Annotated in this window: 386 protein-coding genes, 46 tRNA genes, 12 rRNA genes, 2 other RNA genes, 3 pseudogenes and 5 riboswitches (2 of these 454 running past the window's edge); of the genes and pseudogenes, 357 read left to right on the forward strand and 92 right to left on the reverse strand. The window is 47.4% G+C overall.

The window, feature by feature from the left end; translation table 11 throughout:
* The 24 genes from spoIIE to AC4G47_RS00395 all read left to right on the forward strand — a co-directional run.
* On the forward strand, positions 1 to 2,182 hold the 3' portion of the coding sequence (gene spoIIE, locus AC4G47_RS00280) for a stage II sporulation protein E (protein ID WP_491104279.1). Its footprint begins 326 nt before the window's first position; the window shows 2,182 of its 2,508 coding nt (coding positions 327-2,508); the start codon falls outside the window, past its left edge; it ends in the stop codon at positions 2,180 to 2,182.
* An 85-nt stretch (positions 2,183 to 2,267) separates the two neighbouring features.
* Complete coding sequence (locus tag AC4G47_RS00285; protein ID WP_091018321.1) at positions 2,268 to 3,020, forward strand: VWA domain-containing protein; 753 nt, start codon at positions 2,268 to 2,270, stop codon at positions 3,018 to 3,020.
* Complete coding sequence (locus tag AC4G47_RS00290; protein ID WP_458124813.1) at positions 3,004 to 3,951, forward strand: serine/threonine protein kinase; 948 nt, start codon at positions 3,004 to 3,006, stop codon at positions 3,949 to 3,951. Before AC4G47_RS00285 ends, AC4G47_RS00290 begins: the two co-directional genes overlap by 17 nt.
* Before the next feature lie 44 nt (positions 3,952 to 3,995).
* Complete coding sequence (gene tilS / locus AC4G47_RS00295; RefSeq protein WP_491104282.1) at positions 3,996 to 5,435, forward strand: tRNA lysidine(34) synthetase TilS; 1,440 nt, start codon at positions 3,996 to 3,998, stop codon at positions 5,433 to 5,435.
* Positions 5,436 to 5,487: 52 nt separating this feature from the next.
* Positions 5,488 to 6,027: a hypoxanthine phosphoribosyltransferase gene (hpt, locus tag AC4G47_RS00300; protein ID WP_458124815.1), complete on the forward strand. Its 540-nt coding sequence runs from the start codon at positions 5,488 to 5,490 to the stop codon at positions 6,025 to 6,027.
* A 100-nt stretch (positions 6,028 to 6,127) separates the two neighbouring features.
* A complete protein-coding gene (gene ftsH, locus AC4G47_RS00305) occupies positions 6,128 to 8,173 on the forward strand; it encodes an ATP-dependent zinc metalloprotease FtsH (protein ID WP_491104284.1) in 2,046 nt (681 codons plus the stop codon).
* Positions 8,174 to 8,471: 298 nt separating this feature from the next.
* Positions 8,472 to 9,410: a quinolinate synthase NadA gene (nadA, locus tag AC4G47_RS00310; RefSeq protein ID WP_091039121.1), complete on the forward strand. Its 939-nt coding sequence runs from the start codon at positions 8,472 to 8,474 to the stop codon at positions 9,408 to 9,410.
* 35 nt (positions 9,411 to 9,445) lie between these two features.
* A complete protein-coding gene (gene nadB, locus AC4G47_RS00315; RefSeq protein ID WP_491104285.1) occupies positions 9,446 to 11,071 on the forward strand; it encodes an L-aspartate oxidase in 1,626 nt (541 codons plus the stop codon).
* A complete protein-coding gene (nadC, locus tag AC4G47_RS00320; protein ID WP_458124819.1) occupies positions 11,068 to 11,934 on the forward strand; it encodes a carboxylating nicotinate-nucleotide diphosphorylase in 867 nt (288 codons plus the stop codon). The genes nadB and nadC overlap by 4 nt, the downstream gene beginning before the upstream one ends.
* 6 nt (positions 11,935 to 11,940) lie before the next feature.
* Positions 11,941 to 12,711 carry a type III pantothenate kinase gene (locus AC4G47_RS00325; protein ID WP_482072009.1) on the forward strand — a complete coding sequence of 257 codons (771 nt, stop codon included), beginning with the start codon at positions 11,941 to 11,943 and terminating at the stop codon, positions 12,709 to 12,711.
* Between the two features lie 73 nt (positions 12,712 to 12,784).
* A complete protein-coding gene (hslO, locus tag AC4G47_RS00330; RefSeq protein WP_458124821.1) occupies positions 12,785 to 13,705 on the forward strand; it encodes an Hsp33 family molecular chaperone HslO in 921 nt (306 codons plus the stop codon).
* Positions 13,706 to 13,728: 23 nt separating this feature from the next.
* On the forward strand, positions 13,729 to 14,679 hold the full coding sequence (locus tag AC4G47_RS00335; protein WP_491104287.1) for a peptidylprolyl isomerase: 951 nt from the start codon (positions 13,729 to 13,731) through the stop codon (positions 14,677 to 14,679).
* Positions 14,680 to 15,028: 349 nt separating this feature from the next.
* Positions 15,029 to 15,967, forward strand: a complete 939-nt coding sequence (gene cysK, locus AC4G47_RS00340) for a cysteine synthase A (RefSeq protein WP_145326541.1) — start codon at positions 15,029 to 15,031, stop codon at positions 15,965 to 15,967.
* Between the two features lie 140 nt (positions 15,968 to 16,107).
* Positions 16,108 to 17,721: an anthranilate synthase component I family protein gene (locus AC4G47_RS00345; RefSeq protein ID WP_491104288.1), complete on the forward strand. Its 1,614-nt coding sequence runs from the start codon at positions 16,108 to 16,110 to the stop codon at positions 17,719 to 17,721.
* Between the two features lie 56 nt (positions 17,722 to 17,777).
* Complete coding sequence (gene pabA / locus AC4G47_RS00350; protein WP_491104290.1) at positions 17,778 to 18,353, forward strand: aminodeoxychorismate/anthranilate synthase component II; 576 nt, start codon at positions 17,778 to 17,780, stop codon at positions 18,351 to 18,353.
* Between the two features lies 1 nt (position 18,354).
* Positions 18,355 to 19,239 (forward strand): aminotransferase class IV, encoded by an 885-nt coding sequence (locus AC4G47_RS00355; protein ID WP_491104291.1) that lies wholly within the window; start codon positions 18,355 to 18,357, stop codon positions 19,237 to 19,239.
* Positions 19,236 to 20,099 (forward strand): dihydropteroate synthase, encoded by an 864-nt coding sequence (gene folP / locus AC4G47_RS00360; RefSeq protein ID WP_491104292.1) that lies wholly within the window; start codon positions 19,236 to 19,238, stop codon positions 20,097 to 20,099. Before AC4G47_RS00355 ends, folP begins: the two co-directional genes overlap by 4 nt.
* A gap of 114 nt (positions 20,100 to 20,213) precedes the next feature.
* Complete coding sequence (folB, locus tag AC4G47_RS00365) at positions 20,214 to 20,576, forward strand: dihydroneopterin aldolase (protein WP_491104293.1); 363 nt, start codon at positions 20,214 to 20,216, stop codon at positions 20,574 to 20,576.
* Between the two features lie 9 nt (positions 20,577 to 20,585).
* A complete protein-coding gene (folK, locus tag AC4G47_RS00370; protein ID WP_491104295.1) occupies positions 20,586 to 21,134 on the forward strand; it encodes a 2-amino-4-hydroxy-6-hydroxymethyldihydropteridine diphosphokinase in 549 nt (182 codons plus the stop codon).
* Positions 21,095 to 21,289, forward strand: a complete 195-nt coding sequence (locus AC4G47_RS00375; RefSeq protein ID WP_440131322.1) for a helix-turn-helix domain-containing protein — start codon at positions 21,095 to 21,097, stop codon at positions 21,287 to 21,289. Before folK ends, AC4G47_RS00375 begins: the two co-directional genes overlap by 40 nt.
* Before the next feature lie 93 nt (positions 21,290 to 21,382).
* Positions 21,383 to 22,402 carry a tRNA dihydrouridine synthase DusB gene (gene dusB / locus AC4G47_RS00380; RefSeq protein ID WP_491106612.1) on the forward strand — a complete coding sequence of 340 codons (1,020 nt, stop codon included), beginning with the start codon at positions 21,383 to 21,385 and terminating at the stop codon, positions 22,400 to 22,402.
* Positions 22,403 to 22,652: 250 nt separating this feature from the next.
* On the forward strand, positions 22,653 to 23,132 hold the full coding sequence (greA, locus tag AC4G47_RS00385; RefSeq protein ID WP_145326549.1) for a transcription elongation factor GreA: 480 nt from the start codon (positions 22,653 to 22,655) through the stop codon (positions 23,130 to 23,132).
* 116 nt (positions 23,133 to 23,248) lie between these two features.
* The gene (gene lysS, locus AC4G47_RS00390; RefSeq protein WP_491104297.1) at positions 23,249 to 24,760 is read left to right on the forward strand and encodes a lysine--tRNA ligase; all 1,512 of its coding nucleotides are present in this window, start codon (positions 23,249 to 23,251) and stop codon (positions 24,758 to 24,760) included.
* Between the two features lie 139 nt (positions 24,761 to 24,899).
* On the forward strand, positions 24,900 to 26,237 hold the full coding sequence (locus AC4G47_RS00395; protein WP_491104298.1) for a TrkH family potassium uptake protein: 1,338 nt from the start codon (positions 24,900 to 24,902) through the stop codon (positions 26,235 to 26,237).
* Positions 26,238 to 26,322: 85 nt separating this feature from the next.
* Here the strand turns inward: AC4G47_RS00395 and AC4G47_RS00400 are convergent, their stop codons facing one another.
* A complete protein-coding gene (locus AC4G47_RS00400) occupies positions 26,323 to 26,913 on the reverse strand; it encodes a TetR/AcrR family transcriptional regulator (RefSeq protein ID WP_458124831.1) in 591 nt (196 codons plus the stop codon).
* 87 nt (positions 26,914 to 27,000) lie between these two features.
* Here AC4G47_RS00400 and AC4G47_RS00405 point away from each other — a divergent pair, with 87 nt between their 5' ends.
* The 15 genes from AC4G47_RS00405 (at position 27,001) to AC4G47_RS00475 (ending at position 43,839) form a co-directional block, all read left to right on the forward strand.
* Positions 27,001 to 27,552, forward strand: coding sequence for a hypothetical protein (locus AC4G47_RS00405; protein WP_491104299.1), 552 nt, complete (start codon positions 27,001 to 27,003; stop codon positions 27,550 to 27,552).
* A 486-nt stretch (positions 27,553 to 28,038) separates the two neighbouring features.
* Positions 28,039 to 29,591, forward strand: a 16S ribosomal RNA gene (locus AC4G47_RS00410).
* Between the two features lie 309 nt (positions 29,592 to 29,900).
* Positions 29,901 to 32,828: ribosomal RNA gene (locus AC4G47_RS00415) — 23S ribosomal RNA — on the forward strand.
* Positions 32,829 to 32,908: 80 nt separating this feature from the next.
* Positions 32,909 to 33,025 (forward strand): 5S ribosomal RNA (gene rrf, locus AC4G47_RS00420).
* The 16S, 23S and 5S rRNA genes sit together here, the layout of an rRNA operon.
* A 368-nt stretch (positions 33,026 to 33,393) precedes the next feature.
* Positions 33,394 to 34,851, forward strand: a complete 1,458-nt coding sequence (gene guaB / locus AC4G47_RS00425) for an IMP dehydrogenase (protein WP_491104300.1) — start codon at positions 33,394 to 33,396, stop codon at positions 34,849 to 34,851.
* A gap of 452 nt (positions 34,852 to 35,303) precedes the next feature.
* Entirely contained in the window at positions 35,304 to 36,656 is a 1,353-nt protein-coding gene (locus AC4G47_RS00430) for a D-alanyl-D-alanine carboxypeptidase family protein (RefSeq protein ID WP_491106613.1), read from the forward strand.
* A 344-nt stretch (positions 36,657 to 37,000) separates the two neighbouring features.
* Positions 37,001 to 37,591 carry a pyridoxal 5'-phosphate synthase glutaminase subunit PdxT gene (gene pdxT, locus AC4G47_RS00435; RefSeq protein ID WP_491104301.1) on the forward strand — a complete coding sequence of 197 codons (591 nt, stop codon included), beginning with the start codon at positions 37,001 to 37,003 and terminating at the stop codon, positions 37,589 to 37,591.
* Between the two features lie 272 nt (positions 37,592 to 37,863).
* Entirely contained in the window at positions 37,864 to 39,147 is a 1,284-nt protein-coding gene (gene serS / locus AC4G47_RS00440; RefSeq protein ID WP_145326588.1) for a serine--tRNA ligase, read from the forward strand.
* Between the two features lie 196 nt (positions 39,148 to 39,343).
* Positions 39,344 to 39,432 (forward strand) — tRNA-Ser (locus AC4G47_RS00445).
* A gap of 191 nt (positions 39,433 to 39,623) precedes the next feature.
* Positions 39,624 to 39,962, forward strand: coding sequence for a hypothetical protein (locus tag AC4G47_RS00450; protein ID WP_036607297.1), 339 nt, complete (start codon positions 39,624 to 39,626; stop codon positions 39,960 to 39,962).
* A gap of 29 nt (positions 39,963 to 39,991) precedes the next feature.
* Complete coding sequence (locus AC4G47_RS00455) at positions 39,992 to 40,168, forward strand: hypothetical protein (RefSeq protein ID WP_186328016.1); 177 nt, start codon at positions 39,992 to 39,994, stop codon at positions 40,166 to 40,168.
* A gap of 22 nt (positions 40,169 to 40,190) precedes the next feature.
* Positions 40,191 to 40,343 carry a small acid-soluble spore protein P gene (locus AC4G47_RS00460; RefSeq protein WP_145326589.1) on the forward strand — a complete coding sequence of 51 codons (153 nt, stop codon included), beginning with the start codon at positions 40,191 to 40,193 and terminating at the stop codon, positions 40,341 to 40,343.
* Positions 40,344 to 40,576: 233 nt separating this feature from the next.
* Complete coding sequence (locus AC4G47_RS00465; protein WP_491104304.1) at positions 40,577 to 41,671, forward strand: hypothetical protein; 1,095 nt, start codon at positions 40,577 to 40,579, stop codon at positions 41,669 to 41,671.
* 160 nt (positions 41,672 to 41,831) lie between these two features.
* Positions 41,832 to 42,704 carry a helix-turn-helix transcriptional regulator gene (locus AC4G47_RS00470; RefSeq protein WP_491104305.1) on the forward strand — a complete coding sequence of 291 codons (873 nt, stop codon included), beginning with the start codon at positions 41,832 to 41,834 and terminating at the stop codon, positions 42,702 to 42,704.
* Between the two features lie 97 nt (positions 42,705 to 42,801).
* Complete coding sequence (locus tag AC4G47_RS00475) at positions 42,802 to 43,839, forward strand: ABC transporter substrate-binding protein (RefSeq protein ID WP_491104306.1); 1,038 nt, start codon at positions 42,802 to 42,804, stop codon at positions 43,837 to 43,839.
* Between the two features lie 124 nt (positions 43,840 to 43,963).
* Here AC4G47_RS00475 and AC4G47_RS00480 read toward each other — a convergent pair whose 3' ends face one another.
* Positions 43,964 to 44,533, reverse strand: coding sequence for a GNAT family N-acetyltransferase (locus AC4G47_RS00480; RefSeq protein WP_491104307.1), 570 nt, complete (start codon positions 44,531 to 44,533; stop codon positions 43,964 to 43,966).
* A 48-nt stretch (positions 44,534 to 44,581) separates the two neighbouring features.
* A complete protein-coding gene (gene tadA / locus AC4G47_RS00485; RefSeq protein ID WP_491104308.1) occupies positions 44,582 to 45,082 on the reverse strand; it encodes a tRNA adenosine(34) deaminase TadA in 501 nt (166 codons plus the stop codon).
* A 331-nt stretch (positions 45,083 to 45,413) separates the two neighbouring features.
* Between tadA and AC4G47_RS00490 the strand changes: the two genes are divergently transcribed.
* Positions 45,414 to 47,753 (forward strand): PAS domain S-box protein, encoded by a 2,340-nt coding sequence (locus AC4G47_RS00490; RefSeq protein WP_458124838.1) that lies wholly within the window; start codon positions 45,414 to 45,416, stop codon positions 47,751 to 47,753.
* Between the two features lie 18 nt (positions 47,754 to 47,771).
* Complete coding sequence (locus AC4G47_RS00495; RefSeq protein ID WP_491104310.1) at positions 47,772 to 48,473, forward strand: pseudouridine synthase; 702 nt, start codon at positions 47,772 to 47,774, stop codon at positions 48,471 to 48,473.
* 211 nt (positions 48,474 to 48,684) lie between these two features.
* Here the strand turns inward: AC4G47_RS00495 and motB are convergent, their stop codons facing one another.
* Both motB and motA read right to left on the reverse strand, forming a co-directional pair.
* Positions 48,685 to 49,503, reverse strand: a complete 819-nt coding sequence (gene motB / locus AC4G47_RS00500) for a flagellar motor protein MotB (RefSeq protein WP_491104311.1) — start codon at positions 49,501 to 49,503, stop codon at positions 48,685 to 48,687.
* Positions 49,490 to 50,290: a flagellar motor stator protein MotA gene (motA, locus tag AC4G47_RS00505; protein ID WP_458127123.1), complete on the reverse strand. Its 801-nt coding sequence runs from the start codon at positions 50,288 to 50,290 to the stop codon at positions 49,490 to 49,492. Before motA ends, motB begins: the two co-directional genes overlap by 14 nt.
* Before the next feature lie 234 nt (positions 50,291 to 50,524).
* Here motA and AC4G47_RS00510 point away from each other — a divergent pair, with 234 nt between their 5' ends.
* Genes AC4G47_RS00510 through rbsK form a run of 4 tightly spaced genes read left to right on the forward strand, consistent with a single transcriptional unit; the run spans position 50,525 to position 52,363 of the window.
* Complete coding sequence (locus AC4G47_RS00510; protein WP_458124841.1) at positions 50,525 to 50,818, forward strand: hypothetical protein; 294 nt, start codon at positions 50,525 to 50,527, stop codon at positions 50,816 to 50,818.
* 47 nt (positions 50,819 to 50,865) lie between these two features.
* Positions 50,866 to 51,006, forward strand: a complete 141-nt coding sequence (locus AC4G47_RS00515) for a hypothetical protein (protein ID WP_458124842.1) — start codon at positions 50,866 to 50,868, stop codon at positions 51,004 to 51,006.
* Positions 51,007 to 51,036: 30 nt separating this feature from the next.
* On the forward strand, positions 51,037 to 51,333 hold the full coding sequence (locus AC4G47_RS00520; RefSeq protein WP_062838136.1) for a 4a-hydroxytetrahydrobiopterin dehydratase: 297 nt from the start codon (positions 51,037 to 51,039) through the stop codon (positions 51,331 to 51,333).
* Between the two features lie 43 nt (positions 51,334 to 51,376).
* Positions 51,377 to 52,363: a ribokinase gene (gene rbsK, locus AC4G47_RS00525; protein ID WP_491104312.1), complete on the forward strand. Its 987-nt coding sequence runs from the start codon at positions 51,377 to 51,379 to the stop codon at positions 52,361 to 52,363.
* A gap of 71 nt (positions 52,364 to 52,434) precedes the next feature.
* Here rbsK and AC4G47_RS00530 read toward each other — a convergent pair whose 3' ends face one another.
* From AC4G47_RS00530 to AC4G47_RS00550, 5 genes are all read right to left on the reverse strand, one after another.
* Positions 52,435 to 52,791, reverse strand: a complete 357-nt coding sequence (locus AC4G47_RS00530; RefSeq protein WP_458124844.1) for a c-type cytochrome — start codon at positions 52,789 to 52,791, stop codon at positions 52,435 to 52,437.
* Positions 52,792 to 52,941: 150 nt separating this feature from the next.
* Positions 52,942 to 53,436, reverse strand: coding sequence for a GNAT family N-acetyltransferase (locus tag AC4G47_RS00535; protein WP_458124845.1), 495 nt, complete (start codon positions 53,434 to 53,436; stop codon positions 52,942 to 52,944).
* A 355-nt stretch (positions 53,437 to 53,791) separates the two neighbouring features.
* The gene (locus AC4G47_RS00540) at positions 53,792 to 54,262 is read right to left on the reverse strand and encodes a C40 family peptidase (protein ID WP_145326601.1); all 471 of its coding nucleotides are present in this window, start codon (positions 54,260 to 54,262) and stop codon (positions 53,792 to 53,794) included.
* A gap of 3 nt (positions 54,263 to 54,265) precedes the next feature.
* Positions 54,266 to 54,403, reverse strand: a riboswitch (cyclic di-AMP (ydaO/yuaA leader).
* 254 nt (positions 54,404 to 54,657) lie between these two features.
* The gene (locus tag AC4G47_RS00545) at positions 54,658 to 55,500 is read right to left on the reverse strand and encodes a hypothetical protein (protein ID WP_491104313.1); all 843 of its coding nucleotides are present in this window, start codon (positions 55,498 to 55,500) and stop codon (positions 54,658 to 54,660) included.
* 10 nt (positions 55,501 to 55,510) lie between these two features.
* Positions 55,511 to 57,502: a M1 family metallopeptidase gene (locus AC4G47_RS00550; RefSeq protein WP_491104314.1), complete on the reverse strand. Its 1,992-nt coding sequence runs from the start codon at positions 57,500 to 57,502 to the stop codon at positions 55,511 to 55,513.
* Positions 57,503 to 57,603: 101 nt separating this feature from the next.
* On the opposite strand from AC4G47_RS00550, the gene AC4G47_RS00555 reads away from it, so the two are divergent.
* Positions 57,604 to 58,107: a YwhD family protein gene (locus tag AC4G47_RS00555; protein ID WP_076217003.1), complete on the forward strand. Its 504-nt coding sequence runs from the start codon at positions 57,604 to 57,606 to the stop codon at positions 58,105 to 58,107.
* A gap of 199 nt (positions 58,108 to 58,306) precedes the next feature.
* Here the strand turns inward: AC4G47_RS00555 and AC4G47_RS00560 are convergent, their stop codons facing one another.
* Positions 58,307 to 60,385 carry a transglycosylase domain-containing protein gene (locus AC4G47_RS00560; RefSeq protein ID WP_491104316.1) on the reverse strand — a complete coding sequence of 693 codons (2,079 nt, stop codon included), beginning with the start codon at positions 60,383 to 60,385 and terminating at the stop codon, positions 58,307 to 58,309.
* 415 nt (positions 60,386 to 60,800) lie between these two features.
* Between AC4G47_RS00560 and speE the strand changes: the two genes are divergently transcribed.
* The gene (speE, locus tag AC4G47_RS00565) at positions 60,801 to 61,628 is read left to right on the forward strand and encodes a polyamine aminopropyltransferase (RefSeq protein WP_017691306.1); all 828 of its coding nucleotides are present in this window, start codon (positions 60,801 to 60,803) and stop codon (positions 61,626 to 61,628) included.
* 14 nt (positions 61,629 to 61,642) lie between these two features.
* Positions 61,643 to 62,512, forward strand: a complete 870-nt coding sequence (speB, locus tag AC4G47_RS00570; protein ID WP_491104318.1) for an agmatinase — start codon at positions 61,643 to 61,645, stop codon at positions 62,510 to 62,512.
* A gap of 416 nt (positions 62,513 to 62,928) precedes the next feature.
* On the opposite strand, the gene AC4G47_RS00575 is transcribed toward speB, so the two are convergent.
* On the reverse strand, positions 62,929 to 63,060 hold the full coding sequence (locus tag AC4G47_RS00575) for a hypothetical protein (RefSeq protein WP_017691304.1): 132 nt from the start codon (positions 63,058 to 63,060) through the stop codon (positions 62,929 to 62,931).
* A gap of 740 nt (positions 63,061 to 63,800) precedes the next feature.
* On the opposite strand from AC4G47_RS00575, the gene AC4G47_RS00580 reads away from it, so the two are divergent.
* The 4 genes from AC4G47_RS00580 to argS all read left to right on the forward strand — a co-directional run bounded on the left by AC4G47_RS00580 (position 63,801) and on the right by argS (position 67,919).
* Entirely contained in the window at positions 63,801 to 65,282 is a 1,482-nt protein-coding gene (locus AC4G47_RS00580) for an alpha-N-arabinofuranosidase (RefSeq protein WP_491104320.1), read from the forward strand.
* A 3-nt stretch (positions 65,283 to 65,285) separates the two neighbouring features.
* On the forward strand, positions 65,286 to 65,552 hold the full coding sequence (locus tag AC4G47_RS00585; protein WP_458124852.1) for a DUF6171 family protein: 267 nt from the start codon (positions 65,286 to 65,288) through the stop codon (positions 65,550 to 65,552).
* Positions 65,553 to 65,817: 265 nt separating this feature from the next.
* Entirely contained in the window at positions 65,818 to 66,243 is a 426-nt protein-coding gene (locus AC4G47_RS00590; RefSeq protein WP_458124853.1) for a YwiB family protein, read from the forward strand.
* Positions 66,240 to 67,919 (forward strand): arginine--tRNA ligase, encoded by a 1,680-nt coding sequence (gene argS / locus AC4G47_RS00595; protein ID WP_491104322.1) that lies wholly within the window; start codon positions 66,240 to 66,242, stop codon positions 67,917 to 67,919. Before AC4G47_RS00590 ends, argS begins: the two co-directional genes overlap by 4 nt.
* Before the next feature lie 283 nt (positions 67,920 to 68,202).
* Here the strand turns inward: argS and AC4G47_RS00600 are convergent, their stop codons facing one another.
* Positions 68,203 to 69,357 (reverse strand): S8 family peptidase, encoded by a 1,155-nt coding sequence (locus AC4G47_RS00600; RefSeq protein WP_491104323.1) that lies wholly within the window; start codon positions 69,355 to 69,357, stop codon positions 68,203 to 68,205.
* Positions 69,358 to 69,820: 463 nt separating this feature from the next.
* Between AC4G47_RS00600 and rpoE the strand changes: the two genes are divergently transcribed.
* From rpoE to AC4G47_RS00895, 59 genes are all read left to right on the forward strand, one after another.
* Positions 69,821 to 70,393: a DNA-directed RNA polymerase subunit delta gene (gene rpoE, locus AC4G47_RS00605; protein ID WP_491104324.1), complete on the forward strand. Its 573-nt coding sequence runs from the start codon at positions 69,821 to 69,823 to the stop codon at positions 70,391 to 70,393.
* A 454-nt stretch (positions 70,394 to 70,847) separates the two neighbouring features.
* On the forward strand, positions 70,848 to 72,452 hold the full coding sequence (gene pyrG / locus AC4G47_RS00610; RefSeq protein WP_145326611.1) for a CTP synthase: 1,605 nt from the start codon (positions 70,848 to 70,850) through the stop codon (positions 72,450 to 72,452).
* 229 nt (positions 72,453 to 72,681) lie between these two features.
* Positions 72,682 to 73,068 carry a response regulator gene (locus AC4G47_RS00615; protein WP_458124858.1) on the forward strand — a complete coding sequence of 129 codons (387 nt, stop codon included), beginning with the start codon at positions 72,682 to 72,684 and terminating at the stop codon, positions 73,066 to 73,068.
* A 259-nt stretch (positions 73,069 to 73,327) separates the two neighbouring features.
* Positions 73,328 to 74,182: a class II fructose-1,6-bisphosphate aldolase gene (gene fba / locus AC4G47_RS00620; protein ID WP_145326613.1), complete on the forward strand. Its 855-nt coding sequence runs from the start codon at positions 73,328 to 73,330 to the stop codon at positions 74,180 to 74,182.
* A gap of 147 nt (positions 74,183 to 74,329) precedes the next feature.
* The gene (murA, locus tag AC4G47_RS00625; protein ID WP_253429002.1) at positions 74,330 to 75,583 is read left to right on the forward strand and encodes a UDP-N-acetylglucosamine 1-carboxyvinyltransferase; all 1,254 of its coding nucleotides are present in this window, start codon (positions 74,330 to 74,332) and stop codon (positions 75,581 to 75,583) included.
* Positions 75,584 to 76,052: 469 nt separating this feature from the next.
* On the forward strand, positions 76,053 to 77,378 hold the full coding sequence (rho, locus tag AC4G47_RS00630) for a transcription termination factor Rho (protein WP_036607258.1): 1,326 nt from the start codon (positions 76,053 to 76,055) through the stop codon (positions 77,376 to 77,378).
* 97 nt (positions 77,379 to 77,475) lie between these two features.
* A complete protein-coding gene (locus AC4G47_RS00635; protein ID WP_145326614.1) occupies positions 77,476 to 78,750 on the forward strand; it encodes a radical SAM family protein in 1,275 nt (424 codons plus the stop codon).
* A gap of 102 nt (positions 78,751 to 78,852) precedes the next feature.
* Entirely contained in the window at positions 78,853 to 79,050 is a 198-nt protein-coding gene (rpmE, locus tag AC4G47_RS00640) for a 50S ribosomal protein L31 (RefSeq protein WP_036607255.1), read from the forward strand.
* Between the two features lie 149 nt (positions 79,051 to 79,199).
* An RNA gene (ffs, locus tag AC4G47_RS00645) (signal recognition particle sRNA large type) lies at positions 79,200 to 79,467 on the forward strand.
* A gap of 174 nt (positions 79,468 to 79,641) precedes the next feature.
* Positions 79,642 to 81,387: a DNA polymerase III subunit gamma/tau gene (gene dnaX / locus AC4G47_RS00650; RefSeq protein WP_491104325.1), complete on the forward strand. Its 1,746-nt coding sequence runs from the start codon at positions 79,642 to 79,644 to the stop codon at positions 81,385 to 81,387.
* Between the two features lie 41 nt (positions 81,388 to 81,428).
* Positions 81,429 to 81,740: a YbaB/EbfC family nucleoid-associated protein gene (locus AC4G47_RS00655; protein ID WP_036607248.1), complete on the forward strand. Its 312-nt coding sequence runs from the start codon at positions 81,429 to 81,431 to the stop codon at positions 81,738 to 81,740.
* Positions 81,741 to 81,774: 34 nt separating this feature from the next.
* Complete coding sequence (gene recR, locus AC4G47_RS00660; RefSeq protein ID WP_062838113.1) at positions 81,775 to 82,374, forward strand: recombination mediator RecR; 600 nt, start codon at positions 81,775 to 81,777, stop codon at positions 82,372 to 82,374.
* A gap of 229 nt (positions 82,375 to 82,603) precedes the next feature.
* Positions 82,604 to 82,831 (forward strand): DUF2508 family protein, encoded by a 228-nt coding sequence (locus AC4G47_RS00665; RefSeq protein WP_458127124.1) that lies wholly within the window; start codon positions 82,604 to 82,606, stop codon positions 82,829 to 82,831.
* 34 nt (positions 82,832 to 82,865) lie between these two features.
* Positions 82,866 to 83,135: a pro-sigmaK processing inhibitor BofA family protein gene (locus tag AC4G47_RS00670; RefSeq protein ID WP_458124861.1), complete on the forward strand. Its 270-nt coding sequence runs from the start codon at positions 82,866 to 82,868 to the stop codon at positions 83,133 to 83,135.
* Positions 83,136 to 83,482: 347 nt separating this feature from the next.
* Positions 83,483 to 85,035: ribosomal RNA gene (locus tag AC4G47_RS00675) — 16S ribosomal RNA — on the forward strand.
* 156 nt (positions 85,036 to 85,191) lie between these two features.
* Positions 85,192 to 85,308 (forward strand): 5S ribosomal RNA (gene rrf / locus AC4G47_RS00680).
* A gap of 36 nt (positions 85,309 to 85,344) precedes the next feature.
* Positions 85,345 to 85,421: transfer RNA gene (locus AC4G47_RS00685), tRNA-Ile, on the forward strand.
* A gap of 22 nt (positions 85,422 to 85,443) precedes the next feature.
* A tRNA-Ala gene (locus AC4G47_RS00690) sits at positions 85,444 to 85,519 on the forward strand.
* A gap of 206 nt (positions 85,520 to 85,725) precedes the next feature.
* Positions 85,726 to 88,653 (forward strand): 23S ribosomal RNA (locus AC4G47_RS00695).
* Positions 88,654 to 88,735: 82 nt separating this feature from the next.
* Positions 88,736 to 88,827 (forward strand) — tRNA-Ser (locus AC4G47_RS00700).
* A 43-nt stretch (positions 88,828 to 88,870) separates the two neighbouring features.
* Positions 88,871 to 88,947 (forward strand) — tRNA-Met (locus tag AC4G47_RS00705).
* Positions 88,948 to 88,956: 9 nt separating this feature from the next.
* Positions 88,957 to 89,032 (forward strand) — tRNA-Val (locus AC4G47_RS00710).
* Between the two features lie 5 nt (positions 89,033 to 89,037).
* Positions 89,038 to 89,113: transfer RNA gene (locus AC4G47_RS00715), tRNA-Thr, on the forward strand.
* Positions 89,114 to 89,122: 9 nt separating this feature from the next.
* Positions 89,123 to 89,200 (forward strand) — tRNA-Asp (locus tag AC4G47_RS00720).
* A gap of 21 nt (positions 89,201 to 89,221) precedes the next feature.
* Positions 89,222 to 89,294: transfer RNA gene (locus tag AC4G47_RS00725), tRNA-Phe, on the forward strand.
* Between the two features lie 12 nt (positions 89,295 to 89,306).
* Positions 89,307 to 89,392 (forward strand) — tRNA-Tyr (locus tag AC4G47_RS00730).
* A gap of 7 nt (positions 89,393 to 89,399) precedes the next feature.
* Positions 89,400 to 89,472: transfer RNA gene (locus AC4G47_RS00735), tRNA-Lys, on the forward strand.
* A 143-nt stretch (positions 89,473 to 89,615) separates the two neighbouring features.
* Positions 89,616 to 90,812 (forward strand): PucR family transcriptional regulator, encoded by a 1,197-nt coding sequence (locus AC4G47_RS00740; protein WP_491104326.1) that lies wholly within the window; start codon positions 89,616 to 89,618, stop codon positions 90,810 to 90,812.
* 103 nt (positions 90,813 to 90,915) lie between these two features.
* The gene (locus AC4G47_RS00745; RefSeq protein ID WP_062837775.1) at positions 90,916 to 92,040 is read left to right on the forward strand and encodes an ABC transporter ATP-binding protein; all 1,125 of its coding nucleotides are present in this window, start codon (positions 90,916 to 90,918) and stop codon (positions 92,038 to 92,040) included.
* 420 nt (positions 92,041 to 92,460) lie between these two features.
* The gene (hprK, locus tag AC4G47_RS00750) at positions 92,461 to 93,399 is read left to right on the forward strand and encodes an HPr(Ser) kinase/phosphatase (protein ID WP_458124863.1); all 939 of its coding nucleotides are present in this window, start codon (positions 92,461 to 92,463) and stop codon (positions 93,397 to 93,399) included.
* A 120-nt stretch (positions 93,400 to 93,519) separates the two neighbouring features.
* A complete protein-coding gene (lgt, locus tag AC4G47_RS00755) occupies positions 93,520 to 94,545 on the forward strand; it encodes a prolipoprotein diacylglyceryl transferase (RefSeq protein ID WP_491104327.1) in 1,026 nt (341 codons plus the stop codon).
* Between the two features lie 6 nt (positions 94,546 to 94,551).
* Entirely contained in the window at positions 94,552 to 95,208 is a 657-nt protein-coding gene (gene ppaX / locus AC4G47_RS00760) for a pyrophosphatase PpaX (RefSeq protein WP_124118335.1), read from the forward strand.
* Positions 95,205 to 95,747 (forward strand): acyltransferase, encoded by a 543-nt coding sequence (locus tag AC4G47_RS00765; RefSeq protein ID WP_491104329.1) that lies wholly within the window; start codon positions 95,205 to 95,207, stop codon positions 95,745 to 95,747. The genes ppaX and AC4G47_RS00765 overlap by 4 nt, the downstream gene beginning before the upstream one ends.
* 404 nt (positions 95,748 to 96,151) lie before the next feature.
* Positions 96,152 to 97,351, forward strand: coding sequence for an ATP phosphoribosyltransferase regulatory subunit (locus tag AC4G47_RS00770; protein ID WP_491104330.1), 1,200 nt, complete (start codon positions 96,152 to 96,154; stop codon positions 97,349 to 97,351).
* Between the two features lies 1 nt (position 97,352).
* Positions 97,353 to 98,012 carry an ATP phosphoribosyltransferase gene (gene hisG / locus AC4G47_RS00775; protein ID WP_091012003.1) on the forward strand — a complete coding sequence of 220 codons (660 nt, stop codon included), beginning with the start codon at positions 97,353 to 97,355 and terminating at the stop codon, positions 98,010 to 98,012.
* A 114-nt stretch (positions 98,013 to 98,126) separates the two neighbouring features.
* Positions 98,127 to 99,431, forward strand: coding sequence for a histidinol dehydrogenase (hisD, locus tag AC4G47_RS00780; protein WP_491104331.1), 1,305 nt, complete (start codon positions 98,127 to 98,129; stop codon positions 99,429 to 99,431).
* Positions 99,424 to 100,053 carry an imidazoleglycerol-phosphate dehydratase HisB gene (gene hisB, locus AC4G47_RS00785; protein WP_491104332.1) on the forward strand — a complete coding sequence of 210 codons (630 nt, stop codon included), beginning with the start codon at positions 99,424 to 99,426 and terminating at the stop codon, positions 100,051 to 100,053. The genes hisD and hisB overlap by 8 nt, the downstream gene beginning before the upstream one ends.
* Before the next feature lie 3 nt (positions 100,054 to 100,056).
* The gene (hisH, locus tag AC4G47_RS00790) at positions 100,057 to 100,683 is read left to right on the forward strand and encodes an imidazole glycerol phosphate synthase subunit HisH (RefSeq protein WP_491104333.1); all 627 of its coding nucleotides are present in this window, start codon (positions 100,057 to 100,059) and stop codon (positions 100,681 to 100,683) included.
* Positions 100,684 to 100,977: 294 nt separating this feature from the next.
* Entirely contained in the window at positions 100,978 to 101,712 is a 735-nt protein-coding gene (gene hisA, locus AC4G47_RS00795) for a 1-(5-phosphoribosyl)-5-[(5-phosphoribosylamino)methylideneamino]imidazole-4-carboxamide isomerase (RefSeq protein ID WP_340965429.1), read from the forward strand.
* Positions 101,713 to 101,742: 30 nt separating this feature from the next.
* Positions 101,743 to 102,504: an imidazole glycerol phosphate synthase subunit HisF gene (hisF, locus tag AC4G47_RS00800; protein ID WP_491104334.1), complete on the forward strand. Its 762-nt coding sequence runs from the start codon at positions 101,743 to 101,745 to the stop codon at positions 102,502 to 102,504.
* Position 102,505: 1 nt separating this feature from the next.
* Positions 102,506 to 103,225 carry a bifunctional phosphoribosyl-AMP cyclohydrolase/phosphoribosyl-ATP diphosphatase HisIE gene (gene hisIE / locus AC4G47_RS00805; RefSeq protein WP_491106614.1) on the forward strand — a complete coding sequence of 240 codons (720 nt, stop codon included), beginning with the start codon at positions 102,506 to 102,508 and terminating at the stop codon, positions 103,223 to 103,225.
* A gap of 12 nt (positions 103,226 to 103,237) precedes the next feature.
* On the forward strand, positions 103,238 to 104,062 hold the full coding sequence (hisJ, locus tag AC4G47_RS00810; RefSeq protein WP_458124871.1) for a histidinol-phosphatase HisJ: 825 nt from the start codon (positions 103,238 to 103,240) through the stop codon (positions 104,060 to 104,062).
* A gap of 80 nt (positions 104,063 to 104,142) precedes the next feature.
* Positions 104,143 to 105,090, forward strand: a complete 948-nt coding sequence (locus AC4G47_RS00815; protein WP_253504789.1) for a ribose-phosphate diphosphokinase — start codon at positions 104,143 to 104,145, stop codon at positions 105,088 to 105,090.
* Positions 105,091 to 105,342: 252 nt separating this feature from the next.
* Positions 105,343 to 107,601, forward strand: coding sequence for a helix-turn-helix domain-containing protein (locus AC4G47_RS00820; protein WP_491104336.1), 2,259 nt, complete (start codon positions 105,343 to 105,345; stop codon positions 107,599 to 107,601).
* A 439-nt stretch (positions 107,602 to 108,040) separates the two neighbouring features.
* The gene (locus tag AC4G47_RS00825; RefSeq protein WP_491104337.1) at positions 108,041 to 109,627 is read left to right on the forward strand and encodes an extracellular solute-binding protein; all 1,587 of its coding nucleotides are present in this window, start codon (positions 108,041 to 108,043) and stop codon (positions 109,625 to 109,627) included.
* Positions 109,628 to 109,757: 130 nt separating this feature from the next.
* Positions 109,758 to 110,657 (forward strand): ABC transporter permease, encoded by a 900-nt coding sequence (locus AC4G47_RS00830; RefSeq protein WP_062837760.1) that lies wholly within the window; start codon positions 109,758 to 109,760, stop codon positions 110,655 to 110,657.
* Between the two features lie 70 nt (positions 110,658 to 110,727).
* A complete protein-coding gene (locus AC4G47_RS00835; RefSeq protein WP_491104338.1) occupies positions 110,728 to 111,600 on the forward strand; it encodes a carbohydrate ABC transporter permease in 873 nt (290 codons plus the stop codon).
* Positions 111,601 to 111,650: 50 nt separating this feature from the next.
* Positions 111,651 to 112,595 carry a sugar phosphate isomerase/epimerase family protein gene (locus AC4G47_RS00840; protein WP_491104339.1) on the forward strand — a complete coding sequence of 315 codons (945 nt, stop codon included), beginning with the start codon at positions 111,651 to 111,653 and terminating at the stop codon, positions 112,593 to 112,595.
* A 238-nt stretch (positions 112,596 to 112,833) separates the two neighbouring features.
* Positions 112,834 to 114,585, forward strand: a complete 1,752-nt coding sequence (locus tag AC4G47_RS00845) for a hypothetical protein (protein WP_491104340.1) — start codon at positions 112,834 to 112,836, stop codon at positions 114,583 to 114,585.
* A 258-nt stretch (positions 114,586 to 114,843) separates the two neighbouring features.
* On the forward strand, positions 114,844 to 116,577 hold the full coding sequence (locus AC4G47_RS00850) for a tetratricopeptide repeat protein (protein WP_491104341.1): 1,734 nt from the start codon (positions 114,844 to 114,846) through the stop codon (positions 116,575 to 116,577).
* Positions 116,578 to 116,752: 175 nt separating this feature from the next.
* On the forward strand, positions 116,753 to 117,712 hold the full coding sequence (trxB, locus tag AC4G47_RS00855; protein WP_145326394.1) for a thioredoxin-disulfide reductase: 960 nt from the start codon (positions 116,753 to 116,755) through the stop codon (positions 117,710 to 117,712).
* 162 nt (positions 117,713 to 117,874) lie between these two features.
* Complete coding sequence (locus tag AC4G47_RS00860) at positions 117,875 to 118,906, forward strand: AI-2E family transporter (RefSeq protein WP_482072063.1); 1,032 nt, start codon at positions 117,875 to 117,877, stop codon at positions 118,904 to 118,906.
* Positions 118,907 to 119,348: 442 nt separating this feature from the next.
* Positions 119,349 to 120,299, forward strand: coding sequence for an ROK family glucokinase (locus AC4G47_RS00865; RefSeq protein ID WP_062837749.1), 951 nt, complete (start codon positions 119,349 to 119,351; stop codon positions 120,297 to 120,299).
* Positions 120,300 to 120,350: 51 nt separating this feature from the next.
* Complete coding sequence (gene rapZ / locus AC4G47_RS00870; protein WP_491104342.1) at positions 120,351 to 121,250, forward strand: RNase adapter RapZ; 900 nt, start codon at positions 120,351 to 120,353, stop codon at positions 121,248 to 121,250.
* Between the two features lie 13 nt (positions 121,251 to 121,263).
* The gene (locus tag AC4G47_RS00875) at positions 121,264 to 122,250 is read left to right on the forward strand and encodes a gluconeogenesis factor YvcK family protein (RefSeq protein ID WP_017691250.1); all 987 of its coding nucleotides are present in this window, start codon (positions 121,264 to 121,266) and stop codon (positions 122,248 to 122,250) included.
* 6 nt (positions 122,251 to 122,256) lie between these two features.
* Positions 122,257 to 123,195, forward strand: coding sequence for a DNA-binding protein WhiA (whiA, locus tag AC4G47_RS00880; RefSeq protein WP_458124883.1), 939 nt, complete (start codon positions 122,257 to 122,259; stop codon positions 123,193 to 123,195).
* Between the two features lie 260 nt (positions 123,196 to 123,455).
* Positions 123,456 to 123,725 carry an HPr family phosphocarrier protein gene (locus AC4G47_RS00885; protein WP_056695263.1) on the forward strand — a complete coding sequence of 90 codons (270 nt, stop codon included), beginning with the start codon at positions 123,456 to 123,458 and terminating at the stop codon, positions 123,723 to 123,725.
* Between the two features lie 163 nt (positions 123,726 to 123,888).
* On the forward strand, positions 123,889 to 124,641 hold the full coding sequence (locus AC4G47_RS00890) for an SIMPL domain-containing protein (protein ID WP_491104343.1): 753 nt from the start codon (positions 123,889 to 123,891) through the stop codon (positions 124,639 to 124,641).
* A 382-nt stretch (positions 124,642 to 125,023) separates the two neighbouring features.
* Positions 125,024 to 126,121: a stalk domain-containing protein gene (locus AC4G47_RS00895; protein ID WP_491104345.1), complete on the forward strand. Its 1,098-nt coding sequence runs from the start codon at positions 125,024 to 125,026 to the stop codon at positions 126,119 to 126,121.
* Positions 126,122 to 126,220: 99 nt separating this feature from the next.
* On the opposite strand, the gene clpP is transcribed toward AC4G47_RS00895, so the two are convergent.
* Both clpP and AC4G47_RS00905 read right to left on the reverse strand, forming a co-directional pair.
* The gene (clpP, locus tag AC4G47_RS00900; protein WP_017691245.1) at positions 126,221 to 126,817 is read right to left on the reverse strand and encodes an ATP-dependent Clp endopeptidase proteolytic subunit ClpP; all 597 of its coding nucleotides are present in this window, start codon (positions 126,815 to 126,817) and stop codon (positions 126,221 to 126,223) included.
* Positions 126,818 to 126,995: 178 nt separating this feature from the next.
* Positions 126,996 to 127,070: transfer RNA gene (locus tag AC4G47_RS00905), tRNA-Arg, on the reverse strand.
* A 426-nt stretch (positions 127,071 to 127,496) separates the two neighbouring features.
* Between AC4G47_RS00905 and AC4G47_RS00910 the strand changes: the two genes are divergently transcribed.
* The 15 genes from AC4G47_RS00910 to AC4G47_RS00980 all read left to right on the forward strand — a co-directional run bounded on the left by AC4G47_RS00910 (position 127,497) and on the right by AC4G47_RS00980 (position 146,102).
* Positions 127,497 to 128,522: a sugar-binding transcriptional regulator gene (locus AC4G47_RS00910; RefSeq protein ID WP_458124886.1), complete on the forward strand. Its 1,026-nt coding sequence runs from the start codon at positions 127,497 to 127,499 to the stop codon at positions 128,520 to 128,522.
* Between the two features lie 106 nt (positions 128,523 to 128,628).
* Positions 128,629 to 129,636, forward strand: coding sequence for a type I glyceraldehyde-3-phosphate dehydrogenase (gene gap, locus AC4G47_RS00915; protein WP_017691243.1), 1,008 nt, complete (start codon positions 128,629 to 128,631; stop codon positions 129,634 to 129,636).
* 149 nt (positions 129,637 to 129,785) lie between these two features.
* A complete protein-coding gene (locus tag AC4G47_RS00920) occupies positions 129,786 to 130,967 on the forward strand; it encodes a phosphoglycerate kinase (RefSeq protein WP_076216887.1) in 1,182 nt (393 codons plus the stop codon).
* A gap of 36 nt (positions 130,968 to 131,003) precedes the next feature.
* Positions 131,004 to 131,756 (forward strand): triose-phosphate isomerase, encoded by a 753-nt coding sequence (tpiA, locus tag AC4G47_RS00925; RefSeq protein WP_017691241.1) that lies wholly within the window; start codon positions 131,004 to 131,006, stop codon positions 131,754 to 131,756.
* A gap of 1 nt (position 131,757) precedes the next feature.
* Complete coding sequence (gene gpmI / locus AC4G47_RS00930) at positions 131,758 to 133,302, forward strand: 2,3-bisphosphoglycerate-independent phosphoglycerate mutase (RefSeq protein ID WP_491104346.1); 1,545 nt, start codon at positions 131,758 to 131,760, stop codon at positions 133,300 to 133,302.
* 237 nt (positions 133,303 to 133,539) lie between these two features.
* On the forward strand, positions 133,540 to 134,826 hold the full coding sequence (eno, locus tag AC4G47_RS00935) for a phosphopyruvate hydratase (RefSeq protein ID WP_458124888.1): 1,287 nt from the start codon (positions 133,540 to 133,542) through the stop codon (positions 134,824 to 134,826).
* 212 nt (positions 134,827 to 135,038) lie between these two features.
* Entirely contained in the window at positions 135,039 to 135,272 is a 234-nt protein-coding gene (secG, locus tag AC4G47_RS00940) for a preprotein translocase subunit SecG (protein ID WP_062837740.1), read from the forward strand.
* 559 nt (positions 135,273 to 135,831) lie between these two features.
* Complete coding sequence (gene rnr, locus AC4G47_RS00945) at positions 135,832 to 138,621, forward strand: ribonuclease R (protein WP_491104348.1); 2,790 nt, start codon at positions 135,832 to 135,834, stop codon at positions 138,619 to 138,621.
* A gap of 261 nt (positions 138,622 to 138,882) precedes the next feature.
* Positions 138,883 to 139,365 (forward strand): SsrA-binding protein SmpB, encoded by a 483-nt coding sequence (gene smpB, locus AC4G47_RS00950; RefSeq protein WP_482072074.1) that lies wholly within the window; start codon positions 138,883 to 138,885, stop codon positions 139,363 to 139,365.
* Between the two features lie 585 nt (positions 139,366 to 139,950).
* Positions 139,951 to 140,315, forward strand: a transfer-messenger RNA (tmRNA) gene (gene ssrA, locus AC4G47_RS00955).
* 122 nt (positions 140,316 to 140,437) lie between these two features.
* The gene (locus tag AC4G47_RS00960; protein WP_491104349.1) at positions 140,438 to 141,160 is read left to right on the forward strand and encodes a uracil-DNA glycosylase; all 723 of its coding nucleotides are present in this window, start codon (positions 140,438 to 140,440) and stop codon (positions 141,158 to 141,160) included.
* Between the two features lie 103 nt (positions 141,161 to 141,263).
* Positions 141,264 to 142,517: a mechanosensitive ion channel family protein gene (locus AC4G47_RS00965; RefSeq protein ID WP_491104350.1), complete on the forward strand. Its 1,254-nt coding sequence runs from the start codon at positions 141,264 to 141,266 to the stop codon at positions 142,515 to 142,517.
* A 397-nt stretch (positions 142,518 to 142,914) separates the two neighbouring features.
* Positions 142,915 to 143,814, forward strand: coding sequence for a glycine betaine ABC transporter substrate-binding protein (locus AC4G47_RS00970; protein WP_491104351.1), 900 nt, complete (start codon positions 142,915 to 142,917; stop codon positions 143,812 to 143,814).
* 319 nt (positions 143,815 to 144,133) lie between these two features.
* Positions 144,134 to 145,039: a phosphatidylinositol-specific phospholipase C gene (locus AC4G47_RS00975; RefSeq protein ID WP_491104352.1), complete on the forward strand. Its 906-nt coding sequence runs from the start codon at positions 144,134 to 144,136 to the stop codon at positions 145,037 to 145,039.
* 208 nt (positions 145,040 to 145,247) lie between these two features.
* Positions 145,248 to 146,102, forward strand: a complete 855-nt coding sequence (locus AC4G47_RS00980; RefSeq protein ID WP_491104354.1) for an aldo/keto reductase — start codon at positions 145,248 to 145,250, stop codon at positions 146,100 to 146,102.
* A gap of 233 nt (positions 146,103 to 146,335) precedes the next feature.
* Here AC4G47_RS00980 and AC4G47_RS00985 read toward each other — a convergent pair whose 3' ends face one another.
* Positions 146,336 to 149,506, reverse strand: coding sequence for an alpha-mannosidase (locus tag AC4G47_RS00985; RefSeq protein WP_491104355.1), 3,171 nt, complete (start codon positions 149,504 to 149,506; stop codon positions 146,336 to 146,338).
* Positions 149,507 to 149,706: 200 nt separating this feature from the next.
* Here AC4G47_RS00985 and AC4G47_RS00990 point away from each other — a divergent pair, with 200 nt between their 5' ends.
* Positions 149,707 to 150,633 carry a helix-turn-helix transcriptional regulator gene (locus AC4G47_RS00990; protein WP_491104356.1) on the forward strand — a complete coding sequence of 309 codons (927 nt, stop codon included), beginning with the start codon at positions 149,707 to 149,709 and terminating at the stop codon, positions 150,631 to 150,633.
* A gap of 198 nt (positions 150,634 to 150,831) precedes the next feature.
* On the opposite strand, the gene pdxA is transcribed toward AC4G47_RS00990, so the two are convergent.
* From pdxA to AC4G47_RS01010, 4 genes are all read right to left on the reverse strand, one after another.
* A complete protein-coding gene (gene pdxA / locus AC4G47_RS00995; protein WP_341005757.1) occupies positions 150,832 to 151,833 on the reverse strand; it encodes a 4-hydroxythreonine-4-phosphate dehydrogenase PdxA in 1,002 nt (333 codons plus the stop codon).
* Positions 151,830 to 153,125 (reverse strand): four-carbon acid sugar kinase family protein, encoded by a 1,296-nt coding sequence (locus AC4G47_RS01000; RefSeq protein WP_491104357.1) that lies wholly within the window; start codon positions 153,123 to 153,125, stop codon positions 151,830 to 151,832. Before AC4G47_RS01000 ends, pdxA begins: the two co-directional genes overlap by 4 nt.
* Before the next feature lie 96 nt (positions 153,126 to 153,221).
* Positions 153,222 to 154,208 carry a 2-keto-3-deoxygluconate permease gene (locus AC4G47_RS01005; RefSeq protein ID WP_491104358.1) on the reverse strand — a complete coding sequence of 329 codons (987 nt, stop codon included), beginning with the start codon at positions 154,206 to 154,208 and terminating at the stop codon, positions 153,222 to 153,224.
* 166 nt (positions 154,209 to 154,374) lie between these two features.
* Entirely contained in the window at positions 154,375 to 156,057 is a 1,683-nt protein-coding gene (locus AC4G47_RS01010) for a sigma-54-dependent transcriptional regulator (RefSeq protein ID WP_491104360.1), read from the reverse strand.
* A 413-nt stretch (positions 156,058 to 156,470) separates the two neighbouring features.
* Here AC4G47_RS01010 and AC4G47_RS01015 point away from each other — a divergent pair, with 413 nt between their 5' ends.
* The 25 genes from AC4G47_RS01015 to AC4G47_RS01135 all read left to right on the forward strand — a co-directional run bounded on the left by AC4G47_RS01015 (position 156,471) and on the right by AC4G47_RS01135 (position 190,054).
* Positions 156,471 to 157,178, forward strand: coding sequence for a PspA/IM30 family protein (locus tag AC4G47_RS01015; protein ID WP_491104362.1), 708 nt, complete (start codon positions 156,471 to 156,473; stop codon positions 157,176 to 157,178).
* A 181-nt stretch (positions 157,179 to 157,359) separates the two neighbouring features.
* A complete protein-coding gene (locus tag AC4G47_RS01020; RefSeq protein ID WP_491104363.1) occupies positions 157,360 to 158,391 on the forward strand; it encodes a TFIIB-type zinc ribbon-containing protein in 1,032 nt (343 codons plus the stop codon).
* Positions 158,388 to 159,182 (forward strand): TPM domain-containing protein, encoded by a 795-nt coding sequence (locus tag AC4G47_RS01025; protein ID WP_491104365.1) that lies wholly within the window; start codon positions 158,388 to 158,390, stop codon positions 159,180 to 159,182. Before AC4G47_RS01020 ends, AC4G47_RS01025 begins: the two co-directional genes overlap by 4 nt.
* 48 nt (positions 159,183 to 159,230) lie before the next feature.
* Positions 159,231 to 160,286 (forward strand): SPFH domain-containing protein, encoded by a 1,056-nt coding sequence (locus AC4G47_RS01030; RefSeq protein ID WP_491104366.1) that lies wholly within the window; start codon positions 159,231 to 159,233, stop codon positions 160,284 to 160,286.
* Between the two features lie 246 nt (positions 160,287 to 160,532).
* A complete protein-coding gene (locus tag AC4G47_RS01035) occupies positions 160,533 to 160,754 on the forward strand; it encodes a DUF896 domain-containing protein (protein ID WP_491106615.1) in 222 nt (73 codons plus the stop codon).
* 135 nt (positions 160,755 to 160,889) lie between these two features.
* On the forward strand, positions 160,890 to 161,846 hold the full coding sequence (locus AC4G47_RS01040) for a ring-cleaving dioxygenase (protein WP_491104367.1): 957 nt from the start codon (positions 160,890 to 160,892) through the stop codon (positions 161,844 to 161,846).
* A gap of 201 nt (positions 161,847 to 162,047) precedes the next feature.
* Positions 162,048 to 163,136 carry a low temperature requirement protein A gene (locus tag AC4G47_RS01045; protein ID WP_491104369.1) on the forward strand — a complete coding sequence of 363 codons (1,089 nt, stop codon included), beginning with the start codon at positions 162,048 to 162,050 and terminating at the stop codon, positions 163,134 to 163,136.
* A gap of 420 nt (positions 163,137 to 163,556) precedes the next feature.
* Positions 163,557 to 166,340, forward strand: coding sequence for a glycoside hydrolase family 3 C-terminal domain-containing protein (locus AC4G47_RS01050; protein ID WP_491104370.1), 2,784 nt, complete (start codon positions 163,557 to 163,559; stop codon positions 166,338 to 166,340).
* Positions 166,341 to 166,517: 177 nt separating this feature from the next.
* Positions 166,518 to 166,709, forward strand: coding sequence for a hypothetical protein (locus tag AC4G47_RS01055; RefSeq protein ID WP_145326365.1), 192 nt, complete (start codon positions 166,518 to 166,520; stop codon positions 166,707 to 166,709).
* A gap of 485 nt (positions 166,710 to 167,194) precedes the next feature.
* Complete coding sequence (locus AC4G47_RS01060; RefSeq protein ID WP_491104372.1) at positions 167,195 to 167,920, forward strand: copper homeostasis protein CutC; 726 nt, start codon at positions 167,195 to 167,197, stop codon at positions 167,918 to 167,920.
* Between the two features lie 6 nt (positions 167,921 to 167,926).
* The gene (locus AC4G47_RS01065; protein WP_491104373.1) at positions 167,927 to 169,387 is read left to right on the forward strand and encodes an alpha-L-fucosidase; all 1,461 of its coding nucleotides are present in this window, start codon (positions 167,927 to 167,929) and stop codon (positions 169,385 to 169,387) included.
* Between the two features lies 1 nt (position 169,388).
* A complete protein-coding gene (locus tag AC4G47_RS01070; protein WP_491104374.1) occupies positions 169,389 to 171,158 on the forward strand; it encodes a glycoside hydrolase family 35 protein in 1,770 nt (589 codons plus the stop codon).
* 104 nt (positions 171,159 to 171,262) lie between these two features.
* Complete coding sequence (locus AC4G47_RS01075; protein ID WP_491104375.1) at positions 171,263 to 172,129, forward strand: sugar phosphate isomerase/epimerase family protein; 867 nt, start codon at positions 171,263 to 171,265, stop codon at positions 172,127 to 172,129.
* A 256-nt stretch (positions 172,130 to 172,385) separates the two neighbouring features.
* Positions 172,386 to 173,444 carry a Gfo/Idh/MocA family protein gene (locus tag AC4G47_RS01080; RefSeq protein ID WP_491104376.1) on the forward strand — a complete coding sequence of 353 codons (1,059 nt, stop codon included), beginning with the start codon at positions 172,386 to 172,388 and terminating at the stop codon, positions 173,442 to 173,444.
* Positions 173,445 to 173,886: 442 nt separating this feature from the next.
* On the forward strand, positions 173,887 to 175,299 hold the full coding sequence (locus AC4G47_RS01085; RefSeq protein ID WP_491104378.1) for an alpha-L-fucosidase: 1,413 nt from the start codon (positions 173,887 to 173,889) through the stop codon (positions 175,297 to 175,299).
* Positions 175,300 to 175,612: 313 nt separating this feature from the next.
* On the forward strand, positions 175,613 to 176,590 hold the full coding sequence (locus AC4G47_RS01090; RefSeq protein ID WP_105602244.1) for an ABC transporter permease: 978 nt from the start codon (positions 175,613 to 175,615) through the stop codon (positions 176,588 to 176,590).
* A gap of 15 nt (positions 176,591 to 176,605) precedes the next feature.
* The gene (locus tag AC4G47_RS01095; protein WP_458124916.1) at positions 176,606 to 177,514 is read left to right on the forward strand and encodes a carbohydrate ABC transporter permease; all 909 of its coding nucleotides are present in this window, start codon (positions 176,606 to 176,608) and stop codon (positions 177,512 to 177,514) included.
* Positions 177,515 to 177,642: 128 nt separating this feature from the next.
* Positions 177,643 to 179,277 (forward strand): type 2 periplasmic-binding domain-containing protein, encoded by a 1,635-nt coding sequence (locus AC4G47_RS01100; protein ID WP_458124917.1) that lies wholly within the window; start codon positions 177,643 to 177,645, stop codon positions 179,275 to 179,277.
* Between the two features lie 179 nt (positions 179,278 to 179,456).
* Positions 179,457 to 181,676, forward strand: coding sequence for a helix-turn-helix domain-containing protein (locus tag AC4G47_RS01105; RefSeq protein ID WP_491104380.1), 2,220 nt, complete (start codon positions 179,457 to 179,459; stop codon positions 181,674 to 181,676).
* Positions 181,677 to 181,722: 46 nt separating this feature from the next.
* Positions 181,723 to 184,035 carry a glycoside hydrolase family 3 N-terminal domain-containing protein gene (locus AC4G47_RS01110; protein ID WP_491104382.1) on the forward strand — a complete coding sequence of 771 codons (2,313 nt, stop codon included), beginning with the start codon at positions 181,723 to 181,725 and terminating at the stop codon, positions 184,033 to 184,035.
* On the forward strand, positions 184,032 to 187,163 hold the full coding sequence (locus AC4G47_RS01115; RefSeq protein WP_491104384.1) for an alpha-mannosidase: 3,132 nt from the start codon (positions 184,032 to 184,034) through the stop codon (positions 187,161 to 187,163). Before AC4G47_RS01110 ends, AC4G47_RS01115 begins: the two co-directional genes overlap by 4 nt.
* 17 nt (positions 187,164 to 187,180) lie before the next feature.
* Complete coding sequence (locus AC4G47_RS01120) at positions 187,181 to 188,056, forward strand: sugar phosphate isomerase/epimerase family protein (RefSeq protein WP_491104386.1); 876 nt, start codon at positions 187,181 to 187,183, stop codon at positions 188,054 to 188,056.
* A gap of 12 nt (positions 188,057 to 188,068) precedes the next feature.
* Positions 188,069 to 188,941, forward strand: a complete 873-nt coding sequence (locus AC4G47_RS01125; protein ID WP_491104388.1) for a sugar phosphate isomerase/epimerase family protein — start codon at positions 188,069 to 188,071, stop codon at positions 188,939 to 188,941.
* A gap of 187 nt (positions 188,942 to 189,128) precedes the next feature.
* Positions 189,129 to 189,356 (forward strand): DNA-binding protein, encoded by a 228-nt coding sequence (locus AC4G47_RS01130; RefSeq protein ID WP_145326349.1) that lies wholly within the window; start codon positions 189,129 to 189,131, stop codon positions 189,354 to 189,356.
* A gap of 269 nt (positions 189,357 to 189,625) precedes the next feature.
* A complete protein-coding gene (locus tag AC4G47_RS01135; protein ID WP_458124923.1) occupies positions 189,626 to 190,054 on the forward strand; it encodes a VOC family protein in 429 nt (142 codons plus the stop codon).
* A 100-nt stretch (positions 190,055 to 190,154) separates the two neighbouring features.
* Here AC4G47_RS01135 and AC4G47_RS01140 read toward each other — a convergent pair whose 3' ends face one another.
* The gene (locus AC4G47_RS01140) at positions 190,155 to 191,012 is read right to left on the reverse strand and encodes a hypothetical protein (RefSeq protein WP_491104390.1); all 858 of its coding nucleotides are present in this window, start codon (positions 191,010 to 191,012) and stop codon (positions 190,155 to 190,157) included.
* 236 nt (positions 191,013 to 191,248) lie between these two features.
* On the opposite strand from AC4G47_RS01140, the gene ytxJ reads away from it, so the two are divergent.
* From ytxJ to AC4G47_RS01180, 8 genes are all read left to right on the forward strand, one after another.
* Positions 191,249 to 191,788 carry a bacillithiol system redox-active protein YtxJ gene (gene ytxJ, locus AC4G47_RS01145; protein ID WP_491104392.1) on the forward strand — a complete coding sequence of 180 codons (540 nt, stop codon included), beginning with the start codon at positions 191,249 to 191,251 and terminating at the stop codon, positions 191,786 to 191,788.
* 296 nt (positions 191,789 to 192,084) lie between these two features.
* The gene (locus AC4G47_RS01150; protein WP_353884092.1) at positions 192,085 to 192,147 is read left to right on the forward strand and encodes a potassium-transporting ATPase subunit F; all 63 of its coding nucleotides are present in this window, start codon (positions 192,085 to 192,087) and stop codon (positions 192,145 to 192,147) included.
* A gap of 59 nt (positions 192,148 to 192,206) precedes the next feature.
* The gene (kdpA, locus tag AC4G47_RS01155) at positions 192,207 to 193,886 is read left to right on the forward strand and encodes a potassium-transporting ATPase subunit KdpA (RefSeq protein ID WP_491104394.1); all 1,680 of its coding nucleotides are present in this window, start codon (positions 192,207 to 192,209) and stop codon (positions 193,884 to 193,886) included.
* Positions 193,887 to 194,094: 208 nt separating this feature from the next.
* A complete protein-coding gene (gene kdpB / locus AC4G47_RS01160) occupies positions 194,095 to 196,095 on the forward strand; it encodes a potassium-transporting ATPase subunit KdpB (RefSeq protein WP_491106616.1) in 2,001 nt (666 codons plus the stop codon).
* Between the two features lie 62 nt (positions 196,096 to 196,157).
* Complete coding sequence (kdpC, locus tag AC4G47_RS01165; protein WP_491104395.1) at positions 196,158 to 196,718, forward strand: potassium-transporting ATPase subunit KdpC; 561 nt, start codon at positions 196,158 to 196,160, stop codon at positions 196,716 to 196,718.
* 104 nt (positions 196,719 to 196,822) lie between these two features.
* Positions 196,823 to 199,162 (forward strand): histidine kinase, encoded by a 2,340-nt coding sequence (locus tag AC4G47_RS01170; RefSeq protein WP_491104396.1) that lies wholly within the window; start codon positions 196,823 to 196,825, stop codon positions 199,160 to 199,162.
* A gap of 4 nt (positions 199,163 to 199,166) precedes the next feature.
* The gene (locus AC4G47_RS01175; RefSeq protein WP_491104398.1) at positions 199,167 to 200,762 is read left to right on the forward strand and encodes an ATP-binding protein; all 1,596 of its coding nucleotides are present in this window, start codon (positions 199,167 to 199,169) and stop codon (positions 200,760 to 200,762) included.
* A gap of 1 nt (position 200,763) precedes the next feature.
* A complete protein-coding gene (locus AC4G47_RS01180; protein WP_477535418.1) occupies positions 200,764 to 201,465 on the forward strand; it encodes a response regulator in 702 nt (233 codons plus the stop codon).
* 119 nt (positions 201,466 to 201,584) lie between these two features.
* Here AC4G47_RS01180 and AC4G47_RS01185 read toward each other — a convergent pair whose 3' ends face one another.
* On the reverse strand, positions 201,585 to 202,886 hold the full coding sequence (locus tag AC4G47_RS01185; RefSeq protein WP_336765563.1) for an alpha-glucosidase/alpha-galactosidase: 1,302 nt from the start codon (positions 202,884 to 202,886) through the stop codon (positions 201,585 to 201,587).
* A gap of 200 nt (positions 202,887 to 203,086) precedes the next feature.
* Between AC4G47_RS01185 and AC4G47_RS01190 the strand changes: the two genes are divergently transcribed.
* The 6 genes from AC4G47_RS01190 (at position 203,087) to AC4G47_RS01215 (ending at position 209,406) form a co-directional block, all read left to right on the forward strand.
* Positions 203,087 to 203,914: an AraC family transcriptional regulator gene (locus AC4G47_RS01190; protein ID WP_491104401.1), complete on the forward strand. Its 828-nt coding sequence runs from the start codon at positions 203,087 to 203,089 to the stop codon at positions 203,912 to 203,914.
* Positions 203,915 to 203,991: 77 nt separating this feature from the next.
* Positions 203,992 to 204,183: riboswitch (cobalamin riboswitch) on the forward strand.
* 193 nt (positions 204,184 to 204,376) lie between these two features.
* The gene (gene nikB, locus AC4G47_RS01195) at positions 204,377 to 205,315 is read left to right on the forward strand and encodes a nickel ABC transporter permease (RefSeq protein WP_491104402.1); all 939 of its coding nucleotides are present in this window, start codon (positions 204,377 to 204,379) and stop codon (positions 205,313 to 205,315) included.
* Positions 205,316 to 206,149 carry a nickel transporter permease gene (gene nikC / locus AC4G47_RS01200; RefSeq protein WP_491104403.1) on the forward strand — a complete coding sequence of 278 codons (834 nt, stop codon included), beginning with the start codon at positions 205,316 to 205,318 and terminating at the stop codon, positions 206,147 to 206,149.
* A 14-nt stretch (positions 206,150 to 206,163) separates the two neighbouring features.
* The gene (locus AC4G47_RS01205) at positions 206,164 to 207,756 is read left to right on the forward strand and encodes an ABC transporter substrate-binding protein (RefSeq protein WP_491104405.1); all 1,593 of its coding nucleotides are present in this window, start codon (positions 206,164 to 206,166) and stop codon (positions 207,754 to 207,756) included.
* A complete protein-coding gene (locus AC4G47_RS01210; RefSeq protein WP_491104407.1) occupies positions 207,756 to 208,553 on the forward strand; it encodes an ABC transporter ATP-binding protein in 798 nt (265 codons plus the stop codon). Before AC4G47_RS01205 ends, AC4G47_RS01210 begins: the two co-directional genes overlap by 1 nt.
* Complete coding sequence (locus tag AC4G47_RS01215) at positions 208,543 to 209,406, forward strand: ABC transporter ATP-binding protein (RefSeq protein ID WP_491104409.1); 864 nt, start codon at positions 208,543 to 208,545, stop codon at positions 209,404 to 209,406. The genes AC4G47_RS01210 and AC4G47_RS01215 overlap by 11 nt, the downstream gene beginning before the upstream one ends.
* A gap of 35 nt (positions 209,407 to 209,441) precedes the next feature.
* Here AC4G47_RS01215 and csaA read toward each other — a convergent pair whose 3' ends face one another.
* From csaA to AC4G47_RS01240, 5 genes are all read right to left on the reverse strand, one after another.
* Positions 209,442 to 209,771 carry a chaperone CsaA gene (gene csaA, locus AC4G47_RS01220; protein WP_491104410.1) on the reverse strand — a complete coding sequence of 110 codons (330 nt, stop codon included), beginning with the start codon at positions 209,769 to 209,771 and terminating at the stop codon, positions 209,442 to 209,444.
* Positions 209,772 to 209,882: 111 nt separating this feature from the next.
* Positions 209,883 to 210,515 carry a uridine kinase gene (udk, locus tag AC4G47_RS01225; RefSeq protein WP_017691162.1) on the reverse strand — a complete coding sequence of 211 codons (633 nt, stop codon included), beginning with the start codon at positions 210,513 to 210,515 and terminating at the stop codon, positions 209,883 to 209,885.
* Between the two features lie 204 nt (positions 210,516 to 210,719).
* On the reverse strand, positions 210,720 to 211,298 hold the full coding sequence (locus AC4G47_RS01230; protein ID WP_491104412.1) for a VanZ family protein: 579 nt from the start codon (positions 211,296 to 211,298) through the stop codon (positions 210,720 to 210,722).
* Positions 211,299 to 211,325: 27 nt separating this feature from the next.
* On the reverse strand, positions 211,326 to 212,450 hold the full coding sequence (locus AC4G47_RS01235) for a DUF4179 domain-containing protein (RefSeq protein ID WP_491104413.1): 1,125 nt from the start codon (positions 212,448 to 212,450) through the stop codon (positions 211,326 to 211,328).
* Positions 212,434 to 212,967: an RNA polymerase sigma factor gene (locus AC4G47_RS01240; RefSeq protein ID WP_458124941.1), complete on the reverse strand. Its 534-nt coding sequence runs from the start codon at positions 212,965 to 212,967 to the stop codon at positions 212,434 to 212,436. The genes AC4G47_RS01235 and AC4G47_RS01240 overlap by 17 nt, the downstream gene beginning before the upstream one ends.
* 324 nt (positions 212,968 to 213,291) lie before the next feature.
* On the opposite strand from AC4G47_RS01240, the gene AC4G47_RS01245 reads away from it, so the two are divergent.
* The 4 genes from AC4G47_RS01245 to AC4G47_RS01260 all read left to right on the forward strand — a co-directional run bounded on the left by AC4G47_RS01245 (position 213,292) and on the right by AC4G47_RS01260 (position 218,648).
* A complete protein-coding gene (locus tag AC4G47_RS01245; RefSeq protein WP_310341871.1) occupies positions 213,292 to 214,125 on the forward strand; it encodes a PRD domain-containing protein in 834 nt (277 codons plus the stop codon).
* Between the two features lie 125 nt (positions 214,126 to 214,250).
* Positions 214,251 to 216,176 (forward strand): beta-glucoside-specific PTS transporter subunit IIABC, encoded by a 1,926-nt coding sequence (locus AC4G47_RS01250; protein ID WP_491104414.1) that lies wholly within the window; start codon positions 214,251 to 214,253, stop codon positions 216,174 to 216,176.
* Positions 216,177 to 216,224: 48 nt separating this feature from the next.
* Entirely contained in the window at positions 216,225 to 217,682 is a 1,458-nt protein-coding gene (locus tag AC4G47_RS01255) for a glycoside hydrolase family 1 protein (RefSeq protein WP_491104415.1), read from the forward strand.
* A gap of 6 nt (positions 217,683 to 217,688) precedes the next feature.
* Positions 217,689 to 218,648, forward strand: coding sequence for a 2-keto-3-deoxygluconate permease (locus AC4G47_RS01260; protein ID WP_491104416.1), 960 nt, complete (start codon positions 217,689 to 217,691; stop codon positions 218,646 to 218,648).
* A gap of 173 nt (positions 218,649 to 218,821) precedes the next feature.
* On the opposite strand, the gene AC4G47_RS01265 is transcribed toward AC4G47_RS01260, so the two are convergent.
* Positions 218,822 to 221,842: a DEAD/DEAH box helicase gene (locus tag AC4G47_RS01265; RefSeq protein ID WP_491106617.1), complete on the reverse strand. Its 3,021-nt coding sequence runs from the start codon at positions 221,840 to 221,842 to the stop codon at positions 218,822 to 218,824.
* 5 nt (positions 221,843 to 221,847) lie between these two features.
* Positions 221,848 to 223,626 (reverse strand): SWIM zinc finger family protein, encoded by a 1,779-nt coding sequence (locus tag AC4G47_RS01270; protein WP_491104417.1) that lies wholly within the window; start codon positions 223,624 to 223,626, stop codon positions 221,848 to 221,850.
* Between the two features lie 283 nt (positions 223,627 to 223,909).
* On the opposite strand from AC4G47_RS01270, the gene AC4G47_RS01275 reads away from it, so the two are divergent.
* Positions 223,910 to 224,728: an endonuclease/exonuclease/phosphatase family protein gene (locus AC4G47_RS01275; protein ID WP_491104418.1), complete on the forward strand. Its 819-nt coding sequence runs from the start codon at positions 223,910 to 223,912 to the stop codon at positions 224,726 to 224,728.
* A gap of 158 nt (positions 224,729 to 224,886) precedes the next feature.
* Here AC4G47_RS01275 and AC4G47_RS01280 read toward each other — a convergent pair whose 3' ends face one another.
* Positions 224,887 to 225,714: a methyl-accepting chemotaxis protein gene (locus AC4G47_RS01280; RefSeq protein ID WP_491104419.1), complete on the reverse strand. Its 828-nt coding sequence runs from the start codon at positions 225,712 to 225,714 to the stop codon at positions 224,887 to 224,889.
* A gap of 364 nt (positions 225,715 to 226,078) precedes the next feature.
* Here AC4G47_RS01280 and AC4G47_RS01285 point away from each other — a divergent pair, with 364 nt between their 5' ends.
* The 34 genes from AC4G47_RS01285 to AC4G47_RS01450 all read left to right on the forward strand — a co-directional run bounded on the left by AC4G47_RS01285 (position 226,079) and on the right by AC4G47_RS01450 (position 252,307).
* Positions 226,079 to 228,325: a glycoside hydrolase family 88/105 protein gene (locus AC4G47_RS01285; protein WP_491106618.1), complete on the forward strand. Its 2,247-nt coding sequence runs from the start codon at positions 226,079 to 226,081 to the stop codon at positions 228,323 to 228,325.
* A 247-nt stretch (positions 228,326 to 228,572) separates the two neighbouring features.
* A complete protein-coding gene (locus AC4G47_RS01290; protein ID WP_491104420.1) occupies positions 228,573 to 229,913 on the forward strand; it encodes an ABC transporter substrate-binding protein in 1,341 nt (446 codons plus the stop codon).
* A gap of 48 nt (positions 229,914 to 229,961) precedes the next feature.
* Entirely contained in the window at positions 229,962 to 230,912 is a 951-nt protein-coding gene (locus AC4G47_RS01295; RefSeq protein ID WP_491104421.1) for a carbohydrate ABC transporter permease, read from the forward strand.
* Positions 230,909 to 231,757, forward strand: a complete 849-nt coding sequence (locus AC4G47_RS01300; RefSeq protein ID WP_458124949.1) for a carbohydrate ABC transporter permease — start codon at positions 230,909 to 230,911, stop codon at positions 231,755 to 231,757. Before AC4G47_RS01295 ends, AC4G47_RS01300 begins: the two co-directional genes overlap by 4 nt.
* Positions 231,758 to 231,785: 28 nt before the next feature.
* On the forward strand, positions 231,786 to 233,636 hold the full coding sequence (locus AC4G47_RS01305) for a cache domain-containing sensor histidine kinase (RefSeq protein WP_491104422.1): 1,851 nt from the start codon (positions 231,786 to 231,788) through the stop codon (positions 233,634 to 233,636).
* An 8-nt stretch (positions 233,637 to 233,644) separates the two neighbouring features.
* Positions 233,645 to 235,237 (forward strand): response regulator, encoded by a 1,593-nt coding sequence (locus AC4G47_RS01310; RefSeq protein WP_491104423.1) that lies wholly within the window; start codon positions 233,645 to 233,647, stop codon positions 235,235 to 235,237.
* 51 nt (positions 235,238 to 235,288) lie between these two features.
* Positions 235,289 to 235,834, forward strand: coding sequence for a GNAT family N-acetyltransferase (locus AC4G47_RS01315; protein ID WP_491104424.1), 546 nt, complete (start codon positions 235,289 to 235,291; stop codon positions 235,832 to 235,834).
* 672 nt (positions 235,835 to 236,506) lie between these two features.
* Positions 236,507 to 238,059, forward strand: a 16S ribosomal RNA gene (locus tag AC4G47_RS01320).
* Positions 238,060 to 238,421: 362 nt separating this feature from the next.
* Positions 238,422 to 241,349 (forward strand): 23S ribosomal RNA (locus AC4G47_RS01325).
* Positions 241,350 to 241,431: 82 nt separating this feature from the next.
* A 5S ribosomal RNA gene (gene rrf / locus AC4G47_RS01330) occupies positions 241,432 to 241,548 on the forward strand.
* Positions 241,549 to 241,587: 39 nt separating this feature from the next.
* Positions 241,588 to 241,661, forward strand: a tRNA-Ile gene (locus AC4G47_RS01335).
* Between the two features lie 34 nt (positions 241,662 to 241,695).
* Positions 241,696 to 241,771, forward strand: a tRNA-Ala gene (locus AC4G47_RS01340).
* Position 241,772: 1 nt separating this feature from the next.
* Positions 241,773 to 241,848, forward strand: a tRNA-Asn gene (locus AC4G47_RS01345).
* Positions 241,849 to 241,852: 4 nt separating this feature from the next.
* Positions 241,853 to 241,924: transfer RNA gene (locus AC4G47_RS01350), tRNA-Glu, on the forward strand.
* A gap of 6 nt (positions 241,925 to 241,930) precedes the next feature.
* Positions 241,931 to 242,006: transfer RNA gene (locus AC4G47_RS01355), tRNA-Val, on the forward strand.
* Positions 242,007 to 242,023: 17 nt separating this feature from the next.
* A tRNA-Met gene (locus AC4G47_RS01360) sits at positions 242,024 to 242,097 on the forward strand.
* A 25-nt stretch (positions 242,098 to 242,122) separates the two neighbouring features.
* Positions 242,123 to 242,200: transfer RNA gene (locus AC4G47_RS01365), tRNA-Asp, on the forward strand.
* Positions 242,201 to 242,216: 16 nt separating this feature from the next.
* Positions 242,217 to 242,292: transfer RNA gene (locus tag AC4G47_RS01370), tRNA-Phe, on the forward strand.
* 19 nt (positions 242,293 to 242,311) lie between these two features.
* A tRNA-Thr gene (locus tag AC4G47_RS01375) sits at positions 242,312 to 242,387 on the forward strand.
* 9 nt (positions 242,388 to 242,396) lie between these two features.
* Positions 242,397 to 242,482: transfer RNA gene (locus AC4G47_RS01380), tRNA-Tyr, on the forward strand.
* 9 nt (positions 242,483 to 242,491) lie between these two features.
* Positions 242,492 to 242,567 (forward strand) — tRNA-Lys (locus AC4G47_RS01385).
* 6 nt (positions 242,568 to 242,573) lie between these two features.
* Positions 242,574 to 242,654, forward strand: a tRNA-Leu gene (locus AC4G47_RS01390).
* A 10-nt stretch (positions 242,655 to 242,664) separates the two neighbouring features.
* Positions 242,665 to 242,739: transfer RNA gene (locus AC4G47_RS01395), tRNA-Gly, on the forward strand.
* 7 nt (positions 242,740 to 242,746) lie between these two features.
* Positions 242,747 to 242,823, forward strand: a tRNA-Arg gene (locus tag AC4G47_RS01400).
* A 17-nt stretch (positions 242,824 to 242,840) separates the two neighbouring features.
* A tRNA-Leu gene (locus tag AC4G47_RS01405) sits at positions 242,841 to 242,919 on the forward strand.
* Positions 242,920 to 242,926: 7 nt separating this feature from the next.
* Positions 242,927 to 243,000, forward strand: a tRNA-Pro gene (locus AC4G47_RS01410).
* Positions 243,001 to 243,010: 10 nt separating this feature from the next.
* Positions 243,011 to 243,081: transfer RNA gene (locus AC4G47_RS01415), tRNA-Gly, on the forward strand.
* A gap of 291 nt (positions 243,082 to 243,372) precedes the next feature.
* Complete coding sequence (gene iolD / locus AC4G47_RS01420) at positions 243,373 to 245,238, forward strand: 3D-(3,5/4)-trihydroxycyclohexane-1,2-dione acylhydrolase (decyclizing) (protein WP_491104425.1); 1,866 nt, start codon at positions 243,373 to 243,375, stop codon at positions 245,236 to 245,238.
* A 152-nt stretch (positions 245,239 to 245,390) separates the two neighbouring features.
* Complete coding sequence (gene iolE, locus AC4G47_RS01425; protein ID WP_491104426.1) at positions 245,391 to 246,293, forward strand: myo-inosose-2 dehydratase; 903 nt, start codon at positions 245,391 to 245,393, stop codon at positions 246,291 to 246,293.
* Between the two features lie 144 nt (positions 246,294 to 246,437).
* Positions 246,438 to 247,448: a 5-dehydro-2-deoxygluconokinase gene (iolC, locus tag AC4G47_RS01430; RefSeq protein WP_491104427.1), complete on the forward strand. Its 1,011-nt coding sequence runs from the start codon at positions 246,438 to 246,440 to the stop codon at positions 247,446 to 247,448.
* A gap of 99 nt (positions 247,449 to 247,547) precedes the next feature.
* Entirely contained in the window at positions 247,548 to 249,023 is a 1,476-nt protein-coding gene (locus AC4G47_RS01435) for a CoA-acylating methylmalonate-semialdehyde dehydrogenase (RefSeq protein ID WP_491104429.1), read from the forward strand.
* A gap of 73 nt (positions 249,024 to 249,096) precedes the next feature.
* Positions 249,097 to 250,149 carry an inositol 2-dehydrogenase gene (gene iolG / locus AC4G47_RS01440; RefSeq protein ID WP_145326641.1) on the forward strand — a complete coding sequence of 351 codons (1,053 nt, stop codon included), beginning with the start codon at positions 249,097 to 249,099 and terminating at the stop codon, positions 250,147 to 250,149.
* 96 nt (positions 250,150 to 250,245) lie between these two features.
* Positions 250,246 to 251,052: a 5-deoxy-glucuronate isomerase gene (gene iolB / locus AC4G47_RS01445; RefSeq protein WP_458124958.1), complete on the forward strand. Its 807-nt coding sequence runs from the start codon at positions 250,246 to 250,248 to the stop codon at positions 251,050 to 251,052.
* 247 nt (positions 251,053 to 251,299) lie between these two features.
* Complete coding sequence (locus AC4G47_RS01450) at positions 251,300 to 252,307, forward strand: LacI family DNA-binding transcriptional regulator (protein ID WP_491104431.1); 1,008 nt, start codon at positions 251,300 to 251,302, stop codon at positions 252,305 to 252,307.
* A gap of 165 nt (positions 252,308 to 252,472) precedes the next feature.
* Here AC4G47_RS01450 and AC4G47_RS01455 read toward each other — a convergent pair whose 3' ends face one another.
* Entirely contained in the window at positions 252,473 to 254,452 is a 1,980-nt protein-coding gene (locus AC4G47_RS01455) for a methyl-accepting chemotaxis protein (protein ID WP_491104433.1), read from the reverse strand.
* A 315-nt stretch (positions 254,453 to 254,767) separates the two neighbouring features.
* On the opposite strand from AC4G47_RS01455, the gene AC4G47_RS01460 reads away from it, so the two are divergent.
* On the forward strand, positions 254,768 to 255,295 hold the full coding sequence (locus AC4G47_RS01460) for a hypothetical protein (protein ID WP_491104434.1): 528 nt from the start codon (positions 254,768 to 254,770) through the stop codon (positions 255,293 to 255,295).
* Positions 255,292 to 255,798, forward strand: a complete 507-nt coding sequence (locus tag AC4G47_RS01465; RefSeq protein ID WP_491104436.1) for a GNAT family N-acetyltransferase — start codon at positions 255,292 to 255,294, stop codon at positions 255,796 to 255,798. Before AC4G47_RS01460 ends, AC4G47_RS01465 begins: the two co-directional genes overlap by 4 nt.
* Before the next feature lie 105 nt (positions 255,799 to 255,903).
* Here AC4G47_RS01465 and AC4G47_RS01470 read toward each other — a convergent pair whose 3' ends face one another.
* The 3 genes from AC4G47_RS01470 to AC4G47_RS01480 all read right to left on the reverse strand — a co-directional run bounded on the left by AC4G47_RS01470 (position 255,904) and on the right by AC4G47_RS01480 (position 257,369).
* On the reverse strand, positions 255,904 to 256,038 hold the full coding sequence (locus AC4G47_RS01470) for a hypothetical protein (protein WP_491104437.1): 135 nt from the start codon (positions 256,036 to 256,038) through the stop codon (positions 255,904 to 255,906).
* A 48-nt stretch (positions 256,039 to 256,086) separates the two neighbouring features.
* Positions 256,087 to 256,887 carry a DUF4261 domain-containing protein gene (locus tag AC4G47_RS01475; protein ID WP_458124964.1) on the reverse strand — a complete coding sequence of 267 codons (801 nt, stop codon included), beginning with the start codon at positions 256,885 to 256,887 and terminating at the stop codon, positions 256,087 to 256,089.
* Positions 256,888 to 257,003: 116 nt separating this feature from the next.
* Entirely contained in the window at positions 257,004 to 257,369 is a 366-nt protein-coding gene (locus AC4G47_RS01480) for a DUF1304 domain-containing protein (protein WP_491104439.1), read from the reverse strand.
* 255 nt (positions 257,370 to 257,624) lie between these two features.
* Here AC4G47_RS01480 and AC4G47_RS01485 point away from each other — a divergent pair, with 255 nt between their 5' ends.
* Entirely contained in the window at positions 257,625 to 258,158 is a 534-nt protein-coding gene (locus AC4G47_RS01485; RefSeq protein WP_458124965.1) for an MOSC domain-containing protein, read from the forward strand.
* A gap of 16 nt (positions 258,159 to 258,174) precedes the next feature.
* On the opposite strand, the gene AC4G47_RS01490 is transcribed toward AC4G47_RS01485, so the two are convergent.
* Together AC4G47_RS01490 and AC4G47_RS01495 are read right to left on the reverse strand one after the other, a co-directional pair.
* Positions 258,175 to 259,014, reverse strand: a complete 840-nt coding sequence (locus tag AC4G47_RS01490) for a DUF6597 domain-containing transcriptional factor (RefSeq protein ID WP_458124966.1) — start codon at positions 259,012 to 259,014, stop codon at positions 258,175 to 258,177.
* 27 nt (positions 259,015 to 259,041) lie between these two features.
* Positions 259,042 to 259,779 carry a WecB/TagA/CpsF family glycosyltransferase gene (locus AC4G47_RS01495; protein ID WP_458124967.1) on the reverse strand — a complete coding sequence of 246 codons (738 nt, stop codon included), beginning with the start codon at positions 259,777 to 259,779 and terminating at the stop codon, positions 259,042 to 259,044.
* A 266-nt stretch (positions 259,780 to 260,045) separates the two neighbouring features.
* On the opposite strand from AC4G47_RS01495, the gene AC4G47_RS01500 reads away from it, so the two are divergent.
* The 3 genes and pseudogenes from AC4G47_RS01500 (at position 260,046) to AC4G47_RS01510 (ending at position 262,229) form a co-directional block, all read left to right on the forward strand.
* Positions 260,046 to 260,495, forward strand: coding sequence for an SRPBCC family protein (locus AC4G47_RS01500; RefSeq protein ID WP_491104441.1), 450 nt, complete (start codon positions 260,046 to 260,048; stop codon positions 260,493 to 260,495).
* Positions 260,496 to 260,563: 68 nt separating this feature from the next.
* Positions 260,564 to 260,701: pseudogene (locus AC4G47_RS01505) on the forward strand (PAS domain S-box protein); the annotation flags it as partial.
* Positions 260,702 to 260,871: 170 nt separating this feature from the next.
* Positions 260,872 to 262,229, forward strand: a protein-coding gene (locus AC4G47_RS01510) for an IS3 family transposase (protein ID WP_491104213.1) whose coding sequence is annotated in 2 segments (ribosomal slippage) — positions 260,872 to 261,325 and positions 261,325 to 262,229 — 1,359 coding nt in all. Because the reading frame shifts where the segments join, the coding sequence is not laid out codon by codon here.
* An 87-nt stretch (positions 262,230 to 262,316) separates the two neighbouring features.
* Here the strand turns inward: AC4G47_RS01510 and pyk are convergent.
* Positions 262,317 to 263,732, reverse strand: coding sequence for a pyruvate kinase (gene pyk, locus AC4G47_RS01515; RefSeq protein ID WP_339239141.1), 1,416 nt, complete (start codon positions 263,730 to 263,732; stop codon positions 262,317 to 262,319).
* A gap of 112 nt (positions 263,733 to 263,844) precedes the next feature.
* Here pyk and AC4G47_RS01520 point away from each other — a divergent pair, with 112 nt between their 5' ends.
* On the forward strand, positions 263,845 to 264,624 hold the full coding sequence (locus AC4G47_RS01520) for a helix-turn-helix transcriptional regulator (RefSeq protein WP_458124969.1): 780 nt from the start codon (positions 263,845 to 263,847) through the stop codon (positions 264,622 to 264,624).
* A gap of 140 nt (positions 264,625 to 264,764) precedes the next feature.
* Here the strand turns inward: AC4G47_RS01520 and AC4G47_RS01525 are convergent, their stop codons facing one another.
* Positions 264,765 to 265,436, reverse strand: a complete 672-nt coding sequence (locus tag AC4G47_RS01525) for a phosphatase PAP2 family protein (RefSeq protein WP_491104443.1) — start codon at positions 265,434 to 265,436, stop codon at positions 264,765 to 264,767.
* A 307-nt stretch (positions 265,437 to 265,743) separates the two neighbouring features.
* On the opposite strand from AC4G47_RS01525, the gene AC4G47_RS01530 reads away from it, so the two are divergent.
* The 4 genes from AC4G47_RS01530 (at position 265,744) to AC4G47_RS01545 (ending at position 267,917) form a co-directional block, all read left to right on the forward strand.
* Positions 265,744 to 266,532: a CPBP family intramembrane glutamic endopeptidase gene (locus AC4G47_RS01530; RefSeq protein ID WP_491104444.1), complete on the forward strand. Its 789-nt coding sequence runs from the start codon at positions 265,744 to 265,746 to the stop codon at positions 266,530 to 266,532.
* Between the two features lie 137 nt (positions 266,533 to 266,669).
* Positions 266,670 to 266,906 carry a DUF6953 family protein gene (locus AC4G47_RS01535; RefSeq protein ID WP_036607962.1) on the forward strand — a complete coding sequence of 79 codons (237 nt, stop codon included), beginning with the start codon at positions 266,670 to 266,672 and terminating at the stop codon, positions 266,904 to 266,906.
* 394 nt (positions 266,907 to 267,300) lie between these two features.
* Positions 267,301 to 267,501 carry a cold-shock protein gene (locus tag AC4G47_RS01540; protein WP_024633772.1) on the forward strand — a complete coding sequence of 67 codons (201 nt, stop codon included), beginning with the start codon at positions 267,301 to 267,303 and terminating at the stop codon, positions 267,499 to 267,501.
* Positions 267,502 to 267,689: 188 nt separating this feature from the next.
* The gene (locus AC4G47_RS01545) at positions 267,690 to 267,917 is read left to right on the forward strand and encodes a cold-shock protein (protein WP_017691121.1); all 228 of its coding nucleotides are present in this window, start codon (positions 267,690 to 267,692) and stop codon (positions 267,915 to 267,917) included.
* A 245-nt stretch (positions 267,918 to 268,162) separates the two neighbouring features.
* Here AC4G47_RS01545 and AC4G47_RS01550 read toward each other — a convergent pair whose 3' ends face one another.
* Positions 268,163 to 268,516 carry a hypothetical protein gene (locus AC4G47_RS01550; RefSeq protein ID WP_458124972.1) on the reverse strand — a complete coding sequence of 118 codons (354 nt, stop codon included), beginning with the start codon at positions 268,514 to 268,516 and terminating at the stop codon, positions 268,163 to 268,165.
* A 163-nt stretch (positions 268,517 to 268,679) separates the two neighbouring features.
* Here AC4G47_RS01550 and AC4G47_RS01555 point away from each other — a divergent pair, with 163 nt between their 5' ends.
* Both AC4G47_RS01555 and AC4G47_RS01560 read left to right on the forward strand, forming a co-directional pair.
* On the forward strand, positions 268,680 to 269,435 hold the full coding sequence (locus AC4G47_RS01555) for a class I SAM-dependent methyltransferase (protein WP_491104447.1): 756 nt from the start codon (positions 268,680 to 268,682) through the stop codon (positions 269,433 to 269,435).
* Between the two features lie 95 nt (positions 269,436 to 269,530).
* Positions 269,531 to 270,864 (forward strand): IS3 family transposase gene (locus AC4G47_RS01560; RefSeq protein WP_491104448.1). Its coding sequence is split into 2 segments (ribosomal slippage): positions 269,531 to 269,933 and positions 269,933 to 270,864, totalling 1,335 coding nucleotides; the frame shifts between segments, so codons are not numbered across the junction.
* 76 nt (positions 270,865 to 270,940) lie between these two features.
* Here AC4G47_RS01560 and AC4G47_RS01565 read toward each other — a convergent pair.
* Entirely contained in the window at positions 270,941 to 271,585 is a 645-nt protein-coding gene (locus tag AC4G47_RS01565; protein WP_491104449.1) for a GntR family transcriptional regulator, read from the reverse strand.
* Between the two features lie 321 nt (positions 271,586 to 271,906).
* Here AC4G47_RS01565 and AC4G47_RS01570 point away from each other — a divergent pair, with 321 nt between their 5' ends.
* From AC4G47_RS01570 to AC4G47_RS01685, 24 genes are all read left to right on the forward strand, one after another.
* Positions 271,907 to 272,728, forward strand: a complete 822-nt coding sequence (locus tag AC4G47_RS01570) for a transporter substrate-binding domain-containing protein (RefSeq protein ID WP_458124975.1) — start codon at positions 271,907 to 271,909, stop codon at positions 272,726 to 272,728.
* A 23-nt stretch (positions 272,729 to 272,751) separates the two neighbouring features.
* The gene (locus AC4G47_RS01575) at positions 272,752 to 273,408 is read left to right on the forward strand and encodes an amino acid ABC transporter permease (RefSeq protein WP_491104451.1); all 657 of its coding nucleotides are present in this window, start codon (positions 272,752 to 272,754) and stop codon (positions 273,406 to 273,408) included.
* A gap of 142 nt (positions 273,409 to 273,550) precedes the next feature.
* A complete protein-coding gene (locus AC4G47_RS01580; RefSeq protein ID WP_491104453.1) occupies positions 273,551 to 274,771 on the forward strand; it encodes an ornithine--oxo-acid transaminase in 1,221 nt (406 codons plus the stop codon).
* Positions 274,761 to 275,726 (forward strand): arginase, encoded by a 966-nt coding sequence (gene rocF / locus AC4G47_RS01585; RefSeq protein ID WP_491104455.1) that lies wholly within the window; start codon positions 274,761 to 274,763, stop codon positions 275,724 to 275,726. Before AC4G47_RS01580 ends, rocF begins: the two co-directional genes overlap by 11 nt.
* A 656-nt stretch (positions 275,727 to 276,382) precedes the next feature.
* A 16S ribosomal RNA gene (locus AC4G47_RS01590) occupies positions 276,383 to 277,935 on the forward strand.
* 366 nt (positions 277,936 to 278,301) lie between these two features.
* Positions 278,302 to 281,229, forward strand: a 23S ribosomal RNA gene (locus AC4G47_RS01595).
* Positions 281,230 to 281,310: 81 nt separating this feature from the next.
* Positions 281,311 to 281,427: ribosomal RNA gene (rrf, locus tag AC4G47_RS01600) — 5S ribosomal RNA — on the forward strand.
* A gap of 59 nt (positions 281,428 to 281,486) precedes the next feature.
* Positions 281,487 to 281,560: transfer RNA gene (locus AC4G47_RS01605), tRNA-Ile, on the forward strand.
* Positions 281,561 to 281,594: 34 nt separating this feature from the next.
* Positions 281,595 to 281,670: transfer RNA gene (locus AC4G47_RS01610), tRNA-Ala, on the forward strand.
* Between the two features lies 1 nt (position 281,671).
* Positions 281,672 to 281,747: transfer RNA gene (locus AC4G47_RS01615), tRNA-Asn, on the forward strand.
* A gap of 3 nt (positions 281,748 to 281,750) precedes the next feature.
* Positions 281,751 to 281,842, forward strand: a tRNA-Ser gene (locus AC4G47_RS01620).
* A gap of 15 nt (positions 281,843 to 281,857) precedes the next feature.
* Positions 281,858 to 281,929, forward strand: a tRNA-Glu gene (locus AC4G47_RS01625).
* 6 nt (positions 281,930 to 281,935) lie between these two features.
* Positions 281,936 to 282,011: transfer RNA gene (locus AC4G47_RS01630), tRNA-Val, on the forward strand.
* Positions 282,012 to 282,028: 17 nt separating this feature from the next.
* A tRNA-Met gene (locus AC4G47_RS01635) sits at positions 282,029 to 282,102 on the forward strand.
* A gap of 25 nt (positions 282,103 to 282,127) precedes the next feature.
* Positions 282,128 to 282,205: transfer RNA gene (locus tag AC4G47_RS01640), tRNA-Asp, on the forward strand.
* A gap of 23 nt (positions 282,206 to 282,228) precedes the next feature.
* Positions 282,229 to 282,304: transfer RNA gene (locus AC4G47_RS01645), tRNA-Thr, on the forward strand.
* A 97-nt stretch (positions 282,305 to 282,401) separates the two neighbouring features.
* Positions 282,402 to 282,477, forward strand: a tRNA-His gene (locus tag AC4G47_RS01650).
* Between the two features lie 11 nt (positions 282,478 to 282,488).
* Positions 282,489 to 282,563, forward strand: a tRNA-Gln gene (locus tag AC4G47_RS01655).
* Between the two features lie 9 nt (positions 282,564 to 282,572).
* Positions 282,573 to 282,648 (forward strand) — tRNA-Lys (locus AC4G47_RS01660).
* A 9-nt stretch (positions 282,649 to 282,657) separates the two neighbouring features.
* Positions 282,658 to 282,745, forward strand: a tRNA-Leu gene (locus tag AC4G47_RS01665).
* A gap of 8 nt (positions 282,746 to 282,753) precedes the next feature.
* Positions 282,754 to 282,828: transfer RNA gene (locus AC4G47_RS01670), tRNA-Gly, on the forward strand.
* Between the two features lie 6 nt (positions 282,829 to 282,834).
* Positions 282,835 to 282,911: transfer RNA gene (locus AC4G47_RS01675), tRNA-Arg, on the forward strand.
* A 16-nt stretch (positions 282,912 to 282,927) separates the two neighbouring features.
* Positions 282,928 to 283,001 (forward strand) — tRNA-Pro (locus tag AC4G47_RS01680).
* Between the two features lie 11 nt (positions 283,002 to 283,012).
* A tRNA-Gly gene (locus AC4G47_RS01685) sits at positions 283,013 to 283,083 on the forward strand.
* Positions 283,084 to 283,235: 152 nt separating this feature from the next.
* On the opposite strand, the gene AC4G47_RS01690 is transcribed toward AC4G47_RS01685, so the two are convergent.
* A complete protein-coding gene (locus tag AC4G47_RS01690; protein WP_458124979.1) occupies positions 283,236 to 284,096 on the reverse strand; it encodes a hypothetical protein in 861 nt (286 codons plus the stop codon).
* A gap of 147 nt (positions 284,097 to 284,243) precedes the next feature.
* Complete coding sequence (locus tag AC4G47_RS01695) at positions 284,244 to 285,152, reverse strand: LysR family transcriptional regulator (protein WP_491104456.1); 909 nt, start codon at positions 285,150 to 285,152, stop codon at positions 284,244 to 284,246.
* A gap of 212 nt (positions 285,153 to 285,364) precedes the next feature.
* Between AC4G47_RS01695 and AC4G47_RS01700 the strand changes: the two genes are divergently transcribed.
* The 4 genes from AC4G47_RS01700 (at position 285,365) to AC4G47_RS01715 (ending at position 290,829) form a co-directional block, all read left to right on the forward strand.
* Positions 285,365 to 286,381 carry an ABC transporter ATP-binding protein gene (locus AC4G47_RS01700; protein ID WP_458124981.1) on the forward strand — a complete coding sequence of 339 codons (1,017 nt, stop codon included), beginning with the start codon at positions 285,365 to 285,367 and terminating at the stop codon, positions 286,379 to 286,381.
* Positions 286,382 to 286,422: 41 nt separating this feature from the next.
* On the forward strand, positions 286,423 to 287,493 hold the full coding sequence (locus AC4G47_RS01705; protein ID WP_491104458.1) for an ABC transporter substrate-binding protein: 1,071 nt from the start codon (positions 286,423 to 286,425) through the stop codon (positions 287,491 to 287,493).
* Between the two features lie 88 nt (positions 287,494 to 287,581).
* Positions 287,582 to 289,252, forward strand: coding sequence for an ABC transporter permease (locus AC4G47_RS01710; RefSeq protein ID WP_491106619.1), 1,671 nt, complete (start codon positions 287,582 to 287,584; stop codon positions 289,250 to 289,252).
* Positions 289,249 to 290,829: an MBL fold metallo-hydrolase gene (locus tag AC4G47_RS01715; RefSeq protein ID WP_491104460.1), complete on the forward strand. Its 1,581-nt coding sequence runs from the start codon at positions 289,249 to 289,251 to the stop codon at positions 290,827 to 290,829. Before AC4G47_RS01710 ends, AC4G47_RS01715 begins: the two co-directional genes overlap by 4 nt.
* Before the next feature lie 76 nt (positions 290,830 to 290,905).
* Here AC4G47_RS01715 and AC4G47_RS01720 read toward each other — a convergent pair whose 3' ends face one another.
* From AC4G47_RS01720 to AC4G47_RS01730, 3 genes are all read right to left on the reverse strand, one after another.
* Entirely contained in the window at positions 290,906 to 291,436 is a 531-nt protein-coding gene (locus AC4G47_RS01720) for a GerMN domain-containing protein (RefSeq protein WP_491104462.1), read from the reverse strand.
* A 37-nt stretch (positions 291,437 to 291,473) separates the two neighbouring features.
* On the reverse strand, positions 291,474 to 292,886 hold the full coding sequence (locus AC4G47_RS01725; protein ID WP_491104464.1) for an N-acetylmuramoyl-L-alanine amidase family protein: 1,413 nt from the start codon (positions 292,884 to 292,886) through the stop codon (positions 291,474 to 291,476).
* Between the two features lie 175 nt (positions 292,887 to 293,061).
* Positions 293,062 to 294,462 carry a serine hydrolase domain-containing protein gene (locus AC4G47_RS01730; protein ID WP_491104465.1) on the reverse strand — a complete coding sequence of 467 codons (1,401 nt, stop codon included), beginning with the start codon at positions 294,460 to 294,462 and terminating at the stop codon, positions 293,062 to 293,064.
* Between the two features lie 265 nt (positions 294,463 to 294,727).
* On the opposite strand from AC4G47_RS01730, the gene AC4G47_RS01735 reads away from it, so the two are divergent.
* Complete coding sequence (locus tag AC4G47_RS01735; RefSeq protein WP_491104466.1) at positions 294,728 to 296,701, forward strand: methyl-accepting chemotaxis protein; 1,974 nt, start codon at positions 294,728 to 294,730, stop codon at positions 296,699 to 296,701.
* 215 nt (positions 296,702 to 296,916) lie between these two features.
* Positions 296,917 to 298,113 carry a DUF2087 domain-containing protein gene (locus AC4G47_RS01740; protein ID WP_491104467.1) on the forward strand — a complete coding sequence of 399 codons (1,197 nt, stop codon included), beginning with the start codon at positions 296,917 to 296,919 and terminating at the stop codon, positions 298,111 to 298,113.
* A gap of 190 nt (positions 298,114 to 298,303) precedes the next feature.
* On the opposite strand, the gene AC4G47_RS01745 is transcribed toward AC4G47_RS01740, so the two are convergent.
* A complete protein-coding gene (locus tag AC4G47_RS01745) occupies positions 298,304 to 300,307 on the reverse strand; it encodes a methyl-accepting chemotaxis protein (RefSeq protein ID WP_491104468.1) in 2,004 nt (667 codons plus the stop codon).
* A 429-nt stretch (positions 300,308 to 300,736) separates the two neighbouring features.
* Here AC4G47_RS01745 and AC4G47_RS01750 point away from each other — a divergent pair, with 429 nt between their 5' ends.
* The 7 genes from AC4G47_RS01750 (at position 300,737) to AC4G47_RS01780 (ending at position 307,186) form a co-directional block, all read left to right on the forward strand.
* Positions 300,737 to 301,453: an AzlC family ABC transporter permease gene (locus AC4G47_RS01750; protein ID WP_491106620.1), complete on the forward strand. Its 717-nt coding sequence runs from the start codon at positions 300,737 to 300,739 to the stop codon at positions 301,451 to 301,453.
* Entirely contained in the window at positions 301,444 to 301,773 is a 330-nt protein-coding gene (locus AC4G47_RS01755; RefSeq protein WP_491104469.1) for an AzlD domain-containing protein, read from the forward strand. Before AC4G47_RS01750 ends, AC4G47_RS01755 begins: the two co-directional genes overlap by 10 nt.
* Positions 301,774 to 301,874: 101 nt before the next feature.
* Positions 301,875 to 302,681, forward strand: a complete 807-nt coding sequence (locus AC4G47_RS01760) for an NAD-dependent epimerase/dehydratase family protein (protein ID WP_491104470.1) — start codon at positions 301,875 to 301,877, stop codon at positions 302,679 to 302,681.
* Between the two features lie 113 nt (positions 302,682 to 302,794).
* A complete protein-coding gene (locus AC4G47_RS01765) occupies positions 302,795 to 303,451 on the forward strand; it encodes an SGNH/GDSL hydrolase family protein (RefSeq protein ID WP_491104471.1) in 657 nt (218 codons plus the stop codon).
* A gap of 276 nt (positions 303,452 to 303,727) precedes the next feature.
* Entirely contained in the window at positions 303,728 to 305,719 is a 1,992-nt protein-coding gene (locus AC4G47_RS01770; protein ID WP_491104472.1) for a heparinase II/III domain-containing protein, read from the forward strand.
* The gene (locus tag AC4G47_RS01775; protein WP_491104474.1) at positions 305,712 to 306,053 is read left to right on the forward strand and encodes a hypothetical protein; all 342 of its coding nucleotides are present in this window, start codon (positions 305,712 to 305,714) and stop codon (positions 306,051 to 306,053) included. Before AC4G47_RS01770 ends, AC4G47_RS01775 begins: the two co-directional genes overlap by 8 nt.
* A complete protein-coding gene (locus AC4G47_RS01780) occupies positions 306,050 to 307,186 on the forward strand; it encodes a glycoside hydrolase family 88 protein (protein WP_491104475.1) in 1,137 nt (378 codons plus the stop codon). The genes AC4G47_RS01775 and AC4G47_RS01780 overlap by 4 nt, the downstream gene beginning before the upstream one ends.
* 309 nt (positions 307,187 to 307,495) lie before the next feature.
* Here AC4G47_RS01780 and AC4G47_RS01785 read toward each other — a convergent pair whose 3' ends face one another.
* Positions 307,496 to 308,101 (reverse strand): methyltransferase, encoded by a 606-nt coding sequence (locus AC4G47_RS01785; RefSeq protein WP_491104476.1) that lies wholly within the window; start codon positions 308,099 to 308,101, stop codon positions 307,496 to 307,498.
* Positions 308,102 to 308,313: 212 nt separating this feature from the next.
* Between AC4G47_RS01785 and AC4G47_RS01790 the strand changes: the two genes are divergently transcribed.
* Both AC4G47_RS01790 and AC4G47_RS01795 read left to right on the forward strand, forming a co-directional pair.
* Positions 308,314 to 310,686: an Ig-like domain-containing protein gene (locus AC4G47_RS01790; RefSeq protein WP_491104478.1), complete on the forward strand. Its 2,373-nt coding sequence runs from the start codon at positions 308,314 to 308,316 to the stop codon at positions 310,684 to 310,686.
* Between the two features lie 191 nt (positions 310,687 to 310,877).
* Entirely contained in the window at positions 310,878 to 311,198 is a 321-nt protein-coding gene (locus AC4G47_RS01795) for a YrdB family protein (protein ID WP_491104480.1), read from the forward strand.
* Positions 311,199 to 311,243: 45 nt separating this feature from the next.
* On the opposite strand, the gene chrA is transcribed toward AC4G47_RS01795, so the two are convergent.
* The 6 genes from chrA to AC4G47_RS01825 form a co-directional block, all read right to left on the reverse strand.
* Positions 311,244 to 311,789 (reverse strand): chromate efflux transporter ChrA, encoded by a 546-nt coding sequence (chrA, locus tag AC4G47_RS01800; RefSeq protein ID WP_076329890.1) that lies wholly within the window; start codon positions 311,787 to 311,789, stop codon positions 311,244 to 311,246.
* 2 nt (positions 311,790 to 311,791) lie between these two features.
* Complete coding sequence (gene chrB / locus AC4G47_RS01805; RefSeq protein ID WP_076216557.1) at positions 311,792 to 312,379, reverse strand: chromate efflux transporter ChrB; 588 nt, start codon at positions 312,377 to 312,379, stop codon at positions 311,792 to 311,794.
* Between the two features lie 12 nt (positions 312,380 to 312,391).
* Positions 312,392 to 312,886 (reverse strand): chromate efflux transcriptional regulator ChrS, encoded by a 495-nt coding sequence (chrS, locus tag AC4G47_RS01810; protein ID WP_036616550.1) that lies wholly within the window; start codon positions 312,884 to 312,886, stop codon positions 312,392 to 312,394.
* 267 nt (positions 312,887 to 313,153) lie between these two features.
* The gene (locus AC4G47_RS01815) at positions 313,154 to 314,269 is read right to left on the reverse strand and encodes a PAS domain-containing sensor histidine kinase (RefSeq protein WP_458125001.1); all 1,116 of its coding nucleotides are present in this window, start codon (positions 314,267 to 314,269) and stop codon (positions 313,154 to 313,156) included.
* Positions 314,262 to 314,912, reverse strand: coding sequence for a response regulator (locus tag AC4G47_RS01820; RefSeq protein ID WP_458125002.1), 651 nt, complete (start codon positions 314,910 to 314,912; stop codon positions 314,262 to 314,264). The genes AC4G47_RS01815 and AC4G47_RS01820 overlap by 8 nt, the downstream gene beginning before the upstream one ends.
* A gap of 109 nt (positions 314,913 to 315,021) precedes the next feature.
* Positions 315,022 to 315,453: a GAF domain-containing protein gene (locus tag AC4G47_RS01825; protein WP_491104482.1), complete on the reverse strand. Its 432-nt coding sequence runs from the start codon at positions 315,451 to 315,453 to the stop codon at positions 315,022 to 315,024.
* A 378-nt stretch (positions 315,454 to 315,831) separates the two neighbouring features.
* Between AC4G47_RS01825 and AC4G47_RS01830 the strand changes: the two genes are divergently transcribed.
* Positions 315,832 to 316,608 carry a Crp/Fnr family transcriptional regulator gene (locus AC4G47_RS01830; RefSeq protein WP_458125004.1) on the forward strand — a complete coding sequence of 259 codons (777 nt, stop codon included), beginning with the start codon at positions 315,832 to 315,834 and terminating at the stop codon, positions 316,606 to 316,608.
* A gap of 118 nt (positions 316,609 to 316,726) precedes the next feature.
* Here the strand turns inward: AC4G47_RS01830 and AC4G47_RS01835 are convergent, their stop codons facing one another.
* Both AC4G47_RS01835 and AC4G47_RS01840 read right to left on the reverse strand, forming a co-directional pair.
* Positions 316,727 to 317,278 (reverse strand): GNAT family N-acetyltransferase, encoded by a 552-nt coding sequence (locus AC4G47_RS01835; protein ID WP_491104483.1) that lies wholly within the window; start codon positions 317,276 to 317,278, stop codon positions 316,727 to 316,729.
* Between the two features lie 122 nt (positions 317,279 to 317,400).
* Complete coding sequence (locus tag AC4G47_RS01840) at positions 317,401 to 317,556, reverse strand: hypothetical protein (RefSeq protein ID WP_167350941.1); 156 nt, start codon at positions 317,554 to 317,556, stop codon at positions 317,401 to 317,403.
* 371 nt (positions 317,557 to 317,927) lie between these two features.
* Here AC4G47_RS01840 and AC4G47_RS01845 point away from each other — a divergent pair, with 371 nt between their 5' ends.
* The 4 genes from AC4G47_RS01845 to AC4G47_RS01860 all read left to right on the forward strand — a co-directional run bounded on the left by AC4G47_RS01845 (position 317,928) and on the right by AC4G47_RS01860 (position 323,976).
* Positions 317,928 to 319,442, forward strand: coding sequence for a DUF6359 domain-containing protein (locus AC4G47_RS01845; protein ID WP_491106621.1), 1,515 nt, complete (start codon positions 317,928 to 317,930; stop codon positions 319,440 to 319,442).
* Positions 319,443 to 319,652: 210 nt separating this feature from the next.
* Complete coding sequence (cdaS, locus tag AC4G47_RS01850) at positions 319,653 to 320,282, forward strand: sporulation-specific diadenylate cyclase CdaS (protein WP_491104484.1); 630 nt, start codon at positions 319,653 to 319,655, stop codon at positions 320,280 to 320,282.
* A 286-nt stretch (positions 320,283 to 320,568) separates the two neighbouring features.
* Complete coding sequence (locus tag AC4G47_RS01855) at positions 320,569 to 321,675, forward strand: Glu/Leu/Phe/Val family dehydrogenase (RefSeq protein WP_491104485.1); 1,107 nt, start codon at positions 320,569 to 320,571, stop codon at positions 321,673 to 321,675.
* A gap of 234 nt (positions 321,676 to 321,909) precedes the next feature.
* A complete protein-coding gene (locus tag AC4G47_RS01860) occupies positions 321,910 to 323,976 on the forward strand; it encodes a methyl-accepting chemotaxis protein (protein WP_491104487.1) in 2,067 nt (688 codons plus the stop codon).
* A 157-nt stretch (positions 323,977 to 324,133) separates the two neighbouring features.
* Here the strand turns inward: AC4G47_RS01860 and AC4G47_RS01865 are convergent, their stop codons facing one another.
* Entirely contained in the window at positions 324,134 to 324,997 is an 864-nt protein-coding gene (locus AC4G47_RS01865) for a LysR family transcriptional regulator (protein ID WP_491104489.1), read from the reverse strand.
* 156 nt (positions 324,998 to 325,153) lie between these two features.
* Here AC4G47_RS01865 and AC4G47_RS01870 point away from each other — a divergent pair, with 156 nt between their 5' ends.
* Complete coding sequence (locus AC4G47_RS01870) at positions 325,154 to 326,215, forward strand: alkene reductase (RefSeq protein WP_491104491.1); 1,062 nt, start codon at positions 325,154 to 325,156, stop codon at positions 326,213 to 326,215.
* 162 nt (positions 326,216 to 326,377) lie between these two features.
* Here AC4G47_RS01870 and AC4G47_RS01875 read toward each other — a convergent pair whose 3' ends face one another.
* Complete coding sequence (locus AC4G47_RS01875; RefSeq protein ID WP_491104492.1) at positions 326,378 to 327,664, reverse strand: MFS transporter; 1,287 nt, start codon at positions 327,662 to 327,664, stop codon at positions 326,378 to 326,380.
* Positions 327,665 to 327,730: 66 nt separating this feature from the next.
* Positions 327,731 to 328,972, reverse strand: a complete 1,242-nt coding sequence (locus AC4G47_RS01880) for an ATP-grasp domain-containing protein (RefSeq protein ID WP_491104493.1) — start codon at positions 328,970 to 328,972, stop codon at positions 327,731 to 327,733.
* 217 nt (positions 328,973 to 329,189) lie between these two features.
* Here AC4G47_RS01880 and AC4G47_RS01885 point away from each other — a divergent pair, with 217 nt between their 5' ends.
* Together AC4G47_RS01885 and AC4G47_RS01890 are read left to right on the forward strand one after the other, a co-directional pair.
* Complete coding sequence (locus tag AC4G47_RS01885) at positions 329,190 to 329,753, forward strand: type 2 periplasmic-binding domain-containing protein (protein WP_491104494.1); 564 nt, start codon at positions 329,190 to 329,192, stop codon at positions 329,751 to 329,753.
* Positions 329,750 to 330,160: a DUF2000 family protein gene (locus AC4G47_RS01890; RefSeq protein WP_491104495.1), complete on the forward strand. Its 411-nt coding sequence runs from the start codon at positions 329,750 to 329,752 to the stop codon at positions 330,158 to 330,160. The genes AC4G47_RS01885 and AC4G47_RS01890 overlap by 4 nt, the downstream gene beginning before the upstream one ends.
* Positions 330,161 to 330,307: 147 nt before the next feature.
* On the opposite strand, the gene AC4G47_RS01895 is transcribed toward AC4G47_RS01890, so the two are convergent.
* Positions 330,308 to 331,519 (reverse strand): MFS transporter, encoded by a 1,212-nt coding sequence (locus tag AC4G47_RS01895; RefSeq protein WP_491104496.1) that lies wholly within the window; start codon positions 331,517 to 331,519, stop codon positions 330,308 to 330,310.
* A 273-nt stretch (positions 331,520 to 331,792) separates the two neighbouring features.
* Here AC4G47_RS01895 and AC4G47_RS01900 point away from each other — a divergent pair, with 273 nt between their 5' ends.
* The gene (locus tag AC4G47_RS01900; protein ID WP_491104497.1) at positions 331,793 to 332,368 is read left to right on the forward strand and encodes a TetR/AcrR family transcriptional regulator; all 576 of its coding nucleotides are present in this window, start codon (positions 331,793 to 331,795) and stop codon (positions 332,366 to 332,368) included.
* Positions 332,369 to 332,475: 107 nt separating this feature from the next.
* Here the strand turns inward: AC4G47_RS01900 and AC4G47_RS01905 are convergent, their stop codons facing one another.
* Complete coding sequence (locus tag AC4G47_RS01905; RefSeq protein WP_491104499.1) at positions 332,476 to 333,600, reverse strand: LLM class flavin-dependent oxidoreductase; 1,125 nt, start codon at positions 333,598 to 333,600, stop codon at positions 332,476 to 332,478.
* 267 nt (positions 333,601 to 333,867) lie between these two features.
* On the opposite strand from AC4G47_RS01905, the gene AC4G47_RS01910 reads away from it, so the two are divergent.
* The 18 genes from AC4G47_RS01910 (at position 333,868) to AC4G47_RS01995 (ending at position 352,672) form a co-directional block, all read left to right on the forward strand.
* Positions 333,868 to 335,262, forward strand: a complete 1,395-nt coding sequence (locus tag AC4G47_RS01910; protein ID WP_491104501.1) for a transcriptional regulator — start codon at positions 333,868 to 333,870, stop codon at positions 335,260 to 335,262.
* Positions 335,263 to 335,526: 264 nt separating this feature from the next.
* Positions 335,527 to 336,861 carry a transcriptional regulator gene (locus AC4G47_RS01915; RefSeq protein ID WP_491104502.1) on the forward strand — a complete coding sequence of 445 codons (1,335 nt, stop codon included), beginning with the start codon at positions 335,527 to 335,529 and terminating at the stop codon, positions 336,859 to 336,861.
* Positions 336,862 to 337,119: 258 nt separating this feature from the next.
* Positions 337,120 to 338,406 (forward strand): extracellular solute-binding protein, encoded by a 1,287-nt coding sequence (locus tag AC4G47_RS01920; protein ID WP_491104503.1) that lies wholly within the window; start codon positions 337,120 to 337,122, stop codon positions 338,404 to 338,406.
* On the forward strand, positions 338,384 to 339,673 hold the full coding sequence (locus tag AC4G47_RS01925) for an ABC transporter substrate-binding protein (RefSeq protein ID WP_491104504.1): 1,290 nt from the start codon (positions 338,384 to 338,386) through the stop codon (positions 339,671 to 339,673). The genes AC4G47_RS01920 and AC4G47_RS01925 overlap by 23 nt, the downstream gene beginning before the upstream one ends.
* The gene (locus AC4G47_RS01930; protein WP_491104505.1) at positions 339,666 to 340,130 is read left to right on the forward strand and encodes a hypothetical protein; all 465 of its coding nucleotides are present in this window, start codon (positions 339,666 to 339,668) and stop codon (positions 340,128 to 340,130) included. Before AC4G47_RS01925 ends, AC4G47_RS01930 begins: the two co-directional genes overlap by 8 nt.
* 41 nt (positions 340,131 to 340,171) lie before the next feature.
* Positions 340,172 to 341,929 (forward strand): ABC transporter ATP-binding protein, encoded by a 1,758-nt coding sequence (locus AC4G47_RS01935; RefSeq protein WP_491104506.1) that lies wholly within the window; start codon positions 340,172 to 340,174, stop codon positions 341,927 to 341,929.
* The gene (locus AC4G47_RS01940; protein WP_491104508.1) at positions 341,919 to 342,341 is read left to right on the forward strand and encodes a peroxiredoxin family protein; all 423 of its coding nucleotides are present in this window, start codon (positions 341,919 to 341,921) and stop codon (positions 342,339 to 342,341) included. The genes AC4G47_RS01935 and AC4G47_RS01940 overlap by 11 nt, the downstream gene beginning before the upstream one ends.
* Before the next feature lie 288 nt (positions 342,342 to 342,629).
* A complete protein-coding gene (locus AC4G47_RS01945; RefSeq protein WP_491104509.1) occupies positions 342,630 to 343,013 on the forward strand; it encodes a DUF6941 family protein in 384 nt (127 codons plus the stop codon).
* Between the two features lie 17 nt (positions 343,014 to 343,030).
* On the forward strand, positions 343,031 to 343,525 hold the full coding sequence (locus tag AC4G47_RS01950; RefSeq protein WP_491104510.1) for a MauE/DoxX family redox-associated membrane protein: 495 nt from the start codon (positions 343,031 to 343,033) through the stop codon (positions 343,523 to 343,525).
* A 4-nt stretch (positions 343,526 to 343,529) separates the two neighbouring features.
* Positions 343,530 to 343,979 (forward strand): hypothetical protein, encoded by a 450-nt coding sequence (locus AC4G47_RS01955; protein ID WP_433582605.1) that lies wholly within the window; start codon positions 343,530 to 343,532, stop codon positions 343,977 to 343,979.
* 251 nt (positions 343,980 to 344,230) lie between these two features.
* A complete protein-coding gene (locus AC4G47_RS01960) occupies positions 344,231 to 344,419 on the forward strand; it encodes an aspartyl-phosphate phosphatase Spo0E family protein (protein ID WP_036616818.1) in 189 nt (62 codons plus the stop codon).
* A 276-nt stretch (positions 344,420 to 344,695) separates the two neighbouring features.
* Positions 344,696 to 346,519, forward strand: coding sequence for a cache domain-containing sensor histidine kinase (locus AC4G47_RS01965; RefSeq protein ID WP_491104512.1), 1,824 nt, complete (start codon positions 344,696 to 344,698; stop codon positions 346,517 to 346,519).
* Positions 346,520 to 346,524: 5 nt separating this feature from the next.
* On the forward strand, positions 346,525 to 347,292 hold the full coding sequence (locus AC4G47_RS01970) for a response regulator transcription factor (RefSeq protein WP_491104513.1): 768 nt from the start codon (positions 346,525 to 346,527) through the stop codon (positions 347,290 to 347,292).
* 103 nt (positions 347,293 to 347,395) lie between these two features.
* Positions 347,396 to 348,691: an ABC transporter substrate-binding protein gene (locus AC4G47_RS01975; RefSeq protein ID WP_491104514.1), complete on the forward strand. Its 1,296-nt coding sequence runs from the start codon at positions 347,396 to 347,398 to the stop codon at positions 348,689 to 348,691.
* A 28-nt stretch (positions 348,692 to 348,719) separates the two neighbouring features.
* The gene (locus tag AC4G47_RS01980; protein ID WP_491104516.1) at positions 348,720 to 349,430 is read left to right on the forward strand and encodes a hypothetical protein; all 711 of its coding nucleotides are present in this window, start codon (positions 348,720 to 348,722) and stop codon (positions 349,428 to 349,430) included.
* 83 nt (positions 349,431 to 349,513) lie between these two features.
* Complete coding sequence (locus tag AC4G47_RS01985) at positions 349,514 to 350,428, forward strand: carbohydrate ABC transporter permease (RefSeq protein WP_491104518.1); 915 nt, start codon at positions 349,514 to 349,516, stop codon at positions 350,426 to 350,428.
* Positions 350,412 to 351,266 carry a carbohydrate ABC transporter permease gene (locus AC4G47_RS01990; RefSeq protein WP_491104519.1) on the forward strand — a complete coding sequence of 285 codons (855 nt, stop codon included), beginning with the start codon at positions 350,412 to 350,414 and terminating at the stop codon, positions 351,264 to 351,266. Before AC4G47_RS01985 ends, AC4G47_RS01990 begins: the two co-directional genes overlap by 17 nt.
* A gap of 59 nt (positions 351,267 to 351,325) precedes the next feature.
* On the forward strand, positions 351,326 to 352,672 hold the full coding sequence (locus AC4G47_RS01995) for an FAD-dependent oxidoreductase (RefSeq protein ID WP_491106622.1): 1,347 nt from the start codon (positions 351,326 to 351,328) through the stop codon (positions 352,670 to 352,672).
* A 98-nt stretch (positions 352,673 to 352,770) separates the two neighbouring features.
* Here the strand turns inward: AC4G47_RS01995 and AC4G47_RS02000 are convergent, their stop codons facing one another.
* From AC4G47_RS02000 to AC4G47_RS02015, 4 genes are all read right to left on the reverse strand, one after another.
* Positions 352,771 to 353,421, reverse strand: coding sequence for an amino acid ABC transporter permease (locus tag AC4G47_RS02000; protein ID WP_458125032.1), 651 nt, complete (start codon positions 353,419 to 353,421; stop codon positions 352,771 to 352,773).
* Positions 353,422 to 353,505: 84 nt separating this feature from the next.
* Positions 353,506 to 354,225 carry an amino acid ABC transporter permease gene (locus tag AC4G47_RS02005; RefSeq protein WP_458125033.1) on the reverse strand — a complete coding sequence of 240 codons (720 nt, stop codon included), beginning with the start codon at positions 354,223 to 354,225 and terminating at the stop codon, positions 353,506 to 353,508.
* A 101-nt stretch (positions 354,226 to 354,326) separates the two neighbouring features.
* Positions 354,327 to 355,160, reverse strand: coding sequence for a transporter substrate-binding domain-containing protein (locus AC4G47_RS02010; RefSeq protein WP_491104520.1), 834 nt, complete (start codon positions 355,158 to 355,160; stop codon positions 354,327 to 354,329).
* Positions 355,161 to 355,201: 41 nt separating this feature from the next.
* The gene (locus tag AC4G47_RS02015; RefSeq protein ID WP_421893485.1) at positions 355,202 to 355,930 is read right to left on the reverse strand and encodes an amino acid ABC transporter ATP-binding protein; all 729 of its coding nucleotides are present in this window, start codon (positions 355,928 to 355,930) and stop codon (positions 355,202 to 355,204) included.
* Positions 355,931 to 356,410: 480 nt separating this feature from the next.
* On the opposite strand from AC4G47_RS02015, the gene AC4G47_RS02020 reads away from it, so the two are divergent.
* Positions 356,411 to 358,024, forward strand: a complete 1,614-nt coding sequence (locus tag AC4G47_RS02020; protein ID WP_491104522.1) for a glycoside hydrolase family 28 protein — start codon at positions 356,411 to 356,413, stop codon at positions 358,022 to 358,024.
* Positions 358,025 to 358,176: 152 nt separating this feature from the next.
* Here AC4G47_RS02020 and AC4G47_RS02025 read toward each other — a convergent pair whose 3' ends face one another.
* Positions 358,177 to 359,028: a helix-turn-helix transcriptional regulator gene (locus tag AC4G47_RS02025; protein WP_491104523.1), complete on the reverse strand. Its 852-nt coding sequence runs from the start codon at positions 359,026 to 359,028 to the stop codon at positions 358,177 to 358,179.
* Positions 359,029 to 359,284: 256 nt separating this feature from the next.
* Here AC4G47_RS02025 and AC4G47_RS02030 point away from each other — a divergent pair, with 256 nt between their 5' ends.
* Positions 359,285 to 359,746: a cupin domain-containing protein gene (locus AC4G47_RS02030; RefSeq protein ID WP_336763991.1), complete on the forward strand. Its 462-nt coding sequence runs from the start codon at positions 359,285 to 359,287 to the stop codon at positions 359,744 to 359,746.
* 78 nt (positions 359,747 to 359,824) lie between these two features.
* Here the strand turns inward: AC4G47_RS02030 and AC4G47_RS02035 are convergent, their stop codons facing one another.
* A complete protein-coding gene (locus AC4G47_RS02035; protein ID WP_458125036.1) occupies positions 359,825 to 360,652 on the reverse strand; it encodes an aldo/keto reductase in 828 nt (275 codons plus the stop codon).
* Positions 360,653 to 360,984: 332 nt separating this feature from the next.
* Between AC4G47_RS02035 and AC4G47_RS02040 the strand changes: the two genes are divergently transcribed.
* Complete coding sequence (locus AC4G47_RS02040) at positions 360,985 to 362,241, forward strand: DUF445 domain-containing protein (protein ID WP_491104525.1); 1,257 nt, start codon at positions 360,985 to 360,987, stop codon at positions 362,239 to 362,241.
* A gap of 98 nt (positions 362,242 to 362,339) precedes the next feature.
* On the opposite strand, the gene AC4G47_RS02045 is transcribed toward AC4G47_RS02040, so the two are convergent.
* Genes AC4G47_RS02045 through AC4G47_RS02060 form a run of 4 tightly spaced genes read right to left on the reverse strand, consistent with a single transcriptional unit; the run spans position 362,340 to position 365,132 of the window.
* Positions 362,340 to 362,693, reverse strand: a complete 354-nt coding sequence (locus AC4G47_RS02045) for a YxeA family protein (RefSeq protein WP_491104527.1) — start codon at positions 362,691 to 362,693, stop codon at positions 362,340 to 362,342.
* 28 nt (positions 362,694 to 362,721) lie between these two features.
* Positions 362,722 to 363,453 (reverse strand): ABC transporter permease, encoded by a 732-nt coding sequence (locus tag AC4G47_RS02050; protein WP_491104528.1) that lies wholly within the window; start codon positions 363,451 to 363,453, stop codon positions 362,722 to 362,724.
* A 12-nt stretch (positions 363,454 to 363,465) separates the two neighbouring features.
* Complete coding sequence (locus AC4G47_RS02055; protein WP_491104529.1) at positions 363,466 to 364,215, reverse strand: ABC transporter permease; 750 nt, start codon at positions 364,213 to 364,215, stop codon at positions 363,466 to 363,468.
* Positions 364,215 to 365,132: an ABC transporter ATP-binding protein gene (locus AC4G47_RS02060; protein WP_491106623.1), complete on the reverse strand. Its 918-nt coding sequence runs from the start codon at positions 365,130 to 365,132 to the stop codon at positions 364,215 to 364,217. Before AC4G47_RS02060 ends, AC4G47_RS02055 begins: the two co-directional genes overlap by 1 nt.
* Before the next feature lie 156 nt (positions 365,133 to 365,288).
* Between AC4G47_RS02060 and AC4G47_RS02065 the strand changes: the two genes are divergently transcribed.
* The 8 genes from AC4G47_RS02065 to AC4G47_RS02100 all read left to right on the forward strand — a co-directional run bounded on the left by AC4G47_RS02065 (position 365,289) and on the right by AC4G47_RS02100 (position 375,912).
* Positions 365,289 to 366,002, forward strand: coding sequence for a response regulator transcription factor (locus AC4G47_RS02065; protein ID WP_491104530.1), 714 nt, complete (start codon positions 365,289 to 365,291; stop codon positions 366,000 to 366,002).
* Positions 366,003 to 367,385 (forward strand): sensor histidine kinase, encoded by a 1,383-nt coding sequence (locus AC4G47_RS02070; protein ID WP_491104532.1) that lies wholly within the window; start codon positions 366,003 to 366,005, stop codon positions 367,383 to 367,385.
* Positions 367,386 to 367,657: 272 nt separating this feature from the next.
* Complete coding sequence (locus AC4G47_RS02075) at positions 367,658 to 367,840, forward strand: type A2 lanthipeptide (protein WP_491104534.1); 183 nt, start codon at positions 367,658 to 367,660, stop codon at positions 367,838 to 367,840.
* A gap of 105 nt (positions 367,841 to 367,945) precedes the next feature.
* Positions 367,946 to 371,356 carry a type 2 lanthipeptide synthetase LanM family protein gene (locus tag AC4G47_RS02080; RefSeq protein WP_491104535.1) on the forward strand — a complete coding sequence of 1,137 codons (3,411 nt, stop codon included), beginning with the start codon at positions 367,946 to 367,948 and terminating at the stop codon, positions 371,354 to 371,356.
* Positions 371,349 to 373,568: a peptidase domain-containing ABC transporter gene (locus AC4G47_RS02085; RefSeq protein ID WP_491104536.1), complete on the forward strand. Its 2,220-nt coding sequence runs from the start codon at positions 371,349 to 371,351 to the stop codon at positions 373,566 to 373,568. The genes AC4G47_RS02080 and AC4G47_RS02085 overlap by 8 nt, the downstream gene beginning before the upstream one ends.
* A 380-nt stretch (positions 373,569 to 373,948) precedes the next feature.
* Complete coding sequence (locus tag AC4G47_RS02090; protein ID WP_491104538.1) at positions 373,949 to 374,230, forward strand: hypothetical protein; 282 nt, start codon at positions 373,949 to 373,951, stop codon at positions 374,228 to 374,230.
* 16 nt (positions 374,231 to 374,246) lie between these two features.
* The gene (locus AC4G47_RS02095; protein WP_491104540.1) at positions 374,247 to 375,584 is read left to right on the forward strand and encodes a Tle-like phospholipase domain-containing protein; all 1,338 of its coding nucleotides are present in this window, start codon (positions 374,247 to 374,249) and stop codon (positions 375,582 to 375,584) included.
* A 55-nt stretch (positions 375,585 to 375,639) separates the two neighbouring features.
* Complete coding sequence (locus tag AC4G47_RS02100) at positions 375,640 to 375,912, forward strand: hypothetical protein (protein WP_145325696.1); 273 nt, start codon at positions 375,640 to 375,642, stop codon at positions 375,910 to 375,912.
* Positions 375,913 to 376,148: 236 nt separating this feature from the next.
* On the opposite strand, the gene AC4G47_RS02105 is transcribed toward AC4G47_RS02100, so the two are convergent.
* The 4 genes from AC4G47_RS02105 to AC4G47_RS02120 all read right to left on the reverse strand — a co-directional run bounded on the left by AC4G47_RS02105 (position 376,149) and on the right by AC4G47_RS02120 (position 380,399).
* The gene (locus tag AC4G47_RS02105) at positions 376,149 to 376,940 is read right to left on the reverse strand and encodes a YcnI family copper-binding membrane protein (RefSeq protein WP_491104543.1); all 792 of its coding nucleotides are present in this window, start codon (positions 376,938 to 376,940) and stop codon (positions 376,149 to 376,151) included.
* Positions 376,941 to 376,997: 57 nt separating this feature from the next.
* On the reverse strand, positions 376,998 to 378,713 hold the full coding sequence (locus tag AC4G47_RS02110; protein ID WP_491104545.1) for a copper resistance CopC/CopD family protein: 1,716 nt from the start codon (positions 378,711 to 378,713) through the stop codon (positions 376,998 to 377,000).
* A 197-nt stretch (positions 378,714 to 378,910) separates the two neighbouring features.
* Positions 378,911 to 379,567 carry a response regulator gene (locus AC4G47_RS02115; RefSeq protein WP_491104547.1) on the reverse strand — a complete coding sequence of 219 codons (657 nt, stop codon included), beginning with the start codon at positions 379,565 to 379,567 and terminating at the stop codon, positions 378,911 to 378,913.
* A gap of 1 nt (position 379,568) precedes the next feature.
* Complete coding sequence (locus AC4G47_RS02120) at positions 379,569 to 380,399, reverse strand: sensor histidine kinase (RefSeq protein WP_491104549.1); 831 nt, start codon at positions 380,397 to 380,399, stop codon at positions 379,569 to 379,571.
* 305 nt (positions 380,400 to 380,704) lie between these two features.
* On the opposite strand from AC4G47_RS02120, the gene AC4G47_RS02125 reads away from it, so the two are divergent.
* A complete protein-coding gene (locus AC4G47_RS02125) occupies positions 380,705 to 380,872 on the forward strand; it encodes a hypothetical protein (protein WP_017691019.1) in 168 nt (55 codons plus the stop codon).
* A 132-nt stretch (positions 380,873 to 381,004) separates the two neighbouring features.
* Here the strand turns inward: AC4G47_RS02125 and AC4G47_RS02130 are convergent, their stop codons facing one another.
* From AC4G47_RS02130 to AC4G47_RS02140, 3 genes are all read right to left on the reverse strand, one after another.
* Positions 381,005 to 382,837 carry a bifunctional diguanylate cyclase/phosphohydrolase gene (locus tag AC4G47_RS02130; protein WP_491104551.1) on the reverse strand — a complete coding sequence of 611 codons (1,833 nt, stop codon included), beginning with the start codon at positions 382,835 to 382,837 and terminating at the stop codon, positions 381,005 to 381,007.
* Between the two features lie 292 nt (positions 382,838 to 383,129).
* Positions 383,130 to 383,720 (reverse strand): DUF5317 domain-containing protein, encoded by a 591-nt coding sequence (locus tag AC4G47_RS02135; RefSeq protein ID WP_458125045.1) that lies wholly within the window; start codon positions 383,718 to 383,720, stop codon positions 383,130 to 383,132.
* Positions 383,721 to 383,961: 241 nt separating this feature from the next.
* Positions 383,962 to 385,383, reverse strand: a complete 1,422-nt coding sequence (locus AC4G47_RS02140; RefSeq protein WP_458125046.1) for a hypothetical protein — start codon at positions 385,381 to 385,383, stop codon at positions 383,962 to 383,964.
* Positions 385,384 to 385,661: 278 nt separating this feature from the next.
* On the opposite strand from AC4G47_RS02140, the gene AC4G47_RS02145 reads away from it, so the two are divergent.
* The 14 genes from AC4G47_RS02145 (at position 385,662) to nfsA (ending at position 399,693) form a co-directional block, all read left to right on the forward strand.
* Complete coding sequence (locus AC4G47_RS02145; protein ID WP_458125047.1) at positions 385,662 to 386,693, forward strand: BMP family lipoprotein; 1,032 nt, start codon at positions 385,662 to 385,664, stop codon at positions 386,691 to 386,693.
* A gap of 340 nt (positions 386,694 to 387,033) precedes the next feature.
* Entirely contained in the window at positions 387,034 to 388,533 is a 1,500-nt protein-coding gene (locus tag AC4G47_RS02150; RefSeq protein ID WP_491104552.1) for an ABC transporter ATP-binding protein, read from the forward strand.
* Entirely contained in the window at positions 388,530 to 389,597 is a 1,068-nt protein-coding gene (locus tag AC4G47_RS02155; protein ID WP_100528174.1) for an ABC transporter permease, read from the forward strand. Before AC4G47_RS02150 ends, AC4G47_RS02155 begins: the two co-directional genes overlap by 4 nt.
* Positions 389,581 to 390,504 (forward strand): ABC transporter permease, encoded by a 924-nt coding sequence (locus AC4G47_RS02160; protein ID WP_017691011.1) that lies wholly within the window; start codon positions 389,581 to 389,583, stop codon positions 390,502 to 390,504. The genes AC4G47_RS02155 and AC4G47_RS02160 overlap by 17 nt, the downstream gene beginning before the upstream one ends.
* A gap of 47 nt (positions 390,505 to 390,551) precedes the next feature.
* Entirely contained in the window at positions 390,552 to 391,223 is a 672-nt protein-coding gene (locus AC4G47_RS02165; RefSeq protein ID WP_036673147.1) for a sulfite oxidase-like oxidoreductase, read from the forward strand.
* 1 nt (position 391,224) lies between these two features.
* Positions 391,225 to 391,983, forward strand: coding sequence for a nucleoside phosphorylase (locus tag AC4G47_RS02170; protein WP_491104554.1), 759 nt, complete (start codon positions 391,225 to 391,227; stop codon positions 391,981 to 391,983).
* 423 nt (positions 391,984 to 392,406) lie between these two features.
* Entirely contained in the window at positions 392,407 to 392,592 is a 186-nt protein-coding gene (locus AC4G47_RS02175) for a hypothetical protein (RefSeq protein WP_491104556.1), read from the forward strand.
* A gap of 130 nt (positions 392,593 to 392,722) precedes the next feature.
* On the forward strand, positions 392,723 to 393,205 hold the full coding sequence (locus AC4G47_RS02180) for a GNAT family N-acetyltransferase (RefSeq protein WP_491104558.1): 483 nt from the start codon (positions 392,723 to 392,725) through the stop codon (positions 393,203 to 393,205).
* Between the two features lie 123 nt (positions 393,206 to 393,328).
* Positions 393,329 to 393,730: a metal-sensitive transcriptional regulator gene (locus AC4G47_RS02185; protein ID WP_458127136.1), complete on the forward strand. Its 402-nt coding sequence runs from the start codon at positions 393,329 to 393,331 to the stop codon at positions 393,728 to 393,730.
* A gap of 58 nt (positions 393,731 to 393,788) precedes the next feature.
* Positions 393,789 to 393,989 (forward strand): copper ion binding protein, encoded by a 201-nt coding sequence (locus AC4G47_RS02190; RefSeq protein ID WP_017691004.1) that lies wholly within the window; start codon positions 393,789 to 393,791, stop codon positions 393,987 to 393,989.
* 225 nt (positions 393,990 to 394,214) lie between these two features.
* Positions 394,215 to 396,695, forward strand: coding sequence for a heavy metal translocating P-type ATPase (locus AC4G47_RS02195; RefSeq protein WP_491106624.1), 2,481 nt, complete (start codon positions 394,215 to 394,217; stop codon positions 396,693 to 396,695).
* A gap of 345 nt (positions 396,696 to 397,040) precedes the next feature.
* Positions 397,041 to 398,201: a YhgE/Pip domain-containing protein gene (locus AC4G47_RS02200; RefSeq protein ID WP_491104560.1), complete on the forward strand. Its 1,161-nt coding sequence runs from the start codon at positions 397,041 to 397,043 to the stop codon at positions 398,199 to 398,201.
* A gap of 156 nt (positions 398,202 to 398,357) precedes the next feature.
* Complete coding sequence (locus tag AC4G47_RS02205; protein ID WP_458125053.1) at positions 398,358 to 398,957, forward strand: TetR family transcriptional regulator; 600 nt, start codon at positions 398,358 to 398,360, stop codon at positions 398,955 to 398,957.
* A complete protein-coding gene (nfsA, locus tag AC4G47_RS02210) occupies positions 398,950 to 399,693 on the forward strand; it encodes an oxygen-insensitive NADPH nitroreductase (RefSeq protein WP_491104562.1) in 744 nt (247 codons plus the stop codon). The genes AC4G47_RS02205 and nfsA overlap by 8 nt, the downstream gene beginning before the upstream one ends.
* A gap of 121 nt (positions 399,694 to 399,814) precedes the next feature.
* On the opposite strand, the gene AC4G47_RS02215 is transcribed toward nfsA, so the two are convergent.
* The 5 genes from AC4G47_RS02215 to AC4G47_RS02235 form a co-directional block, all read right to left on the reverse strand.
* Positions 399,815 to 400,621, reverse strand: a complete 807-nt coding sequence (locus AC4G47_RS02215; RefSeq protein WP_491104563.1) for a TatD family hydrolase — start codon at positions 400,619 to 400,621, stop codon at positions 399,815 to 399,817.
* A gap of 104 nt (positions 400,622 to 400,725) precedes the next feature.
* Complete coding sequence (locus AC4G47_RS02220) at positions 400,726 to 401,634, reverse strand: ABC transporter ATP-binding protein (RefSeq protein ID WP_491104565.1); 909 nt, start codon at positions 401,632 to 401,634, stop codon at positions 400,726 to 400,728.
* Between the two features lie 146 nt (positions 401,635 to 401,780).
* Positions 401,781 to 402,539, reverse strand: coding sequence for an ABC transporter permease (locus AC4G47_RS02225; RefSeq protein WP_264933521.1), 759 nt, complete (start codon positions 402,537 to 402,539; stop codon positions 401,781 to 401,783).
* Positions 402,539 to 402,829 (reverse strand): MTH1187 family thiamine-binding protein, encoded by a 291-nt coding sequence (locus tag AC4G47_RS02230; protein WP_105601532.1) that lies wholly within the window; start codon positions 402,827 to 402,829, stop codon positions 402,539 to 402,541. Before AC4G47_RS02230 ends, AC4G47_RS02225 begins: the two co-directional genes overlap by 1 nt.
* Before the next feature lie 224 nt (positions 402,830 to 403,053).
* A complete protein-coding gene (locus tag AC4G47_RS02235; protein ID WP_491104566.1) occupies positions 403,054 to 404,094 on the reverse strand; it encodes an ABC transporter substrate-binding protein in 1,041 nt (346 codons plus the stop codon).
* Positions 404,095 to 404,302: 208 nt separating this feature from the next.
* Positions 404,303 to 404,415, reverse strand: a riboswitch (TPP riboswitch).
* A gap of 361 nt (positions 404,416 to 404,776) precedes the next feature.
* Between AC4G47_RS02235 and AC4G47_RS02240 the strand changes: the two genes are divergently transcribed.
* Positions 404,777 to 406,177 carry a phospholipase D-like domain-containing protein gene (locus AC4G47_RS02240; protein ID WP_491104568.1) on the forward strand — a complete coding sequence of 467 codons (1,401 nt, stop codon included), beginning with the start codon at positions 404,777 to 404,779 and terminating at the stop codon, positions 406,175 to 406,177.
* A 147-nt stretch (positions 406,178 to 406,324) separates the two neighbouring features.
* Positions 406,325 to 406,834, forward strand: coding sequence for a DUF2798 domain-containing protein (locus AC4G47_RS02245; RefSeq protein ID WP_491104570.1), 510 nt, complete (start codon positions 406,325 to 406,327; stop codon positions 406,832 to 406,834).
* A 182-nt stretch (positions 406,835 to 407,016) separates the two neighbouring features.
* On the opposite strand, the gene AC4G47_RS02250 is transcribed toward AC4G47_RS02245, so the two are convergent.
* A complete protein-coding gene (locus tag AC4G47_RS02250) occupies positions 407,017 to 408,252 on the reverse strand; it encodes an MFS transporter (protein WP_491104571.1) in 1,236 nt (411 codons plus the stop codon).
* A 388-nt stretch (positions 408,253 to 408,640) separates the two neighbouring features.
* Here AC4G47_RS02250 and serS (AC4G47_RS02255) point away from each other — a divergent pair, with 388 nt between their 5' ends.
* Entirely contained in the window at positions 408,641 to 409,939 is a 1,299-nt protein-coding gene (serS, locus tag AC4G47_RS02255; protein WP_491104572.1) for a serine--tRNA ligase, read from the forward strand.
* Positions 409,940 to 410,003: 64 nt separating this feature from the next.
* Here the strand turns inward: serS (AC4G47_RS02255) and AC4G47_RS02260 are convergent, their stop codons facing one another.
* Together AC4G47_RS02260 and AC4G47_RS02265 are read right to left on the reverse strand one after the other, a co-directional pair.
* Positions 410,004 to 410,621 (reverse strand): hypothetical protein, encoded by a 618-nt coding sequence (locus tag AC4G47_RS02260; protein WP_458125062.1) that lies wholly within the window; start codon positions 410,619 to 410,621, stop codon positions 410,004 to 410,006.
* Positions 410,622 to 410,637: 16 nt separating this feature from the next.
* Entirely contained in the window at positions 410,638 to 410,841 is a 204-nt protein-coding gene (locus AC4G47_RS02265) for a hypothetical protein (protein WP_458125063.1), read from the reverse strand.
* Positions 410,842 to 411,021: 180 nt separating this feature from the next.
* Between AC4G47_RS02265 and AC4G47_RS02270 the strand changes: the two genes are divergently transcribed.
* The 24 genes and pseudogenes from AC4G47_RS02270 to AC4G47_RS02385 all read left to right on the forward strand — a co-directional run bounded on the left by AC4G47_RS02270 (position 411,022) and on the right by AC4G47_RS02385 (position 433,324).
* The gene (locus tag AC4G47_RS02270) at positions 411,022 to 412,128 is read left to right on the forward strand and encodes an Ig-like domain-containing protein (protein WP_491104574.1); all 1,107 of its coding nucleotides are present in this window, start codon (positions 411,022 to 411,024) and stop codon (positions 412,126 to 412,128) included.
* Positions 412,129 to 412,298: 170 nt separating this feature from the next.
* Complete coding sequence (locus AC4G47_RS02275) at positions 412,299 to 412,850, forward strand: GrpB family protein (protein ID WP_491104575.1); 552 nt, start codon at positions 412,299 to 412,301, stop codon at positions 412,848 to 412,850.
* 13 nt (positions 412,851 to 412,863) lie between these two features.
* Positions 412,864 to 413,259 carry a ribosomal maturation YjgA family protein gene (locus AC4G47_RS02280; protein ID WP_491106625.1) on the forward strand — a complete coding sequence of 132 codons (396 nt, stop codon included), beginning with the start codon at positions 412,864 to 412,866 and terminating at the stop codon, positions 413,257 to 413,259.
* Between the two features lie 31 nt (positions 413,260 to 413,290).
* A complete protein-coding gene (locus AC4G47_RS02285) occupies positions 413,291 to 413,848 on the forward strand; it encodes a GNAT family N-acetyltransferase (RefSeq protein WP_491104577.1) in 558 nt (185 codons plus the stop codon).
* 51 nt (positions 413,849 to 413,899) lie between these two features.
* Positions 413,900 to 414,229 carry a DUF952 domain-containing protein gene (locus tag AC4G47_RS02290; protein WP_491104579.1) on the forward strand — a complete coding sequence of 110 codons (330 nt, stop codon included), beginning with the start codon at positions 413,900 to 413,902 and terminating at the stop codon, positions 414,227 to 414,229.
* A gap of 71 nt (positions 414,230 to 414,300) precedes the next feature.
* Positions 414,301 to 414,891: a DUF1572 family protein gene (locus AC4G47_RS02295; RefSeq protein ID WP_491104581.1), complete on the forward strand. Its 591-nt coding sequence runs from the start codon at positions 414,301 to 414,303 to the stop codon at positions 414,889 to 414,891.
* Complete coding sequence (locus tag AC4G47_RS02300) at positions 414,888 to 415,481, forward strand: histidine phosphatase family protein (protein WP_491104583.1); 594 nt, start codon at positions 414,888 to 414,890, stop codon at positions 415,479 to 415,481. The genes AC4G47_RS02295 and AC4G47_RS02300 overlap by 4 nt, the downstream gene beginning before the upstream one ends.
* A 57-nt stretch (positions 415,482 to 415,538) precedes the next feature.
* On the forward strand, positions 415,539 to 416,255 hold the full coding sequence (gene pxpB / locus AC4G47_RS02305) for a 5-oxoprolinase subunit PxpB (RefSeq protein ID WP_491104585.1): 717 nt from the start codon (positions 415,539 to 415,541) through the stop codon (positions 416,253 to 416,255).
* On the forward strand, positions 416,252 to 417,286 hold the full coding sequence (locus tag AC4G47_RS02310) for a 5-oxoprolinase subunit C family protein (protein ID WP_491104587.1): 1,035 nt from the start codon (positions 416,252 to 416,254) through the stop codon (positions 417,284 to 417,286). Before pxpB ends, AC4G47_RS02310 begins: the two co-directional genes overlap by 4 nt.
* Positions 417,283 to 418,056, forward strand: coding sequence for a LamB/YcsF family protein (locus AC4G47_RS02315; protein ID WP_491104588.1), 774 nt, complete (start codon positions 417,283 to 417,285; stop codon positions 418,054 to 418,056). Before AC4G47_RS02310 ends, AC4G47_RS02315 begins: the two co-directional genes overlap by 4 nt.
* Positions 418,057 to 418,142: 86 nt before the next feature.
* Complete coding sequence (locus tag AC4G47_RS02320; protein WP_458125073.1) at positions 418,143 to 418,601, forward strand: NUDIX domain-containing protein; 459 nt, start codon at positions 418,143 to 418,145, stop codon at positions 418,599 to 418,601.
* Between the two features lie 670 nt (positions 418,602 to 419,271).
* Complete coding sequence (locus AC4G47_RS02325; protein ID WP_458125074.1) at positions 419,272 to 419,688, forward strand: pyridoxamine 5'-phosphate oxidase family protein; 417 nt, start codon at positions 419,272 to 419,274, stop codon at positions 419,686 to 419,688.
* A 475-nt stretch (positions 419,689 to 420,163) separates the two neighbouring features.
* The gene (locus AC4G47_RS02330) at positions 420,164 to 422,407 is read left to right on the forward strand and encodes a bifunctional 2',3'-cyclic-nucleotide 2'-phosphodiesterase/3'-nucleotidase (protein WP_491104590.1); all 2,244 of its coding nucleotides are present in this window, start codon (positions 420,164 to 420,166) and stop codon (positions 422,405 to 422,407) included.
* A 215-nt stretch (positions 422,408 to 422,622) separates the two neighbouring features.
* Positions 422,623 to 423,678: an EAL domain-containing protein gene (locus tag AC4G47_RS02335; RefSeq protein WP_491104592.1), complete on the forward strand. Its 1,056-nt coding sequence runs from the start codon at positions 422,623 to 422,625 to the stop codon at positions 423,676 to 423,678.
* A 178-nt stretch (positions 423,679 to 423,856) separates the two neighbouring features.
* Positions 423,857 to 425,953 (forward strand): methyl-accepting chemotaxis protein, encoded by a 2,097-nt coding sequence (locus AC4G47_RS02340; RefSeq protein WP_491104594.1) that lies wholly within the window; start codon positions 423,857 to 423,859, stop codon positions 425,951 to 425,953.
* Between the two features lie 334 nt (positions 425,954 to 426,287).
* Positions 426,288 to 426,404 (forward strand): annotated as a pseudogene (locus tag AC4G47_RS02345) (ArsB/NhaD family transporter); the annotation flags it as partial.
* Positions 426,405 to 426,836: 432 nt separating this feature from the next.
* Positions 426,837 to 427,763: a phosphate ABC transporter substrate-binding protein gene (locus AC4G47_RS02350; RefSeq protein WP_458125078.1), complete on the forward strand. Its 927-nt coding sequence runs from the start codon at positions 426,837 to 426,839 to the stop codon at positions 427,761 to 427,763.
* A gap of 115 nt (positions 427,764 to 427,878) precedes the next feature.
* On the forward strand, positions 427,879 to 428,814 hold the full coding sequence (pstC, locus tag AC4G47_RS02355) for a phosphate ABC transporter permease subunit PstC (RefSeq protein WP_458125079.1): 936 nt from the start codon (positions 427,879 to 427,881) through the stop codon (positions 428,812 to 428,814).
* Positions 428,815 to 428,816: 2 nt separating this feature from the next.
* Positions 428,817 to 429,704: a phosphate ABC transporter permease PstA gene (pstA, locus tag AC4G47_RS02360; protein ID WP_458127139.1), complete on the forward strand. Its 888-nt coding sequence runs from the start codon at positions 428,817 to 428,819 to the stop codon at positions 429,702 to 429,704.
* A 12-nt stretch (positions 429,705 to 429,716) separates the two neighbouring features.
* On the forward strand, positions 429,717 to 430,472 hold the full coding sequence (pstB, locus tag AC4G47_RS02365) for a phosphate ABC transporter ATP-binding protein PstB (RefSeq protein WP_145325655.1): 756 nt from the start codon (positions 429,717 to 429,719) through the stop codon (positions 430,470 to 430,472).
* A gap of 234 nt (positions 430,473 to 430,706) precedes the next feature.
* Positions 430,707 to 431,759 carry a phosphotransferase enzyme family protein gene (locus tag AC4G47_RS02370; RefSeq protein ID WP_491104596.1) on the forward strand — a complete coding sequence of 351 codons (1,053 nt, stop codon included), beginning with the start codon at positions 430,707 to 430,709 and terminating at the stop codon, positions 431,757 to 431,759.
* A gap of 191 nt (positions 431,760 to 431,950) precedes the next feature.
* Complete coding sequence (locus AC4G47_RS02375) at positions 431,951 to 432,430, forward strand: response regulator (RefSeq protein WP_491104597.1); 480 nt, start codon at positions 431,951 to 431,953, stop codon at positions 432,428 to 432,430.
* A gap of 1 nt (position 432,431) precedes the next feature.
* Positions 432,432 to 433,013, forward strand: a complete 582-nt coding sequence (locus AC4G47_RS02380) for a hypothetical protein (RefSeq protein WP_491104598.1) — start codon at positions 432,432 to 432,434, stop codon at positions 433,011 to 433,013.
* An 83-nt stretch (positions 433,014 to 433,096) separates the two neighbouring features.
* A complete protein-coding gene (locus AC4G47_RS02385; RefSeq protein ID WP_491104599.1) occupies positions 433,097 to 433,324 on the forward strand; it encodes a hypothetical protein in 228 nt (75 codons plus the stop codon).
* 228 nt (positions 433,325 to 433,552) lie between these two features.
* Here the strand turns inward: AC4G47_RS02385 and AC4G47_RS02390 are convergent, their stop codons facing one another.
* The gene (locus AC4G47_RS02390; RefSeq protein ID WP_491104600.1) at positions 433,553 to 434,020 is read right to left on the reverse strand and encodes a hypothetical protein; all 468 of its coding nucleotides are present in this window, start codon (positions 434,018 to 434,020) and stop codon (positions 433,553 to 433,555) included.
* Between the two features lie 366 nt (positions 434,021 to 434,386).
* On the opposite strand from AC4G47_RS02390, the gene AC4G47_RS02395 reads away from it, so the two are divergent.
* Positions 434,387 to 434,698, forward strand: coding sequence for a hypothetical protein (locus AC4G47_RS02395; protein WP_491104602.1), 312 nt, complete (start codon positions 434,387 to 434,389; stop codon positions 434,696 to 434,698).
* Between the two features lie 95 nt (positions 434,699 to 434,793).
* Positions 434,794 to 436,127, forward strand: a protein-coding gene (locus tag AC4G47_RS02400; RefSeq protein WP_491104603.1) for an IS3 family transposase whose coding sequence is annotated in 2 segments (ribosomal slippage) — positions 434,794 to 435,196 and positions 435,196 to 436,127 — 1,335 coding nt in all. Because the reading frame shifts where the segments join, the coding sequence is not laid out codon by codon here.
* Between the two features lie 61 nt (positions 436,128 to 436,188).
* Here AC4G47_RS02400 and AC4G47_RS02405 read toward each other — a convergent pair.
* Positions 436,189 to 436,914 carry a hypothetical protein gene (locus AC4G47_RS02405; protein WP_491104604.1) on the reverse strand — a complete coding sequence of 242 codons (726 nt, stop codon included), beginning with the start codon at positions 436,912 to 436,914 and terminating at the stop codon, positions 436,189 to 436,191.
* Positions 436,915 to 437,437: 523 nt separating this feature from the next.
* Between AC4G47_RS02405 and AC4G47_RS02410 the strand changes: the two are divergent.
* The 8 genes and pseudogenes from AC4G47_RS02410 to AC4G47_RS02445 form a co-directional block, all read left to right on the forward strand.
* A pseudogene (locus AC4G47_RS02410) lies at positions 437,438 to 437,569 on the forward strand (response regulator); the annotation flags it as partial.
* An 18-nt stretch (positions 437,570 to 437,587) separates the two neighbouring features.
* Positions 437,588 to 437,944, forward strand: a complete 357-nt coding sequence (locus AC4G47_RS02415; RefSeq protein WP_491106626.1) for a winged helix-turn-helix domain-containing protein — start codon at positions 437,588 to 437,590, stop codon at positions 437,942 to 437,944.
* The gene (locus tag AC4G47_RS02420) at positions 437,941 to 439,431 is read left to right on the forward strand and encodes a HAMP domain-containing sensor histidine kinase (protein WP_491104606.1); all 1,491 of its coding nucleotides are present in this window, start codon (positions 437,941 to 437,943) and stop codon (positions 439,429 to 439,431) included. The genes AC4G47_RS02415 and AC4G47_RS02420 overlap by 4 nt, the downstream gene beginning before the upstream one ends.
* 1 nt (position 439,432) lies before the next feature.
* On the forward strand, positions 439,433 to 440,524 hold the full coding sequence (locus AC4G47_RS02425; protein WP_491104608.1) for a LolA family protein: 1,092 nt from the start codon (positions 439,433 to 439,435) through the stop codon (positions 440,522 to 440,524).
* 159 nt (positions 440,525 to 440,683) lie between these two features.
* Positions 440,684 to 440,808, forward strand: a riboswitch (glycine riboswitch).
* A 4-nt stretch (positions 440,809 to 440,812) separates the two neighbouring features.
* Positions 440,813 to 440,947, forward strand: a riboswitch (glycine riboswitch).
* Positions 440,948 to 441,059: 112 nt separating this feature from the next.
* On the forward strand, positions 441,060 to 441,749 hold the full coding sequence (sdaAB, locus tag AC4G47_RS02430) for an L-serine ammonia-lyase, iron-sulfur-dependent subunit beta (RefSeq protein ID WP_145325650.1): 690 nt from the start codon (positions 441,060 to 441,062) through the stop codon (positions 441,747 to 441,749).
* Positions 441,739 to 442,677, forward strand: a complete 939-nt coding sequence (gene sdaAA, locus AC4G47_RS02435; RefSeq protein WP_491104609.1) for an L-serine ammonia-lyase, iron-sulfur-dependent, subunit alpha — start codon at positions 441,739 to 441,741, stop codon at positions 442,675 to 442,677. The genes sdaAB and sdaAA overlap by 11 nt, the downstream gene beginning before the upstream one ends.
* Before the next feature lie 257 nt (positions 442,678 to 442,934).
* On the forward strand, positions 442,935 to 444,149 hold the full coding sequence (locus AC4G47_RS02440) for a YhgE/Pip domain-containing protein (RefSeq protein WP_491104611.1): 1,215 nt from the start codon (positions 442,935 to 442,937) through the stop codon (positions 444,147 to 444,149).
* Between the two features lie 54 nt (positions 444,150 to 444,203).
* A complete protein-coding gene (locus tag AC4G47_RS02445; protein ID WP_491104612.1) occupies positions 444,204 to 444,716 on the forward strand; it encodes a helix-turn-helix transcriptional regulator in 513 nt (170 codons plus the stop codon).
* 129 nt (positions 444,717 to 444,845) lie between these two features.
* Here the strand turns inward: AC4G47_RS02445 and AC4G47_RS02450 are convergent, their stop codons facing one another.
* On the reverse strand, positions 444,846 to 446,600 hold the full coding sequence (locus tag AC4G47_RS02450; protein ID WP_491104613.1) for an alpha-glycosidase: 1,755 nt from the start codon (positions 446,598 to 446,600) through the stop codon (positions 444,846 to 444,848).
* A 127-nt stretch (positions 446,601 to 446,727) separates the two neighbouring features.
* Here AC4G47_RS02450 and AC4G47_RS02455 point away from each other — a divergent pair, with 127 nt between their 5' ends.
* From AC4G47_RS02455 to AC4G47_RS02475, 5 genes are all read left to right on the forward strand, one after another.
* Complete coding sequence (locus AC4G47_RS02455) at positions 446,728 to 447,411, forward strand: response regulator transcription factor (protein ID WP_491104615.1); 684 nt, start codon at positions 446,728 to 446,730, stop codon at positions 447,409 to 447,411.
* A gap of 44 nt (positions 447,412 to 447,455) precedes the next feature.
* Positions 447,456 to 448,964 (forward strand): sensor histidine kinase, encoded by a 1,509-nt coding sequence (locus tag AC4G47_RS02460; RefSeq protein WP_491104616.1) that lies wholly within the window; start codon positions 447,456 to 447,458, stop codon positions 448,962 to 448,964.
* 80 nt (positions 448,965 to 449,044) lie between these two features.
* Positions 449,045 to 449,959, forward strand: coding sequence for an ABC transporter ATP-binding protein (locus AC4G47_RS02465; protein ID WP_458125089.1), 915 nt, complete (start codon positions 449,045 to 449,047; stop codon positions 449,957 to 449,959).
* Positions 449,956 to 450,672, forward strand: a complete 717-nt coding sequence (locus AC4G47_RS02470) for an ABC transporter permease (RefSeq protein WP_491104617.1) — start codon at positions 449,956 to 449,958, stop codon at positions 450,670 to 450,672. Before AC4G47_RS02465 ends, AC4G47_RS02470 begins: the two co-directional genes overlap by 4 nt.
* 1 nt (position 450,673) lies before the next feature.
* Positions 450,674 to 451,408: an ABC transporter permease gene (locus AC4G47_RS02475; protein ID WP_458125091.1), complete on the forward strand. Its 735-nt coding sequence runs from the start codon at positions 450,674 to 450,676 to the stop codon at positions 451,406 to 451,408.
* Between the two features lie 95 nt (positions 451,409 to 451,503).
* Here AC4G47_RS02475 and AC4G47_RS02480 read toward each other — a convergent pair whose 3' ends face one another.
* A complete protein-coding gene (locus tag AC4G47_RS02480; protein ID WP_491104619.1) occupies positions 451,504 to 452,064 on the reverse strand; it encodes an acyltransferase in 561 nt (186 codons plus the stop codon).
* Positions 452,065 to 452,362: 298 nt separating this feature from the next.
* On the opposite strand from AC4G47_RS02480, the gene AC4G47_RS02485 reads away from it, so the two are divergent.
* On the forward strand, positions 452,363 to 455,071 hold the full coding sequence (locus tag AC4G47_RS02485; protein WP_491104620.1) for a PAS domain-containing hybrid sensor histidine kinase/response regulator: 2,709 nt from the start codon (positions 452,363 to 452,365) through the stop codon (positions 455,069 to 455,071).
* A 129-nt stretch (positions 455,072 to 455,200) separates the two neighbouring features.
* On the opposite strand, the gene AC4G47_RS02490 is transcribed toward AC4G47_RS02485, so the two are convergent.
* Positions 455,201 to 456,154: an L-lactate dehydrogenase gene (locus AC4G47_RS02490; RefSeq protein WP_145325640.1), complete on the reverse strand. Its 954-nt coding sequence runs from the start codon at positions 456,152 to 456,154 to the stop codon at positions 455,201 to 455,203.
* A 546-nt stretch (positions 456,155 to 456,700) separates the two neighbouring features.
* On the opposite strand from AC4G47_RS02490, the gene AC4G47_RS02495 reads away from it, so the two are divergent.
* Positions 456,701 to 457,390, forward strand: a complete 690-nt coding sequence (locus AC4G47_RS02495) for a hypothetical protein (protein ID WP_491104621.1) — start codon at positions 456,701 to 456,703, stop codon at positions 457,388 to 457,390.
* 137 nt (positions 457,391 to 457,527) lie between these two features.
* Positions 457,528 to 458,349 (forward strand): serine/threonine protein kinase, encoded by an 822-nt coding sequence (locus AC4G47_RS02500; protein ID WP_491104622.1) that lies wholly within the window; start codon positions 457,528 to 457,530, stop codon positions 458,347 to 458,349.
* Positions 458,350 to 458,560: 211 nt separating this feature from the next.
* On the opposite strand, the gene AC4G47_RS02505 is transcribed toward AC4G47_RS02500, so the two are convergent.
* Positions 458,561 to 458,770, reverse strand: coding sequence for a hypothetical protein (locus AC4G47_RS02505; protein WP_017690946.1), 210 nt, complete (start codon positions 458,768 to 458,770; stop codon positions 458,561 to 458,563).
* A 208-nt stretch (positions 458,771 to 458,978) separates the two neighbouring features.
* Here AC4G47_RS02505 and map point away from each other — a divergent pair, with 208 nt between their 5' ends.
* Entirely contained in the window at positions 458,979 to 459,725 is a 747-nt protein-coding gene (gene map, locus AC4G47_RS02510; protein ID WP_145325635.1) for a type I methionyl aminopeptidase, read from the forward strand.
* Between the two features lie 175 nt (positions 459,726 to 459,900).
* Positions 459,901 to 460,914, forward strand: coding sequence for an NADP-dependent oxidoreductase (locus tag AC4G47_RS02515; RefSeq protein ID WP_491104623.1), 1,014 nt, complete (start codon positions 459,901 to 459,903; stop codon positions 460,912 to 460,914).
* A 125-nt stretch (positions 460,915 to 461,039) separates the two neighbouring features.
* On the opposite strand, the gene AC4G47_RS02520 is transcribed toward AC4G47_RS02515, so the two are convergent.
* A protein-coding gene (locus tag AC4G47_RS02520) for a CcdC family protein (RefSeq protein WP_458125100.1) crosses the window boundary here: on the reverse strand, positions 461,040 to 461,373 show its 3' portion. It continues 152 nt past the right edge of the window; 334 of the gene's 486 nt are visible here — the last part of the coding sequence; its start codon lies off the right edge, out of view; its stop codon occupies positions 461,040 to 461,042.

Here is a 461,373-nt window from a genome sequence, read left to right on the forward strand (position 1 = left end):
CGCATCGGAGATCGCCATCTTCTATCTGCTCTTCCGGGGACTGGAGTCATATGATCGTGCTGAATTATCTTATGCGCCGACGATGGTTTTTACGACTACATTTATGGTCAAGTTATTCGCTGTCGTGATCGGACCATCCTTCAGCTGGTATGCCATGCTGATGCTCACGATGGACTCGGTATTAAGTTTCGTGCTCACCCTTGTTTTTATACAAGCCATACCGATCTTCACCTACCGCAAAAAAAAGTTCAACCTAAAGAACGAGGAGATCCTATGCCTGATCATATTACTCGCTTCCGTCATGACGGGAGCCGTAGGTTGGACAATTCAGTCTCTGTCCGTCGAGCATATGCTCTCCCGTTATCTCATTCTGATCTTTGCGCTGGTGGGCGGAGCCCCCCTTGGAGCCTCTGTTGGGGTGATTACCGGCTTGATTCTGAGTCTGGCTGACATGTCAGCGGTGTATCAGATGAGCCTGCTTGCTTTTGCCGGAATGCTGGCGGGTATGCTTCGAGAGGGCAAACGTGCGGGAGTTGCACTGGGCATGCTGCTGGGTTCGTCCATTCTATCCATATACTTGGGCGGTCCAGGTGATGTAATGAACTCATTATGGGAGACGTGTGCAGCTATCGTACTATTCATGTTGACACCTAAGAGCCTGCTGACAGCCATATCCAAGTATGTGCCAGGTACGCAGGACCACACGAAATCGCAGCATGAGTATGCCAAACGGATAAGGGATATCACGGCAGAGCGGGTAACCCGGTTCTCGCAGGTATTCCGTCAATTGTCACGCAGCTTTGATCAGATGTCCGGTGCGGGGGAGCCGGTACAGAAAGAAGGTGGAATGGATCATTTCATGAATGCGGTTGCCGAGGGCACGTGTGCAAGCTGCTTCAAGCGTACGCAATGCTGGGATGCGAAGTTTATTCAAACCTACAAATATATGACGGACGTGATGAGTACGATTGAGGGGAACCCGGAGATATCAGGCAAGCAGATTCCAGTGGAATGGAACAGGGTGTGTGCGAAACCGGAAGAGGTCCTTGAAGTCATGCGTGCCCAGTATGGGTTGCATCAACATAACATGCAATGGAAGCGTCAGATTATAGATAGTCGACAGCTCGTTGCAGAGCAATTGTCTGGCGTATCTCAGGTTATGGAGGACCTGGCGAAAGAGATTCAACGGGAAAGTGATGAGATGGTGCAGCAGGAGGAGCAGATCAGGGACGCATTAGAGTCACTGGGCCTATCCATTCATTCCATTGAGATTATCAATCTGGAAGCAGGTAATGTGGAAATTGAGATTGTACATGCATATACACGGGGATTCGATGAGTGCCGGAAAATGATAGCTCCGCTGATCTCGGATGTATTGGACGAGCATATTGCCGTTTTGCATGAGACCATGACCGACCCTCGTCAGGGACTGGCGACCGTCACGTTTGGTTCAGCCAAAACCTTCGAGGTCACCACGGGTGTTGCTGCTGCTGCAAAAGGGGGAGATGTGATGTCAGGGGACAGCTTCAGCACGGTTGAGTTAGGCAATGGCACGTTTGCGGTGGCGCTTAGTGATGGAATGGGCAATGGGGAACGGGCACGAATGGAGAGCAGTGCAGCTCTGAATATACTGGAACAGTTACTACAGTCCGGCATGGACGAGAAACTGGCGATCAAATCCGTGAACTCCGTCCTGATGTTGCGCTCACCTGAAGAGATGTATGCCACAGTGGATATGGCGCTAATTGATGAATATACGGCAGAGACAACGTTTATGAAAATTGGATCAACGCCAAGCTTTATCAAACGAGGACAGGAGGTTATTCAAGTTTCAGCCAGTAATTTGCCGATCGGTATTATTAAGGATATTGAAGTGGATCTGGTGACGGTACAGCTTCAGCCGGGGGACATTCTCATTATGATGACGGATGGTATCTACGATGCACCGGGGTATGCGGTGAACAAAGAGTTATGGATGAAACGGCTCATTCAAGAGATTGATACAGATGATCCGCAAGAGTTGGCCGATTGCCTGCTTGAGAGTGTCATAAGATATCAACAGCATGAAATTTTGGATGATATGACTGTCGTTGTTGGAAAAGTAGAGCATTTCCGCCCTGAATGGGCCACACTGCGTGTGCCTGGCATCAACCGGATGGAGCGTCCACGGACCGTCAGTTAATTGCATATTCTTCTGTTTGAAGTCTCTTCATTCTGGCAATGCTAGTCATAGAGTTGGAGAGTAACGAATAACGGAGGGATATCGGATGAAGCAAATCTTGTTGATCACCGACGGTTGTTCCAATGTAGGACCAAGTCCGGTGCTGGCAGCGGCCGAAGCGCAGGAAGAAGGGATCACGGTTAATGTGGTTGGCGTGATTGATTATGGAACCATTGGTGAGCTGGGTAGCCGGGAGATTGAGGACATTGCCAGAGCCGGAGGTGGAATCAGCCAAATTGTAGGTACACGGCAGCTTGCCCATACCATGCAGATGATGACAAGAAAAACAGTGGTTCAGACGATTCAGCAGGCGGTTAATAGAGAGTTAACACAAATTTTGGGAGAGAAGGAGCCCAAAACGGTAACCGATCTGGAACCCGCACAACGCGCCCGGGTCGTGGAAGTGATGGATGATATGGCTGAAACTACAGCGTTACAGGTTATATTGCTGATTGACGTCAGTGCCAGCATGAAGCCCAAACTGGCTGCAGTAGAAGAAGGCATTCGCGATTTAATGCTAAGTTTGCAAGCGCGTATAGGTCAGAGCAAGCTTTCGGTATTTCACTTTCCAGGAAGACACAGTGGCGAAGATGCGGTAATGGATATTGACTGGACAACGGATCCAGGCCGTGTTCGATCCCTGTTTGGACGATTGCAGATGAAGGGTGCAACGCCGACAGGTCCTGCAATTCAGAAGGTGATTGATTTTTACCGTTATGGTACACTGGAGAAACAGCAGGAAATAGAAGGGAACTATCGCATTGAAAGAGAAGGGATGCTCGGTGACAACGTTGTCTGACGCCTCTTTCCCGCCAGGAACAGTGGTTACAGGGAAATGGAATCGCAGTCGTTACACGATTCGGAAGCTACTGGGCAAAGGAGCCAATGGCATCGTTTTTCTAGTCCAACGGGGTGAAAATGGCAAACACTACGCGCTTAAAATGGGATTTGATCCGGTTGATCTGCAATCGGAAGTCAATGTGCTTAAATCTTTTCAACTACAGCGTAATCATGAGGCCCTTCGGCAGAGCGGCATTCCTTCCTATCTTAAAGATGTGGATGATTATGCCGTTCGTGGCCGGGATATTCCCTTTTATGTGATGCGTTACGTTCGAGGTGAGGCTCTTCATCACTTCATTCGGCGTCAGGGGACAGACTGGACACTTTTGGTGGGACTTAGACTCTTGCAGAAGCTGGCACAGCTGCATCAGGCGGGATGGGTGTTCGGTGATCTCAAGCCTCAGAATGTGCTGGTATCTGACTATGGGCATGTGGAATTGATCGACTACGGCGGAGTTACGTCAATTGGTCGAAGCGTCAAGCAGTTCACCGAATGGTATGATCGGGGCTTTTGGAATGCAGGCAGCCGAACAGCAGACGGTACCTATGATGTATTTGCTTTTGCATTATTGTTGATTCATGTACTTGAAGCGGACGCGCTCAAGGCACTGGCAGCAGAAGGGTTACCGCAACTGCGAAGTGTGAATCAGCTCGTAGCGCTGGTGGAGCGTAGTGAACGACTGGGTCCTTTTCGAAATTGGACAATCCAGGCCTTACGAGGTCAATTTCCTGATGCAGGCCATGCAGCACAAGGGTGGAAGGAAATGATGGCACGCCCCACGCCTCTTCGCCGTCGTTCCAAAAGTACAACACCGCGCTGGCTTAAGAACGCATTCGCTGTATCTGTGATATTACTTATTGGGGTGCTCATCTATGCACTACGTTTCTAATCTGTGAGAGTGCATATACATAACGCAAGGAATGAGGAACAGGTATGGAGGCTTTACGCTGGAACATGCTGGTGAATAACGTGCTGGATGCAGCGGAAGAGCATCAGTTATGGGTTCCCGGGGATCGGATTGTCGTCGCAGTATCGGGCGGGCCGGACTCGGTGGCTTTTTTGCATATCATGCACGAGATCAGCACGCGGCATGTGCCGCTTGAATTGATCTGTGCCCACGTGCATCATGGCTTCCGGAGTGAATCTGATGATGAAGCGGAGAAAATGATGGAACTGGCACAGCAGCTTGGGATTGCTTTTGAGTGGATAAAGGCCGACGTTCCTTCATATATGGAGCTGACGGGTCAAGGACCACAGGAAGCGGCCCGTAACAAGCGATATGCCTTTTTGCACGAAGTGGCTTCCAAATATAATGCGGCAAGCATCGCTTTGGCACATCATGCGGATGATCAGGCAGAGACGGTCATGCTTCATTTGCTTCGTGGAACTGGCTTGTCGGGACTCGCAGGAATGAAGTTTAAAAGGCGAGAAAAAAATGTGGAACTTATTCGTCCATGCCTTCGTATAAACAAGACAGACCTTGTAGAAGCTTGTAATACCCAGGGTTTTATGTATTTCAATGATGAGAGCAATTCCCTGCGTAAATATCGGCGTAATGCCATTCGCTTGGATGTGCTTCCTTTTTTGGGGCAGTATAATGGACAACTTACGCCGTCATTGAATCGGCTTGCCGAAATTGTGGGTGATGAAGACGATTTCATGGAGCAGAGTGCATATGACACATACAGGTGTCTAGTGCAGGTGAACGGCGGAAGGCAAACCTTTGAGGTGCCTTCCTTCTTGAAGTTACATGTCGCTTTACAACGAAGGTTGATTAAACTAATATTGAATTATCTGCCTTTGGACAGTGATTTTGTCGACTTTACCCGTATAGAAACCATTCGTCGCAAGGTCATGGAGACCCATGTGACGACCTGGAGCCTGGATATAGGACAGACACTCGCCTGCACTCGGGAGTATAATCTGATTTCTTTTGGCATACGGACGGACGTACAGGATCAATCTTACGAGTATCGTCTTGCGCAATGGAGTGGAACTTATGAGCTTTCACTCACCGAGATTAACCGGTACATTCGGTTGACGCCGGTGAGTCCCGAGGACTATCATGTACCAGAATCGGCGAATCAAGCCGCGTTTGATGCGGATCAACTGCTTATGCCGCTGGTTGTGCGTTCACGGTTACCTGGAGATACCATGAAAGTAATGGGATTAAACGGAAGCAAAAAGGTGAAAAATATTTTCATCGATGAGAAAATCCCCCCATCTGTCCGTCCACGTATTCCTGTGGTATGTGATGGAGCAGGTCATATCATCTGGTTACCGGGTGTTCGACGGTCCAATGTGGCTCCTGTCAGGGAGGGCACTTCCGCAATCCTGTACATGACTGTAGGCGATTCAGCGATTCAGGGGTAGTGGTTATGGTTCAGGTAAGGCTTTCATAGTATAACTTAGGAGGTTCGCACAGTTGCAGAACGACATTCAGGAAGTATTGATCAGTGAAGAAGAAATTCAGAGTAAAGTCAAGGAATTAGGCGCAACACTAAGTGCCGAATATGCAAACCGCAATCCTTTGGTCATTTGTGTGCTCAAGGGTGCGTTTATATTTATGGCTGATTTGGTTAAAAACATAACGGTACCTGTTGAAATGGATTTTATGGCGGTATCCAGTTATGGCGCTTCCACCAAGTCATCAGGTGTTGTCAAAATCATTAAGGATCTGGATGTATCCGTTGAAGGACGGGAAGTTCTGATTGTCGAAGATATTATCGACAGCGGACTTACACTCAGCTATCTGATTGAACTGCTAGAGAACCGTGGTGCCGAATCGGTGCGTGTGGTTACGCTGTTCGACAAGCCTTCAGGCCGTAAAGTGGAGTTGGAAGCTCATTACACAGGCTTTGACATTCCTGACGCATTCATCGTAGGTTACGGTTTGGATTTTGCCGAGAAGTACCGGAACCTGCCCTATATCGGGATTTTGAAGCCGGAAGTCTACACTAGCTAATATCCTGCCCGACCCAAGCCTTGAGCTGTTCTTGGCTTCTGTTGAGAAGCCATGTCGGGCTATGTTAAAATAATTAAAGTGTCTCGAGAGGAGGTAGGGGATGAATCGGTTCATCCGGAATTCTGGTTTTTATTTGATTCTTTTTTTAGTTGTGGTGGGGATAGTCCAGTTCGTCAGCAATGGCGGCGAAGCCACCGATAATCCTAGATATGATCAGTTGCGTGCAGCGATCAAAGCCAACAATGTCTCTGAATTGACGGTTCAATTCAACGGTCAAACGTATCTCGTGACCGGTCAATACAAGAAGGCACCTGACGGCGCCAAATCAGAAAATTTCTCAACGTATATTCCTCCTACGGATGAGGCAATTAGTGAGCTTGTAGCTGCAAGTGAAACTAACAATTTCCAATATCATCAGGAGCCGATGAAAGGTGACAGCATCTGGTTGACGTTGCTGACTTCCTTTATTCCTTTGATCATTATGTTCCTGCTGTTCTTCTTCCTGTTTAATCAGGCTCAAGGCGGCGGCGGTAAAGTAATGAACTTTGGTAAAAGCCGTGCTCGTCTCTACAACGAAGAGAAGAAGCGGGTTACATTTGAAGACGTTGCGGGTGCTGACGAAGAGAAACAGGAACTTGTTGAGGTTGTAGACTTCCTCAAGGACCCTCGTAAGTTCGCAGCAGTAGGTGCACGGATTCCTAAGGGCGTATTACTCGTAGGGCCTCCAGGTACCGGTAAAACATTGCTCGCTCGTGCCGTAGCCGGTGAAGCGGGTGTACCATTCTTCACTATTTCAGGTTCTGACTTCGTGGAAATGTTTGTCGGTGTCGGTGCATCACGTGTACGTGATTTGTTTGAAAATGCGAAGAAAAATGCCCCATGTATCATCTTTATCGATGAGATTGATGCTGTAGGACGTCAGCGTGGTGCTGGTCTCGGTGGTGGTCACGATGAACGTGAACAGACACTCAACCAATTGCTCGTTGAGATGGACGGATTCGGAGTTAACGAAGGTATTATCATCATAGCCGCAACGAACCGGGCAGATATTTTGGACCCTGCCTTGCTGCGTCCTGGACGTTTTGACCGTCAAATTACGGTTGATCGCCCTGATGTAAGAGGTCGTGAAGCTGTCCTGAAAGTACATTCCCGTAATAAACCACTGACCAAAGATGTGAAGATGGATATTATCGCGAAACGTACAACAGGCTTCTCTGGTGCAGATTTGGAAAATCTCTTGAACGAAGCAGCATTGATTGCAGCACGTCGTAACCGAAAAGATATTTCCATGAAGGAAGTTGACGAAGCGATAGACCGTGTCATCGTTGGTACGGAGAAGAAAAGCCGTGTCATCAGTGATCGCGAGAAACGAATCGTTGCTTATCATGAAGCAGGTCATACCATCGTAGGATACTTCCTGGAACATGCTGATATGGTACATAAAGTGACCATTATTCCGCGCGGACGTGCGGGTGGATATGTAATCATGTTGCCAAAAGAAGACCGTATGCTGGTTACCAAGCAGGAATTGCTGGATAAAGTAACCGGACTTCTCGGGGGTCGTGTAGCTGAAGAATTGTTCATCGGAGAAATTGGTACTGGTGCATACAGTGACTTCCAGCAAGCGACAGGTATTGTTCGCAGCATGGTTATGGAGTACGGTATGAGTGAGAAATTGGGACCTATGCAATTCGGAAGTTCACAAGGACAGGTATTCCTTGGTCGGGATATCGGCCATGAACAGAATTACTCGGATTCCATTGCTTATGAGATTGATCAGGAAATGCAACGCTTTATCAATGACTGTTATGAGAAGTGTAAGGACTTGCTTGTTAAACATTCAAAAGAGATGCATCTGATCGCTCAGACTTTGCTTGAGGTTGAGACTTTGGAAATGGATCAGATCAAACAATTGATCGAAACAGGTTCTTTGACTCCAAAAGCAGAGAATGACAATGACGGTGAAGGTACGCCAACTGAAGGCGGAGAGCCAATCATTGACAACATCGGTGATGTGCGTGTCCGTATTCAAGGTAAAGATGAAACGCCTGAGCCACCAGCCGGAGATATTCCGAACGAAGCTCCGAATCTGGAAAAGGGTAATAACAATAACCCGGATGATGGCGGAACGAAGCCAACGTCTTAATGCATAATACATCTGGCTATACTAGCAGGTGAAATCAAGAGAGCCCTCGGGCTCTCTTTTTTTGTCCATTATTTTAAAAGAGGATAGATAAAGATAAACGGGAGTTAGATGGCGAACCAGTTAGCAAACGGGTGGTTACGGCGTTGTTCTGGGCCTTTTTCATTTATTGACAGAGTCATGAACGTTGTGTAAATTAGTTGTTAAACCGCTTGTGATTCGTTTCTCAAGCGAAGATAACGACTAGGTTGGCCCTACGAAACAGCGCATGACGCTGTCCCGATAAAGGAGAGGATCACAGGTGGAAGCTCTGGCTTTAGAGCGCAAGGCTGAGATGAACCGCGAACTGCGTGCGCGGCTGATGGAATTGAAGAAGGAACGTAATGCCATTATTCTTGCCCATTATTATCAACGTGACGAGGTACAGGAGGTTGCTGACTTCCGTGGAGATTCGTTTCTATTAGCCCAGAAGGCAGCACAGACCGATGCAGATGTGATCGTTTTCTGTGGTGTTCACTTTATGGGTGAAAGCGCTAAAATTCTGGCGCCGAACAAAACAGTTATTATCCCGGACGAACGTGCGGGTTGCCCAATGGCAGATATGGTGAATGTGGATGGACTTCGCAAATTGAAGGCACAACACCCTAATGCCAAGGTTGTCACTTATATCAACTCCTCGGCTGAGATCAAGGCAGAGACCGATATCTGTTGTACATCGGCGAATGCAGTTCGGGTTATTCAATCGGTAGATTCCGACGAAATTATCTGGGTACCGGATAAAAACTTGGGGCATTACGTCCAGCAGCATACTGACAAGAAAATGATTATCTGGGAAGGCTACTGCAACACTCACGACATGCTCACAGTCAAAGATGTAGTGGAGATGAGAGCCAAGCATCCGAATGCAGAGTTTGTTGTCCATCCAGAGTGCCGTCCCGAGGTTGTAGAGATGGGTGATTTTGTAGGCAGTACAACAGCCATCTTGGAGTATTGCAAAAATTCATCAGCGAAGGAATTTATCGTAGGTACGGAAGATGGTACAGGATATCAACTTCGCTTGGATAGTCCGGATAAACAGTTTCATTTTGCTACCAAATTCCTCGTATGTCCTAACATGAAGGTCAACAACTTGAAGAAACTGGTTAAATGCCTGGAAACGATGAAGCCGCAGATCTATGTGCCACCGGCCGTTGCCGACAAAGCCAGAGAATCATTAGAGCGTATGTTATTGGTGAAGTAGGATGCGCTACTCTTGCTCCAAGACAGGTGAATAACATGATACCGCAATATTTAGTTGATTTTGATCTATCTGCGCTACCCACGGTAGAAACGGATGTACTGGTTATAGGCTCAGGGATTGCTGGTTTGTTTACCGCTATTAAAGCAAGTGAACAACAACGTGTATTAATGATCACGAAGAAGTCATTACTTGAAAGTAACACCCGGTATGCGCAGGGAGGCATCGCTGCGGTTATTGCTGAAGATGACTCACCTGCTTACCACTTGCAGGACACACTTGTTGCAGGAGCGGGCTTATGCCGCTCCGAGGCGGTAGAGGTATTGGTGAATGAGGGGCCGGACGGTGTGAAGGAACTGATTCGTTTAGGTACGTTGTTTGACCTGGAGAACGGCGAGTTGGCGTTGACGCAGGAAGGTGCGCACAGCCACCGCCGTATTTTGCATGCCAACGGGGATGCAACGGGATATGAGATTGTACGTGCGCTTGCCGTCGAAGTGAATGAACATCCCGGAATTGAAGTATGGGATGAGCATTTTGTGATTGATCTGATTACGGATCGAGATCGAGGGGAATGCATCGGCGCTCTGATTCAGAAGGACGATGGATCGCAAGTTTTCGTGAAGGCACAGGCAACTGTTCTCTGCTCTGGTGGGGCAGGACAACTGTACCGATATACGACAAATCCGGATGTAGCTACTGCCGATGGTGTAGCAATGGCCTATCGGGCTGGGGCTATCGTTCGTGACATGGAATTTATTCAATTTCACCCTACCTCTCTTTGTTACCCGGGGGCCCCACGTTTCCTTGTGTCAGAAGCCGTGCGCGGTGAGGGAGCATTTTTGCGCAATGTGAAGGGTGAACGCTTCATGGATCGATATCATGCCCAGCTTGAACTGGCACCACGCGATATTGTGGCACGAGCGATTGTTAGTGAGATGGAGTCTACCAACAGCACCTTTGTGTACCTGGATATTACGCATGAACAGCCAGAGATGATCAAGCATCGGTTCCCTACCATATATGAGACTTGTATGCGTTATGGATTAGATATGACAACGGATTGGATTCCCGTTGCACCTGCTGCCCATTACATGATGGGCGGAGTGAAAACGGATCTAAGTGGAGAGAGCAGCATCCCCCGGTTATTTGCTTGTGGAGAGGTATCGTCCACAGGAGTGCATGGAGCTAACCGTCTGGCAAGCAACTCTTTGTCTGAAGCAATTGTATTTGGCCAGAGAATTGTAGATCGCATTCAATCTCTTCCTCCGCTTGGTTCATTAAGAGGGGATACGTCTTCTTCTGTGGACATGAGTAAGAAGATGAGCAAAGAGCAAAGGCCGATATCCGAAAGACGCTTACGACTACAGAAAATGATGGTTCGTCAGGTAGGCTTGCGCCGGAATGGTGAGAATCTGCAGAAGGCCATGGACAAGCTGCACCAGGAATTGCAGTTTTTTGATCAGACACTCACCCATAAGGAAGAGTTAGAGTACGCCAACCTTCTGACCTGTGCCTGGTTAGTTACCAGCGGAGCATTGCACCGCGAGGAGAGTCGGGGGGCTCACTATCGTGAGGATTTCCCGGCACGTGATGATGTCGTATGGCAGAAGCATAGTCTGCAGCAGCGAGAACAAGCGATTGTGGAGGAATTGATGTCATGATACGAAATGGATATAATGATGGGCTTATCGAATCAATCAGAAACTGGCTTCGTGAAGATGTCGGTGCAGGTGACGTTACAACGAGTGTGACGATTCCAGCAGGCAATCAATCCAAGGCCATTATACATGCCAAGGATAATGGCATTATAGCAGGAATGACCGTAGCCGAACTCGTATTTCAGGTAGTCGATCCCGAACTTGTATTTACGCCTAAGGTAATAGACGGAGACAAGGTTACGCATGGCACGACTCTAGCCGAGGTAGAGGGAAGTACACATTCACTGCTTACAGGTGAACGACTGGCACTCAATTTGCTGCAACGTATGTCGGGAATTGCTACTCGCACGCGTGCCTATGTGGATGTACTGGATGGCCTGGAAACAAGGTTGGTGGATACACGCAAAACAACGCCGGGTCACCGGTTACTTGAGAAGTATGCGGTACGTATAGGTGGAGGAGCGAATCATCGGTTTGGACTGTACGATGCTGTTATGATTAAGGATAACCACATCAAGGGTGCAGGCGGAATTACCGAAGCAGTGCAACGTGCACGAACAGTTATTCCACACACGATGACGATTGAAGTGGAGACTGAAAATCTGGAGCAGGTGAGAGAAGCCTTGCAAGCCAGGGCAGATATCATTATGCTGGATAACATGCATCCAGATCGGATGCGTGAAGCAGTAGAACTCATTCGTGAGCAGGCTCCACATGTGAAGATAGAAGCATCAGGTAACGTCTCCCTCAAGACCATTCGTGGTATTGCAGAGAGCGGTGTGGATGTAATTTCGGTTGGCAGGTTAACCTATTCTTTTGAGAGCCTGGATATCAGCCTGGATTTAAATGAAAAGAAAGAGGGGTGAACCTCTTTGATTTTAGTTGTAGACGTGGGGAACAGCAATATGGTGCTCGGCGTATATCAAGGCCGGGAGTTGCTGCACCACTTTCGTCTGAGTACATCACGTCAGTCAACAGTGGATGAATACGGCGTATTGATTTATAATTTATTTCATATGTCCGGCATCAGGGCAAGCGACATCGAAGGTGTAATCATCTCATCTGTGGTTCCGCCACTGGTGAATGTAATCGAAGCGATGTGTGAAAAATATGTAGGCAAAAAACCGCTACTTGTTGGGCCTGGTATCAAAACCGGCCTGAACCTGCGATACGAAAATCCGCGTGAAGTGGGTGCAGATCGCATTGTTAATGCAGTAGCAGCCGTTGAGAAGTATGGCGGCCCTCTCGTCGTGGTCGATTTCGGTACTGCAACGACCTTTGACTGTATTGACGAGAAAGGTCATTACCTGGGGGGAGCTATTGTACCTGGCATTCACATTGCCACCGAAGCGCTCTATGAGCGGGCATCCAAGTTACCTCGTATTGAACTGGAGAAACCCAAGAAGGTGATTGGTCGTAATACTATTCATGCGATGCAAGCGGGCATTATATTTGGCTATGCAGGGCAGGTAGATGGTATTGTAGAGCGTATTCGCGAAGAAATGGGAGCCAGGCCCAGAGTTATTGCAACGGGTGGTCTCGCTACACTGATTGCAGAAGAAACCCGTAGTATAGAGGAAGTTGATCCGCTTCTTACGCTTGAAGGGCTGCGTATTATATATGAGCGGAACCGGGAAAGGTGAGCTTAGAGACGGCATACAGCGGGCTGAGATTACAGCTTAAGTGTTGTGCCGTTTTTTCTGTGTTACGACTATAATGGCGATACGCCAAAGGAGGCTGAATGACTTGGAAAACAACAACAAGCATGACCGGTTAATTCGTGGTACAGCAATGAATGGAAAGGTAAGGGCCTTTGCTGTCCAGACTACGGAACTGGTTGAGGAACTACGCAGAAGACACGATACGTTTCCCACGGCTACAGCTGCCATGGGGCGTACGGTTACAACAGCAGCTATTATGGGTGCGATGCTCAAAGGTGATGAAAAGCTAACGATACAAGTCAATGGGGATGGTCCAATTGGACAGATCGTAGCCGATGCCAATGCCAAAGGCGAGGTTCGGGGGTATGTTTCTAATCCACACGTACATCTGCCAAGCAATAGTATGGGCAAACTGGATGTTGCAGGCGCGGTTGGAACCGAAGGCTTCATTAACATAACCAAGGATTTGGGACTGAAAGAGCCATACCGTGGCAGTGTGCCCATTATTTCAGGAGAACTTGGCGAAGACTTTACGTACTATTTTGCCCAATCGGAGCAGACACCTTCTGCTGTAGGGGTAGGTGTACTCGTCGATACGGATAATTCCGTTATTGTCGCAGGTGGATTCATTATGCAACTGTTGCCGGGTTTGACAGATCAAGAGATCACGGCGATCGAAAATGCCATTGGCGCGTTGCCGCCAGTGACAACGTTGCTGGATCAGGGGCTTGAACTGGAAGAGTTGCTTCGCCGGCTACTGCCAGATGTACAGGTAATGGAAGGATTGGATATTCAATTCAGCTGTGAGTGTTCACGTGAGCGGGTAGAGAAGACGCTGATCAGCCTGGGCCAAACGGAGATGGAGCAATTAATTGAAGAAGAGGGCCGAGCTGAAGTGGTTTGCCAATTCTGTAATGAAGCTTACGAATTTAACAAAGAACAACTTGAGACCATCCTAGAGCAAGCCAAGAACTGATCTATGCGGGGACGGGATGCGGAATGACAAGACAGGAAAAAGGGTTGTGGACGGCCGTAATTGTCTTGACACTGGGCATGCTGGTCATGGGTACAGTGATGGCCATGCATGGTCTCAGACAGGGTAAAGACGAGACAGATGCATCCCATGATGCCAATACGGAAGAAGGAAGCACCGTAGCGACAATCAACGGAGAAGTCATCACGGACAAGGAGTGGACCGACGCGCTGAAAAAACGTTACGGCAGTGAGTTGTTACTCCAGATGCTGAATCGTAAAGCTGTATATGCCGAAGCAATTGAACGCAAGCTGATCGTCACCCCCCAAGAGATCGCAAGGGAACTGGCTGCCGCGATGGAGGGGTACGATTCAGAAAATTCGTATTTTGATGAAATGAAGTCCCAATTAGGTCTGTCAAAACAGGAGCTTGAGTTGGAAGCCGGATACAGGCTGCTGCTTGAGAAAATCGCCACGATCGGCATACAGATCAAAGATGCAGATATTGAGCATTACTGGACCGAACACCGTGAGGATTACATTTCTCCTGAGAAATATGATTTGTCCATCATCGTAGTAGAGGAAGAAGAGGAAGCGAATTCCTTACTGGATGCGTTGGAAAATGGTGAAGACTTTGAAGAAGCTGCTCGCAGGCTATCGACAGACAGCTTCTCTCGTGAAGCTGGTGGGAGGCTGGGATGGATTGAGCGGAATGATCCATTCCAGCCTGAAGAAATTCTTCAACTCGCTGCGGAACTGGATGTTGACGATATTGCCGGTCCAGTTCAAGTAGAGGAAGGCTATGCGATTATCAGACTCAATGATATAGAAGAACGCCAAGTGCAGTCGGCTGAAGAAGTTCATGAGGAGATTCGAATGCAGCTGGCTCTGAGTCAGGCTGATCCGTTACCGCAGGTGGAGCAAATGCTGCGTAACAAGTATGAAGCCGTGATCCTGTCCGAGATTCCTGCCTCCTGAATTCCATTCGCAAGGATTGTCTCGTACTGCTGCATCTTGATAAAAGTACTCTGTCTGCGGTCCTAGGGCTTAAGGCAGAGTATTTTTTTTGAGTACTCATATTGACAATAAGGGTTAACGTTGATAAGATGAAAATAATCAAATACCTACTCGTTTACTCGGATATAAAAGATTTACTTATGAACAAAGAAACTTTCGGAAACCTCCGCCCTGTCTAGAAATCTTAGCAGTAAGGGATAGGATATAACAGGATTTCCGCAGTTCTTCTATAACATCCAGAGGCTATCGGCCGCACAGTATAAAGTAACAGGACTTAAGTATTACTCATCCCACTAAGGAGGGCATTCATATGGCTAAAGTAGTTAATAACGTAACAGAACTCATCGGAGGTACTCCGCTTGTTCGTCTGAATCGTATTGTACCTGAAGGCAGTGCTGAAATACTCGTGAAGCTGGAGTACCAGAATCCAGGTTCAAGCGTGAAAGACCGTATCGCAATTAGTATTGTGGAAGAAGCGGAAAAAGAAGGCAAGCTGAAACCAGGTGATACCATTATCGAAGCAACAAGTGGTAACACGGGAATTGGACTCGCGATGGTGGCTGCAGCCAAAGGCTACAAGTCTGTTATTGTAATGCCTGAGACGATGAGCTTGGAGCGTCGTAACTTGCTTCGTGCGTATGGTGCTGAGCTTGTGCTTACACCGGGAGCCGAAGGTATGAATGGTGCTGTTAAGAAAGCCGAAGAATTGCTGAAGGAAAACCCATCCTATTTCATGGCAGAGCAATTTAAAAATAAAGCCAACGTGAAGATCCACCGTGAAACGACTGGCCCTGAGATTGTTGACGCGATTCAATCCGTGGGCGGTACGTTGGATGCTTTCGTTGCAGGAATTGGTACAGGCGGGACAATCACAGGTACAGGCGAAGTGCTGAAAGAAGCTTTCCCTGGCGTTAAAATTGTTGCAGTTGAGCCAGCAGCTTCGCCAATTCTGGCGGGTGGCAAACCAGGCCCTCATAAGATTCAGGGAATTGGCGCCAACTTTATCCCTGAGATTCTGGATCAGGAAATCTATGATGAGATCATTCACATTGAGAATGATGATGCATTTGAGACTGCTCGTCAGGTAGCGAAGGAAGAGGGCATTCTGTCCGGGATCTCTTCCGGTGCAGCGATCCGCGCAGGTCTTCAGGTTGCAAAACAGCTGGGAGCAGGCAAACGTGTTGTTGTAATCGTGCCAAGTAACGGTGAACGTTACCTCAGTACACCGCTTTACAACTTCGAAGCCTAAGCCTACGAATGTCAAAATTAATCCTCCTTGCCCGCATGACGGGTATGGAGGATTTTTGGCGTAATGCTTTTAAAAGGGGCGGCGCTTTAGTATACTATCAGACAATAGAACTAGCGACAGATGGAGGGCGGCACACCGCAATGACACACCTGATGACTACATACGCCGACTGGCTGGAGTGGGCTGGACAAGGCTGGACCATGATGCCCTATATCACCAAGTCGGATGAGGGACCGTATCATGGCGGTTTACCGTTATCGTGGGAGGCAGCCTGGCAGCAGGCGTCACCATATGCAATTGTGCTGGAGAATGGCAAAGGCGGGAGATATACATTTCTGGGACTAGACCCCGTATCCGTTATTTCGGGTAAAGGTCAAGAAGCGGTTATTCATCATGTGACGCAAGGAACCACTTCGACAGACAGCGGCAAGCCGCTTGACGTATTGAAGAGATGGACAGACCCTTACAGCGCACCCAAGGTTACTGGAGCTCCTGACTTTGGAGGTGGATACGCAGGTTATCTCAGCTACGATGTAGCGAGATCGTTGGAGAAGCTTCCAGCCTTGGCTGAAGATAATCCGTCTCTACCGGATTATTGGTGGATGCGCTTTGAAGAAATATGGGCGTACGACCATGAGCAGCAGGCGCTTTTCTGCATGGTTCATCTGGCTATAGAGCCTAACCGGAACGAAACCGATATCCGTAGCCTATATGCAGCGGCAGAAGCACGAGCGACAGCGATGCAGCAACGTTGGCTTCATATTATGGGATTCGCACAGGCGGAGGAACAGCAGCAGGCACTGGAACGTCGCAATAAGCGGGTCAATCGCACCCCGCAGCCTGAAGATGCGGAAAGAGAATCCGAAGGATGGGAGACATCCTTTCCCCAGAAGGACTTTGAACAAGCTGTACGCACGGTGCAGGAATATATCAGGCAGGGTGATGTGTTCCAGGTGAATCTGTCCTTGAGACAGGAAAAGCGGCTTCATTCGAGCGCTGAGCATATTTATGAATGGCTGCGCCTGGTGAATCCATCACCGTATATGGGGATGCTGCGCAGTCCCGATTTTCAACTGGTAAGCGGATCTCCCGAACTACTGGTGAAAGTGGAGAATGGCAAGGTCAGTGCACGTCCCATCGCAGGGACCCGAAGAAGGGGCCGTGACGAAGCAGAGGATAAGGCTATGGCGGATGAACTGCTGGGCAGTGAGAAAGAACGGGCGGAGCATATTATGCTCGTCGATCTTGAACGTAACGATATCGGACGGATTGCAGCCTACGGTTCGGTTCATGTGCCTGAATTAATGACCATCGAGAAGTATTCCCATGTCATGCATCTCGTTTCCCAAGTGGAAGGCAGGCTGGCAAAAGGGTTATCGGTATTTGATGTGATCGCTGCGACATTCCCGGGTGGGACGATTACAGGAGCGCCCAAAGTCCGCACCATGGAGATTATTGAGGAGCTTGAGCCTGTTCGGCGTGGACCTTATACGGGTTCCATCGGTTGGATGGATTACAGTGGGAATATGGAATTGAACATTGTCATTCGTACGCTTGCCATCAAGGATGGCATTGGCTATGTACAGGCCGGTGCAGGGATTGTCATTGATTCCGATCCATATCGGGAATACAAGGAATGCCGTAACAAAGCAAGAGCGATGATGAGAGCTGTGAACTACAGCGAGGAAGCGGAAGCGGACAGAGCTGTCGAACAAGAACAAGCGGAACGAACGGAAGCTGTTAAAATAAACTAAATTAAAAATGAAGAAACCGTCACTTGCGTTGACGGAAGATGAGGAGGAGCAGGCATATGATACTGGTTATCGATAATTACGATTCCTTCACGTACAACCTGGTTCAATATCTGGGTGAACTGGGTGAGACGGTGGAAGTTCGCCGCAACGATGAGATTGATCTGGCAGGCATAGAGGCGCTGGCACCTGATCATATTCTGATCTCTCCGGGCCCGTGTACACCAAATGAAGCAGGCATTAGCTTGGCAGTCATCGATCACTTCAAAGGAAGCATCCCGATCTTTGGTGTGTGTCTGGGTCATCAGTCCATTGGACAAGCGTTTGGCGGCAATGTCATGCGTGCGGAACGCATGATGCACGGCAAAACTTCCGAGATGCACCACAATGGAACATCGGTATTTGCCGGATTGCCATCTCCATTCACAGCTACCCGTTATCACTCCCTGATTGTGGAGCGCAGCAGCTTGCCTGACTGCCTGGAGATTACAGCGGAGACAGCTGAAGGTGAGATTATGGGTCTGCGCCACAAAGAATATGCGATTGAAGGTGTTCAGTTCCACCCGGAATCCATTATTACAGACCACGGACATCAGATGCTTCGCAACTTCTTGTCCCAACAAGTGAAGGTATAACATGCAATATGCCGCGATAAACGGAGAGTTGGTCAATATGGCGGCGGCCGTGGTTCCTGTAACGGATCACGGCTTTTTGTACGGACTTGGATTGTTTGAGACGTTTCGAACGTATCAGGGCACCCCTTATTTGCTGGAACGGCATTTGGAGCGGATGGCTTCAGGGTGTGAGGAATTGGGCATTCCTTTTACAACGAGCGCGGCAGAAGTGACGGATTGGATTCAACGTCTCATGCATGCGGGTGGACTTCAGGATGCCTACGTGCGTTACACGGTATCAGCGGGCGAAGCGGCGCTAGGACTACCTTCTGGCGATTATACGAAGCCCAATCATATCCTACTGGCGAAAGCATTACCTGAACTCTCTCCCTCTTTATATAAGAGCGGCAAAATGCTCCAACGTCTGTCTACACCTCGTAACACGCCCGAAGGAAAAGTGCGGTTCAAGTCACTGCATTACATGAACAGCATTCTGGCGAAACGGGAGCTGAATGGGTACGGGCAGCATGTGCAGGGTGCAGAAGGGTTACAACTAACCCGGGATGGTTATATAGCGGAAGGGATCGTCAGCAATGTATTTTGGATACGGGAAAAAGTACTCTACACGCCAGCGCTCTCAACCGGTATTCTGCCGGGCATCACTAGAGCTGTGGTAATGGAGATTGCCTCGCAGCAAGAATTCGCCTGCATCGAAACGCTAGCTACGTGGGAGGACCTCCTTCAAGCAGAGGAGATATTTCTAACAGGCTCGGTTGCAGAATTGGTTCCGGTTACGACTCTGCGGGATCAGGGCGGAGCAGAAACGACAATAAGCAACGGACATATAGGCCCAGTTACAGCAGTCCTTCTGGGTATGTACCGGCAGAAAGCGGGGTATACTTCATGACACTCTCACCGATCATCTATGAACGGAAATATGCATGGGGGCCAGCGGAGTTGAAGCTGGGTGCAAGAACACAGATTATGGGCATTCTCAACGTCACGCCTGATTCGTTCTCGGATGGAGGACGTTATACCAACGTGGAGCGGGCGGTTGCCCATGCCAAGCAGATGATGGAAGACGGGGCTGACCTGATTGATATCGGTGGGGAGTCTACCCGACCCGGATCAGAGGTTGTCAACGCCGATGAAGAGCTTAGCCGGATTATTCCTGTTATTGAAGCATTGCATCAGCAAGCCCCGCATATTCCAATATCCGTAGATACGTACAAGGCGGATGTTGCGCGTCAGGCCATTCTGGCCGGTGCCCATATCATTAATGATGTGTGGGGTGCAAAGGCCGACCCGGATATGGCTCGCACAGCAGCAGAACTGGAGTGTCCCATTGTTCTGATGCATAATCGGCAGGATCGCAATTATACCGATTATCTAAGTGATGTCGTTAGCGATGTGCAGGAGAGCATACAGATTGCGCTGGAAGCTGGCGTGAAGGCAGATCAGATTATCCTGGACCCGGGTATTGGTTTTGTGAAGGATCTGGCAGAAAATCTGAAGCTCATGTCATCGCTCGGTTTGCTCAATGAGATGGGCTATCCTGTCCTGCTAGCTACTTCACGCAAAAGATTCATCCAGAACACCCTGGATGTCGGTGCGGATGATGCGCTGGAAGGCACAGCTGCGACCGTTGCGTTTGGCATTGCCCAAGGCTGCCAAATGGTTCGGGTTCATGATGTGAAGTCGATTCGGCGGACGGCAGACATGTGTGATGCCATGTTATACACTTCTCCAGGTCTCCGGAGGAAATAATACTGGCGGGTCTGATTGACCCGTCCAGTAGAAGTGCAACGTTTTTCAAAGGTAAAGCAAAAGATATCTTCAAATAGAGAACTATTTCAATATATATAGAGGGCAGGCGGACGTATGGATAGAATGGTGTTGCATCGTATGGAGTATTATGGATATCATGGCGTTTTTGCAGAAGAACGGAAGCTTGGGCAGCGGTACTATATTGATCTGGAGATCGATATGGACCTGAGCGAGGCTGGACGTAACGATGATCTGACCAAAACGATCAACTATGCGGAGATCCATGAACTGGTTAAACAGATTGTTGAGCATAAATCATTCCAGTTAATTGAAGCTTTGGGCGAACATATTGCATCTTCTTTACTAGACACTTATACTATTATCAATGCATTGACAGTCAAGGTGACGAAGCCACATCCGCCATTCGATGTACATTTTGAGGGCGTAACGGTAGAGCTTCGCCGCACAAGAAAGTGAGAACCGATCATGATTGCACATTCGACCTCTGAATCTTCAGAGGCTTATATTGCTTTAGGGGCTAATTTGGGTGACCGCGAACAGACGTTGCTTGAGGCATTGTCTTTGCTGGATGAGCACCCCCATATATCCGTTCTGCGCTGCTCTGCGCTATATGAGACGGAACCTGTAGGATATGTAGATCAGCCTGCGTTTCTGAATATGGCAGTCGCCGTACAGGCGATGCTGACACCGGAGCAGTTGCTCACGGAACTATTGGGTATCGAGGACCGACTCGGACGTGTTCGTGATATTCGCTGGGGACCGCGCACCGTTGATCTGGATCTGCTCTGGATGCACGGTGAGACGCGAGATACCGAACTGCTTCAATTGCCTCATCCCCGCATGGGTGAACGGGCCTTTGTGCTGGTTCCACTGTCGGATATCGTACCGCCGGGTGAGGAGTCAGGTTTGTATACCTATGTACACTCATCGTTGTCTGTACTGGATGGAAAGGATGGAATACAGCTTTGGAAAACATGCAATTGGCCAATCGAATCCGGGCATTCCGGAAGCTGAAAGGTTTAACACAACATGAACTTGCTGCCGAGACAGGTATCTCGCTGGCCATTCTGGGAACCATCGAGCGGGGAAACCGTAAGGTATCACAGCAAGAGCTGGATCGAATTGCTGGAGTATTGGCAATCAGTATCGAGGAGTTACAGGGCAGGTAGGACGTTTCGTTTTCGTCATTTACAACAACAAAGACACTAATCGATCTTTAATCGTTGATTTATACAGAATTAAAAAGGAGTGGAATGACTACTGTGCTTAAAATTGGTGGCATTGAAATGAAAAACCAGGTCGTACTTGCGCCGATGGCTGGCGTATGTAATCCGGCTTTTCGTTTGATCGCAAAAGAATTCGGAACAGGTCTCGTATGCGCTGAGATGGTGAGTGGCAAAGCGATCGTCCATGGCAACCAGCGCACACGTGAGATGCTGTTTGTAGATGAGCGTGAGAAACCGTTAAGCCTTCAGATTTTTGGAGGAGATCGTGATTCCCTCGTAGAAGCAGCCAAAATCGTGGACCAAGAAACCAATGCAGACATCATCGACATCAACATGGGGTGCCCTGTGCCAAAAGTGACGAAATGTGATGCGGGTGCGCGTTGGTTGCTTGATCCGAACAAAATCTATGAGATGGTATCCGCTGTAGTGGATGCGGTTGAGAAGCCGGTGACGGTCAAGATGCGTATCGGCTGGGATAACGAGCATATCTTCGCAGTTGAGAATGCGCTCGCGGTTGAACGTGCTGGTGGACAGGCGGTAAGTGTACACGGCCGTACGCGTGAGCAACTTTACACAGGCACAGCTGACTGGTCACACATCAAAGATGTAAAAGAAGCTGTCTCTATTCCAGTGATCGGCAATGGTGATGTCCATACACCAGAGGATGCACGCCGTATGCTGGATGAAACGGGTTGTGACGGAGTTATGATTGGTCGTGCCGCCCTGGGTAATCCATGGATGCTGTATCGTACCATTCAATACTTAAGCACAGGTGAATTGCTTCCTGACCCGAATGGGGAAGAGAAGATCCGTGTTGCCATCCTGCATATGGATCGCCTGATCGCACTGAAGAACGAGACGGTTGCCGTACGCGAGATGCGTAAACATCTGGCTTGGTATTTGAAAGGCTTGAAAGGATCTGCTCGCATCAAGGACGTTATTATGGAAGGTACCAAGCGCGATGAGATGGTACAGATTCTGGAGAACTTTGTGGGTCAGCTGAAAAGCGAAGGTAATTTGGAGTCAGAACCGGTAATCGCCGGAAATGCATCTTAATCATAAACGCATCTGTAAAACGTTTACAGCTATAGGGGGCGTAACATTGACTTTTCGAGATCGTTCCCCTATAATTTCTCAGTATAAATTCGCCATGTGCGTTAATAAGGCTATAGCATCAGGAGGAATATTCTATTTCTCTGGAGAACTTCATATAGTTTTGAAGATGTATGCGGGCGGAGCTCTGTAATAAGCACTGATTCCGTTGCCGTACAATCAAATTATTCCCACGACAGGAGAATCGGTTGAGATGAGCGACAAGGAAGTTATCCTTACACCAGAAGGACTCAAGAAGCTGGAAGAAGAATTGGAAACATTGAAATCAGTGAAGCGCCGCGAAGTTGCTGAACGGATTAAGGTAGCCATCGGGTATGGAGATATCAGTGAAAACTCTGAATACGAAGACGCGAAGAATGAGCAAGCTTTCATTGAAGGACGTGTAATCACGTTGGAGAAATTGCTTCGTAACGCGCGGATTATCAACAGCGATGAGATCGATACTGATGTTGTAAGCGTCGGGGCAACCGTTACTGTAGAAGATTTGGAATTCGGAGACATCACGGAATATACCATTGTAGGTACTGCGGAGTCGAATCCGCTTCAGAACAAAATTTCGAATGAGAGCCCTGTAGGTAGAGCCATTCTGGGCAAGAAAACAGGTACTGTTGTTGATGTAAGTGTGCCTGCTGGCGTAATTCAATATAAAATTGTAGACATTAAAAAGCTATAGCAACGAAGCAGTTGGGCACGGTAAACAAAAGCTTCCTTAGGGAAGCTTTTTCAACATTTGAGGAAGAGCGTCCTCTCGCGATGCCTGCAATGTAAATAAGGAGATGAATACAGATCATGACGGATGAAGTCTTGAATCAGGAAACCGAACTTAGCGAGCTTTTACAAATTCGCCGTGACAAATTGGACGAGCTCCGCAAATTGGGAATCGACCCTTTTGGCCAAAAATACGTACGTACCGAAGAAGCCGGCTCCATTCTGAAGAAGTATGAAGAACTGACCAAGGAAGAGCTGGAAGAGAAGCACATCGAAGTCAGTATTGCCGGACGGATTATGGCGAAGCGGGGAATGGGTAAAGCAAGCTTTGCACATATTCAGGACCTGAGCGGCAGAATCCAGATCTATGTTCGTCAGGATAGCGTGCCTGAAGACAAGTATGCGGCATTCAGCCTACTGGACCTTGGCGATATCGTTGGGGTAACTGGTGTGATCTTCAAGACCAAAACAGGTGAAACTTCTGTCAAAGTTAAAGATCTTGAAGTGCTGTCCAAATCGCTCTATCCGCTTCCGGATAAATTCCATGGTCTCACCGACGTAGAGCTGCGCTACCGCCAGCGTTATGTTGACCTGATCATGAGCCCGGACGTTCAACAGACCTTTATCGCACGTTCCAAAATCATTCAATCGATGCGCCGTTATCTGGATTCCCTTGGATATCTGGAAGTGGAAACACCTACGTTGCATACCATTGCAGGAGGAGCCGCAGCACGTCCATTCATCACGCATCATAATGCGCTGGATATGGAACTGTACATGCGGATTGCGATTGAACTTCACCTGAAACGTCTAATTGTAGGCGGACTGGAGAAGGTATACGAGATCGGTCGTGTATATCGGAACGAAGGTATGTCTACACGTCATAATCCGGAGTTCACGATGATTGAATTGTATGAGGCATATGCCGACTACAAGGATATTATGCAATTGACGGAGAACCTGGTTGCTCATATTGCACAGGAAGTACTGGGTACGCAAGTGATCCAGTATGGAGATTATGAAGTAGATCTTACGCCACAGTGGCGTCGTGTTACGATGGTGGATGCAGTTAAGGAAGTTGTGGGCGTAGACTTCTCCGTACACATGACGGATGAGGAAGCACATAGCTTAGCGAAGGAACATAAAGTTCCGGTTGAAAAACATATGACATTCGGTCATATTTTGAACGCGTTCTTTGAAGAGTTTGTGGAAGAGACGTTGATTCAACCGACTTTCATTACGGGACACCCTCTTGAGATTTCACCTCTGGCGAAGAAAAACGATGTAGACCCGCGCTTCACGGATCGTTTCGAGTTGTTCATCGTTGGACGCGAGCATGCGAATGCGTTCACAGAGCTGAATGATCCAATCGATCAGCGTCAGCGCTTTGAAGCACAGATGCTGGAGAAAGAGCATGGGAACGACGAGGCTCATGAGATGGATGACGACTTCATCCGTGCACTCGAATATGGTATGCCACCGACAGGTGGACTGGGAATCGGAGTTGATCGCCTGATCATGCTGCTGACCAATTCTCCGTCGATTCGTGACGTACTGCTCTTCCCGCACATGCGCCCTCGTACGCAAGATTAAATAAGGAACGTAGGATACGTTCATAATAGAAGAGGAACCTGCCGTTCAGTATCATGCTGGGGCAAGTTCCTCTTTAGGTTTACATAGGCGGATTTATTAAGTTTAACCTGTTCGTATTTTGTTAAAAGAGGTGCCCTTCATGAAGTTCAGGCTTCACTTTGCCAAGTTCATATCTCCTCCATTAATCCTGGTCGGCGGTTTTCTGCTTATTATTGCGATTGGAACAATGCTTCTCATGTTGCCGATCTCTAACCAAAGCGGTGAGCATTTGGCGTTTATTGATGCTCTCTTTACATCAACCTCTGCGGCATGTGTGACTGGATTGGTCGTTGTGGATGTAGGCACGACGTTTAATTTGTTTGGTCAGATCGTCATTATGGTGTTAATGCAGCTCGGTGGACTCGGCTTCATGACTATGGCTACTCTCTTTGCGCTAGTATTGGGTAAACGAATCTCGCTCAAGGACAGGCTATTGCTCAAAGAAGCCATTAATGCAGACAGTATGGAGGGGATTGTACGCATTATCCGCAAAGTGTTGATTTTCTCCTTTACCATTGAAGGGGTGGCTGCTGTCATACTGGCGCTACGCTGGGCAACGGAGATGCCGTTTGGTCAAGCTGTATACTATGGAATATTTCATTCCGTTTCCCTGTTTAATAATGGCGGATTTGATCTTTTCGGCAACAGCTTCCAATATTACACCGGAGACTGGATATTCAACGTGACCGCTTCTGTGCTCGTTGTCTCTGGTGGACTTGGGTTTGTTGTATTGAATGATCTGTTCGAGTATCGCAAACGCCGCCGTCTATCCCTGCAGTCCAAACTGGTGCTGTCTGTGTCTGGAGCGCTGATCGGTATAGGAGCGATCGTGCTGTTTGTTTTCGAATTCACAAATGGACATACGCTGGCTTCACTCACCTGGACCGAGAAGATCTATGCATCCTTCTTCCAGTCTGTCTCTACACGTTCTTCCGGAACAAGTACAATCGATATCACGGAGATGAGGCAGGCTACCCAATTCTTCTTCATTCTGCTGATGTTTATCGGGGCTTCCCCGGGATCGACCGGGGGCGGAATCAAGACGACTACATTCCTGATTATGATCGGAGCAGTGTATGCCATGATTCGGGGGAATAAGGATATCGTCTTTTTCCGCCAACGTGTTCCGAAGGAGCTTCTTATGAGAGCATTGACCATTATCATGGTTTCTCTGATCATATTCATGATCGTGGTGATGCTCCTACTTACGACAGAGGATGCGCCATTCCTTTCACTGATGTTTGAAGCTGCATCGGCAATTGGTACCGTGGGGCTTTCCGTGGGAGTCACTCATGAATTGACCAATTGGGGAAAAATCATTATTACCTTTACCATGTTTGTAGGTCGGATTGGGCCATTAACTATCGCGTATGCCCTACGTCCGCGCAAAGAGAAGAAACTGTATCGTCATCCGGAGGGCCGGATTATTATCGGATAAAAAGAAAAACCGTCAGACATTCAGAACTAACTCCTGTTATCGTAACGGGCATTAGTCACAACGAATGTACTGCGGTTTTTTTTGTTTAGCGGCACAAGGAAGCAAGATGCAAAGTGAGAACATCGTCCATGAGCTTGCCATTCATCTGATCCGGTCTAAGCACGGTATGTATGCCTAAGCCATCCACCAGTGCATACAATCTCTCGATCTCCAGTTCTTTGTCCAGATCAGGTCTGGAGAGATCGAGCTTCATCAGGTAGGTGATAACAGAACCTACAGCTTGTCTAAGTTCATCATACACGGTATTAGCAAGTTCTTTGAGGGTAGGATCGGTTTTCGATCTGGCTGTAAAAGCGTACCACACCTCCATTTCGGCCAGTTTTTCTTCCGTGTTTGGTAAGAATTCGAGCAATAGGCGTTTCATATTGTCCATGGGAGAGCCGGTGAAGGACATTTGTTGGATTCGATGGGACACCCGTTCAGATACCAGGTTCATGGCATATAGTAGTAGTTCCGATTGAGTAGAAAAGTAGTGACGCATCGAACCGACCGAAATTCCAGCTTCTTCAGCGATATTCCGAACAGAGGCTTGTTCCATGCCATCTCTTCGTATAATACGCCATGCCGCCTCGGCTACGAGCACACGCTGTTTATCGTGATCAACAATTTTAGGCATAGGCGTATTATATCACTGTTGATTATTATAATACAAACGTGCTAAATTATATTTAATACAAATGTATCATAAAAAGGAGGGGCTGAGATGATTGGTTATTTCATTATAGGTTGTGAGATTGCCTTTTGGGTGTTTGTGTTCGCGGGTCTGAGTGTCAGGTATCTTCTTGGCATGAAGCGGTTAGGTATCAGTTTATTGATGGCGACGCCGGTTGTGGATCTGTTATTGCTGGTAGCTACAGTTATGGATCTTCAGCGCGGAGCTACAGCAAGCATGATTCATGGTATTGCTGCGGTGTATATAGGAGTAAGCATTGCTTATGGCCATCAGATGATCGCTTGGGCGGATCGATATTTCCTATATTGGTTCAAGGGTGGAGAGAATCCTCGGAGCAACAAGTTATATGGTAGAGAACATGCGAGTCGTGAGCGTAGTGGATGGTTTAGACATCTATTGGCTTGGGCCATAGGCAGCGCATTTCTCTTCGCCATGATATGGTGGATTGGTGATGCTGAACGCACAGCTGTCTTCATTAATCTGATTAAAGTATGGGGAATCATACTTGGTATCGATTTTCTAATAAGCTTTAGCTATAGTTTATGGCCACGAAAAGTTCCAGTCGGGAATGTTAAACAATAAAAAGCTAGGTGGACGTGCATACGAACTTGCTAAGTTGGGAAAATACCGTATGTACGTCCGGATTAGATCAAACCGATTGTTAATATAGGTTCAAAAAAAGACTTGCATTGTAAATCTGTACATGGTATATTCTAATTCCGGCCAAGAAAACATGGTTAACACGGTGCGGCAAGCGAATGAAATAAGCTTCGAAAGAAACTTAAAAAAAGAGCTTGCTAAGTTGGTTCGGATTTGATAAGATATAAAAGTTGCTGAGGAGAACAACACTCGGTAACGAAATAAGTTTGATCTTTGAAAACTGAACAACGAGTGAGTAAACATTCTGCTTGCAGAATGAACGCGAAAGTTTGAGACAAGCCTTGGCTTGAATCGACTGGAGCACAAATGAGATTTTTAATCTCGTCAGATTCAAAATGAGCTTATCGCTCTTTTCAAATACTTGAGATGATTTTCAAAGCGTTTAACCGCGCTGCTGAAATTCATCCCTTATTGGAGAGTTTGATCCTGGCTCAGGACGAACGCTGGCGGCATGCCTAATACATGCAAGTCGAGCGGAGTTGATAGGAAGCTTGCTTCCTTGATACTTAGCGGCGGACGGGTGAGTAACACGTAGGCAACCTGCCCTCAAGTTTGGGACAACTACCGGAAACGGTAGCTAATACCGAATAGTTGTTTTCTTCGCCTGAAGGAAACTGGAAAGACGGAGCAATCTGTCACTTGGGGATGGGCCTGCGGCGCATTAGCTAGTTGGTGAGGTAACGGCTCACCAAGGCGACGATGCGTAGCCGACCTGAGAGGGTGATCGGCCACACTGGGACTGAGACACGGCCCAGACTCCTACGGGAGGCAGCAGTAGGGAATCTTCCGCAATGGGCGAAAGCCTGACGGAGCAATGCCGCGTGAGTGATGAAGGTTTTCGGATCGTAAAGCTCTGTTGCCAGGGAAGAACGCTTGGGAGAGTAACTGCTCTCAAGGTGACGGTACCTGAGAAGAAAGCCCCGGCTAACTACGTGCCAGCAGCCGCGGTAATACGTAGGGGGCAAGCGTTGTCCGGAATTATTGGGCGTAAAGCGCGCGCAGGCGGTCATTTAAGTCTGGTGTTTAATCCCGGGGCTCAACCCCGGATCGCACTGGAAACTGGGTGACTTGAGTGCAGAAGAGGAGAGTGGAATTCCACGTGTAGCGGTGAAATGCGTAGATATGTGGAGGAACACCAGTGGCGAAGGCGACTCTCTGGGCTGTAACTGACGCTGAGGCGCGAAAGCGTGGGGAGCAAACAGGATTAGATACCCTGGTAGTCCACGCCGTAAACGATGAGTGCTAGGTGTTAGGGGTTTCGATACCCTTGGTGCCGAAGTTAACACATTAAGCACTCCGCCTGGGGAGTACGGTCGCAAGACTGAAACTCAAAGGAATTGACGGGGACCCGCACAAGCAGTGGAGTATGTGGTTTAATTCGAAGCAACGCGAAGAACCTTACCAGGTCTTGACATCCCTCTGATCGGTACAGAGATGTATCTTTCCTTCGGGACAGAGGAGACAGGTGGTGCATGGTTGTCGTCAGCTCGTGTCGTGAGATGTTGGGTTAAGTCCCGCAACGAGCGCAACCCTTATATTTAGTTGCCAGCACTTCGGGTGGGCACTCTAGATAGACTGCCGGTGACAAACCGGAGGAAGGTGGGGATGACGTCAAATCATCATGCCCCTTATGACCTGGGCTACACACGTACTACAATGGCCGGTACAACGGGCTGCGAAATCGCGAGATGGAGCCAATCCCAACAAAGCCGGTCTCAGTTCGGATTGCAGGCTGCAACTCGCCTGCATGAAGTCGGAATTGCTAGTAATCGCGGATCAGCATGCCGCGGTGAATACGTTCCCGGGTCTTGTACACACCGCCCGTCACACCACGAGAGTTTATAACACCCGAAGTCGGTGGGGTAACCGCAAGGAGCCAGCCGCCGAAGGTGGGATAGATGATTGGGGTGAAGTCGTAACAAGGTAGCCGTATCGGAAGGTGCGGCTGGATCACCTCCTTTCTATGGAGAATCGTTTCCCGCGTGGAAACATTCAAATACGCAGCTTAGCTGCAAAACACTCACTCGTTGCTCAGTTTTGAGAGCTCAAACTCTCAAACAGCTTGCTTTTGCATGGAGCTTGTTCTTTGAAAACTAGATATCGAAACGAAAGTAAATGCGAATTAGAACATTCCTTTTTAGCTGAACTTGTGTAAACAAGTTTCAATAAAAACGGTAGTTAATTGCTTTTGCGATGGTATTGAATGGGAGTGACTTTTGGCTTTGCGCAAGCAAAACAAGGGAAGCGAGCAGTCAAAACCGGAGCAATATGGTTAAGCTACTAAGAGCACACGGAGGATGCCTAGGCGCTAGGAGCCGATGAAGGACGTGGCGAACAACGAAACTGCCTCGGGGAGCTGTAAGCAAGCTTTGATCCGGGGGTGTCCGAATGGGGAAACCCAGCTGGGGTAATTTCCAGTTACTCACAACTGAATACATAGGTTGTGTAGAGGCATACCAGGGGAACTGAAACATCTAAGTACCCTGAGGAAGAGAAAACAATAGTGATTCCGTCAGTAGCGGCGAGCGAACGCGGAGAAGCCCAAACCAGAGAGCTTGCTCTTTGGGGTTGTGGGACGTCTCACATGGAGTTACAAAGGAACCGGTTAAGCGAAGAGGTCTGGAAAGGCCCGCCAAAGAAGGTAAAAGCCCTGTAATTGAAAGTCTGTTCCCTCCGAGACGGATCCCGAGTAGTGCGGGGCACGTGAAACCCCGTATGAATCCGGCAGGACCATCTGCCAAGGCTAAATACTTCCTAGCGACCGATAGTGAAGCAGTACCGTGAGGGAAAGGTGAAAAGCACCCCGGAAGGGGAGTGAAATAGAACCTGAAACCGTGTGCTTACAAAAAGTCAGAGCCCGTTTTAGGGGTGATGGCGTGCCTTTTGTAGAATGAACCGGCGAGTTACGTTCCCGTGCAAGGTTAAGGTGAAGAGCCGGAGCCGCAGCGAAAGCGAGTCTGAATAGGGCGACATAGTACGTGGACGTAGACCCGAAACCGGGTGATCTACCCCTGTCCAGGGTGAAGGTGCGGTAACACGCACTGGAGGCCCGAACCCACGCATGTTGAAAAATGCGGGGATGAGGTGGGGGTAGCGGAGAAATTCCAATCGAACTCGGAGATAGCTGGTTCTCCCCGAAATAGCTTTAGGGCTAGCCTCGGAAAACAGAGTCGTGGAGGTAGAGCACTGATTGGGTGCGGGGCCCGCAAGGGTTACCAAGCTCAGTCAAACTCCGAATGCCATAGACTTACTTCCGGGAGTCAGACAGTGAGTGCTAAGATCCATTGTCAAAAGGGAAACAGCCCAGACCATCAGCTAAGGTCCCCAAGTGTGTGTTAAGTGGGAAAGGATGTGGAGTTGCACAGACAACCAGGATGTTGGCTTAGAAGCAGCCATCATTTAAAGAGTGCGTAATAGCTCACTGGTCGAGTGACTCTGCGCCGAAAATGTAACGGGGCTAAACACACCACCGAAGCTATGGCTTGATGCTTTGCATCAGGGGTAGGGGAGCGTTGTATAAGGGTTGAAGGTGTACCGTAAGGAGCGCTGGACATTATACAAGTGAGAATGCCGGTATGAGTAACGAAAAGATCAGTGAGAATCTGATCCGCCGAAAGCCTAAGGGTTCCTGAGGAAGGTTCGTCCGCTCAGGGTAAGTCGGGACCTAAGGCGAGGCCGAAAGGCGTAGTCGAAGGACAACAGGTCGAAATTCCTGTACCACCGTAAGCCGTTATGAGCAATGGGGGGACGCAGTAGGGTAGTGACGCGGACTGATGGATGTCCGTCTAAGCAGTAAGGCTGATGTGTAGGCAAATCCGCACATCGTAAGGCTGAGCTGTGATGGGGAGTGAAAATTACAGTAGCGAAGGTCATGATCTCACACTGCCAAGAAAAGCCTCTAGCCAGGTGATGGTGCCCGTACCGCAAACCGACACAGGTAGGCGAGAAGAGTATTCTAAGGCGCGCGGAAGAACTCTCGTTAAGGAACTCGGCAAAATGACCCCGTAACTTCGGGAGAAGGGGTGCCCCGGTAGTGTGAATAGCACGAGGGGGCCGCAGTGAAAAGGCCCAAGCGACTGTTTAGCAAAAACACAGGTCTGTGCGAAGCCGTAAGGCGAAGTATACGGGCTGACGCCTGCCCGGTGCTGGAAGGTTAAGGGGAGTGGTTAGGGAGTAATCCCGAAGCTGTGAACCGAAGCCCCAGTAAACGGCGGCCGTAACTATAACGGTCCTAAGGTAGCGAAATTCCTTGTCAGGTAAATTCTGACCCGCACGAATGGCGTAACGACTTGGGCGCTGTCTCAACGAGAGATCCGGTGAAATTTTAATACCTGTGAAGATGCAGGTTACCCGCGACAAGACGGAAAGACCCCATGGAGCTTTACTGCAGCTTGATATTGAATTTGGGTACGATCTGTACAGGATAGGTGGGAGCCTTTGAAACGTGAGCGCCAGCTTGCGTGGAGGCAACGTTGGGATACCACCCTGATCGTATCTAGGTTCTAACCTGGTACCGTAATCCGGTGCGGGGACAGTGTCAGGTGGGCAGTTTGACTGGGGCGGTCGCCTCCTAAAGAGTAACGGAGGCGCCCAAAGGTTCCCTCAGAATGGTTGGAAATCATTCGAAGAGTGCAAAGGCATAAGGGAGCTTGACTGCGAGACCTACAAGTCGAGCAGGGACGAAAGTCGGGCTTAGTGATCCGGTGGTACCGCATGGAAGGGCCATCGCTCAACGGATAAAAGCTACCCTGGGGATAACAGGCTTATCTCCCCCAAGAGTCCACATCGACGGGGAGGTTTGGCACCTCGATGTCGGCTCATCGCATCCTGGGGCTGAAGTAGGTCCCAAGGGTTGGGCTGTTCGCCCATTAAAGCGGTACGCGAGCTGGGTTCAGAACGTCGTGAGACAGTTCGGTCCCTATCTGTCGTGGGCGTAGGAAATTTGAGAGGAGCTGTCCTTAGTACGAGAGGACCGGGATGGACGTACCGCTGGTGTACCAGTTGTTCCGCCAGGAGCACCGCTGGGTAGCTATGTACGGAAGGGATAAACGCTGAAAGCATCTAAGCGTGAAGCCCCCCTCAAGATGAGATTTCCCAGTATGTAAGACCCCTTGAAGACGACGAGGTAGATAGGCTGGGGGTGGAAGTGCAGCAATGCATGGAGCTGACCAGTACTAATCGGTCGAGGGCTTATCCAATTTGCAAGTTTGAATTCGCATGTTTCGTTTCGAATCTAGTTTTCAGAGAACGATCTCTGAAATGTAAGCTAAGCTATGCGTTTGGTGGCGATGGCGGAGGGGTTCCACACGTACCCATCCCGAACACGACCGTTAAGCCCTCTAGCGCCGATGGTACTTGGACCGCAGGGTCCTGGGAGAGTAGGACGCCGCCAAGCAAAGAACCACTGCCGATGTTATTCGGTGGTGGTTTTTATTATATAGTTATACTATGCAGTATGGGATTAAAATACAGATTGAATATGGTAATTTATCAGCACACTAGTATGTATAAAGGTAACGTTATTCGATACGAATTGACGTTTTTTTGTCGTAATATTTACACTTGTCCGCACTAGAAAAACAGTTGTGTTCATCAGGCAATACACCTGATATAACCAAGTACTTTTCCTTGACAGTCTAAATATCGCTTTGCTAAGATGGCAATAATAAATTTTTCAGAAAACGTATTTTCGGCGTGAAATACAGCCTGGAATCTTCGGGTTTTGGACCGTAAAGCTGAGCAAACATAAGGAGGAACACTTGCGTGTGGGAAGATAAATTTGGTAAGGAAGGCCTCACCTTTGATGATGTATTGCTAGTGCCACGGAAATCCGAGACACTGCCTAAAGAAGTAGATGTATCTATTCGTTTGAGCGACAGTGTAAAGTTAAACATACCTTTGATCAGTGCAGGTATGGATACGGTAACTGAAGCGACACTGGCTATTGCCATTGCGCGTGAAGGCGGCATCGGTGTTATCCATAAAAATATGTCGGTTGAACAACAGGCAGAAGAAGTAGATCGAGTTAAACGTTCGGAGAGTGGCGTAATTACAAACCCGTTCTCATTGACAGCAGATCACTTGGTATCTGATGCGGAAGCAGTAATGGCGAAATATCGGATCTCCGGTGTACCTATTATTGAAGGAGATCAGAAGCTGGTTGGTATTTTGACGAACCGTGATTTGCGTTTTATCCATGATTACGGCATCAAAATTAGTGAAGTCATGACTCGTGAGAATCTGGTTACAGCTCCTGTAGGCACTACACTACAAGAAGCTGAGGGTATCCTTCAGAAGCACAAGATTGAAAAACTTCCATTAGTTGATGAGACGAACACGTTGAAAGGTCTTATCACCATTAAAGATATTGAAAAAGCCATTCAATTCCCTCATGCAGCCAAAGATGCTCAAGGCCGTTTGTTGGTTGGTGCAGCGATTGGTATCTCCAAAGATACATTTGAACGTGCCGATGCTTTGGTACAGGCTGGTGTTGACTTGATTACGGTAGACTCGGCTCATGGACACCATATCAATATCATCGAAGCTGTACGTCAGCTTCGTGAACGTTTCCCTAGCCTGACCATCGTTGCAGGTAACGTCGCTACTGGCGCAGCAACTCGTGACCTGATCGAAGCAGGAGCTTCAGTGGTCAAAGTGGGTATTGGTCCAGGGTCGATTTGTACAACACGTGTTATCGCTGGTATTGGTGTACCTCAAGTAACTGCAGTGTATGATTGTGCAACAGTGGCACGTGAATATGGAGTTCCGATTATCGCGGATGGCGGCATTAAATATTCTGGTGAAATTACGAAGGCACTGGCTGCAGGAGCACACGCAGTTATGCTGGGAAGTTTGTTTGCCGGCACAGCGGAAAGCCCGGGGGAAACTGAGATCTTCCAAGGGCGTAGCTACAAAGTATATCGCGGCATGGGTTCAATGGCTGCAATGAAACAAGGTAGTAAAGATCGTTACTTCCAAGATGATGACAAGAAACTGGTTCCGGAAGGAATCGAAGGCCGTGTTGCTTACAAAGGACCATTGTCGGATACGATCCACCAACTGATTGGTGGTCTGCGTTCGGGTATGGGATACTGTGGTACAAGCAACTTGGAGCAGCTTCGTAACGATACGGGCTTTATCCGAATTACAGGTGCGGGACTCCGCGAAAGTCATCCCCATGATGTACAGATTACCAAAGAAGCACCTAACTACTCGTTGTAATCGGAAGAGAGTTAATCATTTCCAGGACAGGCTCGGTGATTTTCACCGGGTCTGTCTTTTTTTGCAGATACCCCTGTGATAGAATAGAACAAGCGGTGACGATCCAAGGATTGGATTAAGGCGTTGCGGCGGCTATTTGACGTGAGTCTATGAATATGGTTTTGAATAGCAAATGGAATGCCAGAAAAGACTGGCAGCTAAACAGAAGCGCGGACGTCCTTTTACATAAGCATTCGCAAAATGCGGACTAAGTGACAATCGATAACGAACTTTAGGAGCAATAATATTGCTTGTTCGATATAGCGCATATACCACACATCTCATACATCATTGCACAGGTTAGGGAACAAGAAAATCGCAGCTTAAGCTGCACTGAAGCATTTAACCATGCTTTGGATCGAAGGGAGTATTCATCATTGAAAACCAAACAGTTGAATAAAAAGAAACGCCAAATGCTCAAAAAGAGCGTAGCCTCGGTTATGCTAATTAACATGCTTTGCATGTCTGCAGTAATGCCGGTTATGGCTGCTGCGGATAACTCCGGTCAGGTTCTGACTGCTACGGCAACAACAACAAAGACGGAAAAAGCAATACAAGTTCCTGGGGTGGACTCACTCGGGCTCGAAGTTAGAGCAGCTGTGCTGATGGAGGCTTCAACGGGACAGGTCCTACTAAATGTCGATGCGGATAAAGCGATGCCGCCTGCAAGTATGACCAAGATGATGACAGAGTACATTGTCGCAGAACAGGTTAAACAGGGAAAGTTTAGTTGGGATGATGTTGTTACTGTAGGTGAAAATGCAGCCAAAAGTACAGGATCGCGCATTTTCCTAGCAAAAGGTGACCAACATACGGTCAAGGAGCTATACATAGCTATGGCCGTAGGTTCTGCCAATGATGCCACGGTTGCTTTGGCTGAATATGTTGCAGGTTCCGAACAAGCTTTTGTCAAAATGATGAATGATGAAGCGAAGCGTATGGGAATGAAAGATAGCTATTTCATCAACTCCACAGGTTTGGATCGTGCAGATATGCCTGCGGAATTCCGTCCAGCTGAGGATAAAGAAATCGTTATGGCGGCACGAGATGCAGCCATTTTGTGCAGATATATCATTATGGATCACCCCGACTACAAAGATTTCACAACGATTCAATCCTACAAGTTCCGGCCTAATGATAAAGATCCAATCATCAATTACAACTGGATGCTGGAAGCGAATAAAAATATAACCAATTTCAAAAGCTATGCCTATGAAGGTCTCGACGGAATGAAAACAGGCCATACCTCGAATGCGGGTAATAACTTCACGGGTACGGCGGAGCGTAATGGTATGCGTCTGATCAGTGTTGTTATGGGTACTGATTCGGAATCTGCACGTTTCAGAGAAACTAAAAAGGTACTGGACTATGGATTTAACAACTTTGAAGTGAAACAGGCTGTTGCAGGCAAGACCAAAGTAACGGGCTGGGAAGCTGTACCTTTGAAAAAAGGGAAAGAAACGACCGTTCCTGTCGTAACAGATAATGCGGTAAGTTTCGTTGTTCCCAAAGGTACTCAAAACCTGGACGTGACGTTCAAAGCCAACGTAACTGAAGCTGACAAGCTGGTGGCACCAATTAAGGCAGGTACGAAGGTTGGTACGGTTACGTACACGTATAAAGCAGATGGAATTGAGCCTCAGGAAAAGACAGTGAACTTGATCACTGCTGAAGAGGCGGATAAAGGCGGATGGTTCCGTCTGTTCTTCCGGGCTGTAAAGGATTTCTTCGTGGATCTCTTTGACGGAATTAAAAACCTGTTTTAACCAATAGCGTATTTCTCGAAAAAGAGCATGATCATGATTTTTAATATTGATGTGGTCAAATCACTGATAAAATGCAAGTTATTCCAACCGGATGGATTGTATATTTACAATTTTTCCGGTAAAATATCAAGTTAGAATTCTACGTGTGATGATGTAAAAAAGTATATTGTTCTATTACCTGGGAGAGCGGGTTAACCGTTATATTCAAGGCAATGAACGACACATGCATTACGGGCCGAAGTGTCTAAGATTCTTGGAGCAGCGATGAATGGCATTGAGATTTCTAAACTTGCACCTTCTGAGCGTATGCAAGATCCGGCTGGTAAGAGAAGGGGAATGTTCATATGAAGATCGGCGTATTAGCACTTCAGGGAGCTGTCACAGAGCATATTCGGAGTATTGAACGTGCCGGAGCAGAAGGTGTGGCAATCAAACAGGTTCAGCAATTAGAGGATCTGGACGGTCTTATCCTTCCTGGCGGGGAAAGCACAACGATCGGTAAACTGATGCGCAAGTACGGGTTTATGGATGCCATTCGAGCGTTCGCTGCTGAGGGCAAACCGGTATTTGGTACCTGTGCTGGTTTGATCGTTATGGCCAAACACATTACAGGACAAGAAGAAGCTCATTTGGAGCTAATGGATATGACTGTATCTCGAAATGCATTTGGACGGCAGAGAGAAAGTTTTGAGACAGACTTGCCAGTCAAAGGCATTGAGGAAACGGTAAGGGCTGTGTTTATCCGGGCTCCTTTAATTGAGAGTGTTGGAGACCAGGTGGAGGTTCTCTCCACATACAAAGATGAGATTGTTACTGCGCGCCAGGGACATTTGCTGGCTTGCTCCTATCATCCGGAGTTGACGGATGACTATCGTCTGCATGCTTATTTTGTAGACATGGCCAAATCCTACTCACCCTTGGTAGATCCTAAATAAAGCATGATGTACAACCTATGATCTCCCGGTCATCGGATCACTTCCCCAGAAGCCTTGTAAGGCCGCTGGTTGGCAGTTGCATCTGAACGGATGCCTAATGTTGCCTGTATCTGCTTCAAAGCGGGAATCGCAGCGGAGGGTGACACCTGGACCATAGGTTGTTTTTTTGGTTACAGGGTCCGATAAGTATATAGTAAGGTATACACAGTAGAGTTATGAGATTTGATTAAACATAAAGCTTCACTTCGTGGGGTTATTTAGGAGGTTATATCGTGCTTGATGTGAAAATATTGCGGAATGAGTATGCACGTGTAGAAGAAGCGTTGACTAACCGTGGCAAATCGCTGGATCTTGTCGCTGGATTTACGGAAATGGATGCCAAGCGTCGGGAATTGCTTCAAGAGAGTGAAACGCTGAAGAGTCGTCGGAACACGGTATCTGGTGAAGTCGCTAGACTGAAGAAGAACCGTGAGAATGCAGACGAACTGATTGTGGAGATGCGTGAAGTCTCTGACCGAATCAAAGCTATGGACGAAGAAGTTCGTGAACTGGAAGTGAAGATCAATGATCTCACGATGGCCATTCCGAACATTCCTAACGAAAGTGTACCTATTGGAGCTTCCGAAGCGGATAATGTTGAGATTCGTCGCTGGGAAGAGCCCAAGTCATTTACTTTTGCACCAAAAGCACACTGGGAAATTGCACAGGATCTCGATATCCTTGATTTTGAAGCAGCTGCCAAAGTAACTGGTTCCCGTTTTACCTTTTATAAAGGTCTGGGAGCGCGTCTGGAACGGGCATTGATCAACTTCATGATGGATCTGCACAGTGATCAGCATGGATATGAGGAGATCTTGCCTCCATATATCGTCAATCGGGACAGCCTGTTCGGAACAGGTCAACTGCCTAAGTTCGAAGAGGATCTGTTCAAGTTGAAAGATACTGAATATTATCTGATTCCTACCGCTGAAGTTCCGGTAACGAACTACCACCGCGAAGAGATTCTGAATATAGATCAATTGCCTAAGCACTTTGTGGCATACAGCTCTTGTTTCCGTTCTGAAGCCGGTTCGGCTGGACGGGATACACGCGGATTGATTCGTCAGCATCAATTCAACAAAGTAGAGCTGCTGAAGCTTTCTACCCCAGAGACATCGTATGAAGAGCTGGAGCAAATGACACAAAATGCGGAGCGCGTGCTTCAACTACTGGGCTTGCCGTACCGCGTTCTAACACTTTGCACCGCAGATATGGGCTTCACTTCAGCTAAAACGTATGATATTGAAGTGTGGTTACCTGAGAGCGACACCTATCGTGAGATTTCTTCCTGCTCCAACTGTGAGGACTTCCAGGCACGTCGTGCCAATATCCGTTTCCGCAGAGAACCAAAAGCTAAACCGGAATTTGTTCATACATTGAACGGTTCAGGATTGGCTGTTGGTCGTACTGTAGCAGCAATCCTGGAGAACTATCAACAGGAAGATGGCACGGTTGTCATTCCGGAAGCATTGCGTCCTTATATGGGTGGCATCAGTGTGATTGCACGTCGTTCTTAAGAGTGAGTTAACGATTCACATATCAAAAAGAATGCCATTCCCGTTCGTCATTCCTGAATGGCGGATGGGAAGGTATTGTATATCTAAATCCGCGATCTGAACTAAATTTTGAATAGCGATATAAAAAAAGGTTGCATCTTCATATCTAATTGTGGTATGATAATTTTCGTGGCAAGTTTATAAAAGTTAATTCCCTGGAGAGGTACCGAAGCGGTCATAACGGGGCGGTCTTGAAAACCGTTAGGGGGCAACTCCACGTGGGTTCGAATCCCACCCTCTCCGCCATACTACACTTATAACAAGGATTCGAGCGATATCGCTCGGGTCCTTTTTTGCGTTATATGTACGTATAAAGCCCTGAATCTAGAAGTTGGCCGCCGATGTATAGGTTGCCCAGTGTAACGGTATATTTCAATAAAGCTGTTATGTATAAAAACATCCTCATCGCCGCACTTTATAGGAGTGGAGGTGGTAAGATGAACCGCGAGTTAAACATCGATCAGACAGAGCTTGTGGGGGCCTGGCAAGAACGTTTGCCTCAAGTCCTGAATGTTGGAGACCAGGCTCAGGTAATGGCCGATGAAGCCGATCAGCAGGCTATTCGGATACACATTGCTACAGCAGGGCACGAGATGTACTCTTTTGATTTCAAATGTGCATATGTCGATTCCCGTGAAGTCAGCGTACAGCTGATTGATGTGGAACGTGATGGACGAACGACAGATGAGCGTACAGAACCGATTCAGGAACTGGCTCACGATTATACACGGCACATTCATGAATGCGCCCAGTCGTTACAATCCCAGACGAGATAATAGCCTGAAATCTGAAGGAGTGAACTCAATTGACTAAAGCCAAAGCGGGAGTAGACAAAAACCTGCAAAATGTAATTGATGATTTGGAGCAGCCGGCCGTAAACAGTCATCATGCTCAGCAGATTCAGCAAGATATTAATGATCGCCGTCATCAAGATGCACTGAATCATGATAAAACGGAAGACAGGGACCCATCCCATTCCTAAACAATGATGAGGGGGCAATAATATGAGCAAACCGAAAACAATTCCCGTACCGGAAGCGCAAGCATCCGAACAGCATCATCATTCATCCAAACGCTCTTCCATGCAGGAGCCATTATCCGGTTCCAAAAAAGTTAAAAATCAAAACCACGTGGATCATTTGAATCCTCAAGGTTAATAGAAGAAACAGATTTACGCAAAAGTCCCTTGTTACCTAACAGGGGGCTTTTGCGTATTCATACATATATAAAGACTGGCACATGGTTATTCCCAAAGCTGACATAGGTCTTTGTAGCCATTTTAAAGAGGAAAGATCACATTTTTCCCAAATTAGGTTTCGGTATCTGGTGATATGGTATATCATTGAGATTGAATTACTTTTTTGGGGTTATCACGAGAGGAGAGAAACAAATGACTAAACGTATGGGGGCGCTTCTTCTTACGTTGCTGTTGACCGTATCTATGGCATTGACAGCATGTAGCAGCAAGCAGGAACCAAAAGAGGCATTGAAGACGGCTGCGGCCAATGCTTCCAAATTGACTTCGTATGAAATGAGTTCCAACTTTACAATTAATGAATTGAGCTATAAACCGGGGGATGCGTCACAAACTGATCCTACTATGACTCAGTTTATGAGCATGCTGAAGGATGCTCAATTGAATGTAACGGGTGTATACCAAAGTGAGCCAATGCAGACAGAGATGACTGTTGGCATCGAGCTTAAAGGCGACATGGGTATGACCTTTAACATTCCAATGGTGATGACGGCAGAGAAACTTTATGTGAAAGTGCCGAACATTCCATTCTTCCCGATTCCGGAGAATGTTGTTGGTAAATTCCTGGAGCTGGATCTGAAAGAATTGGCTGAGCAAGAGGGCACAGAATGGAACCCGGATGCTATGGATGCAGCCAAAACGCAAAAGCTGAGCAACGAAGTAATGGACGCAGTGCTGGGCGAGTACGATCAAGCTAAATTCTTCAAAAACCTAGACACCAAAGATGCACAACTTCCTGAAGGTGTAGATGCGAAGCAGGTTGTACAATTCTCGGTGAATAATGACAATGTTAAAGAAGCGGTTACTGTACTGGTAACGAAAGCTATGCCTAAAGTATTGGATATTCTGTCCAAAGAGGAATATCGTGAATTGCTGCAAATGGATCAGGCTGATATTGACAAAGCTAAAGAAGATATGAAAATCACTGAGGCAGATCAGGCTGCAATGGCTAAAGACTTGGACAAATTGAAAGATGTTCTGACAATTAACCAATTCAACATCGATTTCGCATTGGACAAAAACGACTTCCCGGTATATCAAAAGATGGTCGCTGATGTGCTGATCAAGCCGGAAGATACGAAAGACGAAGTGAAATTGGCATTTACCGGTTCCAATACGTACACCAAGATTAACGAAAAAGCAGCATTCAAAATCAACATCCCTACGGGCGATGACGTAATTACCATGCAAGAGTTCGAAGAATTGATGAACGCTTCGTACGGTTACTAATCTCGTCGAGTCCAACCAAAACCGTCTGTTATTCAAGTGAAGGATATTCTCCTTCCTCTTGGATACAGGCGGTTTTTTTTGAATGAAAATATAGTCTATACAATGAATCGGACGGAGGATAAACTATTTATAAATGAAAGGGGATTAGGGGGAGTACTCAATGATAACACCGGATGAAGAGCAGCTTGCTTATGAATTCATTGAGCATCCTGTTCATGTAAGTGGGATTTATCGTACTGTATTGCGTGCAGACATGATTTACGATGGGCACCGTGAGAAACGAACAGAAAAAAGTGCTTTGCTGCTGGTGTTACAAGGACAGGCAGAGTTTCATTTTACGAATACGGATGGTACGAAATATCTTTATCATATGCAACCAGGCAAGGCCTTTATCGGGGGTAAGAATATGCACCTGGAGATCCATGTCGGAGACAGGAACTTTGAGTATGTATTAGTTCATTACTTGCCGGCAATGCAAAAGGAAAAGGGGCTTCACTCGTTTCATACGGATCAAGTCTATGAGCTGCGGACGAGCTTGAATGATTCAGAGTCTGGAGTTCAAGGGGAATTGATGCTGGCTCTCCTTAACAATGCTTCCAATCCGGGGTATATGAACCAACTGGAGAAGCAGACCCTATTTTATCAACTGCTCATCTCGGTATTCCGTGGAGCGAGAAATGCAAGGAATACATCAAGTGTTAAATGGGTAGATTCAGCTCAGGAATTCATTCAACATCAGTATGCTGAACCACTGACGCTTGAAGGTGTTGCTGCTCAATTCGATATGAAACCGAAATACTTTTCACATTTGTTTCAAAAATACACGGGGATGGGTCCGATGCGTTATCTGATGCAGTATCGTCTGAATCGCGCACAGGAGTTGCTGGAGATCGGAAGTTACACCGTGAAAGAGGTATCTGCAAAGGTAGGTTATGCGGACCCCTACTACTTCAGTCGGGTGTATAAATTGCATAAGGGCTGTGCCCCGTCTGAAGTGAGAAAGGTTATGGGACCTGGAAAGAATCCATCCTGAATCGGACGGTGTCCATTGTACAGGCGGATATCACTGATATAATTGATAATGATAATTGTTATCATGAATTCGCTGAAGTAATTGGAGGAGCTCTAGGATGCATAGAACAAGATATAAGGGTTGGTTCATGCTTGTTGCAGTATTGAGTTTAGTTTTACTATTGGCTGCCTGCTCGTCGGGTGAAAAAAAGTCAGAGCAAACGACAAGTCAGACGGAGCAAAGTGCTACCGGTACAATCGAGAGTTCCGGCTCATCCTCTGAATCCGCAGATGGGTCATCTGATAACTATCCACGTACGGTACAGACTGCTCGGGGAGACATGGGAATCAAACAACAACCCAAAAAGATAGCTTTGGCGCATTGGGGATTGAGTGATGATCTGCTCGTATTTGATCTGGATTCCGTGGCTATCACGCTTCCTTTTACAGAAGATCAATCGTTGTTGAAAAGTGACTTGTACAAACCGTATGTTGAAAACAAAAACACGATTGATATCGTGGGTGAGAATACACAAGTGAATCTGGAAGCATTACTTGCTTATGAACCGGATTTGATTATTGCCGGCAATGAGACGAACAAGGACATTCTGGAGCAACTCGATCAGATCGCACCAACTGTTGTACTGGATGAGACCAAGCAGGATGTATTCAAAGAATGGCGTAAAGTCATTACAGATCTGGGGCAGATTTTGGGACAGGAAGAAAAGGCTATACAGTATATTAATGATTTTGATCAAAAACTTGCAGATGGTAAAAGCGAGCTTCAATCTATCGAAGGAACGGTTGCATTCATGCAGGTTCGTGAGAAACAGGCCTATCTTCAGGGTGCCGACTATATCTCGGAATATTATGAAGGTCTCGGACTAACGCCTCCGTCCACAGAGGCTGGAGAGCTTACACTGGAAGGGATTGCGAAGCTCGACCCGGATTATCTATTTTTGGGGTACTTCAATATGGAAGATCCATCTCTGTCTGCTGTAACGGATGAATGGGAGAAAAGCGCTGTCTGGAAAGGACTCAAGGCAGTTAAGAATGGGCATGTTTATAAGATAAATGGACAGGTGGCCTTTGGTTTTGGGCCGGTTAGTAAGTCTTACGGTGTAGAGCAAATAACGAATAGTTTGAAAGCCCAATAAAAAAGTGCCATACAAATAAAACCGCACTCTTCCCTAAATACTAGGGTAGTGCGGTTTTGTACATTGAACTTGTATACTGTTGAATTGGAAATACAGACGGTTGTGAGGATAAGTTTCTTCTCAATTAATTCGCAAGTTCATCCAAATCTTCAGCAAGTACAGCATAGATCTGATGATCCTGATATTTGCCATTGATTTTGAGGTATTTGCGCGCAGTACCTTCAAACTGGAATCCGTTCTTCTCCAGTACGCGCTGCGAACCTTTGTTGGAGGGCAATACCGCAGCCTGAACCCGATTTAACTTCAGCGCACGGAAGCCATAAGCTACGGCCAGTTTAACCGCTGCTGTCATTCGTCCACCGCCCTGATAATCCGGATGGATAAAGTAACCCATGTCAGCATAATTGGCAACGCCCAATACCACATTGTTGAGACTTACTTGTCCAATCAGCAGGCTGTCTTGAATGGTATAGATTCCAAATTGATATCCTGTACCTTCTTCTGCTGCCTTGACCCGATCCTGAATCCGCCGAGTCTGAGCATCCAGTGTATAGAAATCGTCCTCTCGCACAGGTTCTACAGCTTGATATGGGATGCGTGTGATCTGAATGAGGTCCAGATAGGATGGTGTATCCTGGGGTGTGAGCAACCGAAGGCTTATGCCATTGGCTGTATCATAGAGTGTTAGTGCCATTGCAATACACTTCCTTTCCAATTGGGCTTTCGTAATCGATGATTATTGTTATTTTTTGCGTAAACGTCTGAAGAATTGAGTCAGCATCGTAGAGCACTCAGGCTGAAGAATATCCGGAACGACCTCGGTACGATGGTTAAAACGAGGCTCTTGTAGCAGATTCATCAGTGTACCTGCGCAGCCTGCCTTGGGATCAGCTGTACCATAGATTACGCGGGGGACTCTGGATTGTACAATTGCACCTGCACACATTGGACAGGGTTCCAGAGTGACATATAGAGCACAATCCAGTAAACGCCAAGATCCAATCATCTCGCTGGCCTGACGGATAGCCACCATCTCCGCGTGGGCGGTGGAATCCAGCGTAGTTTCACGCAGATTATATCCTCGACCAATGATTTGATTATTTTGTACGATTACGGCTCCAATCGGAACTTCGCCAAGAGCCTCGGCTTTGTATGCCTCGGCAATGGCCTCTCGCATCCAATGCTCATGCTGAGCTTCCTCGGATAAATGTGAAAGGTCGGGCTGGAGAAAATGGTCAGTCATTACAATATAACTCCTTCCAAAAGCGTTTATTCAGCGAACAAGTATTCGGGTTGTTAACATGTTGTGTATAGAATTGTGGATAACCGTACAGTTGCTCACATAGTTATAAACAAACTATCCACAAGCCTGTGGATTTGTGGATAAATATAGTGATTAATTTCATTGTAGAGTCCAAAAAGGCAAAAAACAACGAATTTCGAGCTTTTCAGCCAATCGGTAACTTTTGGACGGAGGTCAATTATACTTTTCAAATAGACATACAAGCGTTATGATGGGTATAGGTTTTGCCATATATCGCCAGAGGGTACAAGCCGAGAGGTGAACAAAAAAGTTGTCTATTAAAACGAAATTATCCATGATTATGTCGTGCTCAGTGCTCGTGATTTTAGTGTTGAATATCGCATTGAGTTATTATACTACAGAAGAGAATCTGCGGCAGGACAGTGAAAACAAGATGGTGCTCACTGCGAAGCAGATTGCAATTGCTGTCGAACAGAATCAATACAGTTCGAATTATGTAAAACGACAGATTGGAAACAATCTGTGGCTTGCTGCCGTTATGGCAGCGGAAGAATTGGACCCGGATATTAATAATATCACAAATGAAGAACTTGTCCGCATGAGCCAAAAGGTCGGCGTCTCGCATATTTCGTTGATGGAGCAGACGGCTGATGACATTGTGGTTAGTCGATCTTCAGATCCGAGAGAGATCGGACTATCCACCAAATCCATGACCTATTGGTATCAAGCCTTTAAGCAGTTGTTTGAAAAACAACAGGTGACGATTCCCCAAGGGCAGAAGTTGGATCATTTCTGGTCAGATGGATTCGAGTATTCTACATCCAGTCCTTCGGATATTGATATCTGGGGTTACTACCATGATGGAAAGAGAAACTACATAATCAATCCCTTCTATAATAATACGGAAGTTGATGACTATGTGAAAATCTCTAGTCCGGATGAGATTTTGAATAAAATTCGTGAGGTCAATCCCTCCATTCTGGAGATTACAGGCATCAATCCGTTAACTTTCGGCAGCCCGAACATGGGTGGTGACGGAAGAGATTCGAACTTTAGCAAGTTGAATAACAGACCGATTCGTTTCGGCACATACCAGTATGGTTCTGCGGATGAGGACCATCGTGCTGTGGTGCGCGCCATTCGGACAGGGCAAAATGTGTCTTTTGTCAGTGAAACGCACGAACAGAAGGTACTGAAGAGTTTTATTCCCATTTTCACACCCAATCAGTCTTCCTATGTCATCAGTATTGTCATGGACTATAAGCAAATATCCTCCATGGTATCGGAGCAGCTGGTGAGCCATGCCTCAATATCTCTGGTTTTACTGGAGATCGTGATCTTTGGTAGCTATTTGCTGGCAGGTTATATTACACGCCCGATCCAATCCATACTGGGCAAAGTGAATGAAGTAGCGGATGGACACTTTGATTTTCGTCTGAAAGTCCGGAGGAAGGATGAACTTGGCCAACTGGCCAACCGTATTAATGCCATGATTCGCAATCTGGGCCATTATACGAGCCGCCTGAAACAGATGTATGAAGAGAATCGGGCGGTTAAAGAGCATCTGGAGTCCATCATCAATCAGACGGCTGATGCCATTCACATTACGGATCTTGAAGGAAAAGTGCTACGGGTTAACCGTGCATTTGAACAACTATATGGTTTTCGAAGTCGTGAGGTGGAAGGTCGTAATCTGAAGATCATCCCGCCAGAGGCAGAGGAAGAAATGAAACGTCAGCATGCCCAACTCGTTGAGGGGATGTCCATTACGTCCAACGAAACCACCTGGATGAAGAAGGACGGGACCCGGGTAGAGGTCAGTGTCAGTACGGCTCCGGTACGAGACGAGGCAGGAGAGATTACCGCGCTCATTAGTGTCTCCAGGGACATTACAAGTCGTAACAGGATGGAAGAGCTGCTCAGACGCTCTGAGAAACTAACAACGGTGGGCCAGCTTGCAGCGGGTGTAGCACATGAGATTCGTAATCCACTGACCACACTGCGCGGGTTCCTGCAGCTCCAGCAAGAGAGCAATAAGCTGAATCATCGTCATCTGGATCTGATGTTATCGGAGCTGGATCGCATCAACCTTATAGTCGGTGAGTTTTTGATTCTGGCGAAACCGCAGGCAGTTCATTTTCAGAATCGGGATATTCGGTTTATTCTCGGTGATGTCATCTCGTTGCTGGATAGTCAGGCGCATCTGCATGGTGTAGAATTTGTACTGCGTGCCTCATCCGATTCGGCTATGGTACACTGTGAAGAGAACCAGTTGAAGCAGGTATTTATCAATTTGCTGAAAAATGGCATGGAGGCCATGCCAAATGGAGGAAGCATCCATATTAAGCTCAAGCATGACGAACAGCTGAATCGCGTCAGAATTGAGATCAAGGATGAAGGGATTGGTATCCCCGAAGAGATGATGCCCAAACTTGGGGAGCCTTTCTTTACAAACAAAGAGTCTGGAACAGGGCTTGGTCTTATGGTCAGTCAACGCATTATTCAATCACATAAGGGCATGATGGATATTAAAAGCGTCATGAACAAGGGAACAACGGTTATTATTGAACTACCTGCATCCGAGCAACAACCGGAAGTTATTGAGGTAGATCAGGTAACGGATGAATCACTTACAGATGAAGAGAAATAGATGAGGTGAGATTACCTTTTGCGTATTAATAAATTTATTAGTGAAACTGGTTACTGCTCCCGGCGTGAAGCAGACAAGTTGGTGGATAGCGGTCAGGTGACGATTAATGGAGTTAAGGCTGAACTGGGCAGTCAGGCAGAAGAATGCGACGATGTACGAATCAATGGCAAGCCAATCAAGGAAAAGAGAAAACACGTATATATTGCCCTGAATAAACCGGTTGGGATCACAAGTACAACCGAGCAGCATATTCAGGGGAATATCGTTGATTTTGTCGGGCACGATGAACGTATCTTTCCAATTGGACGCTTGGATAAGGACTCAGAAGGTTTGATCCTGATGACGAATGACGGAGATATCGTTAACCGGATTCTTAGAGCAGAAGGACGCCATGAGAAAGAGTATATCGTCACTGTTGATCGATCTGTAACCCCGAGTTTCCTTAGAGGTATGAGCACTGGGGTGAAGATCCTGGGGGAGATGACACTACCTTGTACAGTGACCCGGATGACGGATCGAGTATTCCGTATCATCCTGACTGAAGGAAAGAACCGTCAGATCCGGCGCATGTGTAGTGCCTTTGGCTACGAGGTCCGTAAGTTGAAGCGGGTTCGGATCATGAACATTCATCTTGGAGAAATGGCGACAGGTTCATGGAGAGAGCTTACCACCGCAGAAAAAGCGGAACTGGGTGGTCTGCTGGACTATTCATTGGAATAGTCGACTCAACTTTTACTAATTTAACCAATTGAGTCCTGCTTTCCGAAAAGGAGCGCAGGGCTTTTTAGTGCAGAGTTAATGAAGGCTGGTCAATAATACCGAATAGTACAGAAATATGTAGATAAACTATACATAAGCCCTATATAAACCTAAAAGACCGTTCTCCTTGTATCTGGAGAACGGTCTTTGTTTAATGAATCGCTGCAGGCCTCTAGTTTCCTTCGCCTACGGCTTTTACATTTGTATTGTTACTTTGATACTTCCGAATGATAGATACCTCTACACGGCGATTCTGTGCCCGTCCGGTATTGCTGTCGTTGCTGGCAATGGGGTGATACTCTCCATAACCACTTGGTGTGAATTTGGAAGGGTCCAATTGCGTGTTCAGCAACAGGATTTTCAGGAAGTTGAGCGCACGATCCGCACTCAGATCCCAGTTATCCTTATATTGGTTGTTCGAAATGGGAACATTATCGGTATGACCGGATACCACCACTTCATATTCAGGGAACTCCTGCAGCATGCTCGAAATTGCTTTGGCCAGGGATCGTGATTCAGGCTTCACATCTGCTCGGCCTGAGGAGAACAGGGCGTTATCACTAATCGTGATCTTCAATTCAGACTGATTCAGCTTGGTGTTCAGCTGGTCCGAAAGCCCGCTCTTCGAGATATACTGGTCAAGCCGCTTCTTGAGCTTCTCCAGATCCTCTTGCTCTTTTTGAGCCATCTGAGCATCGGTGATCTGAGCTGGTGTTTTCTTGGTGATTTCTGTAGGTTCCTGTTTGTTCTTACCCAAATCAGCACCTGGCGTATCCGGATTCATGGACGAATGGTCCAGAATTCCGGAGCCTCCATTCAATGCACTGTTTAGTGCGGAAGCCATTTGCTCAAACTTACCCGCATCAATGGAACTCATGCCGAACAACACAATAAACAGAGCGAGCAACAAGGTCATCAAGTCGGAATAAGGGAGCAACCAACTCTCGTCTGCATGCTCTTCATGTGGCTCATGCTTCTTAGCCTTTTTCACCTGATGAACCCTCCTTCTCTTCCAGTTGTTTACGTTCGGAAGGTGTCAGGAATACAGATAATTTCTGATTGATAGCAATGGTGGAAACACCGGATTGAATCGAGAGCAGACCCTCAACCATCATGAGCTTGATTTCCATCTCTTGCTTGGACATCCGCTTCAACTTGTTGGACATTGGATGCCACAGTACATAACCTGTGAAGATACCCAAGAGGGTAGCGATGAATGCTGCTGCAATCGCTTGAGAGAGCTTATCCATATCGCTAAGGTCCGCAAGGGCTGCGATCAAACCAACTACGGCTCCAAGAACGCCAAGTGTTGGAGCATACATACCTGCTTGGGAGAAGATCAGTGCACCACTGCGGTGACGTTCCTCTGTAGTGTGAATATTTTCCATTAGAACATCGCTGACGAAATCTTGATCGTTCCCGTCGATAATCATTCGCATGCCGCTGCGAAGGAAATGATCGTCGATTTCTTCAACTTTTGATTCTAGTGCAAGCAAACCTTCACGACGGGTAGTGGAAGCCCAGTCCATAAATGTGCCGATTAGGGATACGCGGTCGATCAATTTTTGCTGTTTGAACAAAATCCCGAAGAGCTTCGGAACTCTCTTAATTTCTGACATGGGGAATGCCATAAAAATACTTCCTGCGGTACCAACAAATATAATCATGTAGGCTGCTGGGTTGTTGACCAGATTAATTAGGGGAGCATGCTTCAACATCATACCGAGTACAAGTGAAGCGAGTCCCAAAACAAGTCCAATAATTGTTGAAATGTTCATCATACACCTCATCCATGAGATAAAATTGAATCCTTTCAAGCGGCTATATTCGGGCTTCCGGACGAACGTAGAGCCGCAATTCGTTTAATGCTTGGCACTCTTTTGGATTGCCAAAACAGTTAAAACGATCATGTATAGTATTTATCGACCAATAGGCCTTTTTTTTTAAGGGTTATTTTCAGGTATAATAAGATCAAATCCGCTCCTTAGGGGCCGAATAGGAGTGAAAAGCCAATGGGCGTAAAGCATGGACGGGATTATGAAGGAATTTTGACAGATTTGACAACGGCACTCGGACGCATACCGGATCGGTATGTTTTCTTTGAAATGGACTCGGAAGAGTGGGAGAGACTAGGCACGCCTGAGCAACTTGAAGTGGATGAGGCGTTGGCGGAGGATCTGTTCTATGCACTGGGTGAAGAGTCTGTCATCCCGGTTGGAAGTGGAGTCGTCATCCATGATAAGGATCAGCACCGCATTCATATTTTGATCGGGGAAGAAGAGCTGACGTTTGTACCTTTAATTTAGTGTGTGCACATGTTCTCAAAGCCTTACGGTTATTGGATCTATGCCATTTGGTTGATTGGATTTTGAAGCTTGTCCGTGGTAAGATGTTAGTCGTGAAATGGGCCAACCGCATGGCGGTGTGCCTGGCCTTTGAGGTTGCTATGGATCGCATCGAAGGTGTCGGTGGTTATACGGACATCCGTCTGTAATGTACCATCTTATGGGGAGGAAGATAACGCATGGTTTTTTCACAAGAGGAAGTCGAAGCTCATCTGGGAAGGCTGGAAGGCTGGGAACTGGAAGAGGGACGGTGGATTGTACGTAAATTCGTGTTTTCCAACTACATGAAAGGGATTGCATTTGTGGATGAGGTCGCTGCGATCTCGGAAGCATTCAATCATCATCCTTTTATTACGATTGACTATACAACGGTTACGCTGCGTCTTACGTCATGGGATGCGGGCGGTATTACATCTGTAGATATCAAGGAAGCAGGGCAGTATAACGAAGCTTATGACAAAATGAGGTCGGAATAACGAGTTCGGTTATAATCGCACGGCGGAAGTGAGTGAACCATACATGTCAGACTATAATCAGAAACAACCTCTCATTGCTATCGTAGGCAGTCTCAATATGGATCTCGTGGTGAAGACAGACACGATTCCGGAAGAGGGAGAGACGGTGAGCGGTGAGGAACTGCATTATCTCGCTGGTGGCAAAGGGGCGAACCAGGCTGTTGCCGCTGCGCGTCTGGGTGGACAAACCACGATGATTGGTGCGGTGGGGTCGGACAGTTTTGGCGAACGTCTACTGCACAGTCTGACGGAAAGTGGTGCAGATGCCTCGCAGGTTCGCATATTGGAAGACACGGTTACAGGGACTGCGTCCATTTGGCTCTCTAGGGGAGACAACCGGATTATTGTTATTCCTGGCGCGAATGGACAAGTTGTGCCTGCGATGCTGGAGGAGGCGGATACGGTAAAAAGCCTGACTGCAGCCGCAGCGGTGCTGCTGCAGCTGGAGATCCCGCTGCCTGCGGTCACCCGCGCCGCCCAACTAGCGGCTGAAGGCAGCGCACTGGTTGTGCTCAACCCGGCTCCCGCGGTGCCGGGTCTGCCCCAAGAGCTCCTGCGGTGCGTCGACGTTGTCACGCCGAACCGCACTGAGCTTGCCGTGCTTACCGGCCGGGATCATCTCCGGCCGGAAGACCTGGATGCGGCGGTTGCAGAGCTCGCCGCATCCCTCGGGGCCGCTGTCGTCACGACGCTCGGCCCCGAGGGGGCAGTGTACGCGGCGGCGCCTGGTGGCCGCGTACAAGCAGGGCGTGCCGGCGCGTGCCGTGCGCCCGGCTACGCCGTAAGCGCCGTCGATACGACCGGCGCTGGCGATTGCTTCAACGGCGCGCTGGCGGTAGCCCTCGCGCGCGGTGAGACCTTGGACGCGGCTGTAGGCTTCGCCATGGGCGCGGCCGCGTTATCCGTGACGAAGCTCGGCGCCCAGTCCGGGATGCCGTCCGCACATGAAGTCGAGGCCTTTCTGGCCGAGCACGCGCCAGAAGCTCAATAATCTGCATAACAAAGAGGCTCTTACTCTCCCAAAGGGGGATTAAGGGCCTCTTCGTTATGCGCGTGCAGAGATTATTTCTTCTCTGACAACCACATGGCGATATTGGCAATCTCTTCATCCTGCAGTTTGCCCTTAAAGGCAGGCATGCCACCTTTACCTTTGATAATCGTAGAATAGATCTTCTCCAGATCATCCTGGCTGCCGATGTTTGCCAGAGCAGGACCTACGCCACCCTGAAGCTGATCCCCGTGACAGGAAATACAGTTGGCTTTGACCAGTGCCTCAGCCTGTCCTGCATCCATCGTCACTTCCGGCATGGTTGGTTTCGCTTCTTCAGCCACTTCCTCTTTCCCTGGAAGCGTAAACATTAAAACAATAGCTAAAGCGCATGCTGCAAAAAATACCCCGCTCATGATCCATTTGTGCATCCCTTATGTCCCCTCCAGAATGAAAGATCATCTAACCTGAAACTATCCATATCATTATAACGGAACCTGTAGTCACATCATAGCATTTTGTGGTAATTTTTTGAACTAATCACATAACAAGGAGCAGATTTGGTTGTTTTGCAATGAATTCTAATCACGAGGCCCTTCATAGACCATGCAGTGAAAGGGCATTAAGCCGGTAGGGGTCTGTCGTTCGTATGTATCCTGGATGACAAATCCACTCTTCAGATAGACTTGAATGGCACGGGCATTCCAAGTCAGCACTTCCAGGTCAATCTCATTCGTCCGGTTTCGGCGAATGGCTTCCTGTACAATGGCGGTGACAAAAGCTTTCCCTTGACCCTGACCACACAGCTCTGGATGCATGCCGAGGCCAATCCGGGTTACCCCTTGAAGGGGGAAGTATTGAACAAATCCATATATGCGTTCGTTCTGATCTAGAACAATCGCATATTGTTCCTGCCGTAGCTGTGCATCCCCAAATTCCACTTCAAGTGCCTTCATCTGCTCCCAGGGGAGCCAGCTGTAGATATTATAAGGCGGCTCGTATTGCCAATTGCAGATAAACTCCGCATGTTCTTCTAGCATGGGTACAACGTGAAACGTCACAGGGGCTTCATTCATACATCTGCACGCTCCTCTCATTCATCACCAAACCCTCTGTCCACTCTACAAAAGAGCAGTTCTTTTAGCAAGTCTGCAACTTTGGGAAAAAAATGAAACAAAAGTTCCGGTAATTACGTTTATATTATAACGGGATGGGTAAAAACATCATAAGGGCACGGACAAACGAACGCCAAGTAAAGCTGTTGATGTCGCAGGATATGCCTCGTGTGTTACTTGCTACGTGAACAGGGGATGAAGCACAAAAAAACCGCCGGATACATTCCTGCGGAGAATGTACCGGGCGGTTCTGTTATACTTCTTACTTCGTTCCAGTAGGGTTAATGGTTACAGCATCATGTTGCCCAGCTTGTCCCTAGTCAAGGGCCAGTGATTCATATGCGTCCGTGCTCATAATCCGTTTAGCGCCAACATAACGATTGGCCCAGTAGTTTTCGCTCAATGCACTGATCGTAACGCCTTTGGAAGAAGAGGAGTGTGCGAACTTTCCATCCCCTACAAAGATTCCTACATGAGATACGCCTTTACCTGTTGTATTAAAGAATACCAGATCGCCAGCTCTCATCTCCATGCGGGATACGGAATCGCCCATTTCGAATTGGGAACTGGATTGGCGTGCCAAATCAATACCCAACTTGTCGAATACATACCGTGTGAACCCGGAGCAGTCAAAGCCGTTAAGCGTTGTTCCCCCGCTTTTGTATGTAGTTCCCATTGCTGAATCAATTACTGTATCCATTTTTGAATCTGCGAATGCGCTGCCTGCACCAAGTGATAATGCAAATGTGAGGCTAAGTACAGCTGCGGTTAATTTCTTTTTGAACAAGAGAGATACCCCTTCCAACGCCTGCGAGGTTAGCTTAAGGATTCGGTTGAAGGTCCCCTATGATCCCTCTGTAGCAAGATCAATTCACCCATAACTGGTTCCCCCGCTTCCCAGGTGCCAGGAATTTGGCTATGCTAGTTATGCACCTGCGAAATCAAGAAATGACGATTTAATTTTAAGTAGTTACAAATATGAATATAAAGATTACAAAGTTGTTACTAAAAACTCACTGCGATTATTGTAACAGAGGTGTACCGGTTTGGCAACGTTTAACAATAAATTTAGCAAAAAAAACCTCGACCTTTGACGGGGAAAGGTTGAGGCTTGCCTATTTATAAGTACTTATTAGGCCATGAGTTTAACATGCGATGGTAACAATTTTTAAACGATCTGCTCTAACCTTTGGATGTTTTGGACTGCCATAAGCGAAAATGGGCGCATATTTTCCACAGGCTCATTAGACATCTGGCAAGAGGATACGTCTGTTGTAGTATAAGTCCGGTGAGTCCTGTTAGTAACCATGAGGCTGAAGTGAACGCCCCGAAGATAAGCAGGTGAACTCCGCCCAGCAGCAGTGCAATGCCAATCACGGCGATGAGATGTCGTAGTGCAATCCAGAGTGCTTTGAGTGTGCCGTGAGCGCCACCTTCTCCCTCCGGTGCGGAAATACCGAACTGCATGTAGAGAAGGACGTGATGGATAACCCAGCCATATATGAACCAGGCAGCTACATAAGGTATGCCGGGCAAGAGTAATTGAAGGGAATGAAATCCATCCAGTAGAATTGAATACAGCTTCGGTATGAGCCAGTAGGCGGGTAGAAGTATCAATAATGTACGTATGCTGTGGAGCAACAGCATCGGTTTCCACAGATTTTTGATTCCGCGGACGAATGGAATGCGCTCTTCAGTACTATTATAGTGCTGAAGCGAGTAGAGCAGTCCTGCTTGAATGAGGGGGCTGATCAACATGCGAACCAGCAGCATAGCCCCCAGGATCCACAGATAACGATGAACCTCCGGATGGGTGGACAGGTTAAGTTGGCTTTCCATTTTGAACAAAAGCGTACTTAACTCCCCGGCATCAGGGTCAGGATAGCGCAGGAGCAGTGGGACGACCGCTGATTGAACCATTCGATAGAGGAAATATCCCCATATGAGCTGATAGAGAAATAAGAGTGCTGCAATGAACATATGCTGACGGACGAGAAACCAGCCTTCGCGTATTTTTGCTTTCACCGTTTCCACCTCACCATGACAGACCTCCGAATATGGCTTCTATTAGTTTGGTTACACTCATGCTCCAGCGGGATTTTGTTGGCTCATCCAGTCCGGATTTCAGGAAATTGTTCATGTGGCGGTTCTCCAGCACGATCGTGTACAGAGGATCGGTCATGGCCCAGGAGACAGGGGATGTGTGAGTTAATTTATAGGTGATGCGATCTTCCTTGCCATTCCATTGCTTGGTGAGGATATGCCCGTCTTCAAAAGCAATGCGAACAGGAACGGCGTTGTAATCACTGCCTTTTTTCACGATCGTCACGGAAGACTCGTACAATGTTTGGCCGTCTTTTTGCACGGGTGTAACATGAATATCCTCGACAGCAAAATCAGCCATTCCGTTACCATAGATATATTGATTAAAATAATCAGACCAGGAAGTACGGGTTACTTGCTCTACAACTTTCTGGAAATCAGCTGATGTGGGGTGTTTGAAGCGGTACTTCTTCACATAGGTAGAGAGAATACGTTCCATTGTTTTCGCACCGACTTGATGTTCTATACCGAGCAATACAAGCTTGCCACGTGTGTAGACATTGGCCGCGTACTCATTCTGTGACTCGAACTTCCAGGATTCCTGTGTTAATGATGAAGGAGACGTAATCAGGCCCGATTGTACCGGCAGGTTCGGGATCAGTCCATATTCCTGCTCCATCAGTTTGTCTTCTGCATAAGAGGTGAACCCTTCATCCAGCCAAGCTTCTTCAAATTCGTTACTGGCAACCATGCCGTAGAAGTATTGATGTCCAATCTCGTGAACTACGGTACGTTCCAGGTCATAGCCTGGCGTGGTATCATCCGCACCAAAGGCTGTGATTAGCGTGGGATATTCCATACCTCCGGCACCGTTCCCCGTTTTGGGCGGAACAACGATGGATAAGGTCGCGTAAGGATATGGACCAAACCATTTGCTATAATTGGCTAGTGCGGCCTTAGCGGCATGGAAATATCGTTCTTTCAGATCTTGATGAGCAGGGTCCAGGTACAGCTTGATTCGTACCCCAGGAACATTGGGTGCAGAGAAGGGTTCCTCGGCGTAGACAAAATCGGGTGAGGCTGCCCAGGCGAAATCATGCACATCATCGGCATAGAATTGATAGACTTTCTCTCCATTCTTCACCACAGCTTGCTGCGTTGGGAATCCAGTAGCAGCAACTTTGTATGTTTCAGGTACCCGAATACGCACACTATATATACCGAAGTCGGCGTAAAACTCCGAATTGCCGTGGTATTGGTGCAGATTCCAGCCTTCCGTTGTTCTTCCACGCCTGCCCACAGGTTCATAGGCACTTAATTTGGGAAACCATTGACCGGCCATGACAAAATCATCAGCGGTTCCCATCCGTGCAAAAATCTTCGGCAGATTTACTTCGAACCGGGTGTGGAGTGTGATGCTTTCCCCGCCTTTGACGGGTTTGGGCAAGCGTACTTTAATGAGGGTGGTATCCTTGATGTTTCCGTCATCTGGCTGCACATACTGCATCCGGTGCAGCAGAGAGAGCCCGTCCTCCGTTTTCATTTCGGTAATGTTCATGGAGCCATAGCCATTGGTAGGCATGACATCACCCCGAAGCTTTCCACCGGATTCCTTCATAAAGGTGGTGTCAGCAGAAGAGAAGGCGTTGGGATACATATGAAAATATAGTTCACTGACGGTTTTTTTACCTGGATGTGTCCAGGTGATCGTCTGAGTCCCTTTCAATACGTTCCCTTCGGCCAGTTTCACATCCATGTGATACTCCACAACACGGTTGCTGTACACTTCGGCGGTAGGGGTCTGTACACTTTCTGGAGGTGCTGGGGTTGGGGCTATTGCCTTGGGCTTGCCCGATTCGGGGGCGAGTACTGGCAATTCGGAATGAGTTGAGCGATTATAACCCAGAGTGATCCATATCCCTCCGGCAAGTACACACAGGACCAGGGATGCGGTGAGCCAGCTCTTGGCGCGTCGTGGAATCATCGTTAAATACCTCCCGTTGACAAGCATCTACAGCATGTATATGTTTGCAATGGGCCAATTATTAGTTAAAATATTTGTATCAACCCTTGGAGGCTATAAACATGGACCAAAACGAGCAAAACGGCAAAAAACAGATTGCCTTGAATATCGTTAGTGCAAAAAGCAAGCATAAAGGCTTCGGTGCAGGCTCCATTGATCTGAATAACCTTTCCCCGGTCATTATTGATAATGGCGAAGCCAAGATCGATATCGGTGCGATGCATGCGAAGAGCAAAGTGGAACGCAATATCAAGTTCTCTACCAATCGTGAAGATGTGCCCAACGGACGCCAAGTATGGCTGGTGTGGGTAGCTGTCGATCGCACGGAGGAAGGCCAACTGTATGGTGGGGCAACGGCATGTGAGATGTGGATTGATACGGAAGCAAGACGTGGATGGAAACTGCTGGCGGAACATGTGAATCGCATGGACTATGCCTTGAAGCGTCGCTTCATGCTGGATGAGCTTGGACCAGAAGCCCGAGCTGCACTTAAGACACTGCTGATCTCACACAACGAAGAATGGTGGAATGCTTCTCCGGATGTATTGAAGGAAGCACTGGCCTAAGACAGATCATTCAATACAGTATAAAAGCAAAAAAACAAAAGGCCCCTTGACCGGAAAGTTCGGTTCGGGGCCTTTTGCTTGTATGGTAACAGTATTCACCGATCTGAATAATTATGAGTTTTCATCCGAAGTGGAATTTCCAAATGCCCAATATAATCAGGGAGTAGGGATGACGTAATTAAGTCATCTCGTGTTTTCGTCATTCAACCCACCAACGTTTGAAGTCACTCCACCAGGAATGCTTCTCTTCCTGTATGCCTTGTTGATTCTCTACCTGACGGGCTTTCTGGTCCTCCCCTGAATCCGAATCATCTGTCGTGCCATGACATACTTCTGTCGGTTCAGTACCATCAATAAAGACTTCCAGTCGTTTCTCTTCACAACCGTTGCCTGCCAGCTTGCCGGATTCCGGGTCAATGTAGACACTTACAACATGATCAGGCACGGTGAAAATTTTGGGTGGTACGCTCGCAAGTGCCTGCTCTGTAAACTGGGCAAAGATCGGCGCCGCCCGGCGGCCATCCGAAGTCGAGATGGCTTTACCCTGGTCATACCCAACCCATACAGCGGTGGAGAGCTCCGGTGTGAACCCAACCAGCCATGCATCCGTATTGGTCGTCCCTGTTTTCCCGGCTACCGGACGTTTGATCGCAGCAGACACCCGGTTACCCGTTCCCCCATTTTCGAAGACACTTTCCATTAAACGAGTCAGGACATAAGCTGCTGCAGGTTCCACCACGGTCTCAGCTTTGGTCTGCGGAGATTCATAGAGTACACGCCCTGCGGCATCTGTCACTTGCAGAATGGCGACAGGTGGTGTCCGTTGTCCACCAGCAGCAATGACGGAAAAGGCGGATGCCATTTCCAGCGGACTGACAGGTGAGGTTCCCAGGGCAAGGGAAGGCACAGCGCTCAGGTTGCTTGTAATACCGAGGTTTTTCGCCATGTTCACAACCTGCTCAGGACCGATCTGCATAATGGTGTTCACCGCATAGATATTGTCTGAAGCGGCAATCGCCTGCCTAAGGTCAATCTCACCAAGATACTTGTCTCCAAAGTTGCCAGGCTTATAGGTTTTGCGGTCATTGTCATAATGAAAGAGCGTAGGTTCACTGTTAAACATGGATGCACTGGTGAGCTGCTTGGATTCCAGTGCTGCCAGATACATAATGGGTTTAAACGCCGAGCCTGGCTGGCGTGTGGTTGCCAGTACATGGTTAATTTGATTGGTACGGTAGTTTTTGCCGCCCACCATGGCTTTGATGTAACCCGTGCGAGGGTCGATGGACACGAGAGCCGTCTCCAGCTCGCTTTTGGCATCCATACCTTTTGCTACAGCATCTTCAGCCGCTTTTTGTACACGTAGATCCAGTGTGGTGTAGATATTCAATCCCCCATGATCCAGCATTGCTTCACTGATTCCCAGCTCTTTGATGGCCAGACTTCGAATATAGTCACGGAAATAAGGAGCACTTTCCACCGTTTTACGTTCACTTTCCGGCTTGAACGAAAGCATTTTCTCATAGGCTTTATCCGCCTCGGTCTGGGTGATCTTTCCGATATCCGCCATGGCATTCAGCACAATTTTCTGTCGGTCTTTGGCATTCTTCATATGGTTATAGGGTGAATAGTAGGTAGGCCCTTTCGGGATTCCTGCCAGCATGGCACTCTCTGCGAGATCCAGTTGTTTGGCTGATTTGCCAAAATACATCCGCGAAGCCGCTTCGATTCCGTATGCACCGTGCCCATAATAGATTTCGTTCAGATACATCTTCAAAATTTCATCTTTGCTATATTTCATTTCCAATTGCGCCGTGTACATGGCTTCCTTTGCTTTGCGAGTCCATGTTTTCTCATGAGACAGATACAGGTTACGCGCCAGTTGTTGGGTTAATGTACTCGCACCCTGTGACATCTGCATGTGTTCGAGGTTAACGAGCACAGCCCGTCCCATCCCTTGAACGTCGAACCCGTAGTGATTATAGAATTTGCGATCCTCTACTGCTAAAGTGGCATTGACCAGATCTGGAGCGATATCCTCCAGTTGAACGGGCACAGAGTCTTTGCCGCCTGCCGAGAAGGTAGCGATGACTTCACCCTGACTGTCCAGCAATCTGGAATTCCGGTCAGAGTCTGCAAGGGGCAGGCTGGTTGCGTATAGATAGACCAATCCGGCAGCGGTAGCAAGTATGGCGAGCACGGCGAGCAGAGACAGGTTTTTAAACAATTTCCGTACACGGAACCCGCGTTTGCGGGTCTTTTGGTTTGGCTTGGTCATGGAACGGGCTCCTCTCTTTTCTTCCAGTATGGGACTTGATTGGCAGGGATATTCAATCGGGTGCATAAGCGAACAAAATGTAGCATTTTCGCCGGAAAAACCGTTTTGCAGTATAAACGTCAATCGCGTATAATGCAAAAGGGTAATGAAAAGGTAAGATTCGGCACAAGATACTAAAGCGCGTAAGGACGAACAGACGAATGGTCATTGATTCATTGATTAGTCAGACGCTCTGCACGCTCTGGTCAATTTAATCTATATAATGAAGAGAGAACCGCGGACCTTTCCCGCAGGCCAGCAATCATAACGCGATATGGCTCCGAACGCTGGACGTGCTTGGGCGAACCGATTATAGTGCACGGCACTTGGGTCGGGTATGGCTGATCATTAACTTTACGGAAAGAAGGTAGAGATTATGGAATTGTGGTTTACGGAGAAACAGACCCCGGTATTCGGGATCACCGCGAAGATTAAACAGACCTATGTCACAGAGAAAACAGATTTTCAAGATTTGGCCATGGTAGAGACCGAGGAATTCGGCAACATGTTGCTTCTTGATGGCATGGTGATGACTACCGTAAAAGACGAGTTCGTATATCACGAAATGGCGGCACATCCTGCGCTAAACACTCACCCGAATCCAAAAAAAGTTCTGGTTGTCGGTGGCGGCGATGGCGGAGTCATTCGTGAAGTCATTAAGCATGCTGCTGTAGAAAAAGCAGTTCTCGTCGAAATTGACGGTAAAGTTATTGAATACTCCAAAAAATATTTGCCTGAAATCGCCGGCAAGTTGGACGAGCCCAATGTTGAAGTGCTCGTGAACGACGGCTACATGCATATTATTGAACATAAAAATGAATACGATGTGATCATCGTAGACTCCACTGAGCCTGTAGGTCCGGCTGCTCCATTGTTTGAGCGCGGTTTCTACCAAGGCATTTACGAAGCACTCAAAGAAGACGGAATCTTCGTTGCCCAAACGGACAACCCTTGGTTCAAGGCGGATCTGATCCAGAAGGTGAACAAAGACGTCAAAGAAATCTTCCCGATCGTACATGTGTACGGCTGTAATATTCCAACCTATCCAAGTGGTTTGTGGACATTCACCATGGGTAGCAAGAAACATGACCCGCTCGAAGTGGATGAGACCCAAATTCCGGAGATGGATACCAAGTATTACTCTCCGCGTCTGCACAAAGCAGCATTTGTACTTCCTAAATTCGTGGAAGATTTAACGAAATAAAGGGGAAATCATTAATGAAACTGGATCAAGCTTATTCAGGAAACGTATTTATTTGCAGCTCTGAGGATTATGAGAACTCCAAAGCGGTTATCTATGGTATGCCGATGGATTATACCGTCAGCTTCCGTCCGGGTTCCCGTTTCGGCCCAACTCATATCCGTCAAGCATCGGTTGGACTTGAAGAGTACAGCCCGTATCTCGACAAAAGCATTGTAGACATGACGTACTTTGACGCTGGGGACCTGCTACTGCCTTTCGGTAACGCGGGACGCAGCCTGGAAGTGATTCATGAATACATCGGCAGTCTGCTGGCTGACGACAAATTTCCAATTGGATTGGGTGGCGAACATTTGGTTACTTGGCCAGTCATTCAACAAATGTACAAGAAATACCCGGATCTTATCCTGATTCATATTGATGCACATGCAGACCTTCGTGAAAACTATGAAGGCGAGCCATTGTCCCACTCGACGCCAGTACGTAAAGCAGCGGAGTTGATGGGTGGCAAAAACATCTATCAGTTCGGTATCCGTTCCGGCTCCCGTGAGGAGTTCCAGTATGGTTACGAGAACATCAACTTCTATCCGTTTGAAGTGGCAGCTCCAATGAAGGAAGCTCTTCCGAAGATGGGCAACCGTCCGGTATATGTGACCATCGACATCGATGTGCTTGATCCGTCTGCAGCACCGGGAACGGGTACAGCAGAGGCGGGCGGCATTACGTCCAAAGAACTGCTTGAAGCCATCCACATGATTGCAGGATCTGATGTAAATGTAGTCGGTTGCGATCTGGTTGAAGTAGCACCAATCTATGATCCAACACAACAGACACAGATTGTAGCTGCGAAGATGATCCGTGAAATGCTGCTTGGATTCGTGAAGTAATTACAGAACGATCGAATAAACATAATGCTCTCTGTCTGCGTGGTTTCAAATCTGCGCAGGGGAGGGCATTATTTTATTGCTAACGTTTATCCGCGTGTCCTCAACTGTTTCAGCTTAAGGAACGGACTGGATAATATATCCGAAACTATTCTGCCAAGAGGAATAAGTAAGTTAACTTAAGTAATTTAACTTCTGTCCAGAGCTATGTTATACTGAATACAACAGTATTTAGTAGTATATGAATTGATATATTACACTCGTGAAGTATATGGTGAATGGGTTCGACCATATACTAAAAAAGAGCCTTTACCGCGCCAACGGTAAAGACTCTTAGGACCCGAAAGGCTGTGGATTGCCACGGCGCGCATGAACTAAATAATGCTATTCAAGCGAAACCCACCGTCAGGCTTCCGACCTTATGAGGTGGGTTTTCGCTTGCTACGAAACTTTTTGCGTAACCAACGGTAAAGCTTTCGCCCACTCAGTACAATACTGAGGATCGCAGCAATCCATCGGATCACATCAAGCAACGCCACAAGTTTGACCATCGACGTCACCCCCTCTCGGGAAGCTGCGCCGTGATCAGAAAACATCCACCGTTATTCAAATGTCCATAACATCAATTATAGCACGTATGTTCCTATGGCTCTACCATTTATTGCTTGTGTTAGTATAGGCTCACACATGCAGATGTCCTGCCTTAACATGCCTCTATATTGATATTTATGTCTTTTCTTAAGTATCAGTTTTGTTATCATTGGTATCCAGACATTTCCGATTTAACATAGAGTACATAACGTTTAGTGAGAATCACCCTTATCGATATTGATTTTCTTAATGATACGACTGGACGAGCTGGGGGTGAAGGCTTCCTGATCGGTACCTCGAATGCAGGGTGTACGTGGTAGTCCATATGTACAGGACAGTGGCAATTCACACAGGTCGATTTTCCGAAATAATGTGAACGGATATACGCTGTCACAATTGATGACTCCCCGGCAATCTATCAGACTACAGATGGTGGAACCACGTGGACAGAAAAAATGTTGTTACCCTCAGAGCAGGGTTAAGTGATCTGTTATTCTGAAATAACAACCAGACAAATCCAAATTAGAAATGTATAAAATTCAATTTGGCAGGTCTCTGCATGAGTTTGTATAACAAACAAGCCTCTTCCTGATCAACTACACAGGAAGGGGCTTGTTTGCGTGGAAATAATAACGGTTGAAACCTGCTTCAAAACAAGTTATTGTAAGCGATAACAATACATTTATTGGAGGTTGAAATTATGGTTGATGTTATTCTAAAGGCTGATTCAGATCAAGGATTAATAAATCGCAATATATATGGTCACTTTTCCGAACACTTGGGACGTTGTATATATGAGGGCTTGTGGGTAGGAGAAAATTCACCTATTCCGAATACGGATGGGATCCGAAATGATGTATTGACTGCCTTGCAGAAGCTTAATATTCCAGTTCTTCGCTGGCCAGGTGGTTGTTTTGCCGATGAATATCACTGGAAAGATGGCGTGGGCCCGAAGAGTGAGCGTGCTCGTATGATCAATACGCATTGGGGCGGTGTGGAAGAAAATAATCACTTTGGTACACATGAATTCTTGAGACTGTGTGAGCTGCTCGGTACGGAGCCGTATATCAGCGGTAACCTGGGTAGTGGTACGGTCCAGGAGATGCAGGAATGGGTGGAGTACATCACATTTGACGGCGAATCCCCAATGGCGAACTGGCGTAAGAGCAACGGCCGGGAAGAGCCGTGGAAACTGAAGTATTTTGGCGTAGGGAATGAGAACTGGGGATGTGGCGGGAATATGCGCCCTGAATATTATGCGGATGAATATCGCCGGTATGCTACATACGTACGTAACTATTCCGGGAACGAGATCTATAAGATCGCTTGTGGACCCAACGAAGGCAACTATGAATGGATGGAAGTGCTGATGCGGGAGGCTGCTCGCTTTATGGACGGAATCAGTCTTCATTATTACACCATCCCTACAGGAGAGTGGAATGATAAAGGTGCAGCCACAGGATTCGGAGAGGCTGAGTGGTTCACCACCTTGAAGAAAACGTTATATATGGATGAATTGCTGGTAAAGCACTCCGAGATTATGGACAAATATGATCCAGAGGGCAGAGTCGGCATTATTGTGGACGAATGGGGCACGTGGTATAACGTTGAGCCGGGAACCAATCCAGGGTTCCTTTATCAACAGAATACGATGCGGGATGCTGTGCTTGCAGGCGTTAATCTGAATATTTTTAATCAACATAATAAACGGGTACACATGGCAAATCTTGCGCAGATCGTCAATGTGCTTCAATCGCTTGTGCTCACAGAAGGGGACAAAATGCTCCTGACACCTACGTATCATGTATTTGATATGTATCAGGTGCATATGGATGCGCAGCGACTGGATTTGAATTATGAAAGCCCGGGATACACATTCGGGGAAGAGACTATTCCACAGCTCAGCTTATCAGCCTCCCGTAACAAGGATGGGATCATTCACGTGACAGCTTGTAATCTGAGCCACACGGATGAGTTGGAAGTCGTATGCCAGCTGGAAGCAGCTCAAGTGGCTAAAGTATCCGGGCAGATTCTGCATCATACTGATTTTGGTGCATTCAATACCTTTGAACAACCAAATCACGTTCAGCCTGTGACGTGGGATGGAATCACACTGGAGAATAACACACTGCGTTTTGTCCTTCCACCAGCATCAGTTGGGGTGCTCGCTGTAGAGGATTAATGCATGAAAAGGCAGGAACCTTGCAAGGGGTGCAATGAACAGTATGATGTGAAGGTTAGCGACGCCAAAATGGCCAGACTTGTGGAGATTGCCTCACGTTCGCGTCCGACGGTGCAGGATGAGGAATATGAGCGTCGACTATCCATCTGCTCCGCTTGCCCGGGATTGCAATATGGCACAACCTGCAGGCATTGTGGTTGTCTCGTACAGGTGCGAGCGAAACTGAGTGAGTCGACATGTCCTTTTCCTTATGAATCGCAATGGGCCTGATCTGATGAACAAATTTCATTATAATGAAGCAAAAGGGAGTTGCACTTTACAGGTGCGGCTCTTCTTTTTTGGCTTCATGAGGAAAAAACTCTGAATTTGGATTTGAATTGAGCGAGGGAACTGGATATAGTTATACAGTAGAGTGTAGGATAGCGAGCTATCCGGGAATATGAGCGCGTATAGCGACACAACAATACAGGAAGGGCTGTTCTCACCGGCCGTGCCTGGTTTTGCGTCGCCTCGAATATAATGGAGGTTAACATTCATGTCGAACATGCGACCGGTACACATCCGGCTGCACAGCCGTTATGAAGGTGAAGATGTGCTGCAGGAAATGCAGGGTGAAGCCGTGTTAAAAGGGTCCGTTCTTTATGTTCGTTATGAAGAACCGCAGGTTGGACCTGAGGGAGGTACAACCCGTACAACATTGAAGCTGGGCGGACAATCCATCAAGATTATACGTCATGGTGAGGTGGAATCGGAGCAGACTTTTGAATTGAATCGGAAGCTTCCTGGTTTCTATCGTTCACCATACATGTCGTTTGCCCTGTCCACGCATACACAGAAGCTGGAACTTTCCATTCAGGGATTGAGCGCACGCGCAGCGTGGAGCTACGACTTTTACCGCTTTGATGAAGAATCCGGAAATTTCGCGATTAGTTTGCATATACAGGAGGAACCAATTTCATGACACGTAATCCACTAGATACGATTAACGAACGGGTAAGCACGGCCATCGGCAATGCCATTGTGGCAGCCGGAATTGTTACGCAGGAAGAATTGCCAGCCATCACATTGGAAGTACCACGTGAGAAGACACACGGGGACTTGGCGACCAATGCTGCCATGCAGCTGACCAAGATTGCCAAGCGCAATCCGCGTCAGATTGCTGAAGAGATCATTGCCAATCTGAATCTGGCTGAAGCAGGAATTGAGAAAGCTGAGATTGCTGGTCCGGGATTCATTAACTTCAAATTGGACAAGAGTTACCTTTACCCGGTACTTGAGCTTGTGCAGGAACAGGGTGAAGATTACGGAAGAATTACAATCGGAGAAGGACGCAAAGTCGAGATGGAATTCGTCAGTGCCAACCCGACAGGCAGTTTGCATCTGGGTCATGCCCGTGGAGCAGCTGTAGGTGATGCACTATGTAACATCCTCGATTATGCAGGATATGATGTAACCCGTGAGTACTACATTAATGATGCAGGTAATCAGGTGTTTAATCTGGCTCGTTCCATTGAGGCTCGTTATCTGCAAGAGTTGGGTCAGGATGCTGAGATGCCTGAAGACGGTTATCACGGTGAAGATATTAAAGGATTCGCCAAGCAGCTTGTTGCTGAAAAGGGTGAAGAATTGTTGTCTATGCATCCTGGTGACCGTGCGGCTTATTTCCGTGACTTTGGCCTGGAAAAGGAATTGGACAAGATCAAACGTGACTTGAATCGCTTCCGTGTTAATTTTGACATCTGGTTCAGCGAAACTTCCCTGTATGACAATGGAGAAGTGCTTCGAGTGCTTGATGAATTGCGTGACCGCAATGAGATCTATGAGCAAGATGGAGCAACTTGGCTGAAAACGATGCAGTACGGTGACGACAAAGAACGTGTATTGATCAAGAACGATGGCACGTATACTTATCTGACGCCAGACATTGCTTATCACCGTGACAAATATGCGCGTGGATACGACACAATGATCAACATCTGGGGTGCCGATCACCACGGATATATTCCGCGGATGAAAGCAGCCATGCAAGCACTGGGCAATGACCCTGAGAAACTGGTGGTCTTGATTGCACAGATGGTGAGCTTGTTCCAGAACGGTGAAAAAGTGAAGATGTCCAAGCGTACAGGTAAAGCTGTAACGATGGAAGACCTGATGGATGAAGTCGGCATTGATGCCATCCGTTACTTCTTCACAATGCGCAGCATGGACTCCCATCTGGACTTTGACATGGACCTTGCTATTTCGACATCCAATGAGAATCCGGTATTCTACGTACAATATGCGCATGCACGTGTATGCAGTGTATATCGTCAGGCTGAAGAACAGGGTATTGAATTGCTGCCACTGGCACAGATCGACCTGTCCAAGCTGACAACTGAGCACGAGTATGACCTTCTCCGCAAAATGGGAGAGCTGCCTGAAGAAATCTCGGCAGCGGCAACAGGATATGCGCCTCACCGCATCATCCGTTACGTATACGAGCTGGCATCTCTGTTCCACAGCTACTACCGTGCAGAACGCGTCATTACGGAAGACGCGCAGCAAACTCAGGCGCGTCTGGCGCTGATCGGTGCTGTGCGTACCGTTATCGCAACAGCGCTTCGTCTGGTAGGCGTAACCGCTCCAGACAAAATGTAAATCCAGGCCCGCGGCACATCGCCGCTCTGCTTAAGGCAAAGAAGTCTCCATGCTCACGTTGCGTAATCAACGTGGTACATGGAGACTTTTTTTGTGTCCCCGGGGCGGAGCAAAGAGGCCTGCCCTCGGGCACACAAGACCTGCCCTGCTCTGCCATCGCAGCGGGCGCAACCTGGAGGCTCAGCCGGCTACGCAATATCCACTCGCGCGTGTACTTTCTGGCCGAGAGACTGCGTTTCGCCCAGCTTCAAGCGATTCCTGCTGACAGTTGGGCAGAGCAGGACTACTCCCCGCCCTCCTGCATTAGCCGCAGGGCGTCAATCTCACCACCGCGTACCTTGCTTTTCGTGGTGGTGGTCTTGCGGGCGCGTAGCGGGATCGTAGCACGTTTCACGAGTGTTTTGATTTCACTGGGGGATAGTCCGGGATGCTTCGCAAGCAGCAAGGCGATTGCACCGCTCACATGGGATGTCGCCATGGATGTGCCGCTCATCTCGTGATGCTTGCCTTGTACCCAGGAGGATACGATTTTATCACCGGGTGCATAGACATCCACGTATGCGCCCCGATTGCTGAAGGACGCAATACGTCTGTTTTTGTCGGTTGCCCCAACGGATATGGTCTGCGGATACCTTGCCGGATAATCAATACTGCGGCGTTTGCCGTCATTTCCTGACGAAGCAACAATGACGATGCCGGCATGATATGCACGATTGACCACGTCAAGAAGTGCCTTGCTGCGTGTTTTCATGCCAAAGCTCATATTGATGATATCGACCTTGTTGCGTACACACCAGTCGATGCCAAGCACAATGTCGGATACATAAGCTGATCCGTTGTGGTCAAATGCCTTCACCGGATAGATCAGGGAGCGTGGAGCTACACCAATCATGCCTGCGGTGCTATTGGCTGCAGCGATAGTCCCTGCAATGTGGGTACCGTGTCCATTGTCATCATGGGGAAGCAGGCTGCGGTTTAACAGGTTGATTCCGCGTGCCAGGGAATAACGAAGATCAGGGTGGTGGTAATCAGCACCCGTATCAATCACACCGATTTTAATCCGGTGTCCAGTAGACACAGACCATACTTTGGGTGCCCGAATCTGCTTCACTCCCCAGGGTATGCCTTGGGCATTGCTCGGTTTGCTGTGAAGTGCGGTGGCATGAAGTGAGATGGGTACGTCTGCTTCAATCGTAATCTCATCCCCATAACGGTACAGATCCTCCGGGCGTTGCACTGGAGCGATAATGGAACGAGCCAGTCGCGAGGAGCGGACAGCTTCAAGGTCAGTAAATTCATTCCGCATCCGAGACAATTCTACCAGACAGGCCTCATACTGCTGCGGTTTGGCAAATCGGATCAAATATCGCCCTCCCTGTTCTGGTTCAGGGCGTCGCATTCCGTCAATTAATTGATGCAATAAACCAGTATAGTCCATAATGGGCAGCCCCCTTCGGGATGAACATGCTGAGGTATTCTATGAATGCGCTCATCCCGCCGCATGGGGAACTTGCCCTTTTTTTACAAAAACACATTCTCTTCGTGTCAAAACGGGCGCAGGGACATATGATGGATGGAGAGCTAGAGGGCTCTTGCGGGGAACCTGGTGAGGAGCAATCCTTCAAGGGTATACAGTCAGAAGGCGGAGGGGACTCCGTCTTTTTTATTATGGAGTTGTCTCGTTAACAAAAGAGGGTATACCTATGAGTTCGATGTCGCTTCACGTTTAATTATATGGACAGATTGGACCTGCTCTCCGCATTTGCGTCACATCCATACATAAAAACTTGCTTTTTAACGCTAAATAGGTTTTACTTAGGTTTGTTAATGGATATGTTATACGTAACAGTCCAGTTCGTAGGGGTTAAAAAGTGAATTTTGTGTGAGAGGAAGTGTCTGCAGTGAGTACCTCGCTCAACCTGAAAATTGATAAAGAAAAGGTAAAAGAGATCCCTTTGGTGGACCTTGCCTTTATGGTGCTGAAAGCGGCTAATACGCCGTATTACTATCGTGACTTGATGAACGAGGTAGCGAAGCAGCGCGGAATGACTGATGAAGAAATCAACGAGTTTATCGCCCAGCTATATACCGAGATTAATATCGATGGCCGTTTTGCTTGCGTCGGTACGAGTCTGTGGGGCTTGAAGCGCTGGTATCCGGTAGCCGGAACAGAAGATTCCATGACGGGTGCGAAGCGTCCGCGTATCATCAACGATGAAGACGATGATCTGGAAGATGAAGACTTCGGTGAAGAAGAAGACAGCTATAACAGCGACGGAGACTTCGACAGCACGGATAAAGACGAAGAAGAAGAAGACGAAGAAGATGAAGACGAAGACGACATCTTTGATGAAGAAGACAGCGAAGAAGAAGTGCTGGTCGAAGATGACGATCTGGAAGATGAAGACCTCGAAGAAGACGAAGAAGAGTCCGAAAACGAGGATGAATTTGACGACGATTCTGATAATCGGTAGTCATTTTTGACGTCTATAATTTACCCGTTTCCCCGGAATAGTCAGCCTTGACAGCGGACGGGGTAACGGGTAAACTATTGCATGGGCTTATGAATGAGCGACAATATATTTATGTTTTTTATAGAAGGTGCCCCGTCCTGCGGGAGTACTTTTTTTTGTATTTTTAGAGGCATAATTTTGCAATATGTTTTCATTTCCGCATGCTCCCGGCCAACATTTCGTGGCCCGTTTTTGTATATCAAAAACACGAAATGGAATGATGGCTACCGGAATGTTTGCACCATTTTTTGCTGTAACACAACGTTTATTTAAACCGTCTTCGCAGAAAGAGCAGTTCGGCAGATGCAGGGAATTTCTGCCATTGCTCTTTTTAACGATGATTACCTGGGAAACAGGTTACGATAACACCATATATCGCCTGAATTTCTGTATTTATATTAGGAGGGTAATAACAGTGACAAAGTATATTTTCGTGACGGGCGGAGTTGTGTCCTCCCTAGGCAAAGGGATTACGGCTGCTTCGCTGGGCAGATTGCTGAAAAACAGAGGGCTTAAGGTAACGATTCAAAAATTTGATCCATACATCAACATCGACCCAGGGACAATGAGTCCTTATCAGCATGGCGAGGTTTTTGTAACGGATGATGGCGCGGAAACGGATCTGGACCTTGGCCACTATGAACGTTTTATTGATATCAATCTCTCCAAAAACAGCAACGTCACGACTGGTAAAGTATACTCCTCCGTCATCAGCAAAGAGCGACGCGGGGAATATCTGGGCGGAACGGTACAAGTTATTCCACACATTACGAACGAGATCAAAGAGCGTGTATTCCGCGCTGGACGTGAAGCGGGTTCGGATGTTGTTATTACGGAAATTGGCGGAACAGTGGGCGACATCGAGAGTTTGCCTTTCCTGGAAGCCATTCGTCAAATCAAGAGTGATGTAGGTCGCGACAATGTGATGTACATTCATGTAACTCTTATTCCTTACATCAAGGCAGCAGGTGAAGTGAAAACAAAACCAACGCAGCATAGTGTTAAGGAACTGCGTAGCATCGGTATTCAACCGAATGTCATTGTGTGCCGTACGGAGTATGAATTGTCTAACGACATGAAAGCCAAAATCGCTCTTTTCTGCGACATTGATGAGAATGCTGTAGTTGAATGTCGCGATGCAGACACGTTGTATCAAGTACCTCTGAACCTGCGTGAAGAAGGCTTGGATGAGATTGTAGTAAACCACCTGAAACTGACTACTCCTGCACCGGATATGAGCGAGTGGGAAGGGCTGGTTGACCGGATCAACAAGCTGGAGCATACGGTTGAGATCGCTATTGTTGGTAAATATGTAGCGCTGCATGATGCCTACCTGAGTGTTGTTGAGTCCTTGTCTCATGCAGGATTTGCATCCAATGCAGATGTGAAGATTCGCTGGATTCATTCCGAAGATATCACCGATGAGAATGTAGGCGACCTGTTACATGGCGTCGGCGGCATCTTGGTTCCTGGTGGATTTGGAGACCGGGGTATAGAAGGTAAAGTATCAGCAATCCGTTATGCCCGTGAGAAACAAATTCCGTTCTTCGGTATTTGCCTGGGTATGCAAGTTTCCGTTATTGAATATGCACGTTCCATCGTTGGCTTGAATGGTGCGAACAGCTCCGAGATTAATCCGGCTACGGAATTCCCGGTAATCGATCTGTTGCCTGAGCAAAAAGATATCGAAAATCTGGGTGGCACGATGCGTCTGGGTCTGTATCCTTGTAAGCTTCAGGAAGGATCTTTGGCAATGGCTTGTTATGATGACGAGCTGGTGTATGAGAGACACCGTCACCGGTATGAGTTCAATAATGAATACCGTGAAGCGATCGAAAAAGCAGGACTGGTTATCTCGGGTACATCCCCGGATGGACGTCTGGTTGAGATTGTGGAACTTCCAGGACACCCATGGTTCTTGGCGGTACAATTCCACCCGGAATTCACTTCCCGTCCTAATCGTCCGCAACCATTGTTCCGTGAGTTCGTGAAAGCTTCTCTGGAGAATGCACAGAAATAATACATGGTTTTAGTGTTAATGTAATAGATATTGGGGATGTTCCTGGCAACCATAGCGGATGCCGGAATATCCCTTTTTTTTGCGTGAAAAGCAGTTCAAAATGCTTTTTGTCATTTTATGAAGGTAGCAGGATTTTAATGGAAGAGGTAGAATACTTATCATGACGACTATGGGATAGTTATCCAGATTCGAAGGTGTACATGCTTTCCTAATTCTAGGAGGTTAAAGAGTGGAAGATAAAAAAGTTTTGATTGTTGATGACCAGAATGGTATTCGAATCCTGTTAATGGAAGTGTTCGGCAGTGAAGGATATAACACGTTTCAAGCACCCAACGGCAAGATTGCCCTGGAAATTGTTAACAATGACAAGCCTGATTTGGTACTACTCGATATGAAGATTCCTGGGATGGACGGCCTGGAAATCCTGAAGCATATTAAAGAAATTGATCCAGATATCAAGGTCATTATGATGACCGCTTATGGCGAGCTGGACATGATTAAGGAAGCCACGGATCTCGGGGCGCTCATGCATTTTACAAAACCATTTGATATTGATGAGATGCGAGTGGCTGTGAATATGCAGCTTCGCAATGGTGCTGCCAACAAATGCAGCTGAATCCTGTAGATACAGGATTTTTTTGCGTGTGAGAACATAGAAGGTGCGTGGTGGAAAAATGGGGTATTTCACTCCATCATCCGGGGAATATTGGAAATGGGGAAGTCATAAAGCGGTGTCTATGAAAACTGTGCTGCAAAGCACAGCATTTTTGCAAATGCTTGTTTAGTATTTGACATGGGATGTGGTATAATAAGCCCGTATGTGATTTCGGCTAAAAACCATAGACACAACCCAAACCCCTAGGAGGATTGAAACCATGCCATTAGTATCTATGACAGACATGTTGAACAAAGCACTTGAAGGAAAATATGCAGTTGGTCAATACAACATCAATAACCTTGAGTGGACTCAAGCGATTCTTGGTGCTGCTGAAGAAGAGAAATCCCCAGTAATCCTGGGTGTATCCGAAGGCGCAGCACGTCACATTGGTGGCTTCTACACTGTAGTTAAAATGGTAGAAGGACTCATTCACGACATGAAAATCACTGTTCCAGTTGCAATTCACCTGGACCACGGTTCAAGCTTCGACAAGTGTAAAGAAGCGATCGATGCTGGATTCACATCCGTTATGATCGACGGTTCCCACCACTCTATCGATGAGAACATCGAAATGACTAAAAAAGTTGTTGAATATGCACACGCTAAAGGCGTTTCTGTAGAAGCTGAAGTAGGTACTGTAGGCGGACAAGAAGACGACGTTATCGGCGGTATCATGTATGCTGACCTGAACGAGTGTATCCGTATCGTTAAAGAAACAGGTATCGACACATTGGCACCTGCTCTTGGTTCCGTACACGGTCCTTACCATGGCGAGCCCAACCTGGGCTTCAAAGAAATGGAAGAAGTTCGTGACGCGGTACAAGTTCCACTCGTATTGCACGGTGGTACAGGTATTCCTAAACACGACATCGACAAAGCCATTTCCTTGGGTACATCCAAAATCAACGTAAACACAGAGAACCAAATTGCTTTCGCAAAAGTGGTTCGTGAAGTGCTTGCAGCTAAACCAGATGCTTACGATCCACGTACATTCATCGTACCAGGCCGTGATGCAATCAAAGAAACAGTTAAAGGTAAAATCCGCGAATTTGGTTCCAACAACAAAGCGTAATTTATCTTTACCAGTTCCATACTGTGAAATGGAAGAACACCGCCTAGCCGGTGTCTTTCCATTTTCACACCTTATTTCTACATCGGAAGCCAACAGCACGTATTGCCGTTCATCGGCTGCAAAACACGTAGGGGGACATTAAGCTTTATGGAAAAATTGATGATTAGTGGCGGACGTCCGTTACAGGGAACTGTAACCATAAGCGGCGCCAAGAACAGCGCCATTGCGCTTATTCCTGCAGCATTGCTTGCCGAGTCAGAAGTCGTGTTGGACAACCTTCCACTTTTGAGTGATGTGGCGGTTTATGCAGAAATTTTGGAGGAACTCGGAGCACATGTGACGTGGGAAGGCAGTCAGATGAAGATTGATCCTTCTGACATCAAATCCATTCCTATGCCGAATGGTCCCGTGAAGAAGCTTCGTGCTTCGTATTATATGATGGGTGCATTATTAGGGCGTTTCAAAGAAGCGACCATAGGTTTACCAGGGGGCTGTAATTTCGAGCCTCGTCCAATTGATCAACATATCAAAGGGTTTGAAGCGCTTGGCGCAACCGTAACAAACGAACACGGCTCCATTCATTTGCATGCCAAAGAGCTGCGTGGAGCAAAGATCTATCTTGATGTAAGCAGTGTCGGTGCAACCATTAATATCATGCTGGCGGCTACTCGTGCCAAAGGCTCTACAATTATCGAAAACGCGGCTAAAGAGCCTGAGATTATAGATGTAGCAACGCTTCTGAATTCCATGGGTGCCAGCATCAAGGGTGCAGGTACCGAAACAATCCGTATTGAAGGGGTTTCGGAGCTTAAAGGCTGCCGTCATTCCATCATTCCGGATCGTATCCAAGCAGGTACGTATATGATCGCTGCAGCGGCAACGCGTGGTGATGTTCTGATCGACAATGTGATTCCCAAACATCTGGAGGCTTTAACGGCAAAGTTGCTGGAGATGGGTGTTGGCATTGAGGAATTGGACGAAAGTATACGAGTCATTGGTAAACCAAACTATAACCACGTGGACGTGAAGGCACTTGTATATCCTGGTTTTCCAACCGATTTACAGTCACCAATGACCAGTGTTTTAACACAGGCAACCGGTGTGAGTGTCCTGAGCGACTTTGTATACAGTAATCGGTTCAAGCACGTGCCAGAACTGGTGCGGATGGGCGCTAAGATTCGGGTAGAAGGCCGGTCAGCGATTATTGAAGGCAGTGCATTGAACGCGGCCAAAGTAAAAGCATCCGATCTTCGTGCTGGAGCAGCGCTGGTGATTGCAGGTCTCACCGTCAGTGAAGGTGTGACTGAAGTAACGGGGGTCGAATATATCGACCGTGGTTACGATCACCTGGTGACCAATCTTCGTCTGCTTGGAGCAGATGTATGGCGGGAAACCGATTAATTCGTAAGCATCATGTATGATTATGTCATGCACATGTTTATTTTAGCTGGATTGCATATCCTTTCAGCAATTGGGTAAACCTGTTTTAATAGAGTTCTCAGTCTCTCCGGCATAAGACGAAATGTTTCTGTTTCCTTTACCGGAGGGTCTTTTTTTGAATCAAACTTCATATGGCTGTAAGAACAACATTTCTCTTTCCCCAACCCCCGGTTTTGTTTGAACCTGCGCTCCATAGCCGGTCTACCTGGATCGATCGCCTCATTGCATCGTGTTCACTCATTAGCGGATTATGCCGAATATGGCCATCCCACCCGGAAACTTACACTCAAAGACAAGTATTTGCATTATAACGGTTACATTCCGTACAATGGACAGAAGAGATTGTGGCAGACGCTACGCTCTATAGCCGGAACATCTAGCGAAACTATCCATTTCACACGGACTTATTAATTGAATAGGTGGTTATTATATGGATCTACAAATTTCCGATTTGGAAGAAATGAAACTAACGGACCTCTACAAGCTGGCCAAAAAATATCAGATTCCTTACTATGGTACGTTAAAAAAGAAAGAATTAATCTTTGCTATATTACGCGCACAAGCTGAACAAAGCGGTCTGATGTTCATGCAAGGCGTACTCGAAATTTTACCTGAAGGTTACGGATTTCTTCGGCCGATCAACTACTTGCCAAGCACGGAAGACATCTACATCTCAGCTTCTCAGATTCGCAAGTTTGACCTAAGAACAGGTGACCTCGTATCAGGTAAGTGTAGAACGCCTAAGGAAAACGAGAGATACTTCGGTTTGTTGCAAGTCAACGCTGTAAATGGTGAGAATCCATCGGCGGCTGCAGAGCGACTTCACTTCCCGGCACTAACCCCACTGTATCCGCAGAAAAAACTGGTTCTCGAAACATCCCCCAACCATTTGTCCACACGCATTATGGATGTGCTCGCCCCGGTAGGATTGGGACAGCGCGGATTGATCGTAGCACCTCCCAAAGCGGGTAAAACGCTTCTCCTCAAAGAAATTGCCAACAGCATCTCAACTAACAATCCAGAAATTGAACTGTTTGTCCTGTTGATTGATGAACGTCCAGAGGAAGTAACGGATATGTCACGTTCGGTTAAAGGGGAAGTTGTGGCTTCGACATTTGATGAACTGCCTGAGAACCATATCAAGGTGGCGGAATTGGTGCTTGAACGTGCGCTTCGTCTGGTTGAGGCTAAAAAGGATGTCGTTATCCTGCTGGATAGCATTACACGTCTTGCCCGTGCATATAACCTGGTGATTCCACCATCTGGTCGTACGCTTAGTGGTGGTATTGACCCAGCTGCATTCCATCGTCCGAAACGGTTCTTCGGTTCTGCACGGAATGTGGAAGAAGGCGGAAGCTTGACCATCCTGGCAACGGCATTAATTGATACCGGTTCACGTATGGATGACGTCATTTACGAAGAGTTTAAGGGTACGGGTAATATGGAGTTGCATCTGGACCGTCGTCTGGCTGAACGTCGTATATTCCCGGCAATCGACATTCGTCGTTCTGGTACGCGTCGTGAAGAAGTGTTGCTCAGCAAGGAAGAGCTCGATACCATCTGGGCAATTCGCAAGAACATGAATGATTCCCATGACTTTGTCGAAGGTTTCCTGAAGAAACTTCGCAACAGCAAGACAAATGCAGAATTTTTGGCGGCATTTGATTCAGCTGGTAATAGTCCAACAAGCAATTCGGGGACAACAACAACCCGCCGCTCACCAAGACAGACAGCTACGTCAGGTACATCGACATAAGCGTCGTTCGACCAATAACATGCGTTTAGCAGCGTTGCTGTGAATTTTACAATACACTCGTCGTTAGGTTTAACCCATTAGATGTGAGGAGAACATCATGTATTTAGTATACGCAGATGAAAAAGGTAATGTATTTGATCACCCATCCCTGTACGGGCTTGCCCGCAGCGGAGATATGATCGTTGAAATTATGGAGGATGAACTGATCCCTTTGCCGGAGGGTGCAACTTTGGTTGGACTCCCAAGTACTCGGCCCATTGGTATGGACCCGGATACAGGTGAGATGTTGCCGATGCCAACGGACACACAGGCTGTAGGTGCGTTGCTTCCACAGGGATTCACTCGTTTGTGTCTCCCTGGTTATGTGAAGACGGATAAAGAGTATAAATTGCCGTTGTTCGGCTATTCCGCAGTAGTTTGGAAAGATGGCGGTTTCTATGTCACGGCTGCGAAGTCGGATAGTCCTGACCAATGGAATCCGCTCAACTGTGATCGGGATGATGTGCGTTCCGGAGTTAAACGGTTGACGGAGCAATATCCCGAGAATCGTCTTTATACCCATCTGTCCAATTGTGCGCTCGGATATGAATGTCTAACTTCATCGAACACGTTCCTGAATCGTTGGGAAGGCGGAGTGCCGGTATCCTATTCCTGTAATGCGGGCTGTTTCGGATGTATCTCCGAGCAACCAGATGATAGTGGATTTGTTTCCCCGCAGACACGTATGAACTTCCGCCCGCGTGTGGATGAGATTGTCCAAGTCATGATGGAGCACCTGAAGACACCTGAATCCATCATTAGCTTTGGACAAGGTTGTGAAGGGGAGCCTTCCACGCAGGCCAAGCTGATTATTGAAGCCATTCGGGAAGTGCGTTCCGTCACGGATATGGGGTATATCAACATTAATACCAATGCCGGTCTGAATGATCACATTAGAGGAATTGTAGACGCTGGGTTGGATCTGATGCGCGTAAGTACAATTAGTGCACTGGATGACCATTATAACGCCTACTATAAGCCGCGTGGCTATACCTTGGCCAATGTCGAGAAGTCGATGAAATACGCAGCTCAGCAGGGGGTATACACCTCCATTAACTATTTAATCTTTCCAGGCGTAACAGATCGTGAGGAAGAGATTGAGGCAATGATTGAATTTGCACGAAGAACTGATCTGCGTTTGATTCAGATGCGTAATCTCAATATTGATCCGGAGAGCTATCTGGAGTTAATTCCTCCAGCTCAAGGTGATATCTTGGGCATGAAGCAGATGATAGAGATCTTTGAAGACGAGTTGCCTGATGTTGTAATCGGATCGTATACTCACGTTCCACCAGCTGGAATGGCACGTCCAAAAAGGTTGATTACCTCTTAACAATAATGGATTGCAACAGGCAGTAGACCGTGTTATAATCTCAGAGTTGTGCCATTTACTCTGGGTCCGCTTGAGGCTCAGGGCGGAAAGAGGTGAAAGGTAATGAAAGAAGCAATTCATCCTAATTACACGATTGGTCAAGTATCTTGCGCTTGCGGGAATACTTTTGAGACAGGTTCGGTTAAAGACGGACTTCGTGTAGAGATTTGCTCCGCGTGCCACCCGTTCTTCACAGGTAAACAGAAGTTTATCGATGCTGGCGGCCGTGTTGATCGTTTTAAGAAGAAATACGGAATCTAATAGGACAATTCTTGGAGTTGTCTGCTAATTGCATCCAACCCACCCCTGCCGATCCGGCAGGGTTTTTTTTATATGCATTATGTGTGTCTAATTGTTTCCACGTTCCTTCTGGTTGCAATTTGGATAACCTTACGTTATACTATTTCTTACCGTGCTAGATGGGGAGGTAGCGGTGCCCTGTAACTCGCAATCCGCTATAGCGAGGTTGAATTCCTGCTAGAGGTTTTGTCGATGTGAGGTTTGGTCCCTGAACGTGGTGTTGACGGTTGGGTCCTCCGCAATGAGTACTCATGAACCTGGTCAGGTCCGGAAGGAAGCAGCCATAAGTGAGATCACTCTTGTGCCGGAGGGTCGCCTAGCCCGAGCTATTGTTCAGGGGTGCCACTTGGATCGCAAATATCGATAGCAGGTGCACGGCTTACCATTTAAATGTAGAGACCTTTGCAGTTGTATGTATGCAGGGGTCTTTTTGATATGTCTTAAAAAACCATGCATGAATGAGTCAGATAAAGTTTGGATTCACCCTGGAATATAGTATAATAGGGGAACGACAAAGGACTCGAATGCGAAGTGGAAGGAAGGTAACGCATCATGGAGCATATCGCGTTATACCGGGCTTGGCGTCCCCAGTCGTTTCAAGATATGGTGGGACAACAGCATATTATTCAGACCTTGCAGAATGCGATTCGTGAACAGCGGACTTCCCATGCCTACTTATTTAGCGGGCCCAGAGGAACGGGAAAGACGAGTGCCGCCAAGATTTTGGCCAAAGCTGTGAACTGCGAACGTGGTCCTGCACCTGAACCTTGTAACGAGTGTGAAGCTTGCCGCAGGATTACGACTGGCGCTGTGATGGATGTGCAGGAGATTGATGCTGCATCCAATCGGGGCGTTGAGGAAATCCGTGATCTTCGGGAAAAGGTTAAATACGCGCCAACCGAAGTCCGGCAGAAAGTCTATATTATTGATGAAGTGCACATGCTGACGACGGAGGCATTCAATGCTTTGCTCAAAACATTGGAAGAGCCACCGCCACATGTGATGTTTATTTTGGCAACAACGGAACCACATCGCCTTCCGGCTACCATTATATCGCGCTGTCAGCGATTTGATTTTCGCCGGGTTTCCTTGGAGGAGCAGACAGCAAGGCTTACACTGATCTGTGAACAAGAAGGCATGGAAGCTGACCAAGACGCCCTCCAATACATTGCCCGGTTATCGGACGGTGGAATGAGGGATGCGCTTAGTGTGCTGGATCAGATCTCTTCATTTACGGATGGACGAGTAACGTACCAGCAGGTTATGGAGATGACGGGTGGCATTGCTTCAGAGCAATTTGCCAAACTGGCTGCTTCACTGCTCAAAGGTGATGTTGGTCATATTTTGCAGATGATTGAAGGCTTTATGCATGAAGGAAAGAGTGCAGACAAGTGCATGGAGAATTTACTGTATTATTTCCGTGATTTGCTTATGATTAAGATGGTACCTAATGCAGACAAGCTGACGGACCGGGTGCTTAATCCGGAAGCATTCCGTGATATGGCGGAGTCATTCACCAAGGAACAACTGTTCCACATGATCGACACCCTTAATCGGTACCAGAGTGAAATGAAATATGCGGTACAGCCACAGACATTATTTGAAGTCGCATTGCTTAAACTGTGTAGTATTCCAGCACAAGGAGAGGATTCTGTTCAGGTGGGAGCTTCATCTCATGCGGCGCCTGCTGATGGGGGAGAGATCAACCGCTTGAAGCAGCAACTTGCTGAGCTGGAGAAGAAATTGGATCGTGCACTTAAGAGTGGGTTGTCTGGTGGAGAGGGTACATCAAGTGCTCCATCGCGTCCGGCAACAAGAGCCCCTGTATCGAGAGGGAACTCGCCTGCGAAGCTACCTGCACAGTTGGATCAATATGTTGCACGCAAGGGAGCCCCTGAGTTCGCGGAGATCAGCAAAAAGTGGAGTCAGATCTTGCAACGAGTGAAGGAAGAGAGAGTTACTGTTCACGCCTGGTTTGTGGATGGTGAGCCGGTATCATTGCTTGAAGACAACGTTCTGGTTGCCTTTAAAAACAATATTCACCGTGAAACGACGGAGAAGCCGGCTAACCGCGAAGTCATTGAGCGGGTGTTGTCCGAACAACTTGGGCGTCCGGCACGATTGGTGACGATGATGCTCAAAGATTGGACCGGAGCAATGGAAGGAGCTTCTGAAGCGCCAAAGGAGGACTTTAAGCTTGAACCTGAGCATGAAGACGGCGGTTCAGGCAACAAACAGCCTTGGATTGATGAAGCTATCCAGCTTTTTGGTGAGGACCTTGTAGTGATCAAAGAATAATGCGCATAGCGCGATAACTATAACAAAGGAGATGAACAATTATGAACAACATGAACCAAATGATGAAACAAGTGAAGAAGATGCAGGAGCAAATGCTGAAAGCACAAGAGGAACTGGCGGACAAAACAGTCCAAGGTACTTCCGGCGGCGGCGTTGTAACTGCTGAAGTTAACGGACACAAGAAATTGCTTGCTATCACGATCAAACCTGAAGCGGTAGATCCGGAAGATGTTGAAATGTTGCAGGATCTCGTTATGACAGCAGTTAATGATGCAATGGCCAAAGCTGATGAGATTGCCAACAAAGATATGGGCAAGTTCACAGGCGGCATGAATATTCCGGGACTATTTTAATTTAAATTGATCCTGTCAAAGGAGACATAATCGATTGTATTATCCCGAACCAATAGCCAAGCTGATTGATGCCTTTACCCGTTTGCCAGGTGTGGGCCCCAAGACAGCAGCGCGTTTAGCTTTTCATGTGCTTAACATGAAGGAAGATGACGTTATCGATTTTGCCAAAGCACTCGTGAGTGTGAAGCGTAACCTTCATTACTGCTCGGTGTGTTGTAATATTACCGATACGGACCCGTGTCGCATCTGTCAGGATAAGTCCAGGGATGTCTCTGTAATCTGTGTAGTCCAGGATTCGAAAGATCTGGTGGCCATGGAGCGCACCAAAGAATTCGATGGATACTATCATGTGTTACAGGGCGCGATTTCACCTATGGAGGGAATTGGTCCGGACGATATTCGTTTGAAGGAACTTCTGATTCGATTAAGTGATGAACGTATAAAAGAGATCATTCTGGCGACGAACCCCAATATTGAGGGCGAGGCTACAGCGATGTACATCTCCCGCTTGGTGCGTCCGTTTGAGATCAGTGTGACTCGAATTGCCCATGGATTGCCTGTAGGAGGCGATCTGGAGTATGCCGATGAGGTGACTCTTTCGAAAGCCTTGGAAGGGCGCAGGGAGATGCGTTAGTGTATTTGTTTTAAACACAGTGTACTTCCGAGAAACTTCGTGTTCTAAATATGATTCTTTTTGCCAAGAGAGCCTTAGGGCTCTCTTTTTTTGTGAGGAAAATGAAATGTCCAAGTTCTAAGTTTGTCCTTTCCCTGATAAGTATGAGAATATACTGCACTGATCAGGAGGGGGAGAGTTTATGTTTATGTGGCGAAATACACGGAACTCGATGGAGAAGCACAACAGAATGTTGAAGGAACTTGAGGCAGATCAAATCTATGAAGATATTCAGTTGGCAAAGCAGGAATGGGAGCGGGCAATGAGACAGTTCGAAGATGCGCAGGGGCAGGATGAGATTGATTATGCCATTTATGTGTTAGAGGCGGCCGAACGGAAGTACCAGATTCATTTGAAGAGAGCGAAGCGAGCCAGAGCAAATGATGATGTTACATCACAGCGAGGGGTTAGTATGTAGAGTTAGATTTACATTAAACACGGAGGTGTACCATATGAAGAGTATTATATTGGGGAGTGTATTGGTTTTATCGTTACTGGGACTTATCGTTGTATTGTTCAGAAAGCGAATAGGGTTATCATTTTTCACGTCTTTCGGAATTCATCTGGTGCTGGCTGCAGTAGGGATATACATCGTGAATTATTCCGGCTGGATTACAGGTGTCTACATCCCGCTGAACCCTGCAACGATAGGGACTGTAACTGTTTTGGGATTGCCAGGTGTGGGCCTGTTATTGGGGCTGAAAATTTCTTTGTTCGGATAGTTGACTCCTAGGATATTTATATGGTACATTATATCTCGTTGCTTTGCTTGCTTGGTTACATGCTTTTGATGAAATGAAGAAGTTCATTACGAACTTCGAAAAAGAATTTCAAAAAAACACTTGACCAAAACAAACGAAGTGTGATATATTATAAAAGTCGCCGCTGAGAGAAAATGGTGACAAAAAACAAGTTTGATCTTTGAAAACTGAACAACGAGTGAGTAAACATTCTGCTTGCAGGATGAACGCGAAAGTTTGAAACAAGCCGTGGCTTGGATCAACTGGAGCACAAATGAGATTTTTAATCTCGTCAGATTCAAAATGAGCTTATCGCTCTTTTCAATACTTTATTGGAGAGTTTGATCCTGGCTCAGGACGAACGCTGGCGGCATGCCTAATACATGCAAGTCGAGCGGACTTGAAGAGAAGCTTGCTTCTCTGATGGTTAGCGGCGGACGGGTGAGTAACACGTAGGCAACCTGCCCTCAAGTTTGGGACAACTACCGGAAACGGTAGCTAATACCGAATAGTTGTTTTCTTCGCCTGAAGGAAACTGGAAAGACGGAGCAATCTGTCACTTGAGGATGGGCCTGCGGCGCATTAGCTAGTTGGTGAGGTAACGGCTCACCAAGGCGACGATGCGTAGCCGACCTGAGAGGGTGATCGGCCACACTGGGACTGAGACACGGCCCAGACTCCTACGGGAGGCAGCAGTAGGGAATCTTCCGCAATGGGCGAAAGCCTGACGGAGCAATGCCGCGTGAGTGATGAAGGTTTTCGGATCGTAAAGCTCTGTTGCCAGGGAAGAACGCTTGGGAGAGTAACTGCTCTCAAGGTGACGGTACCTGAGAAGAAAGCCCCGGCTAACTACGTGCCAGCAGCCGCGGTAATACGTAGGGGGCAAGCGTTGTCCGGAATTATTGGGCGTAAAGCGCGCGCAGGCGGTCATTTAAGTCTGGTGTTTAATCCCGGGGCTCAACCCCGGATCGCACTGGAAACTGGGTGACTTGAGTGCAGAAGAGGAGAGTGGAATTCCACGTGTAGCGGTGAAATGCGTAGATATGTGGAGGAACACCAGTGGCGAAGGCGACTCTCTGGGCTGTAACTGACGCTGAGGCGCGAAAGCGTGGGGAGCAAACAGGATTAGATACCCTGGTAGTCCACGCCGTAAACGATGAGTGCTAGGTGTTAGGGGTTTCGATACCCTTGGTGCCGAAGTTAACACATTAAGCACTCCGCCTGGGGAGTACGGTCGCAAGACTGAAACTCAAAGGAATTGACGGGGACCCGCACAAGCAGTGGAGTATGTGGTTTAATTCGAAGCAACGCGAAGAACCTTACCAGGTCTTGACATCCCTCTGACCGGTACAGAGATGTATCTTTCCTTCGGGACAGAGGAGACAGGTGGTGCATGGTTGTCGTCAGCTCGTGTCGTGAGATGTTGGGTTAAGTCCCGCAACGAGCGCAACCCTTATATTTAGTTGCCAGCACTTCGGGTGGGCACTCTAGATAGACTGCCGGTGACAAACCGGAGGAAGGTGGGGATGACGTCAAATCATCATGCCCCTTATGACCTGGGCTACACACGTACTACAATGGCCGGTACAACGGGCTGCGAAATCGCGAGATGGAGCCAATCCCAACAAAGCCGGTCTCAGTTCGGATTGCAGGCTGCAACTCGCCTGCATGAAGTCGGAATTGCTAGTAATCGCGGATCAGCATGCCGCGGTGAATACGTTCCCGGGTCTTGTACACACCGCCCGTCACACCACGAGAGTTTATAACACCCGAAGTCGGTGGGGTAACCGCAAGGAGCCAGCCGCCGAAGGTGGGATAGATGATTGGGGTGAAGTCGTAACAAGGTAGCCGTATCGGAAGGTGCGGCTGGATCACCTCCTTTCTATGGAGAATCGTTTCCTGTAACGGAAACATTCAAATAAGCAGGTTCTTAGAACCTGCGACCGCAATTCATTTTGGTCCTTCACCTTGGTGTGGATGAAATGAAGAGCAAAACACTCACTCGTTGCTCAGTTTTGAGAGTTCAAACTCTCAAACGTTTGGTGGCGATAGCGAAGGGGTTCCACACGTTCCCATCCCGAACACGACCGTTAAGCCCTTCAGCGTCAATGGTACTTGGACCGCAGGGTCCTGGGAGAGTAGAACGCCGCCAAGCGTAACCCATTTTGGGTTCAAATAGTATATATAATGTGGGCCCTTAGCTCAGTTGGTTAGAGCGCACCTCTGATAAGGGTGAGGCCGGTGGTTCGAGTCCACCAGGGCCCACCATCTACACCTTTTAACTTCATATGGGGCCATAGCTCAGCTGGGAGAGCGCCTGCCTTGCAAGCAGGAGGTCAGCGGTTCGATCCCGCTTGGCTCCACCAAAAATGTTTTACCAGTTTGTTCTTTGAAAACTAGATATCGAAACGAAACAAACGCGAATTAGAACATTCCTTTTTAGCTGAACTTGTGCAAACAAGTTTCAATAAAAACGGTAGTTAATTGCTTTTGCGATGGTATTGAATGGGAGTGACTTTTGGCTTTGCGCAAGCAAAACAAGGGAAGCGAGCAGTCAAAACCGGAGCAATATGGTTAAGCTACTAAGAGCACACGGAGGATGCCTAGGCGCTAGGAGCCGATGAAGGACGTGGCGAACAACGAAACTGCCTCGGGGAGCTGTAAGCAAGCTTTGATCCGGGGGTGTCCGAATGGGGAAACCCAGCTGGGGTAATTTCCAGTTACTCACAACTGAATACATAGGTTGTGTAGAGGCATACCAGGGGAACTGAAACATCTAAGTACCCTGAGGAAGAGAAAACAATAGTGATTCCGTCAGTAGCGGCGAGCGAACGCGGAGAAGCCCAAACCAGAGAGCTTGCTCTTTGGGGTTGTGGGACGTCTCACATGGAGTTACAAAGGAACCGGTTAAGCGAAGAGGTCTGGAAAGGCCCGCCAAAGAAGGTAAAAGCCCTGTAATTGAAAGTTGGTTCCCTCCGAGACGGATCCCGAGTAGTGCGGGGCACGTGAAACCCCGTATGAATCCGGCAGGACCATCTGCCAAGGCTAAATACTTCCTAGCGACCGATAGTGAAGCAGTACCGTGAGGGAAAGGTGAAAAGCACCCCGGAAGGGGAGTGAAATAGAACCTGAAACCGTGTGCTTACAAAAAGTCAGAGCCCGTTTTAGGGGTGATGGCGTGCCTTTTGTAGAATGAACCGGCGAGTTACGTTCCCGTGCAAGGTTAAGGTGAAGAGCCGGAGCCGCAGCGAAAGCGAGTCTGAATAGGGCGACATAGTACGTGGACGTAGACCCGAAACCGGGTGATCTACCCCTGTCCAGGGTGAAGGTGCGGTAACACGCACTGGAGGCCCGAACCCACGCATGTTGAAAAATGCGGGGATGAGGTGGGGGTAGCGGAGAAATTCCAATCGAACTCGGAGATAGCTGGTTCTCCCCGAAATAGCTTTAGGGCTAGCCTCGGAAAACAGAGTCGTGGAGGTAGAGCACTGATTGGGTGCGGGGCCCGCAAGGGTTACCAAGCTCAGTCAAACTCCGAATGCCATAGACTTACTTCCGGGAGTCAGACAGTGAGTGCTAAGATCCATTGTCAAAAGGGAAACAGCCCAGACCATCAGCTAAGGTCCCCAAGTGTGTGTTAAGTGGGAAAGGATGTGGAGTTGCACAGACAACCAGGATGTTGGCTTAGAAGCAGCCATCATTTAAAGAGTGCGTAATAGCTCACTGGTCGAGTGACTCTGCGCCGAAAATGTAACGGGGCTAAACACACCACCGAAGCTATGGCTTGATACGATGTATCAGGGGTAGGGGAGCGTTGTATAAGGGTTGAAGGTGTACCGTAAGGAGCGCTGGACATTATACAAGTGAGAATGCCGGTATGAGTAACGAAAAGATCAGTGAGAATCTGATCCGCCGAAAGCCTAAGGGTTCCTGAGGAAGGCTCGTCCGCTCAGGGTAAGTCGGGACCTAAGGCGAGGCCGAAAGGCGTAGTCGAAGGACAACAGGTCGAAATTCCTGTACCACCGTAAGCCGTTATGAGCAATGGGGGGACGCAGTAGGGTAGTGACGCGGACTGATGGATGTCCGTCTAAGCAGTAAGGCTGATGTGTAGGCAAATCCGCACATCGTAAGGCTGAGCTGTGATGGGGAGTGAAAATTACAGTAGCGAAGGTCATGATCTCACACTGCCAAGAAAAGCCTCTAGCCAGGTGATGGTGCCCGTACCGCAAACCGACACAGGTAGGCGAGAAGAGTATTCTAAGGCGCGCGGAAGAACTCTCGTTAAGGAACTCGGCAAAATGACCCCGTAACTTCGGGAGAAGGGGTGCCCCGGTAGTGTGAATAGCACGAGGGGGCCGCAGTGAAAAGGCCCAAGCGACTGTTTAGCAAAAACACAGGTCTGTGCGAAGCCGTAAGGCGAAGTATACGGGCTGACGCCTGCCCGGTGCTGGAAGGTTAAGGGGAGTGGTTAGGGAGTAATCCCGAAGCTGTGAACCGAAGCCCCAGTAAACGGCGGCCGTAACTATAACGGTCCTAAGGTAGCGAAATTCCTTGTCAGGTAAATTCTGACCCGCACGAATGGCGTAACGACTTGGGCGCTGTCTCAACGAGAGATCCGGTGAAATTTTAATACCTGTGAAGATGCAGGTTACCCGCGACAAGACGGAAAGACCCCATGGAGCTTTACTGCAGCTTGATATTGAATTTGGGTACGATCTGTACAGGATAGGTGGGAGCCTTTGAAGCGTGAGCGCCAGCTTGCGTGGAGGCAACGTTGGGATACCACCCTGATCGTATCTAGGTTCTAACCTGGTACCGTAATCCGGTGCGGGGACAGTGTCAGGTGGGCAGTTTGACTGGGGCGGTCGCCTCCTAAAGAGTAACGGAGGCGCCCAAAGGTTCCCTCAGAATGGTTGGAAATCATTCGAAGAGTGCAAAGGCATAAGGGAGCTTGACTGCGAGACCTACAAGTCGAGCAGGGACGAAAGTCGGGCTTAGTGATCCGGTGGTACCGCATGGAAGGGCCATCGCTCAACGGATAAAAGCTACCCTGGGGATAACAGGCTTATCTCCCCCAAGAGTCCACATCGACGGGGAGGTTTGGCACCTCGATGTCGGCTCATCGCATCCTGGGGCTGAAGTAGGTCCCAAGGGTTGGGCTGTTCGCCCATTAAAGCGGTACGCGAGCTGGGTTCAGAACGTCGTGAGACAGTTCGGTCCCTATCTGTCGTGGGCGTAGGAAATTTGAGAGGAGCTGTCCTTAGTACGAGAGGACCGGGATGGACGTACCGCTGGTGTACCAGTTGTTCCGCCAGGAGCACCGCTGGGTAGCTATGTACGGAAGGGATAAACGCTGAAAGCATCTAAGCGTGAAGCCCCCCTCAAGATGAGATTTCCCAGTATGTAAGACCCCTTGAAGACGACGAGGTAGATAGGCTGGGGGTGGAAGTGCAGCAATGCATGGAGCTGACCAGTACTAATCGGTCGAGGGCTTATCCAATAGCAAGTTTTTAAATCGCATGTTTCGTTTCGAATCTAGTTTTCAGGGAGCAATCCTTGAATGATGTTGAAGATTGTTATTTGGAGAGATACCCAAGTGGCTATAAGGGGACCCTCTGCTAAGGGGTTAGACTGCGTAAGCGGTGCGAGGGTTCGAATCCCTCTCTCTCCGCCATCTTTACCTTAAGATGGACAAGCAATCAAGACACAATTAATATGGCGGTGTAGCTCAGCTGGCTAGAGCGTACGGTTCATACCCGTAAGGTCGGGGGTTCGATCCCCTCCGCCGCTACCATATTACCCAGGAGGCTTAGCTCAGCTGGGAGAGCATCTGCCTTACAAGCAGAGGGTCGGGGGTTCGATCCCCTCAGCCTCCACCATATACGCCGGTGTAGCTCAACTGGTAGAGCAACTGACTTGTAATCAGTAGGTTGGGGGTTCAAGTCCTCTCGCCGGCACCATTAATGCCTGGAACCGTGGTGTAGTTGGCCTAACATGCCTGCCTGTCACGCAGGAGATCGCGGGTTCGAATCCCGTCGGTTCCGCCATTAATCCTAAAAATTAAATATGGCTCGGTAGCTCAGTCGGTAGAGCAGAGGACTGAAAATCCTCGTGTCGGCGGTTCGATTCCGTCCCGAGCCACCTTTAATCCTTGGAGGATTAGCGAAGTGGCCAAACGCATCAGACTGTAAATCTGCTCCCGTACGGGTTCGGTGGTTCGAATCCATCATCCTCCACCAGTTTTATGAGTCATTAGCTCAGTTGGTAGAGCACCTGACTTTTAATCAGGGTGTCGAAGGTTCGAGCCCTTCATGACTCATCTTTTAGAAAAGAGTGATTAATCATTAATTTGATTAGTCACTCTTTTTTGTTATGTAATTTTAGCTGAATATGGATATTTATTAATGCTGTGCAAGATATGATAAAATAGTAGAAAATAAGCAGAGTGGTGGCGTTCATTATATGAAGCTCATACCTGATCTAAAACAACAAATTGAAGTCATTATAGGTACAACTTTGGATGAATACGAAATCACAATACAAGAATGGATGCAATCTGTGGAGAATTTGGTTTCTCTTCATGGACAATCGGAGAACTTTGGTGATGAAGGTGAGAGTCAGGAGCTGCCTGATCAATCTAGATCTCAAGGTTCATTATCCAATGTGATCAGTCTGAATACGGGAGAGCGTATATTTTTTAAGGTTCGGATGAATGAAAAAGAAGAGACCGTCGTGTGTTGGGGATGTGCTGCAAGGTCTATCACTGTGGAAACACGGCAATTAATTGAGCTTTTGATCCGTACTAACACGGGACTAACCGCTGAGGCACAGCCTGTTGTATATGAGAATGATAGAGAGCAGTATCTAACTGAATTGGGTCTCTGGCTTAAAGTGCAGATCGAACAACCAACCAAGCAGGATTCTGAAGCTGTTCCTGATCGGTTTTTAGTGGCGGCAGGATTGAATACGGAGAAGATTCTGTTCTTGTTGCAAGGGGATACACCAGATGCACATCGTTTACGTTCCAAGGAACTCAACAAGTTGCTCGAGAGTTATTTTGGCGAGGAGATTGTATTGATTCCTTTAGGGGAGCAAGAGTGGATTTTCATGGGGGATAAAGAGATTGTTACAGAAGAAGCCGAGGAAGATACGACGGAGGCCAAGAAAGACTCACTAAACGCTTTTTGTCTGGGGCTGCATGAATTGGTCGCAAGTGAGTGGGCAGGCGTGTTCCATCTCTCTGCATCCCTACCATGCATTCCGGCACAACAACTAGTATCGGTCACAGCTCTTCTTAAAGAGAGTGTTCAATTGGGCAGGGCGTTCCATGTTACGCAGCATATCCATCTTCCATGGGATCTGCACCTGGAGCGGTTGGTAGCGAGCATTCCAGATGAACAACGCATACGTTTTATACAGGAAACAGGCAAAGACACGTTAATCTTCAATGACAGTGAGACACTTGCTACGCTTGAAACCTTTTTTAGCCTGGACTGTAATGTTAGCGAGACAGCTAAACGTCTTTTCATTCATCGTAACACGTTGGTATACCGTCTGGACAAGATCAAACAGGAGATTGGCTATGATGTGAGGCACTTCGAAAGTGCTGTTCTGGTGCAGTTTTTGCTGCTTATGTACAAAGTGACGAAAAAGCATTGATATTTTTGTGCAGTTTGCGAATAGTCAAACTTCACGTAGATAGGGTATTATAAAAATACAAATTGTATTCGATTACAAAATGATCTCTGAGGAGGCAACAATCATGGCTGGAGTACGTTTAGAGCATATTTTCAAAAAATACCCGGGTTCTGATAAAGCAACTGTAGTTGACATTAACCTGGACATTAAAGATAAAGAATTTCTGGTGTTGGTAGGTCCGTCCGGTTGTGGTAAATCAACAACACTGCGTATGATCGCAGGCCTTGAGGAAATTTCTGAAGGTAAACTCTATATCGGTGACCGTGTCGTTAATGATGTTGCACCTAAAGACCGCGATATCGCGATGGTATTCCAATCCTATGCCTTGTATCCGCATATGAGCGTATATCAAAACATGGCGTTTGGTTTGAAATTGCGTAAGGTTAAAAAAGATGAGATCGACAAACGTGTACGTGAAGCAGCTAAAATCCTGGATATCGAGCATTTGCTTGAGCGTAAACCTAAGGCATTGTCCGGTGGTCAACGTCAACGTGTCGCTTTGGGACGTGCGATTGTCCGTGATCCACAAGTGTTCTTGATGGATGAGCCTCTCTCCAACTTGGATGCTAAACTGCGTGGTCAAATGCGTGCAGAGATCACTAAACTTGCGAAACGTTTGGAAACGACTGTTATCTACGTAACGCATGACCAGATCGAAGCTATGACGATGGGTGATCGGATCGTTGTTATGAAGGATGGTATCATCCAACAAGCAGCTTCTCCGGAAGAGTTGTATAACCTGCCGGCTAACCTGTTCGTAGCTGGTTTCATCGGTTCCCCGACAATGAACTTTATCTCGGGTAAACTGGCTGAGCAAGGTGCTAATCTTCACTTCGTAGCTCCAGGCGTGGATGTAGAAATCCCGCAAGGTAAAGCACAAGTGTTGAAATCTAGAGGATACATTGGCAAAGAAGTGATTCTGGGTGTTCGTCCAGAAGACATTCACGAAGAGCCAGTATTCCTGGAAGCATCCCCGAACTCTGTATTCTCTACTCACGTAGATGTAACAGAGAACTTGGGTCACGAAATGCTCCTCTACTTGAGCGGTGTTGGTAATGATACAACGATCGCACGTGTAGACGGACGTTCTAACACTCGTGATGGTTCTACAGTTAAAATGGCCATCGATATGAACAAAGTTCATATTTTTGACAAAGAGACTGAAGTGAACGTACTTCTTCAAGACTAATAATACTGAGATTCCTCGGTGACGATGGAACCTGACAGTTAACGCAATTATACATTGTATTGAGAGCCCCTTCCGTTATTGCTGGAAGGGGCTTTTTTAAGATTATTGAATCTATACGTTTTCAGCGGGTCTGAAGGATTCGATGATCGTAAGAAATCTACTAAACCACGAATGTAGCATCCTCGATACGGCTTCGATCAGAAGACTTTTTCTTACTAATGGTTGTGGCAGGCCCCGATTGCATTCAGCTCGGAATTCATTTAAGATTATTTGAAGGTCTGTCTTCTTATTATTAAGAGAATCGACTGTTGGAAGGGTATGCAATCTGTACCCAATGTTGTGAATGCGCTAATAATGGAAAGAACTGATACACGATCTGAATTACATAGAGAGACAGCGAATGCTGAAAGGAAGAGACAAATGGCGAAAAAAGTGAAAGTATCCGAATTGGTACAGCAGTTTCAGTTGGAGGTTGTTTCTGGATCTCAAGGGCTGAAAAGAGTCATTACGGTAGATGATCTGAACCGTCCTGGTCTGGAAATGGCCGGTTATTTTGAATACCATCCACAAGAACGCGTACAGTTGCTTGGAAGAACGGAGCTTGCCTTTTTCGCAATGTTGCCGGAGCAAGAACGACGTGATCGTATGCAACGTCTTTGTACGGAAGAGACGCCTTGTATCGTTGTAACGCGCGGACTTGAAGTTCCGCAAGAACTGATTGATATCAGTGAAGAACGGGACCTGGCTGTATTGCGCAGTAATATGGCCACAACGATTCTGTCCAGCCGGATTACCGGATTTTTGGAGGGCAAATTAGCACCTACTGCAACGATTCATGGTGTACTGTGTGATGTATACGGGGTTGGTATGTTGATCACAGGTAGTAGCGGTATTGGTAAGAGCGAAACAGCGCTTGAACTGGTTAAACGCGGACACCGGCTGATTGCCGATGATGCCGTAGAAATCCGCCAAACATCAGACTTTCAGCTGCACGGTACTGCACCTGAACTGATCCGCCATTTACTCGAAATTCGAGGCGTGGGTATTATCAACGTCATGACTTTGTTCGGAGCCGGTGCGGTTCGTAATAACAAACGGATTACCTTGGTTGTACGTCTGGAAGCATGGCAGCAGGATAAACAATATGATCGTCTGGGTCTGGATGAGGAGACTACACGGATCATTGATACCGATGTGCCACTCGTTACGATTCCTGTTCGTCCGGGACGGAACTTGGCCGTTATTATCGAAGTGGCCGGCATGAACTATCGTCTGAAACAGATGGGTCTTAATGCTGCACTGCAATTCACGAACAAGCTGACAGCAACCATCTCGGAAGATATGGAAGACATGGATTAAGAAGCATATATAAATTGAACTTATGATAAATGGTTGACATGTACTGCTTCTCTGAAGGCGCAGGGCATGCCAACCATTCGTCATGCGTGCGATTGATCGAATCTATAGGAGTGTGAATGAATGGATACATTATTACTGTTGAACCCGATCGCGTTCTCTATCGGAGCGTTAAAGGTTCACTGGTACGGGCTTATTCTTGGTGCCGCAGCACTTGTAGGACTATTGCTCGTGATCCGGGAGGGTAAAAGATACAATATCCCGCAGGAAGTGTTCATGGACATGGTTCTGTTGGGTGTACCATCTGCCATCATTGGCGCCCGCATCTACTACGTAGCATTTAAATGGGAAGATTATAAGGATAATTTCTGGGATGTTTTTAAAATATGGAATGGCGGTATCGCCATCTACGGTGCACTTATCGGTGCCATCATCTGTGCAGTCATTTTCTTCCGTCGTAAAGGGTATAACTTCTGGCGTATGGCCGATATCTGTGCGCCTGGACTGATTGTTGGACAGTTAATTGGTCGCTGGGGGAATTTTGTGAACCAGGAAGCCTACGGCGGTCCTGTAGAAGAATCATTTTTGAGAGACAAGCTTCATCTGCCAGACTTTATTGTGAATCAAATGAACATAGACGGCGTGTTCCACCATCCTGCGTTTTTGTATGAATCGATGTGGAGTCTCGTTGGCTTGGTTTTGCTGCTGGTTCTGCGTCGTCAGAAGTTTCTGCGTTCAGGTGAACTGTTCATGTCTTATTTCATCTGGTACTCCATCGGCCGCTTCTTTATTGAAGCTTTGCGTACGGACAGTCTGGGCTTCCAGGCTCCGCAGTGGGTTGCTTCATTAGTGGACGGGTTGTGGTCTCCAATGACTGCAATGGGCTTCGAACAAGGGTATCTTGATCCTGCATACGGTAATGTGAGAATCTCACAACTGCTCGCTATTGGCATCATTATTGTTGCTGTTGTATTCATTATGGTGAGAAGAGTGACAGGTAAAGCGGATGTTCGTTACAGTGATCCGATTGTATCGACTAAAGTTCCTGCAGATGATATGGAGCATACGGGAACGGTTGCTGGCAAAGAGAATAAGGTAACGCCTCCAGCCAAAGACGATCCGAAGCAAGTTGATGATAAAAAGGAGTAATGCAGCATGATTGACACGGTACTGTTCGATCTGGATGGAACGATTATTGATACCAATGAGCTGATTATCAGCTCATTCCAGCATGTCATGGGGGGATGGGAACATTCAGCTCCATGGACACGGGAACAGATTATTCCGCATATGGGTGGCACACTGGAGCAGCAAATGCGCACCTTCTCAGGACAGGAGGAAGTCTCCGAGTACGTGAAAGGTTACCGTGCCTATAATGATATCCATCATGAAGCGATGGTTAGACCTTTTCCGCATGTTATTGAGGTAGTAGAAGCTCTGCATCAGGCTGGCATTGTGATGGGCGTGGTCACAACCAAAATTCGTCCATCTACATTAAAGGTGCTGGAGCGTTTTGATCTACTGAAGTATATGAAGACGATTGTAACAGTGACTGACGTAACGAATCCGAAGCCGCACGCTGAACCTGTACTGAAAGCCATGACGGAACTGGGTGCAGATCCTGCCAAAACGTTAATGGTGGGTGACAGTCCGGTGGATATCCAATCGGCACAAAATGCGGGCGCTCTCTCAGCAGGAGTTGCATGGTCTCTTAAAGGGGAAACGATCCTGAATGGATATGGCCCCGATCATATGTTGCATGATATGAGAGACTTGTTGAAACTCATCCGTATTGAAACGGAACGTTCATGAGAAAAGTAACCCGCTATCCGGTAGAGGACCAGAATGCACTTTGGCATATCTACAAGACAGTGAGTCCGTGGAAGGGCGTTCGTAATTTTATCTGGATCCAGTTGTCACGCTACTGTCCGATTCTACCGGTGAAGAACTGGATTTACCGCCGGATGCTCGGTATGAAGGTGGGAAAACACACGGCCTTTGGCCTGATGGTGATGGTAGATGTGTTCTTTCCGGAGAAAATAACGGTCGGTGAAAACTCGGTCATTGGTTACAACACAACGATTCTCGCTCATGAGTATCTCATTAAGGAGTACAGGCTCGGTGAGGTGATTATCGGGGAAAATGTATTGATTGGTGCCAATACAACAATTCTGCCCGGGGTGACTATAGGGGATGGAGCCGTTGTGGCTGCCGGAGCTGTCGTACATAAGGATGTTGCTCCAGGAGCTTTTGTTGGAGGCAATCCACTACGTGATCTATCACGTCCGGCAGCTACTACGGAAGAGACTGTCTTTAACATGGATGATTCTTCTCAGGGTAGTGTGCATTAAGTCCATAAAGTGATAAATGAATGAAGATGAATCAATGAAGATGATTCGAAGTAAAAAGCTGCTGATGGCAGCTTTTTTCGTATATAAATACCGATTGGTGAGGGTAACGGTGCGTGTATATAACAATATGTTCATCCAAGGGCGTTCAAGCCCCGGTATTGTTGACGGTAATGCGGATTTCATGTTATCATATCCCATATCCTTTAGTTTGTTAGCACTTTACCATGTGAAAGCACCTTGAGAATTAAACATGATAAAGATTGAACTAAACCAATAGTTGAAGGCTTTTGCGGCAATACGGTGATTCGGGTTTATAAGATAGAATGGGGATTTACACTACATAAATCCTGTTGAAATAGAACGAGTGCGACACTTAAATTACTGACTCGGGGTGAATATAACCAATGTCCAAACCAAAAGGTTTTGAAAAACCGACCGGATTCCGCGACTATACACCACATGTAGTATCCAAGCTACGGACGATTGAACGAAATGTACTGGAATGCATGGAACGCTGGGGTTACCGTCAGATCATCACGCCAACGATTGAATATTACGATACCGTAGGAGTAGCAAGCTCTACATCAGATCGAAAACTGTTTAAATTATTGAACAGCCGCGGAACCACGCTGGTGCTAAGATCGGATCTAACGGCTCCGATAGCACGTGTAGTTTCGTCTATGCTCAAAGATGAGCAGTTTCCGCTGCGTCTGTCCTACCATGCCAACGTATTCCGCTCCATTGAAGAGGAAGCTGGACGTGAAGCTGAATTCTTCCAGACAGGCGTGGAGCTGGTCGGGGACGACTCACCTGAAGCGGATGCAGAAGTTGTTGCGTTAGCAATTGCCTCTTTGCAGGCAGCGGGGGTATCTTCTTTTAAAATAGCAATGGGGCATATGGGATTCCTGAACGGATTATTGGAGGAAGTGATTCCAGGCCAGACCGCTGAGCAGGAGCAATTGAAGGAAGGTCTGCTCGGACGTGATTATGTCGGCTATCGCCAGTCCATTGAAGCATTGAATCTGGAGCCTAAGCTGAAAGAACAGCTCGAAGCGATCCTGCGTCTACGTGGTGGTAAGGAAGTATGCACACATGCGGCAGAGCTAAGTTCAAGCGCTGAAGCAGCTCAATCGATAGCACATCTGTGTGCGGTATTCGAAGTGTTGGAGGCTTACGGTGTATCCGAGCATGTACTGATTGATCTGACGATGATCGGTGATTTCTCCTATTATACGGGCATGACGTTTGAAGGGTATGCGGCAGAACTGGGCTCACCGGTATGTAGCGGCGGACGGTATGATAATCTGTTACAACAGTTTGGGCGCTCGTTGCCAGCTACAGGCTTTGCACTGAAAACCAACCGGATTATTGATGGCGTTCATGGCATTATCATTGAAGAGAAAAAACTAATACTTATCCAATATAGCTCGAAACGTCGGGCCGAGGCACTAACAGAAGCAGCAAGATTACGCAGTATGGGTCAAAATGTAGTGACACTCCTTCTTCCTGAAGACGGGGCTGAGGGAAATGCTGTATCGAGTGGTGCAACAATTGTTCAGGCTGAGCAGGTTATTACTTACGGATCTGAAGAAGGAGGACGCTGAGATGTCGGATATTCTGAAGGTGGCCATGCCGAAGGGACGAATCTATAAAAAAGCCTCCAAATTGTTCCGTGAAGCGGGACTGGATATTCCAGAAGACGTGGACGATACACGCAGACTGGTCATTGAAGTACCGGAAGCGGGAATGGAATTCATCATGGCGAAGCCCGTGGATGTTCCAACGTATGTGGAGTACGGTGTTGCCGATATCGGAATTGTTGGTAAAGACGTGCTGCTGGAGGAAGATCGGGATGTGTACGAACTGTTGAATCTGGGAATCGCCCAGTGCCGTATGTCTGTGATCGGACTTCCCGACTGGAAGCCAGGCATCCAGCAACGTGTTGCAACGAAGTATCCAAGGATTGCTTCGCAGTATTTCCGGGAGCAGGGGCAACAGGTCGAGGTGATCAAGCTGAATGGTTCCATTGAGCTTGCACCCCTGATTGGTCTGGCAGACCGGATTGTCGATCTGGTGGAGACAGGTCAGACGCTGCGCGAGAACGGACTTGTGGAGATGACAGGCATTCTGGATATCACGAGCCGTCTTATCGCCAATCGGGTAAGTTATCGGATGAAAAATGCACGAATCCAGGCTTTGTGTGATGCACTTCAGCAGGTCATTCCGGCTTCGAATGAGATTTCGGCGGGAAGTCTTCGGGGATAAACTAATGCGTCGGAAATATAGATGAGAAACATGTAAAGCAAAGGTAAGAGGCACAACATAGAAACGAATCGGCATAAATAGGCAGGCATTACAGGGGATAAGGAGGTTGTACGCATGAAAATTGTACCTGCACGGGAGTTTGATCTGAAGCGGGAAGTAGAGTATGGTACGCCGGAGCAAAATGAAACGGTACGGCGCATTGTCAGCGACATTCGCCGGGAGGGAGATACGGCCCTGCTGCGTTACACGGAGCAGCTGGATCGCACGAAGCTGACGGCAGCGGAGCTACGCGTACCGCAGGAAGAGCTGCAGGCGGCTTATGCAGCTGTGGAGCCATCCTTTGTGACGGCGATTCGCCAAGCTGCCGCCAACATTCGTGCGTTTCACGAGAAGCAGAAACGCAATTCTTGGATGGATTGGCAGCCGGACGGCAGTCTGCTGGGCCAGGTCATCCGACCGCTGAAGCGGGTCGGTGTCTATGTACCTGGCGGCAAAGCAGCGTATCCATCGTCTGTGCTGATGAATGTGATTCCGGCACAGGTGGCAGGCGTGCCGGAGATTGTTCTCGTGACGCCGCCGTCTACGAACGGCGGCGAAGGTATTGACCCGTACATTCTCGTTGCTGCTGCGGAAGCAGGCGTGAGCGAGATGTACCGGGTTGGCGGCGCTCAGGCCATCGCCGCCCTGGCTTACGGCACGGAAAGCATTGCCCCGGTCGACAAGATCTGTGGACCGGGCAATATCTACGTGGCGCTCGCGAAGCGCGAGGTGTACGGTGCGGTCGATATCGACAGTATCGCCGGGCCGAGTGAGATTGTGGTGCTCGCCGATGATACGGCGAATCCGGTGTATGTCGCCGCAGACCTGTTGTCGCAGGCGGAACATGACGAGATGGCATCGGCCATTCTCGTCACCAATTCGGCCTCGCTGGCGGAAGCCGTGCAGGGCGAAGTGCAGCGCCAGCTTGCTGTGCTGCCGCGGCGGGATATCGCTGCTGCTTCCGTGGAGCAGTATGGCGCGATTATAGTAGTCGATTCCATCGATGAGGGAATCGATGTGGTGAACCGGCTCGCACCGGAGCATCTGGAGATCATGGTGCAGGAGCCAATGGCTTACGCTGGCCGGATCGAAAATGCCGGCGCGATTTTCCTCGGCCCGTACAGTTCGGAGCCGGTAGGGGATTATTTTGCCGGACCGAATCATATTATTCCGACCAATGGAACTGCGCGGTTCAGTTCACCGGTGGATGTGGATGATTTTATCAAGAAGTCGAGTCTGATCTATTATAGTAAAGAAGCGCTGCTGCAGAACGGAGCGGCTATCATAGAGTTGGCCCGCCATGAGGGTCTTGAGGGACATGCCCGTGCAATCGCTGTACGGTTAGAACAGGAAGGAAAGGCGGAATCAGACAATGGATAAGCAAAATAATGGTGTGGAACTTGGAAACAAAGGTGCGGTGCGCCAAGCAGAGGTTGATCGCAAAACAAACGAGACCAATATCCAATTGGCTTTTGCTGTAGATGGAACGGGACAATCCACGATTGAAACGGATGTGCCCTTCTTGAACCATATGCTGGATCTGTTCACGAAGCACGGTCAATTCGACCTGAACGTGCAGGCTCGCGGAGATATCGACATCGATGATCACCACACAGTTGAAGACATCGGCATCTGTCTGGGGCAGACGTTGCGTGAAGCTTTGGGTGACAAACGCGGGATCAAGCGCTACGCCAGTGTTTTTGTACCGATGGATGAGGCACTCGCTCAGGTCATTATCGATGTGAGCAACCGACCTCACTTTGAATACCGTGCAGAATACCCTTCCCAACAGGTAGGCAGTTTCTCCACGGAGTTGGTCCATGAATTCCTGTGGAAATTGGCGCTGGAAGCTCGGATTACGTTGCATGTCATTGTACATTATGGCCAGAACACTCACCACATGATTGAAGCGATCTTTAAGGCATTGGGACGTGCACTGGATGAAGCAACGATGATTGATCCACGTGTAACGGGTGTGCCTTCCACGAAGGGAGTGCTGTAGACGATGGCGATTGCAATTGTCGATTACGGTATGGGGAACCTGCACAGCGTCGGCAAAGCGGTCGAACGTCTTGGCTACGACGCGCTGGTCACGGGTGACCGGGAAGAGATTCTTAGCGCAGATGGTGTCATTCTGCCAGGCGTAGGTGCTTTTGGTGATGCGATGGTTCATCTGCGGGAGAGTGGACTAGATACGGTGGTGAAGGAAGCTGCTGCCGGATCCAAGCCACTGCTCGGTATCTGTCTGGGCATGCAGCTGTTGTTCAGCTCGAGTGAAGAACATGGCGAGCATGTGGGACTGGATATTCTGCCAGGTAAAGTGGTGCGTTTCGCACCAGGAGAACTGAAAGTTCCTCATATGGGCTGGAACCGTTTAGAATTCCTACATGCCGAAAACCCGCTATTTATGGGACTTGAGGCAGGTCACGTTTATTTTGTCCATTCCTATCATGCACTTACTGAAAATAGGGACGATCTGCTGGCGGTGACGGATTACGGACATCCGGTTACAGCCATTGTAGGCAGAGGATCCAACTTCGGTATGCAATTCCACCCGGAGAAAAGTGGTGAACTTGGCATGAAGCTGCTTGGTAACTTTCTGGCTCTGACAGGAGCGCCTGTACAAAGGTAAATGTCTCTGGAATCCGTGGACAATAGGACTGGTGCAAGAGAGCGAACACATAGTCTACGCAAGTCCAGAGAAACAGGTGTGATCTGAGTATAATTCATATGATCCGAGACGGAGTGATACACTGCTACGGAGTGTTAAACATAGCATACCCGGTATGTGAGCATTGCTCGTCTCTTCTAATTTATAAAATATCTGGAGTTAAACACGTAGGCACGAAATCCAGCGTACCGATAGAATTCATATCGTCAGTTTGCAATAAGCGTACAAATCTAATCAATATTCAGGAGGCCTTGTATGTCATCTTTTATCCTATATCCGGCGATTGATATCCGGGACGGCAAATGTGTAAGACTGGTGCAGGGAGATTATAATCAGGAGACCGTGTATAATGATGACCCGGTTCAAGTGGCTCTATCCTGGGAGAAGCAAGGCGGTACATACGTCCATCTGGTGGATCTGGATGGTGCCAAAGCGGGGCATCCCGTTAATGATGAACTGATCGGACGGATTGCCTCGGCTGTGAACGTACCCGTTCAGGTTGGTGGCGGACTTCGTACGGTAGCGGACGTTGAGCGTTTGCTGGGTCTGGGTGTTAGTCGACTGATCATCGGGACAGCAGCGATTGAGGATCGTACTTTTACAGAGGAAGTGCTGGGACGTTACGGGGACAAAGTGGCCATTGGTATCGATGCACGTAATGGTTACGTGGCAACCCGCGGATGGCTTGAAACATCTGAAGTACAGGCAGAGGTACTCGCGAAGGAACTGGCCGCATACGGGGCAGAAACGTTTATCTTTACGGATATATCCCGTGATGGCATGATGCAGGGTCCTAACGTAGAAGCGATTGTATCGCTTGCCAAGGCGAGCGGACGGACGGTTATTGCTTCCGGTGGTGTGAGTGTAATGGATGATCTGCTTCGTCTGAGTCGTCATGCCGATGATGGTGTTGGCGGAGCAATCGTGGGCAAAGCGCTGTATACTGGAAGCATCGATCTGTCTGAAGCGGTACGTGCGGTAAACAAGTAAAGGATATTCGGGTAGAGAGGAAGAGGTAGCATGCTGGCAAAAAGAATCATCCCCTGTCTGGACGTGAAGGACGGCCGGGTCGTCAAAGGCGTCAATTTCGTTAATCTCCGCGATGCGGGTGATCCGGTAGAGCTGGCGGCGCTATATGACCGCGAGGGCGCGGACGAATTGGTGTTTCTCGATATCTCCGCTTCGGTAGAAGGTCGTGAAACGATGGAAGAAGTTGTACGGCAGACGGCAGGCGAGATCGCTATTCCTTTTACGGTAGGCGGTGGCATCTCCAAGGTGGAGGATATGAAGCGTATTCTCCGTGCAGGTGCCGACAAGATTGCAGTGAATACAGCGGCGGTACTTAATCCACAGTTGATTGCCGATGGCGCACGTCGCTTCGGATCGCAATGTATCGTGGTAGCGATCGATGCCAAGTATAACGAGGCTTGGGGTGAGTGGGAGGTCTACACGCACGGTGGACGGAAACCTTCCGGAATCAAGGCACTGGAATGGGTTAAGCAAGCTGAGGCATTAGGCGCGGGAGAGATTCTGCTAACCAGTATGGACGCGGACGGAACGAAAGACGGTTTTGATCTGAAACTGACGGCAGCGGTATCTGAATCTGTGCGTATTCCGGTCATCGCATCGGGCGGTGCGGGCAAGGAATCTCATTTCTATGATGTATTCACCACAGGCAAAGCGGATGCGGGTCTGGCCGCAACGATTTTCCATTACAAAGAAGTCGCCGTACCGGCGCTAAAACAACATTTGAGAGAACAAGGGGTGGAGATCCGTGACTAAAGTGAGCGATGAAATCAAGGAACAGCTGTCCTTGGAACAGGTTGTGGAACACATTCGTTGGAGTGACGGTTTGGTTCCTGCAATTGTGCAGGATGTGGATACACGGAAAGTCTTAATGATGGCTTATATGAATCGCGAATCCCTGAAGTTGTCGCTGGAATCCGGTGAGACCTGGTTCTGGTCACGCTCGCGTCAGGAGTTGTGGCATAAAGGTGCAACATCTGGCAACGTGCAGACGATTACTTCCCTGAAATATGATTGTGACGGCGACACCTTGTTGGTTGAGGTCAAACCAAATGGTCCTGCTTGCCATACAGGTGCGGTAACTTGTTTCCATAATGAGATCATTGGTTTGCCAGAGAAATCGGCGGACAAGGCTTCGGATGGGACCGGTGCGAATGCTGCAAACTCCAGTTCCGAAAGTCGCTTTGAGGTATTGGCTGAACTGGAATCCGTTATCTCAGAGCGTGAACGTGAGCGCCCTGAGGGTGCTTATACAACGTATTTGTTCGATAAAGGTGTAGATAAAATCCTGAAAAAAATCGGTGAAGAAGCGTCCGAGACGATCATCGCCGCCAAAAATAAAGATAATGACGAGCTTCGCCTGGAAGTCAGTGACCTGATGTATCATCTGCTCGTCCTGTTACAAGAGCGCAAGCTGCCGCTGGACGACATTATGTCAGAGCTGAGCCGCCGTCATGAACGGCCTCGCCGCGATTAGGAGGCGAGTATCGTGCGTATAGACTATCACACACACCATGAGCGGTGTGGACATGCCGTCGGCAAACTGGAGGAATACGTGCAACGCGGTGTGGAGATCGGGCTATCCCAGATTGGATTGTCCGATCACATGCCCTTGTTGCATGTGGATCCGGCTCAATATTATCCGGAAATGGCGATGCCTATGGATGAACTGCCGCGTTACGTGGAAGAGTGCTTCTCCTTGAAAGAACGTTACCGTGGGCAGATTGACGTGCGCGTTGGTCTGGAAGGTGACTACATTGAAGGCTGGGAAACAGAGATCCGTGCGATTATCGAGCGTTATCCATGGGACTATGTGATAGGCTCTGTTCATTTCCTCGGGGAATGGGACATTACGGACTTCCGCCAGACCCATCATTGGGAAGGCAAAGACGTACTTGAAGTATATCGTCAGTACTACGATGCCGTAAGCAAGGCAGCTGCCACGGGCATGTACGATATTATGGGCCATACGGATGTCATTAAACGCTTCGGCTTTGTTCCTTCAGCAGAGCAAACAGAAGAACGTATCTCACTGGAGAATGCAGCGCTGCAGGCTATTGCAAAAAGTGGCTGCGCCATGGAGCTGAATGCTTCCGGGTTATCGAAACCGTGTGCAGAGATGTTCCCTAGTCGCAGGATGCTAACGGAAGCTATTCGCTTGGGTATTCCATTAACCATGGGCTCTGATGCACATGACCCACTGAAGCTGGGGGATTACTTGCCTGAAGCGGAGGCTCTCTTGCATGAGCTGGGCTGTACGGAGGTCGCTGTTTTCGAAGGCCGTCATCGCTCGTTCATTCCTTTAAATGTATAAGCCAGTGGAGTATAATGAGGGTAGGAAATAACCTTTTAGATAAGGGATTATATAGGGGCTTCAACCCTCGGGAGGGCATTATGCAGCATTCGTTACGTATTTTTTCCGGTTCATCGAACCCTAAGCTGGCAGAACAGGTATGTGACAAGCTGGGAGTACAACTGGGCAAGATCAAGCTGTCCCGGTTCAAGAGCGGAGAAATATACGTTCATTATGAAGAAACGATCCGTAATTGCGATGTGTTTCTGATACAGTCGTTGTCTCATCCGATCAATGAGCTGTTTGTTGAACTGCTTGTGATGATTGATGCCGCGAAGAGGGCTTCTGCACGTACAGTGAACATCATTGTTCCTTATTATGGCTATGCTCGTCAAGAGCGTAAATCTGCTCCTCGGGAGCCGATCTCGGCTAAGATGGTAGCGGATGTATTAACGACAGCTGGGGCCAATCGTGTGGTAACGATCGATCTGCACGCAGCGGCCATTCAGGGATTCTTCAACATCCCGGTTGACCATATGACATCGCTGGATCTAATTAGTGATTATCTGTTAAGTAAAGGTATTGAGAACCCTGTCGTGGTTTCCCCAGATGCGGGACGAGCATCAATGGCAGAGAAGCTGGCGAATCGTCTGGATTCTCCATTTGCCATTATGATCAAGAAACGGCCAAGCCATAATGAATCGGTGATCACCCATGTCATTGGTGATGTCGAAGGCCGGACACCTATTATTATTGAGGATCTAATCGATACCGGAACGACTATTTTGAATGTCGTGGAAGGGTTGAAGGAACGTGGGTCCAAAAATGTATATGTATGTGCAACACACGGATTGTTCTCGGATGGGGCAGTGAGTAAATTGAATCACCCGTCTATTGAAGAGGTGGTGGTTACGGACTCGATCGCACTGCCAGATGACCACCCTGAATGCTTCAAAGTGTTACCTGTTGCGCCAATGCTGGCCCGCGCCGTACGCATTATTGTGGATGGTGGTTCCATGGCTACATTGTTTAAGGATTCTGGTATTTAGCGCATCGAGGTATTAAATGTTGCTAAGCTTGATTAGCTGTTCCGTGTCTGAGTTGCTTGCCTGCTCAGCACGGTTTTTTTGTTTTGACTCTAGGAATTCAATTCTTGCATTACTGCTCGGAGGCTTGTGCTATAATAACATAAAATTAGTTATGATAGCGTTATCATATAGGGGGTTCATCCCAGAGGTGTGACTGAACAGTAGAACCACGGCTGATGAATATTGGCATCGTGGAGTGAGGAGTGGGGTCTATTGTCTCGTAATTGGTATTATCGGTTACTTTTTTCGTATTTTCCGATTTTTTTTCTTACCGTGACCATACTCATTTTTATCGCGTTTGTATTTATTAATGATATCTCCAGAGAGGAAACCCGAAAAGCAGACCGCATTTCCTCCAGTTATCTTTTGGACACGGTAGATCGCACGATCAGAGATATTGAACTATCCATCCTGGAAACGGTGCAGAGTCAACAGGCCTATAAACATTATTTTAATAATACAAGCCAGACCAGCTCCGATAACGTGTATACCATTGCACAGAGTTTGCGTGAGATGACCAATTCTTCCTCATGGATTCAATCCATCTATTTATATGACAAGAGAAATCAACATGTTTTGACGGTAAGTGGGTCCAGAGAAGTGGAGAGTTTCTCTGATAAGGCGTGGATTGATCAAATGGCCAACGGGTCAAATGGCTCGGGCTGGCAGCCCGTTCGGGAATTCGATGCTGAATCCGTACAACGTACCCCTATCCGGGTGTTAACCATAAATAAAGATATGCCTTTACCTTTTGGATCCCAAGGTACCCTGGTCATTAACATCAAGATGAGTAGCATCGAGCAAAGTGTAGACAGTATGGTCAATGGGCAACTGTCATTTCTGACAATTACGGATCGCGATGGCCAAGTGGTGTATAACGCACATTCTGATGGGGAGGGTTCAGTAGATGGAAAAGAGCTGAATAACTTACCCCTGGAAAGACTGGGTTGGACATTATCGAGCGGAATCAAGGTAGGGAACCTGTTTGGCTGGGTATCTGTTGTGTCCTATGTGTGGGTAATCATTGCCATTGTGACTGTCCTCTGTGCGATCGTCTATATCGTGTATATTACTCGTCGTAACTACAAGCCTATTCAGATCATCATGAACCGGATCGAATCACATCAGATTCGGGCGTTCGAACATTCCGGTGTTCGTACCGATGAGATGAAGATGATTGATGGTGTGCTTGAGAATCTGATCAATCATATGATGGATTATGATAAGAAGAGTAGAGAAAATGTACTTATGCAACGAAGTAAGCTGTTTAATGCTTTGCTGCATGGGGAACATACGGATCATGCTGCAGAACAGCTAAGGGAGTTATCTCCGCTGGATGAGGTACATGACACATCACGTTTTATTGTTGTGGTTGGTGAGATTGACCGCTATGAGAAGGGATTTCAGGAGAGGTATACAAGAGGCGAGCAGAACACTTTGAAATTTGCCCTAATGAATGTTCTGCAAGAGCTATCCCGCAATACTGGGGTACAGTGCTGGACAGAATGGATCAGTGCAGATCGTATCGCAATCCTCTTTGTGTTTAAAGAACAGCGGGATAACAAGGATATGGCCGGACAGATTCGCGTTGTGGCGGAGGAATGTAAATCATGGGTTGAACAAAACCTGCGTATTTCCTTACGCTTTGGCATTGGGCCAATTTCTGACGGTATAGGTTCGATTCGGAATTCCTATGCGGCGGCTGAGGCAGTGATGCAACGTAAACTGTTAATGAACGGGGATGTGGGTCAGGCGGAGTGTGGAGAACACCAGCATCCATTGCTGGATACCTACACGTATCTGCAGATGATCGCCGACTTCGTGAAACGGTTCCGGATGTCCAGCACCCAGTGGCGTGATCAACTGGAGGAAATATTTACAGCGTTTGAACAAAATAAGCTGCCGGATGATGAGATTCATTCCCTGATCCAGGCGATGCTACAGATGCTCAGCAGAGAAGTGGCCATGATGTCGGAAGAGCTGCAGGAAGCACTGTCAGAAGAGAATATTAACAAGTGGCTACAGTTGATGGAAGAAGCAGAGACGCTCCAAGATGTCAAAGGTCTTCTGTTCGATAATCTGACGGATCTGTTCAGAACTTATGTAGCGGTAACCGAAACCAAGAGTTACAAGGCAATGGTTAACGAAATGAAAAATTATATTGAAGAGCAGTTCGCAAATCCGGATCTTTCATTAAAACATTTGAGTGATCGATTCCAGATTACGGGCAAACATGCGAGTTATTTGTTCAAGACAGAATTCAACATGAAGTTTGTTGATTTTGTTACAGAGCTTCGCATGAAGGAAACGGAACAGTTGCTTATAAAAACGGATCATTCATTACAGGACATTGCCCTGAAGGTAGGGTATGCCAACGGGATTACTTTGGGGCGTGTATTTAAGCGGGTAACGGGGATTACACCAGGAGATTATCGTCGTTTGAAACGTGAACATCGAGAACCCGAAGAGTAGCACGAGCATCTGATGTTCATACATCAGAAATGGAAGCATAGGGTGAATTTCTTGCATTCCCTTTTCGTTCGGAGAGGAGGGAGGCAGGAGTTCACCCTTTTCTGTTGATCGGACGTTAAACTAAAATCGCATTTATCTACTCTCGCAGGGGATTATGGAGATATGCCTTAATTATTGCGTTTTGCGATTATAGGCAGTATGTGAAAACGGTTTATCTGCAATCGGTCAGGCAAGCCGGCATCTTAGGAGACATATTGCTGTTAATGCCTGAGATAGCGCGGGTTCCGGAAAATAGTCAGTGTGCGAAAATGGGCATAGTGTATAAACCATAATCCGTTTGAAAGCGCTTCCGAAACTGGTTTATTGCAGAGGGTTGGAAAAATGTGAAATACTCTGGGCAAGCATTAAACATTCACGCAAAGCCAAAGGGGATGACAAAATGACAAGAAAAGCAACCAAGGGGAGTCTGAAGAAATGGATGGGTTTGGCGCTTACGATGGTAATGGGCGTTTCTTTACTTGCGGGATGCTCATCAGCATCAGAAGAATCAGCTGAAGGTGGAACATCAGGCAATGGCGAGCGCGTTACTTTAAAGGTGGAGGTATTTGATCGCGGTAATAGTCCTTCGCCACATACGATCACGAACAACTACTTAACTAAATTTGTTCAAGAGAAATTCGGCGATCCGAATAACATTGATGTGCAATTCGTACCTGTTCAACGTTCAGAAGAAACAACCAAGCTCAACGTGTTAATGGCCAGCCCCAGCGACGTTCCAGATATTGTGTTTGTATACGACTCCAGTGTGTTCTACCGTTATGCTCAGCAAGGTGGTCTAACTGACGTAGGTGAACTTCTTAATGAACATGCACCTAACTTAAAAGAATATCTCGGCGAAGACCTGTTGAAATTCGGTCAGCTTGAAGGCCAGCAATTCGCTATTCCCGGTAAACGTGCCATTACGGCTCGTTACAACTCATATATCCGCCAGGATTGGCTCGATAAAGTCGGCATGAATGCTCCAACAACAACGGATGAGCTGTACGAAACGTTGAAGGCATTCAAAGAGAAAGATCCGGGCAATCTGGGCAGCAAAAACATCCCAATGGGTATGGCACTTGCCCCAGCGCAGTACGAAACATTGATTTACTCCTTTATTAAACCCGTACAAGATGGGCTTACGTACAGTCAGCGTTACGAGCTACCATTACATGATGGCTTCAAAGATGCGATGCAGTTCCTTAACAAGCTTTACAATGAAGGCCTGATCAGCAAAGACTTCAGTCTTGATGAAGAAAAAACACAATTGGTCAAAGACTTCCAGAACGGTAATATTGGATACATGTCTGAGGACGTAGGTCAGATTCTATATGCAGAGGGTATGCTTGATAATTTGTACAAAAATGTACCGGATAGCAAAGTTGTAGCAGTTGACGCTTACACCAACCCGAATGAGGACAACAAACACATCAAATCACGTTATGGTAGCAACGGTATGTACATCATGATTCCAAAAAGCAGCAAACGTTCGGTTGAAGCAGTGAAATACCTAGACTGGATGGCTTCTGGAACGAACCTGCTGGAGATGAACACCGGTGTCGAAGGTGAAAATTACGATATGGTTGATGGTGTTCCAGTTGTTAAAGATGATGCACCACAGGATGTCAAAGATCGTCTCTACAACGGTGGTGACATGGCCATTATTGCCAACGGTAAAGTAGTTGGAGATCAGGCAGCCAATGAAGCCGCATGGATTGCAGGCTTCCCAGAACGTAACCAAGAGCTGATGAGACAGTCCATTGATATCGCTAATACGGATACGATCGGCCCGGTTATCTTCAGCAAACCAATTGAAGCAGAATCTAAATATGGTACAGCGCTAAATGATAAGTTGAAAGTGCTTATTGTGAAAACTGCGATGGCTAAACCGGCAGACTTCGAAGCGGTATATGAAAAAGAAATGAATGATTTCATGTCACTGGGTGGCACAGAACTGAAGAAAGAGCTTGAAGCAGCACTTCAGTAAGCGTTATCAAATAAACAGGTTCATCTTGTGATTACTAAATCAATATGTAATTTACCGCATAACTTTGAAGGGACGTGTGCCGCCTGCTTTGGCGGCACAACCGTTTCTTTGTTGATAGGAGGAAACCGACTTGACCATCACATACTTGAAAAGGTATTGGCAATTGTACGCACTGATTTCCCTGCCTCTCATCTACTTTTTGATCTTTCGTTACGGACCAATGTACGGGGTACAGATTGCCTTTAAGGACTTTAACCTGTTTCAGGGAATCAACGGCAGTGAGTGGATCGGTTTCGATGCTTTTCGTGAGGTTTTTGGAATGCGGGACTTCTACACCACATTGCGAAACACTTTCATGCTAAATTTCCTCGACCTGCTTGTTTCGTTCCCTGCTCCAATTATATTGGCCATCATGCTCTATGAAGTTCGATTCAAATGGTTCAAAAAAATATCGCAAACGATTCTGTACATTCCTCACTTTATCTCCTGGGTTATCATCGGGGGGATTGTATACCAATTGTTCGGCAATCAATCCGGTATGGTTAACGGTGTACTGGAGAGTATGGGCTTAAATTCAATACCATTTTTGACAGAGAAAAATCCATGGCTTGTGACGTACCTATTCACAGGTGTCTGGCAAAGTGCAGGATGGGGAACCATTCTATATCTGGCCGCATTAACCGGCGTCAACAAGGAATTGTTCGAAGCGGCTGAGATCGATGGAGCATCGCGGCTGAAGAGAATCTGGCATATAACGCTGCCAAGTATCAAACCAACCATTGTGACCTTGCTCATTCTTAATCTCGGACATATGGTCAGCATCGGTTTTGATCGGCCTTATATTATCGGTAACACAGCGGTACGTGAATATTCAGATGTACTTAGTACCTTTGTATACAGAGTTGGTCTTGAATCAGGACAATACACGCTTGCAACTGTCGTAGGGCTATTCCAGGCTGTGGTGGGGCTAATCTTTGTACTTGGTTCAAACTATATTTCAAAGAAGGCAACCGGCGAAGGTATTTTATAAGTTATCGAAGCATGAAAGATACGCCAATCGGCTTGTATGTATAGACCATCAGTAAAGGAGCTGTGCGCATATGAGTGAACGCACCTCAAATCGGATTTTTGATATCGTTAATATCTCCTTTATCAGTTTGTTTGTTATATTCTGTCTGGCTCCATTTTTGCACACCATTGCGATATCTCTAAGTTCTAACCGGGCTATTACTTCGGGAGAAGTGACCATTTTTCCTAAAGAATTTAACTGGGATGCGTATATTCAAGTATTCTCTGATCAATCCATGCTATATTCACTGGGCTTTACGACTGTTCTGACAGTGGCAACCACAGTGTTGTGCATGTTATTCACACTTGCTGCTGCCTACCCACTGACCAAGAAAAAATTGAAAGGGCGCAAGCTCTTCATGTATGTCATCATCATTACGATGTTCTTCAGTGGCGGGATGATTCCCGAGTATTTGCTCATTCGTGATCTCAATATGCTTAATTCAGTCTGGGCACTGATCTTACCGGGACTGGTTAGTCCATTTAACCTGATTATCCTGATCTCATTTTTCAGAGGCATTCCTGAAAGTCTGGAAGAATCAGCAGAAATCGACGGCAGCTCACATGTACACACACTATTCAAAATCATACTTCCACTATCCATGCCTGTAATGGCTACATTAGCCCTGTTCTATGCAGTTGGACGCTGGAATGGATTCCAGGATTCTCTCTTGTATATTAATGATCCGAATCTGTACCCGCTACAGCTCAAGCTCTTCCAAATGGTACAAAACAACATGGTGAGTGAACTTACGCTGATGGAAGGTGCTAACCGCACACCACTGACTCCGGAAAGTCTCAAGGCAGCAACAGTTGTATTCGCAACCGTACCCATTCTGCTTGTCTATCCGTGGCTGCAAAAGTATTTTGTCAGCGGTGCCATGCTTGGCGCGGTAAAAGGTTGATATAAAAAAGCTGGGTAAGCTCCAGCCAATGGGAAGGAGGAGGAAAACAGATGCAGCACATAGATAAGGGTATATATTCGTTCTCCACATGCTGGAATATCCGAAAACATGATGTCGGGGAAACCATGATTCGGGAGATTGCCGAACTTGGCTTTCGCCAGGTTGAGCTCAATTATAACGTAACGAAGGAAATGCTCACGACGATTGAGCCCATGATTGAACGCGGAGACATCGGTATCTCCAGTGTCCCGTTTCCACATGACCCTGATCCCGATTATGGTACGGATTCCGTCCTGCTTGGATTCGAGGATGAGGTTAAACGTCAGCGGGCAATAGAGTTACTTGTTGAGTCGGCAGAATATGCCCATCGTTATGGGGCTAAAGCTGTCGTCGTACACCCTGGGGAAGTACCTTTTCCTGAGGATATCAGCAAAGATCTTGGAAAGCTCTATCACGAGGAAGGTCCGGATTCACCGAAGTATCGCAGCAAATGGGCTGAATTGATGGAGCGGCGGGAAGCCCTCAGTTCAGGGTATGTGGAGAAAATTATTGCCAGTCTGGATGAGGTATGCAATCGGGCAGCAGCTAAAGGTCTGGATGTTCGTTTCGGAATCGAGACGAGATCCAGACCACAACAGATTCCTACCCTTGCCGAAGCCAAGACCATCATCGCTGCCCTCAAAGGGGCTCCGGTTGGTATCTGGTACGATACGGGTCATGCCATTATGATGGACCGAATGGGCCTTTACGACAGTGTAGGTGAAATGCAGGACCTGATGAATGATATCGTAGGTGTTCATATCCATGAGACACTGGGCCTCTCTGACCACTGGTGCCCTTATGTACACAGTAAGGACGTGAACTTCTATGATGCCTATCTGCCGATGATTCTCCGGGCACAGGTGAAGGTATACGAGTTGAAGTCTGCCTGTAAGCCAGAAGAGATCCACGAGAGTCATGACTTGCTTATGAAGAAGCTTGGAGTGGCAGATTAGCAGAATAGGAGTCGTGATATTAGGAACATTCTGCGTGTTCAAAGCTTGTGGTTCAACGGCTGTTTTCTCGGTGATGAAAACCACATAAAAATGTGGTTGAACAAGAACGGATTTCTAGCGATTTTGTAGAAATATGATATATACTGACGAGGAAAAATGAACTCACGTTACGGGCGGTATGAGCGGAAGCAGCATACTTTTCACATCGGGAGAATGCATTGGTATGGAGGGACTGCACATGTACAAACAACTGGTGGACAGTAATGACAGAGCGGTAGAAAGAGGCATATCTCGGCAGATGCTTGATCCGGAAAGCCGTTACTATGGAGGGACAATTGATCCCTTCACAGGTGTTGCCTGGGTCAACCACACGACAGGAACGCCCACGGATATGTGTTACTGGGGAGCAGCGATCTCCAATCCGGACTCCGTATATTACCAGGATGAGGCGTTGTTAAATCGACTGCTATTAGCTACGGAATATGTACTTCGCTTCCAGCATGAAGACGGTTCAATATCGCCTGGCTGGACCAACTACCATTCTCCTCCGGATACTGCATTTGTCGTTGTAGGGTATTCGCAGTTGTATCAGCTTCTTCTGCAACAGGAATGGGAGCCGCTGCAACCTGTATTGGACAATATGAGGCTGTTTCTGGAACGGACAATCCCAACCATGCTTACGGGAGGCTGTCATACGCCCAATCATCGCTGGGTGCTATGCGCGGCGCTCGGTTTCCTGCATGAACTATTTGATCTGGAGGAAGCTGTGCGGCGCGCAGAGCAGTGGATGGATGAAGGGATGGATATTACACCCGATGGGGAGTGGACGGAACGGAGCAATGGCATATACAGCGCCGTTAGCGACATCATGTTAATTCATGCCGCGCGCCTGCTCAATCGTCCTGAACTGCTTGAACCGGTGAGGCTCAATCTTCGCATGATGGTGCACCTTGTGCATCCTACGGGCGAGATTGTTACGGACTATTCAGGGCGACAGGATCTGGGCAGTGTTCATGATCTGTCACCTTATTATCTGCCGTATGCCATTCTGGCGCGGCTGGATGGCGATCCACTCTTTGCTGGCATGGCGTCCTGGGCGGGAGATACATTGACAGATCCGGGTGTATGCTCAGTGAATACGCTCATTCGATTAATGCTTGAGCCGGAGCTTCAGCAGACAAATAACACACCTGATGCATTACCGGAACAGTATGAGGTCATGCTGAATGAACATTTTGTGCGGGGAGAATATCTGGAGCAGATGGACGCAGTAGGGCATCACGGACATATCTCGCACAGCCGGATGCATACGGACTTTGGTGCTCCCGTAGCCCGAATTCGGGATGGCGATACGAGTGTGACTGTGATGACAGAAGTTCCTTCCTTCTTCGCTCTTCGTCATGGCAAGGTGCGCTTGTTGGCTGTTCAACTGGCCTCTTATTTTAATCCAGGGTATGTACCTATGCAGCAAATGACAAGGCTGTCCGAAGGGTATCGACTGACGGGCGAGCAGAAAAAAGGCTACTACGACCCAGTTCCTGCGAATCTGTTGCCGGAATCGGCCGCATCAGCCATCAGTCCATGGTACTTGCTACCTCATCAGAGCCGTCAGCTCACCCATGAACAGACGTTCCATGTAGGGGCAGAGTTGCAGCCAACCGAAAACGGATGGACCATGCATCTCTCAGGGAAGGAACCGGAGGACATTATGATGCAGCTGTCCTTTGTATTCGGAAGCGAAGGTGAGCTGACCTGCGAGGACGCGATTGAAACGAGTGAGGGCCACTACTTGTGGAAAGGCGGTACATTGCGGTATACCTGCGGAGAAGACTGGCTAGAGATTACAGGAGGCGAGTTGGGTCATCTGGCAGCAACGGTGCGGGAGGCAAAGCTGCCGGACAAGTGTAAGGTTGTGCTGGTCAATTTCATGACACCGTTTGATAAAACCATTCATATTTCATTTTCTCCTTCGATGGCGTTGAAGAATTAAAGCTCTTGAGACTCCTTTCTTCGCATGTTAAACAAGGTCTATCATTTTAGTTGATCTAATGCAGTTTCGATTGATGTAGTTACCTGAGTATTATCTGTTGGCAAAAAATAAAGATGGCATTTCATCCGTGCATGATGGAATGTCATCTTTATTTGCATTTTTTTCATAAACGACATGAAACTACATATTGAGATGTGGGCCTTAAGATGTGGTATACTGAAGAGTATGAATGAAATGCAAAGAGGAGGTGCCTTGGAGATGAAGGGCAAGCTAGTGCGGGCTGAGGGACACCTTGCCAATATTATACCGATTCACTTGGATGCTTCTTTCTTCTTTGAAAGAGCTGTCCGCTCGCTGGACCGTAATCATGTCGACAAGGCATTAAAATATTTTCGCAAAGCTGTTGAATACGAACCGGAAAATCCGGTGAATCATTGTAATATGGCGGGTATATTATCGGAGAAGGGGGATTACGAAGCCTCCAATGCCATTTTGGCTAACGTGCTGGAAGCGGTAGATCCGTCGATGACGGAATGTTATTTCTATATGGCGAACAATTATGCAAATATGGATCGGTTTGAGGAAGCCGAGCAAGCACTTGTTACCTACTTGGAGGAGGACACCCAGGGTCAGTTCATGACGGAAGCTGAAGAGATGATGGAGCTTCTGTACTATGAGCTGGATCGTCCGGCCAAACTGAATCGAATCAAATCGCGCAAAGGTGTAGTGGAACACGATCAGGCACGGGAACTGTTGGAAGAAGGAAAATTTGCACAGGCTGCTGAGCTGCTCGAAGGCATGTCATCGGATTATCCTGATTACCTGGCTGCCCGTAACAATCTGGCACTCGCCTACTATTATATGGGGCTGTTCCCCAAAGCAAAAGAGACTATTGCAGAAGTGCTTGAACAGGAACCAGGGAATCTGCATGCACTTTGCAATCTCGCTATTTTCCATCAAAATGAGAACCGGGCTGATCAAGTCCTGCTTCTGATCAAAAAATTGCGTGTCATCGTGCCATTCCAGCACGAACAAGTCTACAAACTGGCTACAACGATGGGAATTTTGGGTCAGCACGATACGGCCTATGTTCATTTTCGGCGTTTGCTCAAGGATGAAGAGACGGCTGGTGATCCGGCACTTGCTCACTATGCAGCAGTAGCAGCTTATAATACAGAGCGTTATGATGCTGCCGAGCGTCTATGGCATCTTGTGTCCAAGCTTGATCCGGGTTCGGAAGTATCTCGATACTATCTGTCAGGTCTTGAGGCTGTTCGGCAAGGCGAGCAAGAGCCTGAGAAGTTGAGTTATCACTATCATCTGCCATTTGATGAGCAGTTCAGACAGTGGGAGAACTATGGTAATGGCATACCTGAAGAAATGAAGAATGATCCACTGATTCGTTCATCGTTCTTCTGGGCTTTGCGTCATGGTGATCGGGCAACGAAGCTGCAGGTTATTCATGCGCTTGGAATGATCGGCGATTATGAGGTACAGCAGGCGCTACAATCTTTCATTGAAGAGCCAGGAGAAGAACCAGATTTGCTTGAGGCAGCAAGAGTTGTGCTGAATGGATTGAAATCGGCTGAACACGAGGATCGGAATACTCAGGTGGTTCGGCCCCTGTCTCCTGTAGCCTTGAAGTCCATTGGGAAAGCTCAATCCACATCAGAGCAAACGGAATCTCACTCGACTGCCCATTGGCAAGCGGTTGTTGATCGTGCACTGCAAATGTCTGAGGCAAAGGCCGAGTTGCAGCATGAGATGGAACGGATCTGGACGGATTATGTATCCCGGGTACATCCCGAGGTTCCGGGTACGAAGCAAATTGAGGGCTGGGCTGCGGGACTAGAATATTTGGCTGCAAAGAATCACAGTCGACCCGTTACCTATCAAAGCATAGCTGAACGGTACGGGATATCGGCATCAACGGTTAGCAAATATGCCAAACAGATTCATCGCGTGTGCAACAGTAACCCGCCACTTGTATAGAAAGTTCGGTGCGCTTCAACTCGTTTTCAGAAAGACATCATAAGGTGAAGGATACAACAACCGGGAAAACGGGTAAACTTAACGAATGGGCCTCGTAAACGCCTGTAGGATATCATCTTGGCAAGTTCATCGCTAGTACAACACACATTCACCTTATCAAGGAGGCTGTATCTATATGTCTAAATACAGAACGATTGTGATCGGAACGGGACCTGCGGGTCTGACAGCAGCGATATATCTGGCTCGTGCTAATCTGAACCCACTGGTTATCGAAGGTCTTCAGCCGGGTGGTCAATTGACGACGACAACGGAAGTTGAGAATTTTCCTGGTTTCCCGCAAGGTATCATGGGTCCTGAATTGATGGACAATATGCGTAAGCAAGCAGAACGTTTTGGAGCGGAATTCAAAAACGGTTGGGTGGAAGAAGTTGATTTCAGTAAACAGCCTTTCAAGATCAAGGTTGGCGGAATCGGCGAATTGGAAGCTGAATCGATTATTATCTCCACAGGTGCTTCTGCTCGTTACCTCGGTATTCCGGGCGAGCAGGAAAATGTGGGACGTGGTGTAAGTACATGTGCAACATGTGACGGTTTCTTCTTCCGCGGCAAAAAGATCGTGGTTGTGGGCGGTGGTGACTCCGCAATGGAGGAAGCGAGCTTCCTGACTCGTTTTGCAACGGACGTCACATTGGTTCACCGCCGTGATGAATTGCGTGCATCCAAGATTATGCAGGATCGGGCTCGCAGTAATGAGAAGGTGAAGTGGGCGCTGAACCGTACTCCACTTGAGGTTGTACCTGAAGCGATGGGCGTCAAAGGGCTGAAGGTACGCAACAATGAGACGGGGCAAGAAGAGTTGCTTGAAGCGGATGGCGTATTCGTTGCCATTGGTCACACGCCAAATACCGGATTCCTGGGTAATGCGATCACACTGGACGAACATGGCTATGTTGTGGTTAAACCGGGAACAACGGAGACCAATATTCCGGGTGTATTTGCCTGCGGTGATGTTCAGGATACGAAGTATCGTCAGGCCATTACGGCAGCCGGATCAGGTTGTATGGCTGCGATGGATTGCGAGAAATTCCTTGAAGGAAGCATTGTGCATGACTGGAGCGAAACGTTGGATAAATAAGCATGACATCCGTGAGGTTAGGCATAGGCTAGGAATAAGAGACAACGGGAAGTCTCATGAAATGAGAGAAGCCGGAAGGCTTCTCTTTTTTTGAAACTAAAGTGGGCATGAGTTCGTATACATATGGGGCATATTAGCTGTGAGGTGAAGATTTTGGGGGAAATGATAAAAGATTGGTTACAAAATGCAACAGTGAGACGGTTTTTGATTCTGCTCTTATTCTGTTTAATTTTGTTCAGTATGGGGAGTATGCTTCACATGATTCTGCTGTTGTTCCTGGTGACGTATGTCATGAACAGGCTACAGCATTTCATTACAGGTGGTCTGAATCGGCTATTTCCAGTCAATTATAAAGTTGTGGTCATCCTGCTCTATATGATCGTTATCGCAGTGATTGTACTTGGTATATCCAGATATTCACCGCGGATTGTGGATCAGGTCGTTCAGTTGACGAACGAGATTATGAAATTTCTGGACAGTGCAGATGGTGATAATTTTGCATCCAAGATTGCGGGTTACCTTCAATCCTTCGATATCAAAAATTATACCAATGATGCATTGAAATATATTTTCGCATTGAGCAAATGGTTGGAGTTTATACTGCTCGTTATCATTCTGAGTCTGTTCTTCTTGTTGCAGAAGCAGGAGATATCCAAATTCACGTCCAAGTTCAAAACAAGCAAAATCGGATGGTTTTATACGGAAGTTGCTTACTTGGGCGATAAATTCGTTTCTTCTTTCGGTAAAGTCATTGAGGCACAATTGCTGATTGCTGTATTCAATACGGTGCTGACGATGCTGGGGCTATGGATTCTTGGATATCCGTATTTGTTCGCATTGACCATTCTCGTATTTATGTTAAGTTTGGTGCCTGTGGCAGGGGTGATCATCTCTCTGGTACCGCTCTGTCTGATTGGGTATCAGATGGGTGGACTGAAACTGAGTATTATCGTGATCATCATGATTATTATCATTCATGCGCTGGAGACTTACTTCCTGAATCCGAAGCTCATGGCACACAAGACCAAATTGCCGATGTTCTACACCTTTATTGTACTGATTCTGTCGCAACACTTCTTGGGAATCTGGGGACTGATCATTGGTATTCCAATCTTCGTCTTCCTGCTCGATATTCTGGATGTGAACAAGATGGAGAAGACAGAAGAGCCGGTACGTGTGGAAACGAAGTTATAACGTAAGAAGATCGACCGAGTTCAATCCAATTGAACAACTTCAGATATTTCGAAAAAGTAGGGCGTCTTCCATCTGTGGAGGGCGCTTTTGTGTTGGCAATACCGTCATTCGATAGTTCTCTACATGAGAATGACAGGTAATGGGGTGAGTGAGATGTGTCACCACTCTGAGGTGACGATGATCATCTTTTATGAATGGAACGAGTGAAGATGCAATATCATGAGTTGAGGCTTCCTCTGCTATGGAGGAAGGAATAAAGCCTGCGTTTATAAACGAAGGTAATCCGATTGTATACGTATTCAAAAATGGTGTGTGATGTGGTTCACAACCCTAACGGAGCATAGTGTATCCAAGGTCTTATCGTCTTGACCCAGGCGTATCCTTCAATTATAGTTGGACGTAGGACTTAAACTATTTTAGATAGATAAAGGTGGCTTGCAGCATGTCTGAGAAAATCTACGTTGGGGTCGATCTCGGCGGAACAGCAATCAAGGTCGGTATATGCGATGAACAAGGTCAGCTAATGCATACGTATGAAGGACCGACTGAAGTGGATAAGGGCGTAGACACGGTCATCGCCAACATCGAGAAGTATGTCCGACATATCGTAGCCGAATCACCTTACAGTTGGGAACAGCTTGAGGGTGTAGGTGCTGGAGTGGCCGGTTTCACGAATGTACGTGAGGGAATTATCGTTCATGCCCCTAACATCGGATTTCGGAATGTAGCCATTCGTTCGATTCTGGAAGAACGTTTGGGCAAGCCAATCAAAATAGATAACGATGCGAACGTAGCTGCACTGGGTGAAGTATGGGCAGGTGCCGGCAAAGGCGTAGACAATTGCGTATGTTATACACTTGGTACGGGTGTTGGCGGAGGCTTGATCTTGAATGGTAATATCTATCAGGGATTCTCTGGTATGGCGGGAGAACTGGGTCATATCAGTGTTGTACCTGATCTGGAGGCCATCAAGTGCGGCTGTGGTAAAATGGGATGTGTTGAAACGGTATCGTCTGCAACAGGAATTATCCGTATGGCGAAGGATGCAGTAGAACGAGGTGATCATACGTCACTGGCACTCGTCGACAAGATTGCAGCCAAGGAAGTATTCGATGCTGCGAAGGCAGGCGATGAAGTGGCACAGCGCATTGTAAATCGTGCGGCCTTCTACTTGGGCAAGTCCATGGCTACTGTAGCAGCTGTCATTAACCCGGAGATGTTCATCATCGGTGGTGGCGTATCCAAAGCAGGTAATTTCTTGTTCGATGAAATTCGTACCGTATTTGCTAAGTTGACACCGGAACCGCTGCAAGAAGGGGTTCAGATTCTGGAAGCTACACTTGGTAATAATGCAGGTATTGTGGGTGCAGCAGGTCTTCTCTTGCGTTCCTAGTAACCTCGTAACAATATATGAAGACAGCAATATGATAAGGAGGGGACATTTATGCTTGAAGGTGAAGGCTCACCAGGCACAGGCGCCACGCTCATTATCATTACGGGCATGTCCGGAGCAGGTAAAACGATTGCAGTACAGAGCCTGGAGGATCTGGGTTTCTTCTGTGTGGATAATCTGCCGCCGGTATTGATTCCAAAATTTGCGGAACTGATTGAACAGTCAAATGGCAAGATTGGTAAAGTTGCATTGGTTATCGATCTGCGCGGGCGTGAATTCTTTACGGCTTTGTCCGAGTCTTTGAACTATATTAAAGATCATTTTACCATTCATTGCGAAATTTTATTCCTGGATGCTACAGATTCTGTACTTGTTCAGCGTTACAAAGAAAGCAGGCGCAGACATCCGCTGGCTCCTGAGGGTATGCCGCTGGACGGCATCCGGCTGGAGCGCAAGATGCTGGAGGAACTCAAAAACTCTGCAACTCAGGTACTGAATACAAGTACAATGAAGCCCGCTCAACTGAAAGAACGCATTATATCTCGCTTTTCTCATCTGGAAAGCCAAATGCTGTCGGTGAATATTACGTCGTTCGGATTCAAGTATGGGATTCCAATCGATGCCGATCTGGTGTTTGATGTACGTTTTTTACCGAATCCGCATTATATTGATCATTTACGTCCGAATACGGGACAGAATAGTGATGTGTATGAATATGTCATGAAATGGCCGGAGACACAGGCGTTTCTGACGAAGCTGCTGGATATGCTGCATTTCCTGATTCCGCAATACCGGAAGGAAGGCAAAAGCCAGGTTATTATTGGAATCGGCTGTACCGGAGGCAAGCATCGTTCGGTAGCAATATCGGAATATTTGGGCAAGATGTTGGGAAGCAGCGAGACTGAAGCTCTCACCGTAAGCCATCGCGACGCTGACCGGGACCGTCATTGAAGAGGGTGAAGGGATGAAAGAGGCCGGACCACGAAGAGAACGTCCGAGAATAGTTGTAATGGGCGGCGGAACCGGATTATCCGTGATGTTGCGCGGTTTGAAAGAGAAGCCGCTGGATATCACGGCCATCGTCACAGTTGCAGATGATGGTGGAAGTTCAGGCATCCTGCGCAATGAGCTACAAATGCCGCCTCCGGGCGACATTCGCAACGTGCTTACGGCACTGGCTGATGTAGAACCATTGCTTTCAGATATGTTGAAGTACCGTTTTAATACAGGCGCGGGGCTTGCAGGCCACAGCCTGGGAAATTTGATTTTGGCTGCAATGACGGATATTTCGGGCGACTTCGTGACCGCGGTGCGGGAACTTAGCCGCGTGTTTGCCGTTCGAGGTGAGGTATTGCCAGCTGCTGGTCAGGCCGTTGTGTTGCATGCTGAGATGGAAGATGGGACAATTATTACAGGTGAGTCTAAGATCCCTGAAGCAGGCGGACGCATCAAACGCGTTTTCCTTGAACCGGATCACGTGGAGCCGTTGCCAGAGGCGGTAGAGGCCATTCGTCAAGCTGACGCGATTCTAATTGGGCCTGGTAGCCTATATACCAGCATCCTTCCCAACCTCCTCGTACCGAAGCTGGCCGAGGCTGTGGTAGAGGCTGATGCGGTGAAGATGTTTATCTGTAATGTCATGACACAGCCGGGAGAAACAGATAACTATACGGTAAGTGACCACCTTAAGGCGGTACACGAGCATATAGGTCATCAGCTCTTCGACTATGTTATCGTAAATAATGGTGATATTCCGCTGCAAGTACAGAATAAGTATGCGGAAAAAGGAGCAAAACCAGTTGTACTGGATATGAATGTACTCGAAAGTGCTGGTTATCAGGTGGTTGCAGATACGCTTGTTCTGTTCAAAACCTATCTGCGTCATGATGCCGACAAGCTAAGTCATCACATCTACCAACTGGTACAAAATTGGATGTTACGGAAGAGGTGAAGTCCCATGTCGTTTGCAGCACAGACCAAAAAAGAGTTAACCATGATCGAGAGCGAACCGTGCTGCGAAAAGGCGGAACTTTCAGCCCTCATCCGTATGCTTGGTGCGGTGCAGTTATCGAATAAAAAAGTCATCTTGGATATTTCGACGGAGAATGCCGCCATTGCAAGACGGGCATACTCTCTGCTTAAAAAGCATTTTCAAGTGCATACGGAATTACTGGTCCGCAAAAAAATGCGGCTGAAAAAGAACAATGTATATATTGTTCGTATTCCAACCATGGTACAGGAGATTCTCAATACTCTTCATATTGTATCTGAAGGCTTTCTGTTTACACCAGGGATCAATGCAGAGTTATTTCAGCAAAACTGTTGTAAACGGGCCTATCTTCGCGGTGCATTTCTGGCAGGTGGATCGGTCAATAATCCGGAAGGTTCTTCCTATCATCTGGAGATTGCGTCCATGTATGAGGAACACTGTCAGGCACTGGTTGATCTGGCCAATGAATTTCATCTGAATGCCCGGTGTATAGAACGGAAAAAAGGATTCATCCTATACATCAAGGAAGGCGAGAAAATCATTGAGCTGCTCAGCATCATTGGTGCTCATCAGGCCTTGTTCAAGTTTGAAGACGTACGAATCATGCGAGACATGCGTAACTCCGTTAACCGGATTGTCAATTGCGAGACCGCCAACCTGAATAAAACGATCGGAGCGGCGGTAAGACAAATTGATAATATCCGGTTGCTGCAAAAGGAAGTTGGTCTTGAATCGTTGCCTGAGAAGCTTCGTGAAGTTGCGGAGGTTCGACTGGCTCATCCGGATATCAACTTGAAGGAAGTCGGCGAACTCCTTAAAGGTACAGTCAGCAAATCGGGTGTGAACCATCGGCTTCGTAAAATTGATGAGCTGGCAGAAAAAGTACGAGCAGAACGGTATGGTTAAGGTTGATACGTAGTAGGGTAAATTAACAAGGTCGCTTGTTTCTATGGAACAAACCGTCGGTTTAGTTATCCGTTAAGAAGCGAGAAGAGTCACTCAGGTAACTTGGTGCGATGTACAAAAGGTAAAATGGGGCATGATTATGCCCTCCAAAGTAACCTGAGTTTTTTTCTTCTAGTGTCCTGAACGGGTTAATGTTATAATGTTGTATAAATATAATTGTGTATTTAATGTCCAGATTTCATAATAGGGGGTAAGTTTCCATGACAAAGCACCCGGTAGTTGTCCGTTTGAAAACGGGTCTCCATGCCAGACCTGCGGCACTTTTCGTTCAAGAAGCGAATAAGTACTCATCTGAAGTGTTCGTCGAGAAGGACGACAAAAAAGTTAATGCAAAAAGTATCATGGGGATCATGAGCCTTGCGATTAGCACAGGTACGGAAATCCATATTAGTGCAGAAGGCGCGGATGCCGAACAGGCTGTAAACGCTTTAGTTAGTTTGGTAAGCAAGGAAGAGCTTGAAAACCAATAAGACTATGCTGTGCTTGAATTCAAGGAAGAAGTCCCGAAAGGGGCTTTTTTGCGTTTTTACCGTTTTCACGATCGTCAAGTGCAACATTATGGAATTTGTCCCGTCTGTTAAGGTATCAAATTGATTAACGTTTGAGATGTTAACACATAAGGAGGCTATCGTGATGGGTAAACAATGGATGAAACCGTTCGGTGCGGTGCTGGTGGCAAGTACGTTGCTTGTTGGAGGAACAGCATGGGTTACACCAAGTAACTATGCTTACGCTGCAGAGGTTCAGGGTGTACAACAGAATGTAATTAATGTGGTGGGTAAAGGTGAGATTCAGGTTAAACCTGATATCGCTTATCTGTCCATTGGTGTGAACAGTACTGCGGAGACAGCTGCATCTGCCCAAAAAGCCAATGCTGCTAAAGTTTCCAAAGTATCCAACCTGCTCAAGAATACGTGGAAGATCAGTACAGATGATATTCAAACCAGTCAGTTCTCTGTACAACCCAATTACACGTATAGCGAAAAAGAAGGACAACAAGTTAAAGGATACACAGCGCACCATACGCTGACGATCACATATCGTGAGATGGACAAAATCGGCGAGTTGCTCGATGCTGCTTCGGGGGCAGGTGCTAACAACATTGAGAACGTACGCTTCACTGTAGAAAATCCGGAAAATTATGAGTCCCAAGTCATTGAGAAAGCAGTTGCCAATGCAGATGTGAAAGCTGGAGCGATTGCAAAAGCGGTTAAACGTCAACTCGGTGCTGTTCTTTCCGTGAGCCAAGGCGATGCCAACGTGCCTGTGTTCTATGCAAGTGAGTCTTTGATGTCCAAAGAAGAAGATACAGCTGGTGGCACAGAGATTGAAACAGGCCAAGTTAAAGTAAGAACGATCCTGAATATCACGTATGAAATGAAATAAGCGAGATTGAAGAAGTAAGATTGAACGTCCTTTCAATTATCATTCGAAGGGATAACAAGAAATAATGACAAAGACTTTGTCCTGTGGACAGGGTCTTTTTTTGTTGCAAAAGCAAACTTTGGTGAAGTTAGTAGGGATAGGACATTGTTCAAGCTACACAAAATGCTGTATTTTGGTATCTTTTTTGTACAGATGTTCGTGACAAAAAGGTCATATCCCGTTATTTTTTCCGTCGGATAATCATCAACATTGTAACTGAAGCTGTAAACCTTTTCGAAATCGGGTTAATTATAATAGAGAGGTGAGCGTATGAAATATACGAACAGGTCAAGATTACATACGCAATGATCCCTAATTGTGAATTCAGAGAGGAGTTTTATATATGACATCATGGAAAAAATGGACAAGTGCGCTGCTTGCAGCAGGAATTATTGTAGGAAGCGGTGCGGTGTGGCAGGATAGTTCAGTTCAAGCAGCTTCTGTATCCTCGAAAGTGACAACCCCGGCTGAGGTGACTCTGAAATCGGGTGGGAAAACACTGACTCAAAAAGGACTCCTTCAAGGAGGTTCAACCTGGGTATCTCTTACGGCAGTCAAAGATGTAGCAGGTGGAACGCTGAAATATGATGCGAAGACCAAAGAATATGCTCTGACAGCAGCCAATAACACGATGACAATTAGTCTTATGGACGGTCAGCCAAGTGTCAGAATCAACAACTACTATCCTCAAGTGGACGCCAAGCTGATCAACGGCAGGTTGTATATTCCATTCTCAGCAATGAGAGATTATCTGGGTGTACAGGGGAATTGGGATGGCAAAACCAAAACGTTGACGCTCAGCAAGGTGAAACAAAATAGTGTGAAAGTTAAAGCGGCGAAAGTCAATGTCACAGTGAAAAATGCCGAAGTGGATGTTCAGTATCCGCAAGTGAGTGGACTTGCCAGCAAAGAGGCTGAAACAGCGATCAACAAAGTGTTGAAAGACGAAGTGGATACATATGTAGCCGACTTCAAGAAACAGACATCTGAGTTTGGTGGTGCAACAGCCGATCGTCCATATGCGTTCGAGAGCTCTTATGTAGTGACGTACAATGAAAGAGGCGTACTGGGACTCATTACACAACGATATGAGGACTATGCTGGTGCTCATGGTATGACATACCGAACAGGCCACACCTTTGCACTGGACACAGGCAAGGAGCTTACGTTAGATGATGTGCTGCAAAATAACAAAACCATACGCGAGACATTGAGTAAAAAAGTGGGCGAACAACTGAAAGCTCGCGGTGGCTACCTCGAAGGTTACAAAGGGTTGAATAAAAATCAAGATTTCTATGTGACACCAACGGGTGTAGTTGTGTTCTTCCAGTTGTATGAATATACGGCATACGCAGAGGGATTCCCCGAAATGCCATTTACGTACAAAGAACTTCTTCCTAAAGGTACCGAACCTTTCAGCGAAGTAACGGGAAGCAAGTAAGCAATCATTGTTGTGCACTTTAATGTTATCTTTCTTATAAAGTGAAAAAAGAAGCCCTCGTCATGGATATGACGAGGGCTTCTTTGCGTATGGACACAATTAGATGCCTTGGGAACCTACGTTTTCGATAACTTTATCAATGATACCGTAATCGGCAGCTTCAGCAGCACTCATGAAGTAGTCACGATCTGTATCTTTCTCGATCCGCTCCAGCGGTTGACCTGAACGCTCAGAGATGATGCGGTTCAATGTATCACGCATTTTCAGGATGCGGCGAGCACGAATTTCGATGTCGGAAGCTTGACCTTGAGCACCACCAAGTGGTTGGTGAATCATAATCTCACTGTTAGGCAACGCAAAACGTTTGCCTTTTGCACCGGCATTCAACAAGAATGCACCCATGGAAGCCGCCATACCTACACAGATGGTAGATACATCCGGTTTGATGAATTGCATTGTATCATAAATGGCCATACCAGCTGTAATCGATCCGCCTGGGCTGTTGATGTATAAGTGAATGTCTTTCTCCGGATCTTCCGCAGCCAGGAACAACATCTGTGCCATGATAGCATTAGCCACAACGTCATTAACATCGCTACCAAGGAAAATAATACGATCCTTCAGCAATCTGGAGTAGATGTCATAGGCGCGCTCACCCCGGTTGCTCTGTTCAACGACCATAGGAATAAAACTCACGTGAAAAACCTCCTCGGAAATGTAAATGTTATTGGTGTTTCTACTTAAACTGTTACCGTATTACCCACATAATAAACAATTCCAAACAAAAAGTCAAAGAAAGTCAAACTAACTTGCAAAAAAAAGAAACCTTTCCGGTTTCATTGGTTAAAAGGGTTATGAGCTGTTAAATAAAAAGTGGCGCGCCCGCCAAGAATCGAACTTGGATCTCAGGCTTCGGAGGCCTACGTCATATCCATTGGACCACGGGCGCACATTATGTGACAGCAATAATGATTATAGCTCATGAAATATTTAATTGCAAGCAGTTCATTGTGGATGTGGTTTGGATTGACCTAAAAGTGATCATGATAAAGAAGAGTGGATAAAGAGTGCATTTAAGTAAATGCTATTAGAGGTTTTGGACATGCAGTATAAAATGTAATTCTGAGCGATATGTAGATGAAAATAATTTATTTCTTCTATATATGGTATGCGTAAGGCGGTCCTTGATCACGGAAGTCTAGGATTGTGAAAATAGGCGCGTACAAACGACTGAAACGTGTCGAAATAACACGTTGAAACACTTGCATGTCACGTCAGTTTTAGGTAGAATAAACGTGGGACTTAAAAAGTTAACCCGGGACGTTTTAGGGCCACGAAAGAGAGCTTGGAACGAGAACTTGCGGGAGTGGAAAGCATGCGAACGATTTTAGAAGTACAAAAGCAGCTTCTGCCTGATCTCATGGATATCTTGAAAAAGAGGTATACGATTCTGCAACAGATCATGTTATCGGATGTGATCGGACGGAGAACGTTAGCTAATTCCATGCAGATGACCGAGCGGGTTCTGAGGGCTGAGACCGATCTGTTAAAGGCTCAGGGACTTATTGAAATTGACAGTGCAGGAATGAAGATCAGCGAGGCAGGGTATGATTTGCTGCAGCAGTTAGAGCCCGTAGCCAAAGAATTGTTCGGATTATCCGAGCTGGAAGAGCGCATCAAGCAAGCCTACGGTCTGCAAAAGGTAGTTGTGGTTCCTGGTGATTCGGACGTATCTCCGTTTGCCAAAAGGGAACTGGGCAGAGCCGGAGCGAAGGCTCTCGGCAATATCATGAGTGACAACGACGTTGTCGCCGTTACTGGCGGATCAACAACGGCTGAAGTCGCAGAGCAACTTAATCCACCAACATCTCTCAAAGGTGTCTGGTTCGTACCGGCACGCGGTGGACTGGGAGAAAGCCTTGAAATTCAGGCGAATACGATCGCATCCACAATGGCAAAACGGGTAGGAGCGCAATACAAACTCCTGCATGTACCGGATTTGCTAAGTGATCATGCCTATGAATCTTTAATCCAGGATCCCGGTGTTCAGGAGATTTTACAGCTGATCAGGCAATCGCGGATTGTTATTCATGGAATTGGTGATGCCGTGGAGATGGCAAAAAGACGCAAACTTGCAACGGAGATTGTAGATGAACTTCAAGAGCAAGGGGCCGTATCTGAATCTTTTGGGTATTACTTCAATGATCAGGGTGAGGTGGTACATACCATGCTTACACTGGGCATGCGATTGCAGGATATTGAACGAACCGATGTCGTGATCGGAATTGCAGGTGGCAAAAGCAAAGCCGCTGCAATACACTCCGTGCTGCGATTTGGTCAGGAAGATATTCTGATTATTGATGAGGCTGCTGCCAAAGTCATCGTTGCCGAAATGGAATAAGAGATTACTTTTCACCACACCATTGTTGTCTTGACGGACTTCACCGTCTGTCTTGAATATATAAGTTTCATAAAAAAATTAATCAAAACTTGGGAGGAACTTACTCATGATTAAAGTAGGTATTAACGGTTTTGGACGTATTGGACGCTTGGCATTCCGCCGTATTCAAAATGTAGCAGGCATCGAGGTAGTAGCAATCAACGACTTGACTGACGCTAAAATGCTGGCTCATTTGCTCAAATATGATACAACTCAAGGTCGCTTCGATGGCGATGTTGAAGTACACGATGGCTTCTTCAAAGTGAACGGCAAAGAAGTTAAAGTATTGGCTAACCGTAACCCGGAAGAACTTCCTTGGGGCGACCTGGGCGTAGATATCGTTCTGGAATGTACTGGTTTCTTCACAACGAAAGAAGCAGCTGAGAAACACTTGAAAGGCGGAGCTAAGAAAGTTGTTATTTCCGCACCAGCTACTGGCGACATGAAAACCATCGTTTACAACGTAAACCATGAAATCCTCGACGGTACTGAAACTGTAATCTCCGGCGCATCTTGCACAACGAACTGCCTGGCACCTATGGCAAAAACGTTGCAAGACAAATTCGGAATCGTTCAAGGTTTGATGACTACAATTCACGCTTACACTGGCGACCAAAACACGTTGGATGCTCCACACCCTAAAGGTGACTTCCGTCGTGCTCGCGCAGCAGCTGAAAACATCATCCCTAACACAACTGGTGCTGCTAAAGCAATCGGTCTGGTAATCCCAGAACTGCAAGGCATCCTTGATGGTGCAGCTCAACGTGTACCAGTAGCTACTGGTTCCCTGACTGAGCTCGTAACTGTTCTGAACAAAAAAGTAACAGCTGAAGAAGTTAACGCAGCAATGCAAGAAGCTTCCGATCCAGAAACTTTCGGATACACTGAAGACGAAATCGTATCTTCCGATATCCAAGGAATCACTTTCGGTTCCCTGTTTGATGCAACTCAAACTAAAGTTCTGACTGTTGGCGACCAACAATTGGTTAAAACTGTAGCTTGGTATGACAACGAAATGTCCTACACTGCTCAACTGGTTCGCACTTTGGAGCACTTTGCAAAAATGATTAAGTAATATCTGCAATAACATAGAGCGGAAACAGATGCTATTGTTTCCGCTCTTTATATATCTACATTTTGCAAATTTCTCAAAAACACCAGGATTGACAGGGGATTTTAGCTCTTGATTGGTCCACCAAATACATGGGTGCGGAGGAAATACAGATGAACAAAAAAAGTGTACGCGATATCGAATTGACAGGAAAACGGGCTTTTGTCCGTGTAGATTTCAATGTGCCGCTCGAAGATGGTAAAATTACAGATGACAAACGTATTCGTGCAACGCTTCCTACAATCAACTTCTTGATTGAAAAAGGCGCTAAAGTCATTTTGGCAAGCCACATGGGTCGTCCTAACGGCGAAGTGGTTGAATCCTTGCGTTTGACTCCAGCAGCTGAGCGTTTGTCTGAATTGCTTGGTAAAACAGTTGTTAAAGCTGACGATTCTGTTGGTGACGCTGTTAAAGCTCAAATCGCTGAACTGAACAACGGGGACGTATTGTTGCTTGAAAACGTTCGTTTCCACGCAGGCGAAGAGAAAAACGATTCGGAACTCGCAAAACAATTTGCTGAACTGGCTGATGTTTTCGTTAACGATGCGTTTGGCGCGGCTCACAGAGCACACGCTTCGACTGAAGGAATCGCTCACTTGCTTCCAGCAGTGTCCGGTTTGTTGATGGAGAAAGAACTTGAAGTGTTGGGTAAAGCAATCTCCAACCCTGAGCGTCCTTTCACAGCCATCATTGGTGGATCCAAAGTTAAGGACAAAATTGATGTAATCGACAACCTGCTGAACATTGCAGACAACGTGATCATCGGTGGCGGTCTGACTTACACGTTCTTCAAAGCACAAGGACATGAAATTGGACAATCCTTGCTGGATGATTCCAAACTTGATGTTGCTCTCGGTTTCATCGAAAAAGCGAAAAAACTTGGCAAAAACTTCTACCTGCCGGTAGATATCGTAGTGTCTGACGATTTCAGTGCGAAAGCAAACACACAAATCGTTGACATCGACGGCATCCCAGCAGATTGGGAAGGCATCGACATCGGTCCTAAAACACGTGAGATCTATGCTGACGTAATCAAAAACTCCAAATTGGTTGTATGGAACGGACCAATGGGTGTATTTGAAATCGAGCCATTCTCCCACGGTACTCGTGCAGTAGCAGAAGCTTGCGCAGAGACAGAAGCTTACACTGTAATTGGTGGCGGCGACTCCGCAGCAGCAGCTGAGAAGTTCAAATTGGCTGACAAAATGAACCACATCTCTACAGGTGGCGGTGCATCGCTCGAGTTCATGGAAGGTAAAGTACTTCCAGGCGTAGTGGCATTGAACGACAAGTAAGTTTCAGTAGTCTATAGCATGAAGGAGTTGAAACCCATGAGAACACCGATTATCGCAGGTAACTGGAAAATGTTCAAAACGGTTTCCGAATCCAATGACTTCATTCAGGAAGTTAAGGGAAAAGCGGAAGTTGAAGGCGTGGAAACTGTAATCTGCGCACCGTTTACAAATCTGCCATCCCTGGTAGAAGCCGTTAAAGGCACAAACATCAAAATTGGTGCACAAAATCTTCATTTTGAAGACAACGGTGCATTCACAGGTGAAATCAGTGGTGTAATGCTGAAAGACCTGGGTGTGGATTACGTCATTATTGGTCACTCGGAGCGCCGTCAATATTTTGCGGAAACCGATGAGACTGTTAATAAAAAGCTGCATGCAGCATTCCGTCACGGATTGACTCCAATCTTCTGTCTTGGTGAGACGCTTGAAGAGCGCGAAGCGAACCAAACGAAAGACGTATGCAAAGTGCAAACCGAAGCTGCTTTGGCAGGTCTGTCTGCAGAGCAAGCGGCACAAGTCGTTATCGCTTATGAGCCAATCTGGGCGATTGGTACAGGCAAATCCTCCACTTCCCAAGATGCGAATGAAGTTATTGCTTACATCCGCACGCTGGTGAAGGATCTTTACAACGAGACGGTTGCGAGTGCAGTTCGTATTCAATACGGCGGCAGTGTTAAACCAGAGAACGTAACAGAATACCTCGGACAAAGCGACATCGACGGCGCACTTGTTGGCGGTGCCAGCTTGCAGCCGGCTTCGTTCATCGCGCTTGTTGAGGGGGCGAAGTAAGATGACAGCTCCAAAACCTGTAGCACTGATCATCATGGATGGCTTTGGTCTTCGTAACACGGTGGAAGGGAATGCGGTAGCGCAAGCCAAGAAACCTAACTATGACCGTTTCATGAGCCAATTCCCACATACAACGCTCACTGCTTGCGGTGAAGCTGTAGGTTTGCCAGAAGGGCAAATGGGGAATTCCGAGGTAGGTCACCTGAACATTGGTGCCGGCCGGATCGTATACCAGGATTTGACCCGTATCTCCAAATCCATTCGCGACGGTGAGTTCTACGACAATGAAACACTTGTCAAAGCTGTTCGTGAAGCGAAACAAAGCGGTAAAAAACTTCATCTCTACGGTTTGTTGTCCGATGGCGGCGTACATAGTCACATCGACCACCTGTTTGCTATGCTGGATCTGGCCAAAAAAGAAGGAATGAACGATGTATATATTCATGCCTTCATGGATGGCCGTGATGTTATGCCAGACAGTGGTAGAGACTTCATGCAGAAGCTGATCGCCAAAATTGAAGAAGTTGGTGTAGGGAAAATCGCAACGGTTCAAGGTCGCTATTATGCGATGGACCGTGACAAACGTTGGGAACGGGTTGAGAAATCATACCGTGCTATCGTTTATGGAGATGGACCGAAATACACTGACACACTCAAAGCGGTTGAAGAATCGTATGAGAAATCCGTATTTGATGAATTCGTTGAACCGACGGTTATCGTCAAAGCGGATGGTGAGCCGGTAGGTTTGGTGGAAAGCGGCGATTCCGTCATCTTCCTCAACTTCCGTCCTGACCGTGCGATCCAGTTGTCGCAAGTATTCACGAACCAGGATTTCCGCGGTTTCGATCGTGGTCCGAAGTTCCCTGTGGGCTTGCACTTTGTTTGCTTAACTTTGTTCAGCGAGACGGTTGAAGGTTATGTGGCTTATTCGCCGAAGAAACTCGACAACACGTTGGGTGAAGTTCTGGTACAGAACAACAAAAAACAACTGCGTATTGCAGAAACGGAGAAATACCCGCACGTTACCTTCTTCTTCAGCGGCGGTCGTGATGTGGAGCTCCCAGGCGAAACTCGCGTACTGATCAACTCACCAAAAGTTGCAACGTATGACCTGCAACCGGAGATGAGCGCGTATGAAGTGGCTGATGCATGTGTTCGCGAGATTGAAGCAGACAAACATGACGCCATCATTCTGAACTTTGCTAACCCTGACATGGTTGGACACTCCGGCATGCTGGAGCCTACCATCAAAGCGGTTGAAGTAACAGATGAGTGCATGGGTCGTGTTGTAGATGCAGTACTTGCCAAAGGCGGCGTTGTACTGATCACTGCGGATCATGGTAACGCGGATATGGTGTTCGATGAGAAAGGACGTCCGTTCACAGCTCATACAACGAACCCCGTTCCATTCATCGTTACCGATGCAAATGTAACCCTGCGTGAAGGCGGAATTCTGGCGGATATCGCGCCAACGATCCTTGACCTGATGCAATTGCCTAAACCGGAAGAAATGACTGGAACATCCGTCATTGCTACCCGTAAATAATTAGTTTTAATAGGTTGTCGAATAAAACTAAGTGGAACCTGAACGAAGCGGGCAGAACCGATCTGAAGAAGCGTAGCGTTCGCCTTTATCACATGATTCCAACTTATGAAAATAAGTTCAAAGGAATCAGGGGATAACAGCGATCGGAAGATGGTACTGCATGCGGAGTGGTCTGGTGAAACTTAATTATTCTGAACGTATTCAAAATAAATTTAAAATTAAAGGAGATTATCACAAATGACTATTATTTCTGACGTGTACGCTCGCGAAGTCCTCGACTCCCGCGGTAACCCTACAGTAGAAGTTGAAGTATACCTGGAGTCCGGCGCAATCGGACGCGCAATCGTTCCATCTGGTGCATCCACTGGTGCCCACGAAGCTGTTGAGCTTCGCGATGGCGACAAATCCCGTTACCTCGGTAAAGGCGTTCTGCAAGCTGTTAAAAACGTAAACGAAACAATCGCTCCAGAAGTTATCGGTATGGATGCATTGGATCAACTGGGTATCGACAAATTGATGATCGCTTTAGATGGTACGCCAAACAAAGCTAAATTGGGTGCTAACGCAATCCTGGCTGTATCCATGGCAGTAGCTCGCGCAGCTGCTGACGCTCTGGACCTGCCATTGTACGTTTACCTGGGCGGATTCAACGCTAAAGCACTTCCAGTACCAATGATGAACATCATCAACGGTGGTGAGCATGCTGACAACAACATCGACGTTCAAGAGTTCATGGTTCTTCCTGTTGGAGCACCAACATTCAAAGAAGCTCTTCGCGTAGGCGCAGAAATCTTCCACAACCTGAAATCCGTTCTGAGCTCCAAAGGCCTGAACACAGCTGTAGGTGACGAAGGTGGTTTCGCACCGAACCTTGGTTCGAACGAAGAAGCAATCACTACAATCATCGAAGCTATTGAAAAAGCAGGTTACAAACCAGGCGTTGACGTATTCCTGGGTATGGACGTAGCTTCCACTGAGTTCTACAAAGATGGTAAATACACACTTACAGGTGAAGGTAAATCTTACACTTCCGCTGAGTATGTTGACCTTCTGGCTTCATGGGTTGAGAAATACCCAATCATCACAATCGAAGACGGTATGTCCGAAGATGACTGGGATGGTTGGAAATTGCTCACAGAAAAACTGGGAGACAAAGTACAACTCGTTGGTGACGACTTGTTCGTAACGAACACTGAGCGTCTGGGTAAAGGTATCAACGAAGGTATCGGTAACTCCATCCTGATCAAAGTTAACCAAATCGGTACATTGACTGAAACATTCGATGCAATCGAAATGGCTAAACGTGCTGGATACACAGCTGTAATCTCCCACCGTTCCGGTGAGTCCGAAGACAGCACAATCGCTGACATCGCTGTTGCAACTAACGCTGGTCAAATCAAAACGGGTGCTCCTTCCCGTACAGACCGTATTGCGAAATACAACCAATTGCTTCGCATTGAGGATCAACTGGGTGAATTGGCTCAATACAATGGTCTTAAAGGATTCTACAACCTTAAAAAATAAGCTGGATATCCAGCTTTTACGGGCAAGCCGGGTAACCGGCTTGTCTTTTTTATTGAAACGGAGTAATGCTATACCGTATGAATCGGGTAGATGGTGAAATTTAGGGGATTGCATGAACTGCACTACTTGTATCACAACAATAGCTATGTTACAATTAAAGTAACTGTTTTTATGGTGAGATGTTATGCCCACATGGGTAGGAGGTGGAAAGAATGGATATTGCTTTGAAATTGCTGCTCGTTGTCTTCTCGATCGGTCTAATCACTGTAGTATTGCTGCAGCACGGGAAAAGCGCTGGTTTGGCGGGTGCCATCTCCGGTGGTGCGGAACATCTTTTCGGTAAAACGAAAGCGCGCGGATTGGATCTCTTCCTGCAACGTGCAACGGTGGTACTGGGTGCAGGATTTATGATTTTGTCTATTATTGTTACGGTTGTTTCCAAGTAAGAGTTGGATCAGCTGGGCAATGAATAGCTCTTAAGCTAATGGCTTAATTGATAAACCTTCGTTTCGTGGAGAAACGGGGGTTTTTTAATAAATTCTTATGCGTCCAAAGTTTCCCAATGAACAATAGACTCCATGATTTTTCGGTCTTCTTCTCAACTTCTGTTCAGAATTCCTTCCTTAGCGTGAAACACCCCTATCATGTATGGTATGTCCCTCGCTTATTCGTTACGCGAATTCACTCCTTATAATGAATGTCATGTGTACAGAAAATTTTTCGGGTCTAGTCCTTTTCCAGATGCGTACTGTATATGTGCCGCATAAAATGTCTGTAGAGATATGTGAAAGCGTGATTATAGCGGAGCGTCAGGCCACTGTGGTTTTTTTGCGAGGTACGGATGGTCCGGATTGAATTCGTGTATACTAGGGTATGAGATAGTATGGTTGCACTACTACACTCTACACGAGAATGGCAATATGTATCATGAAAATGGTAAGAATTCCGATACATAAAGAGATGAGACTTGATTACACTTTTATGTTTCCCGAGGTGAATATATTAATGATAACAGAACAACAATTGCTCGACTTCATGCGGGAGACCGCTTATAAACCCATGACTTATCAGGAGTTGGAACAGCACTTCGCGATCGAAGATGCAGCTGATTTCAAAGCCTTTTTGATTATGCTGAATACGCTGGAGGAATCCGGTAAAGTTTTGCTGACCCGTAACAATCGCTATGGTATGCCAGAGCGCATGGACTTGGTACGTGGACGTTTACAGGCTCACGCCAAAGGGTTCGCTTTCCTGATTCCTGAGGATCGGGAGCACCCGGATGTATACATTCACGCCAATGATATGAAGAGTGCGATGAATGGTGACACGGTATTGGTTAAAGTCACGTCTCAAGGACCTTCTGGCGGTCGCCTTGAAGGTGAGATTGTTCGCATTGTTACTCGCGCTGTGACGCAAGTCGTTGGTGTGTTCCAAAGCCATGAGGTGTACGGCTTCGTCATTCCGGATGACAAACGGATTAATCGCGATATTTTCATCCCTCGTACCAACTTTGCAGGGGCTGTTGATGGACAGAAAGTCGTAGCTAAGATCGTCAGCTATCCGGAGGGCCGTGCTGCAGCCGAGGGTGAAGTGATCGAGATCCTTGGTCATAAGGATGAGCCGGGTATTGATATTTTGTCCGTTATTCGCAAGCATCAGCTACCTGAAGCTTTTCCGGACGAAGTGGTCCATGAAGCTGAGAAAGCTCCAGACTCCATCACCGATGAAGAGATTGTACAACAGGGTCGCCGTGATTTGCGTGGACTTAACATTGTCACGATTGATGGCGAAGATGCCAAGGACTTGGATGATGCTGTTAACGTAGAGAAACTGCCTAATGGCAACTATCGTCTTGGTGTTCACATTGCCGACGTTGGCTATTATGTGCAGGAGAATTCTTTATTGGATCAGGAAGCGTACAACCGCGGATGCAGTGTTTATCTGGTGGACCGGGTTATTCCGATGTTGCCACAGCGTCTATCCAACGGGATCTGTAGTTTGAACCCACAGGTAGATCGCTTGACTTTGTCTTGTGAGATGGAGTTCAACGACCAGATGAAGGTCGTGAAACATGACATCTTTACGAGTGTAATTAAAACCAAAGAGCGTATGACGTATTCTAACGTTCGTAAAATCCTTGAAGGCGAAGAGCCGGAATTGCTCGAGCGTTATAAAGATCTGGTGGATGATTTCCATCTGATGAAAGAGATTGCATTGAAACTGCGTGCCATGCGTATGCGTCGTGGTGCAGTTGACTTTGATTTTGAAGAATCCAAAATCATTGTAGACGAAGAATGCAAACCAGTGGATATCGTGAAACGGGAGCGTTCGATTGCGGAGCAAATCATTGAGGAATTCATGCTGGCAGCCAATGAAACGGTAGCAGAGCATTTCCACTGGTTGAAGGTTCCGTTCATTTATCGTGTGCATGAAGACCCGGATCAGGAAAAACTGCAGAATTTCCTCGCCTTTGCGGCGAATTTTGGATATCAGGTCAAAGGACGTGGCAACGCGATTCATCCACGTGCACTTCAATCGTTGCTGGAGGATATTAACGGTACGAAAGAACAAACCGTGATCAGCACGATGATGTTACGTTCCATGAAACAGGCGAAGTATGATTCTGAAATGTCGGGTCACTTTGGCCTTGCAGCAGAATTCTATAGTCACTTTACGTCTCCGATTCGTCGTTATCCCGATCTCGTGATTCACCGGGTGATTCGCGAAGTCATTGAGAACAAAGGCGCTTTGCCGGAGAACCGCCAGGAGTATCTGGCTGGACGCATGTCCGATATTGCCCAGCAGTCTTCGGAACGTGAACGTGTGGCCGTAGAAGCTGAGCGGGATACAGAGAAAATGAAGAAAGCCGAGTATATGCTCGATAAAGTAGGCGAAGAGTTCGAAGGTATGATTAGCAGTGTGACCAGCTTCGGTATGTTTATCGAGTTGGAAAACACGGTTGAAGGCCTGATTCGCCTGAGTGCACTCACAGACGACTATTACCATTTTGACGATCAGCATATGGCTCTGATTGGTGAACGTACCTCGAAAGTCTTCCGCATCGGTGATGAAGTGAAGATCCGTGTGGCACGTGTAAGCATGGAAGAGTATACGATTGATTTTGAAATGGTGGATATGAAACCTCGCGCTGAACGTCCTGGCGGCTTCAGTGGCGGACGTGGCGGTAAAGGTGGACGTCCTGGTAGCGGCGGCGGACGCGGCGGTGCCAAGGGTGGACCAGGTGGACTCAGCGGTTCGCGTGGCGGCAAAGGCAGCTCAACTGGTGCTGGAGGCAACCGTGGTGGCAGAATAACGGAAGAGAGCAGTAAAGGTGGACGTGGCGGTCGCAGTGGAGCGGCGAGTACGGGTACGGCTGCAGGCTCATCCGGTGTCTTCGCTGGTAAAGGCGGGGGCAAACCGAAGGGTGAGCGTCGCGCTGGTGAAGCTGGCAGATCGACTGGGCGGGGCAAAGGCGCGGTAAGCTTTGGTTTTGGCTCAGGTAAAGGTGGTTATAGTTCTACATCGGGTGGACCGGATAGTGGTTCAACGAGTGGACAAGGAAGTGGCCTGAACAGCGGTCGCGGGGAAGGAAGCTTCAAGTCCGGCAAGGGCTCAGGTAAAGGTGGCAAAAGCGGAAGTGGACGCAAGAACACTTCGCCAAGCGGCGTATTTATCGGAGAAGCTGCAACACCTGGTGGCGCTCAGGAAGGCGGAGCACCACGGCGCAAGCGGAAGAAGAATAAAGATTCTTCTGGCAACGGCACGGCCGCTTTTGTACGGAAAAAGAAAAAATAATAACGTCACAGTCACTTGGGGGACTGGATTGCAATTAGTTCATCCAAGTCAAGCGTGAGAGAAATAACCACTTCAGTTGGGTGTTGTTTCGCACAGTTCGAAAGTGGTGTAATGAGGAGGGGCGGCAGAGGTCGCCTCTTTCTTGATTTTAACAGCCGTACTTGCTACAATTAAGGTCTGGCACGTGGTACCTTTGTGCAACATCGGGTGCGCTGCTATAAAGCTTGGTACCGGCTTATTTTACGGAGAAGGAGTGAGGACATGGGCAAGAATGATGGACAGAGTAAAGTGCTCGCACAGAATAAAAAGGCTTCCCATGACTACTTCATTGAAGATACGTATGAAGCGGGCATGGTGCTTACCGGAACGGAGATCAAATCTCTTCGCAACGGCCGTGCGAATATTGGTGATGCATTTGCCACGATTCGGAACGGTGAGATTCATATTCACAATATGCATATTAGTCCTTTTGAACAAGGGAACCGAAATAATCCGCTCGATCCGACACGTACGCGCAAGTTGCTGATGCATAAAGTGCAGATTCACAAGCTGCTCGGGCTGTCAAAACAGGATGGGTACAGCATTGTGCCGCTGAAGATCTATATCCGCAACGGGTATGCGAAGCTTTTGCTCGGACTGGGTAAAGGTAAGAAACAGTTCGACAAGCGCGAGAGTGCAGCCAAGCGCGATGCTCAACGTGATATCCAACGGGTACTGCGCGAGAAACAGAAGGTTGCGCGTTGATTGGATCGCTGGGCGTGGAAGCTGCATTTTAGGGATATAAGTTAGTTTCCGTGATGGAGCTTAGGAAGAATGATGTACGAGGTAAGGAGTCTCAAATTTTGTCCTGTAATGGGCAAGATTGAGGCTTTTTTTGTATTGGGAAGGGTAATGTGATGTGAATTGCTGATGTGTGCTGTGATGAATTTTGCTGTTATGCATTGGAGGGAGGCACCAGAAGCATGAGCTTTATAGGTGCTGAAATATGAAATATCAGACTGTTGCGTAGTTTACATTAATCATGGGTAAGTTACTTAGGTGCAGTTGTTCGTGATCTGATCTGGGTAAACTTTACTTCCGATTGGTGACGCGGTATAATATGTAGACGATTGAGCCTAGTGTATTGGATATACTTGTACACGTGCTCAACCTGCTGGAAGGTCTTCCAGCAATCTGTACTATATCAGCACTCTGTCCTATGTTATGATTACTCATGTAGCAGACAGGAATGCCGAGTTTGAAAGCAGCATCTTTTTACCTTGGAGGAAAAAGATGTGCAGCACCTTTGCTCCGTATTCACGGATTAATCCTGGAGCCCTTCTTAATTGAGGGGGCGTTTATGGATTCGACGGGGATAGTTCGAGCATGGGTAGCGGGTAGTGGGGACGCGTCCGCTTCATCAACGCTAAAGCCTATTAAACGGCAAACAACAAACAAACTACGCTTTCGCAGCCTAAGAAACTGTGTGCGTGCTTCTAACCTGCATCGCCCATGTGACAGGATTAGGGGCTAACAAGTAGTGGGATACGCTGTCACATCTCCGCCTGGGGTGTGCTGAAGAAGACAATCAGGCTGACCCAACGTATAGCCGGTTACGGGGCGATACTCGGGTGACATCAAAACTGTGACTACACCCGTAGAAGCTTATGTGTCGTTATCTTCGGACAGGGGTTCGACTCCCCTCGCCTCCATTAGAGTCAAGAAACCATCAATCAGTAATCTGGTTGGTGGTTTTTTTGTTTATGCTATAATCTTTTTAAAATATGCGGATGGAAGCCGTAATTACTCCGTACTCTCCCAAAGGAGGCAAAGAAGCATGAGCCAAACGCAGCAACAGATCCGCGAGTTTGTTGCAGGGATACAAGCATATGTCTCGCCAGTAAATGTGATTAATCCTTGGAGAGATTATGTGAAGGGCTATGATATCGGCCCCGAAGCGGTGGAGATTCGTTCTGAACATTTGGTCAGGTATTTGGAACCAAGAATGTCCAAGGCTCGGTACATCTTTATTGCTGAAGCCGTAGGCTATCAAGGGGCGAGGTTCTCTGGCGTACCTTTGACGTCCGAACGAATGGTTACCGGGAATCACTTGCTGGTGGATCACCAAATGATTTTTCCAGGCGAGCCTGGTGTCCGGACAAGCCTTCCCAATATCGCCAAACCTAACCGGAATCAGGCACAGTATGGATTCGCAGAACCAACAGCATCCATCATATGGGATGTAGTTCTATCCGGTCAGAAGTGGAAGCCAACGGATTTTATATTTTGGAACATGTATCCCTTCCATCCTTATCAATCTTCTCAAAACATGATGACGAATCGAACGCCGACTTCTGTAGAGTTAGAGGATGGTCTGCTATATGCTAGGGAGCTTATCGGACTGAATCCCGATGCTCAAATTGTGGCTATTGGCAGAAAGTCAGCAGACACGTTAAGCCTCTATCGAATCAAGCATGACCATGTGCCACATCCCGCAAATGGTAGAGCCCGACAATTCCGAGATGCCGTGAGGACTATTTTGGATCTTGGATTCAATTAAATGAAAAACGCCGATGGTGAATGACTGGGGAAGGTTCACTTTGCTTACCATCCTAATCTACTTTATAATAATAGGCTAAACTAGAAGATGTCAGGAGGAAACAATGGACTTTATCAGAAATCAACTAGAGGGAATGGGCATGAGTGAGCCAACCATTGGATATCTTTCGAATATAATTATGGTTATTTTTATAGCGGTGATCTCGGTGGTGGCGAATTTTATAGCCAAAAAAATTGTGCTGAAGACGATTAATCATATCGTCAATAACAATCGGTACAAGTGGGGCAACATCATTGTGGAGAAAAAATTGTTCCACAAGTTGTCGCATCTCGTGCCAGCGATTATCATCTATTATTCTGCTTATATCTTCCCGTCCTATCAGGCCTTGATCGAAAAGGCTGCGATGACATACATGATCGTTATCATGATCACGGTGCTTAACGCACTGCTCAATGTGTTTGATGATATCTATCGTACCTATGATGTCTCCAAGATCAGACCGATTAAGGGATACATTCAAGTCGCGAAAATTGTGCTATACATCATTGGTGGTATTGTCGTCATTTCCAACATGATCGGACAGAATCCGTTGATTATTCTCAGTGGACTTGGTGCGTTATCGGCTGTACTGATGCTGGTATTCAAGGATTCCATATTGGGTCTGGTGGCCGGCGTTCAACTATCTTCGAATGATATGGTACGCGTAGGTGACTGGATTGAAATGCCGAAATATAATGCAGACGGTGACGTTATCGATATTACACTGAACACGGTAAAGGTTATGAATTTTGATAAGACCATTACGATGATTCCGAGCTACGCCCTGATTTCCGACTCCTTCAGGAACTGGAGAAGTATGCAGGTATCCGGTGGCAGAAGGATTAAGCGAAGCGTCTATATTGATATTAGCAGTATCCGTTTTTGTACCGAGGAGATGGTGGCGGAGTTTGAGAAGATTCAATACCTGACTGATTATGTCACGGCAAAAACACAAGAAATCCATGCATACAACATGGAACATCAGGTGAATACGGAAAGCAATGTGAACGGAAGACAGCTCACGAATGTGGGTGTGTTCAGGGAATATATCCATCAGTATTTGAGAAATCATCCCAAAATTCATAAGGATATGACGCTCATTGTCAGACAGCTGGCGCCGGGGGATAACGGGCTGCCCCTGGAGATCTATGCTTTTAGCAATGATACTTCCTGGGGAGTATATGAATCGATCCAAGCGGATATCTTTGATCATATCTTTGCAGTTGCTTCGACATTTGGGCTTCGTGCGTTCCAGAATCCAACCGGACATGATATTGTGCAACTGAAAGAGGATAAGCAATATGCACGAGAGTATTGAGAGAGGTGCGGCCACCGTTAGGTGGTCGTTTTTGTGTTTCACATGGTTAAAATACACAAACTACTTCGGAAGGATCAGTATGAGAGATTTAAGGTTTCAACCCTTTTTAACATAAAATATAAAAAAATAAAAAAATCTTTTCGGTACATTATACCGAAGGTAGATTTATAGCATCTGGAAGTATATAAGCGTATCCCCGCTTTAAAACAAGTACAGTTTATACAGTATTTTCTGTACATACGCAACAAACGCTTTTTGTTGTTTGAGATCGGTTTCATTATTTGTTATCATAACGGAGTTGGTTGGGCGACTGTCGTATTATGTCTAAGAATGTCTACATTTCTGCAGAATGTAACGTTAGTATCTAACAACACGGGAATTAAAGAGGGGAAGACTTATGATGAAGGCAATGAAAAAATGGATGATGGTTACAAGTTTAGCTGCGGTATTCACACTAGGTGCATGTTCCTCCAATGCTGCTACGGTTGGAGACACCTCGAGTGTCGGTGAGCAGGTTAATTATAAAATTACAGGAACAGACCCAGGTGCGGGCCTAATGAGACTGACAGCTCAGGCAATGGAAGATTATGAGTTATCAGATTGGACGTTGATGGAAAGTTCAGCAGCAGGCATGACAGCCCAGTTAGATCGATCTTATAAAAATAAAGAACCGATTGTCTTTGTTGCTTGGTCTCCGCACTGGATGTTTAATACCTATGACCTGAAGTATCTGGATGACCCGAAGATGACGTATGGTGAACCGGAAGAGATTCATTCGATTGCGCGCCTTGGACTTCAGAAGGACCACCCCGTTGCCTATGAATTCCTGGATCGTTTTAACTGGACGTCGGAAGATATGGGTGAAGTGATGGTAGACATACAGAACGGAATGGAACCAGAAGCTGCTTCGGCCAAATGGGTTGATGGACATAAAGATAAAGTTCAAGAATGGACTAAAGGACTGAAACCCGTCAATGGAGATCCGTTCACCTTGAGTTATGTAGCATGGGACTCGGAGCTTGCCAGTACCAATGTCGTTCGCTATGTACTTAATGAGAAGTTGGGATACCGGGCAGAGGCTCTGCAAGTGGAGATTGGACCGATGTGGCTCGGCGTTGCCAACGGCGATGTGGATGCGATTGTAGCTGCATGGCTGCCAGTGACACATTCAGATTATTGGGAGCAATATGGTGACAGACTGGATGATCTCGGCGCTAATATGGTTAATGTAAAATCTGGGTTGGCTGTTCCTTCCTATATGGAAGATGTGAACTCAATCGAAGATTTGCAGTCTTAAGTTCCCATCGATGTTACTTCATGAAAAGAAAGAGTATACCTTTTTTCCAGGATACTACGAATGGAATTGAAATACGTGACGGTCACCATAATTGGTGGCCGTTTTTACGTTTAAACCCACTTTCTAAAATTCGTGGTGCAATTAATTTCAATTTTACCTGGACGTAATAACATGCAAACAATAGAGAAGTAGAGTTGAAGTATAGACATCTAGACATCCATAGGGAATCAACATCAGCCTATTACAGGTGATGTGATCATCAAGCTGGCGCCGCTTAATGATCAGGGTAAAACCAAAACAAGCAAAGGTGGTATTTACATTGTTCAAGAAAATAAGCCTGGCCCTTGCATTCGTAACTCTCTTTTCATGGACGTTGACTGGTGTTTCTTCCGCTTACAGCAATTCCAATTGGATGGGATCACTCCCTGCTAACACCCCGCTTTCTTCTCTTTCGATCCCAGGAACGCATGATTCCGGCGCCTTGTATGAACCGATCAATGGAACCGCAAAGACACAGGATCTGACCATTGCCCAGCAATTGAATGTGGGTGTCCGTTTCCTTGATGTTCGCACTAGACATTACGGGGATGCATTCACCATTCATCACGGGGCTATCTATCAGAATCAAAATTTTGATGATGTATTAAATGCAGTCATTGGCTTTCTGAACAATAATCCCTCTGAGACCATTATTATGAGTGTGAAAGAAGAGCATACACCTGCGAATAATACGCGCACGTATGAGGAAACATTCAAATCCTATGTCGCCAAGAATCCTGATAAATGGCTGCTAACCGACCGCATCCCTACCCTTGGGGAAGCAAAAGGCAAGATCGTATTGCTGAGAAGATTTGATATGAGCCAATCCCCGTATGGTATTAATGCTACTGCATGGCAAGAGAACACCACCTTTAACATTCAGAATGCAGCAAGTATGAAGATTCAAGATTATTTTAAAGTATCAGATAAGAACAAGAAATGGTCGGATATTCAAAACATGTACAACGAAGCCAAATCCCAAAATTCTGCTTGGCTGTACATTAACTACACAAGTGGTTATGACCCGGGTTGGTTCGGTATTCCCAACATTCGCTCCATAAAAGACGATATGAACCCGAAAGTAAACACATTCTTTACGACCAATACCAAAGGCCGCTTTGGCATTTCGGTTATGGATTTCATCGACGAAAGTACATCAGCCAAAATTATTGCAACCAATTTCTAATGTAAGATGTATCGTGTGCGTTGTGAGGCACTATATCAAAAGACGCTGGTCCTTTGTGACAGGCGTCTTCTTTTTACATTTGATAAGTGAACTCAGCAATAGTTGTTCAATTTGATTCAAGCATATACAAGGGGTTAAGATAATTCGAGAGGGTAAATGTTTCTCCAGATAAGGGTAAAAGAATATTTTCGCAAAGGAGAGTTCTTACATGAATCATCAAATTCCGGAATATACATTGAATGATGGCTTGAAAGTACCTGCAATTGGGTTCGGTACCTATAGTTTAAAAGGAGAAGAAGGTGTGAAATCGATCGCATCCGCAATGGATACGGGTTATCGGTTGATTGATACAGCATACAACTATGAGAATGAAGCAACAGTGGGCAAAGCCATCAAGCAAAGCTCCATCGCCAGAGAAGAACTGTTGATTTCCTCGAAGCTGCCGGGGCGCTATCACGCACATGACAAGGCAATGGTGGCGATCCAGGAATCCCTGTATAGAGCCGACTTAGATTATTATGACCTTTACCTGATCCACTGGCCCAATCCCAAAAAGGATATGTATGTGGAGGCATGGCAAGCTCTAATTGAAGCGAAAAAACGCGGGTATATCCGTTCCATCGGAGTAAGTAACTTCTTGCCTGAGCACAATGAACGCCTGATTAAGGAGACGGGGGTAGCGCCGAGTCTGAATCAGATTGAGCTGCATCCATTTTTTGACCAAGCTAATCAGCGGGAACAGGACGCGAAGCATGGCATTGTGAACGAGTCTTGGAGTCCAATCGGACGTGGCAATGATGCTGTGCAGGATATCGTCAAAGATGAAAAAATCCTCCGCATCGCGGAAACCCATGGGAAAACGCCTACCCAAATCATCTTGCGCTGGCATATCCAGCTGGGCTCCATTCCAATTCCGAAGGCAAGTTCGCTTCAGCATCAGCAAGAGAATATCGATATTTTCGATTTTGAGCTGACTGCGCAGGAGATGGAAGTTGGCTCTTCATTTAGCCGTCCAGATGGACGATTGTGGGACCAGGACCCGAGCGAGTACGAAGAATTTTAAGGATGACGTATCCGCTGTCTAAGTGGGTTGCAGTATAATCTACCATTAGTGATCAGAAACCCCTGTGAATAAACATGGAAAGCCTCCGGCTCTATCGATGGTATTCCGGGGGTGTTTTTGTCTGCCTAGAAACAGGGAGTATATTAAAAAAGAAAAAAAGAGTGCTCCTGTCATTACTGACAAGGAACACTCATGAAATGAACGGGTATAGACTTACGCATAAAATGTGCCCACTACGCTTTCGGAATCCGGAAGGTCAGAATCTCGTACGGTTTGATATCAAAAGAAATCCGGCCGTTATCCACGATGCATTCCGCTTCGTTATTTTCTAATAGATCACAGGCATATGCTGTGGCACCTGATCCTTCAGGTAGCTGAAGGGAAGCCCGACTGCGGCGACCATGTGCTTCGTACATCCGAATGATCATATCATCGTTGTTCTCGGCTTTTTTGATGACCTCTAACACGACATTCTCCTGATCGACTGATGCGAGTGACCATACTCCAGGCAACGTGCCAGTTTGGGATGCAATCTCGCGGGCAACTAGAGGACGGTTGATATCATAAGCAGCTTGGATGACACGTCCCTCACGGAAATCTCCTTTGTGCGGATAGAGGGAGTACGTGAACACATGCTGCTCTTTATCGGCGTTCTCATTGGGATACGTGGCACTTTTGATCAATGAGAGTCGTATGACCGAGTTGTGAATGTCATACCCGTATTTGCAGTCGTTCAACAGAGCAGCGCCGTACCCGTTCTCCGCCAGATCGGCCCACTTCTGTCCGCATACTTCAAATCGTGCCTGATCCCAGCTTGTATTACGGTGGGTAGCACGCTCCACGTTACCGTACTGGATTTCATAGACTGCTTTCTCACTCCAAATATCCAGCGGGAAGGCGGCTTTCAATAACAGGTGCTCCTGCTTCCAGTCTACAAATGAACGGAAATCGATCCGGCGCGTATGCGCATAGAAGATGATTGTCTGCTCAATAACAGATTCCAGGAACTGTCGCTTCACTTGAAGCACGGAACGCACTGGCCCACTTTCAATCCACTCTAGCGACTGCAGGTCATTAATCTCCCACATATGTTGTTCGTAATAATCGTCAATGTTCCACGCCTCGTATTCCGCAGGTCGATCCTCGAATACTTGCAGCACGTTACCGCGCTCGCCAGACTGAAGCAACTCACGGCCCTCCAGCTTGTCCCAAACGGATACCAGCTCGGCACTGTCATTCAGATGGATATCGTACCATGGGGTCTGAATATGCTGCTGGTCTGCTTGCCACTGTGCAACCGACACGCCAGCGCCTTGTTCGGCGGCCAGATCAGCCGTGATGCGGAAGGTTTTATATCCCGAGGCCGGTACATTCTCAGCGAGGAATACCATTCCACCATCCAGTGCACGCTGTCTCGGTACTGGACGATCACCATCATAGACGGTCACATTTCTCGCAAAAGAAGGAAGTTCAACCACATCCGTTCGTTCGAATCCGGTCGTGTTGAATACAACAATGGCTTCGCCGTCAGACGTAATGCTGCTCACAATGCCGTTCAGGGCACTGTTCTTCAGCTCATCTGTGACATGAATGACCTCTTCATATTGCTCCTTCGAATCCACATAGACCTGCTCAATGGAGCTACCTGGAAGAATATCATGGAACTGGTTCAGCATCGTCAGCTTCCATGCATGCTCCAGTGCATCGGTTGGGTAGACCGCTCGTGCATCCGCCTCACGATGAATCATGGAATACAGCTCGGCATCCGCCAGCGCAAATTCACTATGCCGGTTATATCGCTTGTTGCGAGCCATGGACGTGTAAGTCCCCCGGTGGTATTCCAGATATAGCTCTCCCGACCAGCGTGGAACGGAACGAACATCGTCCAGATTCTGTTCCAGCTTCTCGAAGAATTCTCGTACAAATGTACGTTTCACGTCCGGTACGCCTGGTAATCCTTTTTCAAGCCGTCTGCCGTGCTCTAGCATCTCCTCGGTTGGACCGCCGCCCCCATCGCCGAAGCCGTAACACTGTAACACATTTGCATTGATATTTTTGTTCTGATATCGTTGCCATGTGCCCTTGACTTGAGATGCATTGAATCGCCCGTTGTAGGTCGTCTCGAAGCGGCGCTGCCTGAAATCGGGATGCTTGTCATAGTCAGTCGCTGTGATGAAATGGGTTAAAACCTCAGATCCGTCAATGCCTCTCCAGTACATCGTGTCGTTCGGAATCTGGTTCGTATCGTTCCAGGCGATTTTGGTTGTCATAAAATAATCAATGCCGCTCTTGCGCATAATCTGTGGCATCGCTGCACTATAACCAAATACATCTGGCAGCCAGAGAACACGGTTCTCCACGCCAAACTCTTCCTTGAAGAAACGCTTTCCGTATATAATCTGACGGATCATGGATTCGCCCGAGATCAGGTTACAGTCGGCTTCCAGCCACATTGAACCTTCCGCTTCCCAGCGGCCTTCGGCCACTTTTTCCTTGATTTTCTCATATAGCGATGGGTAATCTGCCTTCAGGTATGCATATAGCTGCGGTTGCGAGGACATGAAGGTATATTCCGGGAACTTGTCCATCAAGTAGAGTACACTCGCAAAACTCCGGATGACCTTTTCCCGTGTCTGATCGAGTGTCCATAGCCATGCCACATCAATATGGGTATGTCCGATGCAGTGAACGGTAGGGATGTGATCACCCGCAGGGCGAGTTTCACCGTAGATATGATTTTGCATATAGAGGCGGGCTTCCAGCACCGATGCATGAAAAGCAGTACTGTTTTCCTGGCGTAGATCCAGTAAATTTACCGCCTGATTCAGATGTTCAATCAGCTTCAGTCGCTCCAGGTCATCCTCACGCAACAGATCCGCAGCATCGAGTGCAGCCTTAATATCGTAATATAAATCCGTGACAGGCTGATGATGCTCAGCTACATATACATTGAGAAAGACATCGGCTGCCGAAGTACTACAGTATGCATAGAGTGCCAACTCGAATTCTTCCCCTTGTACCGCAGCGGGTGTCAGGTCAATCTCCGTATGGTTAACGTCCAGACCGCAGATCAATTCCCCATTAAGGAATGCCAGGAATTGCGGATTATCATAGTTCCAGATATCATCAGCACCAGTGACGATGGTACAAACGACTTTTTTTCCTTCCATATGATCCGGGATGCGAATCCGGGTTTTGAAGCAGCTGTGCACATCTTTACCGCCCCAGCCATCACCTTTACGAAACACATTCCAGGAGGAAGGGTCCTCATGAACCAGTTCCCAGGAGTGATAACCACTTTCTTTATGATAAAGCTCGGGTATATATGTCTTGGAGGTCAGTCGTGCACGTTCCAAGTGTTTCGCAATGGTATGGATTCGAGTATACAAGGAATTCATTTTCATGTTGGTTTCCCACCTCGGTTTATAGTAAGTACAGGTTGTAGTCGTTGTTGGATCAAAGTTAATGCAAGCGCTAACATATTATCTTTATCATAACAAACAGAAACAGCGTCAAACTATGTATTGTATGCTGAAAATAGCGTATTTTTATTGCATTTCATGCTAAAATGAACTCATTAGTATTGGGAAGAGGGGGCATGTCCATGACACATTCCGTTTTGGCATACGAACAGGGATATGCGATCCATATCAACCAGCCTGGAGATTCACTGTTTTATCATCTGGATTATGATGAACGCTCCCATGAACTGAATATGGAGTTTCAGCATTTTCACGATTTCTATGAGATCTGTATTCTTCTGGATCGCACGGCTGCACACATCATTGAAGGCAGTTTGTACGAGATTCAGCCTTATGATATCGTTCTGCTGCGGCCTTCCTTACTGCACAAAACGCAATATCCCAAGGGAGTGCCCCCCAAACGATTGATGATCACCTTTGCCATACCACGTAATACACCTAGTCTTGAGAGCGGTTACACAGAACTGTTTTCGATCTTTGATGAACCAATCCCGATATTTCGATTTACAGAAGAACGGCGCCAGGCGGTATTGGCTCCTTTAAACGAAATCTTTATGTTATCACAGAATCCCTCAGTACTTCATTCGGTTGCAGTTCATGGCAAGTTCGTTGAGTTTCTCTGCGCAATTCATCGATACTCAGCTGAGAATAGCTACGTTCGTGAAGAGACAGGCTCGTCCATGTCCCAACGGATGTATGCTATTGCATCATATATTCACAGTCATTACCAAAATGAGCTATCGCTCGAAGAGATATCCAAACGATTTTTCGTAAGTGCTCATCATTTATCCCGTCAGTTCAACAAAGTCACAGGCTTTACATTTACGGAGTATATTCAGATGACCCGAATTCGCAATGCTCAACAGATGCTTCTGAATTCCAATAAAAAAATTACCGATATTGCGGCACAATGCGGCTTCGCCAGTTTCTCACAGTTCAATCGCATCTTCAATAAACTCAATGGCATGTCACCGAGTGCCTATCGCCGAAGTAGACATTCACAGAGTGAACGTGAAGTGGCGAACATGATGGGTAAACCTGAGCGCTGACTTGAGGCGGGTTGATCTGGTGATATCCGTAACGATGTGCTGATGAATGGCGACAGCCAAGAATGTATAGAGAACATACAAAAAAGGCAAGCCCTCTAAGTTACAAAGGGATTGCCTTTTTCCTTCTATATAAAGATACGTCTACCTAGAGATAGTTTCCTGACCAGACTCACTCATGTGCCTGTATGAAGGCTACTGTTAAACTTGATCCTTTGGCGCCAGCTCAATAGCAGAGCGGATGGCAGCCAGCATGCTTTTATCATCGGCGATGTTTTTGCCGGCGATATCGAAGGCCGTACCGTGGTCGACAGACGTACGGATGATGCCACCTTTCAGGCCAACGGTGATGTTCACGCCTTCCTCGATGCCCATCACCTTGATCGGTGCATGGCCTTGGTCGTGGTAGCAGGCTACAACGATATCGAAGTCACCGCGACCAGCGCGGAAGAAGAGGGTGTCCGCCGGGAGTGGACCAACGACGTTAATGCCTTCCTGCTGCGCACGCTCAATGCCGGGCTGCAGTTTCTCTTCTTCTTCTCCGTTACCGAACAAGCCGTTCTCTCCGGCATGAGGATTGATTCCGCATACGGCTACGCGCGGATTCTCAAAGCCTGCTTTTTTCAGCGTATCATGAGCAAGCTTCACGACGGTGTAAGTTCTTTCCGGATTAATACTCGCGATAGCATCGATCAGACCCATGTGTGTTGTCAGGTGAATGACTCTCAGATTAGGCGTTGTCAGCATCATCGAGAAGTCCTGCGTATCCGTAAGATCAGCCAGAATCTCGGTGTGCCCAGGATAGAGGTGTCCCCCTTGATGCAAAGCTTCTTTGTTCAAAGGCGCTGTGCAGATGGAGTGAATCTGCTGCTTTTTGGCAAGATCAATGGCTTTGGCGAGAAACTGGAATGCTGCATCTCCAGCCACGGCAGATACTTTACCGTATTCCAGATCCGCAGGAACGAGATTCAGATCAATCACATCCACAGTACCGAATTCATACTTGGCTTCGGAAGGCTCTTGAATAGCGTTAACGTTAAGATTTGAACCGATGACCGGCAGCACACGCTCCAGAATCTTCGCATCACCGATAACGAGTGGATTGCACTGATCGTACATTTCTTGATGACCCAGTGCTTTCATAATAATCTCCGGTCCAATACCTGCTGCGTCGCCCATCGTAATTCCAATTGTAGGTTTCATACGAGAATACCCCCTTTTAATTTTTGAATCGCATGGATAAAGACATCGGGTTTGCCGAATCCGCCTGCTTTGGTAATCACATGCAGATCATGAATCCCTATAAACTTGGAGATCGGTACGCCGATTTCAAGCTCATCCAGTAGCTCGAAGCCGCTAATATTCCATTTCAGACAGATTTGTTTAGCCGTATCGCCACCAGTCATGGATACCCCTTTGAAAAGTCCCTCTTCCAGCAGTCTGGCACAGATCTCCCCCATCGCAAGTACAATTTCATTGCTGACTTCCGTGTGGTTGAGACCGCGCATTTCGCCCGTTGCCCGTGCCAGTTCAATATCCACTTGTTCTGCGGTAGAGTAGAGGACAACATCTTGTCCATCGAGCGCTTTGGATCTTACCTCTGCATACACACGTTCCATTTCCTCTGCTCGGTCTGCGGATGCAGATACAGCCTTGAAGGAGTGGAAAGAAACGGGCGAGATGCGGGTCTGTTTCAGCAGTTGCTTTAACTGCTCGCGGGAATTTTTGTTCACGCTGCCCACAACCGTCAGGATTGGACCCGGATTCTCCGGTATCGTGAGTTCGGCAGACTTGGATTCAAGTTCGTAGTGAGCAGGGAGGTAGTTGGCAACGCCAGCAGACCCTGCCCAGGCAAAGGTATAATCCAGTTCGCGAGTCATCTGCAAGATCATCTCCAGATGCCGTTCTTCTGTGGAATCTACGAGTACATACGGAATGTTATTTTGTTTAAACTGGTCTAGTTTCGATTGAATGTGGCCTTGGCCAACTTCCAGATCAGCTATCGTAATCTCGCCCACTTCGTAATTCGTCTGCTGTTTCAGCAGATTTGGAAGGTAGGAAAGAGTTACAGGTGTCTTCGGATCATTCGCAATCTCGGTTTCAGCGAGCGGAACGCCGTTCAGATAATGAACACCCTCCAGAATGGTACGGTTATTTTTCGGATAGCCCGGAGCGATCATCATAAAATCAGGTTTGACGACATCATACAGGGCATCAATCTCGATGCCAATATTTCCACGCATGGTCGAATCCATCTTTTTGAAAATCGCCTCAAATCCATTGTTCGTCAGCAATTCAGCTGCCCGATACACACGGTTATACGCTTCCTGCGGGGATATGGAACGACTATCTGTATCAAAGACGACGGCATCATAACGTGTAAGAGGCTCCTCATCCATATTAAAAAGTACACTGGTCTTCAAGCCATGACGGGCAAGCTGCACCCCGCTGTCATTGGCACCGGTCAAATCATCTGCGATAATGGCTAATTTCATGCAGTCATCCCTCCTTGTAAGCACAATTGTTATAAAAAATCCGTTCAGATTATCAATTAAGCATAGATTAAGCACATTAGATCAGGCAAAGACCATTTATGTGGTAGGTCGTTGATTGTATTTCTCGACTCCACCTGATTTCTCCAGTCGTTTGGAGAGGAACCCGATGAAGATCGGCAACAGTATGGCTGTCGTAACAACACTCGCGGCAATCTGTACTGTTGCAATCTCGGCAATAGGGCCAAATGAAGCATTAGCAGCCACGATGGCCGCAGGTGTACCTACCGCATTTCCGGCAGTTGAACCTTCGGAAGCACCAACGATGGGATTCCAGCCAATGACTTTGAACAACAGATATCCAATTCCGCCTGTGAGAAGCACGGTTAGAACGCCAAGCATGATTCCACCAAGTCCACCTTGGATGATCGAGGAGAAGTTGATTCCCATACCCAGTGAGAAGGCGAAGAACGGAACAAGTTTGTCGCTGCCTTTGTGCAGCCACTCCGCCAGATTGCGGTCCAGATTACCAATAATGACACCAACGATGAGCGGAAGCAATACAGCAACGAATGCCATAGGAGAGAACATGCCGTTGGCGAAGCCCATTGCACCGAAGATGGAGAGCGCTACCATAGTTAGGAATGGACCATCGCTGAGCGCGAGGAACGGATAGGCTGCTTTGTCATCTTCTTTACCGTATTGACCAGCGAGTGCAATGTACAAACCGCCGTTGGAGTTGGTCATTGCGGCAATAATGGCAAGTGGAGCAAGACCCAGGAATAACCCGCTTGAGTCGGCAAACAAAATGGCAACGAGGCCGAGTGCTGCACCGATCGCCCACTTGACGACCAGTAAGGTAACGCCCTTGCCGACGGATGAACCTGCTGTTTTGAACGTAATCTGTGTACCCGCAATCAACAGGAACAGCGCGATCAACGTACTGGAACTGTTAACGAATAGAGCTTCCGTGAACCCGCCAATGCGCAGGGCATTCGGGAAGAATGTATTAATGGTTGCACCGAGTAACAGGGGAACGACCATCATACCGCCAGGGATACGATCTAAAGTTGCTTTAATGTTCATAGTAGTAGCTCCTTATGAAGTAATCGTTTTTATGAAGCGCTTGCAGGAATTATGTTATCCCATATCGTTTAATATAGCAACAATAAATTATTGTAAATTTTAAATACACGCTTAACTGTTTAAAAATGCAACACATAAAAGCAATAAAAAAGACGTAAACTTAAAGTTAATCTTTAAGTTTACGCCATAATGTGGCTCGGTTAATCCCAAGGCGCTCTGCGGCCTTCGATTGATTATTATTTTCCTCCTGAAGCACGAACTGGATAACTTCCTTCTCAATCTCCTTCAGCGTACCGTGCAACCTCATTTGGCTTGAAGAAGGTTGCTGACCCAGCAAGCGGGACAAGGTAGCCGTGGTGATGACATAATCCTGTTCATTCAGTGCAGCCTGCTTGATTAGATGCTTCAACTGGTTAACGTTCATATACGTGATCTGATCCCGAATCAGCTCTAGTGCATCTTCTTTTATCCTGACCGCGGTAGTTCCATATTTCTGGTAGTAACCCATAAGGAAATGCTGCATCAGTGGAGCCAGGTCCTCCGGTCTATCCGCAAGATTTGGCATCATGATCGTATTAAGCTCCAGATCGAGTGACCACTGTGGGTTCAATGCCTGCTCCCCGAGTATAAACACCCCAATCTGGCTTTGAAGGCAGTTTTGGATAAAGGAGAGCAACTCCGGATCTTCCATACGTGAATCCATGTGGTTAATCTCTACATTTCGAACCTTGGAGAGTGGTATCTTGTGCAAATGACCGGGCGGAACTTGCGTGAGATCTATCTGTAACAGCAGTCCGCCACCGGAGTACATCTGATGAATGTGTTTGACCAGAAAAGATTTACCGGAATCGGCTTCACCCCGCAGATAGATTGGCTCATGATTCTCGTAGAGTGCCCTAATGTTCTTCAGTACTGCCTGCATGGCAGGGGAATCAGCAACAATGGGCTCCATCGATGCGTCCGTGAAAGTTGTTATGCCGAATTGTGCAAAGGCATAGGGTTGTCCTTTTTCCAGCATATATACCTTGTAGCTCTTGTTGTTCAGAGTCGTTTCATAGGCGTTGACCGTGAGCTGGTAATCGTCCACCATGAACACATTTTGGATCTGGGATTGATGGAATTCCAGGCTGGTGTTGGTCAGATATATGTGATTATCGGTCAGTGGATTTTTCTCAAAATCAGTCAGGTTCTCGAACACCACTTCATTCCGTTCATTTAAAATAAGCAAATTCGGATGTTCCTGTGTAACCAGGTCCTTTAGTATGATCGATATCGCATGATTTTTGCTCAAATAACGGTAGACCAGCTGCGCATCCTCCATCGCTCTAAGGATGGATTCCTGGCCGGATTGGATCAACAATCCCTCCAGACCATAGGTCTTCGCGGTATTGACGGTGATTACATCTCCGACAATCTGCCGGTACCCGGAAGCTTTCAACTCCAAGAGCAGTCGTGCTACATCTTCCGAGCTATGTATGGTATAGACCTTGAGGGGCAGATCCATCAGATCAATAATGGATTGTGCACCAGAGGTGATGTTGGAGAAGCCAACGATGGCCGTTAGGCCGTTAAACTGGCTCGCCAGTGTAAGTGAACGAATCATATCATAGCCCGATAACTGTACATCAATGACGGGAATAGTCACGGCTTTCTTAATCAATTGGGCGGTTCCGCCGCGGCTGATGATAATCTCTGCACCGTTTTTCTCAGCTTGAGTTGCTAATTCCACACCGTTCGCCAAATCGCCCACGTCCGTCTGAATGGCTAACTGGGGAAAGCGAGGAATGCACTCTTGTATAATAGGAATCATCGATTCGTAGGGAGCGATAAAGTGAACTCGTGTACGCATAATTTTCCTGCCTTTTATAGAAATCATTGATCCCCTTATTATAGCCAACTTGCGGAGGAATGGCACCTTTGGTGGGAGCCAACACTGTTATGTTTGCAAAATGCCTAAGTGGTATGTCGCCATAACTCTTCGAGTCGAATGTGATGAAGTGGGGCCTTCCGGTTGAACCATAGATCAGGTAGGGATTTGTTAAAGTTAGAAAAGGATTAAATCTTAAGGAATGATCGCGTTTTTTGTGTGTTTTTACAGGGTCATGAGGCGACACTATAAGTACTCGTCTTTTCTTATATTGCGTTGTTATAGTATGGATTTGGATCGTATTCACTCCACTTGCAATCGTGAAATGTGAAACGTATGTTGCTGTATTCATGTATTATAGTATACATATGAACTTTTCGGAGGAGGAACAAGTAATGGGAATCTTATCGAGGTTTAGAGACGTGATGAAGGCGAATGTGAACCATATGTTGTCTAGGGCGGAAGATCCGGAGAAGAGTGTGAATGTGTATTTGCGCAGTCTGAGCAGTGATCTGGGTCAGGTAAAAGCGGAGGCGGCAGCGGTGCTGTCAGATGAGAGCCGGGCGAAGCGAGCATTGGATGAGTGCAGCGCCGAGGTTAAGAAGTTACAGCGGTATGCGGAGAAATCGGCGGAGTCGGGAGACGAAGACAAGGCACGTGGTTTTCTGGAGAAGAAGGTGAAGCTGGCTGACAAATTGAACGAATTACAGGCGTCCTATGAGCGAGCTTCCGCCAAAGCGAAGATGATGAAGCATATGAATGATAAATTGGTTGCAGATCTGGGGCAACTGGAAGCGCGGCATGCAGAACTGAAAGGTCGAATGGCAGATGCGAAGGCACAGCAACAGGCCAATGAACGGAGTGCATCTGCGGGCAGAGCTGATGCTGCACTGAAAGCGATGGAAGACAAGGCGAACCAGGCGCTGAACGAAGCAGAGGCTTTGGCAGAACTTCGCGCTGGAGCACAGGAAGATGATTTGGACGAATTAATTGCCCAATTGGAGAGGGACATGAACGCGGATGCGGGTAATAATGAGAATGCGTCGCCAAGTGCAGAGGAAGAACTCGCAGCGATCCAGGAAAAGCTGAAGAAGGGAGTTTAACTTGTACACTACAACGTAGAGGGCAGAAATAAGCTGAAGAAGCGGAGCTAACAAGCTTTCTGAAAGAAAGCTGCATCGGAAAGCAAACACTTCGCCTTTAAGAGCGATCGGAAGGTTGTTCTGCCAGCGAAGTTATACAGAGTCAATTAGAATCATATTTCGTTAACATTGAGGTGAGCAAATGCCGGTTATTGAATATAAATGTCCGAACTGCGGCAGTGGCATGATCTTTGACAGTGTGTCAGGTGCATTATCCTGTCCCAGCTGCGGCCGTCAGGACAACATAGAGCAGATTCCAGATCCCTTGAAGAGACAGGTGTTCACGGAGAATGAGGTTAAGGAATACCACTGTAACAGCTGCGGAGCTGACATCGTGACGGAGCCGGAGACCAGTGCGACGACATGCAGTTTCTGCGGTGCAGCGGTTGTGCTGAGTGATCGACTGACGGGCAATCTGGCCCCCGCGATGGTGATTCCCTTTTCCATCAATAAGGATCAAGCCAAGCAGGCATTCAAAAAGTGGTGCAGAAATGGCCTGTTAACGCCAAGTGGCTTCATGTCCGCTAATCGGATTCAGAGCATTACCGGCATGTACGTGCCGTTCTGGTTGTACGAGTTACATAACAAAATCGAAGTGCATGGTCGTGGCACCAAGGTCAGATCCTACACCCAGGGCGACTACCATTACACGGAAACACAGCATTTCGATATATACCGTAGAATTCGGCTGAATTACGTGAATCTGCCCATTGATGCATCCGAGAAAATGAAGGATGAACTGATGGATAAGCTGGAGCCTTTTCCATATAATCAGCTGAAATTGTTCAAGACCCCGTATCTGGCAGGGTATATTGCGGAAAAATACAGTTATACAGACGAGGAACTTTTCCCACGGGCCAAGGATAAGACGAGATCTTACATTGATTCTTATATTGCTTCAACCGTATCCGGTTATAGCAGTGTGAGCTACACGGACAAACAGATTGATACCACACTCAAAAATGCGGATTATGTGCTGCTCCCCGTATGGATGGTCAACTATGACTACAATCGTGCACAGTACACGTTTGCCATGAATGGTCAGACAGGTAAGGTGGTCGGCAAACCGCCGATCAGCAAAGCCAAAGTGGCTGGATGGTTCGCAGGGGTCTCTGCGGTCTCGTTGTTGTCACTGAAGTTGGTTTCCTGGATGATGGGAGGTGGATTCTTATGAGAAAAAGAACCCCTCTGGGAGTGATGGCTACGCTCATTTTACTTATGATAACCCTTGTCGCTCCGTTGATTCCCATGTCATCGGCATCCGCAGCGGAGAGCAAAAATCTCATCTATGATGAGGCCAACCTGCTAAGTGAGCAGGAGATAAGTGAACTGAATGCACTGGCGAATCAGTATGGTGCCGAACGGCAGACGGACTTTGTTATTTTGACAACAAATAATGTTGAGAATCAGGATGTTATGCTCTTAACTGAAGATTTTTATGATGAGCAGGGGCTAGGATACGATAAAGAACATGGCAATGCTGTCATATTGACGATGGACATGAATAATCGCGAAGTGTATCTGGCTGGATTTTATAAGGCAAAAGAGTATCTGGACGATGAGCGGCTTGATTCTATCCGTACCCGGATTACCTCTGAATTGTCCAGTGGGAATTATAAACTCGCATTTGAGAAATATATTGAGCTCTCTTACAAATATATGGGGTATGAACCTGGTGTGAATCCAAACAATATCTTGTTCAACGGTTGGTTTCAGTTAGGAGTATCGGTGGTTCTTGGGGGTATTGTTGTTGGTATTATGACTTATCGTTCCGGGGGACGTGTCACGGTCAATCGTGCGACTTATGAGGATTCAAGCAATTCCAGTGTAATTGATCGTCAGGATCGTTATATCCGTACAACCGTAACCAAGCGCAAGATCGAGAAGAACAATAACAATGGAGGCGGCGGCGGTGGTACCTCCCGAGGCGGTCACTCACACAGTGGAAGTAGAGGTTCGTTCTAGTCACTAATGCGTATGCGGATTTTTTAATTAGAAGGGATGGGAACGAGTATGGGGTTTTTCAGAAATCAGTTTTCGAATGTAGTGGAATGGGAAGAGTTCAGAGATGACATGATATTTTGGAAGTGGAGCAACCGGGAGATCAAGAAGGGGAGTAAACTGATCATCCGTTCGGGTCAAGACGCCATTTTCCTGAATAACGGTAAAGTGGAGGGGATTTTCGAGGACGAAGGATCATTTAATATCGATTCCGAGATTATCCCATTCCTTTCTACATTAAAAGGATTCAAATTCGGATTCAACAGCGGCATGCGGGTCGAAGTCTTGTTTGTAAACACAAAAGAGTTCACCGTGCGCTGGGGCACACAAAGTCCGGTGTTGATTCCGACACCACAGCTTCCGGGCGGAATGCCGATTCGGGCCAACGGCACATTTAATTTTAAAGTGAGTGACTATGTGACCCTGATTGATAAGATTGCAGGCATCAAACAGAGCTATCTGGTTGAGGATGTCAAAATCCGAATCACTTCCGTGCTGGATCAGCTTCTAATGAAGTGGATTAGCCGTGAAGGGAAGGATATGTTCAACCTGCAGGCCAATGCATCTGATATTGCCAAGGGTATTCAGGAAGATCTGGATATGCAGATGATGGACATCGGCATTGGGATTACCGGCTTTCAGGTGATGAGCTTCAATTATCCGAAAGAGATTCAGGATATGATTACGAAGACCGCTTCGCATGAGATGATTGGTAATCTGCAAAAGTATCAGCAGGTCAGCATGACAGATGGCATCTCATCCGGTAAAGTACAAGGCGGCGGCGCAGCTTCGGATATGGCGGGTATGATGATGGGGATGAACATGGCCAATGAAATGATGAAGAACATGAACCAGAACCAAGGCCAAGGCCAAAACCAGAACCAGAACAACAATTCCAATGCGTCATCGAACCAGAATGCTGACCAGAAGCCAGCGGGAAATAGCAACGGTGATTCAGGTAACTCTTCATCTACAGAAGGTAACAAGAAGCCAAACTTCTGCCCGAACTGTGGAGCCAAAAATGAAGGAGCCAACTTCTGTCCGAACTGTGGTCAAAAGCTGGGTTAATAAAATAAATACATGAAGGGTTAGTCCAGCAGTAGTTGAGATATTGCGGAGCTAGCCCTTTTTTTGTCGACTCATAGTTAAAGCAACATGGCGGAGAGCAGAGGAACGGATTCATAATTAATTTTGATAGAAGAGTTGACAACCGACCACAAATCATTTATCTTTAACTTAAGATATTTAATTTAAATATAAATAACAACCAAAAACAAATATCTTTAATCCATTACACGAGGAGAGATCAAGATGATGATCCCAACATTGACCAGAATAAATGAACTTTCAAGAAAAGCTAAAGAGGGCGGATTGACAGAGATGGAACAAGCGGAACAGGTTCGTCTTCGTCAGGAATATCTGCAAACCTTTCGCGGTTCGGTCAACGACATTCTGCTGAATGCAACCATCTATGATCCGAACGGCGATGACGTTACTCCTGATAAATTGAAACAAGAACAGGGCCAATCAAAATAACCACTAGAATATAATCCGGCAGATTATATATCTTAATTTAAAGATAATACAAACTTACTATAAATCAACTATCTCAACTATCTCTAACAACTACTCAATTCAAAACACGCTTACCAAACCAAGGAGGAATTAATCATGACTATTCAAACAGCAGGTATTCACCATATTACAGCTTTCGCAGGCGATCCACAGGCCACCGTTGATTTTTATGCCGGAGTTCTGGGACTTCGTCTGGTGAAAAAAACAATCAACTTCGATGCACCTGATGTATATCATCTGTATTTTGGCGATGAACACGGAAGCCCAGGTACTATTATTACCTTCTTCCCATCTGCTGGATCACCACGGGGCAAAGTTGGCGGAGGTCAGGTCGGCATCACTTCCTATGTCATTCCTCCTGGGTCGATGGGCTTCTGGCAGAACCGGCTGGAACAGTATAACATTGAGGTAACCAAAACAAGTCGCTTCAATGAGGAGCTGCTTCAATTCGAAGATAGCGAAGGCTTGCGGCTGGAGCTTGTTGAACGGGAAGAGGGAGCAGCCAGCACTTGGGCACATGAAGGCATTCCAACAGATAAAGCAATCAAAGGCTTCGGTGGTGCTGTCCTGTTCAGTGTTAACCCGCAAAGAACGATGGATGCTCTTGAGAAAATCATGGGATTCGTCAGAGTGAGTGAAAATGAGGAGTATGCCCGTTTCCGGTCCAGCGGGGATATCGGTAATGTCGTAGATGTTCCGGTGACCCGCATGGCTCTCGGCATGGGCGGCGCAGGAACAGTGCACCATATTGCATGGCGCGCCAAAGACGATGAGGAGCATGCACAGTGGAGTGAAGCTGTACGCGAATATGGCTACCAACCTACTCCAGTTCGGGATCGTCAGTACTTTAACGCAATCTACTTCAGAGAAGCTGGCGGCATCCTGTTCGAAATTGCTACAGATCCTCCGGGATTTGCCAAAGATGAACCTGCTGATTCGCTTGGACAAAAATTGATGCTGCCTGAGTGGTTCGAGAAATACCGCCCTCAAATTGAGGACAATCTGCAACCAATCGTGGTAAGAACGCTCGTACCTGCTACAGCTGCGAATTAATAAGAGTTCTATTAGAAAAAACCTGAAAAAGCGAAGCGATCGCCTAAAAGCTTTCTGAAAGAAAGCTACATCGGAAGCATACGCTATCCCCGGATTTTCCCTTGGAAAAGGGAATCGAAAAAATATGGGGATAACAGCGATTGGAAGGTTATTCTGTCATCGAAGTGTATGTGTAAATGAAAACCAAAGGAGCATTGAAGGATGATGGAGAAAAAGGTTACCTGGCTGGAGCTGTTTTACGATCTGCTCTTCGTAGCAGCGGTCGCCAAAGCGGGTCATGTCTTGTTGCATGCCGAACACGGAGTTATTACGTTTGAATATCTAATGAAGTTTGTGCTTATTTTTATCCCTGTTTGGTGGGCATGGGTCGGACAGACCTTGTTTATTAACCGCTATGGCCAAGACATCCTGATCCATAGAATATTTCTCATCCTTCAGCTCCTGTCCGTTATGGTTATGACGGCGAGTCTCTCTACCCATTTTGACCAATACTATCTATCCTTCTTCGTGGGATATACCGGTTCACGGGCGTTTACGGCCATTCAGTATCTGACGGCTCACAAGTCAAAAGGCGAGCATCAACAGCAAGCGGCCCGTTACTTGGGTATCTGTTTCCTCATTGGGATCTTGATCTCATCAGGTTCATTGTTCTTCGATTCCTGGTTACGCTACGTGATTTTGTATGCGGGGATTGCCGTGGACATTGTACTCCCGCTGATCGGACGCAAAAATCTGGTGAAAGTACCAGTTCAGACCCATCACTTGTTGGAACGTTTTGCGCTCTTTACACTCATCCTGCTGGGTGAATCGGTAGTTAGTATTATCGCAGTCCTGCAAGCTGATCATTGGGATATGGAATCCATTTTATTTGCCGCCTTTACGTCCATATTTGTCATTGCGATATGGTGGCAATACTTCGACAACGTAGAGAAAAAGGTCAGCAAAGAGATTCAGACTGCCGGGCAAGCGATCATATACGGCCATCTGTTCATCTACATCTCCATGAGCATGATAGCCGCGTCCATTCAGCTGTTGTATCAGAATCAGCTAAACTATGTGTTCATGCTGGGGTTTGTATTTGGATCAGCGCTACTGTATTTCTTGTCGACCTCCCTTGTGTTCCATCGTTACAGACCTGCACACCTACGACTCGGCCCGCGTCATCTGGCGGTGATGGTAGGGCTGCTGGTGGCATTTGTCCTTGTAGATCTGGTCTATCGGGTTCCGGGTTATGTCATCATGGGCGAAGAGATGTTATTCTTCCTGGTGTATGCGAAACTTACAACTTGATGTAGTAATCTAAAATGAAGAAAAGTCACGGACAACAGGCGTCCGTGACTTTTTGTTATGCCACTAATCATGGACAAGCCTTCATAATATAAATTAAGCGCAAATCTAATTTAATTTCTTCTATAGAATCTGTTAATATGAGACTATGTACAAGTGAATCTACCAGATCATAGAATATCTTTTTATAAAATGAGTGTAAGAAACAAACATGAAAACGGAGAGGACAGAAATAACCTGAAGAAGCATAAGCGTTCGCCTTTATCAACGGATTTCTCCCTTACGAAAAGGGAATCAAGAAAACGGGGGATAAGAGTGATCGAAGGGTTGTTCTGTCATAGTAGTGGCCGAGTGTACGTTTTGTTAGTTCATTTTATATATAGCGATTCGTAGATATGGGGATGACAATCAGGAGGGAAATCATTGAGCACACATCAAATCGGAGTTCCATTGGAAGGGTTTGCAGAGTTTAGTCGTACAGTTGCCGCAGAAGGAGCCGTTTTACTCAGAAATGAAGGCCAAGTGCTTCCGCTTCGCGAAAACGAAAACGTTTCAGTTTTTGGTCGAATTCAAGTCAATTATTATCGCAGTGGTACAGGTTCAGGCGGTAGTGTACATGTGGCTTATACAACGAATCTGCTAGATGGTCTTCGCAGCAAAAAGAATATAACGGTCAATGAAGAGCTTGCAGCTGTCTATGAGAAGTGGATTGAGGAAAATCCATTCGATGATGGCGGAAAAGTATGGGCAGCCGAGCCATGGAATCAGAAAGAAATGCCTTTGACAGATGAACTGGTTGCACAGGCCAGAAGCACGTCCAGCAAAGCCATTATCGTAATTGGACGTACAGCGGGAGAAGATCAGGATAATGCGGATGCGCCAGGAAGTTACCAACTAACAGAAGATGAGAAAGCGATGCTGAAACAAATCACTTCGCAGTTCGAACACACAATTGTCGTGCTGAATGTCTCGAATATCATCGACATGAGCTGGTTAAATGAAACGTATCTACATCCGATCCAAGGCGTAATTTACTCTTGGCATGGCGGTATGGAGGGTGGCAATGCGATTGCCGATGTGCTGGCCGGCGACGTTACACCGAGTGGTAAACTGACAGATACGATTGCATATTCCATCGAAGATTACCCTTCGACCAGCAACTATGGCAATGAGTTCAAGAACCTGTATCAGGAAGATATCTATGTAGGATATCGTTATTTCGAAACGTTTCGACCTGAGCGAGTACAGTATGAATTTGGTTACGGCCTGTCTTATACGACGTTTTTGACCCAGCATGAAGAAGCGAAGTCAGTGTCCAAAGACGGCGAAACCTACATCGAAGTACGTGTGAATGTGACCAACTCAGGTACAACATATGCGGGCAAAGAGGTTGTACAGGTCTATTATGAAGCACCACAAGGCAAACTGGGACAACCGGTGAAGGCTTTGGTGGCTTTTGGCAAAACAGGATTGTTGCAGCCGGGCGAGTCAGAACTTCTGACGATCAGCTTCCCGATTCATGCCATGGCATCCTATGATGATGCGGGTGTTACAGGTCTTGCTTCCGCGTACGTATTGGAAGAAGGCACATACCGACTGCATGTAGGAACCAGCGTGAAACAAGTGCAGCACATCAGCATCGATGGCCAGGATGGATATGTTATTGAATCCCTTCAATTGGTGGAGCAGCTGCAAGAAGCGATGGCACCAACCGAAGACTTTACACGGATGAAACCGGGTCTGCGCAAGGAAGATGGATCATATGAACTGACTTATGCCGAAGTGCCGAAGCGTAAGGTATCTATGGCGAATCGGATTGAAGAGAATCTCCCGCAACCGCTGGAGCAGACGGGTAATCAGGGCTACAAGCTGAGTGACGTTAAGGCTGGCAAAGTGAGTCTGGAAGCCTTCATCGCTCAACTGAGTGATCAGGATCTGGCGGCAATTATCCGAGGCGAAGGCATGAGCAGCCCGCTCGTTACTTCGGGAACGGCATCCGCATTTGGTGGTGTCAGCGACAGTCTGTTTAACTACGGTATTCCGGTAGCATGTACGGCAGATGGCCCGTCCGGTATTCGTATGGATAGTGGCGAGAAGGCAACACAGGTATCCATTGGTACGTTGCTTGCGGCGACATGGAACAAGGATCTCGTTGAAGAGTTGTATGTGATGGAAGGACAGGAACTGCTGAGAAATCAGGTGGATACCCTGCTCGGACCTGGACTCAATATCCGCCGGAGCCCGCTCAATGGCCGGAACTTTGAATACTTCTCCGAAGATCCACTGATATCGGGTGTATTTGCGGCAGCATGTACGAAAGGTATTATGAAGGGTGGTTCCAATGCCACACTGAAACACTTTGCCTGCAACAACCAGGAGAAACACCGTAGCAAAGTAGATGCCGTTGTCTCTGAGCGTGCACTGCGTGAAATTTACCTGAAAGGGTTCGAAATCGCTGTAAAAGAAGGCGGAGCGAACTCCATCATGACCTCCTACAACCCGGTTAACGGGCACTGGGCGGCATCCAATTACGACCTGAACACCACGATTTTGCGCGGAGAATGGAATTTTGAGGGTATTGTAATGACGGACTGGTGGGCCATTATGAATGATGTGACCGAAGGCGGAGAGGCTGATCGCAAATACACCAACTGGATGATCCGTGCCCAGAATGACCTTTACATGGTTGTACCGAACTACGGCGCAGAGATCAACGGCTGGGACGATAATACGATTGAATCTTTGGAAAATGGAACATTGACTCGTGGAGAGCTGCAACGCTCGGCGATCAACATTTGCAAGTTCATCATGAATGCACCGGTGTCCGGCAGAAAACACGAGATCGTGGAGAACGTCGCTTCGTTCCAAGCGAATGCCTCCCTATCTGCTGCACAAGCTCAGGCGCTGGTTGAGAACGCACAGGTGAAACCTGCAGTAACTGAACCTGTCTACATGAAAGTGGACGAGGCAGGCCATTATCGGATTATCGTACAGATCATGTCCCCAGAGCCGGAACTCGCTCAAAGTGCATGTAATCTGCTCCTGAACGACCAGTTGGTGACTACCATCCAAACGAATGGTACGGAAGGCAAATGGATCAGACAGAAACTTGTCAAAGTAGACCTTGAAGCAGGACTGTATGAATTGAAACTGGACTTCACGAAACCAGGCCTCCAGATTGACTGGATCGAATTCAAACAGGTGTAAAACATATCAGGTGATAACAGCAATCGAAAGGTTGTTCTGTCATCAAAAGTAGAATACGTTAGTATGACAAAGGACACTGTTTGCGGGTGTCCTTTGTTGTAACACAGAATAGCTACTGTTATGATAGTGTTATGAGATTCGTAGTTCTGAACAATGGGGTCAGGGGTGTTGCGAAGAATGAGAAATTATAATTTTTTGAGTCCAATCCTGCTGGTTGTGGTAGCGCTGATTGTGAGAAGCTTGGTGACCAACCTGGGAGTTCTGTTCGGCTTATCACAAGAAGCAGCGAGTAATATTGCCATGATTGCCATGTTGATTGCTGCACTGATCATGTTTAATCGAATGACGAAGGCTCGGCGTAAAAAATAGAAAAAGCTCGGATAACCTAGAAGGTTATCCAAGACATGAAGACACCTACGGGTGTCTTTTTTTGTATTGACGTTCTGATCCTAACGTTTTAGACTATTGCTAATAAATAATAACATTATAGATAACAAAAATAACAAAATTCAATGAGACAAGGTACTGGTGTCCGTTGCACTCTCTATTTGCCATCCCTATTCCGGTCACAAAGGAGAATCCATTCATGAAGATCATTGCCGACAAACCATATATCTTTCAGGAAGGTCAGCCTTTGCAGATTGCGATCTGGAAGCTGAACGTTGCCCATAATGATGAAGAAGGACCGCAGGAGCACTGATGATGCACTTTGTCGGTCCTTTATGTCATGGAGCGGTGTAGTGTACCAGTACGATCATATTCATGGATGCTGGAACGATCGGATGAGAAAGCGGGTTAAGCATTTCTGATGTGAGCGCGTCTTATGATTAATATGGAGGAAGGGAGCGATCCTTATGAAAAGACAGCCTGTATTGGAAGTCATCGCTGTGGATGTGGCAGATGCCAAGGCAGCTGAGGAGGGAGGGGCAGATCGGATTGAATTGGTGTCAGCGATGTCCGAAGGAGGGCTTACTCCCAGTTATGGCCTCATTGAGCATGTGGTGTCCCAAGTATCCATCCCGGTGTATGTCATGATCCGTCCACATAGCCGCTCGTTCCGCTATAGCACAGATGACATCCACGCGATGACTCGAGATATACGCGTGGCGAGGGAACTTGGAGCCGCTGGCATCGTGATCGGTGCTCTGACAGAAGATGCGGAAGTGGACCTCATAACCTTGCAATTATGTATGGCCGAAGCTCAGGGGTTGGGCGTTACGTTTCATCGTGCAATTGATGTGAGTGCAAGCCTGACTGAGACGCTCAAGGCCATTAACGCATTGGGCACCGTGGAGCGCGTGCTTACATCAGGAGGGAAGCGGGCAGCGCCCGAAGCCATGCTGGAACTGAAACAGCTTCAGGAACTGGGGCAGGCATTGAATATCATCGTTATGGCTGGCGCAGGGGTAACCGTAGACGGGATACAAACTCTCGTAAAACAAACAGGTATTACAGAGATACATATGGGATCAGGCGTGCGGTATGAAGGTAGCTTCGAACTTCCCATTGATCCACAAATGGTCGCAGAAGCCAAGCAGCAATTGTTACGTGCCATTCAACCCTACGATTTGAAGGAGTGATACGCCATGAATCATGGATTGCAGCCAGCCGAATGGATTAAGGCCGCAGCACAGGTCAGCCCATCTGAACGCCAATTGAGATGGCAGGAGATGGAGTTCTACGCGTTTATTCATTTTACGGTAAATACATTCACGGATCGGGAATGGGGAACTGGGGAGGAAGACCCGGTCATCTTCAATCCTTCTGAACTGAGCGCAGCGCAATGGGTGCAGGCATGCAAGGCTGCGGGGATGAATGGGCTAATCTTGACGTGCAAGCATCATGATGGATTCTGTCTGTGGCCCAGCCAGTTTACAGAGCACACGGTTGCAGCCAGTCCGTGGAGGAACGGTGCGGGGGATTTGGTTCGGGAAGTCGCCGATGCCTGCCGTGAGGGTGGATTGAAGTTTGGAGTGTACCTTTCTCCTTGGGATCGGCATGAAGCCTCCTACGGAGATTCGGCAAGGTATAACGAGTTTTTCCTCCAACAGTTACGCGAGCTGCTTACGAATTATGGCGATATCTTCTGTGTATGGTTCGACGGAGCGTGTGGGGAGGGTCCAAATGGCAAAAGGCAGGTCTATGACTGGGACGCATATTATGCGCTTATTCGTGAGCTCCAGCCTGAAGCTGTCATCTCGGTATGTGGTCCGGATGTTCGCTGGTGTGGTAATGAAGCGGGACATACGCGGGAATCGGAATGGAGCGTTGTACCAGCACATATGCAGGATAATGAGAAGATTCAAGAGCAATCGCAGCAGGTGGATGATGGTGAGTTTGCCAGAAAGATGAATACGCAGGACAGTGATTTGGGAAGCCGAGAGGTCATTCGTTCCCAAGGGGACCAACTGATCTGGTACCCTGCCGAGGTGAATACCTCGATTCGCCCAGGATGGTTCTATCATGCCAGTGAAGATGATCAGGTCAAAACATTGGAAGAACTGCTCTCCGTCTATTACGGCGCAGTGGGGGGCAACGCCACCTTTTTACTCAATCTGCCACCGGATACGCGTGGTCTCATTCACGAACGGGATGTGGAGCGACTACAGGAATTGGGAGATTCGCTGCGTACCATTTTTCAGGAAAATTTGGCCTTGCAGGCGCTGGTAGAAGCATCGGAGACGATGGATGAACAGCATGCCGTATCGGAGGTGCTGACGGAAGACAGGGATACGTATTGGTGTCCGAACGAAGGAACGGAGCAGGCTTGGATCGAGCTGGATTTGCAGGAGGAACGATCATTTGACCGGGTGGTGCTGATGGAGCATATTCAGACAGGCCAACGGATTGAGCATTTTACACTGGAGTCACAGAGGGCGGATGGTGGTTGGGAAGCGTTCTACACGGGGACAGTGGTGGGGTATAAGCGAATTTGCTGTTTCCGACAGGTCACATCGAGAAGGATACGATTAACCATTCATGAATCCAGATGGCACCCTACGTTGTCCGGGTTAGGCATATATCTGAGCGAACAAGGAGTTGTGTAAAATGTCCGTGCTGACGTATAAAGGGTCTCAATTCATGTATGATGGCGAGCCTATTCGGATTATTTCGGGTGCAATTCATTATTTCAGAGTGGTCCCCGAATATTGGGAGGATCGACTACTTAAGTTGAAAGCCTGCGGTTTCAATACAGTGGAAACGTATGTGCCGTGGAATGTCCATGAGCCGCAGCCCGGGCAGTATTCTTTTGAAGGCATGGCTGATTTGGAGCGTTTTATTCGCATTGCAGGAGATGTGGGTCTACATGTGATTGTTCGCCCAAGTCCTTATATATGTGCCGAGTGGGAGTTTGGCGGATTGCCTTCCTGGTTGCTCGCGGATGATGACATCCATCTTCGGTGTAATGATGCAAAATTTCTAGCTAATGTGGATCGTTATTATGATGTGCTTTTGCCTAAATTAAAGTCTCTTCTTAGCACCAATGGCGGGCCGATCATCGCGATGCAGATTGAAAATGAGTACGGCAGCTTCGGGAATGACGCGAGTTACCTGCGATATTTACGTGATGGCATGGTGGAGCGCGGTATGGATGTGTTGTTATTTACTTCAGATGGACCGACAGACCACATGCTGCAAGCGGGATCAGTGCCAGGGCATCTGGCTACGGTCAATTTTGGATCAGGGACGGAGGGAGCGTTCGCCAAGCTGCGTGAATATCAGGCAGACGAACCTTTGATGTGCATGGAGTACTGGAACGGCTGGTTCGACCACTGGGGAGAGTCACATCATACCCGAGAAGCCGCAGATGTGGCTGGTGTGTTTGAGGAGATGCTTCGAGCAGGGGCTACGGTTAACTTTTATATGTTCTACGGCGGAACGAACTTCGGATTTTACAACGGGGCGAACTGTCAGCAGAAGGATCAATACGAACCAACGATTACAAGTTACGACTACGATTCACTGCTTAGTGAATCCGGGGAGCCGACAGCGAAATTCCATGCGGTGCGTGATCTTATTGCTCGGTATAGCAACGAAGATATGGGTGAGCTTGTGCTCCCAGAACCGAAGGGGACCATCGCCTATGGGCGAGTGGAGTTGACCCAGCAGGCATCATTACTGGCGCATTTGGACCGGATATCAGTCCCGGTACAACGTACGAATCCGGAACCGATGGAGAAGCTGGGTCAGGATTATGGCTTTATTGGTTATCAAACCCGGATATCCGGGTCCAGAGAGCGACAGGAACTGGTGGTTCAAGAGGTGCGTGACCGTGCGCTTGTGTTTGTGGATGGGCAATTTCAGGGTGTTCTGGAACGCGGCAATACAACATTGTCGGTATCCTTTGAAGTGCCGCCAGAGGGCGTAGAACTATTGATTCTTGTTGAAAATATGGGGCGAATCAACTATGGCCCGTATCTGAGAGATACGAAGGGGATTACGGAGGGGGTGCGGCATGGCTTTCAATTTTTATATGATTGGACGATTCATTGCCTGCCCTTAACCGATCTGTCGGGTTTGCAATTCAGCGATATGATTAGCGAAGCAATTAACGAAGCGCAGGGACCAGCATTTTATCGAGGAGAGTTTCATATCACGGATGTAAGAGATACTTTTCTGCGTCTGGATAACTGGACCAAGGGAGTTGTATTTGTAAACGGATTCAACCTGGGTCGATACTGGAATAAAGGTCCGCAAAAAACGTTGTATGTACCTGCTCCACTCCTTCATGAAGGTGAGAATGAAATCATGATATTCGAGCTCCATCAGACGTCTGAACTGGCCGTAACGTTCGCGGATACACCGGATTTGGGTTAGAAAAGGAAAAAAGTAGAGCCACACGATTATTGGCAATTGTCGTGTCCGCCGGAAAAAGGTATACGTTGGGTATGGACATCGACTACAGGAGAGGATGAGGGAAAATGAAAGTTGGACTCAGCACCTACAGTCTTCAACAAGCACTGGATCGCAAAGAATTAACCGTGCCGGATGCTATTCGCTGGATTGCTGATCAGGGCGGGGAGCATGTGGAGATTGTTCCGATGGGATTCAGTTTGATTGATAATCCGGAATTAATTGATGAGATTAAAGCTGTGGCAAAAGAGGTCGGGATCGACATTTCCAATTATGCTATTGGCGCTAACTTTGTTGTGCAAGAGGACGCCGACACGTTGGAGCAAGAGATTCAGAATGTGATGCGACATGTGGATGTGGCAGCAGCGCTCGGCGTGAAGCTAATGCGTCATGACGTGGCTTTCCGCCCTGCATCAGAAGGAACCGTAGCACAGTTCGAGATCGACCTGCCAGTACTGGTGAAGGCGTGTCAGCGAATAGCCGATTATGCAGCGGGTTTTGGAATTACAACAAGCGTGGAGAATCATGGGTACTATGTACAGTCGAGTGAGCGAATTCAGCGTTTGCTACACGAAACGGCGCGGAGCAACTTCAAGACCACGCTGGATGTCGGCAATTTCCTCTGTGTGGATGAAGATCCGGTGAGTGCCGTAAAAAATAACATTCCGTACGCGTCAATCGTGCACGCCAAAGACTTCTACTGGAGACCTTCCTACCGGAATCCCGGTGAAGGCTGGTTCCAAACCTCGCATGGCAACTACCTGCGCGGTGCCATTGTGGGCCAAGGCGATATCGACATGCCTGAGGTATTCCGTGTGTTGAAACAATCCGGGTATGACGGATATATCTCGGTTGAATTTGAAGGCATGGAGGATTGCAAAACCGCCTCACGCATTGCCATGGATAACGTCCGCCGCCTGTGGGAAGAGGCATAGGGCTGAGTACTTGTTTTATATGAAATATGACTTGTTACTTATGGCTCAAACAGAAAGTTAGTTCAGTCAGGAAAAGTAGTGGAGGGGGCGAAATCGATTCTGAAGAAACGAAGTGTTCGCCTTTATCACCGGATTTCCCCTTTGGAAGAAGGGGATTAAAGAAATCTGGGGATAAGAGCGATCGGAAGAACGATTCGTAACCGTAACGTCTACTCCGCAGAACTTCAATTATTTTATTTATGGAGGAATCAGCACTATGTCCAAATTGAAAGTCGCCGTCATCGGTGCCGGATCCATATCCGATTGCCATTTGCAAGCCTATGCCAGTAACCCGGACGTTGAAATATACGCTATCTGCGACCTGAATGCAGAACGTGCCGCAGAAGTAGCGAAGAAATATGATGCACCTCACGTGTTTACCGATTACAAGGAATTGCTCGCACTGCCTGAGATTCATTCCGTCAGCATCTGCACATGGAACGACTCGCATGCCGAGATTAGCATTGCTGCTCTGGACGCGGGTAAAAACGTGTTATGTGAGAAACCACTCTGCCAAACGGTGGAGGATGCGCTCGAGGTAGAGAAGGCGGTTCACTGCAGCGAAAAGCTGCTGCAAGTCGGTTTTGTTCGCCGCTATAGCGACAATGCACAGATTCTGAAGAAGTTTATCGACGAGGGTGAACTGGGTGAGATCTATTATGCCAAAGCCTCCAGTCTGCGTCGTCTGGGCAATCCGGGTGGCTGGTTCTCGGATATCAACCGCTCCGGCGGCGGCCCACTGATCGATATCGGGGTGCATGTGATCGACATCTGCTGGTATCTGATGGGCAGACCGAAGGTGAAGTCCGTCTCCGCTAACGTGTCCAACCGGTTGGGGAACCGCTCGAACATTAACAATCTGTCGTTCTATAAGGCAGCAGACTACGATGCAGAACAGAACACCGTTGAAGACATGGCGAATGCCCTGATTCGTTTCGAGAACGGTGCGAGCCTGCTCGTGGACGTCAGCTTCACGCTTCATGCCAAAGCGGATGAGACCTCGGTCAAGCTATATGGTGACAAAGGCGGTGCTGAACTAGAGCCGGAAATTTCGATCATTGGCGAGAAATTCAATACCATTTTGAACATGACCCCGCAGGTGGATTTCAAATCATTCGATTTTATGGGCTCGTTCCGCAATGAAATCAACCATTTTATCGACAGCACGCAGGGCCGTAAAGAAACACTTAGCCCAGTAGAGGACGGCGTCGAAGTGATGAAAATGCTCTGCGCCATCTACGAATCAGCACGCCAAGGCCGCGAAATCACACTGTAAAAGTAGCATTGCACTACGAAAATGCTACCACACTCACAACGACGTGCAGACTACGCCCCTTAATAGTTACACGAACCGTTTACGCCAAAACGGAAAGTGCAGAACCAATCCGAAGCAGCAATGCGCTCGCTCTTCTCCCCGGTTTTTCCTGGAGGGAAGAGGAAAATCCGGGTCCATAATGATCGGAGATAGCACTGCACTCGAAATAACGGAGTTACTACGCCCCTTAATAGTTAAACTAAGCGTTTACGCCAAAACGAAGAGTGCAGAACCAATCTGAAGAAGCGAAGCGCTCGCCTTTATCACCGGATTTCCAACAATTATAAAGTGAAATGAAAGAAATCTGGGGATAACAGCGATCAGAAGATGGTACTGCACTTGGAGTGACCGGGCGTAACATGTATGGTTTAACTTTTATCTAATCCAAAGGAGATGAATCAGGATGAGCGAAACCAAAGAAACCGTACTGGAGCAGGAAGAACAGATCGTGGAAGCCGGCGTGCACAATTTTAGCAAAGAGGAAGAGTGGATCAAACCAGAAGATCCGCTGCTGAATGAGCGGCTGGAGTGGTTCAAGGACCAGAAGCTGGGGCTGATGATGCACTGGGGGCCGTATTCCCAGCTTGGTCTCGTGGAGTCCTGGGCACTGAGCGACGAAGATGGCGATTGGTCGCGCGATGACATCGACTGGACGGATGACATGGAAGATTTCAAACGGGAATATTTCGATCTGAACAAAACCTTCAATCCGATTCGCTTCCAGCCCGAGGAATGGGCACAGATGGCGGCAGACAACGGATTCAAATACTTCCTGTTTACCACCAAGCACCATGACGGTTTCTGCATGTGGGATACCAAGACGACGGATTACCGGATTACGGGTAAGGACACGCCTTTTCATACCCATAAGTATGCAGACATCTGTCGAGCGCTATTTGACGCTTTCCGGGCCAAAGGACTGGGCATCTCAGCGTACTTCTCCAAAGCGGACTGGCATACCCCGTATTACTGGGCACCAGGCATGGAGCGTGGACGTCATATGTGGCGCGGGCCCTCGTATGATCCCCATAAGTATCCATGGCTGTGGGAGAAATTCGTAGAGTTCACACATGAGCAGATCATGGAGCTGCTGACGAATTACGGACGGATCGAATGTCTGTGGCTGGATGCTGGATGGGTGCGCGAAGGTCGCCACGGTCAGGATATCAGGCTGGGTGAAGTCGTGGAACGGGCGCGTCAGACCACACAGCCGTGGCTTCTGTCCGCAGATCGCACCGTGGGTGGGCCGTATGAGAATATCGTTACTCCCGAGCAGACCATACCGGAACATCCGATGAATATTCCGTGGGAAAGTTGTATTACCGTGGGCAACTCCTTTGCCTTCGGATTCGATGATCAGTATAAAACGGGAAGACAGCTGGCACATATTCTACTCGAAGTCGTGTCCAAGGGTGGTAACCTGGCACTGAATGTAGGACCGCAACCCGATGGGCGTCTGCCAAAAGGGGCAATTCGAGGCATCAAGGGCCTCGGTGAATGGCTGGGTACTCACGGAGAAGGTGTCTATGGAACCCGGATATGCGGGCCTTATTTTACGAAAGATTGGGCTTTCACGCAGAAAGAAGACATCAACACCGTATATGCCTTCCGTATATACCGAAACGAGAATGAGACCGTACAACCACAGTTAATCATTCCTTATCTGGAAAAGGTAGAGCGGATCGAACTCGTCGGCACCGATGACGTACTTTCGTATCAGCAGACAGAAGACGGACTTCTCGTGGAACTGCCACAATCCGCTACAACCAGTGCAGCACCGATCACATACACGTTCAGATTGGTCATAAGCGCATAGAATACCATGTTAATTCCGGGGGAGATATAGCAGCCTCCGGGATTTTTATATTCATACATAAGGGACACAATTCCCAATAGAAATGGCCCGCAATCGCTTGCTACATAAGGGTTTTTAGAATAAAGAGAAGTCGGAGAAAATTGCAAATTGATAAAAGATTACTGTACGAGGTACTATCAAATCAAGAAAGCGCTACCTGATATGAATGTTTACATCATCTTTGTTAAACAGGAATTAAGAACAGAAAAAAGGATGTTTAAGGGATGCAAATGTAATGTATTATTACACTTGAGGTGTAGAAGGAGTGACGCAAATGAGTCGAGCTACGGAAAGCATACCCGCCAAGATGGAACTCCAGCAGAGGAAGCATGTGGAGCCCAAGCGGCAGCATCCATTCATCAAAAGCCTCAAGAAGCACTGGGAGCTATACCTGCTCGTGCTGCCCCCGGTGTTGTACCTGTTGATCTTCAAGTACATTCCTATGGTGGGTGTCCAGATCGCCTTCAAGGACTTCAGTGTAGTCAAAGGAATCTGGGGAAGCCCGTGGGTCGGATTCAAACACTTTGAAGCCTTCTTCCAATCTCCAAACTTTTGGCTACTGATCAAGAATACGATAGGTATCAGCTTCTATTCCTTAATTGCGGGTTTCCCCATTCCGATCCTGCTGGCCCTGGCGCTGAATGAGATTCGAACGGGTTACTTTAAGAAGACCGTCCAGATGGTTACCTACGCTCCGCATTTTATCTCTACCGTTGTCATGGTATCCATTATCATTCTGATGCTCTCCCCGCATGTGGGCGTGGTAGACAAGCTGTTCACACTACTCGGATTCCCGATGACCAACTTCATGGGTATTCCCGAATACTTCAAATCAATATATGTCTGGTCAGGTGTCTGGCAGGGCATGGGATATTCATCAATCATATACATTGCCGCCCTTGCTGGTGTTGATCCATCTCTCTATGAAGCAGCAAAGATGGACGGCGCATCAAGGCTTCGGAAAATCTGGCACATCGACCTTCCAACACTCGTTCCAGTCACCGTCATCATGCTGATTCTGAGTCTGGGAAGCATTATGGGCGTGGGCTTCGAGAAAATATACCTGATGCAGAATCCGCTCAACACAAGCGCTTCGGAGGTCATCTCCACGTATGTGTACAAGGTCGGTCTCATCGGGGCAAATTTCAGCTTCTCCTCGGCAGTAGGGTTCTTCAACTCCATTATCAACCTGATCCTGCTGGTTATCGTCAACGGCATATCCCGCAAAGTATCTCAGAACAGCTTGTGGTAAAGGAGGAGCTTATCCATGTTCAACCTGATTAATCGTAACCGGATCAAGGACCCGCTCGGTGATCGTATTTTCATGACATTCAACTATATCTTTCTGTTCGCCATACTGCTAACGGTGTTTTACCCGCTCTTGTATATCATCAGTTCTTCGTTTAGCTCTTCACGAGCCGTGACATCCGGTCAGGTGTGGCTGTTCCCGGTCGATTTTAATATCAAGGCGTACATCTCCATTTTCAAAAGCCAACAGCTTATGCTCGGTTTCTATAACACGATCATCTACACCGTAGTAGGCACGTTCATTAACGTGGCACTGACCGTCATGCTGGCGTATCCCCTATCACGCAAGTCGTTCTACGGACGAGGGGTTATCATCATTTTCATGATGATCACGATGTTCTTTGATGGCGGTCTGATTCCCACCTACCTGTTGATGAAGGACTTGCACCTGCTCGATACACGCTGGGCGATGTGGCTGCCCGGGGCGCTCGCGGTGTTCCAGGTCATCGTGGCGAGAACATTCTTCCAGTCTTCCATCCCGGAAGAGCTTGGAGAGGCCGCAGAAATGGACGGTTGCCGGGATATCCGGTATCTGGTCAGCGTGGTTCTTCCCTTATCGAAGCCTATTCTGGCAGTCATGACACTCATGTATGCCGTAGGTCACTGGAATGCGTACTTTGATGCACTGATCTACCTGCGTTCCGAGAAGTTGTTCCCTCTGCAATACGTGCTTCGCAATCTGCTCATCCTGAACGCGGCTGATCCGGCGATGCTTGCCAACACCAGCCAACAGATGCGGGATCAAGGGTTTGAGCAGGTGTTGAAATATGCACTGATTGTTGTTGCGAGCATTCCCATTCTGATCATGTATCCATTTGTACAGAAACATTTTGTCAAAGGGGTCATGGTTGGTTCCCTCAAAGGTTAATCCTTGTGAATTAAGCCCGGTTGCCTCTTGAAAGGAGGTGGAGTGAACACGCCGGCTTCCGGGGTCGATTTAATATGCTTGCACTACAATCAATAATTTGCCGTTATGAACAAAAAGGAGGAGTCAGATTGAGAAAATCTTGGATTTCGATGTTGTTTCTGGTCTTTGCTTCGATGGCTTTGTTGTCCGCATGCAGTTCATCCGAGGAATCGGGTGGTAGCGACGGTAGCGGTGAGAGCGGTGGTCCTGTCACAATGACCTTCTTTGCTCCGCAAGGCAAAGCGTCCATGGAAGAGAATGAATTTACCCAATTTATCGAAGACAAGTTCGACGTGACCCTGAAATGGGATCTGGCCCCAACAGACGCTTTGCAGGATCGCAGACAATTGCTGCTGGCTAGTGGTGATTATCCCGAAGTGTTTCTTCATGGCAAGTTCACCACCTCAGACCTTCAAACCTATGGAAAACAGGGTGTGTTCCTTCCGCTACAAGACCTAATTCAGAAGTATGGTCCGAATCTGACCAAGATTATTGAAGAGAAGCCATACTTCAAAGAAGCCATCACAGCACCGGATGGCAACATCTATGCGCTGCCGATCTTCAATGAATGTTACCACTGTACGTATGCACAGAAATACTGGATCAACACAGAGTGGCTCGATAATTTGGGTCTGAAAATGCCAACCACAACAGATGAACTGTATACAGTTCTGAAGGCGTTTAAGACACAAGATCCGAATGGTAATGGGAAAGCGGACGAGATTCCACTTACAGGTGCACCGAACAAGTATGTATGGAATGGCAACATTGATGCCTACCTGATGAATAGCTTTATCTACAATGATAACGACAAGTACCTGATCGTGAACGATGGCAAGGTGAGTTTTGCCGCTAATCAGGAAGGCTGGAAGAAAGGGCTGGAGTACATGAACAAGCTGTATGCAGATGGCCTGATTGATCCGGCTTCCTTTACACAAAATGATCAGGCAATCGGACAACTGGGCAACAAGGAAGGCGATGAAGTGGTCGGCTCCATTACGACGGCGCTGGTCAGTTATCTCGTGAATACCTATGACAAAGACATCACCCGTCACCAGCACTGGGAGATCGTTCCACCATTGAAAGGACCGGATGGGGTGCAAACGACAGGCGCCACACAGAGCGTAGGTGAGTTTGAGTTTGCCATCACGAACAAAGCGACAGAAGCACAGCAGATTGCTGCCATCAAAATTGTCGACTACATGTTCAGTGAGGAAGGTGCACTGTACGCGGAGTATGGTCCAACCGAAGGCAAGGGCTGGAAGAAAGCAGATGCTGATGAGAAAAACATCAATGGCGAGCCGGCCAAATACAGCTACTACAACCTGCCTGAGCGTGATCCGAACGTCGTTGTGAACGAGAGCTGGTCACAGATCGGAGCGCATGACTTGTCCAACACGTTCCGTAATTTGTTTGCAGAAGGACAGAATCCATTAGAAGCAGAGGGTTACGGTACACGTCTGGCTCAAGCAACCAATGTGTATGAACCTTATGGACCCAAAGAAGTGTACCCTGCGAACGTGTTTATTCGACCAGAGGATACGGAATCAGCTGCACAACTAACTACCGCAATCAAGGATTATGTGCAGACGAATATGGCACAGTTCATTATTGGCAGCAAGAGCATTGATAAGGAATGGGATTCGTATGTCAAAGGCTTCGATGGCCTTGGACTGAGTAATTACCTTGAGATCTACCAGCGTGCCATTGAGAAGAATCAATAATTGTTGAAGGAATCAATATCGAGGCTGTCCCGTCTGTCACCCGTGACCGGGATGGTCTTCTCCTATGACAACCCCACGTCATCCAATATCATTTACTGAATATTTATGGGAAAATGCAACCAACGCGAGGAATTGTGATTGTCATCATGCGTATAATCAGTTGTGGGGGGATCTCGGAGATGAACAACAATTGGTTTAGGCGTTTGCTGTTATCGTATCTGCCTGTTTTCTTTATTGTGACGACCATTCTATTCTTCATTTTCTTCCAGGTATTCAATGAACAGAATCGTAGAGAAGCACTCAAGGCCAATGAATTCCTGGCCTCCCAGGTCACGCAATATCTGGACAACTCCCTGCGTTCCATCGACTTCAAGGTACTGCGTGAGATTTTGACCAACCCTAACTTGAAGAATTATTTCTCGGTATCTGGCAGCGAAGATGTATATGCCGGCATTCAGGCGGTCCAGGTGGTTGATGAATTGAAAATAGAGTATCCGCTGATTGATTCGATTTATCTCGTTCGATACGGGGATGGCACGGTCTTCAGTAACGGGAAGGCTGTCCCGATTGAAGAGTTCCCGGATGCAGAATTTATTGCAGACAGCCGGTCAAGGGATGAACAGAAGTGGGCAGGAGCACGAGCGTTCCGGGCTTTTCCTTCGCAAGCAGCGGAGCAAGTGATTACGATTGTGCGAAGTGTAGGGAATGGCCAAGGACTTGTGGTCACGAACGTGGACTTGAGTACCCTGAGGAAATCCATCATGCAGATGTATGATCCGGAATTTACGTTTGTGAACATCTTCAACCGTTCGGGCGGCAATCTGTGGGATAGCAGCATGCCAGAAGGGGTTACAGCTTCCACTAAAACCACGTCGGGAGAAGTCTTCTCCGAATTCACGTCAAGCTATAGCGGATGGAAGGTGCAGACAGGTCTTAATAATGGAAAAATCGTCAAATGGGCTCTGCAATTTTATAATATCTGGTTTGCTTTTGCGGTAGTGGTTGTATTAATCGGGGTGGTATGGGTGATCTATGTGACTCGCAGAAACTATAAGCCAATTCAGCAGATTGTCACGTTAATTCAGACCGTCTCTTCGCAGAAGCAATCGGGGCTGAACTATGGCAAGGAGAATGAGTTCCGATTCATCCATACGACACTGGAACGCATGATTGATCAGACGAGGCAGTATCAGGAGGAGCATGAAGAGAATCTGATTTTGCAGAAAAGAATGTTCTTTCAGGAACTCTTGGAAGGCACACGAGACTTTACGGGCAGCGAGCTGACAGCAGAGATGAAGAAGTTCAAACTGCCTGAGCTGGAGCATCGTTGGGCCGTCATGGTAGTCGAGATGGATCGGTATGATGCATTTGTGACGGAGTATCATCACCAGGACCAATCCCTCCTAAAATTCGTGTTATCCAGTATTCTGCAGGAGAGTGCACGTCATGAAGGAACGGAAGTGTGGGCTGAATGGATCTCCGATCAGCGTCTGTACGCCATTCTCTGGATTCCGGAAATGGAACAGGCTGAGGAGACCGAACATCAATTGCTCACTGGATATCTGGATAGAATCGATCAGTATCTGAACTTCACTGTGACCATCGGTGTTGGTCGGGTTGCCGTCGATATTCGGGGACTGAGAGCTTCATTGAAGGAGGCTGTGCACGCACTGGAGTACAAGGCTGTACTGGGGATGAATCGCATCATTCCCTGTAGTGATGTGCCGAATTCGACCAATGATGTGTATGAGTTCCTGAAGACCATCTCATTGCTGGTACAGGCGATGCGCTTATCGGACGATGTGTGGGAAAAGCATTTTGAAAGGCTATTTGAACAGATTAGTGAGTCTGTCCTGTCCCGTCAGGAGATTATGAATACGATCCAATTGTTATTTCAGCATTACAATCGGGAATTCGCTGAACTTCCACGAGAGTATCAGGAGTCGTGGGCAGCGATATTCACTCCACTTCTTCCAAGGCTTGAGGGCTGGGAGACGTTAGACGATCTGCGTGAGCTCTGCTGGGAAGGATTCCGGGAACTGGAGCTGCAGATGCAGACGCTGCATTGTTCCCGAAAACACAGATCACATATTCTGGAGATTCGCAAATACATTGAAGAGCATTACAACAATCCCGATCTGTCACTGAACTACCTTAGTGATCTATTCGATATTAATCCGAAGTATCTGAGCAAGCTTTTCAAGGATGAGATTGGGGAGAAGTTTGTGGATCTGCTCATTAGTCATCGCATCGAAAAAGCCAAGTTGCTCATGCAGGAGACCGATAAGGCTATTCAGGAGATCAGTGAGGAAGTGGGTTACACGAACTATAATTCCTTCAACCGGGCTTTCAAGAACGTGGTGGGTGTGGCACCAAGTGACTACCGCAAAGCCATGTGAGTGCAATGCGCCTAACTAATTCCGAACGCATAAGGAGAATGTGCATATGGACTATAAAGATGCTTCGCTTCCCATTCAGGAACGGGTTCAGGATCTGATCGGACGGATGACAACAGCAGAGAAGATTGGACAACTCATTCAGCCGATGGGGTGGAAGACGTATGATAAAGCAGCAGATGGTACAGTACAGGTGACGGAAGAGTTCAAAGCGGACATGGAACAGGGTGGTGTCGGTTCTCTGTACGGTGTGCTTCGGGCCGACCCATGGACTGAAGTGACACTTGAGACGGGGCTGTCCCCACGGCAGGGGGCTGTCGCGACGAATGTCATTCAGCAGTATACCATGGAGCATTCCCGGCTGGGCATTCCCATTTTGTTTGGAGAAGAGTGTTCCCATGGACATATGGCGATTGGAGCGACTGTGTTTCCCGTACCGTTAACAGTAGGCAGCACGTGGAACATGGAGTTATACCGCAAGATGTGTGAAGCCATCGCTGTGGAGACCCGGAGTCAGGGAGGAGCGGCAACCTACTCTCCAGTGCTTGATGTGGTGCGTGACCCGAGATGGGGACGGACGGAGGAGTGTTTTGCGGAGGATCCCTACTTGATTGGTGAATTCGCAGTAGAAGCGATGAAGGGACTACAGGGTGATCGCCTCGATTCCAACCAGACGATTGTCGCGACACTCAAGCATTTTGCGGCTTATGGCAGCTCGGAGGGTGGGCGTAATGCAGCACCTGTGCATATGGGATTACGTGAATTGCATGAAATAGATCTGTTGCCGTTCAAAAAAGCGGTGGAAGCCGGAGCATGCTCTGTCATGACCGCGTATAACGAGATTGATGGCGTACCTTGCACGTCCAGTACGTATCTGCTGAATGACCTTCTGCGTGAGCAGTGGGGGTTTGAAGGATTCGCGATTACTGATTTTGGCGCCATTCAGATGCTGGTCCATGGACATAACACCGCTGAGAACGGGGAGCAGGCCGTGGCTCAGTCCCTTCAGGCAGGGGTAGACATGGAGATGTCCGGGTACATGTACCGCAAACATCTCGGTCAGGCGTTGGAGCAGGGGCTGATCGAAGAGAAGGATCTGGACTTGGCTGTGTGGCGAGTGTTGGAGATGAAATTCAGACTCGGGTTATTCGAACAGCCTTTCGTAGATCCTGAATTTGCAGAACAGGTTATCGGATGTGAGGGTCATATTCAGCTGGCGAGGGAAGTTGCACAAGAGGGAATTGTTTTGCTGAAAAATGAAGGGGCTACCTTGCCACTCTTCAAAACAGGTACGAAGGTAGCCGTCATTGGTCCGAATGCGAACCATATCTATAACCAACTTGGGGACTATACCTCACCACAGCCGAGAGAGCAGATCGTCACGGTACTGGATGGCATTACGCGCAAGCTTGGCGCTGATTCGGGTCAGGTGCTGTACGCACCCGGCTGCCGGATTAAAGGCGACTCCAGAGAGGGTTTTGCGCAAGCGCTCGACTGTGCGGAACAGGCGGATGCCATCGTGATGGTGATGGGCGGTTCCAGCGCCCGCGATTTTGGCGAAGGTACGATAGACTTGCGGACAGGTGCGTCTGTGGTAACCGATGATCCATGGAACGACATGGAGTGCGGTGAGGGCATTGATCGGGCATCCCTGAATCTCACGGGTGTTCAATTGGAGCTGGTACAGGAGGTACATAAGTTGGGGAAACCGGTTATTGTGGTGTATATTAACGGCCGTCCCATTGCTGAACCTTGGATTGATGAGCATGTACATGCCATTGTGGAAGCGTGGTACCCAGGACAGGAAGGCGGTAACGCAATTGCAGATATTCTGTTTGGCGATGTGAACCCATCGGGTCGCCTGACCGTCTCCATTCCCAAGCATGTTGGTCAACTCCCAGTCTACTATCATGCCAAACGCACTCGTGGCAAGCGGTATCTGGAGATGGATCTGGCTCCGCAGTATCCGTTCGGATATGGACTGAGCTATACCGAGTTCAAATACGAGAATGTAAGGGTAGTGCCAGAAGTCATTGGGCCAGAAGATGAGGCACAGGTGCAGGTGGAAATTACGAATACCGGCGCGGTTGCGGGAAGCGAGGTTGTGCAGTTGTATATCACCGATGTGTCGGCCTCGGTCACGCGGGCTGAAATGTCACTGAAAGGTTTTCGTAAAATCCATCTGGAGCCAGGACAGACCCAAACCGTTACGTTCCCTGTGCAAAAAGAACACCTCGCACTGGTCGACTCCCGTCTCCAGTCTGTCGTTGAACCGGGTGAGTTCAGACTCATGGTTGGCCGTAGTTCCGCAGAATGGACTGCTTGCAGTCTGCAGATCCAGAAGGTGGGGGTGGAGGTATGATTCGAATTCAGCGATTCATCGAAGATCTGAAGCAGCGGCAATGGCTGGATACGATCGAGCTTCCAGCGTGGGAGATGCAGAGAGCCAGATACATTCGGCCAGGGGAATACGAGTACGAACAGGGATATGAACATAAAGATGAGCAGACAGACAAGGCAATGCAAAGCTTGAATCCGCTCAACAGCGTACACGGAACGACATATTTTCTGAGTAAACGTATGGAGATTCCGGACAGTTGGGAGGATCAGGCTGTTGGGTTGATCTTTGAAGCAGGAGGAGAAGGGCTGCTGAAGGTGAATGGCATACCTTATCACGGACTGGATCGAAATCACGGATTCGTACCTCTGCCGAGAAGTCGGGTAGGGAATACGCCGCAGTTGGAGATTGAACTCTACGATCCGATTCCAGAGCCGCATGATCCACTCAACCGACAAGCTGTTATTCAGCCGCCGATTCGGGGCATCCGGGCAGCATTGGTTCATGTTAACCAGCCACTCCAGAGCCTGATGTACAGCGTTACGGTACTCGCGGAGTCACTCCGGGCATATACCGAGAAGGAGCCCAAGCGGATGGTACTGACTCAGGCCATTCATCAGGTGATGGATGAGATGTACAATGACCCAGACCGGTGGAGTGATGCAGCCTGGATACAGAACTTCGAACATGCATTGGCTCAGTCGGTACAGCAGGAAGACCCGGAGGAGTATCGAAGTGGCTTCATGCATCTGGTTGGACAATCCCACATTGATATTGCCTGGCTGTGGCCTGTACGTGAGACGGTTCGCAAGTCCAGTCGCACGTTCTCGACCATGTGTACGTTGATGGACACGTACCCAGACTTTGTGTATTCCCAGAGCCAGCCGCAGCTGTATGCCTTCGTGAAGGATCATTACCCGAAGCTGTACGAGCGAGTGAAAGCCCGCATTGCCGAAGGCCGCTGGGAATTGGTTGGAGGCATGTGGGTGGAACCGGATCTGAATATTCCGAGCGGCGAGTCATTGGTTCGACAGATTCTATATGGACAGAACTTCTATCAGGCGGAGTTTGGCAAACGATCCAACATTGAATGGCTGCCCGATACCTTCGGCTACTGTGCTTCCTTACCGCAGATGCTTAAGTTGGCAGACATCCCTTATTTTATGACCACGAAGCTGAATTGGAATGATACCAATGCGTTCCCTTATGACCTGTTCGACTGGGTAGGCATTGACGGTACTTCCGTGCTGGCTTATCTGAATCATGGGGTGAATGAGCACACAAGGCCCAAAGATGTGGATGAACATTGGCAATCATACAAGCAAAAGGATGTGCACCCTGAGCAAATGTTGCTTTACGGACATGGCGATGGGGGTGGTGGCGTAACCGATGAGATGGTGGAGTTTGCGGAGCGGTCCCATTTTATGGTGGGACAGCCGATCAGCAAATTCAGCACAGCAGGCGCTTTTTTTGAAGACATATCAATAAATAAACCGATGTTGCCGAAATGGCACGGGGACTTGTACCTGGAGCTGCATCGCGGAACGTACACGACTCATGCGAGGAACAAACGTAGCAACCGAAAGGCAGAGGTATTGTATCGGGAAGCGGAGATCTGGGGGCAGTTTGCCGGAGCTTGCGCCGCACACAGAAAGAATGGCCTGGATGAAGGCTGGAAGCTGATCATGCTCAACCAATTCCATGATATTATTCCGGGGACGTCGATTCCTGAAGTATACGTAACGTCCACCGAGGAGTACACGAAGGTATTTGCATTAGGTACATCCGCACTGCGGGAAACGCTGGATAACCTTGCGGAGAACATTGCAACAGATGAAGTCTATGGTCTCCCCTACATTATATTCAACAGCCTTGGTTGGGAACGTGGAGAGAATATCACTATTACAGGGGATGCCCGCCTCGCCGGATTGGCTGCATTTGACCGTCAAGGGAACCGTCTGGCCTGTGATCTTGAGCAAAAGGAAGACAAGTATACACTGCTCGTGCATGTTCCATTGATTCCTGCCTTTGGGTATACAACTATATGGCTGCGCGAGGCACCGGATGTTATCCTTTCAGTAAGGGAAGATGAATCCTTCCCTTCCACATGGGACACCGAGTACTATACCCTTGAATTCAATGACTTGGGAGAGATCACCAGATGGTATGACAAAATGGTAGGACGCGACTGGCTGAAGCCCGGTGATCGGGCGAATGAGTGGCAGTTTTTCCACGACAAACCGACGTACTGGGATGCATGGGATATCGATCCACGATTTGAATCCCAGCGGGCAGGTGCAGTGCAGTTGATCTCCAGAGAGGTTGTACAGCGCGGGGCTACGCGAGATGTACTGCGTTTTGTCTGGAAGCTGAATCACTCCGAGATCAGCCAGGATATCATTTTGCATCGCCACCAGCGGCGGGTTGATTTCCATACGAAAGTGAACTGGAATGAGAGTCATAAGCTGCTGAAGGTGGCCTTTCCGGTGGATCTGGTGGCAGCCAAAGCAGCCTATGAAATCCCGTTTGGAGCGCTGGAGCGTCCGACCCATAACAACACCAGTTGGGAACAGGCACAGTTCGAGGTCTGCGGGCATCGCTGGGCGGATATCTCAGAGGGCAAAAGTGGTGTGAGTTTGCTGAATGATTGCAAGTACGGGTATGACATCAAGGATCGCACACTCCGCCTGTCCCTGCTCCGTGCCCCGAAATGGCCGGATGAACATGCCGATCAGGGCAATCATGAATTCACGTATTCATTCCTGCCCCATCAGGGCGATTGGCGACAAGCCGCCGTAGTTCGCCGGGCGATGGAGCTTAATCATCCGGTGGAAGTTGTGGCAGCGAGTCAGCATTCCGGTCCATTGCCAGCCGAACACGCTTGGGTTCAGTTCCAGAGTGAGCATGTCATTCTGGATGCAATTAAGGCTGCAGAAGATGGCTCGGGAACGGTGCTGCGTTTCTATGAATCATCAGGAAGTCGAGAAACGGTGCATGTCCAGTGGGCTGAAAAGGAAATCAAGGCATCTACCATTAATCTGTTGGAGGATGAGATCCATCCGTTGGCTGGTGCGAATGGAGCATTCGAACTAACCTTCAAACCGTATGAGATTAAGTCGGTGAAACTTGTTCCAGTGAACCCAAATACGTAATCTTCAGGAGGTATGACATGAAATTAACGAACAAGATCGGTGTCATCGTGGATAGCTTTGGTGTAGGCGTACGGGAAGGGTTGAACAAAGCCAAAGACGTAGGTGCAGAAGGTGTGCAGATCTATGCCGTCAAGGGCGAGATGGACCCCAAAAATTTGTCGCCTGCGGCGCGCAAAGAGTTAAAGAGTTACATCGATTCTCTGGGTCTCGAAATTTCAGCATTGGTCGGCGATCTGGGCGGACATGGGTTTCAGGTCAAGGAAGATAATCCGTGGAAAGTAGAGAAGTCGAAGCGGATCGTGGATCTCGCTTTGGATCTGGGCACCAACATCGTCACAACACATATCGGCATTGTTCCGCATGACCCCTCATCGGAAGTCTACGCTACGCTGCACGCTGCTTGTGAGGAACTGGGCCAATACGCCAAAAGCGTTGGTGCATACTTTGCCATTGAGACAGGACCGGAAACGGCTGCTGATTTGAAAGGATTTCTGGATACGCTGTCGACCAACGGAGTATCGGTGAATTTTGACCCGGCGAATATGGTGATGGTGACCGGAGATGATCCGGCGCGGGGTGTTCATCTGCTCAAGGATTACATCGTACATACCCATGTGAAGGATGGGGTGCGGCTGAAGGAAGTGGACCCAAGAGATGTATACGGTGCAGTCGGTTATGCGCCTATGGATCACGATAAGATTGCTGAGATGGTTTCTTCCGGAACCTTCTTCCGTGAGGTGCCATTGGGTGAGGGTGGCGTTGATTTTGACGGATACTTTGCAACTCTTCAGGAGATTGGGTACACCGGTTATCTGACAATTGAACGTGAGGTAGGCGATCAGCCAGAGAAGGACATTCGCAAGGCGGTTCAATTTATCCAACAATATCGATAGGGAGTTGAGCAGATGAAAGTGGGCCTGAGCACGTATAGTTTGTTGAACGATTTGAATTCGGGTGAGATGACGGTGCTGGATGTAATCGACTGGATTGCGGCGAACGGCGGCGAGCATATGGAGATGGTGCCTTACGGTTATACCGTGGAGGATAATCATGATCTGGCGGATGCGATTCGGGAGCGGGCGGCGATTGCGGGTATTGAACTGTCCAACTACTCAATGCCAGCGAATTTCGTGCAGGAGACGGAAGAGGCGTTTGAAGAAGAGATGGCTCGGGTCAAAAGACATGTGGATGTCGTACACCGAATGGGTGTAAAACATATGCGGCATGACGTCACGGCGTTTACCCTGCCAAAGGAGAAGATGACCATTGCCTGGTTTGAGCAAAATCTGCCGCTGATGGTGCGGGGAAGCCAGATTATTGCGGACTATGCCGCGCAGTTTGGTATCATCACAACCATTGAGAATCACGGCTTCAGCGTGCAGGCGAGTGACCGGGTGCAGCGTGTGCTGCATGCTGTAGATCGTCCGAATTTCAAAACAACACTCGATATTGGCAATTTCATGTGTGTGGATGAGAACCCGATCATCGGTGTCATGAAAAATCTGCCGTACGCTTCTCTGGTCCACTTCAAAGACTTCTACTTCCGTCCTTATGATGAGCATCCGGGTGAGGGTGAATGGTTTCTGACGGCTTACGGCAATTTCCTTCGTGGTGCTATCGTTGGACAAGGGGATATTCCAATCCGTAAAATTGTAAAGCTCATCAAAGATTCCGGTTACGATGGCAACATTACAGTGGAGTTCGAGGGCATGGAGGAATGCAAGTCGGCATCCAAGATTGCCATGGACAACCTGCGTCGCTTCTGGGAAGAAGCGTAAGAATATTATGGAGATACTATCAAGGGCCACGTTCAGAAGTGGCTCTTTTTGTCATGCTAAAGCAGTCGAATAAGCCTAACAGAATATGGTTCTGTGCAAGGATTAAGCTACAAGTAGCACAAGTATGGTATAATAGATACATTCAGCCTGATAATAACTGGCTATGGATAGGAGAGGTCGCTGATCTATGCAGGTATTCGAGGACTGGAATCAGAAAGTAAAGAGGACGTTTAATGCTACGAACCCAGAGGTAGTATTGACGGTATCGGAAGCTGGAAGTTTGCTCGGTTTGACCAAAGACCAGATGAAACTGTACGTGGACAAGAACAAACTAACGAAGGTCCCGATCATGAGAAGTGTTCACAGATACCTCTTATTGAAAAGTGAAATAGATAGCATCGTTCAAACGCGATAACTTTATAGGATTGAACACAACCATTTTACCGACAGGATTCGGGAGAGTGGTCTTTTTTTATCGGAAAGGGGACAGAATGTGCTATGCAAGTGCAAGAAGTAGTAGGAGAGGGATGGATTAAGAATATGTTGGTAATCCTAATCGTGTAAAAGTCTGCAGAAGTTGAGTGAAAAAATATATCCTTGTCAAAGGACAACCTGTTCATATATACTCATGTCGCAAGTGGCGTGAATCGTATAAATACATGAGCCCAAGGAGATGAAGTACGCATGTCGATCAGCTTGAATGTGTATCTGGTAACAGACGGTAATGGACGTGAAGCGGTAGAATTTTATCAAAAGGCATTTGGAGCGGAAGTGCTGGCGCTTCAAACATTTGGCGACGGTCCATCTGACCCGAATCACCCCATCCCGCCCGAAGCGAAAGACCGTATTATGCATGCTTCTTTGCAGATTGGCAACTCGGTATTAATGTTGTCCGATACATTTCCAGGTATGCCTCACACTGTAGGTAATCATGTTACGGTTACGGTGAACACGGATACGGCGGAAGAAGCCAAAGCAATTTTCAACCAACTGCAAGACGGCGGCGAAGTGAAAATGCCGATACAAGAGACGTTCTGGAGTCCAGCCTACGGCTCGGTAGTTGACAAGTTCGGTGTACAGTTTCAGATCAGTGCTACACCGGAACAAGCTTAAGAGTGTACTCTTCACTAAATAGCTTTCAATTGCAAAAACCTCCGCGATCTGCTTCAGGCAGTCTTGGAGGTTTTTATATTTTTTCTTGTACGGAGTGAGATTAACCTTCCTTCTGAATCTTGGAAGGGTTGTTGATTTTATAGGGAACTGGGTTACGTGTCAGCTTCTTCTTGATAATTTTCGCTTCAAACGTGATAACATCTCCCACTTCCAGTTCTTGTTTCTTAACAGTAGCACTGTGACTCGACCAGGCTTCCCCAACATCGATGACGTCTGGCTCCGTGATGGTAACTGCTTCATAGATGATGACTTCATCATCATTGTCAGAGAAGTGATTCGGCACAGTGGTGAATTCTTTGACAACGGCACTCATCTTCACTTTGCCTTCTGGCAGATCAATCTTGACGGTCTTGGCTTTGCTTGCTGTTTTGGCTTTAGGTTTGGCTTCACTGGCTGCCCCGGTTTGAGGTCCAATATACTCTTCCACCAACCCATCCGGATCACCCTTCAGCCCCGAGGAGAGTTCATCTGTGTCCGTGTCGTCCGCATCATCCAGATCAACCGGAATTTCATCCGGGTTAGCCAGTGCATCGGGAGTTGGCGTAACATCAGCAGGGGTAACTGGTGCGACTGTATCCGAAGTTGAGGGTTCCGTGCTGCGTTCTGATCCAGCTGTGCTTATGCTTCTGGCGTTGTAGCTAGAGGCTTGCATTTCCTTCAGATAAGACGGGTGAATACAATGCTTTTGTCCATTATCCAGTTGAATAACGGCTGCCATGTGATCGACATATCCAATGATGGTGCACGGCATGTTCAATCCGTTTCCTTTATAATAGAACGTTTTGAGTTTGGTCGCTTTACCGGAAAGCAGGCCCCACTCCTGACATTTCTCAATCAGCTCATCTTCGTTCTCCAACGCAATAAAATCCTGCGGTTCAATCATAAACGCATATGTCATATGGAATTTCCGCCCTTCCAATCCATTCTTCATGTTCATCGTTTCCAAATTACAATCAGTGTATCACAAATGAGCATTTTGCATAAATCCAATCACTGAAATCTGTACCCGGAGACGAAGATTATCAAAGCCTGCTCGCTGAAGCCTATGCTATAATTTGATCAGAATATAAGGTGGAAGATATAGCACTGATATACATAGCATTGATATACATATTTCAGAAAGGGAAGATCTGCATGAAGAAAAAAGTAAATCATCAAGCCTTATGGCTTGCTATAGGAACGGCTATGGGAGTCATCATTGGTACGGCTACGCAGCAGCTTGGACTCGGGATTGCTTTTGGCGTGGCGCTTGGCATTGTCATTGGTTCAGTGGCTAGCAACCGTGCAGGTTCAGACTCGGAAGATATGCTCAGTGAGCATGTCCGGGAATTGCACAAACCAGGTGACTGGGAAGAGGCAATCCAGCGTTCACAGGATCATCCGGTGCTTATTCTGAAGCACAGCACGACGTGTCCAACCAGTGCGAGAGCGTACAGAGAGTTTATTGCGTTTGTAGGCACCAATGCATCCGATCCCAAACAACCCATGGATTACCGCATCGTCAAAGTGATTGAAAATCGCTCGTTATCCCGCCACATTGCGGAAGAGACCGAGGTTCATCATGAGTCACCACAGATACTGTTGCTTGATCAAGGGAAAGTCGTCAAACATACCTCACATGGCAAAATCACGAAAAAGAGATTATTGCAGTGGGCACAGAATCCATTTGGATAAATAGTAAACCTTATAGACCCGTTCTTTTCAGCCTATAGCTGAGGAGAGCGGGTCTTTTTTTACGCTTTTTTTACACCTGTGGAGGTATTTCTTTACCCCTTTTTTACAGCGTTTCGTATTACGATTTTACATGTAGCAGGTGCAGAGAACGGTGAGAGAGGGAGGAAGGGCGAATGTTGAATGATGCCACGATGATTGGATTGGTTGTGCTGGTGTTTGCGGTGTTTTGGGGATTTGTGCAATTCTGCGAGAAGGCTTGAGGGTAGAGAGGGGGAAGCCAGATGATCGTCATCGGCATGATTGTGCTCGCACTGGTGATTTATCTCGGTTATGTGCTGGTGAAGCCGGAGAAATTCTGATGCTGGCCATGTGCGTAATACGGGAACAAGGGAACGTCGAATAGGGAGGAAATACGGATATGGGTATTGGTGTAGTGCAAGTAGCGGTGACGTTGCTAATCATCCTGCTGCTGGTGAAACCGGTAGGAAAATATATAGTAAACGTGTTCGATGGACAGCGAACGGGGTTGGATCGGGTCTTTGGCGGACCGGAGCGACTGCTCTATCGAGTGATGGGAGTGCGTGAGAACGAAACAATGGGGTGGAAAAAGTATCTTACGGCGGTTCTCCTCTCCAACTTCGTGATGTTGGTGTTGATGTTTTTGGTGCTGCGGCTGCAAAAGTATTTGCCACTTAACCCGGATGGGATCGGGAATATGCCTGCCGCACAGGCATTTAATACGGCTGTATCTTTTATGACCAACACGAACTGGCAGTCGTATACGGGCGAGAATGCCCTGTCGTACCTGTCACAGATGCTGGCAGTGACGTTCCCAATGTTTACGTCGGCAGCGACGGGATTCGCAGTAGCCATTGCATTCATTCGCGGACTGGTAGGCCGCCGGGATGAACTGGGCAACTTCTATGTCGACCTTGTACGGTCGATTACGAGAATTTTTTTACCACTGAGCTTCATCGTAGCCTTGTTCCTCGTGTTCCAGGGTGTGCCTCAGACGCTCGCAGGAGCGGTGAACGCTACCACGCTGGAAGGCGCGCAGCAGACGATCACACGTGGACTGGTCGCTTCACTGGAGTCGATTAAACACATTGGCACCAACGGCGGTGGCTGGTTTGGAACCAATGCTGCACATCCCTTCGAGAATCCGACGGCCCTGAGCAACCTGGTGCATATCGTCTGCATGATGCTACTGCCAACGGCATTGGTATACGCCTTCGGCTTGATGGTCAATAACCGGAAGCAGGGGTGGGCATTGTTCGCAGCGATGAGTTTTCTTTTTCTTGTGATGTTGACCACCGTATTTGTCTCCGAATATCGCGGTGTAACGGCGCTGGATGCGGCAGGTCTACAGGGCAATATGGAGGGGAAAGAGGTCAGGTTCGGCATACCGGAGTCGGCTTTATTCACAGCGGTTACGACGGCGGCTACAACAGGATCGGTCAATAATATGCATGAGTCGCTCACCCCGCTTGGAGGTCTGGTGCCACTGGCTCAGATGATGCTCAATAACGTGTTTGGCGGCAAAGGAGTAGGGCTGATCAACGGACTGTTGTACGTGATTCTGGCAGTGTTTATCTGTGGATTGATGGTGGGACGAACACCTGAGTTTCTGGGCAAAAAAATTGAGGGGAAAGAGGTGAAGCTCGCATCCATTGCGTTGCTCATTCATCCTTTGATTATTCTTGCGCCAACGGCACTCGCGCTTCTGCGGCCTGAAGCCATTGCGTCCATCTCGAATGGGGGCATGCATGGTCTGACCGAGGTTCTCTATGCTTTTGCCTCGGGTGCGGCCAATAATGGATCGGCTTTTGCCGGACTAAATGCCAATACAGACTTTTACAATATTGCGATTGGTATCGTTATGCTGCTGGGAAGGTATGTTTCAATGATCGCCATGCTGGCCATTGCGGGTTCACTCGCTACGAAGCGGGTTGTGCCGGTAACTACAGGTACACTGCGTACACACACACCTCTGTTTGCTGGCATCTTGGTCATGATGATCGTTGTAGTCGGCGCGCTTACGTTCTTCCCATCGCTTGCCCTTGGACCGATTGCAGAGTATCTGGCGATGATTCAATGAGGGATATAACAGGGGAGCAACAGAGGAATTGGTGCAAGGACGTAACGTATGGAGGTGGCATTGCACGATGAATGTAGTCGAACGAAAGAAGGAGCAGACGATGCAACACATGGATACAGAAATGTTCAGATCGAAGGGCAATGAGCCGGATAACAACCGTGGTAATATTCAACGTGATCCCGGATCGAAACGATCGTTAAGCAAGGATATGATACTTCAGGCTTCACTGGATGCGTTCAAGAAGCTAAATCCGGTGGTCATGATCAAAAATCCGGTCATGTTTATTGTCGAGGTAGGTACATTCATTACGCTCTTATTATGCATTAATCCCGATCTCTTCACCGCATCCGAGGCTGGGCGCGGGTACAACATCGCCGTGTTTTTCATTTTGCTGTTCACGCTGCTGTTCGCTAACTTCGCGGAGGCACTTGCAGAAGGCAGAGGTAAGGCACAGGCGGATACGTTACGCAAGACGAAGTCGGACACCCTGGCCAATCTGGTGCAGAAGGATGGAACAATCCGGCAAGTGTCTTCGACCCAGTTGAAAAAAGGTGATATGGTCCGTGTGGAAGTCGGTGAACTGATCCCAACGGACGGGGAAATTACAGAAGGCTTGGCCTCCATTGATGAATCGGCCATTACGGGAGAATCCGCACCGGTTATCAAGGAGGCAGGAGGCGATTTCTCCTCCGTTACCGGAGGTACCCGCGTCGTGTCCGATTACATCGTCATGCGTGTTCAGACCGATCCGGGGGAGTCATTCCTTGACCGGATGATCTCTCTGGTTGAGGGTGCACAGCGCCAGAAAACACCCAATGAAATCGCGCTGACAACCCTGCTCGCCGTATTAACCCTGATCTTTCTAATTGTCATTCTGACGATGGTCCCGATGGCGAATTACTTGGGTATTCGACTGGATCTGGCGACCCTGATCGCCCTGCTCGTCTGTTTGATCCCAACCACAATTGGCGGGTTGCTGTCCGCCATTGGTATTGCCGGGATGGACCGTGTTACGCAGTTCAATGTACTGGCCATGTCGGGTAAAGCGGTGGAAGCGGCCGGGGATATCGATACGTTGATTTTGGACAAAACGGGGACGATCACATACGGAAACCGTATGGCATCTGAATTCATTCCTGTCCAGGGCATAACTGCATCAGAGATGACGCAAGCTGCTTTACAGGCTTCTGTACGGGATGAGACCCCGGAAGGACGTTCTGTTGTGGAACTGGCAGGCAAACAAGGCCAGAGCTGGTCTGAGACGGAGTATGCGAATGCGGAAAATGTGGAGTTCACGGCAGAGACACGGATGTCCGGTCTCAATCTGAGTAACGGCATGAAGATTCGCAAAGGTGCCGTGGATGCGATCAAACGTTATATTGCTTCCGAAGGAGGTCGCATACCCGATGATCTGGATGAGATTGCAAATCGTATTGCGAAGGCCGGAGGTACACCACTTGCTGTAGCCATCGACGAACGAATCTATGGTGTGATCTATCTGAAAGATACCGTGAAGCCAGGGCTGAAAGAGAAGTTCGCCGAGATGCGCGCTATGGGCATCAAGACCATTATGTGTACAGGAGATAATCCGCTGACCGCAGCGACCATAGCGCTGGAAGCGGGCGTGGATGATTTTATTGCTGAAGCGAAGCCCGAGGACAAGATTGCGGCGATCAAAAAAGAGCAGCAGGAGGGCAAACTCGTCGCCATGACGGGCGATGGTACGAACGATGCTCCTGCTCTGGCGCAGGCCGATGTGGGCCTGGCGATGAATTCGGGCACCATGGCGGCCAAAGAAGCGGCCAACATGATTGACTTGGATTCTGACCCGACCAAGCTATTGTCGGTTGTCTCCATTGGCAAGCAGCTGCTGATTACACGCGGCGCGCTCACAACCTTTTCGATATCCAATGATATCGCGAAGTATTTTGCCATCATTCCAGCCATGTTCATTCTCGCCATGCCGCAGCTCCAGGCTCTGAATATTATGAATCTGGCTTCACCGCAGTCTGCGATCCTGTCGGCACTAATATTCAACGCCATTATTATTCCACTGCTCATTCCCATAGCGATGAAAGGGGTTAAGTACCGGGCGATGTCAGCCGAAAGGCTACTTGGGAGCAATGTGTTTATCTACGGCGTAGGCGGTGTGATTGTACCTTTTATCGGGATTAAACTGATTGACTTGGTTTTGTCGGGAATCCTTTAACGAGATAACATCACTTATCAACATTATTCTTGTATCCTAATGAAAAATAGGAAGTGATCTGTATGAACATGTTCTTGCCTGCTATACGGTTATCCATCGTACTTATGCTGATCTGCGGCCTAATCTACCCGCTCGTAACAACTGGTGTAGCCCAGCTTCTCTTTCCTGCGCAAGCGAATGGAAGTCTGATTACGCAAGAAGAGAAAATCATCGGCTCGTCACTGCTGGCGCAGGAAATACAATCGCCGGGGCTGTTCCAGCCCCGGGCATCGAGTGCCGGTTATGACCCAACGGCTTCAGCCGGTTCAAATCGCGCCGTAGCCTCGGAGGAGTATATCGGCGAGATGAAGGAAAAGATTGCTCAGCTTAGACAGGGAAACCCGGGACTGCAGCAGATCCCCGCTGATCTCGTGACGGGTTCAGGTTCGGGACTTGACCCAGATCTCTCTCCCGAAGCCGCTGAGGCACAGATCCCGCGCATTAGCAAAGCTACAGGTCTTAGTGAACAGCAGCTTGTGCAACTTGTAAATGAGCATACGGAAGGCCGGCAAATGGGTATATTCGGAGAACCGCGTGTAAATGTAACGGCTCTGAATATGGCGCTGACAGCAGAACTGAACTAACGAACGAACATATTAGCCTGCTCACGATATATCGGGAGGGGCTTTCTCCATTTTTTTCTTCATATTTTAAGACACGCTCTAATAAGAAAGGGGGGAGAGGACGGATGGAAGACAGCTTCAAGCGCAAGTCACCGGAAGAGATGCTGAAGATGATTACGAAGCTGCAGCAGGGTACGCTCAAAATCTACATCGGCCCAGTCAGCGGATCGGGTAAAACGTATCACATGCTGCGGGAAGGGAACACGTTGCGTGAGCAGGGCATTGATGTGGTCATCTGTGCCGTGTCCACGATGCGCAGACCGGAGACGGTGGAGCAACTTGGCGCACTCGAAAGGATTCCAAGTATTCATTGGTTGCGCCAGAGTGATGATGTAGAGATGAAGGATCTGAACTTGGATGCACTAATGGCGCGTAATCCGGAGGTTGTGTTGGTGGATGGTTTGGCACATCGCAACAGAGAAGGCGCTCGCTATGCTACCCGGCTGGAGGACATTCAGTTCTTGCTCCGAAACAACATCAGTGTCATGACGACGGTAAATGTGTATGAGCTGGAAGGGTATACCGAGCTGGCACGACAACTTACGGGGATCGCAGCAGAATATACGGTGCCTGCCGATACATTGGAGCTTGCGGATGAAGTGAAGCTGATAGACGTCACGCCGGAAACGATACTGAACCGTCTTGCAGAGGGTCATTTGCAGGGACATGAGGGTGAAGCTGTATTTCGTCAAGGCAATCTGGGTATTCTGCGCGAACTGGCCCTGAGATTGGTTGCGGAAGGGGTGAATGAATCCCTGCGTGAGCATCGAGAGGAGATGGGAATTACCCTCACGACAGGCATCATGGAGCGGATTCTGGTGTCCACGCAATATCATTGGAACGGCTCCATCTATATCCGGCGTGGGCAACAGATTGCCAAACGGCTGAATGGTGATTTGTGTGCCGTTGTTTTTCGGAATATGAAGCAGCCATTAACCAAGGAGGCAACCGTATTTCGGCGTAATATGATCAAGCTGGTAGAGAAGTTTGGTGGCCATATGGAGGAGTTGCCTGTAATACACCGTCGCAACATCCCGTTTACGCTGGCGCGTTACGCAATGGAGCACCAGATTACCCGCATTGTGATGGGGCACTCCCGGCGTACACGCTGGCAGGAACTGTGGCAAGGGTCCGTTGTTAACTCGCTCCTACGCAGATTACGTGGTGTCGACCTGTTTCTGGTTGCTGATCGAACGGCCCGGGAGGGTGAACGTGTGGTTCCGGCTAAAGTTAACGATGTGGAGTCACTGACATACCGCAGACTAAGCGAGCAGGAAATGAAGGAACAGATTGGTCAGATTCAGCGCGGCACATTCAAAATATATATCGGAGCCGCACCAGGTGTGGGCAAAACCTACATGATGCTGCGGGAAGGCAATGATTTGCTCCGCAAGGGCATTGATGTGCAGATCGGCTTGCTGGAGACCCATGGGCGGGCGGAAACTGTGGAGCAGATTCGCCACCTGTCTGTGATCCCTCGTGCGCAAAGAGTTTATCAGGGAACTCGTCTGGAAGAGATGGACACGGAGGCCATTCTGCATCTTTGTCCAGAAGTGGTGCTTGTGGATGAACTGGCGCATACGAATGTACCCGGGAGTGTTCGGCAAAAGCGTTATGAAGATGTTCTGCTCCTGCTGAATGCAGGCATCTCGGTGATTACCACAATGAACGTACAGCATCTCGAAAGTCTGAATGATGCCGTTGAACATATTACAGGTGTTCGTGTCCGCGAGACCGTACCCGATCGGATCATTCAGATGGCGGATGAGGTGCAGTTGATTGATGTGGCGCCTCAGGCCTTGCGGCAGCGCATGAGGGAGGGTAAAATCTATGCAACTGCCAAGGTCGAGCAAGCTCTTGCGAATTTCTTTAAAATCGGCAATCTGATTGCCTTGCGTGAACTTGCCCTGCGTGAATTGGCAGACGATGTGGATGAACGGCTTGAAGCACAGCAGGCCAAAATTGCACTTCGAGGACCTTGGCGAAGACAGGAAGCAGTCTTCGTATGTGTAAGCAGTGATCGTCATGCCGAGCGGCTGATCCGACGTGGATTCCGTATGGCTTATCGTCTAAAAGCCATCTGGCATGTACATCATATCCACATCGGTGAGTCCATGAGTGACGAAGTGAAGTGCCATCTGGAAGCGTTGGAGCAGCTGACCATTCGGCTTGGCGGTCAATTTCACATCCACTACAGTCCAAAGTTGCGGGATGTACCCGGACTTTTGGCAAGAAAGGCATCGGAGGCGCGAGCAACCCAGTTGGTGGTCGGGCAGGCAAGACGGGTATGGTGGCTGAATGGCTACCGCGGCTCAGGCTCGGTGGTCAACCGACTTGTACGCTTGTCGCGGCATCTGGATGTATTGATCGTTGCAGATTACGATTATGAACTGAGCGGGATGTGAATGGATGTTTTCTGAACAAGTAAAAAAAGAAACGCGGGCATCTCATGGAAAACGGGTTCCGGCATATGTATGGGTGACCCTCGGGGTGACACTGCTAACCTTGCTGCTTCATGTCATCGATATGAGTGGTGATCTGGTTAATGTAGCGCTGATATACCTGTTTCCCGTACTGGTGAGTGCCGTGTATTGGGGAATGGGGCCAGCTGTATATGCCGCGAGTTTTAGCGTCATTATGTTTGACTTCTTTTTTGTACCCCCATATCTGAGCTTTACGGTTGAGGATTTGAGATATCTCATCTCCTTTGTCGTGTATCTTGCGGTGGCCATTTTAACTGCGAGTCTTGCAGGTCGACTACGACAACAGCTGGAGATGGTAAAAGCACGCGAGGCCACGACGAACTCCCTATACGCATTGAGTCGTCAGATGACAGCCATTACTGATCTGAACACGCTGCTGGTTAATATTGCAACCCAAGTATCGCTTACCTTGGGTAAGCCGGCGGCTGTGTATCTCCCCGATGGGCAGGGGGATCTGCTGGTTACGAGCTCTTCCCCATCCACATTAGAAGGAGAAGGGGGTGGCTGGGGCGATGGGGAGTCGGAGATTGCCATTGCCAAATGGGTATATTATCACGGACAGATCGCCGGTAAGGGATCACCCACTTTGCGGGAATCTCCCGGACTTTACGTGCCGCTACGCACAGAGGAGCAGCTTCATGGCGTGCTCGCCGTGAGCATGGACGCTGGCGAGGTTCATGAGCAGCAAGAACAGCTTCGTCTGCTGGAAGCATGCGGAGGTCTGGCGGCAGGTGCCATTGCCCGAGTGAAGCTGGCGGAAGAGGCCCGATTGGCGCAGATCACTGCCGAATCGGAGCGCATACGCACAGCGCTGCTGGACTCTGTCTCTCATGAATTGCGTACTCCCCTAACCGCCATTATCGGCTCGGCTACGGGATTGTTGGAGAATGATACTCTTTTTACACCCGAGGATCGGAGAGAATTAACAGGCAACATTCGGGATGGGGCCATGCGTATGAATCGTGTCGTCACAAATCTGCTGGGTATGGTTCGGCTGGAGAGCGGCATGTTGCAACTGAACCGGAAATGGTGTGACGTGGAGGATATAATCAGCGTTGTACTGACACAGGTTCGGGAATTCAGTCCGCATCGCAACATTCAAGTTGAACTTCCTGGTGCTCCGGTCTTCATTTACGGAGATGAAGTATTGCTGGAGCAGGTGCTGGTCAATATCGTCAGCAACGCCATCAAATATTCTCCCCATGAAAGCCTGATTGTCATCACTGTGGCGAGTGATGAGAGTCCGAGTCAATTGACGATCATGGTCGCTGATCAAGGCATCGGTATACCGGAAGCAGAAAGAACACGTATATTTGATAAGTTCTATCGCTCGGAGTCGACTCAGCATGTCACAGGGACGGGGCTTGGTCTGGCCATCTGCAAAGGCATTGTGGAAGTCCACGGAGGTACCATTGTAGCAGAGCCGAATCCGGGCGGGGGAACGAGAATGCGCATAGATATCCCCATGGAGGCTCACGGACCGCGGTTTCCCTATTCAGAACAAGGAGAGGTTGAAGAATAAAATGAACGCACCACTAGGGGCTCGCATACTGGTAATCGATGATGAGCCGCAGATTCGCAAATTGCTCAAGGTCACCCTTCAGGCACACCAATTCGAACTCCACGAGTGCGGGGATGGCGAAGAGGGTGTCATTCAGGCCAGCATTGTACATCCGGATCTGATCATCCTTGATCTCGGTTTGCCGGGCATGTCCGGTATGGAGGTGCTTCGCCGGATTCGCGAATGGTCGCAGGTGCCGATTATCGTGCTGACAGCGAAGGATCAGGAGGGAGATAAAATTGCCGCGCTGGATGGTGGTGCAGATGATTATGTGACCAAACCCTTCGGGATGGGGGAGTTGGTTGCCCGTATTCGGGTTGCGCTGCGTCATGTAGCCAAAACGACGGATGAGCCCATATTGCGCTTCGGATCACTTACGATTGATCTGGCCCAAAGGCAGGTCGAACTGGAGGGAACTTTGGTCAAATTAACTCCAACGGAATATGAGATGCTGAAGGTGCTCGCTTCCAATGCGGGAAAGATCATCACCCAGCGTCAGCTTTTGCAGCAAGTATGGGGAGGGCATCATCATGAGTCTGACAGCCATTACCTCCGGGTATATGTAGGACATCTGCGTAAAAAATTAAAGGAAGATCCGACGAATCCCCGATATATTCAGACGGAGCCGGGCATTGGTTATCGCTTTTTGCTCCCAGCCGAATAAGGTTTAATTGACACAGGGCGTTTCTTATAAGTGATGCGATGCACGATTCAGCAGATGAGCGCTATGAAATGGAACAAAACACCGTCCCCTTTAGCAGCAAAGGAAACGGTGCTTTTATATTATGACGTGTATTTTGGCAACCAGTCGCCGTGAGCCTCAATCAACTCATCACACATGGCTACGATGTCATCAATAGACAGTTCTGCAGCTGTGTGCGGATCAAGCATGGCGGCGTGATAGATATGTTCCTTCTTGCCAGTGATTGCTGCTTCAATCGTCAGCAGTTGAGTGTTGATGTTTGTCCGGTTCAATGCCGCGAGTTGTGGAGGCAGGTCACCAATGTACGTAGGGCTGATTCCTGATCCATCGACCAAACATGGTACCTCGACACATGCCTCGCGCGGCAGGTTCGTAATCAGTCCGTTGTTCATGACGTTGCCGCCAATTTTGTAAGGTTGGTTCGTCTCCATGGCTTCCATAATATGCGATGCGTATTCCCGGCTGCGGGTATGTTCAATATTTTCGCTGGCAAACAGCTTGGTACGCATCTCTTTCCAGCCTTCAATCTGGTTCACACAGCGGCGTGGATACTCATCCAGTGGAATGTTGAAGCGTTCGATTAGCTCCGGGTAATTCCGTTTGATGAAGTAAGGGTGGTACTCAGCATTGTGCTCGGAGGACTCCGTTACATAATAGCCAAAACGCTGCATCAGCTCAAAACGAACCATGTCATCATGCTGTTCCTTCTGTTTTTCCTTCGCCAGACGTTTGATCTCGGGGTACAGATCCTGCCCGTCTTTTGTAACTTCGAGCAGCCATGCCATGTGGTTGATGCCTGCAATTTTGGCTACGACACCCGTCTGATCGATCCCCAGTGCATCAAACAGATGCGGTACACATACCTGCACACTATGACACAATCCTACGGTTTTGATCCCACCATGTACGTTCATGACATTGGTAAGCACGGCCATCGGGTTGGTATAGTTCAGGAACCATGCATCCGGACATACTTCCTGCATATCCCGGGCAAAATCCAGCATGACCGGAATCGTCCGCAAGTTACGGAAAATTCCGCCGATACCGAGTGTGTCTGCAATCGTTTGACGCAGTCCGTATTTCTTCGGAATCTCGAAGTCCGTAATGGTGCATGGATCATACCCACCCACCTGAATGGCGTTGATGACATATTTGGCTCCGCGCAGCGCTTCTTTGCGGTCATGATATACGTTAATGACACAACGACTTCCAATCGAACGGGCCAGACTGGTCAGCAAACGCTCTGAATCGCTCAAACGTTCAGCATCAATATCGAACAATGCCAGCTCAAAATCTTGCAGTGCTTCGGTCATCATGACATCACCCAATACATTTTTAACAAAGACGGTGCTGCCTGCACCGAGGAACGTAATTTTATTCATTTAAGTTAGCCTCCCTGAAAAATGTTGTACCCCAACTATAGGCCGATTCGGCGCATATAACTATGGCTCAACCCCTTTCAAACATGTTATAATCCCATTTTTGTTCCCGCTTTCAACTAATATAGAAGTATTTTAGCTGTTATAATATAAATAGATTGAATGAAGAGGTAAGCGGAACGAAGTAGGATGGAGGGCGAAAAATGAGTCGCATTGAGATGAATGTAGTTCCCGCAGGCTGGACACAGATGGAGCTGATTTTGTTGTTTTTCGGGTGGGAGGCATGTGACCCTGCGCATTATTGGGGACCGGGTGTACGTGATTCTTACATTGTGCACTACATCCATGAAGGACGGGGGACCGTGTACATGGGGGACCAAGAATACAAGTTGACTCAGGGACAGGGCTTCGTCATACTCCCGGACATGCTTATTCATTATGAGGCAGATCCGAAGGATCCCTGGACGTATTCGTGGTTTGGATTTAAAGGTGTGCAAGCCAAGGCATTCATGCAACGTGCCCGATTAAGTCCAGAGCACCCAGTGTATGATGCCCGTGATACGAATACAATGGAGCACCTGTACTCAGAGATGGTTCAGGCCTCCGCGTATTTGGGAGGGGATGTGATGAACCAGAGTCTGTTGTACCGCCTGATAGCGGAGTTGATCTCATCGTCATCGGTAGAGGAAGAGGAGGGACAGCTTCTTTCGAACAAAGAAGAGTACATCAGGCAGGCAGTTCAGTTTATGGAGAACAGGTACAGCCAGCGGACCTCCATTCTGGATATTGCCCACGCCGTGGGGCTGGACCGCACATATCTGTCGGGATTGTTCAAGGAACGATACGGCAAGTCGCTACAGTCATTTTTTCTGGAGTACCGTATGAATCGTGCTGCTGATCTTCTTCAGAACCCCGGACTTTCCGTTAGTGAAGTAGCTCATTCGGTGGGTTATACGGACCCATTATTATTTTCAAAGATGTTTAAGCGTGTGACGGGTGTGTCTCCGAAGGGTTCGAGAATTCGTGGTTAGACGTATCCAGTGTTTTAAATTTGAAAATAAAGTTTTGATCATTAATCGTCGTCCCGCTATACTGATACAGAAGTGCAATTGAATATGTGGAACTTGGTGCTTCGCCCATCAGGGTGAAAGCTTAATAGGGAAGTCCGGTGTAATACCGGCGCGGTCCCGCCACTGTAACAGAGGAGTCAGGTAGCGATAATCCACTGGTTTAGACCGGGAAGGAGCTGCATTGACCATGATTCTGGAGCCAGGAGACCTGCCAGGTTTAACAAACACAGTAGTACCCTACGGGAGATAGGAAGGTGTTTAGAGAGCATGATTTTTTCTGAAAATCTGTTTATTTAAGGCGTCCTCATCCAGTAACACGGAGAGGGACGCCTTTTTTGATAGAATTTATACGTTTTCAGCGGAGCTGTGGACGGAGAACATCATGGCACATACATAAAGTTTTGGGGAAGGACGTTTGAGCACTTGAGCAGATATATCGTTAAGCGTTTATTACAACTGGTTGTCGTATTGTTCGGCATCACGTTTCTGACATTCCTGCTAACCTATCTGTCTCCTGGGGATCCAGCCAGACTTATGCTCATGTCTACAGGGGTAACGCCATCCGATGAACTGGTCAGACAGGTGAGGTCAGAGCTTGGATTGGACGAGCCTTTTCTCTATCGATACGGGACATGGCTGGGACAGGTAGTGACCGGAGATTTTGGTACGTCATATAAATACAAACGTCCAGTACTGGACGTGCTGATGGCACGGCTCCCGGCAACGCTTTGGCTAACAGGAAGCGCTATGATTCTGGTTATTCTGGTTTCCTTTCCATTGGGGATGTTGTCGGCTGTCTATCGTAATAAATGGCTGGATTTTGTTATTCGTTTATTCTCTTTTGCCGGATTATCGATGCCCAGCTTCTGGTTGGGTATGTTGCTCATGTTGGTCTTCGGCGTACAGCTGAAGCTGCTGCCGGTGATGGGCAATTCCGGATGGAACAGTCTGATTTTACCCGCATGTACACTCGCGATTCCACTTGTTGCCCAGTACAGCAGACAGATTCGTACGGTCCTGCTTGAGGAGACAAACCAGAACTATGTGATCGGAGCAAGATCCAGAGGTGTGAAAGAGTCGATCATTATTTTGCGTCATATTCTCCCCAATGCCCTGCTGCCGATCGTTACCCTTATGGGTATGACAACAGGTGCTTTGTTAGGTGGTGCAGCGATTGTGGAAAGTTTATTTGTATGGCCTGGCGTTGGTCAGATGGCAGTAGATGCCATTTTCACACGGGATTATCCGCTGATTCAGGGGTATGTCATCTGGATGGCGATCATCTATGTCACGCTGAATCTGCTGGTTGATGTATGGACACATCTTCGTGATCCTCGAATCCGACTGGATGTGGATGTATAGATGAGAGCCTTCAGACTTGTATTACTGCAGAATCGCTGGTTCACATTCCTGTTATCTCTAACCGTCTTCTGGGTTATTCTCGCCATGGTTGCGCCGCTGTTCGCACCACATGACCCACTTGCAACGAATTTTGCCAAAGTGTTGCAGCCATCCAGTGCAGAATATCCGCTAGGAACCGACCAGCTTGGCCGCTGTGTATTATCACGTCTTTTGTACGGGGCGCGAACCTCGCTGCTGCTTACCTTTATGATGATTGGCATTGTATTCGTGTTAGGCGTAGCGATTGGGGTCATCGCCGGTTTCGCCCGGGGTGTGACGGATACGATTCTCATGCGGTTGTCTGATACATTGATGGCATTTCCAGGCCTGATTTTTGCGATCGCCGTGGTGGGGATGCTTGGGCCGGGATTATTCAATACGGTGCTGGCATTGTCGGTTGTCTGGTGGGCGAAGTATGCACGGATGGCCAGAAGCCTGGTCATTTCCCTTCAGCAAAAGGAATATGTCGCTGCCGCTGCTTTCAGCGGAGCACGTAAGATACAGATCATTGGCAGGACGATTCTGCCCAACATGATGTCTCCACTCATCATCATGGCGATGATGGATGTGGGCGGTATGATGCTGTCCATCTCGGGGTTATCGTTTCTCGGGCTTGGCGCACAGCCACCGAACCCCGAGTGGGGGGCCATGTTGAATGAAGGCAGAAGATATCTGCAGACTGCACCCTGGCTGTTGATAAATCCGGGCCTGGCGATATTTAGCACTGTTATTATTTTTAATTTACTGGGAGACGGCCTGCGAGATGTGCTTGATCCCAAGAAAAATACAGCTTAACTGGAGGAACCAGAATGAAGAGGAATTTTCCAAAATCAATCCTGCTCACCATCATATCCATGTTCGTTGTGTTCTTGCTTGCAGCTTGTGGCACCACCAATAATCTATCGACCTCGTCTGATGCAACGGAGAAGTCAGCGGTTACGGACAATGGTACGACAAGCGCACCAACTCATCTGAATGTGGCCCTGTTCTGGCTTGGAAGCAATCTGGACCCGGCAGAGGAATGGAACGGTTGGACGCTTACGCGTGCGGCGATTGGTGAGACACTCATTCAGTTTGACGAGAATATGAAGCTGGTTCCTAAAATTGCAGATACGTGGGAACGTGTTGATGACACAACTTGGCATTTTCATATTCGGGAGGGTGTAACTTTCCATAACGGAAATAAGGTAACCGCAGACGCAGTAAAAAAATCGATTGAGCGCTCCATTGAGCTAAACGAAAGAGGACAAGCGACTGTGCCAGTGGCCTCGATGACTGCAGAAGGACAAGATCTGACGATCAAGACGACAGAACCTTATGCGTCCCTGCTTGGTAATATTGCCGAGCCACTGTTCATCATTGTGGATACCAGTGCAGATACATCCAAATTCAAGAGCGAGCCTATTGCTACCGGGCCATTTATGGTGACGGGTTATACGCCAGATCAGGAGATTCAGGTGAAAAAGTATGACGGGTATTGGGGCGGTGCGGCAGATGTCGACACATTGACGTTGAAATATATCAAGGATGACAGCACGCGCGCCCTTGCCCTGCAGTCCGGAGAGATTGATGTAGCAAGTAACGTGGGACGCAGCAGTCTGGCATTATTCCAGGACGAGAGTCAATACACCATTGACGAAATTCCCAGCCTGCGTACCCAATTCGTATGGTTCAACACAACCAATCCGCTGCTGAGTGATCCGGAGGTTCGCCGTGCGATCTCATGTGGTATTGACCGGGAGATGTACGCGAATACGCTAGTGGGCGGTCAGGCTGCCAAAGGACCATTCACGTCAGCACTGCCTTTTGGCTATGACAAGATCAAAGGATATGATTACGAACCGGAGAAAGCCAAACAGTTGCTGGATGGGGCTGGTTTCAAGGATGCAGATGGCGATGGTATTCGTGAAAAAGATGGGAAGAAGCTGTCGCTACAGCTGATTCTCAACTCCGCTTACGAGTCCGATTCAATTGTGGCTGCTGCGATGCAGTCCCAGCTTAAAGAGATTGGCGTTCAACTGGAGATGACCTCTTATGAGGATCTGACCGATCATCAGAAGAGCGGGAATTACGATCTCGCTTTAACAAGTATTAATACAGGCATCACGGGTGACCCGCAGTATATTCTGGATTTCTACTTCATGACGGGCGCGGAATGGAATGTGGGCGGATATAGCAATCCGAAGCTGGATGAGGTAATTACTCGCCTTCACTCCGAGTTTGACGTGGAGAAAAGGTATGCCCTCGCAGCAGAGGCCCAACAGATGATTCTGGACGATGCAGCATATATGTTTTTGACCTATACCCCGATTAATATTGTGAGTAAAAGCAACGTGCAAGGTGCGACGATGTATCCCATCGACTTCTATCTGCTGGATCGTAATATTAAGGTTGGACAGTAATGAAGCCATTGCTTAGTGTCAACAACCTTTCCGTAACCTATAAGGGTGACTCTATGGCTCTGCAGGACTTGTCCTTCTCCATGAATAAGGGGGAGATTATCGGGATTGTAGGTGAAAGCGGCAGCGGAAAATCAACCCTGATTCGGGCCTTGCTTGGCCTGCTTCCAGAAGGTGGCCGATACACCGGGGGAGAGATCTCTTTTCAGGGAAAAGTGCTTCTACGTGAGTCGCGGTTGGATTGGGGTGGAGTGCGTGGGAAGCGGATTGCCATTGTGTTTCAGGACAGTGGTTCGTATCTTAATCCGATTCGCAGCATCGGTAGTCAGTATATCGAAGCAATTCGTACTCATTTCACCGTGTCCAGAAAAGCAGCTCAGACCATGGCTGTGAATATGCTCTCCGACATGGGATTGGATGATCCCGAACGAATCATGCGTGCCTATCCCTCGCAGCTTAGTGGGGGGATGAAACAACGAACAGCGATAGCTATGGCGGTGACGATGGAACCTGAACTCTTACTTGCAGATGAGCCGACCAGTGCATTGGATGTGACAACACAGAATGAAGTGATGAACCGATTGAGCGAGCTTCGCTCCCGGCAAGGGACAGGCATGATCATCGTAACGCATAATATTGCCGTTGCAGCTCATATGGCGGACCGAATTGGTGTGATGCAGGGTGGTACCTTGGTTGAAATGGGAGAGACTTTCCGCGTCATATCCGAACCTCGGCATGAATACACTCGCAAACTGCTAAGTGCTGTACCTGAATTGGAGGGGAATGTTCATGGCTCATAAGGAGTTACCGATTCTGGAACTGAGAAACCTGTGCAAAACTTACGAGTTAAAGGGACATAGGGCAGTTGATGCGCTGAAAGCTGTTCATTTGGAACTGTATCCGGGAGAATGTCTGGGGATTGTCGGGGAGAGTGGTAGCGGGAAGAGCACACTGGCTAGATGTGTAACCCATCTGGAACGAGTGACGTCAGGACAGATTCGCTATCGTCAGCAGGATATTACCCGATTGAACGGAAAGGCACTACGCTATCAACGAGAGCGGATCCAGATGGTTTTCCAGGAGCCTTCGGCTACCTTTAATCCGCGAATGAAGATTGGAGCTTTTATCCGGGAGCCACTCATTAATTATAAAATAATGAAGGGCCAACAAGCGGAGCAGGAAGTGCTCAGGCTGTTGGAACGGGTAGGGTTGTCTGCTGCGACGGCAGGTAAATATCCACACGAACTGAGCGGGGGAGAGCAGCAGAGAGCAGTCATTGCTCGTGCGATTGGTGTTCGGCCAGACATCATCCTGTTCGATGAAGCTACCTCTGCACTGGATGTTTCCATTCAGCAGCAGATCCTGGATCTGTTGCTGGAGTTGAGAAAGGAAACAGGCATCTCATCTATTTTCATCTCGCATGATCTCGCAGTGGTGCAACAGGTAAGTGATCGAATTGCCGTGATGTATCAGGGGGAAGTCGTTGAAGTCGTAGAGAGTTCTCAGCTGACCAGTTCAGCGAATCATCCCTATACCCGTAGCCTGATGGCTTCGGTGTTGTCCGTGAGAGAAATGAAGCATAAGATGAAGGCGCAGAAGCAGGAAGAGGAACAAGGGCGGACGGGGGTTCTTCAGGAAAGTCTGTCGGGATAACACCGATGTGCGGGTTTTCGTTACTCCAAATAAAGTCAGGCTATCGGTGTTCCATTAGGTAATGAGCTATCGGGTGAGAGCAAGACAACATCACCTTCACCAGGCACACCGCCCAGTACGAGTACTTCAGAGACAAATCCGGCAATCCGCCGAGGCGGGAAGTTAACTACAGCTATCACCTGTTTGCCGATTATCATGTCAGGCGTGTAGCGTTGGGTGATCTGAGCACTGGAGCGTTTAAGACCAAGTGGTCCGAAGTCGATCGTCATTTTAATGGCGGGAATACGAGCCTTGGGGAAGGGTTCGGCTTCCACCACTGTACCAACCCGGATATCATGTTGCATAAACTCTTCAAAAGTAGCCATAGGGTAGATCTCCTTTCAACTATTGGGGACTATTATAAATGAAAAATCAACAAAAAATCCAGATTACGCTGTATCGTAACCTGGATTTCTGTTGTGGTGCTTTGAATTAAATTAAGCGCCGTTCCAATTCTCTCCGGTGAGGTATTTCTCGGTGAGGATGGATAACATCTGAATGCCTACTTCATTATGTCCGCCTTCTGGAATAATGATGTCAGCATACTTTTTGGATGGCTCGATAAAAGCATCGTGCATTGGTTTTACTGTTTCTAGATATTGTTTGTACACGGATTGGATCGTGCGTCCGCGTTCTTCAATGTCTCGCAGCACTCTACGTAGAATCCGCACATCGGAATCGGTATCAACAAATACTTTAATGTCCATCAGACTGCGAAGATGTTCGTCAATCAGCACATGCAATCCTTCTACAATGACAATGTGGTTCGGTGCCAGTTCAACCGTCTCATTGGCAGCACGGTTATCTATGGTGAAGTCATATACGGGAGCATACGCCGCTTGGCCTTTTTTCAACAGGGTGAGATGCTCAATCAACAGATCATTATCGAATGCAAACGGGTGATCGTAATTGGTGAGTCGGCGTTGCTCAGGTGTGAGCTGCGACTGGTCTTTGTAATAATTGTCTTGGGATATAAACGTAACCTTACCTGATCCCAGACGGTCTATGACGGAGCGAGCTACCGTTGTTTTACCGGAGCCGGTTCCTCCGGCGATACCAATAATGAGCATGGTTGTTCCATAAGCCTCCCTAGAATGGCAGCATAATCATGGATAAAGAGCACTGATTCAGAATCAATTCAGCACCTTTACCCACATGTCTGTCTGTGAATACACAATTCTTTCATTGTACCACAGCGCTTTACTTTTTTCATCTGAGGGAAGTGACCATGTTTTGCCTGAATCCAATCCGAATGGAAGAGAGACTGATTTCGCCTACGATTGTTTAGAAAGGAAGCGATTCGGTAGCCTCCATGGGATCATGAACCGCTGGCCTATCGCGAGTTTTGTAATTCTGTGAAAAATGAAATAACCAATGATGCTGCCGACTGTATTCGCAATTAGATCGTTTATGTCCGTAGTACGGCCATTACCCAGAGTAACCCGGATGATGAGCTGCAGCATTTCGATGGAAAAGCTGAAGATTAATCCGCTCCGCACAGCTTTTCTCACCGAGTCTGCCGAATACCTAATCAGAGGCAGCATGAAGCCGAATGGCATAAACAACAGCATATTCAGTGCAAAACTGGGGATATCCAACGTAAGCATGGGAATGAACTGAATGGTTTTGTACCATGGCGTCTGATTGGCATACATACCAATATTGACGTCGATGGGGAAGAAGACAAAATGCATAACCGCCAGAATATATACAGCAAATGTAATGATAGAGATGAACTGCCTTATCGTGTACCTGCTCTGGTTTGCCCTGGTGTACAACACCAGAGCAATCAGGAACAGAATAAATAGTGGACCCAGTATAGTTATGGACTTAACCGTATGTTGAATGGACATGAAGAAAACTCCTTTATGAATAGATGGTTACGGTTGATTCAGCTCGATTTTCATGTCCATCCCCTTGATGAACTGCCGATCTTTAATCTCTTCCGTAAAATCATCTTCAATCTCAAATGGCTTCACGACCAAATATGTTGAGTTGCCAGGAGTGGTGGCATAGATCCGTTCAGATGTTAATTGATTGCCCCAATACAAGCCCTCCGCACTTAATGCGGTCAATTGCCGGCCCTGATCATCGAAAATTGCAAACCCTATATTTCGTAATTGCTCTTCATCTTTAGCCGTTAGCATGCTCTTACCATGAAGTGAGATCACCGTGGATAGACGTGTTGTAATCGGCGTAACCTGAGCTTCCATAACGGATGCGGTAATCAGGTCATTGGAGACGACGACGTTGGGTTCAATATGCTGAATATCCTCAGTCGTTTTCGTGAACGGGATGCTCAGCTCAAATTCGTGATCAATGCCCTGCAAAGTGAATGTGACCTCAGCGTTGAACTGATCTGGCAGTCCGGCAGCAGCTTGGTTAGCGGGGATTACTTGCTCGAACAGTAATGTATCTGGCTGCGTTTGCCCTGCAGGGCCGTAGAATAAGCCGCCTTCCTGGCGTGTACCATTGACGTTGAAAAAGACATTATCCATTCCATCGCTAAGCTTCACGATGTCCTTGCCATTGTCATACTCACCATTTTTCAGGTTGGGTGCAGTGATATGAACCAAAAAGGCTGCGCGAGTACCATCATATATGGTCTCCTTCACTTCCAGCTTCACGTCTTTGAACGATACATTGCTGTTTACGAATTTCGTCAGACCTTCGTCTCCTGCAGTGCGTAATCCCATATCGGCTTCAATAGAGCTGAAGAGACTGCCAACCAGCGGGATGCTGCGTAGAGAATCAGCCATGACAGGAGACACAAATCCAGAGGCAAAGACGGTTATACCTAACACTCCCGCTGCAATCGTTGCTGCGGCTGTACGACGCAGACCTCTACGAAGACGAGGATTACGAGATTGTTCTGAATTCAGCATGGTTGCTTCCGGCAGTGATTCCAGCGTGGCATCGATTCGATTGCGCACCATTTCTGACATGACGGGTCGCTCCTTCGCCTGTTCTCTTAATTCTTGATCGATATTAAACGGGTTTGACATGTAGTTTTACCTCCCGAAAGTTTTTGAATTTGTGATACAGCTCCTGTCGTGCACGGCTTAATCGCATTTTTACCGCGCTTTCGGATATATCGAGCGCCTCTGCTACCTGCCGCAGGGAGAGATCTTCGAAATAATGCAGCACGATGACGACTCTCTTTTGTTCGTCAAGCCGATCAACGGCTTCTCTCATATCTACCTCATCGAAGGGGCTGGAGGACTCTTGCTTTGCAGGCACCTCCGCATAAGACGTGGAGAGGGAGCGGCGGGACAATAGCGTGTTGCATTCATTAATCAGGATACGGAATATCCACGTTTTGAAATAGTGAGGTTCCCGAATCGTATGGAGTGATTTGTAGGCTTTCAAAATCGTCTCCTGAATGGCATCAGCCACATCCTCCTCTTTTCGAAGCATGGATTTTGCCGTATTGTATAGAGAGTTTTCAATTTCTCTGATGAGCCTGATGAAGGCATCGCGATCTCCGGATATCGCCTGATGAATGAGATCGGTTGGATCCATGGATAGCAGCTCCTTTCTTGGGTTATAGGGATTCAACTCCCCGTTTGTTTTTACATGAATTAGACTTCCAGTGGGCTTATATGGTCACAATTATTTTTTATAGTGAAAAAGATGCTGTTATATATGACGTATTCCTATGGCATGTCCCCTTCAGTCAGAGAAGAGCGTATTCTTTTCCTGATATTGACGGATTGACTTTTTGAAGAACAGGCATATAATAATAAATATATTCATAACACGGACTGTTACTGGGCGAACCAGGCATGACCGAATTCGATTATTTAACTGTAATCGCTTTCGGTCTTTTTTTATTTTCGTCGGGGGGTGAGGACATTGAAGGTTATTAAGAAAGTGAATAACAATGTGGCGATTGCCATTAATGATAACAACGAAGAAGTATTCGTCGTAGGTAAAGGGGTCGGATTTCTGAAAACGCCTTATGAGCTGACGGAGACGGACTTGGTGGAGAAAATTTTCGTAGCACCGAAGAATATCCGTATGTATGACCTGCTGAACAGCATTCCGATTGAGGATATTTATCTCGCTGAGGAAGTGATCAAGCTGGGCAGTCAGATTCTGAATAAACAATTTAACCCGAACCTGCTTCTCACCCTGTCTGACCATATTAGTTTTGCATTAACCCGAACCAGAGAAGGCATCAGTATCAAAAATCCGCTGGAATGGGAAGTGCGGACACTCTATCCGGACGAGACCCGGGTGGGGGAGGCTGCGCTGAAGCTGATTCAGGAAAAAATGGATATTGCTCTGCCGACAGCCGAAACAACACTGATTGCTCTGCATTTTGTTAATGCACAGGTTGGCTCGGGAGAGATGACGGATACCACTAAGGTAACCACAGTTACGGGCGAGATCCTGTCTGTGATCAAATATGCTCTCAAAATTGATTTTCAGGAAGACTCTATTCACTTTATGCGATTTGCGACACATATCAGATATTTCATCATGCGACAGATGAGTGGTACATCGCTCAAGGATGAGAATGAATCGCTTTTCCTGATGGTCAAAGAGAAGTTTCCGAAGGAACTGGCTTGTGTGGAGAAGATTGCTGATTTCCTGAAAAATAATTACGGCTGGACCTGTTCTGATGATGAAAAGTTATATCTGATTCTGCATATCCAACGATTAATCTCGAACTAACCAATTGCATAACAATGATGGACTGTTACTGATTCGATCAGGCATGACCAAGCGTAGGGAATGACGATTCCCCGGCTTGGTCATTTTTTATATAACCATTTCAGTTGATGTAGAGGAGAAGGGTCATGAACAACAAAGACTTGGCGAAAAACGTACTTGAGCTTGTTGGCGGCGAGCAAAATATATCGGGTCTGACACACTGTGCAACCCGTTTGAGATTCGTATTGAAGGATGATAGCAAAGCAGACCTCAAGGCGCTGGATCAGCTCGAAGGCGTGCTTAAGGCACAAAATTCCGGAGGACAGATTCAGGTTGTTATCGGTGCCAAAGTAGACGCGGTATACAGTGAAGTGAAGAATCTAACTTCTGACAAGATTGGCGAACTTGCGGAGTCTACAGATCGTGGACCGAAAAAGAGACGTAACCCTGTCAATGTAGTACTTGAAACCATTGCAGGTATATTCACGCCTGTTCTGCCAGCACTTGTGGGTTGCGGGATGATCAAATGTTTGGCCACCGTTATAGCTGCAATGGGCTATCTGGAGGGTTCAGGATTTCTGACGATCATTAACATGATCGGGGACTGTATTTTCTACTTCATGCCGTTCTTCCTGGCTGTTAGTGCAGCAAACCGTTTCAAAACCAATCCCTATTTGGCGGTAGCTCTGGCTGCGGGGCTGATGCACCCCATCATTCTGAACGCTGCGTCCCAGATTGCCGAGACGGGTGTGAACAGCATTGATTTTCTTGGCATGCCGATCCTGTTGATGAAATATTCATCTTCCGTCATTCCTATCATTCTGGCGGTATGGATCATGAGTTATGTGTATCCAATCGTCAATCGAGTGATTCCCAAGTTTCTGCAGGTCCTGCTTACCCCAATGATTGTTTTGTTTATTATGATTCCAGTGGAACTAATCGTGCTTGGCCCAGTAGGATCATATATTGGTGACTGGTTGACCAATGGTATTAACTCATTGTTCTCCACCGCAGGTGTTCTTGCTGGTGCGATTCTTGGATTTTTCAAACCGATTATGGTCATGTTCGGTATGCACTATGCCATCATGCCTATTCAGGTTCAACAAGTGGCTACACTGGGCGCAACCGTGTTGTTACCAACAGCATTAGCGGCGAATTTGGCTCAGGCTGGAGCAGCCTTCGGTGTGTTTGTCCTGACGAAGAGTAAAACGATGAAATCAGCGGCTGCTTCGAGTGGATTCACCGCGTTGTTCGGGATTACCGAGCCGGCGATCTATGGTGTAACGCTCAAATATAAACGTCCCTTTTTCGCAGGTTGTCTTGCAGGTGGATTAGTCGGTGGATTCTACAGCTTGGTGCATACAACAGCGAATGCAATTTCACTTCCAGGTGTATTGGCAATTGGCACGTATACATCTGATCGTTACATGTATGTCGTTATTGGTTGTATTGCCGCAGTTGTACTCGGCTTTGTGTTCACGTTGATGGCAGGCATCAAGGAAGGTACAGAAGGAGCCAAACAGCAACAAGCTACGGATAAGGTAAATGACAATCCAACAGCCGTTGTCACAGAGGTAGCTCCAGGGTCAGTATCATCACAGACATCCATATCCTCTGACATGCTTATCGTTAGTCCAATGACAGGGGAGATCAAACCGATCTCTGAAGTGGAAGATCAAGCATTTGCCCAAGAGTTAATGGGTAAAGGTATTGCGATTGTTCCGACAGATGGCAAGGTATACGCTCCATTTGACGGGGTAGTCGAAGCACTTTATCGCACCAAACACGCCATCGGATTGAAGGCAGCGAATGGTGTCGAGATCCTGATCCATATCGGGGTGGATACCGTTAGTCTGAAAGGGAAATATTTTGACGCCCATATCGAACAGGGACAGACAATCAAGGCTGGTGATTTATTGGTGGAATTTGATCCAGAAGGCATTACGTCAGCAGGTTATAACACGATTACATCCATTGTGGTAACCAATATGCAACAATATGGAGACGTACTGACTACAGCGACCAGCGGACCGATCCGGGAGAGCGAAGCGCTAATGAAGCTGATCCCATAAAACCTCGAATAAGACCTTAATAACACGTAATAACAGGAGGAAACTAAAATGACGAATTCCAATTTTCCAAAAGATTTTTTATGGGGCGGTGCACTGTCTGCCTGTCAGGCAGAGGGAGCTTATAATGTGGACGGCAAGAGCCTGACCATTCCAGAAGTGATGAAGTTTAACGAGAAGAACGACCGCAAAGTGACCAAGCAGATCAGAGTGAATTGGGAGATGATTGAAGAGGCCAGGAATGACCCGGATACGGTGAAATATCCGAAGCGCCGGGGGATTGATTTCTATCATTCTTTCCGTGAGGATATCGCCTTGTTCGCGGAGATGGGCTTCAAAGTATTTCGTTATTCGATTTCATGGGCCAGAGTATTTCCGGGTGGCGATGATGCTGCTCCGAACGAAAAGGCACTAAAGTTCTATGATCAGGTGATTGATGAATGTCTAAAATATGGTATGGAGCCCCTGATCACCATCAGTCACTTTGATACGCCAATTGTACTGATGGACAAGTTCGGAGGATGGTATAACCGCAAGCTGATCGATCTGTATGTGAACTATTGTGATGTACTGTTCAATCGCTACAAGGGCAAAGTGAAATATTGGGTGACGTTCAACGAGATCAACATGAGCGTGAAAGCATCAGCCAAGACGCTGGGAATCATTGATTATGATGCTCCGAATTATGAAGAAATGCTGTTCCAGGGGCTGCATCATCAATTTGTAGCTGCGTCCAGAGCAACCAAGATGGCACATGAGATCGATGCGAATAACAAGATCGGAAGTATGGTCGCGTATTTCACAACGTATCCTTACACTTGCAAGCCGGAGGATGCACTTCAGATGCAGCAGGATGATCAGATGAAAAATCAGTTCTATCTCGATGTGCTTAATAAAGGCGAATACCCTTACTATAGTAAAACGTATTTCAAAAACAAGGAGATCCAGCTGAACATCGAGGATGGTGATCTGGATAGCATTCGCGCACACACGGCTGATTTCGTGGGGATGTCGTATTACAACTCCATGATATCCAGCAGTGATACGGAGCAGCTTGAATTAACGGCAGGCAATGTACACAGTGTATATAAAAACCCGCATCTACCCGCTAACGAGTGGGGTTGGCAGATTGATCCGATTGGCCTGCGATATACGCTTAATCTTGTCTATGATCGGTATCAAAAACCAGTCTTCATTCTGGAGAACAGCTCAGGCTTCTACGATAAACTGAATGAAGATGGAACGATCAACGATCCGTACCGGATTGATTTCCTGAGTAAACATATCGAACAGATGGGACTCGCCATTGCCGATGGGGTCGAAGTGTTGGGATACACGATGTGGGGACCCATCGACATGATCAGTTCAGGGACTTCCGAGATGAGCAAACGGTACGGATTTATCTATGTAGATCAGGATGACTATGGCAATGGTACGCTCGAAAGATATCGTAAGGATTCGTTCTTCTGGTATCAGAATGTGATCCGTACCAACGGAGCAGAACTGTAACAGAGCATGAATATTCTGGGTCGTATCAAAAAAATACCCGGCGGCTTGCTGATTGTTCCTATGCTGGCTGCCGCGGTCATCAACACAATGTTTCCATCGTTCTTTCAGATCGGAGATCCAACGACAGCGCTGTTCACATCGAAAGGTACCATGGTGCTGATCGGTATGATTTTACTGATATCAGGAACACAGCTTAACTTGTCACAGCTTCTGGTGACATTGAAGAGAGCAGGAGTGCTCTGTATTTCACGCATCCTCATCAGCTGCCTGTTCGGCTGGGCGTTTGTACACTTTTTCGGTATCAGTGGGGTTGGAGGAGTGTCAGCGGTAGCCTTCATTGCTGTTCTGACCAGTTGCAATCCGGGATTATATCTGGCCTTGATGAACACGTATGGAGATGATGTGGATCGTGCTGCGTTTGGCATTCTGAATCTGATCGCCGTACCGGTTATTCCGGTCATGATATTGAATTCGGCAAGCGGCGTCGGTATCGATTACCTCAGTGTACTTGCTACGCTGGTGCCTTTCTTCATCGGCATATTGCTTGGTAATCTGGACAGCAATATACAGAAGATGTTCGCTCCGGGAACATTGATTCTGCTGCCTTTTCTGGGCACAAGCTTTGGGTCCAATATTGATCTGCGTATTGCATTTCAGTCCAGTATGTCCGGCTTGCTGGTAACGGTGATATTTTTGCTGATCTGTATGCTGCCGCTCATTGGAATTGATCGCACGATACTAAGACGGCCCGGTTACGCGGCGGCTGCGACATGCTCGGTTGCTGGATTGTCTATGGTGGTGCCATCGATGGCTGCCGAATTCAATCCGGCGTATGCGCCTTATGTGGATACAGCTATCGCTCAGATTGCATTTGCTGTGATCCTGACGTCGGTGACCGTGCCTTATATCGTGAAGCGTTTGGCTGGAACAACAGCGACGGAAGCTCTTATACAGGAAAATCACTAGCAAAAACAGCACGTGTTCTGTCAGGTCATGACGGATCACGTGCTGTTTTGCTTTGTTCATCTATATGATCTCCTGGGGGGAGGAGAGGGATCGATCGGTTTATTTTACAGACCAAGCAATTGTTTAACACTTTCGGCGACAGCTTTGCTGGATTGCGGATTCTGTCCTGTGAGTCACCCAGACCAGTCACGACGCCGAGTGAACAGATCCTTCAACTCGTCTGTCGACAATTCGGTAATCCAATTCTCGGAGCTTGTGATGATGTTATCGCTGAGCTGCTGCTTGCTCTCCAACATCTCGTCGATCCGCTCCTCCAATGTGCCAAGAGAGATGAATTTATGCACCTGAACATCTTTGGTTTGGCCCATTCGGTAAGCCCGGTCGGTGGCTTGATTCTCAACAGCAGGGTTCCACCAGCGGTCAAAATGGAAGACATGGTTGGCTGCGGTCAGATTCAATCCCACACCGCCTGCCTTGATGGACAAAATGAAGACGGACGATTGCTTGTCCTCAGGCAATGTACGGGATTGGAATTCCTCAATCATGCGATCCCGCGCCGTTTTGGACGTACCCCCATGCAGGTACAATACAGGTTCCTGTAACTCCTGACGCAGTACCTGCTGCAGCATCTGTCCCATACCAATGTATTGGGTGAAAATCAGGCATCGCTCGCCTTCGTCCCGCAATTCACGCACAAGCTCCATCAGTCGTTCCAGCTTCGCAGAGCGGCTGATCAACATCGCCATATCCTGCGGGCTATACACGTCATAAGAGGATGTCAGTGCGCCGTCTTCGGGTAGTTCCTCCGGCAAAGCTTCTTTCGTCAGCAGAAGAGGGTGATCACACAACTGTTTAAGCTGGGTTAACGCCGATAGAATCGCACCTTTGCGCTTGATGCCTTCCAGCTCTTTCATTTTATCCATCAGGGCCTGCACGGACTGGTCATACAAAGCACTTTGTTCACCCGTAAGGTGAATGTAGGTCTTCATCTCGTTTTTGTCCGGCAGATCGAGTTGGATATTCGGATCTTTTTTCTTCCGGCGCAGCATGAACGGCTTCACCAATTGCTGCAGGTCCTGCATCCGCTGCTCATCTTTGTCTTTTTCGATAGCACTGATGAAGCGAGTCTGGAATGCCCGGGCGTTGCCCAGATATCCTGGATTGATAAAATCATAGATTGACCACAGCTCGGACAACCGATTCTCGATCGGCGTACCCGTCATGGCAATGCGGTGTTTCGCCGGGAAACTGCGGACGGCCAGCGACTGTTTGGTCTGGGCGTTTTTGATATTCTGCGCTTCATCAAGGCAGATGCATGCCCACGTATAAGTTTGCAACATCTCCTGATCCAGTGTAGCCGTAGCAAAGGACGTGATAATAATGTCCACCTGCTCGGTCTGCTCCCGGAATTCTTCTCCACTTAATCGGCGTGCGCCATAATGCAGACTGACATTAATGGAGGGGGCGAAGCGGCTAATCTCCTTCTGCCAGTTGCCCAGTACGGAAGTTGGGCAGATCAGAAGTACCGGGGCTTGTCCCGGCTTACGTGGTTCATGATCCTTGATGTGTAACAGATACGTGATGAATTGAATGGTTTTTCCGAGCCCCATATCATCGGCAAGACAGGCCCCAAGTCCGAATCTGCGGAGAAATCCAAGCCATGCAAAACCTTCCTTCTGATACGATCGCAGCTCGGCATGAAGCCCTGTCGGAATGGGTAAGGATGGTGCACCGCCTTGTCCGCCCCCGAGTTGTGCAATAACCCGGTTCAGGTGCTCATTCAGCTCTACCTCAAGCCGAATGTTCTGATCATCCTGTGGTTGCTGCTCTTCCTCGGTTTGCTGTCCTTCCTTCCATTTCTGATTGCGATATTCGCGCTGTTCATTATGCAGCAAATGCAGGTGCAGAATATCCTGGAACGAAAGTCCCTGTTCCCGATCTACACCGCCCATGGCCCGACGAATCTGTTCCAGCAGATCGGGGTCGAGCGGGACCCATTCTCCGCGGAAGCGTACCAGTCGTTCATTGCGGGCAACCAGATCAGCGAATTCATCTTCACTGAGATCCGTATCACCAATCGCAATTCGCCAGTCAAAATGAATAATCGAGTCCAGTCCAAAGAACGACTGTCCCCGCTCACTGCCTTCCTCCGGCTGCACCTTGGCGCGAAGCTTTGGTTTCTTCTTACGGGCTGCTTCCCACCAACCAGGGAGCAGAACTTGCCAGCCGGCTGCGAGCAACCGGCCGCTATCCTGCGTCAGGAACTGCCAGGCTTCCTGATCTCCCAAAGGATCACTCAGCACATCCCGCCTGCCGCTAATGGAGCTTCCAAGACGTGGCAGATGTGCGCGTAGTTGATCCAGCCACCCGGCGGAACGATCCAGAATGAACGGTGTCCATACCTCGGGCCATTCCCCTTCAAGCCTGCCACGCGAATCCAGCATGACAGGTACCAATACGGCGGCATCCAGCTTATTCTGTAATACCAGTCGCAGTCGCCATGATGGCTCATCATCGTCTGGCTCCTGCAATTGCAACATGGGTCTGAAGGGTGCTGCATCTGCCTTCCAACCAATGGATACGAGCCAGGACTGGGCGTCCATTCCTGCTGTCTTAGGGAGAGAGCCGCGCTCTGGGAACAACTGCGGAAATTCACGCCGCAGATCCGTCGCAGCTTCTTCCGAACTGTACCAGCGTTGGAATACGAAGGCGGAGTAGGCCGCCCCAAGTCCTTCGGCATAACTCTCATCCGTTTGTTGAATCGCTTTGGTAAGCGATGCTCGATCCTGCTTCTTCAAGCTATCCGGGTCCCAAGTCCACTGAAGCTGTCCTGCACGGTAGGCTTCAAAGCTGGGTACGTATTTTCGTTTCTCGATGGAGGATGCCAGTGCTGGAGCTAGTCGAATCAGATGTTCCGCCTGCTCATCCCATTTCCATTCAATATGAAGCAGGGTATGCATCTCTGCAAAGAAGGGAATCACTTCTTCCGCTGGCAGAACAACCAGCTCAATCTCTTCAATCTGCCGAACTTCCAGTTCGGTGCCGTAGAAGGAAGGCACATGCCAGGCGAACAATCGCTGCTTAAGCGACTGTCCGGATACAAAGTGGTGCGTGTTGAGTGCTCCATAAAACAAAGCATCGCCATATCCGGTTAAAGCGACGTGAACCTCAATCGTTTCAGTGTAAGGATGAATTAAGCTCATGAGATCAGTTTACCTTTCCGAAGCTCTTCCTGCAGGGCGCGCAGCCGACTGTTACGAACAGCGAGTGTGGTGATAAATTGCTCCCAGTGCGCTTCTTGCTTTAATTTCTTATAGATTTTGGACAGACGTTTCAGCAACTTCACGGCTGCTTTGTATCCGTCCCTGTTTTTGTGTCCGATATAACGCTCCACTGCCTGATGATAGAAGGGGAGAAGTAGCTCAGGTGCATCTTTTTCGATTGGTTGCAGCATCGCTACGCGGAATTCGAGAGGTTCCGTTCCCGTACTCAGCTGAAAATCAATCCACCTGCGCCACTGTCCGCGGGAATGCATGGCATCCTCGTAGGCGGGGCGGGAGTGGGGAAGCATACTGACAAGCGTGTCCCACATGCGGTTCTCTGCATCGGGCAGATGATGAATGGCCGTATCCCATAGATGCATGTAATCATTCAAAGGTGAGTTGCGCCGATTCGCCAGAAGGGGGCCCAGTTGTACCAACCAATCCCCCAGCCGCTTCCATTCAGCCGAATCTGCGAGTACATGGAGAAAATGCAACAGATCTCCTGGCGGGATGCCATAGGCTGAGCTTCCATGGACGAGTCGTTGCCACGCCTGATCATCCTGCCCCAGATGGAAGTGCATCCAGCTCTGCGCGAGTACCAGTGGCAGGGGCAGTGTTACGGCTTTGCTTGGTCTATCGCTACTACTTGTACTACCTTGAGCGCCACTCAAGACACTTTCGCCTGATTGGGATGGTGCAGAAGCGGCGATTATACCGCGCTCTATATCATTTAATATGGCCTGTTCCGAGTTCAGCATGTCCTGAGACTCTTGAAGCTCAGGCACAATCCAGTTCAACCACAGTTGTCGATAGATCGGAGTGAAGAACATCATGCTGGCTGTCTCCGACATCATCTGTTTACGTAAATAAGCCGAGGTTTCGGCCAGTCTGTTCCAATGTTGTTCAAGCTTGTTTCCCTTTAGACCTGACAGGTCTAAAGGATGGTTAAAGATCCGTTCAATGTCTTTCTGAAGTGCATCCACCGCGAGCTGGGCGGGGTAGCTCAAGTACACAGGGGTATGCGTGATGGAGTTACGGGACGGAGGCACACAGAATCGCATAAGGTGCAGCTGCACATGCAGTTCAAAAAGTTGGTCCATTGCAGCGAGCAGCCTTGGTTTAATGGCATATAGCTCGTCCGTTGCTTCCTGTACGTAGGATGTGCTTGCTGTGCCAGTCCCCAGCCGTCTCAGACATGAGTGGAATAGTTCGTGCCATTCCGAGATTTCGAGATCGGCAAGTTCTGTTGCACGCTCCTTGATCTGGCTGTATTGGTTGTCCGGAATATCCATATCCTGCTCTTCATGATGGGCATCTGCGTAGCTGGATTGTCCTGCGGATATGGCCCCGACAGGTTTAGTCGTTTGTTTGAGTGCGGTACTGGAGTGCGCATTCACAATGGCATGCACAGGTCGCTCCAGTTGCTCGGCATAACTCATCAATACAGCAGTCATATGTTTGCAAAGGGAACTCACCGGGCAGGTACAATAACTGGTAGACAGGGATTGCATGCTCAGTGTGACCTCGTACTCTTCCGATCCTTGTACAACGGCCGAAATCCCTTGTTGTTCGGAATAAGTTAATGGTCCGACACGTTTCTGTTTATAATATTGGAATCCGCGCATAATCGTCAGGTTGTTAAAATGCTCTGCAACTTCCCGAATCAATTGTTGCCACTGCGCATCATCCATTCTCATGTTATTGGGTATGTTCATCATTCCATCTCCTGGGGTAAACATAGGTTCAATAATCACCACGTCTATGACGTCATGTTGTGAATTTGATGTATCCATCATATCAGTTATGAGCCAATTCGTGCATGGGTTATGAAGAATTTGAAGTTATTTTAGACCAACAGGAACCAGGATGAACATTTCGGTTCTGCTGGCGGCCGACATGCAAGAATGCACCATATTGTGTATGCTTATGGTATGTATTCCTATCAGGAACGATTCAGGCCGAGGAAACGGTCATACTACAAACAACAGGAGAGAGCATATGAAAATACTTACGTTAAACACACACGCTTGGGCGGAAGAGGATCAACTGAACAAGATCAGACAGCTGGCTGATTTTATCAATACACATCAATTCGATGTGATCTCCATGCAGGAGGTCAACCAATCCATGCAGGAAGCGGCGCTTTCTGAAGAAGAACTGAAGATGTATTATGCTACTGAATCGGATGCTGTGATTAAAAAAGATAACTATGCCTACGTCCTGCTTCAGCAGCTGACAGAGCAATATTACTGGACGTGGATTCCCGCCCATGTCGGGTTCGGTAAATACGATGAAGGACTGGCGATCCTTAGCCGGACGCCGATTAAGCAGGCTTTTGGAGAATACGTGTCTCATATGAGGGATTATAATAATTACCGCACACGCAAGATTGTGGGAATCCAGACAGTCGTCCAAGGGGAAGCAACCTGGTTTGTGAATGGACACTACAACTGGTGGGATGATGCGCAGGAACCGTTCAAGGGACAGTGGGACTTGACGGAGAGCAAGCTTGCTCCCTACATGGATCAGCCGTTATATATGATGGGTGACTTCAACAATGTCGCTGAGGTACGTGGTGAAGGCTATGATTATATGATGAGCAAAGGTTGGAACGACCTGTATACCACAGCATTGCAAAAGGATGATGGAGCAACCGTGGTGAAGGCCATAGCCGGCTGGGCAGATAATAAACGTGATTTGCGGATCGATTATATCTTCTCCAATCGTCCAATCCAGGCCAAGTCTTCCACCGTGGTCCTGAACGGTAAAAATGGACCGGTCGTGTCCGACCATTACGGCGTTGCTGTAGAGATATAACAGCCATTTGACTATAAATGGGATATCACCGCAAATACGAAACAAAGCCTCCGCTGACTTCCTGTAAAGGGAAGTGTAGCCGGAGGCTTTTTCCATCCAAAATAAATTTCCTATGTACATGTTATATGGTTCATTTTTTCTGTTGTGGAACTGAATTGTTACTCGAGTGCCAGCATCTGATGTACAAACTTTTTCAGATTCGCACTTGTCTCGCTAAGCTGTTCAATACTTTCCATGAATTCGGTAACGAGCTTGGCCTGATCCACCGTTGCGGTTGTAATCTGACCGATCTCCTGCTCCATATGTTTCATGGATTCTTGTACACTGCCGAGTGATGATTCAATATCAGCTGCTGCTTGTTTCGTATGATCCGACAGCTTGCGTACTTCACTGGCCACCACGCCGAAGCCAGCTCCCTGATCGCCAACACGAGCTTCCTCAATCATGGCGTTGAGTCCAAGCAGATTGGTTTGTTCGGATACTTCACGGATGACATTCGTTACTTTACTCACACTGACCGAGTTTTCGGAAGCTTTTTTGGAATTGCGCAGAATCTCTTCCGAGGTCGCGGAGAGTTCTTCGGAATGTGCAGCAATCTGCTGAATGCCTCCAACGAGAGCATTAATGGTTGTTTCATTTTCACGAATCAGATTTTCGAGGGTCATATGGCTATCCAGTGCGTAGTTTACACCCAATATACCAACGACCTGATCGTTTTCTTTAATAGGAATCAGGATGGCGTCAAAGGGTCTGCCTTGCAAATCACCAGGCATGCGTGCCACGGTACGGGAATCCTTGTTGGTGAGCATTTTGAAATTTTTATAATCATCGTGCAGCTCATCCCCAACCTTCACGCCAATCTCCAGACTTTTTGCCTCGGAAAAATACAATACTTTCTCATGATCATTAATGGATATGGATATGTCGTCACGGAACATTTGGCTAACAAAAGGCATAGCATTTACCAGAGATTCAAGAGTATTCAATGTGCATCTTTCCTTCCCGATACAAAAAGTGGAGTTTTTCAATCAAGTATTTATATCGGTAACGTTTTCTCGTTTTTAAACCATTGTTTAAATTTAAGTTAACCTGGAGAGACAAGGCGACTAAATTCAACACAATTGTAAGCGTAATCAAAAATCTGTAGCCACCACCGAACATGTCAGTTATACTGGGATTATTATTCGACTATTCAGAAGATAACCAAGGGACATACCTATTCCCCGGTAAGGGGATTACCCACCTGGGTTAAGCGCTATACTTTATTGATGCATATGGTGCTCCAGTGTGGATGGTATGAATGCAATGATATAAGAATTTATTTCAACGGGAGAGGGATGTGTGCCATCGATGACGACCTATTTCAGTGAACCGCAGAGCATGTATTACCGATTTGGAGAAGATCAGGATCAGGTACTGAAGGTACTGGCCGAGAGGTATATTGGAGCCAACGCACAGGCTGATTTTGTATATCGGGTATTTCAGAAGTCTGGTATTTTGCAAAATGAAAAAGGGCTTTATGATCTAAATTTAGGTAAACGCTTTCCTGATGCACCTAAAGACCATATATCCTACGCAGCTGCACTGGTCTGGGGGGATGAGGACCGAAATCTGGATGTACTGGTCCGCTGTTATGGGCCTGTTCGTTTCTACTTCAATGAACAGTTGGTTTATCGCTCTACAGTAATAGATGAGATCAGTCCGGACGCCACGGTGAAGCTCAGCATCGACATCAAGCCCGGTTGGAACACCATTTGGCTGGAAATGAAAAACACGCCTGCTGGCTTCGGCTGTCAATTCGGGTCAGATGAAGGTAAAGTGCGCATTTTGAACGTCTTAGCTCCGTTTCAGGAGAGACAGGGACAAGCGGGGTGGGTATTCTCCCAACCGAACCGGGCCGCGAGTAAGCAACCAGACCTGCTTGGAAAAGCAGCAGATTCCAGCTTGAAGTGGCTGCCTGAGACAGGCTGGTCTGATCAGGATGATTCCAAACCAGCCCTTGAACGAATATATGGGCATCTTCCAGGTCGGCATGCTTATGCCTGGACCCATCTGAACAATAACGATTCAACCGGGAGTCCAGTGCGATTGTCAGGTCAATCTTCGGGTTCTCTAAGCATATGGATTAGCGGCAAGCCTGTGGCACAGGTGAAGGAGGCGGGTACGTTCGAAGTGGATATACTAGTCTCTTTTGGACGGAGTGACCTGCTTGTCCGAAGTGAGTGCAACGATACGGCTGGACCTTGGCATTTTAATTTGAATGCAACCGTTTCGGGTAAGCCGCTTTCACTTGAACTTCCTCAGCGTGTGCATGGTGCTACTGGAGAGTCCTGGTTATATGTTGGGCCTTTTGAGTCGGGGGTTGAACCAGGTTTGCAGGATATGACCCGAACGGACCGAGTGTACCAAACCGGGCTAGAACAGACATATTGGCGCCTGGATCGCCCGGATGCTTGGATCAGACCCTATTATGAAAACGCCATGTTAAGCAACAAATGGACAGTGGGCAGTGTGACCAATTATGGCCGCTGGGATTATCCATTGGGTGTCACTGTATATGGTCTATTACGGACGGGGCGTTATTTGCAAAGACCGGACATTACGCGTTATGCGGCTGAGCATGTGCAGGCATGTACTCAGATGTATGAATACTCATTATGGGATCGGGAGCAGTATGGTTTCCCGGCAGTTAATCAACAACTGGTCATGCTAAAAATGCTGGATAACTGCGGTTCTTTTGGTTCAGCCATGCTGGAGGCGTACTCCGAGTGCCGTGAACCAACGTTTCTTCCGATTGCTGAACGGATTGCTGATTTCATGCTTTCCCGTTTGGAACGACAGGAGGATGGTGCGTTTTATCGCACATGCGTAGGGGAGTATGCCGAGAATACCATGTGGGCAGATGACCTCTATATGAGCACGCCGTTTCTCGTTCGTTATGCCCGTGTGACGGGAAGCTCATCCGCACTGGATGAAGCCGCCAGACAGTTTTTATTGTATCGGAAATATCTGTTCATGCCTGAGTTCAAGATTATGTCTCATGTATATGACTTCAAATACGGACAGGCAACGCAGATTCCATGGGGACGGGGAAACGGCTGGACACTGTTTTCGTTGACGGAAGTGCTGGAAGCTTTGCCGAAGGAGCATCCTGAGCGCCCAGCCTTAATAGATTTCTTCAATGAGCTGTGTGAAGGGTACGCAGCGCTTCAAGGGGAAAGCGGGTTATGGCATCAGGTGTTGAATGACTCGCAGACATATGAAGAAGCCTCATGTACAGCCATGTTTGCCTATGGCTTTGCGCGTGGTGTGCGTTTTGGCTGGTTCAAAGACCCTGAAGTTTACGTCACAGCTGCCCAGCGGGCATGGAAGGGACTCATCTGCAAAGCGATTGATCGTCAAGGGAATGTGCATGGCGTGTGCAGCGGTTCGAGATATGCGTTTACGGCAGAGTATTATGATCAGGACTTGCGTACCGTCACCAATGACAATCACGGAATAGGCATTATGATGCTGGCAGGAACTGAGGTTGCAAAAATGAAGAATCATTTGGCTGATCACAAGGTGACTTCACCTGCCGCCACGCACTCCATCTGATTTTCATACTTTCGTTCCATATCAACCCGCTATCTTCTTCTTCACGTATCATGGATGTATACCCGTAATCATACCGATACGGGAACTAAGCCGCCGGGAATATCATTCCTGGTGGTTTTTGATTCCTGTAACTCCTTACTTTTTTGACAGGAAAGCTTACTTTTGTTTATGTCATGTGCAGCAATGGACCGATACAATAGGTTTTGTAAGCGATTCCATAGATGCAAGAAGGGGAGGAAATTCATTTATGATGATTACAAAAAAGTGGGTAACCCTGTTCTGCCTGTCCCTGTTATTGTTCGCTACAGCCTGTTCTGGAGGGGCCACCGATACACCATCTTCTTCTGGAGAAGCAAGTGGAAGTGAAGGAGATCCATCAGGTAAGGTTGAACTGCGCATGACCTGGTGGGGATCACAGACTAGACATGATCTGACGACCAAAGTGATCCAATTGTTTGAAGAGAAACATCCGGGAATCACCATTAAGCCTGAATATTCCGGTTGGGACGGTTACTTTGACAAGTTGACTACACAGGTAGCCGGTTCGAATGCACCGGATATCATCCAGATGGATTACGCCTTTCTGACTGACTTTGCCCGGCGTGGTGCCTTGCTTGACCTGACCCCATTTGCAGAGAGCAAAGAGCTGCGGACAGAGGATCACGATCAGAGCATGATTACAGCCGGTTCGATTGACGATAAATTATATGCGATTACCCTCGGAGTTAACGCACCAGGTGTCATCTATGACGCTACCGTATTTCAGGAATTAGGTATAGAAGAACCACAAGAGAGCTGGACATGGAAGGATTTTGGGGATATTGCGACCAAGATCGCCGCAGCCAAAGGTGAGGGGTTCTACGGATCTGCAGACATTTCCGGTACAACGAATATGTTTGAGGTATTTATCCGACAGTCCGGGAAAGGATTGTTTGACGGTGGCACGATGACCGCTACCAGCGAGGAGCTTCAACAATGGTTCGACATGTGGGGTGCACTTCGTGAGAATGGTGGAGTGACCACAGCGGAGATAACGGCATCCACAACCAACGCACTGGAGACACGTCCAATTTCACTGGGCACAGCCGCTATGGATTTTGCATGGTCCAACCAGCTACTGACATTCCAGCAAGTGAACAAAAACCAGGATCATAAACTGGGCATACAAGTGCTTCCGCATGGTGTTAACGAGCAGCAAATTGGCGAATACCTGAAGCCAGGTCAGTTCCTATCCGGTTATGGCAAAACAAAACATCCGAAAGAAGTGGCCATGTTCATCGATTTCATGGTGAATGATCCAGAAGCAACTGCCATTCTCGGTTCTGAACGTGGGGTGCCGGTCAATTCCAGCATTCGTGAACAGATGCAGCCTACGCTGCCGGAAGCGGAGCAAACTATTTTCCAATTTATCGATACTGTATCGAAACATTCCAGTGAGATTGACCCGCCATACCCGCAAGGATTTGCTGAAGTGGACACGAGTTTCAAGAGCGCAAGCGAGCAGATCGCCTTCGGTCAAGGCAGTACTCCGGATGTGATTGCACAGTTTATTGAAGGAGCGAAGGCTACGCTTGGATCGAGTCAATAAACCATTGAAACCGTTCCAGACTTCTAATTCTGCGGGGAGGTTGCGAAGATGACGACATCACAGGTCAGTCAAGCCCGAATCGAGCGTGTGGCTAGCCAGCGGGTGAAACGGAGATATGCCCACAATGGAGCAGCGCTTCTGTTTCTCGCCCCATGGCTTGTCGGATTGTTATTTCTAACCCTGGGTCCCATGTTGGTATCCTTGTACATTTCGTTCACCGATTACAGTATCCTGGCCGCCCCTTCCTGGGTCGGTCTGGATAACTACACTACGATGTTTACATCGGATAAACTGTTTACCCAGTCGCTCAAAGTCACATTCACGTATGTCGCTGTATCCGTACCGGTCAAATTGATCTTTGCGCTACTGGTAGCCATGCTGCTCAACAAAGGGATTCGAGGGCTCGGTATTTACCGGACGGTGTATTACATCCCGACATTGCTTGGGGGTAGCGTGGCAATTGCGATGTTGTGGCGTAAAATGCTGGGTGGGGATGGGCTGCTCAATAGTGTTCTTGCCATGGTAGGCATTAAAGCTCCCGATTGGGTTGCGAATCCGAAGTATGCCCTGTACTCCATCGTGCTGTTATCCGTGTGGCAGTTCGGATCGTCGATGATTATTTTCCTGGCAGGCTTGAAGCAGATTCCACCCGAATATGATGAAGCCTCAGCCGTAGATGGTGCAGGTCCTCTGCGGAGATTCTTCTATATAACGTTGCCGATTCTGTCACCCGTCATCTTCTTCAATCTCGTCATGCAGCTGATTACGTCCTTTCAATCGTTCACGCAGGCTTTCGTCATCAGTAATGGTAGCGGAGGGCCAGTGAATTCAACATTAATGTACTCCCTGTATCTGTACAAAAAAGGATTCTCGTTCTTTCAGATGGGCTATGCTTCCGCGATGGCCTGGGTGCTGGTGATCCTGATTGGCGTATTTACATTGCTCGTATTCCGCAGCAGCAAGCTGTGGGTGCACTATGAGGATGGTGGAAAATCATGATTGGACAACGGAACTCCACAGCATGGGTCTTCGGCAAACATGTGCTGATCTCAGGCATCGCCTTTGTCATGCTCTATCCGATTCTCTGGATGCTGGGCAGCTCGTTCAAACCGGGACATATGATCTTTACAGAGACCTGGTTCTGGCCGCAGGAATGGAATTGGCAAAATTACATGAATGGCTGGTCGGGGATTCAGGGTAATCCGTTCTCCCGCTTCCTGACCAACTCTGTCATCCTGTCGCTTGGAGCTGTGCTGGGCAATGTCATCTCTTGCTCTATGGCGGCGTATGCCTTCGCCCGACTGAATTTTCGTTTCAAAGCCATCTGCTTCGGCCTGATGCTCATGACGATCATGCTGCCACATCATGTGACGCTGATCCCGCAGTATATCCTTTTCAACCACCTGGAGTGGGTGAATACGTATCTGCCTCTCGTCGTGCCAAAATGGCTGGCGACGGACGCATTCTTCATTTTTCTCATGGTGCAGTTCTTCCGGGGATTGCCTAAAGAGTTGGATGAGGCAGCTACCATTGATGGATGCGGTCCTGTGAAAATATACACCAAAATCATCATTCCACTGGCTTTCCCAGCACTGGTCACTACGATGATTTTCACGTTCTTGTGGACATGGGACGACTTCTTCAGTCAGTTGATCTACCTGAGCGACGTGAGCAAATATACAGTGCCGTTAGGTCTGCGTTTGTTCCTTGATTCCAGCTCTCAATCCGATTGGGGTCCAATGTTTGCGATGTCGGTATTGTCGCTGGTGCCATGTTTTATCGTATTTATCGTGTGTCAAAAGTACTTCGTGGAAGGAATCGCAACCTCTGGACTCAAAGGGTAATTCCAAGACGAAACGAGTTGATTTTCGCATGCGGAAAGGAAGATGGTCTTCATTTATTAATCAAAAGCTGCAACAAAGCAAGCTCTCCACATTGATGGTGACTTGCTTTATTGCGTTTAATCTCCTGCTAGTCTCGGTTGTGGTCTGGCTGGCATATCAGTCTTTCTCAGCAGTCACCTTTGCCGAGATTAGCAAAGCACGTCTGGCTCTTCTGAACGAGAGCACACGACGGGGATTTGACTTCATCACAAGTGTAACGGGCAATGCCTACGCTTTGGCAAGCAATCGGGAACTGTCCAGTTTGCTCGAAACGATGGAGACAGGGAGACTTTCGCAGATTCATCAACGGCGGGAAGTATCCCGCATATTGGATCATACGCTGGTCGTCAGTGAAGGCATTACTTCTATAGAGTTGTACACGGATGCATTTAACGGTGTTGCTGTCACCATGCCTGATCGCATCTTCCCGGTAGACACGATATCCGGTGATTCCTGGTTCGATGCACTGGAGCAGGCAGATGCAGCATGGGTACCTTTGCGCGAGAATGAATCTGGTCAATCATTAATCGGGTACGCCCAGCGAATCTTTGACAGCCGAGGGGGTACGGTAGCCTATGTGCTCATTCGACTGAGTCGTGCTGACATTGTACGCAGGTTTGCGGATATGCCTATGGTATTGGATGGAAAGGTATTGCTGGTGGACACGGCTGGCAAAGTCGTCATGCAGATGGGGGAATCTAATCCCGTTGAGGGATCTAAGTGGCCAGATGACTCTAATACAAGTGGTGGAGATGGAGATTCTTCTTCTATAGTAGACAGTGCCTGGATTCAGGAACACGTCCAGCGTGGAGAAGACGGATTCGAAGTGGTCTCCGGTCAGTCCGGTGGTTCACAGCTTGTGCTATATTCCAGACCAGCCATGCTTCAGTGGCGTCTGGTGCAGGCGATCCCGGTTCATATGCTTTTATCTCCAGTCAGGCAAGCAGGATGGCAGATCTTCGGAATTGCGGTGCTGGGGTTGTTATTCTCGGCAGTACTCGCGTATCTCTTCGTGCGGCGGATTATTCGTCCTCTACGCCAATTGATCAAGCGGATGAGACAATTGGAGAAAGGGGATTTCAATACCCGGGTTCAGTTGTCTTTTACGGAGGAATACGCCCACTTGGCTTATGGCTTCAATCACATGGCTTCACAACTCACGACGCTGATGGAACAGGTGAAGGATGAGAGCCGTGCCAAGCGGGAAGCCCAGACGGGCTTGCTTGAGGCTCAGATCAAACCCCATTTTCTATATAACACCCTCGACATGATCCACTGGCGTGCACTAGATTACGAAGCCAAAGACATCAGTCGCATGATTGTACAACTCAGCAAGCTGTTACGGATCGGATTGAGTGGAGGGAGATTGTTTATTCGGGTGCGGGATGAGTTGGAGCATGCACGTTGCTACGTCAGCATTCAGTCAGAGCGTCTACCCTTCTCTATTCAATATCAGGAACAGATTGATCCGCGTATTCGCGGCTGTTACATTCCCAAGATCATTTTGCAGCCCTTTATCGAAAATGCCGTTATGCACGGGCATCCCGAAGAAGGCACACTTCGAATTCAGGTGCATATGCACGAAGCAGAAGACTCTCACTCAGATATCGTTATTCGTATCGCGGATAATGGGCAAGGTTTACCGGAAGGCTGGGAGCTGGAAGATACGTGTGGTATCGGTGTACGGAATGTACATCAGCGCATTCAGCTGTATTGCGGGAAGAGATATGGCGTTCAACTGAGTGATGGAGAGTCGGGTGGTGTGGAAGTGACCATTACGCTGCCGCGCATAGAGACCGACGAGCAATTAAATCTGTGGCTGGACGGTGAAAAAGGATGAAGACCATTATGCTTGTAGATGACGATCCGCATATTGTTAAGGCTCTAACCGAACATATCGATTGGCCTTCCCTAGGCCTCAGCATTGCAGGTACAGCTACCAATGGCTTGGATGCGCTGGAGTTGTTCCACAGCATGCATCCAGATCTCGTCATGACTGACGTCTATCTACCGGGGATGACCGGGCTTGAGATTACACAGGCGCTGCGGCGTGATCATCCCCATCTGCCGATTATCATCCTTAGTGGATATGACGAATTCGAGAACGCCCGTGCAGCCATGCGCTGGGGTGTGAATCACTTTTTGCTGAAGCCGGCAGAGGTGGAGGAGATTGAGTCTGTGTTGCGGGAGGTATTATTGGAACAAGACGTACGAGAGCGACATGAGCGGCTGGAGCGGACGTACAAGCAGGAGGTTGGACGGGTACTTCCCTATCTGCGCAAACAATTTCTTCACGAACTGCTGACTACGCGATATCGGGCAGATGAGCTGCCTAAAGAACGCATGGAGTATATAGGCATTCATATGTCCTCACAGGCACGCGCCATTAGTCTGCAACTGAATCGCCCCGTATTTCTGACACGGATGAAAGAACGGGACTGGCAGCTTCTCCGCTATGGGGCAGCCGATATTATTCAGGAGACGGTAAAGGAGCAATCCGAGCACATGGCGGGAGGTCAGGTAGAGATTGTTGATTACTCAGATCAGGTATTTGTGTTGCTTCTATTAGGAGATAAAGATCAAATGGAGGAAATCTTGCTACTTGTGGAGAGGATGATCGATCAGATCTTTACGTATCTGAAAATCGAAGTAAGTGCCGGAATAGGAAGATCCAAAAGTCACCCATGTGAGGTGATAGACTCTTATCTGGAGAGCAGGGAAGCGGTGGAAACAGCAGAGTTTCAAGGTGGAAGTCGTATCTACCACTATGAAGCATCAATGGATACAGAACCAAGTGTGACCGATTATTCATTATTGCTTCGTCAATGGAATGAGGCTTGGGCGGATATTAGACCTGACCTGGCGGAAGAGGTATGGCATCATATTCGCCTTTTGCTCAAAGAGGGGAAATGTGTTGGGATACAGGATGTACAGGTTGTGGCCGTCAGTCTGTTTGACACATTGATGCATAGCTGGAACCGACTCCACCCTATGTTAACGCCGCCGCTAGCGATGAGTGATTTTTTGCGTGAAATTCAATCGAAATATGCATTGCATGATCTGGTAAACTGGATGGACCGTATTATCTGCAACTGGCTGGATCAGATACGCAAAGAGATGGGCGAGAAGAAAAGCAATAAACTGATAGAGCAGGTGAAACAGTATGTGGAACTGCATTACGCCGAAGAGATTAGTTTTGAAGCGATCGCCAAGGGGCTATTCGTGCATCCAAAGTATCTGAGTCAACTGTTCAAAAGGGTGACCGGTGAGAATTTCGTGAGTTATTTGAACGGGTACCGAATTCAGAGAGCGTTAGAACTGTTGCAGTCGGGACATTACATGGTATATGAGGTGAGCGAGATGACGGGGTTCCGTAATGCGACGTATTTCAGCCAGGTGTTCAAAATGCTTACGGGCAAGAGTCCGTCTGATGTGGGGTAGAGCGATACAGGTACAGTAATTATCCAAAGCGGAAGAGGAGGTCTGGTTCTTATGATGATCGATCAGCAGGAATATTACATTAAAGGCTTATCTTACTCAATTAGATCAGCAGGGGAAAAGGATGCTGAGGCCCTGTCTTCACTTCGTGTACAACTAGACGGGGAAACGGAGAACATGGATCGTGAAGAGGGCGAGGCATATATCGATGCAGCTGGGTTTCGGCGTATCATCCATATGGATAGCGAGAAGCGGCGTAATATATTCCTCGTTGCTGTAGTAGCGGGTGAGATAGTGGGATACTCCCGATGTGAAGGCACAGAGTTGAAGCGCTTTTGCCATAAGGTTGAGTTCGGTGTGTGTGTAGCCAGGGAGTTCTGGGGACATGGGATTGGCAAGAACTTGTTGGAGAAGTCTATAGAGTGGGCAGACCAGAGTGGTGTAGAGAAGATGACCTTGAACGTGCTGGCATCAAACAAAAAGGCAATTGAGCTATATCAAAAGTGTGGCTTCGGAATCGAAGGTGTTTTGAAAAAGGATCGGCGACACGCGGATGGACAGTATCACGACACGATAGTGATGGGCAGGTTCAAAGACTGACCGTGTAGAAAGTAAAGGTTACAATCTATCATGCTCACAGAAGAGTGAGTTCAATTACTATATTCGATATATCAAAATAATAGATAGGTTGTTCTCCAATAAGGTATTGTGTTTCTTATTATATAGAACGTAATGATGTTGATCGGATCTGTACACAACCTATATTGAGACAGATTAGACTAGCGAGGGCATGTCGGGTATAGTAAGAGGATATTGCCGTCAATTGAAGAGTTTGAACAGAGATTATATCAAGCAAGCAATAAGGCTATCGATGGGATATTTTACAAGTAGTAATTATATTGTTCATATGGTATATTCTATTTCCGGCCAAAAAAACACGAGAAACAAAGTGTGTGCAGGCAAAACAAAATAAGCTTCGAAAGAAACTTAAAAAAGAGCTTGCTAAGTTGGTTCGGAAGTGTTATGATATAAAAGTTGCTGAGGAGAATAACACTCGGTAACAAAACAAGTTTGATCTTTGAAAACTGAACAACGAGTGAGTAAACATTCTGCTTGCAGAATGAACGCGAAAGTTTGAAACAAGCCTCGGCTTGGATCGACTGGAGCACAAATGAGATTTTTAATCTCGTCAGATTCAAAATGAGCTTATCGCTCTTTTCAAATACTTGAGATGATTTTCATAGCGTTTAACCGCGCTACTGAAATTCATCTTTATTGGAGAGTTTGATCCTGGCTCAGGACGAACGCTGGCGGCATGCCTAATACATGCAAGTCGAGCGGACTTGAAGAGAAGCTTGCTTCTCTGATGGTTAGCGGCGGACGGGTGAGTAACACGTAGGCAACCTGCCCTCAAGTTTGGGACAACTACCGGAAACGGTAGCTAATACCGAATAGTTGTTTTCTTCGCCTGAAGAGAACTGGAAAGACGGAGTAATCTGTCACTTGGGGATGGGCCTGCGGCGCATTAGCTAGTTGGTGAGGTAACGGCTCACCAAGGCGACGATGCGTAGCCGACCTGAGAGGGTGATCGGCCACACTGGGACTGAGACACGGCCCAGACTCCTACGGGAGGCAGCAGTAGGGAATCTTCCGCAATGGGCGAAAGCCTGACGGAGCAATGCCGCGTGAGTGATGAAGGTTTTCGGATCGTAAAGCTCTGTTGCCAGGGAAGAACGCTTGGGAGAGTAACTGCTCTCAAGGTGACGGTACCTGAGAAGAAAGCCCCGGCTAACTACGTGCCAGCAGCCGCGGTAATACGTAGGGGGCAAGCGTTGTCCGGAATTATTGGGCGTAAAGCGCGCGCAGGCGGTCATTTAAGTCTGGTGTTTAATCCCGGGGCTCAACCCCGGATCGCACTGGAAACTGGGTGACTTGAGTGCAGAAGAGGAGAGTGGAATTCCACGTGTAGCGGTGAAATGCGTAGATATGTGGAGGAACACCAGTGGCGAAGGCGACTCTCTGGGCTGTAACTGACGCTGAGGCGCGAAAGCGTGGGGAGCAAACAGGATTAGATACCCTGGTAGTCCACGCCGTAAACGATGAGTGCTAGGTGTTAGGGGTTTCGATACCCTTGGTGCCGAAGTTAACACATTAAGCACTCCGCCTGGGGAGTACGGTCGCAAGACTGAAACTCAAAGGAATTGACGGGGACCCGCACAAGCAGTGGAGTATGTGGTTTAATTCGAAGCAACGCGAAGAACCTTACCAGGTCTTGACATCCCTCTGATCGGTACAGAGATGTATCTTTCCTTCGGGACAGAGGAGACAGGTGGTGCATGGTTGTCGTCAGCTCGTGTCGTGAGATGTTGGGTTAAGTCCCGCAACGAGCGCAACCCTTATATTTAGTTGCCAGCACTTCGGGTGGGCACTCTAGATAGACTGCCGGTGACAAACCGGAGGAAGGTGGGGATGACGTCAAATCATCATGCCCCTTATGACCTGGGCTACACACGTACTACAATGGCCGGTACAACGGGCTGCGAAATCGCGAGATGGAGCCAATCCCAACAAAGCCGGTCTCAGTTCGGATTGCAGGCTGCAACTCGCCTGCATGAAGTCGGAATTGCTAGTAATCGCGGATCAGCATGCCGCGGTGAATACGTTCCCGGGTCTTGTACACACCGCCCGTCACACCACGAGAGTTTATAACACCCGAAGTCGGTGGGGTAACCGCAAGGAGCCAGCCGCCGAAGGTGGGATAGATGATTGGGGTGAAGTCGTAACAAGGTAGCCGTATCGGAAGGTGCGGCTGGATCACCTCCTTTCTATGGAGAATCGTTTCCTGTAACGGAAACATTCAAATAAGCAGGTTCTTAGAACCTGCGACCGCAATTCATTTCGGTCCTTCACCTTGGTGTGGATGAAATGAAGAGCAAAAACACTCACTCGTTGCTCAGTTTTGAGAGCTCAAACTCTCAAACAGCTTGCTTTTGCATGGAGCTTGTTCTTTGAAAACTAGATATCGAAACGAAAGTAATGCGAATTAGAACATTCCTTTTTAGCTGAACTTGTGTAAACAAGTTTCAATAAAAACGGTAGATTGCACGTACGATGGTTTTGGGTGGGAGCGACTTTTGGCTTTGCGTAAGCAAAACAAGGGAAGCGAGCGGCCAATACCGGAGCACGAGGTTAAGCTACTAAGAGCACACGGAGGATGCCTAGGCGCTAGGAGCCGATGAAGGACGTGGCGAACAACGAAACTGCCTCGGGGAGCTGTAAGCAAGCTTTGATCCGGGGGTGTCCGAATGGGGAAACCCAGCTGGGGTAATTTCCAGTTACTCACAACTGAATACATAGGTTGTGCAGAGGCATACCAGGGGAACTGAAACATCTAAGTACCCTGAGGAAGAGAAAACAATAGTGATTCCGTCAGTAGCGGCGAGCGAACGCGGAGAAGCCCAAACCAGAGAGCTTGCTCTTTGGGGTTGTGGGACGTCTCACATGGAGTTACAAAGGAACCGGTTAAGCGAAGAGGTCTGGAAAGGCCCGCCAAAGAAGGTAAAAGCCCTGTAGTTGAAAGTCTGTTCCCTCCGAGACGGATCCCGAGTAGTGCGGGGCACGTGAAACCCCGTATGAATCCGGCAGGACCATCTGCCAAGGCTAAATACTTCCTAGCGACCGATAGTGAAGCAGTACCGTGAGGGAAAGGTGAAAAGCACCCCGGAAGGGGAGTGAAATAGAACCTGAAACCGTGTGCTTACAAAAAGTCAGAGCCCGTTTTAGGGGTGATGGCGTGCCTTTTGTAGAATGAACCGGCGAGTTACGTTCCCGTGCAAGGTTAAGGTGAAGAGCCGGAGCCGCAGCGAAAGCGAGTCTGAATAGGGCGAATTAGTACGTGGACGTAGACCCGAAACCGGGTGATCTACCCCTGTCCAGGGTGAAGGTGCGGTAACACGCACTGGAGGCCCGAACCCACGCATGTTGAAAAATGCGGGGATGAGGTGGGGGTAGCGGAGAAATTCCAATCGAACTCGGAGATAGCTGGTTCTCCCCGAAATAGCTTTAGGGCTAGCCTCGGAAAACAGAGTCGTGGAGGTAGAGCACTGATTGGGTGCGGGGCCCGCAAGGGTTACCAAGCTCAGTCAAACTCCGAATGCCATAGACTTACTTCCGGGAGTCAGACAGTGAGTGCTAAGATCCATTGTCAAAAGGGAAACAGCCCAGACCATCAGCTAAGGTCCCCAAGTGTGTGTTAAGTGGGAAAGGATGTGGAGTTGCACAGACAACCAGGATGTTGGCTTAGAAGCAGCCATCATTTAAAGAGTGCGTAATAGCTCACTGGTCGAGTGACTCTGCGCCGAAAATGTAACGGGGCTAAACACACCACCGAAGCTATGGCTTGATGCTTTGCATCAGGGGTAGGGGAGCGTTGTATAAGGGTTGAAGGTGTACCGTAAGGAGCGCTGGACATTATACAAGTGAGAATGCCGGTATGAGTAACGAAAAGATCAGTGAGAATCTGATCCGCCGAAAGCCTAAGGGTTCCTGAGGAAGGCTCGTCCGCTCAGGGTAAGTCGGGACCTAAGGCGAGGCCGAAAGGCGTAGTCGAAGGACAACAGGTCGAAATTCCTGTACCACCGTAAGCCGTTATGAGCAATGGGGGGACGCAGTAGGGTAGTGACGCGGACTGATGGATGTCCGTCTAAGCAGTAAGGCTGATGTGTAGGCAAATCCGCACATTGTAAGGCTGAGCTGTGATGGGGAGTGAAAATTACAGTAGCGAAGGTCATGATCTCACACTGCCAAGAAAAGCCTCTAGCCAGGTGATGGTGCCCGTACCGCAAACCGACACAGGTAGGCGAGAAGAGTATTCTAAGGCGCGCGGAAGAACTCTCGTTAAGGAACTCGGCAAAATGACCCCGTAACTTCGGGAGAAGGGGTGCCCCGGTAGTGTGAATAGCACGAGGGGGCCGCAGTGAAAAGGCCCAAGCGACTGTTTAGCAAAAACACAGGTCTGTGCGAAGCCGTAAGGCGAAGTATACGGGCTGACGCCTGCCCGGTGCTGGAAGGTTAAGGGGAGTGGTTAGGGAGCAATCCCGAAGCTGTGAACCGAAGCCCCAGTAAACGGCGGCCGTAACTATAACGGTCCTAAGGTAGCGAAATTCCTTGTCAGGTAAATTCTGACCCGCACGAATGGCGTAACGACTTGGGCGCTGTCTCAACGAGAGATCCGGTGAAATTTTAATACCTGTGAAGATGCAGGTTACCCGCGACAAGACGGAAAGACCCCATGGAGCTTTACTGCAGCTTGATATTGAATTTGGGTACGATCTGTACAGGATAGGTGGGAGCCTTTGAAGCGTGAGCGCCAGCTTGCGTGGAGGCAACGTTGGGATACCACCCTGATCGTATCTAGGTTCTAACCTGGTACCGTAATCCGGTGCGGGGACAGTGTCAGGTGGGCAGTTTGACTGGGGCGGTCGCCTCCTAAAGAGTAACGGAGGCGCCCAAAGGTTCCCTCAGAATGGTTGGAAATCATTCGAAGAGTGCAAAGGCATAAGGGAGCTTGACTGCGAGACCTACAAGTCGAGCAGGGACGAAAGTCGGGCTTAGTGATCCGGTGGTACCGCATGGAAGGGCCATCGCTCAACGGATAAAAGCTACCCTGGGGATAACAGGCTTATCTCCCCCAAGAGTCCACATCGACGGGGAGGTTTGGCACCTCGATGTCGGCTCATCGCATCCTGGGGCTGAAGTAGGTCCCAAGGGTTGGGCTGTTCGCCCATTAAAGCGGTACGCGAGCTGGGTTCAGAACGTCGTGAGACAGTTCGGTCCCTATCTGTCGTGGGCGTAGGAAATTTGAGAGGAGCTGTCCTTAGTACGAGAGGACCGGGATGGACGTACCGCTGGTGTACCAGTTGTTCCGCCAGGAGCACCGCTGGGTAGCTATGTACGGAAGGGATAAACGCTGAAAGCATCTAAGCGTGAAGCCCCCCTCAAGATGAGATTTCCCAGTATGTAAGACCCCTTGAAGACGACGAGGTAGATAGGCTGGGGGTGGAAGTGCAGCAATGCATGGAGCTGACCAGTACTAATCGGTCGAGGGCTTATCCAATAGCAAGTTTTAAATCGCATGTTTCGTTTCGAATCTAGTTTTCAGAGAACAACAACTCTGAAATGTAAGCTATAGCTATGCGTTTGGTGGCGATGGCGGAGGGGTTCCACACGTACCCATCCCGAACACGACCGTTAAGCCCTCTAGCGCCGATGGTACTTGGACCGCAGGGTCCTGGGAGAGTAGGACGCCGCCAAGCGAAACCCCTTTGGGGGTATTTTTTTTCGAAATTTGATAAGGGCCCTTAGCTCAGTTGGTTAGAGCGCACCTCTGATAAGGGTGAGGCCGGTGGTTCGAGTCCACCAGGGCCCATAGTAATACCACAGCAAGAAATACAACAGTGTATGGGGCCATAGCTCAGCTGGGAGAGCGCCTGCCTTGCAAGCAGGAGGTCAGCGGTTCGATCCCGCTTGGCTCCACCATTCCCTGATAGCTCAGTTGGTAGAGCACTCGACTGTTAATCGAGTTGTCACAGGTTCGAGCCCTGTTCGGGGAGCCAGTAAGGCCCGTTGGTCAAGGGGTTAAGACACCTCCCTTTCACGGAGGTAACAGGGGTTCGAATCCCCTACGGGTCATAATATGGAGGCTTAGCTCAGCTGGGAGAGCATCTGCCTTACAAGCAGAGGGTCGGGGGTTCGATCCCCTCAGCCTCCACCATATAACTTTTATAACGACGCGGGGTGGAGCAGCCCGGTAGCTCGTCGGGCTCATAACCCGAAGGCCGCAGGTTCAAATCCTGCCCCCGCAATTAACTTTCCTTGAGAAAGTACTATGGAACCGTGGTGTAGTTGGCCTAACATGCCTGCCTGTCACGCAGGAGATCGCGGGTTCGAATCCCGTCGGTTCCGCCATTTTTTAATATAGTAAGGCTCGGTAGCTCAGTCGGTAGAGCAGAGGACTGAAAATCCTCGTGTCGGCGGTTCGATTCCGTCCCGAGCCACCATATATAACACCTGTTATACGCCGGTGTAGCTCAACTGGTAGAGCAACTGACTTGTAATCAGTAGGTTGGGGGTTCAAGTCCTCTCGCCGGCACCATGTAATCCTGGAGGATTAGCGAAGCGGCCAAACGCATCAGACTGTAAATCTGCTCCCGTACGGGTTCGGTGGTTCGAATCCATCATCCTCCACCAGTTTTCTATGAGTCATTAGCTCAGTTGGTAGAGCACCTGACTTTTAATCAGGGTGTCGAAGGTTCGAGCCCTTCATGACTCACCATCATATGCGCGTGTGGCGGAATTGGCAGACGCACTAGACTTAGGATCTAGCGTCTTTGACGTGGGGGTTCAAGTCCCTCCACGCGCATCCTTTATTTGCGGAAGTGGCTCAGCGGTAGAGCATCGCCTTGCCAAGGCGAGGGTCGCGGGTTCGATTCCCGTCTTCCGCTCCAATATTTTGCGCCCTTAGCTCAGCTGGATAGAGCGTTTGACTACGAATCAAAAGGCCGGGAGTTCGAATCTCTCAGGGCGCGCCATTATAACTTCATATTTTGCCGGCGTGGCGGAATGGCAGACGCGCTCGACTCAAAATCGAGTGGGAAACCGTGGAGGTTCGAGTCCTCTCGCCGGTATAGATAACGGGATGTAGCTCAGCTTGGTAGAGCACCTGGTTTGGGACCAGGGGGTCGCATGTTCAAATCGTGTCATCCCGATTGTTGTTATGCGGGTGTAGTTCAATGGTAGAACTTTAGCCTTCCAAGCTAATAGCGTGGGTTCGATTCCCATCACCCGCTTATATATCGTAAAAGAAAGAGATGGTCTCACCGTCTCTTTCTTTTTTTGCATTCATAGGTATATTGGCGATTATTGTGGAGAGCTCTCAAATGAAGCAGGTCTAACAGATCTTACAACAATGAATTATCGTTGTTTTATCGCAATTTATAAAAACGCTTACAAAAATAGCTTGCGTAAATCATCAGCCTGTAATACCATATCAATTAAGCGCTTAACCTTTAGGGGTAAGGCGCTTAAACTTAACGTAGATTAAGCGCTTAACCCGTAAAGGAAAGGAAGGCGATCAAATCATGACAACCATTCGATTAACGATGGCTCAGGCACTGCTTCGATACCTGGATCAGCAATATATCTCGGTTGACGGTGTGGAAACCAAGTTTGTGAAAGGGATCATCGGCATCTTTGGACATGGCAACGTAACTGGCATTGGAGAAGCGTTGGAGCGCAGTTCGGGAAGCCTGACGTATATGCAAGGGAAGAACGAACAAGGTATGGTGCATACGGCAGCGGCCTATGCCAAACAGAAGAACCGCAGGCAAATCTATGCATGTACTACATCCATTGGTCCGGGTGCTTTAAATATGATTACAGCAGCGGCTACCGCAACGGTGAACCGGATTCCGGTTTTATTGCTTCCTGGAGATAACTTTGCTACACGGGAACCAGACCCGGTACTGCAGCAGTTGGAAGTGAGCAGTGATTATACAATCTCAGCTACTGATCCATTCAAAGCCGTCAGTAAATACTGGGATCGCATCGTTCGTCCTGAACAGTTGATGATTGCTGCTACACAGGCCATGCGTGTGCTTACCGACCCGGCAGAGACGGGAGCTGTTACGCTCGCACTGCCGCAGGATGTGCAGGCAGAGGCGTACGATTATCCTGAATCGTTCTTCGCCCGCAAAGTACACTATCTGGACCGTCGCCCCCCGGTACAGGCAGCCATTGAACGGGCAACGCAGCAGATTGCCCGAGGCAGAAAGCCGCTGCTCGTTGCAGGCGGCGGTGTGTTGTACTCTGAGGCATCCGCCCAGCTCGTCGAGTTCGCCGAGGCATTTGGTATTCCGATCGCCGAGACGCAGGCGGGCAAGAGCGCAGTCGCTTGGGACCACCCACTGAATGTGGGAGCCATCGGGGTTACTGGCTCTCTGGCAGCCAATAGGCTGGCGAGAGAAGCGGATGTGGTGATCGGCGTCGGTACGCGGTTCTCGGATTTTACGACGGCGTCCCGCTCTGCTTTTCAGCATCCGGAAGCGTCATTCATTAACATCAACCTGAACGGCATGGATGCTGCCAAGCTTGGTGGGGAAGCCATTTTGGCGGATGCACGAGAAGGATTGCAGGCTTTGCAAAAGGAATTGCAGCAAAGACAATACCGCAGTGCCTATGGCTCATCCGAAGTCGCTGATCTCCGCGCTGAGTGGAATGCAGAAGTGGATAGGCTGTATGGAGCAGAACATGAAGCAGGGCTGGCACAGACTACAGCAGTCGGCGTAGTTAACCGGACGATTGATCCATCTTCCGTCATCGTGTGTGCGGCAGGTAGTCTGCCAGGTGATCTGCATCGTCTGTGGCGTGCGTCTGAACCAAAAACATATCACATGGAGTATGGGTTCTCCTGCATGGGGTACGAGGTAAGCGGAGCGTTCGGAGCAGCACTTGCCGAGCCAGATCGTGAAGTGTACGCCATGGTAGGGGATGGCAGTTATCTGATGCTGCATTCGGAGTTTGTGACCAGTTTGCAGGAACAGAAGAAGATGACCGTTCTATTATTCAACAATAATGGATTCCAGTGTATTCATAATTTGCAGCGGGAACATGGTAGTGACGGGTTCGGTAATGAGTTCCGTTATCGGGAGTCAGAAAGTGGACGATTGACCGGGGACTACATGCCAATGGACTTTGCAGCTCACGCCCGAAGCATGGGAGCCAAATCCTATAGAGCGGAGACGGCAGAACAGCTGGAACAAGCAATCCGAGATGCGAAGAACGAAACGGTGAGTACGTTGATTGAGATTCCGGTCGTGCCTGGAACCAATGCAGGTGGTTATGAGTCATGGTGGAATGTAGGTGTGCCAGAAGTATCTGCCGAGGAAAAGGTAGTTCATGCGCATCACACCATGCAAGCCAACCGTGCCAAAGCAAGACCTTTTTAATTCGATTTAATAGAGTATTCCTTCTAAAATGTAGCCTTATCTGAACTCCCCCACAGTATGAGATCAGTGGACGTATTTATCGATATATTGAAACTATGAGTACTACATTCCGGTTGAACCACAATGTTGAACGACAAAGGAGACGTGGAGCAATGAGCAAGCTGCCATTCCAGCTTGGGATTCATCCGATCAATTGGGTCGGGGAAGATGTGAAGGAGCATGGCGATGCCACAACGTGTGCACAGATTCTGGATGACATTCAGCGTCTTGGGCTGACAGGCACAGAGATGGGACGTAAGTATCCAACCGATCCCGCTATACTGCGTGAAGAACTGAGCAAGAGGAATATCAATCTGGTCTCCCAGTGGAAATCGGTACTGTTCTCTGATCCGGCGTATCGTCAGTCGGAGTTGGACGGTTATCGCAGACATGCGGAATTCCTGCAATCCATGGGCAGTAAGGTGATCAGTACGGCGGAGGTAGGTGGGTCACTTCATTTTGATCCAAGACGGACACCGAATGAAAAAGAAGTGCTCAGACTCAGCGAATCCGAATGGCATATCCTCGCTGAAGGGTTAAATGAAGCAGGAGCCATTGCCCGGGAACACGGGTTGAAGCTCACATACCATCATCATGGAGGCACGGTGGTAGAACAACCGGATGAGATCGATCGACTGATGGAGCTGACAGATCCTTCTCTCGTGTATCTGCTCTATGACACAGGTCATGCCTACTATGGTGGAGCTGATCCGCTTGAACTGCTGCGTAAACATTATGACCGGATCGCTTATATCCATCTGAAGGATATCCGCCCCCATGTGCTGGATGAAGCACGTGCGGAGCAGTCTGATTTTGTCGGCTGTATTCGTAAAGGGGTGTTCACCGTACCAGGGGATGGATGCATTGATTTTGCTCCCATTCTTCAGGAACTGATTACACGAGGGTACGATGGCTGGGCGATGCTTGAAGGAGAACAGGACCCTGCAATTCATAAACCGTATGAGTATGCGAAGCGATCTTTGAACTATATGAAGGCGTTATACCAGCACAGCTGATACCAAGCATAGCGATGGGGAGAGGAATATACCCATGAAGTGAAGGAACCGTGGAGGTCCGAGTCCTCACGATGGAATGAGTAACTGGTCTAGATATCCATATAAACCATGTAAAATCTCAACACAGAAAGGGGCTCACATGCAATGACCTACGTATCCTTTCCAGAATCAAGGAAGAAGGATTTCACCGCGATTGGCCGTCTGTGTATCGACTTGAATGCCAATGAGATCAATCGCCCGATGGAAGAAACGATGACGTTCACGAAATATGTGGGTGGCTCTCCGGCCAACATTACGATTGGCATGTCCAGGCTGGGTATGGAGACGGCTTTTATCGGCAAAATCGCAGGTGACCAGATGGGCAGATTCATCCAGAGTTATTTGGAGAAGAACGGCATTGACACATCAAATGTGGTGACAGATGACACCGGAGCGGTGACAGGGCTTGCTTTTACCGAAATCAAGAGCCCAACCGATTGCAGTATCCTGATGTACCGGGATAATGTAGCTGATCTGTTATTACAGGCGCAAGAGGTACAAGAGCAGTTAATTGCCGACTCCAAAGTACTGCTAATCTCAGGCACGGCTCTCGCCGAGAGCCCATCCCGTGAAGCCGTATTACAGGCACTAACATATGCGAAAAAGCATGGCACAGTTATTGTGTTTGATCTGGACTATCGTCCATACACATGGACATCAGATGAAGAGACAGCGGTGTATTACAACCTCGCAGCCGAGAAATGCGATATTATTCTGGGCACACGTGAAGAGTTCGACATGATGGAGACATTCGACCACAATCCGGATCATAGCGATCAGATAACTGCACAGAAATGGTTTGATTTCTCAGCCAACATTGTTGTAATCAAACACGGCAAGGAAGGGTCCATTGCTTATACGCGTGAAGGGCTTTCCCACCGTGCTGACAGCTATCCGGCAAAAGTGGTCAAAACGTTCGGTGCAGGCGACTCCTATGCGGCAGGGTTCCTGTATGGATTGATGCAGGGCTGGACGATTGAGCGCAGTATGGCGTACGGCAGTGGGGCAGCAAGTATCGTCATTTCGAGCCACAGCTGTTCGGATGCGATGCCAACGGTAGAACAGGTGAATGATTACATCGAACGTTGCAATCGGGGCGAGATTACCGTGTCCTGAAGGACGTTGCAATACTTTGAATAACGTGATCATACAGATCTATAACAATGGAACAAGTTGAACATAAGCGATCACACATAAGCGAAGGGAGACAGGGCTATGGGAAAAGGGATTTCTGAAGCATCTGCAACAGCGACAATGGTACAAAACTGGATCGGAGGTGCCTGGGTAACCCCAACGGCAACTCGTACGGAGCCGGTTGTGAATCCGGCTACGGAAGAGGTTATTGCACACGTGCCACTGTCTGAACAAGCGGATGTAGATCTGGCCGTACAGACGGCACGGGAAGCATTCAAATCCTGGAGCGGCACACCAGTTCCACGCCGTGCACGTATTCTGTTCCGCTACCAGCAGCTGCTAGTGGAGCATTGGGAAGAGCTCGCTCGCTTGGTAACACTGGAGAACGGCAAAAGCTACGCCGAAGCGTACGGTGAGGTATTGCGTGGCATTGAATGCGTCGAATTCGCGGCAGGTGCCCCGAATCTGATGATGGGTAAACAACTGCCTGACATCGCGACAGGACTGGAGTCGGGCATGTACCGGTACCCAATCGGCGTAATTGGGGGGATTACCCCTTTCAACTTCCCGATGATGGTCCCTTGCTGGATGTTCCCGCTGGCTATTGCGTGTGGTAACACCTTTGTTCTGAAGCCGTCCGAGCGTACACCGCTGCTGGCAGGCCGCTTGGCAGAGCTGTTCAAGGAAGCAGGGCTTCCGGACGGTGTGCTCAACATCGTTCACGGTGCGCATGATGTCGTGAACGGTCTGCTGGAACACAAGGATGTTCAAGCGATCTCTTTTGTCGGCTCACAGCCTGTGGCTGAGTATGTCTACACCACTGCATCCAAGCATGGCAAACGGGTACAGGCACTCGCGGGTGCCAAAAACCACTCGATCGTTATGCCGGACGCCGATCTGGATCTGACGGTGAAAGAGATTACGAGTGCAGCTTTTGGTTCAGCAGGAGAACGTTGCATGGCCTGTTCGGTTGTTGTAGCTGTAGGTGATGTGGCTGACACACTCGTACAAAAGTTGGTGGAAGCAGCAGACCGCATTACCATCGGTAACGGCATGGATGAGGGTGTGTTCCTCGGTCCCGTAATCCGTGGACCACATAAAGAGCGCACACTCAGTTACATTGAAGCCGGAGAGCTGGAAGGCGCGGCTTTGATCCGGGATGGACGTAAGGATCAAGCGACAGGGGAATCCGGTTATTTTGTAGGACCGACAGTATTCGACCAAGTGCAGAGTAATATGAAAATCTGGCAGGATGAGATCTTTGCTCCCGTACTCTCAGTGGCAAGAGTGTCTACGCTAGAAGAAGCTGTGGAGCTTGCGAACCGTTCCGACTTTGGTAATGGTGCGTGTCTGTTCACCCGCAGCGGGGCGAGTATGCGTCAATTCCGTGAAACAATTGATGCGGGCATGTTGGGGATTAACCTGGGCGTACCTGCACCTATGGCATTCTTCCCGTTTTCCGGCTGGAAAAAGTCCTTCTACGGTGATCTGCATGCCAATGGCACGGATGGTGTTGAGTTCTACACTCGCAAGAAGATGGTAACGGCACGCTGGTAATAACCAACCAGAGCATAACTCGGGCTAAGGGGAACGCCCAGCCCATATGGACGCACATAGGGAGGATAACGGAATGGGCAAGGACAAAGTGAGAATTGGCATCATCGGTGCTGGACGGATCGGCAAAATTCATGCAGACAATCTCCTGCGCAACCCGCATGCCGAGATTGTGGGAATCAGTGACTTGTTCGCCGGTCCTGAACTTGAGGCTTGGGCCTCCAGACGAGGCATTCCTGTTGTAACGACAGACAGTAGCCAGTTGATCTCAATGCCTAATGTAGATGCTGTGCTGATCTGTTCTTCAACAGACACACATGTACCGTTGATTGAACAGGCCGCTCAGGCAGGGAAACACATCTTCTGTGAAAAGCCGGTGAGCATGGATCTAGCGCAGACCCAAGCGGCTGTAGCAGCAGTGCAAAAGGCTGGCGTGAAGCTGCAAATCGGGTTTAACCGCCGCTTCGATCACAACTTCAGACGGGTACGTGCACATGTGCAGGATGGTACGATTGGTGATCCGCATATTATCAAGATTACTTCTCGCGACCCGAGCCCACCGCCTGCGGAGTACATCCGGGTGTCTGGCGGGATCTTCATGGACATGATGATCCACGACTTTGACATGGCTCGGTATCTGTCCGGGAGTGAAGTGGAAGAAGTGTACGCTCAGGGCAACGTGCTGATCAATCCGGTCTTTGCAGAACATGGCGATGTGGATACAGCAATTGTTACGATGACTTTTGCTAATGGAGCGATTGGTGTTATTGATAACAGCCGTCAGGCTGTATATGGGTATGATCAGCGAGTCGAAGTATTCGGCTCGAAGGGCAGCGCCACAGCGGCGAACGATCATCCCAATACGGCTGAGATTAGTACAGCAACTGGGCTCATGCGCGACAAACCATTGCACTTTTTCCTGGAACGCTACAATGAAGCGTATGTGCAGGAGACAGCCCTCTTTATCGATGCGATCATCCATGATACACCCGTTATCGTAGATGGCCACGATGCCGTACAGGCAGAACGAATTGCGCTGGCAGCGAAGATGTCGATGGAGCAGGGAAGACCTGTGAAGCTGAGTGAAGTCCCTGGGGTGTCCCTGGAATCGCAAACGGCAATGCCATAGGTGGATGATTAAAGTCAATTTTCCTAATAGTCAAAGTTCTTGTTTTTATAAGTGTCAGGTTGTTGTGGACGACTACAGAAAGGAGTGGATGACAAGATGTCAGAACGTATTGTGAAACCCGTGTCCAACCCGGAGGGAGACGGTACGCTTATAAACGTAACACCGGAATCGGCTGGGTGGGAGTATGTTGGCTTTCAGGTAGCGAAGCTGGCGGAGGGGGAGACGCTAACCCGTGAGAGTGGTGATCAGGAACTCTGTGTGGTGCTTCTCAGCGGTTTCGCTAATGTAAGTACTCGGGAGAACACATGGGATAATATCGGGAAAAGAATGAGTGTTTTCGAGAAAATCCCCCCGTATTCGGTCTACGTCTCAACTTCCGATCAAGTGCAGATCACAGCACGTACCGAACTGGAAATCGCTATATGTGTTGCACCCGGTAAAGGCACGTATCCGGCCCGTCTCATTGCACCGGAAGATGTAGGAGTAGAGGCGAGAGGTTATGGCAATCTGGAGCGCCAGATTCACAACATTTTGCCGGAGCAGAAGGAAGCGGACAGTTTGCTCGTTGTTGAGGTATTTACACCCGATGGGCATTGGTCTAGTTACCCGCCACATAAGCATGATCGGGACGCACTCCCGGATGAATCTTTGCTGGAAGAAACGTATTATTTCCGTGTACAGCCTGAACAGGGGTTTGCCATTCAGCGGATATACACGGATGATCGTTCTGTGGATGAGACACTTGCAGTGAAGAACGGTGAAGTGGTGCTTGTTCCGGACGGATATCATCCAGTAGGTGCTCCTCCCGGTTATGAGGTGTACTATTTGAACGTAATGGCTGGACCAACCCGGACTTGGAAATTCCATAATGACCCTGACCACGAGTGGTTGATGAAAAAGTAAAACGGTTTATGCTGAGCACATTGTGCTGGCTCCAAGTTGCGTATGCAGACTTCCCCCTGCATAATGAGAAGAGAACAATTATCTATGCGATCAATTTCATAACTCACTAAAAATGGATTTCTGTAACTAAATATAGACAAATTGAACCATTTTGATCTATATTTAGCCTTGATTGAAGCAGCTAAAGGTATTATGAAATTGATTCATGTATAACGAAACTTATATATAGCACAAATGGGGAAAAACAATGAAAGCAACCATATACGATATCGCACGCGAGGCGGGTGTATCTATTGCAACCGTCTCACAGGTCATTAATGGCAAAGGCAAGATCAGCGAGAAGCGGCGCGCCGAGATTATGGAGATCATGGAACGCCTTCACTATCAACCCAGCGCGATCGCAGCCGCACTTACAGGTAAGCAGACATATACATTGGGACTGCTCGTACCGGACATATCCAACCCGTATTTTGCAGAACTCGCCAGAGCGGTGGAGGATCGAAGCCGTCAATTGGGATACAGCGTGGTCATCTGCAGTACCGATAATAAGGACGAGCGGGTAGAGCGTTACCTGAATCTGCTCCAGCAAAAAAGGGTAGATGGCATGATGATCGGAACGGGGATCGATAATGCCGACATCTTGTCACCTCTCTTGCAACAGTCTATTCCTGTTGCGCTGATTGCCCGCCATATGCCCTCACTGTCGGTGCATACAGTCACCATTGACGACTTGCTTGGCGGCACGCTTGCAGCACAGCATCTGCTTGAACTTGGGCATACTCGTGTAGCAGTGCTGTCGGAACCGTCCAAAGTCAGCAGTAGTCAGGAACGTGTGCGTGGATTCCGCGAAACGTTGAATAAGGCGGGATATACGCTGGAACCGAATCAGATCAGAGAATCGGCGGCTGACCTGAGCTCGGCCAAAAAAGAGGCGTTACTGCTGCTTGGTGAGAACGATCACCCAACAGGCTTGTTCTGCTGTAATGACATTCAGGCCATCGGTGCACTTCAGGCAGCCAAAGAGCTGGGCCTACGCGTGCCAGAGGATGTGTCGATTATCGGATTTGATAATACCATTCTGGCCTCGGTAACCAGTCCACCGCTTACGACCGTTGCCCAGCCGATTGAAGATCTGGGATATCGCGCTGTAGATCTGTTGATTGAAGAGCTGAAGGAAGAGCGAAATGAACCACAGAAGATTGTCCTGAAGCCCGAACTGGTCATCCGAGAATCAGCAGGCCGTGTATTGGGCTGAAAACAATGACGCTTCCTGCGTACGTTGACCAGCCATGAGTCTATGCATACATGTGTTATATTCTTTTATGCAGATACGAATGCCGTTCCATCTCTCATACTTAATATGTAACGTAACATATTAAACAAGCCGCGTTCACCCTATGGGAGAACGCGGCTTGTTGATTTATATCTTGAACTTTTTCACTTCTTCAGCGAGCGTATTGGCTTGTTGAGCCAGTTCATTGGAGCGTTCCGAGATACTGGTAATATAATTGAACTGTTCTTGCGTCGAAGAGGCAACCTCCTCCGTGGAAGCGGCGCTCTGTTCGGACATGGCCGCAACACTGGAGATCACTTCAGCAATCTTGCCAGAGCTGTTATCCAATTCGGTTGTTGCAGACGATACTTGTTGAAGCTGGTTGTCGATGCCTTCAATGGATTGCTTGATTCGCATAAACGAATTGCGCATCTCATGCACGGCAGTGACCTGCTGCTCAATACCATGTTCAGCAGAATCGACTTCGCTCACACTTTGGCGGCTAGCTGACTGAATTTCATTCAGCAATACGATAATATCCTGAGCAGAGCCTGCGGATTGTTCAGCCAGTTTGCGTACGTCCTCGGCAACCACTGCGAATCCACGTCCATGTTCACCCGCTCGGGCTGCTTCAATGGAAGCGTTCAGGGCAAGCAGGTTGGTCTGGGAGGCAATAGCTTGAATCATGCTGACGATGCCCTCAATCTTCTGTGATTTGTCTGCCAGTAGGGTGATGGATTCACCTACACGGTCAATCGATTGGCGGTTGCCATCCGAAAGTTCCACTTGGTGATCTACCGCCTGTAGTCCAGCCAGCATGGCTTCTCCTGCCTCACGCATCATCGTTACGGACTGCTCGACACTGCGATTAATGCCGCCGACACTATCACTCATCTCCGACAGACGGCTTGAGCCATCATACACGGATTCAGCCTGTGTACTGGAGCCTTGAGCGAGTTCATCAGTGGCAATGGAGATCTGCTCTGCGATGCGCTTGGTGTTATCTGTATGCTCTTGCATCTCACCTGAGATACTTTGTACGCGATCGGCAGAAGCCGTTACTTGTCTGAACAGCGAGCTAAGCTGATCGGACATCTGATTGAATGCCATGCCAAGTTCAGCGAACTCATCTTTGCCTTTGATCTGCACCCGTCCTGTAAAATCACCACTCGACATCTGGCGGGACGTTCCATGCAGACTTCTCAGTGGCTTGATGAAAAGTGTTGCGATCCAATAGGCACTTGCCAGCACAACCAATATTGTAATGCCGATAATGAGAATGTAGTTATTGCGCAATTCATAATACTCAGCGTAGGCCAGCTTCTCGGAGATGATGGAGCCTACAACCCAGCCGGTGCTTGGAATCTGATGATAGAACAACAGATATTTCTCATCGTTATATTGGAATGGCTTCTGACCTGACGGATTCGTCTGCATATCTGCCAGCAGCGGGTTTAACTCTGTATTTTCCTTGGCTGAGGTGTTCACCAGTTTATCGTCAGGGTGAGCCAGAAGTAGTCCGTTTTTATCGATTAAAAAGGTGTAGCCCAACCCATTCAGATTTATTTTTGCCACGGTATCGGTAAGTGTAGAGAGCAACAAGTCGCCTGCGACAACCCCTTGCAATGCGCCGTCTTTATTTTGGACCGGCATGGCAATCGACACCGCATATTGCTCCGACATCATATCCAGATAGGGATCAGAGAATGTTAACTGATTAGCCTGCTTCGCTTTCTGATACCAAGGACGCTGTCTTGGATCATAATCTGAATCGGGAGTCCAGTCTGAACCATTCATGAAGCTGCCTTCTTCTTCTGACCCGTAATATAGATCCGACAGGCTCTCTTTATTACTGCCCAGCTTCATAATGTTAAAGTATTCTTGCGTGAGTTCTCCCTCGGGCACGCCTTCCTGGATGACAAAACCTAACGTTTCGATCACTTTGGCATTACTGCTGATCCAGCCGTCCAACTGATTTGCCGAAGAAGACATTAAGCCATTCAGTGTGGAGTCAACATTACGCTTGGCTTGCTTTTCGGTTTGAACCAAGCCAAGTGAAGCTAGTGGCAGTGCGGTGATCAACACAGCGGCAAGAAACATGATCATTAATTTTGGTTTGAGCTTCATTCCAATTCCCCCTAGCGTTTTACAATTACACGCCTATACTTCTTCAAATCACATATTATCGTGCGTGGCGAACATGTTGTTCCAAGCGATTTGTTGATCATGCTCACTTGTTGAAACTGGCCGAGTATAGCCTCGGGATGTCATGGATGTGTAAGAATGAATAGAGCTTATGAAGTATATCGTCATTTTTAGTTCAAATTTTAGATAAGTAAGGAATAAGAAATGACATTGGTACAGAAAGATGGAGATGATATACTTGAGAATATCAATAATTACCAATTCATATGTTTGTGTGGATATTGAGAGGGGATTGGGATGAGTAAACGAATCAAGCTGATTATGGGTATCGTCACGATTATTGTTGTTGTAGCTATTGCAGTGCGTATGTATACCTCTGGTCAATATGCTATGTATATCCCCAGCCAATATACGACGTTTCGAGCAGAGGTTACAGATCATATGAGCATGCTGGATAGATTGGATCGACTGACCATTAGAAAAATTTCAAGTGCAGATCCGTATAATGAAGATGATGAAGTGACGATTACAGATCCCAAAGAGATTAGAGACATGCTGAAGCTGTTGAAGGATGTTGAACTTAAAAAAATGAAGGATATCGATACTGCTCAAAGGAGTCCATATTACTATGAATGGCGACTTACCATTAATAAAGAAGGTCGCTTTACCGATGGATTCGGACTGACGTTTTATAATGAAAAATCCATCTCAATCTACAGCGAGGCGAAAACGAGAGACCAACTTGAGGATTACGAGATTACTAATGAGTTTAATCTGAATGAGATGGAACGCCTATATCAGAAGTTGAAGGAGGAGCAAACATGACCAAGACCGACTATCATGTACGTCCGATTGAGGAACAGGATATCCCCTTTCTGTGGGAGATGTTATATGCATCCCTGCATACACGAGAAGGTGATGAACCTCTCCAACTCGAAAGTATACATACGCCTGAGCTATCCAAATACGTTGAAGACTGGGGAAGAGAAGGGGATTTTGGGTATGTTGCGGTAGACCAGTATGGCAAGAGATTAGGTTCAATAACCTTACGATTCTATACGGATCAGAATGCGGGATACGGTTATGTGAATGCAGCTACGCCCGAGATGGGGATGGCTGTAATTGAAGATGCACGCGGAAAAGGAGTAGGCACCTTACTGCTTCAGACTGCACTGAATGAAGCCAAACGGCGGGGAATTGAAGCAGTCTCGCTCAGCGTAGACCCGGATAACGAAGCGATTCGCTTATATAAGCGAATGGGATTTGTGGAGAAAGGCCTCTGTGGTACATCGGTAACGATGGTACGTGTGAGCGCTTCAGAACCTTAAGCGATAAGCAAAAGAAAAAGGCGTTCCCTCATCGGAAACGCTCCTTTTTTCTGCTACGTGTAGCATCCACATATTCTCTTTACACTTGCGTAGCAATAATTCGATTTATTTCAACAAAAATGCCAAAGCCTCGTCATACGTTTCCCATTGAAATTCAGTCTGATGTGCTGATTCTTTGGCAATCCGATTCAATTGCATATTGGCGATCGCACCGCCTATGGCTACACTGGCCTGCTTCATACCCCACTCTATCAGTATTTCTGATGCTCCACGAGCACATAAGTAAGTTTAGAATCCAATCTTCAAACTGTTACCTTCCGTCGCTACACCTTTGGAAAGGGAAATGCTCAACTTTTGTTCTGCTGAGAAACCAAGTGTTTCCCCGTCATGCAATGTAACGTCTTTTTCAACGACATACGTTGTGGTTATGAACATCATCTCGAATACATCACTTAAGGACTCAGACGATTGTATAATCTCCAATTCTTCTTTTCCGAAGTTACGTAGTCCGTAAGTATAAGCTGAAGCGCCTTCGGCATTTTGGAATAATCCGATGAAAATCCAGAGCGAGACGGGCAACTCATCATGCTTGATTCCGCGGCTCGTCTCAACATATTGGCGGGCTTCAACAACAAGCGGAGCCATATATATTGCAAGTGCGTGGTTCAACTGTAATAACGCACTCGCAGTCTGAGTGAACAGAACATGTCCCTCAATTGCATTTGTTGCGTTCAGAACGGATACGATAATCTGAGACTGGTGCCGTGAGGTGACTTGTTCTGCTTCTCGCCAAAGGATGTTTAGTTTGGCATTCTCCTCAACTTCACGGTCAGGTACAGGCGCGGCAATGTGAGCACATACCACCTGCATTCCATTTACCTCAAAAAAGAGATTGCCCTCCTCCGGGCGTTCCTCAATCTTGATATCCCACTCGTTTTTCATGTTCCTAATGAAGAGGTCAAAATCACAATCGTCACGCTCTAGCAGGACAAAACCCACGATGGTTTCACTGTAATTCGTCGATTCTACAGTGCCGCCTGTGGGTACGTTCTCCTTTTTGCGCCGTCGAAGCTTGTCGAACAATCCCATAACATGTTCTCCTTCCTATCCCAGATTGATTCTGGTCATTGTACACTGCTATCTATTCACTACCTTACCATAAAGGAGTTAAGATGAATCGCAGCAATGCACCTATCGACAGGAAATTACAGGAACAAGACCAGAAACAATGCTATGATCGCAGGCAATCCTTGTTTGATAATGATTGACCGTGAAGCAGTTACTCCTCCATAGAGGGCCGCGATAATTACACAAGCCAGGAAGAAAATCTGAATATGCTGTCCAACGGCAGCATCCGGATATACGAGTCCCCAGATCAGACCTGCAGCGAGAAATCCATTGTAAAGGCCTTGGTTGGCCGCGAGGGATTTGGTAGATTTGGCGAACTCGGGCGTGAGATTGAAGGTTTTCATTGTGCGTGGACGAGTCCACATGAACATCTCCATCACCATGATATAGATGTGTTCGACAGCTACAAGAGCTACAAAAATGATACTAATCAAATGAAACACCTTGCTTTCTAATATGTAATTTATTTACTTGTCCGTCTTAGTATAAATCTTTACATCAAGAACGGGAAGAGCAAATTTAATTTTTAACAATTTAATTGTGCATTATATATCAGTGTTTCTCATTTTACTATGGGCTTATGATGTTAAAATAAAACAAATCGTACAAAGATAAGCATACGCCGATTGTCGAAAAACCATCCATTGGGTAATAATGAACAATTAAGAAGCGATTCACTAAAAAGAGAGGAGATCACTATGGGAACTGTGCAATTCGTTTTGTTAGCTGATGATCCATCCACATTTGTGACACGAGTCGTCCCTTTTATCGATATTGAGCTTGCGGGAATTCCGAATGATCGCCATTATGGTCTGCTTCGTCCGGCGGACTCACGCCAGAAAATCTACAAGCGGGGTACACCGATTGCGAATCGCAGGCAGATCAGTATGGTGTCAGAGGAGGAATGTGCTCTTATTGCTGAGAAAATGAACATTCCTGAAGTGCGTCCAGAGTGGCTTGGTGCCAATATGCTGGTCCGTGGCATTGATCGATTAACTGAACTGCCTGCTGGAACTCGGCTTCTATTTCCGGACGGGACGGGGTTAATATGCGAAGGGGAGAACCTTCCCTGTGTGCATCCAGGAAAAATGATTGAGCAATTCTACGAACAAGACGGTTTGCGCAAAAAATTCGTGCCAGCCGCTCGCAAAAAACGTGGGATTGTCTGCTCGGTAGAATGCGAAGGGGCAATCCATACCGGGGATACCATCGAAGTCATTCGCCTGTCCTGATTGTTCAGGACAGGTTTTAATTCATTAGCCCGCGGCGCTCGCTATTCAGTTGTTTGGAGTGCATATACTCCTCCGGTGTACTGCCGATAATAGATTTGAAATCTCGAATGAAGTGGGATTGATCATGATATCCGAGATCTTGAGACAGCTTAACCAGATCACAGTGAAGCCCCTGCTCCATCGATTCTGCAGCATTCTGCAGACGATACAACTTGATTACGGTTTTGGGTCCGATGCCCACATACTGATTGAACAGGCGTTGGAGCTTTCTTTTATGAATATTCCAATATGAAGACAGATCATCTACTCTCAACATCTCCCGGTTCTGTTCAATCTGTTGCACAATGCCGCTAACCAGCGTCGTTTGAGCATCCTCAACTGGAAGGTGTGCAGATAATAGCTGATCGATGTAATTGATTTTATATGCATCATCCCCATCTCCAAGCAGCCGCTCTTCCATCGCGCTCGCTGTGACATCAAGAATACTGGATACATCCATCGGTTGTCCGTACAGTGAAGATACAGGTACCCGGAGGAAGGGATAGAACCCTCCTGGTTTGAACTTCACGCCAAAAACACGACCTTTCCCGCGCACAAGATAGGTGAATTTACGTCCCGATGGGCCGAAGAAAAACGTATTGTTCCGTTCCACAACCAAATTGACACAGGGGTTGGGCACGACATGTTGGGGATACGCTTCAAGTCCAGTCAGATCCCATGATACGATCCAGTAGTGTTTAACAAAAGGGCGAAGTGCTTCGGAAGGAGCATGGCGTGTCAGTTGATATTTATGGTCACCTTCATTCAGATTCAGCAGGCCCATACTGGGTCTGGCACCTTGTTCCACCTGTTTCATCCGACACCCCCTCCTGCTCATCTCACATTATTTAGACTCTCTGAACAACAATGCACGCACAGCAAAACGGGGTAAAATGAGTTGCCTGCGCCATCTCGAAGGTTGACTGAGAAGGCGATAGAGCCATTCCAGGTTAAGCTTCTGCCACATCGCAGGAGCACGTTTGGTTTTGCCAGCCACGATATCCAGACTACCTCCTACACCTATGGCTACACGAGCGTTCAACTGGTGTCGATAGTTGCTAATCCAGTGTTCGGCATGGGGTGCACCCAGAGCTACGATAAGAAAGTCTGGTTGAGCAGTACGAATCTCTTCCACAATCTGTTGTTCCTCATCTGCCTGGAAATAACCATGGTGTCTACCTTTTACGATTACTCCGGGATAGCGTTGTGCAATGACCTTTACTGCCTGTTCACTGACGCTTTCCTCTGCTCCCAGCATGTAGAATGACCAGTGTTTTCGATCGCCTTCCTCCAATAAACGAAATAGCAGATCACAACCGGTTACCCGTTCAGTTAACTTTCCGCCCCGAAAACGGGATACCATCACAATGCCAGCACCGTCTGCCGTAACCAACCCGGCTTGACCGACAACTTTGCGAAGGGAAGCATTCTTTTGGCAGGACATGACGATCTCGGGATTGCCTGTGATGACATGGAATAGTTCAGTGCTATCCTGATCTATGACTTCACCAAGGATCGCAACAGTCTGATCCATCGTTACATTGGGAAACGGGATACCCATGATATTCGTGGATTGGCTCATCTCTCCATTCCTTTCCTTTCTAGTTTCATCTTATCATCTTGAGCAGGTACTGTTATTTCATTCCAGTTCAGTATATCTGATCTTCTGAGAAAGCACTATATGGGCACAACGCGTTTGGATCATGGTATGAACATTCCGGGACACTTAAAGAAAGCTTATATTTTACCTGTTGTCGCGTTTTTACAATACGGCCTTTGGGGTATAACGATAGGATAGGAGTGCGAGGTCGGCAGATCGCGTATCCAATACATAAAGGGAGTGAGTGCATGGAACTGAAATATGAATTCTATATCAATGCAGGACTAGATGACGTATGGAATGCTCTAATATCACCAGATGGCACACGGAACAGTTTTTTCGGCAGCGAACTTCGTACCAATTTCCAACCAGGTCAACCGTTTGCTTATGTAGGGCCGGGCAATGATGGTGCAGAGACTGTCCATGTGTATGGAAATATATTAGAATTCGAACCACTGTCCACACTCAGTTATCAGGAGCATCCTGGACCGTCGTACCATGCGAATCATGCCGAGCTTCAATCCAGAGTCGTCTTTCAGTTGGAGACTGTGGGTGAGTGTACGAAGCTGACGCTGATCAATGATCAATTTACAGAAAACCATCCTTCCTTTGCGAGTGCACAGAGCAGCTGGTGGATGATTCTGAGCAGCATCAAAACTTGGGTGGAGACTGGGAAAACGCTGAATTTTGGCTGGTAGCCGGCAAGAGGCAATCATGAATGATTTATGTATATGGCATTGAATTTCAGGGAACTGATGAAATATCTGATTATCGTTTGCAACGCAAAGACGGAGAGTGTCGGTGGTATCATGCCGGCAGGGAGACCATTGGGGATCATGATGGAGTACCGCTGCGTGTAGCTGGAACTATTCGAGATGTTACTCATGAGAAGAACAAGGAGCAGGTCAATTAGGATCTGGTTAATCATTCTCGAAATTTATAAGCTCGAAGCCGTTTGTTTTAACATCATGATGGTGGGCACACAACATCAACAAAAACCACCGGGAGGCATTTCTGCTCTGAACTGCACCCCAATTGTTAGACACAACTACCAATTGGAGGTGCAGTTTTTTTATGACTAAATTCAGTTCAGATGAAAAAATACAAGCCGTTATGCGTTATAAAAAGGGATCAGAAAGCTTGAAAAGCATTGCAAAATCAATCGGGCTTCACCATTCTGTCTTTTTAAACTGGATTAGACAATATGAGCATCATGGTGAAAAAGCTTTTAAAAAGGGCTATACATCATATCCTGCGCAGATTAAACTAGACGTACTTCATTATATGAACGAATTTGGGACGTCTGTTAGAGAAACGGCTGCTATATTTAATATTCCTAGCCATAGTACCCTTTTAAGTTGGCAAAAAAGCTTGGAATTACAAGGGATAGACGCCCTTCAACCAAAGAAAAAGGGGCGCTCATCCATGAAAAAAGGATCTAAAGCACAGAAGAATCAAACGCTAGTAGAAGGATCTGTAGAGGCTTTACAAGCAGAGGTAGAGCGTTTGAAAATGGAGAATGCTTATTTAAAAAAGTTGAATGCCTTAGTTCGAAACAAGGAAAAATCACCAAACAAGACAAAGCTCAAGTAGTCTATGAACTAAGGAACGAATTTTCGGTGAAAGCACTTCTAAAGCTAGCAGATATCCCTCGTAGCACGTATTATTACGTGGTAAAAGCGTTTGGTACGGTAGACAAGGATTTAGAGCTAAAAGACATGATACAAGCGATTTATAAGGAGCATGAGGGACGCTATGGTTATCGTCGTATTCGCGACGAGTTAATCAATCGTGGACACCATGTAAATCATAAAAAGGTACAGCGTTTGATGAAAGTATTGGGATTAAAGTGTTTGGTACGTATGAAGAAATATCGTTCGTATAAAGGGACAATTGGCAAGATTGCACCGAACCTATTAGAACGCAATTTCTACGCTGAAAGGCCAAACGAGAAGTGGGTTACGGACATTACAGAGTTTAAATTGTTCGGAGAAAAACTATATTTATCTCCCATACTTGATCTGTATAACGGAGAAATCATTACATATACGATTGGTTCAAGACCGGTCTACTCGCTTGTTTCCACGATGTTAGATCAAGCATTTTGCAGTTTAACAAATAAAGATAAACTCCTCATTCATTCGGATCAAGGTTGGCACTACCAGATGAGACCGTATCGTCATGCCCTTGAAGAACGTGGCATCACGCAAAGTATGTCCCGTAAAGGTAACTGCTACGATAACGCCGTCATGGAGAATTTCTTTGGCATTATGAAATCCGAATTATTATATTTAAAGGAATTTGAAAGTGTCTCACATTTTAAACAAGAGCTATCCAAATACATCGATTATTACAACAACAAACGCATTAAGGCAAAACTAAAAGGCATGAGTCCGGTACGGTACCGGATTCATGCCCAACAAGTTGCCTAAAGATATAATCTGTCTAACTTTACGGGGTCACTTCACTCCCGGTGGTTTTTTGTAATTCTATTTATAGTTACATTTTCATCTGCTCAATTATACTTGTTGAACTTTAATCAGGTTCGTATTACCGGATTGGCCAATGGGAACACCAGCGGACAATACAATAATGTCACCTTTTTCGATGTAACCTGTTTTGATTGCGTTACGTGTAGCAGACTCGAACATTTCATCCGTTGTGGTTACTTTGTCGCCCATAACCGGAATGACACCGGAGAGCAGGCAGATTTTTGCCAATACTTCTTCATGTTGTGTAACTGCGATGATCGGTGCTTTTGGACGATACTTGGAGATCATACGCGCTGTGAATCCACTCTCAGTCGAAGTGATGATTGCTTTTGCATTCAGTACGAGGGAAGAACTTACAGCGCCCTGACTGATAACTTCAGTAATATCAGCGATCTGTTGAGCCGATTTTTGTGCGAATTGCTCTTTGTAATCGATCATCGTTTCGGCACGGCGAGCAACAGCAGCCATTGTGCGCACGGATTGTACCGGATATTTACCAGCAGCTGATTCACCGGATAACATCACAACGTCTGCACCTTGAAGTACAGCATTCGCCACGTCACTAACTTCGGAACGAGTAGGGCGTGGGTTCACTTGCATGGACTCCAGCATGTGTGTAGCTACGATAACCGGTTTACCCGCGCGGTTACATTTATCGATCATTTCTTTTTGCATCATCGGCACGTCTTCGATCGGTACTTCAACCCCGAGATCACCACGAGCTACCATGATACCGTCAGATGCTTCAATGATATCATCCAGGTTCGTCATACCTTCCTGGTTTTCGATTTTGGAGATGATCTGTACGTGTTCTACGCCGCGCTCTTTCAGAATGCTGCGAATTTCACGGATGTCGTCGCCTTTACGAACAAAGGATGCTGCAATAATTTCGATATCGTTTTCGATGCCGAATCCGATGTGCATAACGTCACGCTCGGTTACACCTGGAAGTGTCGTTTTGATTCCTGGCAAGTTAACCCCTTTGCGTGGTTTCAGAATGCCGCCACTGATAATTTTACAATGGATATCGGAACCCTCTACGGACAGTACAGTCAGATCCACAAGGCCATCATCGATGAGGATACGATCGCCAGGTTTTACAACGAGGTTCAGTTCCGGATAGTTAACTGAGATACGCTCAGCGTCACCGAGAATTTCTTCGGTAGTCAGGATCAGTTCTTTGCCAGCTTGCAGGTGGCAGGATGCTTCTTTCAGTTTGCCGATACGTACTTCCGGCCCTTTGATGTCCATCATGATCGGTACATAGGTGTTCAGTTCGGAAGCCGCTTTCCGGATGTTGTTAATCCGTGTAACGTGATCTTCCAGTTCGCCATGAGCCATGTTCAGACGGGCAACGGTCATACCTTCCTGAATCATGACTTTCAATAATTCGATTGAGTCACAAGCAGGTCCCATGGTACAAATAATTTTTGTTTTTAACATGCTAATTTCCTCCTCATATTTAAACTTATATGTGTATTGTAGCGTTTTCTGTCGAAACAGGGTATGAACTATAGTACAATGGTTAGAGTATAGTCCAGTAATGAGGTGTGTTATGGTTACTCCACTTGAAGTACGACACATTAATGGTGTTGGTTGGTACGAAGAAGCTGTGCAAACTCAAGAGACTTGGCGGCTTAGCTTGGTTACATATGGGAAATGTGTATATTGGGTGAACGGTGATAAACAGATCATGGAAAAGGGTGAATTGCTACTCATTCCAGGTGGTGTCCCGTATTATGGCAAGAGTATTCCTACGGTAACGCACACACAGATTGTGATTCAACTGCAGCGTGGTCTTACCGAAGGTTTGCCTGCACTGGAGCGGTATGAGGCTTTGCGGCATAAACCCGGATGTTATGAACTAATTCATCAACGTATGAGCGCTATCCATCAGCAGTGGCAGGAGCGTCCATCTTATTATGTCATGATGAGCCAAGCCTTATTGATGGAAGTGTTGATTTATATGAACAGAGAGCTTGATCGGGGAGTCATCCCGCCGGAGAGACATAATCATGCTGAACGGATGAAGCGATACATTGAGCGGCATTATCGGGAGAGAGTGACGAAGGAAGAACTCGGAGATGAGATTGGTAAGACCCCCAATTATGCTGCTGCATTATTCAAAAGCATGACGAATCAGACCATCAGCCAGTATGTCCATGATCAACGAATGAAAAGAGCGATATATCTACTCACCGAGTCACAACTCTCCATTCAGGAAATTGCCGAATTTCTCGGCTACCGGGACCTGTCTTACTTTTACCGCATATTCAAGCGTATAACCGGAAGTGCACCATCCGATCTGCTCCATGAACGTCCACCTATAGTATGAACACGTAATAAACTCAAACTCATCAAAGTTCTTCTATATAATAGGTTTAACCAAATCTGTATAAAGTAAAAGAGGGCCTAGGCCCTCTTTTTGTTGATATAGAAGGATAATCATCCCACCGTCACATATATTATTAGGTATTACGTATTACTGCTGGAATGGTGACTCTTCAACAGTTGCTTGTTTTTCTTACGTGTCTGCTCCAGTCGAACAGCAAAGACATGCACAGCCCAATACGCCGCTTCCGCAAACAAGATCCCGCCAGCCACATCCAACAGGGAATGCTGTTTCACAAATACGGTCGAAGCAATAATTAACCACAGCCATACTGACCAGGATATTCGTGCGAACGGGTTGAAGTTCAAGTGTCTGTTGATGATGATAAACAACAAGTAACCGGTGAGACAGTGCACACTTGGGAAACAATTATAGGGTGCATCGTTTGTATAGATGAATTGTACAAAGAAGCTGCTTAGATCGGTACCATTGACTTCTGGACGTGGTACATAGGTGGGAAATACTGCAAAACAGATATTCGCAGCCATAACACCAACATTATAGGTAATCAACGTTCGCCAGAATAGCGACTTGTTCGTCAGACCCAGATAGAGAAATCCAAGGTACAGAATGGGCATCCAGCTAATGTATGGATAGATAAATTCTCTGATAAAAGGAATCTGTGTATCAATCCAGGCATAATTGTAGAACACATCACTTCCGGTATTACTGCCTAGAAAAACGTAAATCGACCCTTGGAGCGGTATGCACAAAATAGCTAGTAAATGCCCCCAGCGCTGAAAGAATGCTTTCATAGTATCCCCCTGATTTTCATTATGCATTGTGAAACTATCATTTTAATGGCACTTCATAGATATATGACGTTGGAGAGTCGCTACACCCCTGCAGCAATGAACTCTTGTAATACTATAATGGACAGATCCAAGCGTAAGCCATACCTGATTTTAGGGGAAAAGCATTTGAGATAAGTCTCTTTTTTGTTACTTTTATAGTTTTATCCATAATAGGGATATTCATTATACTGATCATATGATACAACTATATTGGTATACAAGTTCTTGTGACAACGAAAAAAGTAAATGAAGCGAGGGGGAACAATGCATGATTAATTCGCCATCCAAGCCAAAACATTCTTTTTCCAAGCGTAAACCCGTGCTCACCGTCGTGATTATTGAGCTGCTTCTCTTGTTGGCCGTATTTGCTGCAGGAGCCATTGCAACGATAAAGCAACTTGATTACACTTCCCCTGTACTTATTTCCTTTACACCCATCGCCATTGTGCTAATTATCTATCTGACGTTAAAGCGCAAGTGGGGAGAGACTGGATTCCGGTCCTTGCGAAGTATCCCGGCTGGGCACGCAAAGTATTATATTCCATTACTCCTTGTACTGGGTACAATTACCCTGAAAGGATTTGGGGAGCTAACCTTGTCCAAAGTGGCCTTTTTCGTCTTTTTCACCTTGCTCGTAGCTTTTGTGGAGGAAACGATCTATCGCGGGCTTATTTTCAAAACATTGCTTCAAAAAAGTGCAGTGGCCGCAGTCGTGACCTCCAGCATCTTATTTTCAATCACACATCTCCTGAACGCATTGTCTGGTCAGAATATGACGGATACGATCATGCAATTGATCTATGCGCTGCTCATGGGAGCTGTGCTGGCGTTATTAATGCTGAAGAACGGAAATATCGTACCGCTTATCTTGTTTCATTTCATACATAATCTGATTCAGTTTCTCGGGAATGACCTGCGAGATACAGGAACACTACCCTACGATCTGTTTATACTGGTAGTACTGATTGTATACTGTGCATGGTTGGTGTGGAGCCATCGAACGAATACATCTGTTCCTTTCAAAGGAAGCAAGCAGCGTACTACGGTTGGTCGTTAACGATCCCACCTGAAGTTATGATACGGTTTCCCGTCAGTGGTTGGAACATGGTATACTTCAGTCTGGCGGGAAGACAGGTATGTTTATGATACGAAGCCTGCCTATCCGCACATTAGGTACAGACAGTAGGTGATATTGTGGAAAAGACAGCACAGGGCGTAGCAGAATGGATGGTTCAGGAGATTAAATTCACAGGAACCCTTCATCAGGAAGCTGCCATAGAATATGTGAAGACCCATTTTGGGGAAGAGTTTGTTTTTGTGAACGAGAACGGCAATACGTCATTGTCCAAGGAAGTGAAGAAGGCTTTCCGTAAGCTTCATCGTGGGCAGATCGCCTGGGATCGGGATGCATTTATGTGGGCATGGACGTAGGGTGTTAAAATGTAGTAAGATAGTTCTTTGGTTGTGTTGGATATGCATGTCAAAATATTATATAAAAAAATGTATAAGCTGGATTAGATCTGCATATCCTTTCATAAGACCGTACACGAGCGGCTGGGCCATAAGCGTGATAAACCCTGTCCCCGTGCAGTTAATAACATGTATTTCCAAAGCTGTTTGAAAAGAAAATACAAAGATTTGCTTTTTGGCTGAATTGGAGTTATAATAAAAACAAGTTGTAGAGAGTGGAAAACCTAATTCATATATTGTAAAGGGCGATCACTTATAGGTTTATGACTGGTACCTTTTTCAATGTGTGAATTTTTATTTGCTTGCTGCAAAGAACAAAGGAACATGTTAATCTTTATTTGGAGGTGTAATTCACATGCAAAACGGAACAGTAAAATGGTTCAACGCTGATAAAGGCTTCGGTTTCATCGAAGTTGAAGGCGGAGAAGATGTATTCGTACACTTCAGCGCTATTACAGGCGAAGGCTTCAAAACGCTGGACGAAGGTCAACGCGTGCAATTTAAAATTGTACAAGGAAACCGTGGTCCTCAAGCAGAAGAAGTTGTAAAACTGTAATTAAAGCATAGCTGCCTTTAACATGTTATAATGGTAAAGGCAGCTTCTTTTTTTTGATCAGTTATACAAAAGTTGGCCCAATAGTTGTCGAGGCAGAAGTTCGGTGGAACGTAAAACTTCCGCTAAGTGTTGGCTTCTGTGAAATAACGTCGGTTAGATGTTTTTCCATAACAAAGGGGGTAGAAGTCATGTATAATCGCAAAAAACCGTTGGAAGAGATTCCACAAGCTGATGCGGCAATCTGGGAATGTACGAGTGATACGTGCAAAGGATGGATGCGGGACAATTTTGCGTTTGATAACGTACCTACTTGTCCGATATGTGCTTCTGAGATGGTTAGCACGACCAGGATGCTACCATTGCTTGAGAATTCGAATAGTAATCTGAAAACGATGCCTAAAGGAAATCGGATTTAACATAGCTTACCCGCCTCTAACGAGGTGTTTTTTTTTAAGATTAAACAGACACCCTGTGCGAAGGTAAGGGTATTAAATATGAAGTTCCCGGCATTCGTTTTGGCGAATGCCTTTTTTTGTATCATTTCTAACTGAAATTACATTGTAATTGACGTGTATAGTACGAACAAGACAAAGAACCTTTTTGCATATAGCGAAAAGGTTCTTTGTTATGACTATAATTTTAGACCACTCTTAGATTGGGGTTAGATGAAAAGGAATGGGAGCAACAGTAGTGTAGACACAAGAGCGAGTTCATACCCTGCACCGTAGCCATAGCCACCATAACCATATCCTCCGTATCCACCATAACCACCGTAAGCTGAAGATTTTGCTTTCTTAGCTGATACTGCGTTTTTCTTATTGTTTCTACGAAGTTGTTGCTTGGATTTCACTGAAGACAGGCGCGGTCCCTCGAAGCATCCATTCAAATATACCTTTCCATCCCGGCAACCTCCAAGTGTGCCGTACATATGCTTACCGTCTTTCATAATAAGACAAACGGAACGTCCCACGTGCGGAGACACCGTCTCTTCACATACCGGATGAATTCTATGCATGCATATCCCCCTCATTGTTGCGGTTTGCCGCTAAAATCAACGGTTTGTATATCATAGTAAATAGAAGAGGAATTGGTATGGACGAGTACCCGGGAAATCGAATAGGGAGGAGCCTTTTTGAGTCTGTTCCATACACTGGTAGGAGTGAGGGAGGGGATGTTGCTTGGAATATCATGACATGCTGGCTCGGTTAGGGGAGGGAAGTGCCCATCCCGGAGGTTTTTTGGCAACGATGAAGTTGCTGGATGACTTATCTCTGCCTGTGGGTAGTCATGTCCTTGAGATAGGGTGTGGCACGGGGAGGACAGCATGTTACCTGGCTAAAAGTGGCTATCGGGTAACCGCGATTGATCTGCATCGCCACATGCTGGATAAGGCAGTTCGACGAGCGAGACGAGAACGGGTGGATGTTCGATTTGTTCAGGCCGATGTAGCAGCGCTACCTTTTCCGGAAAATCATTTTGATGTGATATTTGTGGAGTCGGTTACGATATTCACCTCATGGCGGAGTGCATTTGCTGAATATAGAAGAGTTTTGAAGCCGGCTGGACTTTTGGTGGATCGGGAGATGGTTCTATCCGGACGGAAGACCGAATTAATGAGCCGCAGGCTGAAACAATTTTACGGCATACGAACCCTGGCAACGGTGACAGCGTGGAGAAAGCGCCTCAAACAGTGTGGTTTTACCAAGATTGAAGTTAAAGAGCATTCGCGATCCATGGGAAAGTGGGGTGTGGATCATGATCCACATCGCGAGATGGATATGAATTGGTATGAAGATGAACGTATGCAGCGTATGAGTCGCACCAATGATCGTTTACTTGCTAAATACGGTAAAAAATTAGGATATGCTGTTTTTGCGGCTAGGGCACCGTTGGAGCTCAAAAAGGAAAGACAGAAAAAAGGCAACTCACAATAGTAAACTGTACCCTATAGAGTAGACACTTTAAAAAAGTCTCTCTATGGGGTACTTTTGTTGTATACCATGAACGAGACGAGGACGGAGAACGATTAATGAGTAAGAAAACATTTACAACACGCGAAGTAGAGCAATTTGCTACAAATCCCTATGTGAAGTCTGTTTCGACCAAGGGAATCACTTATACGGACGAGTTCAAACAACTCTTTATTACATTAAATCAGCAAGGAAGGCTGCCTAGAGAGATCTTTGAGACTTGTGGATTTGACGTTCAGATCATTGGAATGACTCGGGTCAAAGCCGCAGCTGACCGATGGAGAGCCAGTTACAACGAGCAAGGGGCTCTAGGCTTACAAGATACACGAGGCAAACATTCAGGAGAGTCTCTAAAACGAGAGTTAACCTTGGCAGAAAAGAACGCGAAACTCGAAGCACAGATTCACCTGCTCCAAGCAGAGAATGAACTCTTAAAAAAGATTCGCCTGGCCGAACGGGGGTGGAACCACGAGTAAAACTAACGCCTGGTCTTCGATACAGGTTAATCCGAACCGTGATTGAGAAATACCATCTTCAGCGAATGGTAAGTGTTCTGTGTGAGACTGCCGGGGTCTCCAAAAGCGGATATTACCGATACTGGAGCACTTCAGCCATTCACAGCCGCACGAAGAAGGAACAGGTTGATGAGGAAATAGGTGTGTACATCCGTCAAGCCTTCCAGTTTAAGAAACGTAACAAGGGCGCTCGCTCCATTAAGATGACGCTGCAAGGACAATTTCAGATCATCTGGAATCTCAAGCGCATCCGAAGAATCATGAAAAAATACGATATTGTATGTCCTCATCGACGAACTAATCCCTACAAACGAATGATGAAGGCAACCCATGAACATCGAACCATGCCTAACCTGTTACAACGCAACTTCAAACAAGGCATCCCGGGCAAAGTACTTCTAACAGATATTACATACTTAAGTTACGGCCAAGGGAAACGCGCCTATCTGTCCACCATCAAGGATAGTTCAACCAATGAAATTTTGGCTTATCATGTGTCGGAGCGAATGACGATGGATCTGGCGACAAACACGTTGCTCCACTTACAGAAAAATCGCAAATTCAAGAAGAGTCATGATGCCTTCATTCATTCCGATCAAGGTACGCACTACACTCATCCAGATTTTCAGAAGAAAGTGAAACGGATGGGGCTTGGGCAATCCATGTCCAGACGAGGAAATTGTTGGGATAACGCACCACAGGAGTCGTTTTTCGGTCATTTTAAGGACGAAACTTCCTTAAAGAGCTATGCCACGTTAGACGAAGTCAAACGAGAAGTTAAATCCTATATGACCTACTATAATCACTATAGATACCAGTGGAACCTAAAAAGGATGACCCCTGTACAATACAGAGATCATCTTCTTGAAGCCGTATAGTTTTTTTTAGAAATGTCCTTTACATAGGGTACAGTTTATAGTGTGGGTTGCCTTTGGTGTGTTGGGATATCTCTTATTACAGCATATCGTTATCGATAATACGCCAATGGTGCTTAAGCAGGGATTCCAGTTGTAACTTATCCTTGGCTCTAAACGCATTTAAAATTTGACGGTGCTCTTCATTGACTTCGAGCAGTACCTCAGACAGCTTTGGCTTATTATCACTAACATATGACTGCCGGATGAAGCTGTTCTTCAATGTGTTTAACATCTCAATTACTGTGGCGTTACCACATCGCTGGATGTACAGGTTATGGAACTGGTATTGGTTCTTGTTATAAGCAGCAAGATCAAGTTGGCTAATATCCTCGTCCATTCGAACAACCAGAGTTTCCATCTCCATCAGTTCGGACGGTTTGAGGTGATCAGCTGCGAGTGTGGCAGCAAGTGCCTCCAGTACACCGATTGCCTGGGAGAACTCCAGTTTTTTGCCTGCATCAAAAGGAGTGACAATAAATCCCCTGCGTGGGATGTATTGCAGCAGATTGTCCGAAGCCAGCTGGAAAAGCGCCTCCCGGGTAGGCGTGCGACTGATGTCCAGCTTTTTGCATATCTCGGCCTCGTTGATCTTCTGATTGGGAAGTAGCGTCCCGTCCTGAATCTTCTGGGCAATGTAATCGTATACGTGATCTTTCAAGGACCGGTATTTGGGTACCTCCATACCGAATCCTCCTTTCTATGTATAGTGATGATTGGGTGGGTGTGGGCCGTACTGTGCGCGCCGTTCAGGAGTTTCAAGTTTTTATCATCTTAACACCGAGGTGGGAAGTTGGGCAAGCAGACTTCATGTTTCAACCGATGTAAGTGCTGTGTTATATATAGCATATTTTATGGAATTAGAGCGTATAATTGTTTAAAAAATGATTGTGATAAACCAGACTGATTGTTAGTATTACTTACATATAAGACCATATATTGTCTTATGTATATTGTATACAAATTAATTATGCTACTCATTCAAAAAAGAATAGGGGTATGATGTGTGAAAAAAGTACTGTTGCCAATGATGCTGTTGTTAGTGATTGTGATCATGTCCGCTTGCGGGCAGGAAAAAACGACAGGAACCGGATCGGAATCTGCTTCATCCTCGGGAAGTAGCTCTACGGAAAAGGAAATAATCGTGCTTGGAACCAGTGCGGACTATGCACCCTATGAATTTCATAAGAAAATTGATGGTAAAGATACCATCGTAGGTTTTGACATCGAGATTGCCAAAGCGATTGCGGCTGATATGGGAGCTGAATTGAAGATTGAGGACATGGACTTTGACGGCCTTCTTATGGCCCTTGGTACGGATAAAGTCGATTTTGTAATATCGGGCTTAACCCCTACCGAGGAACGCAAGAAGAACGTTGATTTTACAGATATCTACTATTATGCAGAACAGGCTGTACTCGTTAGAGAAGGCGAAGATGCGGCATTGAAGTCCATGGATGATCTCTCGGGCAAGCAGGTTGGCGTACAGAAGAGTTCCATTCAGGAAGGGATCGCTCAGGAAATAGGGGGGGCAAAGCTCACTTCTCTCGCCAAAATACCTGAACTGATTCTGGAATTGCAGACGGGGCGCGTAGACGCACTTATTCTGGAGAAGCCGGTGGCGGAGCAGTATGTGAGCAACCAAAAGGGGCTTGTTGTTGCGGGTGTAGAGATTGCACAGGCTGAAGATGAGGGTGGTTCGGCCATCGCGGTGAAGAAAGGTAATCAGAAGCTGCTGGATCAGATCAACACTACATTGGAAAAGCTCAAATCGAATGGAGATATTGAACGTTTTGTCGTTGAAGCGAATGAGATGCTCGGTGAATAAAACGGACGAGTGAGGGATATGCCGTGAATTTAGATTTTTCCTTTCTATCAGAGCATTGGCAGGATTATGCACGAAGTGCGTGGGTTACACTTGAGCTTTCCTTCTTCGGTGTATTGTTTGGTACGTTGCTTGGTGTGATCATGGCACTAATGCGGATATCACGAGTATGGCCAATTAGATATGTGGCATCGGCGTATATTGAACTCATTCGAGGGACGCCGATGCTGGTACAGATTCTTATTATTCATTATGGTCTGACGGTTATAGGTGTGAACTTGCCGGCATTTATGTCGGGGGTGGTGGCTCTAACTATGAATAGCTCAGCTTATATGGCGGAGGTGTTCAGGGCCGGGATTCAAGCGATTGATAAAGGACAGACGGAAGCTTCGCGCTCCCTTGGCATGACGCATGGTATGACACTTCGCTACATTATACTGCCACAGGCTTTTCGTAACATGCTCCCAGCGATCGGCAATGAATTCATTATTATCATTAAAGATTCTTCGCTAGTCTCCATGATCGGCATAGCCGAGATTATATACACGGCCAGAACGGTTCAGGGAGTTACGTTCCAGCCCCTTGCTCCGCTGCTTGTTGCCGCCGGACTCTACTTTATAATCACATTTACACTGGCCAACTTGCTCTCCTGGTTGGAACGTAAACTGTCTACTTCTCGATAACTATGGATTAAGGATTCGATTCGAAGAAGAGCTGGGAGTAGGCTACTGTGGAAATAGTGGGATATAGTCGTAAATGGCGGTGGTATCGCATACATTGATATTGTATTTTGTATACAATATTTTGGAAAGGTGTTGGGCGTGTATGTCAGATTCCAAAATGTTAATTGATTGGTCGGAGCGTTATGCTGCACCTAATTATCATCCACTCCCTATTGTTATTGAACAGGCGGAAGGAGTATGGGTAGAAGATCCTGAAGGCCGCCGTTATATGGATATGTTAAGTGCATACTCTGCATTGAATCATGGTCACAGACATCCTGTGATTATACAGGCGCTCAAGGATCAGGCAGATCAGGTTACGCTGACATCAAGGGCATTCCATAGTTCTTCAGCTTCTCTTTTCTATCAGAAACTCTCACAGTTCACAGGGAAATCCAAGATTCTTGCCATGAATACAGGAGCGGAAGCAGTGGAGACTGCGGTAAAGGCGGTGCGCCGGTGGGCTTATCGTTGTAAAGGTGTGCCGGAGAACCAGGCCGAAATCATCGTATGTTCTGGTAACTTTCACGGAAGAACTTTGACGGTTACGTCCTTTTCTTCTTCAGCGGAGTATAAAAAAAATTTTGGACCGTTTACACCTGGATTCCGAATTATCCCTTATGGAGACATTGAAGCACTGAAACAAGCCATTACACCGAATACGGCTGGCTTTCTTGTTGAGCCCATTCAGGGTGAAGCTGGAATTGTTATCCCGCCCGATGGATATCTGGCTGAAGCTTTTGCATTGTGCAAACAACAGCAGGTGCTGACTGTATCTGATGAGATCCAGACCGGTTTTGGAAGAACGGGTCGCCGTTTTGCCTCTGACTGGGAAGGTGCTGAACCAGATATCTGGATTATGGGCAAGGCGCTGGGAGGAGGAGTCATGCCAATCTCGGCTATCGCTGCTAATGCGGAGATACTGGATTTGTTTGAGCCTGGGTCTCATGGTTCTACGTTTGGCGGGAATCCACTCGCCTGCGCCGTGGCTGTAGCGGCTCTGAAAGTCCTTGAAGATGAGAAGCTCGCCGAGCAATCGGAGCATCTGGGCAACTATTTTATGAAAAGACTTCGTGATATTCGCAGTTCGGCTATAAAGGATATTCGGGGTAGAGGTTTATTTATTGGGGTTGAGTTGTATGGATCAGCACGTCCCTATTGCGAACGTTTGATGTCTGCTGGACTGCTGTGCAAAGAAACCCATGAGACTACCATTCGGTTTGCTCCACCACTAACGATTAAAGAGTCCGAGATTGACTGGGCATTGGAGAGAATTGAGTTGGTTTTGACAACCAATGAAGGAGCTAACCTACATGAAAAATGATGATGATGTTCTTGATGGCATACAAGATACTTCTATTAATACAAGTCATACTTCTGTTCGGCGCAATGTTGCCATCATTAAGGTTCCTTTCGGACTCGGTGGAGCGAGAGGCGGTGCAGAGTTGGGGCCCGATGAATTAATTACAGCTGGACTGAAGCGGGAGATCGCGAGCCTGGGGCTAGTGCTTTCCAAAGAAGTGCGGGTAGAGTGTGCAACTGATCCGTCTGTCCCTGCTGAGCGTAATCGCGTGAAATATTTAAACGAAGTACGTCAGGTCAGCGAGAATGTGTTTAATGAAGTATCTGTTGCGGTAGAGGAGGGGGCCTTTCCGCTTGTGCTTGGAGGAGATCATAGTGTAGCGATAGGTACTTTCGCCGGATTAACTGCGCATTATTCTAATCTGGGGGTGATCTGGTTTGATGCGCACGCAGACTTGAATACGGAAGAACGAAGCTTGTCCGGTAACATGCATGGGATGAGTGTGGCTGCTTCTTTGGGTCATACTGCATATAACCTGTCTCACATTGCTGGAGCAGGCGAATTTATAGATCCATCCAACTTGGTCTATATTGGTCTGCGTGATCTGGATGAGTATGAGAAGGAACAGATTAAGGGACTGGGCATCCAAGCATTTACGATGCATGATATTGATAGAATGGGTATACAACGAGTTATAGAGCAAGCAATAGCTATAGCTGGAGAAGGAACGGACGGTATTCATGTCAGCTTTGACATGGATTGTCTGGATCCGCGTGAAGCTCCGGGGGTGGGCACACCTGTACCGGGTGGTTTGAATTACCGAGAGGCGCATTACGCATTAGAGCTACTTGCTTCCACGAATCAAGTTACGTCCATGGAACTGGTTGAGGTGAACCCATTGCTTGATCACAATAGACATACGGCGAGACTTGGGGTAGAACTGATCGCTTCGCTACTTGGTAAGCGGATTTTGTAAGCACTGAGAAGAGAAGCTGGTTGTGCTTGTAGTTCCCTGAGGTGTGATAGTCTTCTTTATATAGAAGAAAAGAGAAAAAGAGATTTCCGAAAACCAGGGCTAGTCACAATGTATGTCCTCTAAAATCGTAGTGGATGTGGCTTCCCTGGTTAAGTTTATTGGATAAGTATAATAGCAGCTCGTAATAAAGATGCTGAGGTTATTGATAGTGCCGGGGTGACAGATTCCATATTGGGCGGATGAAGCAGGTTATTTTCTTTATCAAAAAAAGACTTGCATTGTAAATCTGTACATGGTATATTCTAATTCCGGCCAAGAAAACACGGTTCACACGGTGCGGCAAGCGAATGAAATAAGCTTCGAAAGAAACTTAAAAAAAGAGCTTGCTAAGTTGGTTCGGATATGATAAGATATAAAAGTTGCTGAAGAGAACGACATTCGGTAACAGCACAAGTTTGATCTTTGAAAACTGAACAACGAGTGAGTAAACATTCTGCTTGCAGAATGAACGCGAAAGTTTGAAACAAGCCTCGGCTTGGATCGACTGGAGCACAAATGAGATTTTCAATCTCGTCAGATTCAAAATGAGCTTATCGCTCTTTTCAAATATTTGAGATGAATTTCATAGCGTTTAACCACGTTACTGAAATTCATCTTTATTGGAGAGTTTGATCCTGGCTCAGGACGAACGCTGGCGGCATGCCTAATACATGCAAGTCGAGCGGACTTGATGAGAAGCTTGCTTCTCTGATGGTTAGCGGCGGACGGGTGAGTAACACGTAGGCAACCTGCCCTCAAGTTTGGGACAACTACCGGAAACGGTAGCTAATACCGAATAGTTGTTTTCTTCGCCTGAAGAGAACTGGAAAGACGGAGCAATCTGTCACTTGGGGATGGGCCTGCGGCGCATTAGCTAGTTGGTGAGGTAACGGCTCACCAAGGCGACGATGCGTAGCCGACCTGAGAGGGTGATCGGCCACACTGGGACTGAGACACGGCCCAGACTCCTACGGGAGGCAGCAGTAGGGAATCTTCCGCAATGGGCGAAAGCCTGACGGAGCAATGCCGCGTGAGTGATGAAGGTTTTCGGATCGTAAAGCTCTGTTGCCAGGGAAGAACGCTTGGGAGAGTAACTGCTCTCAAGGTGACGGTACCTGAGAAGAAAGCCCCGGCTAACTACGTGCCAGCAGCCGCGGTAATACGTAGGGGGCAAGCGTTGTCCGGAATTATTGGGCGTAAAGCGCGCGCAGGCGGTCATTTAAGTCTGGTGTTTAATCCCGGGGCTCAACCCCGGATCGCACTGGAAACTGGGTGACTTGAGTGCAGAAGAGGAGAGTGGAATTCCACGTGTAGCGGTGAAATGCGTAGATATGTGGAGGAACACCAGTGGCGAAGGCGACTCTCTGGGCTGTAACTGACGCTGAGGCGCGAAAGCGTGGGGAGCAAACAGGATTAGATACCCTGGTAGTCCACGCCGTAAACGATGAGTGCTAGGTGTTAGGGGTTTCGATACCCTTGGTGCCGAAGTTAACACATTAAGCACTCCGCCTGGGGAGTACGGTCGCAAGACTGAAACTCAAAGGAATTGACGGGGACCCGCACAAGCAGTGGAGTATGTGGTTTAATTCGAAGCAACGCGAAGAACCTTACCAGGTCTTGACATCCCTCTGATCGGTACAGAGATGTATCTTTCCTTCGGGACAGAGGAGACAGGTGGTGCATGGTTGTCGTCAGCTCGTGTCGTGAGATGTTGGGTTAAGTCCCGCAACGAGCGCAACCCTTATATTTAGTTGCCAGCACTTCGGGTGGGCACTCTAGATAGACTGCCGGTGACAAACCGGAGGAAGGTGGGGATGACGTCAAATCATCATGCCCCTTATGACCTGGGCTACACACGTACTACAATGGCCGGTACAACGGGCTGCGAAATCGCGAGATGGAGCCAATCCCAACAAAGCCGGTCTCAGTTCGGATTGCAGGCTGCAACTCGCCTGCATGAAGTCGGAATTGCTAGTAATCGCGGATCAGCATGCCGCGGTGAATACGTTCCCGGGTCTTGTACACACCGCCCGTCACACCACGAGAGTTTATAACACCCGAAGTCGGTGGGGTAACCGCAAGGAGCCAGCCGCCGAAGGTGGGATAGATGATTGGGGTGAAGTCGTAACAAGGTAGCCGTATCGGAAGGTGCGGCTGGATCACCTCCTTTCTATGGAGAATCGTTTCCTGTAACGGAAACATTCAAATAAGCAGGTTCTTAGAACCTGCGACCGCAATTCATTTCGGTCCTTCACCTTGGTGTGGATGAAATGAAGAGCAAAACACTCACTCGTTGCTCAGTTTTGAGAGCTCAAACTCTCAAACAGCTTGCTTTTGCATGGAGCTTGTTCTTTGAAAACTAGATATCGAAACGAAAGTAAATGCGAATTAGAACATTCCTTTTTAGCTGAACTTGTGTAAACAAGTTTCAATAAAAACGGTAGTTAATTGCTTTTGCGATGGTATTGAATGGGAGTGACTTTTGGCTTTGCGCAAGCAAAACAAGGGAAGCGAGCAGTCAAAACCGGAGCAATATGGTTAAGCTACTAAGAGCACACGGAGGATGCCTAGGCGCTAGGAGCCGATGAAGGACGTGGCGAACAACGAAACTGCCTCGGGGAGCTGTAAGCAAGCTTTGATCCGGGGGTGTCCGAATGGGGAAACCCAGCTGGGGTAATTTCCAGTTACTCACAACTGAATACATAGGTTGTGCAGAGGCATACCAGGGGAACTGAAACATCTAAGTACCCTGAGGAAGAGAAAACAATAGTGATTCCGTCAGTAGCGGCGAGCGAACGCGGAGAAGCCCAAACCAGAGAGCTTGCTCTTTGGGGTTGTGGGACGTCTCACATGGAGTTACAAAGGAACCGGTTAAGCGAAGAGGTCTGGAAAGGCCCGCCAAAGAAGGTAAAAGCCCTGTAATTGAAAGTTGGTTCCCTCCGAGACGGATCCCGAGTAGTGCGGGGCACGTGAAACCCCGTATGAATCCGGCAGGACCATCTGCCAAGGCTAAATACTTCCTAGCGACCGATAGTGAAGCAGTACCGTGAGGGAAAGGTGAAAAGCACCCCGGAAGGGGAGTGAAATAGAACCTGAAACCGTGTGCTTACAAAAAGTCAGAGCCCGTTTTAGGGGTGATGGCGTGCCTTTTGTAGAATGAACCGGCGAGTTACGTTCCCGTGCAAGGTTAAGGTGAAGAGCCGGAGCCGCAGCGAAAGCGAGTCTGAATAGGGCGACTTAGTACGTGGACGTAGACCCGAAACCGGGTGATCTACCCCTGTCCAGGGTGAAGGTGCGGTAACACGCACTGGAGGCCCGAACCCACGCATGTTGAAAAATGCGGGGATGAGGTGGGGGTAGCGGAGAAATTCCAATCGAACTCGGAGATAGCTGGTTCTCCCCGAAATAGCTTTAGGGCTAGCCTCGGAAAACAGAGTCGTGGAGGTAGAGCACTGATTGGGTGCGGGGCCCGCAAGGGTTACCAAGCTCAGTCAAACTCCGAATGCCATAGACTTACTTCCGGGAGTCAGACAGTGAGTGCTAAGATCCATTGTCAAAAGGGAAACAGCCCAGACCATCAGCTAAGGTCCCCAAGTGTGTGTTAAGTGGGAAAGGATGTGGAGTTGCACAGACAACCAGGATGTTGGCTTAGAAGCAGCCATCATTTAAAGAGTGCGTAATAGCTCACTGGTCGAGTGACTCTGCGCCGAAAATGTAACGGGGCTAAACACACCACCGAAGCTATGGCTTGATACGATGTATCAGGGGTAGGGGAGCGTTGTATAAGGGTTGAAGGTGTACCGTAAGGAGCGCTGGACATTATACAAGTGAGAATGCCGGTATGAGTAACGAAAAGATCAGTGAGAATCTGATCCGCCGAAAGCCTAAGGGTTCCTGAGGAAGGCTCGTCCGCTCAGGGTAAGTCGGGACCTAAGGCGAGGCCGAAAGGCGTAGTCGAAGGACAACAGGTCGAAATTCCTGTACCACCGTAAGCCGTTATGAGCAATGGGGGGACGCAGTAGGGTAGTGACGCGGACTGATGGATGTCCGTCTAAGCAGTAAGGCTGATGTGTAGGCAAATCCGCACATTGTAAGGCTGAGCTGTGATGGGGAGTGAAAATTACAGTAGCGAAGGTCATGATCTCACACTGCCAAGAAAAGCCTCTAGCCAGGTGATGGTGCCCGTACCGCAAACCGACACAGGTAGGCGAGAAGAGTATTCTAAGGCGCGCGGAAGAACTCTCGTTAAGGAACTCGGCAAAATGACCCCGTAACTTCGGGAGAAGGGGTGCCCCGGTAGTGTGAATAGCACGAGGGGGCCGCAGTGAAAAGGCCCAAGCGACTGTTTAGCAAAAACACAGGTCTGTGCGAAGCCGTAAGGCGAAGTATACGGGCTGACGCCTGCCCGGTGCTGGAAGGTTAAGGGGAGTGGTTAGGGAGCAATCCCGAAGCTGTGAACCGAAGCCCCAGTAAACGGCGGCCGTAACTATAACGGTCCTAAGGTAGCGAAATTCCTTGTCAGGTAAATTCTGACCCGCACGAATGGCGTAACGACTTGGGCGCTGTCTCAACGAGAGATCCGGTGAAATTTTAATACCTGTGAAGATGCAGGTTACCCGCGACAAGACGGAAAGACCCCATGGAGCTTTACTGCAGCTTGATATTGAATTTGGGTACGATCTGTACAGGATAGGTGGGAGCCTTTGAAGCGTGAGCGCCAGCTTGCGTGGAGGCAACGTTGGGATACCACCCTGATCGTATCTAGGTTCTAACCTGGTACCGTAATCCGGTGCGGGGACAGTGTCAGGTGGGCAGTTTGACTGGGGCGGTCGCCTCCTAAAGAGTAACGGAGGCGCCCAAAGGTTCCCTCAGAATGGTTGGAAATCATTCGAAGAGTGCAAAGGCATAAGGGAGCTTGACTGCGAGACCTACAAGTCGAGCAGGGACGAAAGTCGGGCTTAGTGATCCGGTGGTACCGCATGGAAGGGCCATCGCTCAACGGATAAAAGCTACCCTGGGGATAACAGGCTTATCTCCCCCAAGAGTCCACATCGACGGGGAGGTTTGGCACCTCGATGTCGGCTCATCGCATCCTGGGGCTGAAGTAGGTCCCAAGGGTTGGGCTGTTCGCCCATTAAAGCGGTACGCGAGCTGGGTTCAGAACGTCGTGAGACAGTTCGGTCCCTATCTGTCGTGGGCGTAGGAAATTTGAGAGGAGCTGTCCTTAGTACGAGAGGACCGGGATGGACGTACCGCTGGTGTACCAGTTGTTCCGCCAGGAGCACCGCTGGGTAGCTATGTACGGAAGGGATAAACGCTGAAAGCATCTAAGCGTGAAGCCCCCCTCAAGATGAGATTTCCCAGTATGTAAGACCCCTTGAAGACGACGAGGTAGATAGGCTGGGGGTGGAAGTGCAGCAATGCATGGAGCTGACCAGTACTAATCGGTCGAGGGCTTATCCAATAGCAAGTTTGAAATCGCAACTTTCGTTTCGAATCTAGTTTTCAGAGAACAACAACTCTGAAATGTAAGCTAAGCTATGCGTTTGGTGGCGATGGCGGAGGGGTTCCACACGTACCCATCCCGAACACGACCGTTAAGCCCTCTAGCGCCGATGGTACTTGGACCGCAGGGTCCTGGGAGAGTAGGACGCCGCCAAGCGATTTCCCTTTGGGGTATTTTTTTTGCCCCCTTTGCCAAGGAATAAGGGATATATATTAGGGCCCTTAGCTCAGTTGGTTAGAGCGCACCTCTGATAAGGGTGAGGCCGGTGGTTCGAGTCCACCAGGGCCCATAGTAATACCACAGCAAGAAATACAACAGTGTATGGGGCCATAGCTCAGCTGGGAGAGCGCCTGCCTTGCAAGCAGGAGGTCAGCGGTTCGATCCCGCTTGGCTCCACCATTCCCTGATAGCTCAGTTGGTAGAGCACTCGACTGTTAATCGAGTTGTCACAGGTTCGAGCCCTGTTCGGGGAGCCATATGGAGAGGTGTCCGAGCTGGCCGAAGGAGCACGATTGGAAATCGTGTAGGCGTCACAAGCGTCTCGAGGGTTCGAATCCCTCTCTCTCCGCCAGATAATTTTTAGCAAGGCCCGTTGGTCAAGGGGTTAAGACACCTCCCTTTCACGGAGGTAACAGGGGTTCGAATCCCCTACGGGTCATAATATGGAGGCTTAGCTCAGCTGGGAGAGCATCTGCCTTACAAGCAGAGGGTCGGGGGTTCGATCCCCTCAGCCTCCACCATATAACTTTTATAACGACGCGGGGTGGAGCAGCCCGGTAGCTCGTCGGGCTCATAACCCGAAGGCCGCAGGTTCAAATCCTGCCCCCGCAATTAACTTTCCTTGAGAAAGTACTATGGAACCGTGGTGTAGTTGGCCTAACATGCCTGCCTGTCACGCAGGAGATCGCGGGTTCGAATCCCGTCGGTTCCGCCATTTTTTAATTAAATATGCACCGTGCCGGTGTAGCTCAACTGGTAGAGCAACTGACTTGTAATCAGTAGGTTGGGGGTTCAAGTCCTCTCGCCGGCACCATTTTTAGTATTTACATCTGAATTTGTAATAGAATGTATATTACAAGTAAAAATGTTAATACTAAGATTCTCTTAGTGGATGAATGGCTTACTCTATGGCGGTCGTGGCGAAGTGGTTAACGCACCGGTTTGTGGATCCGGCATTCGGGGGTTCAATTCCCCTCGATCGCCCCATGATTTTTTAATGGGGATTAGCCAAGCGGTAAGGCAACGGACTTTGACTCCGTCATGCATAGGTTCAAATCCTATATCCCCAGCCATTTCACTATGAGTCATTAGCTCAGTTGGTAGAGCACCTGACTTTTAATCAGGGTGTCGAAGGTTCGAGCCCTTCATGACTCACCATTATATTTTGCGGTCGTGGCGGAATTGGCAGACGCGCACGGTTCAGGTCCGTGTGGGCTAACCCCCCGTGGAGGTTCGAGTCCTCTCGACCGCACCATATATTTTGCGGACGTGGCTCAGCGGTAGAGCATCGCCTTGCCAAGGCGAGGGTCGCGGGTTCGATTCCCGTCGTCCGCTCCAATATTTGCGCCCTTAGCTCAGCTGGATAGAGCGTTTGACTACGAATCAAAAGGCCGGGAGTTCGAATCTCTCAGGGCGCGCCATTATTTTCATAAGTATCGGGATGTAGCTCAGCTTGGTAGAGCACCTGGTTTGGGACCAGGGGGTCGCATGTTCAAATCGTGTCATCCCGATCTTTTTATTTGCGGGTGTAGTTCAATGGTAGAACTTTAGCCTTCCAAGCTAATAGCGTGGGTTCGATTCCCATCACCCGCTTCCTAGTAACGTATAGAAGAGCCTTTGCTTATAGCAGGGGCTCTTTTGTTTGAGTCTATAATTTCATTTCGTTCACTACACAAAAAAGACAAGCCCCTCTTCCTGCGTACATCGTAGGAGAGGAGCTTGTCTTTTTAAGTTAGAGCCAGCGATTAGTATCTTTCCAGAATCGTCTGTGTTTTCAAGCCATCGGCAGGAATCAGCCAGTTATTGTTCTCCAGCAATTGCAGCAGTTGAGTGCGCAGTCCGGATACGGCTACAGCATCATCGGTTTTGAAAGAGACTTCTACGATATTCTCAATACCTGTACCTGCTGCGTCACGGATCGGCCATACTTCGAGTGTAAGCTCTTGACCATTCCATGTACCTTCATATCGTTGGAACGTTACCGGACCATAGGCACGAGATTGCGTAAGCTGTTGTTTGCCCCAGTTGGAGGCAGTCCAGTTTTTCAATTTGCCTGGAAGCTTGTCCAATAACATGTTCAAGGCTTCCTTTTCAGAAGGAAGTTGGACACCTGTCGCCTTGGTATCGACTTTTTTGGTGTTGGAGAAGCTTAAGGTTTGTTTACCATATCCCCAATCAATCTCAGCCTCGTAATTATCATCCGATTCATCAAAACCCTCTTGATTAGCCAGAGTCAGCGCTGCGTTGATGTCGCCATTGATCACTGGGTACCGCTTTTTGTAGGTCAATTCGTAATTGTTTTTGTCATCCTTTTTACGAAAACGGACGTTCCATCCTTGTTGATCCAATCCGAGAGAATTGGTGTCGAAGTACTCTACGTTAATATTTCTGGGCGTGGAATTCAGGCCGAGTGTCTGAATCACTTCACTGCGTGGTGTCCCATCGGTATTCAATACAAGTTCCGGCTTGGCCAGAAACTTCACTTCATAAGCAGGAACGGCATTGGCAGCAGCTGAAGCCTGTGGTGCTCCCAGAAATGTCATTCCACTTCCCAATGTTACGATGCTCAGCATCAATGAGGCGGTTACCTTTTTCCACTTTTTCAAAACCAATCACTCTCCTAATCTGGATTAACGTACAGACTCAACTTTATCGCCCGAATATATGAAAGCGATTAACGGGGAGAGCTCATTGCGTTAACCCTGCATAGATTTGATGAATGGTTAACGATACTTTATTGAGGGTCAGGTCAGTCATGCATGGAAAAGGGGAAAGCCGTGACTCACCTCTCGTAGTACTTCTTTGAAGCGGTTCACCTGAACTGACGGGTGGCGGTCCTTGTTATGTACAGTGTAAATATGGCGCGGTGCCTGCTCTCCTGGAATGGGGAGAACTTGTATGAGCCCGTGTTGTTCCTCCCACTGTACCGCCATCCGAGACATGAATGAGACATGCCCCCCGAGTAACACGAGTTGTTTGATCGCTTCCAGGGAATCCATCTCTACGGTGCTCCGCAAACGAATGTCATGTTGCGCGAGCCATTGATTGGTTAACCGCCGAGTACTGGATTCATTGCCATGTAAGGCAAAAGGGATCTGTGCGATATGATCAGGTGTTAATACATCATGCTGGGCCAACCTATGCTGCGGAGAACAGATCAATACCAGGTCGTCCTCACACAGCGTCTCGGCTTGCAGCGCTGGTCCAACAAACGGCTCGGAAGAGATCACACCCAGATCAATCTGATGTCGAATCAGCATCTCGCGAATGACAGGTGATGGTTTGACGGATAAGACGATACGGATGCCAGGGAATTCCTGCGAAAAGGTATTGAGCATGGCGGGCAGCAGGTATGTAGCGGGTACATAGCTTGCCCCAATGTGCAGGGTGCCCCGATAGAGACTGTCATATTCTTTTACAACCCGTCGTGCCTCTTGGGTTAGAGCATTGATTTTAACGGAGTAATGCAGCAGAGCTTGTCCCGCCTCGGTTAGAAAAGTCTTGCCACTGCGCGATTCGAATAATCGCACACCCATCTCTTCCTCCAATGACTTCATATGAAATGTAACGGTGGGTTGCTTGATCCCCAGTAACTCGGCCACGCTTGTCATGTGATGATGTTTGTCGATCAGCTCAACAATTTGCAATTTGATCAGATTCAATGTCCCAACACTCCTCATACCTATTTAGGTTCTCCGTAAAATGAAAAGTTCCATTAATAATCACCTACTATAGATTTAATCTATGAACATCAACAGAATTCATCTAAAAAGTTAATTCCAATTTTACAAACAAGACATACAACTCGCGAAAGCGGACGTTAGACTGAGAACAGTGCAAGAGATCAAGTAACAAAAGACAGGCAGGGATGCTTATGAAATTAGAGATGACTGGAATTCAAAAATCATTTAATCAAACACCCGCACTGCTGCCGACAGATCTAACGCTTGAACATGGAAAGTTCACGACACTTCTCGGCCCATCGGGCTGCGGCAAAACAACTCTGCTCCGCATGTTGGCCGGGCTGGAGCAGCCGGATGCGGGGGAGATTCGTGCAGATGGTCAGTGTATCTACTCTGCGGCGAAGCGGATTGATATACCGACACACAAGCGTAATCTGGGCATGGTGTTTCAGGATTTTGCATTATGGCCGCATATGACTGTATACGAAAATGTAGCGTTTGGCCTGAAGGCCGGAAAACAGAAATCCGATCTGCGGCAAAAGGTGAACGAAGCACTTGACATGGTTCGCCTGCAAGGCATGGAAGATCGATATCCTCATCAGCTGTCTGGTGGACAGCAGCAACGGGTTGCTTTTGCCAGAGCCGTAGCTGTCAGACCTGGTGTGATCCTGTTCGATGAGCCACTGAGTGCACTGGATGCTGTACTCCGGGAAGAGATGCGGATTGAGATGATGTCACTGGTTCGGGACATGGGACTGACTGCGCTGTACGTCACACATGATCAGATTGAAGCGATGTCGATGTCGGATGAGATTGTGGTGATGCAGAAGGGGCGGATATTGCAAAAGGGAAGTCCGGAAACGATCTACTCGGCCCCAAGTGATCCGTATGTCGCTTCGTTTATCGGAAAGTCCAATTGGCTCACGCCTAACCAATCGATGGTGCGTCCGGAGCATGTTACCTGGAACAAAACAGGTCATGATGATCTGTGTTATCCGGGGACGGTACTTAGTGTCAGCTATGTAGGTGAGCGTTACGAAGTACGAGTGCAGATGGAAGGGCTGGGCGTATGGACAGCCTATATGAACCAAAGAGTACGGGTAGGAGAGCGGGTTCAGCTTCATATAGCCCCCGAGCGGATATGCCGAATGGATGGTTATGACAACCCGAGTGTGAAGCACAGAGAAGTTATAGCAGCGGCCAATTAAAGTAGTGAAAATCAAACAGAAACCAAGGGAGATGGAATGAGATGATAGGGATGAAAACACGGAAAAAGAGTGCAATGCTGTTATTAACTGCGGTAATGAGTATCAGTTTGTTCGGATGTAGTACAGGGAACACAACCACAGGCAACGCGGCACAACCCGCGGGTGAAGGAAACACAGCGGCGGCGGAAACAACGAAGCCGGCTGGTGGCAAGTTGGTATTGTACAGTGCTGGCCCACAGAAGCTGGCGGATAACATCGTGAGCGGATTTACGGACAAAACAGGTATCGAAGTCGAGATGTTCCAGGGAACAACAGGCAAAATTTTGGCTCGTATGGAAGCAGAGAAATCCAATCCGGTGGCAGACGTTGTCATTCTGGCCTCTTTACCTTCAGCACAGGCTCTGAAAGCCGATGGACTGACTATGCCTTATCCGGATGCAGCCAATGCAGACAAGCTGAACAAGGATTGGTCAGATGCAGAGGGCAACTACTTCAGCAGCAGCGCTTCCGCACTGGGTATTGTGTATAACACCAAACTGGTGTCTACACCACCAACAAGTTGGGCAGAGCTTGCTACGCCTGCGTGGAAAGATGCAGTGAACATTCCCGACCCTACATTATCAGGTTCAGCACTCGACTTCATCACAGGGTACCTGAGTGCGAATGGTGAAAAAGGATGGGATTTGCTGAGTGCCTATAAAGCCAATGGTGTAGCGATGGCAGGCGCCAATCAGGAAGCACTTGATCCCGTCATCACGGGTGCCAAAAGCATCGTAGCGGCAGGTGTGGACTACATGGCGTATTCCTCCAAGGCAAAAGGTGAGCCACTGGATATCGTATATCCTGAGGAAGGCACGGTAATCAGCCCAAGACCGGCAGCGATTTTGAAATCCAGTCCAAATGTAGAGAACGCTAAAGCGTTCATTGACTACTTGTTGTCCGATGAAGCACAGAAGCTCGTTGCTGATGCTTATCTTATTCCGGGCCGTGAAGACATTGAAGCGACCAACCGTGCCAATGTGAAGGATATTCCACAACTTAAAGTGGATTGGAACTGGATGAGCGAACATGGCGAAGAAACAGCAGCACGTTTTTCGGAGACTTTTAAGTAAGACACAGTACGTAAAAGACAATTAGGCAAAAGGAATACCTGCTGTCTGTGGAAAGTCATGTGAGGTGAACGTAGTGAAACCTGTTGTAATGGACAACAACCGAATTTTTCGGAGAGTGGGCGTGCTTCTGGCCCTCTTTCTGCTGACCATAAGCATTGGCGTGCCGCTCTTGCTGATCTTCTGGCAAAGTGTGTATCCAGACGGACAATGGGACTGGATGGCACCGATTCGCACGATTACGGGTCATCATCTATCCGGTGTATTGCTGAACTCCGTCTGGCTTGGCATCTGCGTTGTAGCGGTAACCACGCTGCTGGCGCTGCCGCTTGCCTGGATGATGGCGAAGACCCGTATGGGCGAGCATCGCTGGGTGGATGTGATCCTGATGATTCCGTTCATGACTCCGCCGTATATCGGATCAATGGGATGGATTCTGTTTATGCAAAAAGGGGGATATCTGCAGCAATGGGTGCCCTCATCTGCGGGCTGGAGTGAGCTGTTCTTCAGCTTCTGGGGCATGGTGCTCATTATGAGCTTGCACCTGTTCCCATTCCTGTATCTGCTGCTTCGGGATGCATTGATCCGCATCGGTGGCAATCTGGAAGAAGCGGGAGCCGTGCATGGTGCACGTGCGGGGTACCGTTTCAGACGCATTATTTTACCCTTATTGTTGTCGTCCTACGGCATGGGGATCATGCTGGTCTTTGTCAAAACGATTGCGGAATTCGGAACACCGGCAACCTTCGGGCGTAAGATTGGCTATTATGTCATGACCTCCGAGATCCATAAGTACATCTCCAGTTGGCCGATTGATTTCGGCAAGGCGACTTCACTGGCATCGGTGCTGCTGTCCGTCTGTCTGGTGATGTGGTACATGCAGTCTGCCATGAGTCGGAAGTTCACGTATCGTCTGGTTGGTGGCAAGGGGCAACGTTCGAAGCGATATTCCCTTCGTGGCGGAGCAGGATGGTTGTGCGGGGTGTATCTTGCGATCCTGTTGATCCTGTCGATAGGAATCCCGTATTTCTCCATCATCGCCGCTTCGACCATGAAGCTACGGGGATCGGGACTGGCTTTCGATAACCTGACATTGGATCATTACAAGGAGCTGTTATCTTGGGGTTCGGTAAGTATGAAGGCGATCGGGAACAGTCTGGGACTATCTCTCGCGGCTTCAACCGTTGCTGTTATTATCGGTACGGGTTTTGCGCTGGCTATCGGCAGATCGTCTTCATTCATGCAGCGTGTGATTGACTTGTTCAGTCTGTTGCCTAATACGGTGCCGGGCATCGTGATGGTGGTGGGTCTGATTCTCTTCTGGAACTCACCTTGGATGCCAGTCACGTTGTATAACACCTACGGCATGGTTGTTCTCACGTACGTTGTTCTCTTCTTGCCTTACACCGTGCAGTATGTAAAATCGAGCTTTACCCAGATTGACGGAACATTGTTCCAGGCGGGGCAAGTCTTTGGCGGGAAGCCGCTGTATATTCTGCGGCGTATCCTGATCCCGCTGATCCTGCCCGGCATGCTCGCCGGCTGGATGATGACCTTTACGATTGCTACCCGGGAACTGGTAGGTTCGTTGTTGATTCTTCCACCGTCGATGCAGACGTCGGCTACGTATATTTTTGCCCAATTCGAACAAGGTCAGGTATCACTCGGAATGGCGATGGCCGTTGTGACTGTAGGCATGACGGTGCTCATGCTGCTTGGAATTGAAATGCTGAATTCAAAGAGAAAGTGGAATGCATCATGATCAAACTGAACGTATGGGGCGGTGCAGGGGAACATGGACGTTCCGCCTATCTCCTGAGCGGGAGCAATTTTCGCCTTTTGCTGGATTGTGGTGTGAAAAAAGAAGGCACGGGCGAGTATCCACTGATTGACCCGGAGATTGTTCCGCAACTGGATGCGGTCCTGTTGTCCCACGCCCATGAGGACCATTCAGTCGCCATCCCTTTGCTGTATAAGATGGGCTACCAGGGTGAAGTATGGACGACGAGGGAGACGAGGGCGCAGCTGCGTACGTATTTTGCCAACTGGCGCAGGTTTGTAGAGCGTGTAGGTGAAGAACTTCCTTATAATGAAGCAGATGAGCAAGCTATTCGTTATCGGTATCTGGAGGATGAGGGGGTACCCCAAACCTGGTTCGAACCCATTCCTGAAGTAAAAGTGATGTGGGGACGGAGTGGACATCTGGCTGGATCAGTGTGGTTTGGGCTTGAAGTGGAAGCTAAGCGGATTTTCTATTCCGGGGACTACACGTCCGAATCGATGCTTTTACAGGAGGATTGTCCAGCGGAGGTGTTCTCACAGGCAAACATGACTCGTGAAAATCAGGTGTTTGATGCTCCGAGCAGCGAGCGGTGGGGTACGGAGCAACTAATCGCTATCAACAGTGGGCAAAAGGCTGGAGAATTCATAACGTCACAAGATCAGACATCTGTTGCATCAGAGGCGTCCTCAAGAACACTTGTATCCATGGAGCTACCCATGAAGCAGGGAAATTTCACATCGAACGGAGCAGATGGAGCAGGCAGAGCAAACGTAGCAGACGTAGCAGCAATATCTTCAGTCGGGCTGGTAGATCTGGCGATCGTTGATGCTGCCTACGGTACGGATCAAGATACACAGGCTGACAAACTGGAACAGCTGGAACGAGCCATTCACCAAACGATTGCTCAAGGTGGAAAGGTGCTGCTACCCATGCCTGTCGTAGGGCGTGGACAGGAGATCATACTGTGGGCACAGCAACAATTCCCGGCTGTTCCAATCGTAGTGGAACAAGGACTGGTGGATGGCATGAAGCAGCTTATTCATGTCCCGTACTGGTTGAGGGAGAAGGGAGAGCATGTCACCGGAAGTTCGTTGAAAGACGAAATTGATGGCTTTCTGACCGGACGAGGATGGGATCTGCCTACGACCACCCAAGAGCGGGAACAACTGTTGGAACAACATGCTGCTTCGCTATGGTTCATTCCGGACGGCATGATGCAGTCCTCGCTTGCCCGTTGGTATTATAGCCAATTATCGGACAGGGAGGAAAATCTGATTCTGCTCACTGGGCATGTTGCTCACGGTACATTTGCGGATAAGCTGCTACGGGTTCCTGATAAGTATGGAGCGTGTGAGGTGCGAAAAATACGCTATAAAGTGCATCAGGGCTGGAAGGATGTCGAACAGATGCTGCATGGGATTCCAGCAAGACATACGGTTCTTGTGCATGCTGACCGGGCAGAGACAGACAGATTAAAAGAAGGTTTGCTCAGAAATAGCCCGTCACCGGGAACAGTTATACATTCACTGTCTGCTGGTGACGAGCTATATGTGTGAATTGTGCATGAATCGAATTATTGTGTTATCTGAGAACGTCCCTGGGGACGTTCTTTTTCCATTGTTGTGTGATCATTTAGGGTTCGCGATGAATGGGGTGCTCCAGTTCGGCATGACCCATTAAACTATCAACGGCTTCACCATCCACCAGTATATCCAGGCTGTTCACTTCATCAAATTGAAACATCGTTGTTGTTAAAGCTTCCAATGCGAGCAACTCTCCACTGGTACCAAGGTTGGCTTCAGCGGGGATATGAACATCCAAAGTCACCGTGCCCTCTGCATATTGGATAGAGAGCAATTCAACCTGCTCCCAGAGGGAAACGAGCTCCGAATCGGTGTTAGTTTGCATAGCTGCATATGTTTTTTCGTATTTCTCGGAATCATCCTTGTATTCAATTTCCTGCTCTGTTTTTTGAAGCTCCAGAACCTGAGAATCAGCCATATAAACATCGACGACTTGTGTGTTCATTTTGCCCAGATCCACCTCCGTTTCGGATGGGTTGGGTTCATTCGATCCGGATTCACTCACTGGCTTCTGAGCACATCCAACTCCGATAAGGATCAAACATGATAATATAAGTGCCCAACCTAGCTTCTTATTCAAAGGATCACTTCCTTCATCTAATAATTTATTTTATGATTTATAGACCCAAATACTCCTTAATTCCATCGGCTATCGCTTGAGCGGCTCTCATCTGTACGTCATCGGATGACATCCGTTCCTCATCGAGCACATTACTCAGGAATCCCACTTCCAAAAGCACTGCAGGCATGGTCGTGTCTCGAATCACTTCCAAGTTGCCATTTTTCACACCACGATCTCTGAGCCCCATGGCTTTCACCAAACGTTGATGAATGATATGGGCTAATTCCTTGCTGTTACTGCGTTGATAATAATATGTCTCCGTACCTGTCGCTTGGGGGGCGGACTTCACACTATTGCCATGGATAGATACAAATACATCCGCATTTAATTGATTGGCGAGCTGCACACGCTCAGGGCGGGTCGGATAAGTATCACCTTCACGAGTCATTACCAATTCGATATTGGGTTCATTAAGCAGCAGGGCTTGTACTTTGTGAGCCAATACCAGATTGTAGTCCTTCTCGGGTTGGTTAGTGATGCTGATCGTCCCTGGATCACTGCCGCCGTGTCCTGGATCGATCACAACGACCTTGCGTCCTGAATCGCCTACTGGAGTGACAGGAGCAGGTGCGACGTTGTCTCCCGCAACATTCAGATCAATAATCAGTTTGTCGGCAATCACATTCTGGCTGTACTGGACATCCTTCACATGATTCAATTCTACGACAATTCGAACTTGTCCTGGATCTCGTTTGAAAAGCGAATATCTCACTTCCGTCACATTGGGATAACCGCTCACATCCAGCTTGCCATTGAATCCTTGATCCAGCGGTTGGGATAGATCGCCAAAGACGGCTCCAGGCAAGTCCACAACCAGACGATCAGGGTACTTGAGGGTCGTTACTACTGGCTGAACTGCCCCATCCGTGGATAACACAAGCTGATTGTTGGCAAATTGGATATCGGTAACCTGGGCGACAGAAGAGGAGTCTTCATTCCCTGAACTGTTGCCAGGGTCGACAGCAGGTTCCTTGTTGGTGTTTGTTAAGTATACAATCTTGTCTTGATTGTTCCATTTTACCTTAAGCCCCATTTGTTCACTGACAAATCGAATGGGCACCACCAGGGTTTTATTCAAAATTTGCGGTGCTGTGTTCAAGGTGACCTGCTTGTCAGCAACCATGGCTTGTTTTTGGTCCACGGTTAGAGAGATGATCTGTTGATCTTGCTGGATTTTTACAGTGTGTGCTTGCTGGTTCCAATCGACTTTGAATTTCAAATTTTCGGCAACGACACGAATCGGGATCATCACGTTTTTATTGATAATCGTCACCTGTACATCATTTGGGAGGACTAATTCCTCTCCATCCATAAAGATTTTCGACGTGCTTGCAGCGGCATTTCCCTGATTAGGGAGCAAAAAGAGTAAAAACAGGCTTAAAAACAGTAGTAAAATGGTTTTCTTCATTATGCACCTCGATTAATATAGATCTATATTTACACTTCCAAAATATACCTACATAATATAAACGGTAAAATTGTAAAAATGTTTCTTTTTAGAATTGAATATGTATCAAATATATCTATATCAAAGAGACGATCCGCTGAAGATCGCCTCTTATTACTCTTTATGAAAATATAAATTATTGCAGTTGCAGTGCTTTGGCTGTTTTTGCCTCAACTTCATCCAAAAGTGAAGTCATGTCCATACCTGCGTGGTTGCCGAGCAGGATAATCGTGATGTCATCGGACAGATTACGTGAAAAGGCTGTGGCGAACCCGCCACCACTACCGTTATGGAAGACGGTACGATTCGTGCCGTTTTCTTTGAGAATCCAGGCGTAGCCATAGTTTTTATCGGAGTAAGGCTCATACATCTGTTCAATCGTATCCTGGCTTAGAATCTTGTCTGTATACAGCGCACGATCCCATTTGAGCATATCGTCCACCGTGGAATAGATGGTTCCTGACCCGGATTGAGATACATAGTAAGGAGCAGTTACCCATGCGTTATCTTGTTGAATAAAACCACTAATCGTATGCACTTTACGGGAAGCCTCTCCCGAATTTTTCATGCCAAGTGGTTTCAGTATCGTCTGCTGCACGTAATCGGCATAACTCATGCCGGATACCTGTTCAACGACGTATGCGAGCAGAACATACCCGCTGTTGCTGTACAGATAGGCACTCCCCGGTTCGAACTTCAGCGTTTTGTGGCGAATCTCTTCCACAGTCTCTTCCATCGAAGTTCCTTCACCCCGCCCGAATGCAGATGGCAGACCTGAAGTCTGAGACAACAGCATATGCAGCGTGATCTGATCTCCCTTCGGTATACCGGAGATATACTTGGAGATTGGATCTTGTACATTAATCTTACCATCCTCCACTAGACTCAGAATGGACGCAGCCGTGAAAGATTTGCTCAGCGATGCGATTCGGGTCTTCTGATCCGGGCGATTCAGCGTCTGTTCGTCGGCAAGTCCGTAGCCTTGCTTCAGAAGTACCTCACCATCGCGGGCAATCAGAGCCATACCTGGATAGTTAATTTCGCGCAGATACGTATCTACGCTGGCAACCTCGCTGTTCAGCAGGCTGACTTGATCGGTTACCATATTCACACTCATCTGACCTGTAGCTGTGCGTTGGACTTTGATATCGGCCTTGATTGCATTAGCCATGGCCCGGACAGGGACCATCAAGGTACCGTTAACCGTACGTGAATTCACCCCTGTGGCCAGATCGACCTGGTTTACCTTAATGGAATTGCTGCCAGCCTGATGGATCAGCTTGTCTCTGCCAACGGTAATGGTAGCCGTCTTGGTGCGATTATCCCATTTCAACGTGCCTTTAACCGATGTGACCACATCCCTTAGTGGAACAAACGTTGAACCTTTGAATATAAGTGGTGCGTTCTTCCAGGATTGTTGCTCACCATTCACTTCAATGTGAACTGCTTGCGTCGCCTGCGCTGCGGATGCCGTGATACCAGCTTGTCCCAGAATGGGGCCTGCGTACAGGATGAGCGCTAACAGAATGCGGAACATGGATGAATATACAGTGGAAAAACGTTGTCTTTCATTTGACTTGCGTAAGATTTGAATCCTCTCCTTCCAATCGTTTCATGAATAACCAGCTTATGAGCATTGTAAACGATCTAGCTTAGAGGGTCAAAACGAAAAGAAGGATAAGGTGAGTCCATCTAACCCGAGCGAAAAGATTAAATTTATTCTAATTTAGTATCTATACATAATATTTTTACAGTGATTGTCCGATAAAGGATGGGTGAAGATTATGATGGGGGATAGTTAAATGAAGAAAAGGATTCGAAACTGGTTTACTTTAACCGTAAAAAAACGCCTGGTTGCTGCATTGCTCCTGTTCCTGATAGTACCGAGCATCACCGTGGGATGGTTGTCTTATCAAAAAGCGGCTGACCAGGTTAAGCAAGAAATTATTCGTTCCGCACAGGCCAAAACAGAGATGCTCAGTCTGCAGATTAATCAGATGTTGGATATGGAGAAGGATAACGCAGCACAGATGGCCGCGGGTATTACTTCAAACGATATTATTAATAATTCACCTGCGCTTCAAAGGCAGATGGATCGGATGTCTCAAAATCATAAGGAATTGGGTGTGCTTACCGCAGGTGCCGAAGATGGTAGCTGGATGAAGTCCCCTGAATCTCAGGAACAGAATTATGATCCTCGAGAACGTTCATGGTATACGATGGGTATGTCCCAGGATGAACCGGTAATCTCAGATACGTTCCAGTCGGCTTCGACGGGCGAATGGGTTGTGACCGCAGCGGCCAAACTGGCTGACGGCAAAGGGGTATTCGGAGCCAATGTCAGTCTCAATCATCTGAAAGAATCCGTTGATCAGATACACATTGGTAAAGAAGGAAAACTGTACATGCTGGATAACGGGGGTAAATTCCTGTTCCACTACAATATTGAATCCGGCACACAGTCGGATGAAAGCTATATTAATGAGATGTATACGCAGGAAAGTGGTACTGTGAAGTATACATATGATGGTCGCGAAGTGGAAGCTGTGTATTTTACTAATCCGGTGACGGGTTGGAAAATTGTTGGTGAGATGGTTCCTTCGGAAGCAACGGAAGCCGTAATGCCTATTTTGATCCGTTCAATTACGATTGTGGCATCTGCATTGGTTATTGGGTTGATTTTGCTTGTATTCATTATCCGCAGCATTCACCGGCCATTACTGCAATTGACGCAGGCAGCATCCCAAGTAAGCGCAGGGGATCTAACGGTTCGTGTAGGTTTGCAGCGTAAGGATGAGTTCGGACAGCTTGGAGAAAGCTTCGATATGATGACGACTTCACTACGTAGTGTGCTTGGAGAAGTACATGATACGTCCAGCCAGCTGGCAGCATCTTCTGAAGAGCTAATGGCAAGTTCGGAACAGACATCCAAGGCCACAGAACAAGTGGCTGAACTGATGCAGGATGCAGCTGAAGGAACGACTTTGCAAAACAATAGCCTTGCTGCTACAGGTCAACTCGTGGGTGAAATGTCCATTGGAGTTAAAGAAATCTCATCAAGTGCTGAAGATACTGCTCGTATCGCTCTTGATGCATCCACCAAGTCGGAAGCGGGTATGGTTACCGTGGAAGAAGCAGTTACCCATATTCAGCAGGTGAATGACGAAAGTAAAGCCATGTCTGTCGTAATTGAGGATCTGCGAGCGAAAAATGAAGAGATTCTTGTGATTGTGGCCGAGATTACGGCCATTGCCAAGCAGACGAACATCCTCGCATTAAATGCTTCCATCGAAGCTTCAAGAGCTGGCGAGCAAGGGCGCGGATTCGCGGTTGTAGCCAACGAAGTAAAGACACTGGCTCACAGTTCAGGCGCTTCAGCCGAGCGGATTAATGCGCTTATGCATGAGATGCAGGAGAAAACCAATGCGGTGCAATCGACCTTTGCCCGGACGGGAGAAGGGATGGTCAAGAGTTCGCAGATGGTTACGGAAGCGGGCGAAGCTTTCCATAACATTCGCACTGCCGTACAGTTGGTGGCTGCACAAGCTGGAGAAGTATCCGCGGCTTCCCGTCAGATTGATGGGGGTATGGGTCATATCAACAAGGCAGTGAATGATACGATGGTTTTGTCGGACAGAATTGCCTCTGGAACAGAAGATGGATCAGCTGCTGCCCAAGAGCAGTTGGCCACGATGGAAGAGGTTGCAGCATCTTCGGCGGCATTGTCACGTATGGCTGAAGATCTGCAAAGCATGATTGAACGGTTTAAGTTGTAACAGTGATTGAAATGAGACTGCAGGGATACACTCTGCGGTCTTTTTCTTTTGTACAGAGGTATTCGTGATGTCTTCCAATACAACATCTCTTTCAGTATATTGACATATAACAAACAAAATTATATTATGTCTATAAATAAACAAACTAAAATAATAATTAGTTGATTGATATTAATTTCAAATGACCATAACAATGATAAAAAAGGAGCTTTTACATGAAATCATCAGAATCCTGGTTACAAACAGCTTCGTTGGAAGAGATCAAGCGTGGTTATATGGAGGAAGGTCCCGCCTATATATGCATCTGCTGCGGATACAGGACAGAGGCGGGGATTATCTACCCTGAAGAAGGGGTGCTCTATGAGGCAGCCCGCTATATGCGTGTTCATATCGAGAAGGTTCATGGATCGGTATTTGAGTATTTACTGGAGTTGGATAAAAGCGTAACCGGATTGTCTGATGTCCAGCGGGGCTTGCTGGCGCAATTCCATGAAGGCAAGAAGGATGCTGAAGTACAGAAGGCCCTTGGCATCGGGAGTGCTTCCACGATTCGGAATCACCGGTTTGTATTGAAGGAGAAGGAACGGCAGGCCAAGATATTCCTGGCATTAATGGAGCTTCTCAAAAGTAAGGATACCCAGACTCAAGCTGAATGGGTGTCGCCGGTGACAAGACATGGACATACAATTCATCGTGATTCATTTGATATTACAGAACAGGATCGGGAGAAGGTGCTAAGCAAGTATTTTCCAGAGGGCACCAGCGGTCCACTGACGACATTTCATATGCAGCAAAAGCATAAATATATCGTGCTCACCGAGATTGCCAAACGATTCGATACAGAGCGCAAATATACCGAGAAACAGGTCAATGAGCTGCTGAAGGAAGTCTATGACGATTACGTGGAAATACGGAGATATCTGATCGACTATGGCTTGATGGAACGTGAGCCAGATGGCAGTCAGTATTGGCTGGGAAGCCGTGCAGATCAACAGAGCACCGAAGATAGAAAACAGGGCCGTAAAGAAAAGAGGGAGCAGGAGAACATGAATCGTCGCAAAGAATTGCAGGAACAGGCGAAGGAAGTCAAAACGGAAGCGGGCGTCTACCAGATTCGGAATGAACGTAACGGCAAAGTCTATATCGATAGTACACTTAATCTGAAAACCATTAATGGACAACGGTTTATGCTACAGATGGGCAGCCATCTGAATCGAAGGTTGCAGGCTGAATGGAATGAATATGGAGAGAATGCCTTCGTGATCGAAGTGCTGGAGACATTGAAGCAAGATGATAACCCATACTACGATCCCAAAGATGCACTGGCCAAATGTCTGAATCGCTGGTTTGAACAGTTAGAACCCTATGGAGATCAAGGGTACCATGGAGATAAAAAGCAATCTGCTGAATAGGAAGGACATTTTCTATCCAAATTTCATGGCCTTTCATAACCCAAAAGCCCCTTTGCCAATATGATGGCAAAGGGGCTTTCGGGTTATAGACTACTTGTTATATAAGATGAACTAATTCTTTACACGATAACAGCGATTGGAAGGTTATTCTGTCATCGTAGTGTTAGTGTAAATAATCTTAGTTCAACGGTTACAGCTTGAATTGTTCCACCAGCTTCTGCAGCTTGTGAGCCAGATGTGCGAGCGAGTCAGCAGAGGATGATATCTCCTGCATGGAAGCCACCTGCTCCTCCGTAGCTGCAGAGATGTTCTCCGTTCCATCGGCATTCGTTTCCGATATGGTATGGATCTGATCAATGGATTGCACCACTTCGGCTGTGCTTGCAGACATCTGCTGTGAGGCAGCTGCAATGTTCTCAAGCTGATGATTGACGACCCCGACAGCCTGACTAATCTGGGCAAAAGCTTCATCTGCAAACTGCACGGCACGAATGCCGTTGCTCACATCCTGCTGCCCAATCTGTACATTGTGATTGGCCATGGCGATCTCCTGTTGAATCGCTCCAACCATCTCTACAATCTTCTGGCCGGACAGGCTGGATTGCTCCGCGAGCTTGCGAACTTCGCTGGCAACAACGGAGAAGCCGCGTCCATGCTCACCTGCGCGAGCTGCTTCAATTGAAGCATTGAGTGCAAGCAGATTGGTCTGTGCAGCGATGTCTGTAATGACAGACACCATCTCGCCAATGGATGTGGAGTGCTGCTCAAGTCGTCCAGCAGTATCTGCCATACCTTGCACAAAGCGACTGACGGAATCCATCTCGGATACGGCTGTCTGCATGGTAGCATTCCCTTTATCCGCGAGCTCACTTGCTTGCATGGCGGCTTCGGATACTTGTTGGGTGCTGTTTGTTACCTGTCCCACACCTCCAGCAAGCTCATTCATCTGCTGGGCCGTATGTTTCAAGCTGCTTGCTTGTTTCTCAAGTCCAGCTGCGGATTCTTCCGTGATCAAGGCAACTTGCTCAGTTGCTTTGGTTGTCTCGGATGAATTGACTGCCAATTGTGTTGAAGAGGTGGTTAACTCGTCAGCCGTGTGACGGACGTCCTGAATGACATTGCGTAAAGATTCACTCATCTTATTGAAGCTGGTGCTGAGTTTCCCGAACTCATCCTGACCCAATACAGCGACCTCAATGGTCAGATTACCATCACTAATTTCGTTGGATGCCTTCACCAAGCGGTTCAGCGGTTTGGTGATCGACTGCACAATCCAGAAAATAATCATGGAGCTTACAGCGATCGCAATCACAATAACGATAAGTGTGGTATATAAGATGGGCCGGACAGATTCCGTCACTTCACCACTATCAATGACACCGACCACAGTCCAGCCTGTTGTTTCATTGGTGGAGAAAAAGGCGTGTTCCTCCTTGTTTCCATTAAGTGTATAAGTCAGACTTCCGTTTTTCTGTGCAAAAATATCTTTATAGGGTTCCATGGTTCCTTCGGTTCCCGGTTTTTCGGTAGGATGTACAATGATTTTGTTGGCATTATCAATGATATAGATATAACCCTTCTCGCCGATCTTCGTGGAATTAACCGTCTGGGACAGGGCTTCAAGCGACAGGCTGACAGAGACGACACCATGCCCATCTGCTGAGGTCTGAGCTACCGAAGCAACAACATTGCCGGTATTGCTTGATATGTAGGGGGTGATTACGGTAGGGACATCTTTGTTCTGTGTAGCAGCCTGATACCACGGGCGTTCGCGCGGGTCGTACCCTTCCTTATTCACCGCCGTGACAGGGGAGTTAATATACACGCCCTGATCGGTACCGATGGAAGCAAGTTCTACGTCATCATGGGTTTCCTTATACGCGTCGAGCAAGGTACGTATGGTATCCGTCTCGTCACCCTGGTTGGGTCCGACATTACCTGCATCCAGTTGACTTGCCAGGAAATCAACATTTTTACGTGTTGCCCCAATGATCTGGTCAATGGTCTGGTTGAGCACAGTAACATTGCTAATTGCATTTTCATACATTTTCTCTTCGACCTTGGCATCGGCTGTTTGGAACGAGATAATGCCCAGACTGATTGTAGGAATGAGTAGCACGATGGCAAATGATAAAATCAATTTCTCTCTCATCTGCAGCGTTCTTTTGGCCCCTTGTTTACGAATCTTCTTCATACAGATGCCCCCTCTGTGTAATCCAACCAATTCCTTGGTGGATATATCAAACCTGATAAAGTTTCCAACATTTCCAGATGTTTCTGGTACTATCGTATGACAAAATTCGAGTTTATTCAACATTATTTATGAATTTTATGAAAATATTTTTTGGTTTTATAGGTATTTAGGATTACATCTGTTCTATAAAAAGTAATCTGTCTCTCCCTTAGTGCACATCTTGTGGTATATTTCTGAATTAATGTGACACGAAAGATGTAATATGCCACATGCTTAAGGAATGGACGTTGTTATGCTGAATACACAGAGAAAGCTGTTTTCATTGAAAAATGCACCTGCATGAGTACTCATCGATATATATCGGTTGATGGAGACAGAAATTGGAGAGGGGTTGTTCCAGAGTTGGACCAAAGTACACAACAGATATCTATGCAGAAGAACACGGAAGAGGTCCAGGATCATGCCACTTTCATGCAGGGGGTCAAGGATTGTATCCCAACCCTGCTTGGCTATTTGAGTATTGGCTTTGCTGCGGGTGTCATTGAAATGACCGCAGGTCTGAGTCTGGCGGAAACGGCTCTGCTCAGCCTGATCCTATATGCAGGATCAGCTCAGTTCATTGCAGCAGGCATGCTGGCATCGAATGGGTCAGCACTAGCCATCATGTTCACCATATTTTTTGTGAATCTTCGTCATTTGCTGCTCAGTGCAGCTGTATCACCGTATTTTCGGCATCTGACCCCGCTTAAAAATATGTGGATTGGTTCACTGCTTACCGACGAGTCATTCGGTGTGGCGATGACGCGTGCTATTGGCAGGGAAAGGCTCAGTGAACGCTGGATGCACGGTCTGAATATTACTGCGTACCTGAACTGGTTCGTAGCCAATATGGCGGGAGCATACTTTGGACGCTGGATCACCAACCCGGAACGACTGGGTCTGGATTATGCATTGCCAGCGATGTTTATCGGACTGGTTGTACTCCAGCTGGTGCATCGCAAAAGTAAAAAAATACACATTAATGTGGCGATTATCGCCGTGGTCTGTGTAATCTTCGCCAGTATGGCTTCACTTGGCAGCATGAGTGTTATTGTGGCTGCGGTCATTGCGGCAACGATGGGAGTGTTCATGGAACGATGGAAGTAAGATGGGATGTATTTTGGATTATTATGGGTTCAGCGTTGTTAACATTTATCCCGCGTGTACTGCCACTGATGCTGTTCAGCAAGATACAGATTCCACTGTGGTTGTTACGCTGGCTTGAATATGTACCCGTAGCGGTCATGGCAGCACTGATCGGTCAGGAACTATTCATGTCGGACAACCAGTTAGTGCCGATTATGCAGAATGCGGCCTTGTGGGCATCCCTGCCTACGATTGCGGTAGCCATCTGGACACGCAGTCTGCTTGGAACCGTATTGGTCGGTATTGTGGCGATGATGATCTTGCGATATTGGATCGGATAATTGCTAGGTTCTATTGTAATATCCGGTAATTCCTTCGCCTGATCGGTTAATACTGTTCTATAGAGGACAGATAACCTATCTGAGCGAAGGGAGCTGGATTCATGAGTGAACCGAAGCGCAAGCTGTTAATTACGGGAGCTGCTGGAGTCATTGGTCGCAGTCTGTTGGACGGGCTGAGATCCAAGGGCACGTACGATATCGTTGCGGCCGATCTGCATGAAGACGAGAAAGCTGGCATTGTAGCTATGGATGTGACAGACGGGGAACGCTTGAAAGAACTGATGCAGGGAGTTCACACCGTTCTGCACATTGCATGGGCCAAGGATGAGGAAGATTTTCTGGGCAAAGTTCTGCCGATCAATGTAACTGGAGCCTACCACGTATATGAAGCTGCACGGTTGAACGGTGTTCAGCGGGTGATTTTTGCAAGCTCCAACCATGCGACAGGCTTCTATCCTACCGGAGAGGATATTGAAGTGGATGATCCGTACCGACCGGACAGTTTCTATGGACTTAGCAAATGTTATATTGAACTGCTGGGACGGTATTACGTCGACAAATATAACTTGTCCTCATTCAACATTCGGATAGGGAACTTCTCGGGTGATACATACCCGCACTCGGAGCGCTCTGCCCACATCTGGATCTCGACCAGGGACATGGTTCAACTTGCCGAGTGCTGTATTGAGGCGGATTCGGATATGAAATATCTGAATCTGTATGGGACTTCAGCGAATACAGACAATTACTATGATATTGGCTACCTTGCACAGAAGATGGGATACCATCCTCAGGATGATGCAGCCGAACTGTGGGAAGAGGCAAAGCTTAGGGGCGTACCCGATAAACACGACGAGACAGCCTTCCAGGGCGGAGGCCATGTGGAGAAAGAACCGAGGAATTCATAGATTGGCGATTCCGCTATGAAAACGCTATTTTCTATTTTAGCCGAAAGGGATAAAATGGAGACTGAGGTGTTCAGTGTTTCCATTTTGCACAAGAGGAAGGAACGATTTCAATCATGAGTACAAGTCCATCCGTTATATTGTTTCAGGGAGACTCGATTACAGATGGGGGAAGATCACGCAATGATGATCCGAATCATTTTCTCGGTCACGGGTATGCGTATCTGATCTCCAGCAAACTGGGTATGGAACTGGCCGGCAAGAATAAGACGTTCTATAACAGAGGCATCAGCGGGGATCGGGCATCCGATCTGTACGCACGCTGGAATGAGGATACGATTAGTCTGAAACCTGATCTGATCAGCATCCTGATTGGGGTTAACGATGCATGGCGCACGATGAATGGAGAACCTAGCGGGATTACGGATCGTTTCGGACGAGCATATCGTCACTTGCTTGAAGAAACACGGGAAGTGATGCCGGATACGGGTCTGATTTTGCTGGAGCCGTTTATTCTGAAAACCGGAGCGACTGTGGAGAAATGGGAGGCCTGGGAAGAGCATATTGGTCAGTATCAGAAGCTGGCGCAAGGTCTCTCTGAAGAATTCGGAGCTGTGTGGGTACCATTGCAGCAAACGTTCAATGATGCTCTGAAGCAGGCGGACGCAGCATACTGGTTGTGGGATGGCGTGCATCCAACCGCAGCAGGTCATGAGCTGATTGCACGTCAGTGGTTATCTGTTGTACAAAATTCTCCACTTGCGATTGTGTAACAACAACGGAACAGTTGCGATTTGGGCAGCGGGAACAGGTGTTAAGGATTGGATAAGGGTATAAGATAGCCATAAAAAGCCTGTGCTGACAGGCAGAATACAACGGAGAACCTGACGAAGGTTCTTCTTTTTTTTGGTTAGGAAGGAGAAGGACGTAAGGTCGTGGAAAGGTTACTAATGGATAATTCTTCAAAAGTGTTATGAAATCCGGTAAAATGAAATCGATTACATTATAATGTTGGTATAACATTCCATTAACGAAGAGTGGTGAATCCAATGGAAGATTCCATTCACGAAGTCGAAAATGAAAACATAAACAAACGTGGAAATGAGAGCAAAGCAGTGAGTTCCCTAAGCGCCGACAGACTCTTGGAGAAGTTAGCCCGGCCTGAGTTGACTACGCTATACACGGACTTGAAGGCTTACGGTGAACGTGCCTTGAACGAACCCATGCCTTCTTTGTCGTTCCGTCTATATCGACAGTTCAGCGATACAGGTGAGCGGAAAGCCTATGAGGAGGCTTATTTTGATCGAAGGGGCAGACTGGCTGCTGTGGCGATGCCCGCATTGGACACGGCCAGGCCGGATGCACTGCAAGCGTTGGAAGAAATGTTGTGGGACATATGTGGTGAGTATACGTGGTGTTTGACAGCGCATCTGGGTACGGGAGAGGTCGATCAGGTGGATGGAAACATCGATCTGTTCGCCGCAGAGACGGTACATATGCTGGCCGAAGTTGTAACGATTCACGCCGAGCGGCTGGATCGCCTTGTCATAGAGCGGATCAGGTTCGAAGCAGAGCGGCGAATCTTCACTCCGCTTTACCGGGATCAACGGAAGTTCCACTGGCAGACAGCGGATCACAACTGGTCGGCGGTCTGTGGTGGCTGCTGTGGCATGGCTGCATTGTTGCTGTTGGAGGATGAGCCAACACTACGGGAATCGATCTGCCAAACAGTCAGTTGTATGAACGCATTCCTGAGCGGTTATGGAGAGGATGGCGGCTGTGCCGAAGGTATTGGATATTGGGTATATGGCTTCGGTTATTTTACCTATTATGCCGAGATGCTTCGTGAGTATAGTGAGGGTGAACTAGATCTATTGACGGGTTCCAAAATCGCAGCAATCGCAGCCTTCCCGCTGCGAGTACATCTGTCGGGCGGCATATTTGTGAACTATTCGGACAGTGCCGAGCAGGAAGAGATCCCTTCCGGATTACTCTCCCTGCTTGCATCCCGAGTTGGGTTACAGGTGGATCTGCCGCTTCACATTCCACTGCTTACCGATGATCCCTGTCATCGCTGGGCTCATCTGCTGCGTAACGTGATGTGGAGCGATCCGGAAGTATATGGTAACGAAGAAGCCGTTGCACAGTCTGAACGTGGATTTGTCTTTCAAAATCTGGGCTGGATGATTGCAAAGGGCACGATCGATTGTCCGGGTACACAACGTACAAACAGCGCCCCCCTTCATGTGGCTGTTTCCGTTAAAGGCGGGCATAACGACGAGCCTCATAACCATAATGATCTGGGGCAGTTCATTATCCATTGCGGTGGTGAGAACATCCTATGTGATCCAGGAGCAGGGTTGTATAGCCAAGCCTATTTTGCACCAGGTAGAGAGCAGTTGTTCCACATCTCATCATCCGGGCATAGCGTTCCGCTCATTGAAGGTCAGGAGCAAAGCTCGGGTCGGCAAGCGCAAGCCCAAGTGTTGGAGGCAAATCTGGCAAAGGATAGCGGTGAGCTGGATACAACATTGGATCTGACATCCGCATACCCTGGAGCTGCTTCGCTGGCTCGTTATACGCGCCAATTTCATTGGAGAATAGGTCCTGACAGTAGCAGAGATAGGGCAGAATTGCGTATGATTGACCGTTTTCAATGGAAAAGCAGGATTGTGTCTTCGGCTGAAAAATCATCTTCGGTGGACGATTCAGGTGCAGGGTGTTCAAGCGTTGTAGAGCGATGGATGAGCAGATTGAAGCCTGAAGTGGTGAAGAGCGGTAATCTTCGCTGGCAAGGTGTACATGGAACAGTCCACATGACATATGATGCGAACCAGTGGCAAGTCCTTACGGAGGCAATGGACACAGTTGATCATGACGATGTTCCAGTCACATTCTATCGGACGTCACTATCATGGACAGGTGTGCACGATGAGACAGATGTTCGGTTAGAAAGTCCTGATCTGATTGAAACGTTATGTGAGGTAATCTTCATCATTGAACCGAAAATGGGAGAAACCGAGGTGAACATGATTGAGTAAATATACATCTGCGCCCACGTATCCATGGAAAGATGAATTTGAACGTTACCGTACATTGGCAGAACAAGTGGGCCCAGCTCCGACAGAAGGCTGGAATCGGGATCGCAAGCTGGCACTTGTTGAGAGTGTTGTTCGCGCTTACACATCATATCAGGATAGTGATGGTGCAATTATAGATCCGTTCTCGGGTGTGGAGAGGTATGGTTTCATGAAGGTGTTCAGGTCGAGGGTTAAAGTAATGATGACGAACAACATTACGTCAGATATGGTGAGGTTGAACTGGAGCATCAAGCAAAGAGGTCTGGTATTGAATCGAGGAGGGATATGTTCATGAACACATCAACGTCGGTAAAATGGTTAGAGGAAGCGTGGCAACAGGGAGCTGCCAAAACGATTCGGAATGCGAAGCGGATTAAGGATACATTCCCGCACATTGCCCCGCAGGGGACGTATGACCGGAATGATCCGGAATGGTGGACAGCAGGTTTCTGGCCTGGATTGTTATGGCTGGTCTATGGGGAATCTTCGGAAAGTGAAGCGGCAGCTCCGCTACATCGCATTGCCGAAAGTTGTGAGCGGCAACTGGAAGGTTGTCTGCGTGATCCCGAATCGGTGGATCACGATCTGGGGTTCATCTGGCTGCTTAGTGGCGTAGCCAACTACCGCCAGACGGGCAGCGCGGATGGACGGCGGCGTGGCATGCTTGCCGCCAACCTGCTCGCTGCCCGCTTCCACGTGCGCGGTAAGTTCATCCGCGCCTGGAACTTCAGCTCGTCAGCAATGGATACGCGCGGCGTAGCCATCATTGACAGCATGATGAACCTGCCGCTGCTCTATTGGGCATCCGAGCAGAGCGGCGACCCTCGCTTCCGCTGGCTGGCGGAAGCGCATGCGGACACCGTGGCGCGCGAATTCATCCGCGCTGACGGGTCCATCTGCCACGTGGTGGAGTTCGATCCACACACGGGGCAGAAGCTGCGAGAGCATGGCGGACAGGGCCATGCTCCGGGTTCCGCCTGGGCGCGGGGCACCGCCTGGGCGTTGCGCGGGTTTGCGCTGTCTTTCCGGTATACGGGCGAAGCCCGATATCTGGAGACAGCGGAGCGTGCGGCCGATTTCTTCCTCGCCATGCTTGGCGAAGAGATCGTGCCGGTGTGGGATTTCCGCGCACCTGCGGAGCATCAGGTGGCGTGGGACTCGTCCGCTGCGGCAATTGCCGCGAGCGGGTTGCTAGAGCTGGCGAAGCTGTCGCCACGCGGGGAAACCTACGCCGCCGCGGGAGAACGAATCGTCCGCGGTTTGCATGAGAACTATAGCTCCGGCGACTTGGCAGCGGAAGAAGGTCTGATCATGCAGGGAACGGTGCATTACCCCGAAGGGCGAGGGCTGAATGTGCCGATTATATACGGCGATTATTTCTATATGGAAGCGCTGGCGAAGCTGCGTGGACGTGCGGGGTTATTTTAAAGAAGAATGGAGAACTACGCGCAGAATGAACTGAAGCTTAGAACTCATCAGTTGCTTTAGATTAAACCCATAAATAAGTTATATATTCAGTAGTTAGTAGTAGCATCAGTAGAGAATCCATCATCACCTGTCCGGGTGTGACTGTCTCCAATATTAGGACGATATCTCTTCTATTGGAGACAGAGGCGGATGATGTACATAAGCGAAGGAAGACGAAAGAAGAAGCTAACCTATGAAGATCGTACTCGTGCGAATCCCGTTGGTTTATAGAGATTGGTAGTTGTTATGCTCTATTGAAAGGGGCGCGTCTCATTTTGAAGGCGTGCGTCTCAGAATGACAAAGTCAGCAGAAGATTGATCCGGATAGCGCTGCGGAATAATCTCATGAACTTTGAAATCAGGGTAGTCGAATAGATAATCGAACAGATTACGGTCCTGGATTGTATCGATTCCCGGGTTGCCAGCTTCTTTCAATCGCGTGTATAGCACGACCCATGCTGTGGAAGAGTGCAGAACATCATAGAGGGTATTGCGAAAATCTGTTTCATCCGTAATGTGATACAGCACATCCAGACAGACCGTCAGATCGGCTTGCAGGAAACCGCGGTTAATCCACAGACCTGGTGTATACAACATGAAACTCTTGGACGAATCCTTGGCGAACTGGGAAGCACAACGTTTTACCGAAGAGGCTGCCACATCAACACCCAGGTAATCCTCATAGTTCATGTATTGCAACTGGTTGCCATCCCCACATCCAAACTCAATGACACGATGAATGCCTTCGCGTTGAATTAATCCGTTCACAACTTCGGCCTTGAATTCGGCCAATACCCCGTATGAACCCCTCCCAGAAGTCTCACCCGAACGATACGTCTGCTCCCAATATCCGATGTAATCAAAAGGCTGGCGCATATGCTTCCCCCGATCCTGTGAAATGAAGTTCAAGACAATCACTATACATAGGTTATGCGCAATATTCGCAGGTATGAATTAGTCGGAACAGGAGGAGCGAATGAATTAATTTCCACAGAATTACCTGAAAATTTCCTGAAAGTCTAAACATCTGGGAAGAACTTGCCGACATTAAAGATAAGGAAAAAAATGATGATAATCGGGGGGAAATGATGTTAAAGCCAAGATTGACCAAGTACATGGTGATGATGCTGGTGTTGATGCTGAGTATATCCAACGTAGGCTTGGCCGCTGCGGCAGATAAAGAACTGTCCAAAATTGTGGTTTCCAAGAATGAAATGTCGCTCGAAGTTGGTGATTCCATTTCTGTTACGGTAACAGGGGTATATTCTGATAATACGTCGACAAACGTAACGATCAGTTCATCCTGGAGTACCAGTGATACTTCGATAGCAACTGTATATAATGGCGCAATTACAGCCAAAAAGGAAGGTACAGCAACGATTACCGCAGCGTACCAGGGTCAGAGTCAGACCGTTCAAGTGAAAGTAACGAAGAAGGTCAAAGCTCTTTCGAAAAACGTGCAAAGTCTGGAATTGCGTACGGGAGACACGAAAGACATTATTTTGACAGCAACGTATAGTGACAACACTACAAGTGAAAAGGCATCCGAGACTGCAGAATGGTCTACCAGTGATGAGAAGGTTGCTACCGTTGTGAATGGTAAAGTAACTGGACAAAGCGCGGGTACGGCCGTCATCACAGCCAAGGTTGGCAGCCAAAGCGTGACGGTGGATGTTAACGTTGAAGTGGTTAAACGTGTAGATGTAGATAAACAGCAAGTTAACTTGTTGTTGAACAAAAGTGAAAGTGTGAAAGTGACGGCTACTTATCCAGATGGCACAACCAAAGATGTAACCGATCTGGCGGAGTGGACATCCAGCAATGAGAAGGTTGCAGACGTTCTTAAGGGTGAAATCACAGGATATTCGGCAGGTTCTGCCAAGATCACAGCCAAATACGGTACGAAATCAGTATCCGTTGACGTGGATGTGGATCTGACCAGCAAACTGAGTGTGGAGAAACAAAGTATTTTCTTCCGTTTGAATGAGACAACCAAAACGGCTAATGTCGTTGTAACAGCTTCATATCCGAACAGTAGCGATGTGAATGTAACGGATCAAGCAACTTGGACATCCAGCAACGAGAAAGTTGCGACAGTATTCAAGGGACAGGTTACAGCCATTAGTGCAGGTTCAACAACGATTAAGGCAACTTATAGTGGTAAAACAGTCGAAATTGCTGTCGATGTAGATACGGCAAGATATTTGGATATCAAAGATGTAAATGACAAGCTCGCCATGAGTGTTACGGGTGATAACAAGTCCAAGACATTGGTGGCCAATGCAGAGTATATTGATGGAAGCACAGAAGTTGTAACTTCCAAAGCAACATGGACTTCAAGCAATGCAGATGTTGTATATGTATCCAACGGCGATTTGATCGCATACAAATCCGGTACGGCTACGATCACTGTAGCTTATGGCGGTAAAACGGTTAAATTCACAGTGAATGTAGACGTAGCAGATAAGTATGAGATGGACAAGAAGAAAGCTTCTGTAGCCGTTGGAGGAACGACCAATGCCAAAGTACTGGCGTTGTACGGTGAAACATCCAAGGATGTATCCGAAGATGCAACCTGGAGCAGCAGCAGTGACAAAATCGCTGAGGTAGATAGCAAAGGGGTTATCACAGGTGTTGCTACAGGTAAAGCGACCATCACAGCGAAGATTGAAGGCAAAACGCTGACTCTGCCTGTTGAAGTAGGTATGGCAAGTGGACTGGAAGCAGATGTGAACTTCGTTGTTCTGTCCGCCAAAGAAACACAGAATATCCTTCTAACAGGTACGGATGAAGATGGCAACACGCTGGATGTAACATCCGAAGCAACCTGGAAATCAAGCAACTCACGTGTAGCTGATGTGAAAAAAGGTGTGATCACGGGTAACAGCAGTGGTAAAGCCAATATCACGGCAGAATACGGCTCCAAAAAAGTGACCATTCAGGTCGAAGTGGATGTCATCTCACGTATTGAAGCTTCCGAACCGGCTCTTTCCCTGAAATCAGGTGATACAGCTGATCTGACGGTAACTGCTTTCTTGAGCGACGGTAGCGAGCGTGATGTAACAGACAAAGCTGAATGGAAAACCAACAGTTACAAAGTAGCACAGGTAACCAAAGGTAAAGTCAAAGCTATAGGTTCAGGTAAAGCTAAAATTACAGCAAAATACGGCAGCAAGTCTGTAACCATTGCGGTAGATGTGGATACACTGAAATATTTGCAGACCGATAAAGTAACATTGACGATGAAGCCAGGAGAAAAAGTAACAGTGGCGGCAACTGCAACGTATGCCGATGGCAGTGAAGCTAATGTATCCAAACCGGCTCTCTGGAAGTCTTCCCGTATTGCGACAGCATCGGTGAAAGACGGCATCATTCAGGCAAATGGCAAAGGTAAAGCAACGATTACCGTAACATTTGCAGGTGTAAAAACCAAAGTAACTGTCGTGGTTGAAGCGAAGTAAATGGGTCTTGTAATGCGAACGTAAGCGTACAATTCAATTTGCGGTGGTGTCAGCTTAAGAGCTGGCATCACCGTATTTTTGTTGCATACTATCTTGTTAAACTAACGGCATTAGTATAAGATGAGGTTAAACTAATATAGTTAGTTTTAACTCAAAGGAGCTGATCGAGTATACTTTCTTCACTGCAGTCAATGAATCTCGCTGTACGGATTATTTTGGAGTTATGTGCACTTGCCATATATGCATATTGGGGGTTCAGGGTAGGAAACGGAGGTTGGGGCAGAGTTGTTCTGAGTATTGTTGCTCCTGTACTGGTCGCAGTATTATGGGGACTATGGGGGTCTCCACAAGCAGCATATCCATTGACGGGATGGGTACATCTGGGCTTCGAAATCGTCCTATTCGGTCTGCCCGTCTGGTTGCTACTTACCTTGGATAGGCCGATGCTGGCAATGGTATACGGAGTGTTATATATAATAAACAAGCTACTGATGCAGCTATGGCATCAGTAGCTTGAAGGATAAATATAATCATGAATTATATTATCACAATTAAAATTACATCGTGTGCGACAGTACCAGTGCACCATAGGCAAAAGCAATCACGATCAGAATGGCCGGATGCAGCTTGGTCTTGGTCATGACCCAAAGCGAGATGCCTGCAATGATCAACGTCTGCCAGATGCCGATGGAATTGGTGGATAGCTGACCGAATTCCCATGTAAGCAGGATCATGAGTACAGCGATAACAGGCTGCACGAGCAGGGTCATGCCTTTGACTTTCGGTGAAGTACGATGTTTGTTCAATAGACGAAGTAATATAATTAATGCGGTTGCGGAAGGTACGATTGTTGCAAAGCTTGCGATAAATGCCCCAAACCAGCCTGCCACGTGATATCCGACAAATGCAGCAATTTTGGTTGCAATCGGGCCGGGAAGGGCGTTACCAATCGCCAGTACATCACCGAATTGCTCGGTGGTCATCCATTGATAGTGGTTCACAATTTCTTCCTGCATGAGTGGAATGGAAGCCGGACCGCCCCCATATCCCAAGATATTCGCTACGAAAAATCCCCAAAATAATTCCCACCAGGTCTGGAGCATCCTTAGGACACCCCCTTATCGGACTCGCCTTTGGACTTGAAGCGCTGGACCAGATCCAGATGGAAGACACCGTATCCAAGGAAAACCGCGATCACAATCCCCGGATGGATATCCAGCAGCTGTAATAGTACAAAGGCAATTACGCCAAACAGGGCGGCAAAAACCTTGCCGAGTCCCTTCCAGGCTTTCATGGCGAATTCATAAGCCATCATACCCAGCATGACAAAAATGACCGGCCGAACGGCGGCTACCATGCCTGCTACCACTTTCGACTCGCGCAGCGCGTACATGGAACCGAGCAGAGCAATGATAGCAATGCTTGTCGGTAAAATGTGAGCGAGTACGGACACAATCGCGCCCAGTACACCTTTGGTTTTATAACCCAAATATGCGGCCATCTTGGTCGCAATAGGACCGGGAAGGGCGTTAGCGATAGCCAAAATCTCGCCGAACTCCTCATCACTGACCCATTTATAACGCGTAACAGCTTCATAACGGATCAATGGAATAACCGAAGGTCCACCGCCATATCCGAGAATCCCGGTTCGGACCATTCCGATCACGAGACCTTTGTAATCTTTCCAACCCATGCTGATTTCCTCCTAGAGTCTCATGCCCATCCGGCTTTTATAGCGTTTCAACAACAGCTGTGATTCGACTTTGACGATGCCTGGCATCTTGTAGAGCTTCTCGAGCAAGAACTGCTCCATCTCTTCCATATCCGCAAAAATACCGTGCATGTGCAGGGTACTCGGGCCTGTCATATGATAGAGGCTGGTGACGGCCGGTTCTTCGTCCAGTTTCTCCGCGACTTCATCCAGGAAGGGCGGTTCAACATCGACATTGAAAAAGGCGGAGACCTGTAGCCCAACCTTGCCAGGGTTGATCACCACGGTGAAGCGTTCGATGATTCCTTTTTCCGATAAAGCATTAATGCGAGCTTGGACGGCTACACGTGACAACCCAATCTGTGTACCCAGATCCGTATAGGATATTCGGCTGTTATGGTGAAGCGCGGCGATGATTTTGCGATCCATCTCGTCCAGATTGTACATTTGTGGAATTTCCCCTCCCTTGGAGGAGCGTTTCTCTGACATGTTGACCATCCTTTTCTCTCGCTATATGAAATGAATTGAAATTTTACTGAACATACAATGTGTATGTGGCATTCATAGTTTAATGACGAATCGTAACTGGAGTCAATCTATTTATCATGATTATTGAATTTGGCCGATTTTGAGCTTTCATTTTGTCATTTTGACCAATCGGAAATAAAAAGACCACTCGCACAGTCCAATAGCGAGCAGCCGTTAAATATAGATAAGCTGGAGTGAAGCGCAAAGCACGATACGAGGCATGTGCGGTTATGCCTGTGCTGTCTTGGGCAGGAAAAGGGTGACGGTTGTCCCTTCGCCAGGCTCGGAAGAAACTCTCAACGTTCCGCCTGCTCCACGGGCACGCTCTTCCATGCTGAACAATCCAACACCATTGCCAGCGGTTGCTTCGCTGAATCCAGCACCCTGGTCTTCAATAATAACCATCGTCATGTCTTCCGCATCTTCTACAGCAACACGTGCCTCGGCAACATCGGCATACTTCGCGACATTCGTTAAGGCTTCCTGGATAATCCGGTATATGGCAATCTCCCGGTTCATCTCCAGTCGCTTGCGCAAGTTACATTCCAGATCCACTTCGATCCCGTAGTGACGGGTATAATTCTCAATGTAAGTCCGAATTGCCGGGACAACACCGAGGTCATCCAGAACGGATGGCCTTAGTTCCCATGCCATGCCGCGCACATCTTCCATGATGCCCGTGACCTGTTTTCGCAGTGCTTCGACGCCCGGTTGAGGCTGATCTGCCAGTAGTCGGTCCATCTGAATAACCAGAGAGAAGAGACTTTGTCCGATCCCGTCATGCAGTTCACGCGAGATCCGGCGTCGCTCCTCTTCCTGAATGTTCATTACTTGGGACATCATCTTCTGCAACTCGCCTTCGACAGATTTCAGCTTGGTTACCTCACTACGTACAGCCAGATATTGATATGGCTCGCCATCGTTATCGAGGAAAGGCACGATGGTGGTGTTGACCCAATAATAACTGCCATCTCTGGCACGATTGCGAATCTCCCCGTTCCATACCTTACCTGAGGATATTGTGTCCCACAGGTTTTTCATAAAGTTTTTGCCATGGTATCCGGAATTAATGATTCGATGATCCTTACCGATCAGTTCCTCGCGTTCATACTGCGAGATCTCACAGAATTTATCATTCACATATTGGATTTTCCCTTTGCGGTCCGTGAGAGCAACAATGGAGGACTCATCCAGAGCAAATTTCAGATCACTCAGTTGATGCAGGGAACCCTTCAACCTGCTGCGAAATTCATTATCGGTAATGTGGTTGTCGATCTCGTTCAGCAGGAGGCGTACGGGCTGGTCTGCGAGTCCACTTAGTCTGTTCTTGCGTGCACTACTCAAAGTTCAGCAACCCCTTTTTCATGGCGAACTTCACCAGTTCCGGTCGTGTACGCAGGCCAAGCTTCTCCATCAGATTGCTTTTGTGGGATTCGACCGTCTTGACACTGATGATCAGATGTTCGGCGATTTCCTTGTTAGCGTATCCCTTGGCGATCCAGGACAGAATTTCTTTCTCCCGATCGGAAAGTGTGTCATAAGGTCCGGCGTTTTCCTGTTTGGCTTTGTCGAGGTATTCGCTCATCAGCCGTTTGGTCGCACTCGGGTACAAGTAAGCACTGCCATCTGCCACAGAGCGTATAGCGGCCAGCAATTCTTCGTGCGGCGCGCTCTTGAGGATGTAACCGGAAGCTCCGGCATGAATCGCTCGGAAAAGGTACTCCTCATCATCATGCATCGTCAGAATCAGGATCGCGAGATCCGGCATTAATTTCTTCAATTCAGCGGTAGCCGTCAGGCCGTCTTTGCCTGGCGGCATGCTGAAATCCATCAAGACGACATCTGGTTTCAATTCTTGAGCCTTGGCAATGGCTTCATCGCCGTCAGCGGCATCTCCAACGATATGTATATCATTCTTTCCTTCCAGTAAGGCGATCAGCCCGGAGCGCACGACAACATGGTCGTCTACAACTAATAGTTGAATCACATCATTTCCCCCTGTCCGATTCCACAGTTCTATCTATATCATAACAAAAAAGAAGCCATTCAGAGCTTAAATCTCCGAATAGCTTCTCTCACTCTCTAGTACAAACTTTTTATCCATATACGTACGGCTCCAGATGTAGAGCGACTTGTTCGGTCTGCCGGATCATATTCGGTGAAAAGGTACAAGGCAGTCTGCTGCCAACGAGCAGCACGGCCCCAGGCACGCTTCCTTCCTGGAACACAGGTACCGCTATGGCACTTACCAGCCGCTCAGCAAGCATTAACGGGCAGCGACCGGGGGTATGCTCCCCGGTGGGTTGTGTATCAGATCGGGCTGTGCGCCCAGTCCGAAGGGCTGTGCCTACCAGATCTTGTCCGGGACGCATTTCCATGCGTTTCACCCGTTCATTACTAGCCCCAGAGGTATACTTCCAGCGTAGCATTGTCCCGTTCAAACAGGCAAGTCCACAGAAGTCGCTGGATGTGTTCAGGCGCAGGCCGTCAATCATCTCCTGAATGCCAGATGACAGTTCATCATGCATGAGAGGACACTTCCTTTTTCGGATTATAACGTACATAACGTGTAATCATTATCATTAATAATCTTTGGACAGGATCACCTTAAAGTAAGGGTATTACGATGTTAGTTCTATTGTAGACCCTTTCTCGTACATTGTAATTCAGGGAAAACCCCTATTTCCGTTCTATAATTTACTGAACCTGGGGAGTGGAGGACTCCTGAATCAGGTACACCAAGGGATTGAAGAAATGCGATGGATGGGGCATATCAGTGAAATGTGACTTTTCTCACAGCAAATTCAGGGAGTTTCTCGTTAATGATCAGGTAATCCCCCGATAACCCTGAAGCTACTTTCGCGATATGATGTATACATAAGGAATCACCGAGGGGGACGAAGGTTATGGGTACAGTATTTGTGGAAAGAACAACCCAAAGAACAGAGCAGAAACAAACGGAGGCGGGCAAAATGACACGAGAAACAGGCGGAATCCTTTCGTTCGTTACACCTGAGCAATGGGACCTGATTGAAGCGAAAATGCAACCCAAACGGGTAAAGTCGGGGTATAGTCTCTTTCTCGAAGGCGATGAAGCCGGATATCTGTACTACATTCGTACGGGACGAGTGAAAATGACCAAGTCGACGGAGGATGGCAAGGAAATTATCCTATCGATTCAGCAAAGCGGCGATCTCATCGGTGAGTTCGGCGGCATCGGCGGACTGAATCATAGCTATAGTGCAGAGATGGCGGAAAAAGGGGAACTGGCCATTATCTCGCTTGGCGATCTGGAAAGTATACTCAGCAAACATGGCGATCTGGCCTTGAAATTCTTGCAATGGATGGCCCTGTCGCAGCGGATTACCCAGTCGAGATTCCGTGATTTGCTGCTCTATGGCAAGGCGGGTGCCCTCGCTTCGACACTGATCCGTGCCAGCAACTCGTATGGTAAGGCTACACCGGATGGCATCGTGCTGGATATGAAGTTGAACCATACCGAACTTGCCGAGATGATTGGAGCTACCCGGGAGAGTGTAACGCGGATGCTGGGAGCATGGAAAGAACAAGGTACGCTGGATATGATGGATGGCAAACTGATGATTCGGGATCTGGCAGCCCTGCGCTGCATGTGTGGATGTCCGACATTCCCAAGCTGTCCAGTAGAGCTGTGCCGGTTGTAAAAATAGCTTATTCCGGGTTTGTACCTCCATTGGCGATTGGGGTCGTTACGGAGAATGATAAAAAGAGCTGGCATCCGTATAATCGGTGTCAGCTTTTTTGATGTATGCGGAAAATTAACTATGTAGCATTTGGTCTCCATTGGCCGACATATTCCCTGGCGAGAATCGAATAGATCACCGAGTCATGAAAGGAACCTTTGTAGAACCAGTGCTCCCGCAGCAGACCTTCTCGCTGCATACCAATCTTCTTCATGACATTTTCCGAAGCTGTGTTGTTCGGGCGACATTTGGCGTAAATCCGGTGAATGCTCAGTACGTTGAAACCAAAATCCAGTATAGCGAGGGCTGCCTCGGCGGCATAACCTTTTCCTTGGTAAGCGGGATGGAGGACGTAACCGATCTCTGCATTGGTTTTCTCCATAACGTGAATACCTACTCCGCCAAGGAGAGCCCCGTCACTTTTCAAACATATCGCAAGTTCAAACCCCTCTCTTGGTTGTACCTGCTGCATGTCCAACACAAACTGCACGTATGCTCGTGTATCCTCTTCGGTATTCGGTCCCCATGCTGTATGCTGTGTAACTTCCGTCATGGAGGTATAGGCATGAATCCTCTCCCAGTCCGTCTCCCGAATCTCCCGGATGATCAGTCTGTCGGTCTCCAATTGCATCGTTATTCACTCCTTCACGTTGGAATAATTTACTGTACATTGTACAACAAAATAGCCCATAACGGATTCAACGAAGGAATCAGTCATGAGCTATGCTGTGTATCTATGATATATGTCGAATGCTATTGCGGTTGTTTACATTGAACTGCGGGATACGTATACGCCAGCTTGCGAATAATTTCCTTTTGCCATTTCGTATCACCCAGATTGGTTGCCAGGTTCAGAAGATCCAAATAATCGTCAAGCTGCAGGTCAGCCTTTTGCAGAGGTGTATTCATTCGATGTTCGTTCCCCTTTATCTATAAAATCGTAAAATCATATACAGTAGACAGGTACATAGAGACAGGTCCAATAATGATAATCATTATCACAGTTATATACTTATTATGCAATGAACGACGGAAAAATGCAATCCCAAGTCCGTAACGAATTTAACTTTTTTCAGAAAAAAGGCTCATCCACAGCACATGGGCAAATAGACTCAATTTCTAAACTTTTGCAACAATTTTACAAAAAGAAAGAGGAATTCAGCATATGAACCATTAAATTAAAGGAGGATAACCCATTATCAGGTAATTTGGAGGAGGAGAAAGGGAATATGAAGAAGGCGTTATGGCAGCACTGGATCGGGGCATTCCTGGTCTTTATCATGATGGCAACCGCATTGCTCGGGCCGGGTTCACAGAGTCCGGTACAAGCTGCAGCACCACTTACGGTATCTCAGGCCATCGCTGCCCAGAGCGGTGGAGGAACGGCGACGGTTGAAGGAATCATTGTTGGACATGCTACCGGGTCACTTACCGCGAAATTTACATCTCCGTATGCCAATGATTTTAATGTTCTGATTGCAGATTCAGCATCAGAGCGGACCAACGCCAGATTATTGGATGTACAGATTTCCGCATCTTTCCGTTCGCAATATGGACTGGCTTCCAACCCGAGTCTTGTAGGCAAAAAGATCATCGTAACCGGAACCTTGGGTGCCTATAACAGCTATGCAGGAGTCAAAAATCCAACTTCCATCACGCTTTCCTCCGGAACAACCAATCCTGATCCAGAACCGAACCCGGGGACAACACTGCCGGACGGTACTGGCAAGAAAGTATTGTTCGATAATACCCACGCCCAGACAGCAGGTGCTGCCGACTGGATTATCGACGGGGCATTTTCGGATTTTGCCAACGGTTTGCGAAACGCAGGCTTTGCCGTGGATCAGCTGGAACGCAGTATCCCGTATACATTTGGTGAGCAAGCCATCACCTATAATAAATTGAAAGATTACCACGTCTTCATCATTGGTGAAGCCAACGTGCCGTTCAAGGCAACAGAGCAGGCTGCGCTCGTGCAGTATGTACAGAACGGAGGAAGTATCTTCTTCATCTCCGATCACTATAATGCAGACCGCAACAAAAACCGCTGGGATTCTTCCGAAGTATTCAACGGTTATCGTCGTGGTGCTTTCCTGAATCCAGCCAAAGGCATGTCGTCGGCCGAAGCGGAATCACCTGCCATGCAAGGGGTAATTAGCTCAGACTGGCTCGCGACCAACTTTGGTGTTCGTTTCCGCTATAATTCTCTCGGCGATGCGAACGCATCGGATATCGTTGCACCTGCACAATCCTTCGGTATTACGGCTGGGGTTAATTCTGTAGCCATGCATGCCGGATCAACCATTGCAATTATGGACCCAAACAAGGCCAAAGGATTGGTGTACGTACCAAATGGCGTGTCCAAGTGGGGCAATGCCGTGGATCAGGGCGTATACAATGGGGGTGGACGAGCTGAAGGTGCCTATGCTGCCATTGCGAAGATTGGAGCGGGCAAAGCTGCATTTATCGGCGACTCTTCACCTGTGGAAGATGCTACTCCGAAATATTTGCGTGAAGAAACTGGCGCCACCAAGAAAACCTATGATGGATTCAAAGAAGTGGATGATGCTACTTTCCTCGTGAATACCGTGAAATGGCTCGCAGTCAAAGAGAGCTATACCAGTCTGGCACAAGTGCCTGGGCTGACATTGGATACGGCAACAAGCCTGCTTCCTATCGAAGCTCCGGCTGCGTCCACCGAGCCGCAACTTGAACCATGGGCTACACCCGCGGCAGGGTACAAATGGTATGACCCGACTACATTTAAGGCAGGTTCATACGGCAAAGCCCAATAAGTGAAATAGACAGGACATCAAATCATTATGCGAATAGGGTCTGACCGTGGAGGTTTGCGGACAGGCTCTTTTTTGCTTGTTATACCCGTTACAATCACGACGACGACTAGCTCCTACAGCCCTGCCATTGCATAAATACCTGCTCTGGAGGGGAAGGTATGGGTACTATTAATGCGGCGTGAAGCCCAACCCAACCAGAGGAGGCGGCGAATGATGACTCAGCAAGCAGACTGTGACAGTTCATCGATGAGGCAGAAGCTCAAGGCAGACCTGCATCGTGTGGCGGATCGAATGAACATGACGTTATCCTGTTTTGACAATGACAGTGTCTGTCTGTTGGGGCAGTTTGCAGAGATCCGAGCGGAGATTAAGCAGATCGAGGTGCTCGCCTCTTCTTTTTATCTGGATTGTTATCTGTCGCCCTTTACCGAGAAGTTTGCCGAATTAACATCGAGCGTACAGCATCTTTCTGACCGGAGATATGGTGCGCTGATTGTGATTGAACGGAAAGTTCCGTTGGAGTCGATCATTCACTCAGGCGTGGCTGTGGATGCAAGAGTGACGCATGCGTTGCTGGAATCGCTGTTTATCCCCGGTGCGCCTCTGCATGACGGGGCTGTTCTCATTCGTGGCAATCAGATTGTATCCGCTGGTAATGTGTTGCCTTTATCCCAGGCGGAAGTGCATGAACGAAAGATAGGCACCCGTCATCGGGCTGCGCTTGGATTAAGTGAATTGACGGACGCCGTTGTACTGGTTGTCTCCGAAGAGACGGGACAGGCCTCATTTGCGGTGGATGGAGATCTGCATCCGATTAATGTGGTTGAGACGCTATCTTGAATGTGAACGATTCATTGGATTCCTCGGACGATTACGTTGATGCAGTTGAGGGAAGTGTACCTTTCTCCTGTAAGGGAGACAGGTTTTTCTATTGATAGACGATAAAATTATAATCTGAATTCGATAGCTTTGCTCCCGCCATACGAGAAATATCGACCGATGCTTCTCTGACATTGTGATGTGATTTTGCACAAAATGGGTATTCGTGGGTACAATAGAGGATGGTAAATAAATAGAGAACAATGTTGATTGGATCGCAAAAATGGTTGGAGGAGACGGTTAGCACATGAGTTGGTTTGAAGCAATGGAGCAACACGATTATGAGGAACTGGTTCTGTGCCAGGATCGAAATTCAGGGTTAAAAGCAATAATCGCCATACATGACACAACACTCGGCCCTGCGCTGGGAGGCACGCGGATGTGGACATACGCTTCGGAAGAAGCAGCCATTGAAGATGCCCTGCGCCTTGCCCGTGGTATGACATATAAGAATGCGGTATCTGGCCTGAATCTGGGCGGCGGTAAAACCGTCATTATCGGAGACCCAAGGCGTGACAAAAATGAAGCGATGTTTCGGGCTTTTGGCCGGTACATTCAAGGGCTGAACGGACGTTATATCACGGCCGAAGATGTGGGAACGACGGAAGAGGACATGAATCTGATCTATCAGGAAACCGATTATGTGACAGGCATCTCGGCGAGCTATGGTTCATCCGGTAATCCATCGCCTGCAACTGCCTGGGGTGTATATCGCGGGATCAAGGCAGCAGCCAAAGAGGCATTTGGTACGGATATGCTGGAAGGTAAAACAATAGCGGTTCAAGGTGTGGGCAATGTAGCGATGCATCTGTGCAAATATCTGTATGAGGAAGGTGCACGTCTGATTGTTACGGATATCCATAAGGACTCGGTGAAACAGGCTGTGGATCGCTTCGGCGCGACCGCTGTTGATCCCGCAGACATCACCGGTGTGGAGTGTGATATCTATGCACCATGTGCGCTGGGCGGCACGATTAATGATGATACGCTCAAGACGCTCAAGGCGAAGGTTGTAGCGGGCTGTGCCAATAATCAGCTACTGGAGACCCGTCATGGAGATCAATTATATGATATGGGCATCGTATACGCACCTGACTATGTTATCAATGCGGGAGGCGTGATTAATATCGCAGATGAGCTGAATGGTTATAACGCAGATCGGGCGTGGAGCAAGATTGGAGAGATCTACACCAATCTGGAGAAAATATTCGAAAGCTCGCGCACGGAGGGGATCGCAACCTATATTGCCGCAGATCGTCTGGCCGAGCGGCGGATCGAACAGATGAAGAATACGCGCAGCACATTCCTGCAGAATGGTCATCACGCGCTGAGTTCCCGGAGATTGCGCAAGTAATCGTAATTCATTCATCATGTAATTCTGAAAACTGTCTGTTAAGTATCGGCAAAATCCATTCCGGAATTGGATGTTGTCGATCTGACAGGCAGTTTTTTTGTGCACTGTCAGAACATAACAAAGAAAAACAGTGGCAATATCTCCCTAATTGATCAATTTCGCTATGGATTTTTCCGATAATGTATTTACATCGTTCAGATGGAGATGGTTCAGGGAAGCGGGGAGAAGTGGAAAATGGGGAAAAGACAAGGGGTAGGGTATAGGCTTAAAAACGTGTCGCTTAAGATCAAGCTGCCAATCATGATCAGTGTATTGGTAGTTTTGGTTCTGCTCGGTGCAACGACTACAAGTTATATGATTTCATCTGATGTTGTGGTCAGGAAAAGTAAGGATGAGATTAATGTGATGGCTGACCGCCTTGGGGAAGGGCTTTGGACAGCGATGCAGCTTCAGCAACAGATGAGTCATGCGATATCCGTACATAACACGTTCAAAGAACTCTTGCAGTTGCGTGATACCAACGAAATGACAGATGAAACCTTTTTTACAGATGAGAATCCATACTTCAATAGAGCGAATACGATTCTCACCGACAGTATATCCAACACGGCAGGCACCAAGCCGGACCTGTTCGTGTTTGACAAGGAAGGAACCATGGTGGCGGGAACCATGCCGGATGTCATTGGGCAGTCACGGGGAGATCGGGAATATTTTAAGGAGTCCATACAGGGGAAATCCTTCATCAGTGACGCGGTCGTCTCTAAGACTAGCAAGAAGCTTATTATTGCATTCTCAGAGCCTATCACCGATGAACAGGGGAATATACTGGGTGTGTTCGCCATGTCGGTGGACAGCAGCTTCTTCCTGGGACAACTTAGAGACATTAAGATTAATGGTCAAGGCAGAGTTGAAGTGCTGAGTCGTAGCGGCATCATCATGTATGATTCACTGGACCCTTCCGTTGTGGGACAAACGCTGGAAGAGGACAAGGACGCCATGGAACTTATGGAGGCCAGAGCCACCGATAAAGTGAAAATCACTTCGATGGATCGAGATGACATCTACTATCGTATCAATCAGATTCCTGGCGCAGATCTCTCCGTGGTAATCATAGACGATTATGATGATATCAAACGTCCATTAGAGGATATGCAGCGCCAGATGGTTATCGTAACATTGATCGGAGTTGCTCTTTCTATTGGCGTAGGATTATTGATCTCTCGAAGTATTACGAGACCTATCATTCGTCTGATCGGGCTGTTCCAACAGCTTGCTCAAGGGAATCTGACCGTCAAGGCCAATGGTAGGTATAACAGCGAATTCAAGGACCTGGCGGAGAGCTTCAATGGCATGGTGGAGCAGAACAGAAACCTGATTAGCGATATGAATAGTTCGATCCATGTTCTTCAAGCCAGCACTCAGGAGCTGGAGGAAACATCGAGACAGACGGCAAGATCCATTGATGAGACATCAGCGACGTCCATGGGGATCGCGAAGGCGATGGAGGCCCAATCCGAAGATACCGAGCAGATTGCAGGCAAATTCAACAGCTTCGGTGATAAAGTGGCTGCCATGAACAGCAGTGCCCAGGATGTGAAGGCGAGAGCAGATGAGATCGAATCTGTGTTCCACAACGGGAATGAAGTCGTCAATGAATTGATGCGTATTAATGAGGTGAACGAACGGGAAGTAGAGAAAATCTCGGAGATTACGGTCAAACTTCAAACGAGTTCGGGCAGTATTAATCAGATCACGGAAGCCATCAGCCAGATTGCCAAGCAGACCAATCTGCTTGCATTGAATGCTTCCATTGAAGCATCACGGGCTGGAGAACATGGCAGAGGATTTGCAGTTGTAGCCGAAGAGATTCGCAATCTGGCAGAGCAGAGTTCCCGCCAGTCCAAGGAAATCTCCAGCATCATCGAGCAGAATCTGGCCGATGTAGCCGAGAACAACCAAAGTGTTGCAGAAATTCACACCATCTCGTCCAGACAGGATGAGCTTGTCTTGCAGACTCGTCAGGCGTTCGATATGATTCTGGAGAAAGTAACGGTAATCAATCAACAAATCGCCACGATGGCAGCACAAATGCAAGAGATGTTGCAGAACAAGGATGACGTACTGGAGTCAGCCCACAGTTTGTCCGCTTCAGGGGAGCAGGTATCTGCTTCGGTGGAGGAAGTAACGGCAACCATGATGGAGCAGTCCTCGACGGTACAGCAGTTGGCAAACATGGTCGATACGATCGATCAATTGACGCAAAAACTGGCCGAATCGGCTGCAAGATTCAAGGTGGAGTAAGCGTTAGTTGAATATGTATAGTGAAAATAAAAGCAGAAGGCACTCATTATGAGTGCCTTCTGCTTTTATTTCTTATGTTCTAAGTTCAATAAATTCTTAATTCTTTTAGTGATCAATGAGATCAGCAGTTGGAAGAGGGGGTGCTATGTTAACTATATCAGAACGTAATGCACTTCTGGTTCAGCAGTTTCACGAATTGATCAAGCGCACTGCTGACATAACGACCCTCACCTCGAACAAAGGTGGTTGTAGTATGTGTGAATCGCTCGGCTAAGTCGAATACAGAGAAATGATCTGGTCTTTTGTGAATAACATTGCACGGCATAATGGTAAAAGCAATGCCAGACTCCACACAGCTGAGCAGGTTTTCCATCGTACTAACTTCGATGATATTACGAGCGGACAGCCCCTCTTCCTGCAAAAATTCTTCGGTCATTTCCCGATACGGGCAGCCCTCGGGGAAAACAACCCACGATACTTGGCACAGACTTTCGGGTGGTGTGTCCATCTGTTTGGATATGATATGCACCGTGTCTTGCATCTCGTATTCCACTTTCAGTCCTTCCTTCACACAAGCCCCACTGATAAAGGCACCATCAATCTCATAGTCCTGTATTTTCTTGCGCAGTACTTTGGGTGAAGTGGCGTTAACGAGTGAGATGGACACCATCGGGTAGGTTATTTGATATTCATTCAGAATCTCCATAAAGCGGCTGGATGCCGCCGTTTCCACAATGCCGATTTTTAGCGTGCCAGCAGGCTCACCTGGATCGGTCATATCCTGCTTCAGATCGTGCAAAAGGTTGTGAATCCGTGTGGCATAATCAACAAACTGCTCTCCCTTGGAGGTCAGTACAACGCCTTTGGGAAATCGGTTGAACAGCTGTATTTGATATTCCTGCTCCAGTTTTTTGATGCGTGTGGTGACATTGGATTGCGCGTAATTCAGTTCTTTGGCGGCCTGTGAGATTTTGCCTGAACGTGCCACCGCGAGAACAATATCGATATCGGAAAGTTCCATGCTGTATCCTCCTGAACGTGGATTTACCTTCAATTACTTCCGCAGTGTTGATGTTAGGTATCTCTATGAGAGATATAACTATATATTTTAATCATTTTACGATATATCGGAGCCGCCTTACAATATCCTTAATGACGAAGAGAGTAGGGATATGACATGGATAACATGAATACACGTTCAACATTATTGAGCCCGGTGAAGATTCATCAGTGGCAATTAAGGAACCGAATTGTGATGGCTCCGTTGACCCGGGGATTTGCTGATGATCAGGAGGGGACCGTGACAGATGAGATGGTGGCATATTATGAGCAGCGTGCGCGAGATGGTGTGGGACTTATTATTACCGAGGGCATTAACCCGAATCTGGCAGGCAAAGGCACCTATGGCATCCCCGGTCTATACACAGATGAACAGACGGCTTCTTGGAAAAGGGTAACGGATGCTGTTCACAGACATGGAGGCACCATTATTGCTCAGCTCTGGCATGTCGGCAGGTTGTCCCACTCCGACCTGATCGGAACCGCTCCACTGGCACCTTCAAGCCTTGCGGCAGAGGGGAACGTTCATAAGCTGCATAAGCCGTATCAGGTGCCCCAAGCGATGAGTGCGCAGGATATAGCGGATACGATTCAGCATTTTCAGACGGCCGCCCGCAATGCGGTTCTGGCAGGGTTCGACGGGATCGAGCTTCATGCTGCGCATGGGTATCTGATCGACCAGTTTATCAATGAGAAGACCAACCACAGAACAGACGAATACGGAGGAGACACTGCGGGCAGATTGAGGTTCCTCCGGGATATTATTGTGGCTGTGAAAAAAGAGATCCCTGTGGATCGCATATCGGTGCGATTCTCCGAGAAAAAGGATGATGATGCATCCTATGCATGGGCAGACCAAGCTGGAATGATCGATGCATATCTGAACTTGTTCCGCGAGACGGGAATTACGACCTTGCACCCCTCGACAGATCGTTATGAGAAAGCGTGGGAAGGGGAGCAGTCCTTTCACGAGCGGATTCGAAGTCGGTGGGATGGCACCATCATTGGTGTGGGTGATCTGGATGTTCAGACCGCGGAGAAGGCTGTGATGGATGGGATCATTGAGTTGGCTGCGTTCGGTAGACCGTTTATCGCCAATCCAGATCTGGTGCAGAGATTACATGAGGGTAAGCCGTTGATCGAGTATGATGCCAATGCCCATTTGCCTGTTTTGGTGTGAACATAAAGAAACAAAGGGCAGAAGCCGATCCTATGGATCGCTCTGCCCTTTGTTTACTTATGAAAAGGAATGTATTCAAAGTCATGTATTTTCCGTACTGAACAGTTCTGGGTATTCTATCTTGCGTGCTATAGCCACTTGCGGACGATGTAGACCCGAAGTTTAGATGCTCTTTGAGAAATCAAGTGGCTCTGTTTCGCTTTTCTTGGTTGAGCTTTTTTCGATATACCAGAGAATGATCATACACAACGCATAGAACACACTGAAAGCCAGAATAATGATCCATACACTTTCCATGTCCATGCTTTTGATGAAAATGCCTGTTAAATATGGACTAAGTGTGTAACCCAGGCAGCCTACGAATAACAACAAGCCATTAAATCGTCCCTGATGTGTATCGGGTACACGCGAAGCAATATACAGATTGATATTGGTCTGCACGAGAATCTCTCCAATGGTCCACAGCACCGTGGATAAGGCGACGATGGAAAAATGGGGGAAGTAACCCAACAGGTTCAAGGCTCCAAATCCGATTCCATAGAAGAGTGCGCCTGTAGCTATGGAGTTTAGGGCAGTTAATTTGCGTGTAGCGGACAGGATAACGGTGGTAAGAATAATGACGCTAATGGCATTGATGGTCATGACAGAGCCGTAATATGCTGCCCCGTTCTCGCCAAACGAGTGATTCATCTGGAGTGGGAGGCTAAACGAGTATTGCATATAGATAAAATAGTTAAGAAATGACACAACGATGAAGAAGGCAACGAGTGGGTTTTTCAGCAGTAGTCTGAATAATGGTGAAGGCGGTTGGCTCAATCGTTGTTGTTCTTGTTGTTGTCCAGCATGTTCGCTGCTTGTTGATGCCAATTCCTTGCGTGTGCCGATCTTAACCTGGTTGATGATGATAAAGGTAGATATCAGAAACACGGTACCGATACTTATAAAGACAATGTTGACATGATCCTTGATAAAAAAACCGGCGACCAGTGGTCCGATGGCTATACCCAGATTGGCCCCCAGATACATGAGGGAAAAGGCGGACTTTCGCTCTTTCTCCTCCGTGCACAGTTGAATAATTAGTGCATTATAAGCAGGCCGGGTAATACTGATGAAGAACATGACTGCAATCAGAAGATAACCAACTGTAATGGTGCCTGACCAAAAAGAGCAGCTTATAATCATGATGGCAGACAACAGTTGCCCGATGACAATAATTGTTTTTTTGCCCATCAGATCGCTTAAATAGCCGCCGAGAAGTACACCGGGTCCGCTAATCAGGGCTGCCATGGACACAAAGATCCCTGCACTGACCACATTCATGCCCATCTGCAACGTAAGCACCAAGGTAATCAGAGAGAATACAAAATCTCCCGTGCTGTTAATCGTTCTGGCTAAACAGAGATAATAGATATCGCGGCTCAGACCCGCGTAGGTTTTGAATAATGACAATAATTCCAGCCCTCCCCAGGATAACCGTCACTCCAGACCAAAAACGGCAAGGATCATCCGTACATCTTATACGGTTTCAGCAACCGTCACTTCAATCTTGAAGCGATCGTACATATCCAGCAGGGTTTGACGCAATTCCTCGAACGAATCACCCTCCACGATAGCATACCCTGATCTGGTCATCGTATCGTTTACGTCTCCGGCGAGCTGTCCCACTTGATAGGATACATTGAACTCAACGATGCCAGGTATATCCTCATAATCGTCTATTCCGGATATGTGTTGAATTACTCCTGCGCGTGAAGGGAAGCAGATCATTCCTGTGAATTTGTTGTTTGTCTTTTGTTGGTTAAACTCATATATTCCAATCTCGAGATCGGTGACAGCTTCGAAGAAATCAACGCCATGGGTGTTCTTGATACAAGGAGGCATAACATGCGATCCCCCGATTCTTGCACCAATTTCTCCAAATACCACTTCTCCTTCCGGAGTTAGAAATAGCTCGGCATGTGTTACAGATTGATTGATACCCAGGGCAGCAATGACCTGTTCATTGAGTTCTTTGATGTGTTGGATAAAATCAGCTTCCATGCCTTCAGGGAACGTAATGCTGGCAGGGGGTTTCTGCTTGGTCGCAATGTCCAGACAGTTATACAGGTATTGGGAAACGGATGAAAATACAACTTTCCCCTTGGACACAATGGAATCACAATGAAACTCCGTACCGTGGATGAATTCCTCCAGCAAATCCCTTTGCTGCGCTTGTCTTGTATGGTGAAGATATTGAACTAATTCATCCATGCTGGACAATTTGAACGTATTAATACTGCCATATCCGCTGAGTGGCTTCACAATAATGGGGAACCCATGTGCAGCAGTGAAACGGATGTAGTCCTGTTCATGTAGAGCAATGGCAATTTCGGATGTCCGAATTCCACGTTGATGCAGCATTTGTTTCATAATCCATTTGTTGCGGACGGCTTCAGCCTGATTGCGCTGCATCCCTGAAATGCCGAACTCGGAACGGAGCTGGCCGCCGATCTCAATCGCATTCTCTCCCGGCGTTAACAAAGCTTCGATGGAATGGGATTCCCGAATCTGGATTATATGTTCCCGGATGGCGTCCACAGATTCCAGATGATCAACATATCTAATCTCGTCGAAGAAATCCTGAAGCCGCTCGGCATGATGCAGATTGTACCGTTCAATAATCAGAATTTTCTTGTGATCCGCCAATTTCTGCAAAGGTTTAACGAAGTTTAATCCAGTAGGTAGCCTGAAATCAGATATGTATACAATCGTTTTCATACGTTCTTGTAAATCCCCTTTCAGCAAAATGATAAAAATAGTAAAAATTCATTTCATAACATTATAACTCAACATTTTCCAATTTCAATACACTTTTTGGCGGGAAATATGAACGGAAATACATATTTGTGTTACGTTAAAGTGTTAATTGACAATAGGGATTTTTTGGTATACGATCTTTAGCGGATTAGAAATAAAAAGGAGGAAATAGAAATAAATGGAGATCGTCAAAGAGAAATATGCCATACTGGGAACGCTGGGAGACGATGAAGGATTCCTGACTTGCAGCATGCATATCGCGAAGAAGCTAGGCAACTCGGAACGAATCAAGCCATACCCCGAATTTGAAGCAGCTGCAGAAGACTTGAAATCGGGGGAAATTTCCTGCCTGTTGGTCCCTGGGGCATATCCCAAGCTCAACAGCTTCATCATGGATTCTGATTTGGTGGTGTCTGAGAGCTTTGTGGAGAAGATTCCTGCGCTGGTTCTATCCGGATACCATGAGGTATGTCCGGATCAGATCGATATTATCTATCATCATCCAGCAACCACATACTTGTTATCTGAACTTGATACAACCTATAGAGAGAACAGCACCGTATCGTCCAACCCCGAAGCCTGTAGAAAGGTTCTGCACAACACGGAGAATTCCATTGCGCTCACGAATCAGCTATGCGCTGATCATTACGGGCTTGTGACCTACAAGGTGTTGCGCGAGGGAATCAACATGCCATGGGTATGTTTTACACAAAATACACAGAGGGTGAATGCAGTCATATGAAAAGAATTGCTATTATACTGGATAAAAATCTGGAACCTGGCGCCGCCGCTAATGTGGCTGCCCTGTTAATGGGACAAGCAGCCCTGAATGAGCCGGGGTTATATTCTGATCAACCTGTGCTGGATCATAGCGGCGTTCAGCATGCGGGTATCCGATATAGCACTGTTATTCTGAAGGCTGGGGAGAATCAGCTGATCAATCTGGCCAGACTCTGCTCAGATGGCAGCGATGGACTGAGTCATATTGTTTTTTCACAGACAGGTCAGTCGCTCAACAATGCCTTTGAACAATATGCAGTTGAGATTGCTTCGATGGAATTGGAAGCTACCAAAGTGGTAGGTGTCATTCTTTGGGGAGAAGATGATCAAGTTAGGGCGGCGACCAAAAAATTCAGTGTCATGAAATAACAAAGTCCTGGGGAATACGACTCAAAATAAGACAAAGCCCAGGTGATGATGCGACTGCACATCATGTCAAATTGGGTATGAACATAACATAAGGGCAGAAGCTGATCTTAGAGATCACTCTGCCCTTCTTTACATATGAAAGGATCGTTATAGATTGCTGACAACTGCCGCTTTCTTTTCCGTAAAGTAATACACCAAAGCGAGCAGTGGCATGATCAGGCCAATCAGCGTTGTGAGACTCCATCCTCCGTTCGCATAAGACCAGCTTCCAAGAGAGGACCCGATAGCTCCGCCGACAAAAAAGATTGACATGAATATACCATTCACACGCCCTCTCGCTTCACTTCCTAACGAGTAGATGATGCGTTGCCCCAGTACCAGATTTCCCGACACGGCCATATCCAGTGTGATCGCCACAATCACAAGCAGAATTAGTGCAAACGTGGAGTGGCTCTGGAACACATAAGCCAGACCGAATGACGCAGCAGCAATCACCATGGCAGCACCCGTCAGAATACGTGTTAGTCCGCGATCTGCCAATCTCCCGGCGATGGGAGCGGCGATAGCACCTCCAACACCAGCTAGTGCGAACCAGGCAATTCCTTGCTGTGACATGCCGAAATCGTTAGCCAGCCTGAGTGGAACCGTCGTCCAGAATAAACTAAAAGCACCAAACAGACTGGCTTGATAGAACGCCCGACGGCGTAACAGAGGCATCGTTCTGAACAGTGTGCCCAAGGAGAAGATTAATTGCCCGTATTTCAAGGTGGGTTCAGGCTTGCGAGCAGGAAGAGCACGGGATAGAAGCAACATCAGAAGTGCTATGACAATAGCCGAGAATACAAAGACCGTCTGCCATCCGAAGAGGCTGGTGATGAAACTTGCCACAGGACGAGCGAGCATGATGCCTAGCAGCAGACCGCTCATTGCATTGCCGACTACCTGTCCGCGTTGCTCCTCGGAAGTAAGATATGTCGCATAGGGGACCAAAATTTGAGCAACAACAGAACCTATGCCAATGAATAGAGAAGCAGTCAGAAATACAACAGCAGTGGGCGAGAAAGCCGCAGCAATCAGGGCAACGACCAGTACGATCAGGAAAAGCACAACCAAGCGCCGATTCTCGGTGATGTCGCTGAGCGGTGCGATAAACAGCAAACCAATGACATAGCCAATCTGTGTCAACGTTACAATCAATCCGGCAGCGGCAGAAGACAGTCCCGTGGTCATGCTAATCGGTCCGATAACAGTCTGAGCATAATACAGGTTAGCCACGATTAATCCACAAGCTGAGGCCAGTAAAAAAATAATCCAGGTGGGCACAGGTGCCTTATTCACTTGTTGTCTCATATCCATCATAATCATCCTCCACAGTTCTAAAATAGTAACTTCTATAAATAGTTAAAATTAAAAATCTCCAATTACTAAACGTTACGTACACTAATTACAAACATATAATAAACTAAACGTTTAGTATTGTAAATAGGCAGAGAAATTTTTTTGTGAAAATAAAAGTGAGCGGAGGATGTAATTGTGTGTGCTCATCGCAGTTTAGTATAATGAACGTATCGTTTTTAAGAATATGACTGATGATGAGAACTATGAATTAATTTACTTCCAGGAGGGCTCAAGATGACTGCCAAAAGAGGACGTCCGCGTAACATGGAAACCCAGAATGCCATTCTTACAGCATCGTATGAGTTGTTGTTGGAGTACGGATTCGGGGCAGTTACGATCGAGAAGATCGCTGAACGTGCACAGGTGAGCAAAGCCACGATCTACAAATGGTGGCCGAACAAAGGCGCCGTCATTATGGATGGATATATGTCAGCTGCAACGGCAAGATTGCCAGTACCGGATACAGGGTCGGTATTGGAAGATATACGCATACATGCGAGTAATCTGGTTCGTTTTTTGACCAGTCGGGAAGGCAAGGTCATTACACAGATTATCGGGGAAGGACAGTCGGATGCAGGGCTTGCCGAAGAATACCGTACAAGATACATCCAACCACGTCGGCGTGAAGCATGGGGGATTCTGGAGAAGGGTGTAGATCGTGGCGAATTGAAGACAGGGGTGGACATTGGATTGTACATTGATCTGATCTATGGGCCGGTGTTCTATCGCATGTTAGTGACGGGGGAAGCGATGGATGATTCCTATGTAGAGGTGTTGCTAAATTCCCTGTTTGGAGGCATTCAGTCCTAGTTGGTATAGGGAGAGCGACAATACCGGTGGGAGGAAGTAGAAAGAGGGAAGAGGGCGATTCGTAGGAATCACCCTAGACGGAACATGTGTGTATTGTACGAGGAGAACTAAACCTGGAATATAGGTGAGATGGCTGTGGGCCATGAATCTGTGGCGTTGGAGGAAAGGGAGGTTGAGTGCTCGCTTAACACCGGGGGTTCGTTCCACACCGAACTGGGCAGTTCACGACGTAGTATAGGGGCCACTTCCTTGGCAAAACGCTCCACTTGCTCCAACTGCTCGCTATGCGTTAATCCATCTACGCTGATACTCAGCACCTGATGTCCGTAAGCGGCATGATAGTCCAGAATTTTCTCAATGACCTGCTCGGGACTGCCGATCAACACGGGACCTCGTGCGATGTTATCCTCCAGATCGGTGAAGGGAGACTGGTTATGCTGTGCGGCGGCGGTGGCATGAAACGCTTCATAATATGGCTTGTAGCGGCGGATAGCTTCTTCACCGGTATCCGCAAGATAGAGACTGCCGGCACCGGAGCCAATCACTGCCTGTTGCGGATCATGACCATAATAATCAAGGCGCTCCCGATAGTGATCGATTAACGCTTTGTATTTGGATTGCGGATGAAAAGAGTTCGACGTGAAGAGCGGCTCGCCATATTTGGCAGCGAGTTCGGTCGAGACCGTGCTGGACGCGCTACCATGCCAGATCGGGATGGATTGCTGAAGCGGCCTTGGCCACGTGGTAACTCCTTCGAGAGGAGGGCGATACGTTCCCTGCCAGGTAACATTCTCTTCAGACCACAGCCGTCTTAGCAGGTGGTAGCGTTCATCGAGTGAATCCCACTGTTCCTCTTCGCTTATGCCGAACAGCGGATAGTGCCGAGGGTCATTGCCTTTCCCAATGATCATCTCCAGCCGTCCGCCCGATAATTGATCCAACGTGGCATAATCCTCGGCAACCCGGACTGGATCAAGTATACTAAGAACAGTGACGGTGGTTAGTAACCGGATGCGTGTGGTTGCTGCGGCTATTGCCGTTAATACGACAGGTGGCGAGGAAGATAGGAAAGGCGCGCCGTGCCGTTCACCGATTCCATAGGCATCGAATCCCAGTCGTTCAGCCAACTTCGCTTGCTCTAATATATTGTGGAATTTCTGCTGAGTCGTCAGAGCTTCCCCGGTTACTGCATTGGGCAGATTCATCATGAGACTAAACAAGGCAAATTTCATCTGACCTTCTCCTTGAACTGAATTAATAATTCTGTGTCGTATAATCCTATTGAAATAGTAGGATATGTAAGTTGCATTAAATGTATCACGTTCTTTCTAATTCTTCTAATGGATTTTTTCTATAAGCAAACATTCATTTCATGCTTCGATGCATACATGTGAAGAGAAATTGCCACGATTTTTATTGACCGCTGTAAAATTTAGGATTAAAATTGTGCATATCATATAAATTCAAAATTATGGATTTAAATTGTGGAGGTGGGATACATGGAACCTACAACTACGATACGCTCATATATTGAGGACTACATCAGGAAACAAGGGTACACCTTACAGTATTTTGCCGACATATCGGGGGTTAACGCCGGAACGCTCAGTGCGATCATTAAGGGGACTCGGCCCATCGCTATGGCACAGCTGGATCTGATTACCCAGGGCATGAAGCTGGAAGAAGGATATTTCTACGAGATTTATGGGGCTGAATGTTTCGTGGAATCGGCACCCCACTGGAGAAGGCTGGAGCCATTCCTGCAGCGCTGTGCTGAATTGGACAAGCTGGAATGTATTCAGAGGGTTATCCAGGAAGTAACGGATGATCGCTCGTATATCTCGGAGTTGTTCGAATTGGCTGAAGGCATGCTTGAACGTGGACAGCAGAAGGCTGCGCGGATGTTGTATGAATGTGTGGCAGAATGCGAGAAATATCAACACTCGGAACGTCTGGCGCTGTGCCAATATCGGATCTTCACGCTATCTCTCGGTCAGGACCAGCATGAGAATCTGCGTGCGGCCGTACATTTTGAACCGTATATTAATCGGCTGGATGAGGAACGGCAACTGGATGCGATAAGGGAATTGGCTAATACATATAGTGGGTTGTGCCATTGGGATAAGGTATTTCAATTAGCCGGTGAACTGGAACAACGAGTTAAATTTTTAGAACAATACAAAAAAAAGAAAGGGGGATTGGATCAACAGAGGACTTCCAAACATCCTTTATTCACCTATAAATCTTATGCTTATTTATTGATGTCTAATGTGTGGGGTGAGCGTAGGGATTACCAAAAGGCCTTGGATCAGACCGCTCAATATACGAATTTTGAAATTGAAAAACCTACTTCAGAGGATATTATATTTATTAAGCGGTTTCAAGATTGGGCTGAAGTTAATACCTATCTCTATAAATTGATGATGGGTGATTACGAGGCACTAAATACTTATTTAGATTGTATTGAAGATAACGATAATGAAACCCTTCTTGGGTTAGTTAAGATTATGGAAGCTGCCAATTTATACAATCTGAATGTAGACCACGCTCTTAGAAGATTCAATCTATATATTAATATGTTATTTGAGAATTATTATGACGAAAGTAGCTATATTACTCAAATTAAGGATGATAGGTACACTAAATTTTGGGCGGAATTAGCTTTTTATCAGTTGTCTAAGGAACGATATGAAGAAGGATTTAGAAGTCTATTAACTTGTTTATCATCTGCTCATATAATCAAAGATGATTCTACAATAATATATTGTGTGGGTTTATTTGAAGAGTACAGAGCGCAAGCGACCGAATCAGTAATGTTAAAGTACAAAAGTATTATTAAGGAGGTCTATGGTCGATATGCTAAAAAAAGCAATGTTAGTAGTAATGCTTTGTAGTTCATGTCTTTTGTTCAATGGGATTAATAGCGGTGTGGAATCTATATTAAGTTCTTTTTTTAGTCACGGTACGGGTGGATATTAAAAAGACTTTGTATGAATAAATGAACTTCGACATAGATTTGTTATTATCCAATGTTCTATTTCCCGATCTGGAAATAGAACATTTTTTTGTATTAAATGTTTGACGATTGTTAAATAGAGGATTAAAATTACATTTATTGAATTAGAAGATATATATATATAAATATGGGGGTGGAAGAAGTGATCCTTACACCTACGATAAGCTCACATATAGAAGATTACATAGAACAACAGAGTTATAAGCTTCAGCAGTTTGCTAATGTTTGCAGTGTTAATGTTGGCACGATAAGTGCCATAATTAATGGAACCAGACCTATTGCAATGAATCAATTGGATCAGATTACTGCTGGTATGGGGCTCGAAAAGGGATATTTTTATGAAATGTACGCTGTAGAGTTTCTAGTGAAAACAGCACCAGATTGGAGGCGTTTGGAACCCTTCCTTTATCGTTGTGCGGAACTAAATAAACTTGATTGTATAAAGAAAGTAGTTATAGAAGTGACTGAAGATCGTACATATACTTCTAAATTGTTTAAAGTAGCTGAAAATATGTATAACAAAGACATGAAGTCAGCGGCTTTCGTTTTATACGAATATGTTGCAGAATGTGAGAAATATCAGCACTCTGAACGCTTGGCTTTGTGTCAGTATCGTATGTTTTTGCTCAGCTGCTGCAGTGATCAGAAAGTCTCTGAGCGTGCTGCTGCTCGATTTGAACCCTTTGTTGATCGATTGGAGGAAGAGTATAAGCTTGATGCACTCAAAGATTTAGGGGAGTTATATTCGGCTTTGCATGATTTTGATAGGTTGTACCCGTTAACTCTGAAATTGGAGAAATTATCCAAAGTAATGAAAAGCTATAAAAATCAAGGTGAAGTTGATGGTAAAAGAATTTGTAAATATCCTATATTTGTATATGTAGGATATTCATTGCTTATGAGGGCTTCATGTTATTCTAGAATTGGAAAATATAAAGAAGCTTTGCAGTGTACACATAATTATTATCAATTGGCGGTGCCTTATCCAACAGAGGAAGATATCTTATTTATAGATAAATTTAAAAAATGGAGTGAATTAAATACGTATTTATTCAAGTTAAAGATGGGGCAAAACAAAGGTCTGCAGAATTACATAGAGTATGTTGAAGGTGATGAGGAAGAACTTGTAATTGCCTTATTTAATATATTTCAGGCTGCAAATCGATTCAAATTTGATATTAATTTTGTGCTTAGGAAATATAAGGATCGATTCGAATTTCTTAATATAGATTCGAATCGTAATTGTTCTAAACAAAGTTGGGGTACTATTCTGGTTGGTTTTTTCTATGAACTGGCCGTATATCATTTAAGTAGGAGCAATTATAATTCGGGTATGATTTCATTAATAAGAAGTATAGAAATCTCGAAATTTATCAATAATGACTCGGTTTTAATTAAATGTGTGAGTTTGTTTGGTGAGTACAGAACGTTTGCTTCTGCAGAAATAAGAAAAAAATACAAACACATATTACAATAAAATCCTTATGTCTATTTTTGGGTAACAACAACCAATTGTGTTTTGCTATATATAGAGAATCAATTCAAAAACTTAAATTAGTTTTCCGAAAAATTGATTATTCGAAATTACGCAAAAAGGAGTATATTTCTATAAACAGTTATTTTTGAAATTATTAAATAAAATATGTATTTTATGTTTTATCAACCACATATGTCTAGGGTTGGGAATAGATCATTGTATTCGTATTTCCTGAGAAACAGTAGGAGGATAAATTGAATGAAAAAAAAAATTATTTTGCTAATAGCAATTATTCTTATAACAACATCTTGTAGCAACAAGGAAATAACAGAAAATAAAACGATTAAAATTATGTATAGTTCTTATGTTGATTTTAAACGAGACTATGGGAGTGTAATTGATGAGCAATTTAGCAATACCAACATCGAAGTAATAGAATACAAGAGTATCATGGGAGAAGGAATTTGGGATGCTATGAAATATGTTCCCGCTGGAGACCGTGATTGGGATATCAAAAAATACATAGACATTATTAAAACGGAGAATCCAGATATTTTGTTTTTTCCGTCCGAGGCTTTTCCAGAGTTGCAAAATGAGAATTTGTTGAAGGAACTCAACGTCTTTCTTACTGAGGAAGAATTCACTGCAGGAATAGATGACAATTTACTCGCACTACTTAACGAAATCGGAGGCGGGAAAATATATGCTTTTCCTCAATCCATGACGGCACAGGCTTTATTTTATAACAAGGATTTATTTGAAAAAAATGGGATAGCTGAACCGTCAGACAGAATGACCTGGCGTGAGTTATTGTTATTGGCCCAGCGTTTCTCTGGTAACTCTGACCTCAAAGGTCTTTATACTCCCTATTATGATTATGCAGATCTTTTAATCGAAATGGGCAAGGCAGATAAACTTAGGTGGTATGATGCTTCACGGCAAGAAGTTCATTTTGGAACGGATTCTTGGAAAGGCTTGATTGCTGATGTAGTCGCTGCATATTCTAGCGGGGGAATGGATGACAACGGAGGTATCCCAATTGACTTATTCAGTCAAGGAAAAGTCGCGATGATTTTAGAAACACCTTATTTTATGAAGCAAATCCAGAGTATGAATCCGGAGTTGAATTGGGGTGTTGTAACCGAACCCGTGGGTACGGAGAATTCAGATGTCAGTACCACCATAACATATCCAATCATGAGCGGAATAAGCACCAACTCTCAAGACTATGCTACATCTTCTGAAGTTTGGAAGCAACTGAACAATAAAAGAACTGCAGAAATGCGCTTTAATTCAAGCATTGATAAATTCACCACTCCTATAAGAAAACTGAAGCCAGGAACAGATCAAGATGTCTTTTATGTGTTGAATCCAGCAGTCAATATGCTCATGGAAAGAGTGTCTTTAAATAGGGAATTAAAGCAAAAGACAGATCAGGTTATGAACGACGGCATACAAAGTGCAATTGTAAACCCAGATTCTCTGAATTCGATTATTGATAAAATGCAGGAGGAATTAAGACATGTACTATATACAACAGAATAAAAGTAATATATTTGCTGTGTTATGGATGGGACTAATGCTCAGCATGCTGACGGGTTGTGATTTACTTGGTGAGTCTGTCGATGAAAAAAGTGAACCCGTAATGAATAAGGAACTCACTGTCCTGACTCCTCAGAGCGAGGAGGCATTTTATCAATACTACGGAAATCATATCATGAGTAAGTTTCCGGGTTTAACCTTTAACGTTGTTTCATCTAACAATGATAACTTATATGAAGACGAAAGCTTTTTTGAAAATAGTCATCCCGACCTTATTATTTCTTATCTGCCAACGTTCCGAGATTTACGTGATTCGGATCGTATAGAGAGCATGAGTCCTTATGTGCAAGATTCCAAGAATATAAAAATTGATGATTATTACGATCAAATGAAGGAGGTATTCTCTAACGAATCAGGAGATCTTATGGGTCTTTCTCCTCAAGTTGTCGTTTCAAGTATTTTTTACAACAAGGATTTATTTGATTCTGTACAAATAGACTATCCAACAGACCAAATGAGTTGGGAAGAGCTTTTGTCCCTTTCCAACCGATTTGCAGATGATGACAGATTCGGATTTGAAGGCGGAGAGGCCACTCCTCAACATATGATTATGACAATTATTGGAACGAATAAAATTCGGTTACTGGACGATCAAAAAAAAGAACTTATCTTTAATAAGAAGGATTGGCTACCGATGATTGAGCTGGTGATTAATTTGGTGAAGCAAGGGAGTTTAATTGAGAGTACTGGAGAAAAATTTTTAGAAGGTGAATCAGCTATGTTATCTTCCAATATCAGTACTATTTCAAAACTACAACAAAAAGGTGATTTTTCATGGGGGCTTATAAGTTATCCGAGTGATCCGCTGAATACTGATATGAGCTCAGGTTTGCAATTTAATCAGGTGCTTTCCATAAACAAAGAATCAGCAAACAAAGAAGATGTATGGAAGATTATCAGTTACTTAATGAGTGAGGATTCTGTAGAGCATCTTCAATCGCAAGATTTCATAGGGAACACATCAACCCTGAAATCTAGGATAGGAAGTTATGGCGGGATTGATATCAACAATTTAATAAATAAAAGAGTGGATACAAGAAGAGGCTATTACGATGACCTCTCCCAGGAATTCCAAGGGAAATTTGGTGAAATGCTGAAATCAGTTTTAGAATCCGGTGTGGCTGATGCAAAAAGTGCAGATCAGGTTTATGAAGAAATCGTTACTCAGGGGAGTAATATTTATCGTGAGGAGAGGTTAAAGAATGAGTGATCACAGAAGGTTCCTGAAAAGTTCAACTACCTCTTATGAAGTTGGAGATTACGTCCCTAAGCAAATTCAGCTTTTTCAGAATCAAGTTCCAGTGGACTTGTCTTGGATTTATAAATCCCGTCAGGGTAGTGCTCTCTTTTTTTTAAGTGGAGGCTGCGAAGCTTGTGATATTAACCCTATAAAAAAAACGATAGAGAATTATCCTGATTTTGACTATGCAATTTTTTATGAGGGTCCAACACGGGCAGACGAAGAATATTTTAATGAAAAAAATGTTCGATATTACTACTGTGATTTAGCCAAAATAGAAAAAGAACTCTTTGTGAAAGTTGCTCCCTTTCAACTCGTAGTAAACAAGGTTGGACAGGTTGTCACTGCCGGTGTCTGCAATCACGAAGAGCATATTGGAAATCTCTTGTCACCGCTCATGCGGGTATTAACCAACAATAAATTATGAAATCATTTTGGGAAATTACAATTGTAACACTTAAGGCCTTCATGAAGCTGATTCGTTTTGATCCCGTTTCTTCCATAATAATTATAGCCATTATTTTATATGGAGCTTTCGAATCATATTTAAGCATATTGATTTCAAAACAAGTAGTGGATCAAATATTTGAAAAAAACAACTCTTATTTCGTTGTTAACATTCTCATTCTGTTAGGAATACAGTTATTAAATCTATATTTACAAGCAATATCCTCTTCTAGAAATAGTAAGCTACAGATAGAATACAGTAATCATACTGATGAGACGTTAATTCATAAAATATCTAAGATGGACTTAACCAGCAAGGAAAACCCAGCATTTAATGCAAATTTTTCTTTTCTAAGATTTGCATCAGGCAGAACATATGAAATGTTCCTTCTTTGCAACCAACTCTTGCTAAGAATTATTACCTTAGTGTTAGGCTTGCACTTTCTTGGATCTACGTTAACTATATTTGCTGTAATCGCGGTAAGTGTTGGTGTAATTAAAGGGTTGCTTTACTACAAAAGTGTGAATAAAAGAACTACATTAAACGAAAAAATAGAGTCTGGTTCAGTAAAGTATCAATATTATTTTAATTTGATTACGGGTGCAGAAGCCCAGAAAGAAATCTCTGCATATAATAGTTACTCCTTTTTGAAAACGAAGTGGAAAGAAGAAAAGGAGTATATAGATAAACAAAAGGTATCGCTGGAAAAGTTAAATGTTACTACAAATCTGCGCAGCGAGATGGTTACTGTGGTTAGCACAGCATTGATTATGTTTATGGTCGCCTCACAAATTAGAAACAGTACAATGACTATTGGTGACTACGTAGCCGTAACGATGGCAGTGTCCGTTACGATCATGAATATCTCCCTGTTAATGCAAGATGCTTCTCGTTTGATCGAGAATTATCGTTATATGAATCGTGCAGAAGAGGTGAGTAAGGAACAAGCCAAAGCAGAACTAATTTCTGATGAGAATAATGAAGGTAAACCCTTTGTTTTTCAGGACAGCATATCTGTAAGGAATATCTCATTTTGTTATCCAAATAGCACCATGAATGCAGTAGATAATCTTAGTATTGAGATAAAAAGAGGCGAAACAATAGCCATTCTTGGAGAGAACGGTTCTGGTAAGTCAACATTTATTAAACTGCTGTTGGGATTATATGAAGCTAATCGGCAACAAGTTTTCTACGATGGTATTCCAATTAGTGAATTGGATATGGATGATTACAGGCAACGCACGGTTGTTGTATTTCAGGATTTTATGAAGTATCACATGACATTAAGAGAAAACGCTGGAATGGGTGATATTCAAAATATGAATAATAACGACCAAAAGATGATAGCAATTTTTAAGAGATTAGGTATTTACGACAAATTCACAAACGGGCTGGATACTAAACTAGGTTACATGGATTCAGATGCAATTAATCTATCAGGTGGTCAGTGGCAACGAGTAGCCCTATCTAGGTTTTATGCAAAAGAAAATGCCGATCTCATTATTTTTGATGAACCAACAGCATCATTGGACCCAATGACAGAATATTTAATATTCAAAGATATTCTAGAACTTTGTAAATCAACTACCTCCATTATTATATCTCACAGAGTGGGGATAGCCAAACACGCCGACAAAATTGTGCTTATGGAGAAGGGAAAAGTCACCGAGTTCGGAACTCATGAGGAGTTAATGCTGCTGAAGAAATCATATTACATGATGTGGAAAACACAAAAAGAATGGTATGAAGATGAGGTGCAACCAAATTATGCGGTCTGATACTCATAAAAAACTTAGGGATCATTTGCAGGATAAAAATTTTTTTAACTGGGATGGATCAGAGTTTAAAATTGCTCCACAAAAGTTAACTGCATATTTTTTTATAACCCTTCATTGTGTTTACTGTATAGATCTGATTCCTTGCCTCAACGAAATTAAAGAAAAATATCCTACTGTCGATATCGTTTTACTCTCTTCGGGTTCACAAGAAGATCACAAGGAAATGGTTGATTATTTTCAGTGGACCTTCCCAGTAGTAGAGATGGAGAAGTTGGAAATGTATAAATATTTTGATGTTACAATGCAGCCTTACATGATAATCGCCGATGCAAACAGAACGATCCACTCTTCTACTGTAGTCTACAACACTGAAGATGTTTTTAGATTTATAGATCCATTACCTAGCATATAAAATATGTGTCTCATGAAAGGAGGTGAAAAACAATGGCATGTGGATGTTCTAGCGGAACGGATGCGGGTCTGGTTGACCTGCAAACCTATTGTACTACAGGAAGTTGTCAATCTGGTTCTACCATCTATACCAAAACATTGTATGCAGACAAGAAACAATTCTGTAAACAAAGCAATGGTATAATTACGGAAACAATTTGCACTATTAGAGCGGGCTGCTGCAATTAATCTGAGATTTTTAAAAGAGGGGGATGTACATTCACCCTCTTTTTTGCTAGGAGGAATTAATTTGTGGGTTAATATGCTTATTTGTGACAAGATACATATAAATAATAATAAATTTGTTCTGGGGGGGATTATAAACAGGATTGAGGTTCCTACTTATCCATTTATCATCAAATTCTCATGTCTCATAAAGATCGCAGGTCTCCCTGAGTTGAATACTGTGCAGACCGAGCTAAGAATTATCAATTCCGCTCACGAGATTTTAGGAACCACTATGCATATACACAGGAATTATAGGGAACGAAACATGGTTCCAGGTGTAGACCAATATTTTGATTTTAAAATTTTAATGGAGAAAGATGATAATATTTTTATTGAATGTATTGTGGATGGTGAACTGAAATCAAGTTACCCCATTAATATCGATCTCGCTGATATTTCTTGTTAAGAAGGGGGAATCTTACAATGTTTAGATTTATCCTAGATGTCATACTTTCTTTTATTTTCTTTTCCTCTTTTGTAGCCAAGGTCATATCTTTCGGGAATTTTAAATATGAAGTACGCGGCTACAAGATATTGAAATTAAGCAATTTTCGACTATTACCCATTCTGATTTTGAGTGCGGAGTTCGCACTCTCTATTCTTTTTTTATTACCAATTAAAATAGAAGTTTTTAAAGAGTGCCTTGGGATTTCTTTTTTAATTGTTCTTACCATACTGACTATCAGAAAAGATGGCTTTTCAAAGGAATGTTCCTGTTATGGAAAGAATCATCTACTCAGTAGTTTTCCAATACAGAGGAATATAATTTTTATCTTGATTGTTACTTTAAGTTCTTTTATTCACAAAGCTTATGTGGTTGATTGGTTCCGTTCTTTTCTAGTTTTTGCTATTGTTCTGTTGATAACATTAGTGTTAGAAAACATACGTCAATTTCAAGAAGTTAGAAAGGAGGGGTAGTACAGTGTTGATTTTTCTTATAGTAATTTTATTGTGCGCGATCAATTATTATATGATTTTGATCAGTAGACACAAAAAGTATTCTTTTTTTAAAAAGAGTTTTGAGCAAGTAGAGAACAGCGTGTTTGATCAAAAATTAAATTGTTTACTATTCCTAAATACAGCAGACCTTATTAAGATTGAAGACCACATTGCTTCGTTGCCTTCAGACTGGGTGATTATCTTTAATGGCCCCGAATGGTTGTATAAGGTTAAGTTGAAGAAATGGAGTGTAAGAGTTTTGCATGCTCCAGTAATCCAGGTTCCGTCCTTAAGACTCATGAAGGATTCTTTTATTGTGATTCGTGAACCTTCAATGAAAAAAGACAGATATACTATCATATACGAGTTGAGAGAATATATTGATTTTCAATTATTAGGTGAACAGTCAAGTATAATTTCTGTTGCAAGGTAATGATTATCTCTACAGAAAATATGCAATAAACTGATCGTCAAGCAACCGATCCCTCGCAAACTCGATATGTAGGCGAATGAAGAAATACATATCTACATATTGTAGTTATAGTGACTTTTAAAGGGTTAATGCAACAAGCATGATTTATGAAAGAATATCTTTGCAAACAAGCAATTAATTTTGCAAAGGAATATAATATGAATTTTTTGGCAATGTATCCTAAAATGTTATACAAAGAGGGGGTGCATGCTGTGAGTGAACCGGTACAGATCACAGATAAAATCGAACGGAACAGGCAAGAGTTGAGTCGTTTGGCGGAGAATCATGGCATGCAAGACAACAAAGTCCTTCGACAGTCCATGGTACTGGACGAGCTTATTAATGAATATAATCGATTCAAATATAAAAGCCATCTTAGGAACAGACAACCGATTGCATAGTGCAGTCGGTTTTTTTGTCTAATTCAACCGATTGTTTTGCTAGATTAATTCAGCGGATTTGTTCTTATAGAAATAGCGTAGTCGACTGTAGCGATACAGTCGGCTTTTTTGCGTTCACCCTGAAACCAATGCGGGTAACTTGAGATTCCGTACCAATTCCAGGATTGGCAGGATAGCGAATGGTCATTAAAACTGGATATGATGACCCCAGTTATATCCAGATTGATCTGTGAAGGGGGCTCATACAATGATCGGGAGAGGGAGGGATGAACGGAAATGATGGACAAGGTACGCATTTTTTTCAGAAAAAACGTAAACCTGCGCACCAAGTTACTCCTGTTGTTCCTGGCGCTGACGTTGCTGCCGCTAAGCTTGCAGGGAGTGATGAACTACAAGCATTTCTCGCAGACGATGGATCGCAAGACCGAGCAGTTCACCATTGATATGGTTCGTCAGATAAACGCCAATCTGAATCGGCTGCTGAAGGACTTTGAGCGATTGTCGCTCTTGCCGCTTTATGATCAGATGGTGCTTGGCATTCTAGGCAAATATAACGCTTCAATGGGGTCGGGTACATGGGCGAGGTCTGAGGATTATCTGAAAATGAAGCCCTACACATCGGGTCAAGCTTATGACCGACCCGAGATTCGGGGGATTCACCTGATCAGCAACAGCGGCATTCTGTTCTCCAATCTCGATTCGCTGGCGGTCAAGCCAGTATGGGACAGCAGGCAGGATGACTGGTTTGCAGAGCTTGAAGACTCGGAAGGGGCATGGTGCCTGCTTCCTCCGCATGAACCCGGCTATTACACGGGCGGTCAGCAAGAATCGTATATATCGGTGGGCAGAGTGCTTCGAGATCCGGGTACGCTCCAGCGATTGGGTTACATTCTGATTGACATCCGTCTGGAGGCCTTTGGCCAACTGTTATCCAATCTGAATTATGAGCAAGATGCAAGCCTGATGATTGTAGATAGCAAACAGCGTCTTCTGTTCGAACGGACCTCAACCGGAGGAATGTCTGCGTACGACCAGTTGCTAATGCAGGGACAGCTTCAAAGCTATGCAGGAAACCAAAAAGTTGTTCTGGATGGGCAGCCCTATCTCTACGTACAACACCATTCCAGTTATTCCGGGCTTTCGGTGATTAGTCTTACACCTATTGCCGTGATTCAAAAGGAGTCGGGTGAGATGCTCACCTTCACAATATGGTTCGCAGTGTTATGTATGGCGGGTATAGCGATTCTGGCGGTTCTGTTATCTTATCGTATCACCCGGCCACTGATTCGACTGAAGCACCACATGATTCGGGTGGAGCAGGGAGATTTCAGCCAGCGGGTAGCACACTTCAGCAGTGATGAATTCGGACAGATTAGCCGGGGCTTTAACCGAATGATGGAAGAGATTCATCGACTGTTCAATGAGGTGTTCCTGCTGGGCATTCAAGAGCGGGAGGCAGAGTTGTCAGCTTTGCAAAGCCAGATGAATCCCCATTTTATATACAACACGCTGGAGTCCATTAACATGATGGCCATTCGCCAGAAGCATGCTGAGGTATCGGACATGGTGACGGCGCTTGGCAAGCTGCTGCGCTATACGATTGATAAGGTGGACCGGATGGTTCCCCTTGGGGAAGAACTGGCTTTTGTACAATCCTATGTACGCATTCAACAGGTACGTTACGATGGCAAGTTAGAGGTCATCTATGACATTGATGAAGCAGTAACGGAATGTTTGATTCCCAAGCTGATGCTGCAACCGCTGGTGGAGAATGCAGTCTACCATGGCATTGAAGGGCAGGAAGATGGGGGAATGATCTGGATATCTGCCTTGAAATTCGACCACGAACTGCTGATTAGCGTGCGAGACAACGGTAAGGGTATGACTCAGGCAAAGATTGACGAGTTAAATGAGTCCATATCGAAACAGCCTTCCAATGAGGCATTACGTTGCCATGCCGGGGACAGTTTGGGGCTTAACAATATCGCTCAGAGGCTTCGCCTCATGTATGGAGAAGGCGGCAGCCTAAGCATTGATGGAAGTCCCGGGCAGGGACTGGTGGTCACGATATCCATTCAACTTCTACCGAAAGGGGAATGAAGCGTATGTACAAAGTATTGCTTGTAGAGGATGAGACGGTCATCCGTCAGGGACTGAGAGAGCTGATCGTACAAGTGTCTTCTCAGTTTCAGGTAACGGGCGAGGCTTCGAGCGGTACCGAGGCGCTGGATTTTCTGAGAAGTGAGGTGCCGGATGTGTTAATCACGGATATCCGCATGCGTGAAATGGACGGATTAACTTTGGTAAGCAAAGCAAGAGACATGTACCCTGAATTGCTAATGCTCATCATTAGCGGCTACGGCGAGTTTGAATATGCACGCAGAGCGATGGAGTTCGGGGTGTTGAACTACCTGTTGAAGCCAATCGAACGCTATGAACTGGCATTATGCATACAAAAGATTCAATTGCTGCTGGATCGCAGATACGGTATTACAACTCTTTCTATCCCTGAGCCATCAGGCAAAGCAGAACACGCTGGCGGAGATACACGGAAGATTATCCGAGATGTGAAGGAGCACATCAAGCAGCATCCCGATGGAGATCTGCGACTTCAGACGATAGCAGATCTCGTTAACTTGAACCCCACTTATTTAAGCCAGTTGTTCAAGAACGAAATAGGCATCAATTATTCCGAATACATCACTGAGGCACGTATGGAGCGGGCCAAGTGGCTGCTGATCAACACGGGTCTCAAAATCTATGATGTGGCACGGTTATCTGGGCATCAGAGCCCCAAACACTTCATGTTGGTGTTCAAGCAGCAGGTGGGATGGACCGCAGGAGAATATCGAGACCGATTCAGTATCTCTTGAAAAACCATACCATTTCTGTATTTGACGTGATTTAAGAGGGGACGATGCTTTCGTTATACTTTGGTTGCACATGTATACCACGACGTCCATAAGGGGGATTTCCATGAAAAAAGCAGGACTGATACTGATGCTTGTACTCATGATGATGGCTTCAATCGCGTGCACAAGCTCCAATTCCAGCAGTGAATCTGGCAGTGCAGGCGGGGAGAATGGAGAGGTGGAGCTGAAGTTCATGATGTGGGGCAATCAGGCGCATATGGATGTATACAACAAGCTGATCGATGACTTCACAAAGAAAAATCCAGGCATCAAAGTAACGATGGAATCCGTACCTTTCGCAGAATACCAGCAAAAAATTTCGGTGCTTGCCGCCGGAGGCTCTCTTCCCGATCTTGCCTGGGTATCGGAGCGAATGGTACCACAATTCAAGTCCAACCACATTCTGGCCGATGTATCCGAGTTCAAGGATGATGCACAGTTTAAGCTGGATGATTATATTCCAAGCACATTAGATTTGTTCCGTGATGGCGATCAACTGCTGGGGCTACCTTTTTCTACACCTCCGGTGGTCATGTTTTACAATAAAACGCTGTTCGACCAAGCCGGCCTGACCGATCCAAACACACTTGCCACCCAAGGACGATGGACATGGGAACAGTTCGAAGAGTCCGCCAAAGCCATTACCAGCAAGGATGCGAGCAACCGAGTCTATGGCGCCAACTTTTTTCGCGACTGGAAGACCTGGGCGGTGCTTTCCTCCTACTCCTGGTCCAATGGAAGCGGTCCATTCGACGAAGGCATGACAACGTTCACCTGGAATGATGCCTATGGTGTACAGACCTTAGAATTACTGGAGCGCATGATGTTTATCGATGAATCACACCCGAAGGCGGGCGAGCAGGTCAGCTTCGATGCGGGTAATGTGGGCATGTTCTTTGATAATTACAGCTATGTTTCAAAAACAAGGGAGATTACGGATTTTGAATGGAGCATCGCTCCTATGCCTTCCGGCTCTCAAGGCAGTGTGCCGATGCTGGGGCAGGCCGGATATGCCATGTTCAACGACAGCAAACATCCAGAGGAAACGAAGAAGCTGTTGAAGTATTTTGCCAGTGAGCAGGGTATTCAGGCCACAGCCACCTACTTTGTACCTCCGCGTACCTCTGTTCTGAACTCAGATGCATTCATTCTTCAGCCGAATAACCCGAGCAAAGAGCATATCGTGCAGGCCGTCATTGATGAAATGCCGAAAGCTCGCTTAATTCCCGGTCATATCCGTTGGCAGGATATCGACAATGCGGTATTGCAAGGATTTGACCGACTGTTTGCCCGTACAGTGACAGCTGAGGATAACCTGAAACAAATGCAGGAAGAGATCGAAAGCGTGTTGCAACCCTAATATTCGATCAAAACCGGAGGTGAGAATGATGGGCAAATTCAAAGAATTACTTGAGCGGAAACCGCTGTCGCTGGTGGTCAGTCTGCCTGAGAATGATATTGCTTTGGCTCGGGCAGCCATGGAAGAGGGTGCTGATGCACTGAAGGTGCATTATAATGTCGGTCATCGCGCCAGCGGGAATCATTTTGGTCCATTGGATATGTATGCCGAGGTATTTCGGGCGATCCGCAGTGAGTTTGGTTGTCCGCTTGGGGTCGTACCTTCTGGCAGTATAGATGGAGCACAAAGGGAGGATGTGGAGCGTCTTGGGGGGCTGGGCTTTGATTTCTATTCCATCTATGCACATCACTTGCCATCTTTCATGTTGGATGACCTGGGGCTGGACCCAACGTTTGCGATCAATGAGGAATATGATGCTTCCCTCGTAACATCAGCAGCGTACTTCGGCTTCACCGCTCTGGAGGCATCCATTGTACCCGGAAAGGAATATGGTACACTGCTGAGCTTCGCGGATGTGCTTAAGTATCGCCGTCTGGTCTTGCAAGCCCAGGTTCCGGTATTAGTTCCTTCCCAGCGAAAGCTGGTACCGGAGGATGTTCGGGTGCTGTGCCATACCGGGGTCAAAGCGATCATGCTTGGGGCGGTCGTGACAGGCAACACGGAGGAACAGTTGCGAAGGGCTGTAAACGGGTTTCGTAATGCGATCGACAGTCTGAACCGTCCAGACTATATAAGTTGAACTAAAGAATATGTACACTTGCGACTCCGATGCCAGAACAACCCCAGCTTCAGGGGAGAAGTCTAATAAAGGGGGGCCTGATTGTGACCCATCCACGCAAGCGAAAAAGAAGGGGGCCGCTCGCCAGAGAGGCCCAGATCGCGGGTTGGCTGTTTGTATCGCCGATGGTGCTTGGGTTTACCCTGCTGCTGCTGTTTCCCATGGGTTTGGCGCTATACATGAGCCTGACCGATTGGCCGCTGCTGGGGGATCATCATTTTATTGGATTGGAGAATTACCGGAATATTATGACAGACGCGATGTTCTGGAAGGTACTCGCCAATACGGTTTATTTCACAGCGGGGCTGGTGCCGCTTAATATTGTGCTCGCCCTGCTGCTCGCGTTGCTGCTATCCAGAAATCTGCGGGGCATCGGAATTTTCCGGACGGCTATCTTTGTTCCGGTCATGACCTCGTTGATCGTGTGGGCCATCGTGTGGAAGCTGATGTATGCGACAGAGTCGGGATTGATTAATCAGCTTCTGTTGATGCTGGGCATTAAGGGTCCGGCCTGGCTTTACAATCAGGATCTGGCGATGCCTGCGGTTATTGTGACAAGTGTGCTGAAAAATGTAGGTCTGAATATGGTGCTGTTCATTGCAGCCATTCAGCAGGTACCGCGTTCACTGTACGAAGCAGCAACATTAGACGGGGCAGGCAAAAGGGGAACCTTCTTTCACGTCACGCTGCCTATGATTACACCAACGGTGTTTTTGACTGTGGTCATGACCGTGATTGGTTCACTCAAAGTATTCGGGCAGATCTATGTGATGACACAGGGCGGGCCGAGTAACAGCACCAAGGTATTGGTTTATTATATCTGGGAAAAAGCATTCAAATTATTTCAGTTTGGCTACGCTTCTGCTCTCGCATATGTACTGTTCTTTATCGTGCTAATTCTGACGCTGCTGCAATGGCAGCTCCGAAAGAGGTGGGTATTCAATGAAGGCGATGCCTAGTCCTTCGGGGCGGAAGATAGGAAGTACTCTGGGGACGTATTTGTTGCTGACCCTGATTTCCCTCATTATGATTGTGCCATTTATCTGGATGATATCGACATCATTCAAGGAACCCCAGAGCATATTCACCTATCCACCGAAGTGGATACCGGAACCATTCCGATTTCAGAACTACATCGATGTCTTTCGATTGATTCCGTTTCACCGTTTTTATTGGAACAGTATCTACATTTCTGCGTTGGTTGTGCTAGGAACAGTATTCTTTGCCTCTCTCGCCGGTTATGCATTCGCCAAAATTCCGTTTAAGGGACGTAATGTGGTATTTCTCATCCTGCTAAGTGCGATGATGATTCCCCATGAGGTGACGGCGATTCCGATGTTTCTATTCATGCGGCAGCTGGGGTGGATTGATACCCATCTTCCGTTGATATTATTGCCGATCTTTGGCGCGGGTGGTGTGTTTGGCATCTTTGTGATGCGGCAGTTCTTCATTACGGTGCCTACCGAGCTGGAGGAAGCGGCGATGATTGACGGTTGCAACCGATTCCGAATATATGCGCGAATTATGCTGCCCATTGCCAAGCCGGGTATGGCTACGCTGACGATCTTCACGTTTGTGACGATCTGGAATGAGTTTTTTGATCCGTTGATCTTCATTAACTCGCGTGATCTAATGACGCTGCCGCTTGGATTATCCCTGTTTACAGATGAAGTGGGTACAGCCTGGCAATATCTGATGAGCGCCACCGTCATGGCAACCTTGCCACTGTTAATTGTCTTTTTCCTAGCACAACGGCGCTTCATTGAGGGCGTTGCCATGACGGGACTGAAAGAGTAAACCGTGCAATACGTGCAATAGAACGGAAGGAGGGACAACATTTGCGTGAACGGATGAGCATGAAAAAGGAAGAAGCAGATGTCGTTATTGTGGGAGGGGGCCCTGCGGGTATAGCGGCAGCCATTGCGGCTGGACGGCAGGGTATACGAACAGTGCTGGTGGAGCGATACGGATTCGTGGGTGGGATGTCAACCGCTGCTATGGTCTATCCCTGGATGACTTTCCATACGGAGCGTGGTGAGCAGGTCATTAAAGGCATTGCGCAGGAGATTGTGGATCGTTTGCAGGCAAGTGGCGGCTCACCGGGGCATCTGCGCGATACGGTTGGATTTGTGCATACCGTCACACCGTACCATCCAGCCATCTTTCAGGTGGTTGCGGCAGAGATGTTGCAGGAGTCTGGTGTCCGGCTGTTACTGCACAGCTTTGTGGACGAAGTGGTTATTCGGGATGATCGGGTGGAAGCGGTACGAGTGACAAACAAGTCTGGACGAAAAGAGTTCCATGCGAATGTATTTGTGGATGCAAGCGGCGATGCGGATCTGGCTTATCTTGCGGGTGCTTCTGTGGCAAAGGGACGAGACGGCGACCATCAGTCACAGCCGATGACCATGAAATTCCGCATGCGTGGTGTCGATCTTGGACGAGTGAAGCAATACATGCTGGAGCATCCGGAGGATTTCTATGTGAAAACCCCCTTTGCTGAACTGGACAGCATCCCGTTAACCGGCGTGAGCGGCTTCTACTCCCAGTGGAAAAAAGCGGGTGTGCCGATTAATCGCGATCAGGTGTTATTTTTTACCGGACCGGCAGAGGATGAAGTGCTGATTAATTGTACCCGGGTGCAGGGGCTCGATGCGACGGATGCCGAGGATCTGACCTCTGCGGAACAGGAAGGCCGGAAGCAGGTGCTGATGATCGCTGAGTTTTTGCAGCGTGATGTGCCTGGATTCGAACGGGCTTCGATCTCGGCAGTAGCGCCGCAGATTGGTATCCGTGAATCCAGGCGAATTATTGGACATTACGCTTTGACCCAGGCTGATGTGGTTGCAGGACGAAAGTTCGACGATGTGATCGCTAGAAGCGGTTACCCGATTGATATTCATGACCCTTCGGGTCAAGGCGTTGTGGCTGCCTTTATAGAGGGAGACGGGGCATATGATATTCCGTATCGCTGTCTGATCTCTCGCAATATCCGCAATCTGCTGGCGGCAGGACGATGCATCTCTACCACACATGAGGCGCATGCAACGACAAGGCTGACTCCAAGTTGTATGGCTACCGGGGAGGCCGCAGGGACAGCTGCTGCACTAACAGTGAAGATGAAGCTTGATCCGGTGGAACTGCCGATATCACTGCTTCAGACGGAATTACGTCGCAACGGAGCGGCAATTGGAAGTGGTTAAGTTAAGCCGCCGAGTGATACGAAAAAGTCCAGGTATGCACGGGAATGTGCTTACCTGGACTTTAGTGTGCTTTCGCGAGCAAAGGGGTTAAGGCTTCATTAATTCATCCGTGCCTCAAGTCGCCTTGCGACAATGGACAGCGCGTAGTTGATGACAAAATACAATACGGCTGCGAGGAGCAGGGCCGGGATGATGTAATCGAAACTTTGACCGCCAAGGATCTGCACGTTGTGCATTAGTTCCGGCAGGGAGATGATGATCGCCAGTGAAGTATCCTTCAGCAGTGAGATGAACTGACTGACCATCGGCGGGGACATGCGGCGTAGTGCCTGTGGCATGATGATGCCACCGAGGGTCTGCATGTAGCTCAGGCCAGAGGAACGGGCCGCTTCCACCTGACCGCGCTCAACGGACTTCAGACCGCTACGGACGATCTCGGCGATCATCGCGCCTTCGAACAGACTCAGTCCAACGACCGTGGACCAGAAGACGGACATTTTGATCCCGAGCTGTGGAAGTACGATGTGGATGAAGAAAATGATGAGCAGCAGTGGCAGATTCCGGATTGTATCCACGATCACTGCCACAATCTGTGACAGAATAGGGATGCGGGTATACCGCACCGTACCCAACACAGTTCCGAGCACGAAGCTGAATACAATGGATAGCCCTGCTACCTGCAGGGTGATCAGGAATCCTTGAAGCAGGAAACGAAGGTTGGGCCACGCATAGGCCCCGCTAAAGTCCATATTTTATTAGCCTCCTTCTGTGTGCAGGAATGGAATATCGAAGATCAATAGATGGAGCATGGACTGTAGGTACAGGCCAATCTGTTACATGGTGACCTGACCCGCCGGTTTGTTCTTCTTCGGCTTACCCTTGGTACGCGCCTCTGCATCGCTCTGTCCGAACCTGCGCTCCATATAATGCACCAGGAAGCTGAGTGGTAGCGTCAGCACCAGATAGAACAGCGCGACAATGGTGTACACACTTAGCGGCTGGAACGTATCCGAGTTGACCAAGTCGGCAAAATACATAAGATCCATCCCGGCAACGACGGCGAGAATGGATGAGTTTTTGACCAGGTTGATAAACTGGTTGCCAATGGATGGCAATACAATCTTGATGGCCTGGGGCAGAATGATCAGGTTCATGGCCTGTACATAGGACAAGCCTGAAGACCTTGCTGCTTCCAGCTGTCCCCGCGGCACAGTCTGAATGCCTGCTCGGATCGCTTCGGCAATGAAAGCGGCGGTGTAGATGGTCAGACCCAGAGTACCAGAGACAAATCCATCCAGAGAAATGCCGAGTGCAGGCAGTCCGAGATAGAAGAAAAACACAACCAGCAGCAGAGGGATGTTTCGGATAAATTCCACAAAAGCCGTACCGATCCAGTTCAGTGGTTTCACAGGGGATATCCGAAAGATGGCCAGGATTGCGCCAAGGATAAAGCTGCCGACCAGAGCTATAATGCTCACTTGAATGGTATTCAGGAATCCTTCCAGAAAACGATCCGAGTGTCGCATCAGTACGCTAAAATCCAATGTGCCCATATAGGCGAAGCCTCCGTTCTCCAGATGTAGAAACGGCGATTACGTCTGCTCATGCATCGCATCCAGCAGACGAATTCGCCGCTTACCCATCTTAATTCGGGTTACTCGGGCTTGGAGCCCAGCCATTTCTCATGTAATGTGTCATATTCCCCGCTGTCCTTCATGCTTTTGAGCAGCGTGTTGACTTCTTCCACGAAGGCGGTGTCGCCTTTGCGAATGGCCATACCATAAGGTTCGCTTGTGAAATTGCCACCAACCAATTGGAAGTTATTATCCGTCTGTTGCATGCCGATGAGGATGATGTTATCCGTGGTCAGCGCTTCACCTTTACCGGCTTTGAGAGCGGTGAACGCATCCTGATAGTTATCGAATTCAAGCACCTCGGCATCCGGGGCTTTCTCGCGAATGTTCTGAGCGGATGTGGAGCCTTTCACCGCGAGCACTTTCACCCCGCTAAGGCTTTCCAGGCCGGTAATTGCACTGTCGTTTTTCACCAGCAGGGATTGGCCTGCCTCGAAGTAAACATCACTGAAATCCACCTGTTCCTTACGCTCATCCGTAATCGTCATCGTGGCGATAATGATGTCGATGTCTCCGTTTTGCAGCATGGGAATGCGCGTCTTGGAAGTGACCTCTTTCAACTCGACTTTCGTTTCATCTCCAAGGATCTGTTTGGCGAGTGCTTTGGCGATATCAATATCGAACCCCTCAACGTTACCACTTGCGGGATCTTTCAATCCGAACAGCTTCGTATCATATTTCACACCGGCAATGAGTTTGCCGCGCTCTTTAATCTGCTCGATTGTTCCTTTGGCTTCAGCATCCCCGCCAGAACCGCCACTGCTGCTACTCTCCTCGCCCGTACTACAACCTGACAATACCAGCGAGAGAATGAGGACAAGTATAAATGATGGCCATTTCAATAATTTCTTCATGAATAAAGACCCCTTTCAAAAAATGGAATATTGGATTATTCTCAATGATGAATCAGACGGCTCAGGAATTGCTGTGCTCGTTCTTCTCTGGGGTTGTCAAAAAATTCAGCGGCGGTGGCCTCTTCCACAATTCGGCCTTCGTCCATGAAGATGACCCGGTCCGCAACTTCGCGGGCGAATCCCATCTCATGAGTAACGACGACCATGGTCATGCCATTATGGGCAAGGGAACGCATAACATCGAGGACTTCTCCGATCATCTCGGGATCAAGTGCAGAGGTAGGTTCATCAAAAAGCATGATTTTGGGCTCCATGGCGAGTCCTCTGGCGATGGCTACCCGTTGTTGCTGTCCACCGGACAACTGGGAGGGATAACTGTCTGCTTTGTCTGCAATGCCCACTCGGGTCAGATACTTCATTGCCGTTGCGGCTGCCTGTTCTTTGGGTTGTTTGCGCACCTTCATCGGTGCAAGGGTAATGTTATCGATGACTTTTTTGTGAGGATAGAGATTGAAGTGTTGAAATACCATCCCGATGTCACGGCGGAAGAGGTTAATATCCACCTTTTTCTGATGTAGAGGGATCCCACTGACGACAAGTTCACCTTCGGTAATGGTCTCCAGGCGGTTAATACAGCGGAGTAACGTGCTTTTGCCGGAGCCGGAAGGTCCGATAATGACGACGACCTCTCCTTCTTCGATGTGAAGATGGATATCCTTGAGGACATGAAAATGACCGAAATGCTTCTGGACACCCCTAAATTCAATCAAGAGTACACCCCATCCTTTCTGCAACGTCTGTTTGTAAAAGGGATAATAAGGAATAAATTGAAACTAGTTATTTAATCATACATAGTCATCCTGCTTATGGCAATTGGTTTGTTATAAAACGTGACATAAGTAATGGAGTTTCTAGGGCTATAGCCAGTAAATGTGTTATATATCTGTTATGTTATTAAAACTCTTGTGACGAATCCTGACAGAAAAATGAATCTAATCTCCTAGTTGTTTACCAACCTTTGGAATAGATGTATAGAGTATACTGGAAGTGATGTTTGATTTATGACTCTGATCAACAAAACAAATAGCATCAAGTTCCACGTGTACATGGCAAGAAAGCTCAACCCTGCACATCACGCCGTTGATATGATGGAGCGAGAGAGCATCCGTTTGAACGTAAGTAAGGAAAGTAAAAGCGATGTATGGATCCCATAACAATTCCATTACAGGTAGAGAGGATGATTCTGCACGATGAATACATATCACTCCCCATTATCGACAGGAGCAAGTGCCCAGACCAACGTTCGAGCTTATGAAGCCGATTTGCCTGTCATTCCTGCTCAGGATTTTCAGCTTACAGACTATGGAGCTGTTGGAGACGGCGTAACGGATAACACAGAAATGTTTCGGCTTGCCATCGCGGCGTGTGCCGAAGCAGGAGGTGGCAGAATTGTGATTCCTGCCGGGGTATGGCTAACAGGTCCAATTGCACTGCGCAGCCGAATCGAGTTACACGTGGAAGCCGGGGCGTTAGTTACGTTCAGTCGAGATTTTGATCAATACCCATTAATTGCGTCGAGCTTCGAGGGCTGGCAGGCTGTTCGTTGCCAATCTCCGATTGATGGTGATCAACTGGAGGATATTGCGATTACCGGTAAGGGGATATGGGATGGTGGCGGTGAAGCTTGGCGACCAGTGAAACGTTCGAAAATGACCACTTCACAGTGGAACCGATTGGTGGCTTCGGGTGGTGTTGTTGAGCAATCCGGTGGAGATGAAGAGATCTGGTGGCCTACCACAGCTGCACTTGAAGGCGGTACCATTGCGAATCGTTTGCATCAGGAGCAGGTACGTGATGTGGCATCCTATGAAGAGGTAAGAGACTTTTTGCGCCCTAACATGGTCAGTTTACGGAGATGCAAGCGGGTATTGCTGGACGGTCCAACGTTCCAGAATTCGCCTGCATGGAATCTCCATCCCTGGGCATCCGAGCATATCACCATTCGTAATGTGAGTGTGCGGAATCCGTGGTTCTCCCAGAATGGAGATGGGCTGGACATTGAATCCTGCCGTCATGTGGTGGTGGAACAAAGTGTATTCGATGTCGGTGATGATGCGATCTGTCTAAAATCAGGCAAAGATGCTGAAGGTCGTGAACTGGGTCTTCCATCGGAGTTCATCACCATTCGGGATTGCACCGTGTACCACGGTCATGGCGGGTTTGTCATTGGCAGTGAAATGTCCGGTGGCGTGCGGCATGTGCGAGTAACGGATTGTACGTTTATCGGCACAGACATTGGACTTCGCTTCAAAAGCGCACGTGGGCGCGGCGGGGTAGTTGAGGATATTCAGATTGAGCGCATCTATATGAAAGATATCATTATGGAAGCGATCTCGTTTTCCTTTTTCTATGCGAATCAGGAAGGGTCTGCCCGGGGCAGTGACCTGTCTCAGGAGATTAGTGAAGAGACTCCGGTGTTCCGTGATATTCGAATATCGGATGTGGTCTGTGCCGGTGCCGATACTGCGTTGCTCGTGAGTGGATTGCCGGAATTGCCTTTGGATGGCGTGATCATTCAGCGCTACAGCGTACAAGCCCGCAGTGGAGTCCAATGTGCTCATGCGAAACATCTGCATATCGCTGAATTGCAGGCGCAGATCACCGAAGGTCCGCTGATTCATTTGCACCAGTGCAAAGGGGCGGAGTTAGAGCGCATTCAGGGCAAGGGCGCGGATGGCCGACTTCTGATGGTGACAGGACACGAATCCGCAGGCATTGTGTGCCGAGAAGGTGATGCAGACACAGACGGTCGCCAGATCTCTGTTGGTCCTGAGGTGAGAAGTGGCGTGATCATTCGCAGGTAAAAGCTATGTAATAAGGTTTATACAAGTTGGTCAAATTCAGCCGCAGTGGCGTAGCCATATATCCAGTAATCGTGGTGCTTCACGATATAAGGAATACGTAATCTCTGGAGCAAGGCTACCCACTCGGCTTCTATATGATGTGGTCTGAGGATCTACCGGTGTTCCTTGCGATAGCGCAAAGGCGTTGTACCGGTGACCTGTTTGAATGTTTTGTTAAAATGAGCCGTATGCTCGAATCCTACCTTTTCTGCGATCATTTGTACACGCTCTTGTGTGGAAAGCAGTCTTCGCTGTGCCTCTCGGACCCGGACAACACGCAAGTATTCGCTGAACCGAAATCCGGTGAATCGGCTGAACATCCGACTCAGATAGGATGGACTGATATAAAAGCGATTAGCTGCACCCTCCAGAGTGAGTGGTTCCGTATAGTTGCTATTCACATAAGTGACAATTTCACTGATTTTGTCCTGCATCGGATGCAAAGGACCAGGGCATGACTGCCGGATGACCTCCTCTACCCGATGAATACGGATCAAAAGTTGGGCAAGCAGACTTCGTACCGCAATCTCATAATGAGGGCGGCGTTCTTTGCATTCTTGCAGCATCTGCCACAATATGCGCTCCATCTCGGGCTGTTCCGCCTCAGGCAGACGAAGCAGTCTGGAACAATCAAATGGCAGCAAACCACATATGCCGAGCTCCATCCCCGTTGCAAAAGCAGGCGAAAAACCGATTAGAATTCGTTCAAAGCCGGGAATGCCTCCTTTGGAGGTCGTATGTACATCATGAGGATTGATCAGAATGAAATCACCCTTGCGAGCGGCCAGAATCTGACCATTCATGGAATAGACTCGTTCTCCTTTGAGCAGGTAATACAATTCGTAGAATGGATGAGCGTGAGGCTGTGACATACCGTTCCCGTCATGTCTGCGCATATGTTCAATGGTAAATGCATGTTCACCGATTCGATATTTGGGTCCAATCCGATCCTCTATGAGACTCATGGTACAGCTCCTCTCTGCTTCACGGATTAACAGCGATATCCATATCATAACGGAAAATCCATCTTTTTGTAAACGCTGTCATTGGAGGTCCATATTTCTTTAATCTTATGGATGAAAATCGGGAGAACGAATCTGGCATGCCCCATGTGTGCTGTCAAGGTGACAAAACCTGAATGATGTTTTAGAGTAGGGAGAGTGAGGCGAAACTCCGGATAGGGAGTGTCTCCAATATGATTTGGAAGGAAGGAAACAGGTTATGACGACACATGAATTATCGCCATTGGTTGCTGCGCTCAATATGCAACCTCACGTTGAAGGCGGTTGGTATAAGGAAGAATGGAAGGCATCGTATCAGATTCCACAATCCGTTCTGCCTGATGCGTACTCCGGCCCAAGATTCTCGGCTAGTTCCACGTATTTCCTGCTGCATGCGCATGAAATCTCCGAGTGGCATACGGTTCTATCGGATGAACTTTGGCTGTGGCACAGTGGCAGTCCCATCGAACTGAAGCTGGGTGGCAACGGGGAGAACCCGGAGAATGAGGAAGTTCTCATTCTGGGTATGGATATTGCTGCGGGACAATCGCCACAGGTGCTCGTTCCTGCCGGCGTATGGCAGACTGCACGCCCGCTGGGTGATGAGCCTGTGCTGGTAACATGCGTGGTAGCGCCAGGTTTCCACTTTGATGATTTCAAGCTGGTATCCAAAAGCGAATAGAATTCATATCAAAACTCCCGATCCGAGATGCTCAGGGCATCCGTATCGGGAGTTTTTTGAATGATTTGAATGATATAGTTAAAAGTTAAAGTTGTCGGGATCAGAACCAAAGCGTTTGTTTTCGTTCAGGCCGTTAATCTGCTCTATTTCTTCAGCAGTCAATTCGAAATCGTAGAGATCGGCATTCGCGCGAATACGCTCAGGTGTAACGGATTTCGGTATGGTTACGATGCCGTTCTGCAGATCCCAGCGCAGGATCACTTGTGCAGGAGACTTGCTGTATTTGGCGGCGATGTCCTGAAGCAATGGGTGATCCATCAGATGACCTTGTCCGAGCGGGGACCAGGCTTCGATCTGAATCTGATGTTTGTTGCAGTATTCACGAAGCTCTGACTGAATCAGCAGTGGGTGAAGCTCCACCTGATTGACTGCAGGTTTGATCGTGGCATCAATCATCAGATCTTCCAGGTGATGAATCTGGAAATTGCTCACGCCGATCGCACGGATGCGTCCTTCATTGTGGAGTTTTTCCAGCGCTCGCCATGTATCTTTGTACTTGCCCTTAACCGGCCAATGGATGAGATAGAGATCCAGATACTCCAGTTCGAGTCGTTCCATGCTGGCTTCGAAGGCAGCTAGCGTGGATTCATATCCCTGATCGTTATTCCATACTTTAGTGGTAATGAACAGATCCTCACGAGCCACTCCAGATTCACGAATACCCTGAGCGACACCGGTTTCGTTGTTATACGCTTTGGCTGTATCAATGCTGCGATAACCAGCTTGAATGGCCGTTTTGACAGCTTGAACGACTTCGTCTCCGTCTTTAACTTTGAATACCCCAAAACCCAGCCATGGCATTTTGACTCCGTTATAGAGCGTGGTTGTGTCCTGCACGTGTTTCATGATCCGAAATTCCTCCTCTTATTGATCCATCATTGTTCCACTATGTAATTACCCTGCTGTTCGGCGGCCAATCGATATAGAAGGGGCCGTCTTGATTGATTATACTAAAATACTCCTGGTATTGGAAAAGGAAGCGATCCATTTTACGAAGTAAACACTCCAAATGTCCTTTTTTGCCAAGCAGAGGTTTGGTTTTGACGCTTGTGGGTGATAAGATGAAGTATACGAAATATGGAAGTTAAGACTTCGCTAGTGGAGAGTTTATATAAGAAACGAAGAAGTGCAGGGACTGTTCCGGGCCGTGCGATTAATCATAAAGGAGCAAGATTACAATGGCTAAACCTAAACAAACCAAAAAAGCTGCAGCTTGGTCTCTCGTGGTGATGGGAGCTGGATTTGCTGCATCATTGCCGTTCCAGGGTGTTCCTGTGGGCAAGTTGCTGGTAGGATCGTTTGAAGCGGGACTCGTGGGTGGACTTGCGGACTGGTTCGCAGTTACGGCACTATTCCGTCACCCACTCGGTATTCCCATTCCGCACACGGCATTGCTGCCGAAAAATCGGGATAAAATGACGGAAGGTCTGGTCTCTGCAGTAGAGAATAACTTGCTCAACAAAGACAGTATTACCCAGAAAATCGCAGATTTCAAAGCAGCAGAGACGGTGCTCGATACGTTGACACGTGAGCTTCACAGTGACGGGCTCAAGACCATGATTGATACGCTTTGCAAACGAATTCTGGCGGGTCTGCCGTTAGAACAGATTGCTCCGCTCGTAGCGGGTGAAATCAAGTCACAGGCTGATGCCTTTGATCTGGCCCCGATTCTGGAACGGGCTGCTCACCAGATGACAGAGCGAGGTTATGACGCGAAAGCGCTGGACTACGGATTGAAGCAAGCCGAGGAGTGGCTGGTTAAGCCCGAGACGATCATGTTTTTGGGTGAAAGCGGCATGAAAGCCATCAGCGGCATACAGATGAACGGATTAATGCAATTTGCGATGAATGCGTTCCTGGGTTATATGAACGAGGAGCGTCTGGGTGGCATTTTACAAGGATATCTCTTCGACCGGGTAGAGGATATGAAACGTGAAGGCAGTGCTTTGAGGTACAAGGTGCTTGATATGGTACGTACCCAGACGGTGCGCATCGCTATGAGCGAAGGTGTGCAAGAGGGTATGAATAGCTGGAAGAACAACATGCTTGAGGGCTGGAACGCGGAGGAGACTGTGCTGAACAAGCTCACTGAAATGAGAGATAAGGCGCTCGCCGCGATGGAAGACGGACGTTATGTAGATACGTATGCACTGCCAGCCATTGAACGGGTATTATCTGACTTACGTGCAGATCATGAATTGATGACAAGCATGAACGCGAAGATAGTGGAGGGCGTCACCACGTTGCTGGAGAAGAACCATTCCAAAATCGGTAATCTCGTGCGCGAGAATGTGGACAAAATGGACAATGCTACTTTGGTTTCGATGATTGAAGATAAGGTTGGACAGGATCTGCAATGGATTCGGATCAACGGAGCCGTTACCGGATTTGTTATCGGGATTGCGCTGACTGCGCTGCAGATGGCATTGGCATAACAATGTACATCGAAGAGCCGCCCGTGAAAAATGGGTTAGGCTCTCTTTGATATGCGCATATGGCCAAATTGAGGGAGACACAGATAGTGATTTCCTTTTTATTTGGAGGTTAACTTTCTCGCATGCCCAGGCAGATCGTCAGCAGTAACCTCTTCCCAGTGTGTTACACCACGCAGAGAAGAAGCATACAATTTCAAGTAAGCACCATTTTTAAGTATCTTACTGGTAGAAAAATGTAATGTTGTGGATTTCCCCTCTTCTGTGTAGCCGACCAGTTCATAGGCGTATCTGCCGTTGTCATCTTTGTTGACTGTAGGCTGATTAACAATGGTATAGTAGGTTGTTTTGCCAGCAGGGTTATCGGGAGTCAGCTTGGCCGGATCCATGAAGAAGAGCCACAGGCAAGTCAAAATAACAAGTATCAATGCGAGAATGGTGAATGCTTTTTTCATAATCTTGTACTCCTTGTTCTTTGTTTATTTAGGATGATACGATATCCCTGTACTTCAGGCGACGGATGGACCAGGTCGCGAATATAAGAATAAAGAGACTATTCATCAATAGAAAGATGATATTTTCCGAGGGAGTTAGCCCCTTTTGGCTGAGTACACCCATGCCTATGGTTAACAGGGAATAGGGGAATAACATGCCGATTTTTAGCACATACATACCTAATCCCAGAAAGACCGCACATAGGCTGATGCCAATTGGCGTCGCGAAACTTCGTATCCGGATGGATAACCCCAGTTGCAGTGCGGCAATGGAAATGGAGGCGAACCACCCTCGCAGACTCCACATCACTGTTTCCATCGGGAATGGACCCGGAATGGAGAAGAGTTGGCCTGCTGTCCAGTACATAAGCATGAAGAATGCTTGCGCCGAGAAGATTAGTACGCCGACAATCATTAACTTGGCAACAAACAGGCTGGAGACCGATATTGGAGAAGCCAGAATCATGTTCCAGTTGCGATTGTTGTGTTCCAGGCGGCACACAAAAGCACAGCAAATGGCGATCAGGATGGGTAGAAAGAACTCTCCGTAAAATAAGCTGACTTGCGTCCACAAACTGTACCAACCGTTTTGCAAGGCGGCTTGATTGAAATAAAAGTTAAAGCATCCGATCAGCAGGCTGATGATTGGCAGAATTGCCAGTACCAGACTGATCCGGGAATGCCGAAGTTTAAGCCATTCGGCGGAAATACTCCTCAGCATGTGTTTTCCTCCTCAAATCTCTTGTCTTGAAGCATGGATATTCCCGGCAAAATAGAAGATGCCAGCCATTAATAGGGCAGCTATGAAAAGACCGGCGGGCAGCATACCCGATACATAGGTACCCGAAGATGCAGTGTAAATGTACGTGATCGGATTCAGATCCATATAGTAGGACCAAATGAAAAGGTGACGAATACCAGCTGGGAACAACCCTGACGTTGTTCCGATAAATCCGCCCAGCATACCAAGACATAATGCAAAAGCCTGATTGCGTACCGTAAGGGACAACCATTGCTGAAGAGCGGTTATCGCGAGCGTAGTCAGCAGTGTGCCTACAGCGAATTGCACAAGCAGGGAGAGTGGTAACGGACCGGGAATATTTTTGGACAGACCGAAACCTACAATGAATACAGCTTGCGCAAGGATACCGTACAAGATCAAGCTGTTCGCACATATATATTTAGCTGTATAGACATGATTGCGTCCGGTATTGGTCGTCATTAGCATTTTCCACGTGCTCCCCTTATGCTCCATATCGCATATGCGGGACACAACGATAGCCGATATAATCGGCAGAAACAGACCGTTCATGGAAGCGATGCTGAAGATCAAGGCTTCCCAACTCGCATTAGTAGCACTCCGGGAGATGGAGATGCTCATGGACATGGAAGCCCAGATCATCTCTGCAGCAAGAAACAAAGTTAACATGACCCAAATCTTTTTGCGACGGATTTTGAAATACTCCAACGATAGAGCTTTCATTACAGACTCCGCTCCTTTCCGGTCAGATCTAGGAATATATCTTCAAGACTTTTCTTGTGTTCCTCAATACGGATTACGGGAATATCGTGTTCTACCAGCAATTTGTTCATCCGCGAGACTTGCTCGTCAGAAAGATAGTCAAATACTAGCTGTTTTCCCTGGACATTGGGCATATAACCTTGAGTCAAAAGGATTTTCTCTGCCCTAGCAGGGTCGGCCGTCTGAAAACGAATCGTGGCTTTGTTACTGGCCTGAAGGCTCTGCATTGTTCCCTGAAATAGCAACTTGCCATCACTGATTATGCCCACTGAGGTGGCAATCTGTTCGATCTCTGACAAGAGATGGCTGGATAGTAGCACGGTTATACCATATTGCCCTGGAAGGGACTTGATCAATTCCCTGATCTCACCGATCCCTGCGGGGTCAAGTCCGTTCGTAGGTTCATCCAGAATAAGCAGGCTCGGGAAGGCGAGCAGGGCCATAGCGATACCAAGACGTTGCTTCATGCCCAGTGAATACTGATCGGCTTGTTTATGTTTTTGATTTTCAAGCCGGACAATTTTGAGAGCTTCATCAATATTTTTCGAGGGTACGTTACGCAGTCGCTGCATGACTTTCATATTCTCGAGGCCAGTCAAATGTCCGTAATAGGAAGGGGATTCAATCAATGAACCAGTCTGATTCAGAATGGAAGGACGATGTTTATTCAGGTCTTTGCCGAACATCTTGACGTTGCCTTCGGTAGGTTTTATCAAACCCAATAGCATTTTTAACGTGGTTGTTTTACCAGCGCCGTTTGGGCCCAGGAAGCCAAAAATTTGCCCCGTCTCAACAGCCAGATTAACCTGGTGTACACGGTTAGTACCGCCATAAGATTTGGACAGATTATGAGTCTGTACGATGGGGGATATACTCATCATTGATCTCAACTCCATTTCACTAGTGTCTCTGTTGCTCTAAATATAGATCAGACTTCTTGCTCGTGGCTGAAGATAACCTTACATTTACCTTAAATGAAAATGGAAAATATCGGGTGAATGCCTTTATCATGTATAATGAAAAGGGTGATATGAATGGATATAATGAAAAATAAAAAAATATTGATCGTTGATGATGAGCCCGAAATACGGGAAATGATTGAACGTTTTTTACGTAAAGAAGGTTTCTTTCGCGTCTACACAGCCGACAATTTCTTGAATGCTCTGGCAGTATGCAGGTTGGAAAAGCCGGATGCAGCCATTCTGGACGTGATGCTTCCCGATGGGGATGGCTTCTCCCTGCTCTCTTCGATTCGGTCATTCTCGGACATGCCTGTCCTGTTCCTGTCTGCACGTGGTGAAGACGAGGATCGACTGCTCGGACTGGGCCTGGGAGCGGATGATTACATGGTCAAACCCTTTCTTCCGAGGGAGCTGATCCTCCGGCTGATGGCTATTCTGAAGCGGGTATATGCCTCCAATATGGTGGAGAGATTGCCTGTATTTCGTTTGGGTGGACAAACCATTGATTTGGAAAGCGCTGTTGTACAGGGGATAGACAGGGAGCTTCCGCTGACAGCCAAGGAGCATGCCATACTGATCAAGTTGTATGAGAACCAGGGCCGGATTGTAACCAGTGATGCCCTGTGTCAAGCTGTATGGGGCGATGAGAGTTATGGTTACGAAAATACATTAATGGTGCACATTCGGCGGATCCGGGAGAAGATCGAGGAAGATCCATCAAAACCTGTATTTTTACTAACTGTTCGGGGACTTGGCTATAAACTGATAGTTCAGGAGTCTTGGTAAATGGATGGCGTTGTTCGAATTCTAAGAAGGTTTGTCGGTTCTACCATTCTTGTATCTGTGGTATTGTTGCTGTTCAATCTGATTCTGCTAGGTTCGCTGATCTTTAAGGAAATTCATGAGGGCCCTTCCCCTGGCGCAGTTGTGGAGCAGATGGCCAGTGGACTGAGTAAGGACGAGCAGGAGGGTTATGCGCTAAACAGCGATGGAATGCAATTGCTGGATACCTATCAGGCTTGGGCGATGCTGCTTAATCCAGAAGGTAAGGTACAGTGGAGTGAACGGCTCCCGGCTGAAATTCCGCGCTCGTTTAACGTAGCAGATGTTGCGAAGTTTTCCCGATATTATCTTATGGAATATCCGGTGTATGTGTGGGAGCGTGAAGACGGATTATTGGTGGTAGGCTACCCCAAGAATACGTATGGAAAATACCAGTTCGACTTTCTTGCAGAATGGCTCAAGTCATTGCCTGTTCGAATTTTACTGTTATTGGTATGTAATGTAGCACTTGCCCTTCTGGTATCCGTATTAATTGGAGCACGGGTAATCCGGAGTATTCGACCGTTGGTTCAAGGTATTCATGCACTTGCAAAGGAAGAACCTGTCCATGTCGAGACCAAGGGTTTATTTAGTGATTTGTCTCAAAGCATCAATTCCACATCTCGAATGCTTCAGGACAAGGATGACGCTCTCAAAGCAAGGGATGAAGCCCGATCCAACTGGATTGCTGGCATCTCTCATGATATACGGACACCATTGTCAATGATTCTGGGTTACGCGAGTGAGCTGGAGGAGCAATCGGATTTACCAGCCGAGCAGAAACAGCAGGCAGCTATTATTCGTCGTCAGGGTGAACGTCTGCGGTCACTGGTCAGTGATCTGAATCTGGTATCCATGCTGGAGTATGAGATGCAGCCCCTACAGTTGAAGTCGATTCGACTCTCCGTACTGGCAAGGCAGGTTGTGTCGGATTTTTTGAATAATGGCCTGGATGAACGTTATCCGATCTCGCTACATGTTCAGGACGAGAGTCTTCATGTTATGGGGGATGAGCGATTGCTGTATCGAGCAGTAACGAATTTGGTACAAAACAGTATTAGGCATAACCCGGACGGGTGTGAAATTGTGCTGGAAACAATGCGTGCAGTGGAAGATTGCTTTTGTGAATTTGTGGTATCTGATGACGGAAAAGGTATTCCCAAAGAGTATTTAGACGATGTGGTAGTTCTCCCGTATACTGCAGGCCGTGTGCGTCCCTCACGCCAGGGACATGGACTGGGCCTTCCAATGGTAGCTAGGATTTCGCAAGCCCATCGGGGAAAGCTTATTCTTGAGAGTGAAAGTGGAGAGGGATTTAGGGCTGTATTGAAGTTGCCTGTAAGTTAGAAAATACCTGTATAGGGGCAGGTGTTTAAAATTTAATACATGTAACAACGTAATAACGAATCATGTTAGAACATAGAGATTGTCTTTTGTTTTTCTAAAATGATAAAAAATCCCAAAAAAGTATTTACAAAAAATAGCAAGTTATGCTAGAGTAAGGACATAAAGTAATTACACAATTTAGTAAATATGTAATTAAGTGTAATCCAATTTAACCTTGGTGTTTAGCTTTTTATAAGCTATACATATAAAAAAATTGAATGGAGGTTTTCTCAATGAAACAATTCAATCTCGAAGCATTGGGAGCAATCGAGGACATCAGTGATGACGAGCTTATGGTCATTACAGGGGCGGTATCGGTAGTTGATGCTCAAGCTAGCGGCGGTGTATTCTGTACGGTAAGTCACGAATGTCATTATAATTCGGTTTCACCTTCTTCCTGGCTGACTTGTTGTTAAATTTTACTCTCATCTTCAAGCACATAGCTGATTTCAGTTATGTGCTTGAATTTTTTGTATGGGATTTTGAGCACCAAACCATCAAATAGACGGGGAGATAAAACGATGAGAATATATGAGCGGTTAAATGACTCCCGCTGGAGTGATGCACTCTACTTAACGGAGAAATACAAGCAGTTTGTGCAGCGATATGCTACCCCGGTTCCCGGCAATATCTCGTTTAGCAGGGAGACTGTTGCTGATATGAATGAGGAAGATACACCAGTCAGTGATCAGATTTTTAACATGCCTGTAGAACAAGCTTCTGATCCTGGAAGGATGCAGCTATGGCTTGACAAATTTTTTCAGGATCAGGAGCAATTATTAGATCGCTTCAGGGCTGAATCGATGAATGTTGATACAGTACAGGCTTTGTTTAACGATACGGGCTTCACGTACGACTTTGCACAGATGCCCTGGCATCAGGAACTCCGGAAAACATTCCTTGAGAATGAGCATCTGGAGATCGAATATTTTATTGAGGGTGATACGGAAGAAATTCCGTTTTTTGAGTTTTCCAGACCCTTTCTGCAACGATCGATTCAGATCATGACAGAAGGCTTGAATGATGGATATGACTGGCTGGACAAAAGGCGTGTTACAGGGCTTGTTCTGAAGACAGTCTCGGATAAAGTTTTCCACATGTCTGCCAAAACATTAATCTATGAATTAAATAAGGCGAGATTGCAAGAGGAATTGAGAGGTGCTGATTCCCGTCAGCGGTATCAACACTTTGTAAGCCAAAAAATACAGTCCAGAGAACAGATCCTGACCCTTCTACTGGAATATCCTGTTCTTGCCCGTGGTATTGTTGAGCATACCCTACGTATCAGCCTTAATATGTTGCGTGTTTTGAAGCGCTTGACGAGAGATCGTCATGAACTAGAGTCCTTTTTCGAATTCAGGCTGAATAAGCTGGAGGACATCGTATTTCTTGGAGATTCCCATAATGGTGGAGCCAGTGTATTGCGATTGAAGTTTGCTGAAGGGGTCAATGTCATGTACAAACCAAGGGATATGGCGATCGACACCGCTTTTGCTGAACTCTTGCAATGGTTTAATGATCAGCAGATCGGGTTGCCGTTCCGTATAGCCAAATCGCTGGATCGCTCCGAATATGGTTGGCAGCAGTTCATTTCGTATGAGGAAGTCAATAGTCTGGAGGGAGTGGAACGTTTTTTTGAGCGGCAGGGGCAGTATCTGGCTATTCTGTATGCCGTTAACGCAACAGACATGCACATGGAGAACATCGTTGCCCAGGGTGAGCATCCGTTCTTCGTCGATCTGGAATCGCTGCTGCACAATCAACCTTTCAAGTACACGGAGGTGAAGGACCACTATACGGCGCTCGAAAAGACCCTCTCCATGTTGAATGACTCAGTGTTAAAAACAAGCATGCTGCCCACGTTGGACTCGAACGCTTTGTATCACAGTGATCTGAGCGGGCTCGCAGGAGATGTGGATCAGGTACTCAACACGTATGAGATTCACGATAAAAACACAGATACCATGAGAATAAAAAGAAGCAAGGTGAGTGTAAGCCGATTCAGCCACCTGCCTTCGTATGAACATACACCAATTAAACCAGAGCGATATATCCAAAGTTTGAAGGAAGGCTTCTATCGCATATACAGTGCCATCATGGAGCAAAAGGAGTTATTTATCGCGAAAGTTCGCCATCATTTTCATGGCTGTGCTGTACGGACCATTGTTCGTCCGACCGTTACGTATTTTACGCTGATTGAAGCTAGCTCCCATCCAAGATATCTCAGAAACGGGCTGGATAAGAGCCTGTTGTTCGACATGATGTGGATGATTGTTCGGCAGGATCGTAATCGTGAAAAATTGGTGAGATATGAATGCCATGATCTATTACACGGAGATGTGCCCATGTTTCAGACCTTTATAGGCCATAAAATGTTGTTTCACCACCACGATAACAAAGCGATTGACGGCGTTTTTTCTTCCGATATTCTAACGCAAACCGAGGATAAAGTGCGGGCAATGAATCAGGAAGACATGGATATACAGTGGGAGTTTACTGAGCGGACACTCCAAACCAAATATGTACTGGAACGCTCTTTCGCCATGGAGAAAAGTACGGCAAGCGTCCGACTGGAAAAATTGAATGAACATCGTATACCCATGACTAAAGAAGAATATCTGCAAGAGGCGGTAAGAATCGGGGAGTACATAAAAGATATTGCTATTATGGGGGATGACGGCCGCTCGGTGTCATGGATCAGTATGGGTATGGATGTAGATGAGAAGTTAATCTATAAATCTTCCGAGTTAGGGTTGTACAACGGGGTGACGGGCATTGCCTATTTCTATCTTTATTTGGGTCAGGAGACGGGTGACAACAAATATATGCAGATGGTTGATCTGTGTATCCAGACAGCCTGGGAAATGATTCGAAAAAAAATCGATAAAAACATCTCATTGTTCACTGGCTACGGATCACTCCTCTATCTGCTGATCCATAAAGCTAAATTATGTTCGGAACCTGGGATCAATCCGGATACGCTGGAATTGCTGGATATACTGGGTGATATGATTGATAATGATCAGCACTTGGATGTAATCTCAGGTTGCGCGGGCACTTTGATGACATGTGTGGACATGTATATGAGCTTTCAGTCGCAAAAAGCGCTGGACGTGGCTGTACGATGCGGAGAACACTTGCTGAATCTTGCACAGCCGATGGATCATGGTATTGCTTGGGTGACGTCAGCGATTAATAAAACACCACTTAGTGGCATTGCGCATGGGAATGCAGGCATCTGCCTGAGTCTGGCTCGTCTGTATAATGCTACAGGCAACAAAGCCTATCTTGAAACTTGCATGGAGGGACTGAAATATGAGGATGCCCTCTACAGCCCGAGCGTAAACAATTGGAAAGATCTGCGGTTCACCGACAGCAACGAGCCGGAAGAGCATTATGTCATGTACTGGTGTAACGGCGCACCCGGTTTGGGTATCGCTCGCCTAGGGATAGCGCAGCAATTGAGCTCATTGGGAGCTGTGGATTCAGTAGAGGAGGATATCCGCAAAGCGGTAGCCAAGACGATGGAAGACGGATTTACAGAAGTTAGCTATTCGCTCTGCCATGGGGATATGGGAAATCTGGAGTTGATGCTCCTGGCAGCCGACTACTTGCAGGATGGAGCATTGGAGGAGTACTCATACCAGATGGGAAGCTACATTATGACACAGGTGAGAAATGATAACCTTCATTGGAGATGCGGTATTCCCGGACGTCAGCAAATCCCAGGACTGATGCTCGGACTCGCCGGTATTGGGTATCAATTGCTGCGATTGTATAACCGTGACCTGCCTTCAGTATTGATGATGGAGGGACCAAAACGTAAGGAAATGAAGGAAATGGGGCAGACATACGCTATGGAGACGGCATCCGCTCAGCAGCAGATGAACACTACGGAACAGCCATCCCACTTGGGGCAGCACTATGCCTGAACGGCCTGTATTCCGTCTGCGCCGGAAGAGACAACGCAAAGTCCCTGTCAAACTGCAAATGAACCAATATGATTGTGGTCCCAGCTGCTTGCATATGTTGCTCGCCTATCACGGCTACGAAGCGGATTTCACCGATCTGAAGGAACGTTTTGCGATGCTGGGCAACGGTCGGGATGGCAGTTCCATGCTCAAAATGAAAGAGGTTGCCCAGACCTATCACTTGAAAGGGGTAGCCAAGAAAGCCCCTGTTGAATCGCTCGACAATGATTTCCTGCCGGTCATTTGTTTCTGGGAGGAGAGACATTTTGTCGTGCTTGAGCGGATCAAGACGGGTGGTCACTTCATCATTGTTGACCCGGCTTTGGGAAGACTGGTGATCAGTAAGCGGGAGTTTGCGGAGAAATATTCAGGTATTTTTTTGCTCGTATATCCGGATGAGGGTTTTGTACCCTTGTCCGAGAAAAAGATAAGTAAAGTGGCGTACTTCAAGGATTTGATTCGCAGTAACAAAAAATATTTTATATGGACCGTTCTGCTCGCTCTGGGGCTGCAACTGGTTTCGGTGGCCTTTCCGTTCCTGATGCAAGTCTCGATCGATGCAGCTACAAGCGGTGAGGGATACTCGCTATTTCCTGTCCTGATCACCAGCATTGTGCTGTTAACCCTGTTCCAGATCGGCTTCAGTTATATGAAGGATATGTGCATTGTACGGCTTCAGGAATTACTGGATTCTCAGCTGACGACAAGCTTTGTTTCACATATGCTCAGACTGCCTTATCAATATTTCGAAATCCGCTCCCGTGGAGATCTGATGCTCCGGATTAACAGCAACACGACCATCCGGGAAATTTTGTCCCAGAAGATGATCTCTACGCTGATCAACCTATTTTTAATTGTTGTGACATTCACGTATATTGTGATCCAGTCCCGGGTGATCGCATTCACGTTGCTCGGTGTAGGACTGATACAGATTCTTATTTTTGTATACACTCGCAGCAGATTCAAGAAGCTGACACAAACCCAGATTGTAGCCCAGAGTCTGGCTGGATCGTTCATGACGGAGGTATTGGAAGGCATCTCGACCATCAAATCACTAGGGATTGAGGATCGTACTGGGGAGAAATGGAGAGCGTTATTCAAGCGTCAGCTGGCAACGGTCAAGGAAAAGGCAATTTTTCAGACGAGAGTGAATACCGTGACAAACACACTGAACTTTATGACACCGATGCTGATTCTGCTGGTGGGATTATATCAAATTATGCAGGGAAATATGACGCTCGGCATGCTCGTCTCATTCCAGTCTCTGGCCGCGCTGTTTCTGGGACCGCTGAACTCGCTTGCCTTGATGCTGAACGAGTTCGTGATGGCGGATGCCCTACTGGATCGAATCTATGATGTCATTCAAGCCGAAGAAAGTAACAAATTCAAGAAAAAGTCAACGCCTGCCCTTCAAAACGTGAAGCTTAACGGGGATATTACGATCGATCAGGTCAGCTTCAGGTATACGGAATACGGAGGAGATGTGCTGAAAAACATCAATATCACGATTAAGGCAGGGCAGAGGGTCGCACTGGTTGGCAAATCAGGTTCAGGAAAGAGTACCCTTGCGAAACTGCTGGTAGGGCTGTATACTCCCGCACAGGGAAATATCTATTTCGATGGGTTGAATGTAGAAGAACTGGAACAGCAGGATATTCGCAGCCAGATCAGTATCGTGCTTCAGGATAACTTTGTCTTTAACAACACAGTGTATGACAACATTAGGTTGCATGCAGAGGAGTCGACGACGGAGGATGTGATGATCGCAGCGAAGCTGGCGGACATTCATGCTGATATTGAGAAGATGCCGATGAAATATAACACACTGATCTCCGAGGCGGGTTCGAATCTATCCGGAGGGCAGAAGCAGCGGGTGGCTCTCGCACGGGCACTGGTGAGCAGACCCAAAATTCTTCTGTTGGATGAGGCAACCAGTGCGTTGGATACTGTCACAGAGGCTACTATTGCCCATAATCTGAACATGTTGAAATGTACCCAGATTATCATTGCCCATAGGCTAAGTACAATTCGAAGCGCGGACACCATATATGTACTTGATCAGGGCGAACTCGTTGATGCCGGAACACATGACGAATTGATTGGGCGGTGTGAACGGTACAATGATCTCGTATGTGAACAATTAGCTGAGACTGGGGTTAAACAGTATGGATAAGGCTTAAATGGGAGACAGTAGGCTTTCTTTTCTGCACACTATGTGTTGAGGAGAAAGCTATTGTCGTTATTTTTTTCGATATATGTGGATAAACGGAGATGTTAGATGATACATATTTTAGAATGATGGGTAATGTACACCAAAGTGTTCTATTTGAATCATATAGGAAGAAAGTTACATGAAAACGATTCTGTCAGCCGATGTGGTCCATGTTGATTTTGTACTATGATGCAGGTAACAGATGAACAAGGTGTATTTCACATATAGTGAGTTCTACCGTTCAACCATGAGGGGGGATCCGTATTAAACGTACAGGATGGCTAAGAGGTTTATCCGCACTGATAATGGTGTTTACTATATTTCTGGGAGGTTGTCAGAACATGAATGCAAGTGAGAAGGAAGCTCTGTACTTAGAGGCTGAAACAACTGTAGTTCAGCACTTCAAGCAGAAGTTCGAACTGGATGTTGTAATTACAAGCAAAGAGTTATTGCCGGAAATGGCAGTATCACAGATTGGGCTGAAAGGGCATGTAAAAGATCATGAAGACCAGAGTTTCGGCATTTCGTACGATTACAAAAAGAAGATAACCAAGAACCTGGTTATCAGTCCTGAAATTGAGGAAGCAATGATGGCCAAGGGACATGATCCATACGCCAAATAAATGGGAGGTGTAGTTATTGAGTAACGGGTCCAATATTGATGATGAAACGTATAAAACGATGTCTGATCTAGCCTATCAGGATCAAAAGGCTGGAGATCGATTAACAGAACTGCCCGGCTGGCAGGTTCTTGAGGGGACAGAAAGCAATAGTTTTTCCGGTTTTGATGCCGTGACATTTTATAATCCCGAGACCAAAGAAGCGGTCATTGCCTATCGCGGGACAGAAGGAAGCGCGTCCTTGGATCGCTCTGTACCTGATTTTGTGATGGATGGACGCATCGGGGGCGGAGAGTTGATTCGCAAGGGGCAACAGGAGACGGGGAATTTTATCAACAATCTTACGCCAGAATGGCTTGACAAAGGGGTTAAAGGCGTCAAGGACTTCACAGGTATATCCAAAGTGGAGAATTGGGCCGATGACAGAGTAAAAGATGTGCAGAACTGGACAGGTGATCGCGTAAAAGATATTGAAAAGACCGTCTCTCCTACAGGCTGGGCCAACCAGATGTATCAAGCCGAAGACTATGCTAATCAGATGCAGAGCAAGCATAAGGATCTGGATTTCTCGATGACCGGGCATTCCCTGGGTGGGGGGAACGCACAATATGCGTCGGCTTATACAGGTATTCCTGCTGTGACATTCAGTGCGCCATCCGTAATGGGTAATTTGACGCCAGAAGTGCGACGTCAGGCTGAAGCGGGTGCATTTGACGGACAGGTTGTGAACTATGCAAGTCCGAGTGATCTGGTAGCCAGCGGAACCCTGGGAGGATATGATCGGCATGTTGGATCGACTTATTACATCAACTCTGATTATGACTCCGCGAATGATGGCGTGAGTATTATTGATAAAGCCAAGAACTCGTTTGGCGGAGAGAACTACCACAGTTTGGATCAATATGATTTCAAGAATGGTTATATCTCGAATGACTTGTATGATCCGATTACCGGGGAGAGAGTCCGTTATTCACCGCGGCTTATGGATCACATGGGACCGTTCGGCAAGAACTTCGGTCCGTTACGTTCCAAGTCAGGTGGCGGTGGAGGTATGGCTTCGGCGGCAGCAGCTTCCGGTCTGATTCAGGTAACGCCGGAAGAACTGAAAAGTGTGGCTTCGCGGTGGAAGCAAAATGCACAACAGTGCAATGCGGAGCTGAATCAGGTGCGAACCCGCATGGCGCAATACCTGCATACAAGCCGCAGTCGCAGGCTGGAGCCAATTGTCACCCAACTGGACGCGTCCATTCATGAGCTTGGCACATGGCATATGAAACACACCAGCCAGTTCCTGAACTTTATTGATGAGAAGGCGGATGCCTTCCGGCAGGCGGACGAGAGTCCGGTTCATTTTTAATTAGATTTCTAGGTGGCTAGCGTTGGTGATATTACGTACATAGGGGGGAACACGAGTGGGTGGACAATTGCTGGTGGAATTGAATGATCTTCGGATTGCGGAAAAAGAACTGACACAGCTGCTTGCCCGTCTGCAAGCCGATGAGCAGGAAGCAAGGACGCTATACAGTCGCTTGAACGATTGGAAAGGCCAGTCCGCAGATCATACAAGACAGCAGATTGAAGAGTTTTTTGCGGGCCTGTCCAGACGTATTCAATCCATTGAACAGCAGAAGAAGAGCTTGCTGCAATACATTGAGTTTATGATCCAGACGGATCAGGAACGCTAACGAGCGTCAATGCTGTAGCCATATTGCGGATGGCATCAGCGTTAAGATGAGTGTGAACGTGGATTGGGCATTGCTTGATCGCATAAACCATGGAGTGAAATGAACATGGGTAGCCAAACCAAGAATGCAGATAGCTAAAAGAAGCCTATGGTACATCGGGGTTGATCCCGATGCCATAGGCTTCTTTTTTATCTCAATTTGTATCAAGTTAAGTTATCTAAATCGCAAGTTAGTTCTTAACGTTTTTTGCGACGCGTCGCCAAAGCGATTCCCAAGAAGGACAGAATCAGAGCCAAGATGGATACGATCAATGTTGCTTGTTGAAGCTTCAGTGTACCTGGATCTGTATCCGTGTTGTTCGGCTCCCCTGTAACGGTGTCATTAAGTGCATCGCCCAGTGTAGTATCATCGTTTGCTTGGGTATCGTCAGTAGCCGCGTTATCACCAGCGGCTCCTTCTGTTCCTGCACTATCATGCCCTTCGTTGGCAGAACCGGCACTATGATGATCTCCACCTGCCGCAGCATTACCAGCAGCAGCTGGATCTTCGCTAATCGTTGTAATACTGTGTGGGTTGCTGTCACTAGGCTGGCCTGTCCATTCTACAATACTGCCATCGCTGTAATATTGGAAGGCATCCCAAGCTACTTCAGCTTCAGCCTTAGGGTTCTGCGCAACGAAGTTGAACTGCTGGAATTGTCCTGCCAGAATGCCTTCGTTATCTCCGTCAATCTCCCAAGTAATGGATGTTACTTCATTGGAATCGTTCTTCTCTGTGGTGATTTTCCAGCCTGCCAGTGGTTGATATTGCTTGAAAGCAACACCTTCCGGAACTTTCATCGTGATCTTGGTTGTAGGCAATTCTTTCTCGGAAGGAATCTTAATCGTATACGTCTGCCATGCGCTTGTCTGAGCAACGGATGGGCTGACCGTAACGTGAGCGCTGGCGAATCCAGCGAATAGCATGAATGCTGCGGTACCTGTTGCAATAGTGGATGTTAGTTTGGAAATCCATGATGTTTTCTTCAAAATAAATAACCCCTCTCAGTTCTTATCTTATATGATTCAATATAAATCGTTGTGCAACTATGGCTTGGCGGTGTCGATCTCGAATTCAGCATCCAGTGAATCCAACGTTTTAGTCAAGAGATGTACCTTGATATTCCAACGTCCAGGCATGGAGATGTAATCTTCAGCCTTGTACACACCCGTGTCATTTTTTGGAATGGTAATCTCATAGATCCCCATATCCATGTCCAGATGTGTAAGTGACAGCGTAATCTGTTCCAGATCAGTAACGATACTGCCATCTGCACGTTTGACGTCCACTTCGAATTGGTTCTCTCCCGTCACATTGGGACTCACCTGAAGTGTGATCGCTGAGCCATCTTCCGTAGTCTTCGTCTCCTGATACGGTCCGACCGCTGCTGGTTGTCCCGGTGACAGATGTGTCAGCACGGCAGCCAGAGCGAGAATCACAGCACCGGTAGCAAGTTCGGCTTTGAGGCTGCCGGATAGTCTGCTTCCCGTTGCTGCTCTTGCCAGTCGGGCATGACGCCAGGCGAAGACAAGCATCACAATAAGCAGGACGATCTTGCCGATTAATACAAGGCCATAGGCTGTAGTGAACAAGGAGGCAAGCACGGGTGCAGGCAGAATAATCAGACTGCTGTATATTCCTGTAGCAATCAGAGCGGCTACGGCACCAATCCCCCAGGCGGTAAACCTGCGGAGGGCAACCCAGTAGACTTCCCCTCGAACCTTCGATGGAAGCTTATCCGCCAGTGGAGGCAGACATATCGCCATGGCGGTTAGTGCGCCAATCCAGAAAGCAGCACCGATCAGATGTATGAAATCCATGGCAATCGCCATCGCGCGTTGATCTGCTGCAGCCGGGTGCCCTGTCATGGCATGCGTGAACAACCAGCCAAGCACGAGCACAAGTGATCCGTACGATGACCAGATACGAACACGGATGGACCGATCCCGATCATAACCGGAGAGAATGGTGACTGCCAGCAGCATGACAATCAGCATCTGTATCAACCAGATCTGACCAAAGGATGTCAGCTTCAGCGCACTTCCGATCAGTGCCCAGCTCAGTTCGCCTAGCGCCACACCCGATTCATACAATGTGTTCAGTGGCAAGCTGACCAGAGCGGCCAAAGAAGCAGCAGCATAGCTGATCCATAACAGCTTGTAGCTACCCGGAACGTCCATAGGTTCTCTAGCCATGGAAGTTGGGGCGATCCGTAGTAGCAGGAATGCGAGTGTACCCAGAATGATAGAGAGCCCGAGATACTGAATCCAGTCTGTCAGGGATACAATCCATTTCAGCGGCCCACCTGTTGAACCGGAACCTGATGTAAGATCACTCAGCCCGGCAGGCGATCCGGAAGGTTCACCGATATGGAAAACATACGCTCCCTGAATCGGATGCCCATCGGCAGATACAGCTTTCCAATTGACGGCATATGTTCCGTTTCCGAGTCCTGCCTGCAGACCAGTCTCCAGGATATGAGGGCGATTCGCATCGATCTGCACGATTCCGTCGTCTGCCTGATTGCCGTCAGGACCGGTAATTTTGATATCATAAAAGGCCGTCTGCAAGGATTCGTTGAATTCCAGCGTCAGCCGCTGCGGAGCGGTTACGAGTAGCTCGTTCTCACCAGGCGAAGCCTTAACAATATAAGCATGGGCAGATGCCCACTGTGGCATAACAAGGCAGCACACGAGCATCAGGCAGGTGATTAATGCCCAGTGCCGTTTGCCCCATTTCAGGGTAAAGCTTGTAAAAATCAAAAAATCATCACCCTCAGGTTATAGATTTGTAGTCACTCATGGTCTTTTGAACACAATCTATACCATTATAACTTTGTCCAAAATGAGTGCGTATGACTACATTGGGCTATAAAAAAACGAATTGGTCTGCATAATTGTGACAAAAGCATGAATGCTATGCTATTTCACACCGATTCACCTGCTTCGAAGCAGCGTGATTATTTGCGAAGCTTGCGGCCTGCAAGCCCGCTCTCCAGAGCGTAGCGGGTGAGTTGCACCCGATTCTCAAGCTGCAGCTTCTGCAAAATGTTCTTCAGATGATTCTTCACCGTCTGGTCTGAAATGCCGAGCTGCTCAGCAATCTCCCGGTTGGTATATCCTGCGGATACCCATTGCAGAATCTCAAGCTCCCGTGCCGTTAGCGGGTTATCTTGCACATCTTCGCTGCGTGGTGCGGGAAACTCTTGCAAAATCCGGTAAGCCAGTTCCTTGCTGAGCGGTGCATCGTCACTGACGATGGCGCGCAGGTACTCAAGCCAGGTGGAAGGCGTTAGATTTTTAAGCAAATATCCCTGAGCGCCTTGTTTCAGTGCTTCGAATAGAAAGGTCACATCATCCGATACCGTGACCATCACGATAATAACATATGGAAAGCGCAGCTTGATCTGACGAGTGGCTTCCAGCCCATCCATCTCCGGCATCTGCACGTCCATCAGGATCAGGTCAGGCATCCATTGTCCGGTCATCTCCAGCGCTTCCTGTCCATTCGAAGCTGTACCAATCACTTCAAACAGGCTGTCCTCGGATAAAATGCTACAGATCGCTTCACGCGCATGCGCATGATCATCAACAACTAATACACGTACGTGTTCCATGTTAAGCATGCTCCTTTCCAATTGTCATTCGCGTATGGCCAGGTCTTGAATCGAGGGTAAACGACCAACCCATCTCGGCAGCACGTTCCTTCGTAATTCGCAGTCCGTACCGATCCTTCAGATGAAGAGGATCTCCATCTAGACCTTTCCCATTATCCTGAATATAAATGAACCAGGCAATCGGGTTACCCTCCGCGTGAATCTGAACGTGGGTAGCCTGCGCATGTTTGCGTACATTCAGCAGACCTTCCCGGATACAGGCCAGCAGTTCCACTTGCTCCTTGGCAGAGAACGTTACACCGCTTAGATCCCACTGAACCTGTGCACCAGGTACCGTTTCCTTGACGAGCACTTCGACCTGCGCATGCAGCGAGATTTTCTCATGTACCTCAGCAGAGGAAGGAACATAACGCAACTGGGCAATGGCTTGCCTCACATATGTATTGACTTCATGCACGGTCTTTTGAATCTCCTGAATCTCGTGCTCATGTCCGCTTCCTGCCAAGCTACGGCCTGCCTTGTCCGTTTTTACCGACAGCAGGAAAAGGGATTGGGATATGCCATCATGAAGTTCCCGGGCCAATTGGTCACGGGCTTCCAGTGCGGCCTTGGCAGCCCGCTCCTGCTCCAGAGCTGCCCTAGCGCCTTCAAGCATGCGGAATAATCGGCTGAGCAGTGTCACGCTGACGAGGTACACAATGACGGGTGTTAACCAGTTCCCGGCATCCATCGAAAGGTACGGCATCAGGAACTGATGGCGAATATATTCCCAGATGCCTACTGTGAAAGTGGGGATCAGCAGGATCATCCATTTGATTTGTTTGTAGGACATGAATGCAGAACTCCTTTGATCTAGGATTAGCTTAATGACGCACTTTAATTATGCGGGGATGGGACCATTATAACGCAAGCTTGTCCAAGACCCTAGTCTGTACCTCTGGAGGAACTTGGGGAGGATCAGGGAGTATTTAGAAGGATATCTAAGAACAACAAGGGGTGAAATGTTGTCACGCTAGGTGAGGGTTGGTGTGCACAGCTGAGGAAGGCTGAGTCCGTTTTCCCTATTGGGGAAGGTCCTCTATACTTAATAAAGAACGTGAATTCATTACAAAACATGTTAAGGAGTGACGCAACAACATGAGTCAAGAAGTATTGGAACGTCGCAGTGAATTGCTCAAAAAGAACATTCATCAGATGCTTGTTCAAGACAATCAGCACGGTATCAGTCGCCAAGACAACATGTTTTTGCAGCAGATGATTAAAGAGCTGCATCAGACCTCACATGAGCTGAATACCAAATCTTAATGTAGAATCTGCACGAGAATGAAGCAGTCTGGTGTACGATTCATTCCATGAAAATGAAAATGGCGCTATCTCCGATCAGACCGGGGATAGCGCTTTGAATTTTCCAGGGGATGTAGAAGAAGCTCCGTCATTTTACAGCAACTGTTGCTGAGCGGTTCTTTTCTCAATATATCGAATGAATAACTCAGCCAGCTCCGGGTCGAACTGTGAACCCGAACATGCGCGTAGCTCCCGAATGGCTTCCTCCACGTTCTTGGTCTCCTGATATGGCCGCTCTGTCGTCATGGCATCAAAGGAGTCAATCACGGTCAGCATCCGGCACAGCCGGGGGATCTCGTTCCCCTTCAGGCCATAAGGATAACCTTTGCCATCATAGCGCTCGTGGTGCAATTCAATATACGGAATCAGATCAGCGAAGCGATCGTTTGTGATCACCATTTTTTTGCCCCAAGTGACATGTCCTTTAATCGTTTCCCATTCTTCTGCGGTTAGCTTTTCCTTCTTGTTGAGGATGGACCAGGGAATCTCCAGTTTGCCGATATCATGAATCAGTGCTCCCAGCACAAAACGCCGTTTCTCCGCATTGTCCAGCTTGAGCAATTCACTAATATCGAGTGCATATTTATAGACCCGTTTGGAATGTTTGAACGTATCCATATCCTTATATCTAAACAGATTGAGCTGCTGCTCGATGTCACGTACATCCTGTACCAGATCAATCTCGTGCTCCATGCCATCATTGCTGCCGTGGCGGTGCACGTTGTTTTTGCCCTGCTTCTTCGCATAATACAGTGCTTTATCCGCCTGATCCACGAGTTGGGATTTGTTATACATATCCACCTGATAAGAGGCGACGCCAGCAGAGAAGGAGAGACATCCGTGTGGAAACACCTCAACGCCTTCAAACGGCGTGTCGTTCAGTTGTTTGCGCAGCTTGTTCATGAACTTGTAGGATTCGTCCAGCTCCATGCCTGGCATGAGCAACGTGAACTCTTCCCCTCCATAACGAAAGGCGGTGATCGGTGTACCTTCCGTCTTTCGCACCAGAAAATCCCCAAGCAGTGCCAGCAGGCTGTCACCTTGAAGGTGGCCAAACCGGTCATTATACTTTTTGAAATCATCAATATCAATAAGTCCCAGACAGAGCGGGGTTCCCTGTGTGCGTGCGGTAACCAGTTCACTTTCCAACATGCTTTCGAAATAACTATGGTTGAACAGACCTGTGCGTTGATCCGTGTTGGCCTTTTCCTCAATCGTCTGATACATGACAAACAACTGCCTGAATGCGTGGGAGAGCAGAATGCTGAGACTCAGATATAAGAGCAGACCGAGTACACCGTTATGCACCACCAGAATCGTTAAAACAAGCGCCAGAATCAGCGTACATAGATAAACTAACAGGGATTCAGTGACAAATGCCCGCTTCATCTGCTGTAATGCATCCTTCGTGGAGAAATGAAAGAACAAGCCGAGTGTGATCGTGTTAATAATGAAGTAGGCTGCGAGCGCAGCGAAATAAGGAAACAGGTTATATCCGTCCAACGTTCCCGATTGCCCGCCAGTCCACTCAAACACGGTAGCAGCTCCTGTAATCATAAGACTATAGATGCTGAAGTTGACGATGTGTTTCCACCAGGTGAGCTTGCGCTCTTTGATTAACAGGATGATGGAGACAGGGAGCAGCACAGACAGACTGAAAGCTCCGCCAAACATGAATATACAGGCAAGGTATACCGATGAATCCATGGATTGCTGATTGCCTTTGGGTGGAATCTGAAATGTAAAATAATCCAGAATCAACGCTGCCCCCAGCATGGTGTAGACCATAACCCAATCTGAGGTGGACAGATGAAGATAAGACCATTTGTTCATGTACAGAAAAACACCGATACCCGTGCAACTAAGCAAAATAACATACAGACTGCTTCGATCTGCCTTATGGATAAGGTTACGAATAAAGTTCATAAAAAATCTCCTGCTTGGTTTAGTCTACTCTTGATGTATATATTGATTCATACTATATAGATGTATAACATACCAAGTTGCCTACCAAAAATCCAGAAAGAAAAAACAGGCCGCTGGCAGCCTGTTTGTCTTGTTTGGCGGTATGGATACTAGCCGCCCAGCTTGTATCCCGAAGTTAATGCCACAACGACAGAAGCCACGATAATTGCGTTGATGACAATGCGGGAATATTTCACACCTTCAAATTTTTTCATGTAGAAGACCTCCCTTCCTTGGAGTCGACCAAACCTCTTCAAGCCTGATGAGTTTTAGCGGGCTGCACAGCCTTTTTATCCCGATTTACCATCATGTACTGGATAAAAAGGAATATGCCAACGTTCATGACAACATCACCGATGCTGATCACCTGAGTCCGTGGATAAGGGCTGGACAGCGGGATGATATCACCGAGGAAAGGCAGGTGTGTTGACGCATCCATCATGAAATGCTTCGATATGGCTCCGCCTTCCCGGAGCATGTCTACATAATAGGGTCCCAATACAGCAGAAGCTTCTACAGAAACAGGCATGCGTCCACCGTTGACAACCATCACCGCAAAATTGAGAAACACCCCAATCCAGATGAGCATGAAACCAGTGTGGTGCCTGTTGAGCCACAGAAATGCGAGCCCTGTAATGTAGACAGCGGCAAAGAGATAACCATTGATGGATGCCACCCATTCCAAGCGTTCCTGTAGATAGAAAATAAAGAACTGGATTAGCAGCAATACAGGGAAAATCCAGCCGCTTCGCAGCTTGAGTGCTGCAAACTGGTTAAGCCCATGCCGCAACCCACCCCGGAAAAATCCAACGATCAAGCCTAGAAGAATACCATCGTATACCATGTGTAACCCCTGTTCGTTCGGAAATGTGTAAGTTGATTGCGTGTTTGTGTACTTAAGACATTCGACCTTTTATTGGTAATTCCTGCACGAGAAAAATGATTATTAGGAAGAAATTTGAAAAATGCTGAACAAAAAACCGCCTTTACGAATCTATGGGTCGAAACCCTTCTAACATTCGGTAAAGACGGCTGCTTGTGTTGCCAAAATACGAGTTTAAATTCGGTTGGAAAGGGAGTTTATGTTATTCGGATCCACCGTTCAGATAATTGAAGAAAGGTTGATCTACCCAGAAGTCATACGTAGTAATGTCGGCATCAGGGGCTAGTTTCAAGAACCCTTCACGAATGGTTTTGGCATTCTCCTTCAGTGAGAAGGACTGAGCATAGTAATTGCCAAGCGCGATCTTATTATTGGAAATGACCGGATAGTTGGCCAAAGCGGTTGGTGAATAATACAACGGTTGCCACCACGAACTGAGAATCAGTGGAGATGTACTATCACTGTTCTTCTTGGCATATTTCAGCACAATATCATTGAAGCGGACTTTGTCTGCCGCATTGTTGAACTCGAATTGAATGTCATATTCCTTCGCAGAGGCAATATAGTTGCCGTTCTCGATCTGTGTCACTTTATAGTCTGGCGTTTCCTTCGGCTCGCCCCATTCCTTCAAATAAATGAAGGCAGATGTCTTGGGTTGAAATTGCACATCAGCATCAATACTCTCGCTACGCAGCAAACCAATCAACTGTACAGCATGCTGGATATTATCGTGGCCGTAAGTAAGTGTCAGCTCATCGATAAAGTTGGAATCAAAGCGGCTATCCTTCAGGTTGTAACCTGTTACGAGATCATCGCGCAAAGCCTGATCCACAATCTTTCTCAGCTCAGGTGATTCGATCAGATCCGCTGTGCGATATGCAGCATACAGTTTGGAATAGATGTCCGCATCGCCGGAACGACCAATCTCATGTTTATATTTTCCTTGGCTGATCAGGACGCGTCCAAGTAATGTGTTGGCGAAATCCTTGCTTGCTACGCCACCTTTAAGGAGAGAAGGGTACAGGCTTTCGGGAATCAGGCCCGTATCGATGGCTGCAGCCAGTTCCTGTGCAGCTTGTCCCTGAACACGGTTCGGGCTAATGCCAACCTTGGCAAGGGCTTTAGCCGTTTTCTCTGCGGGATACGTGTAAGCAAGTTCCTTGAATCCAGCGGCTTTCACCGCGATGAAGACCGCTGCATAAGTGCTCAGTTGATCTTTGGCACGTACTTCTGTACCCGTAAGAACCCCATTATTGTATAAGGATACGGCAGCATCATAAGAAGAATCACCAGATGCCAGATCGGTAAAGGCTGGAGCCTGGGCTTCACTATCGCTTGCTTGAGTTGTTCCCGTAATGGCTGCAATGGCTTGAATGAAATCACCTTTGGTAATCTGTTGCGGCAGTTGAATGTTGTATTTCGCTTGCAAGAATTGAGCAAAATCCGCTGCGTTTTCCGTATAAGCGAATGGAGCCTGAGCTACCGGTCCTTTGACGCTTTGTGAGGTGGTTGGTTTAGTTGGAGTTGCAGATGCTGCAGAAGCGGAAGCGGGCAAGCTTAGGCTGCCGAATGTTACCGGAGCGGCGAGTAGAGCCGCCAGTGTGATCTGGGTGATTTTTTTCAAATGAATAGCCTCCTTTAAAATGGGTTGGAAAATGATCAGCTCTGGGTTATAATTCTGACAAATCCTATCAGAATAAAATAATTGGATTGACTTTAGCACGGAAACGCGCTGGATGTCAACGAAAAAAAAGCTTGATATAAAGCGTTTTCCAGAGCATGTTAGAAAGCAAATCGTCAATTATATTCTAATTGAGTGTATACGCTCAAAGATTTATTGACAAGGATCGACAGTATCCGCTAGGATAAGAAAAAAGAATGTTGAAAAGGGGTATTTTCAAAATGAAAAGAGGTTTATCGTTCGTCTTATCGATCATCATGTTGGCTATTTTGTTGGCAGCTTGTGGGAATTCGGCTTCCAAAGACGAACAATCCGCCCAAGGCAGTGATGCGGAGAAATCTCTTCGGATGGCCCTCGTACTTCCCGAAAAAATAGGGGTTAACCCTTTCTTTGTACAGATGGATGAAGGCTTCAAAAGAGCAGGCGAAGAATTCAAAGTAGACACCAAGACCATTGAATCGACAGACCCGGCAGCATTTGAACAAAATCTGCGCGCTGCCGTTGCTGAGAATTATGATCTGATTATTACAGCAACATTCCAGGCGGAAGATGCATTGAAGAAAGTCGCTGCAGAAAATCCGGACAAATCCTTTGCGATTGTAGATACAACCGTTGATCTGCCTAACGTTCGTAGCGTTGGTTTCCGTGAATATGAAGGGGCGTACCTGCTCGGTGCAGCTGCTGGATTGTCCACCAAAACAGACAAAGTCGGCATGATCGCAGCAATGGATGTACCATTGATCAAGAAATATACGGAAGGTTTCAAAGCTGGATTGGAATCCGTGAATCCGGATGCAGAATTCCTCGTGAACTATGTAGGTGGATTTAATGACCCGGCCAAAGCCAAAGAATTGGCACTGGTACAATTCGGCAAAGGTGCTGACTTCATCGCTGGCGCATCCGCTGTAGGCGATCTTGGTGTGTTCGAAGCAGCCAAAGAAAAAGGTTTCTACACTTCCGGTCAGGATACGGACCGTACTGTTGAAGACCCGGAACATATCGTATTGTCTCAATTGAAGTCAACGGATACGGTTGCTTATGAGACTGTAAAAGATTTCGTAGAAGGCAACTTCAAAGCAGGCGCAGTAAACTACGGCTTGAAGGAAGACGGTGTAGGCCTGACTTACGTGACACGTGATAGCGAATCTCCGCTGAATGCTTTCGTTGGACAAGAAGTAATCGACCAAGTGAAAGCAATCAACGATGATATCGTATCAGGCAAAATCGTAGTTAAAGATCCATTGCAGCAATAGTTTCGAATGTCTCGAATGTCTATACATGATTGAGTAATGGAATGGATCAGCCGGCTGCCCGATCAGGCAGCCGGTTTTGCTGCTATTAAATGACCAGTATATGTTCAACTTATCGTTTACACGATAACGAAGAGGACAGAAATAACCTGGAGAAGCAACGCTAAAAGCTTTCTGAAAGAAAGCTGCTTCGGAAGCATACACCTCGCATTTATCCCCGGATTTTCCCGTGTCAAAAGGGAATCAAAAAAATCTGGGGATAACGGCGATCGGAAGGTTGTTCTGTCATCGTAGTGGCGAGTGTAATCTTTTTAAGTTGAACTGAGGGGAGCGAACGCGAGATATGCTGTTGGAGATGGAGCAGATTACGAAGAAGTACGGCGGCTTCACCGCTAACCGGGACATCCGTTTTAATTTACGTGAGGGAGAGATTCATGCCCTTGTAGGTGAGAACGGAGCTGGTAAAACAACCCTGATGCGCATGCTGTATGGTATGGAACAGCCCACGTCAGGCACGATCAAAGTCCGTGGACGCGAGGTGAATTTTGCCACGCCGTCCCAAGCTATGGCAAGTGGCATCGGCATGGTGCATCAGCATTTCATGCTGTTCCCTTCCTTTACGGTGGCGGAGAACATCGTGATCGGACGTGAACCGGCTAAAGCAGGTGCATTTGACCGCAAAAAGGCAGCGGCCCAGGTAAACGAGCTTGGCAGAAAATATGGCATGCCGGTGGACCCGTGGAAAAAAGTGTCCGAGTGCCCGCTTGGTATGCAGCAGCGTGTTGAAATTCTCAAGGTGCTGCATCAGGGCGCAGACATCATTATATTGGACGAACCTTCGGCGGTACTGACACCGCTGGAAGTGAAGGAACTGCTCGCAAACATGAAATCACTTGCCAAGCTGGGCAAAACCTTCGTACTGATCACGCACAAGCTGCAAGAAGTCATGGATGTAGCCGACCGAATCACGGTGCTTCGGGATGGTCAGGTGACAGGTACGCTGGAAGCCAAAGATACACATGTGGAGGAATTGTCCCGTCTGATGGTTGGTCGTGAACTTGTGCGTATGGACAAGCAGCCATCGGTTCCAGCCGAAGCCGTGCTTCAAGTGGAAGCGGTCAATCTGTCCGGAGCGAAGGATCGTTCAGCGCTCAAGGAGATCCATATGGAGGTTCGAAAAGGTGAGGTTGTTGGTATAGCTGGCATCTCGGGTAACGGCCAGTCGGAACTGATTCAGGTCATTGCCGGACTGCGTAAGGCGGACAGTGGTCGTGTCTTGCTCTCCGGGCAGGATACAACGAACTGGTCTGTACGGCGCATCCGGGAGCATGGACTTGCTCATATCCCGGAAGATCGCTATATGTGGGGAGCAGCCAAGGATGCGAGCGTTCGCGAGAACGGACTGATGGGACATCATCATCGTTTGCAGTCACGTGGCATCATCAAAGCCAAAGCAGCTAGAACGATGGTAGAGAGTTGGATCCAACAGTTCAGCATCAAGACGGGTTCTGCGGAGACCAAGGCACAGTTTCTGTCCGGAGGAAACTTGCAAAAGTTGATTGCTGCTCGTGAATTTGCACAGGATACACCGTTTCTGATTGCAGCTGAACCTACACGTGGTGTGGATATCGGAGCGATGGAGACGATTCATGCCGAATTGCTACGCAAACGTAGTGAAGGTGCGGGTATTCTGCTCATTTCATCAGAGTTGTCCGAGATTTTGCAATTATCTGATCGGATTATTGTCATGTATGAAGGCGAAATTGCCGGAGAACTGAGAGCAGAGGAAGCGACTGAGGAACAGATCAGCTTGTTAATGGCAGGAGGGAAAGAGCGGATATGAATCGGGTAAAAGAAACACTTCGCGGACTCGTACAGCCGCTGCTTGCCGTATTCATCGGTCTGATTGCAGGGGCTGTGGCGATTCTGATCGTTGGCGGTAATGTGGTGGATACGTATGCGGAAATGTGGAAAGGGGCCTTCGGCAACTTCTACTTCTTCACTAATACGCTGGCTCGTTCCACACCAATCATCTTGGCTGGACTGGGTGTAGCGCTGGCCTTCCGTGCCGGATTCTTCAACATGGGGGCTGAAGGCCAGATGATTCTTGGCGGACTCAGTGCTGCGCTCACGGCGCTCTATCTGCCAGGACCAGGCTGGTTCGTGTGTATTGCTGCGATTGTAGCAGGTATACTAGCCGGGGGAATCTGGTCCCTGTTTGCAGGTTGGCTGGATGCACGCTTCGGCATGAATCTGTTGATCACAACCTTACTACTTAACTATATTGCGATTTATTTCGGGGGCTACATGGTCTCCTATCCATTCAAGGACCGTACAGGATCAGCAGCGATGGCACAGACTCCAATGATTGATCAGAGTATCTGGTTGCCGAAGCTGTTCCAAGGCATGGGGCTGCATGCCGGCTTCATTATTGCCATTGTAGCGGCCATTCTAATCTACTGGTTCACTCACAAAACGGTGACCGGTTACGAGATCCGTATGCTTGGCAGCAACCCTTCATTTGCAACCTACGGTGGTGTTCGCCGTATTCGCATGATGATGCTGTCCATGGTCATCAGTGGCGGACTTGCAGGCCTAGCGGGTGCAGGGGAAGTGCTCGGTACACAGTACCGTTTCCTTGATGGCTCGCTGTCATCCGCAAGCTATGCCTGGAGCGGCATTATGGCGACCCTGCTTGCACGCTCGCATCCACTCGGTACAGCTGTGGCAGCCATTCTGCTGGCTGCGTTACAGACAGGTGCGATGGGAATGGAACGGAATACGGATGTGCCGCTGGAAGTCGGCAGTGTTATCCAGGCGGTCTTGACGTTATTTGTATCAGCTCAGATCGGTTATTCATTCCTGAAGCGGAGAAAGGAGAAAAAGTCCAATGCAACAACTGTTTGATGCAGCCATGTTTGGCTCAACCTTGCGGATTATGACTCCAATCCTGCTTGCAGCGCTCGGTGGGGCTTTATGTTCTCGTGTCGGTCTGTTCAACGTCGGTCTTGAAGGACTGGTTCTGATCGGTGCGTTCTCCGCTATTGTCGGTAATTATTTGTTTGGTAATGTACTGTTGGCTGTACTCTTTTCCATTATTATTGTGATGTTATTCTCGGCGCTGTTTGCCTTTATAAGTATTAATCTGAAGGCCAACGCCATCGTGGTCGGGATCTCACTGAATTTCCTGGCTGCGGGGGTGACGACCTTTGCACTACGGGCGATTTTTGATGTAAAAGGTGCATACTACGACAAAGATATGGTAGGACTTCCTAAATGGGATATTCCGCTGATTAAGGACATTCCGTGGGTGGGCGATGTAATATCGGGACATAGTCCGCTAGTCTACCTCGGCATTGTGCTCGTGATTGCATTGCAATTTTATCTATTCAAAAGTGTATCCGGCTTCCGTCTGCGCTCGGTTGGTGAGAACCCGATTGCAGCACAGAGTATCGGGATCAAGGTACGTGGCATCCAGTACGGTGCCGTTCTGATGTGCGGCGTATTGTGTGCTCTGGCTGGCGCACAGCTGTCGCTCGGTCAGGTGACGATGTTTACCGAAGGCATGACTGCTGGTCGTGGTTTTATCGCGCTGGTGGCAACGATGCTGGGACAAGCGAATCCGCTTGGCGTCATGGGTTCCAGTGTGCTGTTCGGCTTCATGGAAGCATTGAGTATTCGTCTGCAAGGATTCTCCCTGCCAACCCATTTCACGTTGATGCTACCGTATATTGTGACGCTGGTCGCGATGTTCTTTTTCAAAGACCGTACCTATGCACAGGATGCACTGAAAGCGGGCGGAAGCTCGCGTTAATTCCTGAATGCCTTAGTTAAAGGCAGATAAAGAAGGAGGAATCCCACTTGCATAACAAGGCTGAACGTTTGAAAAAGAGTAAAACCCCGGCATCCAAAACAGGCAACGATCACGGAGATCGTCTGCCGCCGGGACAGATGCTGACAGAGAAATTCCCGATTCTGCATGAAGGGGAAGTGCCAGAGTATGACCTTTCCACATGGGACCTGAAGGTATTCGGCGAAGTGGAGGAAGAGAAGGTGTTCTCTTTGGCCGAGCTTCAGGCCATGCCTCAGGTGAACACGGTGAGTGATATTCACTGTGTTACCCGTTGGTCGAAATTCGATACACCGTGGGAAGGTATTCGCTTCTCTGATTTTGTGAAGCTCCTTGGGGTTAAGCCAGAAGCCAAATACGTCATGATCCATGCAGATCATGATTATGAGACGAATGTACCACTCGAAGAATTGATGCATGATGACGTATTGCTTGCATTCAAATACAATGGTGAGCCACTGACGCCCAAGCATGGTTTTCCGCTGCGTATGGTCGTACCCCAACTCTACTTTTGGAAGAGTGCGAAGTGGATACGTGGTCTGGAGTTTATGACAGAAGACCGTAACGGATTCTGGGAAGTGAATGGTTTCCACCATTTTGCCGATCCGTTCAAGGAACAACGCTTCTCGGGTGAAGATCTGCCGATTCCGGAAGACGAGTGGACGAAGAAGGAGTTTGATTAAGATGTTAATGCCTATTTTGCAGATTCATTCGGAAGACATGCCGGCATATGCCATCGTCTGTGGTGATCCGGCACGTGCGGAGAAGATTTCCCGCAAGCTGGAGCAGGCGAGAGAACTGGCGTTCAGTCGGGAGTATCGCACATTTGTTGGTTTGTATGAAGGGGTACAGATCGCTGTGGTCAGCCATGGTGTAGGTTCACCTGGAGCAGCTGTGTGCTTCGAGGAATTGATTCGCGCAGGGGTAACGACACTTATTCGTGTAGGTACTGCGGGATCGTATACAGCCGATTATCCGGCAGGCAGTGTGATTGTGAGTACAGCGGCCGTTCGTTCGGACGGGTTGACTCGCCAACTGGTGCCGGACGGTTTCCCTGCGGTAGCGGATATCGGAGTTACACAAGCGCTGATCGAGGCTGCTCGTGAGCAGGGGAGCGCGGATGCTGCAACGTTTGCAGGCAAAGTGGGCGTTGGTATCACGGTAACGTTGGATGCATTCTTCGCGGGCGTGGAAGAGATCCCACACCGCAAATACAAGCAGGCTGGAGCACTTGCAGCCGAGATGGAAATTGCGGCGCTCTACATCGTTAGCACCTTGCGTGGCGCTCGCGCCGGAGCTATTGTCGCGATCGATGGATTCGCGGACAGTGATCTGGCTGCCGAGTATGATCCGCATACGGATGCGGTTGGACAAGCGGTGGAGCGCGAGATTAATGCAGCGCTACGCGCGCTAGTCGCGCTTGCTCGTCAGGATCAGGCGTAATAGGAAACAAGTAAACAAATCGATTAAACGTCCACCTGAAGTGGACTATAAGAGGCATCCTGTAAGGTCATGAATTTGACCAGAGGGATGCCTTTTTTTGCGCTAAAGGAGTTAGTATTGTATCGACGATAAGTGTTTCCTGTGATTGTGGGCTCTCCTGAAAAGGGGGGGGTATCCACTTAACGAACTCAGCATGTCTTATTCCTACGGAAATAGCAAGTGTGGAAATCTAAAGAATCGTAGGCACGCTAATGCCCGGATAGCCCCCTTTTTCGATCCATTCTGACGATTTACTGTGAAATAACGTGTCTGAGATTCGTTAGCTCTTCGTCTGTCCCTCGCAGAGAATGATAATGTAGAAAATGGGTAAGTTATATAAAGGAACATCATATTGAAGATGAACACATAAGGGAGGATTCTACGATGACACAGAACAATCAGCCTCAGGATGAGGCGGAAATTCGCAACAAGCTGGATGAAGACGGGGATTCCTTGATGGAGAAAAAGAAGATTCTAAGCGGAGTGGATATTGAGCCGCAGGCAGATGAGTGGGCAGCGAAGCCATCACCTGTTGCATTTAATGAAGGAAATGTTTCTTCCAAAAAATAATCAACATGAGAATCACATTCCGTTGGCTTTGTGAAATGAAAACAAAATTAGCGAGGCAGGTACCCTGATGGTATCTGCTTTTTCGTTGTATAATAATGTAAAATTCATTTGATGAAAGAGTGTGATGGGGATGGGTACGATTAACATTAGGAAGGCAGAACCGAGGGATTACTCGGGTGTGTCATTGCTGATGGATGAGCTACACCAGATGCATGTCGAGGCACGCCCGGATATATACAGAGCGTTAGAGACCAGAATGGAGGAAAAGGAGTTCAACGAACTACTGGAAACGGACAAGCGTTATCTGTATGTTGCCGAGTCTTCGGAAACGGGCTTGATTCTGGGTTACGGGAGTGCGCAGTTAAGTATTATTCAAGATAATTCATTGATGGTGGATCGCAAGATGCTGTACATCCATGAGTTGGTCATTAGTACCAAGCATCGGGGCCAAGGAACAGGCAAACAGTTAATTCAGGCTTTGATTGAACTTGGAAGAGAGCTTCAGGCAGATAGCCTGGAATTATCCGTGTCGACTTTTAACTCTGGGGCGCAGGCTTTCTATGAACAGATGGGTCTGGTCGTCCGCAGCAGCAGGATGGAATATGCCTTGTAAGATGCACCGCTCTATTTAAAGTTAGAGAATTCAACCATATTTATCAAAATACCAAAATAGTATTGAATACCCCCACGGGGTATGTTACTCTTGTAAAAGAAAGAAAGAAAAGGGGTGTTCATGATGGATCATCAGAGCCATCCCGAGGAACCTTTACAATCCTCCGTGACTGATTCAACAACTGAAGCTTCGGATACAGTTCTAGAAGCGGCATCCTGTCATGCCGAGGGCAGTGATGGGAAGCATGTGCGCAAGAGTCACCATTCGCAGGAGATGAAGAGTAACCTGGTATCTCGTTTGAACCGTGTAGAAGGTCAGATTCGCGGAATCAAGGGATTAATTGAGAAGGATACGTACTGTGATGATGTGCTGACACAGATTGCCGCGGCTCAGTCTGCTCTTAATTCGGTAGGCAAGCTTCTGCTTGAAGGCCATATGAAGAGTTGTATCGTTGAGCGCATTCAGGCTGGTGAACATGAGGTTGTGGATGAACTGCTGGTTACGATGCGGAAGTTAATGAAGTAAGTTATATCAATTCAATTAATCAAGTTATCATTTTAATATATCCAAGGAGGAATTTACAATGTCTAATGTTACGTTGAACGTTACGGGAATGTCCTGCAATCACTGCGTGAAATCAGTTGAAGAAGCTGTGAAGAATACCGGTGCGAGTGGTAAGGTTGATCTGGCAGCAGGAACGGTAGCCGTGGAATATGACGAGCAGACGGTGAACGTGGATCAGATCAAGGCTGCGATTGAAGATCAGGGATACGATGTAGTCTAACGGGAATCACAGGCTTAAACCGAACATGCTCATTGGCGAAAAAGAGGTCAAAGGCCTTTTCCCACGAGTCAGGTTTAAGCCTAATTTTCTGTCTGATATATACCCCTTAGGGGTATGTTGATAAGAGATATAATGAAATAAATCGATATGAAAGGAGCTGACATGATGGATAACGCAACGAATAAACCAATGGATAAGTCATCAGAACCCACACCCATGCCACCTATGGCAAACGCACCAGGATTAAAGACAACACTGCACATCACGGGGATGACCTGTGCCGCATGTTCAACGCGAGTCGAAAAGGGCTTGTCTCGTATGGAAGGAGTGCAGCAGGCCAATGTGAATCTTGCCATTGAACAGGCAACCGTTTCCTATGATCCGAAGATAACCAACGTGAGTGCCTTGCGAGATAAGGTGGAAGCATTGGGCTACGGTACGGTGACAGAATCGGTTGATCTGAATATCACCGGCATGACGTGTGCAGCCTGTTCTGCCCGGATTGAAAAGGGTCTTTCCCGACTGCCGGGGGTATCTCAGGCGAATGTGAATCTGGCACTGGAGACAGGGCATGTCGAATATGCGGCCGGCGCACTCAAACCTTCGGATATTACCGCCAAGATCAAGCAGATGGGGTATGGTGCTGAACCGCAACTGACGCAAGAAGAGACCACATCTGTCCGTGAGCGGGAGCTACAACGCAAAAAGTGGAAATGGATGATATCTGCTTTGTTATCGATTCCTTTGCTGTGGGCAATGGTAGGGCATTTCTCGTTCACATCCGGAATCTATGTACCCGAGCTGTTCATGAACCCTTGGTTCCAGTTGCTGCTGGCCACACCAGTACAGTTCGTGATTGGGTGGCAGTTCTATGTGGGGGCATACAAAGCACTGCGCAACCGCAGCGCCAATATGGACGTTCTCGTCGCACTGGGTACCAGCGCAGCGTTTTTCTACAGTCTGTATCTGACGCTATCCAGTGGGTACTTACCCTCTACGACGACGATGGATCACGGCGCAATGGGAACGAGCACAGCCGCCATGCCTTCGGTAGAACTCTATTATGAGACAAGTGCCATTCTAATTACGTTAATTTTACTGGGAAAATGGTTCGAAGCTGTGGCGAAAGGTCGCTCTTCACAGGCGATCAAAAGCCTGATTGAACTGGCTCCGCGTGAAGCACGTGTCATCCGGGACGGACAGGAAGTCTTGGTACCTGCCGCATATGTTGCGGTAGGTGATTTGGTCCTGGTGAAGCCAGGGGACAGCATCCCGGTGGATGGTATCGTTGAAGAGGGGCAATCCTCTGTGGATGAATCCATGCTAAGCGGAGAGAGCCTTCCCGTGGACAAAAAGCCTGGAGATCCCGTTACAGGGGCAACGCTGAATAAGAATGGGGTATTACGTCTTCGGGCGACCCGAGTGGGCTCCGACACGGCTTTGTCCCAAATCATCAAAGTAGTCGAGCAAGCGCAGGGCTCCAAAGCACCGATCCAGCGGATTGCAGACGTCATATCAGGCATATTTGTTCCGATTGTCGTGGGTATTGCCGCGCTGACATTCTTGATCTGGTACCTGTTCGCAAGTCCGGGTGATTTCGCTGGATCGCTGGAGAAAGCGATTGCCGTGCTTGTCATTGCCTGTCCATGTGCACTGGGGCTGGCAACGCCGACCTCTGTCATGGCTGGATCAGGACGTGCGGCTGAATATGGCATTCTGTTCAAAGGCGGCGAACATCTGGAGTCGGCACAACAGATTCAGACCGTGGTGCTCGACAAAACAGGTACAGTAACCCAAGGTAAACCGGTCCTTACGGATGTTATCACGGCTCCGAATTGGACGGAATCCGATCTGCTTGAGCGTGTAGGAACGGCCGAACAGAGTTCCGAGCATCCGCTGGCAGAGGCGATTGTTGCAGGCATTCTTGCCAAGGGTCTGGAGCTAACCCCAACAGAGAAGTTCGAGAACATCCCGGGATACGGCGTGCGAGCTTCAGTGAAAGGGCAGGAAATTCTGGTCGGCACGCGGCGGTTACTAGCGGATGCACAGGTGAATGTCTCCGAGGAAACCGTTCAGCAGATGAACCGTCTGGAGGAGCAGGGTCGTACAGCGATGCTGGTTGCGGTGGATGGTCAGTGGGCAGGGATCGTGGCTGTGGCTGACACCATCAAGGATACCTCTCGTGAAGCCATCGGTCGTCTTCAGGCGATGGGGATTGATGTCATCATGATTACGGGAGACAATGAGCGAACTGCTCGCGCTGTAGCAGAACAGGCAGGGATCAGTAAAGTGTTGGCTGAGGTGCTGCCGGAAGGTAAAGCTGCGGAAGTGAAGAAACTTCAGGAGAGTGGCCTGAAAGTCGCCATGGTAGGTGACGGTATTAATGATGCTCCGGCACTCGCTACAGCGGATATTGGGATGGCCATCGGAACTGGAACGGATGTAGCGATGGAAGCGGCAGATATTACACTGATGCGTGGTGATCTGAACAGCATTGCAGATGCGATTGAGATGAGCCGGCGCACGATGGGTAACATCAAACAAAACCTGTTCTGGGCACTCGGATACAACGTTATTGGTATTCCAATTGCGGCAGTTGGCTTCTTGGCTCCATGGCTGGCAGGGGCGGCAATGGCTTTCAGCTCCGTGTCGGTTGTCCTGAATGCACTGCGTCTGCAACGCATGAAGCTGAAGAGAAATGTCTGAACGATCTTTGTTTAAATCGATATCCAACGTATCATTGTAATAAAGTGAGAATATATGTGCGGTTCGCTACGGCGGACCGTTTTTTATTGAGGAAAATACAGTTGAGTCGCCAAGAAGTTTCATCCTGAATCGCTGGTATAGATGTTCTTTTCTAGGGGAAAAGTAGCATAATGCGCTTTTATGAAAATAGATCGTTTTCATTCATGAATAAAGCTTATGTTTTCTGAATTTTTTCAAAAATGAGTTGACAATATGGACATATTCACATAAAATTTAAACGATCGTTTGATTCAAACAATTGTTTAAATCAAATTAGAACTATTTGAGTAATGGAGGACACCTTTTATGTTACAGGCTTTACGTACATTGTTTAAAAAACCGCCAGTGATTGTAGGGATCGTAACAGCACTTATGTTCCAAGTGATCTTTAGCGTGATCTGGATGACCGCATATTCTGGAGTAAATGACCGTACGAAAGAATTGACGGTTGCGATTGTGAACGAGGACGGTGAAATGTCCAAAGGAATAGCGGATTCACTCGCAGGAACACTGCCTTTTCATACCGTATCCAATCTGAGTGCGGCTGAAGCGTTGGACCAGCTGAATCATCACCAAGTACACATGGTGCTGGATATCCCGGCTGGATTTAACGAATTGCTTCAAACGGCCGGCTCCACCGCCGAGATTAAATACACCATTAATGAAGCGAACCCGGTTACGATTAAAAGTATGATGCAAGGTGTATCACAAAGTGTGACAAACACGATTAACAAACAAGCTACAGCACAAGGGGTACAGACCGTGTTGACCGCTTCAGGTGCGCCTGCGGATCAGGCAGTTGAAGCCGCTACGAACCTGACTACCCGAGTGGAAGGAACGACAACGTCCATCAACCCGGTTAACGGGATGAATAACCAGATGGTGCCAATGATGATGGTGCTGGCCTCGTATGTGGGAGCCATGATCATGGGGATGAATCTCCAGACAGCCATGGGCATGTTGTCATCTACCTATTCCCGCATGACTTTGTTTGGCGCGAGAGTAGTCATTAACTTAGGTTCTGCATTGGTCGTTTCCCTGCTGGGATCATCATTGATCGTGGCATTGGGCGGACAGATTGCACAAGGATTCGTTGCATTCTGGTTGTTCCAGGCGCTCTTCCTGTGCACGTTCATGTTCTTCTCCCAGTTCTTCCTGATCTGCTTCGGACCAGCAGGAAGTCTGTTCAACATCATCTCACTGTCCCTGCAACTGGTATCCTCCGGTGCAATGGTACCGCGTGAATTGCTGAACAGTTTCTATAGCGGCATTGGGCAGTACCTGCCTGCAACATACGCCGTTCAGGGTATTCTGAGCGTGCAGTTGGGAGGCCCAGGAGTTCAGTCTGCTGCGGGCTCTATCGTGATTGTATTGTTGGTTGCAGTTGCTTTGTCACTGGTCGTGACGTTGTTGAAAAAACAACGCATGCCAGCTATGGCTCCAAGCCCTGCTCATGCGAACAACTAATACAACAGATGTATACCATTGCTTCATAGGATAGGACAAGCACCCCGATGATTTTCATCGGGGTGCTTGGTGTAATATAATAGACAGATACAGTACCTGACTACAGCCCTTGAGCTGGAGCGGATGAAATGAACGGACAAGAGGGAGCGGGACGGAATGACTGAACCGGAATTGGATATCAAAACGAGGATATTGCTTGCAGCCAAGAAGCTTTTTGCACAGCAGGGGTATGACGGGACGAGTGTTCGTCAAATCTGTGATGAGGCGGGTGCGAACGTGTCACTGGTCTCATACCATTTTGGCGGCAAAGAAAAGGTGTTCGAAGCCTTATTTGAACATTTTTTCCCGGATCATATGATGAACTCACTGGCGGAAGAGTCCATGTCCTCGCCTGTGGAAGGTATCCGACGAATTATTGGTGAAGTTGTGAAGTTCACGATGACGGATCGGGAGATGAGCGATATTGTGCAGCTTGAAATTACACTGCGTACACATCGTACAGCTACCGTATTTCGTTTCCTGGACCCTGTCTGGACCCGAGTGAGGGAACTGCTGCAAGAAGGAAAAGACCAGGGATTGTTCCAGATCGAGTCCGTATCTTATGCGATGCTCCAGGTGATGGGTGTGGCTTTGGCACACAAACGGGCCAAGAACTCACGATTTGGCTTTGATTATCAGGACATGAATACAGAAGAGCTCGCAGAGCAGACGATTGAGTTCGTACTTCGAGGATTGGGAGTGAACAGCCATGAATGAAACCATTGAATTGATGATGAAACACCGCTCTGTACGCAAATTCAAGCCAGACCCGGTGAGTGATGAGCAGCTTGCAGCCATCGTAGCGGCGGGTCAGATGGCTTCTTCTTCAAGTAGTGTACAAGCCTATACCGTGATTGCTGTGACAGACATAGAACAGAAAGCCAAGCTTGCTGAATTGGCAGGCAATCAGGCCTACGTCAATGAATGTCCCGTGTTTCTCGTATGGTGTGCTGATCTATATCGACTGAGTGATGCTGCGAAACGTCATCTTCCTGAAAAGGAATCGTATGCCGATTCGACCGAGAATTTCATGGTAGCCACGATTGATGCTGCACTGGCTTCTCAGAACGCCGCTCTTGCAGCAGAGTCACTCGGATTCGGAATTGTATATATTGGCGGGCTTCGCACCCGGATTGAGGAAGTCGCTGAGCTGTTGGGATTACCGGAGGGGGTATATCCGGTGTATGGCATGTGTATTGGTGTTGCAGATCAGGAAACGGGAATTCGGCCACGTCTGCCACTGGATGCAGTCCTTCATCATAATCGTTATAATGCCGAGCAGACCCTGCAAGGTGTTGAGCGCTATGATGAGACAACGACGGCGTACATGAAAGAACGGACTAATGGTGAACGAACGACTCCGTGGTCCGAACTGATGGCGAAGCGCTTGACTGAGCCGACACGGTTGCAGGTGAGACCGTTCTTGGAAGGCAAAGGATTCTTGAAGCGTTAAGTTTGATATGTAGATTAGAAGTCAGTCGGGGCAAAGCCGACTGACTTCTTTGTGTTGAGCTGTAATGTGTTGTGCTGTATTGGCATGACGAGCAAGTGTACTTGCTTTTACCTGATTGTACTCAAGTTAAGCCGTAGAAACGCTTTGTGTTCTGATAAAAGAGACGAGCTGCCCGTTCCGTTCCCATGCCGGTGATCTCACTCCATGCCTGGATAACCTGTCTGGTCATGGCCGGGTGTGTCATTCGTCCCTGAAACGGCCCTTCGAAGGGCCAAGGTCCGTCGGTCTCGGCCATGACTTGCTCCGATGGATATTGCCGGGCGAGTTCACGAATCTCTTCTTCGTAATGAATATCTGGCGTGAAAGAGATGAAATAGCCGTTGTCAGCCATGCGACGGATGGTTTCGTGAGATCCCTTGAACCAGTGGAAATGGGCGCGTCGGAACTGATATTTCTCCAGCAAATCACAGACGATATCCGCATCTTCGTATACCGCATGAAGGACAAGCGGTTTGTTGTGCTTTTTGGCGAGCTGGATGAAACGTTCAAGCAGTTCGATATACCCGCTCTGATCGAAGCGCTGCCCTGCATGCTCCGCTTCCTGACGGTTGTAATAAGGAAGCCCGACTTCTCCTATGGCTGTAGCTTGTCCAATATGCTTCTCGATCCATTGGAAGAACAGGTCCATTTCTGCAGCGGAAGGCAGTTCCTGTTCCGGATGGAAACCGAAGGCCGGATAGATGGTGCGGGGGTGTTGCTTTGCAAGCTCTAGGTTGGCTTGGGCAGAAGCAAGATTCATGGATACCGCAATGACCGCTTCAACCTGCTGAGAAGGGAAAGTGAGCAGCATCTCACGTTGTTCGTCAGGGGTGTACTGATCCAAGTGAATATGAGCGTCAATCAATGGTGCGAAAGCTTGAGAATGCATGAGGAATTCCTCCTTGTGTTCATATATATTTTAACGATGTTACGCAGAATTTCTCATGGCGGGTCACCCATTAAAGGAAAATAATAACTTAAAAACCCGCGCTATCAAGATAGCCGGGCTTTCTGTTGTTCTTCTCTCATCGACTGTGCAATCTGCCGTTTACGTTCGAGGAATGCGGATTCTTCCGTAATTTCTTCTCGTCTTGGGCGATCAAAAGGAACATGCACCTCGTGCAACACCGTTGCAGGTCGGTTGGATAACACATAGACCCGATCCGCAAGCAGCAATGCTTCTTCGATATTGTGGGTGATGAACAGCACCGAGCGGCGGTTCTGTTCCCAGATATCGAGCAGCCAGCGCTGCATGTCGCTACGTGTCAGTGCATCCAGCGCGCTGAAAGGTTCGTCCAGCAGCATGAGTTCCTGCGGACTGAGCAGGGCGCGCAGAAATGCAGCACGCTGCTGCATTCCGCCCGACAGCATATGAGGATATGCTTGCTCGAACCCGGCAAGACCCACGCTGCTTAACCACTTTCGAGCCTCCGCAAGTGCTTCGGCCCGAAGGGGAGCATGTGTGGCTACTTCTCCAGCAAGCAGTACATTGTCCTCAATGGTACGCCAAGGGAAGAGGGCAGGCTGTTGTGGCATATAACTAATCTTTCCACGTTGTCCCGTTACCTTCTGACCATTCATTAGCACTTGGCCTTCCTGTGGCTTCAGCAGACCGCCGATGATATGGAACAGGGTGCTTTTGCCACAGCCGGATGGCCCAACGATAGCGACAAACTCGCCTTGCTCGACAGTTAGGGACAGGCCGTTCAGAACCGGTAGCCTGCTGCGCCGTTCGCGGAATGATGCATGAACGTCAATGACGTCCAGTGCAGGCGGAACCAGAGCATTAGCAGTATTGTCAGGTCGATCAGGGGTAGCCGGGTGAAGCTTTTCACCGTGCTTTGGCTCCATTGCGCGTGCTCCTCGTCCAGGCTGGACTTGTTCGTCCTGTTGCCAATTCATATGGTCATCACTTCCTAATATACAGATTACATCTTCTTATTTAATTGTCATCACAGCTTCCCCTTGTGAGATGTGCATACGTGTTATTCACAACTACTATGGCATCATGCCACACTGTGTACTACTTGGTATATCCACACATTTTATTACCGCTTCTGTGGACGCCAGCGCACGAGCAGCTTCTCCAGTAGCGCAATGAGCAGGAAGAGCAGCAAGCTGAGCGCGACAATAATCATGATGGCCACGAATAGGCGATCTGTGCGATAAGCTGACTTTTGCAGCATCATATAATATCCAATGCCCTTGTCTGCACCAATCCATTCGGCGATGATGGCACCCATCACGCTATAGGTAGCGGCAATTTTGACACCGGAGAACACCGATGGCAGGGCATGGGGAAGCTCCAGCTTCCAGAAGATCTGGTGACGTTTGGCACCAGCCATGCGCATATAGTTCATCATCGCGGCATCAGTACGGGTCAAGCCGTCCATGGCCGCCACCGCAACGGGAAAGAAGCAGACCAGGATGATCGTAATCAGCTTGGGCAGCAGCCCGAATCCGAACCAGATTAACAGGAGCGGCGCCAGCGCGATGGTCGGAATATTTTGACTAAGAATAAGTAAAGGATACAGGGCTGATTTGAGAAAAGGGACCAAATGGAGCACCATCGCAATCAGCAATCCGACCGCCGTGCCTGCCGCGAATCCGATCAGCGTTAACTGAATGGTTGCGGAGGCGTGCATGCCAAGTCGCTCGGCCTGGGATGCCGCTTCGCGGGCGATGTCGGACGGTGCCGGCAGCATCCATTTCTCGATATGGAACAGGGAAACGGCCCCCTGCCATATCGCTATAAAGAGAATAACCGCCACAAAGGGCGGCCATACGCTTTTGAAATAGGCGTGCATTAGCGATATTTCTCCGTCAGGGTGTCCATGCTGAAGCCGGTAGGGCTATGGGCGATTTTGATCTGGGAGATGATGCTTGGGCTGCCAGCTTCCACAAGTACCTCATGCATCTTGCGGACAACCTCCAACAGTTCCTCCAGTTCCCCCTCCATGGTGGTGTCGAGCGGGTTCACCTGATACTTCAGACCAGATTGTTGAATAACTTCAATGGCGCGATCTACGTAAGGATAAGAGTTCTCGCCATTTGGCGTTTTCGGAATAACTTGAATGCTAAGCAGTGTGCTTGCCATGAGAGATCACAGCTCCTTTCGAATGGGTGGTATAAGTCGAACATAGCGAATGTACACTTTACCACTCCGATTGCAGTACCCTCCTCCGATCGCTGTTATCCCCGGATTTCTTGATTCCTTTTCAATGGGGAAATCCGGGGATAAAGGCGAACACTTTGTTTCTTCAGATGGGTTCTGCACTCTTCGTTCTTGTGTACATAAAGGTCAACTTAACAGTTAGATTATTATTTGGGTAAAAACTCGTTCGTATATGCCTTGCTCACATCGATCTGTTCATCCAGCAGTTTTTTGCTAAACATCCAGTCGGTGTAGTTCTGCCATACTTCCTGTTTTTGTTCACCCCAACGCGGGGCGTCATCCGTGTACTTCGGACTAAGCCATTTCTGGCTTGCCAGTACCAATTCCTTGTCCAGATCCGGTACGGCCTTGATCAGAATGTTCGCTGCGTCTTCGGGATGATCAATCGCATATTGATACCCTTCGGAAGTGGCTTTCAGGAATGCTTTCACCAGATCAGGGTCATTCTGAATCGTCTGCTCGTTCGTTACGAGGACAGGCGTGTAGTAATCCAATGCTTCTGAATAATCCTTCACATATAACATGTCGATCGGTTCCCCGCGCAGTTCGGCTTCGATACCCGTCCAGGCGTAGAAAATCCACGCGAAATCAATGTCCCGTTTCACTGCGGTGAAAAAGTCGGCATCACCCATGTTAATATTTTTCACTTTGGATACATCGGCTCCGTCGCCTTCCATAATGGATTGCATCACGGCTTCTTCCACTGGGGAACCCCAACCGCCATAGGTTTTGCCTTCAAAGTCTTTCGGTGAATTAATATTCCGATCCGCCGGAGCAGCGAATCCGGATGTATTATGCTGAATAACTGCTGCGATGGAGACCAATGGAACACCCTGTGTGCGGGCTTGAGTTACACTCTCCTGATAGCTTACGCCAAAAGGCACTTCATTGGAGGCAACCATTGTATCTGCGCCACCGGCACCTGGTTGTACAATCTCTACGTTCAAGCCCTCAGCCTTGTAAAAACCTTGATCTACAGCGGCATACAGGCCGGTATGATTCGTATTCGGTGTCCAGTCGAGCACCACTTTAATATCTTTCAGGGCGGAAGTGTCACCTTCGTTGCTGTTTTCGGTGTTCGTGTTGCCGTTCTGCCCTGCTGGGGCAGCTTCTTTGCCGCCACATGCGGCTACAGTCACCATAAGCACGCATAAGAGCAACAATCCCATTGTTTTACGCCATTTCATCTGTGGTTCTCTCCTTCGGTATGTCCGGCCGAGTGGCACGGGGTACTCCTTGGCTTCATATCCAATCATCTTGCATAAATCGACAGATTTATACCAGTTGAGATCTGGATGACGTTATTTTTTATTCAAAAAGAACGTCAAAAAAGCGCCCCGTAATCCGGGACGCGTGCAGGCGTTAGAGAGGTGGCGTTCAGCCATAGGGCTGTGCCAATTCGATATACTCCGATTCCTACGCTGGCATGATCCAGATCAGGTCTAAGGGTTAGTATCTTGGTGGGATACACTCTCAGCCGGCCAATTCCGACTCCCCTGGGAAACTATGAAGTTACGGGCATTACTAGGGTAATTATAGGCCAGCAGGTGGAACGTGTCCAGTCAGGAACTGGATGGGGGCACGTATGAATTAATCAAAGAGGCCATTATACATGAGTATAACGACCTCTCTAGATGTGTGATTTTTATCAATTATCGTGGCGAATTATAAAAGGAAAGCTGACTGAGTGCAAAAGCATCGGATTTCGGGTCATAGCCTACCTGTTTCTGAGTCGCTCCGAGCTGAGCTTTTGATCGTTTGACCTTGACCGGAGTCGCTTGATTAATTAAACAACATAATTTAGATACAGAAGGAGATAGTACTGCTATACAAATAATTACTTTTTACATAAAAATGGGGGCGTACTGAATGATCTTTAAAACCATATTCGCAATTATTCTGTCCTATTGTGTATACGTTTTTTTCACAGCTTACCTTTTATTTTTGGTTCTGTCTCCATCTACTATTGAAAATACGGATATGCAAAAATCGTTAACAGGAGGAAGTACAACAGATCGCGTATTGCTCTTGGAGGACGGCTTTCAATCCGGTCAGGTGAGAATCCAGACCATTCGAGAGGCGAAAACAAGCATCGACCTGGCTTATTACTCCATCCAAAAAGGAAAAACATCTCAACTCTTTTTTGCTGCTTTATTCGATGCAGCTGATCGGGGTGTTCATGTTCGAATCATTTTAGACGGGATTTTTCACAACATGCGCGGAGAATTGCGTGATATTCCAGATGCCATTGCAGCTCACCCCAATGTGGAGTTAAGGTATTATGAACCACTCCACATATTTATGCCATGGACATGGCATAACCGTCTGCATGACAAAATCCTTCTTGTCGACAACACATATGGCATCATTGGCGGCCAAAATATTGGTGATAGATACATGGCATTGCAACCCCAAAAAGACTATGTATTCGATCGGGATGTCCTTGTTTACAATCCAAACCATAATACGAACAGCACGGTTGTTGAAATGAAAAAATATATAGATCGGTTATGGAACCATCCATTCACCAAACTAGAAAAACATGCAAAACGTCAGCATCATGCAAAGGGGTTAAAAGAGCTGGCTCAGCTGGCTCAGTTATATAAAAAAGCTCGGGCTCAGAGCGATCCTTTTGTTAAAGTGTTGCCGAAGGAATGGGCTCAAGGAGCTCTTCATTCCGACCACGTCGCTTTCATTCACAATCCAATCCAAAGGCTGTATAAAGACCCGACCATGTGGAGAGCATTTGTTCATTTTGCCAATCAAGCAAAGTCGAAAGTGTACCTTCAGACGCCTTATGCCATTCCTACCAAGAAAATGAAGAAAGCAGTACATCTGTCGATGAATCCAAAAGCAGAATGGGTCATGCTAACCAATTCAATCCAGCAGACCCCTAACCCTTTGGCTTTCGCGGGATACTTAAGCTCTAAGAAACGGTTGCTTGATACCAGTCTGGCCATTTATGAATACCAAGGCCCTTATTCCATACACGGCAAATCATTTGTCATGGATGATTACCTCAGCATGGTTGGTTCGTATAATCTTGATCCCAGATCCGCCTTTCTAAATACCGAATCTGCTGTGGTCATTTCTGGTTCTGCATTCGCCAACGAACTAACAGAGGCTATGGATATCAAACGTGCACATAGTACGCGTGTGAATAAAGGTGAGCATCCAGCAGAATCTACGAATCAGAAAGGCTCTGTTTTCAAACGAATGGCAATCACAGCTTTATCCAAACTGTCTTTTCTCTGGAAATTTCTGTTGTAGGAAAGAACCCCATCTTTTGAATTGAGTACCTGCAAGTCATCACACGGGAGATATAATTTCATTGGAGTACCCGTCTAATTGTTCACGGAATGTTCACTTATGTGGAGGGGTTCGTCATCTCTATAATTGTCAAAGTAAACAGAGAGGATGAGAGAAGTGCCAACAAGCAAGAAGGAACAAATTATTTTTGGATTAATGATGTGTACAGGGATGGTCGTAGTCATGATGTTCTTCAATCTATGGCACAGTGGGTTACTCGGTAAGATGTCCCCGCTTGAGATACTGCTTCAATTCATATTGTGTTTTGTCATCGCGTTTCTGGTGGAGTCCTTCATTGTTGGACCTATAGCTAGAAAGATTGCCTTTTCCTTGCCCTTTGACAAGTCAAACAAGATGCTGGGTGTGCTCGCCATGTCATTTTTCATGGTGATTGGCATGGTTCTGATCATGTCCTTGTATGGGATGGTTTCAGCATATCTGGCGGATCAATTAAATGGGGCATCCGTACTCCGTACGTACCTTCATACAATCGCTCGTAACTTCAGCCTTGCGCTTCCATATCAATTGATCATTTTGGGACCCCTCGTACGATATGTATTCGTTAAATTCATCAAGGATAATGGGCCTGTAATGCCTGTTGTTAACAAAAGTGTGTGATGCAGCTGGGCCCACAGTATTTCCTGGGCAATCTTGTGCAACGCAATAATTCGAGGTTATAGTGTGCTAGTCTCGTTAGAACAGAATAACACTACAAAAAAGATGTCCGCCATCAGTTTATGAAGGTGGACATCTTGATATATTTAATAGTTAATTTTCAGGAAAGGATAAACACATCACTGTTAAGTCGCAGAATCCACTATATGTTTGCTCTGCCATTGATACGTGATCACGCTAATGACAAGCAGGCCAACCGCAAAGATGGCAAGCATCCATGCAGATTGATTAACCTCCAGATGATCAAGACTCCATCCCGTGGTCAAAGGCAGAATAGCACCGCCGACCCCGCCTGAGGCAATCAAGATACTGGGTGTGGATTCTTCTGTTCCAGGCAGCAGTTTACTGGCGAAGACAAGGGCAATGGAGAATATCCCTGACATGGCAAGTCCAAGCAGTAAGATAATGAGAAATGCAGACCAGATTTGGTTTGTATATGGGAATACCATTAACAAGAGAACAGAAGCGAGACAACTATACAGGACATAGACGCGGTATTGGAATTTCTCTGCGATATATCCGGCGAAGAGTCGTCCGACAGACATGGCAATCCAGAAACAAGTGACGCTAAGCGCTGCTCCGGCTTCCTTCATGTTCATTTTCTCAATCAGGATCGCTGGCATGAAGTTCGCAAGACTCATCTCCGTGCCAACATACAGGAAGAAGAACAGGACGAATAGTACCAGAAGAGTCAGGTTACGGCCACGATAGGTTGGGCCGGGTGTGCTGACAACTGCGGAATGCAGTTCACCTGTTGTCCCGGCAGTGTGAGTATGTCCGGAAGCATCCACTGGCTTCCGTCGATCCAATACTTGATCCAGTTCACCGAATGATCCTTTCGCCCAGAAAACAAAGGTCAGCGCTGCACAGATCGCAACAACCAGAAAAGAGAGGCGCCAGTATCCGGCAGCAATCAGACCGCTGGCAATGAGCGGCATGACCATCGCCCCGATCCCGAATAACACTTCAAGTCGGCTCATGGCAACGGCAGTATTGTCTTTGATTGCAGCGATGATAATGGTGCCAATGACAGCTTCAATCATCCCGAATCCGAAGCCGGCCGCGGGTGCGATGACGAACATCCAGCCCCATGGTGGCAGCAGCATGTAGGCTAATTCCGCGATACAGAGCAGTGCTGTGGCGATTAACAGACCTCCGCGTTTACCGAAGCGTCGGTTCAGCCATGGAGATAACAATACACCGCCCAGGAATCCGGCAAATTGAGCGAAGATCAGCGTCCCGCCCTGGCTGTAATCTTTGCCGTAATGTTCAAGTGCAACCGGTAGAATGGAACCGAGCACAACATGGGCAAGTCCAATAAGGAAATAGGATAGACATCCGATCCAAAGTAATTTTTTCATAAAGAACTCCTTCTACTTATATACATAAATTGAGGATCACAATAAAGCACCATCTTGAAGACAAAGTCTATCATAACAGGACATGTTAAGTTGTGCCATGAATTCCTGATAGATACAGAAGGTTGCAAATTGATCCGGCGTTCGTATATACTGAGACACAACAATTACAGATCGGAACATGCCGTTGAAGAGCATCCAACTCGGAGGCGTTTTCGCCAGGGGAGCGATATTTCCCCAAGTTAACCGGAACCGCCCGTTATCGCGGACCAAGAGGCTGGAAGCAGGATATCCTGATTCAGCAAGTTGGGTGGCACCGCGAGCAGAGCGCTCCTCGTCCCAAGGGATGAGGGCGCTCTTTGTATTTTTACAGCCAAAGGAGACGGTGACCATGTTAGAAATGAAGTGGATTCGGGCACATGCAGAAGAGGTTCAGGCGGCAGCAGACGGGAAGAAAATCAAGATCAGCATTCGTACATTGCTGGAGCGGGATGAGGAACGCAGAGCACTTTTACAGGAATCGGAAGAAGGTCGCAGGTTGCGTAATACGCTATCCGCGGATATTGGGAGGCTTATGCAGGCTGGTAAGCGGGAACAGGCTGAGGGTTTGCGGACGCAGGTGAAGCAGCTCAATGAACAGTTGGAACAGGTAGAAGCGAGGCTAGCCCCTGTGCAGGAGGAAGTAACCAAGCTGCAATGGCTGGTGCCCAATATCGTATCCCCGGATACCCCCAATGGCTCGTCGGATGCGGATAATGTAGAGCTGCGACGTGTGGGAGAGTTACCAGCGTTCGAGTACGCTACCAAAGATCACGTGGAACTTGGGGAGTTGCATAATCTGATCGATATTCCCCGTGGAGTGAAGATTGGCGGGACGCGAAGCTATGTATTGAAAGGCGCTGGCCTACTGTTGCATCGGGCTGTGCAGCAACTTGCGCTTGATTTGCTGCTGAAGCACGGGTTTACACCAATGGAGGTTCCCCTGATGGTCAGGGAGGATGCGCTGGTGAACACCGGATTCTTCCCAACCGGTCGAGATCAAGTCTACGAACTCGAAGGGGAGAACAAGTGGCTGGTGGGAACTTCTGAAGTGCCGCTGGTCTCGTATTATGCGGATGAGATTGTCGATGTTCAAGAGCCGGTGAAGCTGGCTGCGGTATCGACGTGTTTCCGCAGTGAGGTTGGCTCCGGCGGACGTGATGTACGCGGATTGTATCGTGTGCACCAGTTTGCCAAAGTCGAGCAGGTCATTCTCTGTGCCCCTGATGCAGAAGAATCGGAGCGCATGCTGCAAGAGATTACGGGACACGCCGAGGAATTGCTGCAATTACTTGAACTGCCTTATCGTGTTGTGGCCGTGTGTACCGGGGATATGTCGCAGAAGACGTACAAACAGTACGACATCGAGACCTGGATGCCAAGCCGCGGTGCATATGGAGAAACTCATTCGTCGTCGAATCTGCATGATTTTCAGGCTCGTCGTTCGAATATTCGTTGCGTGGATGCCGAAGGCAAGTTGGCGTATTGTCACACGCTGAATAATACGGCGGTGGCGTCGCCACGTATCCTGATTCCGTTGCTTGAGAATCATCAGCAGGAGGATGGAAGCATTCGCATTCCGGAAGCCCTGCGGCCCTATATGGGCGGTGCCGAGAGCTTGATTTTGCCAGAGCAGGGTGAAGTGAAGTAGAGAGGTTAGGTAACGCCTATGGAAGTGAAGAATCAGAAAAGGAACCCCTTGACCGGGGTTCCTTCTAATTAAACATATGATCTGTTACCCACTGGTACTCTTGTTCAAGTCGAGCTGCCAATTTGGGATCTTCCTCGGCTGTAACTTTTCTCATGTATGTTAAATCAATCGTATCAAATTGACTGTAAATCAGGTAACGTGCCCATTCCAAGCTTCGGGCATCTGTCCAGTACTCGGAGGCTCTCAATCGATCCAAAATAAGGTCGTCTATTCCAATTACGTAGCAGTAGCCTTCAGGTGTTAATAATTTGATAATCTTGTCTTTTGAACCTTCCAGTGTATCAGAAGGTATTTCGATAGGGATGTCCATTTCGGAGACATAATAATGTCTTCCTTCGCGGACGAAACCCAGATGATCAAATAAACTTCGGGCTAAATCATCTCTGATCATGACCAGATCAACATCAGCTGTCTTGTAACTTCCAGAAGTGTATAGTTCAACAGCGTGTCCCCCAACAATAATGGCTGGATCTGCATCTAATTCATCAAGAATAGGAGTAATAATACCCATAACATAGAACTCTTTTAAATCACTTTTGGTCACATCAGCTGCAAGTTCCTTCAATTTTCGTTTAGCCCATTTAATTCTTTTCTGCATTTCTGGTGTTTGAATACGTTCCATGGTTCACCTATATTCTTTAACGCAGCTTCCATTCACGCTCGTTAATGATTTCAATTTTTCCAGATTCAAGGGCTTTTTTGAAACGATTGCGGGCTGTTTTCATCAGTAGAACCATTTCGTCTTCAGGACGAATCTTGGTGGATGTCGAAGTGACGATAGCTTTCATACGTTTACGGTTATTTTTAGGTGAAACCATATCAAGCAAATTCCTTTCGATCATACATATCCCACCCCCATCTTTTAGGTTTATTAAAACAGTATTACGCGACCTTCCCATATTATACAATGGAAATCATGAATTGTTCCAAGACTCTCAATTATGTTATTCAACTTTATGCAATTCGTATCCGATATAATATAATAGAAGTAAAATATTGGATTATGGGAGATGGAGATAAAAATGAGTAGAATCAAACTGGCTCTTCGAGGCACGCTTGCTCTAATAATCGCGTTAGCCGTAATGGTTCCTTCGTTAGCCTTGGCGGCAACGGGTGATGTGACATCGATTGAAATAACCAATAGCAGCCCGCAGAAGTTGAGTGTATCCGAGACAGCTACGCTTCAAGTAATGGCAACCGTAGAAGGTTTTGATAACAAACAGGATGTTACCGAAGGTGTCACATGGTCCACCAGCAATGCAGCAGTTGCAACGATGGTGAAAGGTAAGGTTAAGGCTGTGGCCGCGGGCGAAGCAACCATTTTTGCACAGGTAGACGGGGCAAAAGCCCAGTTGGTTGTCCAGGTGCAGGAGAAGATCAAAAGCATCAAAGCTTCACCGAAATCTTATAGTTTTGTTAAAGGTAGCGAAAGCACTCTTCCCAAAGTAAGCATTGTCCGTGCGAACGGTAAGGAAGAGGATGTGACGTCTGAGATTGTGTGGTCGGTATCAAGTAACTCGGCTGTGTTGGAAAATGGGAAAATTAAAGGCAACACACCAGGCAGAGTATTGCTGCAAGGCAAATACGGGTCAACTATCGTGAAAGTTCCCGTTGCCGTAACGGATGTGATCACCAAAGTAGAGGTTACCCCTGCAAATATGCAGCTGAATATTAAGAAGTCCAAAGCGTTGAAGGTCATCGGGACCTACGCGAATGGCAAAACGATCAACCTTTCGAAACAGGTCATATGGACCTCTTCCAACACCAATGTAGCGATCGTGAAAAATGGAGCCGTTAAGACGCTGACCGAAGGACAAGCGACCTTGACAGGAACTTATCAAAATCAGACAATAAAGGCAGAGGTTACCGTTGTGCCTTTGCTCAAAAAGTTGATTACAGGCCAGAAAAAATTGGTCTTGTCCCCGCAGGGAAGTACAACGCTGAGTGTGATGGCCCAGTATGATACGGGCAAGACCACTGTTGTGACCAACAGTGCGGTGTGGAGTAGCACGAAGCCTGGCGTAGCCACAGTAACGAATGGCAAGATTGTCGCTGTAGGCAAAGGTAAAACGTCCATAACGGCCAAATGGGGCAACAAAAAAGTGACGATCCCTGTTACGGTAAAATAAATCTTCATCTTCATACTAATGAAGCATTTTGCATTAATCCGAAGATAAATTCAGTGCATGACACTGTTAAAATCATCAATATCATCAAGGTTACAGACAACTAGGGGCGTAGACATACGCTCCTTTTTGGATATATAGAAATCCAACGAAATCAAGGAGTGAGCTTGGGAATGACAGATCCATTACAACCGGAAAACTGGCCTGCCTGGGCTACAGAGCCGGTAGAAATTGCTCCGGCTAACCCCAATTGGAGTGTGCAGGCTCGGGAAGAAATTCGGCAACTCCAATACCTTTTACAGCAGTTTAATATTCATCGATTCGAACATATCGGAAGTACATCTATTCCAGGGTTACCCGCCAAGCCCATTATTGATCTGATGGCAGAGGTACAGTCATGGGATGACATGGATCTGATTGCGGATCAGCTGAATCCGGTAGGCTGGAACTATGTTCCGCCTGAACTGGATGGCCGGGAATACAGAAGATTCTGGGTCAGGGTTAAGGATGGGAAGAGAGCTTTACACCTTCATCTGATGCGCCCGGGAGAGGAACGTTGGGATCGCCAAATCAGGTTTCGGGATGTGCTGAGAAAACGCCCAGATCTGGTGGAAGCTTACGCTGTCCTGAAGGCGAAGCTGGCTGACGAGAACAAGGAAGACAGGGAATCGTATACCGCTGCCAAAACGCTGTTTATTTTACAAGTGCTTGATGAAGGCGTGTGATCGATTGAAAAGCGTGCCTATCAAAGACAGGCTGATCTATTTTTTTGCCGTCATGATAACCATGGCGGCAGGACTCGCATCCAGACACTTCGGTGAACGATTGCCGGGTTGGGTACATGCACATTTCGGAGATGCATTATGGGCAGGCACGATCTACTTCGGATTACGCATGATGTGGCCTCGTCGCAGCTTGGTATGGGCGATGTGTTTTAGCTGTGTGTTTAGCTGGCTCATTGAGTTCTCACAGTTGATTCAGACACCTTGGCTAATTGAGATACGTTCAACCGTATGGGGTGCTCTTGTTTTGGGACATGGTTTCCTGGTGATCGATCTGATTCGATATACAGTCGGTATTCTGTGCATGGTTGTGATAGACCGTTATTTTCTGAGAAATAAGATGGCGGGATGATGAACTGAAGTGAATCAGGGAGGTGCTCTGAGTGAATATAGAAAAACTTTTTGCTGAATTGCCCCAATTTGAAACCCAGCGGTTAAGACTGAGGCGCCTTACGATGGATGATCTCGAAGATTATTATGAGTTCGCCTCTGATCCGCGAGTGAGTCAGCAAAGCTTGTGGAACTGCCATGAGACGATGGAGGATTCGATACAATATATTCAGCGGGTAATGGATAATTATGAACGGAAAACGGTACATATCTGGGCTTTTGTCCTGAAGGAAACAGGAACGTTGATCGGGAGAGGTGGTATTTTTCATCTCAACGAATCCATGCAGAGTGCTGAACTAGGGTACGCCATAGCCAGTGATCACTGGGGCAAGGGCCTCGCAGCTGAAGCGATGCAACCCATCGTGGATTATTGCTTTCAGGAACTGGACTGCAATCGTCTGGAGGGGAAATGCAATGCAGGCAATGTGGGCTCCGAACGTGTAATGGAGAAGCTGGGCATGTCGTACGAAGGTTTGCTACGCAAACAGTTGAAGATCAAAGGTGTATTTACAGATCAAAAAGTGTACTCCCGTATCCGGGATGATCTATAATACTCCCAATGATGCATAGAGCACATCGCAGAAATTGAAGGAGGCGGAACCATGATCTACAGTATTATTTCCCGTTCTTTGTGGGAGCAAGTATCAAAGGGAAGTGAGTATGCACCAGTTAGCCTGGAGACGGACGGATTCATTCATTGTTCCACCAAGGAACAGATTCCATGGGTAGCCGGGCAATATTATGCAGGTCGCACAGATCTGTTATTGCTCAGTATTGATGAGAAGGCGTTAAAGCCGGAACTGGTATATGAGGATCTCTACGAATTGAATGAACTCTATCCACATATCTATGGAGAGCTCAATCTGGATGCGGTGCGTAAAGTCATTCCATTTGAACCGAATGCAGACGGTACGTTCTCATTCCCGGAATAAAGTAACATGTGACGTGTATCTGTCTGAACGTGATCAGGGGTCATCATACTTTTCCGAAGGGTGGTTAACGGATGGATATGAATCAGGTTTTTCTGGAGACAGCCGAGAAACAATTTTTGTATTACAAGCAGCTCGGAGAAAAAGCCATGGCACAACTGGAGCCCGAGCAGTTGTTTCAATCCTGGAATGAAGACGCGAACAGCATTGCTGTTATCGTAAAACATTTATGGGGCAATATGCTGTCCCGTTGGACAGATGTACTGACAACAGATGGTGAAAAACCGTGGCGTGAACGAGATGCCGAATTCGTGAATGATATTGCTTTCCGGGAAGAGTTGCTCTCTAAATGGGAGGAAGGCTGGAATTGTCTACTTGAAGCCATTCGTTCGTTTACCCCGGAACAATTGTCTCATATCATATACATTCGCAATGAAGGACACACCGTCATGGAGGCTATTATTCGGCAATTGGCACATTATCCGTATCATGTAGGACAGATTGTATTTGCCGCGAAAATGCTTAAAGAAACAGCGTGGGACAGTCTCTCGATTCCGAGAAACGGGTCTGCTCAATATAATGGTGGCAAATTTGCCAAACCGAAGGCACGAAAACATTTTACAGAAGATGAACTTCATATAGAAAAAGGTGAGGAACAACCATGACCCAAATCGCATTGATTCGCCATGGAAGCACAGCGTGGAATAAGGAAAAACGTTCTCAGGGACAGACGGATAATCCGCTGGATCAGGATGGAAGGGAACAGGCAGTATTACTTGCTGCGAGACTGGCCGAGGAATCCTGGGATGCCATCTATGCAAGTGACTTGGAGCGTGCAAGTGAGACGGCTCGCATCATCGGTGACCGCCTGGGCATTCAGGAGATACATCTGGACCCTAGGCTTCGTGAAATGGGCGGAGGACAGGTCGAAGGAACGACGGAAGCGGAACGCATAGCCAAGTGGGGAGTAGACTGGAGTACCCTGGATCTCGGACGGGAGCTTGCGGATGCAGGAACTGTTCGAGGCAGTGCGGTGCTTGAGGATATTGTACAGCAGCACCCCGATGGAAGAGTGATCGTTGTCAGTCACGGAGCTATCCTGCGGAATACACTGCGAGGTCTGGTGCCTGAACTGGATATCAGCGTGAAGCTGTCCAACACATCCATTACCCGGATCGCCAAGAAAGAGAATGTCTGGCAATGCGAATTGTACAATTGCAGCATGCACTTGGATTTGTCTGGGGAGTCTCGATAGATGGATGCTCTGACATTAAAGCGCTAGCTAAAATTTGTGGGAAAAGGGGGAGATGGGATGACCAAACAGCCGTATTCATGGACGAAGGAGATGCTATCTCCGCTGGGTGAAACAGCCGTTATTATCGATTGCGGGGATGACTTGTCTGAAGTCGTACACCGCAGGGTGATGTCCATATGTGCTTTGTTGGAAAAGTCCACGTTGCCTGCGATGATCGAATGGGTACCTTCATACACGTCCGTCACGCTGTTCTATGATCCGTTTATCTCCTCTCACCCTCAGTTATGCCAGATTCTACTTCAACAGTTGAATCAAATGAAGGAATCCGTACAAGCCAAGCCCAGAACGGTCACAATTCCCGTATGTTACGGTGGCGAGTGGGGGCCTGATCTGGACTATGTTGCTATTAAACATGGACTGACCCCAGAGGAAGTTATTGCGATACATACAGCCGGGGACTATCTCGTACACATGATTGGATTCGCACCGGGTTTTCCTTATCTCGGCGGGTTATCCGAACGGATTGCTACGCCCAGACGAGCAACGCCAAGGCTCCGGGTTGAGGCTGGTACAGTAGGTATTGGTGGCAAGCAGACGGGAATCTATCCGGTAGACACACCTGGAGGCTGGCAATGTATCGGACGAACGCCGCTCCGGTTGTTTCGTCCGGATGAGCATGTGCCGAGTTTGCTGGCAGCAGGTGATCGGGTTCGATTTGAACAGATTACGATGCAGGAGTACCTGGAGCTAAAGTGGAAGGAGGGCGAAGGATGAGTATTGAAGTGATCCGAGCTGGTCTGTTATCTACCGTTCAGGATGAAGGCAGAACCGGCTATCGCCGGTATGGTATTCATCCTGGCGGGGTCATGGACACCTTTGCGGCCAGAGCAGCTAATATGCTTGTTGGTAATTCCCGTCATGCAGCGGTACTTGAGATGACGATGACGGGGCCAGAGCTTCGGTTCGAGAAGAGCCAGCTTGTCTCATTATGTGGAGCCGATCTGACGGCAACCGTGGATCATCTGCCTATACCGTTATGGCGTCCTGTGCTGCTGCGTGCAGGAAGTTTACTAAAGTTTGGCCAATGTCGTCATGGCTTGCGCGGTTATCTGGCGATTGCGGGTGGAATAGCTGTACCTGAAGTCATGGGTAGTCGAAGCACAGATCTCAAGACAGGTCTTGGCGGTGTGGAGGGGCGAGCTTTGCACGTGGGGGATCTGTTGTCTACGGGGGAACCTTCTGTTGAAGCGCAAGTATGGATGGAGCGGATGGAGAAGCAGGTAAAGGAGAACGAACGGAACCACCGAATATTGGCGCCTGGGTGGTTCTTGTCTGAGCGGGAAAGACCTGACTATGATGGCAGATCTGTTATTCGCGTAATGCAGAGCAAGGACAGTTTGCTGTTCAGCCAAGAAAGTCTGGAGCAATTCTATGGCGAAAAATATGTCGTTTCTCCGCAATCGGATCGGATGGGCTATCGATTGCAAGGGTCAAGGCTGGTGCTGGATCAACCGTTGGATCGGTTGTCTGAAGCTGTTACCTATGGCACGGTGCAGGTGCCGCCGGATGGGCAGCCCATCATCTTGATGGCAGACCATCAGACGATTGGAGGTTATCCTGTGATTGCACAGGTAACCCGGGTAGATATGCCAATTTTGGCTCAGGCCAAGCCAGGCTCCCGAATTTCTTTTAAACAGATTACGCATGATCAAGCCCGGCAGTTGTACATGGAAGAGGAATGCAACATGCAGCTCATCGACAAGCTGATACGAAGAAGAATGGCAGAAATGGAGGGCACTCAATGAATACCTCGAATACCTTGGATATCAATTGTGATCTGGGTGAAAGTTATGGTATATATCGCACTCTATCGGATGAGGCCATTCTACCCTTGATTACGTCAGCCAATATTGCCTGCGGTTTTCATGCAGGGGACCCGGCTACGATGCGACTGACCGTGGAGAGAGCGCTGGAGCATCAGGTTGCGATTGGAGCCCATCCCGGGTTGCCGGATCTTCAAGGGTTTGGCAGGAGACAAATGGAGATTACGCCGCAGGAAGCATATGACATGGTGGTATATCAGATCGGTGCGCTGGATGCCTTTGTCCGTGCAAGTGGGGGGCACATGCATCACGTGAAACCGCACGGTGCCTTGTACAATATGGCCGCAGAAGATGCGAAGCTTGCTGGAGCCATCGCGGAGGCGATCTATCAAGTGCAGCCTGAACTGTATCTGTATGGTCTGGCGGGCAGTGAGCTGATTCAATCAGCGAATCGCATCGGTCTGCGTAGTGTGAGCGAGGTGTTTGCGGATCGAACCTACGGGGGAGATGGGAAGTTAACTCCTCGCAGCCAAGCCGGAGCCCTCATTGAAGAATCGGAACAAGCGATTGCTCAAGTGCTTCGGATGGTGAAAGATGGAGTGGTTGTATCCACGGATGGTACGCTGGTTCCCATTAAGGCAGAGACCGTCTGTATCCACGGTGACGGAGCGAATGCTCTGGCATTTGTGCAAGAGATTCGTCGGGTACTGGAATCGGAAGGCATTAAGCTGTCCGCGCAAACAGCTGGATGATATGTCTGTTCAGCAGAACAACAGTTTACAGATTGTTTTGTTAAATTGATATGTGAAACTTGGAATGACAAGGAGTGAAGAACAGAATGAAACCCATACGCAACTCGGCAAAGGCCGTCATTGTGCAGGATGCACGATTGCTGGTCATCCGGCTGGAAGACCAATATGGTACCGCTTATGTGTTCCCAGGTGGGGGACAGGAGAAGGGTGAAGAACTCAAGGATGCGGTCGCGCGCGAATGTCTGGAGGAGATTGGTCAGGCTGTGAACGTGGGAGAGTTGTTACATATCCGGGAGTATATAGGAAAAAACCATGAATTCGCCGAGTGGGATGCAGATATCCACCAGGTTGAATTTTATTTTGCGTGCAGCCTGAAGGATCCGGAGGCAACTATTTTTGAAGGCTCCAATCCTGACGACTACCAAGTCGCCGTGGAATGGATTGCACTTGAAGATCTGTCCCAGATTCGTTTATATCCTAAAACGATTGGCGAGTTGCTACTTACATCGGGCTCTTCCTCAATCTATCTTGGAGATCTGAATTAAATCAGCCAAGAAGAAATCTCGTGCTAGCCCTTTTATGTAAACATTTTTATGAATAACTTTTCCAATTTTGTCACGTTTGCGTATCGGTTCATGGATTCACCATAGGTGAGGTGGGTACACTATAAGTACAGGCTTATTACAAAAGCATTTGCATAATTAAAATCGACTTGCTCTCTGATTATCTTGTTAATTGAAGAAGGTCCTTTTGATTTTGCAAAAAGCTAATAGAACAATCTAATTAGCAAGTATTGAAGTTGTAATAATTTATACACCACCCTTGATTTGAAGAACTGTAGACGTAGTGGAGGGGACGGAATCGATTCTGGAGAGCGAAGCGTTCGCTTGTGTCCTAGATTTCACTTATATATCTTTTGGAATTAAACATTTACACGATAACGGAGAGGACAGAAGAAACCTGAAAAAGCGAAGCGTTCGCCTTTATCACCGGATTTTTCCCTTGAGAAAGGGAATCAAAAAAATCTGGGGATAACAGCGATTGGAAGGTTGTTCTGTCATCGCAGTGTCAGTGTAAAGCGTCTTTAATCCAATATATACGAGGAAAAGATCAGGACCATTGCTAGACAACAGCGATTCAAAGAACGATCCGTACCCGGAACGGCCGCCTACACAGTCCTTCCAACATTCCCTCAAACCGAAAGGAGCACTTCCCATGAACCAGACTGAATTGGAACAAAACATTGTAAAAGCATTGGAAAACAACCCTTTTTGCAGCTTCTCCACTGTGGAGAACGGTAAACCAAAATCCCGTTATATGGCGCTTTTTAACGATGGACTGAACATTCATCTGGCAACGAACCGCCGCACACACAAAGTCGAAGAGCTGGAGAATAATCCGAATGTTAGCCTTCTGCTCGGTTATGAGGCTGGTGGCTCCAAGGAAGTAGTTGAGATCGAAGGAACCTGTGAAGTGACGAAGAATGAAAGCTTGCGTGAGCAGGTATGGAACGACGAACTGAAGGCATGGTTCGATGGACCTAACGATCCGAACTATGTCATTCTGGACATCACACCAGCTCGTATTGAATACACAGGGAAAGACCACGAGCACCACGTATGGGAACAATAATTCGAATATGAAAATAACCTCTGCACTTAGCTTCCGTATGCGGAAATACACGCAGAGTTCAATCCAACCGTGAAAGCCATGTAGGCTTCACGGTTTTTGGTGTGGATGAATAATGATGAAATGGATATCAATGTAAGGCGCATGTAATATACGTATTTTGAAACAAATAAGCACTTTATACCTACTAAAATGTTGAAAAAATGTCGAAATCACGCATGATAATGTAAACTCGGCTTGGTATGTGCGGGTAATGTAAAAAATAATGCTTTCCAATGGCTGAACATTGCGTTATGATTTGGAATGTAAACGACAAGCACAGACATAAATAGATGTTCATGTGAGATAAACTTACCTGAAATTCCGATGCATGTCATCAGAGCTTCAGTACGCACAACCCATGAAATCTATCTTTTTTCTGCGCCTGTTCGTCTGCCCATTCATGCATGATTCAATGTACATAACGGGAGGGGTTATTTTGAAAACGAGTAAAAAAGTATTATCAAGCCTGACTGCCGCTTTGGTTGCATTAAACGTGCTTGCGGTATTTCCGGTACCTGTATCGGCTGCGGATGCTGCCAAGGTTAAACTGCGGATCATGGAGACAACAGACATTCATGACAATCTGGTTAACTATGACTACTATTCCGACAAAGAGACAGATCAGTATGGACTCGCCAAAACAGCTACACTGATCAAGAAAGCACGCGACGAAGCCAAGAACAGCCTGCTGTTCGATAATGGTGATCTGATTCAGGGTAACCCGCTGGGAGACTATGTTGCGAAGATTGATCCTCTGAAAAAGGGTGAGACTCACCCTGTATATAAAGCGATGAATCTGCTCGATTATGATGCAGGTAACATCGGTAACCATGAATTCAACTATGGTCTGGACTTCCTAGACATGACGTTGGAGGGAGCGAACTTTCCTTACATTAATGCCAATGTCTATTTAAACGATGGTGATGATGATGAGACGAATGACAAGAACTATTTCACACCATATGAGATTTTGGACAAAAAAGTAACGGATGAGACTGGGAAGGAACATACGATCAAAGTGGGTGTGATCGGATTCGTGCCGCCACAAATCATGCAGTGGGACAGCGCTAATCTTGAAGGCAAAGTAATCGCCAAAGATATTATCGCTACTGCGAAAAAATTCATTCCTGAGATGAAAGCAAAAGGTGCAGACATTATTGTAGCTATTCCTCACTCCGGATTTGAGGAAATTCCTCAAACGGATCTGATGGAGAACTCCGTATTGTATCTGAGCCAAGTTGAAGGCATTAATGCTATTCTGTTTGGACATGCCCACAAAGTATTCCCAAGCGCTGATTTTGCCGGCAAAAAAGGGGTAGACCTTGAGAAAGGTACAATCAATGGCGTTCCTGCTGTAGAGCCAGGTTTCTGGGGTGATCACCTTGGAATTATCGATCTCGATCTGGAGTTGGTAGATGGCAAATGGAAAGTGGTTGATTCCAAAACGGAAGCACGCCCAATCTATGACACAGCCAACAAAAAGCCACTGGTAGATGCTGATCAGGACATCATTGATGCAGTTCATGAAGAGCATGAAGGTACATTGGAGTATGTACGTGGTCCGGTGGGCGAAACGACTGCACCAATCAACAGCTTCTTCGCGCTGGTTCAGGATGATCCATCCATTCAGATCGTAACGAATGCACAGAAATGGTATGTTGAAAAACATATGCAAGGTACGGAATATGAGAAAATTCCTGTATTATCCGCAGGTGCTCCATTCAAAGCGGGTGGACGTTCAGGCGCTTCGTATTACACGAATATTCCTACAGGAACCATTGCGATCAAAAACGTAGCGGACCTGTACGTGTATCCAAATACGGTACATGCTGTAATGGTTAACGGCGCAGAACTGAAAGAATGGCTGGAATGGTCTGCAGGCCAATTCAACCAGATCGACCCGGCCAAAGGTGGACAACAACAACTGATCAACAATGATTTCCCAACGTACAACTTCGATGTTATCGATGGCGTAACATATCAGATTGATGTAACCCAACCAGCCAAATATGATAGCAAAGCTGCGATTGTTAATGCATCCGCTAGTCGGATTAAGGATCTGAGCTTTAACGGCAAACCGGTTGACCCAGCACAAAAATTCATTGTAGCGACGAATAACTACCGTGCTTCTTCGTCCAAGTTGGCTAACCCGGACGGCAAACGAATCGTTCTGGCTGCACCAGATGAGAACCGTCAAGTGATCATCGACTACATCCGTGAAAATAAAACGATTAATCCAGCAGCGGACGGCAACTGGTCCCTGGCACCAATCAAACCATCTACTGGTGTAACTGCAGCGGCCCTGAACGATCTTGAAGTTGTGTTTGCTTCTTCACCGGATGCGAAAGATCTGGTTGAAGCGAATCCAGCGATGTCGTTCATCGGTACGAACAAAGAAGGATTTGCGGAGTATGGCTTGAAATTGACAGGTGAAGCAACGATAACAACTGAAACTGGTACGGAGCCAGCTCCAACGCCTAAACCAACGCCAACGCCTAAGCCACAACCTGAGAAACCGGCAACCAACAACAAGGTTGTATATGTAGTGAAAAAAGGAGATAACCTGTACCGCATCGGTTTGAAATATGGTGTGGACTGGCGTAAGCTTGCGACAGCTAACCAAATCTCAAATGTGCACAACTTGAAAGTTGGACAGAAAATCGTGATTCCCGCTTCTTAAGATTAATAAGCGGTGAGGAAGAGACCGACAGTCATCAGACTGTCGGTCTTTTTTTCTGCAAATTTGAATATATTTGTTCCAATAACCGTCATACAGGAAGTCATCAAATCAGTAGAGATTAATTTCAAGACCCATGATATAATATTTACAAACTTTGGGTATATACAAGTAAACATTAATGGACATGGAATCATAAATTGGCAAGGGGGTCCTACATGAATTGCAGTGGCTGCAGTCCAATCTATCCTATAGAGGGTCAAGGTACCTTGTACCTGCGTCCCAATTCCCCTGCTTTGCTGGAAGCGCTGCAAACGCCGGGAAGACCTATCGAAACGTCGGATGACATGATGTGGATGCATTTCTCGAATCTTGAGGCGGTTCAGAGCTTGATAGAGGAGATCGTGCAAATGGAGCCAACGTTAACTCACTCCCTAACCGTTCAGATTATGCCTTTATACGAAAAGGCCAGCAATGAAAGCTGGATCAGTCTATGTATGCAGCAATCTCGTCTCAAACATGCCGATCTGGTTACCATTATTTTGGAGCACCAATTCAGCAGTCATATGCAGCCCATCGTTGATGCATCGGAGCAAATTATTGGGTATGAGTTTTTACTTCGTCCGTCCGATCATGGAAAATCCTTCAGTTCCTATGAATTATTTGAAGTTGCGCGAGCGACCGGGTTACATTCTTTTCTGGATCGAACTGCGCGTATTACTGCTATAGAGACCAGTGCCCTATTTCTGCCGCCTGGTGTTAAACGCTTCGTGAATTTCCTGCCTTCCTCCATATATAACCCCGAATATTGTCTGACACATACGTTTGAAGCGATTGAACGTCTTTCGCTTGACCCTAAAGATTTTGTGTTTGAAGTCGTGGAAACAGAGCAGATTCAGCATATGTCCATCCTGCAGCATATCTTTGAGGTGTATCGATCCCGTGGAATGTCCGTTGCACTGGATGATGTGGGTGCTGGATATTCGACAATAGAGTTGATGAATCGGTTAGAACCGGATTTTGTCAAAATAGATCGAAGTCTTATTGACCGTTGTGATCAGGATTCGACCAAACAACAGAAGATTCTTCATATTGTTGAGATGTCGAGTCGATTTGGAGGTCAAGTACTTGCAGAGGGGATCGAGCGAATGGAAGAGTTTGAATTCTGCCGTTCTATAGGTATTGAGCTTGCACAAGGCTACTATTTCGGTAAACCTTCGGCACAACCCCCAGATGGCCCGTATTCTAACACTCTGTCTAGTTTTATTGAATAAAAACAGCAACCTTACATTGTACAAGTCACTTCTGATCAGAAGTGGCTTGTTTGGTGTGCCTGCACTTTTTTCTCTCAAATAAATACTCTCCATTAGCCGATATATAAGATAAGCCTTATAGATTGATTCATACATACAAAGAAAGAGGCCATTTCTACATTTAGAGGGGGAGAAAGCAATGAGTGAAGCTCAGGATAATAAAATAATGAAAGCAGCAAAACCCGCCAAACCAAAACAAAATAAAAATAAAAAGAAGAATAAAAAGAAAGGTTTCGTATGGAATATAAGGAACAAACTATTGGTCTCTTTCTTGGCAGTTCTGCTCCTGCCAAGTCTGGCCATAGGCTTGATCACACTAACGATGGCTGAAGATGGCGTACAAGGACAGTTAGTAGACAGCGCCCTGCAAAGTGTGAACACGGCCAATACCATTGTAGAAAGCCAAGTGAATTACAAGATTCATGACATTAACTATTTTGCAGATGCCATTGATTCAGCCCTCATTAAAGGAGAGAACGATAGTCCTGAGGTTCAGGTGAAGCTGGAGCAATACCTGGGCTTGCATCCGGATGCTCTGAACATCTTTGTAGGAACCCAAGAGGGAGTTATGGTGCGTGGTAAGGCCAAGACTGGAAATGCTCAAGAGGCCAATTATGATCCTAGGGAGCGGGAGTGGTACAAACTTGCGATGGAGAAGCCAGGTGCACCCGTCGTATCAGCTGTATCCGTTAATACGGACGGCGTTGCCGTTGTGTTTATCTCCAAAACATTAAAAGACCAATCCGGGGTTGTCGGTTTGTCTCTGGATCTGACAGATCTTCAAGAGCAGGCATCTATCAAGGTGGGTAAAGAAGGTTACGTCATGATTATGGATGCGAACAAAAATTATGTCGTATCCCCTGTAGTAGACGCAGGTACGCCGGAAACGAGTGGATTGCTGGATGAAATGTATGAAGGTCCGGAAGGTCAATTCGAATACGTATTCAACGATCAGCCGAAGATGATGATTTTCTCAACGAATGAAGCAACGGGATGGAAAATTGCCGGCACGATGCTCAAGAGTGAAATAACCGATGCGAGTAAGGACATTCGTATGGCTACATTTATAGTTATTCTTGCGGCCACGTTCCTTACGCTCATCTTTATTATCTGGTTCACGCGTTCCATGCTGCGTCCAATCAAGCGACTGCAGGAATCAGCCAGAGCTGTAAGTAAAGGTGATCTGACCGTGAAAATGGAAACGGGTCGTAAAGATGAAGTCGGTGATCTGGCGAAGTATTTCGAGCGTATGGTGGATAACCTGCGGATGATGATTCTCGGTGTACAGGAGACGACAGAGCAAGTATCGGCTTCTTCTCAAGAATTGTCTGCAAGTGCAGAACAAACCACCAAAGCAATTGAACATTCAACACTAGCCATTCAGGAACTGGCTGAAGGTGCAGAGCAGCAGGTGAACAGTGTGAGAGACGGATCTGGACAGATGAGCCGAATGGCAGAAGATGTTCGGATGATGTCGGAGCGTGTGCAGTCGATCACAGCCAATATGCGTAATACGTCCGGAGCGGCTTCTTCTGGGAATGAGGCCGCAGGACAGGCTGTTGTGCAGATGAACAGTATTCAGGAAACGGTGGAACAGCTCGGAACGGTAGTCCGGTCTCTGAATGCCCGTTCGGTTGAGATTGGCAGTATGGTTGATGTTATAGCATCGATCTCCAAACAAACCAACTTGCTCGCATTGAATGCTTCCATTGAAGCGGCAAGAGCGGGGGATGCGGGTCGTGGATTTGCTGTCGTAGCTGGAGAAGTACGTAAACTGGCAGAAGAATCCGGTAGCTCGGCAGGGCAGATCGGTGAGCTGGTACACAATATCCGTCAGGACATGGATGCTGCTCTTATCGCCATGAATGCTGCTCAGACGCGAGTGGGTGAAGGCATCCAGGCCGTGAATACGTCAGGACAATCGTTTGCCCAGATTCGGGAGGCGGTGAAAGATGCTGTTCATACATTGGATGACTTGTCCGAAACAACGAAGCAGCTGGAGAGCGGTGCATCCCACGTTGCCAAGGCGATGAGCGATATTTCCAATGTGACCCAGGAATCGGCTGCGAATACAGAATCCGTGTCTGCATCTTCGCAAGAACAACTGGCATCGGTAGAAGAGATTGCATCATCCTCAGCACATCTGAATAGCATGGCAGAACAATTACAAGGACTGCTCGGCATGTTCAAGATGGTGGAGGATACACCGAAGGATAAGAGTAGCGATAAATCCTGATATGGGGATAGCGAAACCTACTATATAAATTGAACTAAACGTTTACACGAAACGGAGAGGATAGAAAGAACCTGAAGAAGCGGAGCTAAAAGCTTTCTGCAAGAAAGCTACTTCGGAAGCATATACATCGCCTTTATCCCCGGATTTACCCTTTATAAAAGGAATCAAAAAAATCTGGGGATAACAGCGTTCGGAAGGTTGTTCTGTCATCGGAGTGTCCAGTGTAAATTCTTTAGTTCAACTTATATACATACATAAAAGAAGAAAATAAAGATAGACATTGCCTGCGGCCCTGTATAAATAAATCGTCTAGTTCTTCCGCGCATAGTGCGGTGCATTGATCTATGCCAATGTCATTGGTTCCGATCTGGGTCCCAAAATGACCCCGATTGGATCACTTGCCACATTGCTGTGGCTGCACGTGTTGTCCCGCAAAGGTGTGAAGATAACATAGAAGAAACAAGTCTCTTTCTCCATTAAAGAATTTACATCAGGTCAGCCTATTATAGGGCTAGCCTTCTTTGCCTACACCTCAGGCAGGAGATTGAAATGCCTGAGATCCAACGAGCGCTGACACAGCGAAGGGAACGGAACGATTGTGGAAAAGCGAAGCGTTCGCCTTTATCCCCGGATGTATTCCTTGGGAATAGTAAATCATATAGATACGGGGATAACAGCGATTGAAACATCGTCCGTTCCCGAAGCGGCCACTTCAGCGCAAAGTGAATCCCAAATATTTCAAAATGCTGCCGACATTTTTAACATTGCGTTTACAAAACACTGATTTTAAGATGACATACTGAAACTACAATGAGTAAAGAGTTGATGGTGAACAAACAAATTCACAAAACGCCATCACTACATTGGGGGAGGAAAACAAAACATGTTTAAAAAGTTGCCGTTTATTTTGATGACCTTAACGTTCGTACTGGTACTCGCAGCATGCGGATCGAAGAATGACGCTGGTACAGAGGGTGCCGCAAGCAATGGATCGGGAGAAGCTGCTACTGAGCTTAGCGGTAACATTCTGGCAGTCGGATCGACAGCATTGCTACCTCTGGTAGAACAAGCTGGACAGAAATTTATGGCAGTTGATGAATATAAGAACGTAACGGTTCAAGTTCAAGGTGGCGGTAGTGGTACTGGTTTGACACAAGTATCTGACGGACAAGCTACAATCGGTAACTCTGATGTATTTGCAGAAGAGAAGCTGGAGGACGAAGCCAAAGTAAAAGAACTGGTTGACCATCAAGTAGCGGTTGTAGCTATGGCACCAGTTAGCAACAAAGATACAGGTGTAGAAGATTTGACGAAGCAACAACTGATCGACATTTTCTCCGGTAAAGTAACGAACTGGAAAGACGTTGGTGGTGCGGATCAAGCAATCGTTATTGTAAACCGTCCGGGTAGTTCAGGTACTCGCGCGACATTTGAGAAGTATGCACTTGGTGCAAAAATGGATGATATCCCAGGTTCAATTCAAGAAGATTCTTCTGGTAACGTAAGAAAATTGGTAGCTGAAACACCAGGTGCTATTGGTTACCTTGCCTTGTCTTACTTGGATGACAGCTTGCAAGTGTTGAAATACGAAGGTGTAGAAGCAACAGTTGAGAACGTAGAAGCAGGAACTTACCCAGTATGGGCTTACGAGCACATGTATACGAAAGGTAAGCCAGATGCAGCAACACAAGCATTCTTGGACTACATCTTGAGTGACGAAATTCAACAAAATGACGTGACAGAACTTGGATACATTCCAATGTCAGGTATGAAAGTAAAACGCGATGCAGCAGGTAATGTGATTCAATAATCTTTGAACTTGCGCATACGGCGAAAGAGGCGGACTTAGGTCCCGCCTCTTTACGCGGTTTGCTCTGAAATAATCCCATATTTTGCATTAATTCTACTATAGAAGGATGGTTGTTATGGAACAGACCGAAGGGGGAACGGTAATGAATAACAAGTTGAAACCGCGCCGGCCCTTAAAAGAGAAACATTATTGGGAAGAGTGGACGGGACGGATCTATACGTCGATTTGTGTCGTTTTCCTGATCGTTGTCATGTTTTCCATTGTTTATTTTGTAGCGTCCAAGGGACTATCAACATTTTTCCAAAATGGAATAAGCATAAGTGAATTTCTTGGTGGGAAAACGTGGAATCCAACTGGAGAACCTGCTTTCTACGGGGCATTGCCGTTCATTACAGGTTCTTTCATTACAACCTTGCTTGCAGCAGTGATCGCAAGTCCGCTTGGCTTGTGTGCAGCACTCTTCATGACAGAAATTGTCCCGGGTAAAGGGAAAAAGATATTGCAACCTGCGATTGAGCTCTTGTCTGGAATTCCGTCCGTTGTGTACGGATTTATCGGTCTGAGTGTTATCGTACCCTTACTGCGCAGTATCTTTGGTGGGACAGGCGTCGGGATTGCAGCCGGATGTCTTGTTCTCGCTGTAATGATTCTTCCTACGGTGACAAGTATTATGGCAGATGCATTGTCCGCTTTGCCAAAAGGATTGCGTGAATCCTCGTACGCACTGGGTGCCACTCGCTGGCAAACCATCTACCGTGTCATTATTCCAACGACCTTGCCTGCTTTGTTGACAGGTGTCGTTTTGGGTATGGCCCGTGCTTTTGGTGAGGCACTTGCTGTGCAGATGGTTATCGGTAATGCACCGCATGTTCCAACATCCTTGCTCGAATCGGCTTCAACATTAACAAGTGTAATTACACTCAGCATGGGTAACACCACGATGGGTTCTGTTCATAACAATGCACTGTGGAGTATGGCGCTTGTCCTGCTGGTGATGACATTTGTCTTCGTCATTCTGGTTCGCCTGCTTGAAAGGAGGAACCGGGTATGAAAATGAAGGCAAAGACGGTAGATAAAGTTGCAACATCCGTTATCGTTGTATTGGCCCTGTTCATTGTTATTCTATTGCTCGGTCTGCTTGGATTCATCATGTTTAGAGGAATTGGACATATTAGCTGGAACTTCCTGACAAGCGCACCACAGTTGCTTAAGGGTGGCGGCGGAATTGGTCCACAGCTCTTTAACTCCGTATTCTTGCTAATTCTGACCTTGATTGTTACCATTCCACTCGGATGGGGCGGTGGGATTTACATGGCGGAATACGCCAAACCAGGCAGGATCACCAGCTTCATTCGTCTGGTCGTTGAAGTATTGTCATCATTCCCTTCCATCGTTATCGGTTTGTTTGGACTCTTATTGCTTGTAAATACATTTGGTCTTGGTTTCTCCCTGATCTCGGGTGCCTTGGCTCTGGCGATCTTTAACTTGCCACTGATGGTACGGACAACGGAGCAGGCTTTTCGGGCCGTTCCGAAGGAACAGAAGGAAGCAGGTCTGGCGCTCGGGTTGTCCAAGTGGAAGATTATCACTTCCATTCTGCTGCCTGTAGCATTGCCGAGCTTGATTACGGGTACGATCCTGGCTTCCGGCCGGATCTTCGGTGAAGCAGCCGCGCTGATGTTCACCGCAGGTATGAGTAGTCCACCATTGGACTTTACAGATTGGAATCCGACGAGTCCAAGATCACCGCTTAATCCTTTCCGTCCGGCAGAGACACTTGCTGTCCATATCTGGAAAGTGAACAGTGAAGGCATTGGGCCAGATTCCAAAGAAGTGGCAGCAGGGGCATCCGCCGTGCTTGTCATTCTCGTACTGGCGTTCAATCTAAGTGCACGCTGGATCGGCCGGGTTGTATTCCGCCGTATGACAGCTTCGAAATAAGGAGGAACCAACATGGCCATACCTTTTGGTACGGAACAGTTAAGCATATATTATGGACATTTCCAGGCGGTCAAGCAGATCAGCCTGACGTTTCCCGAAGCAAGCGTAACGGCTCTTATTGGACCGTCTGGTTGCGGTAAATCCACGTTCCTCCGGTCGCTTAACCGGATGAACGACGAGATTGCCGGTTCCCGTACAGAGGGACATATCTGGATGGACGGTAACGATCTGAATGAGCCTGGAACCGATGTAATCAAGCTTCGCCAGAAGATTGGCATGGTGTGGCAGAAGCCGAATCCTTTTCATAAGTCCATCTACAACAATATCGCGTTTGGCCCCCGCTACCGCGGTACGAAGAGTAAGAAGGCACTGGATGAAATTGTGGAAAAAAGCTTGCGTCGTGCTGCGCTCTGGGATGAAGTGAAGGACAGACTGCATGAGTCAGCTCTGTCTCTCTCTGGCGGACAACAGCAGCGTTTATGTATCGCTCGCGCTTTGTCTGTTGAACCACAGATTCTGCTGCTCGATGAGCCGGCATCTGCCCTTGATCCAGTCTCCACGGGTAAGGTTGAGGAATTGATTACCGAGCTTAAGAAAGATCTGCGGATCGTCATTGTTACCCATAACATGCAGCAGGCGGCACGTATCTCGGATTACACGGCTTATTTCTATCTGGGAAGTATGGTTGAGCACGGGGATACAGAGCACATTTTCACGAACCCGGACAATCGCCTGACGCAAGAATACATTATGGGACGTTTCGGTTAATTGGATCATGGAGTGTAACATAGAGTAATAGAGATAAAGAAATAAATAGAGATAAAAGAAAGCACAATGCCTGGACGGTTGTTCGGGGGTTGTGCTTTTTTTAATTTATAACTTTGGGAGAATTTTCTGTCTGCGGAATAAACATTATGCTACGATATTTAGTGTGAGGAGAACGTTTACATAACTCCGAAGGAGATGTTGATAATCACTACGGATAAGATGTCTTATGACCACATGGCAACTGATATCATACAGAACTACACGATTGAAAAACCTGTCGTTTCCTATATTCGTCACAACGAGAATCTGACGTATCATGTCGTGGATGAAGCGAGCGGACAGAAGTATCTGCTGCGTATACATCAAGCCGCATATGCAAGTATGTCAGGGATTCAACATACGCTTCCTGCACTGGAAGCGGAGATGAACATGCTCTACGAATTAAACGAAACCACAGCATTGCGTGTGCAGTACCCTGTACGAAATGCATCAGGCGAATGGGTAACGGTATGGACAAGTGAAGCGGGGGAAGAGATCTGTTGTACGGTACTGGAGTGGATTGAGGGCAGGGACATCCAGCAGGGAGAGCGCCTGACAACAGAGCAAATCAATGACCTGGGTACTCAATTGCAGACGCTTCATCAATGGGGTCGTGTACAGGAAACATCTGAAGAGGCTTGGGGTACGGATGAAAGCACCGGGATGAGTGGAGTTCAACAAGGGGACAGCGGGCAATGGCAAACAGCTCAGATGGCTGTTCGCCCAGCCTACGGAAGCATCCAAGAAAATAATGTGATGCTGGAGCAACTGAAGGAAGGCGTCAGACTTGGGATTTTTACCACAGAAGACTTTGATCTGCTTCGAGAGACGTTCGAGAACATTAATGAGCAGTTAGCAACGTACCCGCAGCATGCGGAGACATGGGGAGTCATTCATGGCGATATTACCCGCAATAATCTGCTGATAACAGATCAGGGGATATCTATGATTGATTTTTGTCTATACGGGTATGGGTACTATCTTTTTGATGCTGGAGGAGCAGCACTTATGTTTAACCGGGAGGAGCGTGAACAGTTTCTATCTGGTTACACGAAACAGAGTGCACCGCTAACGGATCGGGATATCCGGTTAATGGAAGGGTTCATGTTGTTCTTTACACTGGGTTATTATGCCTTTCAGATGGCGAATGAATCGAGACACGATTGGATGAAAGACCGCATGCCGAAGCTGTGCAGCAAGTATTGTAGACCCTATGTACAGAACGAGAGCATCTTCTATGAGTTATGAGGTGTTTCCTTTTTGAGGAGCTATAACTTAGGATTAAGATTGTGGTATTACCTGGGCGTCCTGAACAATCGGAGTGCTCTTTTTGCATGCATTAGATAACGATCGTAATGGACATTTATGAAGAAAGTATAAACTCTGCGGAGAGCCAACATTTCTTAGCTACAATACAGTCATAGGAGGATGAAGCAGCGATGAGAGACAGCGAGAATATATTGCTGGTGGAGGATGATCCGGAGATTGCCCGAATTTTGAGAGATCATCTACGTCATGAGGGTTATGGGGTAACTTGGGCATCAAGCGGTTTGGAGAGCTGGGAAGACTTTAGGGAGGGGACCTATCAATTAGTCCTGCTGGATCTGATGCTGACGGATTACTTCAACGGACTTGAAGAGCGGTTTATGCCCATTATAGAAGCCTATTGGCAAGAGGATGGGGCAGATGTAGAACTATATTGGACTGTTATGGAAAGACAAGGTATAGAAAGCCACTGTGCGGATCTGATGCTCTTTAATCAGTATTTATGGCGTAAAGCCAGAGAGCTGGAAGAAAATGAATTGGCAAATCTTAAGCGAATCGATCAGGTTTATGAGATGATCAAGGGCGCCAATTGCCCCGGCTGCGTTTGGTTCTTCTCTGGAACCCGAAGATTATGGAAAAACATTAGCTGCTAAGTTGGTTGCTGGCGATGATGCGATTGCTCTATGGAATGATTTATCTGAAAATGATAAAGAAGCTGTCCGTGATTTTGCTGATAAGGGTGTTCCTTCAGTTGAAAAATTTGCCCAAGCAAATCTGTCTCAATCTACTCTTCAAAAGAATATTTCCGTTCTTTCTGAAGACCAGAGACTGGCTGTGCTCATTAATCTTATCCACGTTGGATATAATGAGACAACAAGCAGCCCCATTTCTACCCTTGCAACGGGCTATTCGGCAACGAAAACATATACAGCAACTAACGTTTTTGGCGGTACACTATATACACTTACACATAAGATCGCTTGGAACTCAGATGGAAGCTTTGTTGTATCTCCTGCTCCTTCGAGAACGATTACTCCGTCCACACACACAATTGGTTGGTCATATGAAGGGGCTACAGCTGATGATCAACGTGGCGGCGTAGGATACAATTTTTATGAATCTAACGTGGTTGGAAATTTCAAACTGACTGTTGTGTATGATGTACAAAATGTCTACCCAAGAATTTTCCTTAAAGGATGGGCTAACGGGACATTTGACTTCTCAGTTAGTGGTTAATTTACTAATTATTGTAACATTTTTCGCCCCGATACGTATAAAACTATAAGTGTAATGAAGTTTTGGGCGGAAGGAGGGGCGAAATGAATTTAATTGGTTTCTTATTGCTTGCTGCTGCGCTGGTTCTATTTTTTTCAAGTAACAGTAAGCTAAAACGTTATGTTGCTTATGGTCTTGCAAGCGTTGCAGTAGTGACACTCGTGACAACTGGTCTTTTGATGGAAACAGGATCGAAGTCTAAGGAAGTTCAAGGTTTCGGTGAGAAGGCTACAGTAGTTGAACAAGTCGATACTGGTGAACAACATAAGTAGCCTACTAGCAAAAAGAAGGTTGACGTTTTTTTCGTTAACCTTCTTTTTTCGTTCAGAAAAAGCTTGCTCGTTGGTGGTAACACGATCTTGAGGATGTTTATCATAGTCCGTAAAGGGTATACAAAAGGGATCGTCAGCATATCTGCAACGATCCTTTTTGTATACCTACTCTGACGCTGGTAAATAACGAAATCAGTTTAGAGTCTAAGATTTCTATTATATTACGTACTAAAGTTCTTCCTTCGTATTTGCAAGTTTAACAGAAAGCAATCCTGACATGTTACCGCCGTTTTTAGTGCTAATGCTAACCCAGTGAGTACCAGTTGCCCATGGTTTCGTTCCATATTCAGTCCAAGATGCCCCAGGAGCTACAGAGAACGACATTTTTTGAGTACCAGACAGAGTACTTTGAGTAACTCGGACAGTTAAGGTTTCTTTAGATGTATTTTGAACCCAAACTTTGACCCATCCAAAATTTGCTTGGATATTGAAACTCTTCGTGTAGCTACTTCCGGAAATTTGTGAATTCACAATCTCATTATCAACTGCCATTGGGGTAATGATGCTTTCCCCTTGTGTAGATGTAGTAGTTACTGATGAGTCCACTACATTATTTGTTGGTGCAGCAGATGCAACTGTGACAGCTGCTACCAAGGATAATGCCGACAAACCTACGAACAAAGTGTTTTTTTTCATAATTATAACCCCTCTTATTTCAATATATACATAAAATTAGCTTTATTAATTTACCATAAGTTACATGTATATACTAGAAGGAGATAATTCCAATTTAAAATTTCGTCGGCGGTTAGCAATTTTCCTGTTCTCTACCGTCCGCAAAGGTATATCTTTAGGGACTACTTAAAACAACACATTCTTCCTTCCTTAAAGGTATTGTTTTTCATTTTAAAACGTTTATTATATATTCAACACCTTTTTAAACTTTTGGTAATTAAGTTCATTGAAACAAATTATTATCGTAGTAGCATTTAAAAAAACTGACCTAAACAAAAAAACTATAAAATGAAGTGAATAATAACATTTTTGTGAGGTGAAATGGTTATGGAAAAGGTATTTGGTATTGTCGGTGGTCTGATTAGTATTCTTATCTTTATTTTAGTTAGTATTAATCCTAATTCAAATGGAATTTCAACCATTATTTTGGTTGTTGGTTTACTAATTCCATCCTGTGGTGTGATATATGCTTCTTTAACTCAACGAAGTTTATTATTAATGTTTTCTGTGATTTGGTCTTTACCATTAAGTCTTTATATTTCTTCAGGTGAAGGAGTTTTCAAGTATACTTGGATTACTATTGTTTTATGTTTAATCAGCTTTGTATTGATACTAATAAAAAAGAGACCAGGCAACTGATAAACTGTACCCTATAGAGTAGACACTTTAAAAAAGTCTCTCTATGGGGTACTTTTGTTGTATACCATGAACGAGACGAGGACGGAGAACGATTAATGAGTAAGAAAACATTTACAACACGCGAAGTAGAGCAATTTGCTACAAATCCCTATGTGAAGTCTGTTTCGACCAAGGGAATCACTTATACGGACGAGTTCAAACAACTCTTTATTACATTAAATCAGCAAGGAAGGCTGCCTAGAGAGATCTTTGAGACTTGTGGATTTGACGTTCAGATCATTGGAATGACTCGGGTCAAAGCCGCAGCTGACCGATGGAGAGCCAGTTACAACGAGCAAGGGGCTCTAGGCTTACAAGATACACGAGGCAAACATTCAGGAGAGTCTCTAAAACGAGAGTTAACCTTGGCAGAAAAGAACGCGAAACTCGAAGCACAGATTCACCTGCTCCAAGCAGAGAATGAACTCTTAAAAAAGATTCGCCTGGCCGAACGGGGGTGGAACCACGAGTAAAACTAACGCCTGGTCTTCGATACAGTTTAATCCGAACCGTGATTGAGAAATACCATCTTCAGCGAATGGTAAGTGTTCTGTGTGAGACTGCCGGGGTCTCCAAAAGCGGATATTACCGATACTGGAGCACTTCAGCCATTCACAGCCGCACGAAGAAGGAACAGGTTGATGAGGAAATAGGTGTGTACATCCGTCAAGCCTTCCAGTTTAAGAAACGTAACAAGGGCGCTCGCTCCATAAAGATGACGCTGCAAGGACAATTTCAGATCATCTGGAATCTCAAGCGCATCCGAAGAATCATGAAAAAATACGATATTGTATGTCCTCATCGACGAACTAATCCCTACAAACGAATGATGAAGGCAACCCATGAACATCGAACCATGCCTAACCTGTTACAACGCAACTTCAAACAAGGCATCCCGGGCAAAGTACTTCTAACAGATATTACATACTTAAGTTACGGCCAAGGGAAACGCGCCTATCTGTCCACCATCAAGGATAGTTCAACCAATGAAATTTTGGCTTATCATGTGTCGGAGCGAATGACGATGGATCTGGCGACAAACACGTTGCTCCACTTACAGAAAAATCGCAAATTCAAGAAGAGTCATGATGCTTTCATTCATTCCGATCAAGGTACGCACTACACTCATCCGGATTTTCAGAAGAAAGTGAAACGGATGGGGCTTGGGCAATCCATGTCCAGACGAGGAAATTGTTGGGATAACGCACCACAGGAGTCGTTTTTTGGTCATTTTAAGGACGAAACTTCCTTAAAGAGCTATGCCACGTTAGACGAAGTCAAACGAGAAGTTAAATCCTATATGACCTACTATAATCACTATAGATACCAGTGGAACCTAAAAAGGATGACCCCTGTACAATACAGAGATCATCTTCTTGAAGCCGTATAGTTTTTTTTAGAAATGTCCTTTACATAGGGTACAGTTTACTGACGCCTGATCTCTTTTTTTATTAGTATATTTCAATGGTACTTGTTAGCAAAATACTAGCTTCGCCAGATGCATCCTCAATAGCATTATAATCGTAGGAGCCATCCTTAAATCCCCATACTTTCACATTGTGGTTAACATAGGTGTATAAGTTATCATCCAGAAAATCATAGTTTGAAAAACTTGCGATAGTTTCTTGGCCAACCCCACCAGATGTATCACTTCTCCGTGTTTGTTCCGAATCTACAGACCAGTGTGAATCTACAGGGGATGGATTAGCTGCCCAAGTTGCGGAACCGCCATCGCTATAAATGGCATAATCATTTTGCATATACCAGTAAAGAATTGCTTTTGAGTAGCATATCTCCCAGAGTACAGGGTCATAGGTTAATAATTTTACTTGTTTACTCCACATAGGTGCAAATGGTTTTATGGAATACTCTGGATCGTTCGAGAGGTCTGTTTCGGTGGTAGTAAAGGTATTCTTTTCTCTGTTAATCGTAATATCATATCGAGTAGGTTTATCATTAGCCTCTCCTGAACCACTAATTACTTTCCTAATCGTACCATCTGATAGTTCTTGAATAGATACATTTAGGTCGTCATTTCCGTCCACCGGTTTAAGTTTAACTGAGTTTACAACAGCTTTTGGTTCTTTTGCTGGTGCTTCATTTGCCGAAGCAACGCCGGCAAATAGGCTAGTAACCATTGATACAGAGAAAAGAATACTCAAAATTCGCCTCTTCATTTCCAATTCACTCCTTTATTTGTAATTATATTCAACAATAACGTTTTTATATAATTTAAGCTATAGGGATTCAGATCTATTTGGGGGATACCTCACATGGTCAAAATTCTGGAAGCCATGATTAATTAAGACGGGGAGTGGGAAATCTAATGTTCGGCTTTTAAAGCTATTTGGATCCCAGGAAAGCTCCTGCAGCTGATCGTTCTTGACTCTATACTCGGACGTTTAAATTATGGTCAATTGAAAAAAAGAAGCAGAAACCGAATATTGATGAAGCGATATCAGTGTTCATTATGCCAGGAAGACAATAAAATGAGTTTGGATCCCCAAGCCAGCTTTCCGAAGCTGGCTTTTAATGTTGTGTCCAATAGTCGATATTATCGGCTCGATGGGAGCAGCTTTGGATTCAACGATTTCCCAGCCTTGTAGTATTTTAATAGACTCGACCTGTCTTTTGTCGTCCCAAGAAATATAGAGCTGATCCTCCAGACGGGTTAGACACTTCTGGTTCACAGTATGCAAAAACATTAGGCTGATCAGCGATGTTCCGCTGCTCATGATGAGTGCTCGAATCGAGGAAGAGAGCAAAGTCAGGGGGCTTGGGTTGGGAGCTGACGATTATATTACGAAGCCCTTCAGTCTAACAGAACTTACAGCTCGCATTAAATCTCATCTGAATAGGTACCGAAGATATCAGGGCGTAGAGCCGGATTCGACAGATCGGCAATATAACGATGGGTTATCGATCGATTATCTGAATCAGCGCGCACAGCTTCATGGAGAACATGTGGCACTAACCAACAAGGAATGGGCTTTGCTCATACTGCTTGCCTCTCATCCGGGCCGGGTGTTTACCAAGGCGGAACTGTATGAACATGTCTGGGGTCAGCCAGAGGCGGGGAACTCGAGTACAGTCACAGTTCATGTGAAGAGCCTTCGGGCTAAGCTTGGTGACGAGCCCCATCATCCACGCTGGATTCAGACGGTGTGGGGCAGTGGCTACCGGTTTGTGGGGGAGCCTGAGGAATGAAGCTGAAGTACTGGTTAATGCTCGCCTTCCTCATTGTAATGCTGCTGCCTGTCGTCGCTGGGTGGGCGCTGTACTCCCTGTATAACTATTACAATGATCAGCGTGCTGTAACGGAATATGTAGAGTTGTCTGGACAAATGGCCCCTATTGAACTGGCTTTATCTGACCCGGGTCTGTACCGGTTGCAATCGCCTGATGCCTTCGCTGCACTCTCCGAATTGGAGAATGGTCGGGTGAACTTTGATCTATATTTACCAACAGGGATTCGGGTGTATACATCGGGGGGGAGTACATGGTCTGCTGAAGCTTACACCGTTGGGGGTGCGGAGCTGTATCGTAATTTGTACAACTTACAGATTCGTCATCGCACATTCTCACTGAAAAAACCCGTGTGGGAAAAAGGTGAGTTGGTTGGCATTTACGAAATCGTCATGCTGCGTGGAGATTGGCTGGAAGGCATATCCCTGCGGACAACCTGGGTCATGGGTCTCGCTGCTGCTTTCTTTATCCTGTTATACGGAACAGTGCTGCGGCTTCTATCCCGAAAGCTCTTTCGGCCGATGAAATATCTCATAGAACGAATGGATGCTTTTGCACGGGGAGAGGCTGCTCCGGATGTGGTACCTGTTCGTCATGATGAAATGGGCACATTGCTCCAACAGTTTGATGCAATGCAAGACAAGATCAGACATACTCAGGCCGATGTGGAAAGGGAGCAAAAAGAAAAAGAGCTCATGATTGCCTCGTTATCCCATGATCTGAAAACACCGTTGATGTCCATTAGTGCCTATACGGAAGTACTTAACGGTGATCGTCAACTGGAACGCCTTGAAAGGCAGGAATATCAGGATGTGCTGCTCGGGAATGTGGAGCGGATGAAACAGATGATTAGTGAACTTGAGATGTATACGGCACTGGGTTCCAGTGAATCGGAGATGTCCATGGTTGAGGTGGAAGGTGAGGAGTTTTTTGATATGCTGCTTGGGAGCTATGAGGGACTTGCTGAGCGTGGGCAGATTGACGTGAAGATGGATGTCCGCACAGATCAACTGTACCGAGTTCATCCCGAACAACTGATGCGCCTGACAGATAATCTGATAAATAATGCACTACGCCACACAAGGACGAACGGTGTAATGGGACTAGGGGTTATTGCTTCAGATTGGGAGCTTCCTGAATGGATTATTCCTTCGCTAGGAGCTGAATTGGATAACTACAGGGCGGGAGCAACATTGATCATAGTACAAAACGAAGGTCCTGCTATTCCTGAAGAACAGCTCATTCGTATCTTCGAACCCTATGTTCAACACCAGAATCAGGAGGAGAAGACGTATGCAGGTGGTTCGGGATTGGGGTTGAGTATAGCCAAACGGGTTGCAATAAAGCACGGGGGGGATATGCGCATGTGGTCATACGAAGGATGTGGAACGCTGGCAGCATGCCGATTGCCTGAACATGGAGAATGTAAACGCAGAGAGGATGGGTAAGATGATGAAAAAAGGATGGATGATGCTGGGTACTGCTTTGCTTGCAGGCGCCCTGCTTGGAGGTTGCGCGGAGAAGGATATGCTGGCTATGTCAGGAGACGATATGATCGAGAAGGTTGTCTCAGCAGAAACAGAACCTGCCTCATATTATGCGGAAGGTGTGATGAAGATATGGGCGGACGACAAGCTGAGTAACACCATGCAAATTAAGGAATGGGTAGATGGTGAAACTGGACGAAAGCGCACGGAAACATCCGAGAATGGCAATGTCAGTTACGCAGTTAATAACGGAAAGGAGATCATCCTTTATGAAAAAGAAACAGGAGCAGCATATTCCATGGATGCATCATCCGTGTCACAACAGCCTAATCAAACCCAGAAACAAATATTGGTTGATCAACTAGAGCGGTTACGTACTACGCATGATGTGAATATGATGGGACAGGAGAAACTTCATGGACAGGACGTCATTCATATTGAATTGACACCAAAAGAAGAAGGCGCGTTCTCCATATCTTCAGAGTATTGGGTAGACCCCAAAACGTGGATGATTGTCAAAGTAAACAGCGCGTATGGGGATGGAAAATCAGAAATGGTCTATGATCCGATTCAGTATGACCCTGAATTCACAAAGGATACTTTCGTAATTGACATCCCTAAGGAGGTCGATGTGAAGGACTTGAACGATATGATGCAGAATTCCGAAGTGACCCTAGAGGAAGCGGAAAAAGCGTTGGAACAGCCGTTCCTACAGGACATGAGTGGAGAATTCGAACGATCACGGATCGAAATGTCTACATTGGGCGGTGAGCTGAGCAGAGATGAAGTAACCTTGTATTATGTACGTGACGACAAGGTAGAAGTCAGCCTGACAGTATTCAAGATGCCGGAAGAAAATGTGGACGATACACTAATGCCGGATGAAGCCAAGATTAAGGTTCGTAACACCGAGGGTTCATATATGAAGAGCATTCGGAACATATCATGGAGTGAAAATGGCTTGCGGTACTCCGTCATGGGTGAAAACGAAGGATGGACGAAAGAGAAGCTTCAAGCTTGGATAAATGAATTGAAGCTGCCTAATCATTCCTAATGAGTGATAAAGATGATAATTATACGTCACTTTTGTTGACATATAATGTGTAGCATATTAATCTGTAAGTATATGTACCAGATATGATTCAGATATGATCCAATTGAACAGAAGACACACGTTCGATGTGAGTTGAACGAGAAAGTGAATATAAGCGGATGATAACGAGCGGGAGAGACCTGGGTTAGCCGAGCAAAAGGGCTAGTGTTCAGGCACCGAAGGAGCAAGCTGCTGCGCACCCGGCGCAGTGGTTAATCTCTCAGGTAAATGTACCATCGTTGGACGCAACTCTGGAGAGTGCGCGAACTGCGCCACCCAAGGGGTATATGATCAGTTAGCCCGGTGACCTTGCCTGTAATCGCAGGCATTCACCTTGTCCTTGGACACTGCTGGTCATGAAACTCTCAGGTATCGAGGACAGAGAGAGGGCCTGAGGCCTTCTTCTGTCCTTTTTTGATGTCATCATTCAGTAAAAAAAGAACATTGTGGAATGGGATCTGGATGGAAATGACGAATACAATTGGAGGGTTACAAGGTGCGATTTAAAGATGTGTTTTCAATTATTGGCCCGTCGATGACGGGGCCTTCAAGTTCACATACAGCTGGAGCAGCAAGGTTAGGGAGAATCGCTCGCCAGTGGCTCGGTTGTACGCCGGATCGGGCGCGACTGACGCTGTACGGTTCATTTGCAGATACGTATCAGGGTCACGGCACGGATCTGGCACTGATCGGCGGTCTTCTGGACTATGTCACAGACGATCCGCGTATCCCGGATGCAGAGCAATACGCAGAAGAAGCGGGCATGGAGGTTGAGTTTTATACAAGCGGCCTGCCTGCTCCGCATCCGAATACGGTCAAAATTGAGTTATGGCATGGAGAGCGTGCCTGCTCCTTGATCGGGGCTTCCATTGGTGGCGGCAGCGTATCGGTGCATGCGATGAATGATTTTCGTGTCCAGATCAGTGGTGAATTCCCTACACTCGTTCTGCGGCATGCTGACAAAGCAGGCGTACTTGCGTCAGTGACGTCTACGATCAGTTCATCGGGAGTTAACATCGGCTATATGCAGGTGGATCGGAAAGCTCGGGATGGTGAAGCGCTGACGGCAATGGAGATGGACGGCGTGCCTAATCCGGATATGTTGAAGCGTCTGCGTTCGCTCGACCATGTGCTGGACATTCGTGTCATTGATTTGAAGAGAGGAGTTGATTCGGATGCGGTTTAAACATTTGCACGAATTGAATACGATCTGTACAGCGGAATCCAAAACCATTGCTCAGCTGATGATTGAGGAGCAGGTCCAAGAAACGAATACGCCTGAAGCGAACGTTGTGCAGCAGATGTCGGACTATTATCAAGTGATGAAGGAAGCGGTACAGAAGGGATTAACGGAAGATACCACATCACGCAGCGGGTTAACGGGTGGAGACGGCAAGAAAATGGCCGAGTACATTCGCAAAGGTGAGACTTGCTCTGGTGATGCTTCTGCACTTGCGATGGCGTATGCCCTGTGTGTATCTGAAGTGAATGCTTCCATGGGCCGCATCGTGGCAACACCAACAGCTGGTTCCTGCGGCATTATTCCTGGTGTGTTTATCAGTTCACAGGAGCGGTTTGGCTGGACGGACGAACACTTGGTTAACGGGTTGTTCTGTGCTGGGGCAATCGGTTATGTTATTGCGAACAATTCATTTATCTCCGGTGCCGAGGGTGGCTGTCAGGCGGAAGTGGGTTCTGCGATTGGTATGGCTGCGGGTGCCATGGTTGAACTGCGTGGAGGTACACCGGAGCAGGTCGTTCATGCCGTTGGCTTGGCTTTAAAAAATACACTGGGCCTTATCTGCGATCCAGTCGCAGGCCTCGTCGAAATTCCGTGCATCGTCCGTAACGGACTGGGTGCCGTCACAGCATTGGCTGCGGCCGATATGGCATTGGCCGGTGTACGTAGTGCCATCCCGTCAGACGAAGTCATAGACGTCATGCTGGAAGTAGGCAGTGCGATGCCGAGCCGTCACCGGGAGACAGCCCAAGGCGGATTGGCTCAGACACCAACAGGCCGCAAAATGATGCAAAATCTGGCCAAACCGAAAGCAAAACGTGCCGAACAGGAGACGGAGTCCTCTACTGAAAATGATGCAGAACCTACGGCATAATGGATTGATATGAAATAAATCTAACTCTAACTTGTGGAGCCTTGAGCCTTGACTATTAAAGATGATGCAGGGCTCCCTACATGATACGAAAAGCCGATACAAATCTTCCTGGTGAAGATTTGTATCGGCTTTTTTGTCTTTTTCTAACGAAGAAAATAAAAACATTGACTCTTTATATATCGTATTGATATATTATTTATTGTCATATATCAATACGATATATAAAGAGCGAAAGAAAACTAAAGGAGATGGATAGAATGAAAGGGGTTTTCCAGACGAGTCTGCTGTTTTTGAAAAATGGAGCAACCATTGTAGGATTAATTACGGCTGTGCTATTTCAGGTTTTTTTTAACATCATCTGGCTTAGCGGATACGATCAGGTTAATGAGAGAATGACTGAACTGGCTGTCACCATCGTGAATGAAGACGGGGCTGCGGCTGTGCCGGTGGCCGAGTCTTTGGCAGGGGGGCTGGATTTCGAGATCAAACCATCCGAATCGATGCAAGAAGCGAGACAGCTGTTAATGGACCGGGATGTGTACATGATCATTGAGATTCCATCCGGTTTTATGCAGCAGGCAGGAGACTTGTCGAAGCCGGTGGCAGTTAAGTATGTGATGAACGAATCGAACGTGGCTACCGTTAAAAGTGTGATGCAGAACGTAGCCGCACAAGTTACAGCGACGTTGAACCGTGAAGTACAACAGAAGGTTATTCACGGAGTACTGGACCAGTCCGGTATGACTGCCGATCAGGCCGATAGGCTAGCGCTGGGGTTATCTTCACGTGTGGAGGCAGAGGTGGAGCGGTTAAATCCTGTCCATAATTTTTCTTTTTCCATGGTACCGATGTTGATTGTAACGGCTACGTTTACCGGAGCGATGTTGCTTGGCATGAATCTGCAGAAAGTGTCTGGTGAACTGAGTGGTAGGGCAGGGAAATGGGAGCGCTTCTGGGCCCGCAACATTGTTAATCTGGGTGCTGCATTTATTGTTTCACTCGTTGGATCGGGAATGATGCACGTTATGGGGGTATCGTCAGCAGATGGGTGGTTAATGTTATGGCTATTCCAGTTGCTGATCACCTTATCTTTTCTATTCGTGGCACAGTTGAGCCTGCTGTTGCTTGGCAATGCGGGGGCTTGGTTAAACAGTGCGTTGTTGCCTCTGCTAATGCTGTCCTCGGGCTCAACAATTCCGCGCGATGTAATGTCTGAGTTCTACCAAATGATCGGTCATTATCTGCCGGGGACTTATGCCGTAGAGGGGATGACGAACCTTGTACTTGGAGGAAACGGGATCGGCAGGGATGCATTCTTTCTTGCATTAATCGGGGTAACAACGCTGACTTTGGGAGCTTTTAGCATCTGGATCAGAAGTTCCAGCCCGGCAATTTCTGATCCTCGTAGGAGGAAGCAGCCTGTTACTGTACCTGCTGCTCTGGAAGCATCAGTGTCTTCATCCGATTATTGAATATGGGGTGCTGATTGTGATACGTTAAGGGGAATGGAAAGGAGCGGTGAACCGATGAACACGCAGCATGTCATCCTCGGAATACTGCACAATCAGCCATGTTCGGGATACGAGATCAAGCAATACTTTGAACAATATTTTTCATTTTTCTTTGATGCCAGCTTCGGCACGATATATCCTACACTTGCGAAAATGGAGAAGTCAGGGCTGCTCACTAAGGAATCGGTGAGACAGGAAGGTAAACCCGACAAGAACGTGTACTCTTTGACTCCTGAGGGATCAGCACAATTTCACGCCTACCTGATGAGTCCCCTGGAAGACGAGATATTCCGTTCTGATTTTCTGATGCGGTTGTATTTCGGAGAGTTAGCGGATGAGGCCACTGTAATGGGGTGGGTTTCGACGGAATTGAGACGCAAAGAATTGTTATATGACGAGCTTCAGCGACAGATGAAGGAATTCGGCGAACGGATTTCACCTTCACAACGTTTGTGCATGCAAGTGGGACTTGTGCAGTATGAGGCCACCATCCAATTGCTCAAAGAGCAACTGGCTGATCCTGTGTAATCCATAACAGCGATTGATATGCGAAATAGGCGCTCTACAGATCAGGAACAGGTCTGTGAGCGCCTATTTTGTGTTGGATTTCGATGAAGTGGACTCCAATTTGCATAAGAGCGAGTATAGTTTGATGTATTATGTGAGACTAGTACTCAGTACAGCATATCCATATGCAGGCAATTCAATGGCAAGCACGCCATCATCCTTGGCAATACGATGGTTTCCGCCGAATAGCTCTGTCCATTCCCCGTCACCTGCTTCCAGTTCGACAATAGCTGTCTCCTCTGAACGATTGAACAAGATCAGGATGCGTTCCTCATCATCTTGCCGTTCGAGTACCAGTTGGCTGCCGTCGGGGCGAGCCTGCAGGAAACGAATGGTGCCTTCCGCACGCAGGGCAGGATGAGCATGACGTAGTGAGATCAGTTTCTGATAAAAGTCGAGCAACTCCCGGTCCTGCTTCGCTTCGTCCCATTCCATGCATTTCCGGCAACCCGGATCTTGTTCGCCGTCCATTCCAATCTCGTCTCCGTAATAGATGCACGGAGCACCCATGTAACTGAACTGGAATAACGCAGCCAGCTTCATCTTGCGCTGATCGCCCTCACACAGGGTGAGCAGACGCGGGGTATCGTGGCTGTCCAGCAAGTTGAATGCTACTTCGCTGGCCTGAAGCGGATAGCGGGATAACTGTCGACCGATGGAGTTGGCGAACTGTTCGGCATGCAGCGTATTTTTCACAAAAAAGGCATTCACGGCATCGGTAAACGGATAGTTCATGGAAGCATCGAACTGATCGCCCTGCAGCCAGGCAGAGGACTCATTCCAGACTTCACCCAGAATATAGGCTTCCGGATTAGCGGCCTTGACTACACGACGGAAATCACGCCAGAAGGCATCATCCACTTCATCCGCGACATCCAGCCGCCATCCGTCCGCACCCACTTCCTTGATCCAATACTCGGCAACCTCCAACAGATAGGCCTTAACCTCGGAATTCTCCGTATTCAGCTTCGGCATGTGCGCTTCGAATCCGAATGTCTCATACGTAGGAATGCCATTCTTCACATCCAGCGGGAATTCGTGTACATGGAACCAGTCCTTGTATTGGGATTGTTCTCCGTTCTTCTGCACATCGACGAATGGTGCAAAGGTCTTCCCGGAATGATTGAACACGGCGTCCAGCAATACACGAATCCCACGCGCATGGCATAGCTCAACCAGTCGTTTCACGGTATCTGCGTCACCGAAGTGACGATCTACCCGCAGATAATCTTCTGTATCATATTTATGATTGGTCGTAGCTTCGAAGATGGGGGTGAAGTAGAGCGCATTGATGCCGAGTTCACTGAGATAATCGAGATGGTCGATCACGCCTTGAAGATCACCACCGAAGAAATTAAATGGTGTTGGCTCGCCGCCCCAGGGTTCTACATTGTCCGGATTGATCTCCGGGTTGCCGTTGGCAAATCGTTCGGGGAAAATCTGATAAAATACCGCATCCTTTACCCATTCAGGGGGTGTGAATACGGCCCCGGCATGAATGTAGGGGAATTGGAACATGCGGCCTGGATCGTCCGGTTCTTCTTCCTGGAAGCCCGTCTCGGTCATCCAGATCTGCTCGTCTCCTTCTTTTAATAGAAAAGAATACTTCAGCCGATGGTAAGGAGGCTTCACTTCACCTTCGTAATAATCGAACATGGAGTCTGTCGTAAACTTGGTTAAAGGAACCAGGGCTTTACTTTCATCCCATGCATATTTATCCCCGGTCAGTGCGTATACCTCGGTCAGATCATTCTTTTTGGAACGAAGACGTAGGCGAATTGTATCCTGATCGTAGGCATAGGCCCAGTTCCGCTTTGGTTGATGATAGATGGCTTCGAGCAGCATATTAAGTTCCCTCCCGTTATTTATAAACATGTTATGTACTTCGTGGACTGGTATGACATGACATCGCGCAAGCTAATGATTAAGATATAATTAACCCAACTGGTGTAGAAAGGAAACGAATACGCGTATGAAAACCAAACTGTTATACATTGAAGATGACACGGAAATTGCAACATGGGTAAGAGCTGATCTGGAGGAGCGCGGTTATGAAGTGATCTGGCTCGGAAGTGGTGAAGGTGCAGCTGAAGCTGTTGTTGGCTGCTCATTGATCATTCTGGATGTCATGTTGCCAGGGCTGGATGGATTCACAGTCGGACAGCGACTCAAAAAGGAACATCCGGCTATTCCTATTGTCATGTTATCAGCCAGAACGTCTATTGACGATAAGCTCCATGGTCTTGATTTTGCCGATGACTATGTGACCAAGCCGTTTCATCCCGATGAACTGGCTGCCCGAATTGAAGTTCAGCTGCGGAAGGCAGGAACTGTGATCTCATCCGATGCGGCTTTGAAGCTGGATCATCTCTCGATCTATGAGAAAGATAACCGGATCGTCAATGATGAGACGGGGGATGAGATTGTTTTATCGGGCAAACAGTTCCATATCTTCGCCTACCTGTTACGACATATGGGCATGATTCGAACCAAAGAGCAGATCTATGAAGCAGTATGGAACGAGCCATATCTGGATGGGGACAAGACCTTAATGGTACATATTCGACATCTGCGCGAGAAGCTGGAGCTTGATCCGGCTAATCCTGCTATTATTCAGACGGTCCGTGGTGTTGGATATCGTGTGAAGAAGCCATGATCCAGTGGTTCAGAGCACGGAAGAGCAAGAAAGAAGAACAGCGCATGGATCATAATTATAAGCAAACCGGGCAGGGCAAACTTCGATTTGGTCGGTCTTTAATGTCCCGATATATCATCCTGATCCTGGTAGCTATATTGTTTGTGCCTGTCGTCCTTCCAATCATATCCGTTATATATATTGTCGTAGTGAATAATACGAACACGGACCGAGCGGCACCTTACGGTGACGTTACCCGGATCAGTAACCTTTGGTCGCGTGAAGCCGAGAATCTGGATGGTGCTTCGGATGAAGAGATCAGGGCCCGATTGGAGCAATTACATGGTACGTATCCCAAATCTTCCATGTATCGTGTGAATACGAGCGGCGAAACCGTCTTTATTCTTGGGGGTGAAGATGTAACGCTTCTGGAATCCACATCGCCGGATGGTCTGACAGACACGACACTTAGATGGTCACTGGATTCCGGGCAAACGACAGAGACTTATATTCCAGCCTTATGGAATGTGAACAATACGGTGCAATTCATGAAAGAAGCTTCCTTTCGCGATCCACTGACCGTCGTTGCATATATTGGCGGAGATGAGCAGGACAAAGGACAGGGATTCATGATCATTGAAGTGCCGCGGTCGCTTTTGCAAATGAAACAGAGTAACTGGCCGATGGAACTCTTGTATCTCGGTATCGTAATGACCATCATCTTTCTGATCTTCATTATCTTGTCGATTCTCTTCTTCGCACGTATTCGCAAAAGGCTTATTCGGTTGCAGACGGCAATGATGACCCCGGGTAAGGTAGGCATTCCACTTCCGGTTGACATTCGTCAGTCAGATGAGATTGGTCAGCTGGAGGATTCATTCAATCAGATGGTGCATCAACTCACTGACAGTCGTCACCGGGAACGCGAGGAAGAACTATTGCGCAAACGTCTCATTGCTGGGCTTTCCCATGATCTTCGCACGCCGTTAACGGTAATTCGAGGGCATATGCATGCACTGCATAAAGAAGATCTCAGCGAACAAGGCATCCACTCATTACATCGCATGGAAGCGAAGATGGAGGATCTCGGCGGCCTCATTGACAACATGTTATCCTATAATTTGCTTACGAGCGGGAAATATACACTGAAGCTGGAAGAGAAAGATATGCTTCGTATCGTTAGAGAGACAGCCGCCTCATGGTATCCCGTCTGGGAGAAAGAACAATTCGAGATTGATATCGACCTGCCGGAGAAACCTTTGATATGGCAAATGGATGAACAGGGTATGCGTCGTATTCTCGATAATCTGTTCCAGAACGTGATCCGTCATGCCGCGAGCGGGAAGTATATTGGCATAACAACGCAGGAGATTCAGGGCAAGACGGCCATTATTGTTCAGGATCGGGGTCCTGGACTGCAACAGGATTCTGACACAAAAGGCACGGGTCTCGGCTTATCCATTGTAGACCTGCTGATTCGTGAGATGGGACTGCGCAAGCGGGTAGATAGCTCCGATGCGGGTGTACGAACGTATATCTACAGTGGTGCGGGAAGCAACAAACCGCGGGAATAGCTTTTTTAAACTAAACTTAAACTGGAGACTACCTTGGCTTTAACCTTGGACGGTTACGATAGTTCTGAGGTGATCATACAATGAGTGAAAATATTATTCAAACGGCTAATCTATGGAAAACATACCGGGACCGTGCAGCGGTCCGTGAACTTGATCTGCACATTAAAAAGGGAGATATCTACGGCTTCCTCGGTCCCAACGGTGCCGGCAAAACCACAACGATTCGCATGCTTCTCGGCTTGATTAAACCAACCAAAGGCGTGATCCGTGTCTTCGACAAGGATATCCGCAAGGATCGCATGGACATTCTGCGCCGTGTTGGTTCACTGGTCGAATATCCGTCCTATTATGGACATCTAAATGCGGTGGAAAACCTGGAAACACTGCGCCGGATAATCAATGTACCGAAATCGAGAATTGCTGAAGTGCTGTCGATTGTAGATCTGACCAAGGATGCCAAACGTTCGGTAAAGGGATATTCCCTTGGGATGAAGCAGCGCCTTGGTATAGCCAGCGCCTTGCTGGGTGAACCGGAGCTGCTAATTCTGGACGAGCCGACGAATGGGCTTGATCCTGCGGGCATTCAGGAGATTCGGGAATTGATCAAGCGCATGCCTCTGGAACATGGCATTACCGTACTCGTTTCCAGCCATTTACTGAGCGAGGTCGAACAGATGGCAAGCCGCGTCGGTATTATTCGTGAAGGCAAGATGGTGCTTCAGGATACCATTGCGAGTCTGCATAGTCAGACGGGCAGCTCTATTCGGTTAACGGTTTCCGAGCCGGAAGAGGCCATGAAGCTGGCCAGAGAACAGGGTCAATTCGGTCAGCGACAAGGTTCTGCGTTAACATTCCCCTATATGGATAACCCTTCGGTTGCACTGCTTTTGCGACGATTGATTGAGCAGGATCATGATGTGTATCGTGTGGAGGAACAGCGTCAGTCTCTGGAAGATCTGTTCATGCGGGTCATTGGCGAGGGGGCATCCATATGACGGGACGTGCATTGTCTTCGGATTGGCTCAAGATTCGAGGGAAGGGAATCTGGTTTCTCGTTTTCCTGGCTCCTCTTGGATTGATCGCGATGCAGGCGCTTAACTTCGGATTACGTCTGGACTATCTGAAAGAGCAGTATGCAGATAACCTGTGGGGCGGATTGCTCGGCAATGTGGTTGTCTTTGTACCGTTGTCCCTGATGCTGGGAGCAACCATTCTCAGCTCCATGATCGCTAATGTCGAGCATGAACAGGGATCATGGAAACAGCTGCTTGCTATGCCGATTCCCAGACCAGCCGTGTATTTAGCCAAGTTTCTGCTTGCCTGTCTGCTGCTGGTGATCTCCTGCTTGCTGCTAACTGCAGGGATTGTAGGTCTGGGTCTGATCCTCGGATTCCATGCCAGTGACATCCCTTGGACGCATGCGATCAAGCTGGGGCTGCTACCTTTGGCTGGCTCGCTTCCGGTGTTGTCACTGGAGTTATGGCTCACCATGGTAAATAAGAATCAGGCACTTCCTGTGACACTGGGCATTGTTCTCGCGATAACGGGCATGTTCGCACTCAGTATCTCGCCGAACTTTCCGCTAGCTTGGCCACAGATGGCTTGGAATGGACCCAATCCATACCTGTATGCAGGCATGGGTGCAGGTCTGGGGTTATTGATTCTGTTGCTGGGTATGGTGCACTTTAGCCGGAAGGATGTGGCCTGATATGAGCTTTGCAACAACATATTTCCGAATTCTATCCGCTGAACGGCTGAAAATGGGTAAATCGCCCATATGGCTTCTAATTCTGATCAGTCCACTCATTGCGCTGCTCATCGGACTATTGTCCACTCCGTCGGGGAATTGGCAGGTATTAATGACCGCCATGGTCGTCCTGCATGGATTACTCCTGTTACCGATGCTGACCGGCGTGTTCACGTCCTTTGTCTGCCGTTTCGAGCATGCAGGAGGAGGGTGGAAGCAGATGCTGGTTTTACCGCTCACACGTTCAGGTGTATATGCAGGCAAACTGACGATTGTACTCATGCTTCTGGCGGGTACGCAAGCATTGTTGCTGATGTCGATTCTGCTGGCAGGGTTGATTCATGGCATCACGGGGCCAATCCCTTGGGGATTCTTGGTGGGCAAACTACTGCTTGGATTGTTGGCCTGTGTACCACTCGCTGCCCTGCAGATGTTCGTTTCATTGGTGTGGAGCAGCTTTGCCGCACCGCTCGCACTGAATTTTGCACTGACTGTACCGAATATTCTCATTGTGAACTCGGCGACATACGGGCCGTATTATCCATGGGCACAACCGATGATTCTGATGACACCTGTGGACGGCGGAGGCTTCGGAGCCTACAACGTTCCACTGATGACGATGCTGGCAGTCGTTGGAGGCAGTGCTGTCATTTTCATTGGAATCGGGATGATGTATTTTGCGAAAAAAGAAATTTGAATAATTCGTTATACGCCTGATTATCGTAAGATCAAGATCCTTCTTAGGCAGAACATGCAAAGCTCTATTGTATGTATGCTTCAGGAGGATTTTTTCTAATGTCTGATCCATCCATCATGAATGGTCAGCTCCCGAATGATCTTGGCTGGTGCTCCGGCTACAAGCGTATTCTCGGGGACATCTTTGGTTACTGTGCTTCCCGCAGCCACGACTGCATTTCTACCGATGGTGACGCCGGGAAGTATGAGCGCTCCTGTACCAATCCAGGCATTATCCTGAATTACAATCCGCTTGGCGGTCTGGCTTCCGTCATCCAGCGAATCAATCCGGTGATAGGCACTATCGAATATGCTTGTTCGCGGACCAATCATAACGTTATTGCCGATCGTCACCTCTACGTTAGCCGCAATTCCCACACCGGCATTAATCATGACGTCATCGCCAATAGTTAATCGTGCGCCCTTAATCACAGTTAACTGGGTTCCCCAAGGTTTACCTATGATATTAAGCCTCTTCCCCACCTGCAAATCACCAAATTTATTCAGATACACCTTACCCCTGATTCGTGGCAGCAGGCCGATCGAGGGCTGGATCTTACCAAAAACGGCCAAGCCTCTTAGTTTGCCGTAAGCAACCTTAACCCTGTTGGGCAGCATGATTCATCCGTCCTCTCCGTAGTTAAAAACACTTTTTAACGATTATAGCCTTTTCGATACAAAATGTATCGTTAATTTTCTGAAATATATTAATTCGTAATTCAAATTCAACTACTTCATCACACATTATGTGAATTTAATCATCGATTGTAGGCAGAATGAGACGAGAGTCTGGTAAAATAAAAAAAACTGTTTCTAGGCAGGCTTACATGGTTATTCGAGGGTAAGCACATTTCTACGGGGATAATCAATTCATGTTGTTAGATGAAGATATTGGCTGAGAAAAGAGGGGTAAGCCTTGGATGTTAATAAAATGGAAACCCTGAAGCGCATTATTTCTGAGGGAAGTTCTTACCAATCATTGTTTTTTAACCACCCGGATGCCATTTATGTGATGGACATCGATGGAAACTATATGGATGCTAATCCCTCGGTAGAGCGGATATCGGGCTATACACTGGATGACTTGATTCGTATGAGTCGTAATCAGATCTGTCCTCCGGACAGTGAAAATTCACGCAAAGAATATATTAAAGAGGTGCTGGCTGGACGTTCAGTAAATAATTCCATTACTTTTTATCATAAAGATGGTTCCTTGAAACAGGCACAGATAACGTATGTGCCCATCACGGAGGGTGAAGAAGTGGTGGGAATCTACGGCATTGCCAAAGATGTTACCGATATCTTGGAAGTGGAACGTGAACTTCAGGAGACTCGGGAGAAATATCAGGTGCTCGCTGACCATGCGCAAGATCTGATTACGACCTGTACAACGGATGGCGAGCTGTTATATGTCTCACCTTCCGTGTACACCTTGCTTGGCTATAAGCCGGAGGAAGTTACCGGAAAGTCCTTCAAGGATTATTGTTATCCGGGAGATTATCCTGATCCTATGGAGCTTTCGAAGATTGGTAATGGCTGCAAGATGCGTGTGTTACACAAAAAGGGACACTATATCTGGATGGAGACATTGGCGAAGCCCGTGGCTGGAGAGCATGGCAAGAGTACGCAGATTGTCAGCATCAGCAGGGATATTACCCAGCACAAAGATGCAGACAGACGACTTCGAGAAAGTCGTCAACGATACAGATCGCTGTTCGAATATAATCCGGCAGCCGTGTATTCACTGAATCTGGAAGGCGAATATAGTGCGGTGAACAGCAAGTTAGTCCAAATGCTGGCTGTTCCACGCAATAAGCTTATTGGCAAATCGTTTTTGTCCAATCTGGATAAATGTGAAGTTCAATACGGTAAAACGAACTTTGACAAGGTTAAGCAAGGCGATCCACAATATTATGAGACTAGAATTGTCAATTCAAGTGGCCGGAAGATCGAAGTGTCGGTTACGAATGTGCCCATTATTGTGGATAAAGAAGTGGTAGGCGTCTATGGAATCGTGTCTGATATTACCGAGCGTAAGGAATATACGGAACGGATTCAGGAGCTTAGCAAGCAACATGAGCTTATTCTCAATACGGTTACCGAAGGAATATATGGTTTGGATGCGGATGGAATCACCATGTTTATGAATCCTGCAGCAGCTTCGATGTTCGGTTATGAGGGGAAAGAATTCATCGGCAAAAACTCCCATCCCATTATCCATCACACCCGTGCAGACGGAAGTCATTTCCCAAAAGAAGAGTGCCCCATCCACATGACCGTGTTGGATGGACAGAGACGGTCAATCAAGGAAGACGTGTTCTGGCGTAAAGATGGCAGCAGTTTTCTGGTGCAGTATCAGGTGACGCCGATTATTGAACAGGGACAGATTCAGGGCGCGGTAGTCGTATTCAATGACATGACTGACGAACGTGAAATTGTACGTGCTAAAGAGACAGCTGAGCTGGCAGCTCAGGCCAAGTCAGAGTTTCTATCGATGGTCAGCCATGAAATCCGGACACCGATGAACGGGATCGTGGGGATGACAGAGTTATTGATTGGTACTGATTTATCAGAAGAACAGCGTGAGTATGCCGAGATTATTCAAGACAGCGGCGATGCACTGCTGAACATCCTTAATGATATTTTGGACTTCAGTAAGCTGGAATCGGGTAAAATGGCACTGGCTTATGAGCCATTTGCATTGCGCAAGATGCTGGAACAGGTTGCCGAACTGTTTAAACCTCGTGCAGATGAGAAACAGCTGGAGATCAGATTTCGTCTCAATCCAAACATCCCTGAATTCATGGTAGGGGACTCCATGCGTATCCGGCAGATCCTGGTGAATCTGGTTGGCAATGCGCTCAAGTTCACAGACCGGGGGAGCATTGATGTGAATGTGGATATCATCAAGGGTAGGAAGCCTGAAGACAGCGTGCTTGATTTTGCCGTGCAAGATACAGGCATCGGCATTCCGGCTGATAAGCTGGATCAGTTGTTCCAGTCGTTCTCTCAGCTGCATCCGGTGATTAACCGCAAGTATGGCGGAACTGGTTTGGGACTGGTCATCTCGAAACGGCTTGTTGAGATTATGGGTGGCAGTATCAGTGTCGAGAGCACAGAAGGAGAAGGTTCCACCTTCCGGTTTGCTGTTCCTGCGACAAGTGTAGACGCTTCGGCAGAACAGACAGCAAGTCAATTTCATCATGATCGTACACGCCAAAGTGACAAGGTAGCTATGCGGATTCTCGTGGCTGAGGATCATCCGGTAAACCGGAAAATTCTGCGAGAATATCTGGAGAAGCTCGGTTACCACGCAGATGTATGTACCAATGGCGTGGAAGCCATTGATGCCATCTCTCAGAATGCCTATGATATTGTGCTGATGGACATTCATATGCCTGTCATGGACGGTCTTAAGGCGACAGACCTGTTACACCGACTAATTCCACAGGATCGCATACCCCCCATCATTGCAGTGACAGGCAATGCCAAACGTGAAGACAAGGAAGCCTGTCTGGAGATAGGCATGCGTGACTTTATTAGCAAACCGGTTATGCTGAGTGAGTTGAAGCGGGTGTTACAGCAGTGGGGACCAACGGACGAACCGCAGCTTGCCCCGAGTTGAACAACAGCCTAAATGTAAAATCATAAACGCAAATACGCCAATAAACCTCCTCAGATGGAGTGTTATTGGCGTGTTTGCGTTGACCGATTGAAGTCGCTGAAGCTTATGAAGATAAGCTGTATGAATGGGTTATGCCAGTGTCAGACGATTGATGTTACCTGATAGGATTTCACAGGAATTGTTGAATTTCTCACGTTCCGTGGCATCCAGATTCAATTCGATAATCTCTTGTATGCCATTTCCGCCGATGATGGCGGGAACACCAACGCAGACGTTGTGCTGCTCGTACTCTCCGTCCAGAATAGCCGATACAGCGATGATTTTGTGTTCGTCATTGAGGATGGAACGGGTGATGTGTGCGAGGGCGTTGCCGATCCCGAATTGAGTAGAGCCTTTACGGGTAAAGATCTCCCAGCCAGCATCCTTCGTTTTACGTGCGATATCGTCCAGATCCAGATGTTTGAAACGCTCCTTGTGCTGATCCATAATGTGCATAATCGGTTTACCGCCGATGGTCACATGCGACCAGGCTACGAACTGGGATTCTCCATGCTCCCCGAGAGCATAACCATGCACACTGCGTGGGTCGATGGAGAAGACTTCAGACAGCAGTGTTTTGAGCCGTGAAGAGTCAATGGACGTCCCTGTACCGATGACATGCTCACGCGGCAGGCCTGATAATTTCCATACCATATAAGTTACTATGTCAACCGGATTAGCAGCGACGACAAAAATCCCGTTGAACCCACTGTTCATGATCGGAACCACGATGTCTTTGGCAATCGACTCCGCTTCCTCCAGAATATCCAGCCTTGTCTGTCCTGGCTTGGGATTCGCCCCGGCAGTTAAGATAATCACATCCATATTGCCGCAATCGGCGTACGTTCCTGCATATACTTTGGTGCGGTTATGTGTGAAGTCCATACAATGGGAAAAATCCAGTGCCTGTGCTACAGCACGGTCATACGTCCGGTCCACCATCATAATTTCCCTGCATATCGATTGATTAATCATGGAATACGCGCAACTCGAACCGACAAGACCCGCCCCGATCACCGCTACTTTACCTGATTTGCCTAACACTGCCGTTCAGCCCCCATTTACATTGATATTTATTCATCACTTACGCGTCCTATGTTAAGTATAGTCCTTTATTTTATGCTCAAATGCACTTCTACGTTATATAAGATAACACATGAAAAAGTTATGCAGCAATGATATCCACTATCGCGGGAGCGTATTGGAGCAACGGAGTTAACAAAATTGACATGGATAATTCATGATCATATGATTTGACGGCGTTTGCACCTGTATCATTCGACATGACAGCATTCATGCTCATTGTCGGATCGAGGGTTATTTGTGCGAATCATATACCTGACAAAAGTTCTTAGGAATCCGCAGAAACAGAACAAAACCGCCAAAGGGATCTGCCGAGAGGCTGACGAATACATATGGACAAGCAAAAGAAAAAACACACTTGATCTCTTAGACAGGTTGCCCCGATCCGATGACGGTTCCAAAAAGGAACGCTGAAGCCATAATGTTCTTATCCAAGAATCAATTTCATAACTCACTAAAGGTATTATGAAATTGATTCCCAAAAGACTTCATTCCGGGAGGGAATTAATGATGATTGAAGAAGCAGGAGCAACGACGGAAACGGCCAAGAGCCTGGGCATAGGTGCCAGTACTCTTCGTAAATATGCGGCGGCACTGGAAGAGCAGGGATACCGGTTCGAACGGTCCGCCAACAAATCCAGACTATTCAAATCAGTTGACATCGAGTGCATTGAACGTCTGATGACCGAACTCAGAGAGCATAATCTGCCCCTCGCTGATGCTGTTGTGACTGTATTGGCTCCGGATCTGCCCGAAGTAGGTGTACCTGTAGTGGATGTACCTGTGGTGAGTATCGAGAGTATGTCAGAGCCGGAATGCGCAGCAACATCGATGTCAGCAGTATTCCCTGAACAACCTGAAGTAACGGGTAATCTGAGATCCTATGAGGGTCTGGGACAACTGGTAAGTGAGGTGACTTATGGTGCTGTGGAACAACAACAGGATGATCGGGTACAGTTGTTGCAACAGCGGGTTGATGAACTGGAGCTGACACTTCAGCATCTGGCAGAGACACATATGGCGCTTCAGGAACAGATGGAGAAACAGCGCTTATGGATGAATGAGAAGCTGGAGGAAGAGCGGGATCGTGAACTTGTGACCAACCTGCGCAGCTTTCAGGAGAGAAAACGCAAACCCAAAGGAACATCACTGCGCATGTTGTTCGGACTTCTGCCCAAGAAGCATAAGGAAGCCTGAAGCGACAGGTTCTTGCCCTTCCGTGATTTTGCAGTAGCAGCCTGATATAATAAGCTCCATACAACATGAAGACTGGCAACGGACTGCTCGGTATAGAAACAGCCTGAGTGGATCAGGGAGCTGGCATGGGAGGATCTGTGGAGCTGCGACGAAGTTGGCAAAGATTGCTCGGGCTATGGACTGACCGTCCTCGGCAAGAGGGAACGACCATCGCTGAGCGTTATACGATACAGGCATTGCTGGGTATGGGGAGCTATGGGCTGACATATCTGTGTACGGACGACCGAACCGGAAGGGAAGTGGCGTTGAAGGAGTCCAAGCCCAGCAAGGGCAGACTCTCTGCGCACTTATTGGAGCGGGAGGCGGACGTGATGAAACATCTGCGCCATCCGGCGATCCCTGATCTGTTGGATATGTTCACATCGGGGAGACGAAGTTATATCGTTACCGAGTATGTCCGTGGACAGACATTGGAAGAATGCATATTCGAGCAAGGTCTCCAATATACGGAGCGGGAATGTCTGGAACTGGCAGGTCAACTGCTAGCTCCGGTGGCTCATGTGCATGAGCAAGGATATATTCATGGAGATGTGCGTATTCCTAATGTTATTTTACGTGAAGGGACGGTTCATCTGATTGACTTTGGCTTGGCAAGAAGCTTGGGGGAGCCGTTGTTGCCGGAGCTGAAGCGACGTATGCGAGAAGTACCTGAGCCTGAAGATGAACCGGCTACACCGGATCATGATCTGCAGGACATCGGACACTTTCTTCTCTTTATGCTGTATTCCGCCTATGAGCCAGAGAAGGGCCGAGAACCAGCCAGCTGGCAGGAGGAACTTGATCTTACGCCGGAATTGCACCACATGCTGGAGCGACTCCTTGGACTTCGCCCGGGTTATAAGGGTGGAGCGACGGAGTTACTAGCAGAGATGGACTATGTGTTGCAGAAAGTAAGATGAAATAAGTTCTACAGGTGAATCCATATTTTATCCGGGACCTCTTCGTGTTATATCTGTAGGGGTCTTTTTCCTTTTTCATAATAAAGAAACAATCAAAAGGGGTGTTCTGCTGGCCGTAAGTACGGCTGACGAACACCCCTTTGTTACATATTCTTTAGCGTCCGCTGAGCTGGAACGATCATTACTTATTAAAAGCAGTAACGACAGCAGCTTAGCTGGAGCTATATTTTCTGCTTTTGTAATAACCAGAACCGCTGCGGCTGTCTCTATATTTCACATCCGAAGAAGAATAGCGCTTGTAGGAACGCTTGCCGGAGGAACTGCTGTGACGTTTATATGAGCGCCTGTCCGAGGAGCTATAACGTTTGCGGTGAGATGAAGATTTGGAATCAATAAGTTTACCAATAATCTTTTTGAACATGAGCTTTCACCCTTTCGACTTCAACTGTTTTAAGCATATACGCGGCCAGATATGAAGGGGTTTCGAGTTTTTTATGGAAAAGTATATTCATTGGACAGGGGCCACGCGTATAATAGGATGTTGCTGATTACACGGAATTTTTTATTTTGAGCGTTTCGCGTTACAATAGAAGACAGGATAAGATCTTAACGGACAAGGAGTAGTTGTAATGATTACGTTGAAGACCAAAGAACAGATTGAATATATGAGAAAAGCCGGAGAAATTCTCGCCGCGTGCCATAGAGAAATTGCGAAAATGATTCGTCCAGGTATTACGACACAGGAGATCGATCAGTTTGCAGAGGCTTTTATGAAGAAAAATGGCGCTACGCCGGAACAAAAGGGATACAACGGATACCAATATGCGACATGTGCGTCGGTTAATGATGTGATCTGTCACGGGTTCCCGGGGAAATATGCACTGAAAGACGGCGATATCGTCACAATCGACATGGTGGTTAATCTGAATGGCTGGCTGGCGGATTCGGCTTGGTCATATGCCGTAGGTGAAGTGACTCCGGAAGCACAACATCTGTTGGATGTAACCAAAACCTCCTTGTACAAAGGGATTGAACTTGCCGTAGTTGGCAACCGGATCGGTGATATCTCCCACGCCATTCAGGTGTATGCAGAAGGTGAAGGTCTATCGGTTGTACGTGAGTTTATTGGACACGGCATTGGGGAGAAGATGCATGAGGAACCACAAGTCCCTCACTATGGTCCACCACATCGGGGTCCACGTCTCAAGGAAGGCATGGTTATTACGATTGAACCGATGCTGAACATCGGTACGTACCGCAGCAAGCTGGATTCGGATGGATGGACTGCGCGTACTATGGATGGCAGTCTGTCTGCCCAGTATGAACATACGATTGCGATTACAGCAGACGGTCCTGTGATTTTGACAGCACAATAATTAGCTAAAAGCAGCTACAATGTGACGATATTTGCATATTTCAAGGCGGCCCACGTTTGTGATCCGCCTGTTTCGGTTTAAACTATTAAGAAGTGATAACACAGAGCCAGTGGTGAGTGATTTCAGCTGACAAGGGTTAACCTTGCGTCCACTTGGCAACAAGGAGGTAATTTTGGTGTCTGTAAATAAACAGATCGTACTTGCGTCTCGTCCCGAAGGTGCCCCATCGAGAGAGAATTTCAACTTCATTGATGCACCTCTTCCTGAACCGGAGGCTGGGCAAGTCCTGGTACGTACATTATATTTGTCGGTCGATCCGTACATGCGGGGCCGCATGAAAGATACGAAATCTTACGCTGCACCGTACGCGTTGAATGAAGTGATCAAGGGTGGAACCATTGGGCAGGTTGTGGAATCTTCGGAGCCGAATCTGCGCAAAGGAGATCTCGTATCCGGCATGTGGGGCTGGCAGCAATATGCCGCAGTGAATACGGCTGATCTTTCGCTGATTGATACCGAAGAAGCACCAATCACGGCTTACCTGGGTGCGCTGGGCCTGACGGGTCTGACGGCTTATTTTGGTATGGAAGACATCGGCAAACCCAAGGACGGCGAAACGGTAGTTGTATCGGGAGCGGCCGGAGCGGTAGGCATGATTGCAGGTCAGATTGGTAAAATTGTAGGAGCACGCGTGGTTGGTATTGCAGGCTCTGACGAGAAGTGTGCGTATCTAAAAGATAAGCTGGGCTTCGACGTGGTCTTAAACTACAAGAAGGAGCAGGATATGTCAGCAGCCATTGAACGGGCTTGCCCCGATGGCGTGGACGTCTACTTCGATAATGTGGGCGGTGACATCTCGGATGCAGTGTTGCGCCACATTAATCGGAATGCACGTATTCCGTTATGCGGTCAGATCTCATCCTATAATCTGGAGAAGCCGGATATCGGGATGCGGCCACAGACGTTGCTGTTAACGAATACGGCATTGATGAAAGGTTTCCTGCTGGGTGATTACACGAAATCCTTCAAGGAAGGCCGCGCCAAATTGGCGAAATGGATTAAGGAAGGTCTTATCCAGTACGAAGAGAACATTGTGGACGGTTTCGAACAGACACCCGAAGCATTCATGGGTCTCTTCTCAGGAGATAACCTGGGCAAGCAGCTGGTGAAAGTTGCAGATCCTGAATAGATATCGAATGATCTACATCTCCAATCTCCAACCAGGTTGAAAACAAAAAAAGACATGTTCTGCACACCAATGGTGTAACAGAATGTGTCTTTTTTTGTGAACCTGTGCGTGGTCTGTGTATGTGACTAGTGTTCGGCCACCAGCACTTCTTTGTAGTGTTTGTACATATATACACGCCAGCGTACAATCATGCCGAAGGCCAGCAGGAAGAATAATCCGCCTGTCTGCGGAATACTTACATATCGCTGAATGACTTCATGCAGGATCAGGCGTACAGCCAGCAATCCGAGCAGAATGAAAGCAAAGCTGCGGGAACGCGTGGCATAAATCTCTTCACCTACTCGTTCAAACCGTGTACTGCGAATGAGGGGATACGAGAACAAGAACCAGCCCACCAGCAACGCAATAAATGCCCAGAGTAGAGGAACATGTGTCTCCGGTACAACAAACATGAGAAAT

The sequence above is a fragment of the Paenibacillus sp. Negev47 genome (assembly GCF_058313655.1).

Coding starts and splice junctions, on each gene's coding strand:
- AC4G47_RS02125 (WP_017691019.1), top strand. CDS start 380,705: ATGAGTCAAGAAGTATTGGAACGTCGCAGTGAATTGCTCAAAAAGAAC.
- AC4G47_RS00450 (WP_036607297.1), top strand. CDS start 39,624: ATGAACCGCGAGTTAAACATCGATCAGACAGAGCTTGTGGGGGCCTGG.
- AC4G47_RS02320 (WP_458125073.1), top strand. CDS start 418,143: ATGAAACCCATACGCAACTCGGCAAAGGCCGTCATTGTGCAGGATGCA.
- AC4G47_RS01890 (WP_491104495.1), top strand. CDS start 329,750: ATGAAAAGAATTGCTATTATACTGGATAAAAATCTGGAACCTGGCGCC.
- AC4G47_RS01930 (WP_491104505.1), top strand. CDS start 339,666: ATGAGTGATCACAGAAGGTTCCTGAAAAGTTCAACTACCTCTTATGAA.
- AC4G47_RS00555 (WP_076217003.1), top strand. CDS start 57,604: ATGGACCAAAACGAGCAAAACGGCAAAAAACAGATTGCCTTGAATATC.
- rocF (WP_491104455.1), top strand. CDS start 274,761: ATGAAAAATGATGATGATGTTCTTGATGGCATACAAGATACTTCTATT.
- AC4G47_RS01520 (WP_458124969.1), top strand. CDS start 263,845: ATGGTTACTCCACTTGAAGTACGACACATTAATGGTGTTGGTTGGTAC.
- AC4G47_RS02205 (WP_458125053.1), top strand. CDS start 398,358: ATGACTGAACCGGAATTGGATATCAAAACGAGGATATTGCTTGCAGCC.
- AC4G47_RS01070 (WP_491104374.1), top strand. CDS start 169,389: ATGTCCGTGCTGACGTATAAAGGGTCTCAATTCATGTATGATGGCGAG.
- AC4G47_RS01450 (WP_491104431.1), top strand. CDS start 251,300: ATGAAAGCAACCATATACGATATCGCACGCGAGGCGGGTGTATCTATT.
- AC4G47_RS00865 (WP_062837749.1), top strand. CDS start 119,349: ATGTCTGAGAAAATCTACGTTGGGGTCGATCTCGGCGGAACAGCAATC.
- nikC (WP_491104403.1), top strand. CDS start 205,316: ATGAGAGCCTTCAGACTTGTATTACTGCAGAATCGCTGGTTCACATTC.
- AC4G47_RS01055 (WP_145326365.1), top strand. CDS start 166,518: ATGAGAAATTATAATTTTTTGAGTCCAATCCTGCTGGTTGTGGTAGCG.
- AC4G47_RS02035 (WP_458125036.1), bottom strand. CDS start 360,652: ATGAAACACGTGCAGGACACAACCACGCTCTATAACGGAGTCAAAATG.
- pdxA (WP_341005757.1), bottom strand. CDS start 151,833: ATGAAACCTACAATTGGAATTACGATGGGCGACGCAGCAGGTATTGGA.
- AC4G47_RS01740 (WP_491104467.1), top strand. CDS start 296,917: ATGAAATCATCAGAATCCTGGTTACAAACAGCTTCGTTGGAAGAGATC.
- tadA (WP_491104308.1), bottom strand. CDS start 45,082: ATGACTGACCATTTTCTCCAGCCCGACCTTTCACATTTATCCGAGGAA.
- AC4G47_RS01180 (WP_477535418.1), top strand. CDS start 200,764: ATGAACGCACCACTAGGGGCTCGCATACTGGTAATCGATGATGAGCCG.
- AC4G47_RS00470 (WP_491104305.1), top strand. CDS start 41,832: ATGATAACACCGGATGAAGAGCAGCTTGCTTATGAATTCATTGAGCAT.
- AC4G47_RS02045 (WP_491104527.1), bottom strand. CDS start 362,693: ATGAAAAAAGCATTCACCATTCTCGCATTGATACTTGTTATTTTGACT.
- pabA (WP_491104290.1), top strand. CDS start 17,778: ATGATACTGGTTATCGATAATTACGATTCCTTCACGTACAACCTGGTT.
- AC4G47_RS00840 (WP_491104339.1), top strand. CDS start 111,651: ATGCAGCACATAGATAAGGGTATATATTCGTTCTCCACATGCTGGAAT.
- AC4G47_RS01045 (WP_491104369.1), top strand. CDS start 162,048: ATGATGGAGAAAAAGGTTACCTGGCTGGAGCTGTTTTACGATCTGCTC.
- AC4G47_RS02200 (WP_491104560.1), top strand. CDS start 397,041: ATGTTACAGGCTTTACGTACATTGTTTAAAAAACCGCCAGTGATTGTA.
- AC4G47_RS01140 (WP_491104390.1), bottom strand. CDS start 191,012: ATGACATATGCGTTTATGATTGAACCGCAGGATTTTATTGCGTTGGAG.
- AC4G47_RS02270 (WP_491104574.1), top strand. CDS start 411,022: ATGAGTAGAATCAAACTGGCTCTTCGAGGCACGCTTGCTCTAATAATC.
- AC4G47_RS01455 (WP_491104433.1), bottom strand. CDS start 254,452: ATGAAGCTCAAACCAAAATTAATGATCATGTTTCTTGCCGCTGTGTTG.
- AC4G47_RS00910 (WP_458124886.1), top strand. CDS start 127,497: ATGCGAACGATTTTAGAAGTACAAAAGCAGCTTCTGCCTGATCTCATG.
- AC4G47_RS00970 (WP_491104351.1), top strand. CDS start 142,915: ATGATGAAGGCAATGAAAAAATGGATGATGGTTACAAGTTTAGCTGCG.
- hisF (WP_491104334.1), top strand. CDS start 101,743: ATGCTGGCAAAAAGAATCATCCCCTGTCTGGACGTGAAGGACGGCCGG.
- AC4G47_RS00400 (WP_458124831.1), bottom strand. CDS start 26,913: ATGCCTAAAATTGTTGATCACGATAAACAGCGTGTGCTCGTAGCCGAG.
- AC4G47_RS01000 (WP_491104357.1), bottom strand. CDS start 153,125: ATGAAATTAGCCATTATCGCAGATGATTTGACCGGTGCCAATGACAGC.
- AC4G47_RS00480 (WP_491104307.1), bottom strand. CDS start 44,533: ATGGCACTAACACTCTATGATACAGCCAATGGCATAAGCCTTCGGTTG.
- AC4G47_RS01840 (WP_167350941.1), bottom strand. CDS start 317,556: ATGAATACACCTCTGCAAAAGGCTGACCTGCAGCTTGACGATTATTTG.
- AC4G47_RS02405 (WP_491104604.1), bottom strand. CDS start 436,914: ATGAAGAGGCGAATTTTGAGTATTCTTTTCTCTGTATCAATGGTTACT.
- cdaS (WP_491104484.1), top strand. CDS start 319,653: ATGATGACTCAGCAAGCAGACTGTGACAGTTCATCGATGAGGCAGAAG.
- AC4G47_RS02245 (WP_491104570.1), top strand. CDS start 406,325: ATGAGAGAAGTGCCAACAAGCAAGAAGGAACAAATTATTTTTGGATTA.
- AC4G47_RS00520 (WP_062838136.1), top strand. CDS start 51,037: ATGGTTTTTTCACAAGAGGAAGTCGAAGCTCATCTGGGAAGGCTGGAA.
- AC4G47_RS02325 (WP_458125074.1), top strand. CDS start 419,272: ATGAACCAGACTGAATTGGAACAAAACATTGTAAAAGCATTGGAAAAC.
- AC4G47_RS02080 (WP_491104535.1), top strand. CDS start 367,946: ATGAGAATATATGAGCGGTTAAATGACTCCCGCTGGAGTGATGCACTC.
- AC4G47_RS02240 (WP_491104568.1), top strand. CDS start 404,777: ATGATCTTTAAAACCATATTCGCAATTATTCTGTCCTATTGTGTATAC.
- AC4G47_RS02085 (WP_491104536.1), top strand. CDS start 371,349: ATGCCTGAACGGCCTGTATTCCGTCTGCGCCGGAAGAGACAACGCAAA.
- AC4G47_RS02450 (WP_491104613.1), bottom strand. CDS start 446,600: ATGCTGCTCGAAGCCATCTATCATCAACCAAAGCGGAACTGGGCCTAT.
- nfsA (WP_491104562.1), top strand. CDS start 398,950: ATGAATGAAACCATTGAATTGATGATGAAACACCGCTCTGTACGCAAA.
- AC4G47_RS01885 (WP_491104494.1), top strand. CDS start 329,190: ATGGAGATCGTCAAAGAGAAATATGCCATACTGGGAACGCTGGGAGAC.
- nadB (WP_491104285.1), top strand. CDS start 9,446: ATGATACCGCAATATTTAGTTGATTTTGATCTATCTGCGCTACCCACG.
- AC4G47_RS01550 (WP_458124972.1), bottom strand. CDS start 268,516: ATGCATAGAATTCATCCGGTATGTGAAGAGACGGTGTCTCCGCACGTG.
- AC4G47_RS02495 (WP_491104621.1), top strand. CDS start 456,701: ATGATGATTGAAGAAGCAGGAGCAACGACGGAAACGGCCAAGAGCCTG.
- AC4G47_RS01545 (WP_017691121.1), top strand. CDS start 267,690: ATGTATAATCGCAAAAAACCGTTGGAAGAGATTCCACAAGCTGATGCG.
- nadC (WP_458124819.1), top strand. CDS start 11,068: ATGATACGAAATGGATATAATGATGGGCTTATCGAATCAATCAGAAAC.
- AC4G47_RS02160 (WP_017691011.1), top strand. CDS start 389,581: ATGCAACAACTGTTTGATGCAGCCATGTTTGGCTCAACCTTGCGGATT.
- AC4G47_RS00845 (WP_491104340.1), top strand. CDS start 112,834: ATGTACAAACAACTGGTGGACAGTAATGACAGAGCGGTAGAAAGAGGC.
- AC4G47_RS01525 (WP_491104443.1), bottom strand. CDS start 265,436: ATGAAAGCATTCTTTCAGCGCTGGGGGCATTTACTAGCTATTTTGTGC.
- AC4G47_RS01905 (WP_491104499.1), bottom strand. CDS start 333,600: ATGAAATTTGCCTTGTTTAGTCTCATGATGAATCTGCCCAATGCAGTA.
- AC4G47_RS00510 (WP_458124841.1), top strand. CDS start 50,525: ATGGGCGTAAAGCATGGACGGGATTATGAAGGAATTTTGACAGATTTG.
- AC4G47_RS00980 (WP_491104354.1), top strand. CDS start 145,248: ATGAATCATCAAATTCCGGAATATACATTGAATGATGGCTTGAAAGTA.
- AC4G47_RS02115 (WP_491104547.1), bottom strand. CDS start 379,567: ATGGAACACGTACGTGTATTAGTTGTTGATGATCATGCGCATGCGCGT.
- AC4G47_RS01950 (WP_491104510.1), top strand. CDS start 343,031: ATGTTTAGATTTATCCTAGATGTCATACTTTCTTTTATTTTCTTTTCC.
- AC4G47_RS02350 (WP_458125078.1), top strand. CDS start 426,837: ATGTTTAAAAAGTTGCCGTTTATTTTGATGACCTTAACGTTCGTACTG.
- AC4G47_RS01935 (WP_491104506.1), top strand. CDS start 340,172: ATGAAGCTGATTCGTTTTGATCCCGTTTCTTCCATAATAATTATAGCC.
- AC4G47_RS01210 (WP_491104407.1), top strand. CDS start 207,756: ATGAAGCCATTGCTTAGTGTCAACAACCTTTCCGTAACCTATAAGGGT.
- AC4G47_RS01120 (WP_491104386.1), top strand. CDS start 187,181: ATGAAATTAACGAACAAGATCGGTGTCATCGTGGATAGCTTTGGTGTA.
- AC4G47_RS01080 (WP_491104376.1), top strand. CDS start 172,386: ATGTCCAAATTGAAAGTCGCCGTCATCGGTGCCGGATCCATATCCGAT.
- kdpB (WP_491106616.1), top strand. CDS start 194,095: ATGATACTTCAGGCTTCACTGGATGCGTTCAAGAAGCTAAATCCGGTG.
- hisH (WP_491104333.1), top strand. CDS start 100,057: ATGGCGATTGCAATTGTCGATTACGGTATGGGGAACCTGCACAGCGTC.
- pstB (WP_145325655.1), top strand. CDS start 429,717: ATGGCCATACCTTTTGGTACGGAACAGTTAAGCATATATTATGGACAT.
- AC4G47_RS01465 (WP_491104436.1), top strand. CDS start 255,292: ATGACCAAGACCGACTATCATGTACGTCCGATTGAGGAACAGGATATC.
- AC4G47_RS02145 (WP_458125047.1), top strand. CDS start 385,662: ATGAAAAGAGGTTTATCGTTCGTCTTATCGATCATCATGTTGGCTATT.
- AC4G47_RS00430 (WP_491106613.1), top strand. CDS start 35,304: ATGCTCAAAAAGAGCGTAGCCTCGGTTATGCTAATTAACATGCTTTGC.
- AC4G47_RS00335 (WP_491104287.1), top strand. CDS start 13,729: ATGACAAGACAGGAAAAAGGGTTGTGGACGGCCGTAATTGTCTTGACA.
- chrS (WP_036616550.1), bottom strand. CDS start 312,886: ATGTCAGAGAAACGCTCCTCCAAGGGAGGGGAAATTCCACAAATGTAC.
- AC4G47_RS02335 (WP_491104592.1), top strand. CDS start 422,623: ATGAATTGCAGTGGCTGCAGTCCAATCTATCCTATAGAGGGTCAAGGT.
- AC4G47_RS01965 (WP_491104512.1), top strand. CDS start 344,696: ATGATGGACAAGGTACGCATTTTTTTCAGAAAAAACGTAAACCTGCGC.
- pstA (WP_458127139.1), top strand. CDS start 428,817: ATGAAGGCAAAGACGGTAGATAAAGTTGCAACATCCGTTATCGTTGTA.
- AC4G47_RS00825 (WP_491104337.1), top strand. CDS start 108,041: ATGACAAGAAAAGCAACCAAGGGGAGTCTGAAGAAATGGATGGGTTTG.
- AC4G47_RS00850 (WP_491104341.1), top strand. CDS start 114,844: ATGAAGGGCAAGCTAGTGCGGGCTGAGGGACACCTTGCCAATATTATA.
- tpiA (WP_017691241.1), top strand. CDS start 131,004: ATGAGAACACCGATTATCGCAGGTAACTGGAAAATGTTCAAAACGGTT.
- AC4G47_RS01900 (WP_491104497.1), top strand. CDS start 331,793: ATGACTGCCAAAAGAGGACGTCCGCGTAACATGGAAACCCAGAATGCC.
- AC4G47_RS01460 (WP_491104434.1), top strand. CDS start 254,768: ATGAGTAAACGAATCAAGCTGATTATGGGTATCGTCACGATTATTGTT.
- AC4G47_RS01705 (WP_491104458.1), top strand. CDS start 286,423: ATGATAGGGATGAAAACACGGAAAAAGAGTGCAATGCTGTTATTAACT.
- AC4G47_RS01110 (WP_491104382.1), top strand. CDS start 181,723: ATGGACTATAAAGATGCTTCGCTTCCCATTCAGGAACGGGTTCAGGAT.
- pxpB (WP_491104585.1), top strand. CDS start 415,539: ATGACCAAACAGCCGTATTCATGGACGAAGGAGATGCTATCTCCGCTG.
- AC4G47_RS02020 (WP_491104522.1), top strand. CDS start 356,411: ATGAATACATATCACTCCCCATTATCGACAGGAGCAAGTGCCCAGACC.
- AC4G47_RS01075 (WP_491104375.1), top strand. CDS start 171,263: ATGAAAGTTGGACTCAGCACCTACAGTCTTCAACAAGCACTGGATCGC.
- AC4G47_RS02300 (WP_491104583.1), top strand. CDS start 414,888: ATGACCCAAATCGCATTGATTCGCCATGGAAGCACAGCGTGGAATAAG.
- greA (WP_145326549.1), top strand. CDS start 22,653: ATGAGCGACAAGGAAGTTATCCTTACACCAGAAGGACTCAAGAAGCTG.
- AC4G47_RS00815 (WP_253504789.1), top strand. CDS start 104,143: ATGCAGCATTCGTTACGTATTTTTTCCGGTTCATCGAACCCTAAGCTG.
- AC4G47_RS01835 (WP_491104483.1), bottom strand. CDS start 317,278: ATGCAATTGGAGACCGACAGACTGATCATCCGGGAGATTCGGGAGACG.
- AC4G47_RS00835 (WP_491104338.1), top strand. CDS start 110,728: ATGAGTGAACGCACCTCAAATCGGATTTTTGATATCGTTAATATCTCC.
- AC4G47_RS00580 (WP_491104320.1), top strand. CDS start 63,801: ATGGTTGATGTTATTCTAAAGGCTGATTCAGATCAAGGATTAATAAAT.
- AC4G47_RS01855 (WP_491104485.1), top strand. CDS start 320,569: ATGAGTTGGTTTGAAGCAATGGAGCAACACGATTATGAGGAACTGGTT.
- AC4G47_RS02005 (WP_458125033.1), bottom strand. CDS start 354,225: ATGGGCACATTGGATTTTAGCGTACTGATGCGACACTCGGATCGTTTT.
- AC4G47_RS00375 (WP_440131322.1), top strand. CDS start 21,095: ATGCAATTGGCCAATCGAATCCGGGCATTCCGGAAGCTGAAAGGTTTA.
- AC4G47_RS01310 (WP_491104423.1), top strand. CDS start 233,645: ATGCTTGTAGATGACGATCCGCATATTGTTAAGGCTCTAACCGAACAT.
- AC4G47_RS01500 (WP_491104441.1), top strand. CDS start 260,046: ATGGAACTGAAATATGAATTCTATATCAATGCAGGACTAGATGACGTA.
- AC4G47_RS01215 (WP_491104409.1), top strand. CDS start 208,543: ATGGCTCATAAGGAGTTACCGATTCTGGAACTGAGAAACCTGTGCAAA.
- pyk (WP_339239141.1), bottom strand. CDS start 263,732: ATGTTAAAAACAAAAATTATTTGTACCATGGGACCTGCTTGTGACTCA.
- AC4G47_RS01005 (WP_491104358.1), bottom strand. CDS start 154,208: ATGAACATTAAAGCAACTTTAGATCGTATCCCTGGCGGTATGATGGTC.
- AC4G47_RS01190 (WP_491104401.1), top strand. CDS start 203,087: ATGAGTCGCATTGAGATGAATGTAGTTCCCGCAGGCTGGACACAGATG.
- AC4G47_RS02155 (WP_100528174.1), top strand. CDS start 388,530: ATGAATCGGGTAAAAGAAACACTTCGCGGACTCGTACAGCCGCTGCTT.
- AC4G47_RS01975 (WP_491104514.1), top strand. CDS start 347,396: ATGAAAAAAGCAGGACTGATACTGATGCTTGTACTCATGATGATGGCT.
- AC4G47_RS00465 (WP_491104304.1), top strand. CDS start 40,577: ATGACTAAACGTATGGGGGCGCTTCTTCTTACGTTGCTGTTGACCGTA.
- AC4G47_RS02135 (WP_458125045.1), bottom strand. CDS start 383,720: ATGGTATACGATGGTATTCTTCTAGGCTTGATCGTTGGATTTTTCCGG.
- rnr (WP_491104348.1), top strand. CDS start 135,832: ATGATAACAGAACAACAATTGCTCGACTTCATGCGGGAGACCGCTTAT.
- csaA (WP_491104410.1), bottom strand. CDS start 209,771: ATGGCTACTTTTGAAGAGTTTATGCAACATGATATCCGGGTTGGTACA.
- AC4G47_RS01260 (WP_491104416.1), top strand. CDS start 217,689: ATGAATATTCTGGGTCGTATCAAAAAAATACCCGGCGGCTTGCTGATT.
- folK (WP_491104295.1), top strand. CDS start 20,586: ATGATTGCACATTCGACCTCTGAATCTTCAGAGGCTTATATTGCTTTA.
- AC4G47_RS02120 (WP_491104549.1), bottom strand. CDS start 380,399: ATGTCCTACAAACAAATCAAATGGATGATCCTGCTGATCCCCACTTTC.
- AC4G47_RS02420 (WP_491104606.1), top strand. CDS start 437,941: ATGAAGCTGAAGTACTGGTTAATGCTCGCCTTCCTCATTGTAATGCTG.
- AC4G47_RS01940 (WP_491104508.1), top strand. CDS start 341,919: ATGCGGTCTGATACTCATAAAAAACTTAGGGATCATTTGCAGGATAAA.
- eno (WP_458124888.1), top strand. CDS start 133,540: ATGACTATTATTTCTGACGTGTACGCTCGCGAAGTCCTCGACTCCCGC.
- udk (WP_017691162.1), bottom strand. CDS start 210,515: ATGCTCATTATTGGTATCGCCGGAGGAACCGGCTCCGGTAAAACAACG.
- gpmI (WP_491104346.1), top strand. CDS start 131,758: ATGACAGCTCCAAAACCTGTAGCACTGATCATCATGGATGGCTTTGGT.
- AC4G47_RS00550 (WP_491104314.1), bottom strand. CDS start 57,502: ATGATTCCACGACGCGCCAAGAGCTGGCTCACCGCATCCCTGGTCCTG.
- AC4G47_RS02000 (WP_458125032.1), bottom strand. CDS start 353,421: ATGGACTTTAGCGGGGCCTATGCGTGGCCCAACCTTCGTTTCCTGCTT.
- AC4G47_RS01710 (WP_491106619.1), top strand. CDS start 287,582: ATGGACAACAACCGAATTTTTCGGAGAGTGGGCGTGCTTCTGGCCCTC.
- AC4G47_RS01010 (WP_491104360.1), bottom strand. CDS start 156,057: ATGCGTACACGAGTTCACTTTATCGCTCCCTACGAATCGATGATTCCT.
- AC4G47_RS01285 (WP_491106618.1), top strand. CDS start 226,079: ATGACGACCTATTTCAGTGAACCGCAGAGCATGTATTACCGATTTGGA.
- iolB (WP_458124958.1), top strand. CDS start 250,246: ATGTCAGAACGTATTGTGAAACCCGTGTCCAACCCGGAGGGAGACGGT.
- AC4G47_RS01725 (WP_491104464.1), bottom strand. CDS start 292,886: ATGAAGAAAACCATTTTACTACTGTTTTTAAGCCTGTTTTTACTCTTT.
- AC4G47_RS01790 (WP_491104478.1), top strand. CDS start 308,314: ATGTTAAAGCCAAGATTGACCAAGTACATGGTGATGATGCTGGTGTTG.
- AC4G47_RS01235 (WP_491104413.1), bottom strand. CDS start 212,450: ATGTCAAACCCGTTTAATATCGATCAAGAATTAAGAGAACAGGCGAAG.
- AC4G47_RS02275 (WP_491104575.1), top strand. CDS start 412,299: ATGACAGATCCATTACAACCGGAAAACTGGCCTGCCTGGGCTACAGAG.
- AC4G47_RS01580 (WP_491104453.1), top strand. CDS start 273,551: ATGTCAGATTCCAAAATGTTAATTGATTGGTCGGAGCGTTATGCTGCA.
- AC4G47_RS01715 (WP_491104460.1), top strand. CDS start 289,249: ATGATCAAACTGAACGTATGGGGCGGTGCAGGGGAACATGGACGTTCC.
- tilS (WP_491104282.1), top strand. CDS start 3,996: ATGGAGGCTTTACGCTGGAACATGCTGGTGAATAACGTGCTGGATGCA.
- AC4G47_RS02480 (WP_491104619.1), bottom strand. CDS start 452,064: ATGCTGCCCAACAGGGTTAAGGTTGCTTACGGCAAACTAAGAGGCTTG.
- AC4G47_RS02310 (WP_491104587.1), top strand. CDS start 416,252: ATGAGTATTGAAGTGATCCGAGCTGGTCTGTTATCTACCGTTCAGGAT.
- murA (WP_253429002.1), top strand. CDS start 74,330: ATGGAAAAATTGATGATTAGTGGCGGACGTCCGTTACAGGGAACTGTA.
- AC4G47_RS02220 (WP_491104565.1), bottom strand. CDS start 401,634: ATGAATTGGCAACAGGACGAACAAGTCCAGCCTGGACGAGGAGCACGC.
- lysS (WP_491104297.1), top strand. CDS start 23,249: ATGACGGATGAAGTCTTGAATCAGGAAACCGAACTTAGCGAGCTTTTA.
- AC4G47_RS01860 (WP_491104487.1), top strand. CDS start 321,910: ATGGGGAAAAGACAAGGGGTAGGGTATAGGCTTAAAAACGTGTCGCTT.
- AC4G47_RS01795 (WP_491104480.1), top strand. CDS start 310,878: ATGAATCTCGCTGTACGGATTATTTTGGAGTTATGTGCACTTGCCATA.
- AC4G47_RS00405 (WP_491104299.1), top strand. CDS start 27,001: ATGATTGGTTATTTCATTATAGGTTGTGAGATTGCCTTTTGGGTGTTT.
- AC4G47_RS01020 (WP_491104363.1), top strand. CDS start 157,360: ATGCCGGTTATTGAATATAAATGTCCGAACTGCGGCAGTGGCATGATC.
- AC4G47_RS02370 (WP_491104596.1), top strand. CDS start 430,707: ATGGCAACTGATATCATACAGAACTACACGATTGAAAAACCTGTCGTT.
- AC4G47_RS01315 (WP_491104424.1), top strand. CDS start 235,289: ATGATGATCGATCAGCAGGAATATTACATTAAAGGCTTATCTTACTCA.
- serS (WP_491104572.1), top strand. CDS start 408,641: ATGTTAGAAATGAAGTGGATTCGGGCACATGCAGAAGAGGTTCAGGCG.
- dnaX (WP_491104325.1), top strand. CDS start 79,642: ATGGAGCATATCGCGTTATACCGGGCTTGGCGTCCCCAGTCGTTTCAA.
- AC4G47_RS01275 (WP_491104418.1), top strand. CDS start 223,910: ATGAAAATACTTACGTTAAACACACACGCTTGGGCGGAAGAGGATCAA.
- AC4G47_RS02060 (WP_491106623.1), bottom strand. CDS start 365,132: ATGAGTATATCCCCCATCGTACAGACTCATAATCTGTCCAAATCTTAT.
- AC4G47_RS00285 (WP_091018321.1), top strand. CDS start 2,268: ATGAAGCAAATCTTGTTGATCACCGACGGTTGTTCCAATGTAGGACCA.
- AC4G47_RS01730 (WP_491104465.1), bottom strand. CDS start 294,462: ATGTTCCGCATTCTGTTAGCGCTCATCCTGTACGCAGGCCCCATTCTG.
- AC4G47_RS02290 (WP_491104579.1), top strand. CDS start 413,900: ATGATCTACAGTATTATTTCCCGTTCTTTGTGGGAGCAAGTATCAAAG.
- AC4G47_RS01090 (WP_105602244.1), top strand. CDS start 175,613: ATGAGTCGAGCTACGGAAAGCATACCCGCCAAGATGGAACTCCAGCAG.
- AC4G47_RS00960 (WP_491104349.1), top strand. CDS start 140,438: ATGAGCCAAACGCAGCAACAGATCCGCGAGTTTGTTGCAGGGATACAA.
- AC4G47_RS01130 (WP_145326349.1), top strand. CDS start 189,129: ATGCAGGTATTCGAGGACTGGAATCAGAAAGTAAAGAGGACGTTTAAT.
- AC4G47_RS00535 (WP_458124845.1), bottom strand. CDS start 53,436: ATGAATGAAGCCCCTGTGACGTTTCACGTTGTACCCATGCTAGAAGAA.
- AC4G47_RS02090 (WP_491104538.1), top strand. CDS start 373,949: ATGAATGCAAGTGAGAAGGAAGCTCTGTACTTAGAGGCTGAAACAACT.
- motA (WP_458127123.1), bottom strand. CDS start 50,290: ATGAACATTTCAACAATTATTGGACTTGTTTTGGGACTCGCTTCACTT.
- hisG (WP_091012003.1), top strand. CDS start 97,353: ATGTCGGATATTCTGAAGGTGGCCATGCCGAAGGGACGAATCTATAAA.
- AC4G47_RS02010 (WP_491104520.1), bottom strand. CDS start 355,160: ATGAAGAAATTATTGAAATGGCCATCATTTATACTTGTCCTCATTCTC.
- AC4G47_RS01925 (WP_491104504.1), top strand. CDS start 338,384: ATGTACTATATACAACAGAATAAAAGTAATATATTTGCTGTGTTATGG.
- AC4G47_RS02265 (WP_458125063.1), bottom strand. CDS start 410,841: ATGATCGAAAGGAATTTGCTTGATATGGTTTCACCTAAAAATAACCGT.
- chrB (WP_076216557.1), bottom strand. CDS start 312,379: ATGGGTTGGAAAGATTACAAAGGTCTCGTGATCGGAATGGTCCGAACC.
- AC4G47_RS01830 (WP_458125004.1), top strand. CDS start 315,832: ATGGGTACAGTATTTGTGGAAAGAACAACCCAAAGAACAGAGCAGAAA.
- lgt (WP_491104327.1), top strand. CDS start 93,520: ATGGATACATTATTACTGTTGAACCCGATCGCGTTCTCTATCGGAGCG.
- AC4G47_RS01290 (WP_491104420.1), top strand. CDS start 228,573: ATGATGATTACAAAAAAGTGGGTAACCCTGTTCTGCCTGTCCCTGTTA.
- AC4G47_RS01135 (WP_458124923.1), top strand. CDS start 189,626: ATGTCGATCAGCTTGAATGTGTATCTGGTAACAGACGGTAATGGACGT.
- AC4G47_RS00345 (WP_491104288.1), top strand. CDS start 16,108: ATGACACACCTGATGACTACATACGCCGACTGGCTGGAGTGGGCTGGA.
- AC4G47_RS02260 (WP_458125062.1), bottom strand. CDS start 410,621: ATGGAACGTATTCAAACACCAGAAATGCAGAAAAGAATTAAATGGGCT.
- AC4G47_RS01990 (WP_491104519.1), top strand. CDS start 350,412: ATGAAGGCGATGCCTAGTCCTTCGGGGCGGAAGATAGGAAGTACTCTG.
- AC4G47_RS01030 (WP_491104366.1), top strand. CDS start 159,231: ATGGGGTTTTTCAGAAATCAGTTTTCGAATGTAGTGGAATGGGAAGAG.
- AC4G47_RS01865 (WP_491104489.1), bottom strand. CDS start 324,997: ATGGAACTTTCCGATATCGATATTGTTCTCGCGGTGGCACGTTCAGGC.
- AC4G47_RS01920 (WP_491104503.1), top strand. CDS start 337,120: ATGAAAAAAAAAATTATTTTGCTAATAGCAATTATTCTTATAACAACA.
- AC4G47_RS01870 (WP_491104491.1), top strand. CDS start 325,154: ATGGATAACATGAATACACGTTCAACATTATTGAGCCCGGTGAAGATT.
- AC4G47_RS02195 (WP_491106624.1), top strand. CDS start 394,215: ATGGCAAACGCACCAGGATTAAAGACAACACTGCACATCACGGGGATG.
- fba (WP_145326613.1), top strand. CDS start 73,328: ATGCCATTAGTATCTATGACAGACATGTTGAACAAAGCACTTGAAGGA.
- AC4G47_RS01565 (WP_491104449.1), bottom strand. CDS start 271,585: ATGGAGGTACCCAAATACCGGTCCTTGAAAGATCACGTATACGATTAC.
- AC4G47_RS01015 (WP_491104362.1), top strand. CDS start 156,471: ATGGGAATCTTATCGAGGTTTAGAGACGTGATGAAGGCGAATGTGAAC.
- AC4G47_RS01295 (WP_491104421.1), top strand. CDS start 229,962: ATGACGACATCACAGGTCAGTCAAGCCCGAATCGAGCGTGTGGCTAGC.
- AC4G47_RS02070 (WP_491104532.1), top strand. CDS start 366,003: ATGGATGGCGTTGTTCGAATTCTAAGAAGGTTTGTCGGTTCTACCATT.
- AC4G47_RS00860 (WP_482072063.1), top strand. CDS start 117,875: ATGATAAAAGATTGGTTACAAAATGCAACAGTGAGACGGTTTTTGATT.
- AC4G47_RS01040 (WP_491104367.1), top strand. CDS start 160,890: ATGACTATTCAAACAGCAGGTATTCACCATATTACAGCTTTCGCAGGC.
- AC4G47_RS01895 (WP_491104496.1), bottom strand. CDS start 331,519: ATGATGGATATGAGACAACAAGTGAATAAGGCACCTGTGCCCACCTGG.
- iolG (WP_145326641.1), top strand. CDS start 249,097: ATGGGCAAGGACAAAGTGAGAATTGGCATCATCGGTGCTGGACGGATC.
- pstC (WP_458125079.1), top strand. CDS start 427,879: ATGGAACAGACCGAAGGGGGAACGGTAATGAATAACAAGTTGAAACCG.
- AC4G47_RS01300 (WP_458124949.1), top strand. CDS start 230,909: ATGATTGGACAACGGAACTCCACAGCATGGGTCTTCGGCAAACATGTG.
- AC4G47_RS01970 (WP_491104513.1), top strand. CDS start 346,525: ATGTACAAAGTATTGCTTGTAGAGGATGAGACGGTCATCCGTCAGGGA.
- AC4G47_RS00920 (WP_076216887.1), top strand. CDS start 129,786: ATGAACAAAAAAAGTGTACGCGATATCGAATTGACAGGAAAACGGGCT.
- AC4G47_RS02440 (WP_491104611.1), top strand. CDS start 442,935: ATGAAAGGGGTTTTCCAGACGAGTCTGCTGTTTTTGAAAAATGGAGCA.
- AC4G47_RS01750 (WP_491106620.1), top strand. CDS start 300,737: ATGCAGAAGAACACGGAAGAGGTCCAGGATCATGCCACTTTCATGCAG.
- rbsK (WP_491104312.1), top strand. CDS start 51,377: ATGTCAGACTATAATCAGAAACAACCTCTCATTGCTATCGTAGGCAGT.
- AC4G47_RS00355 (WP_491104291.1), top strand. CDS start 18,355: ATGCAATATGCCGCGATAAACGGAGAGTTGGTCAATATGGCGGCGGCC.
- AC4G47_RS00670 (WP_458124861.1), top strand. CDS start 82,866: ATGAAGAGTATTATATTGGGGAGTGTATTGGTTTTATCGTTACTGGGA.
- kdpC (WP_491104395.1), top strand. CDS start 196,158: ATGAACATGTTCTTGCCTGCTATACGGTTATCCATCGTACTTATGCTG.
- AC4G47_RS01095 (WP_458124916.1), top strand. CDS start 176,606: ATGTTCAACCTGATTAATCGTAACCGGATCAAGGACCCGCTCGGTGAT.
- AC4G47_RS02250 (WP_491104571.1), bottom strand. CDS start 408,252: ATGAAAAAATTACTTTGGATCGGATGTCTATCCTATTTCCTTATTGGA.
- rapZ (WP_491104342.1), top strand. CDS start 120,351: ATGCTTGAAGGTGAAGGCTCACCAGGCACAGGCGCCACGCTCATTATC.
- speB (WP_491104318.1), top strand. CDS start 61,643: ATGAAACTGGATCAAGCTTATTCAGGAAACGTATTTATTTGCAGCTCT.
- AC4G47_RS01065 (WP_491104373.1), top strand. CDS start 167,927: ATGAATCATGGATTGCAGCCAGCCGAATGGATTAAGGCCGCAGCACAG.
- sdaAA (WP_491104609.1), top strand. CDS start 441,739: ATGCGGTTTAAACATTTGCACGAATTGAATACGATCTGTACAGCGGAA.
- AC4G47_RS02185 (WP_458127136.1), top strand. CDS start 393,329: ATGGATCATCAGAGCCATCCCGAGGAACCTTTACAATCCTCCGTGACT.
- AC4G47_RS02390 (WP_491104600.1), bottom strand. CDS start 434,020: ATGAAAAAAAACACTTTGTTCGTAGGTTTGTCGGCATTATCCTTGGTA.
- AC4G47_RS02470 (WP_491104617.1), top strand. CDS start 449,956: ATGACGGGACGTGCATTGTCTTCGGATTGGCTCAAGATTCGAGGGAAG.
- AC4G47_RS01700 (WP_458124981.1), top strand. CDS start 285,365: ATGAAATTAGAGATGACTGGAATTCAAAAATCATTTAATCAAACACCC.
- AC4G47_RS02055 (WP_491104529.1), bottom strand. CDS start 364,215: ATGAAAGCTCTATCGTTGGAGTATTTCAAAATCCGTCGCAAAAAGATT.
- AC4G47_RS01085 (WP_491104378.1), top strand. CDS start 173,887: ATGAGCGAAACCAAAGAAACCGTACTGGAGCAGGAAGAACAGATCGTG.
- AC4G47_RS01770 (WP_491104472.1), top strand. CDS start 303,728: ATGGAAGATTCCATTCACGAAGTCGAAAATGAAAACATAAACAAACGT.
- AC4G47_RS02315 (WP_491104588.1), top strand. CDS start 417,283: ATGAATACCTCGAATACCTTGGATATCAATTGTGATCTGGGTGAAAGT.
- AC4G47_RS00560 (WP_491104316.1), bottom strand. CDS start 60,385: ATGACCAAGCCAAACCAAAAGACCCGCAAACGCGGGTTCCGTGTACGG.
- AC4G47_RS02180 (WP_491104558.1), top strand. CDS start 392,723: ATGGGTACGATTAACATTAGGAAGGCAGAACCGAGGGATTACTCGGGT.
- AC4G47_RS01880 (WP_491104493.1), bottom strand. CDS start 328,972: ATGAAAACGATTGTATACATATCTGATTTCAGGCTACCTACTGGATTA.
- AC4G47_RS01105 (WP_491104380.1), top strand. CDS start 179,457: ATGAACAACAATTGGTTTAGGCGTTTGCTGTTATCGTATCTGCCTGTT.
- hprK (WP_458124863.1), top strand. CDS start 92,461: ATGGCGAAAAAAGTGAAAGTATCCGAATTGGTACAGCAGTTTCAGTTG.
- AC4G47_RS01475 (WP_458124964.1), bottom strand. CDS start 256,887: ATGGGATTGTTCGACAAGCTTCGACGGCGCAAAAAGGAGAACGTACCC.
- AC4G47_RS02075 (WP_491104534.1), top strand. CDS start 367,658: ATGAAACAATTCAATCTCGAAGCATTGGGAGCAATCGAGGACATCAGT.
- AC4G47_RS01490 (WP_458124966.1), bottom strand. CDS start 259,014: ATGAAACAGGTGGAACAAGGTGCCAGACCCAGTATGGGCCTGCTGAAT.
- smpB (WP_482072074.1), top strand. CDS start 138,883: ATGGGCAAGAATGATGGACAGAGTAAAGTGCTCGCACAGAATAAAAAG.
- AC4G47_RS01185 (WP_336765563.1), bottom strand. CDS start 202,886: ATGAATAAAATTACGTTCCTCGGTGCAGGCAGCACCGTCTTTGTTAAA.
- AC4G47_RS02030 (WP_336763991.1), top strand. CDS start 359,285: ATGACGACACATGAATTATCGCCATTGGTTGCTGCGCTCAATATGCAA.
- AC4G47_RS01980 (WP_491104516.1), top strand. CDS start 348,720: ATGGGCAAATTCAAAGAATTACTTGAGCGGAAACCGCTGTCGCTGGTG.
- AC4G47_RS01995 (WP_491106622.1), top strand. CDS start 351,326: ATGAAAAAGGAAGAAGCAGATGTCGTTATTGTGGGAGGGGGCCCTGCG.
- folB (WP_491104293.1), top strand. CDS start 20,214: ATGGATAGAATGGTGTTGCATCGTATGGAGTATTATGGATATCATGGC.
- AC4G47_RS02215 (WP_491104563.1), bottom strand. CDS start 400,621: ATGCATTCTCAAGCTTTCGCACCATTGATTGACGCTCATATTCACTTG.
- AC4G47_RS00575 (WP_017691304.1), bottom strand. CDS start 63,060: ATGGTCAAACTTGTGGCGTTGCTTGATGTGATCCGATGGATTGCTGCG.
- AC4G47_RS00990 (WP_491104356.1), top strand. CDS start 149,707: ATGACACATTCCGTTTTGGCATACGAACAGGGATATGCGATCCATATC.
- AC4G47_RS02425 (WP_491104608.1), top strand. CDS start 439,433: ATGATGAAAAAAGGATGGATGATGCTGGGTACTGCTTTGCTTGCAGGC.
- secG (WP_062837740.1), top strand. CDS start 135,039: ATGGATATTGCTTTGAAATTGCTGCTCGTTGTCTTCTCGATCGGTCTA.
- pdxT (WP_491104301.1), top strand. CDS start 37,001: ATGAAGATCGGCGTATTAGCACTTCAGGGAGCTGTCACAGAGCATATT.
- AC4G47_RS01060 (WP_491104372.1), top strand. CDS start 167,195: ATGAAAAGACAGCCTGTATTGGAAGTCATCGCTGTGGATGTGGCAGAT.
- AC4G47_RS01270 (WP_491104417.1), bottom strand. CDS start 223,626: ATGAACATACCCAATAACATGAGAATGGATGATGCGCAGTGGCAACAA.
- folP (WP_491104292.1), top strand. CDS start 19,236: ATGACACTCTCACCGATCATCTATGAACGGAAATATGCATGGGGGCCA.
- kdpA (WP_491104394.1), top strand. CDS start 192,207: ATGGGTATTGGTGTAGTGCAAGTAGCGGTGACGTTGCTAATCATCCTG.
- AC4G47_RS02130 (WP_491104551.1), bottom strand. CDS start 382,837: ATGAACTTTATTCGTAACCTTATCCATAAGGCAGATCGAAGCAGTCTG.
- iolE (WP_491104426.1), top strand. CDS start 245,391: ATGAGCAAGCTGCCATTCCAGCTTGGGATTCATCCGATCAATTGGGTC.
- iolD (WP_491104425.1), top strand. CDS start 243,373: ATGACAACCATTCGATTAACGATGGCTCAGGCACTGCTTCGATACCTG.
- AC4G47_RS02460 (WP_491104616.1), top strand. CDS start 447,456: ATGGATCATAATTATAAGCAAACCGGGCAGGGCAAACTTCGATTTGGT.
- AC4G47_RS02040 (WP_491104525.1), top strand. CDS start 360,985: ATGGCTAAACCTAAACAAACCAAAAAAGCTGCAGCTTGGTCTCTCGTG.
- AC4G47_RS00635 (WP_145326614.1), top strand. CDS start 77,476: ATGTATTTAGTATACGCAGATGAAAAAGGTAATGTATTTGATCACCCA.
- AC4G47_RS00530 (WP_458124844.1), bottom strand. CDS start 52,791: ATGCACAAATGGATCATGAGCGGGGTATTTTTTGCAGCATGCGCTTTA.
- whiA (WP_458124883.1), top strand. CDS start 122,257: ATGTCGTTTGCAGCACAGACCAAAAAAGAGTTAACCATGATCGAGAGC.
- AC4G47_RS00885 (WP_056695263.1), top strand. CDS start 123,456: ATGACAAAGCACCCGGTAGTTGTCCGTTTGAAAACGGGTCTCCATGCC.
- ftsH (WP_491104284.1), top strand. CDS start 6,128: ATGAATCGGTTCATCCGGAATTCTGGTTTTTATTTGATTCTTTTTTTA.
- AC4G47_RS00770 (WP_491104330.1), top strand. CDS start 96,152: ATGTCCAAACCAAAAGGTTTTGAAAAACCGACCGGATTCCGCGACTAT.
- chrA (WP_076329890.1), bottom strand. CDS start 311,789: ATGCTCCAGACCTGGTGGGAATTATTTTGGGGATTTTTCGTAGCGAAT.
- AC4G47_RS00875 (WP_017691250.1), top strand. CDS start 121,264: ATGAAAGAGGCCGGACCACGAAGAGAACGTCCGAGAATAGTTGTAATG.
- AC4G47_RS02235 (WP_491104566.1), bottom strand. CDS start 404,094: ATGAAATGGCGTAAAACAATGGGATTGTTGCTCTTATGCGTGCTTATG.
- AC4G47_RS02445 (WP_491104612.1), top strand. CDS start 444,204: ATGAACACGCAGCATGTCATCCTCGGAATACTGCACAATCAGCCATGT.
- AC4G47_RS02065 (WP_491104530.1), top strand. CDS start 365,289: ATGGATATAATGAAAAATAAAAAAATATTGATCGTTGATGATGAGCCC.
- AC4G47_RS01435 (WP_491104429.1), top strand. CDS start 247,548: ATGGGAAAAGGGATTTCTGAAGCATCTGCAACAGCGACAATGGTACAA.
- hisB (WP_491104332.1), top strand. CDS start 99,424: ATGGATAAGCAAAATAATGGTGTGGAACTTGGAAACAAAGGTGCGGTG.
- AC4G47_RS00395 (WP_491104298.1), top strand. CDS start 24,900: ATGAAGTTCAGGCTTCACTTTGCCAAGTTCATATCTCCTCCATTAATC.
- AC4G47_RS01785 (WP_491104476.1), bottom strand. CDS start 308,101: ATGCGCCAGCCTTTTGATTACATCGGATATTGGGAGCAGACGTATCGT.
- AC4G47_RS00460 (WP_145326589.1), top strand. CDS start 40,191: ATGAGCAAACCGAAAACAATTCCCGTACCGGAAGCGCAAGCATCCGAA.
- AC4G47_RS00585 (WP_458124852.1), top strand. CDS start 65,286: ATGAAAAGGCAGGAACCTTGCAAGGGGTGCAATGAACAGTATGATGTG.
- AC4G47_RS01910 (WP_491104501.1), top strand. CDS start 333,868: ATGGAACCTACAACTACGATACGCTCATATATTGAGGACTACATCAGG.
- AC4G47_RS01125 (WP_491104388.1), top strand. CDS start 188,069: ATGAAAGTGGGCCTGAGCACGTATAGTTTGTTGAACGATTTGAATTCG.
- speE (WP_017691306.1), top strand. CDS start 60,801: ATGGAATTGTGGTTTACGGAGAAACAGACCCCGGTATTCGGGATCACC.
- AC4G47_RS00890 (WP_491104343.1), top strand. CDS start 123,889: ATGGGTAAACAATGGATGAAACCGTTCGGTGCGGTGCTGGTGGCAAGT.
- AC4G47_RS02505 (WP_017690946.1), bottom strand. CDS start 458,770: ATGTTCAAAAAGATTATTGGTAAACTTATTGATTCCAAATCTTCATCT.
- cysK (WP_145326541.1), top strand. CDS start 15,029: ATGGCTAAAGTAGTTAATAACGTAACAGAACTCATCGGAGGTACTCCG.
- AC4G47_RS00745 (WP_062837775.1), top strand. CDS start 90,916: ATGGCTGGAGTACGTTTAGAGCATATTTTCAAAAAATACCCGGGTTCT.
- AC4G47_RS01825 (WP_491104482.1), bottom strand. CDS start 315,453: ATGCATGATGAACTGTCATCTGGCATTCAGGAGATGATTGACGGCCTG.
- argS (WP_491104322.1), top strand. CDS start 66,240: ATGACACGTAATCCACTAGATACGATTAACGAACGGGTAAGCACGGCC.
- AC4G47_RS02025 (WP_491104523.1), bottom strand. CDS start 359,028: ATGAGTCTCATAGAGGATCGGATTGGACCCAAATATCGAATCGGTGAA.
- ytxJ (WP_491104392.1), top strand. CDS start 191,249: ATGAAGAAAAAAGTAAATCATCAAGCCTTATGGCTTGCTATAGGAACG.
- AC4G47_RS01255 (WP_491104415.1), top strand. CDS start 216,225: ATGACGAATTCCAATTTTCCAAAAGATTTTTTATGGGGCGGTGCACTG.
- AC4G47_RS01305 (WP_491104422.1), top strand. CDS start 231,786: ATGCGGAAAGGAAGATGGTCTTCATTTATTAATCAAAAGCTGCAACAA.
- AC4G47_RS00765 (WP_491104329.1), top strand. CDS start 95,205: ATGAGAAAAGTAACCCGCTATCCGGTAGAGGACCAGAATGCACTTTGG.
- trxB (WP_145326394.1), top strand. CDS start 116,753: ATGTCTAAATACAGAACGATTGTGATCGGAACGGGACCTGCGGGTCTG.
- gap (WP_017691243.1), top strand. CDS start 128,629: ATGATTAAAGTAGGTATTAACGGTTTTGGACGTATTGGACGCTTGGCA.
- AC4G47_RS01760 (WP_491104470.1), top strand. CDS start 301,875: ATGAGTGAACCGAAGCGCAAGCTGTTAATTACGGGAGCTGCTGGAGTC.
- AC4G47_RS01780 (WP_491104475.1), top strand. CDS start 306,050: ATGAACACATCAACGTCGGTAAAATGGTTAGAGGAAGCGTGGCAACAG.
- AC4G47_RS01025 (WP_491104365.1), top strand. CDS start 158,388: ATGAGAAAAAGAACCCCTCTGGGAGTGATGGCTACGCTCATTTTACTT.
- AC4G47_RS00655 (WP_036607248.1), top strand. CDS start 81,429: ATGAACAACATGAACCAAATGATGAAACAAGTGAAGAAGATGCAGGAG.
- AC4G47_RS01170 (WP_491104396.1), top strand. CDS start 196,823: ATGGAAGACAGCTTCAAGCGCAAGTCACCGGAAGAGATGCTGAAGATG.
- AC4G47_RS01735 (WP_491104466.1), top strand. CDS start 294,728: ATGAAGAAAAGGATTCGAAACTGGTTTACTTTAACCGTAAAAAAACGC.
- AC4G47_RS01240 (WP_458124941.1), bottom strand. CDS start 212,967: ATGGATCCAACCGATCTCATTCATCAGGCGATATCCGGAGATCGCGAT.
- AC4G47_RS02175 (WP_491104556.1), top strand. CDS start 392,407: ATGACACAGAACAATCAGCCTCAGGATGAGGCGGAAATTCGCAACAAG.
- ppaX (WP_124118335.1), top strand. CDS start 94,552: ATGATTGACACGGTACTGTTCGATCTGGATGGAACGATTATTGATACC.
- AC4G47_RS02170 (WP_491104554.1), top strand. CDS start 391,225: ATGTTAATGCCTATTTTGCAGATTCATTCGGAAGACATGCCGGCATAT.
- AC4G47_RS02385 (WP_491104599.1), top strand. CDS start 433,097: ATGAATTTAATTGGTTTCTTATTGCTTGCTGCTGCGCTGGTTCTATTT.
- AC4G47_RS02375 (WP_491104597.1), top strand. CDS start 431,951: ATGAGAGACAGCGAGAATATATTGCTGGTGGAGGATGATCCGGAGATT.
- AC4G47_RS01230 (WP_491104412.1), bottom strand. CDS start 211,298: ATGTCCATTCAACATACGGTTAAGTCCATAACTATACTGGGTCCACTA.
- AC4G47_RS02295 (WP_491104581.1), top strand. CDS start 414,301: ATGGATATGAATCAGGTTTTTCTGGAGACAGCCGAGAAACAATTTTTG.
- AC4G47_RS01495 (WP_458124967.1), bottom strand. CDS start 259,779: ATGAGCCAATCCACGAATATCATGGGTATCCCGTTTCCCAATGTAACG.
- AC4G47_RS01250 (WP_491104414.1), top strand. CDS start 214,251: ATGAACAACAAAGACTTGGCGAAAAACGTACTTGAGCTTGTTGGCGGC.
- AC4G47_RS01765 (WP_491104471.1), top strand. CDS start 302,795: ATGAGTACAAGTCCATCCGTTATATTGTTTCAGGGAGACTCGATTACA.
- rpmE (WP_036607255.1), top strand. CDS start 78,853: ATGAAAGAAGCAATTCATCCTAATTACACGATTGGTCAAGTATCTTGC.
- AC4G47_RS00475 (WP_491104306.1), top strand. CDS start 42,802: ATGCATAGAACAAGATATAAGGGTTGGTTCATGCTTGTTGCAGTATTG.
- iolC (WP_491104427.1), top strand. CDS start 246,438: ATGACCTACGTATCCTTTCCAGAATCAAGGAAGAAGGATTTCACCGCG.
- AC4G47_RS01485 (WP_458124965.1), top strand. CDS start 257,625: ATGGGAACTGTGCAATTCGTTTTGTTAGCTGATGATCCATCCACATTT.
- AC4G47_RS02475 (WP_458125091.1), top strand. CDS start 450,674: ATGAGCTTTGCAACAACATATTTCCGAATTCTATCCGCTGAACGGCTG.
- AC4G47_RS01470 (WP_491104437.1), bottom strand. CDS start 256,038: ATGAAGCAGGCCAGTGTAGCCATAGGCGGTGCGATCGCCAATATGCAA.
- AC4G47_RS01175 (WP_491104398.1), top strand. CDS start 199,167: ATGTTTTCTGAACAAGTAAAAAAAGAAACGCGGGCATCTCATGGAAAA.
- AC4G47_RS02225 (WP_264933521.1), bottom strand. CDS start 402,539: ATGCACGCCTATTTCAAAAGCGTATGGCCGCCCTTTGTGGCGGTTATT.
- map (WP_145325635.1), top strand. CDS start 458,979: ATGATTACGTTGAAGACCAAAGAACAGATTGAATATATGAGAAAAGCC.
- AC4G47_RS00740 (WP_491104326.1), top strand. CDS start 89,616: ATGAAGCTCATACCTGATCTAAAACAACAAATTGAAGTCATTATAGGT.
- rho (WP_036607258.1), top strand. CDS start 76,053: ATGGATCTACAAATTTCCGATTTGGAAGAAATGAAACTAACGGACCTC.
- AC4G47_RS02455 (WP_491104615.1), top strand. CDS start 446,728: ATGAAAACCAAACTGTTATACATTGAAGATGACACGGAAATTGCAACA.
- AC4G47_RS02150 (WP_491104552.1), top strand. CDS start 387,034: ATGCTGTTGGAGATGGAGCAGATTACGAAGAAGTACGGCGGCTTCACC.
- AC4G47_RS02190 (WP_017691004.1), top strand. CDS start 393,789: ATGTCTAATGTTACGTTGAACGTTACGGGAATGTCCTGCAATCACTGC.
- AC4G47_RS01745 (WP_491104468.1), bottom strand. CDS start 300,307: ATGAAGAAGATTCGTAAACAAGGGGCCAAAAGAACGCTGCAGATGAGA.
- AC4G47_RS01755 (WP_491104469.1), top strand. CDS start 301,444: ATGGAAGTAAGATGGGATGTATTTTGGATTATTATGGGTTCAGCGTTG.
- AC4G47_RS01035 (WP_491106615.1), top strand. CDS start 160,533: ATGATCCCAACATTGACCAGAATAAATGAACTTTCAAGAAAAGCTAAA.
- AC4G47_RS01115 (WP_491104384.1), top strand. CDS start 184,032: ATGATTCGAATTCAGCGATTCATCGAAGATCTGAAGCAGCGGCAATGG.
- AC4G47_RS00665 (WP_458127124.1), top strand. CDS start 82,604: ATGTTGAAGGAACTTGAGGCAGATCAAATCTATGAAGATATTCAGTTG.
- AC4G47_RS02340 (WP_491104594.1), top strand. CDS start 423,857: ATGAGTGAAGCTCAGGATAATAAAATAATGAAAGCAGCAAAACCCGCC.
- AC4G47_RS02050 (WP_491104528.1), bottom strand. CDS start 363,453: ATGCTGAGGAGTATTTCCGCCGAATGGCTTAAACTTCGGCATTCCCGG.
- hslO (WP_458124821.1), top strand. CDS start 12,785: ATGGCGATACGCCAAAGGAGGCTGAATGACTTGGAAAACAACAACAAG.
- AC4G47_RS00590 (WP_458124853.1), top strand. CDS start 65,818: ATGTCGAACATGCGACCGGTACACATCCGGCTGCACAGCCGTTATGAA.
- hisA (WP_340965429.1), top strand. CDS start 100,978: ATGTCATCTTTTATCCTATATCCGGCGATTGATATCCGGGACGGCAAA.
- AC4G47_RS00985 (WP_491104355.1), bottom strand. CDS start 149,506: ATGAAAATGAATTCCTTGTATACTCGAATCCATACCATTGCGAAACAC.
- AC4G47_RS02465 (WP_458125089.1), top strand. CDS start 449,045: ATGAGTGAAAATATTATTCAAACGGCTAATCTATGGAAAACATACCGG.
- AC4G47_RS01540 (WP_024633772.1), top strand. CDS start 267,301: ATGCAAAACGGAACAGTAAAATGGTTCAACGCTGATAAAGGCTTCGGT.
- AC4G47_RS01205 (WP_491104405.1), top strand. CDS start 206,164: ATGAAGAGGAATTTTCCAAAATCAATCCTGCTCACCATCATATCCATG.
- AC4G47_RS00600 (WP_491104323.1), bottom strand. CDS start 69,357: ATGGACTATACTGGTTTATTGCATCAATTAATTGACGGAATGCGACGC.
- AC4G47_RS01845 (WP_491106621.1), top strand. CDS start 317,928: ATGATGGCAACCGCATTGCTCGGGCCGGGTTCACAGAGTCCGGTACAA.
- AC4G47_RS00965 (WP_491104350.1), top strand. CDS start 141,264: ATGGACTTTATCAGAAATCAACTAGAGGGAATGGGCATGAGTGAGCCA.
- AC4G47_RS00895 (WP_491104345.1), top strand. CDS start 125,024: ATGACATCATGGAAAAAATGGACAAGTGCGCTGCTTGCAGCAGGAATT.
- hisD (WP_491104331.1), top strand. CDS start 98,127: ATGAAAATTGTACCTGCACGGGAGTTTGATCTGAAGCGGGAAGTAGAG.
- AC4G47_RS02230 (WP_105601532.1), bottom strand. CDS start 402,829: ATGGCAAGCACACTGCTTAGCATTCAAGTTATTCCGAAAACGCCAAAT.
- AC4G47_RS01530 (WP_491104444.1), top strand. CDS start 265,744: ATGATTAATTCGCCATCCAAGCCAAAACATTCTTTTTCCAAGCGTAAA.
- AC4G47_RS02395 (WP_491104602.1), top strand. CDS start 434,387: ATGGAAAAGGTATTTGGTATTGTCGGTGGTCTGATTAGTATTCTTATC.